General features: G+C 67.9%; 397 protein-coding genes and 6 pseudogenes (2 of these 403 only partly in view). 191 read left to right on the forward strand and 212 right to left on the reverse strand.

From position 1 onward, the window contains the following. From HWX08_RS04015 to HWX08_RS04025, 3 genes are all read left to right on the forward strand, one after another. On the forward strand, nucleotides 1–937 hold the 3' portion of the coding sequence (locus HWX08_RS04015; protein WP_174919411.1) for an ABC transporter permease. It extends 38 nt beyond the left edge of the window; only the last 937 of its 975 coding nucleotides appear in the window; the start codon falls outside the window, past its left edge; it ends in the stop codon at nucleotides 935–937. A gap of 45 nt (nucleotides 938–982) precedes the next feature. Further along, nucleotides 983–1,891 carry an ABC transporter ATP-binding protein gene (locus tag HWX08_RS04020; protein ID WP_069259981.1) on the forward strand — a complete coding sequence of 303 codons (909 nt, stop codon included), beginning with the start codon at nucleotides 983–985 and terminating at the stop codon, nucleotides 1,889–1,891. Between the two features lie 94 nt (nucleotides 1,892–1,985). Then, a complete protein-coding gene (locus HWX08_RS04025) occupies nucleotides 1,986–2,765 on the forward strand; it encodes a hypothetical protein (protein ID WP_174919412.1) in 780 nt (259 codons plus the stop codon). An 87-nt stretch (nucleotides 2,766–2,852) separates the two neighbouring features. Here HWX08_RS04025 and HWX08_RS04030 read toward each other — a convergent pair whose 3' ends face one another. The 5 genes from HWX08_RS04030 to HWX08_RS04050 form a co-directional block, all read right to left on the reverse strand. Further along, nucleotides 2,853–4,325 carry an NAD-dependent succinate-semialdehyde dehydrogenase gene (locus HWX08_RS04030; RefSeq protein WP_174919413.1) on the reverse strand — a complete coding sequence of 491 codons (1,473 nt, stop codon included), beginning with the start codon at nucleotides 4,323–4,325 and terminating at the stop codon, nucleotides 2,853–2,855. A 99-nt stretch (nucleotides 4,326–4,424) separates the two neighbouring features. Beyond that, nucleotides 4,425–4,916, reverse strand: a complete 492-nt coding sequence (locus HWX08_RS04035; protein WP_006749694.1) for an Lrp/AsnC family transcriptional regulator — start codon at nucleotides 4,914–4,916, stop codon at nucleotides 4,425–4,427. An 84-nt stretch (nucleotides 4,917–5,000) separates the two neighbouring features. Beyond that, on the reverse strand, nucleotides 5,001–6,401 hold the full coding sequence (locus HWX08_RS04040; RefSeq protein ID WP_174919414.1) for an aspartate aminotransferase family protein: 1,401 nt from the start codon (nucleotides 6,399–6,401) through the stop codon (nucleotides 5,001–5,003). 161 nt (nucleotides 6,402–6,562) lie between these two features. Then, the gene (locus tag HWX08_RS04045; protein WP_174919415.1) at nucleotides 6,563–7,489 is read right to left on the reverse strand and encodes a 2-hydroxyacid dehydrogenase; all 927 of its coding nucleotides are present in this window, start codon (nucleotides 7,487–7,489) and stop codon (nucleotides 6,563–6,565) included. Between the two features lie 10 nt (nucleotides 7,490–7,499). Continuing rightward, entirely contained in the window at nucleotides 7,500–8,360 is an 861-nt protein-coding gene (locus tag HWX08_RS04050; RefSeq protein WP_174919416.1) for a GNAT family N-acetyltransferase, read from the reverse strand. Between the two features lie 22 nt (nucleotides 8,361–8,382). Here HWX08_RS04050 and HWX08_RS04055 point away from each other — a divergent pair, with 22 nt between their 5' ends. The 13 genes from HWX08_RS04055 to HWX08_RS04115 all read left to right on the forward strand — a co-directional run bounded on the left by HWX08_RS04055 (nucleotide 8,383) and on the right by HWX08_RS04115 (nucleotide 22,904). After that, nucleotides 8,383–8,829, forward strand: a complete 447-nt coding sequence (locus HWX08_RS04055; protein ID WP_174919417.1) for a hypothetical protein — start codon at nucleotides 8,383–8,385, stop codon at nucleotides 8,827–8,829. After that, complete coding sequence (locus tag HWX08_RS04060; RefSeq protein ID WP_174919418.1) at nucleotides 8,826–9,494, forward strand: haloacid dehalogenase type II; 669 nt, start codon at nucleotides 8,826–8,828, stop codon at nucleotides 9,492–9,494. Before HWX08_RS04055 ends, HWX08_RS04060 begins: the two co-directional genes overlap by 4 nt. Before the next feature lie 38 nt (nucleotides 9,495–9,532). Continuing rightward, on the forward strand, nucleotides 9,533–10,312 hold the full coding sequence (locus HWX08_RS04065) for a hypothetical protein (RefSeq protein WP_174919419.1): 780 nt from the start codon (nucleotides 9,533–9,535) through the stop codon (nucleotides 10,310–10,312). A gap of 110 nt (nucleotides 10,313–10,422) precedes the next feature. Beyond that, the gene (locus tag HWX08_RS04070) at nucleotides 10,423–12,009 is read left to right on the forward strand and encodes an ABC transporter substrate-binding protein (protein WP_174919420.1); all 1,587 of its coding nucleotides are present in this window, start codon (nucleotides 10,423–10,425) and stop codon (nucleotides 12,007–12,009) included. Between the two features lie 79 nt (nucleotides 12,010–12,088). Next, complete coding sequence (locus HWX08_RS04075) at nucleotides 12,089–13,042, forward strand: ABC transporter permease (RefSeq protein ID WP_069259974.1); 954 nt, start codon at nucleotides 12,089–12,091, stop codon at nucleotides 13,040–13,042. A gap of 30 nt (nucleotides 13,043–13,072) precedes the next feature. Beyond that, a complete protein-coding gene (locus tag HWX08_RS04080) occupies nucleotides 13,073–14,032 on the forward strand; it encodes an ABC transporter permease (RefSeq protein WP_107310863.1) in 960 nt (319 codons plus the stop codon). Next, nucleotides 14,032–15,876, forward strand: coding sequence for an ABC transporter ATP-binding protein (locus HWX08_RS04085; RefSeq protein ID WP_174919421.1), 1,845 nt, complete (start codon nucleotides 14,032–14,034; stop codon nucleotides 15,874–15,876). The genes HWX08_RS04080 and HWX08_RS04085 overlap by 1 nt, the downstream gene beginning before the upstream one ends. A gap of 176 nt (nucleotides 15,877–16,052) precedes the next feature. Then, on the forward strand, nucleotides 16,053–17,330 hold the full coding sequence (locus tag HWX08_RS04090; RefSeq protein WP_174919422.1) for an NAD(P)/FAD-dependent oxidoreductase: 1,278 nt from the start codon (nucleotides 16,053–16,055) through the stop codon (nucleotides 17,328–17,330). 24 nt (nucleotides 17,331–17,354) lie between these two features. Beyond that, nucleotides 17,355–17,801, forward strand: coding sequence for a helix-turn-helix domain-containing protein (locus tag HWX08_RS04095; RefSeq protein ID WP_069259971.1), 447 nt, complete (start codon nucleotides 17,355–17,357; stop codon nucleotides 17,799–17,801). Nucleotides 17,802–17,913: 112 nt separating this feature from the next. After that, nucleotides 17,914–18,648, forward strand: a complete 735-nt coding sequence (locus HWX08_RS04100; RefSeq protein WP_174919423.1) for a cupin domain-containing protein — start codon at nucleotides 17,914–17,916, stop codon at nucleotides 18,646–18,648. A gap of 2 nt (nucleotides 18,649–18,650) precedes the next feature. Then, a complete protein-coding gene (locus tag HWX08_RS04105; protein WP_174919424.1) occupies nucleotides 18,651–19,976 on the forward strand; it encodes an NAD(P)/FAD-dependent oxidoreductase in 1,326 nt (441 codons plus the stop codon). 202 nt (nucleotides 19,977–20,178) lie between these two features. Then, on the forward strand, nucleotides 20,179–21,636 hold the full coding sequence (locus HWX08_RS04110) for an aldehyde dehydrogenase family protein (RefSeq protein ID WP_174919425.1): 1,458 nt from the start codon (nucleotides 20,179–20,181) through the stop codon (nucleotides 21,634–21,636). 50 nt (nucleotides 21,637–21,686) lie between these two features. Beyond that, nucleotides 21,687–22,904, forward strand: a complete 1,218-nt coding sequence (locus HWX08_RS04115) for a M20 aminoacylase family protein (RefSeq protein WP_174919426.1) — start codon at nucleotides 21,687–21,689, stop codon at nucleotides 22,902–22,904. 8 nt (nucleotides 22,905–22,912) lie between these two features. Here HWX08_RS04115 and HWX08_RS04120 read toward each other — a convergent pair whose 3' ends face one another. Next, on the reverse strand, nucleotides 22,913–23,572 hold the full coding sequence (locus HWX08_RS04120) for a carbonic anhydrase (protein ID WP_069259932.1): 660 nt from the start codon (nucleotides 23,570–23,572) through the stop codon (nucleotides 22,913–22,915). A 298-nt stretch (nucleotides 23,573–23,870) separates the two neighbouring features. Between HWX08_RS04120 and HWX08_RS04125 the strand changes: the two genes are divergently transcribed. Next, nucleotides 23,871–24,467: a plasmid pRiA4b ORF-3 family protein gene (locus HWX08_RS04125; RefSeq protein WP_174919427.1), complete on the forward strand. Its 597-nt coding sequence runs from the start codon at nucleotides 23,871–23,873 to the stop codon at nucleotides 24,465–24,467. A 292-nt stretch (nucleotides 24,468–24,759) separates the two neighbouring features. Here the strand turns inward: HWX08_RS04125 and HWX08_RS04130 are convergent, their stop codons facing one another. The 3 genes from HWX08_RS04130 to HWX08_RS04140 all read right to left on the reverse strand — a co-directional run bounded on the left by HWX08_RS04130 (nucleotide 24,760) and on the right by HWX08_RS04140 (nucleotide 28,345). Beyond that, nucleotides 24,760–26,250, reverse strand: a complete 1,491-nt coding sequence (locus HWX08_RS04130) for an ISNCY family transposase (RefSeq protein WP_174919428.1) — start codon at nucleotides 26,248–26,250, stop codon at nucleotides 24,760–24,762. Nucleotides 26,251–26,597: 347 nt separating this feature from the next. Then, entirely contained in the window at nucleotides 26,598–28,076 is a 1,479-nt protein-coding gene (locus HWX08_RS04135) for a sensor domain-containing diguanylate cyclase (RefSeq protein ID WP_174919429.1), read from the reverse strand. Nucleotides 28,077–28,204: 128 nt separating this feature from the next. Next, entirely contained in the window at nucleotides 28,205–28,345 is a 141-nt protein-coding gene (locus HWX08_RS04140) for a hypothetical protein (protein WP_174919430.1), read from the reverse strand. 189 nt (nucleotides 28,346–28,534) lie between these two features. Here HWX08_RS04140 and HWX08_RS04145 point away from each other — a divergent pair, with 189 nt between their 5' ends. Beyond that, nucleotides 28,535–30,058, forward strand: a complete 1,524-nt coding sequence (locus HWX08_RS04145) for an OmpA family protein (protein ID WP_174919431.1) — start codon at nucleotides 28,535–28,537, stop codon at nucleotides 30,056–30,058. A gap of 15 nt (nucleotides 30,059–30,073) precedes the next feature. On the opposite strand, the gene HWX08_RS04150 is transcribed toward HWX08_RS04145, so the two are convergent. From HWX08_RS04150 to HWX08_RS04205, 12 genes are all read right to left on the reverse strand, one after another. Next, a complete protein-coding gene (locus HWX08_RS04150; protein WP_069259922.1) occupies nucleotides 30,074–31,519 on the reverse strand; it encodes an NAD-dependent succinate-semialdehyde dehydrogenase in 1,446 nt (481 codons plus the stop codon). A gap of 153 nt (nucleotides 31,520–31,672) precedes the next feature. Continuing rightward, nucleotides 31,673–32,971, reverse strand: a complete 1,299-nt coding sequence (locus HWX08_RS04155; protein WP_174919432.1) for a c-type cytochrome — start codon at nucleotides 32,969–32,971, stop codon at nucleotides 31,673–31,675. 14 nt (nucleotides 32,972–32,985) lie between these two features. Beyond that, nucleotides 32,986–35,208, reverse strand: a complete 2,223-nt coding sequence (locus tag HWX08_RS04160) for a xanthine dehydrogenase family protein molybdopterin-binding subunit (RefSeq protein WP_174919433.1) — start codon at nucleotides 35,206–35,208, stop codon at nucleotides 32,986–32,988. Between the two features lies 1 nt (nucleotide 35,209). Next, nucleotides 35,210–35,665 (reverse strand): (2Fe-2S)-binding protein, encoded by a 456-nt coding sequence (locus tag HWX08_RS04165; RefSeq protein ID WP_069259919.1) that lies wholly within the window; start codon nucleotides 35,663–35,665, stop codon nucleotides 35,210–35,212. A 134-nt stretch (nucleotides 35,666–35,799) separates the two neighbouring features. Then, nucleotides 35,800–36,099 carry a putative quinol monooxygenase gene (locus HWX08_RS04170; RefSeq protein WP_069259918.1) on the reverse strand — a complete coding sequence of 100 codons (300 nt, stop codon included), beginning with the start codon at nucleotides 36,097–36,099 and terminating at the stop codon, nucleotides 35,800–35,802. 102 nt (nucleotides 36,100–36,201) lie between these two features. After that, nucleotides 36,202–37,260: an NADP-dependent oxidoreductase gene (locus HWX08_RS04175; protein ID WP_174919434.1), complete on the reverse strand. Its 1,059-nt coding sequence runs from the start codon at nucleotides 37,258–37,260 to the stop codon at nucleotides 36,202–36,204. 236 nt (nucleotides 37,261–37,496) lie between these two features. After that, a complete protein-coding gene (locus HWX08_RS04180) occupies nucleotides 37,497–38,126 on the reverse strand; it encodes a TetR/AcrR family transcriptional regulator (protein ID WP_174919435.1) in 630 nt (209 codons plus the stop codon). A gap of 230 nt (nucleotides 38,127–38,356) precedes the next feature. Continuing rightward, nucleotides 38,357–39,373, reverse strand: coding sequence for a DNA-binding protein (locus HWX08_RS04185; RefSeq protein ID WP_174919436.1), 1,017 nt, complete (start codon nucleotides 39,371–39,373; stop codon nucleotides 38,357–38,359). A 476-nt stretch (nucleotides 39,374–39,849) separates the two neighbouring features. Continuing rightward, entirely contained in the window at nucleotides 39,850–40,851 is a 1,002-nt protein-coding gene (locus tag HWX08_RS04190; RefSeq protein ID WP_174919437.1) for an NADP-dependent oxidoreductase, read from the reverse strand. Between the two features lie 67 nt (nucleotides 40,852–40,918). Beyond that, on the reverse strand, nucleotides 40,919–41,782 hold the full coding sequence (locus HWX08_RS04195; protein WP_174919496.1) for an alpha/beta fold hydrolase: 864 nt from the start codon (nucleotides 41,780–41,782) through the stop codon (nucleotides 40,919–40,921). A gap of 37 nt (nucleotides 41,783–41,819) precedes the next feature. Further along, a complete protein-coding gene (locus HWX08_RS04200) occupies nucleotides 41,820–42,608 on the reverse strand; it encodes an SDR family NAD(P)-dependent oxidoreductase (RefSeq protein WP_107313034.1) in 789 nt (262 codons plus the stop codon). Nucleotides 42,609–42,664: 56 nt separating this feature from the next. Next, entirely contained in the window at nucleotides 42,665–43,747 is a 1,083-nt protein-coding gene (locus tag HWX08_RS04205; RefSeq protein ID WP_069259913.1) for an alkene reductase, read from the reverse strand. 132 nt (nucleotides 43,748–43,879) lie between these two features. Here HWX08_RS04205 and HWX08_RS04210 point away from each other — a divergent pair, with 132 nt between their 5' ends. Then, nucleotides 43,880–44,509 (forward strand): TetR/AcrR family transcriptional regulator, encoded by a 630-nt coding sequence (locus HWX08_RS04210; protein ID WP_174919438.1) that lies wholly within the window; start codon nucleotides 43,880–43,882, stop codon nucleotides 44,507–44,509. A 173-nt stretch (nucleotides 44,510–44,682) separates the two neighbouring features. Here the strand turns inward: HWX08_RS04210 and HWX08_RS04215 are convergent, their stop codons facing one another. Further along, nucleotides 44,683–45,873: a helix-turn-helix transcriptional regulator gene (locus HWX08_RS04215; protein ID WP_096475620.1), complete on the reverse strand. Its 1,191-nt coding sequence runs from the start codon at nucleotides 45,871–45,873 to the stop codon at nucleotides 44,683–44,685. A 281-nt stretch (nucleotides 45,874–46,154) separates the two neighbouring features. Between HWX08_RS04215 and HWX08_RS04220 the strand changes: the two genes are divergently transcribed. The 4 genes from HWX08_RS04220 to HWX08_RS04235 all read left to right on the forward strand — a co-directional run bounded on the left by HWX08_RS04220 (nucleotide 46,155) and on the right by HWX08_RS04235 (nucleotide 50,126). Further along, entirely contained in the window at nucleotides 46,155–47,093 is a 939-nt protein-coding gene (locus HWX08_RS04220; RefSeq protein ID WP_174919439.1) for an alpha/beta hydrolase, read from the forward strand. Beyond that, nucleotides 47,090–48,214, forward strand: a complete 1,125-nt coding sequence (gene ribBA, locus HWX08_RS04225) for a bifunctional 3,4-dihydroxy-2-butanone-4-phosphate synthase/GTP cyclohydrolase II (protein WP_174919440.1) — start codon at nucleotides 47,090–47,092, stop codon at nucleotides 48,212–48,214. The genes HWX08_RS04220 and ribBA overlap by 4 nt, the downstream gene beginning before the upstream one ends. Before the next feature lie 152 nt (nucleotides 48,215–48,366). Next, entirely contained in the window at nucleotides 48,367–48,789 is a 423-nt protein-coding gene (locus HWX08_RS04230) for a helix-turn-helix domain-containing protein (protein WP_069259908.1), read from the forward strand. Nucleotides 48,790–48,791: 2 nt separating this feature from the next. Then, nucleotides 48,792–50,126: a type II toxin-antitoxin system HipA family toxin gene (locus tag HWX08_RS04235; RefSeq protein WP_069259907.1), complete on the forward strand. Its 1,335-nt coding sequence runs from the start codon at nucleotides 48,792–48,794 to the stop codon at nucleotides 50,124–50,126. Between the two features lie 29 nt (nucleotides 50,127–50,155). On the opposite strand, the gene HWX08_RS04240 is transcribed toward HWX08_RS04235, so the two are convergent. Beyond that, nucleotides 50,156–51,373: a DUF2252 family protein gene (locus HWX08_RS04240; RefSeq protein WP_069261137.1), complete on the reverse strand. Its 1,218-nt coding sequence runs from the start codon at nucleotides 51,371–51,373 to the stop codon at nucleotides 50,156–50,158. Nucleotides 51,374–51,385: 12 nt separating this feature from the next. Here HWX08_RS04240 and HWX08_RS04245 point away from each other — a divergent pair, with 12 nt between their 5' ends. Together HWX08_RS04245 and HWX08_RS04250 are read left to right on the forward strand one after the other, a co-directional pair. Further along, nucleotides 51,386–51,769 carry a hypothetical protein gene (locus HWX08_RS04245; protein WP_174919441.1) on the forward strand — a complete coding sequence of 128 codons (384 nt, stop codon included), beginning with the start codon at nucleotides 51,386–51,388 and terminating at the stop codon, nucleotides 51,767–51,769. A gap of 156 nt (nucleotides 51,770–51,925) precedes the next feature. Further along, nucleotides 51,926–53,161 (forward strand): NADH:flavin oxidoreductase, encoded by a 1,236-nt coding sequence (locus HWX08_RS04250; protein ID WP_174919442.1) that lies wholly within the window; start codon nucleotides 51,926–51,928, stop codon nucleotides 53,159–53,161. A 59-nt stretch (nucleotides 53,162–53,220) separates the two neighbouring features. On the opposite strand, the gene HWX08_RS04255 is transcribed toward HWX08_RS04250, so the two are convergent. Beyond that, nucleotides 53,221–54,348, reverse strand: coding sequence for a 4-hydroxyphenylpyruvate dioxygenase family protein (locus HWX08_RS04255; protein ID WP_069259905.1), 1,128 nt, complete (start codon nucleotides 54,346–54,348; stop codon nucleotides 53,221–53,223). A 357-nt stretch (nucleotides 54,349–54,705) separates the two neighbouring features. Between HWX08_RS04255 and shiA the strand changes: the two genes are divergently transcribed. Both shiA and HWX08_RS04265 read left to right on the forward strand, forming a co-directional pair. Further along, entirely contained in the window at nucleotides 54,706–56,013 is a 1,308-nt protein-coding gene (gene shiA / locus HWX08_RS04260) for a shikimate transporter (RefSeq protein WP_069259904.1), read from the forward strand. Between the two features lie 223 nt (nucleotides 56,014–56,236). Then, nucleotides 56,237–57,538, forward strand: coding sequence for a UDP-N-acetylglucosamine 1-carboxyvinyltransferase (locus tag HWX08_RS04265; RefSeq protein ID WP_174919443.1), 1,302 nt, complete (start codon nucleotides 56,237–56,239; stop codon nucleotides 57,536–57,538). A 139-nt stretch (nucleotides 57,539–57,677) separates the two neighbouring features. Here the strand turns inward: HWX08_RS04265 and HWX08_RS04270 are convergent, their stop codons facing one another. Next, nucleotides 57,678–58,283, reverse strand: coding sequence for a hypothetical protein (locus tag HWX08_RS04270; protein ID WP_174919444.1), 606 nt, complete (start codon nucleotides 58,281–58,283; stop codon nucleotides 57,678–57,680). Between the two features lie 677 nt (nucleotides 58,284–58,960). Between HWX08_RS04270 and HWX08_RS04275 the strand changes: the two genes are divergently transcribed. Next, a complete protein-coding gene (locus tag HWX08_RS04275) occupies nucleotides 58,961–59,731 on the forward strand; it encodes an IclR family transcriptional regulator domain-containing protein (RefSeq protein WP_069259901.1) in 771 nt (256 codons plus the stop codon). Between the two features lie 60 nt (nucleotides 59,732–59,791). On the opposite strand, the gene HWX08_RS04280 is transcribed toward HWX08_RS04275, so the two are convergent. The 5 genes and pseudogenes from HWX08_RS04280 to HWX08_RS04300 form a co-directional block, all read right to left on the reverse strand. Further along, on the reverse strand, nucleotides 59,792–62,092 hold the full coding sequence (locus tag HWX08_RS04280; protein ID WP_174919445.1) for an ATP-dependent DNA helicase: 2,301 nt from the start codon (nucleotides 62,090–62,092) through the stop codon (nucleotides 59,792–59,794). Further along, nucleotides 62,089–63,783, reverse strand: a complete 1,695-nt coding sequence (locus HWX08_RS04285) for a VRR-NUC domain-containing protein (protein ID WP_174919446.1) — start codon at nucleotides 63,781–63,783, stop codon at nucleotides 62,089–62,091. The genes HWX08_RS04280 and HWX08_RS04285 overlap by 4 nt, the downstream gene beginning before the upstream one ends. Before the next feature lie 96 nt (nucleotides 63,784–63,879). Beyond that, nucleotides 63,880–64,758: a MipA/OmpV family protein gene (locus HWX08_RS04290; RefSeq protein ID WP_069259898.1), complete on the reverse strand. Its 879-nt coding sequence runs from the start codon at nucleotides 64,756–64,758 to the stop codon at nucleotides 63,880–63,882. Nucleotides 64,759–64,963: 205 nt separating this feature from the next. After that, nucleotides 64,964–65,275, reverse strand: coding sequence for an ATP-binding protein (locus HWX08_RS04295; protein WP_069259897.1), 312 nt, complete (start codon nucleotides 65,273–65,275; stop codon nucleotides 64,964–64,966). Between the two features lie 318 nt (nucleotides 65,276–65,593). Next, nucleotides 65,594–65,890, reverse strand: a pseudogene (locus tag HWX08_RS04300) (hypothetical protein); the annotation flags it as partial. 142 nt (nucleotides 65,891–66,032) lie between these two features. On the opposite strand from HWX08_RS04300, the gene HWX08_RS04305 reads away from it, so the two are divergent. From HWX08_RS04305 to HWX08_RS04315, 3 genes are all read left to right on the forward strand, one after another. Then, nucleotides 66,033–66,281, forward strand: coding sequence for a hypothetical protein (locus HWX08_RS04305; protein ID WP_174919447.1), 249 nt, complete (start codon nucleotides 66,033–66,035; stop codon nucleotides 66,279–66,281). A 340-nt stretch (nucleotides 66,282–66,621) separates the two neighbouring features. Further along, nucleotides 66,622–67,053 carry a CBS domain-containing protein gene (locus HWX08_RS04310; protein ID WP_174919448.1) on the forward strand — a complete coding sequence of 144 codons (432 nt, stop codon included), beginning with the start codon at nucleotides 66,622–66,624 and terminating at the stop codon, nucleotides 67,051–67,053. A 59-nt stretch (nucleotides 67,054–67,112) separates the two neighbouring features. Then, complete coding sequence (locus tag HWX08_RS04315; RefSeq protein ID WP_174919449.1) at nucleotides 67,113–67,607, forward strand: PRC-barrel domain-containing protein; 495 nt, start codon at nucleotides 67,113–67,115, stop codon at nucleotides 67,605–67,607. 18 nt (nucleotides 67,608–67,625) lie between these two features. Here the strand turns inward: HWX08_RS04315 and HWX08_RS04320 are convergent, their stop codons facing one another. The 3 genes from HWX08_RS04320 to HWX08_RS04330 all read right to left on the reverse strand — a co-directional run bounded on the left by HWX08_RS04320 (nucleotide 67,626) and on the right by HWX08_RS04330 (nucleotide 70,921). Beyond that, nucleotides 67,626–68,237: a DUF4142 domain-containing protein gene (locus tag HWX08_RS04320; protein ID WP_174919450.1), complete on the reverse strand. Its 612-nt coding sequence runs from the start codon at nucleotides 68,235–68,237 to the stop codon at nucleotides 67,626–67,628. Nucleotides 68,238–68,460: 223 nt separating this feature from the next. Further along, nucleotides 68,461–68,871: a BON domain-containing protein gene (locus tag HWX08_RS04325; protein WP_174919451.1), complete on the reverse strand. Its 411-nt coding sequence runs from the start codon at nucleotides 68,869–68,871 to the stop codon at nucleotides 68,461–68,463. 49 nt (nucleotides 68,872–68,920) lie between these two features. Further along, complete coding sequence (locus HWX08_RS04330) at nucleotides 68,921–70,921, reverse strand: hybrid sensor histidine kinase/response regulator (protein ID WP_174919452.1); 2,001 nt, start codon at nucleotides 70,919–70,921, stop codon at nucleotides 68,921–68,923. Between the two features lie 393 nt (nucleotides 70,922–71,314). On the opposite strand from HWX08_RS04330, the pseudogene HWX08_RS04335 reads away from it, so the two are divergent. After that, nucleotides 71,315–72,353, forward strand: a pseudogene (locus tag HWX08_RS04335) (sigma-54 interaction domain-containing protein). 45 nt (nucleotides 72,354–72,398) lie between these two features. On the opposite strand, the gene HWX08_RS04340 reads toward HWX08_RS04335, so the two are convergent. Further along, the gene (locus HWX08_RS04340) at nucleotides 72,399–74,198 is read right to left on the reverse strand and encodes a methyl-accepting chemotaxis protein (RefSeq protein ID WP_174919454.1); all 1,800 of its coding nucleotides are present in this window, start codon (nucleotides 74,196–74,198) and stop codon (nucleotides 72,399–72,401) included. 331 nt (nucleotides 74,199–74,529) lie between these two features. Further along, a complete protein-coding gene (locus tag HWX08_RS04345; protein WP_174919497.1) occupies nucleotides 74,530–74,787 on the reverse strand; it encodes a DUF3562 domain-containing protein in 258 nt (85 codons plus the stop codon). Nucleotides 74,788–75,340: 553 nt separating this feature from the next. Here HWX08_RS04345 and HWX08_RS04350 point away from each other — a divergent pair. After that, on the forward strand, nucleotides 75,341–75,775 hold the full coding sequence (locus HWX08_RS04350) for a hypothetical protein (RefSeq protein ID WP_174919455.1): 435 nt from the start codon (nucleotides 75,341–75,343) through the stop codon (nucleotides 75,773–75,775). 587 nt (nucleotides 75,776–76,362) lie between these two features. Here the strand turns inward: HWX08_RS04350 and HWX08_RS04355 are convergent. The 5 genes from HWX08_RS04355 to HWX08_RS04375 form a co-directional block, all read right to left on the reverse strand. Then, a complete protein-coding gene (locus HWX08_RS04355; protein ID WP_069259887.1) occupies nucleotides 76,363–77,298 on the reverse strand; it encodes a universal stress protein in 936 nt (311 codons plus the stop codon). A gap of 208 nt (nucleotides 77,299–77,506) precedes the next feature. Next, complete coding sequence (locus tag HWX08_RS04360) at nucleotides 77,507–78,889, reverse strand: amino acid permease (protein ID WP_157126863.1); 1,383 nt, start codon at nucleotides 78,887–78,889, stop codon at nucleotides 77,507–77,509. 441 nt (nucleotides 78,890–79,330) lie between these two features. Further along, entirely contained in the window at nucleotides 79,331–80,356 is a 1,026-nt protein-coding gene (locus HWX08_RS04365; RefSeq protein ID WP_069259885.1) for a DedA family protein/thiosulfate sulfurtransferase GlpE, read from the reverse strand. A gap of 186 nt (nucleotides 80,357–80,542) precedes the next feature. Then, entirely contained in the window at nucleotides 80,543–81,049 is a 507-nt protein-coding gene (locus tag HWX08_RS04370) for a cupin domain-containing protein (RefSeq protein WP_174919456.1), read from the reverse strand. A gap of 366 nt (nucleotides 81,050–81,415) precedes the next feature. Next, nucleotides 81,416–81,886 (reverse strand): universal stress protein, encoded by a 471-nt coding sequence (locus HWX08_RS04375; RefSeq protein ID WP_069259883.1) that lies wholly within the window; start codon nucleotides 81,884–81,886, stop codon nucleotides 81,416–81,418. A gap of 322 nt (nucleotides 81,887–82,208) precedes the next feature. On the opposite strand from HWX08_RS04375, the gene HWX08_RS04380 reads away from it, so the two are divergent. Together HWX08_RS04380 and HWX08_RS04385 are read left to right on the forward strand one after the other, a co-directional pair. After that, a complete protein-coding gene (locus HWX08_RS04380) occupies nucleotides 82,209–84,320 on the forward strand; it encodes a PAS domain-containing sensor histidine kinase (RefSeq protein ID WP_174919457.1) in 2,112 nt (703 codons plus the stop codon). After that, nucleotides 84,317–84,964, forward strand: a complete 648-nt coding sequence (locus HWX08_RS04385; RefSeq protein ID WP_107313060.1) for a response regulator — start codon at nucleotides 84,317–84,319, stop codon at nucleotides 84,962–84,964. The genes HWX08_RS04380 and HWX08_RS04385 overlap by 4 nt, the downstream gene beginning before the upstream one ends. A gap of 75 nt (nucleotides 84,965–85,039) precedes the next feature. Here HWX08_RS04385 and HWX08_RS04390 read toward each other — a convergent pair whose 3' ends face one another. From HWX08_RS04390 to HWX08_RS04420, 7 genes are all read right to left on the reverse strand, one after another. Further along, a complete protein-coding gene (locus HWX08_RS04390; RefSeq protein ID WP_174919458.1) occupies nucleotides 85,040–85,444 on the reverse strand; it encodes a lysozyme inhibitor LprI family protein in 405 nt (134 codons plus the stop codon). A gap of 305 nt (nucleotides 85,445–85,749) precedes the next feature. Next, complete coding sequence (locus HWX08_RS04395; RefSeq protein ID WP_069259880.1) at nucleotides 85,750–86,079, reverse strand: DUF4148 domain-containing protein; 330 nt, start codon at nucleotides 86,077–86,079, stop codon at nucleotides 85,750–85,752. A gap of 221 nt (nucleotides 86,080–86,300) precedes the next feature. Beyond that, nucleotides 86,301–87,197, reverse strand: coding sequence for a PilZ domain-containing protein (locus HWX08_RS04400; protein ID WP_174919498.1), 897 nt, complete (start codon nucleotides 87,195–87,197; stop codon nucleotides 86,301–86,303). A gap of 79 nt (nucleotides 87,198–87,276) precedes the next feature. Next, a complete protein-coding gene (locus HWX08_RS04405; RefSeq protein ID WP_174919459.1) occupies nucleotides 87,277–89,874 on the reverse strand; it encodes a penicillin-binding protein 1A in 2,598 nt (865 codons plus the stop codon). Nucleotides 89,875–90,048: 174 nt separating this feature from the next. Continuing rightward, on the reverse strand, nucleotides 90,049–91,056 hold the full coding sequence (gene lhpH, locus HWX08_RS04410) for a trans-3-hydroxy-L-proline dehydratase (protein WP_174919460.1): 1,008 nt from the start codon (nucleotides 91,054–91,056) through the stop codon (nucleotides 90,049–90,051). A 65-nt stretch (nucleotides 91,057–91,121) separates the two neighbouring features. Beyond that, a complete protein-coding gene (locus HWX08_RS04415; protein ID WP_069259876.1) occupies nucleotides 91,122–92,243 on the reverse strand; it encodes a branched-chain amino acid ABC transporter substrate-binding protein in 1,122 nt (373 codons plus the stop codon). 121 nt (nucleotides 92,244–92,364) lie between these two features. Continuing rightward, on the reverse strand, nucleotides 92,365–93,102 hold the full coding sequence (locus HWX08_RS04420; RefSeq protein WP_174919461.1) for a FadR/GntR family transcriptional regulator: 738 nt from the start codon (nucleotides 93,100–93,102) through the stop codon (nucleotides 92,365–92,367). A gap of 263 nt (nucleotides 93,103–93,365) precedes the next feature. Between HWX08_RS04420 and lhpI the strand changes: the two genes are divergently transcribed. The 3 genes from lhpI (at nucleotide 93,366) to HWX08_RS04435 (ending at nucleotide 95,669) form a co-directional block, all read left to right on the forward strand. After that, nucleotides 93,366–94,301, forward strand: a complete 936-nt coding sequence (gene lhpI / locus HWX08_RS04425; RefSeq protein ID WP_174919462.1) for a bifunctional Delta(1)-pyrroline-2-carboxylate/Delta(1)-piperideine-2-carboxylate reductase — start codon at nucleotides 93,366–93,368, stop codon at nucleotides 94,299–94,301. Nucleotides 94,302–94,468: 167 nt separating this feature from the next. Continuing rightward, nucleotides 94,469–94,873: a response regulator transcription factor gene (locus tag HWX08_RS04430; protein ID WP_069259873.1), complete on the forward strand. Its 405-nt coding sequence runs from the start codon at nucleotides 94,469–94,471 to the stop codon at nucleotides 94,871–94,873. A gap of 16 nt (nucleotides 94,874–94,889) precedes the next feature. Continuing rightward, entirely contained in the window at nucleotides 94,890–95,669 is a 780-nt protein-coding gene (locus tag HWX08_RS04435) for a helix-turn-helix domain-containing protein (protein ID WP_174919463.1), read from the forward strand. A 36-nt stretch (nucleotides 95,670–95,705) separates the two neighbouring features. Here HWX08_RS04435 and HWX08_RS04440 read toward each other — a convergent pair whose 3' ends face one another. The 6 genes from HWX08_RS04440 to HWX08_RS04465 all read right to left on the reverse strand — a co-directional run bounded on the left by HWX08_RS04440 (nucleotide 95,706) and on the right by HWX08_RS04465 (nucleotide 100,075). Further along, nucleotides 95,706–96,053, reverse strand: a complete 348-nt coding sequence (locus HWX08_RS04440; protein ID WP_174919464.1) for a metal ABC transporter ATPase — start codon at nucleotides 96,051–96,053, stop codon at nucleotides 95,706–95,708. Nucleotides 96,054–96,208: 155 nt separating this feature from the next. Next, nucleotides 96,209–96,448, reverse strand: a complete 240-nt coding sequence (locus HWX08_RS04445) for a hypothetical protein (protein ID WP_006479066.1) — start codon at nucleotides 96,446–96,448, stop codon at nucleotides 96,209–96,211. Between the two features lie 16 nt (nucleotides 96,449–96,464). Beyond that, nucleotides 96,465–96,755, reverse strand: coding sequence for a DUF1488 family protein (locus tag HWX08_RS04450; RefSeq protein ID WP_174919465.1), 291 nt, complete (start codon nucleotides 96,753–96,755; stop codon nucleotides 96,465–96,467). A 125-nt stretch (nucleotides 96,756–96,880) separates the two neighbouring features. Beyond that, nucleotides 96,881–97,279, reverse strand: a complete 399-nt coding sequence (locus tag HWX08_RS04455) for a DUF488 domain-containing protein (RefSeq protein WP_174919466.1) — start codon at nucleotides 97,277–97,279, stop codon at nucleotides 96,881–96,883. A gap of 163 nt (nucleotides 97,280–97,442) precedes the next feature. After that, nucleotides 97,443–98,645 (reverse strand): amino acid aminotransferase, encoded by a 1,203-nt coding sequence (locus HWX08_RS04460; RefSeq protein WP_069259869.1) that lies wholly within the window; start codon nucleotides 98,643–98,645, stop codon nucleotides 97,443–97,445. Nucleotides 98,646–98,689: 44 nt separating this feature from the next. Continuing rightward, nucleotides 98,690–100,075 carry an amino acid permease gene (locus HWX08_RS04465; protein WP_107313071.1) on the reverse strand — a complete coding sequence of 462 codons (1,386 nt, stop codon included), beginning with the start codon at nucleotides 100,073–100,075 and terminating at the stop codon, nucleotides 98,690–98,692. Between the two features lie 319 nt (nucleotides 100,076–100,394). On the opposite strand from HWX08_RS04465, the gene HWX08_RS04470 reads away from it, so the two are divergent. The 4 genes and pseudogenes from HWX08_RS04470 to HWX08_RS04485 all read left to right on the forward strand — a co-directional run bounded on the left by HWX08_RS04470 (nucleotide 100,395) and on the right by HWX08_RS04485 (nucleotide 102,613). After that, complete coding sequence (locus tag HWX08_RS04470) at nucleotides 100,395–100,868, forward strand: Lrp/AsnC family transcriptional regulator (protein ID WP_069259867.1); 474 nt, start codon at nucleotides 100,395–100,397, stop codon at nucleotides 100,866–100,868. Nucleotides 100,869–101,088: 220 nt separating this feature from the next. Further along, entirely contained in the window at nucleotides 101,089–101,610 is a 522-nt protein-coding gene (locus tag HWX08_RS04475) for a PAAR domain-containing protein (protein WP_174919467.1), read from the forward strand. A 39-nt stretch (nucleotides 101,611–101,649) separates the two neighbouring features. After that, nucleotides 101,650–102,281, forward strand: a pseudogene (locus tag HWX08_RS04480) (type VI secretion system amidase effector protein Tae4). Next, a complete protein-coding gene (locus tag HWX08_RS04485; protein WP_174919468.1) occupies nucleotides 102,278–102,613 on the forward strand; it encodes a hypothetical protein in 336 nt (111 codons plus the stop codon). Before HWX08_RS04480 ends, HWX08_RS04485 begins: the two are co-directional and overlap by 4 nt. Nucleotides 102,614–102,667: 54 nt before the next feature. Here the strand turns inward: HWX08_RS04485 and HWX08_RS04490 are convergent, their stop codons facing one another. Continuing rightward, on the reverse strand, nucleotides 102,668–103,525 hold the full coding sequence (locus HWX08_RS04490) for an EamA family transporter (RefSeq protein ID WP_069259865.1): 858 nt from the start codon (nucleotides 103,523–103,525) through the stop codon (nucleotides 102,668–102,670). A gap of 402 nt (nucleotides 103,526–103,927) precedes the next feature. Between HWX08_RS04490 and HWX08_RS04495 the strand changes: the two genes are divergently transcribed. Together HWX08_RS04495 and HWX08_RS04500 are read left to right on the forward strand one after the other, a co-directional pair. After that, a complete protein-coding gene (locus tag HWX08_RS04495; RefSeq protein WP_069259864.1) occupies nucleotides 103,928–105,601 on the forward strand; it encodes a phospholipase C in 1,674 nt (557 codons plus the stop codon). Between the two features lie 94 nt (nucleotides 105,602–105,695). Beyond that, complete coding sequence (locus HWX08_RS04500) at nucleotides 105,696–107,117, forward strand: cytochrome-c peroxidase (protein ID WP_174919469.1); 1,422 nt, start codon at nucleotides 105,696–105,698, stop codon at nucleotides 107,115–107,117. Between the two features lie 28 nt (nucleotides 107,118–107,145). On the opposite strand, the gene HWX08_RS04505 is transcribed toward HWX08_RS04500, so the two are convergent. The 3 genes and pseudogenes from HWX08_RS04505 to HWX08_RS04515 all read right to left on the reverse strand — a co-directional run bounded on the left by HWX08_RS04505 (nucleotide 107,146) and on the right by HWX08_RS04515 (nucleotide 108,730). Continuing rightward, nucleotides 107,146–107,904: a class I SAM-dependent methyltransferase gene (locus tag HWX08_RS04505; protein WP_174919470.1), complete on the reverse strand. Its 759-nt coding sequence runs from the start codon at nucleotides 107,902–107,904 to the stop codon at nucleotides 107,146–107,148. 79 nt (nucleotides 107,905–107,983) lie between these two features. After that, nucleotides 107,984–108,205: pseudogene (locus HWX08_RS04510) on the reverse strand (FAD-dependent oxidoreductase); the annotation flags it as partial. Between the two features lie 72 nt (nucleotides 108,206–108,277). Beyond that, a complete protein-coding gene (locus HWX08_RS04515; RefSeq protein ID WP_174919471.1) occupies nucleotides 108,278–108,730 on the reverse strand; it encodes a type VI secretion system amidase immunity protein Tai4 in 453 nt (150 codons plus the stop codon). A 297-nt stretch (nucleotides 108,731–109,027) separates the two neighbouring features. Here HWX08_RS04515 and HWX08_RS04520 point away from each other — a divergent pair, with 297 nt between their 5' ends. From HWX08_RS04520 to HWX08_RS04535, 4 genes are all read left to right on the forward strand, one after another. Next, on the forward strand, nucleotides 109,028–109,738 hold the full coding sequence (locus HWX08_RS04520; RefSeq protein ID WP_069259859.1) for a GntR family transcriptional regulator: 711 nt from the start codon (nucleotides 109,028–109,030) through the stop codon (nucleotides 109,736–109,738). Nucleotides 109,739–109,810: 72 nt separating this feature from the next. Further along, on the forward strand, nucleotides 109,811–110,629 hold the full coding sequence (locus tag HWX08_RS04525; protein WP_174919472.1) for an SDR family oxidoreductase: 819 nt from the start codon (nucleotides 109,811–109,813) through the stop codon (nucleotides 110,627–110,629). Between the two features lie 35 nt (nucleotides 110,630–110,664). Beyond that, nucleotides 110,665–111,597, forward strand: a complete 933-nt coding sequence (gene kce / locus HWX08_RS04530; RefSeq protein WP_069259857.1) for a 3,5-dioxohexanoate:acetyl-CoA acetone transferase — start codon at nucleotides 110,665–110,667, stop codon at nucleotides 111,595–111,597. 220 nt (nucleotides 111,598–111,817) lie between these two features. Further along, entirely contained in the window at nucleotides 111,818–113,146 is a 1,329-nt protein-coding gene (locus tag HWX08_RS04535; RefSeq protein ID WP_174919473.1) for an MFS transporter, read from the forward strand. 61 nt (nucleotides 113,147–113,207) lie between these two features. On the opposite strand, the gene HWX08_RS04540 is transcribed toward HWX08_RS04535, so the two are convergent. The 4 genes from HWX08_RS04540 to HWX08_RS04555 all read right to left on the reverse strand — a co-directional run bounded on the left by HWX08_RS04540 (nucleotide 113,208) and on the right by HWX08_RS04555 (nucleotide 118,026). Further along, nucleotides 113,208–114,530: a TIGR00366 family protein gene (locus HWX08_RS04540; RefSeq protein WP_069259855.1), complete on the reverse strand. Its 1,323-nt coding sequence runs from the start codon at nucleotides 114,528–114,530 to the stop codon at nucleotides 113,208–113,210. A gap of 214 nt (nucleotides 114,531–114,744) precedes the next feature. Continuing rightward, complete coding sequence (locus tag HWX08_RS04545) at nucleotides 114,745–116,079, reverse strand: chloride channel protein (RefSeq protein WP_174919474.1); 1,335 nt, start codon at nucleotides 116,077–116,079, stop codon at nucleotides 114,745–114,747. A 165-nt stretch (nucleotides 116,080–116,244) separates the two neighbouring features. Then, nucleotides 116,245–117,486: a cytosine deaminase gene (gene codA / locus HWX08_RS04550; protein ID WP_174919475.1), complete on the reverse strand. Its 1,242-nt coding sequence runs from the start codon at nucleotides 117,484–117,486 to the stop codon at nucleotides 116,245–116,247. Between the two features lie 75 nt (nucleotides 117,487–117,561). Next, entirely contained in the window at nucleotides 117,562–118,026 is a 465-nt protein-coding gene (locus tag HWX08_RS04555; RefSeq protein ID WP_174919476.1) for a VOC family protein, read from the reverse strand. Between the two features lie 311 nt (nucleotides 118,027–118,337). On the opposite strand from HWX08_RS04555, the gene HWX08_RS04560 reads away from it, so the two are divergent. Together HWX08_RS04560 and HWX08_RS04565 are read left to right on the forward strand one after the other, a co-directional pair. Then, a complete protein-coding gene (locus tag HWX08_RS04560) occupies nucleotides 118,338–119,480 on the forward strand; it encodes a porin (protein ID WP_174919477.1) in 1,143 nt (380 codons plus the stop codon). A 216-nt stretch (nucleotides 119,481–119,696) separates the two neighbouring features. Next, entirely contained in the window at nucleotides 119,697–119,999 is a 303-nt protein-coding gene (locus HWX08_RS04565; protein ID WP_069259850.1) for a DUF4148 domain-containing protein, read from the forward strand. A gap of 118 nt (nucleotides 120,000–120,117) precedes the next feature. Here the strand turns inward: HWX08_RS04565 and HWX08_RS04570 are convergent, their stop codons facing one another. Further along, nucleotides 120,118–121,065, reverse strand: a complete 948-nt coding sequence (locus HWX08_RS04570) for a LysR family transcriptional regulator (RefSeq protein ID WP_174919478.1) — start codon at nucleotides 121,063–121,065, stop codon at nucleotides 120,118–120,120. Between the two features lie 198 nt (nucleotides 121,066–121,263). Here HWX08_RS04570 and HWX08_RS04575 point away from each other — a divergent pair, with 198 nt between their 5' ends. After that, the gene (locus tag HWX08_RS04575) at nucleotides 121,264–123,447 is read left to right on the forward strand and encodes an FUSC family protein (protein ID WP_174919479.1); all 2,184 of its coding nucleotides are present in this window, start codon (nucleotides 121,264–121,266) and stop codon (nucleotides 123,445–123,447) included. A gap of 137 nt (nucleotides 123,448–123,584) precedes the next feature. Next, nucleotides 123,585–123,797 (forward strand): hypothetical protein, encoded by a 213-nt coding sequence (locus HWX08_RS04580; protein ID WP_069259847.1) that lies wholly within the window; start codon nucleotides 123,585–123,587, stop codon nucleotides 123,795–123,797. A 138-nt stretch (nucleotides 123,798–123,935) separates the two neighbouring features. Here the strand turns inward: HWX08_RS04580 and HWX08_RS04585 are convergent, their stop codons facing one another. Then, complete coding sequence (locus tag HWX08_RS04585) at nucleotides 123,936–125,045, reverse strand: DmpA family aminopeptidase (protein ID WP_174919480.1); 1,110 nt, start codon at nucleotides 125,043–125,045, stop codon at nucleotides 123,936–123,938. 62 nt (nucleotides 125,046–125,107) lie between these two features. Next, nucleotides 125,108–126,514: an APC family permease gene (locus HWX08_RS04590; RefSeq protein ID WP_174919481.1), complete on the reverse strand. Its 1,407-nt coding sequence runs from the start codon at nucleotides 126,512–126,514 to the stop codon at nucleotides 125,108–125,110. Between the two features lie 132 nt (nucleotides 126,515–126,646). On the opposite strand from HWX08_RS04590, the gene HWX08_RS04595 reads away from it, so the two are divergent. Beyond that, nucleotides 126,647–127,447, forward strand: coding sequence for a helix-turn-helix transcriptional regulator (locus HWX08_RS04595; RefSeq protein ID WP_174919482.1), 801 nt, complete (start codon nucleotides 126,647–126,649; stop codon nucleotides 127,445–127,447). Nucleotides 127,448–127,597: 150 nt separating this feature from the next. Next, nucleotides 127,598–127,981, forward strand: coding sequence for a hypothetical protein (locus HWX08_RS04600; protein WP_107313090.1), 384 nt, complete (start codon nucleotides 127,598–127,600; stop codon nucleotides 127,979–127,981). Between the two features lie 96 nt (nucleotides 127,982–128,077). Here the strand turns inward: HWX08_RS04600 and HWX08_RS04605 are convergent, their stop codons facing one another. After that, entirely contained in the window at nucleotides 128,078–128,383 is a 306-nt protein-coding gene (locus tag HWX08_RS04605) for a panthothenate synthetase (protein ID WP_174919483.1), read from the reverse strand. A gap of 552 nt (nucleotides 128,384–128,935) precedes the next feature. Here HWX08_RS04605 and HWX08_RS04610 point away from each other — a divergent pair. After that, nucleotides 128,936–129,310 carry a COG4315 family predicted lipoprotein gene (locus tag HWX08_RS04610; protein WP_069259841.1) on the forward strand — a complete coding sequence of 125 codons (375 nt, stop codon included), beginning with the start codon at nucleotides 128,936–128,938 and terminating at the stop codon, nucleotides 129,308–129,310. Nucleotides 129,311–129,460: 150 nt separating this feature from the next. Here the strand turns inward: HWX08_RS04610 and HWX08_RS04615 are convergent, their stop codons facing one another. Both HWX08_RS04615 and aptA read right to left on the reverse strand, forming a co-directional pair. Next, the gene (locus tag HWX08_RS04615) at nucleotides 129,461–130,978 is read right to left on the reverse strand and encodes a CoA-acylating methylmalonate-semialdehyde dehydrogenase (RefSeq protein ID WP_069259840.1); all 1,518 of its coding nucleotides are present in this window, start codon (nucleotides 130,976–130,978) and stop codon (nucleotides 129,461–129,463) included. Between the two features lie 49 nt (nucleotides 130,979–131,027). After that, nucleotides 131,028–132,383 (reverse strand): omega-aminotransferase AptA, encoded by a 1,356-nt coding sequence (gene aptA, locus HWX08_RS04620; protein WP_069259839.1) that lies wholly within the window; start codon nucleotides 132,381–132,383, stop codon nucleotides 131,028–131,030. 105 nt (nucleotides 132,384–132,488) lie between these two features. Between aptA and HWX08_RS04625 the strand changes: the two genes are divergently transcribed. Next, nucleotides 132,489–133,439 carry a LysR family transcriptional regulator gene (locus tag HWX08_RS04625; protein WP_174919484.1) on the forward strand — a complete coding sequence of 317 codons (951 nt, stop codon included), beginning with the start codon at nucleotides 132,489–132,491 and terminating at the stop codon, nucleotides 133,437–133,439. A gap of 94 nt (nucleotides 133,440–133,533) precedes the next feature. Here HWX08_RS04625 and HWX08_RS04630 read toward each other — a convergent pair whose 3' ends face one another. Genes HWX08_RS04630 through HWX08_RS04640 form a run of 3 tightly spaced genes read right to left on the reverse strand, consistent with a single transcriptional unit; the run spans nucleotide 133,534 to nucleotide 135,612 of the window. After that, nucleotides 133,534–134,772 carry an MFS transporter gene (locus tag HWX08_RS04630; RefSeq protein ID WP_174919485.1) on the reverse strand — a complete coding sequence of 413 codons (1,239 nt, stop codon included), beginning with the start codon at nucleotides 134,770–134,772 and terminating at the stop codon, nucleotides 133,534–133,536. Next, nucleotides 134,769–135,104, reverse strand: coding sequence for a hypothetical protein (locus HWX08_RS04635; RefSeq protein ID WP_107313096.1), 336 nt, complete (start codon nucleotides 135,102–135,104; stop codon nucleotides 134,769–134,771). The genes HWX08_RS04630 and HWX08_RS04635 overlap by 4 nt, the downstream gene beginning before the upstream one ends. Before the next feature lie 37 nt (nucleotides 135,105–135,141). After that, nucleotides 135,142–135,612, reverse strand: a complete 471-nt coding sequence (locus tag HWX08_RS04640; RefSeq protein ID WP_174919486.1) for a MarR family winged helix-turn-helix transcriptional regulator — start codon at nucleotides 135,610–135,612, stop codon at nucleotides 135,142–135,144. A 170-nt stretch (nucleotides 135,613–135,782) separates the two neighbouring features. Between HWX08_RS04640 and HWX08_RS04645 the strand changes: the two genes are divergently transcribed. Then, nucleotides 135,783–136,274 (forward strand): 2,4'-dihydroxyacetophenone dioxygenase family protein, encoded by a 492-nt coding sequence (locus HWX08_RS04645; protein ID WP_069259834.1) that lies wholly within the window; start codon nucleotides 135,783–135,785, stop codon nucleotides 136,272–136,274. Between the two features lie 101 nt (nucleotides 136,275–136,375). On the opposite strand, the gene HWX08_RS04650 is transcribed toward HWX08_RS04645, so the two are convergent. Continuing rightward, nucleotides 136,376–137,335 carry a GlxA family transcriptional regulator gene (locus tag HWX08_RS04650; RefSeq protein WP_069259833.1) on the reverse strand — a complete coding sequence of 320 codons (960 nt, stop codon included), beginning with the start codon at nucleotides 137,333–137,335 and terminating at the stop codon, nucleotides 136,376–136,378. A gap of 135 nt (nucleotides 137,336–137,470) precedes the next feature. Here HWX08_RS04650 and HWX08_RS04655 point away from each other — a divergent pair, with 135 nt between their 5' ends. After that, nucleotides 137,471–138,271: an SDR family NAD(P)-dependent oxidoreductase gene (locus HWX08_RS04655; RefSeq protein ID WP_069259832.1), complete on the forward strand. Its 801-nt coding sequence runs from the start codon at nucleotides 137,471–137,473 to the stop codon at nucleotides 138,269–138,271. Nucleotides 138,272–138,597: 326 nt separating this feature from the next. Next, the gene (locus tag HWX08_RS04660; protein WP_244122675.1) at nucleotides 138,598–140,406 is read left to right on the forward strand and encodes a sensor domain-containing diguanylate cyclase; all 1,809 of its coding nucleotides are present in this window, start codon (nucleotides 138,598–138,600) and stop codon (nucleotides 140,404–140,406) included. A 146-nt stretch (nucleotides 140,407–140,552) separates the two neighbouring features. On the opposite strand, the gene HWX08_RS04665 is transcribed toward HWX08_RS04660, so the two are convergent. From HWX08_RS04665 to HWX08_RS04675, 3 genes are all read right to left on the reverse strand, one after another. Further along, the gene (locus HWX08_RS04665; protein WP_174919487.1) at nucleotides 140,553–141,890 is read right to left on the reverse strand and encodes an MFS transporter; all 1,338 of its coding nucleotides are present in this window, start codon (nucleotides 141,888–141,890) and stop codon (nucleotides 140,553–140,555) included. Nucleotides 141,891–141,977: 87 nt separating this feature from the next. Next, entirely contained in the window at nucleotides 141,978–143,336 is a 1,359-nt protein-coding gene (locus HWX08_RS04670; RefSeq protein ID WP_174919488.1) for an MFS transporter, read from the reverse strand. A 177-nt stretch (nucleotides 143,337–143,513) separates the two neighbouring features. Next, nucleotides 143,514–144,473: an MBL fold metallo-hydrolase gene (locus HWX08_RS04675; protein WP_069259828.1), complete on the reverse strand. Its 960-nt coding sequence runs from the start codon at nucleotides 144,471–144,473 to the stop codon at nucleotides 143,514–143,516. 177 nt (nucleotides 144,474–144,650) lie between these two features. Between HWX08_RS04675 and HWX08_RS04680 the strand changes: the two genes are divergently transcribed. Next, a complete protein-coding gene (locus HWX08_RS04680; RefSeq protein ID WP_175806980.1) occupies nucleotides 144,651–146,303 on the forward strand; it encodes an IclR family transcriptional regulator in 1,653 nt (550 codons plus the stop codon). 243 nt (nucleotides 146,304–146,546) lie between these two features. Then, the gene (locus HWX08_RS04685; protein ID WP_167375398.1) at nucleotides 146,547–146,690 is read left to right on the forward strand and encodes a hypothetical protein; all 144 of its coding nucleotides are present in this window, start codon (nucleotides 146,547–146,549) and stop codon (nucleotides 146,688–146,690) included. A 423-nt stretch (nucleotides 146,691–147,113) separates the two neighbouring features. Here HWX08_RS04685 and HWX08_RS04690 read toward each other — a convergent pair whose 3' ends face one another. Next, nucleotides 147,114–147,596, reverse strand: coding sequence for an Lrp/AsnC family transcriptional regulator (locus tag HWX08_RS04690; RefSeq protein WP_107311693.1), 483 nt, complete (start codon nucleotides 147,594–147,596; stop codon nucleotides 147,114–147,116). Between the two features lie 284 nt (nucleotides 147,597–147,880). Between HWX08_RS04690 and HWX08_RS04695 the strand changes: the two genes are divergently transcribed. The 4 genes from HWX08_RS04695 (at nucleotide 147,881) to HWX08_RS04710 (ending at nucleotide 152,479) form a co-directional block, all read left to right on the forward strand. After that, nucleotides 147,881–148,546, forward strand: a complete 666-nt coding sequence (locus tag HWX08_RS04695) for a LysE family translocator (RefSeq protein ID WP_069259825.1) — start codon at nucleotides 147,881–147,883, stop codon at nucleotides 148,544–148,546. A 123-nt stretch (nucleotides 148,547–148,669) separates the two neighbouring features. After that, nucleotides 148,670–149,845, forward strand: coding sequence for a voltage-gated potassium channel protein (kch, locus tag HWX08_RS04700; protein ID WP_174922551.1), 1,176 nt, complete (start codon nucleotides 148,670–148,672; stop codon nucleotides 149,843–149,845). A 69-nt stretch (nucleotides 149,846–149,914) separates the two neighbouring features. Beyond that, entirely contained in the window at nucleotides 149,915–150,346 is a 432-nt protein-coding gene (locus HWX08_RS04705; protein ID WP_174922552.1) for a YqaA family protein, read from the forward strand. Between the two features lie 150 nt (nucleotides 150,347–150,496). After that, complete coding sequence (locus HWX08_RS04710) at nucleotides 150,497–152,479, forward strand: methyl-accepting chemotaxis protein (protein WP_174922553.1); 1,983 nt, start codon at nucleotides 150,497–150,499, stop codon at nucleotides 152,477–152,479. 32 nt (nucleotides 152,480–152,511) lie between these two features. Here the strand turns inward: HWX08_RS04710 and HWX08_RS04715 are convergent, their stop codons facing one another. Further along, a complete protein-coding gene (locus HWX08_RS04715; RefSeq protein ID WP_069259822.1) occupies nucleotides 152,512–154,167 on the reverse strand; it encodes an acyl-CoA synthetase in 1,656 nt (551 codons plus the stop codon). Nucleotides 154,168–154,335: 168 nt separating this feature from the next. Here HWX08_RS04715 and HWX08_RS04720 point away from each other — a divergent pair, with 168 nt between their 5' ends. From HWX08_RS04720 to HWX08_RS04750, 7 genes are all read left to right on the forward strand, one after another. Then, the gene (locus HWX08_RS04720) at nucleotides 154,336–155,091 is read left to right on the forward strand and encodes a Crp/Fnr family transcriptional regulator (RefSeq protein ID WP_174922554.1); all 756 of its coding nucleotides are present in this window, start codon (nucleotides 154,336–154,338) and stop codon (nucleotides 155,089–155,091) included. Nucleotides 155,092–155,318: 227 nt separating this feature from the next. After that, nucleotides 155,319–158,486, forward strand: coding sequence for an efflux RND transporter permease subunit (locus HWX08_RS04725; RefSeq protein ID WP_174922555.1), 3,168 nt, complete (start codon nucleotides 155,319–155,321; stop codon nucleotides 158,484–158,486). Between the two features lie 36 nt (nucleotides 158,487–158,522). Further along, entirely contained in the window at nucleotides 158,523–159,764 is a 1,242-nt protein-coding gene (locus HWX08_RS04730) for an efflux RND transporter periplasmic adaptor subunit (RefSeq protein ID WP_174922556.1), read from the forward strand. Between the two features lie 5 nt (nucleotides 159,765–159,769). Further along, entirely contained in the window at nucleotides 159,770–161,284 is a 1,515-nt protein-coding gene (locus HWX08_RS04735; protein WP_174922581.1) for an efflux transporter outer membrane subunit, read from the forward strand. Nucleotides 161,285–161,312: 28 nt separating this feature from the next. After that, the gene (locus HWX08_RS04740) at nucleotides 161,313–162,008 is read left to right on the forward strand and encodes a heavy metal response regulator transcription factor (RefSeq protein WP_021159240.1); all 696 of its coding nucleotides are present in this window, start codon (nucleotides 161,313–161,315) and stop codon (nucleotides 162,006–162,008) included. After that, complete coding sequence (locus HWX08_RS04745; protein WP_174922557.1) at nucleotides 162,005–163,444, forward strand: heavy metal sensor histidine kinase; 1,440 nt, start codon at nucleotides 162,005–162,007, stop codon at nucleotides 163,442–163,444. The genes HWX08_RS04740 and HWX08_RS04745 overlap by 4 nt, the downstream gene beginning before the upstream one ends. 106 nt (nucleotides 163,445–163,550) lie before the next feature. Then, nucleotides 163,551–164,138, forward strand: a complete 588-nt coding sequence (locus HWX08_RS04750; protein WP_174922558.1) for a LysE family translocator — start codon at nucleotides 163,551–163,553, stop codon at nucleotides 164,136–164,138. A gap of 36 nt (nucleotides 164,139–164,174) precedes the next feature. Here HWX08_RS04750 and HWX08_RS04755 read toward each other — a convergent pair whose 3' ends face one another. Continuing rightward, on the reverse strand, nucleotides 164,175–165,020 hold the full coding sequence (locus HWX08_RS04755; protein ID WP_174922559.1) for an AraC family transcriptional regulator: 846 nt from the start codon (nucleotides 165,018–165,020) through the stop codon (nucleotides 164,175–164,177). Nucleotides 165,021–165,196: 176 nt separating this feature from the next. Between HWX08_RS04755 and HWX08_RS04760 the strand changes: the two genes are divergently transcribed. Next, on the forward strand, nucleotides 165,197–165,991 hold the full coding sequence (locus tag HWX08_RS04760; RefSeq protein ID WP_174922560.1) for an SDR family NAD(P)-dependent oxidoreductase: 795 nt from the start codon (nucleotides 165,197–165,199) through the stop codon (nucleotides 165,989–165,991). A gap of 24 nt (nucleotides 165,992–166,015) precedes the next feature. Here the strand turns inward: HWX08_RS04760 and HWX08_RS04765 are convergent, their stop codons facing one another. From HWX08_RS04765 to HWX08_RS04785, 5 genes are all read right to left on the reverse strand, one after another. Then, on the reverse strand, nucleotides 166,016–166,390 hold the full coding sequence (locus HWX08_RS04765; RefSeq protein ID WP_174922561.1) for a hypothetical protein: 375 nt from the start codon (nucleotides 166,388–166,390) through the stop codon (nucleotides 166,016–166,018). Nucleotides 166,391–166,566: 176 nt separating this feature from the next. Then, nucleotides 166,567–167,637 carry an AI-2E family transporter gene (locus HWX08_RS04770; protein ID WP_174922562.1) on the reverse strand — a complete coding sequence of 357 codons (1,071 nt, stop codon included), beginning with the start codon at nucleotides 167,635–167,637 and terminating at the stop codon, nucleotides 166,567–166,569. A gap of 128 nt (nucleotides 167,638–167,765) precedes the next feature. Then, nucleotides 167,766–168,875 (reverse strand): NADH:flavin oxidoreductase/NADH oxidase, encoded by a 1,110-nt coding sequence (locus tag HWX08_RS04775; protein ID WP_174922563.1) that lies wholly within the window; start codon nucleotides 168,873–168,875, stop codon nucleotides 167,766–167,768. A 145-nt stretch (nucleotides 168,876–169,020) separates the two neighbouring features. Then, complete coding sequence (locus HWX08_RS04780; protein WP_069259810.1) at nucleotides 169,021–169,707, reverse strand: type 1 glutamine amidotransferase domain-containing protein; 687 nt, start codon at nucleotides 169,705–169,707, stop codon at nucleotides 169,021–169,023. Nucleotides 169,708–170,102: 395 nt separating this feature from the next. Further along, complete coding sequence (locus HWX08_RS04785; RefSeq protein ID WP_174922564.1) at nucleotides 170,103–171,131, reverse strand: substrate-binding domain-containing protein; 1,029 nt, start codon at nucleotides 171,129–171,131, stop codon at nucleotides 170,103–170,105. 173 nt (nucleotides 171,132–171,304) lie between these two features. On the opposite strand from HWX08_RS04785, the gene HWX08_RS04790 reads away from it, so the two are divergent. Then, nucleotides 171,305–172,891: a glycoside hydrolase family 68 protein gene (locus HWX08_RS04790; RefSeq protein WP_069259808.1), complete on the forward strand. Its 1,587-nt coding sequence runs from the start codon at nucleotides 171,305–171,307 to the stop codon at nucleotides 172,889–172,891. Between the two features lie 156 nt (nucleotides 172,892–173,047). Next, entirely contained in the window at nucleotides 173,048–174,694 is a 1,647-nt protein-coding gene (locus HWX08_RS04795) for a glycoside hydrolase family 32 protein (protein WP_174922565.1), read from the forward strand. 91 nt (nucleotides 174,695–174,785) lie between these two features. On the opposite strand, the gene HWX08_RS04800 is transcribed toward HWX08_RS04795, so the two are convergent. Further along, complete coding sequence (locus tag HWX08_RS04800) at nucleotides 174,786–175,535, reverse strand: SDR family oxidoreductase (RefSeq protein ID WP_107311677.1); 750 nt, start codon at nucleotides 175,533–175,535, stop codon at nucleotides 174,786–174,788. A gap of 146 nt (nucleotides 175,536–175,681) precedes the next feature. After that, a complete protein-coding gene (locus HWX08_RS04805) occupies nucleotides 175,682–176,599 on the reverse strand; it encodes a LysR family transcriptional regulator (protein WP_174922566.1) in 918 nt (305 codons plus the stop codon). A gap of 223 nt (nucleotides 176,600–176,822) precedes the next feature. On the opposite strand from HWX08_RS04805, the gene pdxR (HWX08_RS04810) reads away from it, so the two are divergent. The 8 genes from pdxR (HWX08_RS04810) (at nucleotide 176,823) to HWX08_RS04845 (ending at nucleotide 184,848) form a co-directional block, all read left to right on the forward strand. Beyond that, nucleotides 176,823–178,307 (forward strand): MocR-like pyridoxine biosynthesis transcription factor PdxR, encoded by a 1,485-nt coding sequence (gene pdxR / locus HWX08_RS04810; protein ID WP_174922567.1) that lies wholly within the window; start codon nucleotides 176,823–176,825, stop codon nucleotides 178,305–178,307. 94 nt (nucleotides 178,308–178,401) lie between these two features. Further along, the gene (locus tag HWX08_RS04815; protein ID WP_069259803.1) at nucleotides 178,402–178,839 is read left to right on the forward strand and encodes a carboxymuconolactone decarboxylase family protein; all 438 of its coding nucleotides are present in this window, start codon (nucleotides 178,402–178,404) and stop codon (nucleotides 178,837–178,839) included. 10 nt (nucleotides 178,840–178,849) lie between these two features. Continuing rightward, nucleotides 178,850–179,272: a cupin domain-containing protein gene (locus HWX08_RS04820; RefSeq protein ID WP_174922568.1), complete on the forward strand. Its 423-nt coding sequence runs from the start codon at nucleotides 178,850–178,852 to the stop codon at nucleotides 179,270–179,272. A gap of 274 nt (nucleotides 179,273–179,546) precedes the next feature. Beyond that, nucleotides 179,547–180,245: a TetR/AcrR family transcriptional regulator gene (locus HWX08_RS04825; protein ID WP_069259801.1), complete on the forward strand. Its 699-nt coding sequence runs from the start codon at nucleotides 179,547–179,549 to the stop codon at nucleotides 180,243–180,245. Between the two features lie 14 nt (nucleotides 180,246–180,259). Further along, the gene (locus HWX08_RS04830) at nucleotides 180,260–181,219 is read left to right on the forward strand and encodes an HlyD family secretion protein (protein ID WP_425128436.1); all 960 of its coding nucleotides are present in this window, start codon (nucleotides 180,260–180,262) and stop codon (nucleotides 181,217–181,219) included. Next, entirely contained in the window at nucleotides 181,216–182,175 is a 960-nt protein-coding gene (locus HWX08_RS04835) for an ABC transporter ATP-binding protein (RefSeq protein WP_174922570.1), read from the forward strand. Before HWX08_RS04830 ends, HWX08_RS04835 begins: the two co-directional genes overlap by 4 nt. Continuing rightward, nucleotides 182,172–183,326, forward strand: a complete 1,155-nt coding sequence (locus tag HWX08_RS04840; protein WP_069259798.1) for an ABC transporter permease — start codon at nucleotides 182,172–182,174, stop codon at nucleotides 183,324–183,326. The genes HWX08_RS04835 and HWX08_RS04840 overlap by 4 nt, the downstream gene beginning before the upstream one ends. Nucleotides 183,327–183,336: 10 nt before the next feature. Next, the gene (locus HWX08_RS04845) at nucleotides 183,337–184,848 is read left to right on the forward strand and encodes an efflux transporter outer membrane subunit (RefSeq protein WP_174922571.1); all 1,512 of its coding nucleotides are present in this window, start codon (nucleotides 183,337–183,339) and stop codon (nucleotides 184,846–184,848) included. 208 nt (nucleotides 184,849–185,056) lie between these two features. Here the strand turns inward: HWX08_RS04845 and HWX08_RS04850 are convergent, their stop codons facing one another. Together HWX08_RS04850 and HWX08_RS04855 are read right to left on the reverse strand one after the other, a co-directional pair. Next, on the reverse strand, nucleotides 185,057–186,271 hold the full coding sequence (locus HWX08_RS04850; RefSeq protein ID WP_069259796.1) for a porin: 1,215 nt from the start codon (nucleotides 186,269–186,271) through the stop codon (nucleotides 185,057–185,059). A gap of 496 nt (nucleotides 186,272–186,767) precedes the next feature. Then, nucleotides 186,768–187,832 (reverse strand): phytoene/squalene synthase family protein, encoded by a 1,065-nt coding sequence (locus tag HWX08_RS04855; RefSeq protein ID WP_174922572.1) that lies wholly within the window; start codon nucleotides 187,830–187,832, stop codon nucleotides 186,768–186,770. A 373-nt stretch (nucleotides 187,833–188,205) separates the two neighbouring features. Here HWX08_RS04855 and HWX08_RS04860 point away from each other — a divergent pair, with 373 nt between their 5' ends. Beyond that, nucleotides 188,206–189,348 carry a glycerophosphodiester phosphodiesterase gene (locus tag HWX08_RS04860; RefSeq protein WP_069259794.1) on the forward strand — a complete coding sequence of 381 codons (1,143 nt, stop codon included), beginning with the start codon at nucleotides 188,206–188,208 and terminating at the stop codon, nucleotides 189,346–189,348. A 78-nt stretch (nucleotides 189,349–189,426) separates the two neighbouring features. Here HWX08_RS04860 and HWX08_RS04865 read toward each other — a convergent pair whose 3' ends face one another. Both HWX08_RS04865 and HWX08_RS04870 read right to left on the reverse strand, forming a co-directional pair. Continuing rightward, on the reverse strand, nucleotides 189,427–191,055 hold the full coding sequence (locus tag HWX08_RS04865) for a rhodanese-related sulfurtransferase (RefSeq protein ID WP_174922573.1): 1,629 nt from the start codon (nucleotides 191,053–191,055) through the stop codon (nucleotides 189,427–189,429). Between the two features lie 90 nt (nucleotides 191,056–191,145). Further along, on the reverse strand, nucleotides 191,146–191,712 hold the full coding sequence (locus HWX08_RS04870; RefSeq protein ID WP_174922574.1) for a cysteine dioxygenase family protein: 567 nt from the start codon (nucleotides 191,710–191,712) through the stop codon (nucleotides 191,146–191,148). Nucleotides 191,713–191,729: 17 nt separating this feature from the next. Here HWX08_RS04870 and HWX08_RS04875 point away from each other — a divergent pair, with 17 nt between their 5' ends. Next, complete coding sequence (locus HWX08_RS04875) at nucleotides 191,730–192,704, forward strand: LysR family transcriptional regulator (RefSeq protein WP_174922575.1); 975 nt, start codon at nucleotides 191,730–191,732, stop codon at nucleotides 192,702–192,704. 61 nt (nucleotides 192,705–192,765) lie between these two features. Here HWX08_RS04875 and HWX08_RS04880 read toward each other — a convergent pair whose 3' ends face one another. Then, entirely contained in the window at nucleotides 192,766–194,097 is a 1,332-nt protein-coding gene (locus HWX08_RS04880) for an acyl-CoA dehydrogenase family protein (protein WP_174922576.1), read from the reverse strand. Between the two features lie 306 nt (nucleotides 194,098–194,403). Here HWX08_RS04880 and HWX08_RS04885 point away from each other — a divergent pair, with 306 nt between their 5' ends. The 12 genes from HWX08_RS04885 to HWX08_RS04935 all read left to right on the forward strand — a co-directional run bounded on the left by HWX08_RS04885 (nucleotide 194,404) and on the right by HWX08_RS04935 (nucleotide 204,366). Further along, nucleotides 194,404–195,489 (forward strand): LLM class flavin-dependent oxidoreductase, encoded by a 1,086-nt coding sequence (locus HWX08_RS04885; protein WP_174922577.1) that lies wholly within the window; start codon nucleotides 194,404–194,406, stop codon nucleotides 195,487–195,489. Between the two features lie 23 nt (nucleotides 195,490–195,512). Next, nucleotides 195,513–196,352, forward strand: a complete 840-nt coding sequence (locus tag HWX08_RS04890) for a class II aldolase/adducin family protein (RefSeq protein ID WP_069259788.1) — start codon at nucleotides 195,513–195,515, stop codon at nucleotides 196,350–196,352. A 32-nt stretch (nucleotides 196,353–196,384) separates the two neighbouring features. Further along, the gene (locus HWX08_RS04895; RefSeq protein WP_174922578.1) at nucleotides 196,385–197,428 is read left to right on the forward strand and encodes an ABC transporter substrate-binding protein; all 1,044 of its coding nucleotides are present in this window, start codon (nucleotides 196,385–196,387) and stop codon (nucleotides 197,426–197,428) included. 4 nt (nucleotides 197,429–197,432) lie between these two features. After that, complete coding sequence (locus HWX08_RS04900; RefSeq protein WP_174922579.1) at nucleotides 197,433–198,527, forward strand: ABC transporter permease; 1,095 nt, start codon at nucleotides 197,433–197,435, stop codon at nucleotides 198,525–198,527. Next, nucleotides 198,521–199,342, forward strand: a complete 822-nt coding sequence (locus tag HWX08_RS04905; protein ID WP_069259786.1) for an ABC transporter ATP-binding protein — start codon at nucleotides 198,521–198,523, stop codon at nucleotides 199,340–199,342. Before HWX08_RS04900 ends, HWX08_RS04905 begins: the two co-directional genes overlap by 7 nt. Before the next feature lie 50 nt (nucleotides 199,343–199,392). Beyond that, on the forward strand, nucleotides 199,393–200,577 hold the full coding sequence (locus HWX08_RS04910; RefSeq protein WP_175806983.1) for a c-type cytochrome: 1,185 nt from the start codon (nucleotides 199,393–199,395) through the stop codon (nucleotides 200,575–200,577). Nucleotides 200,578–200,613: 36 nt separating this feature from the next. Next, nucleotides 200,614–201,567, forward strand: coding sequence for an ABC transporter substrate-binding protein (locus tag HWX08_RS04915; protein WP_174921740.1), 954 nt, complete (start codon nucleotides 200,614–200,616; stop codon nucleotides 201,565–201,567). 88 nt (nucleotides 201,568–201,655) lie between these two features. Further along, nucleotides 201,656–202,522, forward strand: coding sequence for an MOSC domain-containing protein (locus HWX08_RS04920; RefSeq protein ID WP_174921739.1), 867 nt, complete (start codon nucleotides 201,656–201,658; stop codon nucleotides 202,520–202,522). 153 nt (nucleotides 202,523–202,675) lie between these two features. Continuing rightward, on the forward strand, nucleotides 202,676–202,807 hold the full coding sequence (locus HWX08_RS34560) for a hypothetical protein (RefSeq protein ID WP_279610500.1): 132 nt from the start codon (nucleotides 202,676–202,678) through the stop codon (nucleotides 202,805–202,807). Further along, entirely contained in the window at nucleotides 202,808–202,927 is a 120-nt protein-coding gene (locus HWX08_RS34565; RefSeq protein WP_226261561.1) for a zinc-binding dehydrogenase, read from the forward strand. A gap of 141 nt (nucleotides 202,928–203,068) precedes the next feature. Continuing rightward, the gene (locus tag HWX08_RS04930; protein ID WP_174921738.1) at nucleotides 203,069–203,221 is read left to right on the forward strand and encodes a hypothetical protein; all 153 of its coding nucleotides are present in this window, start codon (nucleotides 203,069–203,071) and stop codon (nucleotides 203,219–203,221) included. Between the two features lie 68 nt (nucleotides 203,222–203,289). After that, nucleotides 203,290–204,366, forward strand: a complete 1,077-nt coding sequence (locus HWX08_RS04935; RefSeq protein ID WP_174921737.1) for an NAD(P)H-dependent flavin oxidoreductase — start codon at nucleotides 203,290–203,292, stop codon at nucleotides 204,364–204,366. An 80-nt stretch (nucleotides 204,367–204,446) separates the two neighbouring features. Here HWX08_RS04935 and purU read toward each other — a convergent pair whose 3' ends face one another. Next, nucleotides 204,447–205,313, reverse strand: coding sequence for a formyltetrahydrofolate deformylase (gene purU, locus HWX08_RS04940; RefSeq protein ID WP_174921736.1), 867 nt, complete (start codon nucleotides 205,311–205,313; stop codon nucleotides 204,447–204,449). Between purU and HWX08_RS04945 the strand changes: the two genes are divergently transcribed. Then, nucleotides 205,312–205,779 carry a LysR substrate-binding domain-containing protein gene (locus HWX08_RS04945; RefSeq protein WP_244122676.1) on the forward strand — a complete coding sequence of 156 codons (468 nt, stop codon included), beginning with the start codon at nucleotides 205,312–205,314 and terminating at the stop codon, nucleotides 205,777–205,779. The two genes, purU and HWX08_RS04945, sit on opposite strands and share 2 nt — an antisense overlap. Before the next feature lie 38 nt (nucleotides 205,780–205,817). On the opposite strand, the gene HWX08_RS04950 is transcribed toward HWX08_RS04945, so the two are convergent. From HWX08_RS04950 to HWX08_RS04965, 4 genes are all read right to left on the reverse strand, one after another. Next, a complete protein-coding gene (locus tag HWX08_RS04950) occupies nucleotides 205,818–206,681 on the reverse strand; it encodes a LysR substrate-binding domain-containing protein (RefSeq protein WP_244122677.1) in 864 nt (287 codons plus the stop codon). A 625-nt stretch (nucleotides 206,682–207,306) separates the two neighbouring features. Continuing rightward, the gene (locus HWX08_RS04955; protein WP_174921734.1) at nucleotides 207,307–208,713 is read right to left on the reverse strand and encodes a sensor histidine kinase; all 1,407 of its coding nucleotides are present in this window, start codon (nucleotides 208,711–208,713) and stop codon (nucleotides 207,307–207,309) included. A 181-nt stretch (nucleotides 208,714–208,894) separates the two neighbouring features. Beyond that, nucleotides 208,895–209,575 carry a response regulator gene (locus HWX08_RS04960; protein ID WP_011355366.1) on the reverse strand — a complete coding sequence of 227 codons (681 nt, stop codon included), beginning with the start codon at nucleotides 209,573–209,575 and terminating at the stop codon, nucleotides 208,895–208,897. 136 nt (nucleotides 209,576–209,711) lie between these two features. After that, complete coding sequence (locus tag HWX08_RS04965) at nucleotides 209,712–210,950, reverse strand: multidrug effflux MFS transporter (RefSeq protein WP_174921733.1); 1,239 nt, start codon at nucleotides 210,948–210,950, stop codon at nucleotides 209,712–209,714. A gap of 101 nt (nucleotides 210,951–211,051) precedes the next feature. On the opposite strand from HWX08_RS04965, the gene pdxR (HWX08_RS04970) reads away from it, so the two are divergent. From pdxR (HWX08_RS04970) to HWX08_RS04990, 5 genes are all read left to right on the forward strand, one after another. Beyond that, nucleotides 211,052–212,533: a MocR-like pyridoxine biosynthesis transcription factor PdxR gene (gene pdxR / locus HWX08_RS04970; RefSeq protein ID WP_174921732.1), complete on the forward strand. Its 1,482-nt coding sequence runs from the start codon at nucleotides 211,052–211,054 to the stop codon at nucleotides 212,531–212,533. A gap of 219 nt (nucleotides 212,534–212,752) precedes the next feature. Further along, nucleotides 212,753–213,853, forward strand: coding sequence for an ABC transporter substrate-binding protein (locus HWX08_RS04975; protein WP_069259781.1), 1,101 nt, complete (start codon nucleotides 212,753–212,755; stop codon nucleotides 213,851–213,853). A gap of 100 nt (nucleotides 213,854–213,953) precedes the next feature. Next, nucleotides 213,954–215,726 (forward strand): ABC transporter permease, encoded by a 1,773-nt coding sequence (locus tag HWX08_RS04980; RefSeq protein ID WP_069259780.1) that lies wholly within the window; start codon nucleotides 213,954–213,956, stop codon nucleotides 215,724–215,726. After that, complete coding sequence (locus HWX08_RS04985) at nucleotides 215,719–216,786, forward strand: ABC transporter ATP-binding protein (protein ID WP_107312712.1); 1,068 nt, start codon at nucleotides 215,719–215,721, stop codon at nucleotides 216,784–216,786. The genes HWX08_RS04980 and HWX08_RS04985 overlap by 8 nt, the downstream gene beginning before the upstream one ends. A 199-nt stretch (nucleotides 216,787–216,985) precedes the next feature. Further along, entirely contained in the window at nucleotides 216,986–218,077 is a 1,092-nt protein-coding gene (locus tag HWX08_RS04990) for a porin (protein ID WP_174921731.1), read from the forward strand. Between the two features lie 140 nt (nucleotides 218,078–218,217). Here HWX08_RS04990 and HWX08_RS04995 read toward each other — a convergent pair whose 3' ends face one another. Together HWX08_RS04995 and HWX08_RS05000 are read right to left on the reverse strand one after the other, a co-directional pair. Continuing rightward, entirely contained in the window at nucleotides 218,218–219,183 is a 966-nt protein-coding gene (locus HWX08_RS04995) for a quinone oxidoreductase family protein (RefSeq protein WP_174921730.1), read from the reverse strand. Then, nucleotides 219,180–219,482: a hypothetical protein gene (locus tag HWX08_RS05000; protein ID WP_174921729.1), complete on the reverse strand. Its 303-nt coding sequence runs from the start codon at nucleotides 219,480–219,482 to the stop codon at nucleotides 219,180–219,182. The genes HWX08_RS04995 and HWX08_RS05000 overlap by 4 nt, the downstream gene beginning before the upstream one ends. A gap of 95 nt (nucleotides 219,483–219,577) precedes the next feature. On the opposite strand from HWX08_RS05000, the gene HWX08_RS05005 reads away from it, so the two are divergent. Beyond that, nucleotides 219,578–220,384: an AraC family transcriptional regulator gene (locus HWX08_RS05005; RefSeq protein ID WP_069259775.1), complete on the forward strand. Its 807-nt coding sequence runs from the start codon at nucleotides 219,578–219,580 to the stop codon at nucleotides 220,382–220,384. Nucleotides 220,385–220,432: 48 nt separating this feature from the next. Continuing rightward, on the forward strand, nucleotides 220,433–222,040 hold the full coding sequence (locus HWX08_RS05010) for a hypothetical protein (protein WP_157126861.1): 1,608 nt from the start codon (nucleotides 220,433–220,435) through the stop codon (nucleotides 222,038–222,040). 112 nt (nucleotides 222,041–222,152) lie between these two features. Here HWX08_RS05010 and hpaI read toward each other — a convergent pair whose 3' ends face one another. The 7 genes from hpaI to HWX08_RS05045 all read right to left on the reverse strand — a co-directional run bounded on the left by hpaI (nucleotide 222,153) and on the right by HWX08_RS05045 (nucleotide 228,214). After that, nucleotides 222,153–222,956: a 4-hydroxy-2-oxoheptanedioate aldolase gene (gene hpaI, locus HWX08_RS05015; RefSeq protein WP_069259774.1), complete on the reverse strand. Its 804-nt coding sequence runs from the start codon at nucleotides 222,954–222,956 to the stop codon at nucleotides 222,153–222,155. A 12-nt stretch (nucleotides 222,957–222,968) separates the two neighbouring features. After that, nucleotides 222,969–223,772, reverse strand: a complete 804-nt coding sequence (hpaH, locus tag HWX08_RS05020; RefSeq protein ID WP_069259773.1) for a 2-oxo-hept-4-ene-1,7-dioate hydratase — start codon at nucleotides 223,770–223,772, stop codon at nucleotides 222,969–222,971. A 20-nt stretch (nucleotides 223,773–223,792) separates the two neighbouring features. Further along, complete coding sequence (locus HWX08_RS05025; protein WP_107312721.1) at nucleotides 223,793–224,185, reverse strand: 5-carboxymethyl-2-hydroxymuconate Delta-isomerase; 393 nt, start codon at nucleotides 224,183–224,185, stop codon at nucleotides 223,793–223,795. Between the two features lie 33 nt (nucleotides 224,186–224,218). After that, nucleotides 224,219–225,067 carry a 3,4-dihydroxyphenylacetate 2,3-dioxygenase gene (hpaD, locus tag HWX08_RS05030; RefSeq protein ID WP_069259771.1) on the reverse strand — a complete coding sequence of 283 codons (849 nt, stop codon included), beginning with the start codon at nucleotides 225,065–225,067 and terminating at the stop codon, nucleotides 224,219–224,221. A gap of 210 nt (nucleotides 225,068–225,277) precedes the next feature. Further along, nucleotides 225,278–226,741: a 5-carboxymethyl-2-hydroxymuconate semialdehyde dehydrogenase gene (hpaE, locus tag HWX08_RS05035; RefSeq protein WP_174921728.1), complete on the reverse strand. Its 1,464-nt coding sequence runs from the start codon at nucleotides 226,739–226,741 to the stop codon at nucleotides 225,278–225,280. A gap of 22 nt (nucleotides 226,742–226,763) precedes the next feature. Then, complete coding sequence (locus tag HWX08_RS05040; RefSeq protein WP_174921727.1) at nucleotides 226,764–227,528, reverse strand: fumarylacetoacetate hydrolase family protein; 765 nt, start codon at nucleotides 227,526–227,528, stop codon at nucleotides 226,764–226,766. After that, entirely contained in the window at nucleotides 227,525–228,214 is a 690-nt protein-coding gene (locus HWX08_RS05045) for a fumarylacetoacetate hydrolase family protein (RefSeq protein WP_174921726.1), read from the reverse strand. The genes HWX08_RS05040 and HWX08_RS05045 overlap by 4 nt, the downstream gene beginning before the upstream one ends. 152 nt (nucleotides 228,215–228,366) lie before the next feature. Here HWX08_RS05045 and hpaR point away from each other — a divergent pair, with 152 nt between their 5' ends. Continuing rightward, nucleotides 228,367–228,807, forward strand: a complete 441-nt coding sequence (hpaR, locus tag HWX08_RS05050) for a homoprotocatechuate degradation operon regulator HpaR (protein ID WP_069259767.1) — start codon at nucleotides 228,367–228,369, stop codon at nucleotides 228,805–228,807. Between the two features lie 55 nt (nucleotides 228,808–228,862). Here the strand turns inward: hpaR and HWX08_RS05055 are convergent, their stop codons facing one another. After that, nucleotides 228,863–230,074 carry an SDR family oxidoreductase gene (locus tag HWX08_RS05055; protein ID WP_174921725.1) on the reverse strand — a complete coding sequence of 404 codons (1,212 nt, stop codon included), beginning with the start codon at nucleotides 230,072–230,074 and terminating at the stop codon, nucleotides 228,863–228,865. A 641-nt stretch (nucleotides 230,075–230,715) separates the two neighbouring features. Between HWX08_RS05055 and HWX08_RS05060 the strand changes: the two genes are divergently transcribed. Then, on the forward strand, nucleotides 230,716–231,060 hold the full coding sequence (locus tag HWX08_RS05060; RefSeq protein ID WP_069259765.1) for a DUF3564 family protein: 345 nt from the start codon (nucleotides 230,716–230,718) through the stop codon (nucleotides 231,058–231,060). A gap of 413 nt (nucleotides 231,061–231,473) precedes the next feature. Beyond that, entirely contained in the window at nucleotides 231,474–233,372 is a 1,899-nt protein-coding gene (locus HWX08_RS05065; protein ID WP_174921724.1) for a peptidoglycan D,D-transpeptidase FtsI family protein, read from the forward strand. Nucleotides 233,373–233,455: 83 nt separating this feature from the next. Here HWX08_RS05065 and HWX08_RS05070 read toward each other — a convergent pair whose 3' ends face one another. The 4 genes from HWX08_RS05070 to HWX08_RS05085 all read right to left on the reverse strand — a co-directional run bounded on the left by HWX08_RS05070 (nucleotide 233,456) and on the right by HWX08_RS05085 (nucleotide 239,304). Continuing rightward, on the reverse strand, nucleotides 233,456–235,171 hold the full coding sequence (locus HWX08_RS05070) for a cation:proton antiporter domain-containing protein (protein ID WP_174921723.1): 1,716 nt from the start codon (nucleotides 235,169–235,171) through the stop codon (nucleotides 233,456–233,458). Between the two features lie 208 nt (nucleotides 235,172–235,379). Continuing rightward, the gene (locus HWX08_RS05075) at nucleotides 235,380–236,792 is read right to left on the reverse strand and encodes a c-type cytochrome (RefSeq protein ID WP_174921722.1); all 1,413 of its coding nucleotides are present in this window, start codon (nucleotides 236,790–236,792) and stop codon (nucleotides 235,380–235,382) included. After that, complete coding sequence (locus HWX08_RS05080) at nucleotides 236,789–238,567, reverse strand: GMC family oxidoreductase (protein WP_174921721.1); 1,779 nt, start codon at nucleotides 238,565–238,567, stop codon at nucleotides 236,789–236,791. The genes HWX08_RS05075 and HWX08_RS05080 overlap by 4 nt, the downstream gene beginning before the upstream one ends. Then, entirely contained in the window at nucleotides 238,567–239,304 is a 738-nt protein-coding gene (locus HWX08_RS05085) for a gluconate 2-dehydrogenase subunit 3 family protein (protein ID WP_174921720.1), read from the reverse strand. The genes HWX08_RS05080 and HWX08_RS05085 overlap by 1 nt, the downstream gene beginning before the upstream one ends. A gap of 602 nt (nucleotides 239,305–239,906) precedes the next feature. Here HWX08_RS05085 and HWX08_RS05090 point away from each other — a divergent pair. Continuing rightward, nucleotides 239,907–240,494, forward strand: coding sequence for an RNA 2'-phosphotransferase (locus tag HWX08_RS05090; protein WP_174921719.1), 588 nt, complete (start codon nucleotides 239,907–239,909; stop codon nucleotides 240,492–240,494). A gap of 9 nt (nucleotides 240,495–240,503) precedes the next feature. Here HWX08_RS05090 and HWX08_RS05095 read toward each other — a convergent pair whose 3' ends face one another. Then, the gene (locus HWX08_RS05095) at nucleotides 240,504–240,920 is read right to left on the reverse strand and encodes a DUF3995 domain-containing protein (RefSeq protein WP_069259758.1); all 417 of its coding nucleotides are present in this window, start codon (nucleotides 240,918–240,920) and stop codon (nucleotides 240,504–240,506) included. Nucleotides 240,921–241,260: 340 nt separating this feature from the next. On the opposite strand from HWX08_RS05095, the gene ald reads away from it, so the two are divergent. Beyond that, nucleotides 241,261–242,376 carry an alanine dehydrogenase gene (gene ald / locus HWX08_RS05100; RefSeq protein WP_174921718.1) on the forward strand — a complete coding sequence of 372 codons (1,116 nt, stop codon included), beginning with the start codon at nucleotides 241,261–241,263 and terminating at the stop codon, nucleotides 242,374–242,376. Nucleotides 242,377–242,436: 60 nt separating this feature from the next. Here ald and polX read toward each other — a convergent pair whose 3' ends face one another. The 4 genes from polX to HWX08_RS05120 form a co-directional block, all read right to left on the reverse strand. After that, nucleotides 242,437–244,203 carry a DNA polymerase/3'-5' exonuclease PolX gene (polX, locus tag HWX08_RS05105; protein ID WP_174921717.1) on the reverse strand — a complete coding sequence of 589 codons (1,767 nt, stop codon included), beginning with the start codon at nucleotides 244,201–244,203 and terminating at the stop codon, nucleotides 242,437–242,439. A gap of 140 nt (nucleotides 244,204–244,343) precedes the next feature. Further along, nucleotides 244,344–244,736 carry a TraR/DksA family transcriptional regulator gene (locus HWX08_RS05110; protein ID WP_069261129.1) on the reverse strand — a complete coding sequence of 131 codons (393 nt, stop codon included), beginning with the start codon at nucleotides 244,734–244,736 and terminating at the stop codon, nucleotides 244,344–244,346. 376 nt (nucleotides 244,737–245,112) lie between these two features. Then, entirely contained in the window at nucleotides 245,113–246,528 is a 1,416-nt protein-coding gene (locus HWX08_RS05115; RefSeq protein ID WP_174921716.1) for an undecaprenyl-phosphate glucose phosphotransferase, read from the reverse strand. Nucleotides 246,529–246,530: 2 nt separating this feature from the next. Next, a complete protein-coding gene (locus HWX08_RS05120) occupies nucleotides 246,531–247,313 on the reverse strand; it encodes a Crp/Fnr family transcriptional regulator (protein ID WP_069259754.1) in 783 nt (260 codons plus the stop codon). 920 nt (nucleotides 247,314–248,233) lie between these two features. On the opposite strand from HWX08_RS05120, the gene HWX08_RS05125 reads away from it, so the two are divergent. The 6 genes from HWX08_RS05125 to HWX08_RS05150 all read left to right on the forward strand — a co-directional run bounded on the left by HWX08_RS05125 (nucleotide 248,234) and on the right by HWX08_RS05150 (nucleotide 255,139). Next, nucleotides 248,234–249,016: a Crp/Fnr family transcriptional regulator gene (locus HWX08_RS05125; protein ID WP_174921715.1), complete on the forward strand. Its 783-nt coding sequence runs from the start codon at nucleotides 248,234–248,236 to the stop codon at nucleotides 249,014–249,016. A gap of 172 nt (nucleotides 249,017–249,188) precedes the next feature. Continuing rightward, nucleotides 249,189–249,440, forward strand: coding sequence for an acyl carrier protein (locus HWX08_RS05130; protein WP_006490451.1), 252 nt, complete (start codon nucleotides 249,189–249,191; stop codon nucleotides 249,438–249,440). After that, nucleotides 249,437–250,633, forward strand: coding sequence for an acyl-CoA dehydrogenase family protein (locus HWX08_RS05135; protein ID WP_174921714.1), 1,197 nt, complete (start codon nucleotides 249,437–249,439; stop codon nucleotides 250,631–250,633). The genes HWX08_RS05130 and HWX08_RS05135 overlap by 4 nt, the downstream gene beginning before the upstream one ends. After that, entirely contained in the window at nucleotides 250,630–251,604 is a 975-nt protein-coding gene (locus HWX08_RS05140) for an amino acid--[acyl-carrier-protein] ligase (RefSeq protein WP_107312735.1), read from the forward strand. Before HWX08_RS05135 ends, HWX08_RS05140 begins: the two co-directional genes overlap by 4 nt. Further along, complete coding sequence (locus tag HWX08_RS05145; protein WP_069261127.1) at nucleotides 251,601–252,659, forward strand: DUF1839 family protein; 1,059 nt, start codon at nucleotides 251,601–251,603, stop codon at nucleotides 252,657–252,659. The genes HWX08_RS05140 and HWX08_RS05145 overlap by 4 nt, the downstream gene beginning before the upstream one ends. Then, nucleotides 252,656–255,139 carry a glycoside hydrolase family 2 protein gene (locus HWX08_RS05150; protein WP_174921713.1) on the forward strand — a complete coding sequence of 828 codons (2,484 nt, stop codon included), beginning with the start codon at nucleotides 252,656–252,658 and terminating at the stop codon, nucleotides 255,137–255,139. The genes HWX08_RS05145 and HWX08_RS05150 overlap by 4 nt, the downstream gene beginning before the upstream one ends. A 49-nt stretch (nucleotides 255,140–255,188) precedes the next feature. On the opposite strand, the gene HWX08_RS05155 is transcribed toward HWX08_RS05150, so the two are convergent. After that, entirely contained in the window at nucleotides 255,189–256,580 is a 1,392-nt protein-coding gene (locus tag HWX08_RS05155) for a sigma-54 dependent transcriptional regulator (RefSeq protein WP_069259750.1), read from the reverse strand. A 1,473-nt stretch (nucleotides 256,581–258,053) separates the two neighbouring features. On the opposite strand from HWX08_RS05155, the gene HWX08_RS05160 reads away from it, so the two are divergent. Continuing rightward, nucleotides 258,054–258,626, forward strand: a complete 573-nt coding sequence (locus tag HWX08_RS05160; protein WP_174921712.1) for a GNAT family protein — start codon at nucleotides 258,054–258,056, stop codon at nucleotides 258,624–258,626. Beyond that, nucleotides 258,623–260,146, forward strand: a complete 1,524-nt coding sequence (locus HWX08_RS05165) for a mannose-1-phosphate guanylyltransferase/mannose-6-phosphate isomerase (RefSeq protein WP_107312738.1) — start codon at nucleotides 258,623–258,625, stop codon at nucleotides 260,144–260,146. Before HWX08_RS05160 ends, HWX08_RS05165 begins: the two co-directional genes overlap by 4 nt. A 96-nt stretch (nucleotides 260,147–260,242) precedes the next feature. Here the strand turns inward: HWX08_RS05165 and HWX08_RS05170 are convergent, their stop codons facing one another. Beyond that, complete coding sequence (locus tag HWX08_RS05170) at nucleotides 260,243–261,487, reverse strand: right-handed parallel beta-helix repeat-containing protein (RefSeq protein ID WP_244122678.1); 1,245 nt, start codon at nucleotides 261,485–261,487, stop codon at nucleotides 260,243–260,245. A gap of 698 nt (nucleotides 261,488–262,185) precedes the next feature. Between HWX08_RS05170 and HWX08_RS05175 the strand changes: the two genes are divergently transcribed. Both HWX08_RS05175 and HWX08_RS05180 read left to right on the forward strand, forming a co-directional pair. Further along, entirely contained in the window at nucleotides 262,186–263,340 is a 1,155-nt protein-coding gene (locus HWX08_RS05175) for a glycosyltransferase (RefSeq protein WP_174921745.1), read from the forward strand. Nucleotides 263,341–263,361: 21 nt separating this feature from the next. Further along, nucleotides 263,362–264,441, forward strand: coding sequence for a glycosyltransferase family 4 protein (locus HWX08_RS05180; RefSeq protein WP_174921744.1), 1,080 nt, complete (start codon nucleotides 263,362–263,364; stop codon nucleotides 264,439–264,441). 401 nt (nucleotides 264,442–264,842) lie between these two features. On the opposite strand, the gene HWX08_RS05185 is transcribed toward HWX08_RS05180, so the two are convergent. The 6 genes from HWX08_RS05185 to HWX08_RS05210 form a co-directional block, all read right to left on the reverse strand. After that, the gene (locus HWX08_RS05185; RefSeq protein WP_069259746.1) at nucleotides 264,843–266,096 is read right to left on the reverse strand and encodes an oligosaccharide flippase family protein; all 1,254 of its coding nucleotides are present in this window, start codon (nucleotides 266,094–266,096) and stop codon (nucleotides 264,843–264,845) included. A gap of 38 nt (nucleotides 266,097–266,134) precedes the next feature. Next, nucleotides 266,135–267,325, reverse strand: coding sequence for a glycosyltransferase (locus tag HWX08_RS05190; RefSeq protein WP_174921743.1), 1,191 nt, complete (start codon nucleotides 267,323–267,325; stop codon nucleotides 266,135–266,137). Between the two features lie 380 nt (nucleotides 267,326–267,705). After that, nucleotides 267,706–269,517, reverse strand: coding sequence for a serine aminopeptidase domain-containing protein (locus HWX08_RS05195; RefSeq protein ID WP_069259744.1), 1,812 nt, complete (start codon nucleotides 269,515–269,517; stop codon nucleotides 267,706–267,708). A 309-nt stretch (nucleotides 269,518–269,826) separates the two neighbouring features. Next, nucleotides 269,827–270,972, reverse strand: coding sequence for an acyltransferase family protein (locus HWX08_RS05200; RefSeq protein ID WP_174921742.1), 1,146 nt, complete (start codon nucleotides 270,970–270,972; stop codon nucleotides 269,827–269,829). Nucleotides 270,973–271,125: 153 nt separating this feature from the next. Further along, nucleotides 271,126–272,547: a DUF6418 domain-containing protein gene (locus HWX08_RS05205; RefSeq protein WP_174921710.1), complete on the reverse strand. Its 1,422-nt coding sequence runs from the start codon at nucleotides 272,545–272,547 to the stop codon at nucleotides 271,126–271,128. A 49-nt stretch (nucleotides 272,548–272,596) separates the two neighbouring features. Next, a complete protein-coding gene (locus tag HWX08_RS05210; protein WP_174921709.1) occupies nucleotides 272,597–274,912 on the reverse strand; it encodes a GNVR domain-containing protein in 2,316 nt (771 codons plus the stop codon). A gap of 950 nt (nucleotides 274,913–275,862) precedes the next feature. Between HWX08_RS05210 and HWX08_RS05215 the strand changes: the two genes are divergently transcribed. After that, nucleotides 275,863–277,044, forward strand: coding sequence for a polysaccharide biosynthesis/export family protein (locus HWX08_RS05215; RefSeq protein WP_069261124.1), 1,182 nt, complete (start codon nucleotides 275,863–275,865; stop codon nucleotides 277,042–277,044). 190 nt (nucleotides 277,045–277,234) lie between these two features. Here the strand turns inward: HWX08_RS05215 and HWX08_RS05220 are convergent, their stop codons facing one another. Further along, complete coding sequence (locus tag HWX08_RS05220; protein WP_174921708.1) at nucleotides 277,235–279,664, reverse strand: glycosyl hydrolase family 28-related protein; 2,430 nt, start codon at nucleotides 279,662–279,664, stop codon at nucleotides 277,235–277,237. 721 nt (nucleotides 279,665–280,385) lie between these two features. On the opposite strand from HWX08_RS05220, the gene HWX08_RS05225 reads away from it, so the two are divergent. Next, complete coding sequence (locus HWX08_RS05225) at nucleotides 280,386–282,587, forward strand: glycoside hydrolase family 3 C-terminal domain-containing protein (protein ID WP_174921707.1); 2,202 nt, start codon at nucleotides 280,386–280,388, stop codon at nucleotides 282,585–282,587. A gap of 263 nt (nucleotides 282,588–282,850) precedes the next feature. Here HWX08_RS05225 and HWX08_RS05230 read toward each other — a convergent pair whose 3' ends face one another. Further along, nucleotides 282,851–283,429 carry a DUF4865 family protein gene (locus HWX08_RS05230; protein ID WP_174921706.1) on the reverse strand — a complete coding sequence of 193 codons (579 nt, stop codon included), beginning with the start codon at nucleotides 283,427–283,429 and terminating at the stop codon, nucleotides 282,851–282,853. 127 nt (nucleotides 283,430–283,556) lie between these two features. Here HWX08_RS05230 and HWX08_RS05235 point away from each other — a divergent pair, with 127 nt between their 5' ends. The 3 genes from HWX08_RS05235 to HWX08_RS05245 all read left to right on the forward strand — a co-directional run bounded on the left by HWX08_RS05235 (nucleotide 283,557) and on the right by HWX08_RS05245 (nucleotide 285,760). Beyond that, complete coding sequence (locus HWX08_RS05235; RefSeq protein ID WP_069261122.1) at nucleotides 283,557–284,414, forward strand: LysR family transcriptional regulator; 858 nt, start codon at nucleotides 283,557–283,559, stop codon at nucleotides 284,412–284,414. A gap of 232 nt (nucleotides 284,415–284,646) precedes the next feature. Further along, entirely contained in the window at nucleotides 284,647–285,234 is a 588-nt protein-coding gene (locus HWX08_RS05240) for an IMPACT family protein (protein ID WP_174921705.1), read from the forward strand. A gap of 235 nt (nucleotides 285,235–285,469) precedes the next feature. Further along, entirely contained in the window at nucleotides 285,470–285,760 is a 291-nt protein-coding gene (locus tag HWX08_RS05245) for an H-NS histone family protein (RefSeq protein WP_069259736.1), read from the forward strand. Nucleotides 285,761–285,822: 62 nt separating this feature from the next. Here HWX08_RS05245 and ppk2 read toward each other — a convergent pair whose 3' ends face one another. Both ppk2 and ggt read right to left on the reverse strand, forming a co-directional pair. Further along, complete coding sequence (ppk2, locus tag HWX08_RS05250) at nucleotides 285,823–286,770, reverse strand: polyphosphate kinase 2 (protein WP_069259735.1); 948 nt, start codon at nucleotides 286,768–286,770, stop codon at nucleotides 285,823–285,825. A gap of 301 nt (nucleotides 286,771–287,071) precedes the next feature. Further along, nucleotides 287,072–288,793: a gamma-glutamyltransferase gene (gene ggt / locus HWX08_RS05255; RefSeq protein WP_069259734.1), complete on the reverse strand. Its 1,722-nt coding sequence runs from the start codon at nucleotides 288,791–288,793 to the stop codon at nucleotides 287,072–287,074. A gap of 436 nt (nucleotides 288,794–289,229) precedes the next feature. Between ggt and HWX08_RS05260 the strand changes: the two genes are divergently transcribed. From HWX08_RS05260 to HWX08_RS05270, 3 genes are all read left to right on the forward strand, one after another. Then, a complete protein-coding gene (locus HWX08_RS05260; RefSeq protein ID WP_107312748.1) occupies nucleotides 289,230–289,754 on the forward strand; it encodes a metal-dependent hydrolase in 525 nt (174 codons plus the stop codon). Nucleotides 289,755–289,966: 212 nt separating this feature from the next. Then, nucleotides 289,967–294,502 (forward strand): DEAD/DEAH box helicase, encoded by a 4,536-nt coding sequence (locus HWX08_RS05265; RefSeq protein WP_174921704.1) that lies wholly within the window; start codon nucleotides 289,967–289,969, stop codon nucleotides 294,500–294,502. A 135-nt stretch (nucleotides 294,503–294,637) separates the two neighbouring features. Further along, the gene (locus tag HWX08_RS05270; protein ID WP_174921703.1) at nucleotides 294,638–295,912 is read left to right on the forward strand and encodes an APC family permease; all 1,275 of its coding nucleotides are present in this window, start codon (nucleotides 294,638–294,640) and stop codon (nucleotides 295,910–295,912) included. Between the two features lie 100 nt (nucleotides 295,913–296,012). Here the strand turns inward: HWX08_RS05270 and HWX08_RS05275 are convergent, their stop codons facing one another. The 4 genes from HWX08_RS05275 to HWX08_RS05290 form a co-directional block, all read right to left on the reverse strand. Beyond that, the gene (locus HWX08_RS05275; protein ID WP_174921702.1) at nucleotides 296,013–296,309 is read right to left on the reverse strand and encodes an XRE family transcriptional regulator; all 297 of its coding nucleotides are present in this window, start codon (nucleotides 296,307–296,309) and stop codon (nucleotides 296,013–296,015) included. Between the two features lie 72 nt (nucleotides 296,310–296,381). Next, on the reverse strand, nucleotides 296,382–296,741 hold the full coding sequence (locus HWX08_RS05280; RefSeq protein WP_107312752.1) for a type II toxin-antitoxin system RelE/ParE family toxin: 360 nt from the start codon (nucleotides 296,739–296,741) through the stop codon (nucleotides 296,382–296,384). A 127-nt stretch (nucleotides 296,742–296,868) separates the two neighbouring features. Continuing rightward, nucleotides 296,869–297,855, reverse strand: a complete 987-nt coding sequence (gene pcaQ / locus HWX08_RS05285) for a pca operon transcription factor PcaQ (RefSeq protein ID WP_107312753.1) — start codon at nucleotides 297,853–297,855, stop codon at nucleotides 296,869–296,871. Nucleotides 297,856–297,932: 77 nt separating this feature from the next. After that, complete coding sequence (locus HWX08_RS05290; RefSeq protein ID WP_174921701.1) at nucleotides 297,933–298,670, reverse strand: helix-turn-helix domain-containing protein; 738 nt, start codon at nucleotides 298,668–298,670, stop codon at nucleotides 297,933–297,935. A gap of 120 nt (nucleotides 298,671–298,790) precedes the next feature. Here HWX08_RS05290 and HWX08_RS05295 point away from each other — a divergent pair, with 120 nt between their 5' ends. The 3 genes from HWX08_RS05295 to pcaG all read left to right on the forward strand — a co-directional run bounded on the left by HWX08_RS05295 (nucleotide 298,791) and on the right by pcaG (nucleotide 300,928). Further along, on the forward strand, nucleotides 298,791–299,348 hold the full coding sequence (locus HWX08_RS05295; RefSeq protein ID WP_174921700.1) for a YiiX/YebB-like N1pC/P60 family cysteine hydrolase: 558 nt from the start codon (nucleotides 298,791–298,793) through the stop codon (nucleotides 299,346–299,348). A 275-nt stretch (nucleotides 299,349–299,623) separates the two neighbouring features. Then, nucleotides 299,624–300,331 (forward strand): protocatechuate 3,4-dioxygenase subunit beta, encoded by a 708-nt coding sequence (pcaH, locus tag HWX08_RS05300; protein ID WP_006489685.1) that lies wholly within the window; start codon nucleotides 299,624–299,626, stop codon nucleotides 300,329–300,331. Nucleotides 300,332–300,334: 3 nt separating this feature from the next. Further along, nucleotides 300,335–300,928, forward strand: a complete 594-nt coding sequence (gene pcaG / locus HWX08_RS05305; protein WP_069259725.1) for a protocatechuate 3,4-dioxygenase subunit alpha — start codon at nucleotides 300,335–300,337, stop codon at nucleotides 300,926–300,928. A gap of 466 nt (nucleotides 300,929–301,394) precedes the next feature. Here pcaG and HWX08_RS05310 read toward each other — a convergent pair whose 3' ends face one another. After that, entirely contained in the window at nucleotides 301,395–302,174 is a 780-nt protein-coding gene (locus HWX08_RS05310) for an AraC family transcriptional regulator (protein WP_069259724.1), read from the reverse strand. A gap of 142 nt (nucleotides 302,175–302,316) precedes the next feature. Between HWX08_RS05310 and HWX08_RS05315 the strand changes: the two genes are divergently transcribed. Beyond that, nucleotides 302,317–303,093, forward strand: coding sequence for an alpha/beta fold hydrolase (locus HWX08_RS05315; RefSeq protein WP_174921741.1), 777 nt, complete (start codon nucleotides 302,317–302,319; stop codon nucleotides 303,091–303,093). A 58-nt stretch (nucleotides 303,094–303,151) separates the two neighbouring features. On the opposite strand, the gene HWX08_RS05320 is transcribed toward HWX08_RS05315, so the two are convergent. The 8 genes from HWX08_RS05320 to HWX08_RS05355 form a co-directional block, all read right to left on the reverse strand. Further along, complete coding sequence (locus HWX08_RS05320; RefSeq protein ID WP_174921699.1) at nucleotides 303,152–303,979, reverse strand: M55 family metallopeptidase; 828 nt, start codon at nucleotides 303,977–303,979, stop codon at nucleotides 303,152–303,154. Next, a complete protein-coding gene (locus tag HWX08_RS05325) occupies nucleotides 303,976–305,058 on the reverse strand; it encodes a DmpA family aminopeptidase (RefSeq protein WP_069259721.1) in 1,083 nt (360 codons plus the stop codon). The genes HWX08_RS05320 and HWX08_RS05325 overlap by 4 nt, the downstream gene beginning before the upstream one ends. Further along, nucleotides 305,058–305,951 carry a glutathione ABC transporter permease GsiD gene (gene gsiD, locus HWX08_RS05330; protein ID WP_069259720.1) on the reverse strand — a complete coding sequence of 298 codons (894 nt, stop codon included), beginning with the start codon at nucleotides 305,949–305,951 and terminating at the stop codon, nucleotides 305,058–305,060. The genes HWX08_RS05325 and gsiD overlap by 1 nt, the downstream gene beginning before the upstream one ends. A 7-nt stretch (nucleotides 305,952–305,958) precedes the next feature. Then, nucleotides 305,959–306,879, reverse strand: a complete 921-nt coding sequence (gsiC, locus tag HWX08_RS05335) for a glutathione ABC transporter permease GsiC (RefSeq protein ID WP_069259719.1) — start codon at nucleotides 306,877–306,879, stop codon at nucleotides 305,959–305,961. A 79-nt stretch (nucleotides 306,880–306,958) separates the two neighbouring features. After that, on the reverse strand, nucleotides 306,959–308,521 hold the full coding sequence (gene gsiB / locus HWX08_RS05340; RefSeq protein WP_174921698.1) for a glutathione ABC transporter substrate-binding protein GsiB: 1,563 nt from the start codon (nucleotides 308,519–308,521) through the stop codon (nucleotides 306,959–306,961). Between the two features lie 95 nt (nucleotides 308,522–308,616). Then, complete coding sequence (locus HWX08_RS05345; protein WP_174921697.1) at nucleotides 308,617–310,524, reverse strand: dipeptide ABC transporter ATP-binding protein; 1,908 nt, start codon at nucleotides 310,522–310,524, stop codon at nucleotides 308,617–308,619. Between the two features lie 26 nt (nucleotides 310,525–310,550). Beyond that, nucleotides 310,551–311,552: an isoaspartyl peptidase/L-asparaginase family protein gene (locus HWX08_RS05350; protein WP_069259716.1), complete on the reverse strand. Its 1,002-nt coding sequence runs from the start codon at nucleotides 311,550–311,552 to the stop codon at nucleotides 310,551–310,553. Beyond that, nucleotides 311,549–312,493, reverse strand: a complete 945-nt coding sequence (locus HWX08_RS05355) for a MurR/RpiR family transcriptional regulator (RefSeq protein ID WP_107312767.1) — start codon at nucleotides 312,491–312,493, stop codon at nucleotides 311,549–311,551. The genes HWX08_RS05350 and HWX08_RS05355 overlap by 4 nt, the downstream gene beginning before the upstream one ends. A 474-nt stretch (nucleotides 312,494–312,967) precedes the next feature. On the opposite strand from HWX08_RS05355, the gene HWX08_RS05360 reads away from it, so the two are divergent. The 5 genes from HWX08_RS05360 to HWX08_RS05380 all read left to right on the forward strand — a co-directional run bounded on the left by HWX08_RS05360 (nucleotide 312,968) and on the right by HWX08_RS05380 (nucleotide 320,708). Then, nucleotides 312,968–314,239 (forward strand): MFS transporter, encoded by a 1,272-nt coding sequence (locus HWX08_RS05360; RefSeq protein WP_069259714.1) that lies wholly within the window; start codon nucleotides 312,968–312,970, stop codon nucleotides 314,237–314,239. A gap of 27 nt (nucleotides 314,240–314,266) precedes the next feature. After that, entirely contained in the window at nucleotides 314,267–316,687 is a 2,421-nt protein-coding gene (locus HWX08_RS05365; RefSeq protein WP_174921696.1) for a glycoside hydrolase family 31 protein, read from the forward strand. A gap of 112 nt (nucleotides 316,688–316,799) precedes the next feature. Further along, on the forward strand, nucleotides 316,800–317,987 hold the full coding sequence (locus HWX08_RS05370) for a porin (RefSeq protein WP_174921695.1): 1,188 nt from the start codon (nucleotides 316,800–316,802) through the stop codon (nucleotides 317,985–317,987). Between the two features lie 329 nt (nucleotides 317,988–318,316). Further along, entirely contained in the window at nucleotides 318,317–320,338 is a 2,022-nt protein-coding gene (locus HWX08_RS05375; RefSeq protein ID WP_174921694.1) for a BCCT family transporter, read from the forward strand. 58 nt (nucleotides 320,339–320,396) lie between these two features. Continuing rightward, complete coding sequence (locus HWX08_RS05380; RefSeq protein ID WP_069259710.1) at nucleotides 320,397–320,708, forward strand: hypothetical protein; 312 nt, start codon at nucleotides 320,397–320,399, stop codon at nucleotides 320,706–320,708. Between the two features lie 91 nt (nucleotides 320,709–320,799). On the opposite strand, the gene HWX08_RS05385 is transcribed toward HWX08_RS05380, so the two are convergent. Continuing rightward, on the reverse strand, nucleotides 320,800–321,648 hold the full coding sequence (locus tag HWX08_RS05385; RefSeq protein WP_174921693.1) for a class I SAM-dependent methyltransferase: 849 nt from the start codon (nucleotides 321,646–321,648) through the stop codon (nucleotides 320,800–320,802). 198 nt (nucleotides 321,649–321,846) lie between these two features. Between HWX08_RS05385 and HWX08_RS05390 the strand changes: the two genes are divergently transcribed. From HWX08_RS05390 to HWX08_RS05400, 3 genes are all read left to right on the forward strand, one after another. After that, nucleotides 321,847–323,310: a metallophosphoesterase family protein gene (locus HWX08_RS05390; protein WP_174921692.1), complete on the forward strand. Its 1,464-nt coding sequence runs from the start codon at nucleotides 321,847–321,849 to the stop codon at nucleotides 323,308–323,310. 134 nt (nucleotides 323,311–323,444) lie between these two features. Next, the gene (locus HWX08_RS05395) at nucleotides 323,445–324,782 is read left to right on the forward strand and encodes a cytochrome-c peroxidase (protein WP_175806997.1); all 1,338 of its coding nucleotides are present in this window, start codon (nucleotides 323,445–323,447) and stop codon (nucleotides 324,780–324,782) included. A gap of 97 nt (nucleotides 324,783–324,879) precedes the next feature. Beyond that, nucleotides 324,880–325,155 (forward strand): CppA family protein, encoded by a 276-nt coding sequence (locus HWX08_RS05400; protein WP_069259706.1) that lies wholly within the window; start codon nucleotides 324,880–324,882, stop codon nucleotides 325,153–325,155. A gap of 81 nt (nucleotides 325,156–325,236) precedes the next feature. On the opposite strand, the pseudogene HWX08_RS34270 reads toward HWX08_RS05400, so the two are convergent. The 6 genes and pseudogenes from HWX08_RS34270 to gtdA all read right to left on the reverse strand — a co-directional run. Continuing rightward, nucleotides 325,237–325,519 (reverse strand): annotated as a pseudogene (locus HWX08_RS34270) (hypothetical protein); the annotation flags it as partial. A 100-nt stretch (nucleotides 325,520–325,619) separates the two neighbouring features. Next, a complete protein-coding gene (locus tag HWX08_RS05405; protein ID WP_174923104.1) occupies nucleotides 325,620–326,999 on the reverse strand; it encodes an MFS transporter in 1,380 nt (459 codons plus the stop codon). Nucleotides 327,000–327,079: 80 nt separating this feature from the next. Continuing rightward, entirely contained in the window at nucleotides 327,080–328,288 is a 1,209-nt protein-coding gene (locus tag HWX08_RS05410) for a 3-hydroxybenzoate 6-monooxygenase (RefSeq protein WP_174923102.1), read from the reverse strand. Between the two features lie 19 nt (nucleotides 328,289–328,307). Next, nucleotides 328,308–328,949, reverse strand: a complete 642-nt coding sequence (maiA, locus tag HWX08_RS05415; protein WP_174923101.1) for a maleylacetoacetate isomerase — start codon at nucleotides 328,947–328,949, stop codon at nucleotides 328,308–328,310. Between the two features lie 25 nt (nucleotides 328,950–328,974). Then, nucleotides 328,975–329,673, reverse strand: a complete 699-nt coding sequence (locus HWX08_RS05420; protein ID WP_174923099.1) for a fumarylacetoacetate hydrolase family protein — start codon at nucleotides 329,671–329,673, stop codon at nucleotides 328,975–328,977. Between the two features lie 89 nt (nucleotides 329,674–329,762). Next, nucleotides 329,763–330,806: a gentisate 1,2-dioxygenase gene (gene gtdA, locus HWX08_RS05425; protein WP_174923097.1), complete on the reverse strand. Its 1,044-nt coding sequence runs from the start codon at nucleotides 330,804–330,806 to the stop codon at nucleotides 329,763–329,765. Between the two features lie 161 nt (nucleotides 330,807–330,967). On the opposite strand from gtdA, the gene HWX08_RS05430 reads away from it, so the two are divergent. After that, complete coding sequence (locus HWX08_RS05430) at nucleotides 330,968–331,912, forward strand: LysR substrate-binding domain-containing protein (protein WP_069259700.1); 945 nt, start codon at nucleotides 330,968–330,970, stop codon at nucleotides 331,910–331,912. 51 nt (nucleotides 331,913–331,963) lie between these two features. On the opposite strand, the gene HWX08_RS05435 is transcribed toward HWX08_RS05430, so the two are convergent. The 4 genes from HWX08_RS05435 to HWX08_RS05450 are packed head-to-tail and all read right to left on the reverse strand — an operon-like array spanning nucleotide 331,964 to nucleotide 335,518. Further along, nucleotides 331,964–333,235, reverse strand: a complete 1,272-nt coding sequence (locus HWX08_RS05435) for an NAD(P)/FAD-dependent oxidoreductase (protein WP_174923095.1) — start codon at nucleotides 333,233–333,235, stop codon at nucleotides 331,964–331,966. Next, nucleotides 333,232–333,465 (reverse strand): 2Fe-2S iron-sulfur cluster-binding protein, encoded by a 234-nt coding sequence (locus HWX08_RS05440; RefSeq protein ID WP_174923093.1) that lies wholly within the window; start codon nucleotides 333,463–333,465, stop codon nucleotides 333,232–333,234. The genes HWX08_RS05435 and HWX08_RS05440 overlap by 4 nt, the downstream gene beginning before the upstream one ends. Further along, nucleotides 333,462–334,589, reverse strand: coding sequence for an NAD(P)/FAD-dependent oxidoreductase (locus tag HWX08_RS05445; protein WP_174923091.1), 1,128 nt, complete (start codon nucleotides 334,587–334,589; stop codon nucleotides 333,462–333,464). Before HWX08_RS05445 ends, HWX08_RS05440 begins: the two co-directional genes overlap by 4 nt. Then, nucleotides 334,586–335,518: a 4-hydroxyproline epimerase gene (locus HWX08_RS05450; RefSeq protein WP_069261121.1), complete on the reverse strand. Its 933-nt coding sequence runs from the start codon at nucleotides 335,516–335,518 to the stop codon at nucleotides 334,586–334,588. Before HWX08_RS05450 ends, HWX08_RS05445 begins: the two co-directional genes overlap by 4 nt. A 1-nt stretch (nucleotide 335,519) precedes the next feature. On the opposite strand from HWX08_RS05450, the gene HWX08_RS05455 reads away from it, so the two are divergent. The 6 genes from HWX08_RS05455 to ilvD all read left to right on the forward strand — a co-directional run bounded on the left by HWX08_RS05455 (nucleotide 335,520) and on the right by ilvD (nucleotide 343,426). Further along, a complete protein-coding gene (locus tag HWX08_RS05455; RefSeq protein WP_174923090.1) occupies nucleotides 335,520–335,693 on the forward strand; it encodes a hypothetical protein in 174 nt (57 codons plus the stop codon). A 75-nt stretch (nucleotides 335,694–335,768) separates the two neighbouring features. Then, entirely contained in the window at nucleotides 335,769–336,689 is a 921-nt protein-coding gene (locus HWX08_RS05460; RefSeq protein ID WP_069259696.1) for a dihydrodipicolinate synthase family protein, read from the forward strand. Nucleotides 336,690–336,919: 230 nt separating this feature from the next. Continuing rightward, complete coding sequence (locus tag HWX08_RS05465) at nucleotides 336,920–338,545, forward strand: APC family permease (RefSeq protein ID WP_107314738.1); 1,626 nt, start codon at nucleotides 336,920–336,922, stop codon at nucleotides 338,543–338,545. A gap of 74 nt (nucleotides 338,546–338,619) precedes the next feature. Next, nucleotides 338,620–340,212 (forward strand): aldehyde dehydrogenase (NADP(+)), encoded by a 1,593-nt coding sequence (locus HWX08_RS05470; RefSeq protein ID WP_174923089.1) that lies wholly within the window; start codon nucleotides 338,620–338,622, stop codon nucleotides 340,210–340,212. After that, nucleotides 340,205–341,227, forward strand: a complete 1,023-nt coding sequence (locus tag HWX08_RS05475; RefSeq protein WP_174923087.1) for an Ldh family oxidoreductase — start codon at nucleotides 340,205–340,207, stop codon at nucleotides 341,225–341,227. Before HWX08_RS05470 ends, HWX08_RS05475 begins: the two co-directional genes overlap by 8 nt. A gap of 339 nt (nucleotides 341,228–341,566) precedes the next feature. Next, nucleotides 341,567–343,426 carry a dihydroxy-acid dehydratase gene (ilvD, locus tag HWX08_RS05480; RefSeq protein ID WP_174923085.1) on the forward strand — a complete coding sequence of 620 codons (1,860 nt, stop codon included), beginning with the start codon at nucleotides 341,567–341,569 and terminating at the stop codon, nucleotides 343,424–343,426. A gap of 160 nt (nucleotides 343,427–343,586) precedes the next feature. Here ilvD and HWX08_RS05485 read toward each other — a convergent pair whose 3' ends face one another. Together HWX08_RS05485 and HWX08_RS05490 are read right to left on the reverse strand one after the other, a co-directional pair. Continuing rightward, nucleotides 343,587–344,426, reverse strand: a complete 840-nt coding sequence (locus tag HWX08_RS05485) for an SH3 domain-containing protein (protein WP_175806985.1) — start codon at nucleotides 344,424–344,426, stop codon at nucleotides 343,587–343,589. A gap of 33 nt (nucleotides 344,427–344,459) precedes the next feature. Next, the gene (locus HWX08_RS05490) at nucleotides 344,460–344,924 is read right to left on the reverse strand and encodes a hypothetical protein (protein WP_174922983.1); all 465 of its coding nucleotides are present in this window, start codon (nucleotides 344,922–344,924) and stop codon (nucleotides 344,460–344,462) included. A 296-nt stretch (nucleotides 344,925–345,220) separates the two neighbouring features. Between HWX08_RS05490 and HWX08_RS05495 the strand changes: the two genes are divergently transcribed. Both HWX08_RS05495 and HWX08_RS05500 read left to right on the forward strand, forming a co-directional pair. Then, nucleotides 345,221–346,756 (forward strand): sigma-70 family RNA polymerase sigma factor, encoded by a 1,536-nt coding sequence (locus tag HWX08_RS05495; protein WP_174922982.1) that lies wholly within the window; start codon nucleotides 345,221–345,223, stop codon nucleotides 346,754–346,756. Nucleotides 346,757–346,937: 181 nt separating this feature from the next. After that, nucleotides 346,938–347,840, forward strand: a complete 903-nt coding sequence (locus tag HWX08_RS05500; RefSeq protein WP_174922981.1) for a helix-hairpin-helix domain-containing protein — start codon at nucleotides 346,938–346,940, stop codon at nucleotides 347,838–347,840. Between the two features lies 1 nt (nucleotide 347,841). Here the strand turns inward: HWX08_RS05500 and HWX08_RS05505 are convergent, their stop codons facing one another. Together HWX08_RS05505 and HWX08_RS05510 are read right to left on the reverse strand one after the other, a co-directional pair. Further along, nucleotides 347,842–348,720, reverse strand: coding sequence for a hypothetical protein (locus HWX08_RS05505; protein ID WP_174922980.1), 879 nt, complete (start codon nucleotides 348,718–348,720; stop codon nucleotides 347,842–347,844). Between the two features lie 9 nt (nucleotides 348,721–348,729). Further along, on the reverse strand, nucleotides 348,730–349,155 hold the full coding sequence (locus HWX08_RS05510) for a helix-turn-helix domain-containing protein (protein ID WP_107313509.1): 426 nt from the start codon (nucleotides 349,153–349,155) through the stop codon (nucleotides 348,730–348,732). A gap of 140 nt (nucleotides 349,156–349,295) precedes the next feature. Between HWX08_RS05510 and HWX08_RS05515 the strand changes: the two genes are divergently transcribed. Further along, nucleotides 349,296–349,793: a DUF2938 domain-containing protein gene (locus HWX08_RS05515; protein ID WP_174922979.1), complete on the forward strand. Its 498-nt coding sequence runs from the start codon at nucleotides 349,296–349,298 to the stop codon at nucleotides 349,791–349,793. Between the two features lie 150 nt (nucleotides 349,794–349,943). Here HWX08_RS05515 and HWX08_RS05520 read toward each other — a convergent pair whose 3' ends face one another. Beyond that, entirely contained in the window at nucleotides 349,944–350,384 is a 441-nt protein-coding gene (locus HWX08_RS05520; protein ID WP_069259684.1) for a MarR family winged helix-turn-helix transcriptional regulator, read from the reverse strand. A gap of 448 nt (nucleotides 350,385–350,832) precedes the next feature. On the opposite strand from HWX08_RS05520, the gene HWX08_RS05525 reads away from it, so the two are divergent. Next, nucleotides 350,833–352,362: a DHA2 family efflux MFS transporter permease subunit gene (locus HWX08_RS05525; RefSeq protein WP_069259683.1), complete on the forward strand. Its 1,530-nt coding sequence runs from the start codon at nucleotides 350,833–350,835 to the stop codon at nucleotides 352,360–352,362. A gap of 51 nt (nucleotides 352,363–352,413) precedes the next feature. Here HWX08_RS05525 and HWX08_RS05530 read toward each other — a convergent pair whose 3' ends face one another. After that, entirely contained in the window at nucleotides 352,414–353,928 is a 1,515-nt protein-coding gene (locus tag HWX08_RS05530) for an acetyl-CoA hydrolase/transferase family protein (RefSeq protein WP_069259682.1), read from the reverse strand. 655 nt (nucleotides 353,929–354,583) lie between these two features. Here HWX08_RS05530 and HWX08_RS05535 point away from each other — a divergent pair. The 8 genes from HWX08_RS05535 to HWX08_RS05570 all read left to right on the forward strand — a co-directional run bounded on the left by HWX08_RS05535 (nucleotide 354,584) and on the right by HWX08_RS05570 (nucleotide 362,701). Further along, nucleotides 354,584–355,264 carry a CDP-alcohol phosphatidyltransferase family protein gene (locus HWX08_RS05535; RefSeq protein ID WP_174922978.1) on the forward strand — a complete coding sequence of 227 codons (681 nt, stop codon included), beginning with the start codon at nucleotides 354,584–354,586 and terminating at the stop codon, nucleotides 355,262–355,264. Continuing rightward, complete coding sequence (locus HWX08_RS05540) at nucleotides 355,261–356,070, forward strand: HalD/BesD family halogenase (RefSeq protein ID WP_107313513.1); 810 nt, start codon at nucleotides 355,261–355,263, stop codon at nucleotides 356,068–356,070. Before HWX08_RS05535 ends, HWX08_RS05540 begins: the two co-directional genes overlap by 4 nt. Then, nucleotides 356,067–357,068, forward strand: coding sequence for an HpnL family protein (locus HWX08_RS05545; protein WP_069259679.1), 1,002 nt, complete (start codon nucleotides 356,067–356,069; stop codon nucleotides 357,066–357,068). Before HWX08_RS05540 ends, HWX08_RS05545 begins: the two co-directional genes overlap by 4 nt. A gap of 35 nt (nucleotides 357,069–357,103) precedes the next feature. Beyond that, nucleotides 357,104–357,871, forward strand: a complete 768-nt coding sequence (locus HWX08_RS05550) for a phosphocholine cytidylyltransferase family protein (RefSeq protein WP_069259678.1) — start codon at nucleotides 357,104–357,106, stop codon at nucleotides 357,869–357,871. After that, entirely contained in the window at nucleotides 357,868–359,553 is a 1,686-nt protein-coding gene (gene aepX / locus HWX08_RS05555; RefSeq protein WP_107313514.1) for a phosphoenolpyruvate mutase, read from the forward strand. The genes HWX08_RS05550 and aepX overlap by 4 nt, the downstream gene beginning before the upstream one ends. After that, the gene (gene aepY / locus HWX08_RS05560; RefSeq protein WP_174922977.1) at nucleotides 359,550–360,731 is read left to right on the forward strand and encodes a phosphonopyruvate decarboxylase; all 1,182 of its coding nucleotides are present in this window, start codon (nucleotides 359,550–359,552) and stop codon (nucleotides 360,729–360,731) included. The genes aepX and aepY overlap by 4 nt, the downstream gene beginning before the upstream one ends. Continuing rightward, nucleotides 360,731–361,795 (forward strand): 2-aminoethylphosphonate aminotransferase, encoded by a 1,065-nt coding sequence (locus HWX08_RS05565; protein ID WP_174922976.1) that lies wholly within the window; start codon nucleotides 360,731–360,733, stop codon nucleotides 361,793–361,795. The genes aepY and HWX08_RS05565 overlap by 1 nt, the downstream gene beginning before the upstream one ends. Nucleotides 361,796–361,882: 87 nt before the next feature. Continuing rightward, nucleotides 361,883–362,701 carry a PA3715 family protein gene (locus tag HWX08_RS05570; protein ID WP_174922975.1) on the forward strand — a complete coding sequence of 273 codons (819 nt, stop codon included), beginning with the start codon at nucleotides 361,883–361,885 and terminating at the stop codon, nucleotides 362,699–362,701. Nucleotides 362,702–362,728: 27 nt separating this feature from the next. On the opposite strand, the gene HWX08_RS05575 is transcribed toward HWX08_RS05570, so the two are convergent. The 8 genes from HWX08_RS05575 to HWX08_RS05610 form a co-directional block, all read right to left on the reverse strand. After that, a complete protein-coding gene (locus HWX08_RS05575; protein WP_174922974.1) occupies nucleotides 362,729–363,880 on the reverse strand; it encodes an acyltransferase family protein in 1,152 nt (383 codons plus the stop codon). A gap of 243 nt (nucleotides 363,881–364,123) precedes the next feature. After that, the gene (locus HWX08_RS05580; protein WP_069259672.1) at nucleotides 364,124–364,363 is read right to left on the reverse strand and encodes a hypothetical protein; all 240 of its coding nucleotides are present in this window, start codon (nucleotides 364,361–364,363) and stop codon (nucleotides 364,124–364,126) included. After that, nucleotides 364,360–365,001 carry a DUF2589 domain-containing protein gene (locus HWX08_RS05585; protein ID WP_174922973.1) on the reverse strand — a complete coding sequence of 214 codons (642 nt, stop codon included), beginning with the start codon at nucleotides 364,999–365,001 and terminating at the stop codon, nucleotides 364,360–364,362. The genes HWX08_RS05580 and HWX08_RS05585 overlap by 4 nt, the downstream gene beginning before the upstream one ends. A 4-nt stretch (nucleotides 365,002–365,005) precedes the next feature. Continuing rightward, nucleotides 365,006–365,866, reverse strand: a complete 861-nt coding sequence (locus HWX08_RS05590; RefSeq protein ID WP_174922972.1) for a hypothetical protein — start codon at nucleotides 365,864–365,866, stop codon at nucleotides 365,006–365,008. A 61-nt stretch (nucleotides 365,867–365,927) separates the two neighbouring features. Then, nucleotides 365,928–367,235, reverse strand: coding sequence for a DUF2589 domain-containing protein (locus HWX08_RS05595; protein WP_084636113.1), 1,308 nt, complete (start codon nucleotides 367,233–367,235; stop codon nucleotides 365,928–365,930). A 110-nt stretch (nucleotides 367,236–367,345) separates the two neighbouring features. Beyond that, nucleotides 367,346–367,708 (reverse strand): hypothetical protein, encoded by a 363-nt coding sequence (locus tag HWX08_RS05600; RefSeq protein WP_174922971.1) that lies wholly within the window; start codon nucleotides 367,706–367,708, stop codon nucleotides 367,346–367,348. Between the two features lie 169 nt (nucleotides 367,709–367,877). After that, nucleotides 367,878–368,033: a LuxR C-terminal-related transcriptional regulator gene (locus HWX08_RS05605; protein ID WP_236858380.1), complete on the reverse strand. Its 156-nt coding sequence runs from the start codon at nucleotides 368,031–368,033 to the stop codon at nucleotides 367,878–367,880. A 7-nt stretch (nucleotides 368,034–368,040) separates the two neighbouring features. Then, nucleotides 368,041–368,289 carry a response regulator transcription factor gene (locus tag HWX08_RS05610; RefSeq protein WP_069259667.1) on the reverse strand — a complete coding sequence of 83 codons (249 nt, stop codon included), beginning with the start codon at nucleotides 368,287–368,289 and terminating at the stop codon, nucleotides 368,041–368,043. A gap of 291 nt (nucleotides 368,290–368,580) precedes the next feature. On the opposite strand from HWX08_RS05610, the gene pip reads away from it, so the two are divergent. Next, entirely contained in the window at nucleotides 368,581–369,513 is a 933-nt protein-coding gene (gene pip, locus HWX08_RS05615; RefSeq protein WP_174922970.1) for a prolyl aminopeptidase, read from the forward strand. Here the strand turns inward: pip and HWX08_RS05620 are convergent. From HWX08_RS05620 to HWX08_RS05655, 8 genes are all read right to left on the reverse strand, one after another. After that, nucleotides 369,510–370,310, reverse strand: coding sequence for a hypothetical protein (locus HWX08_RS05620; RefSeq protein WP_174922969.1), 801 nt, complete (start codon nucleotides 370,308–370,310; stop codon nucleotides 369,510–369,512). The genes pip and HWX08_RS05620 overlap by 4 nt on opposite strands. Nucleotides 370,311–370,486: 176 nt before the next feature. Continuing rightward, nucleotides 370,487–370,759 carry a hypothetical protein gene (locus HWX08_RS05625; RefSeq protein WP_174922968.1) on the reverse strand — a complete coding sequence of 91 codons (273 nt, stop codon included), beginning with the start codon at nucleotides 370,757–370,759 and terminating at the stop codon, nucleotides 370,487–370,489. A 178-nt stretch (nucleotides 370,760–370,937) separates the two neighbouring features. Next, nucleotides 370,938–371,969 (reverse strand): transglutaminase family protein, encoded by a 1,032-nt coding sequence (locus HWX08_RS05630; protein ID WP_069259664.1) that lies wholly within the window; start codon nucleotides 371,967–371,969, stop codon nucleotides 370,938–370,940. After that, nucleotides 371,963–374,569: a circularly permuted type 2 ATP-grasp protein gene (locus HWX08_RS05635; protein ID WP_174922985.1), complete on the reverse strand. Its 2,607-nt coding sequence runs from the start codon at nucleotides 374,567–374,569 to the stop codon at nucleotides 371,963–371,965. Before HWX08_RS05635 ends, HWX08_RS05630 begins: the two co-directional genes overlap by 7 nt. Before the next feature lie 214 nt (nucleotides 374,570–374,783). Continuing rightward, the gene (locus HWX08_RS05640; RefSeq protein ID WP_069259663.1) at nucleotides 374,784–378,212 is read right to left on the reverse strand and encodes a transglutaminase family protein; all 3,429 of its coding nucleotides are present in this window, start codon (nucleotides 378,210–378,212) and stop codon (nucleotides 374,784–374,786) included. Nucleotides 378,213–378,321: 109 nt separating this feature from the next. Then, entirely contained in the window at nucleotides 378,322–379,305 is a 984-nt protein-coding gene (locus HWX08_RS05645; RefSeq protein ID WP_174922057.1) for a transglutaminase family protein, read from the reverse strand. 8 nt (nucleotides 379,306–379,313) lie between these two features. Next, nucleotides 379,314–380,255, reverse strand: a complete 942-nt coding sequence (locus tag HWX08_RS05650; protein WP_069259661.1) for an alpha-E domain-containing protein — start codon at nucleotides 380,253–380,255, stop codon at nucleotides 379,314–379,316. Between the two features lie 60 nt (nucleotides 380,256–380,315). Next, complete coding sequence (locus HWX08_RS05655; protein ID WP_069259660.1) at nucleotides 380,316–381,731, reverse strand: circularly permuted type 2 ATP-grasp protein; 1,416 nt, start codon at nucleotides 381,729–381,731, stop codon at nucleotides 380,316–380,318. A gap of 598 nt (nucleotides 381,732–382,329) precedes the next feature. On the opposite strand from HWX08_RS05655, the gene HWX08_RS05660 reads away from it, so the two are divergent. From HWX08_RS05660 to HWX08_RS05710, 11 genes are all read left to right on the forward strand, one after another. Then, a complete protein-coding gene (locus tag HWX08_RS05660; protein ID WP_174922058.1) occupies nucleotides 382,330–383,334 on the forward strand; it encodes a LysR substrate-binding domain-containing protein in 1,005 nt (334 codons plus the stop codon). 703 nt (nucleotides 383,335–384,037) lie between these two features. Further along, nucleotides 384,038–384,475: a hypothetical protein gene (locus HWX08_RS05665; RefSeq protein ID WP_069259658.1), complete on the forward strand. Its 438-nt coding sequence runs from the start codon at nucleotides 384,038–384,040 to the stop codon at nucleotides 384,473–384,475. Nucleotides 384,476–384,540: 65 nt separating this feature from the next. Next, nucleotides 384,541–385,335, forward strand: a complete 795-nt coding sequence (locus HWX08_RS05670; protein ID WP_174922059.1) for a hypothetical protein — start codon at nucleotides 384,541–384,543, stop codon at nucleotides 385,333–385,335. 92 nt (nucleotides 385,336–385,427) lie between these two features. Then, on the forward strand, nucleotides 385,428–388,049 hold the full coding sequence (gene pgaA, locus HWX08_RS05675) for a poly-beta-1,6 N-acetyl-D-glucosamine export porin PgaA (protein ID WP_174922060.1): 2,622 nt from the start codon (nucleotides 385,428–385,430) through the stop codon (nucleotides 388,047–388,049). Between the two features lie 15 nt (nucleotides 388,050–388,064). Beyond that, a complete protein-coding gene (pgaB, locus tag HWX08_RS05680; protein ID WP_174922061.1) occupies nucleotides 388,065–390,164 on the forward strand; it encodes a poly-beta-1,6-N-acetyl-D-glucosamine N-deacetylase PgaB in 2,100 nt (699 codons plus the stop codon). Beyond that, entirely contained in the window at nucleotides 390,161–391,432 is a 1,272-nt protein-coding gene (gene pgaC, locus HWX08_RS05685; protein ID WP_174922062.1) for a poly-beta-1,6-N-acetyl-D-glucosamine synthase, read from the forward strand. Before pgaB ends, pgaC begins: the two co-directional genes overlap by 4 nt. After that, on the forward strand, nucleotides 391,410–391,898 hold the full coding sequence (locus HWX08_RS05690; protein WP_069259653.1) for a Biofilm PGA synthesis auxiliary protein PgaD: 489 nt from the start codon (nucleotides 391,410–391,412) through the stop codon (nucleotides 391,896–391,898). The genes pgaC and HWX08_RS05690 overlap by 23 nt, the downstream gene beginning before the upstream one ends. A gap of 119 nt (nucleotides 391,899–392,017) precedes the next feature. Continuing rightward, nucleotides 392,018–393,841 carry a glutamine--fructose-6-phosphate transaminase (isomerizing) gene (gene glmS / locus HWX08_RS05695; protein ID WP_174922063.1) on the forward strand — a complete coding sequence of 608 codons (1,824 nt, stop codon included), beginning with the start codon at nucleotides 392,018–392,020 and terminating at the stop codon, nucleotides 393,839–393,841. Beyond that, complete coding sequence (locus HWX08_RS05700; RefSeq protein ID WP_174922064.1) at nucleotides 393,838–395,115, forward strand: hypothetical protein; 1,278 nt, start codon at nucleotides 393,838–393,840, stop codon at nucleotides 395,113–395,115. Before glmS ends, HWX08_RS05700 begins: the two co-directional genes overlap by 4 nt. 289 nt (nucleotides 395,116–395,404) lie before the next feature. Next, nucleotides 395,405–396,241: a c-type cytochrome gene (locus tag HWX08_RS05705; RefSeq protein ID WP_069259650.1), complete on the forward strand. Its 837-nt coding sequence runs from the start codon at nucleotides 395,405–395,407 to the stop codon at nucleotides 396,239–396,241. 29 nt (nucleotides 396,242–396,270) lie between these two features. After that, nucleotides 396,271–396,750: a GNAT family N-acetyltransferase gene (locus HWX08_RS05710; RefSeq protein WP_174922065.1), complete on the forward strand. Its 480-nt coding sequence runs from the start codon at nucleotides 396,271–396,273 to the stop codon at nucleotides 396,748–396,750. Nucleotides 396,751–396,833: 83 nt separating this feature from the next. On the opposite strand, the gene HWX08_RS05715 is transcribed toward HWX08_RS05710, so the two are convergent. Genes HWX08_RS05715 through HWX08_RS05725 form a run of 3 tightly spaced genes read right to left on the reverse strand, consistent with a single transcriptional unit; the run spans nucleotide 396,834 to nucleotide 399,836 of the window. Then, entirely contained in the window at nucleotides 396,834–398,123 is a 1,290-nt protein-coding gene (locus HWX08_RS05715) for a Zn-dependent hydrolase (protein WP_174922066.1), read from the reverse strand. Beyond that, the gene (locus tag HWX08_RS05720; protein ID WP_069259647.1) at nucleotides 398,116–398,640 is read right to left on the reverse strand and encodes an L-2-amino-thiazoline-4-carboxylic acid hydrolase; all 525 of its coding nucleotides are present in this window, start codon (nucleotides 398,638–398,640) and stop codon (nucleotides 398,116–398,118) included. Before HWX08_RS05720 ends, HWX08_RS05715 begins: the two co-directional genes overlap by 8 nt. Nucleotides 398,641–398,666: 26 nt before the next feature. Beyond that, nucleotides 398,667–399,836 carry a branched-chain amino acid ABC transporter substrate-binding protein gene (locus tag HWX08_RS05725; protein ID WP_174922067.1) on the reverse strand — a complete coding sequence of 390 codons (1,170 nt, stop codon included), beginning with the start codon at nucleotides 399,834–399,836 and terminating at the stop codon, nucleotides 398,667–398,669. Nucleotides 399,837–400,013: 177 nt separating this feature from the next. Here HWX08_RS05725 and HWX08_RS05730 point away from each other — a divergent pair, with 177 nt between their 5' ends. From HWX08_RS05730 to ahpF, 5 genes are all read left to right on the forward strand, one after another. Next, complete coding sequence (locus HWX08_RS05730; protein WP_107313469.1) at nucleotides 400,014–400,910, forward strand: LysR substrate-binding domain-containing protein; 897 nt, start codon at nucleotides 400,014–400,016, stop codon at nucleotides 400,908–400,910. A gap of 119 nt (nucleotides 400,911–401,029) precedes the next feature. Then, nucleotides 401,030–401,248, forward strand: coding sequence for a CopG family transcriptional regulator (locus HWX08_RS05735; protein WP_069259644.1), 219 nt, complete (start codon nucleotides 401,030–401,032; stop codon nucleotides 401,246–401,248). After that, entirely contained in the window at nucleotides 401,242–401,607 is a 366-nt protein-coding gene (locus tag HWX08_RS05740) for a type II toxin-antitoxin system VapC family toxin (RefSeq protein WP_174922068.1), read from the forward strand. The genes HWX08_RS05735 and HWX08_RS05740 overlap by 7 nt, the downstream gene beginning before the upstream one ends. 216 nt (nucleotides 401,608–401,823) lie before the next feature. Then, on the forward strand, nucleotides 401,824–402,387 hold the full coding sequence (gene ahpC, locus HWX08_RS05745) for an alkyl hydroperoxide reductase subunit C (RefSeq protein WP_069259642.1): 564 nt from the start codon (nucleotides 401,824–401,826) through the stop codon (nucleotides 402,385–402,387). Nucleotides 402,388–402,515: 128 nt separating this feature from the next. Beyond that, entirely contained in the window at nucleotides 402,516–404,114 is a 1,599-nt protein-coding gene (gene ahpF / locus HWX08_RS05750; RefSeq protein ID WP_174922069.1) for an alkyl hydroperoxide reductase subunit F, read from the forward strand. Nucleotides 404,115–404,209: 95 nt separating this feature from the next. On the opposite strand, the gene HWX08_RS05755 is transcribed toward ahpF, so the two are convergent. The 9 genes from HWX08_RS05755 to HWX08_RS05795 form a co-directional block, all read right to left on the reverse strand. Continuing rightward, a complete protein-coding gene (locus tag HWX08_RS05755) occupies nucleotides 404,210–404,980 on the reverse strand; it encodes an extensin (RefSeq protein WP_174922070.1) in 771 nt (256 codons plus the stop codon). Nucleotides 404,981–405,147: 167 nt separating this feature from the next. After that, nucleotides 405,148–406,047 carry a lipid A hydroxylase LpxO gene (gene lpxO, locus HWX08_RS05760; protein WP_174922071.1) on the reverse strand — a complete coding sequence of 300 codons (900 nt, stop codon included), beginning with the start codon at nucleotides 406,045–406,047 and terminating at the stop codon, nucleotides 405,148–405,150. A gap of 207 nt (nucleotides 406,048–406,254) precedes the next feature. Next, nucleotides 406,255–406,809, reverse strand: coding sequence for a carboxymuconolactone decarboxylase family protein (locus HWX08_RS05765; RefSeq protein WP_174922072.1), 555 nt, complete (start codon nucleotides 406,807–406,809; stop codon nucleotides 406,255–406,257). Nucleotides 406,810–406,834: 25 nt separating this feature from the next. Further along, the gene (locus tag HWX08_RS05770) at nucleotides 406,835–408,169 is read right to left on the reverse strand and encodes an aspartate aminotransferase family protein (protein WP_174922073.1); all 1,335 of its coding nucleotides are present in this window, start codon (nucleotides 408,167–408,169) and stop codon (nucleotides 406,835–406,837) included. Nucleotides 408,170–408,184: 15 nt separating this feature from the next. Next, a complete protein-coding gene (locus HWX08_RS05775) occupies nucleotides 408,185–409,234 on the reverse strand; it encodes a C45 family autoproteolytic acyltransferase/hydrolase (RefSeq protein WP_174922074.1) in 1,050 nt (349 codons plus the stop codon). A gap of 20 nt (nucleotides 409,235–409,254) precedes the next feature. Further along, nucleotides 409,255–409,983 carry a glutamine ABC transporter ATP-binding protein GlnQ gene (glnQ, locus tag HWX08_RS05780; protein WP_174922075.1) on the reverse strand — a complete coding sequence of 243 codons (729 nt, stop codon included), beginning with the start codon at nucleotides 409,981–409,983 and terminating at the stop codon, nucleotides 409,255–409,257. Further along, nucleotides 409,980–410,687 (reverse strand): glutamine ABC transporter permease GlnP, encoded by a 708-nt coding sequence (gene glnP, locus HWX08_RS05785; protein WP_174922076.1) that lies wholly within the window; start codon nucleotides 410,685–410,687, stop codon nucleotides 409,980–409,982. Before glnP ends, glnQ begins: the two co-directional genes overlap by 4 nt. Nucleotides 410,688–410,702: 15 nt before the next feature. Further along, a complete protein-coding gene (glnH, locus tag HWX08_RS05790; RefSeq protein WP_069259635.1) occupies nucleotides 410,703–411,455 on the reverse strand; it encodes a glutamine ABC transporter substrate-binding protein GlnH in 753 nt (250 codons plus the stop codon). 576 nt (nucleotides 411,456–412,031) lie between these two features. Then, the gene (locus tag HWX08_RS05795; protein WP_174922077.1) at nucleotides 412,032–415,571 is read right to left on the reverse strand and encodes an ABC transporter ATP-binding protein/permease; all 3,540 of its coding nucleotides are present in this window, start codon (nucleotides 415,569–415,571) and stop codon (nucleotides 412,032–412,034) included. Nucleotides 415,572–415,688: 117 nt separating this feature from the next. Between HWX08_RS05795 and HWX08_RS05800 the strand changes: the two genes are divergently transcribed. Beyond that, entirely contained in the window at nucleotides 415,689–416,651 is a 963-nt protein-coding gene (locus tag HWX08_RS05800) for a LysR family transcriptional regulator (protein ID WP_069259633.1), read from the forward strand. A 27-nt stretch (nucleotides 416,652–416,678) separates the two neighbouring features. Here HWX08_RS05800 and HWX08_RS05805 read toward each other — a convergent pair whose 3' ends face one another. After that, complete coding sequence (locus tag HWX08_RS05805; RefSeq protein ID WP_069259632.1) at nucleotides 416,679–417,050, reverse strand: MAPEG family protein; 372 nt, start codon at nucleotides 417,048–417,050, stop codon at nucleotides 416,679–416,681. 302 nt (nucleotides 417,051–417,352) lie between these two features. Here HWX08_RS05805 and alr point away from each other — a divergent pair, with 302 nt between their 5' ends. Then, nucleotides 417,353–418,474 carry an alanine racemase gene (gene alr / locus HWX08_RS05810; RefSeq protein ID WP_174922078.1) on the forward strand — a complete coding sequence of 374 codons (1,122 nt, stop codon included), beginning with the start codon at nucleotides 417,353–417,355 and terminating at the stop codon, nucleotides 418,472–418,474. Nucleotides 418,475–418,637: 163 nt separating this feature from the next. Here alr and HWX08_RS05815 read toward each other — a convergent pair whose 3' ends face one another. Together HWX08_RS05815 and HWX08_RS05820 are read right to left on the reverse strand one after the other, a co-directional pair. Beyond that, on the reverse strand, nucleotides 418,638–419,432 hold the full coding sequence (locus tag HWX08_RS05815; RefSeq protein WP_174922079.1) for an enoyl-CoA hydratase: 795 nt from the start codon (nucleotides 419,430–419,432) through the stop codon (nucleotides 418,638–418,640). A 193-nt stretch (nucleotides 419,433–419,625) separates the two neighbouring features. Beyond that, nucleotides 419,626–421,047 (reverse strand): MFS transporter, encoded by a 1,422-nt coding sequence (locus HWX08_RS05820; protein ID WP_174922103.1) that lies wholly within the window; start codon nucleotides 421,045–421,047, stop codon nucleotides 419,626–419,628. 133 nt (nucleotides 421,048–421,180) lie between these two features. Between HWX08_RS05820 and HWX08_RS05825 the strand changes: the two genes are divergently transcribed. Next, nucleotides 421,181–422,062, forward strand: a complete 882-nt coding sequence (locus tag HWX08_RS05825) for a LysR family transcriptional regulator (protein WP_069261119.1) — start codon at nucleotides 421,181–421,183, stop codon at nucleotides 422,060–422,062. Nucleotides 422,063–422,078: 16 nt separating this feature from the next. Here HWX08_RS05825 and HWX08_RS05830 read toward each other — a convergent pair whose 3' ends face one another. From HWX08_RS05830 to HWX08_RS05840, 3 genes are all read right to left on the reverse strand, one after another. Further along, nucleotides 422,079–422,537, reverse strand: coding sequence for a DUF3592 domain-containing protein (locus HWX08_RS05830; protein WP_174922080.1), 459 nt, complete (start codon nucleotides 422,535–422,537; stop codon nucleotides 422,079–422,081). Between the two features lie 10 nt (nucleotides 422,538–422,547). Next, nucleotides 422,548–423,132: a hypothetical protein gene (locus HWX08_RS05835; protein ID WP_174922081.1), complete on the reverse strand. Its 585-nt coding sequence runs from the start codon at nucleotides 423,130–423,132 to the stop codon at nucleotides 422,548–422,550. 144 nt (nucleotides 423,133–423,276) lie between these two features. Next, entirely contained in the window at nucleotides 423,277–424,182 is a 906-nt protein-coding gene (locus tag HWX08_RS05840; RefSeq protein ID WP_069259626.1) for a LysR family transcriptional regulator, read from the reverse strand. 90 nt (nucleotides 424,183–424,272) lie between these two features. On the opposite strand from HWX08_RS05840, the gene HWX08_RS05845 reads away from it, so the two are divergent. Next, nucleotides 424,273–424,803, forward strand: coding sequence for a DMT family transporter (locus tag HWX08_RS05845; RefSeq protein ID WP_069259625.1), 531 nt, complete (start codon nucleotides 424,273–424,275; stop codon nucleotides 424,801–424,803). A gap of 42 nt (nucleotides 424,804–424,845) precedes the next feature. Here HWX08_RS05845 and HWX08_RS05850 read toward each other — a convergent pair whose 3' ends face one another. The 9 genes and pseudogenes from HWX08_RS05850 to HWX08_RS05890 form a co-directional block, all read right to left on the reverse strand. Then, nucleotides 424,846–425,211 carry a response regulator gene (locus HWX08_RS05850; protein ID WP_031401467.1) on the reverse strand — a complete coding sequence of 122 codons (366 nt, stop codon included), beginning with the start codon at nucleotides 425,209–425,211 and terminating at the stop codon, nucleotides 424,846–424,848. Between the two features lie 40 nt (nucleotides 425,212–425,251). Further along, complete coding sequence (locus HWX08_RS05855) at nucleotides 425,252–426,211, reverse strand: chemotaxis protein CheX (RefSeq protein ID WP_069259624.1); 960 nt, start codon at nucleotides 426,209–426,211, stop codon at nucleotides 425,252–425,254. Between the two features lie 41 nt (nucleotides 426,212–426,252). Beyond that, nucleotides 426,253–426,834 (reverse strand): hypothetical protein, encoded by a 582-nt coding sequence (locus HWX08_RS05860; RefSeq protein ID WP_174922082.1) that lies wholly within the window; start codon nucleotides 426,832–426,834, stop codon nucleotides 426,253–426,255. Then, on the reverse strand, nucleotides 426,831–427,559 hold the full coding sequence (locus tag HWX08_RS05865) for a methyl-accepting chemotaxis protein (protein ID WP_174922104.1): 729 nt from the start codon (nucleotides 427,557–427,559) through the stop codon (nucleotides 426,831–426,833). The genes HWX08_RS05860 and HWX08_RS05865 overlap by 4 nt, the downstream gene beginning before the upstream one ends. Before the next feature lie 22 nt (nucleotides 427,560–427,581). Then, the gene (locus tag HWX08_RS05870; protein ID WP_174922083.1) at nucleotides 427,582–429,963 is read right to left on the reverse strand and encodes an MCP four helix bundle domain-containing protein; all 2,382 of its coding nucleotides are present in this window, start codon (nucleotides 429,961–429,963) and stop codon (nucleotides 427,582–427,584) included. 462 nt (nucleotides 429,964–430,425) lie between these two features. Next, nucleotides 430,426–432,156 (reverse strand): cation acetate symporter, encoded by a 1,731-nt coding sequence (locus HWX08_RS05875; RefSeq protein ID WP_174922084.1) that lies wholly within the window; start codon nucleotides 432,154–432,156, stop codon nucleotides 430,426–430,428. Next, the gene (locus HWX08_RS05880) at nucleotides 432,153–432,461 is read right to left on the reverse strand and encodes a DUF485 domain-containing protein (RefSeq protein WP_069259619.1); all 309 of its coding nucleotides are present in this window, start codon (nucleotides 432,459–432,461) and stop codon (nucleotides 432,153–432,155) included. Before HWX08_RS05880 ends, HWX08_RS05875 begins: the two co-directional genes overlap by 4 nt. A 117-nt stretch (nucleotides 432,462–432,578) precedes the next feature. Next, nucleotides 432,579–433,021, reverse strand: a pseudogene (locus HWX08_RS05885) (PIN domain-containing protein). Then, the gene (locus HWX08_RS05890) at nucleotides 433,018–433,272 is read right to left on the reverse strand and encodes an antitoxin (protein ID WP_174922105.1); all 255 of its coding nucleotides are present in this window, start codon (nucleotides 433,270–433,272) and stop codon (nucleotides 433,018–433,020) included. Before HWX08_RS05890 ends, HWX08_RS05885 begins: the two are co-directional and overlap by 4 nt. A 197-nt stretch (nucleotides 433,273–433,469) precedes the next feature. Here HWX08_RS05890 and HWX08_RS05895 point away from each other — a divergent pair, with 197 nt between their 5' ends. Beyond that, a complete protein-coding gene (locus HWX08_RS05895) occupies nucleotides 433,470–434,153 on the forward strand; it encodes an alpha/beta hydrolase (RefSeq protein ID WP_174922085.1) in 684 nt (227 codons plus the stop codon). Nucleotides 434,154–434,246: 93 nt separating this feature from the next. Here the strand turns inward: HWX08_RS05895 and HWX08_RS05900 are convergent, their stop codons facing one another. After that, on the reverse strand, nucleotides 434,247–435,758 hold the full coding sequence (locus HWX08_RS05900; RefSeq protein WP_174922086.1) for an amino acid permease: 1,512 nt from the start codon (nucleotides 435,756–435,758) through the stop codon (nucleotides 434,247–434,249). 110 nt (nucleotides 435,759–435,868) lie between these two features. Then, nucleotides 435,869–437,275 carry an aspartate ammonia-lyase gene (locus tag HWX08_RS05905; protein WP_174922087.1) on the reverse strand — a complete coding sequence of 469 codons (1,407 nt, stop codon included), beginning with the start codon at nucleotides 437,273–437,275 and terminating at the stop codon, nucleotides 435,869–435,871. 141 nt (nucleotides 437,276–437,416) lie between these two features. Here HWX08_RS05905 and HWX08_RS05910 point away from each other — a divergent pair, with 141 nt between their 5' ends. Then, on the forward strand, nucleotides 437,417–438,391 hold the full coding sequence (locus HWX08_RS05910) for a LysR family transcriptional regulator (RefSeq protein WP_174922088.1): 975 nt from the start codon (nucleotides 437,417–437,419) through the stop codon (nucleotides 438,389–438,391). Nucleotides 438,392–438,464: 73 nt separating this feature from the next. Here HWX08_RS05910 and HWX08_RS05915 read toward each other — a convergent pair whose 3' ends face one another. Continuing rightward, nucleotides 438,465–439,529, reverse strand: a complete 1,065-nt coding sequence (locus HWX08_RS05915; protein WP_174922089.1) for an asparaginase — start codon at nucleotides 439,527–439,529, stop codon at nucleotides 438,465–438,467. 322 nt (nucleotides 439,530–439,851) lie between these two features. Here HWX08_RS05915 and HWX08_RS05920 point away from each other — a divergent pair, with 322 nt between their 5' ends. After that, entirely contained in the window at nucleotides 439,852–442,092 is a 2,241-nt protein-coding gene (locus HWX08_RS05920; protein WP_174922090.1) for a TonB-dependent receptor, read from the forward strand. 54 nt (nucleotides 442,093–442,146) lie between these two features. Here the strand turns inward: HWX08_RS05920 and HWX08_RS05925 are convergent, their stop codons facing one another. From HWX08_RS05925 to HWX08_RS05945, 5 genes are all read right to left on the reverse strand, one after another. Next, complete coding sequence (locus HWX08_RS05925) at nucleotides 442,147–442,299, reverse strand: hypothetical protein (protein ID WP_157126855.1); 153 nt, start codon at nucleotides 442,297–442,299, stop codon at nucleotides 442,147–442,149. 84 nt (nucleotides 442,300–442,383) lie between these two features. Continuing rightward, nucleotides 442,384–442,707, reverse strand: coding sequence for a hypothetical protein (locus tag HWX08_RS05930; protein WP_107314756.1), 324 nt, complete (start codon nucleotides 442,705–442,707; stop codon nucleotides 442,384–442,386). A 115-nt stretch (nucleotides 442,708–442,822) separates the two neighbouring features. Continuing rightward, on the reverse strand, nucleotides 442,823–443,845 hold the full coding sequence (locus tag HWX08_RS05935; protein ID WP_174922091.1) for a DUF2891 domain-containing protein: 1,023 nt from the start codon (nucleotides 443,843–443,845) through the stop codon (nucleotides 442,823–442,825). 18 nt (nucleotides 443,846–443,863) lie between these two features. Then, the gene (locus tag HWX08_RS05940; protein ID WP_174922092.1) at nucleotides 443,864–444,814 is read right to left on the reverse strand and encodes a DUF979 domain-containing protein; all 951 of its coding nucleotides are present in this window, start codon (nucleotides 444,812–444,814) and stop codon (nucleotides 443,864–443,866) included. Further along, complete coding sequence (locus tag HWX08_RS05945) at nucleotides 444,811–445,500, reverse strand: DUF969 domain-containing protein (RefSeq protein WP_069259608.1); 690 nt, start codon at nucleotides 445,498–445,500, stop codon at nucleotides 444,811–444,813. Before HWX08_RS05945 ends, HWX08_RS05940 begins: the two co-directional genes overlap by 4 nt. 346 nt (nucleotides 445,501–445,846) lie before the next feature. Between HWX08_RS05945 and HWX08_RS05950 the strand changes: the two genes are divergently transcribed. The 4 genes from HWX08_RS05950 (at nucleotide 445,847) to HWX08_RS05965 (ending at nucleotide 448,649) form a co-directional block, all read left to right on the forward strand. After that, nucleotides 445,847–446,071, forward strand: a complete 225-nt coding sequence (locus HWX08_RS05950) for a hypothetical protein (RefSeq protein ID WP_069259607.1) — start codon at nucleotides 445,847–445,849, stop codon at nucleotides 446,069–446,071. Between the two features lie 133 nt (nucleotides 446,072–446,204). Further along, the gene (locus tag HWX08_RS05955) at nucleotides 446,205–446,525 is read left to right on the forward strand and encodes a hypothetical protein (RefSeq protein WP_174922093.1); all 321 of its coding nucleotides are present in this window, start codon (nucleotides 446,205–446,207) and stop codon (nucleotides 446,523–446,525) included. Then, entirely contained in the window at nucleotides 446,522–447,526 is a 1,005-nt protein-coding gene (gene cheB, locus HWX08_RS05960; protein ID WP_174922094.1) for a chemotaxis response regulator protein-glutamate methylesterase, read from the forward strand. Before HWX08_RS05955 ends, cheB begins: the two co-directional genes overlap by 4 nt. Before the next feature lie 55 nt (nucleotides 447,527–447,581). Next, nucleotides 447,582–448,649 carry a diguanylate cyclase domain-containing protein gene (locus HWX08_RS05965; protein WP_174922095.1) on the forward strand — a complete coding sequence of 356 codons (1,068 nt, stop codon included), beginning with the start codon at nucleotides 447,582–447,584 and terminating at the stop codon, nucleotides 448,647–448,649. A gap of 20 nt (nucleotides 448,650–448,669) precedes the next feature. Here HWX08_RS05965 and HWX08_RS05970 read toward each other — a convergent pair whose 3' ends face one another. Continuing rightward, nucleotides 448,670–450,919: a putative bifunctional diguanylate cyclase/phosphodiesterase gene (locus HWX08_RS05970; protein ID WP_174922096.1), complete on the reverse strand. Its 2,250-nt coding sequence runs from the start codon at nucleotides 450,917–450,919 to the stop codon at nucleotides 448,670–448,672. Between the two features lie 518 nt (nucleotides 450,920–451,437). Here HWX08_RS05970 and HWX08_RS05975 point away from each other — a divergent pair. After that, complete coding sequence (locus HWX08_RS05975; RefSeq protein ID WP_107314761.1) at nucleotides 451,438–452,160, forward strand: haloacid dehalogenase type II; 723 nt, start codon at nucleotides 451,438–451,440, stop codon at nucleotides 452,158–452,160. On the opposite strand, the gene HWX08_RS05980 is transcribed toward HWX08_RS05975, so the two are convergent. The 3 genes from HWX08_RS05980 to HWX08_RS05990 form a co-directional block, all read right to left on the reverse strand. Then, nucleotides 452,114–452,647, reverse strand: a complete 534-nt coding sequence (locus HWX08_RS05980; protein ID WP_208454945.1) for an SRPBCC family protein — start codon at nucleotides 452,645–452,647, stop codon at nucleotides 452,114–452,116. The genes HWX08_RS05975 and HWX08_RS05980 overlap by 47 nt on opposite strands. Nucleotides 452,648–452,706: 59 nt before the next feature. Then, complete coding sequence (locus HWX08_RS05985) at nucleotides 452,707–453,498, reverse strand: uracil permease (RefSeq protein WP_174922097.1); 792 nt, start codon at nucleotides 453,496–453,498, stop codon at nucleotides 452,707–452,709. Between the two features lie 102 nt (nucleotides 453,499–453,600). Continuing rightward, entirely contained in the window at nucleotides 453,601–454,560 is a 960-nt protein-coding gene (locus HWX08_RS05990; protein ID WP_174922098.1) for a LysR family transcriptional regulator, read from the reverse strand. Between the two features lie 154 nt (nucleotides 454,561–454,714). Here HWX08_RS05990 and HWX08_RS05995 point away from each other — a divergent pair, with 154 nt between their 5' ends. The 3 genes from HWX08_RS05995 to mmsB all read left to right on the forward strand — a co-directional run bounded on the left by HWX08_RS05995 (nucleotide 454,715) and on the right by mmsB (nucleotide 458,584). Further along, the gene (locus tag HWX08_RS05995) at nucleotides 454,715–456,040 is read left to right on the forward strand and encodes an MFS transporter (RefSeq protein ID WP_174922099.1); all 1,326 of its coding nucleotides are present in this window, start codon (nucleotides 454,715–454,717) and stop codon (nucleotides 456,038–456,040) included. A 110-nt stretch (nucleotides 456,041–456,150) separates the two neighbouring features. Then, a complete protein-coding gene (locus tag HWX08_RS06000) occupies nucleotides 456,151–457,677 on the forward strand; it encodes a CoA-acylating methylmalonate-semialdehyde dehydrogenase (protein WP_174922100.1) in 1,527 nt (508 codons plus the stop codon). 16 nt (nucleotides 457,678–457,693) lie between these two features. Continuing rightward, complete coding sequence (mmsB, locus tag HWX08_RS06005) at nucleotides 457,694–458,584, forward strand: 3-hydroxyisobutyrate dehydrogenase (protein WP_174922101.1); 891 nt, start codon at nucleotides 457,694–457,696, stop codon at nucleotides 458,582–458,584. A 122-nt stretch (nucleotides 458,585–458,706) separates the two neighbouring features. On the opposite strand, the gene HWX08_RS06010 is transcribed toward mmsB, so the two are convergent. Next, a complete protein-coding gene (locus HWX08_RS06010) occupies nucleotides 458,707–459,039 on the reverse strand; it encodes a hypothetical protein (RefSeq protein WP_069259599.1) in 333 nt (110 codons plus the stop codon). 220 nt (nucleotides 459,040–459,259) lie between these two features. Next, nucleotides 459,260–460,219, reverse strand: partial view of a cytochrome c gene (locus HWX08_RS06015; RefSeq protein ID WP_175806987.1) — the 3' end only. It continues 1,467 nt past the right edge of the window; 960 of the gene's 2,427 nt are visible here — the last part of the coding sequence; its start codon lies beyond the right edge, outside the window — the gene reads right to left on this strand; it ends in the stop codon at nucleotides 459,260–459,262.

Consider the following 460,219-nt stretch of genomic DNA (forward strand, 5'->3'; position numbering starts at 1 on the left):
GCGCCGCGAGCTGACGACCCGCGGCAAATGGACGCTCGGCGTGGCGTCCTTCCTGCTGCCGTTCGCCGTCTGGTGCCTGATCAGTTACGTGCCGTTCATCTGGCATCCGCAAATGCGCATCACGAACCCGGGCAGCGTCGACTATTTCCAGACCGGCATGCAGATCGACCGCGACGTGTTCGACGACGAACTCGCCCATGCGCGTGCGACGCACGCGGCCGTGCCCGAAGGCGTGCGTGCGAACCCGGTTTACCTGCCCGCGCCGCACCAGGTGCTGCGCGCGTTCTACACCGCGTTCACGACCGCGCCGGCATCGCGCGACGGCGTCTGGCTGCACGAGAGCCTGTGGCACAGCATCCGGATCATCTTCTGGGGCTTCGTGATCTCGTCCGCGATCGGCGTGCCGCTCGGCATCGTGTGCGGCACCTTCAGCGTGCTCGCGCGGCTGCAGGAGCCGTTCCTGGAGTTCTTCCGCTACCTGCCCGCACCGGCGTTCGGCGCGCTGATGGTCGCGATCCTCGGCATCTACGATGCGCCGAAGGTCGCGATCATCGTGATCGGCACGCTGTTCCAGCAGGTGCTGATCGTCGCGAACACGACGCGCAAGCTCGAATACGGGCTGTTCGAGGCCGCGATGACGCTCGGCACGAAGAAGCTGAAGCTGCTCACGCACGTCGTGATCCCCGGCGTGCTGCCGGACCTGTATCGCGACCAGCGCATCCTGCTCGGCTGGGCGTGGACCTACCTGATCGTCGCCGAACTCGTCGGCACGAGCTCGGGCATCACGTGGTACATCAGCCAGCAGGCGCGCTACCAGCATTTCGACAACGTGTATGCGGCGATCCTGATGATCGGGATCATCGGCCTCGGCACCGACATCGTGCTCGGGCTGCTCGGCCGCCGGCTGTTTCCGTGGGACCGCACGCTCAAAGCGTGACGCCCGTTGCCGCACTCCCATCGACCGATTTCCGCAGAGGCCATCATGCAGAACCCGCAAGCCGTTCCCGATTACCTGATGCAGTCCGACGCGGTGCGCGAGCGCTTCGCGCGCATGAAAACCCGCGACGTGATCCTCGACGTGCGTCATGTCGGCAAGCGTTTCGCGACACCGCAGGGCGAGTGCGTCGCACTCGATGACATCAGTTTCCGTACGTACCGGCGCGAATTCGTGTGCGTGATCGGCCCGTCCGGTTGCGGCAAGTCGACGCTGATCCGCATCCTCGCGGGCCTCGACGCGCAGACGAGCGGCGAGGTGCTGCTCGACGGCAAGCCGGTCCAGGGGCCGGGCGCCGATCGCGGGATGGTGTTCCAGGGCTATACGCTGTTTCCGTGGCTCACCGTGAAGAAGAACGTGATGTTCGGCCTGCGGATGAACGGCAGCAGCAGCGGCCAGGCCGAGCGCGAAGCGCTGCAGTGGCTCGATCTCGTCGGGCTGACGCGGTTCGCGGATGTCTATCCGCACCAGTTGTCGGGCGGGATGAAGCAGCGCGTGGCGATTGCCCGCGCGCTCGCGAACCGCCCGCGCATCCTGCTGATGGACGAGCCGTTCGGCGCACTCGACGCGCAGACGCGCGCGCGGATGCAGACGCACCTGCTCGACATCTGGCGCAACATCGACGTGACGATCCTGTTCATCACGCACGATCTCGACGAGGCGATCTTTCTGGCGGACCGGATTCTCGTGCTGAAGGCGAACCCGGGCGCGGTGCAGGAACTGATCGAAGTGCCCGTGCCACGGCCGCGCGACTATGCGCAGGTCAATACGCCCGAGTTCATCGCGACGAAGGCGCGGCTCGAGGCGCTGATCCATCCGAAGGAGGCGGTGGCGCTGGACGACGGTGTGAGGCCGCACATGATCCGCATGACGGACGTGTCGGACAACGTCGAATGAATGAGACGTGAACGGAAATGGCAGGACGGCTGTAACGAATCCGACTGCAAACGGAATCGATACAATGCGTTTTTAAGGCCCCGGCTTCCATTCCATGCTCGCCCTCAAACTTGTTCTCGTTCCGATTTTCTTGCTGCTCGTTTCGATGTCCGGCAAGTGGTGGGGCCCAAAGGTAGCAGGGTGGCTGGCGGGGTTTCCGGTGGTAGCCGGCCCCATCCTCTTTCTTCTCGCGCTCGAGAAGGGCCCGGACTTTGCCGCACAGGCTGCCGTTCTGTCGGTGTCGGCCATCTGCGCTTCGGAAGTTTTTAATTTTGCCTATGCGTGGGTGTGCAAGCGTCATGCATGGCCGACCGCATTGATGGCTGGATTGGTTGCGTGGTTTGTCACGGCGTCCGGGCTATCCATGCTTCCTGTCAGTATCGCGTGGGCCACGGGCGTCGCTGCCTGTGCGGTGATGTTCGGCCAACGCTTCTTGCCTCGAAGTGACGTGGTGCCCGCCGGTCTGCCGCTGCACTATCGAGACTTGGCTTTGCGCATGGCCGCCGGTGCAATTCTGACGCTGACCGTCACCTGCCTGTCGAGTGCGGTGGGGGCGAAGTGGAGCGGCCTGCTTGCCGTATTCCCGTTGCTCGGCATCGTATTGTCGGTATCGTCGCAACGCGCGCATGGCCCCGAGTTCGTCGTTTCGTTGCTTCGGGGAATGGTCTTGGGACGTTTTTCTTTCGCCGCATTTTGCCTGTCCCTCGCCGTACTGCTGCCACGGCAAGGCATCGCTATCGGATTTGCCGGGGCCCTTGCTCTGTCGATGTTCGTTCAGTGGGGCACGCGAGTGATGGCGACTTTGGGCCCGGCCGTCCCCAATCTGCCAAGGTAACGCCCGAAGCCGCGCATGCGCACCGCATGCCGCTGCTGCGCCGAGAAAAACACAGCGCGGCATGGCTTGACGCGGCCGAGGAGGGCGTCAGTCGATCCCGCCCTGGCACACGTATTTGATCGACAGGTAATCGTCGAGGCCGTAGCGCGAGCCTTCGCGGCCGTAGCCCGATTCCTTCACGCCGCCGAACGGCGCGGCCTCGCTCGCGAGTGCGCCCTCGTTGATACCGACGATGCCGGTTTCGAGCCGCGCCGACACGCGCGCGATGCGGCGCACGTCCTGCGTGTAGAAATACGCGGCGAGCCCGAACGGCGTGTCGTTCGCCGCGTTGACCGCGTCTTCCTCGGTCTCGAACGGAAATAGCGCGGCGACCGGCCCGAAGGTTTCCTCGCAGGTCAGCTGCATGTCGGCGGTGGCGTCGGCGAGCACCGTCGGCGCGTAGTAGTTCGGCCCGAGTTCGGGCAGGCGCTTGCCGCCCGTGAGGACGCGTGCGCCGCGCTCGATGGCGTCACCGACGTGGCGAGCGATCTTGTCGACCGCGCGCGCGTTGATCATCGGGCCGATCTGCGCGGCCGGGTCGGTTGCCGGCGCGACCTTCAGCGCGGCCACGCGCGCGGCGAGCTTCGCGGCGAACGCATCGTAGACGCCGGCCTGCACGTACACGCGATTCGGCGACACGCAGGTCTGCCCGCCGTTGCGGAACTTGGCGGCCATCAGCCCGTCGACCGCCGCGTCGAGCTCGGCATCGTCGAACACGATGAACGGCGCATTGCCGCCGAGTTCCAGCGACAGCTTCTTCAGCGTCGCGGCCGATTCGCGTGCGAGCAGCTTGCCGACGGGCGTCGATCCGGTGAACGTGATCTTGCGCACGCGGCCGTCGGCGAGCCAGTCGGCCACGGCCTGCACACCGCGTTCGCGCGACGCGGCGATCAGGTTCAGCACGCCGGGCGGTACGCCGGCTTCCTGCGCGAGAAAGGCGAGCGCGAGCGCGGTGAGCGGCGTGTCCTCCGCCGGCTTCGCGACGACCGTGCAGCCGGCTGCGAGCGCGGGCGCGATCTTGCGCGCGATCATCGCGAGCGGGAAATTCCACGGCGTGATCGCGGCGACGATGCCGATCGGCTCCTTGACCGCGCTCAGCCGCTTGCCGCGCTGCTGCTGCGGAATCAGGTCGCCGTAGGTGCGCGTCGCTTCTTCCGCGAACCACAGCACGTAGGACGCGCCGTATGCGACTTCACCGCGCGCTTCGGCGAGCGGCTTGCCCTGTTCGCGCGACATCAGCTTCGCGAGATCGTCGGTGTGCGCGACGATCGCCGCGTGCCACGCACGCAGGATCGCGGCGCGTTCGCGAGCGGGCGTCGCGCGCCATGCCGGCAGTGCGCGTGCGGCCGCGTCGGTGGCGGCGCGCGCGTCGGCGGCACCGCTGTCGGGGGCGTGCGCGAAGGTCTCGAGCGTCGCCGGATCGGCGACGGCGAAGCGGGCGCCGTCGAGCGCATCGCGCCACGTGCCGTCGATCAGGTTGGCGGTGCGCAGCAGTTCGGTACGGGACAGTGTAAGCGGCATGACAGGTCCTTGGATGAAGCGGCTCGGCGGCGGCGCGGGCGTACGGCTACCCCGCGCGGCCAGCCTGCTGCCGCGTTCGAGAGTGCCGCACGCCGTGCGTCAGTGCCGTTCGCCGAACAGCGATTCGAGCGGGTAGTGCCGTTTGACGAACGGCGATTTGATGATCACGTAACTGAAATACTTCTCGATGCCGATGTTCTGCTCGAGCAGCCCTTCGACGATCGTCTGGTAATGGCTCACGCTGCGCGTGATGAACTTCAGCAGGTAGTCGTAGCCGCCGCTCGCCAGGTGGCACTCGACGATCTCGTCGACGTTGCGGATCGCCGCGACGAAGCGGTCGAAATCCTCGCGGCGGTGGTCGGCGAGCGTGACCTCGGTGAACACGACCTGCACGTCGCCGAGCTTCTCGAGCTGGATGTGCGCGCCGTAGCCGCCGATGTAGCCGGCCTTCTCGAGCCGCTTCACACGGATCAGGCACGGGCTGGGCGACAGCCCGACCGCATCGGCCAGTTCGACGTTGGTCATGCGGCCGCGTTTTTGCAACTGGGAGAGGATGCGCAGGTCGATGCGATCCAGCTTGCTGTCCGTCATGTTCGCGTGAGAGGGAAAAATGGAATGTCCGGTTACTTTAGAGTCGATCGATAGCCGCCACAAGCCCGGCTTTCCCTTGGGCCGTCACGCCGGCTGCGCGTGCGCGGCGTCGAGCGCGCGCTGCACGCCCGGGTCGGCCAGCACGTCGTCGAGCGTCTTGCGCACGCGTTCGAACATCAGGTCGAACTCGCCGGCCGTGAAGCTCAGCGCCGGCGCGAAACCGAGCACGCCGTCGCCGAACGCGCGAAACACCACGCCGTTCGCGTACGCGGCGGCCGCGATCTTGTCCGGTACGTTCAGCGCCGGGTCGAAGCGCGTCTTGCGCGCCTTGTCGGACACCAGTTCGAGCGCGCCGAGCAGGCCGACCGACCGTGCGTCGCCGACGAGCGGATGCGCGCGCAGCGCATCGAGCCCCGCCGCGAAGCGCGGCGCCATCGCCTGGCCGTTCGCGAGCAGCCCGCCTTCGTGATAGAGCTTCAGCACTTCGAGGCCGATCGCCGCGCTGACCGGGTGCGCGGAATACGTATGCCCGTGACCGACCGCGGCCGATTCCGCGCGGCTGCCCGCGATGCCTTCGTAGATTTCGTCGGACATCAGCACTGCGCCCATCGGCGCATAGCCGGCGGTCAAGCCCTTCGCGACGGTCATCAGATCCGGATCGACCTGCTCGGTCTCGCACGCGAACAGCGGGCCCGTGCGGCCGAAGCCGGTGATCACCTCGTCGGCGACGAACAGGATGCCGAGGCGCCGGCAGGCGTCGCGCATCGCCTTCAGCCAGCCGCGCGGCGGCACGATCACGCCGCCGGAACCCTGCACGGGCTCGCAGAAGAACGCGGCGACGTTGTCCGCGCCGAGTTCCGCGACCTTTGCTTCGAGCGCGGCGACCGACGCGGCGATCAGCGCTTGCGGATCGTCGCCGAGCGGGTGGCGATACGGATAGGGGGACGGAATATGATGCTGGTCCGCGCGCGGCAGGTCGAAGTGGCGATGGAACGCGGGCAGCGCGGTGAGGCCGGCGCCGATCGACGACGAACCGTGATAGCCGCGTTCGAGCGCGATCATGTGCTTTTTCGACGGGCGGCCGGTCGCGTTGAAATAGTGCGTGATGAAGCGGATCGCGGAATCGACCGCATCCGACCCGCCGAGCGTGAAGTACACGCGGTTCAGCGACGGCGGTGCGAGCGAAGCGAGCCGTTCGGCGAGTTCGATCGCCGGCTGCGAACCGAAATGGAAATAGCCGGTCGCGTAGGGCAGCTTCTCCATTTGCTCGGCGGCGGCCTTCACGACGCTGTCGCGGCCGTAGCCGACGTTCACGCACCACAGGCCCGAGAACGCGTCGAGCAGCGTATGGCCGTCGGCGTCGCGCAGGAACACGCCGTCCGCGGATTCGAGCACCGTGACGCCGCGCGCCTCGTGTGCGCGGTAGTTGACGACGGGGTGGATCAGGTGTTGGCGATCGGCTTCGATCAGCGCGGCTTGGTTCATGGCGGGGCGGGACTCTCGTCGGTTGTCAGCGGTGAGTTCATGCTACCGGGCGAGAAATCCGCATGCGTCTTCAATTTGCCGCCTGAAACGTATGGTCGCGGCGTTTGCACGGGGCGCTTCGGCATTTTCTGCTGCGCGCCCCGCCGGGCCTCGCGAACGCGTCAGTAGCCGCGCGCGCGATCGACGACGCCGATCATCGGCTGTCCTGCCCGATGACGCGCGAGGTTCTCGAGCACGGCGTCGACCGCCGTGTCGGGCCGCGTCGCGCTCGCGATGTGCGGCGTGATGCGAATGCGCGGATGCGTCCAGAACGGGTGGCCGGCCGGCAACGGTTCGGGGTCCGTCACATCGAGGATCGCGCTGTCGAGCCTGCCGCGCTCGAGCGCGGCGAGCAGCGCGGCCGCATCGAGCTGCGGGCCGCGCCCGACTTGCACGAGCGATGCGCCGGCCGGCAGCGCATCGAACACGCGCGCGCCGAGCAGGCCGCGCGTGCTGTCGGTGAGCGGCAGCAGGCAGATCAGGATGTCGGTGCGGGCCAGGAACGCATCGAGCGCCGCATCGCCCGCGTAGCAGTCGATGCCGTCGAGCGTGCGCGGCGTGCGGCTCCAGCCGGCGCACGGAAAACCGAAACGCCGCAGCGTGTCGAGCACGGCCTGCCCGAGCGTACCGAGCCCGAGCACGCCGACGCGCCGCGACGCGGCCGCGCGAACCGGCTTTTCACGCCACACTTGTGCGCGCTGTTGCGCCGCATAGTCGAACAGGTCGCGATGGATGGTCAGCACCGCCTGCGTCACGTACTCGACCATCCCCTCGACGATGCCCGGCTCGATCATCCGCACGACAGGGATATGCGCGGGCACCCGCGACAGGTCGAACTGATCGATGCCGGCGCCGACCGAGAACACGACCTCGAGATTCGGGAGCAGCGCGGCCGGGTCGTCCGGTGGCTGCCACGCGGCGAGGTAGCGCACTGCGTGCGGGTCGCCGACGTCCGGCCAGATCCGGAACGCGAGGTCGGGCGCGCGCTGGGCGAAGCGCTGCGCCCATTGCGCGCCGCGCACCGGGTCGGCCTTGTACAGGAAGCTCATCGTGCGTGCCTCAGCCGAGCGCCTGGCTGACGATCGCGAACGTGCGCAGCGCGGGATCGCGTGCGGGCGCCGCGCCGCGCGCCATCGCGACGACGGTATCGACGCGCGGCAGGCCGAGCCCCTGCAGCCAGTCCGACAGCCCGCTGTCGCCCGGCACGTCGAGGCGCACGAACATGCCTTCGTGCAGGGCGAGCCAGTGGCTGATCAGCGCCTGCGCACGCAGTGCGTCCGGGGCGACGACCGGGCCGATCACATGGCCGCGGCCGAAGCGGCGAAACAGCGCGAAGCCGAGCAGTTCGCCGTCGCGATCGAGCGCAATCCCGTTCGCGACGTCGAGCAGCGCATCGATCACCGGATCGCGCGGATAACCGGCCGCGCGCGACGCGAGCGCGGCGAGCCGCGGGCCGTCGTTGGTGCCGAGCGGCCGAAGGCGCTCGCCGGGCGGCAGCGAAATCAGCGGCGGCTGGAATGCGGCGCCCTGGTGCTGATCGATCGTATCGATCGCATTGAATCCGAATTTGACGTACAGCGGTTCGCCCGCCGGCGTCGCATGCAGAAAGATGGTCCGCGTGCCGAGGCTGTCGACCACGCGGGCGAGCAGTTCGCGGCCGATGCCGCGGCCCTGGTGCTGGGGCGACACGATGACCATGCCGAGCGACGCGTGTGTTTCGCCGAAGCGCCATCCCAGCGCGGTACCGACGACGCCGGTTTCGTCCTCGGCGACGAAGCCGCTGCCGAGCTGGAACACGAAGCGCCAGTCGTCGAGCCGGTGCGGCCACTTGACTGCCTCCGACAGCCGATGCGCGGCGGGCAGGTCGGTTTCGGCGAACGGGCGATAGATAAGCCTGCGGGGAGAATTGAGGTCGGACACGCCGGACTCCGGATGGGTGGAAATGACGCTGCCACTGTGCCAGCGGCGACGCGGTGCGGATAGGACGATTCGCTTGTTTTCCGGGTTCGGACGGCAGCCGGGCAAGATCGATGCAAACCCGCTCGATCGGCGCGGACGAACGCGCATATCGTGCCGGCGCGCGGCGCCGATCCGGCAACTCCTGCTGTGGGAATGCCACTACGATGAAGTCACGGTGTCGCTGCCGCTTGCAGACGAGCCGCATCGGCCGGCAGCCTGCCCGGGTTTTCGCGAGGCTTGCCGGCCGGGCCGGCCGCACCAGCCGGATCGTGCCGCACATCGTGCTGCATCGGCCGGGCAACTCGCGGCGATTGTGCGTTTCGCGCGGCGCCGAACGATGCGCGAACGCCTTTTTGCCCTGATTCAATATCGTCAAACCCAGCCCGTCCCCGGCCCGCCGGGGCTTCACACCGACAGGACGTCACCATGATCCAATTTGAACCGAAGTTCATCACGTTCGACTGCTACGGCACGCTGACCCGCTTCCAGATGGCCGAGCTGGCACGCGAGATTTACGCGGACCGGCTGTCGCCGGCCGCGATGGAGGACTTCGTGCGCGCGTTCGCCGCATATCGGCTCGACGAGGTGCTCGGCGCGTGGAAGCCGTACCGCGACGTCCTCGTCAACGCGATCCGTCGCACCTGCGCGCGGGTCGGCGTGACGTTCGACGAAGCCGAGGCCGAGCGTTTCTATCATGCGGTTCCGACCTGGGGCCCGCATCCGGACGTGCCGGCCGGCCTGTCGCGACTCGCGAAGAAGTACAAGCTGGTGATCCTGTCGAACGCAATGGACGAACAGATCATGAGCAACGTCGACAAGCTCGGCGCGCCGTTCCATGCGGTGTTCACCGCGCAGCAGGCGCAGTCGTACAAGCCGCGGATGCAGGGTTTCGAATACATGTTCGGCAAGCTCGGCTGCAAGCCCGAAGACGTGCTGCACGTGTCGTCGAGCCTGCGCTACGACCTGATGACGGCCGAGGATCTCGGCATCAAGCACAAGGCGTTCGTCAATCGCGGTCACGAGCCCGGCACGCCGTTCTACAACTATTACGAAGTGTCGGACATCGGCCAGCTCGCGACGCAGCTCGGGCTGTAACGCACCTGCGTCGGCTTGCGTGGCGGGCCGCGTAGTCGTTGCATACGCTGCGCGGCGCGCCGATTTCCGGCCGTCGCTACGCAATCGTCGTTCTTCTGGCGAAGGCCGAGCATCCGGTCGGTTCGCATCGCACGATGCTGGCAGGCGGCCCGCTCGGGCGGGAGCAGGCTCGGGCCGTGCCGTCGCCGCTCGACGCGAACGCGACGAGTGCCTGCTACCCGGTGCCGGCCCGACGGTCTTGCGCCGTTTGCAGGCCACCGGTGCATCACGTCACCTCCGTCACGCCACGCCGGAACGCTTCCCGTGTGCGCGCCAGCATGCCGGTGCCGGGTCGCCGCACGGAATCACATGCTCGACGGCTCGGCCCGCGTGCGCGCCCGGTTTCCGGTCACGCCGGCCGCCTTCCGGTCCTCACCCAAAGCCGCTTCGATCGCGCGGCAATCTTCCGATTTTTCACGCCCGGGTTCGGTCGCGACCGTCCTCCGCCGACGCATGCCGATGCGACGGCCGGCCGCGGCATTTCGCTCGTTTCGGCCGCCGCGGGCGCGCGGGCGCGCTTTCGACACAAATGTGCAGTTTGCGCGAGCCAAACGCGCTCCGGATGCCGAACGGGCAATTTTGTCGGTGCAATCTGCGGCGCGCGTCGCTTTACGATTTCCTTCATCGGCACGGCAAGCGCAGTTGCGGCGACACGGCGTCCGCCAAACGGCGATCCGCGCGGTACGCAGCGAATCATGCTGCGCGGGCGGCCCAAAACGGTCGATTCGTATCGTGCGGGCGGCCCGAATCGCGACAAACCGCATTTTGGCGGTGCTTAAATGAATTGCATGCGCACGACGTTGCACCCGCGACCAGCACGCGGATGCGGCGAAATTGAAGAACCACGCTGGACCCCGTGACCCACTTTCTACAGTCAGGAGCAGTTCGGATGAGCGACGATATCGACAACGGCGGCGGCAACAACGGCTTCACGCGCCGCGACATGATGCGGGTCATGGCGGCGAGCGGCATGATGGCAGCCGGCGCCGGCGGGCTGCTGGTCAATCCGCGGACGGCCTTCGCCGCACCCGCCCCGAAGCGCGGCGGCAAGATCCGGGTTGCGAACGAATCGAGCTCGACGGCCGACACGCTCGACCCGGCCAAGGGCTCGACGGGCGCCGACTACATCCGCTTCTTCATGTTCTACAGCGGCCTCACGCAGCTGGATCAAAGCCTCACGCCGCAGATGAACCTGGCCGAGTCGCTGCATACGACCGACGCGAAGACGTGGGTCATCAAGCTGCGCAAGGGCGTCACGTTCCACGACGGGAAGCCGGTCACGCCGGCCGACGTGGTGTTTTCGCTGATGCGTCACAAGAATCCGGCCACCGCGTCGAAGGTCAAGACGCTCGCCGACCAGTTCGCGGACGCGAAGGCGAGCGGCCCGGACGAAGTCACGCTCACGCTCGTCAGCGCGAACGCCGATCTGCCGGTGATCCTCGCGACGCCGCAGCTGGTGATCTGCAAGGACGGCACGACCGACTTCGCGACCGGCGTCGGCTGCGGCCCGTACAAGCTGAAGTCGTTCAAGCCGGGCGTGTCGACCGTCGGCGTGCGCAACGACAGCTACTTCAAGCCGGGCATGCCGTATCTCGACGAGATCGAACTGATCGGCATCACCGACAGCGCCGCGCGCCTGAACGCGCTGCTGTCGGGCGACGTGCACCTGATCAACGCGATCGACCCGCGCTCGACGCAGCGGGTCGCGTCCACGCCCGGCTACGCGCTGAAGGAAACCAAGTCGGGGCTCTATACCGATCTGATCATGCGCAGCGAAAACCCGATCACCGCGAATCCGGATTTCGTCGAAGGCATGAAATACCTGTTCGATCGCGAGCAGATCCGCTCGGCGGTGTTCCGCGGCTACGCGGTGATCGGCAACGACCAGCCGATCCCGCCCGGACATCGCTACTTCAACGCGGCGCTGCCGCAGCGGCCGCACGATCCGGACAAGGCGAAGTTCCTGTTCCAGAAGGCCGGCGCGCTCGGCACCGCGCTGCCGCCGATCTATGCGACGTCGGATGCGAACGGCTCGATCGAGATGGCCGTGCTGCTGCAGCAGGCCGGCCAGAAAATCGGCCTCAACCTGCAGGTGAACCGCGTGTCGGCCGACGGCTACTGGTCGAACCACTGGATGAAGCATCCGCTCGGCTTCGGCAACATCAACCCGCGCTCGAGCGCCGACGTGCTGTTCACGCAGTTCTTCAAATCCGATGCACCGTGGAACGAGTCGGGCTGGAAGAACGCGAAGTTCGACCAGTTGCTGCTCGCCGCGCGCTCGGAGACCGACGATGCGAAGCGCAAGCAGATGTATGGCGACATGCAGACGATCGTCTCGCAGCAGGGCAGGGTCGGCATTCCGGCGTTCATCAGCTTCCTGGACGGCTACGACAAGCGCGTCGGCGGCCTGGGTTCGATTCCGACCGGCGGGATGATGGGCTTCATGTTCGCCGAGCACGTGTGGTGGAACGCTTGACGCCATCGCGTGCCGATGCCGCGCAGCCGGGGCGGTGGCCCGCACCGGCTGTGCGCGACCTTTCCCGGAGTGCCGCTTCATGAATCGAATCCTGCTTGGAATGATCGGCCGGCGCATCGCGGTCACCGCGCTGACGCTGCTGATCGTGTCCGCGATCATCTTCACGATCACGAACCTGCTGCCGGGCGACGCCGCCCAGGCCGCGCTCGGCCAGTCGGCGACGCCCGAGACGGTTGCCGCGCTGCGCCAGCAGTTCGGCCTCGACATGCCGGCGCACGTGCGCTACCTGCACTGGCTCACGGGCTTGCTGCACGGCGATTTCGGCCGTTCGCTGTCAGGCGACATGCCGGTGTCGGAGATGATCGGTGGGCGTCTGCCGAAGTCGCTCGCGCTCGCGGCGATCACGACCGCTGTGTCGGTGCCGATCGCGCTGCTGCTCGGGATACTCGCAGCGGTCAAGCGCGAGTCGGTGGTCGACCGCGCGATCAGCCTCGGCACGCTGTCGCTCGTCGCGACGCCGGAATTCCTGATCGCAACCGTCGCGGTGCTCGTATTCGCGGTGAAGCTGCGCTGGCTGTCCGCGCTGTCGTACAGCGGGCCGATCGAAAGCTTTCACGATTTCCTGCGCGCCTATGCGATGCCGGTGCTCACGCTGTGCGCGGTCGTGATCGCGCAGATGGCGCGGATGACGCGCGCCGCGGTGATCGAGCAGCTGAGCGCATCGTATGTCGAGATGGCCGTGCTCAAGGGCGCGAGCCCCGCGCGCGTCGTGCTGCGTCATGCGCTGCCGAACGCGATCGGGCCGATCGCCAATGCGGTCGCATTGAGCCTGTCGTATCTGCTCGGCGGCGTGATCGTCGTCGAGACGATCTTCAACTATCCGGGCCTCGCGAGCCTGATGGTCGATGCCGTCGGCAACCGCGATTTCCCGCTGGTTCAGGCCTGCACGCTGATCTTCTGCGTCGCTTACCTGACGCTCGTGCTGTTTGCCGACCTGTGCTCGATCGTGTCGAACCCGAGACTGCGGACCTGAGCGCCCCGTATTCCTTCCGAGATGCCCCCCATGCACCCGACCGAAACCGTACAACGTAGCAGTGCGCTGCCGCCGTCAGGCGATCCGCAACCCCCGTGGGACGGCGCAACGCCGCCCACCGCGCCGGCCCCCGACCAGCCACGCAAGCGGCGCGGCGCCCGCATGGCGCTGACGACGGGCGGCCGCATCGGTCTGGCGATGGTCGCGCTGATGCTGTTCATCGCCGTGTTTGCGCCGCTGCTCGCGCCGCACGACGTCGGCGCGATCGTCACGCAGGACGTGTTCGCGCCGTTCGGCGCGAAGCTGCCGTTCGGCTCGGACTTCCTCGGCCGCGACATGCTGAGCCGGATCCTGTACGGCACGCGGCTGACCGTGCTGCTCGCGCTCGCGGCGGTGCTGCTCGCGGCGCTGACCGGCACGACGCTCGGGCTGCTCGCGACCGTGTCGGGCCGCGCGGTCGACGAAACGATGAGCCGGCTGCTCGATGCGCTCACGTCGATTCCGTCGAAGATGTTCGCGCTGATGTTCGTCGCCGCGTTCGGCTCGTCGCTGCCGCTGCTGGTCCTCACCGCCGCGGTGAGCTACATGCCGGGCTCGTACCGGATCGCGCGTGCGCTGGCCGTCAACATCAGCACGCTCGAATTCGTGCAGGTCGCGCGCGCACGCGGCGAGAGCGCGCTGTACATCGCCTGTGTCGAGATGCTGCCGAACATGATTCACCCGATGCTCGCCGATACCGGGCTGCGTTTCACGTTCGTCGTGCTGCTGCTGAGCGGCCTGAGCTTTCTCGGGCTCGGCGTGCAGCCGCCGTATGCGGACCTCGGCTCGCTCGTGCGCGAGAACATCGCGAGTCTCGGCGACGGCTCGGCCGTCGCGATCATGCCCGCGGTCGCGATCGCGATCCTGACGGTGGGCGTCAACCTGTTGATCGACGGCCTGCCGCATCGCGGCCGCCGCAAGGGCGCGGCCGCGGCTGCGGGAGAACACTGATGCGAGATGAATCGACTCCGCTCGTCGAGGTGCGCGGTCTGCGCGTGGTCGGCGGTCGTCCGGGCGGCGCGGAAACCACGATCGTTCACGACATCGACTTCGACATCGCGCGCGGCGAGGTGCTCGCGCTGATCGGCGAATCGGGCTCCGGCAAGACGACGATCGCGCTGTCGCTGATGGGCCATGCCCGTACCGGCTGCCGGATCGCCGGCGGCTCGGTGAAGCTCGGCGGCACGGACGTGTGCGCGCTGTCCGCGCAGGCGCTGACCGCCTTGCGCGGCCGCAAGGTCGCGTATATCGCACAGAGCGCGGCTGCCGCGTTCAACCCGTCGCGTACGATCCTCGACCAGGTGATCGAGAGCGCGCTGATCCACCGGACGATGACGAAGCGCGCTGCGCAGGCGAAGGCGGTCGAGCTGTTCCGCGCGCTCGCGCTGCCCGACCCGGAGACGATCGGCAGGCGCTATCCGCACCAGGTGTCGGGCGGCCAACTGCAGCGGCTGATGGCCGCGATGGCGCTGATCACCGATCCGGAGTTGGTGATTCTCGACGAGCCGACCACGGCGCTCGACGTGACCACCCAGATCGACGTGTTGCAGGCGTTCAAGAACGTGATCCGGCGCTACGGGATGAGCGCGGTGTACGTGTCGCACGATCTGGCGGTGGTCGCACAGATGGCCGACCGGATCGTCGTGCTGAGCGACGGCGTGATCCGCGAGGCGGGCGCGACCGAACAGATCCTGCACGCGCCGACGCACCCGTATACGCAGAGCCTGATCGCGGCGGTGACCCCGGCCGATGCCGAACGCGATGCGAAATCCGCGCCGGCCGAGCCGCTGCCGTTGCTCGACGTGCGCGGCGCGATCGCCGGCTACGGCGGCCGGACCGCGAAAGGCTGGCCCGCGAAGCTGATCCTCCACGAAGTGGACCTGCGCATCGGGCGCGGGCAAACGGTTGGCGTGATCGGCGAATCGGGCTCCGGCAAGACGACGCTCGCGAAGGTGATCGCGGGGCTCGTGCCCGCGACGGCCGGCCAGATCCTGCTCGACGGCGAGCCGCTCGCGCTCGACATCGGCAAGCGCTCCAAGGAGCAGCATCGCCGCGTGCAGATCGTGTTCCAGAATGCGGATACCGCGCTCAATCCCGTCCATACCGTCGAGCGCACGCTGGCGCGGCCGCTCGCGTTCTATCACGGCATCAAGGGCGCGCGTGCGCGGCAGCGCGTCGCGGAACTGCTCGAACTCGTGCGGCTGCCGCCGGCGGTGGCCGCGCGTCGCACCGGCGAACTGTCGGGCGGCCAGAAGCAGCGCGTGAACCTCGCGCGTGCGCTCGCGGCCGAGCCGGACCTGATCCTGTGCGACGAGGTGACGTCGGCCCTCGACACCGTGGTCGGCGCGGCGATCATGGACCTGCTGCGCGACCTGCAGGCGAAGCTCGGCGTGTCGTACGTGTTCATTACGCACGATATCGCGAAGGTACGCGCGATCAGCGACGACATCGTCGTGCTGTATGCGGGCCGCCGCGTCGAAACCGGCAGCCGCGACGCGCTGTGCGCACCGCCTTATCACCCGTATTCGCATCTGCTCGTGTCGTCCGCGCCGGAGTTGCGCGCTGGCTGGCTCGACGACGCGGCCGAGCGCTGCCACCGTCCGCTGGTGCCGATCGGCGAACGCGAGAACGAGCCTGAGCTGTGTCCGTTCCTGTCGCGCTGCGCGATGCGCGTGGACGGCGTGTGCAACCGGACGGCCCCGTCGCTGCGCACGCTCGGGAACGGCGCGCAGGTGCTGTGCCATCGCAGCGAGGAGGATCTCGCACGCTTCCAGGCGGAGCCGGTGCATCCGTAGCGCGCGCTGCGCGCGTTCGGCGCGGATGCCGGCCCTCCGCATAGTCTGCTGCGGCGGTCGCGAAAAAAGGCGGATTGTGCGCGCGCCGCACGCGAATACGCGGCAACTGCGCTTTTTGACGGTGATTAAATGATTCTCGATGAACGGCCGTCACCGGCATGCAAACGAAGGATCCGATGAAACTCGAATCGTACTGGCTGGATACCCGTCCCGCGTTTCGCGCCGGCAGCGAAGGGCCCGTCGAAGGGCGCGCGGACGTGGTCGTGATCGGCGGCGGCTTCACCGGATTGTCGGCGGCGCTCGCGCTCGCGCAGCGCGGCGTATCGGTGGTCGTGCTCGAGGCCGCCGAAGTGGCCGGTGAAGCGTCGGGCCGCAATGGTGGGCAGTGCAACACCGGCGTCGCCCAGGACTTTGCGTCACTTGCCGCGCGCATCGGCATCGAGCCCGCGAAGCGGTTCTATCGTGCGTACGAAAGCGCGGTGAAGAGTGTCGAGACGATCGTCACGGTGCACGCGATCGACTGCGACTTCCGGCGTGCGGGCAAGCTGAAGCTTGCCGCGAAACCGCAGCATTTCGCGGGACTCGCGAAGACGTTCGATGTGCTGCGGCGCGACGTCGATCCCGACATCGAACTGATCGAACCGTCGAGGATTCGCGACGAAGTCGCGTCCGACGGCTTCCACGGCGGGCTGTTGCAGCGTAACGGCGCGCAGATGCACATGGGCAAGTTCGGCGTCGGGCTCGCGCATGCGGCCGTGCAGGCCGGCGCACGCGTCTACGAGCATGCGGCCGTCACGCAACTCGAGCGGCTCGACGGCGAGCGGCACCGAGTCACCTGTTCGCGCGGCACGATCGTCGCCGATCGCGTGCTGGTCGCGACGGGCGCATCGCAGCACGGGCCGTTCGCATGGTTCCGGCGGCGCATCGCGCCGGTCGGCAGTTTCATCGTCGTCACCGAGCCGCTGCCCGACGCGCAACTGAACCGGTTGTTTCCGCACCGCCGCGCGTACGTGACGTCGCGCCAGATCGGCAACTACTTCCGCGTGACGCCCGACAACCGGCTGCTGTTCGGCGGCCGTGCGCGCTTCGCGATGTCGAGCCCGCGCTCGGACGCGAAAAGCGGCGACATCCTGCGCGCCGGCATGGCCGGCTATTTCCCGGAACTGGCGAACGTACGGCTCGACTACTGCTGGGGCGGACTCGTCGACATCACCGCCGACCGGCTGCCGCGCGCGGGCCAGCACGACGGGCTGTATTACTCGATGGGCTACAGCGGCCACGGTGTGCAGATGTCGGTACACATGGGCCGTGTGATGGCCGACGTGCTGTACGGCGCTGCCGCGTCGAATCCGTGGCGCGAACTCGACTGGCCCGCGATACCCGGCCATTTCGGGCACGCATGGTTTCTGCCGTTCGTCGGTGCGTACTACCGGATGCAGGATTTCCTGCACTAAAGCGGGCGCCGGGGAGGATTCGACATGACAGTGCAATTCATTGGCTCGCCGCGTGTCGCGCGGCCCGTATCGTCAGCGATCGGCGACGTGCTGCGCACGATCGACGCATCGTTCGCGCAGCCGCTGAACCTCGACACGCTCGCCGCGGTGGCCGGCTTGAGCGTGTCGCGTTTCACCGCGCGCTTTCGCAGCGAAACCGGGTTGTCTCCGCACCGGTATCTGTGCCTCGTGCGGGTCCGGCGCGCGCAGGACCTGCTGCGCGCCGGTGTCGCGCCGTCGGTCGTCGCGACCGACGTCGGCTTCTTCGACCAGAGCCATCTGTGCCGGCATTTCCGGCGAATGCTCGGGATTACGCCGCGCGATTACGTGGTCGCCCGTGCCGGCGGCGCACAGGCGCGAACGTCGCCCATGCGCGCGTCGTCGACGCGCACGCGCGCCGAACCGCGCGAAGCGACGTGTCACATGGCGTAGGCACCGGCATCGATGGCCTGCCTGCCGGACGATTTCCGGTGGGCGAACCCCGCTTTCCGATATCGCGCGGCGCTCTTTCAACGAGACCGCCGCGCACTGCACAGGAGCAGAAATGACCGCAGTTTTCGTGTTGCACCGTGCCGACGGCACACCTTCTTCAACGGCGTTCCGCAAGCAGGCGTTCGGCGAGCGCGACCCGTTCGCGCAGCATCGCGAGATTGCGTGGGAAGGGCCCGACGCGATGGCCGCGGGGCGCATCGGCTTCGTCGGCGAACTCGACGTGGCGAGCTTTCCGCACATCGAAACGATCGTCGTCGTCGAAGGCGAGCTGACGCTCGAAGCGGCCGGGGCCGCGCCGCTGGTGCTCGGCCCGCGACAGGGCGCCGTCATCGGCGGCGGCACCGCGCTTCGCATCGTCGCGCAATCGCCGGTGCAGTTGATGTTCTGCGCGGCCGCGTGTGCGACGCCGACGAAGCGCGGCGTGGCTGCGCTGCACGAGGACGCCGACTTCAAACCGTCGGCCACGCTGCCGGCCGAGGTGCTGCTCGGGCCCGCACCGCAATGCCGCAGCGACAACGTGTTCGTCGACGACGGCGCCGCGTACTGCGCGGGCACGTGGGATTCGACGCCTTATCACCGGATCGTCCGCCCGCATCGCGTGAACGAGTTCATGTTCCTGCTGGACGGCGGCGTACGGTTCGCCGCGCCCGACGGCAGCGTGCTGTCGCTCGGCGCCGGCGACGCGCTGTTCGTGCCGCGCGGCGCATCGATCGGTTGGGAGAGCGGCGAGCGCGTGGCGAAGTTCTACGTCGTGCAGACCGTCAATGCATCCACCGAACGAGACTGACCATGTCCCCTCCGTTGCGCCACATAGAAACCCAGACCACGCTGCCGGCGTCGGCGGATGTCGTCGTGATCGGCGGCGGCATCATCGGCGTCTTTACCGCCTACTACCTTGCCCGGCGCGGGGTATCGGTCGCGCTCGTCGAGAAGGGGCGAATCGGCGCAGAGCAGTCGAGCCGCAACTGGGGCTGGTGCCGGCAGCAGAACCGCGACGAGCGCGAATTGCCGATGGCGAGCAAGAGCATCGACCTGTGGGAGCGGTTCGCCGCCGAATCCGGCGAAGACACCGGCTTCCATCGCTGCGGGCTGTTGTATCTGAGCAATGACGACGCCGAGCTGTCCCGCTGGGCCAACTGGGGCGAGTTCGCGAAGACCGCGGGCGTGAAGACGTACATGCTCGACGGCAAGCAGGCCACCGAGCGCGGGCACGCCACGCGGCAGCAGTGGAAGGGCGGCGTGTTCTCGCCGAGCGACGGCACCGCCGACCCGGAAAAGGCCGCACCGGCCGTGGCCGCCGCACTGATGAAGCTCGGCGGCACGGTCCGTCAGCATTGCGCGGCACGCGGCCTCGAACTCGAGGGCGGCCGAGTCGCCGGCGTGGTCACGGAGGCCGGCGTCATCAGGACCCGGACCGTCGTGCTCGCCGGCGGCGCATGGGCGTCGTCGTTCTGCCGCCAGCTCGGCATCCGTTTTCCGCAGGCGTCGATCCGGCAGTCGATCCTGAGCGTATCGCCCGTCGAGCATCCGCTGCCGGATGCGATGTACACGACCGGCGTGTCCGTGACGCGCCGCAGCGACGGCCGCTACGCACTGGCGATCAGCGGCCGCGCGCGCGTGGACCTGACGCCGCAGTTCCTGCGCTTCGCGCCGCAATTCGTGCCGATGTTCGCGAAGCGCTGGCGCAATCTACTGCCGGGCGGCCTCGAAGGGGTGCGCGGCGGCCATGAAACGCTGAAGCGCTGGCGGCTCGACGCGCCGACGCCGATGGAGGCGATGCGCATTCTCGATCCGAAACCCGATATGTCGGCGGTCGCGGAAACGTATCGCCGCGCAGCCGAACTGCTGCCCGAGCTTCGCGATGCGAAGATCACGCACGCGTGGGCAGGGTTCGTGGACAGCACGCCGGACGGCGTGCCGGGCATCGGCGAAGTGGCGGGCGTGCCGGGGCTGATCCTCGCGGCGGGCTTTTCGGGCCACGGCTTCGGGATCGGACCGGGCGCCGGGCACCTGATCGCGGATCTCGCGACCGGCGCGAAACCGCTGGTCGACCCTGTGCCGTATCAGCCGGGTCGGTTCAACGATTCCGCGTGGGGCAAGGTCGCCGACTTTTAGCGCGAGACCGTCGTGCGGACGACGGGGGCGGCGACGGGATGAGGCGAATCGATCCGGCTCGCACGTGTGCGGCTCGGACCGGTGCGTCTCATGCGCGCCGACGTCGACCGGTCTTTGACCGGGCCCCGAGACCAGGCGACCTCGGCAAGCCGTGACGCCTGCCTATCGTCGGCGCCACGTATCGACTCAAGGACACCCAGCAATGAATTCTCCTGTTGTTCACCTGATGCAAGCCGACAAGCTGAATCGTTTCTACATCGACGGCGAATGGGTACTGCCGGACGGCGACGAACGGTTCGCGGTTGTGTGTCCGTCCACCGAGGCCGTGCTGTGCGAGATCCCGCTCGGCAACGCGCTCGACGTCGACCGGGCCGTCCGCGCCGCGCGCGCCGCGTTCGAACGGTGGTCGGCCACGTCGCCGCAAGTGCGCGCTGCCGTGCTCGACCGCGTTCATGCGCTGATCCTCGAGCGCGCGGAGCTGTTCGCGACCGCGCTCGCGATGGAAATGGGCGCGCCGATCAGCTATGCGCGTGCCGCGCATGTGCCGCTCGCGGCTGAACATGTCCGGGTCGCGCGCGACAACCTCGCGCGCTACCCGTTTGCCACCCGGCGAGGGACGACCGCGATCGTGCGCGAGCCGATCGGCGTGTGCGCGCTGATCACGCCGTGGAACTGGCCGATCTATCAGATCACCGCGAAGGTCGGGCCGGCGCTTGCCGCCGGCTGTACGGTGGTGCTCAAACCGAGCGAGCTGTCGCCGCTCAGTGCGCTGCTGTTCGCGGAAGTGATCGCCGATGCAGGCGTGCCCGCCGGCGTGTTCAACCTGGTGAGCGGAAGCGGTGCGGAAGTCGGCGCCGCGCTGTCGTCGCACCCACAGGTCGACATGGTGTCGATTACCGGGTCGACGCGGGCGGGCGCGCTGGTCGCGCAGGCGGCGGCGCCGACCGTCAAGCGCGTTGCGCAGGAGCTGGGCGGCAAGTCGCCGAACGTCGTGCTGCCGGATGCGAACCTGGAGCACGCCATTGCGCCGGGTGTGGCGGCCGCGTTCCGGAACATGGGGCAGTCGTGCAGCGCGCCGACCCGCATGATCGTGCCGCGCGACGTGCTCGGGGAGGTCGAGGCACTCGCCGTCGCGGCGGCGCAGCGGCTCGTCGTCGGCGATCCGTTCGTCGATGCGACGACGCACGGGCCGCTCGCCAATCGCGCGCAGTTCGGGCGGGTCGCGCAGATGATCGACGCGGGCCTCGACGAACGCGCGAAGCTGATCGCGGGCGGGCCGGGGCGGCCTGCGGGTTTCGACAAAGGCTTTTATGCGCGGCCGACGATTTTCTCCGAGGTGCGCACCGACATGACGATCGCGCAGCAGGAGATCTTCGGTCCGGTCCTCGCGATCCTGCCATACGATACCGTGGAAGAAGCGATCGCCATCGCGAACGACACGGTCTACGGGCTCGGCGCGCATGTGCAGGGCACCGACAAGGAGCTTGCGCGCGCGGTGGCCGCCCGCATCCGGGCGGGGCAGGTGCATCTGAACTATCCGGCATGGGACCCGCAGGCGCCGTTCGGCGGCTACAAGCAGTCGGGCAACGGCCGCGAGTACGGGATCGAGGGGATGGAGGAGTACATGGAGATCAAGTCGATCCTGGGGTTCTACGACTGACGCGAGCGCCGTGGTTCTGCAGAAGCAAATTACTTTCGAAGGTACCGACAGTGGAAAACCCCGTCATCCCCGATACGTCGCTGCAAGCGCATCACGCGCACTGGGCGAAGCTGCGGCGCGACCTGCATGCGCATCCCGAACTGCGATTCGAGGAACACCGGACGGCCGACGTCGTCGCCCGCGAACTCGAGTCACTCGGCTATGCAGTGTCGCGCGGGCTCGGCGGCACGGGCGTCGTTGCGAGCCTGCCCGGTAAGGATCCGGGCCGCGGCATCGTGCTGCGCGCCGATCTGGATGCATTGCCGATCCGCGAAGCGAACGACTTCGAGCATGCGTCGTGCACGCACGGGATCATGCACGCGTGCGGCCATGACGGCCACACCGTGATGCTGCTCGGCGCCGCACGCGTGCTGAAGTCACTGCCGCAACTGCCGGGCACCGTCCATTTCGTGTTTCAGCCCGGAGAGGAGGGCGGTGCGGGCGCGCGCAAGATGATCGACGACGGCCTCTTCGACCAGTATCCGACGGAAGCGGTGTTCGGCATGCATAACTGGCCCGGCTTGCCGGCCGGGCATTTCGGGTTGCGCACCGGCCCGATCATGGCAGCGGGCTCCCGGTTCAGGATCACGGTGACCGGCAAGGGCGCGCACGCGGCGCAGCCGCATCTGGGCATCGATCCGGTACCGCTCGCGTGCTCGATGGTGCTGCAATGCCAGACCATCGCGGCGCGCCACAAGGATCCCGTGGATCCGGCCGTTATCTCCGTGTGCATGTTCCATGCGGGAACGACGGACAACGTCATTCCCGACAGTGCCGAGCTGCGCGGGACGATCCGCACGCTGTCGTCGGCATTGCAGCAAAAGCTGCAGCGCGACGTCCAGCTCGCGTGCGAGGGGCTTGCCGGCGCCTACGGTGCGCAAGTCGAAGTCGAATTTTTTCAGTATTACCCGGCCACCGTCAACACGCCGGCCGAGACGGCGCTCTGCGAATCGGTGATGCGCGACACGTTCGGCGACGAGCGCGTGTCCAGCGACGTGCCGCCGAACATGACCTCCGAAGACTTCGGCTTCATGCTGGAGGAGCGGCCGGGCGCTTACGTGCTGATCGGCAATGCGCGGGACGGCGATGCAGCGCCGGCACTGCATCACCCGAAATACGATTTCAACGACGACATCATTCCGGCCGGCGTCCGGTATTGGGTTGCGTTGGCGCAGCGTTACTTCGGGCAATCTTGCGCGCGCCCCGCGCCGGGCTTCGTACGCGAATAGCCGGCGCGCTAGATCTGGGCGCGGTCGCGCGAGTTCACGGCGACCACCGTGGGCGACTCGGCCAGCGGGACGAAACGTCGGGTGGTGCCGTCCAGCGCGTCGATGCCGCCCGTCTCGATGTCGTAGACCCAGCCATGCAGATTCAGGCGTCCTTGCTCCAGTGCCAGCGCGACGGAAGGGTGGGTGCGCAGGTTCGCAAGCTGCGCGATCACGTTTTCGCGCACGAGCCCGTCGAGTTTCGCGCGCGGCGTGTCGTATTCATGCGCGGCGTTGATGACTCGCGCGGAATCGGCATGACGCAGCCAGTTCGCGACGGCCGGCAGATGATCGAGGCAGGTGCAGCGCGAAATCGCGCCCATCGCGCCGCAATCGGAGTGGCCGCAGATCACGATATCGCGAACGCCGAGCACGGCGACCGCGTATTCCACGGTGGCGGACACGCCGCCGGGTTCCGGGCCGTACGACGGCACGATATTGCCCGCATTGCGGATCACGAACAGTTCGCCCGGCTCGCGTTGCGTGAGCAGTTCGGGTACGACACGGCTGTCGGAGCACGTGACGAACAGCGCCTTCGGGTTTTGTGACGTCGCGAGTTGCTTGAAAAGCGCCTCACGTTGCGGGTAGATGTCGCGTTGAAAACGCAAAAAACCATCGATGATGTCTCGCATGCTCGCTCCAAAACTTCAGACGTATGATCAGCGCAGGAGCAAGCGGGTGCGCCTGCGCGGCCAGCATGATAATGCAGATAGCGGGCGGGCGGGATGGCTGGCAGCATTGCCCGGTATACACCCCGGGATGCCGGGACGAAGGTCGATTGGATTCGACGTCAGTGCCTGGTGTCTGGCGAATGGATGGATTCTCGTCAATCAAGCGACCGGAAGCGATTCTGGGGTTTCCCGCCCAAGCAGATTCTGGTGAATCATCCTGCGGCGACAAGCGCGCAAATTCTGGTTTCCCGGAGAGCAAATGCCGAAATCGTTCCAGCGTGTCACCCTTCATGTTGCGCTTCAGCGCATCGATCCGCCGATCTGGCGTCAGATCGAAGTCGAAGGAACCGAATCTCTACGCAAGTTGCATCACATTCTGCAGGCGGCTTTCGGATGGGAAGACACCCATCTGCACGACTTCCTGATCGACGGCATGACCTACGCCATGTTCGAGGTTGACGACGTGGCGGACTTCGCCGACCTGAGCACGACCGCCGACGACCGGAAGATACGTCTGCAGACGGTCGTGAAGCCGGGTTCACGCTTCGTTTACCGATACGACTACGGAGACGGCTGGAATCACACCGTCGTCGTCGAGAAGATGGAAAAGATCGAGGGCGAACCGTGGGGAGAAGCCCGGGTCATAGACGGCGCTCGTGCTTGTCCGCCGGAGGACGTGGGCGGCCCGGCGGCCTATGAGGCGTTCCTGAATACGTTATCGAACGACCCCGGCAGCGAAAAGGCAGAACGTTACCGAAACTGGATCGGCCCGGGCTTCGACGCGGAATTGTTCGATTTGCGTGCTGCCAATGCGGCGCTGTTACGCATGGCTTCCAATCGCTGGGGCAACCGCTAATACACATTGCGTCGAGACTCCCACCAGCTTGAAGGCGGAGCCGTCTGGACGTGGACGTCGTGACTCTGACGAGATAGCCAGCTGCCGGCAGGAAGTTTTGGCGCCACGCCGATAGGTACCAGCTACGGAGCCCAGCGGGCACTGCAGGAGCCGATCCACGGCTCGGAACGCGACATTACAACTTTGCTCCCACACACGTGTCATACCCGGATTCAAATGTCCACCTTCCAGCTATTTAAAAATGTCCGGTTTTAAGGTGGGTTTTGCTACGTCTGTTTCCTCGTTTTGAGCGTTACACAGTGTCGAAGGTCGGCGCCTGAACGGGCAGGGCGCTCACGGTTGTTTCTCCAGCCTTTGCAGACCGACGGCCAGGTTTATTTGCCGGCTTTGCGGTTCGCCGACGCTGCGCCAGATCCACGATCACATGCTCGACGTCGGCCTGCGTGATCTCGCATTGCTTCTTCTTGCCCGCTTGGGGTTCGTTTCGGTCGGTCCGGGTTGAGTCGCCTCGATGTGTTCGAGACGGAGCTTTGCCGATTCGACTGTTATCGCGTTGCGCCTGAAGGGCTTGCGCGACCTGCAGCACATGGCTCAAGCGCTTGTGCTCGACGACGGCACCTTGATCGATTTCAGCCAGGCGATCGTACTGCCGGCAGCGCAACACACGATCGTCAGCCCGGATTTCGATCCGCCCATCCGGGTACTCCCAGACCTCGATCTGGCGGTCGATCAACTTCCGGTTCTCCGGCGTGTCTTCCAGCAAGTACATCACCCGGTCGTACTGAACCGTGAGCGACTTCGTCACTTTGCGCGGCTCGCGCCACGTCAGCACCAAGTCGAGACTCTCGTCAGGCCGCAGCGGCCGGTGTGCATTGAAGTCGCTCTTCGGCGGCTTCGCGAAGCGTGCGTTGTAGGCGGCCATGAAGGAGGGCGCGTAAGCGTTGGCGTCGGCCACCGTGTTGATCCCGCGCAATCGCATCTCCTTGACCAATCGATCCTGCAACGTCAGGTGCGCGCGCTCGACACGTCCCTTGGCCGAACTGCTGTTCGCGCAGAACGTGTCGATGTTCAGCTCATACATCGCCCGGCCGAACGGCGTCACGCGATTGCCTGTCTTGCCGGGCGCCGTGACGCGGAACACGCTCGCCTTGTCGCTATAGAACGCCCCCGGCTTGCCATGGCGCTCGATGTACGTCCGTGTGGCCTCGAAGTAGCTGAAGGTCGATTCGGTCTGCGTGAAGTGCAGCATCATCAATCGGCTCGTCGCGTCGTCCACATACACCAGCAGCGTGCAGGCCGGCGCCCGTTCCTCGAACCATCGATGGTCGCTGCCGTCGATCTGGATCAGTTCACCCAGGCACGCCCGGCGCGCTCGCGGTTGGTAGACCTTCGGCGGTCGTTGCCGACGCGGAATCCAGAGCCCGGCGTCCGTCATCAGCTTCCTGACGGTTTCCTTGGCCAGCCGAATGCCGTGACACTCCCAGAGCTTCTCGCAGGCCAGCGTCGGCCCGAAATCGGCGTAGCGATCTCGGATGATCGACAGGGCCCGGTCGGCGGCTCCTGGATCCAGACGACGGTTGCCGGGCTTCGCTCGATGTCCCGACACCAAGCCCGCCGGACCGTGCTCACGCAGCCGGGCGACCAGCCGCCGAATCTGCCGTGTCGTCAACTCCAGCCGTTCGGCCGCACGCCATGGCTTGAGCTTGCCGTCGGCTACGTCCTGAATGACCTTGAACCTGTCCAGCTCGCGCATCGTCATCGTGATCCGCTCCGTTGCAGCCATCGCAGCCTCCGGCGCCGGACACCCGGCGGCCGGACAGCTTACGCGGCCCGAAAAGCGGACATTTCCATGTAGCCAAAAGCGGACATTTCAATCTAGCCACTACAACACGAACAAGTGATAATTCACGTTATGTAAAATCAATTTGTGGTCGCGCCAGATAGATCACCTTGAGTTTCATCATCTGCCGCGCTACATCGCCGCTCGCAGAAATCCGTATGGACTCCAGGTCGTCCGCCACGGCACGGCCGTCCAAGTTTTCGAGGCGTACTTCGCGACGCGCCGTCCGCGATCGCGCTCCGAGCGACACGTGCTCACTCGGCAGCGATCGATGCGTGCCGGCGGGGGCGTCAGGCGCCCGCTTCAAGCGACGCGACTTTGTTGCGCCCCGTTTCCTTCGCGTGGTACAGCGCCTCGTCGGCGGCCTTGATCACCGACTCGACTTCCCCGTCCTGCCCGGGCGCCCAGCTTGCGACGCCGATGCTCGCGGTGACGCGCCCGAATTCGCTTTCCGCATGTTCGATCGCGAGCCCGTCGATGGCGGCACGAATGCGCTCGGCGATCTCGGTCGCGCCCGTCGCCGGCGTATCGGGCAGGATCACGACGAATTCCTCGCCGCCATAGCGGGCCGCGGTGTCCGCGGGCCGCCGGATGTTGTCGCCGATGCATCGCGCAACGGCCGCCAGCGCGTCGTCGCCGGCCTGGTGCCCATAGGTGTCGTTGTAGGCCTTGAAGCGGTCGACGTCGACGAACAGCAGCGAAAACACCGAGCGGGCACGGCGCGCGCGACGCCATTCGCGGTCCAGCACTTCCCCGAACGAGCGGCGATTGTTGAGCCCGGTGAGGCCGTCGGTGCGCGCGAGCATGACCAGCTCGGATTCGGCCCGCATCCGGCGCCGCAGCTGGGTGCCCAGCAAAAACGACAGCACGATGAACGCCGCGCCGAAGGTCGCCACCAGCGCGCCGATCGTGATCGCGCGGTGCCGCCAGGCGGCGTAGATGTCCTGCTCCGCCTCGGCGACCATGATGATCAGCGGCAGGTGCGGCAGCGTCTTGAAGTAGTACAGGCGGCGCACGTTGTCGATCGTCGAGGTTTCGAGGAACGAGCCTTCCGGCGCGCTCAGGAAGTGGCGAAACGTCGCCGCATGGCTGATGTCGCGACCGATGGTGTGCACGTCGTACGGCTGGCGCATGAACATGATGCCGTCCGTGCCGATCAGCGAAATCGCGCCGTGCGAGCCGAGCGCGAGCCCGGCGAACAGCGTGTGGAAATATTCGAGATTGACCGCGATGATCACGATGCCGCCGAACGAGCCGTCCGGATTCGACACGCGGCGTGTCAGCGCCACGCTGAGCGAGCCGCCGCGCAGGCGGGACTCAAACGGATCGCTGATGTACAGCCTGGCATTCGGATTGTCGCGGTGAACCGTAAAGTATTTGCGGTCGCCGAAGTTGCCCTTTCGCGGCACGTCGTTGGCCGAGTCGAGGATGATGTTGCCGGCCGAATCCAGCACGAGCATCGAGCCGAGAAATTGCGCGGTCATCGCGTGGTCGAACAGGATGCTGCGCCGCAAGGACGGCGAGGCCGCCATCACGTCCGGCCGCTGGAGACCCTGGATCACCGCGTCCAGCGACAGGCCGTACAGTTCGATATTGCGTTCGATGTCGCGCTCGGCGACGAGCGCGAGATTGCGCGACGTATCGCGTGCGCGATCGAGCGCATCGTGACGGCTCTGAAACAACTGCAACACGCAGAGGCCCATCAGCGCGCACGCTATCAAGGTCCCCGCGAGCACAACGTAGTACGGCGCTGCCGAGCGCGGATGCATCCGTTTCCTCTCAGTTTGGGCCGACGCTGACGCCCCCGGCCGTTATGGTTTCGTCTGAACAACCTATACCAAAAAGTGCGGCACTCGGGTACGAGGTGCAGTCCGTACTTGTCAGGTGGCCGGCGACGTCACCCGAGCGCCGTCGGGCAGATGTCGGCACCGGGTCCCGGCGGCAAATCACCGAGAAGCGGCGCATAGCGTGTGTCGTTGCCGCCGATGAAATCGGAATAATCACAACGAATGATACGTTTATTGAAATGGTCGACCATTTGCCGTTCGAATCTACCACCGACGGGAAATCCGGATGAACGCCTTCGACAAACCACACCTGGGCGTTGACAACTACCTTTGATCGATTTATTTCAATGACATTGTCTTGCAAACGACGAGACAAACCATGATTATTTCATTTTCATGCCTTCAGTTTAATTTCACACAACAGAAAAAAGATATCGTTCATGTCGACAAACAATCACGGGGATCCAGCGAGCGAAGTCGAACGAGCAGATCTCCTCGCAAAACGAATCGATGCATTCAGTAATCTGGCGTCGTTTTCGTACAAATTTGCAGCGGCCGCCGGAGCGTTGATCACACTCGGCTACCTGTTCAACATCAAGTTCTTTCCTTCCGGATTGACGCCCGGGGAAGTCGTTTTCTTCGTTTTCGTGGCAATTGCCTTCGGCTTCGTCTATGTCGTGCTGTTGATGTATGGCGCCATTTCGTCGATATGGCTTGTTCATTTGATCAGTTTTTCGGAGCGCTTATACAACCGTCCACCTCAAACGATTCCTGCCGCCAACTGGCCGTCGCTCAGAAAACTGATATCCGAAAGAAAGGTCAAGAAATGTGCGAGAGTCCGATGGGCTGTATTGACGAAATTCCGGGAGAGTCGCAAGCAGGTGCGGGTGAAACGAAAGGCATCCGGCGAGACGCAATATTCGATACCACGCGAAGTCCAGGGCGGCGCCTACCTGTTCATGTCGGTCGTGATGTTTGCAATGATGGCCCTGCTTGCCTGGCTCTATCGCGACATGTCATTAACAAGGCTGTTGATTTCGTTCTTCCTGGCTGGTTTTATCGCATTGATCATCACGGGCCTTCCAGCCGAGCGCCTTGGATTCCCTACGTTCAACGATAAAAATTCGCGGCCGCCGGCGTGGGGTCGCTGGCTATTGGTCGCGATACTTCCACTGGGTATCGTGCTCCTCTTCGGCGGCCCGCAGCCGCTGCTGAATCTGGTATTCGAAAGGCTCGGCATTCGCATTCCTGACGTCAGCATTGAAGTCAACGAAGCCGAACGGGGCGCACTGGAGCGTATTTCGGACGTCGTCGGGCATCCGATACTGGATTGCCGCCGCCTCGATGGAGGACGATTGCTCATCCACGGCGCGGATGTATTGTGGACAGGCGTTGGAAATACTTCGTTCGTGTCCTTCAGTGTGCTTGAGCCGAAGGATAATGTGTTGTTCGGAAACGACCGTCGCGTGCTCCGGCACGCGACATTGCGCCTGGATACGGGAGCAATGCGCGTGGTTAGCGCAAATCCACCGATCAATCCGTGCTTCGATCTTGCAAACGACATGCTGTTCAAGACCGGAAGCTTCGAGTTGACCGCGCATGCCCAGACGCAGTTGAAAAGTGTGATGTCCGCTATCGAGGCGTCAGGCAAGCCGACGCGCATCGTCGTGCGCGGGCATAGTGATGCCAGACGCATCAGTGGACCACTCGCAGAAACGCTTGGAGACAATCAACGATTGTCGGAATTGCGTGCCGGGGCCGTTGCGACCGTGTTGCGCCGGCTGATCGACAATCACGACGTCGAGATCGTCTCGGATGGCGCAGGTAGCCGCGAGCCGAAGGTCAAATGCCCGTCAGAGACGTCCGGAACACGTTACGAGGTCGAACAATGCAACGCCCCGAATCGTCGTGTGGAAATTCGCGTGACCTACGCTCGCGGAAGTGATAAAGGCGGCTCGAATTAGCCGAGCCGCCCTGCTTTACACGGCCATCACCGTCACCGACTTCGTGACGAGGTACGGCTCCAGCGCCTCCGGCCCGCCCTCCGACCCGTAGCCCGAGTCCTTCACGCCGCCGAACGGCATTTCCGGCCACGGCGTGGCCGGCTGGTTGATCCACAGCATCCCGACTTCGAGGCGCTGCGTGAGCAGGTGCACGTTCGCGAACGAGCGCGTGAACGCATAGCCGGCAAGACCGAACGGCAGACGGTTCGCTTCCGCGATCGCCTCTTCGAGCTTGTCGAAGCCGCGGATCGCCGCGACCGGGCCGAACGGCTCGTTGTTGAACACGTCCGCTTCGAGCGGCACGTCCGCGATCACGGTCGGGGCGAAGAAGTTGCCTTCCGCGCCGATCCGTTCGCCGCCGGTTTCGATGCGCGCGCCGACCTTGCGCGCGTTGTCGACGACCGACGCCATCGCGGTCAGCCGGCGCGGATTCGCGAGCGCGCCGAGCGTCGTGCCTTCTTCGAGGCCGTTGCCGACCTTCAGCCCTTCCGCATGCTTGACCAGCGCGCGCGTGAATTCGTCGCGGATGCTGTTGTGCACGAGGAAGCGCGTCGGTGAAATGCACACCTGCCCCGCATTGCGGAACTTCGCGCCGCCGGCGGCCTTCACCGCGAGCGCGACATCGGCGTCTTCCGCGACGATCACCGGCGCGTGGCCGCCCAGTTCCATCGTCGCGCGCTTCATGTGCAGGCCGGCCATCGCGGCAAGCTGCTTGCCGACCGGCGTCGACCCCGTGAACGTGACCTTGCGGATCACCGGGTGCGGAATCAGGTACGACGAAATTTCAGCGGGATCGCCGTACACGAGGCCGATCACGCCGGCCGGCACGCCCGCGTCGACGAATGCGCGCAGCAGCGCGGCCGGCGATGCCGGGGTTTCTTCCGGCGCTTTCACGAGGAATGAGCAGCCGGTTGCCAGCGCGGCGCTCAGCTTGCGCACGACCTGGTTGACCGGGAAATTCCACGGCGTGAACGCGGCGACCGGGCCGACCGGCTCCTTCACGACGGTCTGCTGCGCGCCGAGGTTGCGCGGCGGCACGATCCGGCCATACACGCGGCGGCCTTCGTCCGCGAACCATTCGATGATGTCGGCGGCCGACAGCACTTCGACGCGCGCTTCGGTGAGCGGCTTGCCCTGCTCCTGCGTCATCAGCTGCGCGATCGCGTCGGCGCGTTCGCGCACCAGCGCGGCCGCCTTGCGCATCGTCGCCGCGCGCTCGTGCGCGGGCACCTTGCGCCACGCTTCGAAGCCGCGCTGCGCGGCGGCGAGTGCACGGTCGAGATCGGCGATACCCGCGTGGGCCACCTTGCCGATCGGCTTGCCGGTCGCCGGGTTCACGACGTCGATCGTCTTGCCGCTCGCGGCGTCGACCCACTCGCCGTCGATCAGCAGTTGCGTATCCGTATAAGTCACGTTAGCCATCCAGACACCCCTACATTGCGTCGATAAAACGCGCGCGGCCGCGAACGGCCGCACGCCGGTTGACAGAAACAGCCAGGCCGCCGGGGCAGGCACGCGCCCGGCGGCGTCGACGGCGGGCACGCGGGCCCGCCGTTGTTTCGTACGCGGCCGCGCTCAGCGCGCGGCCGCCGTCGCCTTGCGAAGTTTCGCGACGTCCGCCGCCTGCACGGCCGGCGCGCCGTTGTTCCAGCCGGCGCGCATGAACGTCAGCACGTCGGCGATCTGCCGGTCGTTCAACTGGTTCGAGAACGCCGGCATCGGATACGCGGACGGCACGCCGCCGATCACGAGCGTGTCGCTGCCGTTCAGCGTCACGTTGATCAGCGACGACGCATCGGTTTCGAGCACATTCGGATTGCCGGCGAGCGGCGCGAGCAGCGGCGCATAGCCGCGCCCGTCCGCACCGTGGCAATGCAGGCAGTAAGCGTTATACACCTTCGCGCCCGGATCGGCTGCCGGCCGGCCCAGCGCGGCCTGCGTCGCCTTCGGATCATAGCTGTAAGGCGGCGCGCCCGTGCCGCCCGCGGCCGGCAACGATTTCAGGTAACGGGAAATCGCCGTCAGATCGTCGTCGGAAAGCGCCTGCGTGCTGTGGTTGACCACGCTGACCATCGAGCCGAACGCGGTCGCATGGCGGTTCGCGCCGGTCTTCAGGAACTGCGCGACCTCGGCCTCGTTCCAGCGGCCGAGCCCCGTGTTGTGCTCGCCGGTCAGGTTCGACGCGAACCAGTTGTCGATCGGCGCGCCGGACAGGAACGCCGCCCCGCTTTCGTCGAGCGCCTTCTCCTGGAAGCCGACACCGCGCGGCGTGTGGCACGACCCGCAGTGCCCGAGCCCCTGCACCAGATACGCGCCGCGGTTCCACATCGCGTCCTTGGCCGGTTTGTCCGCGTACGGCGTCGTGTCGAGGAACACCATGTTCCACAACGCGAGCGGCCAGCGCATGTTGAGCGGCCACGGGATGTCGGACGGCCGGTTCGCCTGCTTCACCGGCTCGACACCGTGCATGAAGTACGCGTACAGCGCCTTCACGTCGTCGTCCTTCAGCTTCGCGTACGACGGATACGGCATCGCCGGGTACAGGTTGTGACCGTCCTTCGCGACGCCCTTGCGCAACGCGCCGGCGAACTCGGCTTCGGTATAGCCGCCGATGCCCGTCTCCGGATCGGGCGTGATGTTGGTCGTGTAGATCGCGCCCATCGGCGTGACCATCTTCAGACCGCCGGCGAACGGCGTGCCGCGCGGCGCGGTGTGGCACGCGACGCAGTCGCCCGCTTTCGCGAGATACGCGCCGCGCGCGACGAGCGCGCTGTCGGCCGGTGCCGTCTGCGCGGCATGGGCGGCCGTGCCGGCGAGCAGCGCCGAGACGGTGAGCAACGACGCGCCGAACCCGTTCAGGGTGATGTTTCGCATGGTTGTGCCTCCCCTTACGCCGTCTTCAACTGGTCGCCGACCGGCAGCTTGCGCAGCCGCTTGCCGGTTGCCGCGAAGATCGCGTTCGACAGCGCCGCGGCCGTCGCGGCCGTGCCCGGTTCGCCGATCCCGCCCGGTGCTTCGCCGCTTTTCACCAGATGGACCTCGATCGGCGGCGTCTCGTTGATCCGCAGCATCCGGTAGTCGGAGAAGTTGGTCTGCACGACGCGACCGTCCTCGATCGTGATTTCGCCGTACAGCGCGCCCGTGATCCCGAAGATGATGCCGCCCTGCACCTGCGCCTCGATCGTGTTCGGGTTCACGTACATGCCGCAGTCGACCGCGCACACGACACGCTTCACCAGCACCTCGCCGTTGTCCACCGCGACGTCGACCACGATCGAGAAGAAGCTGCCGAACGCGTGCATCACCGACACGCCGCGGCCCTGCCCCTTCGGCAGCGACGGGCCGCCCCAGCCGGCCGCCTTCGTCGCGACGTCGAGCACGTTGAGCGCGCGCGGCGTCTTGCCGAGCAGCGCGCGGCGGTATTGCACGGGGTCGGTCTTGGTCTGCGCGGCCAGCTCGTCGATGAAGCTCTCGACCACGAACGTGCCCCGCGTCGGGCCGACGCCGCGCCAGAACGCGGTCGGCACGTGGCGCGGCTCCTGGCGCACGTAGTCGACCAGCTGGTTCGGCAGGTCGTACGGCAGCTCGGCCGCGACCTCGACCGCATCCGGATCGACGCCGTTCTGGAACGCGGGCGGCGCGAAACGCGCCATGATCGACGAACCGACGATCCGGTGCTGCCACGCGATCGGCTTGCCGTTGGCGTCGAGGCCGGCCGAGATCTTGTCGTAGTAGCACGGCCGGTACATGTCGTGCTGGACGTCTTCCTCGCGCGTCCAGATCACCTTCACCGGCGCATTGACCTGCTTGCCGACCTTCACGGCCTGGCCGATCATGTCGGTTTCGAGCCGCCGCCCGAAGCCGCCGCCGAGCAGGTGGTTGTGCACGACGATCTTCTCCGGCGCGAGCCCGGTCAGTTGCTGCACCGTATCGCGCGCCCGCGTCGGCACCTGCGTGCCGACCCAGATCTCGCAGCCGTCGCCGCGCACGTGCACCGTGCAGTTCACGGGTTCCATCGTCGCGTGCGCGAGCAGCGGCTGTTCGTAGACGGCGTCGACGCGCGTCTTCGCGTTCGCGAATGCGTTGCCGACGTCGCCTTCCTTGCGCGCGACCGCGCCCTTGCCGTTCGCCGCCGCCTGCGCGAGATCCGCGAACAGGTCCTTCGTCGACACCTTCGCGCCCGCGCCTTCGTTCCACTTCACGACGAGCGCCGATGCGCCGCGCTTCGCGGCCCACGTGTGATCGCCGACCACCGCCACCGCGTTGTCGACGCGCACGACCTGGCGCACGCCGGGGATCGTCTTCGCGGCCGTATCGTCGACGCTCGCGACCGTGCCGCCGAACACCGGGCTGTTCACGATCACCGCGTACAGCATGCCGGGCACGCGCACGTCGAGCCCGAACTGCGCGGTACCGTCGACCTTTTCCGGCGAATCGAGCCGCTTCGCGGGCGTGCCCACCAGCTTGAAATCCGCCGGCTTCTTCAGCGGGACGTCCTTCGGCACCGGCAGCTTCGCCGCGGCGTCGGCGAGCTGACCGTACGACGCGCGCCGGCCGCTCGGCGGATGCTGCACTTCGCCGTTCGCGGCGACGCAGGTGGCCGGATCGACATTCCATTGCTTCGCGGCAGCCGTGACCAGCAGCGTGCGTGCGGTCGCGCCGGCACGCCGCATCGGTTCCCACGCATAGCGCACCGACGTCGAGCCGCCGGTGAGCTGGCCGCCGAGCAGCGGATCGAGGAACAGCTTCTCGTTCGGCGGCGCATGGTCGAGCGTCACGCTCGACAGCGGCACCTCGAGTTCCTCGGCGATCAGCATCGGCAGCGACGTGTAGACGCCTTGCCCCATCTCGACCTTCGGCATCACCAGCGTGACCTTGCCGGCGCGGTCGATCTGCACGAACGCGTTCGGTGCGAACACGCCCGGCTGCGCGGGTTCCGCCGCATCGCCGCCGATCACCGAACGGCGCGCATCGTCGCCCGCGGCCGGCAGGCTGAAGCCGAGCAGCAATCCGCCACCGGCCGCCGCGCCCAGCGACATGCCGAGCTTGAGGAACGAGCGGCGCGACACGCCCGCGCCGGCCCGACCTGCTTCGATCAGTCCTCGCGACATGTCACGCCTCCTTCGCGGCTTGCTTCACGGCCGCGCGAATCCGGTGGTAGGTGCCGCAGCGGCAGATATTGCCGGCCATCGCGGCGTCGATGTCGGCATCGCTCGGGTTCGGGTTCGATGCGATCAGCGCGGTGGCGGCCATCACCTGTCCCGACTGGCAGTAGCCGCACTGGACGACGTCGAGCTCGCGCCATGCCTGCTGGACCTTGTGGCCGGCCGGCGTCGCTCCGACGGCTTCGATCGTCGTGATCTTGCGGCCCGCGACGGCGGCGACCGGCAGCACGCACGAGCGCGCGGCGACGCCATCGAGATGCACGGTGCACGCGCCGCATTGCGCGATCCCGCAGCCGAACTTCGTGCCGGTGAGGCCGACGACGTCGCGCAGCACCCAGAGCAAGGGCATGTCGTCGGGGGCGTCGACCGAGCGGGCTTCGCCGTTGATATTGAGGGTGATCATTCAGCCTCCGGGGCCGGTGTATTGGGGGAACGGCGCGTACGATGCGCCGCGTCGTGTCGTCATCGCCGCCGCACGTCGTGCGGCGGATGCCGCGCGGCCCGGGTGGGAGCCGGGCCGCGACGGAGATTGCAGGGTTACTCGGCGACGTCGATGCCCGACAGCGCCTTGATGACCGGCGGCGCCGTGAACCAGTCGGCCGACTTCGTGCGGAATTCGACGAAATACGGGCTCGCGAGGTGCGCGTCGAACGCGGCCTGGTCGTCGTAGATTTCGTACAGATGCAGGTTGGGCGAGCCGCCCTGCTCGCGGAACAGATCGTAGCGCCGGTTGCCCGGTTCGGCGCGCGTCTTGCCGACCATGCTGCGCAGTTCGTCCTCGGCGGCCTGCGCGTATTCGGGTTTCACGAACAGCGAAGCAATCACGTGAAGCGCCATCTTGTCACTCCTGTCGAAACAACGAAATCGGGAAGGCCGCGCGCCGGCGTCATGGCGATGCCGGCACGCGGCCGTTCGGTACTGCAAGCCGGTACGGTCGTGTCAGGCCAGTTCGTCCGGGCCCACGCGCACGACGACCTTGCCGAAATTTTTGCCGGCGAGCAAGCCAATCAGTGCTTCCGGTGCATCGGCGAGATCCGGGACGACGTCCTCGAGCGTCTTCACCTTGCCCTGCGCGACCCACTCGCCCATTTCCTTCATGAACGGTGCATAGCCCGTTGCATAGTGATCCAGGATGATGAAACCCTGCATCCGGATGCGCTTGCGCAGGATCGTGCCCATCAGCGCCGGCACGCGGTCACGGCCGGTCGACACGGCCTTGTCGTCGTAGGCTGCGTCGTTGTAATGCGCGATGATCCCGCACACCGGCACGCGCGCATGGTCGTTCAGCAGCGGCCACACCGCGTCGAACACGGCGCCGCCGACGTTCTCGAAATAGACGTCGATGCCGTTGGGGCACGCGTCCTTCAGCTTCGCGGCGAACGCCGGGTCGCGATGGTCGACGCATGCGTGGAAGCCGAGCGTTTCGGTCACGTACGCGCACTTGTCGGCGCCGCCCGCGACGCCGACCACGCGGCAGCCCTTCAGCCTGGCGATCTGGCCGACCACCGCGCCGACCGCACCGCTCGCCGCCGCGACGACCACGGTTTCGCCGGCCTTCGGCTCGCCGATCTTCAGCAGGCCCGTATAGGCGGTGAAGCCCGGCATGCCGAGCACGCCGAGCGCATACGACGGATGCGCGAAATCGCGGCCGAGCGGAATCAGGTCGCGGCCGTCGGACAGCGCATAGTCCTGCCAGCCGGCCCCGGCCACGACGAGATCGCCTTCGCGGAACGCCGGCAGGTTCGACGACACGACCTGGCTGACCGTGCCGCCGACCATCGGCTGGCCGAGTTCGGCGGGCGGCGCATAGGACGGCGCGTCGCTCATCCGGCCGCGCATGTACGGATCGAGCGACAACCAGACCGTGCGCAGCAGCACCTGGCCGGCGCCGGGCGTCGGCACGGCGCCGGATTCGGTGCGGAAGTTGTCCGGCGTCGGCGCGCCGACCGGGCGCGAATTCAGGATGATCTGGCGGTTTGCGGTCTTGCTTTGCGGCATGTGAGCCTCCGTCAACAGGAATGGACGTGCTTCGTGGGCACGAGCGGATCAGGGATGGATCAGCAGAAGACGCACGCGGGCGACAGCGTCGGCGCCCAGGTCGTCGCAACTGCGTATGCGTGCGGGTGAATCGATCGGGACAGCGTAACGCGGCGTGGCACGTTCGTCATGCGAATTTGAGTAGACCAGTCGTCTAGATTGAAGGTAAAAACAAGGCGCGCCGACGCGCGCCCGGATTACGACTGCGTACTGCCCGGCTCGATGGGCTCGATCGGTGGCAGGTTCAGCATGCGCCGTGTTTCGACCATCGCCCTTTCGAGCGGTTTGCGGTTGCGGTGAATCTTTTCCAGCAGCGTCGCGCCCAGCCACAACTCGTAGAGGATCGCGGCCGTGTACGACGGATCGGCGACCCCGCTCAGCGAGCCGTCGGCCAGCCCGGCCTCGATGCCGCCCGCGAGCCGCTCGATGATCTGGCTCGTGCCCTGCCGCAGCACCGTGCGCATCGATTCCGACAGGTCCGACACTTCCGCGCCGAGCTTCACCGCGAGGCACTTGCCTTCCGGATCGTCCGCGCATTGCGTGTGCAGCCAGTTGCGCCAGTACGTCATCAGACGCTCGGCGCCCGTGCCGGCCTGTTGCTTGAGCAGGTTGTCGAGATGCGCGAGATAGCCGTCGAAATACGATTCGAGCAGCGCTTCGCCGAATGCCTCTTTCGAGCCGAAGTAATGGTAGAACGAGCCCTTCGGGATGCCCGCCGCAGCGAGAATCTCGTTCAGACCGACCGCCGAAAACCCCTTGTGGAGCATGATCGGCTTCGCGATATCCAGGATGTGCTGGCGGACTTCCGCGCCTGAAGATGCATTCATGATGGCGTATGTTAGCAACGATTAGACCGGTCGTCTAGTAACGTCGATCCGGCATGTTGAGCGGCACTTTACCCGATCCCCGCCGGGTGCCCAAATGCGCGTCGGTATGCCGGCTTCCTGCGGCGGCGACGGCAATCCGGCCGGCGGTCGTCGTTCGCCGCGGCCGGCGCCGCGTACGCGCCCCATTCGCAACGACGGGATCGCAGTCCGCTCGATCAGGTTCAACGCCGTCAACGCGGCCCAGTCGGCGACGCTCGCGTACGCGCCCTCCGCTCGTCCCGCTCCGCGGCAGGCGCTGCCTTGGCGCCCCGCAGCGGCGCCCGGCGCGCGAGCACCGCCATCTCGCGCCGCAGCGTCTCGAGTTCCTTGCTGCGCGCCGCGTCGGCCGCCCGCGTGCCGTCGAGCTGCCCCTGAAGCACGCCGCATCGATGCAGCGCATCGCCCAGTTGCGCCTGTAATGCCGCCACGTCTTTGCGCTGCTGCGCATCGCGCTGCTCGCTGCGCGATGTCATCGCGTCGAGTTCCTTTTGCAGCCGTGCGGCTGCAAGCCGCTCGCGATCGATCTCCTGAAGCGCCCGTTTCTCCGACGCGCGCAAGCGTTCCTCGGCCCGGCCGGCGTCATCGCGCAGCCGGTCGAGCTGGGCGGTGAAATCCGCACGCGCCTGCGAGAGTGCGCGGTCGCCTTCCGCGTTGTCGGCCGCGAGGCGTTCGAGCTCCGCTTGCAGCGCCTGTCGCGATGCGCCGTCTGCCGCCCTCGCCTGCTCCAGTTCCTGAATGCGCACCTGCGCGGCCAGCAGTGCGGCCGTGCGTTGCTCCAGCGCGGCTTCGGTGCGGGCCAGTTCTGCCCGCAGCGTCGCCACGTCCGCATGCGCCGCCGCCCGCTCGGCTTCGACCTCCGCGCGTAGCGCATCGAGCGCGGCCGACGCGGCGGTGCTCGACCGATTCCACAGCGCGGCAACGAGTTCACCGGCGGCCGCCTGCAGATCGGCCGGCAGGTCGGGATGCTCGATGCGCACGCGACTCTTTTCCCGCAGCTCGGCCCAGAACTCGCCGAGGACGGCCGTCGGCGTGCTCATGCTGCCCTTGCGAACGAGCTGGTACAGGCGGTTCGCGGTCGGCGTGATGCCGAAGCGGAAAAACAGCAGCGCGCAGGCTTCGCGGTACAGCTCGCGAGTTTTCGGGAAGTCGGCCTTGAGGCGCTCGATTTCAGCGATCAGGCGGGATTCGTCGGCGGCGAGATCGGACATGGCGGACTCGGTGGAAATTTCGTAAATAATATAACGTAAACCGTTAAATATCCAATTCTACCGAGCGATTAATTTGACATTATTTCTATAATGTCGAGATGACTGGCGGTTGGCATGGCATGTGGAATCGAAGCGTCCATTTGCACGATCTTGTAATTGCTTTGTAACCATGCCTACGGGCGGCTCGTACGATGAACGCGCGGCCGCCTCGAATCGCGGGACGCAGCGCCGCATTGCCATATAGTCGAGGAGGCTTCCGCCTCCCTCCTCGCCCGGTCTTCGTCATGGAAAATCAAACTGTCAACGCGCTGAGGGATGAGTACATCCGCGCCGGGGAGCGTGAGGAGCAGGAGAGTTCGCGCGCATCCGCGAGAAGCGGCGAGCGTATGCAGGAAGCGATGCTTTTCGTCGCACCCTCAATCGTGCGGAACGCGACGTGTCGCCGTCGCACGGACGAATTTCGAGCGTGGCGGACCTTACTTGACCTTGACCACGACTTTACCCTTCGCGCGTTCTTGCGCTAGGTACTCAAGCGATTCCTTTGCTTGTTCAAACGGAAACACCTTGTCAATCACAGGATGGATACGTTCGGATTCGAGCAGTTTGCCGATCTCGGCAAGTTGAGCGCCGTCGGGGCGTACGAAGAGAAATGAGTAGGTGACATCCCGCTTCCTCGCAAGGCGCATGATCTTGCGGCTCATCAGACCGAATACAAACTTCAGGACGAAGTTCAGCCCGCGAGCACGGGCGAACGCTGCGTCCAGCGGACCGATAAGAGAGACGATCTTCCCGCCCTGCTTCAAGATTCCTACCGATTTTTCAACCGCGTCACCTCTAATCGTGCCAAGCACCACATCGTAGTCGCGCAGCACTTTCTCGAACGCTTGCTTCTTGTAGTCGATTACTTCGTCCGCGCTCAGGCTTTTCACCAACGGGATATTACCCGTGCTGGTATTGGTTCCCACCTTGGCGCCGAAATATTTGGCCAGTTGGATCGCAAACGTTCCAATACCGCCGGACCCCGCAGGAATGAACACCTTCTGACCCGGCTGAAGATTGGCACGCTCCTTCAGTGCTTGCCATGAAGTGAGGCCGACCATTGGGACCGAGGCGGCCTGCACGAAGTCCAGGTTGACCGGTTTCGGGGCTGCAGCGCTCTCCGGTACCACTGCGTACTCTGCGATAGATCCTCTTCCAAGGTCGAACAGACTTGCAAAGATGGCGTCGCCTTTCTTGAAGCGAGTGACGCGGCTGCCGACATCGATCACGATGCCGGCCAGATCGCTGCCGATGGTCGCGGGCAGTTGGACCTTCAAGACGGGTTTGAACATTCCCGTTGGAATCATGTTGTCGATCGGGTTCACCCCCGCGGCGTGAACCTCGACCAGCAGTTCGTCGGGCTCGAGCGTGGGGCGCGGCACTTCGGCGAACCCGATCTCGGGTGATTTGCCATAGCGCTTGAATGTGAGTGCTTTCATGTTGCACTTGCTCCGATGGTGCGTTGTATTCGCGAGAAACTTCATACGCCTCTGGTCCACAAGGTGTTCATTCCGATAGAAATTCCAGTGCCATGGGTACGAAGCTGGTGTGATGCTGGAAGATTCCGCCGTGGCCGGCGTCCTGATAAATGACGAGTTGCGCCTGGGGGATGCGGCGGCCCATATCGTGGCTGAGCGCGGTGGGCACCATGATGTCGTTATCCCCATTGGCGATCAGGACAGGCATGGGCAGGCTGGCGAGATCCTGTGGCGCTTGCTGGCCCCACGCCTTGATCGCCTTGAGTTGACGAAGGAAGGCGCGAGGTGTCGGCCCCTTGTCGCGGCCAGCCTCACGTTCCTTCAACCGTTTCAAGAAGGCGCTTGCCGCGCGCTGGCCGTTGGTTGTCGACGTGAAGAACAGATACGCCTTCGGATCGCGCAGCGTCAGCAGGCCTTTGAGCATGAGTGGCCAGGACACGGCGCCCACACGATCAATCCCGTGACCGCCGGCGGGGCCCGTGCCAGTGAGTATGAGCTTGCGCACCAGGCCCGGTGCCTTGAGCGCCACGTCGTGCGCGACGAAGCCGCCAAGCGAGAAGCCGAGCAGATCGACTCGATCGAAACCCATTGCGCGAATCAGCGCGATGGTGTCGCGCGCCATTTCGTCCACGGTCACGGGCGCGACGCCACCGGATAAGCCAATTCCTCGATAGTCGATGGCGATGACGCGATGTTTCTGAGCCAAGCCATCGACGATGCGCGGGTCGAAGTTGTCCAGCACGGCGCCCCAATGGTTCAGCAAAACCAAAGGAATGCCGCCGTGCGGACCCAGTTCACGGTAGGCGAACCGGGTTCCAGCCGCGTTGACGAACTTGTTCGGTGCCCGCGCATACGACGTCGTCGATTGGGTGTCCGGGTTGATGCTCTTCATCATTCACTCTTCGACTGCGCGCGTCAGCATTGAATGGTCAGGCGCGGAGCTGATAACGCTCGGCCGCGTGTGCCTGTCGAATGTCCGATAGCAGTCCCTGGCGAGCGCCATCCAGCGCGTCCCACCGCCCAGCTACGTGGAGCGGCGGGATCGTGACCCGTTCGCGACGGTCGAACCCGATCAGTGCGGCATCAACCAACTCGCCCACCTCCATCACCTCGGGCAGCGTGTTCACGTCGACCCCGGCGCGCTCCCAGATCTCCGTGCGCGTCGCCGCCGGCAGGACGGCCTGCACGTAAACCCCCTTGGGCGACAACTCGAGATTCAGGCCCTGCGACAGGAACAGCACGAATGCCTTGGTCGCGCCGTAGATCGACATGCCGAACTCGGGCGCGAAACCTACCACCGAGCCAATGTTGACGATCGAGCCGTTACCGGCCTGCACGAAGCGTGGCGCGACCGCCGCTGCGAGCCTCGTCAGCGCCGTCGTGTTGAGCGTGATCAGGTGTTCGATGCTTTCAGGGGTTTGCTGCAGCAAGCCGCCCGACTGAGCCACGCCGGCATTGTTGATCAGAATTCCTATTCGATCGTCATCGCGCAGACGAGCCTCGAGCGCGGACAGATCGGTGGACTGGGTCAGGTCGGCCTGCAGCACGTCTACCGCCACACCGGTTTCCTCCCGCAGGCGCGCTGCCAACGCATCGAGTCGCGCCTTGTCGCGGGCGACGAGAACGAGGTCATGGCCACGCCGAGCGAAGCGCTCGGCGTAGGTGGCACCGATGCCGCTGGAGGCGCCGGTGATGAGGACTGTCGGAAGCGTGGTCATGGGTACTTTCCTTTGCAAGGGTTCTTCTGGCGGAGGCTCGATCAGGAGCGCGAGCCTTAGCCGGAAATCGTCGGGTAATCGATGTAACCCACCGCGCCGCCGCCATAGAGCGTCGCCGGGTTGAACTGCGTCAGGGGTGCGCCGTGCTTCAGGCGTTCGACCAGGTCCGGGTTGCCGATAAACGGACGGCCGAACGCGAACAAGTCGGCTCTGCCCTCTTTGAGTTGAGTGGTGGCGAATTCCAGGTCGTAGCCGTTGTTGGCCAGATAGGTCTGCCTGAAACGGCGACGCAGCGCGTCATAGTCGAATGCCGCAACATCGCGTGGGCCGCCAGTCGCGCCTTCGACCACGTGCAGATAGACGATGCCCTGCGCGCTGAGCTGTTCGGCGACGTAGTCGTACTGCGCTTGCGGATCGCTGCAGGAAATGCCGTTGGCCGGCGAAACGGGCGAGATGCGCACGCCCGTGCGCTCTGCGCCGATTTCCTTGACCACGGCGGCGACCACTTCGAGCAGCAGGCGCGCACGGTTCTCGATCGAGCCGCCGTAGTCGTCGGTGCGATGGTTGGCCCCGTCCTTGATGAACTGTTCCAGCAGATATCCGTTGGCGCCGTGAATTTCCACGCCGTCGAAACCGGCGGCAATCGCGTTGGCCGCAGCCTGTCGAAAGTCGTTCACGATGCCCGGCAGCTCGGCCAGTTCCAGCGCGCGCGGCTCGGACACGTCGGCAAAGCCGTTATTGACGAAAGTCTTCGTTTCGGCGCGGATGGCGGAAGGCGCGACCGGCGCCGTACCGCCAGGTTGCAGGTCGGTGTGCGAGACGCGGCCCACATGCCAGAGCTGCACGAAGATGCGTCCGCCCTTCGCATGGACGGCGTCCGTGACCTTCCGCCAGCCAGCGACCTGCTCCGGCGTGTACAGGCCCGGCGTGTCCTGATAGCCCTGAGCCTGGGCCGAAACCTGAGTGGCCTCGGTGATGATCAGGCCGGCCGACGCGCGCTGCGCGTAGTAGGTTGCGGCAAGCTCGCTGGGCACCAGCCCGGCGCCGGCACGGTTGCGAGTCAACGGTGCCATGACGATGCGATTGGTGAGCGTCAGGCCACCGAGGGCGTACGGCTCGAAAAGCGATTTCTCTGACATGTCGTTCCAGCGTCGAATGGTGGGAATGGCTCAATGATGACGACCATAATCTAACGTGTCAATACTTTGATGACGATCAACATCAATGTATAGTCAGGCCATCTGACAGGAACGCGCCCACGGAGAGGAAAAGTGAAAGTCACCAAGGCACAGGCCCAGGCCAATCGGGCCCACGTTGTTGAAACAGCGTCGACGCTGTTCAGGGAGCGCGGTTTTGATGGGGTCGGAGTGGCGGATCTGATGGGCGCAGCTGGTTTCACCCACGGCGGCTTCTACAAGCACTTCCGCTCAAAGACCGATCTGATGGCGGAATCGGCGGCCTGCGGCATGGCGCAGACCGTCGCGCTGACCGCTGGTGTGGACCCGTCGGAGTTCGTGCGGCTGTATCTCGCGCGCGAGCACCGCGACTCACGCGCAACCGGCTGCACGATGGCAGCGCTGGGCGGGGATGCCGCACGTCAACCTGAAGCGGTCCGGGCCACATTCGCGGACGGCATCGAAAGACTGCTGGCGGCGTTGGTCCGAGAACGTGATTCGTCAGACGGTGCAGACTCGGCCGAGGCCCGAGCCAACTGCCTCGACATCATGGCGCATGCGGTTGGCGCGATTGTGTTGTCGCGGGCGTGCCCGGATGACTCTCAACTGGCCGACGAAATCCTGACGGTATGCCGCGACAAGATTCTCGCGACACTGGGGCCGTCGGCGACAGCACGCGAACCGGCGCACGATCATGGTAACCACAGCCCCGCTAAGCAAACGTGACATGGGGCGCCGATAGCCGCGTACTGGACGACTTTGCATTTCACGGAACGGGGGATGTCTCTAATCACCGATTCCTGACGGCACACCGACACGCGGCACGCAACGCGTTGACCGCTGTCGATGGTTCGCCGGACGAATATGGCCGGTTCCGATGAATCGACATGGTGAGCCGCTTACCCTAGCGGCACCACGCTCCCGAGCAGAATCCGCACGAGCGTCGCCTGGCGCGTGACGCCCGTCTTCGAGAAGATCGCGCGCAGATGCGTGCGCGCGGTGTTCTTGCTGATCCCCGACTCCTCGGCCGCTTCCTCGAGCGTCAGCCCGTTCGTCAGCAGCAGCGCGAGCGACGTCTCGGCGGGCGTCAGGTCGAACAGCTTGCGGATGATTTCCTGCGCGCCCTGCGGCTTGCGGTCGGGATCGCGCAGGAACAGCGTGACGGCCGGCCGCCGCTTGTTGTCCTCCGACCAGTCGGACAGCAGCACGGTGCGCACCAGCAGCCCGAGGCGCGGCTTGTCGAAACTGCGCGTGATCGGCATCGCTTCGACAGTCGCCGCGGCCGTGCCGTGGTGCCCCATCACCGCGTGGCGGATCAGCCGCTTCAGCGTACGGTTCTCCTGTGCGTCGGTCGCCTCGATAGTGCCGCGGGCAATCGTCAGACCGTTGTTCTGCTTGAGGATCTCGTCGGCTACGCTGTTCAGGTCGATGATCGTGCCGTTCTCGTCGAGCGTGATCGTGCCGATCTGCATCCGGTTGATCGCGTTCGCATAGATCGAACGCTCGACCTCCGCCGTGTCGAGCCGCGAATGCAGTTCCACCGCGCGCTTCAGATGCGGCAGCAGCAACGCGCAGATCGCCTTGTCGCGCGCGGAGAACTGCTTCGACGCATGGTTGCGGCACACGCGGAAGCGGCACTCGACGCCCGACGGCGTGCGCAGGTCGGCGCCGAGGATGTAGCGCACGTCCTGCGGCTTCAGGAACTGCTTGTACAGCTCGCTCGACAGCCAGCCCGTGTCGCCGAACACGTCGTCGACCGTGACCACGCGATCGGCCGGCAGGCCGACGAACGGGTCGAGCGAATAGTAGTAGTTGTTGTACGACGCCTCGCCGTCGCCCGGAACGACCGGGCCGAACTCCGACGCGTGCACGGACAGCGGCGCGCGGCGATCGCTCGCAGCCGCGCGCAGGATCAGCGTCACGTAATTCGCCTGCAGCCAGCGGCGCACCAGTTCGAGCGCACCGGCCCACGGCGGCGTCTCCAGCGGCCCCTGATAGATGCGCGCCATCAGCTCGCTGAAATCCGCGACGCCGATGTCGGCCTCGTCACTGGTTGCCTGGCTCTCTTGCGGAGCCCATCTCGTCTCCATCAGCACGCTCCATCCTCCATACGACATGTTTCCGGCGCGACCCAATCGCGCCGCCATGATTAAGACGCGTCTAAATTCGCGCGTCATCGGGAGATTTACTGAATGGTGAGAATTGGCCATTCGGACGAACCGACCATCGTCCGATCGGGTGATGTGGCGTCGTGCCTGCTGCGCTGGAATGCCCGTCAGGCCGTGCCGGCAAGCGTCCGGCGCGGACTCAGGGAAAACCGCGACACGGGTTTACCTGATTCAAACCGCATCCGATTCAGACAGGAGTCCCCATGCCGCTCGACCCACAGGCGCAGGCGCTGCTCGCCGCGTTCGCCCAGGCACCCGCGATCGACTTCGCCCAGCTCACCGTTCCCGCGTATCGCGCGAGCCTTGCCGCCGGCGGCGCATTCGCCGCGGGCGATGCCGTCGCCGCCGAAGAGGACTGGCAGATTCCCGCGTCGGGCCGCCGTTTGGCGGCGCGGCTGTATCGGCCTGCTGCCGACGGGCCGTTGCCGCTGACCGTGTTTTTCCACGGCGGCGGCTTCGTGTCGTGCGGCATCGATTCGCATGCGAACCTGTGCCGCAGCCTCGCGGCGCGTGCGCGCACGCTCGTGCTGTCGGTCGACTACCGGCTCGCGCCCGAGGCGCGCTTTCCGGCCGCCGCGCACGACGCCTGCGACGCCGTGCGCTGGGCCGCCGCCAGTGCGCGCGATCTCGGCGCACGCGCCGGCGCGGTGGCGGTCGCCGGCGATAGCGCGGGCGGCAATCTGGCGGCAGTCGCCGCGCTGCAGTTGCGCGGCTCGGGCATCGCGATCGGGCACCAGTTGCTGCTGTACCCGGTCGTCGATTGCGCGACCGAGCATCCGTCGTACGAAACGCTCGGCAGCGGCTACTTCCCGACGGCGGAGATGATGCGCTGGTTCAAGCACCACTATTTCGACGACGGCGCCGATCGCGCGTCGCCGCTTGCGAGCCCGCTCGCCGCCCCGGATGTCGCGGGCGCGGCGCCGGCGACGATCGTCAGCGCCGAATTCGATCCGCTGCGCGACGAAGCCGAAGCGTATGCGCTGCGGCTCGCGCAGGCCGGCACACCGGTGACGCTCGTGCGCTGGCCGGGCCAGCTTCACGGTTTCGCGAGCATGCTCGGCGCGATCGATGCGGCCGACCGCGTGCTGAGCTTCGGGGCCGACGCGCTGCGCCGTGCGTTCGACGCGACGGAGGCACGATGACGCTCGCCGGCACGCTGGAGATCGTCGACGAGTTGCGTGCGGGCCGGATGGTCCTGCTCGTCGACGAAGAGGATCGCGAGAATGAAGGCGATCTCGTGATCGCGGCCGATCACGTGACGCCCGACGCGATCAATTTCATGGCGCGTTTCGGGCGCGGGCTGATCTGCCTGACGCTGACCGCGGCGCACTGCGAGCGGTTGCGGCTGCCGCCGATGGCCGATTGCAACGGCACGCCGTTCGGCACCGCGTTCACCGTCAGCATCGAGGCGGCCGAAGGCGTGACGACCGGCATTTCGGCGGCCGATCGTGCGCATACGATCCGCACGGCGGTGCGGGCCGGCGCCCGCCCGGACGATCTCGTCCAGCCCGGCCACGTGTTCCCGATCGCCGCGCGCCCGGGCGGCGTGCTGGTGCGCGCCGGGCATACCGAGGCCGGCTGCGATCTCGCGGCGCTCGCCGGGCTCACACCCGCGTCGGTGATCTGCGAGGTGATGAACGACGACGGCACGATGGCGCGGCTGCCCGATCTGAAGGCGTTTGCCGCGCAGCACGGGCTGAAGATCGGCACGATCGCCGACCTGATCCACTACCGCCGCGAACACGAATCGCTCGTCGAACGCGTCGGCGAGCGGCCGCTGCATACGCCGTGGGGACGATTCCGCGCGATCGAGTATCGCGACACCGTGCACGGCGCGCCGCATCTCGCGCTCGTGCGCGGCGAGCCCGACCCGTCGACGCCGGTGCTGACGCGCGTGCACGAATGCCATTCGCTGCTCGACCTGCTCGATGCGGAGCCGTCCGCGCATTCGTGGCCGCTGCACGCCGCGCTGCAACGGATCGACGCGGCCGGCTGCGGGGTGGCGGTGCTGCTCGACTGCGACATGCGCGGCGACGCGATGCGGATGCCGGCCGGCCCTGCGCGCCGCGACGGGCGCGTGACGGGGATCGGCTCGCAGATCCTGCGCGAGCTCGGCGTGCGGCGGCTGAACGTGCTGTCGAGCCCGTTCCGGCTGCCCGCCCTGTCGGGACACGACCTGGAGATCATGGCGTTCATTCCGCTCGGCGACGACGATCCGGAAAGCGTGCGAGGCACGCACGCGAACCCGCTGCGGGCAGCGTGACGCGTTGACGCAGGGGGACCGGCGGGCGCTCCGGTTGACAGGCTATCGTTTGTTTTTGGTCAATACAGGCTTTGGTTTGTATTTTGTCGATACATGCCATAGACTGTATTTTTCGATGACAAACGATCGCCTGTCGTCCCGTGGAGCGCCCGATGGACTTTCCGATCCAGACCCTGACCCAGCTGCGCCCGATACTCGTCGGCTTCCGGAAAGCCGCGGGGCTTACGCAGGCACAACTGGCCGCCCGCCTGGGCGTCACGCAGCAATCCTACGCGCAGCTCGAAGCCAACCCGTCGGCGGTCAGCATCGAGCGGCTCTTCAAGGTGCTGAATACGCTCGGCGTTCACATGACGCTCGCGCTGGCCGGGCAGGACCTGTCGGCGGTATCGGCCGATCCCGCGCCTGATGCCGCGGCGGCGGCTTCCCAACCAACCGCGCGCAAACGCACGCCGGCAGCGATGCGCGGCACCACGCCCACCGTCAAGGCGGCCCCCCCCGGGACCGGCGCCACCCGCAAGCGGTCCGCAACCGCCGCACCTGCCAAGCCGCGGGCGTCGCAGCGCGAGGACTGGTGACGATGGCCACGCGTGCCCGTCACGACCGGCTCGACCTGTGGATGAACGGCATTCCGGTCGGCTACTGGGAAGTCCGGCGCGGCGTCGAGCGTCTCGTCTACCTGCCGGACTGGCTCGACGACCGCCAAGGGCGGCCGCTGTCGCTGTCGCTGCCCTTCACGCCCGGCAACCAGCCGCACCAGGGCGCGATCGTCGCAGATTATTTCGACAACCTGCTGCCGGACAGCGAACCGATTCGCCGTCGCATCGCGCAGCGTTACCGGCTCCGCTCGACGGCGCCGTTCGAGTTGCTCGCATCGATCGGCCGCGATTGCGTCGGCGCGATCCAGATGCTGCCGCCCGGCGAAACGCCCGTCGATCTCCAGACGATCGACGGCGAGATACTCGACGACGCGGCCGTCGCCGACGTGCTCCGCCACGCGACCGCCACGCCGCTGCCGGGCCGCGCGGAGCCGGAAAGCGACCTGCGCCTGTCGATTGCCGGCGCGCAGGAAAAGACAGCGTTGCTGCGTCAGGGAAACCGCTGGCTGCGGCCGTCGGGCAGCACGCCGACGACGCATATCTTCAAGCTGCCGCTCGGGCGCGTCGGGAACATGCAGGCCGACATGCGGACCTCCGTCGAAAACGAATGGCTGTGCTCGAAGCTCGTCGCCGCGTACGGCCTGCCGGTCGCGCCGTGCGCGATCGGCCGGTTCGACGACCAGAAGGCGCTGATCGTCGAGCGCTTCGACCGGCGCGCTTCGCGCGACCGCACTTGGATCCTGCGGCTGCCGCAGGAGGACATGTGCCAGGCGACCGGCACGCCGGCGGGCACGAAATACGAATCCGACGGCGGCCCCGGCATCGACACGATCATGGGCATCCTCGCGAATTCGGCCGACGCCGCGCACGACCGGATGAATTTCTTCGTCGCGCAGCTCGTGTTCTGGGTGCTGGCGGCCATCGACGGCCATGCGAAGAACTTCAGCATCACGCACCTGCCGGGCAACACGTATCGCAGCACGCCGCTGTACGACGTGCTGTCCGCGCATCCGATCATCGGCACGCGTCGCAACCAGCTGCCGCCGCGCCGTGCGCGGCTCGCGATGGCCGTGTGCGGGAAGAACCGGCATTACGTGATCGGCGAGATCCAGCCGCGCCACTGGATCGCGCAGGGCCGGCGCGTCGGCCTGACCGAAGACGACGTGCGCGCCGCGATGGCGGCCGTCGTCGCGCGCACGGAACCCGCGATCGCCGAAGCCACCGCCCAGATTCCGGCGGATTTTCCGGCGGACGTCGCGGACGCGATCTTCGACGGCATGCGCCGGCAGAGCGTCAAGCTGCGCATCGCCGGGTAGCCTCGGCCGTCGCGCACGGCGCGGTCAGGCTACTCGCCCGCGGCGAAGCGCCGGCAATGTTCGAGATACCCCGCTTCGTGGCTGCTCACGAGCTGGACGATGCTGTTCCACAGCCACATCGGCGCGTCGATCGTCTTCGGGCGGTTGCGGCCGAGTTCGGCGCGCCAGGCCGCGCGCGTCGGTTTGTCCATCTGGCGCGCGTGGGCGGCGCCGACTACAGCGCCGAGATAGCGCGCGACGTCGCGCGCATCGTCCTCGGCGAGCAGGTCGATGTCGAGCTTCAGGTCCTGCGGCAGCAGTTCGCGAATCACGACCGCGCGATCGAGCAGGCGCGCGGCCCGCATCCGCTCGCCGAGCGCGGGCGACAGATGCCGCGCGCCCTCCACGACGCGTTCGGCGTTGTCGCGCGGCATCGCGGCCGTTTCGTCGCGCGGCGCGGCCGCCGTCACGCCCTCCTTGATGTCCATCAGGCACAGGTCGTCGCCGTCGCTCACGTCGCCGTCGATATCGAGCAGCACCGCATACCGCAGCCGCCCGAGCGAACTGCAGCCTTTCACCCAGTACGCCGCGTCGAGCACGTCGACCCGGCCCGTGTCGTTGCGGCCCTTGAGGCTCGTGGCGAGTGTCGCGATCGCGTCGTCGTCGAACAGCTTGCCGATCGCACGCGCTTCCTTCGCGCCGAGCGGCCAGAAGCGGCGGCCGAGCGGAATCGTCGGCGCGAGCCCTTCGATCCGTTCGACGGCGAGCTGCCGCCACGAGCGGCGCATGGCCTGCTTCATCACGAGGTGGACCGGTTCGGGGCGCCCGGGCAGCTTCGCGCTGCGGCCGCCGAATGCCGACGCATAACCGGCCGTCATCGCCTCCATCATGTGCACGATCGTCAGGCCCGCCAGCGCGGACCCGCGCGCCGCCGTCGCCAGCGAAAGCCCGAGACGGATCAGGTCGTGAACGGGATTGCCGACGACCGTCTGGTCGAGATCCCGGATCTGCACGTCGATCTTCCCTTCACTGTTCGCAACCGGGCCGAGGTTCCCGGTATGACAATCGCCGCAGATCCAGATCGACGGCCCGTGCGGCAGCGCGCTGCCGTTGGTTTCGACGAGCCATTCGTAGAACCGGGCCGTATTGCCGCGCACGTACGCGTGCGGCGAACGCGCCATCTTCCGGCGGCGCAGTGCTGTGAGGATCGCCTGGCGCTCGGTGGGTTTCGGCAGGCGCTTTTGCTTCGATCGCGACGGGCTGGTCATGCGGTTCTCCAAATGTTCTTGTGGTGGGCGGCTTGTCGCTTCGTCGCGATGCCCGTCGGCGAGGCGTGCGCGCAAACAGGCCGCATCGCGTATGCAGGCATGCCGCAGGCCGCCGTGCCCTTCGGTTTCGACGATCGCGATGATCACCACAATGGCAACGCGGCTCGCCGGCCAACGCCGATGATGGGCTTGCGGCGCGATCGCCTGGCTGCCGATGTCGCGGCAGCCGTGGATCGGGACGACCAGTCTGGACTTGGTCGGGACAGGTTCGATCCATGCGAGGCGGTCGAGCCGCTGTTTTCCGTCCCGCAGAAGTCCGTCGTGGGCCCGGCCGCGCAATTGCAAGGCGCCCGTAAGCGAACGGATCGACCGGCGGGTAGCAATCTTCGCGCATAGTCGCAGTGTGGCACGGCACCGGGCCCAACCGTCAACCACCGCAGCCGCGCCGGGCCGCCGGCCGCACGTTGGCGGGCGGGCCATCCACCTGGACGATGCGCGGCGATGCGGGTTGCGCACAATGAGCGCCACGCCCATTCCCGACGCCCGCCCGACATGGAACCCACCGAACCGTCCACCGCGTTCAGCCCGTTGCAGATCGGCCCGCTGACGCTGCGCAACCGCTTGATCAAGTCCGCCACCAACGAGGGCATGACGCCGAACGGCGTGCCGTCGCGCGCGCTCGTGCGCTTCCACGAACGCATCGCGGAAGGCGGCGCCGCGCTGACGACCGTCGCGTACTGCGCGATCAGCGACGACGGCCGCACGTTCGTCGACCAGGCGCGGCTCGACGTGCCGACGGTTCGCCAGTTCCGCGCGCTGACCGATGCCGTCCATCGGCACGGCGCCGCCGCATCCGCGCAGATCACGCACGGCGGCTGCTTCACGTTCCTGCCGTCGCTGTCGACCCGACGGCCGTTGAGTGCATCGGGCGGCTTCAACAAGGTCGGCGTGATGAGCGGCCGCTTTCTGAAGCAGGCGATGACGCGCGATCAGATGTCGGCCGTCGCCGACGAATTCGCGCAGGCCGCACGCCATGCGCGCAACGCGGGCTTCGACGCGGTCGAGATCCACATGGGGCACGGTTATCTTCTCAGCCAGTTCCTGTCGCCGCTGTACAACCGCCGCCGCGATGCGTACGGCGGAAATGCGGCGCGGCGTGCCGCGTTCCCGGTCGACGTGCTGCGCCGCGTGCTCGATGCGGTGGGCCGCGACCTCGCCGTCGTCTGCAAGATCGGCGTGACCGAAGGCGTACGCGGCGGCGCCACGGCCGACGACGCATGCGAAACCGCGCGGCGACTCGAAGCCGAAGGCGCGCACCTGCTCGTGCTCAGCGGCGGGATGAACGTCGAATCGGTGTGGCAGTTGTTCGGCAGCCCGTTGCCCGGCGACGCGCGCGCGAACGCCGACAACGCGATCGTGCGCGCCGCGATGGCGCTGCAAAAGCTCACCGAGCCGAAAATGGGCGCGTTTCGCGAGATGTATTTCCTCGAGCACGCGAAGAAGGTGCGCGCGGCCGTCCGGATGCCGCTCGCCTACCTCGGCGGCATACGTTCGCGCGAAAACGTCGAGCTGGCAATGCGCGAAGGGTTCGACGCGGTCGCGCTCGCCCGCGCGCTCGTGTTCGAGCCGGAATTCGTCAACGGGCTGCGCGACGGCCGGCTCGCGCGCTCGGGCTGCACGTCGTGCAACCGCTGTGTCGTGTCGATGTACACGCCGGGCGGCACCGCGTGCGTGCTGCGCGAGCCGAACGACCCCGCGCCGAACCGCGTGCCGGCCGCGGGCGCATGAGGCTCGGCGTGACACGTGTCACGCATGACGCCTGATGCGGGCGCCGGCGCCCGCGCGGTTCAGCCGGCGTCGCGTGCGCGGGCGAGCGCGGCGAGATTCCCTTCGCCGAACCCGTGGTGCCCCTTGCGCTGCACGATTTCGAAGAAGATCTCGCCGGGACGGCGCTTGACGAAGGTCTGGAAGAACAGGCGCGGCACGCCGTCTTTGCCGACCTCGCCGTCGACCAGCACCGCGCGCCGGCGCAGCGCGTCGAGATCCACGCCGTGCCCGGGCAGCCGCGCGTCGACGTCGTCGTAATAGCGGGCCGGCGGCTCGATGAACTCGACGCCGTTCGCACGCAGCGCATCGACGCAGGACAGGATGTCGTCGGTAGCCAGCGCGACGTGCTGCACGCCCTCGCCCGGATGGTCGGGCAAGTACGCGTGCATCAGCTGGGTGCGACGCGTGCCTTCCTCGTAGACCGGAATCCGCACCGCGCCGCACGGCGACACCATCACGCGCGACTCTTCCGACACGTGCCAGTGCGCGTCGATTTCGTGGATCTCGCGAAAATGCAGCAGGTCGTGGTAGAAATCCAGCCACTCCTGCATGCGCCCCGCACCGACCGTCTGCGTGAAATGATCGACCTGCTGGAGCCCGACACCCACGCAGTCCAGATCGGTATGCGCGGTCGCGATGTCGATCGGCCGGAAATCGATGTCGAAGATCGAGATGTCGCCGACGCCGCCGCGTTGGCCGCCGCGCCCGCGCCAGCGGTCGACGAAATAGAGGTGCGAATCGCCGATGCCCTGGATCGCCGGGATCTTCAGCTCGCCGACCCCCACCTTCTCGCCCTCGAATGCCCACGCGCCGAGCTCGATCGCCCGCTCAAACGCGCGCCGGGCGCTAGCCACGCGCAGCCCGATCGCGCACACGCCCATCCCGTATTCCTCCGCGTAGCGCGCGGCGAACGAATCGGGCTCGGCGTTGATCAGGAAATGCATCTGCCCTTGCCGGTAGAGCGTGACGTTCTTGCTGACGTGCCGCGCGATCGCCTTGAACCCGAACTGCTCGAAGCGCTGCGCGAGCGCTTCCGGCACGGGCGCCGCGAATTCGACGAATTCGAGGCCGGCCATCCCGAGCGGATTGGCAACCGGATCGGCAACGGGCGGCGTATCGCTGGACAGGGGGTGGGAATTGCCGGGCATTCCAGTCTCCGGAGGCATGCGGTCGATGGGGACGGCGCCCGTCGCGTGCGGGATGCGCGGCCGGGGTGGCGACCGTGCATCCGCCCCGGACGGGCGAGTTTTCAATGCAGCAGATTTTAACCAAATCGTTCACGGCGGCACACCCTGGCCAAACGGGATATCGCCACGCCGCCTAGTGCAAACCCGGAAATCGTTCGATAATCGCACGAACTTGAACGATAATCGCGCACTCTGTCCGATTGGCCAATTGCCGCCGTGCGGCGCGCGCCCTATTCTCCGTTCACTCATCGACTTCAATGCAGCATCGGACGCGGCGCCGCCACGATTCCTCGATGCGCCGTGCCAGGAGACATCGCCATGACCCCAACCTTCGACACCCTCGATGCCGCGCAGCGTGCCCGCATCCGCAGCCAGGCTCGCAAGGCCGCGATCGGCAGCTTCGTCGGCGCCGTCGTCGACTGGTACGACTTCCTGCTGTACGGAATCGTCGCCGCGCTGGTCTTCAATTCCGAGTTCTTCCCGAAAGTCAGCCCGACGATGGGCACGCTCGCGGCGTTCGCGACGTTCGGCGTCGGTTTCCTGTTCCGGCCGCTCGGCGGTGTCGTGTTCGGCCACTACGGCGACCGGCTCGGCCGCAAGCGGATGCTGGTGCTGACCGTGATGCTGATGGGGCTGTCGACGGTCGCGATCGGCTTGCTGCCGACGTTCGCGACGATCGGCTGGTGGGCGCCCGTGCTGCTGGTGCTGATGCGCGCGATCCAGGGTTTCGCGGTCGGCGGCGAATGGGGCGGCGCGGCGCTGATGGCCGTCGAAAGCGCGCCGAAGCAAAAGAAGGCGTTCTACAGCAGCGGCGTGCAGGTCGGCTACGGCGTCGGCCTCGTGCTGGCCACGGGCATCGTGTCGATCCTGAGTCACACGCTCGGCGAGGCCGCGTTCAAGTCGTGGGGCTGGCGCCTGCCGTTCGTGTTCAGCATCGTGCTGGTGCTGATCGGGCTGTGGGTGCGCAAGAACATGGACGAATCGCAGGAATTCGTCGAGAAGGTCGAGCACGGCAACCGCAAGCTGCGCCTGCCGGTGCTGGAAGCGCTGACGCGCCATCCGAAGGCATTCCTGCTGATCGTTGCGTTGCGCCTTGCCGAACTGTTCACGATGTACATCGTCACCGCGTTCGCGCTCAGCTATTCGACGACGAACCTCGGCATGTCGCGCGACCTGTTCCTGAACGTCGGTCTGCTGGTGGGCGCGGTGAGCTGCGTGACGATCCCGTGTTTCGCATGGCTGGCCGACCGCTACGGCCTGCGCCGTATCTACCTGATCGGCGCGCTGATCGGCGTCGCGTCGGCGGTGCCGTTCTTCCTCGCGCTGGAAGCGCGGTCGATCGCGTGGATCGTGATCTTCTCGATTCTGCTGGCGAACGCTGCGCACGACATGGTCGTAAGCGTCCAGCAGCCGCTGTTCACCGAGCTGTTCGGCGCCGAATACCGCTATAGCGGCGCGGGCGTCGGCTACCAGTTCGCGAGCGTGGTCGGCGGCGGGTTCACGCCGTTCATCGCGGTCGGCCTCGTCAGCGTGGCAGGCGGCTCGTGGCACCTCGTCGCCGGTTATCTCATGGTGGGCTGCCTGATTTCGCTGGCGGTCGCCGCGCGGATGCGCGCGGCGCGGTAACAACCTGACCTGGCCGGATGGCCGGTCCGGCCTTCGGCCGGCCATCGCACACGGGCCGATCGCGGCAGGCGGCAGGCAATGGCCCCGCCGCCTCGCGAGCGCAACGTCAAACACCGTCAGCTACCCGCCCCGATTCCCCCTTTTCCCCTCCGAACATTCCACGCCGGCCGCCGACCAATGGCATCATATGGGCCTACGTCAGTCACCGATACGCCCCCATATCATGTCGAATCTCATCGTCCACGGCGGCACTCCGCTGCGCGGGGACATCAAGCCGTCCGCGAACAAGAACGCCGTCCTGCCGATCCTGTGCGCCACCCTGTTGACCGATCAGCCGCTGCGCCTCGTCGGCGTGCCGGACATCACCGACGTACGCAAGATCCTCGACATCTTCCGCACGCTCGGCAGCGACGTGTCGGTCGACTTCACGACGGGCCTGCTCGAACTCCACCATCGCAACACCCGATTCGATCCGGCCGTCCACCGGCTGCCGGAAGCGATGCGTTCGTCGATCATGCTGATTCCGCCGCTGCTCGCGCGCTTCGGCGTCGCGCGTCTCGAGAACGACGTGAAGGGCTGCACGCTCGGCGTGCGCGAGATCGATCCGCACGTCGAGGTGTTCGAGCGCTTCGGCGCGCACATCGAGCGCACGCCCGATTCGCTGATCGTGCGCACCGACGGCCCGCTGACGGCCAACGACCACTGGCTCGACTACGCGTCGGTGACGACCACCGAGAACTTCGCGCTGTGCGCGACGGCCGCGAACGGCACGTCGACGCTGATGAACGCCGCGTCCGAGCCGCACGTGCAGGAGTTCTGCCAGTTCCTCGCGATGATCGGCGTCGCGATCGAGGGTATCGGCACGTCGCGGCTGTGCGTGACGGGCGGCCGCAAGCTCGGCGGCGGCGAGTTCCGCTTCGCCGAGGATTTCCACGAGATCGCGACGTTCCTCGCGCTCGGCGCGATCACCGGCGGCGACATCACGGTGCGCAACTCGTCGCCCGAACACTTCCCGCTGATCGACCGCACGTTCGCGAAGTTCGGCGTCCACATCACGCACCGCGACGGCTGGTCGCGCGCGGAACGCGACGGCCCGCTGCGCGTGCGCCGGCCGTTCACGCAGAACATTCTCACCAAGGTCGAAGCCGCGCCGTGGCCGTACCTGCCGGTCGACCTGCTGCCGATCTTCATCGCGCTCGGCGTGCGTGCGGAAGGCAGCGCGATGTTCTGGAACAAGGTCTACGACGGTGCGCTCGGCTGGTCCGGCGAACTGTCGAAGTTCGGTGCGCACGTGCTGCTGTCCGATCCGCACCGGCTGATCACGTTCGGCGGGCTGCAATTGACGCCGGCGCGCGTCGAGAGCCCGTACATCATCCGCGTCGCGATCGCGCTGCTGATGGTGGCCGCGAGTATCGAAGGCCGCTCGGAAATCATGAACGCGCTGCCGATCCGTCGCGCGCATCCGCACTTCGTCGAGAACCTGCGTTCGGTCGGCGCGAACGTCGAATGGACGAGCAGCGAGTAACGCTGCCCGGGGGCGGTACGCGTGACATCGCTACCGCCTCCGTTCCTTCCGCTTTCCTCCGGCCGCCTCGACAGGCGGCCCGCCAATCGGCGTCCCCCGCCCGTCAGCCGGCTCGGCCGGCTGTCCCACCCGTGAAGCGTCATTCCCCGCAATCGACGTCGCCCGCGCCCATGTGGTCGAAACCGTAAAGCATCACCGCGGTCGTCCCGCGTGCGGGGTTGCTCGGCCGCCGCGCGAGGCTGTCGTCGGTTGGGCGGGACGGATACTGGACACTCGTGTCCATCAGGTTGTCCGGCTCCATCCGCCGTTCCGCGTCGGTCAGCTTGCGCCCTTCCGCGCGTGGCAGCCCGAACGCCTTGCGCACGTCCGCTTCGTTCCACGTGCCCTTGAGCGTGACGGTGACCATCTGCAGCCGGCCTTGCTCCCAGTCGAGATCGACCTTCGTCGCGAGCGGATGCACGCGTGCCGCGAGCAGGTCGGGGAACGCCGGGCCTTCGTAGTAAGTCGTCGTGTTCCTGCACGCATCGCCGGTGTTCTTGTAGTGCTTCAGCGCGCAGTTGAAACGCTTGTCACGGTAGCCGAAGGTCTTTTCCAGCGTACAACCGAATGCCGGTGACGCCATGCGCGGCCAGGCGCGGACGTCGACGGTCGGGTGCGACAACACCGTGTCCGCCGAAGGATTGGCTGCGGCCAGCAACGGTACGAACGCGACGTACGCGACAAACAGGGATGCTCGAATTTTCATGTCCAGTTTCGGTCGATGGCGGCGCCGGATCGGATGTCGTGTTCGCCTGACGGACAGGCGCGCGAGGCGGGAATCGACTCACACCAGATTCGTACTCGCCCAATTGCCCGAATTCACCGAGCCGGGGATTCTAACGTCCTGTTTCCGAGTCTGCGATTTTCAATTCCCGGCTTCGGGAAACTCGAAACCGACAATGCCTCCGACTGCGATCCGGAATCGATCGTGCCACCTGCCTTCCTCTAACCGCATGGAACCTGAATTCGACTTGCTGCCGACACGCGAAGTCTGGATAGACGCTTACCTCACCGGCAACGTCGAGCAATTGGCCTACGTGGAAAGCGCTCACTTCTTCGTCAAACATGGAGATCTGACAAAGACGAAACAGCAGCAGCTTGCCCGTCTGCGAAGCTTCGCAGCGGAGCATGTTTCGCGCATGTCGGGCGTGACGTACGTGGATGAATCGCGGTGCATTACGGAGTACCGCGAATGGGCGACGATATCCCACTTTGCAACCTGCATGCAGCCTCCGTCAGAACTGCATTTTCGATCGTATAGGTCATCTGCCAAGCTGGCCGAATGGCAGACCTACGGGCTCAGTGCACCCCGTCGCCCGAGAAGTCGCGCGATAATCGCTCACTCCCGCACGATTACCGCACACCACGACGCCCCATCCGACGATGAAAAAGCCCGAACTCGACCGACGCGACTGGATTGCCGGCCTCGAAAAAGGCCTGGCGATCCTCGAAGCGTTCGACAGCCAGCACGCGCGCATGACGCCGACCCAGGCCGCCGCGCGCACCGGCCTCACGCGCACCGCCGCGCGGCGCTACCTGCTGACGCTCGAATCGCTCGGCTACGTGTACACGGACGGCAAGCTGTACGGCCTCACGCCGCGCGTGCTGCGGGTCGGCTGGTCGTACTTCGATTCGGCGCGCCTGCCGCGCACGGTCCAGCCCTATCTGCAGCAATTGAGCGCATCGCTGAACGAGTCGGCGTACGTGAGCGTGCTGGATGGCTGGGAACTCGTGTTCATCGCGCGCAACGGCGTGTCGCGCGTGATGACGACCGGTTTCGTGCTCGGCGCGCGCGTGCCGGCGCCGCTGACGTCGCCGGGCGTCGTGCTGCTCGCCCACCATCCCGATCGGGAAGCCGTGCGCGCGTGGCTCGACGACACCGAACTGCCGCCGTTCACGCCGCACACGATCACCAACAAGGCGCGCCTGCTCGAACAGGTCGACCGCGCCCGCGACGCCGGTTTCGCGGCGATCGAACAGCAATTGCAGGTCGGCGTGCGCGGGATCGCGGTGCCGCTGAAGAATCGCCACGGCGAAGTGGTCGCCGCGCTGAGCACGAACATGCCGATCGGCGCGGAGACGACCGACGCGGCCGTGCGGCGCGTGCTGCCGCACCTGCAGGAAGCCGCGCTCGCGATGCTCAACGTGCTGTAGCGATGCGCGGCGACGCGAAAGCCGCGCGCCGGCACGGGCCGCGCAGCGTCACCGTCACCTTCAACCGATCCGCCACCACCGCGGCAGCAGATCGCGCACTTCGCGCCGCCGGTAACGATCGTCGATCAGATGCACGACGCCTTCGTCGTGCTCGGTGCGGATCACGCGCCCGGCCGCCTGCACGACCTTCTGCAAGCCCGGATACAGGTACATGTAGTCGTAGCCGTTGCCGAAGCGCGCGTCCATCGTCTGCCGCATCTGCTCGTTGACGTCGTTGACCTGCGGCAACCCGAGCGTCGCGATGAACGCGCCGATCAGCCGCTCGCCGACCAGGTCCACCCCTTCCGAGAACGCACCGCCCAGCACCGCGAAGCCGACGCCGCGCCCGCCCGCATCGAAGCGCGCGAGAAACGCGTCGCGCTCGCTTTCGGCCATCCCGGGCGCCTGCGCCCACACGGGCACGTCCGGATGCCGCGTCTGCATCAGCGCGACCACGCGCCCCAGGTAGTCGAAGCTGCTCAGGAAGCCGAGGTAGTTGCCGGGACGCGTCGCGTATTGCGCGGCGATCAGGTCGACGATCGGTTCGAGCGAACGGTCGCGGTCGCGCCAGCGCGTCGACACGTGGCTCGCGACGCGCACCGTCAGTTGCTCGGCGCGAAACGGCCCGTCGACGTCGAGCCAGCCCGTGTCGCCGGGCAACCCGAGCGTGTCGCGGTAGAAATGGAACGGGCTGAGCGTGCCCGAGAACAGCACGGTCGCGCGGGCGGCTTCGTAGCGCGACGCGAGAAAGCCGGCCGGAATCACGTTGCGCACGCACAGCGTCGACTGGACGCGGCGCCGGCGGCCGGCCGACGCAACGCCGTCGAGCGCCGGCTGGCGCGGCATCGGTTCGCCGTGCAGCGTGACGTCGAAGATCGATGCGCGGTCGAACGCTTCGGCCAGCACGCCGAACTGGATCGCCTCGAAATGAAACCGCAGCAGTACGTCGCCGTTCGCGCGCGGCGCGTCGGTCAGGTGTTCGCCGATCGCCGCGACGAGATTCTGCACGGCCGACACGATCGGGCCCGGTATCTCCGGGTACGCGGCATAGCGCGCGGCCTGCGCGCGATTGACCGTGCCCCACGCGCGGGCGAGCCGGTCGAACGCCTTGCGCAGCGCGGCGGGCGCGGCCTCGCGCGCAGCCGCGAACGCGAACGGATCGAGCGACGCGCTGTACATCTTGCGCGCGCGATCGAGCAGGTTGTGCGCTTCGTCGACGAGAACGCCGACGCGCCACTGGTTCTGCTGCGCGAGCGTGTGCAGCATCGCGCTGCCGTCGTAGTAGTAGTTGTAGTCGCCGATCACCATGTCGGACCAGCGCGCCAGCTCCTGCGACAAGTAGTACGGGCAGACGTCGTGCGCAAGCGCCGCCGCGCGCACGGTATCGCGCGCGAGCAGCCCGGCCTCGATCGCCGCATCGCGCGCGGCCGGCAGCCGGTCGTAGAAACCCTTCGCGAGCGGACACGATTCGCCATGGCACGCGCTGTCCGGATGCTCGCACGCCTTGTCGCGCGCGACGAGTTCCAGCACGCGCAGCGGCAGCGCGGGCGTGCCGGCGCCGAGCGTCGTCGCGGCTTCGAGCGCGAGTGCGCGGCCGGGCGTTTTCGCGGTCAGGAAGTACACGTGATCGAGCTCGCCCTCGCCGCACGCCTTCAGCAGCGGAAACACGGTGCCGAGCGTCTTGCCGATGCCGGTCGGCGCCTGCGCCATCAGGCAACGCTCGTTGCGTGCCGCGCGATAGACGGCCACCGCCAGCTCGCGCTGGCCGCTGCGGAACTGCCCGTGCGGAAACGCGAGCGCACGCAGCGCCGCATCGCGCGCCGCGCGGTGGGCCGTCTCGCGCTCGGCCCAGCCGACGAAGCACGCACACTGCTCGGCGAAGAACGCCGCGAGCTCGGCCGCCCCCAGCGTTTGCGTCAGCACGGTCTCGCGCTCGGACACGATGTCGAAATAGACGAGCGCGACGTCGATTTCCCGGAGGCCGCGCGCCTCGCACATCAGGTGCGCGTAGACCTTCGCCTGCGCCCAGTGCAGCGCGCGGTGGTTGTCCGGCATCGCATCAAGGCTGCCGCGATAGGTCTTGATTTCCTCGAGGCGCTTCGCGACCGGATCGTAGCCGTCCGCACGCCCGCGCACGGTGAGCGTGCCCCACGTGCCCGTGAGCGCGATCTCGGTTTCGTAGCGTGCGCCTCGATTCGACGTGACCGCACCGTGGCCGGCGATGCCTTCGAGCGCGGTCGGCGCGGGTGTGAAGCGCAGGTCGAGATCGCCGCGTCGCGCGGTGAACTCGCACATCGCCCGCACCGCGACGACGTAGCTCATGCGGACAGTCCCGCCGCTTCGGCGTGCACGACGCCTTCGCCGGCCCACTCGACGTCGATCACGCGCACCGGAATGCCGTGCGCGACGCAGTACGCGAGCCAGCGGGTCTGGTTGTCCTGCAGGCGGTCGCCGGGGCCTTTCACCTCGACCAGCTCGTAGCGGCGCTCGCGGGGCCAGAAGCGAACGAGATCGGGCAGTCCCGAACGGTTGCTGCGGATATCCGCGAGCAGGCGCGTGAACCACAGCCGCAGATGCTCGGGCGGCAGGCACGCGAGCGCCTCGTCGAGCAGTTCGTCGCTCAGCACGCCCCAGAACACGAACGGCGATTGCAGGCCCGCCTTCGTCGCGAAATGCCGGCGGATCGTGTCGCGATAGGCGCCCGAATCGAGTTGCGCGAAGCACGCGGCGAACGCGTCCGCACGGCGCGCGGCGAAATCGGGCGCGTGCAGGTCGGCCGGGCCGCGCTGGAACGGATGGAAGAACGCACCGGGCACCGCGGCGAACACGGGCTCCCAGCACAGCAGCCCGAACAGCGAATTGATCAGTGTGTTCTCGACGTAGTGGACCGGCGACGCCGGTTGCGCGAGATGGTCGCGCACCGCGAATTCGACGCTGACGAACGTGTCGGGGCGCGCGATCACGAGCGTCTCGCGCGGCACGTCCGCCACGGGCGCAGCAGGTTCGACACGCTGCCCCAGCCGGCGCTGCAGGCGCGGCAGCATGCGCCCGACACGCTGGCGCTCCTCGTCGCTCTCGAAACCGCCGCGTGCGTCGAGCGCCAGCGCGAGCGCGTCGTCGTGGCGCCCGCAGCGTTCGAGCACGCGGATGCGCCGATGGCGGCTGCCGGGCCACGCGCTGCGCGCATACGCGTCGAGCGCGCCGTCCCAGTCGGCCCGGCGTTCGCACGTCTGCCCGAGTGCGAACAGCAGCTTCGCGCGACGCATCGCGAGCCACGGCTGCGCGCAGCCGACCGCGTCGATCGCGCGCACCAGATCGTCGAACGGCAGATCGTCGGGCCATGCGTCGAGCGCATCGCGGCACGTCTGCAGCGCAAGATACGCGTCGACGTCGCCGCGCTGCTGGAACGCGCGCGACGACGGGGCGATCGGCACGCTTTCATACTGGAACACGCCGAGATCGGCGAGCACGAATTCGCTCCAGTCCTGATGCAGATTGCCGAAGAACATCAGGCGCAGCCGGTCGCACAGCGCGTCGATGGTCACGCGCAGCACGCAGTCGCCGGCCTGCGCACACCACGCCTGAAGCGGCTGCGCGACGTCGTGCGCGGGCCGCAGCCGTTCGAGCCATTCGGGTTTGCGCTCGCCCGCATGCGCGGCAAGCGCCGGGAAGATGCGCAGCAGCTCGGCCTTGGTCGACAGCGCGAACAGCTCGTCGAGCGTCAGCGCGGGCGCCGGATCGACCCAGCCGAGTTCGACGAGCGGCGCAGCGGCGGCGAGCGCGCAGCCGATTTCTTCGTACACGAGCTTGCTCGCGCGGAAGTCGGACCCGTTGCGCATCAGCATCCGGACGAGCAGCGCGCGCGACACTTGCGGCAGCGTCGCGAACTGCCGGACGAACGCGTGCTCGTGCGCGTCGAACAGGTCGTCGTAACGCTCGCCGAGCCAGGCCAGCGCGCGTTCGAAATTGGTCAGGTAGTAAAACGCCGGGGGCGTGGGCGAAGCAGGCGTCACGGTGATCGATCACTGTACATTTGTACAGGTCGGAATCATATCAAATGTGACGGGAAATGCCGCACGCCCCATCGGACGCCTGCTGCCCGGTCGCGATCAGAACTGGTAATTCACCGACATGTCGAACACGCCGTTGGTCGACTTCTGCGTGATCGGGCTGCGCGCGGCGCGGCCGACCAGTTGCTCGATCGCCCCGTCGATCGTGACGAACCAATGCTTGTTCACGAACCACGCCATCGTCACGCCCGCGCCGTACGACTTCATCCCCGCTCCCGACGAATAGGCCGGCAGCCCCGAACGGGCGGCGGCACCCTGGTTCACGCCGAACCAGCTGTTCATGTAGCGTGAATCGGCGAACGACACGGTCGGCCCCGCGAACCAGAAGAAATGTTCGTTGCTGCCCGGCAGCGGCATGTACGCGGAGAAATCGCCGACCCAGCCGTTCGAGCCGCCGATGCTGCGACGGATATCCGCGCGCAGCACGAGCGGGAAATCCTTCGAGATCACGTAATCGGCCGCGAGCTTCATCACCGGCGCCGCGTTGATGTTGTCGAGGCCGTGCAGGTGCTGGTCGTCGTCGGCGGAACGGCGCCCGAGGTCGTAACCGACGGACAGGCTCACGCGCCAGTTCTGCCCGCGCAGCACGTTCGCGCCGAGCCCCTCGCCCGTCGACAGGAAGAACAGGTCGCGATAGCGCACGTCGACATTCGGGCCGCCCATCACGCGATAACGGTCGGAGCCCGCATAGCGCGGCTGCAGCGTCATCGCGGCACCCACGCTGACATCCCAGGTGGAGATGTTCGGGTCGTACAGCTTCCGGAGCGGCACGCCGGCCGAGTATTGCCACTCGCCGAGCGGCGAAGGCGTCTGGGCCGACGCGTCGCGGGCGCCGGCCGCGGCGAGCGCCGCGCATGCCGATACACCGGACAGGAACCGGCGTGCGCCGGGCGACAGCAAAGGGCGAGCAACAGTCATCAAGGGAATCCCCGTCGGTTGCGCGATACGAATCTGAAGGAAAGCGCATCGCGCTTTTCGGCTGCAGCGGTTGGCACTCCGCGGCGCGAACGTAGCGTGCGCTGAATTAACGAATATCCTACGCGAGCCGCGCACAGACGCAAAGCGCCCGCTACACGCGGGCACTTTGCCGTGTGCCGGCAGCGGCCGGCGAAGTGTGGCGGAATCAGAATCGCTCGACGTGATAGTCGCCGGCGAGCGCGGCCGGGCTGCGCGACGACATCATCCGCGAAAAACCTTCGGCGAGCCGTCCAAGCGCGAGCTGCTTCTGGCTCGCATCCCAGTGCGTATAGGTGTCGTACGCGGCATCGTCGAACGAAACGGTGACGGCGACCGGGCGGCCGCTCGCGCGAAAGCCGATCTGCAGCACGCCGCCCGGCAGTTCCTCGATGTGAGAGTGCAACGAGCGCGATTCGAAATAGCGGCCCAGCACCTGGGCGATCGCGCGCTTGTCCGGCGATTGCACGTGAATGTCCATGATGGTCCTCCTTTTTTCAATGTTCGCGCGGCGGGTTGTGACGGGCCGCCGTCCGGCATCCGTATCGGCGGCGGGTGCGACGGCGGGTCGCCCTGGGGCGGCTCGTCGGGCACCGGCGGATCGACCGGGTCGTCATGCCCGGGCGGCGGCGGGTCCGGCTCGACGTCGGGAGTCGTCGGCTCGGGGCGGTGCAGCGTGAATGGTGTCTTCATGTCTCTCCTGCGCGACGGCGCGCGCCGCTCGATAGGGCGGCCACCGCGCGCAAGCGGCGTGCCTGCTCCCCGGCCGCGATGATCCGCCCCCTGTCGCCGCTTCTTCGTCGTATGCGGCCATCACGCGCCCTATCGCACGCCCCGCCGCGATCGACCGCATCGCGCGATGCGAGAACCGTTCCGACGGCTCGCATTCCGCGACGAGCGCCCGCTGAGCGCGATTGGGGCCGTCGCAGACGGTGTCGTTCAGTTCGCGTACCTCGTCCGTGTCGTCGAACATTCGCCGCCCGGGCCGACAGACCCGCGATTCGCGCTTCCACGTGTCGAAGCATTCGCGCCCGCGCGAAAAATCGCCGCCGCATACGATCGCGTCGTAACGTATTCTTTTCTTGAATGCGTTCATCAAGATGTCCTCTCGCCCACCCCGCCGCCGCGCGATGCTGTGCCGCGCCCCGTGCGGTTTCGCCGATGTGCGGGCGTCGTGCCACCGGCATCGCGTCGGCACGGCGCTTGCGCCTGGTCCCCAGACCCAGGGAGGTTCGACCATGACCGATCTCGCCACCGGCCGCCACGACGCCGTGTCATCGGCTGCCGTCAGGCTCCGGCTCGCCACGTCGCGCCCGCCGTCCAAAGACAAGACGGAGGAACGCATCGACGAGGGGCTCGAAGAGACGTTTCCGGCCAGCGACCCGCCCGCCGTTGGCGGCGCGACCCGTATCGACCCTGCCAAGCCGTCCGGCGGGCACGAACGCCGCCCGCCGCACGTTCCTTCACCGCCCCGCGATCACGGCTGACGGCGGCACCCGGCCTGCACTGCGCGGCGGCGCAGCGGCGCGCCGGAGCAATCCGGAGATGATCCGATGAAACGCCTTGAACGAAGATGGCACGAAATCAGCGGCGCCGCCGGCGTGGCGGCGCTGGCGGCGATCGAAAGCGCAGTGGTGCTCGCGATCGTCGCGATGACGGGCGTCGGCCACTGACGCCCGTCGCCGCTGGTGCGCGGCTGCCGCCGTGGAAGATGTACAAGCGGGCGCGCAAATTTCTCCGTCGCCCGGCGGTGGACGCCCGGCGCGCGCCGGATGCGCGCGGCACGCGATCTGCTTCCGGTTCGTCCCGCTCACGAAGGAGGCGTTCATGTATCGCGTCACCGAGATCATGTCGCGCGACGTGGTGTGCGTCGCGCCGACCGACACGATTCGCCATGCGGCCGAATTGATGCGCCGCTTCGATATCGGCGTGCTGCCCGTTTGCGACGGCGCCGAGCTCGTCGCGATCGTGACCGACCGCGACCTCGCGGTGCGCGGACTGTCGCACGGCCATTCGCCCGATACGCCCGTGCAGACGGTCGCGTCCAGGCCCGTGCAATGGTGCGTCGAGGACGACGGCGTCGGCGAGGTCCAGCAACGGATGGCCGACGTGCAACTGCATCGGATGCCGGTGCTCGACCGCAACCGGCGGCTCGTCGGCATCGTGTCGCTCGGCGACATCGCGACCCGCGCGGGCGGCCCCGAGCGCGACGAACTGGCCAATACGCTCGAGGACGTGTCGCTGCCGCGCCGGCGCTGACCGGCATCCGTTCATGTCGCGTCGCCCGCCCGGGTAGCGCGTCGACCAGGAGGTGTTCGATGACAACGGACAGATCGCCGCGCGAGAACGCGCGCATCGTCGGCAACCGTCGCAAGACCGGCGGCGGGCCGGGGCCCGACGTGATGGCCGCCCGCACGCTCGAAGGCGATCGCGTGCTGACCATCGACGGCGACGACATCGGCCAGGTGGCCAGCATCATGCTCGACGTGCGTTCAGGCCGGATCGCGTATGCGGTCGTGTCGTCGGCCGGCCTGCGGCGCATCGGCGACAAGCTGCTCGCGGTGCCGTGGAACGTGCTCGCGCTCGACGTCGCGCGCAAATGCTTCGTGCTGCCCGTCGCCACCGAACGCGTGCGCGAAGCCCCCGGCTTCGACCGGAGCCGCTGGCCGGCCATGGCCGATCCGGACTGGGCCGAAGCGCTGCATGCGTACTACGGCAGTTCGCCGTACTGGCTGATCGAGGAAGGCGAAACGGCGCTCGACTCGCCGCCGTACGAAGCGTCGCCCGGCGGCCCTGAAGACGCCAAGCGGTAGCGGCGCGAACCCCGACGGTCAGTGCGCAGCCGCCACCTTCCGTTCGAGTTCCCGGGCGGCGGCCAGATGCGCTTTCAGCGCCGGCAACGTGTCGGCCGCGAACGCGCGAAGCTGCGGATCGCGGCCGTCGCGCGCCTCGGCTTCGTACAGCCGGAGCGCCGCTTCGTGTGCATTCGGGCCGGCCAGCGCGACATAGGCCGTGTCGAACGCGTGGCCGTCCCGGGTTCGCAGCGCGGTCACGCCCGGATCGACGAGCATCCGCGACTGCACCGGTACGCCCTTGGCCGCGCCCAGCCGCCGCAGTTCGCCCGCGATCCGGCCTTGATCGTCGACCATCCGGCGCGCGAAGCCCTTCACGTCCGGATTCGACGAGTGCTCGAGCGCGAGCTGGCTGGCCTGCTGCACCACCTTGCCGAGCATGCCGGCCTTGTCGACGAATTCGACGTCGATGCCGGTCGGCCGCTGCGTGATGCCGGCCTCGTCGGCGGTCGTCCCCGGACGAATGACGCCCGGTGCGACCTGGGCCGACGAAGCGGGCGCCGCCCGTGCAGGCGGAAACGCGACGGCCAGTGCGCCGACGGTCGCGGTCAGCACGATCGCCGCCGGCCGGCAGGTTCGATTCGTTTTCATCCGCACCTCCGTATGTCGCGACGGAGCGGGCCGGGCGTACCGGCTGCCCTCACACGGGACGACGTGAAGAATTCGGTCCACGCATCCTTGCACTCAACGCCCTTGGCATGCTCCACCGACAGCACGCCGGCAGCGAGCATCGTCGTGCGCCACGTCACGTGCGCGCCCACCTAGCCGCCGACGAGCGGCGCGCCAATCAACCCGGTGCCAGCCCGCGCATCCGTTACTTCCGGCGGATCTGCAGCCTGTCGCGCACACCGCTCACGCCGTCGATGTCGTGCGCCACGCGAATCGCGGTCGCACGCTGCCGTTCGTCGGGCACGCTGCCCGTCAGTTCGGCCACGCGTTGATGGACCTGGACGTCGATGTCGTCGGATGCCAGTCCGCGTTCGGCGACGAGCGCCGCCCGGATGCGCGACGCGAGCGTCGCATCGCGGATCTGCCCGCCGACGGCCGACGCCTGATGTTCGAGCTTCGCGCCGACGCCCTCCTCGGCCGATACGTCGCGCGGTGTGGCGACCCACGCGCACGACAGCACCGCGATGAGCGCGGCCGACACGACCGACGGCATGCGGGCCGGGCCAGGCGGCCGGCCGCGCGTGTCGCCATACTGCGTCCTTTCCGTTGCGTTCATCGCGCCTCCTGTTCTCGTGGACGAACCGCGCGAGCGCCTGCGCCGGCCGCTACCCACGGCGGGTTTTCTTCCGGACGTCCGCGACATCCGGTGCGACATCGGCGATCACGCTCGCGAGCGTCGGCATGTCCACCGGCTTGCACAGATACCCGTTGAAGCCGGCGGCCATCACGCGGTGCCGGTCCGCATTGCCGGCGTGCGCGGTGACCGCGACGACGGGCAGTTGGCCGCCGTCGCCCGGCAGATCACGAATGCGGTCGAGCAGCCAGAAGCCGTCGCCGTCCGGCATCGCGAGATCCGACAGCACGACGTTCGGCGTCTGCCGTTCCATCACGTCGAGCGCGTCGTGCCCCGACTGCGCGGTCAACACCTGCGCGCCCATCGTTTCGAGTGCCGCGGCGAGGCTCGCGCGCGACGTCGCGTCGTCGTCGACGACGAGCACGCGCTGGCCGTCGAGCGATACCGTGCCGGGTGCGCCGGCCGGATGCATCCGGTTCCCGGCCGGATCGTCCGCGTCCCAGCCGGCCGGCAGCGTGACCGTGACGGTCGTCCCGCGCCCGGGGCCGGCGCTCGTCGCGACGACTCCGCCGCCATGCAGTTGCACGATGTTGCGCACGATCGACAGGCCGAGCCCGAGGCCGCGCTCCGGCGACGCGATCGCGCGCCCGGGCCGGCTGAACGTGTCGAACAGGTGCGGCAGGTATTCCGGCGCGATCCCCTGCCCCGTATCGGCGACCGACAGCCGCACGCGCTCGCCCGCACGGGTCAGCGACACGACGATGCGGCCGCCCGGCGGCGTGAACTTGATCGCATTCGACAGCAGGTTCGACAGGACCTGACGCACGCGCTCGCGGTCTGCCGGAATCACGCAGGTTGCCATCTCGTATTCGGACGACAGATCGAGCCCGCTCGCCCGCGCCGTCGCGTCGAGTTCGCGCGTGGCATCGCGCACGATCCGCACGAGATCCACCGGCACGCGCTCGAGGCGCAACCGGCCCGTCGCGAGCGATGACGCATCGAGCAGGTCGGCCACCATGTGCGACAACGAACGCGCGCTGCGATCGATCGCATCGACCGCCTGTTGCGCGAGATCCTGACCATTGACGTTGCGCAGAACCTCGACCCAGCCGTAGATCACGTTCAGCGGCGTACGCAGTTCGTGCGATACGGTGGCCAGCAGCTCGTCCTTCAGCCGGTTCGCCGTATCGGCCTGCGCACGTGCGTCGCGCGCGCCGCGCAGCGAGCGCAGGTTGAGCCGCTCGTCGCGGCGGCGTTCGCGCGCTTCGCGCAGCGTCATCGACAGGCCCGTGCAGTTGCCCTGCGCATCGACGATCGGCGACGCGGCGACGGTCGCGCGAAAGCGGCTGCCGTCGGGCCGCACGCACAGCACGTCGAGCGGGCCGACCGCTGCGCGCAGACTCGCGAACGACGCGGGCAACGGATGGCGCCGCAACCAGCGCGGCGCGATCATCGCGGCGATGTCGCGTCCGATGGCCTGCGCGGGAGCGATGCCGAAGATCCGTTGCGCGGACGGATTCCAGTTCGTGATCCGGCGCGCGGCATCGACCGCGACGATCGCATCGGGCGATGCGTCGACCACACTGCGCAGCAGCCCGTCGTCCGGGACGGCGGCGGGCTCGCGTGCGAGCGGCGCCGGCTCGCGATGCGGTTCGTGCGAGGCGGCGTCGCCGTCGTCGTCGATTTCCCCCAGCCGATCATTCGCGAGCAGCGGTTTAACGGCCGCCACGAGCACGCACTCGACGAAGCCGATCGCGACGAAGGCACCGGCCTGCACGAGCAGCGTGGCCAGCGACACATCGCGCCACCACAGCGTGCCGATCACGGCCACGCTCGCGGCGATCGCGGCCAGGCCGCCGCCGAACGACGTCAGCCATGCGGCAGCCGCCACACCGGCGTAGAAAGGCAGCGGCGCAAACGGCGCGTGCTCGCCGACGACGTGAACCGCCCACGCCTGAAGCGCGGACGCCAGCCCAACGGCCAGCACGACCCATGCACCCTGCCGCAACAGATCACGGGACAGTATTCTCATTGCATCCTTGCCGCGCACCGGCTGCCGTCTAACGGCGACATGCCGCGTATCGAGCATCCAGCCTGCCGTCGAGCGTACCGGGCGAGCACGGTGCCATCAGCAAGCGCCATGCCCGATGCGCGCCGTGGCGGCTCCCGCCGCCTGCGTACGTGTCTGTCCGGGCGGACCACGGCCGGTCGAGTCGCGGCCCGCGTCGCGAGCCGCCCCCATGCGTGATGGCCGCAACCGGCTTTTTCATCGGATGACTGTAAAAAAGCACCGATGCGGCCGCGTGCGTGAGTCGCGCGGCAGGGTCGCGATTCGCGCCGCAACGTGATGGTCTGTTCCTTCCGTCCCCGACGTGCAGATTGGAAATTTCTATCTCGCGGCACCTTCGCTGTCGTTTCGCTGTCGATGATAAATATTGCAATCACAGGAACGTGTGGTGCCGATTTTCAAAACGGCCCGCCGACATCGAATGGGAGATACCACCAACCGAGCAAAGCAGCGCGCAGACGGTCGCCAGCTGTCCGGCCAATCGTCCGCGATGCGCATATTGCTCGATCGCATCGAAAAAATTGCGCCTACCCGCGCCAGCGTGATGATTGCCGGCGAAAGCGGGGTCGGCAAGGATATCGTCGCGCGCCGGCTGCACGATCTCAGCACGCGGCGGGACGGCCCGTTCGTGCCCGTGAACTGCGGCGCGATTCCGCCCGATATCGCGGAATCGCAGTTGTTCGGGCACGAGAAAGGCAGCTTCACCGGCGCGATCGCGCAGCGGGAAGGTTTCTTCGAAGCCGCGTGCGGCGGCACGCTGCTGCTCGACGAGATCGCGGAGATGCCCGCGCCGCTGCAGGTCAAACTGCTGCGCGCGCTCGAATCGAACGTGATCGTCCGGGTGGGCGGCACCGAGCCGATTCCGCTCGACGTGCGCATCGTGTCGGCCACGCGCCACAACCCGGCCGACGCGGTGCGCGACGGCCGGCTGCGAGAAGATCTGTTCTATCGTCTCGCCGCGTTTGCGCTGTACGTGCCGCCGCTGCGCCAGCGCGACGGCGACGTCGAGACGATCGCGCAGGAGTTCGTCGACGCGCTCAACGCGCGGCACCACGCGCACAAGCGGCTGACCGAAGCGGCGATCGCGGCGCTGCGCGCGTATTCGTGGCCCGGCAACGTGCGCGAGCTGCACAACACGATCGAGCGCGCGTACATCCTGTCGGACGAAAGCATCGACGTCACGCTGCCGAAGCCGGCGATGCCGAGCGCGCGCCTGTCGGAAAACACGATGGCGCTGCCGCTCGGCGCGACGCTGCATCATGCGCAGCAGCGCTTCATCGCGGCGACGCTGCACCACTTCGACGGCAACAAGCCGCGCGCCGCGAAAGCGCTCGGGATCAGCCTGAAAACGCTCTACAACCGGCTCGCGCTGATGCGCGAGAACGGCTGCTCGTGAGCGGCGCGGCCGGCGTTCCTGCCCGCCGCGCGACGCGCGCCGCCGTTACGCGACCTTGAACCGCCCGACCGTCGTCGCCAGTGCATTCGCCTGCGACTGCAGCGCGGTCGCCGCGGCGGTCGACTGTTCGACGAGCGCCGCGTTCTGCTGCACCATTTCGTCGAGCTGCGTGACCGCGCGATTCACTTCCTGGATGCCGCGCGTCTGCTCGTTCGCCGCGTGCGTGATCTCGGAGATGATCGTCGTCACGTTCGACACGTTGGAGACGATCTCGCGCATCGTGTCGCCGGCCTGACGCACCTGGCCCGACCCGGCCGACACGCTCGCGACCGTCGATTCGACCAGCACCTTCACTTCGCGCGCGGCCTGCGCGCTGCGCTGCGCGAGGCTGCGCACTTCCTGCGCGACGACCGCGAAGCCGCGGCCCTGCTCGCCCGCGCGCGCCGCTTCGACGGCCGCGTTCAGCGCGAGGATGTTGGTCTGGAACGCGATCCCGTCGATCACGCCGATGATGTCGCCGATCCGGCCCGACGCTTCCTCGATCTTCTCCATCGTCGCGACGACGTCCGACACGACCACGCCGCCATGCGACGCGATCCGCGATGCGGCCGCCGCACGCTCGTCGGCCTGGCCGGCAGCCGCCGCCGACTGGCCGACGGTCGCGGTGATCTCTTCCATCGACGCAGCCGTTTGCTGGAGGCTCGCCGCCGCCGATTCGGTGCGCGACGACAGGTCCTGGTTGCCCGCCGCGATCTCGTTCGCGGCCGTGCGCACCGATTCGCTCGCATCGCGGATCTGGCGCATCACGTCGTTCAGCTTGTCGACGAAGCTGTTGAACGAGCGGGCGATGTCGGCCACTTCGTCGCGGCCGTCGGCCGGCAGGCGCTGCGTCAGGTCGCCGGCGCCCGAGCCGATCGCGGCCATCGCCTGGCGCACTTGCGACAGGCGGCGGAACGCGGTCGCGGTGATCGCGCCGATGATCAGCGACGCAACGCCGACGATCACGAGCAGCGTGATCAGCGACGCGGTCAGCAGCGAGCGCATCCCGGCCGTCGCGTCGTTCTTGTCGAGCAGCACCAGCGCGTACCAGTCGGTGCCCGGCACGGCGCGCGCGCGCACCAGCTTCGCGTCGCCGCCGACGCTCACCTCGACGGGCGCGGTCGCGGCCGCGATCGTCGCGCCGTTCGTCGCACCGAGTTCGGGCGACACGTCGGCCACCGGCTTCAGCGTGAGCTTCGGGTCCGGGTGCGCGACCACGTGGCCGGTGCTGTCGATCAACATGCCGAAGCTCGCGGGCGTCGGATGGATCGACTTCACGTTCGCGATCACGGTGTCCATCGCGACGTCGGCGGCGACGACGCCCTTCAGCGCGCCGTCGCGCAGGATCGGCACCGCGAACGTGACGACGAGGTTACCCGTGCCGGCGTCGACGTAAGGCGGCGTGACGACCGGCTTGCCGGCCTGCGCGGCCTGCTTGTACCACGGGCGGCCGGTCGGGTCGTAGTCGGACGGAATCCCGGTCGGGTCGGAGAAATGGAACGTCTTGTCGGCGTAGCCCGCGTAGACGTTCGTGAAGCCGCCGGCCGTGGCCATCTGCTTGAACACCGGCAGCGGATCGGGCGCGAGCGCGGCATCCTGCAACGACGCGATCATCCGGCTGCGGGTGGCGACCCAGTCGGCGATCCCGACCACGTGTCCGCTGGCGACGGAGGTCAGGTTGCGGTCGATCGCGTCGTCGTTGTACGAGCGCGCGATGAAGTAGTTGATGAGCGTGGTGGCGACGAGCGCGAATACGACGATGGCGACGCACGCGGCGAGAATGCGGGCGCGGATGGACGAGAACATGGCAACGACTCGGTAAGGGAGCGCGAACGCCCGGTGGACGAATTCACCGGGTAAACGGCATTCACGCCGCTTACTTGAGGCTGCCGTGACAATTCAGTGAAAGGTATGACGAAACGCGACGCCGGTTGTCAGGGAATCGTCAGGATGGCCGCATCCGTGCGGCACGGGGCTCGGGCGCAGGCACGCGCGCCGCCGGGTGCAGCGACGGGTCCGGGAAACCCGGGCACGGCGATAAGAATGGGCGTCGCAACGGGGCGGTTCGTCGCCCGCACAGGCATGACGATCGATCAGGGCCGAATGGCGGATCGCGTCACGCCCGCAGCGCACCCCGTCACAGACGATGGCTCGGACGCGGATCGTTTTCCGCCGAAGGGGCGTCGGCCCGCCGCGTATCGCGGTCGAGTTCGTCCTGCTGACGCATCCGGTCGCGCAGGTGCCGGATCGCGAACACATGGATGTAATCGTGCACCCGCGCATCGGACGACAGCGCGCGCACTTCGTCGTCGAGCATCGCTCGCAACTGATCCGAACCGATCGCACGCTGTCGGGCGGCTTCCTTGAGTGAATCGAGCAAATTGTCCTTGGACATCGACGGACTCCTGACGGTCGAGGAACGAAAAGAAGAAGGTACCGGATGCTTGAAGACTGAATGACAGCGCGGCGTACGATGCGCCGACGCAAGTTTGCGCGCGATCAACGGCACGTTGCGTGCCGCCGTGCCGATTCGTTCCCGAACCGGCCGCGCGTGATTCGTCGCGCCGAACTGCGCGCGAACGAGACTGGAAGCCCTGCCGCCCCACCCCGGGGGCGGCACCGGCCGGCGGGCGAACGATGGAACGCCGCGCGACGCCGATGCATTCGCGAACTTAGACCGGCCGAAATCATGCGTCAAGCGACGTCTGCCACGCGCGGCCCATTCGTCGGAATGAACGGGCCGGACCCTCGCCCGGGCTGCCGAGGTCGCCCGCGTGTCAGCGGATTCCGATACGCACCGCGTAATCCCTGACAGCGACTTCGGCACGCGCTGCTTGGCAGCCCACGGTCGCCGCACGATACTGGAGACATGAACGAAACGTTCATGCGGGTCATCGCCCAGCCGGCCGTCGAGCCGGCATGCGGGGCCCGGCGCAGGGAGACCTACCATGACACATCACAACTTCCCGGGCCGGGGCGGCCAGCGGCGCGCGCCGGGCAATTCGCGCGCCCTGCCCGCCCGGGCCGAGCCGACCGGCAACCGGCCGTCCGACGATCTCGATACCTTGCTGGCGCTCGCACGCGAGGCCGGTTTGCTCGTCACGCTCGACGGGCAGATCGGCCGCGAAAAATACCAGAGCGTCGCGGGCTCGGTGCTCGCGTTGCAACGGTTCGCCGCGGCGCTCCGTGCGCGCGCCGAAGCCGGCGCGCCGCTTGCCGCGGAGCCGCGCCGCAACGCACGCGCCGGCTGGCCGCATGCGAACCGCCTGCGCAACCGCACGTGCAGCGCATGCGCGCCGCTGCATGTCGCGCGCCAGCGCCTGCGGGCGCGCCGCAGCACGGCCCGACGGCACGACCTGCGCGCGATGCTTCGCTCCACCTGAAAGTGCGAACCGCCGCTGCACGGCACGACGCCATGCAGCGGTTGCGCACTGCGCAACTTCGGTAGCGCACGCCGCACGCCGTGCCAGTGCGACGGTAGCGGTGCGCATGCCGCGACCATCACCGATCCGCGTTGGCGCAACTGTGCGCCAACGCATGCCATCGCATGTCATCGCGCATCGTCACGCACCATTCGATACGTACGCGACGACGACTGACGACGATGCCTGCGAGGAAAGCAGTCCGGACGGGGCCAACGACGACACGAACGCGGAAAGCGGACGGGGTGACTTGCACCCCGCCCGTCCTCCAAGGCAGCCGTTGGCTGCCTACCCTCGTGCCAGAGAGTTCCCGATCGGATGACGCGGCGTGCATCGCACGTCGCGGCTCCTGAAACTGATGTGATGCCATGCCGATGCAGGCACCGTTGATCGCAGCTCTGCGCAGTGCGCGTGGCTGCCTGACCTGCGCGATACCTGCACGACAGACCGGCGACGTTGCCGGGTGTTTCGACAATGTCTCACGCACGACGCGCGCCGTTTCTGATGCAGGTCAACCGAAGCCCGCTTCGATCTGGACATCGCGCGATTTACCCGGCACCCCGCACGAGCAGCACCGGCACCTGTGCGAGATGCGCGACGCGGCGCGCAACGCTGCCGATCAGCCAGGCGGCGAGGCCGCGTCGGCCGTGCGTGCCGACCACCAGCAGTTCGGCACGCCAGTGCACGGCGTCGCGCATCAGCGCGTGGGCAACGTCGTCGCTCGTCGGGCGGGTTTCGACGACACCGCGCTTGGTCGGGTTCCCGGTCGCATGGAACATCGGGCCGATCTTCGCGAGCGCATCCTCGCCCTCCGCGCGATACGCATCCTCGAGCGCGCGCACCGGCACGATATCGGTCAGACGAACCGCACGGTCGATCACGTAGGCCGCATACAGCAACGTCGTCGGCGCCGCGAAGCCGAGCCCGACGCGCACCGCGTGCAGCGACGGCTCGCTGCCGTCGACCGCGAACATCAGACGCTGCAGTGCGCCGTCCGACGGCCGCGCATAGGCGCCCGGCACGATCAGCAGCGCGCAGCGCGCACGCGCCGTCAGCGTGTCCGACATCGCGCCTTCGACGAGCCGCAACAGGCCGTGGTGCGGATTCGCGCCGACCACCAGCACGTCCGCGCGCCATGCCGACGTATCGCTCACCAGTGCATCGGCCACCGAGCCGCCCGTCACCGACGTGTCGACGACGGCCTGCTCGACCTCGATGCCCGAATCGGCGAACAGCGCCGCGATCCGTTCGTTGATCGTTTGCGCTTCGCGCATCAGCTCCTCCCGCGCGGAACTCAGCAACGCGTCGATGCGCGGGATGTCGGGCAACACGAGGCGCGGGTTGTCGATCGCGCAGACGATGCGCAATCGCATGCCGGGGCGCAGCAGCGAGCGCGCGTAGCGCGCGGCGGACAGCGATTCGGGCGTCGGATCGACGGCTAGCGCGATCCGCGCGAGCGTCGGGATGGGCTGGGCAGGCTGCATGGCGGAGGCCTCCGTGCGTGCGCGTCGTCGCGGAACGACGACGGGAGCTTCGCGCGGCTGCGGCGTGCGGCGGCCGCGCGGCCGCCGCGGTCGCGAGGATCGGCGGGATGTCACGCGAAGCGCGGACAATCGATGCGTTCAGCATAGGACGTCCGGCCCGCGTGCGCATGATCGCGATCAACGGTCGTGCGGGCCCGGCCCGTGCCGCTTACGACTTCGTCGGCACCGATGCCGCCGGACGGTTCGCGTAGAACAGCGCATACGCGATGCCGAGCAGCACGATCCACACCGGCCCGATCACGAGCGCGACGCGCGTGTCGGGCGTGAACGCCATCAGCACGACGACCAGCGCGAGGAACGCGAGCGCGACGAACGAACCGAGCGGATAGAACGGCACGCGGATCGGCAGGCGCGCGATCCGTTCGGCCGACAGCGTGCGCCGAAAGCGCATCTGCGCGATCAGGATCACGCACCACGTCCAGATCGCACCGAACGTCGACACCGACGTGAGCCACGTGAACACGTGCTGCGGCGCGAGATAGTTGAGCAGCACGCCGATCAACAGCAGCGCGACCGACACGATCACGCCATACACCGGCACGCCGTTGCGGTTGACCTTGCCGAGCGTGCTCGGCGCCTGGCCCTGCTGCGCGAGGTTGTAGAGCATCCGCGCGGTGCTGAACAGGCCGCTGTTGCACGACGACAGCGCCGCGGTCAGCACGACGAAGTTGATGATGCCGGCGGCGGCCGGGATGCCGAGCCGCGAGAACGTCATCACGAACGGGCTGCCCTGCGTGCCGATCTGATCCCACGGATAGAGCGACATGATCACGAACAGCGCGCCGATGTAGAAAATCAGCACGCGCCAGAACACCGAGTTCACGGCCTTCGTCAGCGACTTCTCGGGATTGCGCGCCTCGCCGGCGGTGAGGCCGAGCATTTCGACGCCGAGATACGCGAACATCACGATCGGCAGCGCGGCGACCACGCCGTGGATGCCGTTCGGCATGAACCCGCCGTGCGCCCACAGGTTCGAGATGCCGATCGCGATCCCGCCGTTGCCGATCCCGAACGCGATCATCAATCCGCCGCCGATGATCATCAGCACGATCGTGACGATCTTGATCAGCGCGAACCAGAACTCGAATTCACCGTACAGCTTGACCGCGATGAAGTTCACCGAGCCCATCGCCATGAGCGCCGCGAGCGCCCAGATCCAGTTCGGCACGCCGGGGAACCACATGTGCATGTAGACGCCGACCGCCGTGATTTCCGCCATGCAGGTGACGATCCACACGAACCAGTAGGTCCAGCCGGTCAGATAGCCGGCGAGCGGGCCGAGGTAGTCGCGCGCGTAGCGGCTGAACGCACCGGCGACCGGATTGGCGATCGCCATCTCGCCGAGGGCGCGCATGATCAGGAAAATCGCGATGCCGCCCAGCAGGTAGGTCAGCAGGATGGCCGGGCCGGCGACGCGGATCGCGGTGGCCGAGCCGAGGAACAGGCCGACGCCGATCGTCGCGCCCAGCGCCATCAGGTTGATGTGCCGCTCCTCCAGCCCGCGGTGCAACTGGTCTTCTGGTTGTTTCAAGTCCGTCTCCTGGCAGCCGTGAACGGCCGCCGTCATTGTCGATGCAATGCGCGACCGTTCATGCCGATCCGGCATGCCGAAAACGAAATAATCACCGCCGTCATTCTCAAAATAAGAAATGACACGAATGCAGCGTCAATCCGACTGGAATTGCCGCGGATTAACGGTATTTTCCGTAACAATCCGGAAAATGGATTGGGCGTTTCACGGAATACGCCCGTGCGGCCCGTGTGACGCGGCTGTGCGCATGACGGACGGCGACGGGACCCATCGTTTTCGGCGTGAACGAACACGCGTCGAATGTGCGCAATCAGGCGCACTCAATATGCAGGCGGGATTATATGAAGAATCGGCGGTTTCACGCCAGCCGATTTTCGTAAAAATCGCGGAGGCGTGAAAACGGTGGTGGAATTCGGATCGGCGTGTTTCGGGGGCGCTGATTTATTTCGACAACGTCGCGCGCACCGTATATTCGCCTTCGAGCGCGCCGTGATCCGGGCGCACGAAATAACGCGACGCATCGAGATCGGCCGGCAGCGGCTCGACCGGGTACCCGTGCTTTTCCCACGCATCGAGCCCGCCCTTCAGCGCGCGGATGTTGTGGATCATCTTCTTGCGCTGCATCTTCGCGATCAGGCGCTTCGCGGTCGCTTCGTTCGGGCACACGCAATAGACGACGATCGGCCGTTTCAGCACTTCCGGGTCGAGCAGGTCCGGCGAATCGAGATCGACCGGCACCGCGCCGGCGATCCGGTACGGTTCGCGCTCGCGAATCGCCTTCGGCCGCGCGTCGAAGATCAGCGGCGGCTCGTCCGACGTCATCATCTCGACGAGCTGCGGCGGCGAGATGCGAACCTGCGCGAGATAGCGGCGGAACTGCACGCGACGCACCCAGCGGTACAGCAGGAACGTGACGAAGATCGCGAGGAACGCATCGAGGATCGTGCCGCCGCTCGCGCGCACCCAGAGCACGAACTGGACGATCTGGTCATGAATGGCCGCGCCGCCGATCAGCCAGAACGCCGCCCACAGCGACGCGCCGGCCAGATCCCAGAACAGGAACACGCCGACGCCAATGGCGGTCGTGCCGAGCAGCGGCGCCGACACGAGGCCGAGGCCCGGCAGGAACTTGGACAGCACGAGCAGCGGCGCACCGTACCTTTCGAATACGTTACGCGCGAAGCGCAGCGTCGTGTCGAGCGACAGCGAGAAGCGCACGAGGCCGTTCAGCAGGCGCCGGCCGCGCGTGCGGCCCATGAAGAACCACAACGAATCGGCCAGCATCGTCGCGCCGATCGCCGCCGCGAACATGCTGACCCAGGACGCCTGCCCCATGGCCGCCATCGTGCCGCCGAGAATCAGCATCGGCACGGCCGGCACCGGCACGCCGAGCTGCGTGATCAACACGCTCGCGAACACGGCCCACGGGCCGAGCGACGATGGAATAGCGATGGGAAAGTGCCACACGGCGGCGCTCCTGGAAGAGATGCGGCCGCGCGACGGGAGGTGTCGGTACGGCTTGTGCAACGGCCGCTGCGGCACGTCCGCAGCCGACCTGTGCATGACGGGCATTCTAAACGGGTTTGGCTGCGCTCGCGCGGAACACGCCCCGTCGCCACGCGCGTCGCGCCGACGGTTGCCCCGCCGTGACCGTCAGGTGTCCGTGCGCGGCGCGAGCTGCGCGACGTGTTCCGCGTAGTCGGGAAACGTGGCGGCCAGCGCTGCCGCGTCGGCCAGCTCGAATTCCGCGAATTCGAAGCCCGGCGCCACCGTGCAGCCGACGAGCGCGACGTGCTCCGGCGCCGCGCAGCGCGCGCCGAACCAGCTGCCGGAGCGCACGACCGCCTGGAATACGGTGCCCGGATGCGTGAGCGGGTTGCCGAGCCGGTGGATCGTCAGCCCGTCGCGCTCGTCGAGCACCCACACTTCGATCGGATCGCCCGCGTAGAAATGCCAGACTTCGTCGGAACGGATCCGGTGCCACGACGAATACGCGCCGTCGCACAACAGGTAGTAGATCGCGGTCGACGCGGCGCGCGGCGCGCCGTCGGCCGGACGCACGACCGAATCGGTCGCACGGTAGGTTTCGCGGAAATAGCCGCCTTCGGGATGCGGCTGCAGGTCGAACTGGCGAATCAGGTCGGTCGCGGAAATCGGCATGGCGGATGACGTCGGCAAGGGAGGGAACCGGGCATCCGGCGCGCAGCGTCGCTTCGCTCGTCGCGAATGCCGCCGCGTACCGCCGGATGCCGCTGTATCGATCGCCGCGGCCATGCGCACGGCGAACAGGCGAACACCGGTCGATGCTGCCAGAACTGCGTGTCCGGATGCAACCACGCGCGCGATTGCGCGCATCGGGTGCTGCCCGAGTTCAGCCGGCCATGCGAGGGAAGCGGACGGCAACGACGCCCGCGCTCACGCGCGCCGTGCGTCGCGCGTTGCCGCGTCATCAAACGTGTGGTCAGTCGAATCCGCGCGACAGTCACCGCCCACGGCCGCTCGCGCGTCGGCGCCCTGCCGTGTGCGTCACGCCGCCGCCGTCGCGCCGGGCTCGGCGTGCCGCACCAGCAGCACGGGCCGGTCGGCCGCGCGCAGCAGCGATTCGGCGACGCTGCCGAGCAGCAGCCGGCGCAGGCCGTGCCGCCCGCTCGTGCCCATCACGATCAGGTCGGCGTCGGCTTCGGCCGCCGTGCGCATCAGCACCGCGGCGACATCCTCGCCGTAGGCGTCGAGCGCACGCACGGTGCCGCGCACATGCTGCTGCGCGAGCGCCGCCTTCGCGTCGTCGAGCACCGGCGTCGCGGCTTCGGTCGCGGCCGCATCGCCGTCGCGCTCGGCCGCGAAGCCGGCATCGACGTCGACGAGCTGCGGCCGGTGTTCGACGACATACGCGCAGGTGACTTCACCGCCGGACGCAGCCGCGATCCGGATCGCCTCGTTCAGCGCGAGACGCGCGCTCGGGCTGCCGTCGAGCCCGACGAAAATCCGCTTGTACATGGTCCGTCCCTCCGACCGGGCATCCATCGCGCGTTGCGCGACGGCGGCCCGTCATCGCCTCCCAGCCCGGTGCCGGAAGGCTTGCCGAACAGTCTGCCTCACACGCCGACGCGCCCGTTGATGCGCGTCAAGCGCGACCGGCGCGCCCGCTGCTTCACGCCGGTTGCCGCAATTTCTGCTGCCCCCATTACATAAAGCGTGTAAATCGCGCACAATTTCATCTTGAAAATAGACGTTGCATGCAGCCGGTGCGAATTTGACCCGGTTCTGCCGCGCTGTCCCCGGTGCCAGGGGGCGGCCCCGACAACAGAATGGCCATCGAATGACCGCCACGGGAACCCCGACGCGTGACGCCCGAGGGCCCGCGCGAATCCAGATCATGTTACGCCAGCCCTTCGCCGCCGGCATCGTTACCCTGTGCGCCGGCGCGGCACTGTCGCTCGGCGTCGCGCTGCTCGTGCGCGAGCAGTGGCAAGGCGCCGTCCACACGCGTTTCGAACGCCGCACCACGCACGTGAGCGCGATGCTGCGCCACGAGCTGCAATCCGGCGCGGCCGTGCTCGAAGGCGCGCGCGGCGCGTTCAGCCTCGTCCCGGACATGACGCCCGAGCAATGGCGCCGGTATGCGGATACGCTCGATCTCGACAGCGGCCGCTCGCCGGTCCGCCAGATCGGCTACGCGCCGTTGCCGCCCGCCACGCGCACCGCCCTCGCCGGCGCTAAGCCGCTCCCGCCCGGCACGCTCGCGACCGCCGCACTCAGCGCGCCGGCGTCGAATGCGCCCGTCGTGCGCTTCGGCGCGTCCGACGCGGCGCCGCTCGCGCGTGCGCTGCGGGCCGGCGACATCGCGCTCGGCGTCCACCCGGACGACGACGACACGTCGCGCGACGCCCGCACCTTCACGCTGTTCCTGCCGGTGGCCGCGACGCCGCATGCGGCCGCCACGCCGTCCGGCGTGCGCGACGCCGGCGCCGACGGGGTGCTGTTCGCCGCGTTGAGCCCGCGGCGCCTGATCGAGCGTGCGCTCGACGCCGAACGCGGCATCGACGTACGGATGAGCGCCGGCGGCGATCGGCGCACGATCGCCAGCGTCGAAACGACGACCGACGAGGCATCGGCATCGCCCGACCTGATGCGCCGCACCGACGAGTTCAGTTTCGGCGGCACCGTGCTGACGCTCGCCTATTCCGCGGACGGCCGCCCGAGCGCGACCGGCGCGCAACGCGCGGCCGGCACCGTGCTCGCCGCAGGGTTGATCGCGTCGATCGCGTTCGCGGTGCTCGTCCATGCGCTGCTGCGCGGCCGCGCCGGCCACGCCGATTCCGGCGCGAGCAGCCGCGGCATCCTCAACGAAGCGCGGATGATGGGCATCATCCGCTCGTCGATGGAAGCGATCATCACGATCGACGAAAAACAGACGGTCGTGATCTTCAATCCGATGGCCGAGCAGGTGTTCGGCGTATCCGCGATGGAGGCGATCGGTGCGCCGCTGTCGCGCTTCATCCCGGAACGGTTCCGCGCCGCGCATGCGAAGCACGTCGACCAGTTCGGCGTGACGGGCGTGTCCGAGCGGCAGATGGGCCGCCAGCGGGTGCTGTTCGGGCTGCGCGCCAACGGCGAGGAGTTCCCGATCGAGGCGTCGATCTCGCAGATCCGCGATGCGTCGGGCAAGCTCTACACGGTGATGCTGCGCGACATCACCGAGCGGCAGCGCGCGGAAAACGCGCTGAAGCTGTCGCGCGAGGAACTGCGCGAACTGTCGGCGAACCTGCAGAACGTGCGCGAAGCGGAAAAGACCCGCATTGCACGCGAACTGCACGACGACCTCGGCCAGCAGCTCACCGCGCTGAAGATGGATCTGTCGGTGGTCGAGCAGCAGTTGCGCGTGCCCGGCCGCACGCAGCCCGACGCGGGCCTGCTGTCGCACCTGCAGGGCATGCGGCGGCTGATCGACGCGACGGTCGCGTCGGTGCGGCGCATCGCGGCCGACCTGCGGCCGGTGATGCTCGACGATCTCGGCCTCGTGCCCGCGATCGAATGGCTCGCGAACGATTTCACGAACCGCTACGGGATCGACGTCGAGCGGCACATCGAGACCGGCGGCCTCACGTTCACCAGCGCGGGCGCGACCACGTTGTTCCGGATCGTCCAGGAAGCGCTGACGAACGTCGCGCGCCATGCGAATGCGACGCGCGTCGCGCTGCGGCTCGACGTCGAGGAAGGCGTCTGCGTGTTGCGCGTCGCGGACAACGGCCGCGGCTCCGCGCCCGGCGGCCCGGCGCATGAAGACAAATCGTTCGGCCTGATCGGCATTCGCGAACGCGCCCACATGCTGGGCGGCACCGTGACGATCGACACCGCGCTCGCGCGCGGCTTCTCGATCACCGTCGCGTTCCCGCTCGGTTCCGTCCAACAGGAAACGCTCATCACATGATCAAGGTGCTCATCGCCGACGACCATACGCTCGTACGCGACGGTCTGCGGCACATCCTCCAGAACGCCACCGGATTCGAGGTGGCCGGCGAAGCCTGCGACGGGCCGTCGACGATCGCGCTCGTGCGCGCCACGCCCGCGCAGGTGCTCGTGCTCGACCTGTCGATGCCGGGCCGCAACGGCGTCGAGCTGATCAAGCAGATCAAGGACGAGAAGCCCGCGCTGCGCGTGCTCGTGCTGACCATGCATGCGGAGCAGCAATACGCGGTGCGCGCGTTCCGCGCCGGCGCATCGGGCTATCTGACGAAGGAAAGCGCGAGCGCCGAGCTGGTCGGCGCGGTCACGAAGGTGGCGTCGGGCGGCGTCTACGTGAGCCTCGCGATGGCCGAGCAGTTCGCGCAGAGCCTGAACGAGCCGGCCGAGACGCTGCCGCACCAGCGGCTGTCCGACCGCGAATTCGACGTGTTCCGGCGGATCGCCGTCGGCCAGACGCTGACCGAGATCGCCCAGGCGCTGTGCGTGAGCGCGAAGACGGTCAGCACGTACAAGACGCGCATTCTCGAAAAGATGCAGATGCCGCACGAAGCGGCGCTGGTGCGTTACGCGATGCGGCACAAGCTGCTCGACGAAACGGACGACGTGTAACGGACGACGTCCGGCAGCGGATGGCGTGTGTCGCCCGGCCGCGCGGCACGCGTTGGACCGGGCGGCGCACGACGCTTACTTGGCCGGCACCGGGCACGCGAGATCGCCTTCCTCGCACGACAGATAACCCTTCAGCGTTTCGGTGCGCGCTTTCGTCAGATCGTCCAGGCAGGTCGACACGACCATCGGGTACGCACTGCCGCCCTCGGCGTTCGCGCTGGAGAAGTTGCATTCGGCATCGCGGTACGCGATCCAGGCACGCTGCGCATTCACGAGTTTGTCGGCCAACGGCCGCGCATCGCGCAGGCGCGCGGTGACGGCCTGGTAGGTCCGGTTCAGTTCCCCGTCGGATTTCCTGTACGCGCGATCGGCGCATGCCGTCATCGCCGCCTGATCCGTCGCGTCGGCACAATTCGCCTGCGCATGGGCGAGGTTCGCCGCCAGCGCCAGCGAGCACAGCAGACCGGTCGAGACACGCATGGATGCTCCTTGTTGTTCGTTGATGTTCTGGAAGCCGGTGCGTTGCTGCGCCCCGTTCGCATCGGTCACCGTGCGGCGGTGACATCGACCGCGATGCTAGCGCACGCGCGGCGGATTGTCAGCGGGCGCCGCGCGTCCGGCGCTCCACCGGTGCGCCGCGACGATCCGGCGTCACGCGATCCCACGCGCCGCCCCTCGCTTCCAGAACGTTTCGGCGCAAAAAAGCCCGCACTCGAACGATCCGAGTGCGGGCTTTTCGATACGCCTGACGCGGCGGCCCCGAAGGCCGCCGTCCGGCAACGGGCTTAGTGGCCGAAGAACACCGACGAACGGTCGGTTGAGGCCGGCACGACCACGCGCTGGCCCGACTGCGACGCTGCCGCAGGGTTCGAACCGTAGCCCGTCGCATCGGCTTGCGCGCCGGTGTTCTGCGCGGCGGCGATCTTGGCCTGCGCGGCCTGGATGTTTTCCGGGTAGTTAATCCAGTCGTTCGGGTTGTAGCCGGCCTTTTCGAGCTGGACCAGTTCGGCGCGCACTTGCGCCCGCGTCAGCGGCTGCTGGTTCGATTGGGCGAACGAGACGACCGGTGCGGCCACCAGCGCGGCCAGTGCAACTGCCTTGATCAGCGATTTCATGATGCGTTACCTCCAGGATTGTTTTGTCAGGCGCTTCGGACTCGCGGTCGTTGCGCATGAGTAGAAGTCTAGGAGCCGACGCTATCAGGGTAAATACTTAAATCGCGAATTCACTGTTGACGGAAGAACATACAATCGCCACGGAATCGGCTGAATCATCAGACGATTATCGCATCCACGCACCGAATACCTCGATGCGGCGCCCGCGCTGCGCCCACGCATCAGCGCCGCCGGTCGATCTCCGACGACGATGCCATCAACCGGTCGAACAGCAGCGCCTTGAGGCGAATCAGGTCGTCGGCACCCATCTCGCCGAACGCCGCGTGATGCAGCGTCAGCACGGGCGCCGCCGGGTCGGCATGGACGGCCCGCACCGTGCCGTCGAGCGCCAGTTGCTCGACCCGGCTGCCCGTCGCGTACGGAAGCAGCACGCGCAACGGTTCGCCGACCGCGGCGAGCGGCCGGTCGGCAGCAATCGACAGCCCGCTCACGCTGATGTCGTGCACCATTCCGATCCCTTCCACGCCTTCGGCGCCGCCCGTGCAGCATGCGGCGATCCGCGCCGGCACGCGCGGCTCCGCGCGCGTGCGCAGCCGGTCGACGAAACCGGGCGGCGACAGCACCAGGTACCGCGCGACGCCCGCCGCCTGCGCCGATTCGACCGTCGCGCCGAAACGCAGCACCGCGGCACGGCCGATCGCCACCGCCTCGATGTCGTCGCCACGTGCGAAGTCGAACGCGGCCGCCGACTGCGGCTCGACGAACAGCGCGCCCGATGCGGCGATGCCGATCAGCCGGCAGCGCTGCAGCCCGCGTGTCGTGCCGACGCGTCGGCGGATGCCGATCGACGCCCCGGCCGACAACCCCATCCGCGTCGCGTCGGGCACCGAAGCGGACACCGCGTCGGGCACGCGCGGCCCGGCTGCGGCCTCGGCGGGGTCGCGCCGGCGCAACGGCCGGAAATGCTCGAACAGGAACGCATGCTGCGCGGCATCGCGCAATGTCGTGCCGGCCGGCAGCAGCGCGGCGCCGTCGGCATCGTAGAGATCGAAGCCGAACGGGACGCCGGCCGCGAGATCGTCGCGCGCGAGCGGGACGTAGTCGGTAGTTAGCCGCATCGGGAAGGCGCGGCGCAACCGCGCGAGCTGTCATCACGACATGATTACGGCAGCCTCGCGCGAAATCTGAACGGTTGCGTTACTGCGAAGCGCCGGTCGCATCGGGCGCGGCCGGCACCGGCGGCTGAGCCGGTGCGCCCGAAGGCGCGGCGCTCGGTGCGGCGCCGAGGCCCGCGCTGCTTCCTCCCGGCATGCTCGCGCCCGCCGTCGGCTGTGCGGGCTGCGATTGCGACGCCCCCGCCGACAGCGCGGCGGCCGACGCGGCCACTTCGGACGCCGGCACCCATTCCTCGACGATACCGCCCGATGCCGCGTCGGGCGCCGAAGCCTCCAACGCCGCCGATGCCGCCGATGCCGCGCCCGCATCGGCCTCGGGCGCCCGCTCGATGCGCTGCGTCCTGACCGGCGGGGGCGCCTTCGTCGGCTCGGCCGGAAACCACGTGCGGAACAGGTCCGTCGCGCGCTCGCGCAGCGTCGCGAACCAGCCCGGCGACGGCTCGGTATCGAATTTCGCCTTCGTGTCGACGATCCGGGCCCGCTGCGCGCGCTGAAAGAAATCGCCGACGATCGGCAGCGCACTGTGCGCGCCCTGCCCCCAGTAATCGCTGCGCAGCGTCACGCGGCCGTCGTCGAAACCGACCCACGCGCCGGCGACGAGGCCGGGCTGCATCAGGATGAACCAGCCGTCCGCGTTGTCCTGCGTCGTGCCGGTCTTGCCGGCCACGTCGCCGCGGATCCCGAAGCGCGTGCGGATGCTGCTGCCCGTCCCGCGCGTCACGACGTCGCGCATCACGCTCAGCAGCGTCTTGTCGGCTTCGGCGTCGAGCGCGCGCTCGGGCGGCGCCGGCGCGTATTCGGCGAGCACGTCGCCCTGGCGGTTCTCGATGCGCGTCACCATCTGCGGCTCGACATATAGCCCGCCGTTCGCGATCGTCGCGTACGACGCGACCATCTCCTTCAGCGTGACCGGGCTCGTGCCGAGCGCGAGCGACGGCACGCGCTCGAGCGGGCTTTCGCGCACGCCCATGTCGCGGGCGAGCCGCGCGACGGCGCCGGGCCCGACCTTCTCCATCACCTGCGCGGTGATCCGGTTGCGCGACAGCGCGACGGCGTCGCGCAGCGTCATCGGCTTGCCGGTCGGCGGCACGTCGTCGTTCGGCCGCCAGATCTCGCCGCCCTTCAGCGGGATCTCGACCGGCTGGTCGATGAACGTGTCGTCCGCCTTCATCCCGTTCGCGAACGCGACCCCATAGACGAACGGCTTGAACGTCGAGCCCGGCTGGCGCCGCGCCTGCGCGACGTGGTCGAACGGCTCGTTCGTGAAGTCGCGGCTGCCGACCCACGCGCGGATCTGCCCGTCGCGCGGATCGATCGCGACGAAGCCGGCCTGCACGTCGGTCTTCGTCCTGCACAGCGCGCGCATGAAGCCGCGGTCGGCCGCGAGCAGCTTCATCGCGGCCGCGTCGTCCTTGCCGGCGTCCTGCGCGGCCTTGTACTCGGGCGACTCGCGCATGAACGTACGGAACACCTCGTTGTCGGTGCCGCAGCCGTCGCGCCCGCTCCATGCGTTGTTCGCGATGCCCTGCAACTGGTTGCCCTGCAGGATGAGCGCCTGGGTCGCCATCTGCTGCAGCCGCGAGTCGATCGTCGTGCGCACGATCAGCCCGTCGGAATAGATGTTGTAGTCGTTGCGGTCGGCCCACGCGATCAGCCATTTGCGCAGTTGCTGCGCGAAATGCGGCGCCGGCCCCGGCGGCTCCTTCTGGCGCTCGAAGTCGATGCGCAGCGGCCGGCGCTGCAACTGCGCGAACTGCGCCGGCGACAGCTTGCCGTACTTCACCATCTGGCCGAGCACCGTGTTGCGACGCTGCAGCGCGCGTTCGGGGTTCAGCACCGGGTTGTAGTAGCTGTTGCCCTTCAGCATCCCGACGAGCGTCGCGCTGTCGAGTACGTCGAGCTGGTCGGCCGACTTGTCGAAATAGGTGCGCGCGGCCATCTCGACGCCGTACGCGTTGTACAGGAACGGCACCGTGTTCAGGTAGGTCTCGAGAATCTGGTCCTTGCTGTAGACGGCCTCGATCTTCAGCGCGGTGATCGCCTCCTTCACCTTGCGCGTGAGCGTCGGCGCGCGGCCGATCTCGTCCGGATACAGGTTGCGCGCGAGCTGCTGCGTGATCGTCGAGCCGCCCTGGCGACTGCCCGAGAACGTATGGAGCGCGGCCGACGCCGTGCGCTTCCAGTCGAGGCCGTGGTGCTGGTAGAAGCGGTGATCCTCGGTCGCGATCAGCGCGTCGACCATGTGCGGCGAGATCTGCGCGAGCGGCACCCACTCGCGGTTCGACGGCTTGAATTCGGCCAGCAGCTTGCCGTCGGCGGACAGCACCTGGGCGGGCTGATCGACGCGCGCCTTGCGGATGTCGCCGATCCCCGGCGTGAACGGGATCAGCACGACCACGTACACCACGAACAGCGCCGGCACGGCGGCGCCCGCGAGCAGCACGCCGCGGCGCGTCGGATGGCGAACATGGTGCCACGCGGTGGCGGCGAGAGGCTTGACTCGCGCGACGGCGGCCGCCGCGACGGGTTGGGCGCGCGCGGCCCATCGGGCAAAGAAGTCACGCACTGACGACACGTTTCGGCGATTCACGCGGGTGGAGCTCGGCTGAAAAGGGTGCATCGTACCAAACTCGCGCGGCCCGCCGGACTGCAATGGCATGGTGGCGGCATACACGGCGCGGCTGTGCGGCGGTTCACACGCAAAAAAGGCGCGCGCCCCGCAACGGGAGCGACGCGCCAGGCCTGGTACGACAAACAGGCGACCGTGCGACGCGCGGCCGATCGATGCGCCGAATCAGCGCACGAGAAAACCGTAGGTCAGCGGATCGCGTTCGTCGACGATCCAGTTCGCGAACCCGCAGATATGCGCGCTGCCCTCCACTTCCGGAATCACGGCCGGGAACTCGCCGACCGTCGTTTCGCGCAGCACGCGCCCCTTGAAGACCGTGCCGACGATCGATTCGTTGACGAGCGTGTCGCCGGCCGCGAGCAACCCGCGCTGATAGAGCTGCGCGACGCGCCCGCCGGTGCCCGAACCCGTCGGCGAGCGGTCGACCTCGCGATCCGCGAACACGCAGCAGTTCGCCTGCGTCGAGCCCGGGTGGCGCGGCGCGTTCGCGATGATCGTGCCGTAGATGTGGTTGATTTCCGGAATCTCCGGATGCACGACCGGGTACTTCGCATTCGCGGCGGCCTTCACTTCCGCGCCGAAGCGAATCAGCTTCTCGACGGCCGCTTCGCGCACCGGCAGGTCGAACGGCGCGCCGTCGACGTAGAAATAGAACGCGCCGCCGTACGCGATGTCGCCGGTCACGGTGCCGAACGACGGCGTGTCGACCGACACGTCGCGCTGCCAGATGAACGACGGCACGTTGACGAAGCGCACGGGCCCCGCATGATCGCCGTCCCACTTGACGAACGCCTCGATGAAACCGCACGGCGCGTCGATGCCGACCCGCGTTTCCGGCACCGTGCGCGACACCCAGCCGAGTTCGACCGCCGCGGTCGACAGCGCGATCACGCCGTGTCCGCAATGGTCGCTGTAGCCTTCGTTGTGCACGAAGATCACGCCGAAATCGGCATGCGGCGAAACCGGCTCGGTCAGGTAGCCGCCGTACATGTCGGCGTGGCCGCGCGGTTCGAACATCAGCGCGCGGCGAATCTCGTCGGCGTGCGCATTGAGCCACGCGCGGCGCTGGACGATCGTGTCGCCGGGCATGCGCGGCAGCCCGCTCGTGACGATGCGGAACGCTTCGCCGCCGGTATGGACTTCGACGGTGGAAAGGGATCGGGAAATTTTCATGACGGATCGGATGCGTTGAAACGAAGAACGGCGGCCGCGCCGCCGTTCGAGCGCAGGTTGGCCGCTTACTTCGCGTACGGTTCCGGCAGGCCGTTGCGGATCACGTAGACGGTGGTCGGCGCGCCCTTCAGGTCGCCGTTCGCGTCGAACGAATAGGTGCCCGCGACGCCCTTGTAGTCCGACTTCGCGAGCTGCGCGGTCAGCTTCGCCTTGTCGGTGGTCGTGCCGGCCTTGACCATCGCGTCGGCGAGCAGCTTCATCCCGTCGTAGTAGTTCACGCCGTAGACCTGCGTGTCGGTGTGGTACGTGTCGTGGTACTTCTTCAGGAATTCGCGGCCGGCCGCCGTCTTCTCGAGCGCGACGCCGCCCTGCGCGCAGTAGACGATCGACGCCGCGTCGCCCGCGACCTTGCCCATGTCGGCCGAACAGATGCCGTCGCCGCCGAGCAGCTTCGCGCGCAGGCCGCGCTGCTTCATCTGCTTGGCCATCGGCGCGCCCTGCGCCGCATAGCCGCCGAAGAAGATCACGTCGGGGTTGCCGGCCTTGATCTTGGTGAGAATGCCGAGGAAGTCGGTGGCCGACGAATTCGTGTATTCCTGGTCGACGATCCGGATCCCGTTCGCCTTCGCGACGTTCATGAACTGCTCGGCGACGCCCTGCCCGTAAGCGGTGCGATCGTCGATCACGGCGGCGGTCTTCGCGTTCAGCGTCTTCGCGGCGAAGGTGGCCATCGTGCCGCCGAGCTGTTCGTCGCTCGCGCCAATCCGGAAGATGTTCCTGAAGCCCTGCCGGGTGAGCGCAGGGTTCGATGCGACCGGCAGGATCGGCACGCCGGCCGTCGAGTACACGCGCGATGCGGGGATCGCGACACCCGAGTTGTACGGCCCGAGCACCGCGACGACGCCCTTGTCGACGAGATTCTGCGCGACCTGCACGCCGGCCTTCGGGTCGGCCTGGTCGTCCTCGGAAACCAGTTTGAACGTGACGGCCTTGCCGGCGACCTTCACGCCGGCCCGGTTGAGTTCATCGACGGCCAGGCGTGCACCGTTCTCGTTGTCCTTGCCGTTCGCGGCCTGCGGGCCGGTCAGCGGCGCCGAATGGCCGATCATCACGACTTCCTGCGCGTGCGCGGAAGTCAGCGCGCCGGCGGCGACGGCCACCGAGAGCGCGATAACGAGGTGTCGCATGATGTCTCCTGATTGGTTTTGTGTGAAACCAATGTAGGACACGCGTGGTCACCGCGCAAGCAATTTCAAAATAAAATCTTCTATTTTGGTCAATTTTCAGACCAGAACGACGTGAGTGCGATCACTTCGGCGCAATGTCGCGCCGCACACGGCGGATGTGCTGTTCGACATAGAACGCCGCCGCATCGGCATCGCCCGACACGATCGCCTCGTAGATCAGCCGGTGCTCGGACACGTAGAGCCGGATCCGGCCCGCGTCGTAGATGCCGTCGTCTTTCAGCCGCTTCCACAGCGGCTGGTCCATCGTCTTCGCGACTTCGTCCGCGATCTTCACGATCAGCGCATCGCCGGTCATCAGCGCGAGCTGCCGGTGAAACAGCCGGTCGCTCTCGTTCCACAGCGCGCGCTGATGCGGATCGTCGACGTCGGTAATGGTTTCCATCTGCGCGAGATAGCGTTCCGCACCGGGGTCCGCACGGCCGTGCGCGGCCGCAAGGCGCGCGATCGCGGGCTCCAGGATCAGCCGCACGTCGAGCGTCGAGGTCGGGCTGAAGTCCGGTTCGGATGCCGCGTGCGCGTCGCCGCGCTGCGCGAGCACGTCGAGCGGCGCCGCGACGACGTAGGTGCCCGAATTGCGCTTCGTGAACACGAGCCCTTCGTTCTGCAGCGCGCCGAGCGCCTCGCGCACGGCCGGCCGGCCGACCTGGAACAGCGCCGCGAGTTCGCGCTCGGACGGCAGCCGCGACTCGGCGGCATAGCGCCCCGCGCGGATCTCGTCGCGGATCTTCTCGGCCACCTGCTCGTAGATCTGCAGCGGCCTGAAACCGCCTTCGAGTGAGTCGGGACGCGCGGACATCATCGTAGGGCTCCTGCCCGGTCGCGGGCGTGAATCTGGAATGGGTTCGCACTATACCGGAGCGCGCCGGCATTGCGGTTACGGCGGCCCTTCTGGATAGATATTAGAACCAAAACCGGCGAACCGCTTTATTTTCTGGGTTGCGGCCCGCCCAGCAAGTGGTATAGATTCGATCCACACTGCCCTGTGTCGCGGTATCCGGCAGCCCTGTGACGGGCACTGCATGCGCCCGTCGTCCACGCTCACCGACGCATACGACGTACACGATGACCGCTCTTTCCCCGACTCCCGTTTTCGATGCGGCCGACACGGCCGCGCTGCTCGACTACCCGGCGCTGCTCGCCACGCTCAGGCAGGCCGTCGCCGACTATGCGGCGGGCGAGATCGTCAGCCCCGAACGCCTGGTCGTGCCGCTGCAGGCCGGCGGCGTGATGCTGTCGATGCCGTCGAGCGCGCGCGACCTCGCGACCCACAAGCTCGTGAACGTGTGCCCGGGCAACGGCGCGCGCGGCCTGCCGACGATTCTCGGCCAGGTGAGCGCATACGACGCGACCACCGGCGAGATGCGCTTCGCGCTCGACGGCCCGACGGTCACCGGGCGCCGCACGGCGGCCATCACCGCGCTCGGCATCCAGGCGCTGCACGCCGCGGCGCCGCGCGACATTCTGCTGATCGGCACCGGCAAGCAGGCGGCCAATCACGCGGAGGCCCTTGCGGCGATCTTTCCGGACGCCCGCCTCCACGTGCGCGGCACGAGCGCCGATAGCGCGACGGCATTCTGCGCCGCGCACCGCGCGCACGCCCCGCGTCTCGTGCCGCTCGACGGCGACGCGATTCCCGATGCGATCGACGTCGTCGTCACGCTGACGACGAGCCGCACGCCCGTCTATCGCGAAGCCGCGCGCGAAGGCCGGCTCGTGGTCGGCGTCGGCGCGTTTACCGCGGACGCCGCCGAGATCGACGCGAACACGGTGCGCGGCAGCCGGCTGGTGGTCGACGATCCGGCCGGCGCGCGCCATGAAGCCGGCGACCTGATCGTCGCGCAGGTCGACTGGCGGCAGGTCGCGTCGCTCGCCGACGTGCTCGGCGGCGCGTTCGAGCGCAACGGGCCGCTGCTGTTCAAGAGCGTCGGCTGTGCCGCGTGGGATCTGGCCGCATGCCGCACCGCGCGCGATGCGCTGGCCGCGCGCGGGGCCGGCTGACCCGGCAACGTTCCCCTCCGGCCGCATTCGCGGCAACGCCTTCCCGCGGCCGCTTCGGCGGTTTCCGCACGCGCTGTAGGAATCGCCCTACAGCGCGGCGCGGCGGCCTACATCAACTTCCAATTCGGCCGATTTCATTTTCGGCGGCGCAACACGATACTGCCGGCATGAATGCCAGCCAGTTCCCCGCCGCGCTCCGCGTATTTCTCGTCGATCACGCCGTCGCCGTCCGACAACGGATCGCGCTGCTCGTCGGCGCGATCCGCGGCGTCGCCGTCGTGGGCGAGGCGGAGGACGGCCAGGACGCGTGGACGCACATCCGCAGCAGCCAGGCAGACGTGGTAATCGTCGACCTGCGGCTGGCGGACGGCAGCGGCCTCGACCTGATCGGGACGCTGTCGAAGGCCGCGCCGCGCATCGTCACGATCGTGCTGACGAATCATTCGGCGCCGGCGTTCAGAGCGGCATGCGCGTCGGCCGGCGCCGACTACTTCTTCGACAAGACCGCCGAGTTCGACGCCGCATGCCGCGTCATCGAATCCCTGGTGCACGCTCGCGCGCACCGCCCCTGACGAGCCGGAGCGACTCATGTCCACAGCCACCGCCTGCGCCGCCGACGTATCCATCGCGCCCCGTCCGACGATTCCGCTTCGCGCGGTCGCGCGCGCCGACGCCACCAAACACCCCGCCGCACGCTGTTCGGTGTGCGCGATGCGCTCGATGTGCCTGCCGCCGCACCTGACCGCGGCCGAATACGATCGCCTCGACGCGATCATCTGCACGACCCGGCAGGTGCGTCAGGGCGACGCGCTGTTCCGCACCGACGATCCGTTCCAGAGCATCTACGCGGTGCGCGCGGGTTCGTTCAAGACCGTGATGATGCATCGCGACGGCCGCGAGCACGTGACGGGTTTCCAGATCGCCGGTGAAACGCTCGGGATGGACGGGATCGGCGGCGGCCAGCACTGCTGCGACGCGATCGCGCTCGAGGACAGCGTCGTGTGCATCATTCCGTTCGGCGCACTCGAAGCCGCGTGCCGCGAGATCAAGCCGATGCAGCATTTCCTCTACCAGATGCTGAGCAGCGAAATCGTCCGCGAATCGAGCCAGATGCTGCTGCTCGGCACGATGTCGGCCGAGCAGCGCGTCGCGCATTTCCTGCTGAACCTGTCGTCGCGCTTCGAGGCGCGCGGCTATTCGGCGACGGAATTCAACCTGCGGATGACGCGCGAGGAAATCGGCTGCTATCTCGGGATGAAGCTCGAAACCGTGAGCCGGATGTTTTCGCGGTTCCATCGCGAAGCGCTGGTCGAAACGCGCGGCAAGCGCGTGCGCATCATCGACACGCAAGCGCTCGCGCGGGTCTGACAAGGCAGGACTACACGGGGCCGCTCGCGCCGTGCTTCATCGCACCGCGCCGCCGGCCGCCGCGTCGCGCAGCGCCGCCGCACCGCCCGCCTGACACGCGATCAACGCCTGCTCGGCCTGCATGAACGCACGGTGCAGCGCATCGTTCAGGTCGTCGCAGACACACGGCGGCAGCGGCCGGCGCGCGCCGTCGTGCATCACGAGGTCGAGTCGCACGGCGTACCGGCATGCGCGGTCGCCGGCCAGTTGCGATTCGATCGCGAGGTGGCAGCCGTCGATCAGCGCGCGAAACCGTTCAAGCCGCACCAGTTGCGCGCCGGCTTCGGCTTCAACCGCGGCGGAACCCGCGAATCCGAGGCAGGCGATCTGCATGCCCACGCCCATGTCGTCTCTCCTGACGGCGCCGCCCGCTCGTCGACCGCCTTGCATGCGCCGCCCGCACCGAAAGGTGGCGGCACGCGTTTCCCGTGGCGGGGTGCGCCTGCTTCCAGCGCTGCCCGGCCGATAGTTTGCCCGCGCGTTCGCCGGCGCGGGGTCGTTCATACGTTGAAGGTCTGTGACGCCTTCATCTCGATCCACGTCATCCCGGCCCGTAACCCTTCGATCATCGCTTCACGCTCGGTCGGGTAGGCATGGCTGTGCTCGAACGTATGATGAAAACGCGCGGCGCCGGCGCCGTGCTCGACCGACACCCGGCAGCGGAATTCGCCCGATTCGCACGGGCGCGTCTCGACTTCGACGGACCAGTCGCGTTCGTGAATGTTGCCCTGCAGTGTCATGCGCCCTCCTGCGGTATCAGTCGCCGAGCCGGAAGTGGCCGCTGTGCAGCAGCACCGGCCGACCGCCGATTTCCTCGAGCATCCGTCGTGCCATCGCCTCGATCGCCGACCGGTGCCCGTCGAACGCCGCCAGCAGGTCGCGTTCGAGCAGCGACGGCGCGCCGAAATGGTCTTCCAGCGCTTCGGCCGTTATCGCGCACTGCACGCAACGTCCGTCGACCAGCGCCGAAAACGCTACGACCAGGTCGCGTGCGCAATATTCGGGGGACTCCGGCGGGAAGACGATCTGCATCTGTCGGCCTGTCATCGTGTGACGCTCCATGGCAAGAGCATAGTGGCGCGCGCACCCGCACGCTTGACCCACGTCAACCGGTTCGCTGCGTCGCACGATGACGGCGCGGCTGCGCAGCGCCGGTCCGCCCGCGCCCGTTTTCAGCCGGAGCCGGGCTCGATGGCCGCGCCGCGTTCCGCGAGCAGCTCGCGCAGCACGCTACGGTGGCAATGGCGTTCGTCGCCGCAATAGCAGCCGATCGAGAACGCGGTGGTCGCCGACAGCGCCGCCAGCACGTCCAGCACCTTCGCCGCATCGCCGTGCGCCATCTCGGCGCGAAAGCGCCGCCGGAACGCGTTCCATTCGGCATCGGTTTCGGCGGCCTGCGCCTGCGCGACGAGTTCCGGGCTCGGCGACAGCGTCGGTAGCCATACATCATAGTAGTTCCGCGACGCGAATTCCGCCTTCGGCACACCGCGCGGCGGCCGCCGCACCGTGCCGATCCGCAGGCCCTCGCCGGCCGCGCGCGGCGTGCCGAGCTGGATGATCCGGATGCCCATGTCGCTCCTTGTATGTCGAATGCGATCCCGTGATCGTACCGCCGCGCCTGCGCCCGCGTCAGCCGGGCGGCGCACCCTGCGGCCGCGCAACAAAAAACCGGCTGCTCCGTGGCGGGAGACAGCCGGTTCGGCCTGCGACGTCGCGCGCCGGGGCGCGCCGCGCTCAGACGCCGCTCTTCAGCACCTTGCCGATCGCATCGGCGACGATCGCGACGTTCGAGTCGTTCAGGCCCGCCACGCACATCCGGCCCGAGCGCAGGATGTACACGCCGTGCACTTCGCGCAGTGCGTCGACCTGCGATTCGGTCAGGCCCGTGTACGTGAACATCCCGCGCTGCTTCACGTAGCGCGTGAGCGCCTCGCCGCTGACGTGGTCGCGCAGGCCGTCATGGATCGACTGGCGCATCCGTGCGATGCGGCGGCACATCGCCGCCAGTTCCTCTTCCCACTGCTTGCGCAGCGCCGGCGTGCCGAGCACCGCCGCGACGACCTTCGCGCCGTAGGTCTGCGGGTTGCTGTAGTTCGAGCGCACGGCGCCGGCCAGCTGGCCGAGCACGCGCTCGGCCGCGGCGGCATCCTCGCAGACGACGCTCAGGCCGCCGACGCGCTCGCCGTACAGCGAGAAGTTCTTCGAGAACGAGTTCGCGACCAGCGTCGGCACGCCGCGGCGGGCCAGCTCGCGCACCGCGAACGCGTCCGCGTCGAGGCCCGCGCCGAAGCCCTGGTACGCCATGTCGACGAACGGCAGCAGCCCGCGCGCCTCGATCACGTCGATCAGCTTCTCCCACTGGCCTTCGTCGAGGTCGACGCCGGTCGGGTTATGGCAGCACGCGTGCAGCAGCACGATGCTGCGCGCCGGCAGCGCGTCGATCGCCGCGAGCATCGCGTCGAACCTCAGGCCGCCGGTCGCCTCGTCGTAGTACGGGTACGTGTTCACCGTGAAGCCGGCGCGCTCGAAGATGAAGCGGTGGTTTTCCCAGCTCGGATCGCTGAGCCACACCTGCGAATCCGGGAAGTAGCGCTTCAGGAAATCGGCGCCCACCTTCAGCGCGCCGGAGCCGCCGAGCGTCTGCAGCGTCGCGATGCGGCCGGCCGCGCGGGCCGGGTGATCGGCGCCGAACACGAGCGACTGCACGGCGTCGCGATACGCGGCCAAGCCGACCATCGGCAGGTACGGCTTCGGGCCGCTCTCGCGCTGCAGCGCGGTTTCGGCTTCGCGCACGGCGCCCATCACCGGAATCCGGCCTTCGGCATCGAAATAGATGCCGATGCTCAGGTTGACCTTCTGGTCGCGCGGATCTTTCTGGAAGTTCTCGTTGAGCGTGAGGATCGGATCGCCCGGGTACGCGTCGATGTGTTCGAACATGGCTAAGTCGGTCTCGTCTGGAAGAATATGGGTGGTGGCCTGCGTCAGCGTGCGGATGCGCCGTCGTGCACCGCGTAGCCTGCATTCTTCTGACGGAAGCGATACCCGACCGCGAGCACCGCGAGCCATACCGGGATCAGGTACACCGACAGGCGGAGATCCGGCGTCAGGTACATCACGACGAGAATGCCGGCCATGAATGCCAGGCACAGGTAATTCGTGAAAGGATAGCCCAGACTGCGGAAGGAAGTCTGCTCCCCGGCTGCACGCTTGGCCTGGCGGAACTTCAGGTGAATCAGCGTGATCATCGCCCAGTTGATGATCAGCGCCGACACGACGAGGCCCATCAGCACCTCGAACGCCTTGCCCGGCATGAAGTAGTTGACCAGCACGCACACGCCGGTCGCGAGCGCCGACGCACCGAGCGCGGCGAGCGGAATGCCGCGCCGGTTCACCGAGCACAGCACCTTCGGCGCGTTGCCCTGCTTCGCGAGGCCGAACAGCATCCGGCTGTTGCTGTACACGCCGCTGTTGTACACCGACAGCGCGGCCGTCAGCACGACCACGTTCAGTACGTTGGCGACCACGTTGCTGCTCAGCGCATGGAAGATCAGCACGAACGGGCTGCCGCCGGTGACGACCTTTTCCCACGGATACAGCGACAGCAGCACGGCCAGCGCGCCGATGTAGAAAATCAGGATGCGGTAGATCACCTGGTTGGTCGCGCGCGGAATGCTGCGCTTCGGATCGTCGGCCTCGGCCGCGGTGATGCCGATCAGCTCCAGCCCGCCGAACGAGAACATGATCGCGGCCATCGACATCACGAGCCCCGACACGCCGTTCGGGAAGAAGCCGCCGTGCTGCCACAGGTTGCGCACGGTGGCCTCCGGCCCCGCGTGGCCGCTCGCGAGCAGCCAGCCGCCGAAGCCGATCATCCCGACGATCGCGGCGACCTTGATGATCGAGAACCAGAACTCCGTCTCGCCGTACGACTTCACGCTGGCCAGGTTGAGCAGGTTGATCGCGACGAAGAACACCAGCGCGGACACCCAGGTCGGCACGCCCGGCCACCAGTACTGCACGTAGATCCCGACGGCCGACAGTTCGGCCATGCTGACGAGGATGTACAGCACCCAGTAGTTCCAGCCCGACAGGAAGCCGGTGAAGTGGCCGACGTACTTGTCGGCGAAGTAGCTGAACGAGCCGGCGACGGGCTCGTCGACGACCATCTCGCCGAGCTGGCGCATGATGAAGAACGCGACGATGCCGGCCACAGCGTAGCCGAGCAGCACGGACGGGCCCGCCATCTTGATCGTCTGCGCGATGCCGAGGAACAGCCCCGTGCCGAGCGCGCCGCCGAGCGCAATCAGCTGGATGTGCCGGTTCTTCAGCCCGCGCTTCAGGCCGTCGCTCTCGTTTCCAGAAACCATGTCTTCTCCACTCTGTCCGCTTCCGCCTGCAGCGGTGCGGCGCGCCTCGGTGTGCCGGGCGCTGTTTTTGCTGTGCCGGGGCGGTTCGTGGCGCCGCCGGGTTGGGGACCTGCAATCTTCGCGTGGCGGCGCCCGATTCGCGTCGGCGTGCCCGCCAGACCGGCCGCCGACCGTCGCCGCGCCCGCCTTGCTGCGTTCGCACACGAAAATCCGGCGTCAGTTTAGCGTCGCGACGGCGAAATCGGGTTTCGTAACCCGTTCATGCAAACCCTACATTATGAGATAAGATTGCATCCAGGAGACAAACGAGGAAACAAAAATGCATGAACCGGTTCTGGATCGCCTCGATCGCCACTTGCTCGCGATCCTCCAGGAGAACGGCCGCGCGTCGAACCTCGATCTGGCGAAGGCGGTCGGCCTGTCGCCGGCCCAGACGCTGCGCCGCCACCGGCGGCTGGAGGAAATCGGCGCGATCCGCCGCTATGAAACCCGGCTGTGCCCCGACACGCTCGGGTTCGGCGTCACCGCGTTCGTGCACGTGACGATGGAGCGCGGGCATATCCGCGACCTGTCGAAATTCCAGAAGCTGGTATCGGATCTCGCGCAGATTCAGGAGTGCTTTTCGGTGACGGGCGACATCGACTACGTGCTGAAGGTGGTCGCGCACGATCTGAAAGGCTTGTCACGGTTCCTGCTGGAGACGCTGATGCGGATTCCCGGCGTGAGCGGCGTGCATTCGAGCGTGTGTCTCGACGAGATCAAGTGCACGAGTGCGATGCCGGTGGACGCTTAACGCCCGACGCTTCAAATCTGTTCCGGCAATACCGATTACGAAATCGGGCGATTGGATAAGGTCGGACGCCGATGTCGTCGCCCATTTCGCGTCCGGTATTGCCGATTGGTGCCGCCCCGCCACTTCGTCGCGAATTCCGCAAAAATTCGTACCCATCCAATAGTCAACTTGCGTACTGTCGGCGAACCTCTTCGCTTCCTGAACGTACCGGGAATCGACCATGCGCCGAGCGGCGGTAAGAGACAGCGATAGGACTACAACGAGCGGACTCGTCATTGCAGTCACGTCCACGATATTCGACAACGGCAAGCATGTCGCCATAGACGGAGACAAAGCGACATGCGGTAATTGCAAAGGCGCGTTCAGGATTCTCAGCAGCGCCAGGCGTATGAGTTGCCATGGCCGCAGGGTCGTTCTAGATGGTGACCCGGTTCTTTGCCCGTGTGGACAGATCAAAGTCGTTGCCGGTGCCGACAGCAAGATTTTCCATGAGGAAGGCAACGCATCCCGGAACGTACAGACGACGGGCGCAGTACCGCCCGTTGCATCGACCTTGCCGTCAGCCTCACTGGCCCGATACGACGAGAAGGTCAAGTGCATTTCGCGTACGTCTGCGCTCGCCGGATATCCCTACTACATTGAGACGGCGGACGGCCGTACGTATTCGGGGCGCTTTGACTACCGTGACGATCTTCCTCGGGTTGACACCATGGCAGCCGCCGACAATTACGTCGTCCATTAGGGTGACGATGCAATTGCAAAACAGTACGGGGCGTAACCGATGCCGAATCCGCCCACGAAAGTCCGCACTAACGGCACGCCGCTCTCCGAAAAAACGTACAGCTCAAAGCACTGACATTTCAGCAGCTCTGGCACGCCTACCCGGGGAATGATCCGTACGACGACCCAACTGGCGAGTACGAAAATCAATGTGCGATCCGGATGAGCGTGACGTTTCATGCGGCCGGGAGCGACATGAAGTCGTTTTCGCAAAAAGTCCTGAAGCCGATGCCAGGAAAACGAACGTTGGGACGCTTGCTTCTTGGTGGTAAAGCAACTGCGACTCGCGCTTATGAACTGGCCGAATGGTTGAAGCTCCGCCCATTCCTCGGCCTCGGAAATCCGGAACGTATCACTGGCCCGGATTGGCAGGACAAGATAAAAGGGCGAACCGGTATCGTCTATTTTTTCGGCTACTGGCGACAGGAAGGAGGTTCGGCTGACGCATTGAGCGGCGGACATATCGACCTGTGGAACAAGGACACGCTCACGCCCTCTGCCGTATCATTCTGGCGGTTTCGCATCGGCGTGCGATCCATGATCAACCCGTTCGATTATCTTCGGGGCCGACGCGGAAATTGGTACTCGGACCTGGCCGATTCGAAAGAAATCCTGTTCTGGGAAGTTGAATGAAACGACTGGCTGCCACCCTCGGCGGATTCATATGGGGTTTGCTGGTTACCTGGGCATCCCTTTACACGTTCAGCCGGATTCACTGGCCCGCTACGCCGTCACATTCGACCGGCTGTAACGACATGGAACACTGCAGCCCTCATGGGATATTCATCGTCGGTCTGCTGGCGCTCACCTTGTGGCCGTCGATCCTCTTTGCCGTCATTAACGCGTTCGCTTATCGGCGCTGGTCGGCGCGTAAATGGAAAGTCATGTTCGCTGCCACGACACTATTTGTCGTCTTGTTTCATCTCGCGAGCTACGCGGCACCCGCGCTAGGCCTAGTCAGCTAGGCAAGACACCGGGGCGGCGCAAGGCTGCGTGAAACCAGCAAGCTTCACCCATACTCACCGCACCACCTCGAACGCACTGATCAACAACGCCCCCGCCGCGATCACCACGCAACCGGCCGCCCGGCGCGGCGTCAACCGCTCGCCGAGATACACGCGTGCAATCAGCGCCGCGAACACCACACTCGTTTCCCGCAGCGCCGACACCGGCCCCATCGGCGCGCGATCCATCGCCCAGATCACGATGCCGTACGCGAGCGCCGCGAACACGCCGCCACCCGCGGCCTTCGCCGTCTCGCCGGGCTCCTGCGTCAGCCGCAGCGGCCCCGCGCGCAGCCGGTAATACGCGGCCATCATCGCGCCCGTCAGCACGAACATCCACGCGGTATAGCCGACCGTGCTGCCGCTTTCCCGCACGCCGATCCCGTCGACCACGCTGTAGGCCGCGATCGACACGCCGGTCGCGAACGCGGTCGGCAGCACCTGCATCATCCGGTGCTTCGCGCCGCGCCCGCGTTCCAGCCCGATCGCCATGATGCCCGCGCAGATCAGCACGAGCCCGCCTTGCGCACCGGCACTCAGGTGCTCGCCCGCGAACGCCGCCGCGCCGAGCGTGACCAGCAGCGGCGCGGTGCCGCGCGCGACCGGATACGCGACGCTCAGGTCGCCGTGCTCGTACGCACGCACCAGCAGCAGCGTATAGACGACGTGCAGCACGGCCGATGCGACGACATAGAGCCAGCTCGCGGGCGTGATCGGCGCCGCGGCCGGCAGGAACAGCAACGCGAACAGCCCGATCGCGATCTGCAGCACCGTGGCCGAGCGCAGCCGGTCGCCACTGCTGCGCACAAGCGCGTTCCATGACGCATGGAGGAACGCCGCACACAGCACGGCAAACAGAACGGGAATCGGCACGCTGAATACTCGCTGACGGGCGGCCACGCGAAATCGTCGCCGCAGGGCGTTCATCGTATGAATCCGTCATCCGCTTGTCAAAAAACCTTCCCCGCACCGCCCGGGATCCGGACGGGTCGATAACGCCCTATCGCCCGCCCGGCGCGGCATTCGCGGCAACGCCCCCACGCACCGCGGCATGTGACGCGAAAGCGCCATGCGATCCGCCCCTTTCCGTTCTCTTTCGGGGCGCATGCCGTCGTAATGAAATCGATACCGCAGCGCAACCGTTGCGAAACCACTCCGTCCCCATATCTTCATACGCGACTGTTTCAATGCGCGTGCTCTTTCACGAGCTTCGCGCCGAACCGACACGGCGACGGGGCCGTTCTCCACCATCGAAGACCTTACTGGAGTTTCCCGATGTTCCGTCAAGCCTTGCTCGTCACCGCCTGCGCAGCCGCAGCGCTGGCGCTGTTCGCCTGCGGCGGCAGCGACGACCCCACGTCGACGCCCGCCGTGTCGTCGCAGGATGCGCTGCAGACCGCCACGCCGATCAAGCACGTCGTCGTGATCTATGGCGAAAACGTGTCGTTCGACCACTACTTCGGCACCTACCCGAACGCGGCGAACCCGTCGGGCGAGCCGGCCTTCAACGCAAAGTCCGGCACGCCGACGCCGAACGGGCTGACGGGCACGCTGCTCACCGCGAACCCGAACTTCACGAATACGGCCAACGGCACCGACGCGGCGAACCCGTTCCGCCTCGACCGCACGCAGGCCGCGACGGCCGACCAGAACCACGCGTACACGGCCGAACAACAGGCCGAGGACAACGGCCTCGCCGACCTGTTCCCGAAATACACCGGCAAGGGCTCGTCCGGCGGCGCCGGCGCGTTCGGCACGAAGGGCCAGGTAATGGGCTACTTCGACGGCAACACCGTGACGGCGCTGTGGAACTACGCGCAGCGCTTCGCGATGAGCGACAACACGTACACGACGTCGTACGGCCCGTCGACGCCGGGCGCGCTGAACGTCGTGTCCGGCCAGACCAACGGGATGCAGATCGTCAAGACGTCCGCGAAGCCGTCGACGCTCGCGAAGAGCTCGTACTACATCAATGACGGACAGGGCGGCTTCACGATGATCAACGACGTCGACCCGGGCTACGACGTGTGCTCGAGCACGACCGACCAGGCGATGATGACGGGCAAGAACATCGGCGACCTGCTGAACGCCGCGAAGATCACGTGGGGTGGCTTCATGGGCGGCTTCAACCTGTCGACGACGAACGGCAACGGCACGACGGGCTGCGCGCGCAGCACGGTCGCCACTGCCGTGAACGCCGCGACGGCCGACTACATCCCGCACCACAACTGGTTCCAGTACTACGCGTCGACGGCTAACCCGCAGCACACGCGCCCGAGCTCGGTCGCGGCGATCGGTTCGAGCTTCCAGACCGACGGCAAGACGGCCGAGCCCGCGAACCACCAGTACGACTCGGACGACTTCTTCGCCGCCGTGAAGGCCGGCAACTTCCCGTCGGTCAGCTACCTGAAGGCCCCGGCCGCCCAGGATGCGCACGCGGGCTATTCGGATCCGCTCGACGAACAGGCGTTCGTGACGAAGGTCGTCAACTTCCTGCAGCAGCAGCCCGACTGGCAGAACACGGCCGTGATCGTCACCTATGACGATTCGGACGGCTGGTACGACCACGTGTACACGCCGCCGACGCGCGCATCGTCGGACCCGGTCGACCAGGTCAACGGCGCCGGCAAATGCGGCACGGGCGGCACCACCGGCGTGAACGGCGCGACCGTGAACGGCCGCTGCGGCCCGGGCGTGCGCATTCCGCTGGTCGTGATCTCGCCGTACGCAAAGCAGAACTACGTCGACCACACGATGCTCGACCAGGCGTCCGTCGTGCGCTTCATCGAGGACAACTGGCTCGGCGGCCAGCGCATCGGCGGCGGTTCGTTCGATGCGACCGCGGGCGACCTGCGCAACCTGTTCGACTTCACGTCGAAGCCGAACACGACGCCGCTGTACCTCGACCCGACGCTCGGCACCGCGTTGAGCGCGGCACCGGCGATCTGACCGGGACGTCGCAACCGCATGGCCGGCGCATCACGCGCCGGCCGTTTCCATTTAACGCGCCGCTGCGTGCGGCGCACGATTTCCGATCGACAGCATGACAGCTCGCCCTGCGCTCCCGTCTCCCGACGCCTCCGGCGCCCGCGCCTCGCGCACGCCTTCCCGCCTCCTGCGCCGCGCGGCGTTCGTGATCGGCGCCGCCGTGCTCGGCTACGGCGCGTTCGCGATCGTGTTCCCCGCGCAGGTGCCCGCGGCGATCGGCACCGTCGTCGCCGACTGGACGGGCGCGAATCCGCATCCGATCGTGCTGCGGCGGCCCGCCGTACAGCCGCTGTCGGCGGTCGCGCAACTCGGGCGCGCGCTGTTCCACGATCCGTCACTGTCCGCGTCGGGCAAGCAGTCGTGCGCGTCGTGCCACAGCCCCGATCACGCATACGGGCCGCCGAACGCGCTCGACGTGCAGCCGGGCGGCCTCGCGATGACGCAGCAGGGCTATCGCCCGCCGCCGTCGCTGATGTACCTGTACCGCCAGCCGAATTTCAGCATCGGCCCCGACGCAGGCGAAAACGACGACGCACCGAGCGTCGCGCAACAGGCCGCGTCTGCGGCCGGCGTCGTCAAGGCGCAGAAGGTGGCCGGCACGTCGGCCGCGCCGCAACTCGTGCCGCAGGGCGGGATGTTCTGGGACGGCCGCGCCGATACGCTGCAGCAGCAGGCGTTCGGCCCGCTGCTGAATCCGGTCGAGATGGCGAATGCGAGCATCGACGACGTCGCACGCAAGCTCGCGCAGTCGCCGCACCGCGCGCAACTGGAAAAACTGTTCGGCGCGCGCGTGTTCGACAGCCCGCAGCTCGCGGTGTCGGAGGCGATGTTCGCGATCGCGCGCTATCAGGTGGAGGATCCGTCGTTCCATCCGTACGACAGCAAGTACGACCGCTGGCTCGAAGGCCGCGCGCGGCTCACGCAGGCCGAGTTGCGCGGGCTGCGCCTGTTCAACGATCCGGACAAGGCGAATTGCGCGGGCTGCCACCTGTCGAAACCCGGCAAGGACGGGTTGCCGCCGATGTTTACCGATTACCAGTACGAAGCGCTTGGCGCGCCGCGCAACCGTGCGCTCGCGCAGAACCGCAACCCGGCGTTCTACGATCTCGGCGTGTGCGGGCCGTTCCGCGACGACCTGAAGGACCAGACGCAGTATTGCGGGATGTTCCTGACGCCGACGCTGCGCAACGCGGCGACACGCCACGTGTTCTTCCACAACGGCGTGTTCCACACGCTCGACCAGGTGATGGCGTTCTACAACGAGCGCAGCATCGCGCCGCAGAAGTTCTATTCGCGCGGCGCGGACGGCAAGGTCGACGAATACGACGATATTCCGCCGAAGTATCGCGCGAACGTCGACGTGACCGATGCGCCGTTCGATCGCAAGCCGGGCGACAAACCCGCGATGACCGCGCAGGACATCAAGGATATCGAAGCGTTTCTCGGCACGCTGACCGACGAGCCGGCGCAGCACTGAGCGCCGGCCGGGCGCATGTCGCGCCGCGTCAGCAACGCGCGCGGATGCACAGGAAGGCCGGCGCCAGCGACAGTTCCGCATGGAGCCGTTCCGATACGGCCTTCATCTCCGGCAGCGGTGTCGGTTCGACGAACCGGTCGAGCCGCCAGCCGCCGTCGGCCATCGCGTTCAGGATATCGGCCAGTGGCCGCCGCCATGCCTCGACATAGGGCCGCGGTTCGCCGAACCCCGACCAATGGAAGCCGAAGCGCGACGTGTCGAAGTACGTGCCGTCGCCACGCGTGCGTTCGTCCATCCAGTCGCGCATCGGGTGCGCCATCGAGAACACGAGCGCGGCGCCCGGCCGTGCGACGCGCCGGAACTCGCGCAGCGTCGGCGCGAGATCGCGCACGTAGTCGAGCGCGAGCGAGCACAGCACCTTGTCGACCGACGCGTCGGGCAGCCACGCGAGCGGCGCCTCCAGGTCGCCTTCCACGATATCGACGGCAAGCCCCGCGCAGCGCGTTCGCGCGAGCGCGACCATCTCCGGCGTCACATCGAACGCATGCACGGTCGCGCCAAGGCGGGCGAGATGCTCGCTGCAAATGCCCGGCCCGCAGCCTGCGTCGAGCACCGTCAGCCCGGCCAAGTCGCCGAGCAGCCCCAGCGTCGCGGGACGCTCGTAGAGCGCGTTGTGCGCCTTCGTCGGCGCGATGTCCGCATAGCGTTGCGCGAAGCTCGCGTAAGCGCGGTGGCCGGGTGGGTCGTTCGGATCGTTTGGATCGTTTGGATCGTTCGGTTCGGTCATGTGGCATCCGTCGGCAGAAATCGGGCGTGTCGATTCTGCCCGATCGGACGACCGATCGCGACCGGCCCGCGCGCAGGCTTCAGGACAGGCTGTCGAGCAACCGATACCATGCCACCCCGGCCGCGATACGGAAGCGTTGCAGCCCGCGAAACGGAATCTGGCGAATCGGCGTGACTTGGAACGGCAACGGCAATGGCGCATCGCCGGACCGGTGCGCGGCCAGATGCTTGCCGAGTGTCGTCGCCATCGCGATGCCGCGTCCGTTGCAGCCGAGCGCGATCGTCACGCCCGGCGCTATTCGAACCGGATGCTCGAATAGCGCCGGCGAAATGACGCTCGGCGCACCGTTGCATTGTGCAACGGCGTTTGCCCGCTACCGCGGCTTCGGCGAAGACTCGGCCCGATAGATAACCTTCGGGCGCAATACGAGTTGCTTCGCTGCGGCGTCCAGTTCCTTGCCGTGATACAGATCGAGGCATTTCAGGAAGTCGAACTTCACATCCCTCACTTCCGATTCGACAACCGGATTCCGGTAGTCGCGGGCCAGATACTTCGCGACCAGCGCCTGAATGACGTCCGGTGCACGCTCCAAGTCGTAGTAGGTCCAGTCGCGCAACGCGCTGGTGCTGCTGCCGATGTCCTTGTTCACGCCGGGCGCTTGCTTGTAAGCGGTCGCCAGGCAATCCGCCAGCACCATGTCCTTGAAGTTCTGGAGGTGAGTTCGTGAACCGGCCTCCGGCCACGCCTGCGCGGCGTCCTTCGCCACGACCATCGTCGGTTGAAACACGATGCACGCCAACGCGGCAGCGATCCAGACTCCCCTCATGACAGGCTCCAAAAATTGGCGCGATCGGTACGATATCGCGCACCCGGCTCGTTGAAGTAACAATGGTCGTAACACGTCCGCTCGTCGAACTGTGCGGCGCGGCCCATCATGCACGAATTGAAAGGTTTTGGTAAGAATGACACCCAGATCGGCATCGGCCCGCCAGTTGCCTCATGCGCCCCGCCCCCTCGTTTTCCCCGATCCCGTCCGACTTGACTCTCCTTCTTCGATCGACAACACTTCGCACATCGCAAGTGTGATCACAGATCGCAGATCAAACCCAGGAGAACCCCGAACTTGGCGCCTCGTATCGTTCCGCCCGCACTGAAAGCCATCGAACAGGAAACGATGGCCGACAAGGTCTACCAGCAACTGCGCGAAGCGCTGATGAGCGGCCGTTTCGCGCCCGGCCAGGCGTTGAGCCTGCGCAGCGTCGCAGAGGCCGTCGGCTCGTCGACGATGCCGGTGCGCGCCGCGCTCACCCGGCTGCGCGCCGAGCGCGCGCTGGTCGACGGCCCGAACCGTGCGCTCGTCGTGCCGCCGATGACGCTCGACATGCTCGACGAGCTGCGCGACGTGCGCATCGCGCTCGAAGGCTGCATCGCGGAGCGCGCATGCGCACGGATGACCGGCGCGCAGATCACGGCCGTGCGCAAGACCTGCGAAACGATGCAGGCCCACGCCGAAGCCGGCCGCTCGCGCGCTTACCTGCAAAGCAATTTCGCGTTCCACAGCGCGATCTACGCGCACGGCGCCAGTGAGAACACGCTCGCGATCGTCGAGAACCTGTGGATGCGCGTCGGGCCGTTCCTGAACATGGTCGCGCTCGACATCCCGCACATGCGGCGCTCGATGGATGCGCACCGCGCGATCGTCGACGCGCTCGAACGGCGCGACGGCGCGGGCGTACGGGCCGGCATCGCGCTCGACATCGGCGGCGCCGCGCACGATCTCGCCGAGACGCTGCGAGCCGAACAGACCCCGCGCGCCGTGAACGCAAAGCCGTAGCGGCCGCGTGCCGCCGTCACGCGATCGCGAGCGAACGCGGTCCCACAACATCAACGATGGAGACAACCCGGTATGACAGCTTCCGACCTGCTGAAACCCTATGACGGCCTGCGCGTCCTCGTGACGGGCGGCGCATCGGGCATCGGTCTCGAAATCGCCGACGCGTTCGCCGAGTGCGGCGCGCGCGTGCATGTGTGCGACGCGTCGCAAGCCGCGCTTGCGGCGCTCGCCGACCGGCCGCCGCGCGCCGGGGCCGGGGCCGGAGCCGGTGCGATCAGCGCGACGCTGGCCGACGTATCCGATCCGGCCGCCGTCGAGCGCGTGTTCGCCGACGTATCGGCCACACTCGGCGGCCTCGACGTGCTGGTCAACAACGCCGGCATCGCCGGCCCGACCGGCGGCATCGACGAAATCGACCCCGTGCAGTGGGAGCAGACCGTCGCGATCAACCTGAACGCGCAATTCCTGTTCGCCCGCCGCGCGGTGCCGCTGCTGCGCGACTCGAAACACGGCGGCGCGATCATCGCGCTGTCGTCGGTCGCCGGCCGGCTCGGCTACGCATTCCGCACGCCGTATGCGGCCACCAAATGGGCCGTGGTCGGCCTCGTGAAAAGCCTCGCGATCGAACTCGGGCCGCTCGGCATCCGCGTGAACGCGATTCAGCCCGGCATCGTGCGCGGCCCGCGGATGCGCCGCGTGATCGACGCGCGGGCGCAGCAGCTCGGCATCGGCTACGACGAGATGGAGCAGCGCTATCTGGAGAAGATCTCGCTGCGGCGAATGACCGACCCGGCCGAGATCGCCGCGACCGCGCTGTTCCTGTGCTCGCCGGGCGGGCACGGGATCACCGGGCAGGCGATCTCCGTCTGCGGCAACGTCGAAGTGCTCTGACGCCTCCTGCATCGTTCACCGAAAGGAATTCATCCGTGGCAAACGCTCGCAAAGTCATCATCACCTGTGCGCCCACCGGCGCGATCCACACGCCGTCGATGTCGCCGTACCTGCCCGTGACGCCGCACGAGATCGAGACCGCCGCGGTCGCGGCCGCGCAGGCCGGCGCGGCCATCCTGCACCTGCACGCACGCAACCCGTCCGACGGCAAGCCGACGCAGGATCCGGCCGTGTTCGCCGAATTCCTGCCGCGCATCAAGGCGCAAACCGACGCCGTCATCAACCTCACGTCGGGCGGCAGCCCGCACATGACGGTCGACGAACGGTTGCAGCCCGCGCTGCATTTCCAGCCGGAAGTCGCGTCGTTGAACATGGGCTCGATGAACTTCGGGCTGTACCCGATGCTCGAGCGCTTTCGCGACCTGAAGCATCCGTGGGAACGCGAACATCTCGAGAAGAGCCGCGATCTCGTGTTCAAGAACACGTTCGCCGATATCGAGACGATCCTCACGCGCTGCGGCGCGAACGGCACGCGTTTCGAATTCGAGTGCTACGACATCTCGCATCTGTACAACCTCGCGCATTTCGTCGACCGGGGGCTCGCGAAGCCGCCGTTCTTCGTGCAAAGCGTGTTCGGCCTGCTCGGCGGAATCGGTGCGCACCCGGAAGACCTGATGCACATGCGCCGCACGGCCGATCGCCTGTTCGGCAGCGATTACGTGTGGTCGATCCTGGGCGCGGGACGCAATCAGATTCCGCTCGCGACGATCGGCGCCGCGCAGGGCGCGAACGTGCGCGTCGGGCTCGAGGATTCGCTGTGGATCGCGCCGGGCAAGCTCGCCGAATCGAGCGCCGCGCAGGTCCTGAAGATGCGCCAGGTGCTCGAAGGCCTGTCGCTGGAGATCGCGACGCCGGCCGACGCGCGCGCGATGCTCGCGCTCAAGGGCGGCGACGCGGTGAATTTCTGATCGCCGGGCAGCCCGCAACACCCGATCCGCAAGCGCAGTGACAAGGCGCCGGCCCGAGCCGGCCGGCGCCAGGACGCCCTTCATCGCCCCGCTCGGTTCGAGCGCCGCCGGCGCGGCTCCGTCGTCTGCCCATCCGCTGCCCGCACCGCAGCGGCATTTGCCGAACGCGGCGCGCCGTGCTTGCCGTGCGCGCCGGTTCGCCCTTACCGGAGTCGTCCGCATGTCCACTCAACACGCCCAGGCATTGTCTTCCGCCGCCGGCGACGCGAGCGCGTCGCTGAACCGGCTGCTGTTTCGCAAACTCATGCCGCTGCTGATCGCCGCGTATGTGATCAGCTTTCTCGACCGCACCAACATCGCGTTCGCCAAACATTCGATGGGGGTCGACCTCGGCATCTCGTCGGCCGCGTACGGGCTCGGCGCCGGGTTGTTCTTCCTGACCTATGCGCTCTTCGAGATCCCGAGCAATCTCGTGATGCACCGCGTCGGCGCGCGCTTCTGGATCACGCGGATCATGGTCACGTGGGGCGCGCTGTCGGTCGCGATGGCGTTCGTCAGCGGCGAGACGTCGTTCTACGTGATGCGTCTGCTGCTCGGCGCGGCCGAAGCCGGCCTGTTTCCCGGCGTGATGCTGTACCTGACGTATTGGTTCGGCCGCGAGCAACGGGCGCGCGCAACCGGCTATTTCCTGCTCGGCGTGTGCATCGCGAACATCGTGGGCGGCCCATTGGCCGGCGCGCTGATCGAGCTCGACGGCACGCTCGGCTTCCACGGCTGGCAATGGCTGTTCGTCGTCGAAGGCATTCCGGCGATCCTGCTGGCGTTCGTCGTGTGGCTCCGGTTGCCGGATCGTCCGAGCGCCGCACCGTGGCTTTCGCCGGAAACGGGCCGCGCGCTCGAACGTTCGCTGGCTGCCGAACAGGATGCGGGCAGCGCCGCGCACGGCAGCCATGCGTTCGGCGCCGCACTGCGCGATCCGCAGATCTGGCTCGCGATCTTCGTGTACTTCTGCCACCAGTTGACGATCTACACGGTGATTTTCTTCCTGCCGGGCATCATCGGCGCATCCGGACGCTTCTCGCCGTTCGCGGTCGGGTTGCTGACCGCGCTGCCGTGGCTCGCCGCCGCGGTCGGGGCCGGGACGCTGCCGCGCTTCGCGCGCGAATCGCATCATTCACGGCGGATGCTGTGCGCGGGGCTCGTCGTGATGGCGGCCGGGATGATCGGCGCCGCGCATGCGTCGCCGGTCGCGGGGCTGCTGTGCGTGTGCGTGGCCGCGTCCATGTTCTTCGTCGTGCAGTCGATCGTCTTCACGTTTCCGGCGTCGCGGCTCGCCGGCAGCGCACTGGCCGGCGGCCTCGGGCTCGTGAATACCTGCGGGTTGCTCGGCGGCTTCGTCGGGCCGACCGTCGTCGGCGCGATCGAACAGGCGACCGGCAATGCAAGGAACGGGCTGACGCTGCTGGCGGGCGCACTCGTCGTCGCGGCGTTCGCGAGCCTCGCCCTGCGTCACGGGCACGAGCGGCCCGCTGCGCGGCAGCGCGCCTGATAGCCGAAGGCCCGCCGGCGCGATGCGGGGCTCGCACCCGCCCGCATCGCGCATCGCTGGGTCAGAACAGATACATCCCCGCGACGAACACGACACCCGAGAACAGCAGCGTCGTCACGCAATACCCCATGATGTCGCGCACGCCGAGGCCGGCGATCGCGAGCGCGGGCAGCGCCCAGAACGGCTGCGCCATGTTGGTCCACGCCTCGCCGTACGCGATCGCCATCGCGGCCTTGCCGAGATCGGCGCCGAGCGCCTGCGCGGCCGGCATCACGAACGGGCCCTGCACGACCCAATGGCCGCCGCCGGACGGCACCGCGAAATTGATCACCGCCGAGCTCAGGAACGCGAGCAGCGGGAACGTGTGCACGTTCGCGATATCGACGAACCACTTCGTGATCACGCCCGCGAGCCCCGAGTGATCCATCAGTGCCTGGATGCCCGCGTAAAACGGAAACTGGATCATGATCCCCGACGCGCCACGCGCCGCGCCGGCCACCGCGCGTGCATAGGCCATCGGCGTCCGGTGCAGCAGGATGCCGGCCGCGAGAAACGCGAGGTTCACGGTGTCGATGTCGAGCGCGAAGCCCTTCTGCACGAACTTCAGCACGAGGAACGCCGCGCACAATGCGGCGACGAGGACCGACAGCGCGCGGCTCTCCTCCAGCCGCTCCGCGAACGTCGCGTCGGGGCCGAGCTGGCGCTCGACGCTCGGCGGTTCGGCAAGCAGCGCCGGATCGACGCTGACCACGTCGCCGGGCTTCGGCATCATCATCCGCGCGAGAAACGGCAGCATCACGATCAGGCCGATCGTGATGAACGCGTTGTAGCCGGTGAAGATCGTGTCCGACACCGGAATCAGCCCGATGGTCTTCTCCATCGGATTGCCCTTCGTGGCCGCGACGAGCGGCACCGAACCCGACAGCCCGCCGTGCCAGCTCAGGAAGCCCATGTACGCGGATGCGACGAGCAGCCGGTAGTCGCTGCCGGCCACGCGGCGCGCCACTTCGCGCGCGAGCATCGCGCCGAGCACGAGGCCGAAGCCCCAGTTGATCGCGCACGCGAGTGCGCCGACGAACGCGACGAGCATCACGCCCTGCCCCGGCGTGCGCGCGGTGCTCGCAAGCGCGACGAGCATGCGTTTCACGGGCGGCGAGCTCGCGAGCGCATGGCCGGTGACGAGAATCATCACCATCTGCATCGAGAACGCGAGCAGGTTCCAGAAGCCCGATCCCCACATCGTCGTGAGTTGCACGGGCGTATTCGGCGTGAGACCGAACGCGAGCGCGAACGTGACGATCGTCAGCAGGATCGCGAAAATCAACGGGTCGGGTAGCACGCGGTGGACCACCTGCGTGAAAAAGCGGGAAATGCGCTGAATCAACTTGAGCTCCTCGTTTCCTGATTCCTGATAGGGACGTCCGCGCGTGTCGTTGTGGGTAGGTGCGCGGAAACGCGCGGATTCTTGCACAGAACCGCCGGACGCGCTTTGGCGCGCGCGGCTGCGATCGCGTGCGGGCGCGAACGGGAAACGGAGCGAAAAACCACGACCGGCGGCCCGAGCGGCGCCGCCGGTGAAAAGGACGGAGGCGCGTGCGTCAGCGCACGGACGTGGCCGGGGTGGTCACGGTTGAGACCGGATTCGCGCGCCGCTCGGCCAGCCGCTGCGCGAACCGGTACGCGACCAGCGAGCCGGCCACGGCCAGCAGCATCGGCACGAGGCTGTCGTGATTCGCGCGCGTGAATTCGAGCAGCAGCACGACAGCCGTGATCGGCATCTGCATCGACGCGGCCAGAAACGCGGTCGCGCCGATCAGCGCGCATCCGCCGATCGACGCGCCCGGCCACGCGAGGCTCCACAGCCCGCCGAGCACGACGCCCAGAAGCGCGCCGTTCGCGAGGCCCGGCGTCAGCAGCCCGCCTTCCGCGCCGGCCCGCAGGCTGCCGGCCTCGATCAGCACTTTCAGCACGAGCAGCGCGGCGGCCAGGCCGATCGTCAGCGTGCCGTCGAAACCCAGCGACGCAGGGCCCTTGCCGTTGCCGAGCAACTGCGGAAACCGCATCGCGAGCACGCCGATCACCGCGAAATTGACCAGCGCGAGCACGGGCAGCCGCCCGTCCTTCGGCGCATTCGCGCGAGCGCGCGTCGTGAGCCGCACGAAGCCGTACGCGGCAAAACCGAACAGCGGCCCGCAGACGATCGACCATGCCACCAGCGGCGTGCTCAGCACGAACGGCGGCACCGTGTACTGGTGTTCGTTGCCGAGGCCGATCCACGCAACGGCCGCCGCGATCGCGGAGGTCGCCAGCGCCACGATCAGCGCGCGCAGCTCGAACGTGCCGAGCAGCACTTCGAGCACGAAGATCGCGCCGCCGAGCGGCACGTTGTAGACGGCCGCAAGCCCCGCGCCGGCGCCGCACGCGACCATCAGCCGGCAATCGTTCGGGGTGAGCCCCGCCGCATGCGCCAGCCGCCCGGCCAGCAGCGAACCGATCTCGCGCGGTGCGACTTCACGGCCGAGCGGCGAGCCGAGCGCGACGGTGACGATCTGCAGCAGCGCGTGAACCGTCGTGCTGACGAACGGCATCCTCGGATCGGCCGCGCGCACCGCGCGGCGGATGCTGACGAGCGGCCGGCCGTACCGGTACAGCGCCCACCAGCCGCCGCCCGCGACGATCCCGCAGACGATCAGCGCCACGAGCCGGCGCAGCGGATCGGCCGCGGTGACGCCGCTGAGGAAACTCTCGGTGCCGATCACGTGCGCGACGCTGTAGCCGTACGCGACGTGCTGGATCGCATGCAGCAGCAGCGCGAGCAGCATGCCGCCGAGGCCCGCACCGACGCCGGTCAGGATCGTGACGACAGCCACGCGCGCGAACGGGCTGGCGGACGGCGAGGAAGTGGCGGGAGCGGACGGGAGATCGAGGCGCATGGAGTCGGTGAACGGGGATCGAAAAGACGGCGCGCAACCCGCGCGCCGTCGTCAGGACCGCATCGTAGGCCGGCGCCGATCATGAGACAAACGTATTTTTCGAATCGACTCATGCATTCGGAGAATGAACGAAGACGAGCGGCCCGCGACCGCCCGCCGCCCGCGTCATGCCGGATACGTGACGCGCTCCGGTTCGCGCCGCATGATGATCTTCCCGTGGCGGATCGACAGCGTGGCCTTCGCCTGCCGGCGCACGGCTTCGTAGTCGCCGTCCGCATCGAGCACGACGAGATTCGCCGGGCGCCCGGCCGCGATCCCGTAGCCGTCGCCGAGATGCATCGTCGTTGCGCTGTGGTCGGTCACGAAGTCGAGGCAGCGCTGCAGGTCCTGGTAGCCCATCATGTGGCAGATATGGAGGCCCGCGTCGAGCACGCGCAGGATGTTGCCGTTGCCGAGCGGATACCACGGGTCCTTGATCGAATCCTGCCCGAAGCACACGTTGATGCCCGCGCGATCGAGTTCCGCGACGCGCGTGACGCCGCGCCGCTTCGGAAACGTGTCGAAGCGCCCCTGCAGGTGGATGCTCTCGGTGGGGCACGAGATGAAGTTCAGGCCCGCGCGCTTCAGCAGCCTGAACAGCTTCGAGCAGTACGCGTTGTCGTACGAGCCCATCGCGGTGGTATGGCTCGCCGTGACGCGCGCGCCCATCCCGCGCACGCGCGCTTCTTCCGCGAGCACTTCGAGAAAACGCGAATGCGGATCGTCGGTTTCGTCGCAATGCACGTCGACGAGGCAGCCGGTGCGCTCCGCGAGATCCATCAGGAAACGGATCGAGCTGACGCCCTGCTCACGGGTGTTCTCGAAATGCGGAATCCCGCCGACGACGTCCGCGCCCAGCTCGATCGCCTGCTCCATCAGCGCGCGACCGCCGTCGAACGATTCGATGCCCTCTTGCGGAAACGCGACGATCTGCAGGTCGATCAGCCCGCGCGCCTCGTCCTTCACCTCCAGCATTGCCTTCAGCGCGGCCAGCGTCGAATCGGTGACGTCGACGTGTGTCCGCACATGCTGGATCCCGTGATCGCGCAGCATGCCGATCGCCGCATGGGCGCGCGTCTTCGTGTCCTCGTGCGTGATCGTCGCCTTGCGTTCGGCCCAGCGCTCGATGCCCTCGAACAGCGTGCCGCTCATGTTCCAGGCGGGCTCGCCGGCCGTCAGCACCGCGTCGAGGTGGATATGCGGCTCGACGAGCGGCGGGATCGCGAGACGCCCGCCCGCGTCGACATCGTCGGCATGCGCCGGCGCGAGCGGCGCCGGCTGGGCGTCGACGTGCGCGATCGTGCCGCCGTCGATGCCGATCGTGAACAGGCCGTCGCGGCCGCGCAAGCGTACGTTGAACAGATTCATGGGGGTCCGGGTATAGGGCGGCCGTGTCAGGGCCGCGTGGTCGGGAAAAGGAATACGGACGACGCGCTCGGCGCGCTAGCGGAAATCGTCGATCGTCAGGCCGGTCGCGGCGGTCATCTCGTCGTTGGTCACGTCGCGCACGTGCTTGCCGAACGTCCATACGTGCCGGCCGGGATCGCGCGCGCGATACACGCGCTCGCCGTAGAACTGGTCGGCCGGCGCCTGCAGGATCTCGGCGCCGGCGGCTCGCGCGCGTTGGCAATGCGCATCGATGTCCGCGTCGTCGGGCAGGTGCACGTGGACGCTCTGCGTATTGCGATCGCCGGCTTCTTCCGGCGACGCGATGAAATCGGCCCACGCGCCGCCGATCATCACGATGCCGTCGCCGAACTTCATCTCGGCATGCGCGATGTCGCCTTCCGGCGTCGTGACGACGATGTGGCGCTCGAAGCCGAATGCGCGTTCGAGCCAGTCGAGCGCGGCTTTCGGATCGCGATAGCACAGCGCGGCACTGAAGGACGGACGGCGGGGCGTGGTCATGGGCTGTCTCCGGATGGCGTCGTCGGAACGCCCATTCTCCGCGCCCCCGCGCCGGCAATCAACTCCCGCGCCCGGTGGCGCGCGTGTTGTCGATGCGCGACACGCGCGGCGCGGCGGCCCCGCGCGACGCATCGGGCCGCCGGCGCGAATGCCCCGCACGCGGCCCTCGCGCGCTTTGTGAACGCGATGTGACGGACTCTTGCGCGACGCGCAAAGGAGCGCTCGCGCGATCGCGGCCCGGCGCCGGGCGACGGCGCCCCTACACTTGCGCCGAACTTTTCGTTCCCAGTCCCACACGCAGGAGCCCTGACTTGAAAAAAACCCTCATCGCCGGCGCATGTGCCGCCGCACTGTTCGCCCCGCTCGCTTACGCGCAAAGCTCGGTCACGCTGTACGGGCTGATCGACGCCGGCATCGCCTACACCAACAACGCCAACGGCGCGTCGCTGTGGCGCCTGAACAGCGGCACCGTCAACGGCAGCCGCGTCGGGTTTCGCGGCACCGAGGATCTCGGCGGCGGCCTGAAGGCGCTGTTCGTTCTCGAGAACGGCTTCAACGTGAACAACGGCGGGCTCGGGCAGGACGGCAAGCTGTTCGGCCGCCACGCATACGTCGGCCTGAGCCGGAGCGGCTACGGCACGCTCACGCTCGGCCGCCAGTACGACACGATGGTCGACTTCGTCGCGCCGCTGTCGGCCACGGCCGGCGACTTCGGCGATGCGGGCTTCGCGCATCCGTTCGACAACGACAACCTGAACCACTCGCTGCGCATCAACAACGCGGTCAAGTACACGAGCGACACCTATGCGGGCTTCAAGGTCGGCGCGATGTACGCGTTCTCGAACGCGACCAGCTTCGGCGCGAACCGCGCGTACAGCGTCGCGGCGAGCTACACGAACGGCCCGCTGAAGCTGGCCGGCGCGTACCTGCAGATGAACGGCACGAAGGGCTCGACGAGCGCGAGCCCCGGCGCGACCGATGCGGCCGAAGCGAAGAGCGTGAACCAGGGCGGCTGGTCGATCGGCTCGGATCGCATGCGTTCGTACGGCGGCGGCATCAGCTACGGATTCGGCCCGGCCACCGTCGGCTTCGTCTATACGCGCTCGCAATACGACAACACGGGGTCGTTCGGCTCGACCGGCCAGGTCGCGTTCAACAATTACGACGTGAACGTGCGCTATGCGGTGACGCCGGCCGTCAGCGTCGGCGCGGCCTACGTGTACACGGACGCCAGCGTGTCGAATCCCGACAGCCGGCACGGCACCGATCCGAAGTGGCACCAGGTCGACCTGCAAGCCGTCTACAAGCTGTCGCGCCGCACGGACGTCTACGCGGAAGCGATGTATCAGCATGCATCGGGCCGCGGCTACCAGGCGTTCATCAACGGCTCGGGCGGCGCATCGAGCACCGCGAATCAGATCGTCGGCACGATCGGCATGCGCACGCGCTTCTGACCGGCGTCACCTCGCGTCGCCCGACGGCCGCGAACCTGCGTTCGCATGCGGGTTCGGCCGCCGCGGGCAGTTCGCTCGAATGTTGTTCCATCTGGAAGGCAGCGTGCCTGGAATCGGGGTTTTTGCGCGCGCGGGCGCTGCGTAGACTGCCAGCGAAGGTCGGGGTCACGCATCGCGCGTCGCACCGGCCACCTTTCCCGTCTCCAGGAGAACCTCGTGAAATCGCTCGTCGTTACCGCCGCCGCTGCCGTTCTGCTTGCCGCACCGGCCCTGTCGTTCGCCCAGTCGGCACAGTCGCCCGTCACGCGCGCGCAAGTGCTGCAGGAGCTGATCGATCTCGAGTCGGTCGGCTACAACCCGGCGCGCGGCGAACTCAACAACTATCCGGACGACATCATGGCGGCGCAGGAACGACTCCGCGAAAAGCGTCTCGCGCAACGCAAGGCCGCGCAGGCCGCATACGGGCCGGCCGGCGAACCCGCAACGGAATCGGGCGCGGCAGCCAGGCCCGCGCTGTAACGCGATGACGCAGCACCGCGCCCGCGTGAACGATGTCTTGCGGGCGCGGCGTGGGTTGTGTTTGCGTGGTTTGCGTGGTTTGCGTAAAGCACGCGGCAATGCGCCGGTGCTCCGCCGCTCACGCGGCCTGCGGTTCGCGATCGATCGCGTTCAGCATCTCGACGTCGCGCGCGATCATCGCCGGCACCTGCGCACGCAGCATCTCGACCCAGGTCCGCACCTTCGCGTCGACGAAACGGCGCGACGGATACAGCGCATGGACGTTCATCTTCTGCAGGATATGCGCGGGCAGCACGCGCACGAGCGTACCGTCGCGCAGCGCGTCGATCGCCGAGTACAGCGGCAGCATGCCGATCCCGATGCCGTCGCGAATCGCGAGCGCGAGCGATTCGGCCGTATTGGTCTGCACCGGCCCCGCGACGTGGATCTGCTCGACGCCGTCGGGCCCTTCGAGCACCCATTCGTGGGTCGGGAATGCGGGCGTGCACAGCGTCAGGCACGCATGCGCGGCGAGATCCTGCGGGCGGCCCGGCACGCCGTGGCGTTTCACGTAGTCGGGCGACGCGCACAGAATGCTGAAGGTCGAGCCGAGCAGGTGCGACACGAGTTCCGAATCGGGCAGCGACGACGCGGTCACGACGGCCATGTCGCTCGTCCCGTCGAACAGGTCGGGCATGCGCTGCGACAGCGACAGCTCGATCGACACGTCCGGGAACTGCGCGTGATAGCGCGTCAGCGCGGGCAGCACGTAGTGATGGCCGACGCTCGCGAAGCTGTGCATGCGCAGCACGCCGGCCGGCCGTTCGTGCGCGCAGCTCGCCTCTTCTTCCGCGCGGTCGACGTCGGCGAGAATCTGGCGGCAGCGCCGCAGATAGCTTTCGCCGGCCGACGTGAGCGCGAGACGGCGCGTCGAACGGTTCATCAGGCGGGTGCGCAGGCGCGCCTCGAGTTCCGACACCGCGCGCGACATCGCGCCGGTCGTCGAATTCAGCGATTGCGCGGCGGCGGTGAAACTGCCCGTCTCGACGACGCGCGAAAACACCCGCATGTTTTGTAGGGTATCCATTCCTGTGAGCAACCTGTAGCGGAGCCGCTATTTTCCTCCACCCGATGCGGCAGATTGTTACTCCGGCTGCAACTATCGTTTCCCCGCAACTGCGTTAATGCGCGGGCGCCGCCCTCCTACAATCGGCGCCTCACCCGTCGAACGGACCCGTTCGGACGCGCCGCGCATGTCGCCCGGCCCCGTACCGGCCCCCTACTCATGAAGCCACAACCTGCGATCGAGCGCCCCACCATCGAACCGGCACGATGGAGAACATGGCTCGATCCACTCGGCGACGCCGCGCGCGACTGGGCCGCGAGCGACGGGCTGATCTGGCTGCACCTCGCTAAAACCGTGTTCGCGGCGCTCCTGGCGATGGGCATCGCGATGCGCCTGGAGATGTCGCAGCCGCGCACGGCGATGACGACCGTGTTCGTGCTGATGCAGCCGCTGTCGGGGATGGTGTTCGCGAAGAGCTTCTACCGTGTGCTCGGCACGGCGGCCGGCCTCGTCGCCGCGCTCGCGCTCGGCGGGCTGTTCGCGCAGCAGCCCGAGCTGTACATGACCGGCATCACGCTGTGGGTCGGCACCTGCATCGCGCTCGCGGTGCGCAACCGCCACTTCCGCTGGTACGGCTTCGTGCTCGCCGGCTACACGGCCGCGCTGATCGGCCTGCCGGCGGTGATGACGCCGCAGACGCTGTTCCAGTCCGCGCTCACGCGCGCCGCGGAAGTCGCGCTCGGCATCGCGTGCTCGGGCGCGGTCAGCGCGCTGATCCTGCCGCTCAGTTCCGCGAAGGCGCTGATGCGCTCGCTGGGCACCCGCCATGCGACGTTCGCGGCGTTCACGGCCGGCGCGCTCGCGGGCGACGTCGCGCGCGGCGATTTCGAGCGGCGCTTCGCCGATTTCGTCGACGACATCGTCGGCTTCGAGGCCAACCGTGCATTCGCGTCGTTCGAGGATCCGCACATTCGTGCGCGCAGCCGGCGCCTCGCGCGGCTGAACAGCGAATTCATGAACGCGTGCACGCGGCTGCATGCGCTGCACCAGTTGGTCAAGCGCCTGCGCGCGAACGGTTCGGACGCGGTCCTCGATGCGCTGGCGCCGCACGTCGACGCACTCGCGCAACGCTTCGCCGCCCTGCGCGACGAGCGGCAGCGTGGCGTCCCGTTCGCCACCGGCGCGTTGCTGGACCTGCGCCGCTTTCACGGCGCGTTGCCGAAGGCCGCACGCGCATCGCGGCGGGACATCGAGGCGCATGCGGCCGGCGGCCTGCTCGATTTCGATACCGCGATCGAGCTGCTTTACCGCTTCATCGGCGAATACCTCGGCTACGCCGATACGTACGCGTCGCTCGACCAGGACGATCACGCGTTCGAGCGCTCGGTCACGCATTACGCGGTGAAGACCAATACGTTCTTCGTCGGCTTCGCGTTCCTGCGCACGATCGTCGCCGTGGGCGCGATGAGCGCGTTCTGGCTCGCGTCCGAATGGCCGAGCGGCTCGCTTGCCGTGATCGCCACCGCGATCGCGTGCGCGCTCAGCTCGACGTCGCCGCGCGCGCCGAAGTTCGTTGCGCAGATGAGTGTGGGCGCGGCGTTCGCGACCGCCGTCGGCTACCTGTTCCTGTGCTACGTGTATCCGAACATCGACGGCTTCCCGCTGTTGTGCGCGGCGCTCGCGCCGGTGCTCGGCCTCGGCGCGTTTCTCGCGATGCGACCGGGATTGTCCGGCTACGGAATCGGCTTCGCGGTGTTTTTCTGCCTGCTCGCGGGGCCGGACAACGTGATCGCGTATACGCCCGAGGTGCTGATCAACAACGGGCTGGCGATCGTCGTCGCGATGCTCGCGTGCGCGCTCGTGTTCGCGGTCGTGTTCCCCACCCACATGCCGTGGCTCACCGGCCGCATCGCGCACGACCTGCGCTGCCAGGTCACGCTCGCGTGCGAAGGCGCACCGGCGGGCCTCGCGCAGCGCTTCCAGTCGAGCACGCACGACCTGATGGCACAACTGCGCACATTGCTCGTGCGGCGCACGCGACAGCATCGCGATGCGCTGCGCTGGATGCTGTCGACGCTCGAGGTCGGCCACGCGGTGATCGACCTGCGCGACGAACTGAGCGCGTTCCGCGAATCGAAACCGCCGCAGATGCTGCGCTGGACCGGTTCGATCGACGCGGTGCTGCACGCGCTGCCGCGCTTCTTCGACGATCCGACGCCCGGCCACCACGCACGCACGCTGAAATCGGTGAATCTCGCGATCCGTGCGTCGCAGCACGCGCTGCAGGCGTGGTATGCGGTGCCCGACGAGCGGCACCGGATGCAGCGCATCGTCGGCTGCCTGCACTTCATGCGCAGCGCGCTGCTGGACAAGGATGCGCCGTTCAACCGGCGCCGCGATTGACGATCGGTGCGTGCGCAACGGGATCCTTGTGCCGGATGGAAATAAGCTCTACAGCCACGGTGATTAATCTTTAAGCAGTGCGAGCCTATAGTTTCCTCACTGCCAGCGAGACTGGCACTCACCCAGGAGAACCCAAAATGAAGCCGCTGCACCTCGCCCTCGTTGCCCTGTCGCTCACCGCTGCCGTCGCTCATGCACAGCCGGCGCCGGCAGACGTCGCACAGCAACCGGCGAACCGCGCCGAAGCCGTCGCCACCGCCGGCCGCGTCGATCGTGCGCAATCGAAGCAGGAAGACCCGAACGCCTGTGTCGGCCCCGTCAGCTTCTGCAACATCTACTTCGGCAGCTGAGCATGACGCCGCGTCGTCACGGCCACGCCAACATCGCCCGCGTCGCACACATCGCACGCGCGGGCGCGCGGCGGGCCGGCCGGGCGCCGCATCGCCGCGCCGCCTCGTGCCGCTTCGATTGAAGCGGCGCTTGCCGTTTCAGGCGCCGCGTCCCGGCCGCCAGCCTACCTCTCGCAACGCATCGAGCAAGCGCGCCTGACCCAGCCCTTCGACCCGCGCCCCGCGCGACTCGACGTCGCCGCCCGCGACGAGCGCATTCACGATCGCTTCCTCCACCGCTTCCGCCGCCGCGACGAACAGCGCGGAAATATGGTCGTTGTTGACCATCTGCACGCCGGTGGTCGGCGCGCCCTTGCTGCCGTAGTTCGCTGTCGGCAGGCCGTCGTTGCCCGTGGCGAACGCGAGGAAGATGTCACCGCTCGAATCCTCGGTGCCGCCGCCGACCCGCGCGAGCCCGACGCTCGCGCGCTGCGCGAGACGCGTGCATTGATGCGGCAGCAGCGGCGCGTCGGTCGCGATCGTCACGACGATCGAGCCCATCCCGGCCTCGCCTTGCGCGTTCGGCGCGCGGAACGGGGAAGGCACGTGCCGCAGCACCTCGCCGACCGGGTAGCCGGCCACGCGCAGCATCTCGCGCACGCCGTAGTTCGCCTGCACGAGCGCGCCGACGGTCCAGCCGCCCGCATCGGCCGCGAGCACGCGCGACGCGGTGCCGATGCCGCCCTTGAACTCGTGGCAGATCATCCCCGTGCCGCCGCCCACGCCGCCTTCGGCGACCGGGCCGGAGTGCGCGGCCGCCAGCGCGCGCTGTACGTGCGCGGCGCTCACGTGCTGCCCCCAGATATCGTTGAGCAACCCGTCGTAGGTTTCCATCACGACCGGCATGCACCAGTACACGCGGCCGGCCACCGCTTCGCGCTCGTTCGCGACGAGCGCGTCGCGCACCGCGCCGACGCTGTGCGTGTTCGTATAGGCGATCGGCGTGGTCAGCAGGCCGGCCTCGCGAATCCATTCGAGCCCCGTCGCATCGCCGTTGCCGTTCAGCACGTGCACGCCCGCGAAGCACGGCGAATCGTGCGCGGCGCCCGCGCGCGGCTCGATAACGGTGACGCCGGTGCGGACCGATGCATCGCCGTTCTCGACGTTCAGCGTGCAATGTCCGACCCGCACGCCGGCAACGTCCGTGATCGCGTTGAAGCGGCCCGGCGTGCCGAGTCCGATGCGGATGCCGAGATCCCTCGTGCGCATGATGTGATTCCTCCAGTCTTTCGATATGGTTCGGTGTTTCAGTGCTTCGGCAGGCCCGGCGCTCAGAGCGCGCGGAACGCTTCGCTGTGGCGCGCCCACACCGCATACATCGCGAGCGCGGCGACCAGCAGCGCGCCGATGATGATCAGGTCGGTCGGTTTCGTCGCGGTGGCCAGCGTCGTGTACAGCGTATAGGCGGCGCCGACCACCGCGACGAGCGGCGTGACGGGCCACAATGGCATCCGGTAATGATGCTCGACGTCGCGGCGCACGAACCGGCTCGCGAGTGCGGCCAGCCCGACGACCAGGTAGATCATCAGCAGCAGGTCGACCGTGAACGCGGTCAGCTCGTCGAGGCTCGACACGAACACGAGCCCGGCCGACGGCACCGCTAGCGCGATCGTGGCGAGCCACGGCGATTCGAAGCGCGGATGAATCGTCGAGAATGCCCGGTTGCACGCGCGCGACCAGAGCGCGTGCCGGCCGCTGCTGTACAGCAGGCGCCCCATCGTGATCACGATCGCGATGATGGCATTGAACACTGACAGGAAGATTCCGCCGCTCACCACCCGCGACACGGCCGGGTTGCTGAGCGAACGCACGACATAGCCGATCGGGTCGGCGCTCTTCGTCAGTTCCGTCAGCGACGGCGCGCCGAGCACGATGGCGGTAAGCGGCACCAGTTCGACGACGAGGATCACGAGCAGCGAATAGATCACCGCCTTCGCGACGTTGCGGTTGCCGCCGCGCAGGTCTTCCGCGAGATACGCGGCCGAGCCGAAGCCGTTGTAGCAGAAGATCGCGGTGCCGATCGCCGGCACGATGGCCGCGAGCGTCGCCGGCACGAGCGCGTTGCCGCTCGCGACGACCGGCGCGATCAGCGCGTCGGCGCCGCGATGCGGCGAACCGAAGCCGAGGCCTGCGATCAGCATCAGCACGCCGATCTCGACGACGAGGAACGCACCGGTGATCCACGCGTTCGTCTTGATGTTCAGCATGCCGAGCAGGTAGCTGAGCAGCACGATCGTCAGCGCGACCGACTGGTTGCCGAAGTGCGTGCCGAGCGCGTTGTTCAGGTATGGCGCGGCGCCGCTCGCGAGCACGGCCGGGATGAACACGCTGACGGACAGCACCGTGATGAAGGTCAGGTAGCCGGGCAGCGTGCCGAACACGCGCTTGGCCATGACGTATTCGCCGCCTGCACTGCGGTGCGCGGCGCTGAGCTCCGCGTAACAGAGCGCGAACGCCAGCGCGAGCACGCCGCCGAGCAGGAACGACAGCACCGCGCCGCTGCCGGCCTGCTGGATCGCGAACGGCGCGATCACGAAGATCGAGCTTGCGGGCGTCACGCCCGATACGGTGATCATCACGGCATCGCGCACGCTGAGCGTCTGCGACAGCGCGTGCGGCGCGTCTTGCGTGGCAGGCGCCGCTTGCAGCGGGCCCGTCGATTCCGACATCATCGCCATTTCGTTCTCCTGTGCTCCTATGCTGCTCATTTTTGAACGCCCATACTCGGGCCCGGTTGATTGCGTGGCAGTCTAGGAAGCCAATTTCAGGACCGCTATTCCCCCTTCGTGTTACGCCCTTCCGGTGGTGGTATGGATCGTCTCTTTTCCGAAATCGCGATGCACCAGGCGCTCGGCCGCGCAATCGATCATCTCGGCCAACCGCGCTTCTGGCGGTTCCTGGTGCTGCTTCTCAATGAAATGGCGCCGTTCGACAACGCGCTCGCGACCGCGATCGGCCCCGACGGCGTACCGCTCGTGCTCGACGAATACGACACGGGCGGCACCGACAGCGCATCGCCCGTGCCGCTGTACCTGAACGGCCTGTATCTGCTCGACCCGTTCCTGCAGGCCGCGCACGACGGGCTCGCCGACGGCTGCTACCGGCTCGAGGAAGTCGCGCCCGACCTGTTCCGCCAGAGCGAATATTTCCTGAGCTACTTTCGCGATGCGGTGGGCGACGACGAGATCCAGATCCTCGTACGGCCCGACGCCGACACGCTGCTGTCGCTGTCGCTCGGCGCAAGCACGCGGTTCGACGTCGAGCCGCTCGGCAAGCTGACGGCCGCGATGCCGTGGGTGCTCGCAGCGATCCGCCAGCACTGGCGGCTGGTCGGCGACGCGGCGCGCACGACGCCCGACGCAGATCTCGGCGCGCGCGTCGAGCAGGCGCTCGCGCGCTTCGGCGCGGGCGTGCTGACCGAACGCGAAATGTCGATCGCGCGCATGGTGCTGCGCGGCAATTCGTCGAAGGCGATTGCCGAACGGCTCGCGATATCACCCGAAACGGTTAAGGTGCACCGGCGGCATCTTTACGCGAAGCTCGGCATCTCGTCGCAGCCCGAGCTGTTTTCGCGCTTCATCCAGGCGTTGGGGGAAGGTGCGTCCGGCTGAGCGCATCGATGCGCATCGGCGCCGGCGGATGGCAGGCGGCACGGAATCGGGCACACTCCGTGAAGCGCCGCGCATGCCACGGTCATCCGGTGACGCGGATACCGATGTGCAATTAAAAACAGGATCGCTCGAAAACAGGAATCCCGATTCATGTCACTCATTCCGCTCGTGGGAATCGGCTGGCTGCTGCTATGCGCGATCAGCGCCGCGTCGCTCGTGCTCGTGCCGCCGGTGGTGCTCGTCGCGTGGCTGGCCGGCAAGGACATCTGGTCGATCCTGACCCGCGGCCGGCTGCGGTGCGCATTCTTCGCCTACCTCGGCTCCGCGCCGGTGCCGGCGGTCTTCACGTTCTTGCTGGAAGCCGGCAGCACGGCCGGGACGCAAGGCGGCGTGGCGCCCGATGGGCTGTATCAATGGAACGAACGGTTCTTCGTCGTGTTGGTCGCCGCGGCGGCACTGAGCGGCCTGCTGTTGATGCTGCGGCCGAAAGGCGCGCAAGCGGCGAACGTCGAGCCGTCGCAGCCGGCTCCGTAGTCGGCCCGGTAGTCGCTCGATAGTCGGCACGCAGGTGCCGCGCCCTGCCGCCCGCCCGGTTTCCGGGCAGGCGCACGGTCATGCGCAAGCGTCCGGCTATTTCCACTTCGCACCGAGTTGCGCGAGCCCGGCGTTGCGGAGATCGTCCGGCAACATCGCCACGCGGAACTCGCAGTCCGCATTCAGCATCAGGAACCACGGCTCCGCGAGCGCCGGGATCTGCGATGGGTCGTCGATGGCGACGATCATGACCGCGCCGCGCCCGCCATGCTGCTCGGTGAAATACACGGCTTCCGGCTTGGCCGATTCGAGTATTCGCGCGATCACGTCGCCGACGCTGCCGTCGCGCACCAGCGTGTTGAACGGCTCGTGAGGGATTCGTATGTTGAGAAGCATGCGCATGATCCGCCTCCATAGGCTCCGCCCGGTCCGGGCCTTTCAAGCATAGGCGTCCGGGCGGACGACGCTGCGTTTCCGTGCAGGCCGGCCGCCCGATTCGAGACGCGCGGGCATGATGTCGCGAACCCTGGCGGGCGACCCTGCGAGCCGTTTCGCCGATCGAGCCGCCACCGCGCCAAAGTCGCCATTCGCTTCGCTCGCGCGGCGATGCCGCTCGGGCTGCTTCGGCCGCGCCGGTCGCACGGGTCGCGCGTGAAGGCGCCGACGCACAGGCGTACGCGGCGCGCCCTTCGGGGACAGATGTTTTGGCACGGCGCACGGCGGCGATCGCCCTGCCGTTGCGCGACGCCTACGCCCGGCCGATATGCCCCCGATCTTCTCGCAGCCCCGCCAAAAACCGCCTATCGTGAATGGAGCGCCCCGTTCGCCGCCATTCGACCCTGCGTCGCTCGCACCGGCGGCGACGGCATCGTGCTCCGGCACCATTCATCGCGATCCTGGCGCACGCTCGCCCGTGTACGATCGCGGCCGCCCACCGGATTACAGGAGGCCCTCATGAAAGCCGCGCTGCTCGTCAGCTCCACCCTGCTCGCCATTGCATCCGCTTCGGCGTCGGCTCAAGGCTCGATCACGAAAGTCGAAAACGGTTCGCTCGTCGCCGCGAACGGGATGACCGTCTACACGTTCGACAAGGACAAGCCCAACGCCGGCACCAGCGCGTGCACGGGCCAGTGCGAATCCTTCTGGCCGCCGTACAAGGCCAGCGCGACCGACGTTCCGGTCGGCCCCTACACGATCGTCAAGCGCGACGACGGCAGCCCGCAATGGGCGTACAAGGGCAAGCCGCTGTACTTCTTCTCGAAGGACATGAAACAGGGCGACCGCAACGGCGACAACTTCAAGGACATGTGGCACGTGGTCGCGCCGTAAGCGTCGATCCGCCGCGTTGCGCGCCCATCGCGCGGACGCAGAAAAGCCCGCGCGGATCGTCGATCCGGGCGGGCCTGTTCGCGATTGCGCCGACTGCGGTGCACCGTCCGCCGCCACGCGGGCGGACGACACAGGCAGTCAGGTGGCGCGTCAGCGGTTCGACGGGAAGCTGAACACCGTCCCTTCGCGCACGCCGGCCGACGGCCAGCGCTGCGTGATCGTCTTGCGCTTCGTATAGAAACGCACGGCGTCCGGGCCGTATGCGTGCAGATCGCCGAACAGCGAACGCTTCCAGCCGCCGAACGAGTGGTACGCGACCGGCACCGGCAGCGGCACGTTGATGCCGACCATGCCGATCTGGATGTTGTCGCTGAAGTAGCGCGCGGCCTCGCCGTCGCGCGTGAACAGGCACGTGCCGTTGCCGTACTCGTGCGCGTCGATCAGCGCCATCGCCTCGTCGAGCGACTTCAGCCGGATCACGCCGAGCACCGGCCCGAAGATCTCGTGCTGGTAGATCGGCATCCCGGGCTTCACGTTGTCGAACAGGCACGGGCCGAGGTAGTAGCCGCCGTCGTGACCGTCGACCTTCACGCTGCGGCCGTCGACGACGAGCGTCGCACCGGCTTGCACGCCCGCATCGACGAAGCCCGTCACCTTCTCGAAATGCTGCTGCGTGACGAGCGGGCCCATGTCGACGCCCGCGCCATTGCCCGGGCCGACCTTCATCTTCTCGATCTCGGCCTTCAGGCCGGCAACGACCTGGTCGCCCGTCTCGTCGCCGATCGCGACGACGAGCGGAATCGCCATGCAGCGCTCGCCGCACGAGCCGTACGCGGCGCCCATCAGCGCGTTCACCGCGTTGCCGATGTCGGCGTCGGGCATCACGACCGCGAAGTTCTTCGCGCCGCCGAGCGCCTGCACGCGCTTGCCGTGCGCGCAGCCGGTCGAGTAGATGTATTCGGCGATCGGCGTCGAGCCGACGAAGCTCACGGCCTTCACGCGCGGATCGGTCAGCAGCGTGTCGACCGCTTCCTTGTCGCCGTTCACGACGTTCAGCACGCCCGGCGGCAGGCCGGCTTCGAGCGCGAGCTCGGCCATGCGCAGCGTCGACGACGGCGTGCGCTCCGACGGCTTCAGCACGAACGTGTTGCCGCACGCGACGGCCATCGGCCACATCCACAGCGGCACCATCACCGGGAAGTTGAACGGCGTGATGCCGGCCGCGACGCCGAGCGCCTGGAACTCGCTCCACGAATCGATCGCGGGGCCGACGTTCTTGCTGTGCTCGCCCTTCAGCAGCTCGGGTACATAGGTTGCGTATTCGACGTTCTCGATCCCGCGCTGCAGTTCGCCCATCGCGTCGGCGAGCACCTTGCCGTGCTCGGCCGTGATCAGTGCGCAAAGCTCGTCGGCGTGCTCTTCGAGCAGCGTCTTGAAGCGGCTCATCACGCGGGCGCGCTTCAGCGGCGGTGTGTTGCGCCACGCCGGGAACGCGGCCTGCGCGGACGCGATCGCGGCTTCGACGGTCAGCTTGTCGGCGAGCGCGACGCTCTTGTGCGATTCACCGGTGGCCGGGTCGAATACCGGCTGGACGCGGCTGCCGCCGTCGACGCGCTTGCCGTCGATCAGGTGGCCGACGGTGGAGGTCACATTGCTGTCGTGTTTCATCGTTCAGACTCTTTCTTGAATTCGGTTGTCGCCCAGGGCCGGCCGCGGCTCAGTCCACTTCGTTCAGGGCGTCGGACAGCGCATTGACCAGGTTGTCGATCTCGCGCTTTTCCGAGATGAACGGCGGCGCCAGCTGGATCGTGTCGCCGCCGTAGCGCACGTAGAAGCCCTTCGCCCAGCATCGCATCGCGATTTCGTACGGGCGCCGTGCCGGTTCGCCCGGCAGCGCCGCGATCGTCAGGCCGGCAGCCAGCCCGTAGTTGCGGATGTCTGCGATGTGGCGCTGGCCCTTCAGCCCATGCACCGCGGCCTCGAAATGCGGCGCGAGATCGCGCACGCGCGCCACCGCGTCTTCCTTCACGAGCAGGTCGAGCGCCGCGACGCCGGCCGCGCACGCGACCGGATGCGCGGAATACGTGTAGCCGTGCGGGAACTCGAGCATGTACTCGGGGCCGCCCGCGGCCATGAACGTGTCGTAGATTTCCTTCGTCGCGATCACGCCGCCGAGCGGCTGCGTGCCGTTCGTCACCTGCTTCGCGAAGTTCATGATGTCCGGCACCACGCCGAACGCGTCGGCGCCCGTCATCGCACCGGCACGGCCGAAGCCCGTGATGACTTCATCGAAAATCAGCAGGATGTCGTGCGCGGTACAGATGTCGCGCAGACGCTTCAGATAGCCCTTCGGCGGCACGACCACGCCCGCCGACCCGGAGAACGGCTCGACGATCACGGCCGCGATGTTCGACGCGTCGTGCAGCGCGATCAGCTCGAGCAGGCGGTCGGCCAGCTCGGCGCCGTGCTCGGGCATGCCGCGCGAGAACTTGTTCTCGGCGAGTTGCGTGTGCGGCAGGAAATCGGCGTCGAGGCCCTGGCCGAACAGCTTGCGGTTCGGCCCGATCCCGCCCACCGAAATTCCGCCGAAGTTCACGCCGTGATAGCCCTTCTCGCGGCCGATCAGGCGCGTCTTCGTGCCCTTGCCCTTCGCGCGCCAGTAGGCGCGGGCCAGCTTCAGCGAGGTGTCGGCCGCTTCCGAGCCCGAGCCCGTGAAAAACACGTAGTCGAGGCCGGCCGGCGTCAGTTCCTTGATCTTGTTCGCGAGTTCGAACGATTTCGGATGGCCGAACTGGAAGGCCGGTGCGTAGTCGAGCTGCGCGATCTGGCGGCTCACGGCTTCGACGATTTCCGTGCGGCCGTGACCGAGGCCCGTACACCAGAGGCCCGACAGGCCGTCGAAGATCTTGCGGCCTTCGGCATCGGTGTAATACGCGCCCTGGCCCGACACGATCATGCGCGGATCGGCCTTGAACTGGCGGTTGGCCGTGAACGGCATCCAGTGCGCGTCGAGCCATGCGGCGTCGGTGCGAAGGCCGGTTTCGTCGTGCTGGGCGGTGGTGATGTCGGTCATGTCGGTCGGCGCGTCGCGCCCCTCCTCCTTATGTTGATATTGCGCATTGTCGGGAGGCCAATTAGTCTTTTGAATATCGCAATATCAATGTTCACTTGCGCATCCATGCAAGCAAAGAAACCGAAGAGTCGCGCGCTGCTCGGGCAGCTCAGCGACATGGATCTCCGCCTGCTGCGGGTCTTCAAGGGCGTCGTGCAGTGCGGCGGGATGGCGGCCGCCGAACTGGAACTGAATATCGGCATCTCGACGATCAGCCGGCACGTGAAGGATCTGGAAACGCGTCTCGGCCTCGTGCTGTGCCGGCGCGGTCGCGCGGGCTTCACGCTGACGCCCGAGGGCCAGACGGTGTACGAGGAGACGTTGCGGCTGCTCGCGTCGATGGAAGCATTTCGCAGCAGGATCGACGGCATTCACGACAGAATGGGCGGCGAACTGCACATCGCGGTGTTCGACAAGACGGCCACCAACGCGAACGCGCGGCTCGGCGACGCGATCCGCGCGTTCGCCGACGAAGCCCCCGACGTCGCGCTGAACCTGCACGTCGCGTCGATCAACGAGGTCGAACGCGGGATCATCGACGGCAGCTATCAGGTCGGGATCATTCCCGCGCACCGCAATTCGGGCAGCCTCGTGTATTCGGAGCTGTTCGACGAACGGATGCTGCTCTACTGCGGCCGCCAGCATCCGCTCTTCGATGCGCCGCACGGCAAGCTCACGTGGACGACGATCCGCAACCATGCGTTCGCGGGCCTCGGCTTTCATTCGCCGAACATGGAGCTGAGCCACCGCGCGAAGCTCACCCGCAGCGCGACCGCGTCGGATCAGGAGTCGATCGCGACGCTGATCCTGTCCGGCCGCTATCTCGGCTTCCTGCCCGACCATTACGCGGAGAGTTTCGAAAACAAGGGGCTGATGCAGCCGATCGCGCCGCAACGGTTCAATTACCGGTGCCGGTTCGTGAGCCTGCTGCGGCGCTCGCCGCGGCCGTCGCGGGCCGCGCTGCTGTTTCAGTCGTGTCTCGAAGCTGCGCATGCGGCCGCGCGGCCGGGGGCTTGATGGTTAGGCGGCTGGGTGCTGAACGGCTGGGTGCTGACCGACCGAGCGCTGTCCGGCCGAAAAACTGAACAACCTGCGCCCCTTTCACAGTCGCTCAAAAACCATCGCCCGCACCGCCCTGCGCACGCATGCGCTTCAGAAAATGCGTCGCGACGAGCGCCGCGGCAAACCCCGACATCGCGCCGACCCCGAGCGCCCAGCGAGGACCGAGGTGGTTCGCGACCCAGCCGGCCACCGGCGCACCGATCGGCGTGCCGCCGAGCGCCACCGCGAGACGCAGCGCCATCACGCGCCCGCGCATCGCCGGCTCGGTCGACAGTTGCACGAGGCTATTGGTCGAGTTCATGAACGTGATCGCGGCGATCCCGGTCAGGACGAGCGCGGCGCCGAACAGCCAGTAGCCGGGCGCCAGCGCGGCCAGCGTGCAGCCGAGCCCGAACAGCGCCGCGCCGATCCACAGATGCCGGAAGCGCGGCCGGTCGCGGCGCGCGGCGAGCAACGCGCCGGTGATCGTGCCGACGGCCATCATCGACGACAGCACGCCGAAGCCGCGCGCGTCGACGTGAAACACGCTGGCCGCCATCGTCGAGATGAACAGCTGGAAATTGAGCCCGAACGTGCCGATCAGGAACAGCATCACGAGAATCGCCTTCAGGTCCGGGCGCCGCCACACGTAACGGAACCCGTCGAGCAGACTCCCGCGCATGCGGTCGGCCCGCGCGTGCGCGCGCAGCTCGTCGGCGCGCAGCATCGACAGCGACGCCAGCACCGCGACGAAACTGAGCCCGTTGAGCAGGAACGCCCAGCCGGTGCCGACCGACGCGATGATGAAGCCGGCCGCCGCCGGGCCGATCATCCGCGCCGCGTTGAACGACGTCGAGTTGAGCGCGACGGCGTTCGCCAGCTCGCGATCGGCGACCAGTTCCGCGACGAACGTCTGCCGCACCGGCGCATCGAACGCCGACGCGCAGCCGAACAGGAACGCGAACAGATATACGTGCCACAGCTGCGCGACACCGGTCACCGTCAGCAGCCCCAGCAACAGCGCGAGCCCGCCCATCAGCGCCTGCGTCGCCATCAGCAGCCTGCGCTGGTCGAAACGGTCGGCTGCGTAACCCGTCCACGGCAGCAGCAGAAGCTGCGGGCCGAACTGCAGCGCCATCACGATGCCGACGGCCGACGCGTCGTGATGCGTGAGCTGCGTGAGGACGAGCCAGTCCTGCGCGGTGCGCTGAATCCACGTGCCGATGTTCGACACCAGCGAGCCGATCGCCCACACGCGATAGTTGAAGCTGCGAAGCGAGCGGAACACGCCCGCCGCCGGCACGCTCATGGTCGGTCCCGATCGGGCTCGTTGCCGCCGTGCAGCGCGCCGAAGTGCCGCGCGACGAACAGGCCGAGCACGAGGATGCCGAGGCCGAGCGCCGCCGCGTCGGCGGTGACCCGGAGGTCGAAATCGCCGACCCGGCACACCAGCACATAAGCGACCACGAGGTTCGCGACGCCCCACAGGACGTTCACCGTGGACGACGACCATCCGCGCCCGGGCGGATTCGCGAACGGCGTCTGGAACGGCTCGCCGCGCAGCCCGCTGACGAGATGCGGCACGACGTTCGCGAGAAACGCGCCGCCGAAGAAATACGACACGAGATGCGGGAGGTTCATGGTCGGGTTGTCCTTTCGGCCAGCGGATCGATGCAATTCACGGGCGCGGCGGTTCCTGGAATTCCGCGAGTCGCTGCAACAGCTTCACGGCCGATGCAAGCTCGGCCCGCTCGGCCTCCGACAGTTGCGCGTGCAGCGCACGCAACAGCCAGTCGTCCTTGGCCGCGCGGTTGGCCTGCAGCACCTTGCGGAAACGGGGCGTGAGCGCGATCAGCGTCTGCCGGCCGTCGGCGGGATCGGGTTCGCCGCTGACGGCGCCCAGCGTCTCGAGCGTCGCGACCGTCACGCGCATCGACTGCGGACGCACGCTTTCGGCACGCGCGAGCGCCGATACGGTCGCGGGGCCGTCGCGATCGAGCCGCAACAGCACCGATTTCTGCGACGACGTCAGGTCGTTCGGGTGGATCTGCTCCCGCATCCGCCGCATCAGCTTGCCGACCGAGATGCGGAGTTCGCCGGCGAGACCGGCCACGGGGAGCGCTTCGGAGGGAGACGATCGCGTGTTCATGAATTCAAGATAGCAGATATACAGGAAAACTGTACAGTTTAGCTGCATATTTCAGGATGTAAGGATCGCCGCTGCGCCGTTGCCCGACCCGACGCGAAACGTCCCGTTCGGCCGCGCGAGCCGGGTGCTCTGCGATAATGCGGGCTCTCCATTTCCGCTCCGCCTCCGCCATGACGCAGCCGTCAGCCCCGCTCGCCACCGACCTGCCACCGATCTCGTGCCTGCCCGGCGATGCGTTGCCGTGGCTGCCGATGAGCGTCGACCTGCCGGGGCTGGCGATCAAGTACCTGCACATCAATGCGGCCGAGGACACGCTCACCGCGCTGCTGAAAATGCCGGCCGGCGGCAGGCTGCCGCGCCACCGTCACGACGGCGACGTGTTCGTCCATACGTTGCAGGGGGCGTGGCGCTATCTCGAATACGACTGGGTGGCACATGCCGGCTCGACGGTGCTCGAACCGGCCGGCTCGGTGCATACGCCGCAAACGCTCGGCGCGCCGGGCGAGGACGTGATCACGCTGAACGTGATGCGCGGCGATCTCGTGCTGCTCGACGACGACGGCCGCGAAACCGCGCGCGAGAACTGCCGCGTCGCCCTGCTGCGCCAGCGCAAGCATGCGCGGACGGCCCCAGACGACGCCGCGCCGTTCGTCACCCGCTGAAAGCCGCACGGCAGCTCAGTTCGAACGGGCCGCTCGTCGCCGTCATACAGCAACCGTCGGCAGAACGTGCAGAACCGGCCTATGCCTATGCCGGCAACGGTTCACCCCGTTTCCCTCTCGTCCGCCCGCGCGTCGCGCCGCATCGCCTGCGGCGGCACGCCGAACCCGCGCACGAACGCCTCGCGCATGTGTCGACGGTCGCGAAAGCCGTTTTCCTTCGCGATCACATCGAGCGGATGGCGGCTCTGCTCGATCATCAGCCGCGCCGATTCGAGCCGCAGCCGCTCGATCGCCTTCGCGGGCGACTGCCCCGTTTCGAGCGTGAACACGCGGCTGAACTGACGCGGGCTCAGGTGTACGGCCGCGGCGAGATCCTCGACCGTCAGCGCGCGGTCGAGATGCTGCCGCGCGTAATTCAGCGCATTCTGGATCCGGTCGGATTTCGGCGCGAGATCGAGCATTTCCGAATGCTGCGACTGGCCGCCGGCGCGGCGCTGGTGCATCACGAGCTTGTGCGCGACCGACCGGGCGGCATCGGCGCCCAGATCCTTTTCCACCATCGCGAGCGCGAGGTCGAGGCCGGCCGTCATCCCGGCCGACGTCCAGATCGGGCCGTCGACGATGTAGATCCGGTCGTCCTCGACGCGAATCTCCGGGTAGTGCCGCTGCATGTCGCGGCCGAACGCCCAGTGCGTGGTCGCGCGGCGCTGCGCGAGCAGCCCGGCTTCGGCCAGCACGAACGCGCCCGTGCAGATGCCGGCGATCCGCCGGGCACGCGCGCTGGCGCGGCGCAGGTACGCGACGACCCCGGCCGGCGCCGGCGACGCGAGCGGATCGTTGACGCCCGCGACGATCCACGTGTCGACGCCGATCCGCCCGCGCAGCGCGCGCGTCGCAACCGGCAGCCCGAGCGACGAACGCACGTCGCCGCCGTCGACCGAATAGTTGTCCATCACGTAGAACGGCTCGCTCATGCCGAGGTTCGCGTACTCGAACACCGACTGCGCGGCGAGCGCCATGATCTGGAAGCCGTCGCTGATCAAAAAGCCGATACGGTGCATGTGCGTTCTCCCGTGCCGGGCACGCGAATCGGCCCGATGTCCTGAATCATACCCATCTACGTCATTTGTGTCGCAGCGATTCGAGACCAGAATGGCTTCACGCCATCCGGCCCATCCCTCGAAACGGAGCACATCATGACGCAAGCACATCGCGGTACCGCCCTCATCACCGGCGCCTCTTCGGGCATCGGCGCCGTCTACGCCGACCGCCTCGCGCGCCGCGGCTACGACCTGATCCTGGTCGCGCGCAGCCGCGAGCGGCTGGCCGCCCTCGCCGAGCGCATCACGAACGACACGCAGCGCGGCGTCGAGATCATCGACGCCGACCTCAACGACCGCGCCGCGCTCGCCACGGTCGAGGCGAAGCTGAAGCAGGATGCGAGCATCACGCTGCTCGTGAACAACGCGGGCATCGGCACGCATGCGCCGCTGCTCGACGCCGACGTCGACGCGATGACGCGGATGATCGACCTGAACGTGACCGCGCTCACGCGCCTCACCTATGCGGCCGTGCCCGGCTTCGTCGCGCGCGGCCGCGGCGCGGTGATCAACATTTCGTCGATCGTCGCGATCTCGCCGGAAACGCTGAACGGCGTGTACGGAGGCAGCAAGGCGTTCGTGCTCGCATTCAGCCAGTCGCTGCATCACGAGCTCGCCGACAAGGGCGTGCAGGTGCAGGCCGTGCTGCCCGGCGCGACCGCCACCGATTTCTGGCAGACGGCTGGCCTGCCGCTCGAACATCTGCCGAAGGAAATCGTGATGCCGGCGGCCGACATGGTCGATGCGGCACTGGTCGGCTTCGATCGCGGCGAACTCGTGACGATCCCGTCGCTGCATGCCGGCGACGAATGGGCCGCGTACGAGGCCGCGCGCCGCACGATGGCGCCGCATCTGTCGGCCGACACGCCCGCACCGCGCTACGCGCTTGCCCGCTGACCGGCGCACGTCCCGCAGATCGAAAACGACACGCACGGCGGTCTCCGGGACGTGCCGCGAAACGCGGTGAAGGGCGGCGAATCGCCGGCCGTTACCCGATGGTTCGACGGCCGGTTTCGGACACGTGCCGCTCGCCGGATTCGTCTGCGGAAAACCTCGCCCGATTCGTTCGTCGTCGGAACAAGAATCGCATTCATACGACCGATTCCAACCCGCTTGCCACACAATTCGCGTATCAGTAAGCTCTGCGATTGCAGTCTTCAAGCGGCCTCGTTCGCCCGGTATTCGTCCGATCACGAGGCCATCTCCAGTTGCGGAATTCGACGATGCGGGTCCGTATGTTCATCACCGAGACCGGCGATGCGCCGGCCTGTGCGCACGGTTCGGCCGACCGCCAGCCCGCGCGCGCGCCGCTGCCGGAACTGGATGCCGTCTGCCGTGTCGCGCGTGCGCATTTCGGCGCCGCCGGCGCGTTCATTGCGCACACCGAAGCCGGTGCGCAACGCGTGCTGGCCGCCGACGGCGCCCTGCCCGATCCGCTTTGCGCCGATGGCCTGCCGTCCCGCGTCGAGCCGGCCCTCGCTGCCGATGCCCGCTTTGCTCCGCACGACACGAATACCGACGCGCCGTGCGACGGCACCTCGCGTCGCTCGTTGCGGATCGTCGCAGCCAGCGACCTGAGCGCATCCGATGGCGCGACGCTCGGCACGTTGTGCATCGTCGACGACCAGCCCTCCGCGCTCGACACCGCCAGACGCGCGCTGCTGCGCGACCTCGCAGCGCTGGCCGCAAGCGCGCTTGCCCGCGCGCTCGAAGCCGCCGCGCTGCGCGAACGTCTGCGCAGCGTCGAGGAGCACGGCACGCTGACCACGCTCGCGCTCACCGAGAGCGGCACCGGCGTGTGGGATCGCAACGTGGAAACCGGCGAGATCCATTACTCGCCGGCGTGGAAGGCGATCCTCGGCTACGCGCCGCACGAGCTCGGCACCCGGATCGAGGACGCGTACGAACGGCTGCATCCGGACGACGTCGACGACGTGAAGGCCGCGATGCTCGCGCACTTCGAGCGCCGCACCGACTGCTACGCGGTCGAGCACCGCATCCGCTGCAAGGACGGCACGTACAAATGGATCGTCAGCCGCGGCAAGGTGATCGCGCGCGACCGCAACGGCCGCGCGCTGCGGATGGTCGGCACGACCACGGACATCACCGCGCTGCGCGAGCTCGCCGCGCGGTTGCGCGATTCGGCCGCGCTCGTCGCGGATCTCACCGACCAGGTGCCCGGGCTCGTGTTCCAGCTGCGGCAGGCGGCCGACGGGCGCCGCTTCTTTTCCTATGCGAGCGCGGGTGTCCGCGACATCTACGAACTGACGCCCGAGCAGATCGCCCATAGCGCGCAGGCGGTCGAGACGCGGATTCATCCGGCCGACCTCGCCGCGTATCGGCAGTCGCTGCACGACTCGTCGGTACGGCTCACGCCGTGGCGCCTCGAATATCGCGTGCTGCTGCCCGGCCAGGGGCTGCGCTGGCGCGAAGGCGATGCGCGTCCGCAGCGCACGGCCGACGGCGGCACCGTGTGGCACGGCTTCATCACCGACGCGACCGATCGCAAGCACATCGAAGCCGAACTGCACCGGATGGCGACGACCGACCACCTGACGCAACTGTCGAACCGCCACGCGTTCATGCGGCAAAGCGAAGCCGCGCTGCGCAACGTGCGCGCGACCGGCTTCGCCGCCGCGGTGCTGATGCTCGATCTCGATCACTTCAAGGCGCTGAACGACCGCTGGGGCCACCCGGTCGGCGACCGCGCGCTGCGGCATTTCGCGCGGCTATTGCTCGCGGAAACCGGGCCGGACGACGTCGTCGGCCGGGTCGGCGGCGAAGAATTCGCGGTCGTGCTGCCGAAGGCGGATCTCGACGCCGCGCTGGCATTCGCGCAGCGCGTGCAGCAACGCGCGATGCACGCGCGGCTCGTGCACGAGGACCAGCAGGTCGCGCTGACCGTCAGCATCGGCATCGACGCGATGCGGACGTCGGATTTCGGCGCCTACCAGCCGCTGTCGCGCGCCGACAAGGCGCTCTATCTCGCGAAGGCGCGCGGCCGCAACCGGATCGAGGTCAATCGGGCGTAGCTTTGCGGCACGCACGTGGCTGCTCTCCGCTTGCGCGACCCATACCTATGCGCGACCGATCGTGCAAGCCGGCGCCGCACCTCGTCCTGCTCGTCCCGCGCGGACTGTTTTCGTACGTCCACCGAACCGCGCCCCGGCCGTCCGCATCACGCGTCCCGCGCACGCGGCTCCGCCCGCACGCCCAGCAGCATCGCGACCGCGCACGCGGCCAACAGCGCCGCGATCATCAGCATCGCCGGGTCCATGCTGCCGGTCCTCATGCGGATCAGCCCGACGAGCCACGGCGTGATCATCCCGCTCGACACGCCGATGCTGCTGATCAACGCGATCCCGCCCGCCGCGCCGGCGCCCGAGAAATACGCGGACGGCACCGCCCAGAACACCGGATGCGCGGCGAAGATCAGCATCGCCGCGATCGACAGCAGCGCCATCATCGCGACGATGCTCGGCAGGTGCAGCGTCAGCAGCGCGAGCGCCACCGCGCCGCCGAACGCACAGGCGGCGAAGTGCCGGCGTCGTTCGCGTTTGCGATCCGAGCGCCGCGCGATCGCGATCAGGCCGGCCGCGCCGACCGCGTTCGGCACGACCGACAGCAGGCTGATCTGCACGACGTCGCGGATGCCGAATTCGCGGATCATCAGCGGCATCCAGAACAGCAGCATCAGCAGCGCGGTGGTCAGCGAGAAGTAGATGAACGCGAACAGATACGTACGCGGTTCGGCCAGCACCTGCCGCAGCGAGTGCGGCGCCGGCGTATCGGCACCGGCGCGGTCCGCGGCCAGGTCCGCCGCGAGCCGCTCGCGATCGGCGTCGGACAGCCAGCGCGCGTGCTCGGGACGATCGCACAGCCAGAACCACGCGATCACGCCGAGCACGATCGCGGGCGCGCCCTCGATCGCGAACATCCATTGCCAGCCGTGCAGCCCGAGCACGCCCGACATCCCGCGCATCAGCCAGCCCGACAGCAGTCCGCCGACCATCCCGGCCACCGCGACGCCCGCGTAGAAGATCGACAGCACGGACGCGCGCCGGCGCGCCGGATACCAGTACGTCAGGTAGAACACCACGCCCGGAAAGAACCCGGCCTCGAACAGCCCGAGCAGGAAGCGCAGCACGTAGAAATGCTTCGCGCTGTCGACGGTGATCATCGCGACCGATACCGCGCCCCACAGGAACATGATCCGCGCGAACGTGCGGCGCGCGCCGAAGCGGCGCAGCAGCGCGTTGCTCGGCACCTCGAACAGCACGTAGCCGACGAAGAACAGCACCGCGCCGAGGCTGTACATCGCGTCGGTCAGGCCGAGATCCTGCCGCATCTGCAACTGCGCGAAGCCGATGTTGCTGCGATCGAGGATCGACACGATGTAGCAGATGAACAGGAACGGCACGATCCGCGCGCCGATGCGCCGGTACAGCGCGTCGTCCGTTGCCGCGATGCCGGACACCGCGGCTCGCGCGGCGTCCGCTTGAAGAGGGGCTGACATCGATCGTCTCCTCGATGGATGGGGATGCGGGGCTCGTACGGGATGCCGGTCGCCGTCGCCCGCGGGCGGCCACCGGCCGTGGCTCGCTCAGTCGCGCGTTACGTGCGTTACGGCTTCGCCCTTCACGCCGAGCATCAGCGCGACGCCGCTCGCCACCAGCAGCGCGGCCAGCAGATACACGGCGAGATCCATGTTGCCGGTGCGCGTGCGGATCATCCCGATCACCCACGGGCTGACGATGCCGCTCGTGATCCCGATGCTGCTGATCAGCGCGATCCCGGCGGCGGCCGCGTTGCCCGACAGATAGCGGGTCGGCACGGCCCAGAAGATCGGCAGCGCGGCGAAGATCAGCGTCGCCGCGATCGACAGGCACGCGAGCATCGCCGCGAAGCTGTGCAGATGCAGCGTCAGCGCCGCGAGCGCGAGCCCGCCGCCGATCGTGCAGCACGCGAAGTGCCTGCGGCGCTCGCCGGTGCGGTCCGACCGGCGAGCGATCAGGATCAGCCCCACCGCGCCGACCGCATTCGGTACGACCGTGTACAGGCTCACGGCCACGACATCGGTCACGCCGAAGTCGCGGATCATCAGCGGCATCCAGAAGTTGAGCGTGAGCGACGCGCACGTCAGCGAGAAATAGATGAACGCGAACAGGTACACGCGCGGGTTGGCCAGCGCCGCCGCGAGGCTGCGCCCGTCGTGCGCGTGGCCGTGCCCGCGGCCGTCGGCGCATAGCGCGGCGACCCGCGCCTTTTCGGCGGAACTGAGCCACGCGGCATCCTGCGGCCGGTCGACCAGCAACGTGAACGCGGCGAACGCGAGCAGGATCGCCGGCGCGCCTTCGATCGCGAACATCCACTGCCAGCCGTGCAGCCCGAGCACGCCGCTCATGTCGCGCATGATCCAGCCCGACATCAGGCCGCCGAGCACGCCGGCCACCGCGACGCCCGCGAAGAACACCGAGATCGCGGCCGCCCGCCGGTTCGCGGGGAACCAGTAGGTCAGGTACAGCACGATGCCGGGAAAGAAGCCCGCTTCGAACACGCCGAGCAGGAAGCGCAGCACGTAGAAATGCGACGGCTGCGACACGAACATCATCCCGGTCGACGCGATGCCCCACAGCAGCATGATCCGCGTGAACGTGCGGCTTGCGCCGAAACGCGCGAGCAGCAGGTTGCTCGGCACTTCGCAGAACACGTAGCCAACGTAGAACACCGCGGCGCCGAGGCCGTACATCGCGTCGCTGAAGCCGAGATCGTGCTTCATCTGCAACTGCGCGAAGCCGATGTTGATGCGGTCGAGGAACGAGACGACGTAGCAGAGGAACAGGAACGGCACGATCCGCCACGCGATCTTGCGGAACAGCTGCGCGTCGTCCGTGGCGGCGGATACGGAAGCCGAAGCGCTCGCGTGCGCGAGCGTCGCTTCGGCGGGAAGCGATCGGGGCATGTCTCTCTCCAAACAGGCTGCACGATTCGAGCGCGCAGCCGTCTCCCAGGGCGTACGTGCGCCCTGCTTTCTGATGAGATCGGATGACGGCGGAGGGGCAGGCGGCGCAACGCCGCGGCCGGTCGCCGCTTCAGCAAAAAGGCGGGGCGCCCTGCCGGGTGCCCCGCCCTCGGGTGCTCAGTCCTGCAGCGCGGCCCACATTTCCTTGTCGCGCTGCGCGGTCCAGATGCGCGGATGGGTGATGCCGCTCGCTTCGTCGTACGCACGCGACACGTCGAACGGCAAACAGTGCTCGTAGATGAACACGTGGCCGAACTTCGGGTCCATCGCTTCGCGCGTGAGCGCCATCGACGCCTTCAGGTCGAGTTTCTGCTCGACGGCCTTGCGACCCTGGGCGAGCAGCGTCGTGACGAAATCCTTCGTGTAGTCGAGCCCCTTGTTCACGTCGGCCGGGTTCAGCAGCGCCGGGCCGCGGCCCGGCACGAGCTTCTCGGCGCCGAGCGCGCGCAGCGCCTCGAGCGTGGCCGGCCACTGTTCGAGCTGCGCGTCGCCGCAATAGCACGCGGCGTCGTATTCGACGAGGTCGCCCGAGAACAGCACCTTCTGCGACGGAATCCAGACGATCGTGTCGCCCTTCGTGTGGCCCGAGCCGACGTGCATGATCTTCACTTCGAGCTTGCCGAGGAACAGCGTGATCTCGCGCTCGAACACGAGCGTCGGCCACGTCAGGCCGGGCACCGTCTCGACACCGGCGAACAGGCGCGGGAAGCGCTCGATCTCCGACTTCATGTCGGCCTCGCCGCGCTCGACGATCATCTCGTACGTGCCGCGGCTCGCGATCACGTGCTGCGCACCTTCGTCGAAATACGCGGACGCGCCGAGCACGCGCACCGCGTGGTAGTGCGACAGCACGACGTGCTTGATCGGCTTGTCGGTCACGCTGCGGATCTTCGCGATCAGGTCCTGGGCCATCGCCGGCGTCGCGGTCGTATCGACGATTAGCACGCTGTCGTCGCCGATGATCACGCCCGAGTTCGGGTCGCCTTCGGCGGTGTACGCGTACGCGTTGTCGGACAGCTTCGTCCAGGTGACTTTCTTCTCTTCCAGATCGGCTTGGGAGGCGAATGCTTTGGCCATGTTGCGTTCCGTGGCTGCGAGCCATGTGTTGAGGGGAGTGAGCGGATCATCTTCCCGCGCCGAATATTTGTCAATGACAAAGTCGCTTGCTATTGTCTAATACGGGTAAACCTGCGGGCTGGCGCGATAAATGGCGTCGGATACCATGCGGGGTTTCGTCAACGAAAGAATCATCGCGTGCAGAACCACGAAGTCAGCGCAGACGATGCGCCGCCCAAGGCGCAGCGCGGGATCCAGAGTGTCGAGGTCGGCGGACGGCTGCTCGACGCGCTCGCGCGCCGGCGCAAGCCGCTCGGCCTGTCCGAGCTGGCCGCCGCGGCCGACCTGTCGACCGCGCAGGCGCACACCTATCTCGTCAGCCTGATGCGGCTCGCGCTCGTGAAGCGCGATGCGATCACCGGCAACTACGAGCCCGGCCCGTTGTCGCTGCGGCTCGGGCTGATGTCGATCGAGCGCCAGCCGGCCTATCGCGCGGCGCTGCCGCACGCGGCACGGCTCGCCGAAACGGTCGGCCTGAGCGTCGCGCTGTCGGTGCCCGGCGTGCTCGGCCCGACGATCGTGCGCATCGAGCACGGCGGCTATCCGCTGCACGTGAACCTGCACGTCGGCTCGGTGATGTCGCTCGACACGACGGCCACCGGCCGCGTGTTCCGTGCGTTCGGCGCCCCCGCGCAACTCGACGCGATGGCCGCCAGCCAGGCCGGCGCGGGCGCGTCGCTCGCGGGCGCCGAGCAGCCGGCGCCGGACGCCGGTGTGCCGCCCGCGGACCTCGACGCGATCCGCGCGCGCGGTATCGAGCGCGGCGTCGACCTGCCGAGCCCGGGCGTCAGCGCGATGTGCGTGCCGGTGTTCGACGCGCAGGGCACGCTGCAGCTCGCGTTGACGGTGATCGGGTCGACGGGCTCGATCGACGTCGACTGGGACGGCCCGATCGCGGCGGCATTGCGCGACGCGGCCCGGCAGGCCACCGCATCGCTCGGCGCCGCGCAGGACGCAGCGCCGCCGTCGGCGTCCGGCCCGGCGCCGGCTGCGGCGCGCGTGCCACCCGCGCTCGCCGACGATGCGAAGACGCAACGCGGGATCAACGCGCTCGACAGCACCGGCGAACTGCTGCTCGCGCTGGTGTCGGCAGGCCGCGCGCTGCCGCTGCGCGACCTCGCGGCGGCAGCCGGCATGCCGGCCGCCAAGGCCTTTCCCCATCTCGTCAGCCTGCAGAAGATCGGGTTGCTGAGCCGCGACGACGCGGGCTGCTTCGGCGGCGGCCCGCTCGGTCAGGCGCTCGGCCTGATCGCGATGCAACGCGTGTCGCCGACGCGCGACGCGGAAGCCGAAATCGTCGCGCTGGCTGCCGCAACCGACATGAGCGTCGCGGCCGCGACGCTCGGGCCGCTCGGACCGACCGTGATCCGCCTCGAGGAATCGGCGCGGCCGCAGCACGTCAGCCTGCAGGTCGGCACGGTGATGTCGCTCGTCAACACGGCGATCGGACGCATCTTCGCGGCCGGCATGTCCGACGACGTGCTGGCCGACCTGCTCGCCGACGAGCCCGTGCGCCTCGCGGGCCGCGCCGCCGCGCCGGCCGACGACGCATTTCGCCGGCGGCTCGCGGCGATCCGCGCCGCCGGGGTCGATTTCGCGTTCGACGCGCCGGTGCCGGGCATCGGGACGGTCGCCGCGCCGGTGTTCGATCACACCGGCAGCATCCGGCTCGTGATCGCGATCATCGGCTCGTCGCGCGGCTTCCCGCGCGGGCCGGACAGCGACCTCGCGCAAGCGTTGCTCGCCGCGACGCGGCGGCTGTCATGGCGGTTCGGGTGGATCGGCGCGTAAGCCGCCGCCTGCCGCCGCCATCCTCCCTGCCGTTCGAATCTCCCCTTTCTTGTTTCATGCGAGGCCGCTTGGGCACGGCCTCGCCGCGCCTGTCGGTTACGTGCCGGCTGCCGCTATTCATGTTGCGCGGCAGCAACATCAAATGTCAGTAATTCTCATATAACGAAATCGCATTTCACAAAGCGGAGGCGTTTCGCTATGATTAGGGTTATCCCTAACTCGCCACCTCAACGGGGCTTTGTCATGCAAACGTCTAACACCTCCGACCGTTCCACCGAATCCGCTGGCTGGCTCGCACGCGTGGGCGAGCTGCTCGCAGAAGCCTGGGCACTCCACCTCGAGAACTGCGAAGTCATCGCCGAAGCGCACGCCCGCCTGCCGCGCTGAACGGCACGCCCGGCCGCCCGCCGGACGATGCCTGCCTGACCCCCGCTTGCCCGGACGCGCGCCATCAGGTCGCGGCCTCCCGGCAACGGGATGCAACGCAAATCGCCGGTCGGGTAGTCCGGTGGAACCCGCTCCCTGTAACGGGAGCGCGATGAAGCCGCTCTGAATCGCTTCGAAGCCGAAGCCGGCGCCGCTCGGCATCGGCGCGGTTTGTCTGCCGGTTGCCCGGGCGGGCAGCCGTTGTCCAACCGGCGCGCGGCTACGCCGGATCGTCGCGCACGGAAGATTCATCCGTTTTCCTGCCCGGGCGCCCACTCGCTCCGCACGCGCAGCCGCCCGCCCGGTTGCCGGCTTTCTCCGAGCAAGCGCGCAACACGATCCCCCGCACCGTCGTTTCAACGACGGCCGCATCCCCGCTCCCGCTCACACCTGAATCGACGGCACGTCCTTCATGCAGCGCAGCGCGAACATCGAGCGGCTGTGGCGGATGCTCGAAATCCTGTACAGCTTTTCGCGCAGGAAACGCTCGTAGCCGGCCGTGCCGTCCACCGCGACCTTGATCCAGTAGTCGTACTCGCCCGACACGAGATACGCCTCGAGCACCTCGGGCAGCGCGGCGAGTTCCTCGCCGAAGCGGGCGAGCGCATCGTCCTCGTGACGATCGAGCGTGACTTCGAGGATCACGATGTCCGCATAGCCCAGCTTGCGCTGGTTGACGAGCGCGACATAACCGTCGATGTAACCGTCCAGCTCGAGCTGCCGCGTGCGGTTCCAGCACGCGGTGGTCGACATGCCGATCTGTTCGGCCAGTTCGGCGTTCGACAGACGCGCGTTTTTCTGCAGCGCGCCGAGGATCTTGCGGTCCTGACTGTCGAGCGTTTTCGGCGAGCGTTCACGTGTGGCCATGGCAAAAAGAATCTTCTCCTGAAAACCGGCATATTATCTGAACGCCATTCCGGATTTGTGTCGGTTTGTGTGGAAAAGCGGAAGCCTTTTAATCCGGCCCGTTGATATATTTTCATCCATGCCTGCTGTCCGGCACGTTCCCGCGACAACCCCTTCGCACCGGCACGCACGGCCGCAATCACGAGTTGCGGTGCCGGCCGGCAGGCATGCGATTCCCCGCCGCCCGCGCGCCTATCCGGCCGCGCGGCTTCGGCGCCCCTGATCCCGTTCCCGCCCTACCCGTCATGTCGTTCAGGCTTTACCTGTCGTTTCTCGCTGCTTCCGCCGTTCTCGTCTACGCCCCCGGCCCCGTCAACCTCCTCACCATGAACCAGGCACTGCGCGCCGGCTGGCGCCGCGCGCTGCCGTGCGTCTGGGGCGGCACGCTCGCCGTGCTGCTGCAACTCGCGCTGACCGCGCTGTGCCTGAATTCCCTCGTGCATCTCGACGAGCGCGCGCTGACCGTGCTGCGCTGGGCCGGCGCCGCCTACCTCGTCTGGCTCGGCTGCAAGCAATGGCTCAGCCGCGCGCCGGCGGCGGCGCCTGCCGGCTCCGCCGCGGCGATGGCGGCGATGGCGGCAACCGGGGCGGCCACACCCGAGACCGACTCGCACCGCGCGCTGTTCTGGCGCGGCGTCGCAACGTCGGGGCTCAATCCGAAGACGCTGCTGTTCTTCCCGTCGTTCTTCCCGCAGTTCATCAGCCCGAGCGCAGACTGGAGCCTGAACCAGCAGTACCTGCTGCTCGCCGCGACGTTCGCGGTGCTGTTCGCGCTCGGCGTGGCGTCGATGGCGCTGTTCTCGCACCGGCTGAGCCGCGCGCTGCAGCGGCCCGCGCGGATGCGCGCGATGAACCGCGTGACGGGCGGGCTGCTCGTCGGGATGGGCGCGATCATGGCCGGCTGGAACTGACAACGACCGGGCGGCCGGCTTCATCGCGGCCGCCACTTGGGTGCGTCGAAAAAGCAGCCGATCGCCGAATGCTTTAGGGTAGCGGCTGTTTTGTTGGACATGCCCGGCCGGCCGGGCGACTGGATGAAGCTTCTCACTACCCGCCTGCGGCGCGTGTTCGCGCCGATCGGCCTGCACTGGTATCTCGCCCTCCTGCTCGCGCTCGATGCGCTCATGGTGCTGCGCCCCGTCGTCGAACACGCCAGGCTCGGCCTGCATCACGCGTGGCTCGCCGATGCGCTGAATCTCGTCGCCAACGCCGGGCTCGTCGTGCTGCCGCAAGTGGTCGTCGCGGCCGGCCTCGCGACGATGGCCATCGGCATCGTGCTGCGCGCCCGCGTCGCGTGGGTGCTGTCGATCCTGCTGCTGGTCGCGGCCGCCGCGATCAGCGTGCTCGGCGGCTACCGGAGCCATGCGGTGTTCGTCTATACGGCCGTGCTGACCGTTGCGCTGCTGTACTACTGGCGGCACTTCGACCGCGCGAGCGTGGCCGCGAGCAGCCTGTTCGCGTTGCTGAGCATCGTGTCGCTGCTGATCTACGCGACCTTCGGCGTGCTGTATCTCGGCGACGAATTCACGCCGCCCGTCCACGATCTCGCCACGGCCGTCTATTTCTCGATCGTGTCGATGTCGACGGTGGGCTACGGCGACATCGTTCCGCATGCGCCGACCGCGCGCCTGTTCACCGCGTCGGTGATCGTGCTCGGCATCACGGTGTTCGCGACGTCGATCAGCGCGGTCGTCGGCCCCGTGATCGGCGGCAATCTGAAACGGATCGTCAAGGGAGGCATTTCGAACGTGATCCGCAAGCATCATTACCTGATCGTCGGCGCGACACCCGTCGCGCACGCCGTGCACGACGGGCTGCGCAAGCGCGGCTACGCGGTGACCGTCGTCGTGCCGGCCGGCGTCGAGCACAACTATCCGGCCACGACCGACCTGATCGTCGGCGATGCGACCGACCACGCGGTGCTGGAAGGCGCCGGCGCGGCGACCGCGCGCGCGGTGCTCGCGCTGCGCTCCGACGACGCCGAGAACGCGTTCATCATCCTCGCGATCCGCGAGATCGCACCGTCGGTGCGCACGGTCGCGCTCGTGAACCAGCAGCGCAACCTCGAACGGCTGCGCCTGCTGAAGCCCGACATGGTGTTTTCGCCGCAGCAGCTCGCGGGCGAACTGCTGGCCAGCACGCTCAACGACGAACCCGTCGACAAGTCGGTGATCTCGCACCTGCTGTTCGGCACGGCCGATGCCGCATGAACAGGTGAATGCATGATCGTGTGAGCGTGTGCCTCACGACCCGCGGCGCGCGCCCGGTATAATCGCGCGATGTCTGAATTGCTCGCTTACGGCGGCCTGTTCGCCGTGTCGATGGTCGCCGCGACCCTGTTCCCGCTCCAGTCCGAAGCCGTGCTCGCCGGCCTGCTGGTCGCCGGGCGCGAACCCGTGTGGGCGTTGGTGCTCGTCGCGAGCATCGGCAACGTCGCCGGCTCCGCGATCAACTGGGCGCTCGGGCGCGGTATCGAGCACTTTCGCGAACGCCGCTGGTTTCCCGTGAAGCCCGCCGCGCTCGCGCGCGCCGAGCGCTGGTACGCACGCTACGGCCGCTGGTCGCTGCTGCTGAGCTGGGCGCCCGTGATCGGCGATCCGCTGACCATGATCGCCGGCGTGCTGCGCGAGCCGCTGCCGACCTTTCTGCTCATCGTGACGATCGCGAAGGTCGGCCGTTACCTGGCCGTCGCGTGGCTCGTCACGCACTGACACCCGCCTTCTCGTCGCCCACCCGCGCACTTGCCGGCGGCGCCATCGACGACGCGTCGCTAAAGATTTCGCCGAAATTGCCGTATTAACCGGTCGACTTGCGGTGACGCGTGCGTTCCGCCCCCTCTCACTCCCCACTCAGGACGTTTCATGAGATCGACCCAATTGGGCCGGGTGAGCGTCGGCGCGCGTCTTGCCGCGCTGGCGTGTACGCTCGTCGCCCTGCTGTTCACCGTTTTTGCGTGGACGCTCGCCCATTTCGCCGGCCGGCAGCTCGCGGAAGAAGCCCACATGCGGATCGTCGACAAGGAGCAGTCGATCCGCGCGATGGTCGACCTGTTCGACAAGGCGCTGTCGGCCGAAGCGAACCGCTCGATGGCGCTGTTCGCGAGCTTCCTGCCGGCCGGTTTCTCGCTCGACCCGGCGCGCACCGTCGACATCGGCGGCGTTGCCGCGCCGACCCTCTACGCGGGCGGCCAGCCGCTCGACCTCGACTATTCGATTCCCGACCAGTTCCTGACGAAAAGCGGCGCGATCGCGACGATCTTCGCGCGCGACGGCGACGATTTCGTGCGCATCACGACGTCGCTGAAGAAGCAGGACGGCGCGCGCGCCGTCGGCACCAAACTCGACCGGGCCGGCCCCGCGTACGCACCGCTCGTGGCCGGCCGCAGCTACACGGGCCTCGCGAAGCTGTTCGGCCGGCCGTACATCACGCAGTACAAGCCGGTGACCGATGCGACGGGCCGCGTGATCGGCGCGCTGTTCGTCGGGCTCGACATCGGTGCCGAACTGAAGCTTGTGGAAGACGGCATCCGCTCGCTGAAGATCGGCGACAACGGCTACTACTTCGTGCTCGATGCATCGCAGGGGCCGTCGCGCGGCACCTTCGTCGTGCACCCCGATGCGGCGGGCCAGCCTGCCGACGACGCGCGCGCGCCGTACGCGCGGATGCTCGCGGCCGGCGAGGGGCGGCTCGCATATACGTCGACCGATCCGGCCGCGCACGACGGCGGCCCGACCGCGAAATTCGTGTCGTTCACGACGATTCCGCAGTGGCAATGGCTCGTCGGCGGCATCGCGCTCGACGACGAGCTGCTCGCCACGATGCGCGCGACCCGCAACCGCTTCCTGATGATCGGCGCCGTGCTCGTCGCGGCGTTCGCGCTGCTGTTCGTCATCGTGGTACGCCGCGTCGTGAGCCGGCCGCTCGATGCGGCGGCACGGGCGTCGGAGCGCTATGCGGCGGGCGACCTCAGCGTGCGCATCCGCGACGGCGCGGGCACGCGCGGTCAGGCCGGCAACGACGAGATCGGCCGGCTCGTGCAGGCGGTCGACGGGATCGGCGACGGCCTCGCGCGGATCGTCGCGCAGGTGCGCAACAGCTCCGCCGACATCGCGCGCGGCACGGTCGACATCGCGGCCGGCAGCGGCGACATCGCCGCGCGGATCGCGACGCAAGCGAGCAGCGTCGAACAGACGGCCGCCAGCATGGAACAGATTACCGCCGCCGTGCAGCAGAGCGCCGAACACGCGGCGCAAGCCAACACGCTGGTCGCGCACGCGTCAACTGCCGCGACCGACGGCGACGCCGCGGTGCAGCGCGTGGTCGCGACGATGGACGACATCGGCCGCGCGACGCGCCGGATCGCCGAGATCACCGGCACGATCGAAGGCATCGCGTTCCAGACCAACATCCTCGCGCTGAACGCGGCCGTCGAGGCGGCGCGCGCGGGCGAACACGGCAAAGGCTTCGCGGTGGTCGCGGCCGAGGTGCGCGCGCTCGCGCAGCGCAGTGCGGCCGCGGTCAAGGAGATCGACGCGCTGAGCGCCGAATCGTCGACGACCGTCGAACAGGGTTACCGGATCGCGGAGGCCGCGCGCGGCACGATGCGCGACATCGTCGCGCGCGTCGACCAGGTCCGCACGCTGATCGGCGAGATCAGCGCCGCGTCGCGAGAACAATCGACCGGCATCGAGCAGGTGAACCTGGCCGTCACCCAGATCGGCGACGCGACGCAGCAGAACGCGCTGCTGATCTCGGATGCCGAACGCGCGGCCGTCGCGCTGCGCGACCAGGCCGCGCACCTGTCGGACGCGGTCAGCGTGTTCCGGCTCGAAGAGAAGGCGTGATAACGGGCGGCAGGCTGCGGCCGGCCCGCCGCCTACTTCTTGTCGTCGCCCGCCAGATCGATCGCCTTGTCCGATCCCACCGCATTGCGCAGCTGAAACTTCTGGATCTTCCCGGTCGACGTCTTCGGCAACTCACCGAACCGCACGGCCTTCGGCACCTTGAAGCCCGCGAGCAGCTGCCGGCAATGCGCGATGATCTCCGCCTCGGTCGCGCTCGCGCCGTCGCGCAGCTCGACGAACGCGCACGGCACCTCGCCCCATTTCGGGTCGGGCATCGCGACGACGGCCGCGACCGCCACCGCCGGATGCCGGTACAGCGCATCCTCGACCTCGATGCTCGAGATGTTCTCGCCGCCCGAGATGATGATGTCCTTCTTGCGATCCTTGATCCGGATATAGCCGTCCGGCATCAGCACCGCGAGATCGCCGGTATGGAACCAGCCGCCGTGAAACGCGTCGTCGGTCGCCTTCGGGTTCTTCAGGTAACCCTTCATGCAGATGTTGCCGCGGAACATGATCTCGCCGAGCGTCTCGCCGTCGGCCGGCACGGGCGCCATCGTGTCGGGATCGAGCACCGTCGCGCCCGCTTCCAGGTGATAGCGCACGCCCTGGCGCGCATTGAGCCGCGCGCGCTCGTCGTCGGGCAATGCGTCCCAGTGTGCCTGCTTCGCGCACACGGTCGCCGGGCCGTAGACCTCGGTCAGCCCGTACACGTGCAGCAGGTCGAAGCCGATCTCCTTCATCTTCGCGATCACGGCCGGCGCGGGCGCCGCGCCCGCGACCATCGCATGCACCGTGTGGTCGATGCCGGCACGGAATTCGGCCGGCGCGTTCGCGATCGCGCTCTGCACGATCGGCGCGCCGCAGTAATGCGTGATGCGTTCGCGGCGGATCAGGTCGAACACCGTCTTCGCGTCGAACTTGCGCAGGCAGACGTTCACGCCCGCGCGCGCCGCGACCGCCCACGGGAAACACCAGCCGTTGCAGTGGAACATCGGCAGCGTCCACAGGTAGACCGCATGCTTCGGCATGTCCCATTCGAGGAGGTTGCTGACCGCCGCGAGATACGCGCCGCGATGGTGGTAGACGACGCCCTTCGGGTCGCCGGTCGTGCCGGACGTATAGTTCAGCGCGATCGCGTCCCATTCGTCGGCAGGCGGCGTCCATGCGTAGTCGGCGTCGCCGCTGGCCACGAGCGCCTCGTAGTCGGTCGCGCCCGCGAAGCGCGCGGGGTCGGCCGGCATCGCATCGGCCACGCTGACGATCTTCAGGCCCGGCACCTCGAGCGCCGCGCGATGCGCGAACTCCGCGTATTCGGTGTCGACGATCAGCACCTTCGCCTCGCCATGGCGCAGCATGAACAGCACCGACGACACGTCGAGCCGCGTGTTGATCGCGTTCAGCACGGCGCCGGCCATCGGCACGCCGAAGTGCGCCTCGACCATCGCCGGGATGTTCGGCAGCATCGCCGCGACCGTGTCGCCGCGCCCGACGCCGAGCCGCTCGAGCGCGCTCGCCAGCTGCTTCGCGCGCGTGTAGGTCTCGCCCCACGTGCGCCGCACGTCGCCGTGCACGATCGCGAGGCGCTCGCCGTAGACTTCGGCCGTCCTGACGAGGAAGTCGATCGGGGTGAGCGGCACGTAATTCGCGTCGCGGCGGCCGAGTCCGGCCTCGAACATCTGCGTCATGATCCTGTCTCCCGTGTCCTGTCGACCGGGGCACTTTCACCCCGGATCGTTTTGATGTGGTTCAATTGCCGACAGCCTAACGGGCGCTATTGTGAGCCGTCTGTCATCGAAACGACAGAGTGCGTGTCACGCGCTGCGCGTTATCCCTATCCTCGCAAACCCGCATCGATGCACGACCCACTCGCCGCCCCGCCCGACACGCCCGTTCGCCCGGCCGACGCGCTTCCCGAACCGGCCCCGCTGCCTGCGCTCGCCACGCTGTTCGGCCAGTGCGCGTGGTTCCGTACGCTCGCGCCCGAGCACCAGGCGCTCGTGCTCGCGCAGTCGCACGTCGAGCAGTGCGAGGCCGGCGCCGTGATCGCCCGTCGGCTCGCGCCGTCGGAATACTGGATCGGCGTGCATCGCGGCTTGCTCAAGCTCGCGATCTTCAATGCGTCGGGGCGGGGCTGCACGTTCTCCGGCGTGCCGTCGGGCGGCTGGTTCGGCGAAGGTAGCGTGATCAAGCGCGAGCTGCGCAAGTACGAGGTCGTCGCGATCCAGCGCTCGACCGTGCTGTTCGTGCCGGTCGACACGTTCCACGCGCTGCTCGACACGAGCCTGCCGTTCACGCGCTTCGTGATCCACCAGTTGAACAACCGGATGGGCGAATTCATCGCGTCGATCCAGAACAGCCGGCTGCTGGACGTCGACGCCCGCGTCGCGCAGGCGCTCACGCAGCTTTTCAACCCCGACCTGTACCCGGACACCGGCCCGTCGCTGTCGATCTCGCAGGAGGAACTGGGCATGCTCGTCGGCGTGTCGCGGCAGCGGATCAACCAGGCGCTGCAGCAGCTCGAAAAGCTCGGCACGCTGCGGCTCGCGTACAACCAGATCGACGTCGTCGATCTCGGTGCGCTCGCGCGGGTCGGCATCGAGCAGATCTGAGCGCGACCGATGAACGCGATCGATGCCGATGCAGCCAGCCCGTCCGGCATCGCGGCCGTTTTGCGGCCGGCGCGTCGCGCCGCGTTTCCTCTGTCGAATCGGCACCCGGCCCGCGCGCCCCAACCTGACGATTCCGCCAGTTTCGCGACAGTAACCCGTTCCACGCCGACGCCTATCATTCGGGTTCCCTTTATCCACGCCTGATCACCGCCTGTCCCGCTGCCTCCATGTGGATCGTCAATCTTGCGCTCAGGCGCCCCTACACGTTCATCGTCATGGCCATCATGATCGTGCTGGCCACCCCGCTTGCGCTGATGCGCACGCCGGTGGACGTGCTGCCCGCGATCAACATTCCCGTGATCAGCGTCATCTGGAATTACAGCGGCTTCTCCGCGACGGAGATGACGAACCGCATCACGTCCGTGCACGAGCGGATCCTGACGACGACCGTCAACAACATCCAGCACGTCGAATCGACGTCGCTGCCCGGCATCGCGGTCGTGAAGGTGTTCCTGCAGCCGGGCGCGAACGTGCAGACGGCGATCGCGCAGACGGTCTCGTCCGCGCAGGCGATCGTGCGGCAGATGCCGCAGGGCGCGACGCCGCCGCTCGTGATCACCTATTCGGCGTCGAGCATTCCGGTGATCCAGCTCGGGCTGTCGAGCAAGACGCTCAGCGAACAGTCGCTCGCCGACATCGCGCTCAACTTCCTGCGCCCGCAGCTGATCACGGTGCCGGGCGTGCAGATCCCGTTTCCGTACGGCGGCCGCACGCGCGTGGTCGCGATCGACCTCGATCCGCAGGCGCTGCTCGCGAAAGGGCTCACGCCGGCCGACATCGTCAACGCGGTCAACGCGCAGAACCTCGTGCTGCCGACCGGCACCGCGAAGATGGGCGCGACCGAATACCGGATCGACACGAACGCGTCGGCCGACACCGTCGCCGACATCAGCAACCTGCCGGTCCAGACCGTCAACGGCGCGACGACTTACCTGCGCGAAGTGGCATCGGTACGCGACGGCTTCGCGCCGCAGACCAACGTCGTGCGCCAGAACGGCCAGCGCGGCGTGCTCATCTCGATCCTGAAAAGCGGCGACGCGTCGACGCTCAAGGTCGTGTCCGACCTGAAGGCGCTGCTGCCGAAGGTGATCCCGACGCTGCCCGAAGGGCTCACGGTCACGCCGCTGTTCGACCAGTCGGTGTTCGTCAACGCGGCCGTCCAGGGCGTGATCCACGAGGCGCTGATCGCCGCCGTGCTGACCGCGATGATGATCCTGCTGTTCCTCGGCAACTGGCGCAGCACGCTGATCATCGCGATCTCGATCCCGCTGTCGATCTTCACGTCGCTGATCGCGCTGTCCGCGCTCGGCGAAACCATCAACATCATGACGCTCGGCGGGCTCGCGCTCGCGGTCGGGATCCTGGTGGACGACGCGACCGTCACGATCGAGAACATCGAGCGGCACCTGCATCTCGGCACGAACCTGCATGACGCGATCCTCGAAGGCGCCGGCGAAATCGCGGTGCCCGCGTTCGTGTCGACGCTGTGCATCTGTATCGTGTTCGTGCCGATGTTCTTCCTGACCGGCGTCGCGCGCTTCCTGTTCGTGCCGCTCGCGGAAGCCGTCGTGTTCGCGATGCTCGCATCGTACGTGCTGTCGCGCACGCTGGTGCCGACGCTCGCGATGCTGCTGTTCCGCCCGCAGCAGGCGAGCACCGGCCCCGACCGTTCGACGTCGCGCTTCGCGCGCATCCATCACGCGTTCAACGCCGCGTTCGAGCGGCTGCGCGCGTGGTACATCGTGCTGCTCAGCATCCTGCTGGTGCGCCGCCGCTTCTACGCGACGTGCTTCCTCGGCTTCTGCGTGCTGTCGACGGGCCTCGTGTTCGTGCTCGGCCGCGACTTCTTCCCGAATGCCGATTCCGGCAACATCCGGCTGCACATGCGCGCGCCGACCGGCTACCGGATCGAGGAAACCGCGCGCCTCGCCGACCAGGTCGAACGCGTGATCCGCGAAACCGTGCCGTCCGACGAACTCGGCGCGATCGTCGACAACCTCGGCCTGCCGGTGAGCGGCATCAACCTGTCGTACAGCAACGCGGGCACGATCGGCACGCTCGACGGCGAACTGCTGATCGCGCTGAAGCCCGGCCACCGCGCGACCGGCCACTACGTGCACGCGCTGCGCACGGTGCTGCCCGAGCGCTTCCCGGGCGTCGAGTTCTTCTTCCAGCCGTCGGACATCATCACGCAGATCCTCAACTTCGGCCAACCGGCCGCGATCGACGTGCAGGTGCTCGGCAACGATCTCGCGAGTAACATGACTATCGCGAGCAGCCTGATGAAAAAGTTCAGGCGAATCCCCGGCGCCGTCGACGTGCACGTGCTGCAGCGCAACGACGAACCGACCCTGCTGGCCGACATGGACCGTACGCGCATGCAGCAGCTCAATCTCTCCGCGCAGAACGTCGCGCAGAACATGCTGATCTCGCTGTCGGGCAGTTCGCAGACGACGCCGTCGTTCTGGATCAACCCGCGCACCGGCGTGCAGTACCCGCTGCAGATCCAGACCCCGCAATACACGCTCTCGTCGGTCGACGACCTGCTCGGCACGCCGATCTCGGCGAACGGGCGCACCGGCATGCCGCTGCAACTGCTCGGCAATCTCGTGCAGGTGCGCAACACCGCGAACCCGGCCGTGATCACGCACTACAACATCCGCCCGGCGATCGACGTGTACGTGAGCGTCGAGGGCCGCGACCTCGGCGCGGTCGCGGGCGAGATCGACCGCATCGTGTCCGATGCGCGCGCGACGCTGCCGCGCGGCACCGAGCTGACGATGCGCGGGCAGATCGAGACGATGCGCACGTCGTATATCGGCCTCGGCGCGGGCGTCGCGATGGCGATCGTGCTCGTCTACCTGCTGATCGTCGTCAACTTCCAGTCGTGGCTCGACCCGCTGATCATCATCAGCGCGATGCCGGCCGCGCTCGCCGGCATCGTGTGGATGCTGTTCATCACCGGCACGCACCTGAGCGTGCCCGCGCTGACGGGCGCGATCATGACGGTGGGCGTCGCGACCGCGAACAGCATCCTGGTCGTGTCGTTCGCGCGGCAGCGCCTGCAGGCCGGCGCGCCGCCGCTCACGGCCGCGCTGGAAGCCGGCGCGACGCGGATCCGGCCGGTGCTGATGACGGCGCTCGCGATGATCATCGGGATGGTGCCGATGGCGCTCGGTCTCGGCGAAGGCGCCGAGCAGAACGCGCCGCTCGGCCGCGCGGTGATCGGCGGGCTGCTGTTCGCGACCGTCTCGACCCTGCTGTTCGTGCCGCTCGTGTTCGGCGGCGTGCATGCGCGGCTGGCCCGCCGGCGTGCGCGCCTGGCCGGACACTGACCTTCGTTCCACTACCCGGTTGATTTGGTTGAATTCATGGAAGAGAAACATCACAGCGCCGTCGGCATCCAGGTGGACGAACACGGCATGCACCTGCCGACGCGCACGTCGGTGTCGCGACGCGCACGCATCGTCCTGATCGTGATCGGCGTGCTGCTGGCCGCCGGCGCCGCGCGCACGGTCGTCGTCAACGTGCTGAACCGCAACCGGCTCGACGCGGTCGCCGAGCAGAACACGCGCCAGTACGTGAGCGTCGTGCATCCGGTCGACGCGGCCACCGGCGGCAAGCTGACGCTGCCCGGCACGCTGCGCGGCTTCGTCGAGGCGCCGATCTACGCGCGCGCGAGCGGCTACGTGCTGCGCTGGGAGGCCGACATCGGCACGCACGTGAAGCAGGGCCAACTGCTTGCCGAACTCGACACGCCCGAGCTGAACCAGGAACTCGCGCAGGCCACCGCGCAGCGCCAGCAGGCGCAAGCGTCGCTCGCGCTCGCGAAGACGTCGTTCGAGCGCGCGCAGCAGTTGCGCCAGCGCGATGCCGTCTCGCAGCAGGAACTCGACGACCGGCAAGGCGCGTTCAACCAGGGCACCGCGAACCTTGCCGCGGCCGACGCGAACATGCGCCGGCTCACCGAGCTGAAGGGCTTCCAGCGGATCGTCGCGCCGATCGACGGGATCGTCACGCAGCGCAACGTCGACGTCGGCGACCTCGTCAGTTCCGGCAACGCGGGCCGCGCGCTGTTCACGGTCGTGCAGGCCGACCGGCTGCGCCTCTACGTGCAGGTGCCGCAGGCCTACGCGCAACAGGTGAAGGTCGGCCAGCAGGTGAGCGTCGCGCAGGCCGAGCTGCCGGGCCGGACGTTCGACGGCACGATCACGCGCACGTCGCAGGCGATCGACGTCGCGACGCGCTCGCTACAGACCGAAATCACGCTGCCGAATCCGGACGGCCGGTTGCTGCCCGGCGCGTACGTGCAGGCAACGCTGCCGATGACGCCGGTCGGCCGCCTGCAGGTGCCGGCCAATACGCTGCTGTTCCGCGCCGAAGGGCCGACGGTCGCGACCGTCGACGCGAACGGCCAGGTTCGCCTGAAACCGGTGACGGTGGTGCGCACGATCGGGCAGACGCTCGAAGTCGACGGCCCGCTCACGCCGAACGACCGCCTCGTCACCAACCCGAGCGACGCGCTCGCGAACGGCGACCCGGTGATCGTCTCGACGCCGGCTGCAACACCGGCCGCGAAGCCGGCGGCCGGCGCCGCGGAGGCGAAGTCGTGATCGCGATGCGCGTCCGCCGGCGGCCCGCCGCCGTCTCCGTCACCGCCGTCGCGTTCGCGGCCGCCCTCGCCGGCTGCACGGTCGGCCCCGATTACCGGCGGCCCGACGTCGACACGCCGGCCGCGTGGCGGCTCGATCCGGCGGATGCCTATTGGCATCCGGCCGCGCCGGCTCGCGCGCCGCTCGACCCCGCCTGGTGGACTGCGTTCGGCGATCCTCAGCTCGATGCGCTGGAAGCCGAAGCGCTGCGCAACAACCAGACCCTGAAGGCCGTCGCCGCGCGCTACGACCAGGCGAAGGCGACACTCGCGTCGGTCGCATCGGCGCAGTATCCGGCCGTCGGCCTGAGCGCGAGCGGCCAGCGCTTCAAGATCTCGGCCGACCGGCCGCAGACCAACTACGCGACGCAAAGCATGTCGACCGTGCAGAACGACATCCAGGTCGGCGCGGCCGTCAGCTACGAGCTCGACCTGTTCGGCCGCGTGCGGCGCAGCGTCGAATCCGCGCAGGCGACCACCGAACAGGCCGGCGACGATTTCGCGAACGCGCGGCTGGTGCTGACCGCCGATCTCGCATCGAGCTATTTCGCGCTGCGCGAATTCGATGCCGAGATCGACGTCGTCAAGCGCTCGATCGAGCTGCAGCAGAAAGCGCTCGACTACGTGAGCGCGCGCCACGACCTCGGCGCGGTGTCGGGCCTCGACCTGCTGCAGCAGCGCTCGCAGCTCGACGCGACGCGCACGCAGGCGCAGTTGCTGCTCCAGCAGCGCGCGCAGGTCGAAACCGCGATCGCGACGCTGGTCGGCACGCCGGCCCCCGCGTTCTCGATCGCGCCGCGCGTCGTGCCGATCAACGCGCCGACGCTGCCCACCGGCGTGCCGAGCGACGTGCTGCAGCGGCGCCCCGACGTCGCGTCGGCCGAGCGCGCGATGGCCGCCGCGAACGCGCAGATCGGCGTCGCGCGCGCCGCGTATTTCCCGCGCATCACGCTGTCGCCCGACATCGGCTGGGATGCGACGCGCTTCGCCGGCCTGTTCACCGTGCCGGCGCTGCTGTGGTCGGTCGGCGGGTCGCTCGCCCAGCCGCTGTTCGAAGGCGGCAAGCTGAAGGCCGGCGTCGATTTCGCGCAGGCGGGCTACGTCGCCGCGCAGGCCGGCTACCGGCAGACCGTGCTCACCGCGTTCCAGGAGGTGCAGAATGCGGTCACGGGATTGTCGATGCTCGCCGACGCCGCGCAGCAGGCGGCCGCGGCCGTCGACGACGCGCGCAAGCTCGTGTCGCTCGCGCAGGATCGCTACGCGGGCGGGCTGACGCCGTTCATCGACGTGCTGACGGCCCAGCAGCAGTTGCTGACGAGCGAGCGGCAGGCCGTGCAGATTCAGGGCCAGCGCGCGGCGCTCGTCGTGTTTCTCGCGAAGGCGCTGGGCGGCGGCTGGGACGGGCATGCGGCGAGCGGCCCGGCACCGGCCGAGGTCGCCACTGCGGCCCCGGCGTCGGCCCCGGCGCACCCGAGCCCTTAACCGGATTACCCGGACAACGGATTCGAACATGAAAGTCCTGATCGTCGAAGACGAACCGAAAGTCGTCGAATACCTGAAGAGCGGCCTGACCGAAGAAGGCTGGGTCGTCGACACCGCGCTCGACGGCGAGGACGGCGCGTGGAAAGCCGTCGAATTCGACTACGACGTGGTCGTGCTCGACGTGATGCTGCCGAAGCTGGACGGCTTCGGCGTGCTGCGTGCGTTGCGCGCACAGAAGCAGACGCCCGTCATCATGCTGACCGCGCGCGACCGCGTCGACGACCGCGTGCGCGGGCTGCGCGGCGGCGCCGACGACTACCTCACCAAGCCGTTCTCGTTCCTCGAACTGATCGAGCGGCTGCGCGCGCTCACGCGCCGCGCACGCGTGCAGGAATCGACGCTGATCTCGATCGGCGACCTGCGCGTCGACCTGATCGGCCGCCGCGCGACGCGCGACGGCACGCGGCTCGACCTGACCGCGCAGGAATTCCAGCTGCTCGGCGTGCTCGCGCGGCGCAGCGGCGAGGTGCTGTCGAAGACGACGATCGCCGAACTCGTGTGGGACGTGAACTTCGACAGCAACGCGAACGTCGTCGAAACGGCGATCAAGCGTTTGCGCGCGAAACTCGACGGCCCGTTCGCGGACAAGCTGCTGCACACGATCCGCGGCATGGGCTACGTGCTCGAGGCGCGCGAGGACGGCGACACCGAGAGGCCCGCATGAAACGCTCGATCGTCCTGCGGTTGTCGGCGATGTTCGGCATCGTGTCGCTGCTCGTGTTCACGCTGGTGGGCTGCGGGCTGTTCGTGATGATGGAGCGCCAGCTGTTCGCCGAGCTGCGCGCGACGCTCGACACGCGCACCAAGGTCGCCGAGATGATCGTGTCGCATGCGCTGACGGCCGAGCGCGGGCGTCTCATGCAGGAAAAACTCGCCGATCTCGAACCGCCCGACGGCTCGACGCGCTACCAGGTCGACAGCACGAACCCGGCCTTCCGCTTCGGCAAGCCCGTCGACGGCGTGCCCGTCGGCGAGCCGTTCGGCGCCTTCCAGCGCTACGCGCTGAACGACAGCAGCTACGACGTGATGACGAAGACCGTCACCGTGGCCGGCAACGGCGAGCGGCCGACGCTGCGGCTGATCGTCGCCAGCTCGTGCGAACGCACGCAGCGGATGCTGCGCCGCTTCGGCTGGACGCTTGCCGGGCTGATCGCGATCGCGACGATCGTCGCGCTGCTGCTGAGCCGCGCGGTGGCCCGCTTCGGGCTCGCGCCGCTCGACCGGCTGTCGCAGGACGCGTCGGCGATCAGCCTCGCGAACCGCCACCAGCGGCTGCAGACCGACGCGCTGCCGGCCGAGCTGCGCGAGCTTGCCGCGTCGTTCAACGGCGCGCTGGAACGCATCCAGCAGACCTACGCGCGGCTCGAGGCGTTCAATGCGGACGTCGCGCACGAGCTGCGCACGCCGATCAGCATCCTGATCGGTCAGACCCAGGTCGCGCTGACCAGCCGCGACCGCACGGTCGAGCGGATGCAGCAGACGCTGCAGTCGAACCTCGAGGAATTCGAGCGGCTGCGCGTGATCATCAACGACATGCTGTTCCTGTCGCGCAGCGACCGCGGCGAACGCGCGACCGACCTGAAGGACGTGTCGCTCGCCGACGAGGTGCGGCGCATGCTCGACTTCCTCGAAATCCCGCTCGACGAGGCGCAGTTGCGCGCCGAGCTGCACGGCGACGCGCGCGCGGCCGTCGATCCGTCGCTGTTCCGCCGCGCGATGACGAACCTGCTGATCAACGCGATCCAGCATTCGGCGCCCGGTGCGACGATCGGCGTGACGATCGTGCGCCGCGACACGCTCGTCGAAGTGTCCGTCGCGAACCCCGGCGAGCCGATCGATCCCGCCCGGCGCTCGCACGTGTTCGAGCGCTTCTACCGCCTCGAGGAAGCGCGCGCGAACAGCAAGGAGAACCACGGGCTCGGACTGTCGATCGTCAAGGCCGTCGCCGAAATGCACGGCGGCAGCGTATTCGTCGCGTGTTCGGGCGGCATCAACACATTCGGTTTCTCGGTCTCGACGAAGCCCTGCGCGGGCGGCCCGCTGCGGCCGGCCGACGTGCACGACACCCGGCCGGCGCACGCGCCGCGCGCGTTGCACTGACGACGGCCGGCGCCCGCGCGCCGCCGAGGGCAGTTTTCTTCAATACGGGCCGGTGCGGCTTCCGTAGTCTCGATGCGACTTTCGATCATTCGCATGGAGACATCCAATGAGCATGCTGGTTTCGATGGCCGCGTTCGCGCTCGCCTCGTCGATCACCCCCGGTCCCGTCAACATCGTCGCGCTCAGTGCGGGCGCGCGTCACGGCCTCGGCGCGAGCCTGCGCTATGCGGCCGGCGCGACGCTCGGCTTCGTCGCGCTGTTCCTGCTGATCGGCCTCGGGCTGCACGCGGCGCTCGCGCGCTGGCCCGTGCTGACGACCGCCACGCAGTGGTCGGGAATCGCGTTCCTGCTGTATATGGCGCTCAGGCTCGCGCTCGATGACGGCCGGCTGTCGGCCGCCCCGGACGTGGCCGGCCCGTCGGCGGCGGCCGGCGCGGCGATGCAGTGGCTGAATCCGAAGGCGTGGCTCGCGTGCGTGGCCGCGATGGGCGCGTATGCGGCCGATGGCGACCGTGCGCAGGTCTGGCAGTTCGCCGCGCTGTATCTCGTGATCTGTTTCGCGTCGATCGCGTGCTGGGCGTACGCGGGTGCGTCGCTGCGGCACCGGCTCGCGAACGCGCGGCGCATGCGCGTGTTCAACCGACTGATGGCGCTGCTGCTCGCGGGCAGTGCGCTCTTGCTGCTCGACGTGTAGCGGGTTGGTCGCTCGGTTCGCCGCTTGGCTTGTCGCTCAGTTCGTCGCGCTGCGGTACTGGCCGGGCGTCGCGGCCGCGATGCGCCGGAACGCGCGCTGGAAATGCGCCTGGTCGGCAAAGCCCGCGTCGAGCGCGACGTCGGCGATCGGCCGGCCGCGACGCAGCTCGGTGCGGCCGTACTGCACGCGGCGATCGATCAGGAACGCATGCGGCGTCATGCCGTAGCGTGCGTTGAATGCGCGGATCAGGTACGACGGCGACAGGTCGGCCGCTGCACAGATCGCATCGAGCGTGACGCCCTCACGGCAATGGGCGGCGATGTAGTCGGCCGCGCGCGCGAGTCTGGCGTTGTCGTCGCCGGCGCGCGGCGTGGCCGGCTCGCGATCGAGCGCGCCGTGCAGCGCGGTGAAGAATTCGACCGCCGCGCTCTCCTTGCCGAGCGGATCGACGCCGGGTGCGACGAGCGTGCGGTAGAAGCCGCCAAACTGCGCGAACAGGTCGCGCCGTTCGGTCAACTTCGTCGAAAAGCCGTGAAAATCGCCGTTCGGGTCGCGACCCAGCGAATGCTGCAGCCGCGCGAGCCACGGCACGTCGACATAGACCATCCGGTAGGCCCACGCGTCGGGGCCGTACGGATTGCACGCATGCACCTGCTCCGGATCGATGATCACCAGCACGCCGCGCCCGACGTGCGCCTTCGTCGCGCCGTTCACGTAGGTGCTCGTGCCGCCGACGATCGCGCCCACCGAAAACGTGTCGTGCGTGTGCTTCGCGTAGCAGATCGCGCGACCGTCGTCGACGGTGCGCGCCTCGATGAACGGCAACGCGGCATCCCGCCAGAACGGCGACGGATCGACGGATCGGTTGGCGGTACGGCTCACGCGGCGGGCTCCCGGTTCGGACGGCGAACGCACACCGTACAAGACTGCGGGGCGCCGCGCAACCGGATCGCAGGTTCGCAGCTCCGAAGCCGTTTCGCGCCGTTTCGCCTAAGCTTTGAATTTCATCCGCCGCGACAGCCGCGGCGGTTCCCGTTCACTCCTCTTCCGTCACGCTCATGCACATCGATCTGAAAGGCAAGACCGCGGTCGTCACCGCCTCCACCGCCGGTATCGGGTTCGCGATCGCCGAAGGGCTCGCGCGCGCCGGTGCGCGCGTCGTCGTCAACGGCCGCAGCGACGCGTCGGTCCAGGCCGCGCTCGCGCAACTGCGCGCCGCCGTCCCCGACGCGGATTTCGACGGCATCGCCGCCGACCTCTCCGATGCGGCCGGCGTCGCGCGCATCACGCAGCACACGCCCGCGGCCGACATCCTCGTCAACAATGCGGGCATCTACGGCCTGAAGGCGTTCTTCGACATCGACGACGCCGAATGGGACCATTATTTCCAGACCAACGTGATGTCCGGCGTGCGCCTCGCGCGGCATTACCTGAAAGGGATGATCGAACGCAATGCCGGTCGCATCGTGTTCATTTCGTCGGAATCGGGCCTGAACATCCCGGTCGACATGATTCATTACGGATTCACGAAAACGGCGCAACTGTCGATCGCACGCGGCCTCGCGAAGCTCGCGGCCGGCACTCGCGTAACGGTCAACTCGGTGCTGCCGGGGCCGACGATGTCGGATGGCGTACGGGCGCTGCTGAAGGAAACGGCCGACGAAACCGGCCGCAGCATCGACGACGTGGCCGTGGAGTTCGTACGCAGCCAGCGCGCAAGCTCGATCATCCAGCGGCCGGCGACGCCCGAGGAAGTCGCGAATATGGTGGTCTACGTGTGCTCGCCGCTCGCTTCGGCGACGACGGGCGCCGCGTTGCGGGTGGACGGCGGCGTGGTCGACACGATCGCGTGACGACGGGCGGGCAAGGCCGCCGCGCTAGCGCGACGCGGCCTTGGCTTGCTGGAGCACGCCCTTGCGGTCGGCGTTCATGCAGGAATCGAAGCCGTGCTGGGTCACGACGCCGGCCTTGTCGAACACGACGAAATACTCGCGGTGATCGTGGTCGTGTTCGATGAAGTAGTTGTAGCAGACGCCGCTGCCGTTGCGGACCATCCAGACGCTGCGCGGATTGCCGGCCGCGCGGACGACGTCGGCACGCGTCGCGCCATGCCGCGACGCGGCCCGCGCAAGCGGCGTGCGCGAGTACGAGAACGGCAGCCACGAGTCGAACCACGCGCAGCCGTGCAACATCAGGCAGCTGGCGGCCAGGGACAGCGTCGCTGCGGGACGGGCAAACGGAATCAATCGCATGCTTGGGAAATCTGCTGCGCCGTGCCGGCGCGATCGAAAACCCCATGCTACTCGACCTTTGGGTCCGGATCGAAAAGAAATGTAGAGATCTTTATCCGAATCGCTGCATTACAGGCTTGCGCACCCGCCGGATCGTCGCCCGCCGCGGCGGCCGATATGCGCCTGAACGCGCGTCGTCATGCGATCCATTCGGCCCACAGCATCGTCAGCACCGTCATCAGCGCGGGGCCGACGAACAGCCCGATCAGGCCGAACGTCTCGGCGCCGCCGAGGATGCCGAACAGCACGAGCAGGAACGGCAGCCGCGTGGAGCCGCCGATCAGCACCGGCCGCACGAAATGCTCGGCCACGAACACGACGACGAACCCGAGCACGGCCACGACGATCGCCCACATGGTCGCGCCCTGCACGAACAGCCAGAGCGCCGCGCCGCAGAACACGACGGGCGCGCAGAACGGCAGCATCGCGGCGACCGCCGTGACGAGGCCGAGCAGCGCCGCATGCGGGACGCCGGCCAGCGCATACGCGATGCCGAGCAGCGCGCCCTCGCCGAGCCCGACGACGACGAGCCCCGTCACCGTGCCGAACACGGCCGCGACCATCCGTTCGATCAGCTCCGCGCCGCTGCGTCCGAACGCGCGCCGCGCGCCCTGCAGCAACGCGCCCGACAGCTTGTGGCCGGCGCGCAGGATCACGAACAGCGTGACGAGCATGAAGCCGAATTCGAGCAGCGCGTGCGCGAGCTTCGTGCCGAACTGCCGCCCGAACGCGATGAATTTCTCGCCGTTGACACTGTGCATCGCGGTGGACGCGTGCAGCGGATGGCCGAGGTTGGCCTGCCACCATTCGGTGATCTGCGCGGCGCCGTAAGGCAGCCGGGCGACCACGTCCGGCACCGGGATGCCGTTGTCCTGGATCGTGCGCAGCCACTCGCGCAGGTCGTGTACCTGCGCGACCGCCTGGGTGGCCGCGACGGCCACCGGCAGCACGACCAGCAACGAGATCCCCGCCGTGATCACGATCGCGATCAGCGTCGGACGATGGCGGAACAGCCGGTGCGACTCGAAGCGTCCGAGCATCGGCCACATCGCGATGGCGATCACGCAGGCCCATGCGATGGCAGGAATGAAATCGCGGATCACCCACAGCGCGATCACCAGCAGCGCCGCATACAGCACGGCGCGGGACACCTGCTGCACGCGCGGGCGCGCGGCGGGCTCGTGAGACGACGGGACATGTGCGCTCATGACACCTCGGTCGAAATGAAAAAATGGCGGTTCGCGCAAGCCACCGGCCTGCACGAACCGCCATTCTATCCATCGGCGCCGAAAGGACGGCGCATATCGTGCGTGCGCCGCCCGGGCGCGATGCCCGTTCAGGCCACCTTGTCGGCGGTCCGGTAACGTTCGAGCCAGTGCGCGTACGGCGCGGGCAGCGTCCACGACGGGCGTTCGACGCCGAGCTGCTTGGCCGCGTAGTACGGCCAGTGCGGGTCGGCCAGATGCGCGCGGCCGACCATCACGAGATCGAGCTGTTCTTCCGCCACCACGCGGTTCGCGAGTTGCGGGGTGTCGATCCCCCACGCGGACGACACCGGCAGCCCGGCCTCGCGGCGCACGCGCTCGGCGACCGGTGCGAGGAACGCCGGGCCCCACGGAATCTGCGCGTCGGGCGTCGAGAAACCGACCGATACGCTCAGCATGTCGAGCCCTCCCTGCTTCAGCCGCTGCGTGAGCGCGATCGACTCGGCGAGCGTCTCTTCGTCGCGGCCGTCGTATTCGATCACGCCCAGGCGCGCGGTCAGCGGCAGATGCTCGGGCCAGACCTTGCGCACGGCCGCCAGCGTCTCGACGAGAAAGCGGCCGCGGTTCTCGGCCGAACCGCCGTATTCGTCGTCACGCCGGTTCGCATGCACCGAGAAGAAGCTCTGGGCGAGATAGCCGTGCGCGAAATGCAGTTCGAGCCATTCGAAGCCCAGGTCGCGCGCGCGCTTCGCCGATGCGACGAAATCGGCCTGCACGCGCGCGATGTCGTCGCGCGTCATCGCGCGCGGCGTTTTCGGCAGATGCGCGCCGAACGGCACGGCCGACGGCGCGATGGTCTGCCAGCCGCGCGGATCGCCGTCGGCGATATGGTCGTCGCCTTCCCACGGACGGTTCGCGCTCGCCTTGCGGCCCGCGTGCGCGATCTGGATGCCGGGCACCGCGCCGGCCGCCTTGATCGCCGCGACCGACGGCGCGAACGCTTCGGCCTGCCGATCGTTCCACAATCCGGCGCAGCCCGGCGTGATACGGCCTTCCGGCGACACGGCGGTCGCCTCGGCGATCACGAGGCCCGCGCCGCCGCGCGCGATGCCGGCCAGATGCACGTGATGCCAGTCGTTGACGACGCCGTCCTCGGCGACGTACTGGCACATCGGCGGCACCGCGATGCGGTTGCGCAACGTGACATCCTTGAGTTTGAACGGTTCGAACAGGGCAGACATCCACGACTCCTTTGCTTGGTACTGCAAAATGACTGGAAACCCGCCGTGCGGCATGCACGGCGAAACGATTCGGGCCGTCGCGGGTGCGCTTGCGCTGCCCCGCGACGGATAACGACGAGGCGCCGGCCCGGCCGGCGCCCTTGGCTCAACGGCGACCGAGCTGCGCGAGCAGCGCTTCGGCGGCGGGCTCCGACGACGCGGGGTTCTGCCCCGTGATCAGCAGCCCGTCGGTGACGACATGCGGCGCCCAGTCGGCGCTGCGCTCGAATTGCGCACCGTTGGTCTTCAGCATGTCCTCGACGAGGAACGGCACGACTTCCGTCAGTTCGACGGCCGCTTCCTCGCTGTTGGTGAAGCCCGTCACGCGCTTGCCGCGCACGACCGATTCGCCGGTCTGCGAATGCTTCACGTGACGCAGCACGCCCGGCGCGTGGCACACGGCCGCGACCGGCTTGCCGGCTGCGAGTGCGCGCTCGATCAGGCCGATCGAATGCAGATCCTCCGCGAGATCCCACAGCGGGCCATGGCCGCCCGGGTAGAACACGGCGTCATAGTCGTCCACGGACACGTCGGCCAGCTTGCGCGTCGACGCGAGTTCGGCCTTGGCCGCCGGATCGGCGTCGAAGCGGCGCGTCGCGTCGGTCTGGGCCGTCGGATCGCTGCTTTTCGGGTCGAGCGGCGGCTGGCCGCCCTTCGGCGACGCGAGCGTCAGCTCGACGCCCGCATCCTTGAACGTGTAGTACGGCGCGGCCAGTTCCTCGAGCCAGAAGCCGGTCTTCTTGCCGGTGTCGCCGAGCGTGTCGTGCGAGGTCAGGACAACCAGAATCTTCATGATCGGACACTCCTTCGAAAATGGGGGAACGGGTCGCGCGACCGGTATCGGCCGGCGCGGCGCGCCTGTCGGTTAGTCAGATACCGCGCGTCAACGTGCCGCTCGCGGGTCCAAAATACCGGACGATCCTATTAGACCAGTCGTCTAGGAACAATCCGAAAAAAACGACGGCGTCTCGTTGCACGCTCAGCATCGCAGCGCGATATGGCATTTTCGCGTCCGCGTTGCCCGAGCCGGAGGCGTCGTCGCATTCGTCAGGCCGGATGATATCCGCAGATTAGACCGGTCGTCTAGAGAACGCGGATTCATCCCTGCCCGTGTCATGGCCTTTTCGGCCGGGCGCGATCCGGCAACCTCCGCCACCGATCGCGCCCTGCCCGGATTCGTCGCGCCGGCTAACCGCGCAGCGGGCCGTCGGTATCGCCGGCTTCGATGACCGGCGCTTCGAGCCGATGCGCGCGTGTGCCGTCGTCCAGCCGCTTCAGCATCAACTCCGCGAGCGCGCGCCCCGACGCGTGCCCGGTCGGCTGCACGACCGCCGTCACGCGATACGGATGCGCGAGGTCCGGCGGCACGCCGTCATAGACGATCAGCGACACGTCGTGCCCCAGGCGCAGCCGGCTGTCCACGAGCGCCCGAAACGCGCCGCTGCCCGCGATATTGTTGTCGACCAGCAGCGCCGTCGGCCGTTCGGCGCGGGCAAGCAGCGCCCGCGCGGCCTGCAACCCACCGTCGTGCGTCAGCGGACACTCGACGAGCAGCGCCGGATCCGGCTCGATACCGGCTTCGCGCAATGCCGACAGATAGCCTGCGCGACGCTGCGCGGCAAAATTCAGCGCGAGCGGCGCACTGATCATCGCGATGCGCCGATGCCCGAAACCGGTCAGCCGACGGACCGCATCGCGTGCCCCCGCCTCGTTGTCGAAATCGAACCACGCGTACGGCTCGGCGGCTTGCGTGCGGCCGTACGCGACGTACGGAAACGCGCTCGACTGCAGGTACGCAATGCGCGGATCGTCGACCAGCGTGCGCGCGACGATCAGCCCGTCGACGAGTTTGCCGTCGACCATCCGCCGATAGGTGTCCAGTTCCGCATTCGGTCGCGCGGACGCGATGATGAAGTCGAGATTGCGCTCGGCCAGCCGCTCGGTGATGCCCGCGACGACCTCGCCGAAACGCGGATCGCCGAGATCGCCCGCGCCGAACGGATAGACGATCCCGATCACGTCCGCCCGCCCGGTCGCAAGCCGGCGCGCGGTCGGGTCCGCGACATAGCCCATTTCCCTTGCAGCCTTCGCCACGCGTTCGCGCGTCGCCTCGCTGACGTCGTCGTAACCGTTCAACGCGCGGCTGACCGTCGTGCGCGACAGCCCGAGCGCATCCGACAGCGCCTTCAGATTCACCTTCACCGTCGCGCCTCGCATTCGCCGGTCCGCCCGGCCGCCGTGAATCGGGTAATTATTTCCATTGGGTAAGCATTACCGTCAAATAAATATCTTTTGCGTTCCAAACCGGTTTGAAATAGCATCCAAACCGGTTTGGACATCGATGCCACCTTCTGCCGTTCCCTTTCACCGTCAACTGAAACAACGTCGAGATGACATACTTTCCCTTTTGCCGCGCGACCGCGGCCAAACGTTTGCTGTTCGCTGGCGCGGCACTGGCCGCCTTCGCGTCCGCTTCGTCCGTCACGCACGCGCAGAGCGCCGGCGCCCCCGCGCCCACCCCGCATACGCAGCAGGCCTACGATCCCGAAGGCAACTTCACGATGCGCTGGACCCGCGCGGACATCCGCCAGATCGTCGCACAGTCGCATACGGCGGGCGCCGACCGGAACTCGCTGCCGCAAGCACTGACGATGCCGGACATCCCGCAGGATTTCCCGCTGATCAATTCGAACGTGTGGGTCTGGGATACCTGGCCGCTGGCCGACCTGCGCGCGAACCAGCTCAGCTACAAGGGCTGGGAAGTGATCTTCTCGCTCACCGCCGATCCGCATGCGGGCTACACGTTCGATGACCGCCACGTCCATGCGCGCATCGGCTTCTTCTACCGCCGCGCGGGCATCCCCGCATCGCAGCGCCCGGCGAACGGCGGCTGGACCTGGGGCGGCCACCTGTTCCCGGACGGCGCGAGCGTCAAGGTGTTCGGTACCTCGCCGATGACCAACAACGCCGAATGGTCGGGCTCCGCGCGCCTCACGCACGGCGACAACGTCAGCCTCTACTACACCGCGACGTCGTTCAACCGCTCGGCGCCCGGCGGAGCCGACATCACGCCGCCGCAGGCGATCATCACGCGCGCCGACGGCCACATCCACGCCGACGACAAGCACGTGTGGTTCAGCGGTTTCGACGATCACAAGGCGCTGCTGCAGCCGGACGGCAACTACTACCAGACGGGCCAGCAGAACACCTACTTCTCGTTCCGCGATCCGTTCGTGTTCACCGATCCCGCGCACCCGGGCAAGACCTACATGGTGTTCGAAGGCAATACGGGCGGCCAGCGCGGCGCACGCACCTGCACCGAGGCCGATCTCGGCTACGCGCCGAACGATCCGTACAAGGAAGATCTCAACGCGGTGATGAATTCGGGCGCAGTGTATCAAAAGGCCAATGTCGGCCTCGCGGTCGCGACGAACCCGCAGTTGACGGAATGGAAGTTCCTGCCGCCGATCCTGTCGGCGAACTGCGTCGACGACCAGACCGAGCGCCCGCAGATCTACCTGAAGGACGGCAAGTACTACCTGTTCACGATCAGCCACCGGACGACGATGGCCGCGGGCGTCGACGGGCCGGACGGCGTGTACGGCTTCGTCGGCAACGGCATCCGCAGCGACTTCCAGCCGCTGAACGGCGGCAGCGGCCTCGTGCTCGGCAACCCGACCGATTTCTCCGCACCGGCCGGCGCACCGTATTCGCAGGATCCGAACCAGAACCCGCGCGAATTCCAGTCGTATTCGCATTACGTGATGCCGGGCGGGCTCGTCGAATCGTTCATCGATGCGATCGGCGCGCGGCGCGGCGGCACGCTCGCGCCGACCGTGAAGGTCAACATCGCCGGCACGTCGACGGCGGTCGACCGCGCGTACGGGCGCGGCGGGCTCGGCGGTTACGGCGACATCCCGGCGAACCTGCCCGCGACGGGCGCCGGCCACAACGACGGCCCGGGCACCCGTCCGTAACGGCTGCAGCGGGCACCGCCCGCAAGCAGTGAGGCGGCCCACATCGCGCGTGTCGCGTGCGCGCCGCCGTTTTTCTTCCGCAGATCGCGCGTGCCGCCGTCGAAAGCGGCATGCACCCTCCTTTCCCGCTTCGCACGACGAAGCACGGACCCCCGCATGACATCGACGTTCTTCCGCTTTTCCTTCCGGGTCGCCCGGCTGCTGCTCGCCGGTGCGGCGGGCGCGGCCTGCATGCACGCATCCGCCGCGACCTGCGCCGCATCGCCCGACAACGGCACGACTCAATGGCGCCCCGCGCTGCATTACACGCCGCAGCGCAACTGGATGAACGATCCGAACGGGCTCGTCTACGACAACGGCCGCTACCACCTGTTCTATCAGTACAATCCGGTCGGCAACGACTGGGGCAACATGTCCTGGGGCCACGCGACCAGCGCCGATCTCGTGCACTGGCGCGAGCAGCCGGTCGCGATGCGCGCGAACGCCACGGAGGAAATCTTCTCCGGCTCGATCGTCGCCGACACGCACGACACGTCCGGCCTCGGGTCGCCCGGACGAACGCCGCTGGTCGCGCTCTACACGAGCGTCTACCAGGGCGGCTCGGGTCACGTGCCCGGCACGCAGGCGCAGTCGCTCGCCTACAGCGTCGACCACGGCGCGACGTGGCAACCCTACGCGCACAACCCCGTGCTCACGCTCGACCCCGAATCGAAGCAGTTCCGCGACCCGAAGGTGTCGTGGTACGCGCCGGGACGCTACTGGCTGATGACGACGGTCGTCGCCGATGCGCACGTCGTGAAGCTCTATCGCTCCGACGACCTGATCCACTGGTCGTTCCTGAGCGACTTCACGTTACCGGACGTGCCGCATGCGGGCGCATTGTGGGAGATGCCCGACCTCGTGCCGCTGCCGCTCGACGGCGATGTTCGACGCATCAAGTGGGTAATGATCGTCAATGTGAATCCGTGGTCGATCGCGGGCGGCTCGGGTGCGATGTATTTCGTCGGCAGCTTCGACGGCCGCACATTCACGCCCGATCGCGTCGCGCCGGCCGGTTCCGATCCCGCCCGATTCCGCTGGGTCGATCACGGCGCCGACTTTTATGCCGCCGGCACGTTCTCGGGCGCGCCGGGCACACGGCCGGTCGCGATTGCGTGGATGAGCAACTGGGATTACGCGGCGAAGGTGCCGACGACGCCGTGGCGCGGCGCGACGACGCTGCCTCGCGAACTGGCGCTGAAGACGATCGACGGCGAACCGCAACTCGTCGTCACGCCGGCCGCCGCGTTCGACGCATGGGCGGACGGCCGGCCCGCCGTGCATGAAGGCGAGCTGGCGGTCGAGTCCGCCACGCGCGAGCTGTCGGCGGCGACTCGCGGTGTCGTGCAACGCATCACGGTGTCGATCGCGCCGCAGCGCGCGGCGCGCGCGGGCCTGATCGTGCGGCGCTCGGCGGACGGCACGACCGGCACCCGGATCGTGTATGACACCGCGAAACGCACGCTGACGCTCGACCGCTCGCAGTCCGGCGAAACGAGTTTCACCGGCACGTTCAGCCGCGAGCACATCGTCGACCTGCCGCTCGAACACGGGCAACTGCGGCTCGACATCGTCATCGATCGCGGGTCGGTCGAAGTGTTTGCGAACGGCGGTCGCGTCACGCTCACCGACCTGATCTTTCCGCCGCTCGACGCCGACCGCGTCGCCGTGTTCGCCGAGCACGGCCGCGCGACGTTCTCGGGGCTCACGGTGACGCAACTCGAAGCCGGCGGCGACGCGCGTAGCGCCTGCCCGGCGCGGTAGTACGGTTCGAACGCGCGCCCCGTTCCGCATCGGACGGGGACCGTCCGCCCGGCGTTGCGCCGGCCGGGTGCGGCCCCGCCGATGGCACGGCTCAGAGCAATCCCATCCCGCCCGACGCGATGATCTCCGCGCCGACGATGAACGCGGACTCCGGCGCGCTCAGGTGCAGCACCGTCGACGCGATTTCATCCGGCGTGCCGAACCGGCCGATCGGCACGAGGCCCTTGATCTTCCCGGCCGTCTCGTCGAGCGTGGCCGCATCGAGTCCGAGCTTGCCGTACAGCGGCGTCTGAACCGGCCCGGGGCTCACGACGTTTACGCGCACACCGTGCGGCAGCAGCTCCGTCGACAGCGTCTTCGCGAACGAATTGACGGCCGCCTTGCTCGCCGCGTACACCGACGAGCCGGGCATTCCGATGTGCGCGTTGATCGAGCCGTTGATCACGATCGACGCGCCGCGGTTCAGCAGCGGCACCAGCGACTGGATCTGGAAATACGCGCCCTTCACGTTGGTGTCGAACACGAGATCCCACATGGCCTCGTCGCTGTCGGCGAACGGCGCGAGTTTCGCGACGCCGGCGTTGATGAACACCGCGTCGAGCCGCGCGCCCGCCGACGCGATCGCATCGGCCAGCGCGCGGGCCGACGCGACGCTGCCGGCCTCGTTGCGGATCGCGAGCGCGTCTGCGCCGAGCGTCTGCCGTGCGGCTTCCAGCGTCTGCGCGTCGCGCCCGGTGATGATGACCCGCGCGCCTTCGGCCGCGAATGCCCTGGCGGCCGCCAGGCCGATGCCGCTGTTGCCGCCCGTGACGAGGACCGTCTTTCCTTCGAAGCGTTGCATGATGTTCTCCTGTGAACCGGTGAGTTGACCGTGAACACAGGATGCGCGCGGCGCCCGGGATTGCCGTGCGACGGGCGGCGCGAACACGTTCGATATTTTCGAACATGTTCGGGCGGGACGATTTCGTCGCGCTGTTCCGCGCCGCGTCAGCCGGCCACGTCGATCCCGTCGAGCAGCCGCTGCGCAAGCCTCGGTTCGCGCAATTGCTCGAGCCACCATTGCAGCGCGCGACCGTCGCGGTCGCCGTGCCACGCGACGTACAGCACGTTCGGTTCGCGCGGATCGGCCGTCTGCTTTTCGACGAGATCGCCGCGCGCCAGCAGCGACACCACGCGCCGGCGCGGCACCCAGCCGACGCCGAGTCCGTCGCGTTGCGCGAGGATCTTCGCGCGCATCGACGGCACCGCGAGCACGGCTTGCCCGCCGAGCAGTCCGTAGACGCGGCCGGCCGCGCGCCGCGACGAATCGGCGACGACGACCGCGCGATGCGCGCCGATCGCATCGCGCGTCAGTACGTCGCTCGCGGAAGCCAGCGGATGACGCGGCGACACCGCGAACACCCACTCCATCGCCCCCAGCTCGAACCATTTGAGGCCCGGAATCGCCGGCGGCTCGTTGGTCGCGCCGACGACCAGATCCGCGCGGCCGTCGCGCAGCGCTTCCCAGGTGCCGCCGAGCACTTCGTGCGTGAAACGCAGCGACACGCCCGAGTCGAGCGCGTCGAACGCACGGATCACCGGCAGCAGCGTGTCGAACTCCAGCACCTCGTCGCTGACGATCCACAGCCGGTCTTCCCAGCCGCTCGCGACCTGCCGCACGCGCTGCGTCAGCCGCGCGACGTCCAGCGCGAGGCGCGCCGCCTCGTCGGTCAGCAACTGTCCGGCCGCCGTGAGCTGCAACCGGTAGCCGCGCCGGTCGAACAGCAGCGCGTCGAAACGCGTTTCGAGCTGGCGCGCCGCGTGCGACACCGTCGACGGCGCCTTGCCGAGCCGCGCGGCCGCGCGCGACAGGCTGCCGGTGGCCCGGATCGCGTCGAGCAGCGCAAGTTCGTCATCGGACAGCATGGGCTCGCTCCGGTGTGGGGGTGTCGTGGATCGTAAGGCAGCGGCGGGCCGAGGTCCAATCGGGTGACGCGGGCGGTGGATGCCGATGATGCGATCGCCGGGCCGGCTTGGCCGATTTCGTGCGCCGCGGCGACCCGTGAAAGCACGCCGGCGCGCCACCGCCTCGGTCGGCTTCCGGTATGCTGCTCGACACGAAATCAACGCAATCGAGGTAACCACTGCAATGGACATCGCGATCCGCATCGAAGGCCGTCGCGACCTGACCGGGCAAATCTTCCGGCAACTGCGCACCGCGATCGTCGACGGGCGGCTCGCCGGCGGCGCACGGCTGCCGTCGACGCGCGACCTCGCGAAACAGCTCGGCGTATCGCGCAAGACGACGCTCGACGCGTTCGAACGTCTGGTCGCCGAGGGCTACCTGAACACGCGCGCAGGCGACGGCACGTTCGTCGCCGACGGCCTCGCGCGCGTGCCGCATGCCGCAGCGATGTCGGCGCCGTCGCTGATCGACGCCACCCCGCGCGTCGACGCGGTCGATGCGCGCACGCTGTGGGACGACCTGCCCGACGCGCTCGCGATGCCCGCGCTGCACGATTCGCCCGGCTTCGACTTCCGCGGCGGCGTGACCGACAAGGCGCTGTTCCCGTTCGACGCATGGCGGCGCTGCCTGCATCACGCGCTGCGCCAGCAGATGCGCGGCCCCGCGCGATACCACGACCCGGCCGGCGATCCGCAGCTGCGCGGCGCGATCGCGCGCTACGTCGCGTTCAGCCGCGCGGTCGCGTGCGGCTGGGACGACGTGCTCGTCACGCATGGCGCGCAACAGGCGCTCGACCTGATCGCGCGCGTCGTCGTGCGGCCCGGCGACGTGGTCGCGGTCGAGGACCCCGGCTACCCGCCCGCGCGCGCCGCATTCGCGTCGCTCGGCGCGACGGTGATCGGCGTGCCGGTCGATGCGCACGGCCTCGTCACCGAACGGCTGCCCGACGACGCGCGCCTCGTCTACGTCACGCCGTCGCATCAGTTCCCGCTCGGAATGCCGATGACGCTGGACCGGCGGGTCGCGCTGCTCGAATGGGCGCAGCGCCGCCGCGCGGTGATCATCGAGGACGACTACGACGGCGAATTCCGCTTCGAGGGCCGGCCGGTGGAATCGCTGAAGAGCCTCGACCGCACGGGCCTCGTCGCGTATGTCGGCACGTTCTCGAAGACGATCTTTCCCGAACTGCGGATCGGCTACGCGATTCCGCCGCGCGCACTGCGCGGCGCGCTGGCCAAGGCGAAGCAGATCGTCGACTGGCACACCTGCACGCTGACGCAGGCGGCGCTTGCGCGATTCATGCTCGAAGGCGATTTCGCGCGGCACCTGAAACGCGTGCAGAAGCACTACGACGCGCGCCGCAAGATGCTGATCGCGCATCTGCGCGGCGAACTCGCACCGTGGTTCGACGCGATCGTGCCGACCGCCGGCATCCACCTCGCCGCGTGGCTGAAGCCGGGGCTCGACGAAGCGGCGCTGGTCCGCGCGGCCCGTGCGCAGGACATCGGCCTGTACGGGATTTCGGCGTTCCACGTCGGCGTGCCGGTGCGGCCGGGGCTGCTGTTCGGCTATGGCGGAATCGACACGCTGCGCATCGACACGGCGCTCGCTGCGCTGGCCGGCCTGCTGGGTACCGGCTCCGGCGGCGGGCCGGCACTGGTTACCTGAATTTTCTTGAAATTGGCCATTCAAGCAGGCCAGCATGCGTCCTAAAGTGGATCCTGTCGCGCCACCGTGCGCTCCAACCGAAAGAGGACCTGCCATGCAACCGCGCCTGAACTTCTATGCCGCCAGCCCGAATGCGATCAAGGTGATGCGCAACGCCGAGGAATTCCTCGCGAAATGCACGATCGAGAAGCCGCTCGCCGAACTCGTGCGCCTGCGCGCGTCGCAGATCAACGGCTGCGCGTTCTGCGTCGACATGCACACGGCCGACGCGCGCAAGGGCGGCGAAACCGAGCGCCGCCTGGCCACCGTCGTCACGTGGCGCGAGACGCCGTTCTTCACCGAGCGCGAACGCGCGGCGCTGGAATGGACCGAGGCACTGACGCTCGTCGCCGGCAACCACGTGCCCGACACCGTGTGGGAAGCCGTGAAGCCGCACTTCACCGACGAGGAGCTGTTCGACCTGTCGATGCTGATCGCGACGATCAACTCGTGGAACCGCTTCGCGATCGCGTTCCGCAAGATGCCCGAGTGAGGGGACGACGATGACTCGCGCCACGCTCCGTCGCGCCGCCGTCGGCGCATGGCTCGCGGCCGGCGCCGCGCTGCTGCCGGGCACCGCCCGCGCGCACGACGCCGCCGACAACGTGCACACGATCATGCGGCAGGCCGTGCCCGAAGCGCCGGGCAAGCTCGCCGTCGTCGCGATCGTCGACTATGCGCCGGGGCAGGCTTCCGACGCGCACCGGCACCTCGGCTCGGTGTTCGCGGTCGTGTCGAAAGGCGAAGTGCTGTCGCAGGTGAACGACGGCCCGCTCCATTGCTACCGCATCGGCGAAGGCTGGTACGAAGCGCCGGGCTCGCGCCATCAGGTGTCGCGCAACGCGAGCGCGACCGAGCCCGCGCAGCTCGTCGTGTTCGGGCTGACCGGCGCAAACGTGCCGCTCACGTCGCCGATCGATCAGTAACATCAGTAACCTCACCGCGTTCCGGGGCGCGTGCCGTCGTCGACGCACGCGCCCTTGCGCTTGTCGACCGGGGTTCGCGCCGGTTCCACGCTGCCCCGCTCCCCGCCGGGTTCCCGCCGTTTCTCCATTAGCCGCTCCCTACACTCCGGCGCCGCGCCACGCCCCACCCTGTCACGGCCTGCGCCCGCCCCCGCTCGACGCGCGCCCGATCGCGGTCGATCCGGGCGAAAACCCTTCCTTGAAATTAACTAACTCATCAATTAGCGTCGATTTCATGAACGCGAAATCCACCGTCGCCAGGCCGCGCGGGCGCCGCCCGTCGGTCGACGATTTCGACCTGCGCGACCACATGCTCGACGTCGCGATGCAGTTGTTCGCCGAGCGCGGCATCGCCGCGACGACCGTCGCCCAGATCGCCGCCGCCGCCGGCGCCACGTCCGCGATGGTCCACTACTACTTCACGAATCGAGAGCAACTGCTCGACGCAATCGTCGAGGAGCGGCTCGCGCAGGTGATCGCGTTCGTGTGGCGGCCGACCGAGCCGCAGATCGAAAACGATCCGTTCGCGCTCGTCGCCGAACTCGTCGATCGCTTCTTCGACGTCACGCAGCGCATGCCGTGGCTGCCGTCGATCTGGCTGCGCGAGATCGTCCACGAAGGCGGGCTGCTCCGCGAGCGGATGCTGCGGCGTATTCCGCTCGAACACGTCGGGCGCTTCGCCGAACGCATTCGCGGCGCGCAGCAGGCCGGCACGCTGAACCCCGCGCTCGAACCGGCGTTCCTGTTCCATTCGATCATCGCGCTCGTGATGCTGCCGCTCGCGACCGCGAAGCTGTGGCAAAGCGCGCGCGGCCTGCCGCCGATCGACCGCGACGTGCTGCACCGGCATGTCCGCGCGCTGCTCGGTTCGGGCATGCAGCCGCCGGCCGCCGTGCGTCGCACGCGGGCACGTTCGCCGCGGAGACCGTCGTGAACCCGCGCCGCCCGCTGTCGCTGTGGCTGCCGCTTGCGCTGGCCGTCGTCGCCGCGCTGCTCGCCGGCTGCCACCGGCCGACGAACGACGGCAGCACCTACCAAGGCTATGTCGAAGGCGAATTCGTGTACCTGTCGTCGTCGCAATCGGGCACGCTGACGCAGTTGTCGGTGGCGCGCGGCCAGACCGTCGCTGCCGGCGCGCCGGCGTTCTCGCTCGAGGCCGTCAACGAAGCGGCCGCACTGCGGCAGGCTCAGCATCAGCTCGCGGCCGCCCGCGCGCAGCTTGCCGACCTGCGGACGGGCAAGCGCCCGCCGGAAATCGCGGTCACGCAGGCGCAGCTCGCCCAGGCCGCCGCGCAGGCCGCGCGAGCCGCCGCGCAACTGGAGCGCGACGAACGCCAGTACGCGGCCGGCGGCCTGTCGAAGCAGCAGCTCGACGATTCGCGCACGGCCGCGCAAACCACCGCCGCGCAGATGCGCGAACTGCAGAAACAGGTCGACGTCGCGCGCCTGCCGGGCCGCACACAGCAGGTCGCCGCGCAGGCCGCGCAGGTCGACGCCGCGCAGGCGGCCGTGGCCGAAGCGCAATGGAAGCTCGACCAGAAGCGCGTCGCCGCGCCCGCCGCCGGGCGCGTGTACGACACGCTGTACCGTGTCGGCGAATGGGTGCAGGCCGGCAATCCGGTCGTGCAGATGCTGCCGCCGCAAAACCTGAAGGTGCGCTTCTTCGTGCCCGAGGCCGCCATTGCATCGCTCGCACCGGGGCGCACCGTCGCGATCCACTGCGACGGCTGTGCGGCCGACGTGGCGGCGCACATCACCTACGTGTCGAGCGAGGCCGAATACACGCCGCCGGTGATCTACAGCAACGAGAGCCGAAGCAAGCTCGTGTTCATGATCGAGGCGCGCCCCGCCGTCGCCGATGCGCCGAAGCTGCATCCGGGACAGCCCGTCTCCGTGAGCGTGCGATGAACGCGCCGGCCGCCCCGTATGCGATCGACGTCGACCGCCTGAACAAGCGGTTCGGCGACAAGCACGTCGTGAAGGACGTGTCGCTGCGCGTCGCGCGCGGCGAGATCTTCGGCTTTCTCGGGCCGAACGGCAGCGGCAAGACCACGTCGATCCGGATGATGTGCGGGCTGCTCACGCCCGACTCGGGCAGCGGCACCTGCCTCGGCTACGACATCGTGCGCGACAGCGCGCAGATCAAGCGGCGCGTCGGCTACATGACGCAGCGCTTCTCGTACTGGGAGGACCTGTCGATCCGCGAGAACCTCGATTTCGTCGCGCGCGTGTACGGGATGCCCGACCGCAACGCGGCCGTCGCGCGCGCCCTCGACGGGCTCGGCCTCGCGAGCCGCGCGGACCAGCTCACGGGCGCGCTGTCGGGCGGCTGGAAGCAGCGCCTCGCGCTGGCCGCGTGCATGCTGCACGAGCCCGAACTGCTGTTGCTCGACGAGCCGACCGCCGGCGTCGATCCGGCCGCGCGCCGCGACTTCTGGGAGGAATTGCACCGGCTGGCCGCGCAAGGGATCTCGGTGCTCGTCAGCACGCACTACATGGACGAGGCCGAGCGCTGCCACAAGCTCGCGTACATCGCATACGGCGAGCTGCTCGCGCAGGGCACGTCGGCCGAGATCGTCGCGTCGCAGGGGCTCGTGACCCGCGCGATCACCGGCGCGCATCTGAGCGACCTGTCCGTCCGGCTGCGCACGCTGCCCGGCGTCGAGCAGACGGTCGTGTTCGGCTCGGCGCTGCACGTGAGCGGCCGCGATCGCGCGCGGCTCGACGCGACGCTCGCGCAGCTCGCCGCGCACGCCGACGGGCGTGGCGAGCTGCAGATCGCGCCGATCGACACCGGTCTCGAAGACGTCTTCATCTACATGATGGGCCGCGCGTCCGCGCCGCCCGGCGGAGCGTCGTCATGAACGCGCGGACGCGCCTGCGCGACACGTTCTCGGTCGCGCGCTGGTGGAGCATCGTGCTGAAGGAATTCCTGCAGTTGCGGCGCGACCGCGTGACGTTCGCGATGATCGTCGGCGTGCCGATCATCCAGCTCGCGCTGTTCGGCTTCGCGATCAACACCGATCCGAAGCATCTGCCGACCGCGGTGATCGTCGCCGATTCGAGCCCGTTCGCGCGCAGCTTCATCGCCGCGATGCGCAATTCCGCGTACTTCGACATCGTCCAGACGCTGCCCGACGAAGCGGCCGGCCGGCATGCGCTCGCACGCGGCGACGTGCAGTTCGTGCTGAACGTGCCGGCCGATTTCTCGCGGCGGCTGCTGCGCGGCGAGCGTCCGTCGCTGCTCGTCGAGGCGGACGCGACCGATCCTGTCGCGACCGCTTCCGCGATCGGCGCGCTGCCGGGCCTCGTGCAGCCCGTCGCGGACAAGGACCTGACCGGGCCGCTCGCGCACCTGAACGGTCGCCCGGCCGCGTTCGACGTCGTGCTGCACCGGCTCTACAACCCCGAGGGCATCACGCAGTACAACGTCGTGCCGGGCCTGATGGGCGTGATCCTGACGATGACGATGGTGATGATGACGGGCCTCGCGATCACGCGCGAACGCGAGCGCGGCACGATGGAGAACCTGCTCGCGACGCCCGTGCGGCCGCTCGAGGTGATGACGGGCAAGATCGTCCCGTATGTATTCATCGGGCTGATCCAGGTATCGATCATTCTCGCGGCCGCGCGGTTCGTGTTTCACGTGCCGTTCGTCGGCGGCGTGTTCGCGATCTATCTGTCCGCGCTACTGTTCATCGCCGCGAACCTGACGGTCGGCATCACGCTGTCGTCGCTCGCGCAGAACCAGTTGCAGGCGATGCAGCTCGCGGTGTTCTACTTCCTGCCGAACATCCTGCTGTCGGGCTTCATGTTCCCGTTCGCCGGGATGCCGAAGTGGGCGCAGCTCATCGGCAACCTGCTGCCGCTCACGTACTTCAACCGGCTCGTGCGCGGCATCCTGCTGAAAGGCAACGGCTGGAGCGACCTGTGGCCGTCGGTGTGGCCGGTCGCGCTGTTCACCGTCGTCGTGATGGGCATCGCGCTGCGCTTCTACCGGCGTACGCTCGATTAGGGGCCGTGCGATGAAACCCGCTTCACGTCTCCGCGCCCACGCCGCCCGCCGCTGCACGCTGGCCGCCGCCGCGCTGCTCGTGGCCGGATGCGCGGTCGGGCCGGATTTCCGCGCGCCCGATGCGCCTGCCGCGCAGCACTATACGCACGGCGAGCCGCCCGCGACGACGGCCGCCGCTGCCGGGCCGGCCGGCGACGCGCAGACGTTCACAGCGGCCGAGCACACGCCGCGACGCTGGTGGACGCAGTTCGGCGCCGAACCACTGAACCGGCTCGTCGACATCGCGTGGCGCAACAGCCCGACGCTTGCCGTCGCCCGCGCGCGGCTCGACGAAGCGCGGCAGAACCATGCGGCCGAAACCGGAGCGACGATGTTGCCGAAAGTCGACGCGAGCCTGTCCGCCACGCGCGAGCAAGTCGATACGACCGCGTTCGGGCTGCCGGCCAGCGTGCCCAGCCCGGGGCCGTTCACGCTGTACGACGCGTCGGTGAGCGTGTCGTACGTGCTCGACGTGTTCGGCGGCAACCGGCGTGCGCTCGAAGCGCTGCGCGCGCAGGTCGACTACCAGGCGTACACGCTCGACGCGGCGCGCCTGACGCTCGCGGGCAACGTCGTCGCGACCGCGATCCTGCGTGCATCGCTTGCGCAACAGGTCGCGCTCACGCAGCAACTGATCGACGCGCAGACGAAACAGTTGCGCATCGTCGAAGCGCGCTTCGCGGCGGGTGGCGTATCTCAAGCCGACGTGCATGCGCAACGCGCACTGCTCGCGCAGACGCAGGCGTCGCTGCCGCCGCTCGCGGCCCGTCTCGCGCAGTCGGGCCACCGGCTCGCGATCCTGCTCGGCGCGCCGCCCGCCGACGCGATGCTGCCCGACCTCACGCTCGATGCGCTCGCGCTGCCGCGCACGCTGCCTGTTGCGCTGCCGTCGACGCTCGCACGCGAACGCCCCGACATCCGCGCGGCCGAAGCCGTGCTGCACCAGGCGAGCGCGAACGTCGGCGTGGCCACCGCGAACCTGTATCCGCGCTTGTCGATATCGGCGGGGATCGGCTCGGAGCGCACGCGCATCGCGGATCTCGTGAGCGGGCTCAATGTGTGGAACGTCGGCCTTGGCCTGACGCAACCGCTCTTTCACGGCGGCGAGTTGCACGCGAAGAAACGTGCGGCCGAAGCGGCATACGACGCCGCGTTCGCGAGTTACCGGGAAACCGTGCTGGAAGCGCTGCAGCAGGTGGCCAACGCGATGCGCGCGGTCGAGCACGACGCGGTTGAACTGCAGGCGCGAGACACGGCCGCGCAGGAAGCAGCGGCCAGCAACCGGATTGCCGGTGAGCGCTATGCGGCGGGCGGGATCAGCACGTTCGATCTGCTCGACGCGCAGCGGCAGACGCTGCAGACGGCGCTCGACCGGACGCGCGCGCAAGCGGACCGCCTCGCCGATACGGCGGCGCTGTTTCAGGCGCTGGCGGGAAGCTGGACGGATGACGATGCTGCGGAGTCGACGACCGGACGACACTAGCGCGGGCCGGACACTGCCGGCCTACACGCGATGCATCGTATGAACGGCGCACGTATCGGGTTCGGCCGCCGTCGCGGCCCGCTTCCATTCGATACCCGCCGATGACCGAACCCGCGATACGTGCAACGCGTCACGCAAATAAAAAACCGGCCCGAAGGCCGGTTTCTCATACCGCATGCCGCAAGCGGCGCTCGCGCGCCGCGCGACATCAGAAGCGGTGGATCAGGCCGACGCCGACGCCGATCTGGTTCTGCTTCGAACCCGCGCCCACGCCGTCGCCGATCGACGTCGTTGCAGCGATGATCTTGCCGGCGTTGAGCGTGTTGCCGCTCGAGTGCTGGTAAGCCTCAACCGCGTACAGTCCCGTGCGCTTCGACAGGCTGTAGTACTGCGACAGCGTGACCTGGTGGTACTTGGCCGAGCTGGTGATGCCGTTCGACTGCGTTGCCGCCGTGTACGAGTAACCTGCCGCGAAGTCCCACTGGGCAGCCGCCTTCCAGTGCAGCACGGCGCCTGCCGTGTTGAAGATTGCGGTGTTGCGGAACGACGAGCCGACGCCCGGCGTGTACTGGACGTTCGAGTACGACGCCGAAATGTCCCATGCCGGCGTGAACTGGTAGCCCGCCGTCACGGCGATACGCTGCTGCGATTGCGCGGTGGCATAGCCGTTGTTGATCGACGACACGGCCGGCTGGTTGCCGTCGCCCGATGCCGTCAGGCCGTTCTGGACCGTCGAGTTCGCGCCCCACACGCCGCCGCCGAGCGTCGAGTTGTTGACCTTCTGGTAGCCGACCGCGATGCCTGCCGGGCCGTTCAGGTACTGGATCGCCGCGCTCCACGTCGAGCCGCGGTTCGTCGCGCCTGCGACGCCGCCGAACGAGTACGAACCGCCGACCGTGAAGCCGTAGAACTTCGGCGACATGTAGACGAGCGAGTTGTTCGCGCGGTAGCTGGTATCCAGCGAGTCGATATCGCCCGGGTGCGCGCCGTAGTAGCCGGTCAGCCAGGTCGTCGGGCTGTACGGCGACAGCAGCGTGTAGTACGCGGTGTACTGGCGGCCGGCCGTCAGCGTACCGTACGTGCTGTTGGTCAGGCCCACCCACGCCTGACGCGTGAAGATGCCGTTGGTCCACTGCGACGAGCCGTTAGCCGTGTTGACGCCGGCTTCCAACTGGAAAATCGCCTTCGTGCCGCCGCCGAGATCTTCGCTGCCCTTCAGGCCGAAGCGGCTGCCTGCCCACACGCCGGTGGACATCTGCACCTTCGAGTGACCGCCCGACGTTGCACCGACTGCCGACGAGTTGTTCTGGTAAGCCAGACCGTTATCGACGATCCCGTACAGGGTCACGCTGCTCTGGGCGTGGGCGGCGGTAGCGGCTGCAAGGCCCACTGCCGTCATGGCGAAAGCGACGCGCTTTTTCATTGATTCTCCGTCCTCAAAGAATGATTTCTTTTCTGGTGTGGTTTTATGACTGACACATGTGCGAGTACATGCCGACGCGATTCTGACGGATTACCGATTATTTCCCAACATGTGCAGTCGGTCATCGTATGATCGACGCAACGCGCGGGTTCACCAAACGGTTACATGACAGCCGAAAACGCTTACGCGGCGGGCCTCTCCGGCATTTCACGGTGAAAACCCTAGCTTTACATTTTTACGGGTGCGACGCGACCGTCGGATGTCGTCAGATGCCTTCGGCGAAATACATCTTACAAATGCGCGACGCGGCTGACGCCGCGATTCACGCCGCCGCGAAGGATCGCTGACGTTCATGACACCCACGTTTCGCGACACGAAATAATGAAAACGTTTTTAGTCGCGGCGCGGGGAGCGACGACCGGCAGGAGAACGACCCGGCGAATGCGGGCCGACGGGCGATGCAGGCGCCTGTCGTGCCTGCATCGTTCAGTCCGATTCAGCGCGTGGCCGGTTGCGCGAGATGCGCACTCACCGCATCGGCGAGCGCGGTCAGGCGCGCGCGAATCGCGGCGTTCGAGCCGACCAGCGCGAGCGACGACGCCATGATCCGGTAGACGCGCTTTCTCGGCACCTTGGCCGGCTTCGCCGGATCGAGCCACGCCGCGTTGCCGGCCAGCAGCTCGAGCGTTTCGAGGCCGATCATGATCGGCCACAGGCACGCGAGCCGCAGCCGCACGAAGCGGCGCGGGATCGCGAGCGTGTACAGGCACGCGTCGCGATACTGGTCGAGCGTCACGCGCAGCAGGTCGACGAGCACGCCGCGCGCACGCGCCGACGCATCGGGCGCCATCAGGTCGGCAACATCGAGCTCGTGCGCGCGCAGCACGTCGTCGGGCAGATAGCAGCGGCCGATGCGCAGATCCTTCCCGCAGTCGCGCAGGATGTTGGTCATCTGCAGCGCCTTGCCGAAACGAATGCCCTTCTCGCACATGTCCGCGAGGTTCCAGCTGCGCGCGGCCCGCGTGTGCATGCCCGTCATGTCGGTCCAGAACTCGCCCACGCAGCCCGCGACGAGATACGTGTAGCGGTCGAGCTCGTCGCGCGTCGGCAGCGACGCGACGCGCCCCGACTGCTCGTCGGGGAACGTGCGCAGGTCGAACACCATCCCCGCCGTCAGCGTCGAGACGACCTTGCGGATCGACGCGCGGTCGGCATCCGGCTGCGTGCGCAGCAGCGCGAGCATCGGCTCCACCGAGCCGAGCAGCACGTGTTCGTGCGAGTCGGTCTGCATCCGCGTCACGTCCTCGAGCGCACGCGACAGCGCGGCGCCGTCGCCGAGCCGCTCGACCTCGTCGCGCAGGTCGGTCAGCAGCGCCGCCCGCCGGTCGGGCGCGACGAGCGCGGTGTCGGCGATCGTGTCGGCCGCACGCGCGAGCAGGTACGCGAGGCCGACCGGGTCGCGCATGCCGTCGGGCAGCACGCGCAGCGTCAGGTAGAAGGAGCGGGAAACGTTCTTCAGCAGATCGCCGAGCAGGAAAGCGGAATCGGTTCGAGTCGTCATGGGTCGGGAAAAATCGGCCGGCGCGGGCCCCGGGCACACACGGGCGCCGGGCGCCCGCGCCGGCCCGCGAGTCGCCGCATCGTCGCGCCGGACGGGCGTCGGCCCCGGCGCGGCGATGCAAAATTCCCGCAAGTTTAGTGCATCCGGCGCGCGGCCTGCCCGAGACGGCCGGAATGCGTCGCCGGCAGGCCGCCGTCGATCACGCCGCCGCCGGCATCGCGCCCTGAAATCAGACAACGGAAAGGCCGAAGTAATACATATGTAATTATTCGGTGCGACGATCGCGTCCCGTTCGACTCCACGCGACACGGCACGACAGCCGCGCCGTCCGAGCGAGCCCCCTTTCCGACTTCCGTTTCGAAGGTTCACCGACATGCTCTTCAAGCGCCCGACCTCCCTGCGCTACGTGCCGTTCGCCTGTGCGGCCGCGTTCCTGCTCGCCGCATGCGGCGGCGACGACGTCGCGTCCGATCCCACCCAGCCGATTTCCGCGAAGGTCCAGGTGGTCGGCCATCGCGGCGCGAGCGCGCTGCGCCCCGAACACACGCTCGCGTCGTACCGCAAGGCGATCGAGGACGGCGCGGACGTGATCGAGCCCGACCTCGTGTCGACCCGCGACGGCGTGCTCGTCGCGCGGCACGAGAACGAGATCTCGGGCACGACGAACGTATCGACGCTGCCGCAGTTCGCGAGCCGCAAGGCGACGAAGACGATCGACGGCGCGGAACTGACCGGCTGGTTCACCGAGGATTTCACGCTGGCGGAACTGAAGACGCTGCGCGCCCGCGAGCGCATTCCGCAGGTGCGCCCCGCGAACACCGCGTACAACGACCAGTTCGAGATCCCGACGTTCGACGAGATCGTCGCGCTCGCGAAGCAGATGTCCGCGCAGACCGGCCGCACGATTCACCTGTATCCGGAAACCAAGCATCCGACCTACTTCCAGTCGATCGGGCTGCCGCTCGAGGACCGTCTCGTCGACGCGCTGCTGAAGGATCCGTACACGGCGCGCACCGCGACCGTCTATATCCAGTCGTTCGAGGTCGCGAACCTGAAGACGATCCGCAACCGGATCAAGTCGAGCCAGCCGAACTGGAAGCTCGTGCAGCTGATGGACGAAGCCGGCCAGCGCCCGTACGACTTCGTGAAGGCGAACGACAAGCGCACCTACGGCGACCTGTCGACGCGCGACGGCATGCGCGAGATCGCGACCTATGCGAACGGCGTCGGCCCGTACAAGACGTCGATCATCGCGGTCGCCGCGGACGGCACGCTGCAACAGCCGACGCCGTACGTGCGCTACGCGCACGAAGCCGGCCTCGTCGTGCATCCTTACACGTTCCGCCCGGAGAACAACTTCCTGCCCGCGTCGCTGAAGGACGGCGGCACGCCGGCCACGCGCAACACGGCCGGCTCGGTGCGCGAGATCCAGGCGTACCTGCGCGCGGGCATCGACGGCTTCTTCACCGACGATCCGGCCGTCGGCCGCGCGGCCGTCGATACGTTCAAGCGCTGACACGCGCGCAACCTGCCCGACGTGCGGCAACGGGGCGCGGCACACGCCGTGCCGTCGCGCCCCGCTGCACCGCACTGGTCAGATCACGTTGAAGTGATGCGTGCCGTCCCGCTTCAACTGATCGACCAGCCCGTACTCCCAGTCGAGATACGCCTGCATCGCGGCCGCCGCGTTGTCGGTGCCTTCGTACGGGCGCCGGTAGCGATCGACGCGCGGTGACGCGAGGCGCGTCTCGCCGCTTTCGAGCGGCAGTCCGGCGTCGATCCAGGCGGCCGTGCCGCCGGTCAGCACCGCGATGTGCGCCGACGCCGGCAGCAGCGCACGCGCGTCGTCCGCCGCGAACCGCGCGAGCAGGCTCGATCCGCACGTGAACACATAGCGCTTCGCGGGCGGGATCGCGGCAAGTGCTTCGCGCAACTGCGCGCGCACCGCGAACCATGCGCCCGGGATATGGCGCTTCACATAGTTCGCGCTGGCCGTCACGTCGACGACCGCCAGCTCGCCGGGCGCGGCCTCCTTCAGCCAGCCCGCGAGCGTCGCGGGCGAGACGTCCGTCACGGCCGGCGCGGCCGGCACGTCGCGCGGCGGCTGGCCGCGCTCGACGAAGCGGGCCGTGCCGCCTTCCGGTTCGACGACGCGCACGTCCCAGCCCATCTGCGCGAGCCACGATGCGGTCATGTCGGCGCGCACGCCGTCGTCGTCGGCGAGCACGATCCGCGCGCCGCGCACGGCCGCGTGATGATCGGTCTCCTGCACAAGCTGGCCGCCCGGCGTGCTCAGGAAGCCCGGCAGATGGCCGGCTTCGTATTCCTCCGGCGTGCGCACGTCGAAGCGGTACAGCGTGCGGCCCGGTTCGGCGAGCGCGTCGACGTCGGCGAGCGCGATGCGCGGCACGCCCGCGCGTTCGGCCACCGCGCGCGCCGCCTTGCGGGCGTCGGCGCGCTGCGTTGCGTCGATGGCGTCCGGGAAGCGCCGCGCGGCGCCGCGCTCGAGCGTCTGGCCCGCGAGCGTCCAGCCGATCGTGCCGTTGCGCAGCGCGGCGACCGGATTCGGCAGCCCCGCGTTGACGAGCGACTGCGTGCCGATGATGCTGCGCGTGCGGCCCGCGCAGTTGACGATCACCCGGGTCGCCGGGTTCGGCGCGAGCGCGCGCACGCGCAGCACGAGTTCCGCGCCCGGCACGCTCGTCGAGGTCGGGATGTTCATCGTCTGGTATTCGTCGAAACGGCGCGCGTCGACGATCACGACATCCGCCTTCGCGTCGATCAGCGCCTGCACCTCCTGCGCGGACAGCGACGGCGTGTGCCGCTCGGCCTCGACCCATTCGCCGAACGACTTGCTCGGCACGTTCACGTCGATGAACAGTTCGCCGCCCGCGGCGACCCAGCCCGCGAGGCCGCCGTCGAGCAGCCGCACGTCGGTATAGCCGAGCTGCGCGAGCTTCGCGGCCGCGCGCGGCGCGAGATCCTCGCCGCCCGCTTCGCCGAACACGACGATCGGCGTGTCGCGGCGCGGAATCCGCGTCCACGCGTCGAGTTCGAGTTTCGACAGCGGGAAGTTCGCGGCCCACAGCGGATGGCCCTGCGCGTACGGATCTTCCTCGCGTACGTCGATCAGCGCGAGCTCGTCACGGGCAAGCAGGCGGGCGCGCACGTCCTGGTACGACGCGACGGGAAAGCGGGAGGTGGAGTCGGCGGATTGCGTCACGATGTTTCTGTCTCGAATGCGTTGAAGTCGGTGAAGAAAGCGAAAAAGGATGAGTCAGGGGCCTGCCGGCGCAGGCCGGCCGGCGCTGCATCAGGCGTTCGAATAGCCGGACACGAACGGCTTCACGGTCCCGTCGTCCTGGTACACCGCGCGCTCGACCTTGCCGATGTTCGCACCGTACACGTGGATGCTGATCGATACCTGGTCGGCGAACGCGTTGGTCACGCGATGGACGTCGCCGATGCGCGGCGACACGGCTTCGATTTCGCCCGGCCGCAGCCGCACGGCTTCGCCGGACGCCACCGGCCGGCCCGCAGCGTCGAACCGGTACGGCTGCGAGAATTCGCCGCCGCGCAGCATCCCGATCAGCCCCCACACCGTGTGGTTGTGGATCGGCGTCGTCTGGCCGGGCCCCCACACGAAGCTGACGACCGAGAACCGCTCGTCCGGGTCGAGATGCAGCAGGTACTGCCGATAGCGCGCGGGGTCGGGCTGCGCGAACGCGTCGGGCAACCAGTCGTCGTGTTCGACGAGCGCGGCGAGCAGCGCGCCGCCTTCGTCGAGGATGCGCGCCTCGTCCGCGCCGGACGCGAGCAGCGCGCCGAGACCGTCGACGAACGGACGCAGCGGCGTCCGATGCAACGAAAGCGTACTCATCGGCTGACTCCTCGAATATGATGCCGAATATGATGGATCGTCATGATGCACCCGAAAGACCATGCAGAACAAACATGAAAATTAGCGATATCGACGCTTTTGCAGCGGTCGTCCGCTGCCAGACACTGAGCCAGGCCGCGGCCGAGCTCGGGATGACGCAGCCCGCGATCACGCGGCGCGTCCAGAATCTCGAGGAAGCGCTCGGCGTGACGCTGCTCGATCGCAACACGAAGCCGCCGCGCCCGACCGACATCGGCCGGCGCGTCTTCGAACAGTGTCGCGCGATCCTGCGCGAAGTCGATGCGCTGCGCGAGCTGACGGCCGGCGAGCAGCCGCCCGCCGGCGAATTCCGGATCGGGCTCACGCAGGGCCTCGGCGAGCTGATGCTGCCCGCGCTGATCGCCGCACTCGCCGAGCAGTGGCCCGCGCTCGCGACACAGGTCACGACCGCGTGGGGCGGCATGCTCGTCGAGCGCGTCGCCCGTCGCGAACTCGATGCGGCGCTCGTCTTCCTCGCGCGCGAGATGGTGCTGCCCGCGCAGGTCGAGGGCGAACGGCTGCTGGCCACGCGGCTCGTCGCGGTCGGCCGCAAGGGCGACTGGCCACGCCGCAGTTACCGGCTCGCCGATTGCCGCGCGCACGGCTGGGTGCTCAATCCCGACGGTTGCGGCTTTCGCGCGGGCTTGCGGCGCGCGCTCGACGCGCAGGGGCTGCCGATGCCGGTCACGCTCGACACCTACGGCCGCGACCTGCAACTGCAGAGCGTCGCGAACGGCTTCGGGATCGGGCTGATGCCGCTGCCGCTCGTCGAAGGCAGCCCGCTGCGCGATGCGCTCGACATCGTGCCGCTCGTCGATTTCAAGCCGCAGATCGATCTGTGGCTGCTGCGCCGGCACGATGCGGCCCGCTTCGACGCGCCGCTCGCCGCCGTTGCCGCACAGGCGCGCGCGGCATTCGCGCTGCCCGAGCAGCGGCACGGCAAGGCTGCGTGATCCGGCCGGGCGGTGCAGGCATCGCGCCGCCCGCTCGACACCTGCGCGCGGTGCGCTCCGCTCACGCATCGACGCGGCCGCGTCGGGTGTCGTCGAGTGGCGCGGCGCTTTTCGTTTCGCCCTTCGACTCGCCCCTTCCCGCCGCTTCGAGTACCGCGCGCCCGGCCGCCACCGCGATCGCGTCGTCCTGCGGCGTATGCACGCGGCTGCACAGCACGTCGCGATAGTGGCGTTCGAGCGGATTGGCGCGGCTCAACCCGTGATTGCCCGACAGCTTCAACGCCTGCTCGACCGTACGAATCGCGTGCTCGGTTACCGTCCGCTTGACGAGGCCGCTCGTCGTGACCGGCGGCGCATTGCCCGCGTCGGTACGTGCGATGTGATCGTCGAGCAGCACGCGGTTCGAGTGCAGCCAGCCCTCGATGTCGCCGACCGCTTCCTGCACGCGCGGCAGCGTCGCGAGCGGCGCGCCCAGCCCGCTCGGCGCACGCGTCGTCGCGAACCCGACCAGCCAGTCGCGCGACGCGCGCGCCACCGCGTCGTACAGGCTGCCGAGCAGCGCGACCATCCACGCCTGCTGGTCGGCCTGCGCATCGGCATCCGCATGGGATGCGGCCGACACGGCCCATGCGTCCGGTGCGCGTACGTCGACCGCATGATCGGCCGGCAGCCGCACGTCGTCGAACACGACTTCATGGCTGCCTGACGCACGCAGGCCGAGGTGATTCCAGCTTTCGATCACGCGGATGCGGTCGCCATCGGCATCGGGTTCGCGCGGCACGAGAAACACGCCGACCCGCGGCGCCGGCTCGTCGGTGCGCGCCCACACGGCCAGCCAGCGCAGCGCCGGGATGCCGGTGCAGTACAGCTTGTGACCGGACAGCCGCCAGCCGTCGCCGTCGCGACGCGCGATGGTTTCCGGCAGGCCGCCGCGCGACGGCGAACCGAGCGCGGGCTCGACGCGCAGCGCGTTGATCAGCGCGCCTTGCGCGACCGCGCTGTCGAACACCTCGCGCCGGAGCCGCGCCGGCCAGCGGTTGTCGGCGCGGCCGAGCGCGCGATGCTGCAGATAGGTCATCGTCAGCACCAGCGCGGTTGTCGGATCGGCGCGCGCGACGGCCGCCACGATCCGGCTCGCCTGCGCGAGCGTCGCCCCGGCGCCGCCGAACGCGCGCGGCACGACCTGCGCGATCAGCCCCGCGCGCTGCAGCCGCGCGAAGTTTTCATGCGGAAAGCGGCCATCGGCATCGTTGCGGGCCGCATCGGCGGCAAGGGCCGGCGCGAGACGGTCGAGCAGCGCGGCGACGCGTGCGTCGTCGGCATCGTCGGTGGGCAACAGGCGCAGCGAAGGCGGCGGCTGCGACGGCGAGGAAGCGGCAAGGCTGGCGGACATCGGCACGGATTCCCTGGGACATGCGGAAAAGGACAGGCCGCGACGACGCAACGGCAATCGGTCGCCGCGCGTCGCGGTCTTTCATGAAGTCGACGATCGGGCGCGTGCAGTGGTTAGGTTCGCCGGCGCCCGCGCGCCCGATCGTTCGTGAGCCCACAGCGTAGGCGCAGCGCCCCGCCGCCCAAACCATGCAAATCTGATATTCAAATCGGGATTGATTATTTCCGTTCCGCATGATCCCGGCGTTAACCTGCGCTCCATTCCTGCCCGGCCGTGCGCCGGGACATCCCCGCACCGGAGACCCAGATGAGCGTCGAATTCATCGGCATGATCCAGAGCCAGAAGCAGTCGGAAATCCACCCGCCGTCCGGCCCCGTGGTCGATCCCGACTACGTGCGCGACTTCGCGCGCGCCCACGAGACGGCCGGCTTCGACCGGATCCTCGTGCCGCACCACTCGACCGGCCCGTCGGCGACGCTGACGATCGCGTTCGCCGCGGCCGCGACCGAGCGCATCCACTTCATGCTCGCTCATCGTCCGGGCTTCACCGCGCCGACGCTCGCCGCGCGCCAGATCGCGACGCTCGACCAGTTCAGCCGCGGCCGGCTCGCCGTGCATTTCATCTCCGGCGGCTCGGACAGCGAGCAACAGCGCGACGGCGATTTCCTCGACCACGACGCGCGCTACGCGCGTACCGACGAATACCTCGGCATCCTGCGGCGGATCTGGACCGAAGCGCAGCCGTTCGATCACGACGGCGCGCACTACCGGTTCAAGCAGGGCTTTTCGGAAGTGAAGCCGCTCCAGCAGCCGCATGTGCCGATCTACTTCGGCGGCGCATCGGAGGCCGCGCTCGCGGTGGCCGGCAAGCACGCGGACGTCTACGCGCTGTGGGGCGAATCGCTCGACCAGGTGCGCGACCTGACCGCGCGGGTGCGCGCCGAAGCCGCGCGGCACGGCCGGCAGGTGCGCTTCTCCGTGTCGTTCCGCCCGATCCTCGCCGCGACCGAGGACGAAGCGTGGGCGCGTGCGCATCGCATCCTCGACGAGACGCGCCGGCTGCGCGAAGCGGCCGGCCTCGGCGCCGGCGGCCCGCAGCAGAGCGAAGGCGCGCGCCGCCTGCTCGCCGCGGCCGAACGCGGCTCGCGCGTCGACAAGCGGCTGTGGACCGAGATTGCGAAGCTCACCGGCGCGCGCTCGAATTCGACGGCGCTGGTCGGCACGCCCGAACAGGTCGCCGATGCGCTGCTCGACTACTACGACCTCGGCGTGACGACGTTCCTGATCCGCGGCTTCGATCCGCTGGAAGACGCGATCGACTACGGCCGCGAACTGATTCCGCGCGTGCGTGCCGCGGTCGCCGCACGCGACGCGGCGCGCCGCGCAGCCTGAGCCCGACGGAGCGACACACGATCATGTCCGCCGTCCTTGCCTCCCCCGCCCGCACCGCATCGGGCCTCGAACTCGCCGAAGCGCCGCGCCAGCATTTCTGGTTCGATCCGCCGGCGCCGCGCGTCGACGTCGCCGCCGAGCGCCGTCACCGTCAGGAACGGCTCGCCGCCGCGTTCCGCCTGTTCGCGCGCTTCGGCTTCGCACAGGGTCTCGCCGGCCACATCACCGCGCGCGACCCCGAACTGCCCGACCACTTCTGGGTGAATCCGCTCGGCCTGCATTTCTCGCAGATCAAGGTGTCCGACCTGCTGCTCGTCAACGCACGCGGCGAAACCGCGATCGGCACGCGGCCGCTGAACAAGGCCGCATTCGCGATTCACGCGGCGATTCACGACGCGCATCCGCACGTCGTCGCCGCCGCGCACACGCATTCGACGTACGGCAAGGCGTGGTCGACGCTCGGCCGGCCGCTCGATCCGCTCACGCAGGACGCGTGCGTGTTCTACGAGGATCACGCGCTGTTCGACGACTTCACGGGGATGGTCGTCGACACGAGCGAAGGCGCGCGGATCGCCGCTGCGCTCGCGAAACCGGACGGCACCACGCACAAGGGCGTGATCCTGAAGAACCACGGCATCCTGAGCGTCGGCCCGACGGTCGAGGCGGCCGCGTGGTGGTACATCGCGCTCGACAATGCCGCGCACACGCAGTTGCTGGCCGAAGCGGCCGGCACGCCGCAGCCGATCGATCACGCGACCGCGCGGCACACGCACGGCCAGATCGGCGGCCCGGAGGGGGCACTGCATGCGTTCGACAGCCTGTTCGCGCGCGTCGTCGCCGACGAACCCGACCTGCTCGACTGAGCACCTTTGCGCACGACCGGAGACCCGACCACATGACCCGAACCACCGCACCCGTGCCCGCCGATGCGCACGACACGCACGACGACAAACGCCGCAAGCTGCTGCGCGCAGCCGGCGCCGCCGCACTCGCCGCGCCCGCGATCACGCTCGGCCGCAAGGCCTGGTCCGCGCCACCGCTGAAGAAGCTCACGTTCGCGTGGAACCAGAACGCGTTCTGCCTGACGCCGATCGTCGTCGCGCAGGAGCGCGGCTTCTTCGAGAAGAACGGCCTGAAGGTCGAGCTGATCAACTACAGCGGCTCGACCGACCAGCTGCTCGAATCGATCGCGACCGGCAAGGCCGATGCGGCGGTCGGCATGATCCATCGCTGGCTCAAGCCGCTCGAAGCCGGCTTCGACGTGAAGATCATCGGCAGCTCGCACGGCGGCTGCGTGCGGCTGGTAGGCGCGAAGGCGGCCGGCGTGACGACGCTGCAGGCGCTGAAGGGCAAGACGGTCGGCGTCAGCGATCTGGCCGCGCCCGGCAAGCATTTCTTTTCGATCCTGCTCGCGAAGAACGGGATCGATCCCGAACGCGACATCACGTGGCGGCAGTATCCGGCCGATCTGCTCGGCGTCGCGGTCGACAAGGGCGAGATTCACGCGATCGCCGACGGCGACCCGAATCTCTATCTGCTCGAAAAGCGCAGCAACGGTGCGTACACCGAACTGGCGACGAACCTGTCCGGCGAATACGCGCACAAGGTGTGCTGCGTGATCGGCGCGCGCGGCGACCTCGTGCGCAACGACCGGCCGTCGGCGGCCGCGCTCGCGCGCTCGATCGTGCAGGCCACCGAATTCACGCACGACAATCCGAACGAAGCCGCGAAGGTGTTCGCGAAGTATTCGCCGAAGATCAGCCCCGACGACCTGCGCAAGCTGTACGCGACGCTCACCTACACGCACCATCCGACCAACGTCGACCTGCAGCAGGAAATCGCGTTCTACGCGGACGATTTCCGCCGCATCAGCGTGCTGAAGAAGAGCACCGACCCGCAGCGCTTCGCGCAGCAGGTCTATGCGAACGTGCTGGGGTGACGCGATGTCGACGATCGAACACGCGCCCGCCGCACGCACCCCATCCGCGCCTTCCGGCGGCGATGCCGTCGCCCCCGCGGCACGCATCGCCTGCACGGCCTGCGAAGCCACGCTGGCCGCCGAGGCTCGCCGCGCCCGCACCTGGCCGACCGGCATCGCGGCCGCGCTCGCGTGGGCCGCACTCGGCGCGCTCACGCAGCTGTGGCCGAACCGCGTGGTCGGCTTCACCGACTGGGCCTACACGGACACGTTCGGCACGGCCGCGTGGACGATCGCCGCGCTGCTGCTCGCCGCCGCGACGCTCGGCCAGCTCGCTCCCGCGACGCGCACGCCGCTCGCGCGCGTGCGCGCGGCCGGCCCATGGCTCGTCGCGCTGCCGCTCGCGCTCGCCGCGTGGGAAATCCTCACCGCGAAAACCGGCTGGCTGCCGACGCCGTTCTTCGCGCCGCCGCAGGCGCTGATCGAGGTCTACGTCGACGACTGGCCGCGCCTCGCCGGCAGCGCCGGCAACACGCTGAAGCTGCTCGCGCTCGGCTTTGCGTACGGCGTCGCGGTCGGCTTCGCCGTGGGCGTGGCGATCGGCTGGTCGCGCCGGATCGGCTACTGGGTGCATCCGGTGCTGCGCGTGCTCGGCCCCGTGCCGGCCACCGCGCTGCTGCCGCTCACGTTCTACTTCTTCCCGTCGAGCTATTCGGCCGCCGCGTTCCTGATCGCGCTCGCGACCGGCTTCCCGGTCGCGGTGCTGACGTGGTCGGGCGTCGCGAGCGTCAACAAGCAGTATTACGACGTCGCGCGCACGCTCGGTGCGAATGCGCGCTTCCTCGTGCTGCGCGTCGCGATTCCGGCCGCGCTGCCGCACGTGTTCGTCGGCATCTTCATGGGGCTGAGCGCGTCGTTCACGGTGCTGGTCGTCGCCGAGATGATGGGCGTCAAGTCCGGGCTCGGCTGGTACCTGAGCTGGGCGCAGGGTTGGGCGTCGTACGTGAACATGTATGCGGCGCTGATCGTGATGGCGCTGCTGTTTTCCGGGCTGATCGCGCTGCTGTTCGCGGTGCGCGACCGCGTGCTCGCGTGGCAGAAAGGAACCGTCAAATGGTGAGCGTCGCCGTACCCGAATCGTCCGTTGCCGCCGCCGCGGCTCCCGCCGTCACGCCGCCGCGCGGCGCGCGCATCGACATCCGCCGCGTGAGCCACGCATTCGATGGCCCCGGCGGCGCGCTGCCGGTGCTGGACGACGTCACGCTGTCGGTCGCGGCCGGCGAATTCGTCGCGCTGCTCGGCCCGAGCGGCTGCGGGAAATCGACGCTGCTGCGCCTCGTCGCGGGGCTCGACGCCGCGCGGCAAGGCACGATCGCGCAGGACGGCGTGCCGATCGCGCAACCCGATCCGTCGCGCATCGTCGTGTTCCAGGACCCGACGCTGTACCCGTGGCGGCGCGTACGCGCGAACGTCGCGCTCGGTCTCGAGGCGCGCGGCGTCGCGCGTGCGTCGCAGCATCGCGTCGACGAGGCGCTCGCGCGCGTCGGGCTGCAGGAATTCTCGAACGTGTTCCCACATCAGTTGTCCGGCGGGATGGCGCAGCGGGTCGCGCTGGCCCGCGCGCTCGTCAACGATCCGCGCCTGCTGATTCTCGACGAGCCGCTCGGCAAGCTCGATTCGCTCACGCGGCTCACGATGCAGGCCGAACTCACCGCGCTGTGGCGACGCGACGGGTTCTCCGCGCTGCTCGTCACGCACGATGTCGAGGAAGCGCTGTTCCTCGCGCAGCGGGTGATCGTGTTCGGGCCGCGACCCGCGCGGATCGTCGCCGAATTGCGCGTCGACCTGCCCTACCCGCGCCATCGCGGCGACCCGCGCCTCGCCGAACTGCGTCACGACGCGCTGCGGCACCTCGGGCTCGATGCGAGCTGGTAGATGCGCGGTGCCGCTCGACGATGGGCCGCCGCGCGGCGCGAAGGGTGCCGATGAACGCGCCGACGTTCGCCGACTGGGCACTCGTGTTCCTGCAAGCGCTGTATCGCACGCAGATCGCGCTCGCGCACGGGCTGCATGCGCTCGGCCTGACGGGCGATGCCGACGGTCAGCCCGCGTGGCCGTGGGCGCGCCGCGTCGCGCTCGAAACGCTGCGGATCGACGCGGGCCTCACGCGGCAACTCGCGTTCGCCGCCGCGGCGACGGCGCTGGCCGTCGCGCTCGCGTCCGTCGCGTTCGCTTCGCGCAAATGGCGTATCGCGTCGGCGCTCGCTGCGCTGGCCGCCTGCTGGTTCGCGCCGTGGCCGCCGGCCGCGCTGTGGCTCGCACCCGCCGTGCCAACGAGTTTCCAGCGCGATCCCGCGCCGTTTTCCGTCTCGAACGTAATGCGCGGCGCACACCTGTATGCGCAGCACTGCGCGGCCTGCCACGGGACGGACGGCCGCGGCGAAGGGCCGCTCGCGGCCACGCTCGCGCACTGGCCGCCGACCTTCGCCAGCGCGCTGCTCGCCCGGCGTCTCGACGGCGAACTGTTCTGGCGCGTGCGTCACGGCATGCACGACGAACGCGGCGCGCCGACGATGCCCGGCTTCGCCGCGACGCTCGGGCCGCAGGACACCTGGGCCGTGCTCGACTACCTGAAAGCGCTCGCGGCGGGCAGCGGCGCGCAGGCGGAAGGCGCGTGGCCCGTGCCCATCCCGCTGCCGGCGCTCGACGTACGTTGCGGCGCCGCCGCGCCGCAGCCGCTCGAGCGCTGGCGCGCAGGCCAGCGCGTGCGCATCGTCGCGCTCACGCCGGGCGCGACGCCGCCGCCGGAAGACGCACGCTGGCAAACCCTGCTCGTCACGGCACACGGCGCGCCCGTGCCGCCGGCGGCCGGCACGACGCGCGCCGATTGCGTCGCCGCGACGCCCGATGCGTGGCGCGCGTTCGCGACGATCGCCGGCGTGGCGCCCGACGCGCTCGGCGGCACGCAGCTGCTCGCCGATCGTCGCGGCTGGCTGCGGGCGCGTGCGTTGCCGGGCAACGCCGGCTGGTCGGATGCCGACCTGCTGTGCCGCGCGGACGGCCGCGCACGACCCGCCGGACCGGCCGCGAGCGGCGATCCGCTGACCGCGCTGCTGCTGCGCGTCGACTCGGAGCCCGTGCGCGACGTCCAGGCCGGGCTGCCGCACTGAATGCATGCTGAACCTCTCTTCTCACCGACTTTCACGATGAATCCGACCCGACGCCACTTCCTCGCACAAGCGAGCGCCCTTGCCACGATCGCCACGGCCCCGGCCGCGCTGCGCGCACAGACGGGCACGCGGCCGCTGCTGCGCGCCGGCGACCAGAAAGGCGGGCTGCGCGCGCTGCTCGAAGCGGCCGGCGAACTGAACGGCCTGACGTACGACATCGCGTGGACCGAATTCCCGGCCGCCGCGCCGCTCGCCGAAGCGCTGAACGCGGCCGCCGTCGACTGCGGGCCGATCGGCGACGCGCCGGTGATCTTCGCGCTCGCGTCGGGCGCCCGCATCAAGGTGATCGGCGCGAACCGATCCGACCCGTACGGCACCGCGGTGCTCGTGCGGCCCGATGCGCCGCTGAAAGGCCCGGCGGACCTGAAAGGCAAGCGCATCGGTACCACGCGCGGCTCGATCGGCCATTTCGTCACGCTGAAGGCGCTCGATGCGGCCGGCCTGCCGCCCGACGCGGTATCGTTCCGCTTCCTGCCGCCGGCCGACACGATGCTTGCGCTCGCAACCGGTTCGATCGATGCGTGGGCGACGTGGGAGCCCTATACCGCGCTCGCGGAAACCGGCGGCCGCGCGCGCGTGCTCGTCAACGGCCGCGGGCTGTGGTCGGGCCTCAGCTACCTCGCGGCGACCGACGCGGCGATCGTGTCGAAGCGCGACGTGCTGCACGATTTCCTGCGGCGCGTCGTGCGCGCGCAGGCGTGGTCGTACCGGCACGTCGACGCGTATTCCGCCACACTCGCCCGCATCATCGGCATTCCTCCGGCGGCCGCGAAGCTGCAATTCGAACGCCGCAACACACGCTGGCTGCCGATCGATGCGACGATCGTCGCCGAGCAGCAGCGCACGGCCGATTTCTACCTGAAGGCGGGCCTGCTGCGCCAGCCGCTCGCCGTGCGCGCGACGTTCGACGCGGGCTTCCCGCTCGCGTGACCGGCCGCGCGGCGGCACGCAGCCGCCCGAACGGTTGCGGCGCGATCTGGCACAATCGCGATCTCGTCATCCGCCTTCAGCCAGCGTCATGCCAGCCATCGCCGAACTCTTCGTCTACCCGATCAAATCCTGTGCCGGCATCGCGCTGTCGCGCGCGCAACTGCTCGAAACGGGCCTCGCGTACGACCGCCACTGGCTGATCACCGACCCCGCCGGGCAGATGATCACGCAGCGCACGCACCCGCGCCTCGCGCTGATCCGCACCGCGCTCGACAGCGAGGCGCTCGTGCTGAACGCGCCGGGCATGCGCGAACTCCGCACGCCGCTCGACGGCGACGTATCGCCCGCCACGCCGAAAATGGCCGCGACCGTGTGGCGCGACACCGTCGACGCGATCGACACGGGCACAGAAACAGCCGCATGGCTCACCGAATTCCTCGGCACGCCCACGAAGCTCGCGCGCTTCGCGGCCGACGCGCGCCGCGGCTGCAACCGCAAATGGACCGGCGACGTCGATACGCACACGCAGTTCGCCGACGGCTACCCGCTGCTCGTGATCGGCCAGTCGTCGCTCGACGACCTGAACGCACGGCTCGCCGCGAAAGGCGCACCGGCGATTCCGATGAACCGCTTCCGTCCTAACATCGTCGTGTCGGATCTCGACGCGTACGAAGAGGATTTCGTCGAACATTTCGACGCGGAAGGTGCGACGCCCGTGCGGCTGCGCCTCGTGAAGCCGTGCACGCGCTGCCCGATGCCGACGATCGATCAAGTCACCGGCGCGCCCGATCCCGCGTGGCCGCATGAACCGACCGACACGATGCAGACCTATCGCGCGAACCCGAACTTCAACGGCGAGCTGACGTTCGGCGTCAACGCGATCGTGGTCGCCGGCGCGGGGGCGTGGCTCGAAATCGGGCAATCGCTGGAAGCGGAGATCGGGTTCGGCGATTGATCGACTCGCCATGACGACTGCCGGACATGCGCGCACATGGTCCGGCAGATCACGACTTCGGCTCTCCATCAGCAATTTTATTGAACGATCGTTCCTATCCAGGGATCGCTCGATGTGCTGCGCCGCTCGGGAACCTTCTGCTGATACGGCCCGGTGCTCGGCGGCCCGGGGCTGATCGACCTCATGTGCCTGCCGGAGAGCATCAAGATCGGCTATACGACCTTCTTCGATCATATCGACACGCCCGAACTGCTCCGCGCGCGCTCGGCGCGGCTGTTCGACTGAATCGCGGAAAGCCGGCTCAACATCCGGATCGGCGGCGGATACCCACTGGCGGACGCGGCGCACGCACATGCCGACATGGAAAGCCGCAAGTCCATCGGCAAGCTGCTGCTGAAGCCTTGAGTGCCGGGGCGTCGGCCGTTCTCTTTTAGAGAAGCCTCGTATCTCCATTTTTCATCCCATGCGCCCAATAAAATTCATAACATACGCATCTTTAAACCCGCCGGCATCGCGCCCCGCGCCAACGATCAAGGAGACGCCTTCGTGCTGGACGCCATCCTCATTACAGTCGGCATCGTCGTGATCGCGTGTTCGTTGTTCTACAAGTTATTGCTGCTCCTGTACCAGGCCGACCAGCGCGCTGCCGCGCGCCGTCGAGAAAAGAGCTTGCGCGACGACAAGCCCCGCTGGTTCTGATGGCGCCACGCCGTCGCAGCGCATATCCACCTCCCCAGTCTTCTTTCTCCCTTTCCGAGGAATGAACCATGCCACGCTCGCTTTCCACTCCCCTGACCCAACGGCTCGGAATCGCCCTCCCGATCGTGCAAGGTCCGATGAATGGCGGCTCGACGCCCGAAATGGTCGTCGCAGTGTCCAACGCCGGCGGCCTTGGTTCGCTGGCCGCGGCCGGCCTCGACCCTGACGCGATCCGCTCGCAGGTCAGGACGATCCGCGCCGGTACGTCGAAGCCGTTCGCGATCAACCTGTTCGTACTCGACACGCCCGCGCCGAGCGACGACGAGGTCCGCAGTGCGCTCGAACGGCTGCAGCCGATCCGCGCCGAGCTCGGCCTCGCGCAGGGGCAGCCGCTCGAACGGTATTGCGAGGATTTCCGGGAGCAACTCGAGGCGCTCATCGAACTGAAGGTGCCGGTGGCGAGCTTCACGTTCGGCCTGCTCGACGCGCCGTCTGTCCAGCGCCTGCACGACGCGGGCAGCCTCGTCATCGGCACCGCCACCAACATCGCCGAAGCCCGCGCGTGGGAAGCCAACGGCGCGGACATCATCTGCGCGCAGGGCGCCGAGGCCGGCGGGCATCGCGGCACCTTCCTCGGCCACCCCGACGCCAGCATGATCGGCACGCTCGCGCTCGTGCCGCAGATCGCCGACGCCGTGTCGCTGCCGGTGATTGCCGCGGGCGGCATCATGGACGGCCGCGGCATCACCGCCGCGTTGACGCTCGGTGCGCAGGCCGCGCAGCTCGGTACGGCCTTCCTGACCTGCGCCGAATCGCCGATCCATCCGGGTTGGAAGACGCACATTCGCCAGTCCACCGACACGTCGACGCGCACGAGCCGCACCTTCACCGGGCGCCCGGCCCGCGGCATCGTCAACGACTTCATGCATCGCATGGCCGAGTTCGAACAGCACGTGCCCGCATATCCGATCCAGAACGCGCTGACGACCGAAATCCGCAAGGCGGCGGGCGTGGCGAACCGCACCGACTTCATCTCGATGTGGGCCGGACAGGCGGCGGGCCTGAGCCGCAGGCGCGACGACGGCATCCCGGCCGCGGCGCTGGTACGCGTTCTCGCGGACGAAACCGCGACGATCTTCGGCTGAACCCCGCGCTCGCATCGCAACGACGAATGACGCACGGCCCCTTCACGGGGCCGTGCGTCATTCGCCGCCTGCTTTTCCAACTACCGGAACACCACCGTCTTGTTACCGTTCGGCAGAACGCGGCGTTCCGCGAACCACTTCACCGCCCGCGCCAGCACCAAGCACTCCACATCCTCGCCGATCGTCGCGAGCGCCTCCGGCGACAACGCGTGATCGACCCGCGTAACGTCCTGCTCGATGATCGGCCCCTCGTCGAGATCGCGCGTCACGAAGTGCGCGGTCGCCCCGATCAGCTTGACGCCGCGCGCGTGTGCCTGGCCATACGGCTGCGCGCCCTTGAAGCTCGGCAGGAACGAGTGATGGATGTTGATGATGCGCCCCTTCAGCGCCTCGCAAAACCCCGCCGACAGGATCTGCATGTAGCGTGCGAGTACCACCAGTTCGATGTCGTACTCAGCAACGAGCGCGAGCGTGCTCCGCTCCTGCGCCGCGCGCTCGTCGGCCGACGCGTGCGCCGGCAGCGGGAAATGATGGAACGGCAGGTTGTAGCCGTCGACGAGCCGCGCGAGGTCGCGATGATTCGACACGACGCCGCATACCTCGACCGGCAGCGTGCCGCTCGCGTGGCGAAACAGCAGGTCGTTCAGGCAATGGCCTAGCTTCGACGCCATCAGCAGTACGCGGGGACGCTGCCGCGCGGCGAACAGCTGCCACTGCAGGTTCGCCTCGCGATCGAGCAGGCCGATGCCCGCACGCAGCGCCGTCTCGGTCGCGCCGCCGTCGTCCACCGAGAACACGATCCGCATGAACAGCCGTTGCGACGACGGATCGCTGTACTGCGCCGAATCCAGCACGTGGCCGCCCAGGTCCGCGAGCAGACTCGTCACGCGGTGAATCATCCCGCGCTGCACCGGACAGGACGCGGCCAGCACGTATTTGACGCTCATGGGCGCAACCGTCATCACCGCGGCGTCGGGCGAGCGGGCTTCGCTTTGTGTCAACACGACGTCTCCTCCTCCTCACCTGCTGACCGATCTCGAACATCCATCGATTCGTTCTGCGAATGACCTCGCGAATACGAGGATCATCGGCTTTCGTAAAGGATGCGCGTATCGCAGCCGGCTGCAGCGCTGGATGGCGGAAGCCGGCGTACCGCTACCGCGCATGCTGGAATTCGACACGTCCGAGGTAATCGTGGGCTGCGTCGCGGCGGGACTCGGCGCAGCGATTATGCCAGCCGCGGTCGTCGGGAATCTCGGCTTCACGGACCAGATCCAGTGCCACCCTCTGCCGGAAAAATACGCGTCCAGCCGGACGATGATGATCTGGCGTAGCGACAGCCGGCATCATGCCGATCACCACGCGCTCGCGGAAAGCTTCCTCGCCCGAACCGGGTCGCACGTCCACGTCTGAGCCCCCGCAATGCCCGGGCGGCTCCTCAGCCCGGCGCGCTATGACGCCCGCGGCCGGTGCCCCTTGAGGCTGCGGATGAAGGCGTCCCGCGCGCCGTGCTGGGCGATGTCCTTGCGCCAGACGAGATGCACCTGGTTTCTTGCGACATCCGGCACGACGGCATGGCACTTGATGACGTTCGTCAGGTCCCGCCGCTCGATTAGCGACCGCGGCATCAGCGATACGCCCATGCCCGCGCCGACGCATGCGATGATGACCTCGAGCGCGCCGAACTCCAGCACGATCCGCGGCCGGAGCCCGGCGCCCTCCATCCAGCTCTCGAAGCGCGCGCGATGCGAATCGTCCGAACGAAACGCGAGAAAGCTGCAGTCGCGGAGATCTTCGGCCGAGGTGATGGCCGGGTGACTGTGATCGGTGATCAGCAGCAGCTCTTCGTCGAACGCCACCTCGTCGGCAAGTTCGTCGGACACGACCGGCGCGGGCACGAGCGCGATGTCGAGGCGATGGCCGATCACACCGTGCATGATCTGTTCGATCGAGCCGGTTTCGATCGCCATGTCGACCTTCGGATAGCGTTGATGGAAATCGGCCAGCATGCGCGGCAGGCGTGCGGCGGTGGTCGCCTCGGTCGCGCCGATCCGAAGCTTGCCGACCGGGTCACCGCCGCCCCTGACGATCGAGCGTGCCTCGTCCGCCAGTTGCAACATCCGCTCCGCGTAGCCGAGCAGTTGCAACCCTTCGTTCGTGATGACGAGGCGACCATTGACGCGGTAGAAAAGCGGGATGCCCAACCGCGTCTCGAGCTGCCGCAATCGCGTCGAGACATTGGATTGCACACGATTCAGCACGGTAGCCGCGCGGGCGATTCCACCCTCGTCTGCAACGGTCTTGAATATCTTCAATGCTTGCAAATCCATTCTTGACCCTTGTTTTTTACTTGCCGATCAGACGCAAGCGCGCCGACCGGCCGGGCTCGCGCGGGCATCCGAGCGACGCCGTCGTGTCATCGATTCGGAAGGCCGACTGGCTGTCGGGAAAACGGGCCGCGGCGGACATGGGCGGTAAGCCCGCGCCGTCGATCGCGGCACAATTGAATCGGACGGCTACTCAGGCGCCGTCAGTCAATGTCAGTCGACGAGGACGCTTGCGCCGCATGCCCTCGCGGTACGGCCGCCCACTTGCCGATGCGACACTCGGTTCGGTTGAAAGGTCTCTCATGATCATTCTCGATGTCGAAATGATTCTTGGACGACATGATAGCGATTTGCGCAACGGACGAGTTTGCTTTTGAAAGGAAAATGAAATCAGAACGTCAGCACCGTGACTTGCTTCATGGACGTCGCAAAAAGCGCAGCCGGAAGCGTTGCAATGGCTCCGGCCGCGACGTCGACTCTACGTTCGAGATCATCTGAATGGAGTCGACACGCAATCACAATGTTGACAACTGTTTCGATTCAGGATTACTCAACGAAAAACCCGCACTTCGGCAGCAACACGAACCGCCCGGTGATATATCGAAGCAGATTCCTATCCGCCCGCGCGCAAGGCCGGCAGCCTCACCGTCACGACCAACCCGCCCCCCGCCGCATCGGCCAGCGTCACGCTGCCCTGATGCACGCGCGCGATTTCGCGCACGATCGACAGCCCGAGCCCCGTCCCTTCGACCGTCTGCGTCTTGCTACCGCGATGAAAACGCTCGAACACCGCGTCGCGCTCGTCCGCCGGAACGCCCGGCCCGTTGTCAATGACGTCGAGCCGCGCATGCTCGCCGTCGCGCGACACGCGCACCGTGATCACCGCGCGATCGCCCGCATAGCGGATCGCGTTGTCGATCAGGTTGCCGATCATCTCGCCGAGCAGGTCGGGCTGCCCGTGCACGTCGACGTCGGCCTCGTGCTCGAAACCGAGATCGATGTCGCGCGCGCGTGCGACCGGCGACCAGTCGAGCGTCACGCTGCGCGCGAGCCGGTGCAGCGCGACCGGCCGGTGCGCAACCGCATGGCCGCTGTCCGAATCGAGCCGCGACAGCGACAGCAGTTGCTGGACGATCTTCGCGGCCTGCCGCACCGCGCCGTTCGCGCGCCGCAGATGCCCGTTCGCGCGCGCCTGCTCGTCGGGCCGCAGCGCGAGTTCGACACCGGCCTGCACGGCCGCGAGCGGTGTCTTCAGTTGATGGGCCGCATCCGCGAAGAAGCGGCGCCGCGCGACCTGCATGCGCTGCGTACGGCCGATGTACTGGTTGATCGACTCGACGAGCGGCGCAAGCTCGCTCGGCATCGCGCCGGGTTCGAGCGGCGTCGTATCGTCCTCGCTGCGCGCGGCGACCGTCGCCGACAGCCGGTTCAGCGGCCGCAGCCCGCGCCCGACGCCGAGCCACACGATGCCGAGCGCAAGCACGACGAGCAGCCCTTCCTGCAGCAGCGACCCGACCAGGATCTCGCGCGCGAGCGCCTGGCGCGCCTCGATCGTCTCGCCGACCATCACCCACACGATGCGCGACTGCGCGGTCGGCACGTCGTGCACCGGGATGCGCAGCGCGGCCATCCGCAACTGCTCGCCGCGATAGACGACGTCGTAGTAGCGCGTGACGAACAGCGCACCGTCGCCCGCGTCGCGCCCCTGCGGCAGCGGCAGGTCCGGGTAGCCGGTGATCGTGTGGCCGTTGTCTTCGCGGATCAGGTAGTAGATCTTGCCGCCGTCGCTCGATTCGAGCATTTCGAGCGCGAGATACGGCAGGTCGACCTCGATCTCGCCGTCGTTGAGCCGCACGCCTTCGCGGATCGACTTCAGCGACGACGACAGCGTGCGGTCGAACGCGACGTGCGCGGCATTCATCGCGCGCTGGTACGTGAGCCAAGAGTCGAGCGCGAGCAGGCCGAGCAGCGGCAGCAGCAGCCACAGCGCAACCTGCGTGCGCAGGTTCGGGCGGATCACTCGGCCCCCCGCCCGGCTGCGCCATGCGGCATAGCGGAGCATGCACGCCGCACCGCTGCGCGCCCGCGCGCCCGGCCGCGAATCGCATGCGTGTGACGGCCGGGCCGCGAACGTGTCGACCCGGCGCAGCACGTCGACGCGTACACCGGTCCCGCGCAAGGATCGTGAGCGCGTCGGCGGTTCATTCCGCCGTCTCCGCCTTCGCTTCCAGCAGATAACCGAGCCCGCGCAGCGTGACGATCGCGATGCCCGTGTTCTCGAGCTTCTTGCGCAGCCGGTACACGTAGATTTCGATCGCATCGGCATTCACCGACTCGTCGAGCCCGAAGATCTTCTCCGACAGCGTTTCCTTGTTGATCGCGCGGCCATTGCGCAGGATCAGCACTTCGAGCACCGAGCGCTCGCGCGGCGTGAGCGACAGCGGCTCGCCCGCGAGGTGGAAGCTGCGGTCGATACTGTCGTACGAAAGCGGCCCGCACTCGACCCGCGAATGCTCGTGGCCGAGGCTGCGGCGGATCAGCGCGCGGGCGCGCGCCTCCAGCTCGGTCAGTTCGAACGGCTTCGCGAGATAGTCGTCGGCGCCGAGATCGAGCCCTTTCACGCGATCCTCGACCGACCCGTGCGCGGTCAGGATCAGCACCGGCACCGGATTGCGCCGTGCACGCAAGCGCCGCAGCACTTCCAGCCCGTCGAGCTTCGGCAGCCCGAGATCGAGGATCACCAGCGCGTAGTCCTGCGTGCGCAGCACGTGGTCGGCCGCCTCGCCGTCCGCCATGTGATCGACCGCGAAGCGCGCCGCGCTCAGCGCGTCGTTCAGCGACTGGGCGAGGTTCGGATTGTCTTCGACGAGCAGCACACGCATGGGGATTCCGGTAAGGTCAGCGACAGGCCGCTACATTACATGATCCTTTCCACGGCGACGCCTCGCGGAAAACACGGGTTGCACAGCCGGCGCGGACACGCGTCGCGCGGGCCGGCCTTCGCTCGTCGCTCGGCACTCAGCGCTCGGCGGCGGCCCCGCTGCGCGTCGCGAAGCGCGCACCGTCGCCCGCGCGCCGCCGCTCGCGCAGGCCGACCGCCACCGCCACGAACGCCACGCTCGCACCGGCCGTGACGACGATCATCGGGCGCGCGGTACCGTCCGACAGCCACGCCAGCACGCCGCCGCACGCGGCCGTGATCGCCATCTGGATAAAGAAGAACAACCCGGACGCCGTCCCGGCGATCGTCGCGTACGGCTGCATCACCGCGAACTGGCAAGCGGGAATCGCGATCCCGACGGCGATCATCACGAAGAACATCGGCACGACGAGCGCCGCCACCGACGCCGGCGCGATCGAAGCGCCAATCCACAGCACGGCAGCGCTCGCCAGATTCACGCCGGCCGCCGCCGCGATGACCGAATCGGCCTTCCAGCGGGTGCCGGTCCGTGCGAACAGGTTCGAACCGATCAGATAACCGAGCACGGTCAGGCCGAAAATGGCGGCATACATCGGGCCGGATACGCCCCGTTGCCGCTGGAACAGCGTCGACGATTCCGCGATGAACGGGTAGTACGTGCAGTACGCGAAACTGATCGCGAGCGAGTAATGCAGGAAGCGGCGTTCGCGCAACAGGCCCGCGTAGGTCCGCAGGAGCCCCGTGCGCGGCGCTGGCCGCGCGTCGCGTTCGCGGGTCTCGGGCAGGTAGCGCAGCACCATCGCCGTCGCGAGGAGCCCGCCCGCCGCCAGCGAGCCGAACACGCCGCGCCATCCGAGCCACTCGGCCACCGCGCTGCCGGCCATCGGCGCAATCGCCGGCGACAGCGCCATGCCGGCCGAAATCCGGCCCAGCATCGCGGCCTGTATCGCGGTCGGGAAGCGCTCGCGCACGATCACCCGGCCGATCACCGTTCCGCAGCAGCCGCCCAATGCCTGGAAGATGCGTGCGGCGACGATCGCCGCGATGCTGGTCGACCACGCGCAGGCGACGCTCGCGACCACGTACAGGCACAGGCCGCCGAGCAGGACCGGACGGCGGCCGTAACGGTCGGACAACGGCCCCGACACCAGCATCGACAGCGCATAGCCGACCATGTAGAAGGTCAGCGTGAGCTGCAACTGCGCGTCGGTGCCGTGCAGCGCGTCGGCCATCGCCGGCAGCGACGGCAGATACGCATCGATCGTGACCCGCGGCAGGCACACGACGAGCAGCAACAGGCACAGCCAGCCCCACTGGGGTAATGAACGCGTTTTCATGGGGAAGCCCGTCTCCGGTCGGATTGATGTGGTCGTCAGCAATCTAAGGTCAAAGTGATATAAGCTGAAGGGCCATTAAATCCGCCACCGACTAGACCACTATGCCGCGAGGCAAAGCCGCGATTCCGCTCGATCTGCCGTGCCCGGCCGGGCTGTCCACGGGCAGTCCGCAGTCGAAGCAGGACTGCATTGCCGATGCGCTGCGCGACGCGATCCTGAAGCGCCTGCTGCCCGGCGACAGCCCGCTGCCGTCCAGCCGCACGCTCGCCGCGCGCTGGGGCGTCGCCCGCGGCACCGTCGAGGCGGCGTACGACCGGCTCGGCTCGGAGGGCTATATCGCCCGCACGCAAGGGTCCGGGTCGCGGGTGTGCGCGGTGGTGCCGGACAGCTATCTGCGCGCGGCGGCGCAGTCGCGCGACACCGGCCTTCCCCGTTCCGGCCCACCCGCTGCGGCGGCGCCCGATGCCGCCGCGCCGGAACAGGGCGTGCGCCCGGGCGTGCCGTTCGTCGCACGGCTGGCCGATCCCGGCCTGCTGCCGATGCAGCAGTGGAAGAAGGCGCTCGGCGCGAGTCTGCTCGCCGCGACCACGAACGACCTCGGTGCCACGCCGGCGCAAGGCGTCGAGGCCCTGCGCGACGAAATCGCCGCGTACCTGCGGGAATACCGCGGCATCCCGTGCAATGCCGGCGACATCGTGATCACGACCGGCATCCGGCATTCGATCGATCTCGTCGCGCGCACGCTGCTCGCGCCCGGCTCGACGGTGCTGATGGAAGATCCGGGCTACGTGTCGGCCTGGCAGATCTTCACGATCGCGGGCGCGACCGTGATCGACGTGCCGGTCGATCGGGAAGGCATCGACACGGCGTCGCTTGGCCGGCATCCCGAGGCGCGCGCGGCCTACGTGACGCCCGCGCATCAGGCGCCGCTCGGCGTCACGATGTCGGTGTCGCGCCGGCTCGAACTGCTCGACTGGGCGCAGCGCAACCGCGCGTGGATCATCGAGGACGACTACGACGGCGAATTCAGCTACCAGACCGCCCCGCTGCCGGCGCTGAAATCGCTCGACGCGTGCGATCGCGTGATCTACTGCGGCTCGTTCAACAAGACGCTGTTCTCGGGGCTGCGCATCGGCTTCATGGTCGTGCCGGCCGAACTGCGGCCGGCGCTGTCGGCCGTGTGGCATGCGACCGCGCGCTCGGTGGGCGCGGCGCCGCAACTGGCGCTGGCCCGCTTCATCGCGCACGGCGATTTTGCGAAGCACCTGCGCGCCGCGCGTCACGCGTACCGCCAGCGACGCGACATCGTGCTCGACCAGTTGGCGAAACACGCGCTCGGGCGGTACGCGGTGTCCGGCGAACACGCGGGCTTTCATTTCGTGCTGCGGCTACCGCCCGGTATGGACGACGCCACGTACGTCGCGCAAGCGCGGGCGGCCGGCATCGAATTGCAGCCGATCCGCGCATTCTGTCGCAGCGCGCGGTGCGAGGCGGGCGTCGTCGTCGGCTACTCGGCGCTGACGGCCGCGCACGCGCGGCATGGCGGCCGGCTGCTCGCCAAGCTGCTCGCGCCGCCCGCATAGCGGCCCTTGCCCTCGTTGCCGGGCCCCGCGGCAACCCGCCTCCTTCCGTCGCCCCGATCGTGCCGCGCGCCGCGAAACGCGCGGCCGCCGCCGCTTCGACTTCGGGAAATCCATGACCCAAAGGACACGATTGTGAACAGAAATGAAAGCGGGCTGAAAGTGCGCCGCAATTAACATCCGCTCCACTCGAACAACACCTAGACGTAACTGGAGGAAGACATGCCGTTTGCACCGAAGCAGCTCGCCGCCATGCTGGCGGTCGTTCTGGGCACTGCCGCCGGCGCCGCCGCCGCGCAGGTTCCGGCCGGGTATCCGGGGAGCTACCAGGGCGTGATCGACGCCGCGAAGAAGGAAGGCAAGCTGATCGTCTACTCGACGACCGACACGGGCCTCGTGCGCCCGCTGATCAAGGACTTCGAAAGCCTGTACGGCGTGAAGGTCGAGTACAACGACATGAACAGCACCGAGCTGTACAACCGCTACATCAGCGAGAACGCGGCGAGCAGCACCAGCGCCGACGTGCTGTGGAGCTCGGCGATGGACCTGCAGGTCAAGCTCGTCAACGACGGCCTGATGGCGTCCTACGATTCGCCCGAAAGCGCGAACGTGCCGCAATGGGCGCAGTACCAGAAGCAGGCGTACGGCACGACGTTCGAGCCGCTCGCGATCGTCTACAACAAGCGCCTGATCCCCGAGAACGAAGTACCGAAAACGCGCGCCGACCTGATCAAGCTGCTCACGTCGCAACCCGACCGGTTCAAGGGCAAGGTCACGACGTACGACGTCGAGAAATCGGGCGTCGGCTTCAACGCGCTGACGCAGGACGCGCACCTGAACGAGAAGGTCACGTGGGAACTCGTGAAGGCGATCGGCGCGACCGGACCGAAGCTGCAGTCGAGCACCGGCGCGATGATGGAACGGATCTCGTCGGGCGAGAACCTGATCGGCTACAACATCATCGGTTCGTACGCATACGCGAAAGCGAAGAAGGACAAGTCGATCGGCTACGTGTTTCCGAGGGACTACACGCAGATCGTGAGCCGCCTCGCGACGATCTCGAAGAAGTCGAAGAACCCGAACGCCGCGAAGCTGTGGGTCGACTACCTTCTGTCCAAGCGCGGCCAGACGCTGATCGCGGACCAGGCGAACCTGTATGCGATCCGCACGGACGTGACCGGCGAAACGTCGGCCGCGAGCCTCACGAAAGAACTCGGCGATTCGCTGAAGCCGATCCAGATCGGCACCGGCCTGCTCGTCTATCTCGACCAGTCGAAGCGCCTCGCTTTCCTGAAGCAATGGCAGCAGGCGATCAAGCGCTGATCCGCTGACTGCCGGCCGCCCGCCGCACTCGGCGCGGGCGGCCCCTTCCCCTTACCGACTTCCTTGAGGCGGCCATCCGGATGGCCGCAGGGGCGAACTCATGCTTTCAACCAGCACACACGGAACGGCACCCACCGCTCCGCCCACCGCCGGCCCGCGCGACACGATTCCCGCGCTGCCGGTCAGCAGCCTGCAGCCGCTCGCCGGCATGCTGCGCTGGATCGTCGTTGCGGTGCTGACCGTCGCGGTCGCGCTGCCGCTCGGCTTCATCCTGTTCCAGAGCCTGCTGTCCGCGCCGTTCTTCGACGCGAACAAGACGCTCGGCATCGAAGGCTTCCGCTTCATCTTCCACGATCCCGACTTCTGGTCGGCCGTGAAGAACTCGTTCATCATCGCCGGCGGGATGCTGTTCATCTCGATCCCGCTCGGCGGCATCCTCGCGTTCCTGATGGTGCGCACCGACCTGCCCGGCCGCCGCTGGCTCGAACCGCTGCTGCTCACGCCCGTGTTTGTGTCGCCGATGGTGCTCGCGTTCGGCTACGTGGTCGCGGCGGGCCCGGTCGGCTTCTACTCGGTGTGGTTCAAGGAACTGTTCGGAGTGCAGAACGTACCCTGGAACGTGTACTCGATCTTTGCGATCACGGTGATCGTCGGGCTCACGCACGTGCCGCACGTGTACCTGTACTCGTCGGCCGCGCTGCGCAACCTCGGCTCGGACGTCGAGGAAGCCGCGCGCGTGACGGGCGCCCGCCCGTTCCGCGTCGCACTCGACGTGAGCCTGCCGATGACGATGCCCGCGCTGCTGTTCGCCGGCGTGCTCGTGTTCTTCCTCGGCTTCGAGGTGTTCGGGCTGCCGCTCGTGCTCGGCGATCCGGAAGGCCACCTCGTGCTCGCGACCTACCTGTACAAGCTGACCAACAAGCTCGGCGTGCCGTCGTACCACCTGATGGCCGCGGTCGCGGTGTGCATCGTCGCGATCACGTTCCCGCTCGTGCTGCTGCAGCGCCGCCTGCTGAAAACGGCGAACCGCTTCGTCACCGTGAAGGGCAAGGCCGGCCGCGCGACGGTGCTGCCGCTCGGCGTGTGGCGCTGGGTCGCGCTCGCGATCGTCGCGCTGTGGCTGATGCTGACCGTGATCGTGCCGATCTCCGGCATCGTGCTGCGCGCGTTCGTGACCAACTGGGGCGAAGGCGTCGCGCTCGCCGAGGTGCTGACGCTGTCGAACTTCATCGAGCTGTTCGAACAGGACAACCTGGTGCGCGCGATCGTCAACACGCTCGGCATCGGCGTGATCGGCGGCGCGCTCGCGGTCGGCTTCTACTCGCTCGTCGCATTTGCCGGCCACCGCCGCCCCGACTGGGCGACCAAGCTGCTCGACTATCTCGTGCTGCTGCCGCGCGCGGTGCCCGGCCTGCTCGCCGGCCTCGCGTTCCTGTGGATCTTTCTGTTCGTCCCCGGCCTGCGCGAGCTGAAGAACTCGATGTGGAGCATCTGGATCGCCTACACGGTCGTGTGGCTCGCGTACGGGATGCGGCTCATCCAGAGCGCGCTGCTGCAGGTCGGCCCGGAACTGGAGGAAGCGGGCCGCAGCGTCGGCGCGACGCGCAGCCGCGTGTCGCTCGACGTGACGCTGCCGCTCGTGCGTTTCGGCCTGCTCGCGGCATGGCTGCTGATCTTCATGATCTTCGAGCGCGAATACTCGACGGCCGTCTACCTGCTGTCGCCCGGCACCGAAGTGATCGGCGCGCTGCTCGTGTCGCTGTGGGCGACCGGCGCCGTCGACCAGGTCGCCGCGCTTTCTGTCATCAACATTGCGATGGTCGGCGCCGGTCTCGGCGTGGCCCTGCGTTTCGGAGTGAAACTTCATGGATAAGCTCATCGTCGACGACCTGCATCTCAGCTACGGCGCCAATCCGATCCTCAAGGGCGTGTCGTTCGAACTGAAGGCCGGCGAAGTCGTGTGCCTGCTCGGCGCGTCGGGCAGCGGCAAGACCACGCTGCTGCGCGCGGTGGCCGGCCTCGAACAGCCGTCCGACGGCCGTATCCAGCTCGACGACCGCGTGTTCTTCGACGGCGCGAAACGTGTCGACCTGCCCGTCGAACAGCGCTCGCTCGGCCTCGTGTTCCAGTCGTATGCGCTGTGGCCGCACCGCACCGTGGCCGACAACGTCGGCTACGGGCTGAAGCTGCGCCGCGTCGCCCCGGCCGAACAGAAGCGCCGCGTGCAGGCCGCGCTCGACCAGCTCGGCCTCGGCCATCTCGCGGAACGCTTTCCGCACCAGCTGTCGGGCGGCCAGCAACAGCGCGTCGCGATTGCGCGCGCGCTCGTCTACAACCCGCCGGTGATCCTGCTCGACGAACCGCTGTCGAACCTCGACGCGAAACTGCGCGAGGAAGCACGTGCGTGGCTGCGCGAGCTGATTGTGTCGCTCGGGCTGTCGGCCCTGTGCGTGACGCACGACCAGACCGAAGCGATGGCGATGTCCGACCGCATCCTGCTGCTGCGCAACGGCCGCATCGAGCAGGAAGGCACGCCGGCCGAGCTGTACGGCGCGCCGCGCTCGCTGTACACGGCCGAGTTCATGGGCAGCAACAACCGGATCGATGCACGCGTCGCGGCGATCGACGGCGAACGCGTGACGCTGGCCGGCGACGGCTGGGAACTGCAGGCGCTCGCCCGCGACACGTTCGCGCCGGGCCAGGACGCGCAGGCGGTGATCCGCCTCGAACGCGTGCAGGTCGCCGACGGCCCGGGCGCGAACCGCCTGCAGGCCGATCTCGTCACGTCGATGTATCTCGGCGACCGCTGGGAATACCTGTTCCATTGCGGCGAGATGCGCCTGCGCGCGTTCGGCCACGTGCCGCGCGCGGCCGGCAAGCACTGGATCGAATTCCCGGCCAACGACTGCTGGGCGTTCGCGAAAGCGGGCTGACCCGGTCGCGGCGGGCGCATTGCCCGCCACCTGCGCGCTGTCCGTCACCTGTCGACACGCATGTCCGGCGGACGTCTTCGGGCGTCCGCCGCGGCATGCTGCGCGCCGTATCCGCTTCATCACGCTCACCCCGGTTTACCCGGCTTCACCCTGCTTTCTGCTGTTTCACCTACTCACAAGAACCAAGGAGACACCGTCAATGAAGTCACGCGCAGAACGTTCCCTTCGCGCCGCCGTCCTGACCGGCTCGGCCGCCGTCGCCGGTCTCGCCGCGGGCGCCGCCCACGCGCAGTCGTCGGTCACGATATACGGGATCATGGATGCCGGCATCGAGTTCGCGAACCACGCGGCGCCGGAAGGCGGCAATTCGTACAAGCTCAAGTCCGGCAACAAGAACACCTCGCGCTGGGGGCTGCGCGGCGTCGAGGATCTCGGCGGCGGGCTGAAGGCCGTGTTCCGTCTCGAAAGCGGGATCGATCTCGCGAACGGCGCGTCCGACGACGGCCCCGACTCGATCTTCGGGCGCCGCGCAACCGTCGGCCTGAAGGGCAAGTGGGGCGAGATCTCGCTCGGCCGCAACTTCACCGTCACCTACGACTACATGCTGCCGTTCGACCCGATGGGTTATTCGCAGAACTACTCGTGGGCATCGTCGTCGATGGCGACCGGCGGCCGCAAGGACGGCATGTTCACGCGTTCGTCGAACGCGGTGCGCTACGACGGCGAATTCAGCGGTTTCAAGTTCGGCGCGATGTACGGCTTCGGCAACGTCCCCGGCAGCGTGAAGACCAGTTCGAAGTACGATGCGGCGATCGGCTACGAGGGCGGCGCGTTCGGCGCGGTGGTCGCGTTCGACCGGCAGAACGGCGCGTCCGACAGCGTGACGCCGGCCGACCCGGTCAACTACATCCAGGGGATTCATGCGGGCCTGAGCTACGACTTCGGCAATCTGAAGACGATGGCCGGCTACCGCAACTACAAGCGCACGTATCGCACCAGCGCCGCGAACCAGTTGAGCGACATGTACTGGGTCGGTGGCTCGTACCAGTTCACGCCGACGTTCTCGTTGATCGGCGCCGTTTACCACCAGAACATCAAGGGCGGCACGGATGCCGATCCGACGCTCGTGTCGATGCGCGCGCAGTACGCGCTGTCGAAGCGCACGGTGCTGTACGCGGCCGGCGCCTTCGCGATCGGACAGCATGGGCAGAAGGTCGGCGTGTCGCGCGATGTCAACGGCTACGGCACCACGCAGGTCGGCGTGACGGCCGGGATTCAGCAGCGGTTCTGAGCCTGACGGCGGGTGGCGGCGCGCGCGGCGTGCCGCCACCCGATCGATCGCGATTGCACGACGCGGTTCGCCGGACCTGTCGGTATCCTGAAGAAATGGCCTCCGCAAACGGCGCCGGCCAGCCGCGCGCCGTCGCTTCGTCATCCGCCCTCGCGCATCGTGAACACCGGTCGCACCAGGCTGCTCGTGTCGGCCCAATGCGCACCGACGTCCGCCAGCGGCACGGCCCGCGTGTCGATCGACAGGCCCGCCGGCCCCGCCGCGTCGAACACGCCGCGCACCGACGCCAGCAGGCGCGGCAGCGGCACGCTGCCGAGGCCGCTGCCCATCAGCTCGATCGCCGTCGCCCGCAGCACCGCGCCCGGCAACAGCACGTCCGCACCGCCGATCGAGCCGATCTGCACGAAACGCAGCCGGCGGCCCTCGGGCGTCGCCTTCGCCGCGGCGACCAGCAGCACCTGTGCGCTGTTTCCCCACAGATAGTCGAGCACGACATCCACGCCCGCGCGCAAATGCGGCTCGAGCGCCCGCGCCAGATGCACGTCGTCCTGCTGCAGCGATACGACCGCATCCGCGCCCGCGCTCGACAACGCTTGCAGCGCGGCCGCATTGCGGCCGGTCGCGATCACCCGCGCGGCGCCGAGATGCTTCGCGATCCGCACCGCCAGCCGCCCCGACGCACCCGTTGCGCCGTTGACGAGTACCGTCTCGCCCGCGACGAGCCGCGCACGCTCGGTCAGCGCGGCCCACGACGACATCCCGGGAATCGCGATCGCCGCGGCCGTGACGTCGTCAAGCGTGTCGGGCAGCGGCACGCACTGCGTATCCGGCGCGATCGTGCGCTCGGCCATCGCGCCGAACGGTGCGGAGGCGCCGAAGAAATAGACGCGCCGACCGTCATCGAGACGGCCGACACCGTCGACGCCGACGACGAACGGATAGCGCGTGTCCGACGAGTAGTGCCTGCCGGACGCACGCCCCTGCGCGAGCCGGCTCAGCGCGGACGCCGTCACGTCGATCAGACGGTGGCCCGGCATCGCACGCGGCGCTTCGAATTCCATATGGACGGGACGCTCGCCGGCGCCCGTCACGACGGCTGCTTTCATGACGACTCCTTGAATCGGGGATCCCGATCGACGGTTCCGGCGTGCGTGCTGCGTGCGTCGAGCCACGCACGCAGCGCGGGATCGCGTACTTCCAGCACGTCGAACAGGCCCAGCGCACGCAACGCGGGCAATGCGTCGATCGTGTCGGCCTCCGCGCGCGCCCGGTCGGCGGGCGCGGCGTTCGGGTCGGTCAGCACCCGCGCGTTGATCAGGAATGCGCCGACCGTGCCCTTGCGGATCGTCGTTGCGCCGACCTCGATCCGGTCGGCATGGTCGGGAAGCATGTGTTCGGCTCGCATCGTGTCGTACTCCGGTTGTCATCGATGGACGCAGTGTAGGCGTGCGAATCCGGCCGATCTCCGGTATAACGGCCATTCGATACCGATATCCGGCCATGTCCGATCCTCTGCTGCCCGCCCGCTTCGTCACGTCCGACGACGGCCCGTTCGTCGTCGCGGCCGTCATGTCGCAGCGCGACCCGCGCGTGACGCCGCCCCACTCGCATGCGCGCGGCCAGCTCGTCGGCGCGCTGAGCGGGCTCGTGACGATCGGTCTCGACGGCGAGGACTGGGTCGTGCCGGCGATCCATGCAATCTGGATTCCGCCGCATTGCCGGCATTCATTGCGCTCGTTCGGGCCGATTGCCGGCTGGTCGGCGTTCGTCGCCGAAGCGCGCTGCGCGTCGCTGCCGGCGACCCCGCGCGCGATCCGCACGACGCCGCTGCTGCGCGAGGCCGTGCAGCGCGCGGCGAGCTGGGACGGTTCGGACCTGGATGCCGCGCAAACGCGGATCGCCGACGTGATCCTCGATGAAATCGCGTCGTCGGAGGTCGAGGCACTGGGGCTGGTGCGGCCCCGGGATCCGCGGCTCGTCAGGATTACCGACGCGCTTGCCGCGGATCTCGCGGACAACCGGCGGCTGGAGGAGTGGGCCGAATGGGCCGGCATCAGCGCGCGGACGATGAGCCGCCGCTTCGTCGCGGAGACGGGGCTGACCTTCGCGCAGTGGCGTCAGCAGGCCAGGTTGCTGCGGGCGCTGGAGCGAATCGCCGACGGCGTGCCGGTGACAACGATCGCGCTCGATCTCGGGTACGACAATGTGAGCGCGTTCATCGACATGTTCCGCCGTGCGCTGGGGACGACGCCGGGGAGGTATATGGAGACCGGTCGATTCGAGCTACTCAAGAATGAGCACCAATGAACACTGCCTCCTGTCAAGTCAGCCTGAATCACGTCGCAGAATATAGCCATGCTGTCGCTGCAATCGGAACTCTATACAATTTTTTCGCGGCACAAGCAGGTCGGGACGCGTGAAAATTTCCAATTTGATCGCGGCATCGAAGTAATCGTCGCGCAGGCTGTCCACGAAAAAATATCAACCATGGTCAAAGCAATCACCAACCTGAACTCTTCTAGCGGCAAGGGCTTCACTTACGAACATCGCGTTGCAGCTGTCTATGCGTCTGCATTGCTATGTGAACAGAGTGCTCATGGCCTCGAAGGGAAAATTGTGAGCCGAGTTGCGTTGCAGCGCAAAGCGGTGGACGAACCGATGGATGACGTCATTGTCGATGCGGTGGCTCGAAATGCAGATATCTATCGACTTAGCCTGCAGGTCAAGCAATCTCTCACTATAACGAGCGCTCCCAGCAATACAGACTTCAGAGAAGTCATTGAAGCGGCATATTTGACGATAACATCTCAAGGATTCGATCGTGGCTTGCACCGGGTAGGTGTCGTAACTGGGAAATTCACATCAGCCGAAGCTCTGCCTGCGTTTTCCGCACTCTGCAGTGCGGCAGCGCATCAAAGTGCCTCATCGTTCACGCGCTATTACGGCACAAACGGCGGAATTCCGATCGTCACAAACAAGGTCGTTCGTGATCAATACGATTCCGTCACGCAAATCATTGCACCTCTTGTTGCGTCAGGCGACATTGCAGAACAAACTCATCGCCTGCTGTCGTCTTTCGTCCCAATCGAGATGCGGCTCGGAAGCCCCGGGGCATCCGATGAATTGTATGCGGAGCAGATGATCCGCAATTTCCTTCCCGAGCACGAAAAGGCTCTTGCTGGTTCAGTATGGAGATGTGTGCTCGACATTGTAGATCTAGGGACATCGCTAAGTGCCGAACTGGATCGGGAAAAGATCATCGCTGGACTGGACGGTCAGTTCGAAATTCCAAGTGCTCGCCAGACTAATGCATCTCCCTCGCCTTCGAAATGGTGGAAACCGCGCCGACGATTGGTTGCACTAGGCGTGTTCGCGTCTCTATTTGTGGCAGTCGGTACCTGGGGGCTCTCAAAATCCGAACGTGAATCTACCAACGCACAACCCTTGATCCCGGTGCCGGGGCGCTCCATGATCGATCGTTCGATCAACCTCGCCAAGATGGAGGGTGCTACGTCCACCGACGCTAGCAATGAATTCGTAATCGCGATTCCTTTCGCACGTCCGAGTTTGCCCCGCGGATCAACAATGCCGGAAGGGGCAAACGTCGTAGCACTATCGAACGCGTCACCCCTTCGCGTTGATAATCAGGATATCGTTTTCGGTGCCGGTCGATGCCGAATGCTTGGAACAGTCGAATGGCCAGATCAATCCATACTGCAGGGAGAAGCAACGATCCAGGGCCTCTCTTGCGTGATGGAAAACGGGGATTCCTACAGCCTCGGCCGAGAAAATACATCCCCCATCGGGTTCGTCACTGAGGCCGGAACGCCGGCTAACAGAACACTGTCGTTAATCGACGACGACAAGACTGTCACACTCCCACCCAATCACCGGTACATGGTGCGGTTCTTTGAACCGGTCCGAGCTTTGACCTTCACCGGTAAATCGGCAATCACTTGGTGAAACACAGGTCCCCGTGGCTCACCGGCATCTTGTAGCGGCCCACTCGCCAACTTCAACAACGCTCCCTTGATGCCGGAAACACCAAAATGGTATTCATAAACGCCACATCGACTCAGTAGACACCACCACTCGTTGACCGTGTCTCAGACTTCCCCTTGAACTGCGCGGCCAACCGCTCCGCACTCCTCGCCAGCAGCGTCGTATCGACACCGACCGCGACGAACAACGCCCCCGCTTCCAGATAGCGCCGCGCGGCCGCTTCATCCGCGCTCAGGATGCCCGGCGCCTTGCCGGCTGCCTTGATCGCGCGGATCGCCCCGTCGATCGCGGCCTGCACGTCCGGATGCCCCGGATTGCCGAGATGCCCGAGATCGGCCGCGAGATCCGCGGGCCCGATGAACACGCCGTCGACGCCGTCGACCCGCGCAATCGCATCGATCGCATCGAGCCCCGCACGCGTCTCGACCTGCACGAGCACGGCCATCTCGTCGTTCGCACGATGCAGATAATCGCCGACGCGATTCCACCGCGACGCACGCGCCAGCGCACTGCCCACGCCGCGCATCCCGTGCGGCGGATAACGCGTCGCCGCCACCGCCGCGCGCGCTTCGTCCGCGCTCTGCACCATCGGAACGAGCAACGTCTGCGCGCCGAGATCGAGCACCTGCTTGACGATCACCGGATCATTCCACGGCACGCGCACGACCGGCTGCGACGAATACGGCGCGATCGCCTGCAGTTGCGCCAGGATCGTCGGCACCGTGTTCGGCGCATGCTCGCCGTCGATCAGCAGCCAGTCGAAACCGGCACCCGCGACCACTTCGGCGCTGTACGGATTCGCGAGCCCGAGCCACAGCCCGATCTGCGCGTCGCCGCGTGCAAGTGCGGCCTTGAAGACATTCGAAGGAATCTGCATCGCTCGCTCACCTCACGCGAAGTAGCACTGGATCGTCCCGAGCGGACCGTAGTCGACGCTGAACGTATCGCCCGGCCGCGCCGCGCACGGCCGCGTGAACGAGCCGCCGAGCACGATCTGCCCCGGCTCCAGCGCGACGTCGAAGCGCGCGAGCCGATTGGCAAGCCACGCGACGCCGTTCGCCGGATGGTTCAGCACCCCGGCCGCCACCCCGGTTTCCTCGACCACGCCATTGCGCGACATGATCGCCGCGACCCACCGCAGATCGACGTCCTGCGGCTTCACCGGCCGCCCGCCGATCACGACGCCCGCGTTCGCCGCGTTGTCGGCGATCGTGTCGAACACCTTGCGCGGCCGCTTCGTGTCGGGGTCGATCGACTGGCTGCGCGCATCGATAATCTCGAGCGCCGGCACGACGTAGTCGACCGCGTCGTACACGTCGAAGATCGTGCAGTCCGGGCCGGTCAGCCGCTTGCCGAGCACGAACGCGAGTTCGACCTCGACGCGCGGCACGATGAAACGGCTGGCGGGAATCGTGCCGCCGTCGGCGAAGAACATGTCGTCGAGCAGCGCGCCGTAGTCGGGCTCGTCGATCTGCGACGTGTTCTGCATCGCCTTCGACGTGAGGCCGATCTTGTGGCCCTTCAGCGTGCGGCCTTCGGCGAGCTTGAGGGCCACCCACGCGCGCTGGATCGCATACGCGTCGTCGATCGTGATGTCGGGATGGTCGAGCGAGATCTGGCGAATCTGCTGGCGCTCGCGCTCGGCGTCGTGAAGACGCTGCGCGAGCTGGTCGATGAGGGCGGGTTCGAGCATGGTCGGATCGGGAATGGGGTTCAGCCTGCCCGCTTGTAGCGGGCATGGATGTTGTTGTGCTTGTACGAGCCGCTTTCGCTGAACTCGGTCAATTCCATCGACAGCGCGAGGTAGCGTTTCGCGTACAGCTCGGCGAAATGCGCCTTCAGCGCATCGAACAGCGCGTCGCACGCGGCCTTTTTCTGCTCGTCGGTGCGGCCCGAACCGATCTTGAGCGTCACGTGGACGAACGCGTCGTCCTCCGTACCGTCGGCCACGCAGTAATCCTGCAGTTCGATCGCGCGCGAGCGGATGCCGCCCGTCGGGAACACGCCGCCCTGCGCGATCAGCGTCGCGTTGATCGTGCGCAGCAGCGCGGGAATGCGGGCGTCGTCGCGGATGTTCGCGGTGTATTCAACGACGATATGCGGCATGTCGGGTCTCCTGTCGAATGGGTGGCGAAGTGCTCAGGACAACGGAAAGATCGCATTGATCTGCCCGGTGCCCGAACTCGCGAAATAGTCGGTCACGATCTCGACGGGTTTGTCGTAGCGATCCCAGCCGAGCAGGCCGAGCAGCATCGCGGTGTCGTGCATCCCGCCTTCGCCGTGGCAATGCGTGTTGTACTCGGGCAGCATCGCGCAGAACGTCCTGAAATCGCCCTGCTTCCACAGCTCGACCACGCGCAGGTCGACCTGCCGGAAGAATTCGCGGCTGATCTGGTGAATCGATTCCTCGGGGCTGCCGTTGTCGTTGAAGCGGTGCGACAGCGAGCCGCTCGCGAGAAACGCGACGTTCGAATCGCTGTTCTCGATCGCTTCCAGCAGCGCCTCGCCGAAGCGCCGGCTTTCGTCGAGCTGATGCCACATGCACCAGCCGGCGATCGACACGACCTTGAAGTGCTGGTCGCCGTTCATGTAGCGCATCGGCACGAGCGTGCCGTATTCGAGTTCGAGGCTGTCGATCTCGTGCGCGCGCGTCGCGATCCCGCGCCCGCTGGCCGTCTCGGCGATCAGCCGGCCGAGCGCCGGGTTGCCCGGATACGCGTACTGCATGTCGCGAATGAAATGCGGCAGCTCGTTGCTCGTGTACGTGCCCGAGAACCGCGCGTTGCAGTTCACGTGATAGCCGGCATTGACGAGCCAGTGCACGTCCGACACGACGATCGTGTCGACGCCGAGCGCGCGGCAGCGCTCGCCGATCAGTCGATGGCCGCGGATTGCCGCTTCGCGGCAGCCGTGATGCTTGCCGGGCATTTCCGACAGGTACATCGACGGCACGTGCGTGATTTTCGCGGCGAGGGACAGTTTCCCCATCGTTCAAGTCTCCTGTCGGCCGGAGTTAGCGCTTTAGCGGTTACTCCGGCCCCATGCTTCGCGGTCGGCCGGAGTTAGCGCTTTAGCGGTTACTCCGGCCCCATGCTTCGCGGTCGACTGGAGTTAGCGCTTTAGCTATTATTCCAGCCCCTTGCGTGGCCGGCGTGCCGACCAGGGAATCATTTCGTGCTGCCGGGCGCGTCGCGCCCGTTACACGCCCCAGCGCGGAATGTGGTGCGATCCCATCGAGATGCACACGTTCTTGATCTCGGCGAACACCTCGAAACTGTATTCGCCGCCCTCGCGTCCGGTGCCCGATTCCTTCACGCCGCCGAACGGCTGGCGCAGGTCGCGCACGTTCTGGCTGTTCACGAACACCATGCCCGCTTCGATGCCGCGCGCGAGGCGATGCACCTTGCCGACGTCCTGCGTCCAGATGTACGACGCGAGGCCGTACGACGTGGCGTTCGCGAGCCGCAGCCCTTCCTCCTCGTCCTCGAACGGGATCAGGCACGCGACCGGCCCGAAGATTTCTTCCTGCGCGACACGCATCCGGTTGTCGACGTCGGCCAGCACGGTCGGCCGCACGAAGTTGCCGTTGCGCAGATGGTCGGGCAGGCCCGCCGGCTTGTCCGCGCCGCCCGCGACCACGCGCGCGCCTTCCTGCTCGCCGATGCGGATGTAGCCCGTCACCTTCTCCCAGTGCTGGCGCGTGATCATCGCGCCGAGGTTCGTGGCCGGATCGGACGGATCGCCGACCACCAGGTTGTTCGCGCGGCGCGCGAATTCCTGCACGAAGCGATCGTAAATCGTGCGCTGCACGAAGATCCGCGAGCCCGCGGTGCAGCGTTCGCCGTTGATCGAGAAGATCGTGAACAGCGACGCGTCGAGCGCGCGGTCGAAATCGGCGTCGTCGAAGATCAGCACCGGCGACTTGCCGCCGAGTTCCATCGAATACTTCTTGAGACCGGCGCGTTCCATGATCCGCTTGCCGGTGACCGTACCGCCGGTGAACGACACCGCACGCACGTCGGGGTGGCGCACCAGCGCGTCGCCGGCGGTCGCGCCGTAGCCCTGCACGACGTTGAGCACGCCCGGCGGAATGCCGGCTTCGAGCGCGAGGCGTCCGAGCTGGTCGGCCGTCAGCGGCGACAGCTCCGACATCTTCAGCACGGCGGTGTTGCCGAGCGCGAGGCACGGCGCGGTCTTCCACGTCGCGGTCATGAACGGCACGTTCCATGGCGACACCAGCGCACACACGCCGACCGGCTGGTACAGCGTGTAGTTCAGCATCTGGTCGTCGACCGGATAGGTGCGGCCGTTCATCTGCACGCATACTTCCGCGAAGAAGTTGAAGTTCTCGGACGCGCGCGGAATCAGCTGCTTGCTCGTCTGCGCGATCGGCAGGCCGGTGTCCTGCGTCTCGAGCGCCGCGAGCATCGGCACGTTCTTCTCGATCAGCTCGCCGAGCTTGCGCATCAGCTTCGCGCGTTCCTTCGCGGGCGTGTTCGCCCATTTCGGGAACGCTTCCTTCGCCGCGCGCACGGCCGCGTCGACTTCGGCCTCTCCGCCCGAGGCGACGTCGGTGATCACGTCGCCCGTCGCGGGATTCAGCGTCGTGAACGTCTCGCGGCTCTCGACTTCGCGGCCGTCGATCCAGTGCTTGATGGTCATGCTCTCTCCTTGGGCGACGGGCTCAGCCGGCGCGATAGTAGTCTGCATCGCCGACGATCGTGTTCACGAGCCGGCCGATGCCTTCGATTTCGGTCACGACCTCGTCGCCCGGCTTCGTGTCCGCCAGCCCCTCGGGCGTGCCGGTCAGGATCAGGTCGCCCGGCGAGAGCGTCATGAAGCCGCTGATGTGCTCGATCAGCGCCGGCACGTCGAAGATCATGTCGCGCGTGCTGCCGCGCTGCGTCTCCTGGCCGTTCACCGTCGTGCGCAGCGTCAGGTCGCCCGCGTCGCCGATCTCGTCGCGGCTGACGAACCACGGCCCGAGCGGCGTGCAGGTGTCGCGGTTCTTCACGCGCAGGTTCGGCCGGTAGTAGTTCTCGAGATAGTCGCGAATCGCATAGTCGTTCGCGACCGTGTAGCCGGCCACATAGTCGAGCGCCTGCGCGCGGCTCACGTTGCGCGCGGGCCGGCCGATCACGACCGCCAGCTCGCACTCGTAGTGCATGTGGGTGGCATCCGCCGGGCGCACGGTGCGCGACCGGTGGCCGACGAACGTGTTCGGCCCTTTCAGGAAGATCAGCGGTTCGCTCGGCGCGTTGAACGCGAGTTCCTTCGCGTGGTCCGCGTAGTTCAGGCCGAGCGCGAACGTCGTGCGCGGCGCGACGGGCGGCAGCCAGATCACAGCGTCTTCGGCAACGACGCTTCCCGTATCGAGGCGGATCGCGCCGTCGGCGGCCGGTTCGGCTGCATGCAGTGCGCCGTTGTAGATCACGCGCGCCGTCTTCATCGTGCTTCCTCCGCCATCAGCGTGTGCCGCAACGTGCCGATGCCGGCGGCGGCGATCTCGATCGTGCTGCCCGCGCGGGCGCGCGGTGCGCCGCCCGCGACACCGAGCAGCAGCACGTCGCCGGCGTCGAACGACATGAAGGCCGACACGTCCGCGATCAGCTCGCGCACCGGGCGGATCAGCGTGGCAGTCGACGCGGATGCCGCGGTTTCGCCGTCGATCCGCACGCTCAGGCCGATCGCGTCGACGTCGCCGAGCGCGGCGGCCGGCACGATGACGGGGCCCAGCGGGCAGAAGCCGTCGCGGCACTTGAAGCGCACGGCCGGACGGTAGTAATCGGGATGCGGCACCGACACGTCGCTCGCGAGCGTGAAGCCGTGAAGGTAGTCGAGCGCCTGCGCGGCCGGCACGCGCGTCGCGCGCCGCGCGAACACGACGGCCACCGATGCGCCGATTTCCAGCGCATCGACACCGGCCGGCACGACGACGGCCGCACCGTCGGCCGCATGCGTGTTGGCCGGCTTGATATACAGGATCGGCGCCTGCGGCGGACGGCCGTAAGGCGGTGCATTCACGGCCTCGCCGAGCGCGTCGAGCGCGTGGCGCTCGTTGAGCAGCGCCCCGTAGACGGTACCGATGGCGACCGGCAACGGCGGCGCCGCGGCGGTCGTGCAAGACAGCTCCATGCGTCATTCCCCTGCCGCGCGTCGCGGCGCATCGTCAATACTTAACATCTTAAGTAAACAATCGGACGCTGACAACCTCGATTACCCTGATAAGCGAAATTCACTACCGGCGGCTGTTAAGATTGATGCGTCCCCGTCCACTATCCACCCCGATGAACCGTACGCTCGACCATCGCAACCTGGCCATGCTGCTGCTCGAGGCCCGCGAAACGCTGATGGGTCTGTTTCGCCCCATTCTCAAGGAATTCGCGCTGACCGAACAGCAATGGCGGATCATCCGCGTGCTCGACGGCGAACCGGCGCAGGCGCTCGAAGCGGGACAGATCGCACGGCGCTGCTGCATCCTGAGCCCGAGCCTCACGGGCGTGCTGGAGCGGATGGAGCGCGACGGCCTGATCACCCGCACGCGCGCGCAGGAAGATCAGCGCCGGCTGCTGGTCGGCCTGACGCCGCAAAGCAGGAAACTGGTCACGGAAATCGGCCCGCGAATCGACGAGCAGTACCGGCAGCTCGAATCGCGGTTCGGCCAGGACGGCCTCGAAGACATCTATCGCGCGCTCGACCGGCTCATCGAGCTCGGCGGCAACCCGTGAGGACGGCGCCCGCTCCCGCCGGCGGCGGAAACGGGCGCCGGTGCAACGCGGGCGGTCAGTGCAACGCGCCGCGCATCAGTTCGGTCACGGCCACGCCGCGCGACGTGCGCATGCATTCCTCGACGTAATCGATGAACGGCAACGGCTCGAAATCGATTTCGTCGCGCACGCGGCGGTTGTCGAACACGCGATCGACCGTCGCGAATTCCCCGCAGCGCTGCAACGCCCGGCCGATCACGCGCTCGAGCGCCGGATCGGTCCGCCCGAGCACGTCGCGCACCACGAGCGGCAGTTCGGCCGGCGCGCACGCCGCGTAGCGCGGCGCGCCCGTCATCCCCGCCGCCTCGTCCATCGCGCGCACGATCTGCGCGACCTGCGGCGCCTCGTCGCCGGCCGACACGTGATACAGGTCGTGCGCGAGCGTCGGCTTGACCGCCAGCAGCATCGTCGCGCGCGCCACGTCGTCCACCGACACGATGTCGATGCGCGTCATCGGCCGCGCGGTGAAACGTCGCGCGGCATGCGCAAGCCGGAACATCCAGAACGAATTCGGCGCGGGCCGCGTCCCGAGCACCGTGTGGCCGACCACGTGCGACGGCCGCACGACGACGAGCGGCAGCCCGAGCGCACGCAGGCGCTGCTCGGTCTGCGCCTTCGCGCGCAGGTAGTCCGCCGCGAGCACGGCGCCCGGCAGGCCTTCGTCGTGGTGCGCCGTGTCGTTCGCCGTATCGCCCATCGCCTCTTCCTGCACGATGCCGCCGCGGCCCGCATGCGCGTACGCGGTGCCGACGTACACGAAGCGCTGCAGGCGCGGCGCCCGTGCGAAACGCTCGGCGAAGCGCACCGCATCGGCGATGTCGGCCCGCAGGTGCGCACCGTCGGCCGGCGATGCATGGCCGGCGCAGTGAATCACGTGCGTCGCATCCGCGAGGCGCGGCGCGTCGGCGCCTTGCCACACGTCGCCGAGCGCGCCGACGATCACGTTCGCGTCCGTCAGGCGCGACGCCCAGTACGGCGCCAGCCCCGCACGCAACGCCGCTTCGCGAAGCCGCGCGACGGCGTGGCCGCGATCCTGCGCACGCACGACGCAGACGATGCGCTCGAGCAGCCCCGCATTGACGAGCGCCGTCAGCACGGTACTGCCGATGAAGCCGGTTGCGCCGGTCAGCACCAGCCGTCCGACGTTCGCCGCCGCGACCGGTGCGCTGGCCGGCGACACGAGGCTCGTGCGCCAGTTGAGCGACAACGCGGTTTTCCAGATCAGCACGATAGTCTCCTTCGAAGAGTCGGCCGGGCGGCGTGGCGCCCGCGGTTGCGGGCCGCGCACGGCACAGCGGCCGGGCCGGGGCCTGACGCGCGCCCCGGCGGTCCCGATCGGGCGTGCGGCCCGCGATCGCGTCGATCGCGTCTCTGGCACGAGTCGGCGGCAGCCGCCGGGGACGGGCGTCCGCGGCACTGGATCGGGAGGATGCCAGTGTGGGGCCCGACCGCACGCAAGTCTGTCCCGAAAGTTTCGTGAAAGTGTGCCGATTTGTATGCGATTGTCTGAGTCTGTCGTGCCGACATGCTGTCAAGACGCAGCAACATCCGGTCGGGCCGCCTCGCGACCGCACTGCCCGGCCGGACCGGTTTCGCGACCGGGCGCACGCGACAGATCGACGCGCCCCGCGGCCCTGTCATCCCATGTCTCGAAGATCGGCCGGCATCCCGCGGTGCCGCGATCCTCCGCGACGCCCGTGTTGACGGACGCTGCCGGAATAACCATGCATCGTCAGACGTCATTCCATCTGAAACCGCAATCCATTCAATACGAATCCATTGCGGTTTATCACTTGCGTTTCACACCAGTCTATCTAGACTGTTCAAGTCAAAACGCTCGAATGCATCATTTTTCAGGAGACGATCACAATGCGCCTCACCATTCGTATTAATGGCAGCGAATCGGCAACCCGGCATTCCTTCGCGGTCCTGTGGGTCGATACCGACGAGGGGCTGTGGTCGCGCGAGGCACATCAGGGCATCGATCTTCCGGCCTGGGGCAAGGTCCGCGATGTCGAAGGCGCGATGGCGCTGTGCGCGGCCGATGGCGGGAATGCCGTGTGCCAGCTGAAGGGGCTGTCGTTCGGCGCGACGCAGCGCGAACAGGGCCCGGCCGTGCTCGCCGGCGATCACCCCGGCGCGTGGCGGCTGCAGGCCGTCGATCGCTGCACGACGCAGCCGGAATATCGGGAATTCATCTCCGTCGCCCGATAGGAATTACCGATCCCATTCGTCTGCGGTTTTCGGTTTATTCCGGTTTCAGCGATATTCATTTCGATATTCAGAATTAATGGCGCCCCTTCGAGGGCGCTTTTCATTTCCCCGATTAAAGAAATAATCGCCGGCCGGGCAATTGATCGTGTGCCGTGGCGGTCGGCATCGGTCTTCTCCGGATAGCGATCCCCGGATCGACGGCAAGCGTATCGCGCGGCGTTCTCCCGATGCTGCGTCGATGAAATGCCGTTTCGCAGCCCCTTCCTTCCCCCTGTTCCGCCCTTTTCCCGCTACCCGACAGCCGCTTTTCACGGGGCCGGAACATACTTTCCCCACACGATGTTTACTCATTTATTACAATCGCATTATTCAGACTCACTCGCCGCCCCTCGGCGGCCCGACCCGGCCATTGCATGAGCGTGAAAAAGAAGACCCACCCCGCCGATCCGTACGCGGCCGCGACCAAGAACCCGATGCTCGCGGCGCGCCTGCCGATGTGGCGCTCGAAGCTGATCGTGATCGTCGTGTTCCTTGCGTTCGCCGCGCTGATCGGCCGCGCGTTCTGGGTGCAGGTCGCGAACAAGGAGTTCTACGTCGGACAGGGCCAGAAACGCTACCAGCGCACGATCGAGCTCGATGCGACGCGCGGGCGCATCGTCGACCGCAACGGCGCGATGCTCGCGGTCAGCCTGTCGACCTATGAAATCTGGGCGAATCCGAAGCAGGTTGCCGATACCGACTACCCGCAGATCTCGAAGCTGCTCGACATCCCGCTCGCCGAGGTCAAGCGGCGTCTCGGCAACGACAAGTCGTTCGTGCTGCTCAAGCGGCAGGTCGACGCGGACACCGCGGGCAAGCTCGACAAGCTCGCGATCGACGGCATCACGCAGATCGCCGATTCGAAACGCTTCTACCCGGAAGGCGAATCGGCCGCGCACGTGGTCGGTTTCACGAACATCGAGGACAAGGGGCAGGAAGGCGTCGAGCTCGCGGCGAATGCGCGCCTGGTGGGTACGTCCGGCCAGCGCGAGGTGATCCGCGACCGGCTCGGCCGCATCGTGTCGGACACGCGCCCGCTCGTGCCCGCGCAGCACGGCGCGACGATCGAACTGACGATCGACCGCCGCATCCAGCAGCTCGCGTTCAGCCAGCTCAAGGCGGCCGTGATCGAAAACAACGCGGTAGCCGGCAGCGTCGTGGTGCTCGACGCGCAGAACGGCGAGATTCTCGCGCTGGCGAACTACCCGACCTTCGACCCGAACGACCGTGCGCGCCTCACCGGCCAGCAGTTGCGCAACCGCGCGGTGATCGACACGTTCGAACCGGGCTCGACGATCAAGCCGCTCGTCGTCGCGCTATCGATCGACGAGCGCAAGGTCACGCCGAACACGATCATCAACACGTCGCCGGGCACCTACAAGATCGGGCCGGCCGTGATTCACGACACGTCGAACCACGGGTCGCTGACGGTGTCGCAGGCGCTGCAGAAGTCGAGCAACGTCGCGCTCGCGAAGCTCGCGTTGAACCTGCCCGCCGAAACGATCTGGAACAAGTACCAGGAATACGGGATCGGCCGCGCGCCGGAACTGACGTTCCCGGGCGTCGCATCGGGCCGGCTGCGCGGCTACAAGCGCTGGCGTCCGATCGAGCAGGCGACGATGGCGTACGGCTACGGGCTGTCGATGTCGCTGCTGCAGATCGCGCAGACCTACACGGCCTATGCGGGCGACGGCACGCTGCACCCGGTGTCGCTGCTGAAGAACGGCACCGACCAGCAGACGATCGACGCGCATCGCGGCCATCGCGTGACGTCGCCGCAAACGGCCGCGTCGATCCGCTCGATGCTCGAGATGGCGGTCGGCGAAGGCGGCACGGGGCGCCGCGCGCGCGTCGACGGCTACCGGATCGGCGGCAAGACGGGCACCGCGCGCAAGCAGGTCGGCGCCTCCTATGCGAAGGGCAAGTACCGCGCGCTGTTCGCCGGGATGGCGCCGATGAGCAACCCGCGCCTGATCGTCGCGGTGATGATCGACGAGCCGCGCGGCAAGGGCTACTACGGCGGCACGGTGGCAGGCCCGGTGTTCGCGTCGGTCACGAGCGGCTCGCTGCAGTTGCTCGGCGTGCCGCCCGATGCGCCGGTCGAATCCGAGAAGACGCCGCCGGTGAAGGGCACTGCGCCGCAAAAGACGGTGGCGGCGCCGAAAGCGGCGGCGACGCAGGCACGGACGGCTGCCGCGCCGAAAGCCGCTGCTCCACTGAAGACGGCTGCGCCGTCGAAAGCGTCGGCGCAGGCGAATACGGCGGCAGGGTAATCGACTCAGCCCGCGCACCCTTTCGTCGGGCGCGCGGGTGGCGCTACGACGGACGTGTCACCTCCATCCGCGGCGGCGCCCCGTCAATGCGCGGCCGCGACCGGTTTCGTCATCCTGCCGAGCACGTGCTCGGTCATCCCGCGCGCGAGTTCGGTCTCGCCCATGAACACGGTGCCGATGCCTTCGTTCGACAAGAGCGCCGCCTCGTCGCCGCTGTTCGTGCACAGCACGACCTCGAGCGTCGGGTTGAGCGTGCGCGAAATCTCGACGATCTGCCGCACGTCGAACACGTCGGGCAGCGTGACGACCAGCATCCCGGCGCGCGCGATATGCGCCTGCACGAGCACGATCGGCTCGATCGCGTCGCCCGACACGGCCGCGACGCCTTCCCCGCGCAGCTTCTCGACGAGTTCGCGATTCTGCTCGACGACGACGTACGCGATCCCGCGCTCGTCCAGCGCATGCGCGATGCGCGTGCCGACCTTGCCGTAGCCGACGATCACGACCTGCCCGGTGAGGTGCGTTTGAGGCGTCGACATCGGCAACGCGGCGAGCGGATCGTCGCGCGCCTCGAGCTTGCGCGCGAACGCCGAATGCTTGCGGATCCATGCGAGCGCCGGATCGACCATCGCGAACAGCAGCGTGTTCATCGCGATCGAGATCAGCGCGACCGCCAGAATCAGGCTCTGCCCTTCGGCCGACAGCAGCCCGAGCGCGCGACCGAGGCCCGCGAGGATGAACGAGAATTCGCCGATCTGCGCGAGACCCGCGCCGACCGTCAGCGCGGTATTGAGCGGATAACGGAACGCGATCACGAGCGCGACCGCCGCGAGCGTCTTGCCGATCACGACGATCGCCGCGACCTCGATCACGTGCAGCGGCTCCGCGAGCAGGATCTTCGGGTCGAACAGCATGCCGACCGAAATGAAGAACAGCACCGAGAACGCATCGCGCAGCGGCAGCGTTTCGTCGGCCGCGCGCCGGCTGAATTCCGACTCGCGCATCATCATCCCGGCGAAGAACGCGCCGAGCGCGAACGACACGTCGAACAGCTTCGCCGCGCCGAACGCGATGCCGACCGCCGCCGCGATCATGCACAGCGTGAACAGCTCGCGCGAGCCCGTGCGCGCGACGAGCCACAGAATGCGCGGAAACACGCGCTTGCCGACCACCAGCATCAACGCGATGAACGCCGCGACCTTCAGCATCGTGACGCCGAGCGTGCCCCACACGCTGCCGCCGGCCGCGTGCGGGTCGCCGGGCGGCGTGCCGCCGAGCAGCCCCGCGACGGGCGGCAGCAGCACCAGCACGAGCACCATCACGAGATCCTCGACGACGAGCCAGCCGACCGCGATACGCCCGTTGACCGTCTCGACGAGCCCGCGCCCCTCGAGCGCGCGCAGCAGCACGACCGTACTCGCAACCGACAGCGCGAGCCCGAACACGAGCGCCGCACCGACGCTCCAGCCCCAGGTGAGCGCGAGCCCGCCGCCGAGCAGCGTGGCCACCGTGATCTGGACGATCGCGCCCGGCAGCGCGATCTTGCGTACCGCGAGCAGATCGCCGAGCGAGAAATGCAGGCCGACGCCGAACATCAGCAGCATCACGCCGACTTCCGCGAGTTGCTGGGCGAGCGACAGGTCGCCGACGAAACCGGGCGTGCCGGGGCCGATCACGATCCCGGCGAGCAGATAGCCGACGAGCGGCGGCATTTTCAGCAGCGACGCGAAATAACCGAAAACCATCGCGAGACCGAAACCGGCCGCGAGCAACGCAATCAGGCTGACGTCATGAGGCATCCCCCCTCCCGAGTTCTTGTAACTATTTAGTAAGGTTCAAGAACGAAAGGATAAGGGATGAGACGGAAAAATGGCGCGACGCGGCGAAAAATTCACGCGGCGGCGCGCCTGTGCGGGGTGCAACCCCGGCGAAGCGAAAGGCGCCGCGCGCAAGCGCCGGCGCCCTGAAGCACGTCGGACAAGCGGGGCTAGCGCCCCGCCGCCCCCGTCAGCGCGACGCTTGCGGGAACCGCGCACCCGGCGGCGGTTCCGGCCGCGTCGACGGCACGCTCTTGCGCACCTTCGCGACCTGCGCGGCCGTCACCGGCGCGCCCGTATTGCCCCAGCTCGTGCGCACGAAGTTGGACACGTCCGCGACTTCCTGGTCCGACAGACGCCAGCCGAACGGCGGCATCGTGAACGTCGACGGCGCCGTGTGCGTGCCCTGCAGCGCGCTGCCTTCCAGCACGACGTGGATCAGCGACGTCGGATCGTCGCCCTGCACGACCGGGTTGCCGGCGAGCGCCGGGAACACGCGCGTGTAGCCGTGGCCGTCGCTGCGGTGGCAGGCCATGCAGTTGTCGCGATAGACGGCCGCGCCGGGCTTGCTCGCGTCGCCGGTCTGCAGCGCCTTCGCGGCCGCCGCGTCGTACACGTGCGGCTGCTCGCCCTGCACGCGCGGCGGCAGCGTCTTCAGATAGCGCGCGATCGCGTTCAGGTCGTCGTCGGTCATGTGCTGCATGCTGTGGCCGACCACGTCCGTCATCCCGCCGAACGCGGCCGTGCGCAGCGTGCGGCCCGTCTTCAGGAATTGCACGATCTCGGTTTCCGTCCACGCGCCGAGGCCCGTGCGCGGCTCGCCGCGCAGGCTCGTCGGCACCCAGCCGTCGATCGCCGCGCCGCCGGCCAGGAAGTCCGGGCCGTCCGCATCGGTCAGCCCGCGCTCCTGCATCGTCGGCGCGCGCGGCGTGTGACACGCGCCGCAGTGGCCGAGACCCTGCACGAGATAGGCGCCGCGCGCGATCACCGGATCGGCGTACGGTGCCGCGTCGAACGGCTTCGGGGTCGGCGCGAACATCTTGCGCCAGATCCCGAGCGGCCAGCGCATCGACAGCGGCCATACGATGTCGACCGCGCGGTTCTCGTGCTCGACCGGCGCGACGCCGTGCATGAAGTACGCGTACAGCGCCTTCATGTCGTCGTCGGTCAGGCGCGCGTAGGACGGGTACGGCATGGCCGGATACATCGTGTCGCCGTTCTTGCGCACGCCTTCGCGTACCGCGCGGGTGAAGTCGTCGATCGTCCAGCCGCCCAGGCCCGTCTTCGGGTCCGGCGTGATGTTCGTCGAGTAGATTCCGCCGATCGGCGTGTCGAACTTCAGCCCGCCCGCGAACGGCTTGCCGCCGCTCGCGGTGTGGCACGCGATGCAGTCGCCCGCGCGCGCGAGGTACTCGCCTCGCTTGATCAGCGCCGCATCGGCGGATTGCGACGCGGGTGCGGCCGCGGCACCGGAAGCCGCCGCGGGCGCGGCCGGCTGCGCGAACGCCGTCGCGCCCGCGAAGCCGAACGCGGCCCAGGCCGTACCGGCCGCCAGTGCGCGCGACATCCGGCGTGCGACGGTGTGGTTCATCGTCCTCTTCATACCGTCACCAACGGGGCGGGATTTTTCAGGTATTGCTCGCGGATCGCGCGCGCCGACCAGTAGGCCAGCGCCGCGACGATCCCGGTCGGGTTGTAGCCGATGCCCTGCGGCAGCGCCGATGCGCCCATCACGAACACGTTGTGCACGTCCCAGCACTGCAGATAGCGGTTCAGCACGCTCGTCTTCGGATCGGTGCCCATGATCGCGCCGCCGACGAGGTGGGTCGTCTGGTACGCGCGCGAATCGAAGTGCTTGCCGAACTCGCGCGTCGACACGCTGATCGCCTTCGGCCCCATCGCCTCCGCGATCTTCTTCATCTGCCCGGTCACGTACTGCGCCATCCTGATGTCGTTGTCCTTCCAGTCGAAGGTCATCCGCAGGAGCGGCTGGCCGTACGAATCGCGATAGGTCGGATCGAGGTCGAGATACACGTCGCGGTACGACATGTTGGTGCCGTGCGCGTCCATCGAGATCGTGTGCGCGTAGTTGTCCTTCACGGCCTTCTTCCACGCCGAGCCCCACTGCGGCGTGCCGGGCGGCGTCGCGATGCCGCTGATCGGCTTCACGCCGGCCTGGTTCACCCACAGCGGCGAGCCGCCGACGAAGCCGAGCGGGCCGTGGTCGAAGTTGTCCGCGTTGAAATCGTCCACCGCGACGCCGTTGCCGCCCGCGCCGATGAACGGATTCGTGTAGGTATCCTTGTCGAAGAACGCCTTGATCGTCGACAGGTTCTGGTACGCGAAATTGCGGCCCACCACGCCTTCGCCCGACACCGGGTCGTACGGCTTGCCGATGCCCGACAGCAGCAGCAGGTGCACGTTGTGATACTGGAATGCGGCCACGATCACGAGGTCGGCCGGCTGGTGCACTTCACGCCCGGCCGGATCGACGTAGGTCACGCCCGTCGCGCGCTTCTTCGTATCGTCGAGGTCGACGCGCAGCACGTGGCACTTCGAGCGCAGCTCGAAGTTCGGCGCCTGCTTCAGCGCGGGCAGGATGTTCAGGTTCGGCGACGCCTTCGAATACATGTAGCACGCGTAGCCGCTGCAGTAGCCGCAGAAGTTGCACGGCCCCATCTGCACGCCATACGGGTTCGTGTACGGGCCCGACGTGTTCGCCGACGGCAGCCGGTACGGATGCAGCCCGAGCGACTTGGCCGCGTCGAAGAAGCGCTGCGCCGAATACGTGTTGAGCTGCGCGGGCAGCGGGAAGTTGTCGCTGCGATTCGCTTCGAACACGTTGCCGTCGCCGACCACCTTGCCGCCGACCTTGTACGCCTGCCCCGACGTGCCGAATACCTTCTCGGCGAAATCGAAATGCGGTTCGAGCTCGTCGTAGGTCACGCCGGTGTCCTGGATCGTCATCCCTTCGGGGATGAACTTCCGGCCATAGCGCTCTTCATAGTGGCTGCGCAGGCGCAGCTCTTCCGGCGTGATCCGGAAATGCACGCCCGACCAGTGCAGCCCCGCGCCGCCCACGCCTTCGCCCGGCAGGAACGCGGCGAGCTGCCGGTACGGCAGCGCGGTGTCCTGCAGGCCGTGGCGGATCGACACGGTCGTCTTCGACAGATCGAGGAACAGCTTCTTGCGGACGTTGTAGGTCAGCTCGTCGATCGTGTTCGGATACGCGCCGTCCGGATAGGTGTCGCGATACTCGCCGCGTTCGAGCGCGACGACGTTCAGGCCCGCTTCGGTCAGTTCCTTCGCGAGAATCGCGCCGGTCCAGCCGAAGCCGACGATCACCGCATCGACATGCGGCTTTTTCTCTGCGGCCATCAGCTGCGCTCCCCGTTGATCGAGACGGGGCCGTACGGATAAGGCTTGCCGCTCTGGTTGACGAAATCCATGAAGTCCGCGCGCGCACCCGGAAAGCCGATCATCTTCCACGCGGCCATGTCGTGATTGCCGCCATGCACCGGATCGCAGAAGTAGCCTTCGCGCGTGTTCTGCAGCAACTGGCCGAAGAACACGCCGGGCGGCACGTCGTCGATCTGCGCGCCGCCTTTCTCCAGTGCGCCGAGCACGGTGTCGCGCGTCGGTGCGTCGAGATCCGCGAACACCTTGCCGTGGGTCTTCTCGCAATAGCGGTTGACCGCCGCGATGCCGAGCCGGTAGATGTCGCGCGGCACCAGCTTCAACTGGTAGCCGAGCTCGGGCACGCCCTGCTGGAACGGCCCCTGCATGTACCAGGTCGCGCCGTGCGCATACGGCGTCTCCATCTGGCGGTCGATGAATTCGGGCACGCCGGATTCGAGCGCGCCGGGGCCTTCGGCGTCGGCCGGAATCAGCCGGTCGACGGCGGCCTGGACGAACGCCCATTCCTTCGCATCGAAAAAGGTCGGCTTGTACGGCGTGCGTTCGGTGCTGGCCGATGCGCCGGGCGCGTTGCCGGCCGTCGCGGCAGGCGACGACGAACGCAGGTCGCAGCCGGCGACCGACGCGATCGGCACGAGCGCGACCGACGTGCGCAGGAAACGGCGGCGCGAATTGGGTTTGTCAGGTGGCGTGGACATGGTCGGATGGTGATCGTTGGGGATCGGGGGCCGGACATGCGCATTCCGCGTGCCGCACTTCCGGCTCGGCAGCCACGCCGCACGCGGCTGGCCGTCCTGTTCTTTCGTCTGTTGCGAACAACCTCGATACGGGCGCAGGCCGCGCGATGCGCGGCAGCGCCTTCATGCAGCCGCGCATCGCGCGGGTTCAGGCTGCGCTCCATTGGTTCGGCTTCTTTTCGAGCCTTATCATCTGACAAATGCCGGCTTCTGCCCGCATTTGCCTCTCATCGCTCATGACCCTCATTCAACTTAGACGCCGCGCTTGCCGACGGCAAGCGCAACGTGCACGACCCTCTTTCGAGCCCGGCGACGAGTGCCGCGAATTATATATGGAACCGGTTCCATTGATAGAGGGATCAATGCAATTCAATACATCTAAAATCGCAACAATTGGAAAATCCGGACGACGAAGCGCGCAACGATCATGCGACGACCGGTCGAAATGGGGCTCAGGGAGCGGATGGTCGAGCGTCGAGTCTCGTCGAAGACCGTCTCTTTCGCGCCACGCGGCGCACCGGCGGATGCCGTGGCGCACGGCGCTCTGGTAGCCTCCACGTCTCATGAGTACACGGAAAAAGAATGAACTGCCGGCGCCCGATGCGATCGAGGTCAGCCGCTACCTCAGCTACCTGCTGCGCCACGCGCCGCACACGATCGGGCTGCGGCTCGATCCGGAAGGCTGGGCTGACATCAACGAACTGATCGCCGGCGCCGCCCGACACGGGCACCGACTCGATCGCGCGACGCTCGAAACCGTCTGCGCGACCAACGACAAGCAGCGTTTTGCGCTCTCTCACGACGGCCGCCGCATCCGCGCGGTGCAAGGCCATTCGACACCCGTCGTGCAGCGCCGCTATCCGGCCGCGCAGCCGCCCGAGCGCCTCTATCACGGCACCGCGACGCGCTTCCTCGATTCGATCCGGGCGCAAGGGCTGAAGCCCGGCGCGCGTCATCACGTGCACCTGTCACCGGACATGCGGACGGCGCTGGCCGTCGGCGCGCGCTACGGCGTGCCCGTGATTCTCGCGGTCAATGCGCAGCGCATGCATCGGCAAGGCCACACGTTCCACGTCGCCGAAAACGGCGTATGGCTGACCGACGCCGTGCCCGCGGAATTCCTGACGGAAATGAATACGCCTGCGCGCTGAAACGCGCGCTCACCCCGGCCAGAACATCGACGCGATGGACAGCGCCAGCGCCGCGCAAAGCGGCGAGTAATACAAGGTGTCCATCCGCGCGAAGCGCGACCCGCGAATCCGCTTGAAGAAGCCGACGTAACGGAAATCGCCGACGGCCCGCACCGCGAAGATCAGTGCGAGCGCAACGACCGCGAACGAGATCGCGCGGTGATACGCACCCGGCCCGAACCAGCCGGCCCGCGCGGCAACCATGCACGCGCCGCCGAGCAATGCGGCCGCGACGGCAAATGTGCCGACGGCGGTCGGCCGTATCAGCGGCTTGCCGTCCTGCTCCGGGATCGCTGCGCGTTTGCCCCGGCGTCCGCCCGCCGCCCAGTAGAGGTGAACGAGCGCCATTGCGCAAAGCGTCGGCACGCTGAAATACGCTCCGGTCATGTCGGTGAGTGCCCTCGTCTCGTTGTGGGGTTGTCTCGATGCGTGGCCGGCGAAATACCGGCATGCGGCCCCGGCACGCGATACACGTGACGATACCGAAGCCCGGCAACGCGCGCATTGCGACGCCCGGTCGCAACCCGCCACCCGCGACAGCGCATGCTGCGACGCAGTGCGCGCGCACGCGGTCCGGCCGCTTGACTTCCCTCCGCGCACACCTACCCTGTTAATCCAGTAGAGCGATCGATCCGCGCCTGCGCGACCGGCCGCACGTGCAGCGTTCGCCGCGCAAGCGCACGGGCACGTTGCACGACAACGACGACGAAGGCCATGGAGGCGACTCATGCTGATCGGCGTGCCGAAAGAGATCAAGAACCACGAATACCGGGTCGGCCTCACGCCCGCCGGTGCGCGCGAACTCACGCGGCACGGCCATCGCGTGCTGGTGCAGCGCGGCGCGGGCACGGCGATCGGCCTGCTCGACGACGACTACACGGCCGCGGGCGCATCGCTCTGCGACGAAGCGGCCGAAGTCTTCGCGCGCGCCGACATGATCATCAAGGTCAAGGAACCTCAGCCGGCCGAATGCGCGATGTTGCGGCGCGGGCAGATCCTCTACACGTATCTGCATCTCGCGCCCGATCCCGCTCAGGCCGCCGCGCTCGTGAAGTCCGGCGCCGTGTGCATCGCGTACGAAACCGTGACGGGCCCCGGCGGCGGCCTGCCGCTGCTCGCGCCGATGAGCGAGGTGGCCGGGCGCATGTCGATCCAGGTCGCGGCGACCCACCTCGAAAGCCCGCGCGGCGGGCGCGGCCTGCTGATGGCCGGTGTGCCCGGCGTGCCGGCCGCGCATGTCGTGGTGCTCGGTGCGGGCGTGGTGGGCACCGGTGCGCTGCAGATGGCGGTGGGCCTCGGCGCGCGCGTCACCGTGCTCGACACCAACGTGAACCGGCTGCGCCAGCTCGATCTCGTCTTCGCCAACCGGATCGCGACCGTCTGCTCGAACGCGCAAACGATCGACGAAGCCGTGCGCGATGCCGACGTCGTGATCGGCGCGGTGCTCGTGCCGGGCGCATCGGCGCCGCGGCTCGTCACGCGCGACATGATCGCGACGATGCGCACGGGAGCCGTCGTCGTCGACGTCGCGATCGACCAGGGCGGATGCTTCGAGACGTCGCACGCGACGACCCACGCGGACCCGACCTTCGTCGTCGACGGCGTCGTGCACTACTGCGTCGCGAACATGCCCGGCGCGGTCGCGCGCACGTCGACCTTCGCGCTGAACAACGCGACGCTCGGGGCTGCGCTCGCGCTCGCCGACAAGGGCTGGAAGCAGGCGATGACCGACGATGCGCATCTGCGCGCGGGCCTGAACGTGTGCGACGGACACATCACGCACGAAGCGGTCGCGCTGGCGCTCGGCCTGCCCTATGTGCCGGCGTCCGGCATGCTGGCGTAATGGTGTCGTGACCGCGGTCACGCGTGGCCGGCGGCCGGCGGCATGCGCCGCCGGGCGCGTTCACGCGCCCTTCGTCCCGCGGCGCTTCGATGCGCCGCCCGCCCCCATCGTGCGTGCAAGCAGCGGCCTCAACTGCGCAAGCGTGCGCGTGTTCAGCACGTCGTGCCGCGTGAGCCAGCCGCGTCGCGCCTGATCGACGCCGTACGCCAGATCGTCGAGTTCGTCCGCGCTGCACGCATCCGAGCCGAGCGCCACCGGCACGCCGGCCTTCGCGGCCTCGCGGCACCAGATGTCCGGCAGGTCGAGCCGCCGCGGCTGCGCATCGAGTTCGACGAAGCAGCCGCGCGCCGCCGCGTGCGCGATCACGCGCGGCACGTCGAGTTCGCAGGCGTCGCGCTCGCCGAGCATGCGGCCCGTCGGGTGCGCGAGAATCGTGAAATGCGGATGGTCCATCGCACGCAGCAGGCGCGCGGTCTGCGCCTCGCGCGACAGCGCGAAGCCGTCGCGTACCGCGCCGACCACGAGATCGAGCCGGCCGAGCATCGCGTCGGGTACATCGAGACTGCCGTCCTCGCGAATGCCGGCCTCCACCCCCTTGAGCAGCACGAAATCGTCGAACGATGCGTTGATGCGATCGATCTCGTCGAGTTGCCGGGCCAGCCAGTCGAAGGCGTTGCGGCCACCGCCGGCATCCGGTGCGCGGTCGGTGATGGCCAGGTACGCGAACCCGCGTGCGCGTGCCGCATCGGCCATCGCGCGCACGCTGTCGCGACCGGCCGATGCATCGGTATGCGCATGCAGGTCGCCGCGGACGTGCTTGTGCTCGACCAGCGCCGGCAGCTTGCCTGCCCGCGCCGCGTCGATCTCGCCGCGATCCTCGCGCAATTCGGGCGGCACCTCGTGCAGCCCGATGGCCGCGTAAACCGACGCCTCGGTCGCGCCGGCAATCCGTTCGTCGCCGCGAAACACGCCGTATTCGTTGATCTTCAGCCCGCCGGCCTGCGCGAGCCTGCGCAACGCGATGTTGTGCGCCTTCGATCCGGTGAAGTAGACGAGCGCCGCGCCGAACGCGTCGGCATCGACGATGCGCAGGTCGACCTGCAACCCGCTGGCGAGCACGACGCTCGACTTCGTCTTGCCGCGCGCCAGCACGCGCGCCACGTCGCCGTGGCCGACGAACGCGTCGGCAACGGCCGCCGGATCGCGGGCGGTGACGAGGATGTCCAGATCGCCGACCGTCTCGCGGCGGCGGCGGAAACTGCCGGCCGGCACGGCGTTGTCGACGCCAGCGATCGCGCGCAGGCGTTCGAGCAGCGGCAGCAGCGCGTGCGCCGCCTCCGGCAGCAGGAAGCGTCGGGGTTCGCGCTGCAGCCGGGCGTCGATCGCTTCGAGCAGATGCGCTTCGGTCTTCGCGCCGAAGCCCGGCAGCTCGCGCACGTGCCCGTTCTTCGCTTGCGCACGCAGCTGCTCGAGCGAATCCACGTGCAGCGCGTCATGCAACGCCTTCACGCGTTTCGCGCCGAGCCCCGGCACGTCGAGCAACTCGACGATCGCACCGGGCAGCGCGTGGCGCAGCGTTTGCTGCAGCTCGCAGGTGCCGGTCGCAGCGATCTCGCGCAGCTTCGACGCGAGATCGGGCCCGATCGACGGAATCTTCCCGAGATCGTCGCCGTTCGCGATCATCGTCGCGATGTCGCGGCCGTAGTCGGCGATCGTCCGCGCGGCGTTGCGATACGCACGCACGCGGAACGGGTTGGCGCCCTGGATCTCGAGCATGTCGGCGATCTCGGCAAACACGGCCGCACACTCGGCATTGTGGATCGGCATGATCGGCGTGGCTCCCTTCCACGTGGATGACGCCGACGACGGCGCCGGCCCGCCCGGCATCTCGTGCTGACGCCGCCGGGCGCCCGTTCACCATCGTACGCCGGCAGCGAAACGCGTGCAGCGTCGCCGCGGTCGCGACGTCAGAGGGACGCGCGCGGCGTGGTGGCGTAGCGCCGTTCGTAGATCGACTGGCAATGCGTGCAGCGCTCGGCGGTCGGCAGCGCCAGCAGGCGCTCGTAGCCGACCGAGGCGTCGCAGTCGATGCATTCGCCGTAGCTGCCGTCACGCATGCGCTGCTGGGCGCGGCCGACCGCGCGCAGTTCGGTCAGCTTCATGCCGATCAACGCATGGTCGACGTCGACGAACAGGTCCGCATTCGCCTCGTCGCCCTCGTCCGGCGACGCGCCCGCAAGGTCCGCATAGGATTCCGACGCGCGCTGGTCCTCGCTCGTGCGGATCTCCGCACGCAACGTCTGCTCGCTCTCGTTCAGCCGCCGTTTCAGCGTCTGCCGTTGTTGCTCGTCGAGCGCCATGGCCGTCTCCTGTTCCGGGTTCCGCGCGGAGCATTGCGGCGCGCGGTGTCGCGCCGGTGCGCGGCGGGCAGGCGCGCGCGCCGCCACCGTGTCCGGATGTGCGCCCGCGGACATGAAGCGCCGGACGCATTCGACGCAGGATAAACCCATTGAACACGCGTGTGTTGACTGGAATCGGCGGACCTGCATCGCCCATCAAAAGCCTGATGAAACTGGGGACGGACGCAAGATCGCCATGCACGGTTCGTGCCACCAGCGCCCGTCAGGGTCGTTGCAGCGCAGCAGACATCGTGCTGCCGCGCCCGCTCGTCCGGCCGGTATCGGCCTGTCGACGCATTCATCGGCGCGGCGTGCTTCGCCGGATGATTCGTTATCCTCAGAACGCATTGCGCCCGAAGAATCCCCGCACGACCGTCAACAGGATGATCTTCATGTCGAACCAGAAGCTCCAGTTCTGCATATAGAACAGGTCGAACTTCACGCGCGCCTCCATCGCCTCGACCTTGCGCGTCTCGCCGCGATAGCCGTTCACCTGCGCCCATCCGGTGATGCCGGGCCGCACGCGATAGCGATACATGTAGCAGTCGATCAGTTGCCGGTAGAAATCGTCGTGCTCGATCGCATGAGGACGCGGGCCGACCACCGACATCTGCCCGAGCAGCACGTTGAAGAACTGCGGCAGCTCGTCGAGCGACGTGCGCCGCAGGAACGCGCCGACGCGCGTGATGCGCGAATCGTTGCGCGACGCCTGCCGCACGACGCCCGGTTGCACGCGGTGCACGCGCATCGTCCGGAACTTCAGGATGTCGAACTCCCGGCCGTCCACCCCCTTGCGGCGCTGCCTGAACAGCACGGGCCCCGGCGACGACAGCTTGACCGCGATCGCCAGCATCGACAGCAGCGGCAGCAAGGGAATCAGCACGCCGAAAGCGAACAGCCGGTCGAACGCGAACTTGGCCCACAGCTCCGGCGCCGAGCGCGGCGTGGTCGCGAGATTGATCGCCGGCATGCCGAGCACGTCGGTGGCCGAGCGATCGACCACCGCCATCTGCCGCACGTCGGGCAGCAGCCGCAATTCCACGAACTCGTCTCGCAGCTCGCGGACGATGCGCTGGATCCGCCACTCGTGCGACATCGGCAGCGTGAGCCAGACCTCGTCGATCTCGCCGCCGCGGATCAGGTCGCGCAACGCGTTCCAGTCGTCGATCACCGGCACGCCGCCGATCCCGCCGGCGGCAGCCGGCGCGTCGTCGTCGAATACGCACGCCGCGACGAACGGCCCCTGCGGGTCGAGCTGCATGCGCTCGACCGCGACACGCCCGTACGCGGTTGCGCCAACCACCGCGACACGACGCTGCCGTGCGCGCGGGTCGTCACGCGTCAGCGCGAGCGCCAGCAGCGCGGCACGGCCGAGCAGCAACGCGGCGTCGGCGGCCAGCACCGTCCGCACGATCCAGCGTGTCGTGATCGTGCCGCCGCGGTTCATGATCCACATCGCGGCGGCCACCGTCAGCACGCTCGCGCAGACGAGCGCCACCAACGTCTGCGTCAGCGCATGCGTGCCGCCTTGCGGCGCCACACTGCCGCGCACGGTGCGCAGGTAACGCGGCAGCAATGCCACGGTCAGCACGCCCAGCAGCGCGATCGCGCCGCGCTGCGCGTCGGACAGGTCGCGCCATGCGAGGCCCGACGCCGCCTGCGCGCCGAGCGCGCCCGCCAGCACGAGCACGACGTCGGTCACCGCGATCGCGGCACGCCGCACCGCATTCGTTCCACCGGACTTCGACTGCATCGTCACGCACCATGTGCCGGAAACCCGTGACGCCCTTCCGGCATGCGGGAGCGAACCGGCGTCGGCCGCGCCGTCCCGCGCGTGCCGAGCAACCTGCGATAGTCGGCGCGAATCAGGTCGTAGCATTCGCACGCGTGATGTTCGAGACCGTCGCGGTCGAGCACCGTGATGCGGCCGCGGCGCTGCCGGATCAGCCCGGCTTCCTGCAAGCTGCCCGCCGCTTCCGTCACGCCTTCGCGCCGCACGCCGAGCATGTTCGCGATCGTCTGCTGCGTGACGGCCAGTTCGTCGCCGTCGATGCGGTCGTGCGCGAGCAGCAGCCAGCGGCTCAATTGCTCGCTGACCGAGTGATGCCGGTTGCACAGCGCGCTGCGCGAGATCTGCGCCATCGCCGCCTGGCAGTAGTTGAGCAGCAGCCGGTAGGTCGCGGGCGACCGCTCGAATTCGGCGCGCATCACGCAACTCGGCACGCGATAGGCCATCCCGCCGATGCGGACCTCGACCCGGTGAGAGGCCGCGGCGCCGCCGACCAGCGTCGCCAGCCCGACCACCCCTTCGCGGCCGACCTGCGCCACTTCGACCATCGCACCGTCTTCCATCAGGTGCTGCACCGACATCATCGACGTCGTCGGGAAATGTACGTGACGCATCGGCTCGCCGACCCGGTCGAGCATCCCGGCCTTGATCCTGACCAGTTCGAGATGCGGTGCGATGGTGCGGATGCTGTCCTCGGGGAGAGCATCGAGGATGGCGTTCGCCGAGTAGCTCGAGTGAAGATGAAGCATGTCTGTATCCCTTTTATCGTCTGCGCCGCCTGCTGCCGCGTGCACGGAACTCGTTATCGCGATGCGTGCCCGGACGTTGACAGTGGTTGCGGCCCACAACCCCGATTCCGACCGACCAGCGGCTTCGCCACCGGATCGAATCGGCCGTCCCGTTTCGACACACCAGCCCGAATAAGCGATTTACGTGCCAATGCATGCCCATCTTTAATATATGAATCACATGGGATTTAGATCGCCCGAATAAGCCGCCCGAATTCAAAAAAAATGTCTCATTTCCGGACACTCTTCCGGGCGATGGACACTGCGCCATTCGACTGATCATTTCCGCCGCACCTACCTGACGCAGTCGCTGCGGTGCCGCGAGGCTTGTCTCACATATACTTACAGTCGATTTTCAATTGTTTCCGCGATCTGTCCTGGCGGCACTCCGATGCGACACCGCGCCTCACACGAGTGTTTGAAACTGTCTCAAATTTGAACCGACACACTAATTTCAGACTATGTGACCAATCGCACATTTCATCCGTAAGCCATTGATTTTAAATTGCATTTTTACCGGAACCATTTATTTGTCAAATAATGTTCAATTTCCCTCTGCGAACTTTCGCCTTACGATGTGGGCCATCTCCGGATTGATTCCAGATCGACACCGAATGAATTCCAGGCGCCGCATTTCGTTTCCGGATGATTAATTTCGCCGAAATGAATCATTAAACGGGAATAACATTTGCGCGTACGGCAATCGTCAAACTTTGTGAGATGACGCAATATGCAATTGATCGAATTCAATGGCGTGTTAGCCTTTTCGCGAGAATCGTCACTCGATATTTGACGAACACAAGTCCGCACGATCGTGCTAATTCCCCATTTCCGGGGTATCGCCGCGACGACGCGTGACCGCCACCCTACGAGGATGCGCCGTGACTCACCAGGCCCCTGACGCCGTCGTGCATGCGAACGGCATGATCGAGCTTTCCCACAGCTTCGATGCGAACCGGTTTCTGGCGGCCATCGACCGCGAAGAACTCGCTGCGTTCGCCCCTCATCTGCAGCTCGTTCACCTGAAGTCGGGGCAAGTGCTCTGCGAGCCCGGCGAAATGCTTGCCGCCGTCTACCTCCCCGTCACGACCGCGATTTCGCTGCAGTACGTGTCGTCCGGCGGCATGACGCTGGAAGTCGCGGAGATCGGCAGCGAGAGCGTGGTGTGCGACGACGTGATCGGCGGCAGCGGCCGGATGCCCTGCCGGGCCGTCGCCTGCCGCGACGGCTTCGTCTACCGGCTCGACCGGCGCGTGTTCGCCGCCGCGTTCGACGCGTCGCCGGTGATCCGCCATCTCGTGTTCGTCTGCGTGCGGCTCCTGATGGCGCAGGTCTCGCAGATCACGTTCTGCAGCCGCCATCACGTCCTCAAACATCAGTTATGCAGATGGTTCCTGCTCGCGTACGACCGCACGCGCAGCATCGAGATCCAGGTGACGCACAGCATGCTCGCGCAGATGCTCGGCGTACGGCGCGAAACGGTCACCGATGCCGCCGGCGAAATCCAGAAGCTCGGCCTGATCCGGCAATACCGGAGCTCGATCGAGCTCGCCGACCTCGGCGGCCTCGAAAAGATGTCGTGCGGCTGTCGCGCGATCGTGCGCGACGAAATGAAGCGCATCCTGTCGGCCGACTCCGGCGTGCCGGCCGCGTCGCGCGCCTGACCGGCCTGTCTGCCCGGCGCGACGCTTCGGTGCGCGGGGTCAGCTGTTTGTAGGGTGGCGAACAGAACGTCGTGCGTGCCAGTGGTCTACTGGTGCCGGACTGCCGGGGGGACGTCAGCGCGTATCGCGCGTCTGCCTCGAGCGGACGACACCACGCACGCCGGAGCAGCACGTGAAAAACGAAATCAGAACCATCCTGAAGCACGTCGCCCACCTCGAAGCCGCGATCGATTCGATCGGCGACGGGGACGACCTCTATGAAGCGGGCCTCTCCTCGCTCGATACGATCCAGCTGATGCTCGCGATCGAGAAGCAATTCAACATCGAGATTCCCGACGAGATGCTGAACCGCAACCTGTTCCGCAGCATCGATGCGCTCGCGGACACCATCGCGACGCTGCAACGCACCGAGCATTCCGCATGAGCGCGCTGCTTCCGGAACTCGCGTCCGGCAGCGATTCGCGCCGGCTCGACGAGGCCGCGCATGCCGTCGCGCAGATCGCCGCGCAGCACGCGGACGCGGTCGACCGCGACGCGCGCTGCCCGGTCGAGGCGATCGAGGCAATGCGCGCGCGCCGCCTGCTCGGCGCAATGGTGCCGACCGCGCTCGGCGGCGCTGGCGCGTCGCTGGAAGACATCGCGTCGGCCTGCTCGATTCTCGGCCAGGCGTGCGCGTCGTCGGCGATGGTGTTCGCGATGCACCAGATCCAGGTCGCCTGCATCGTCAACCACGGGCTCGACCAGGGCTGGCACAAGCTGTTCCTGCAGCAGCTCGTGCGTCATCAGTGGCTGCTCGCGTCGGCCACGTCGGAAAACGGCGTCGGCGGCAACCTGCGCGCGAGCCAGTGCGCGCTCGAAACCAGCGGCGGCGAGTTCCGGCTGCGCAAGTCCGCACCGACGATCTCGTACGGCGACTATGCGGACGGCATCCTCGCGACCGCGCGGCGCGATGCTGACGCGCCGGCTTCCGAGCAGGTGCTCGTCACGCTGCTGCGCGACGGCTACACGCTCACGCGCCGCGGCGAGTGGGACACGCTCGGGATGCGGGGCACCTGCAGCAACGGCTTCGAGCTCGACGCGCAAGGCGCCGCCGTCCAGTGCCTGCCGGTGCCGTTCGCGACGATCGCCGAGGAAACGATGGTGCCGGTATCGCACATCCTGTGGGCGGCGGTATGGATCGGCGTGGCCGGCGACGCGTTCCATCGCGCGCACCAGTTCTTCCGCGCGCAGGCACGCCAGACCGACGGCGCGCCGTCGCCGGCATCGCGGCGCATCGCCGAATCGCTCGCGCTGATGCAGGCGATGCAGGCCCGCGTCGACAGCGTGCTGCGGCTCCACGCGAACCCGACGGCAAATTCGTGGTCGGCCGGCATGGCCCGGGCCGCCGAGATCAACACGCTGAAGACCTACGTATCGACGACCGCACTGGAAGTCGCCCACCAGGCGATGATGATCTGCGGGATGGCCGGCTACAAGCAAGGCACGCCGTTCAGCATCGGGCGCCACATTCGCGACCTGCACGCGGCGCCGCTGATGATCAGCAACGACCGCATCGCCACCAACACCTCGAACCTGCTGCTCGCGCTGCGTCCTGCGACGCTGGAGAAACATACGTGAACGATCGCCTTGCCGTGCCCTCCGCCGCCTCCGCTCCCGCCGACGCACCGATCGACCGCGCGGGCGTCAATCCGCTGCGCGACGAACTGATCGACGCGGGCCTGCTGGTCTCGACCGGCATCCAGGGCCTGTTCGGCCGCAGCGAAGCATTCGAGCGCGTCGTCGAGGCGCTGGACGCGTTCGTCACGCGCCTGGGCGCCGACCAGCACGCCGAGGTGCTGCGCTTTCCGCCGGCGATGAGCCGCCTCGAATTCGAGCGCAGCGAATACATGAAGAGCTTCCCGCAACTCGCCGGCAGCGTGCATTCGTTCTGCGGCGACGAGCACCAGCACCAGCGCCTGCTGCAATGCCTCGACCGCGGCGACGACTGGACCGAGAACCAGAAACCGACCTATGTCGTGATGACGCCGGCCGCGTGCTACCCCGTGTATCCGGTCGTTGCGCGCGCGGGTGCGCTGCCCGCCGACGGCCGCATCGTCGACGTGTTCTCGTACTGCTTCCGCCACGAGCCGTCGCTCGATCCGACCCGCATGCAGCTGTTCCGGATGCGCGAGTACGTGCGGATCGGCACGCCCGAGCAGATCGTGTCGTTCCGCGAGACCTGGATCGAGCGCGGCACGCGGATGATCGACGCGCTGCGCCTGCCCAACGCGATCGATCTCGCGAACGATCCGTTCTTCGGGCGCGGCGGCAAGATCGTCGCGAACAGCCAGCGCGAGCAGAACCTGAAGTTCGAACTGCTGATCCCGATCGAGCACGACGATCGCCAGACCGCGTGCCTGAGCTTCAACTACCACATGGACCATTTCGGGTTGCTGTGGGACATCCGCACCGCGACGGGCGACGTCGCGCACACCGGCTGCGTCGGCTTCGGCCTCGAACGGCTCACGCTCGCGCTGTTCCGCCACCACGGCTTCGACATCGACGCGTGGCCGCGCGAGGTCCGGGACGTGCTGTGGGGCGCGCAATGAGATTCGTGTCCCGCGGCGGCGAGGACGCGTCGTTCGAGGATGTGCGCCACCGCGCGCGCCACTACCGGCCGCATCCGCTGCACAGCCAGGAGATGGTCTGGAAGCAGACCAACTGCTACGTCGACATGTGGCTCGAGGTGCTGCGCTGGTGGGGCTTCAATCCGTACGCGGCGCTGCCGTTCACGATCGCGCTCGATTTCGAGGGCGACCAGTTCACGTTCTTCAAGTTTCCGCACGACGAACTGGAGCGGCTGTACGGCATCGTCGTGCAGGAGCACTCGATCTACGAACCGCTCGACCAGCACGTCGAGACGCAGGTCGCGCGCGGCCACCTGATGATCGTCGAGGTCGACGCGTGGTTCCTGCCCGACACGCGCGGCAGCAGCTATCGCACGCAGCACACGAAGACGACGATCGGCATCGATGCGATCGACCGCGCGAAACGCCAGATCGGCTACTTCCACAACAGCGGCTATTACGTGGCCGAGGATTTCGACTACAACGGGCTCGTCGGCGGCAGCTCGCCGATGACGTTGCCGCCGTACGTCGAATGCGCGAAACGGCGGTTCCCGCCGCTCGACGAGCGCGCGCTGTGCGAAGCGTCGCTCGCGGCGCTGCAGCGCCACCTGCGGCGCCTGCCGGTCGTCGATCCGATCGCCGCGTTCCGGCGGCAGTTGCAGACCGACGCGCGCACGCTCGCCGATTCGCCGCTCGAGCGCTTCCACGCGTACTCGTTCAATTCGGTGCGGCAGCTCGGTGCGAATTTCGAACTGTTCGGCCACTACGCGCGCTGGCTGCAGGCCAGCGGCTGCGTCGGGCCGTTCGCCGAGATCCGCGCCGCGTGCGACCGCATCGCGTCGGAAGCGATGGTGCTGGAGTTCCGGCTCGCGCGCGCCTGTGCGCGCGGCAAGGAGGAGCGCGGCGACTCGACGCTCGAAGCGATCGAGGCCGCGTATGCGGACGTGATCGCCTGTGCGCGGCAGATCGGCCTGCCGCTGCGGCACGTGACGCCCGTGCGCGACGACACCGCGGCACCCGTGCCGGTCATGCGGTGACGCGCACGCGCGCCCAGCCCGCCTGGTCGATGCGGGCGACGGCCGCGGGCGCCGTGCGGGAGCCGCGCGACCTCCCGGCCGGCAGCGATGGCTGGATTCCGGCGATCGTGCCCGGCACGGTCGCGCAGTCGCTCGCGCTCGCCGGCCGGCTCGACGAAGCCGCCTCGCTCGACGAGCGCGATCACTGGTACCGGATCGAACTGCGCGGGCACGGCCCGCGCGTGCTGCGCTTTCACGGCCTCGCGACGCTCGCGCAAGCGTGGCTCGACGACACGCCGATCCTCTACTCCGACAGCATGTTCGTCACGCACGACGTGCCCGTCGCGCTCGACGGCACGCACCGGCTGACCGTCTGTTTCCGCGCGCTCGCGCCGCACCTGCGCGACACGCGCGCGCCGCGCCGGGCGCGCTGGCGCACGCGCCTCGCGGAGCCGGCGACACTGCGCACGATCCGCACGTCGCTGTTCGGGCACATGCCCGGCTGGTTTCCGCCGCACGTGCCGACCGGCCCGTGGCGGCCCGTGGACGTGCTCGATCCGGCCGACGCACCCGTGCTCGTCGATTGCGACCTGCGCGCGCGCATCGAAGGCGACACGGGCTGGCTCGATGCGGAACTGACGTTCGCCGCGCCGCTGCCCGACGCGCTCGCGGCACGCCTGTCGTGCGGCAAGCACCACGCGACGCTCGAACGTGCCGGCCCCGAACGTCTGCGCACGAGCGTCGCGGTGCCCAACGTGTGCCGCTGGTGGCCGCATACGCACGGTGAACCGGTGCTGTACGACGTTGCGCTGCATATCGGCGACGCGCAGCGGCCGCTCGGCGCGACGGGCTTCCGCACGATCGAGGTCGACGCCGGCGCCGACGGCAAGGGCTTCGGACTGCGCATCAACGGCGTGCCGGTGTTCGCGCGCGGCGCATGCTGGAGCAGCGCCGCGCCGCTCGCGCTGCACGCGGACGACGCCACCTACGTGCGCCTGCTCGGGCTCGCGCGCGACGCCGGCTTCAACATGCTGCGCGTGGGCGGCACGATGACCTACGAGGCCGATGCGTTTCACGCGTGGTGCGACCGGCTCGGGCTGCTGGTCTGGCAGGATTTCATGTTCGCGAACTTCGACTACGCGCTCGACGATCCCGCGTTCGCGGACAACGTCGACCGCGAAGCGCGGCAGTTCCTCTCGCGTGTCGGCGCATCGCCGTCGCTGGCCGTCCTGTGCGGCGGCAGCGAGATCGCGCAACAGGCCGCGATGTCCGGCCTCGGGCCGAAGCAGCGCTTTCTCGAACTGAGCGCCGACCGGCTGGCCGGCCACGCGGCCGCGCGCCGGCCCGACGTGCCGTACGTGCCCGATTCGCCCGACGGCGGCGTGCTGCCGTTCGCGCCGCGCGAACGCGTGTCGCACTACTACGGCGTCGGCGCGTACCTGCGCCCGCTCGACGACGCGCGCCGCGCGGACGTGCGCTTCGCGAGCGAATGCCTCGCGTTCTCGAACCTGCCGTGCGACGCGACGCTCGCCGAGCTCGGCTGGCCCGGCGTGCACGAGCCGCGCTGGAAGGCGGCCGTGCCGCGCGACCCCGGCACGTCGTGGGATTTCGAGGACGTCCGCGACCATTATCTGCAGACGCTGTACGACGTCGCGCCCGACCGGCTGCGACGCGAGGATCCGGCGCGCTACTTCGAGCTGTCGCGCGCGGTGATCGCGGACCTGATGCGCGACACGTTTTCCGAATGGCGGCGCACCGGTTCGCGGTGCGCCGGCGCGCTCGTGTGGCAGTTCCTGGACGTGATGCCGGGCGCCGGATGGGGCATGATCGACGCCGCGCACCGGCCGAAATCCGCGTGGCACGCGCTGCGCCAGGTACTGCAGCCCGTGCAGGTGCTGCTCGTCGACGAAGGCCTGAACGGGCTCGACGTGCACGTCGTCAACGAGCGCCCCGCGCCGCTCGCGGCGGCGCTCGAACTGGTCGCGCTGCGCGACGGCCGCACACCGGTTGCGCGGGCCGGCTGCCCTGTGCGGATCGCCGCGCACGACACCGTGCGGATCGGCTCGGCCGAGCTGCTCGGCCGCTTCTTCGACTGGACCTACGCGTACCGGTTCGGGCCGTGCGAACACGACACCGTCGTCGCGACGCTGCGCGCCGACGACGGCACGCTGCTGTCGCAGGCGTTCCATTTCCCGTCCCGCACGCATCCGGCCGTGCTGGCGCGCCGCGAACTCGGGCTGGAGGCGTGCGTGTCGCGCAGCGGCGATACGTGGCACGTCGACATCGACACCCGGCACGTCGCCCGCCATGTGCAGATCGATGCGCCGGGCTTCATGCCGCGCGACGACTGGTTCCATCTCGCGCCCGGCACGCCGGCGCGCGTCGCGCTCGTGCCGCTTGAAGCGGCCGGCAAAAATGGCGCCGTGGCCAACACGCCGCCGGCCGTGGAAATCCGTGCAGTGAACGCCGCGCGTACGGTGCGCGCCACGCAAGCCGGCTGACGCGGCGCGACGTGCGCGGCAGCTGCCGGCCGCGCGCGCCTGCCGGCGCTCAGTCGGACGAGCCCGTCCCGCGCGGCCGCTCGATCCCGTATGCCTCCATCCAGCGATACAGCGTGGCGCGCGAGACGCCGAGTTCGCGCGCGGACGCCGCGACGCGCCCGCGCGTGCGCAGCAGTGCGGTTTCGATCGCCTCGCGCTCGATCGACTTGCGGATGTCGGCCACCGACGGCGACGCGGCATCGAGACAGTATTCGAGTTCGAGATCCTGCGCGGTGATCAGGCGCCCTTCCGTCATCACGACCGCGCGGCGCACGCGATTGATCAGCTCGCGGACGTTGCCGGGCCAGTCGTGCTTGTAGAGCGCCGTGATCGCGTCCGTCGAGAAGCCGCGCACGCGATGACGCGCATCGCCGCGAAAGCGTTCGAGCATGTGGTGCGCGAGCAGTTCGATGTCCTTGCCGCGCGCGCGCAGCGGCGGCTGGTCGATGCGCATCACGCACAGGCGATGGAACAGGTCCGGCCGAAAGCGCCCTTCCTCCATCGCGTCGCGCAGGTCGACGTGCGTCGCCGACACGATCCGGACGTCGACCGGCACCGGGCCGCTGCCGCCCAGGCGATGAATCGCGCGTTCCTGCAGAAACCGCAGCAGGCTCGCCTGGCTCTCGTGCGGCAGGTCGCCGATCTCGTCGAGCAGCAGCGTGCCGCCGTTTGCCGCTTCGACATAGCCGATCTTGCGCGCGTTCGCGCCGGTAAACGCGCCGCGCTCGTAGCCGAACAGTTCGGATTGCAGCAGATGCGGCGGAATGGCCCCGCAGTTCACCGCGACGAACGGGCCGTTGCGGCGCTCCGAATGGCGATGGATCGCGACGGCCGTCAACTCCTTGCCGGTCCCGGTTTCGCCGAACACGAACACCGGTGCGTCGGTGCGCGCGAAACGCCGCACCGTATCGAACAGCCGCAGCATCGCGCTGCAGGTTCCGACGATGCCTTTCTCTTCCGATTCGAGCCGTTCGCGGTCGCGCGCGAACAGGCATTCCATGCCGTACGCATGGCCGACCGTATCGGCGATCCGCTGGTGCGACGCGGGCAACGTGACGTAATCGAAGCAATAGTCGCGCAACAGCGCACGCACGTTCGGCGACGCGGTCTGGCCGACGTCGACGAGTGCGACCCAGACGACGTCGCGCATCGACGCGCAGGTCGATGCGATGCTGCCGATCGCGTCCGCATGGCCGCCGCTCAGGTCGAGGATGCCGCAGGTGATTTCGCCGGACGTGTCGCGCAGCTCGCTCGCCTGCGCGACGATCGACACTTTCCAGTCGCGCCGCGACAGCTCCTTTCGCAGCATGACGGACGGCGACTGCGTCCAGTAAATCAGAGGACGCTGCCCGTTACCGCTCTCCGCGCCGGCGCTCTTATCGCGCGTTATTGGCATATTCATAACGAACCATCACTTTCTCCACTCCGCGAACCGTTCGCGTGCGCTGCGGCCGGCGGCGCATGGCCGCCTTTCCGCGCTGCGTTTCCGCAGCTTTGGCGAAGATCGAGACTGCACACGGCGAGAGCCCCCGGAGGTCGAGCCGGATGTCATCCGGCCTCGTTGTCATCGAACTCGAAGGAAACGCGCGGCTACGGGAGCCACGACGTTCCCGCTTTGAGGCGCCCCGCCATCATGGCGGAGAGCGTCGGCAGACAGGAATGCCGTCGGCATGTGCGTGACGTCGTACACGACAGTTGCGCCCGATGCTGAACCGGATGGCCGCCAACCCGTTTCCGGAATGACCGCCGCATTTCATCCGCTCCTGAATTTACACCCCGTTTCGAGATGGTCTTGTTACCAAAAGATAAACCTGAATCAGCCGGTTACGCGACCGGTCGTTCCGCGCCACGTGTATTTGACCACTGAGATTTGATTATCTACGAGCATTGCAGTCAATCAGTGGCAAATACTACTTTTCCGCAAGATTGCGACGATCGATTGCCTTTTATTTCCGTCGAAATCCCCGTGAAAGGCCGGCACCACATGCCGCTCGCAACATAATTGCCCGCGCCGACGGCCGGCCGCATCGTACCGCGGCGGCGGCCGGTCCGCTCGCGCCTTTCACCTCCGTTACATGCGGTAATCAACCGCACCGCATCACAGGTCGCGTTTCCCGGTGCCGGAGCCCGGTAAAACGCTTGCCGCACGCGCCGAACGCGCGCCGGCGAGGCGCCACGGCGGCGCCTGGAACCGGTCGTGCCGACGTTTGCCTTTCGCAGTGCAGCATGGCTGCCCGGCACGCGGCGCGCGGGCACGTTGCGACCGGGGCCGGCATCCCGTCGGCCGGGTCGAGGCCGGCCCGTTGCCGTCATCGGCCGGACCACGTCGTGTGACCGGAAACGGCAGCTGAGGTCGCGCGTTTCTGCTTCTGGAATGCATGCGCGCGAACAACGGCATGCCGATGAAGACGAACGCGCGCGCCGCACCGGCATGCACGATCCCGAAGGAATTCGACGAGGCAGCGGACGGTCGGCCTGCGCGATGCAACCGCGCGCTTGCGCAAGCCGATGCGTGAGTGGATGCCCGACACTGCCGTGCGCGATCGGCCCGTCGTGAACGCTCGCCATGCTCAAGTGCTGCCCCCGGTTCGCTATTGACATTCGATATTGACTGGCCGCGCAGCGACGCGAGCTGCCAGGATGACGCAATTATGGAAAAGCACCGGCCGCCGCGGTGTGTGCTACCGCACCTTGAGGCGCCCGCGCGGCAGCCCCAGGGCTGCGCATCTTGCGCCCGCCATGCGAATCCGGAGCGTGAGTACGCTTTCGAACAGACCGGCGCGCGACGCGGCCGGATGATGAGCATCGCCGCGCTGCACGAACGATCGCGTTCGCTCAGCAACGCATGCCGAAGGCATCACGCGAGGACAGCATCATGGAATGGCATTGTTGTGAATTCGAACATCTGGGCGCGGTCGACCTCTATGCAATCCTGCGCGCCCGCAACGCCGTGCTGGTGGTCGAGGACGCGCACACGCATCTGGACATCGACGGCAAGGACGCCGGCGCGCTGCACGTCTATGCAACCGTGCGCGACGGCGACACGATGGAAGTCGCTGCGTACGCCCGCATCCTGCCCGGCGACGACGTCGATCCGGACGTCGTGATCGACAAGGTGCTGACGAGCGAAAGCCGTCGCGACGACGATACGCTCGAGCGGCTGATCGAACGCGCCCTCACCGCTGCGCAGGCCGCGTGGCCCGACACCGCGGTGCGCACGCACGTCGCGGCGCCGCGCCAGGCGTTCTACAAGCGTTTCGGATTCCGCAAGGCCTACGGCCCGTATCTCGAACAAGGCGCGCCGTTCGTCGGCCTGGTGCGGCCCGCCGACCGCGCGGCCGGCGCACTGCGTAACCTGCTGTCCCGGGCCGTAACGGCCCACGGGCCGCGCAACGACGACGCGCGTGCCCACCCCCGGCAGCCGGCCGACACCGGAGCCAATCGATGAACCCCACCACCCTCCGCCCGGTTCCCGAGCCCGACCTGCCGTGCATCCTGCCGGTGATTCTCGCCGGCGGCTCCGGCACGCGGCTGTGGCCGCTGTCGCGCGAACAATATCCGAAGCAGCTGATCGAGCTGATCTCGAACGAATCGCCGTTGTCGGCGACGGCTCGCCGCCTGAACGGTATCGCGAATGCGTCGCTCGGCGACACGCTGCTGCTGGTGTGCGGCGAACAACATCGCGTCATGAGCGCCGCGCAGGTGGTCGGGCGCGCGGCGCCCGCCCGCATCCTGCTCGAACCGGTCGCGCGCAACACCGCGCCCGCGCTGACGCTGGCGGCCCTCGACGCGAGCCAGCTCGCGGACGATCCCGTGCTCGCGGTGATGCCAGCCGATCACGTGATCACCGACGTCGGCGCGTTCCAGGACGCGATCGCGCGCGCGGCGCGCTACGCGCAGGAAGGCGCGATCGTCACGCTCGGCGTGCTGCCGCGCCGCGCGGAAACGGGCTACGGCTACATCCAGGTCGGCGAGCCGCGCACCGGCCGTCTCGGCGGTCAGGGCGGCTACGCGATCGGGCGTTTCGTCGAGAAGCCCGATGCGACGCTCGCGGAGCGCTACCTGCAATCGGGCGACTACTGGTGGAACAGCGGGATTTACGTCACGCGCGCGTCGGTCTGGCTGAAAGCGATCGGCGCGCTCGCGCCCGGCATTCATGCGGCTTGCGAAGCCGCATGGCGTGCGGGTATCGCCGAAGATCCGTTCTTCCGGATTGACGCGACGGCCTTCGACGCGTGCCCGTCGGACTCGATCGACTATGCGGTGATGGAACGGCTCGCGGAACACGGTGAACTCGGCATCGACGGCATCGTCGTGCCGCTCGCGGCGGGCTGGTCGGACGTCGGCACCTGGGACGCGATCTGGGAAATCATGCCGAAAGACGATCAGGGCAACGTCGCGCGCGGCCCGATCGTGTTCGAGGACACGCAGGACAGTCTCGTGCGCTCGGAGGGCCGCCTGATTGCTTGCGTCGGAATGAAGGACGTCGTCGTGATCGAGACGCCCGATGCCGTGCTGGTCGCGAACAAGCACGACGTGCAGCGCGTGAAGAACATCGTCGCCCGCCTGAAATCCGACCGGCGCCCGCAGGCGAGCGAGCACCGCAAGGTGCAGCGGCCGTGGGGACACTACGATTCGATCGACCTCGGCCAGCGCTTCCAGGTGAAACGGATCGTGGTCGAGCCCGGCAAGCGGCTGTCGCTGCAGATGCATTATCACCGCGCCGAGCACTGGATCGTCGTGCGCGGCACCGCGAAGGTGACACGCGGCGCCGAGACGTTCCTGCTTCGCGAGAACGAATCGACGTACATCGCGGTCGGCGAAGTGCACCGCCTCGAGAATCCCGGGCTGATTCCGCTGGAAATCATCGAGGTGCAGTCGGGCGACTATCTCGGCGAGGACGATATCGTTCGGTTCGATGATCAGTATGGGCGGGCGGTTGAAGTGCTGTCGGCTCAGCAGACATAGGCGATATGTCGCTGCGCGCGGCATTCGCGCGAATGCAGTGGCGGCGCACCGTCGCCCGCTGCGGACGCTTCTGTGTCGATCGACATCGCCGGACGGTCAACGACGCAGCCCGACGGATTCGCGCACGCGCGGCAGCAACGACGTATCCGCGCCGACCCCGTCGGGCGTGGCCGATCGGGATTGAAGCGCCGTCGCACACGGCCCGGCTTTCGCATTGTCGGCGGCGCAATCCTGCTTCGGACCGATCCGTACCGGCATACCGCCGATTCCCGACATCTGGTTGTCCGCAAGCTCGACACCCGACACGTTTCCCCACAGGCGAATGCCGTCGAAACGCGACTGCGATACGCGGTTGCCCGTCACGACCACGCGTGTCACCGCCCCCGACCACGTGCTGACGTCGATCGCGGCCTGCTGCGTGAGCGGGCGAGGATCGGTGCGGCCGGTCGCCGTCTGGATGTTCGCGATCATGTTGTTCTCGATCCGGACGTTCGACGCATCGTAGGTCTGAAAGCTGTCCTCCTGCGCGACGAGAATGCCCGCGCTCACCTGCACGTTACGCACGATGTTGTTCGAGATCGTCACCTCCGTGCCGCCGACCACCGTGATCCCGCGTCCCCACGAGTTACCTTCGAGCGAGTTTTGGGTAATCAGCACATTGCGGCTCAGCACGCCGTCGCCCCGATAGCTCACCACGGCAATCATGTCGTCGCCGGTGTCGCGCACGACATTGCCCTGAACCAGCACGTCGCGCGCGCCGTGCGTCATGTGAATGCCGTCGGCGAGCGTCGACAGCACCTCGTTGCCGACGATCGCGACGTCCGCACCGCCGAACACGAAAATGCCGGCGCTCGCACCACCGTCGATGACGTTATCGAGCACTTGCACGCTGCGCCCCGTCACCTCGACCTTGGTCGACTCCCGCGTGGCGAGGCGCGTCCTGCCGACGCCCTTGAGTCGAAATCCGACGAGCGTCGTACCGTCGCCCCGCATCTCGATCGTCTGGTCCTCCGGGTTGCGCGCCGCGAGCGTCGCGCCGTAACCCGACAGCACGACATGCGGGCGCCGCACGATCAATGAACGGCCGACCACGTACCGCCCGGGCGCGAACACCAGCCGCTGCCCCGGACGCAACCTGTCCAGCACGCGCTGCAGCTCGCCCGCCTGATCGGCTGCGTTGGAAGCGGGATAAACGTACACATCCGGCACGTTCGCATGGAGCGCACCCGGCGCGGACGCATCGGCGGCCGCCACGGCGAACCCGGGCCACGACAATCCGCCCGCGATGAACATGCCTGCGATCACGGTGCATACACGCGACAGGCCTTGCGAACCATGCATATCGAATCGTCTCCCTCGAATAATCTGGTACACGGCGCGGGTATGGGTTGCCGCGCATGCCAGCTGCCCGGACATCGATTGCTTCCGCAGCGACGGCAATGCGCCGCGTTTGCGCCGACCATTGACCGTGAGGAAATCCCACGAGCCCTTCAGGGCATACGACACGATACCTTCTATTGAATCATTCGGGCGAGCCAGCCTCGGTGCGTCAGCAGACCAAGGTATCGGTCGCCCAATCTGACACGGCGCGCCATGTCACGCATCGCTACGCGAGCATGGCGCAAATCCGGGAACGACAAGCCGCCGGGTAAACGTCGCCCGATCGGGACGATCGTCGACTAATCCCTCCGTCGGTAAGCCATCGCACCCAGCGCATCGCGCATGCGCTGCACAATGTTTCCATCACGGGACGGATACCACGGCTCGCGTTCGCGGTTGCGTGATCCCGAGCGACGGCAGCGCGAATTCAGCCCGAATTCGATCGCTCCGATTACGCCGGCTACGTCACCGGATCGTGCGCGTCGAGCACGACACCGTGGCCCCGACGGTCGCAATGCCAACGGATTTTCAGATTAGGAATCCATAGTAATTTGAAACGGATGTCCTGCCTGAAAGACTCGCCGGCAATTCGACTGTTCGCCGTACAACCTTCTCCACGGCGATCGATGAAAAACGCGATCGCACCGACAGACCAACAGATGACCACACGAAAGATCGTTCATATCGCCGAGGCGTTTGGTGGGGGCGTGCTGTCGATGCTGACCCAGCTGGCCAATCACGCTGCGGCATCCGGCGTCGATGTCACCGTTTTGCACTCGATCCGGGCAGAAACGCCGGCCGACTATTCGACGCTGTTCCGGCCCGACGTGAAGCTGATCCACGTCGACATGGGCCGAGAAGTCAGCGTCCGGCAGGATCTTTCGAGCCTGCGTGCGCTGGTCGGGCATCTTCGCGACTGCAAGCCGACCGCGATTCATCTGCATTCGTCGAAAGCCGGCGTGCTGGGACGCGTCGCCGCGAGGATCGCCGCCCCGAATGCAACGGTCTTCTACTCGCCGCACGGGCTTGCGTTCCTGCGCCGCGACATCTCGCGCATGAAGCAGGCCGCCTACCTGAACTTCGAACGAATCGCGGCACGCATCGGCGGAACCATCGTCGCTTGTTCGAGCAGCGAGCTGGGCGAGATCAAGAACAATGTCCGGGCGAAATCGGCGGTCCTGGTGGAAAACGGCGTCGATGTCGCCGAGATCCTGCCCCGTCGATCGCGGGATGACGGCAAGATCGTCGTCGGCATGAGCGGCCGCGCGTCGTTCCAGAAGAACCACCAGGCATTCGTCGAACTGGCCGCCCGGCTGCGGCGCGCCGACGTCGACTTCCTGTGGATCGGCGGCGACGCGACCGAGATTGCGGATCCCCATTTGAGCGAGGCCGTCATCTGCAGCGGCTGGGTGACGCGCGCCCGTGCGCTGGCGCTCACGTCGGGACTGGACATCTACGTCCAGACGTCTCGCTGGGAAGGCATGCCGGTCGCGTTGATCGAAGCGCAGGTTGCCGGCATCCCGGCCGTGGTGACGGACGTCGTCGGCAATCGCGACGTGGTCATTCATGGCGTAACCGGCTATGTCGCGTCAAGCATCGACGAGATGGCCGCGTATCTGACTGCGTTGCGTGAAGACCGGCAGCTTCGCGAAACCATGGGAGCGGCCGCGCGGGCGCGGGCGGTTCAACGATTTTCGATGAACGCGGTCTTCCGGCAATGGCACACCCTTTACGGACTGGACACCGCAGATGCCCGTGCGGGCGCCCGCGGCTTCGAGCCGGTTGCACTGGATCACGTCAAAGCCCGGCCCTGAGTTCGATATTCAATGACTGACATGATCGCTTTCAAAAAACCGAAACAGCTCGTGTACAACGGCCGATTCACCACGCAGAAGACGACCGGCGTGCAACGCGTCGCACGTGAGCTGATCGCCGCACTGATCGAGTTTCAGCCGCAGGACCCGGTAACCGTGCTCGTGCCGCCGCAGCCCGCCGTAGCGGTAAGCGGCGCACGGACCGTCAAGGTCGGCTTTTACAAGGGCGTCGTCTGGGAACAACTGGTGCTTCCCTTTTTCGCCCGCCCCGGCCGCCTCGTCAATCTCGGCAACTCGGCGTCCATTTTCATCCGCAACCAGATCATCTACATGCACGACGCGGCCGTATTCGATACGCCCGCCCACTTTTCCCGGTCGTTTCGGGTGTGGTACCGGATCATGTTCTGGATCCTGGCGCGCACCTCCGCGCGCGTGCTGACCAATTCCAGCTTTTCACGCGAACGTCTCGCCTACCACTGCGGCATTTCCACCGAGAAAATCAGTGTCGTTCCGCTCGGTGCGGATCATCTCGACGCACTGGCGCCCGACACGAGCGTACTCGACGCGCATTCGCTGACGCCGAACCGGTTCGTGCTCGCGGTCAGCAGCATGAATCCCACCAAGAACTTCGGCCGGCTCATCGCGGCATTCCGGCAGCTCAACGATCCGTCGGTCGACCTCGTCATCGTCGGCATGAGGAACACGGCCGTGTTCGGAAACCAGGACCATGCCCCGGTGGAGGAGCCGAACGTCAAGTACGTCGGCTATATCAGCGACGAACAGTTGAAGGCGCTGTATCAGCATGCGGCATGCTTTCTCTATCCGTCGATTTACGAGGGGTTCGGCATCCCGCCTCTCGAGGCGATGCGCTACGGTTGCCCGACGATCGTCGGAAAATCCGCAGCGCTGCCGGAAGTCTGCGCCGAGGCGACGCTGTATTGCGATCCGTATTCGCAGGACGACATCGCGGAAAAATTGCGGCATCTGCTGGATTCGGCCGAGCTCAGGGACGAGCTCAGACGAAAGGGGCGCGCTCACGCGGCACAATATTGCTGGAGCAGAAGCGCAAGAATGATGACGGAGATATTCGACACGCTGTAGCCGCAGGCAATCGGCACGGGCCGTCGCCCGGACGCAATCAATACCGGCAACAAAACGCGAGTCGGCATGTTCCGCCGCACTCGCCTCCCTCCGTGATCGCAATCCACCCGCGCGCTGCCGTTCGACGTCGGAATCATCGCGACGATCGGGGCGGCGCCGTCATATCGTCCCCGCCATGCTTTCCCGGGGATACGCGGCACGACGACCCTCCCGCGTCGAAATACGTCCGTTCACGACCTGCCCGGATTCGCGATGCAAGATGCGCGAATGCGCACAGGGCTCAGGCGGGTCGCTCGACCGACGACCGCGAATGAAGTATCCGACTGGAGTCGATGCCGGCGATCGCGGCGATGGCCGCCGGATCATGCGAACGGCCCTTTCGGGCTCCGCAGCGAATCGCGCTACCGCGACCTCGCCGGCATCTTGATCAGCCCGACCCGTTCACGACAGATCACGTACACCAGCGCGGCCGCCACGGCCGTCTCGACCAGCAATACCGCGATGGCCGCGCCACGCGCCGCAAACAGCGACGCGAGCGGCGGCAGTATCGTCACGTTCAGCAAGCCGGACGAGATCAGGATCGTACTGAAAATGCGTTTCATGCCGAGCGGCAGCATCGTCTGAACACCAAAGAGATCCGTCATGCATGCCATGAACGGCACCAGTGCAAGACAACGCAACACGCCGACCGTCGGCTCGAACGAGCTTCCGTACAGGATCCGGACCGCGAGCGGCGCGAACTCGTAGATCGCGACCGACATGGCCAGCACCAGCGCACCCTGCGCGACGATCAGCTTGCGCAGGAACGCGAATGCCTCGTCACGCGCGTTGTGCATCAGATAGGTGACATGCGGATACGTGGTGGCCCGCAGCGGCTGCAACATGCCGACCGCGGCGCGGATCAGCTTGTCGCCCGCCGCAAAATAGCCTGCGGCGACGTTACCGGACACGATGCTCAGCAGCACGGTATTGGTCGACGCGTAGAACGAGATCGACGTCGACGCGAGAAAGACCTGCGTGCCGCCTTTCACCGCGTCGACGATATCGGCGAACCGCACACGCACGCGCGAGATCTCGCGCCCCAGGAACAGATAAGCGAGCAACGTTATTCCGCAGAGCAACGGCACGGCCGCGTTGATGGCCACCGCATGCAGGATGTCGTCCGGTGAATGAACCCACAGGAAGAAGGCGGCGACGCTGAGTGCGCGATACCCGACCACCGTCATGCTGAACACGCTCAGCTTCTGAATGCCCTGAAAGTACCAGCCCGGCGTGAGCGCGGCACCGATTACCATCCCGAATTCGATCAGCAACGCCGTGCGCTCGGCTTCGAAGTACGGAATCAGCGACGTCATCGCAACGAGCACGACGAAGCCCGCGACGGAGATCAGCCACTGTGCGCTGATCGTCGTCCAGAAGATTCTCGACCGCTCGACCTTGTCGCTTGCGAGCGCGACACGCGGTGTTGCCGTCAGGTCGAAGCTGTAATTCACCAGATTGATGAAGTACGTGGTGACGGCGAGCACGAACGACAGCCTGCCGTACTGGAGCGGGCCGAGTACACGCGTCAGCAGCGGCAACGTCACGAGCGGCACGACGTACGTCGAGATCTGCAACGCGAACAACATGGCGAAGTTTTTTCGAACAGCAGTCATCGTGCCTTCTGGGCTGAAAATGGGCGGTGCATCGACCGTCAACGCGCCGGCGCGCGCGATACGTGTTCGTCGATGCCGAGTGCGGCGTACAGCGACGACGCGTAACAATCGACCGTGTAGCGCGACCAGTCGTAGCGACGATTTTCGTCGCCGAGGTGCGCGCGTAGCGCGCCGATCGCGCGTGAGAAATCGTCGGCGCTATTTCGATAGAGGATCTTGTTACCGATCTCGTCGCCGAACGTCGACAGGCTTCCGATGTCGTTCACCAGCACCGGCAGGCCGAGTACCGCGGCCTCGACGATCACGAGGGGCGCGTTTTCCACCCAGACCGACGGGAGAACAAGCGCATCGTGCGTCGGCAGTTCGGCGAACAGCGCAGCATGGTCGAGACGGCCGGCGAACCGCAGCCTACCGGTTTCGACGAGGTCGGCATGGCGCTTCTCGAGCCCGCCCCGCTCCGACCCTTCGCCGTACACGGTAAGCGATCCGATCGCATCGCCGGCGGATTCTGCCATGAGCGCGAGAAACTCGGCCAGCCCCTTGTCCGCTTCGATGCGACCAACGAACGCAAGATCCAGCCGAGCGCCCCGCGCAAGCTTCGGCGCGCGCGAAATCAGCGATGAATCGATCGGATTCGACAGAAGCGTGGCGCGCGTGCGCCCGAATCGCGCGATCAGGTCACGCATGAACGGGCTCGGGCACAGGATCTCGTCGAACAGGCCGAGCGGGTCGAAAAGCGCATTGACCACGTGCCAATGCACCTTCTTCACGACGTCGTGGAGAATGCCGCGCGGGCTGGCGATCGGGATCAAGCGTCGGCCGCCATGCAACCGGTCGAGCGCCAGCGGCTGCCCGCGTCCTCTCGAATAGACTTGCAGGCTCGGGTTGTGAAACACCAGGTGGTAGTCGTGCGCGGTGATGTACAGACCGCACCCCGAGCGCCGCTTGTAGCGGGCAAGCACGGGCAAAATCGCGCTCGACAGCAGGTTGTGGTAGTTGTGGACCAGAATGCGCTGCGGGCGAAACCGGTCGAGCAGCGCGACGAGCGCACGTGCGGTAGAAGGCGACCACGCGCGTGCGCGCCGAATGTTCTCGACGCCGCCGAGCGCATGCTCGTCGAACGTTTCGACCGTCACGTCGTTGCGTGCGCGCAGCACGTCGACGGACATTCGGTACACCTCCTCCGCCCCTCCCCGACGAACGAAGTCGTTGATGACCAGCACGCGCATCACGACGAACCTCGGCATGGTCGATACCGTAAGCCCGGCGCGTTATCACCGTACTCGCGTCGCGGCGCAATCTGCGCGAGGCTGCGGGCCGTTTGCATACGGTAAAATTTGCACCGCTCCCGGCGTTCGTGGCAATTTCGTTTCATCTGCAATCCTGAGCGGAGTCACGGCGCCGCGCACGACTGACAGGCGGCATCCGTGAAACACGATGCCGCTACGATAGCGTGCCGGGAACGCCGACTCTGTTCGCATGGTCACTTAGAACCGGTTTCACGAAACCGGCCCGACGCGCCGCCGAACGTTCCCGCACCATATGAAACGCTTGCCGCGATGGCGGCAGCCGCACAGCGCCGCCCCGCCCGCAACGATACCGGTGCGACCTAGAGCGTCGACTCGGTGCGCCGCTTGCGCGCATGCGATGCGGTCGCGCGTTTCGTTTTCCGGGGCGGCGCAAGCTCCGCGGGCGCTCGCCAATCGACAAGCAGTTCCGCACACCGGTCGATCACGTATTGCGCGGCGGCACTGCCGTACAGCGAATGATCGACGACTTCCTGCACGTCGACCGATACGTTCGGGAAGCGTGAAAACGCGTGCGATGCGGGGCCGAAATGCCGGACCAGTGTGTCGACACCCGGGTCGAACGTTCCATAGACGAGATGCGTGCGGATACCGCGCGCCGACATGTCGCGCAGCAATCCGCGCGGCGTATCCTTGCCCGGGCCTCGCCCGACCCGTTCCGCGACTCGCATGACCGGCACCGACATGAAATCCGCCAGGTAGCGCAACAGCCCGCGCAGTACCGGGCGCAGATCGCGACGGCCGCGCAGCAAGCGGCGCCACTTTCCCGTACTGCGCAGCGATGCAAGATAGCCTCGCATCGAATTCGTCTGATTCTTGATCACGTTCGCGAGCGTCTCTCCGCGCGGCCATACGAACACAGGAAGATTGACCGCGATCACGCCGGCAAATGGCCCGTTCGACGCTGCATGAAGCGACGTGTACGCACCGGAGCAAATCCCGAATGCGACGACCTTGTGATGCCCGCCGTCTTTCAGCCAGTTTGCGGCGGCCACCATGTCGGCGATCATCTGATCCGAATACGGGATGTCCCATTGATTGTCACGCGCGTGCTCGTCGCTGTCGCCGATTCCGCTCGAATCGATGCGCAGGCTGCAGATTCCCTGCGCGGCAAGCGACCGGGCGAGTCGAACCGCGAGGCGCCCGTCCGCGATGCGTGGATTGGCGGCCGTATTCGTTATCAGGAGGGTTGGCGCGCCGGCGTGCATGATGTCGTCGGTCGGCTCGCACAGCACCCCGACCAGCTGTTGCGGCCCCACGCGCACGACGCGTTCGACGCTCCCTTTGCCCGTCAGCACGATGTCTTGGTCGGGACGGTGTGCGCACGCCTGAACGATCGAATCAGGTGCGTCGTCGATCCAGCCCGCAATCGCGTCAGGTAAACCCTCCGGCAGCCGCGACCAGAGCGGCTCTCGCATGGCGACTGCCCAGTCGGCACATGCATGGACACTTGCCGCGACACCCCGTGCCTGCAACGCGTCCGACAGGGCCGTGCCGTCGCCGTACGGTGCGTCGACGAGCAGCGCGCGTGCCGGTAATGTGCGCAGTTGACCCGCCGTCTGGCGCAGGTCGATACGCCGAAGCGCCTCGACCAGATCGTCGGGATACGTGTGGCCGAGGATGTTGAGCGGTTTCTCGTCGCGAACCGCGAGTTTCGCGGCCGGTGGCGCGTTGTCGAGCCAGTGCTGCGCGACGACGGAGAGCTCGCGCAGGTAGCTGCGACCGCGTACGACGGGCGCAACCGCGACGAACCGCGTGAGCTCGGGGATGCCGTCCGCGGCGAGGAGCGCGACGGCCGCGCCGGCACGGACGCCCACGAGCGTCAGATCGCTCAGCGTACCGCGCGCGCGCAGCACCTGCACCGCGGAGCGAACGCTCGCGAGCATCTGGTCGAAGCGGCCAGGGTCGCGTTCGTCGCCAAGCGAATCGCCACTCGCCGGATAATGAAATCGCAGCACCGGGAAACCGCGGTCCGCAAGATGCTCGGCGAGTGAACGCACGAGTTTGTGAAGCCACAGTGCTTCGTGACCGAGCGGCTCGCAAATGACGATGCCGTGTGTTCGAGTGCCCTCGTGAAGCCAGCCGACGCATCCATCAAACTGGACAGGTGTCATGGTCTTATCCTTGTTTTAATAAGCGCTAACGAAATACGGTGCAGGGACTTTTCCTCCGTCAGCCTGCCCTGCCAATCTCTTCCCGGCTCCATTCACCGGGAGGTCATGGCGAAACCCGTGTTCGGTCATGAACAGCGACACCCGATCCGGCTATTGCTATTACCGCCGGGGCTCCACGTCCACGACCTGAAATTCTCGGTAGCTGCCGGCATCCACGGGAGAGATCGCACGCTCGTTTCCCGATCTTTCGAAACGTCGGCGTCTCGCTTTGCCGCCGGTCCGAGTCCCGATCGGACCGATCCGCACGGATCAGCCATCCGCCTCGCGAGCGGCTAACACGGTACTGGTCCGACGCGCCGTGAGCGTACGCGCAAGCTGCACGAACGGCGCTTCGCACAATCGATAACCTGCCCAGGACAATGGAATCAGCGGCACGATCGGTACGATCATGTAGAGACCAAGCGGCCATCCGGTGATGTGGAAACGCTGACACAACCAGAACATCGCAAACAGCGGGAGACTATGCAGCAGGTAGATCGAATAGCTGATTTCACCAAGCCATGACAGCACGCGAATGCGCAGCTTCAGCACGGTCGCCAGTATCGCGAACACCGTGATGCCGATGAAGTAAGCGAGCGAGGTCGGTAAGTGGTCCAGGTTGTCATGCCGCCAGTCGCTGAGCGCTCCCATCAGCGCGATACTCGCAATCACCACCGTCACGCAGGCGACTGCCGACCGGTAAGTGATGGCCAGTCGCCCCGGCCCGCCGCTTCCCGGCCATCGAATGCGCAGCACTTGATTCGGTGTGTCGTATGCCTGACGAAAACAGGCGCCCCAAAACATGATGCCGAGGTGATACGGCAAGGTTTTGTATTCGCTGGCCATGCCGGCCGGCGCAAGTTTCAGCGCGACGATCATCGCGAACAGCCCGCTCAACCCGACGCTGACGATGCACAACCAGACCATCCGGTGAAGTGCGCCCAGCCAGAACAGGATCAGGCACAACCCGTAGAAATACAGCTCCGTCTCCAGCGTCCAGCCATGCGGCAATATCAGGCTTGCTCCAAATGCGGCAGGGAGCATGGTCACATTGGCAATGACACCGTCGATGTCCATCCTTTTATCGAACAGATACCAGTGAACGAAATATCCCAACGGAAGCGCCAACCAGTACGCGGGGTAGAGCCGGAAGAATCGCCGAATCAGGAACCGCTTCGTTCCCGCCCCCACCTCGCCGTGCAGGCTGCTCGGAATCAGCATGCCGCTGATCGCAAAAAACACCACCACGCCGATCCGCCCGAAATTCATCGAGCGCTGCAGCGTGTCTAGCGCATGTTGGGAGCCCGCAATCGGCGCAAATCGCTCGGCGTAGTGCGTCCATATGACGAGGATCACCGCAACGGCGCGCATCGCATCGACATGGTGAAAACGCCTCGAATCATTCGATTGGGACATGACTGAAAGGGTAAAAAACCGAAATGTTTCGTCGCGACTCGCCATCGTTGCGATCGAAGTCGAATCCAGCGCTTTCCCGACGATCGCGAGGTGGCACCCACGCGCGATGCATTCGCTGGAGCGGCTCCTGTCATCGGGATCGCATCGTCTGCGTCAACTCGAGCCCGAGTGCTTCTTGTCGATCACGTACCACCAGACCACGGCGATCAACGCATAAAAAGCGGTGCGCGAGCCGAACATCATCCAGTAATCGCCTTGCTGGACCGCAAAGGTCGCGTACGAGAATACCTTCGCCATCAGCCACAGCATCAGCACGCCGCCGCGCATCGTGACCAGGATCTGCAACGCGGCCAGCGCGCCATACACGACGCCAGTCATCGCGACAAAGGCTGCCCCGCCGGCATAACCGAACCAGTACACGGGCACTGCCATGTTTCCCATCGTGAACGTGACGTCGTCGAATATGAACGCCTTGAGCAGCCGAGGCTCCATGTACGACATCATCAGGTCACGCAAACCGCTCGGTTCCGAATCGTCGAAAAAAGTCGGCATCGTCCAGGAAGCGAGCGAGTGCACGAAACGCCAGAACGCCTCCGCGCCGCCCAGCGCCGGCGCCGTGAACATCTGCGCATCGCCGTCCACCACGTACCAGGGCTGCCCCTGCAGCAGAAAACGCGAAGAGATCACGTCGGCCACTTCCAGACCCTGCCCGCGGTACGCATAAATGATCGAAACGGTGCCGAGCAAGAGCGCCAGCCCCGCGCCGATTCCCAGATAGCGAACGACCGGTTTGCCGTTCATCGCATGAATCGCGATGAATGGTGCCAGCGAGCACAGGCCGATATGCAGCACCGCCATGAACTGCTCGCCATGCAGCACGTTCAGCCCGAGGTCGACTGCCATCGTGACGATCGCCAGCCCCCGGATACGCTTGTCGGAACTGGTCGCGATGGTGCCCAGCAAAAAACCCATGAAGGTCTGATTGTTCAGGAACAGGTTGAACATCGCCCCGTTCGATGCATCGTTACGCAACGCATACCGGTTGATGCCGGAAAACATCGAGAACCCCGACGTCAGACCCGCGAGCACGCCGGTCGCGATGATTGCGGCCGCAAGCACGAAGCCCGTCGCAATGCTGATCGGTTGCAACGCGATCCGCGCTCTGACCGGCTTGTGCGACGGACGCTCGTCCAGGAGCCTGTCGAATGCGACGAGCGCACAGACGACAAAGATCAGATAGAACGTCAGGAGCCGGCTGAACGCGCCGGTCGCTTCCCCGGAGATATCGGTTTCCCGAAGGTATCCGCCGTTCTCCAGTCCGACGCCGGCGAGGAATGCGGTCAGGCCGATCGCGAGCACGTAGAGCACCGACACGGCAAACACTGGCCGATACTTGACCAGGACGACAAGCCCCAGTGTCGCCATCAGCAACGTGCACGTCGCGCTCGGCTCCGTCACGCCGAGCGACGGCAGCATCGCATTGATCAGCAACCCGAGCGCAAGCAGCGTCGCTATCGTCACGCCGCTTGCCGATAGGGCACTGACCTGTATCGCTCGCGTAGTCTTGTCCGTCATGCTGCAATCCGAAATTCGTTGCGCCGGTCGTGCGCCGTTCGCGCCCATCTCACGCGACGTTTCTCAGCAGTCCCTTTCTCAATCTGTCCCACGCCTTGAACAGAAATGCATCGGGTACGACATCGCCGGAATCCACTTGCGACCTGACTTCTTTCGTCTGCCGACGGGCATTCGCGTAATAGCTCGAATGCAACGGTGAAGGCCGGAAACCGTTGAACACCAGCCCGTCCACGTTCACGCCGACCCGGTTCAGATTCCGGATCGCTTCCGTCACGCCCGCGTAGCTGACCGCACCTTGCCGCGCTACCATCAACGTGACGTCCGCGAGCCGCGACAACATCGCGACGTTCGCCACCGGGCGCGCCGGCGGCGCATCCACGACGATCACGTCGTATTCGCGCCGCAGCGAGGCGATCAGCGGTTCGAGCCTCTCCGCTCCGAACAGGTGCCGCCCTGGTTCGACATTCCTTCCGCCGGGCAGCACGTCGAAGTTTTCGCGGACGTGGACGATCGCGTTCCCGAGTTCCAGCGAGCCCTTCAGTACGTCGGACAAACCCTTCTGGGATTTCACCGACACGTGTCGATCGACGCTCGATCCGTCTGCGTCGGCACGAACGAGCAAGGTTTTGAGGCCGCTTTCCGAGAACAGGGAGGCCAGATTGGCGGAAATCATCGACCGACCCTGCCCCGGCTCGGGAGACGTAATCAGCACGGCTCTTGATTTACCGTCCTCGGCCGCTTTCCCGTAACGCAACAGCACGGCGAGATTGTCCAGCGCTTCGGCGAGCGGCGTATCGGGGTGCTCCCTTGCGGCGATATACGGCGTTCGTTCTCTCCGGTCGGCCTCGACCTGATGCTGCGAGATCGGGAGCACGCCCAGCATCGGCACGCCAGCTACTTCCTCCAGATGTTCCGGACTCCGAACACGCTGGAAGAACAGCGCACAGGCTTGTGCCGCAGCCACACCCAGTATCAGCCCGATCGCCGCGCCCAACACGACCACGACTGCCCGCTTCGGCTGAACCGGTTTGTCGCTGACAACGGCCGGGTCGATGACGGACGCGTTGCCGACCGTGCCGGCCTTGGCAATTTGCAGCTGCTGCGCGTTGTTCATCAACCCGATGTAGAGCTGATTGTTGACCTCCACGTCGCGCGACAGACGCAAGTAAGTCTGTTGCTGCGACGGCAGGCGCTCAACCTTGCGTTTCAGTTCCGCCGACTGCTGGTCGAGCGTCTTCAGCTTGTTGGCGACAGCGGTAAGCTGAGGTTGCCCGGCGACATACTTCGACGCCATATCCTGATACTCGAGCCTGGCTTCGAGCCGTGACTTCTCGACAAGCGCCAGCTGGTCGATCAGTAATTGCACGTCGCCTTGCGAATCGATCGAGCCTTCCGAATTGCGAAACTCCTTCAGCGCACGCTCAGCCTGCTCCAGCCGCGCCTTCACGAGCGGCAATTGCGTGTCTAGAAATGCCAGGCTGTGCTCGGAGTCTTCCGAGCGACGCTTTGCCTTGGCATCCAGATAAGCGGCTGCAATCGCGTTGAGCAACCGTGCGGCAAACACCGGGTCGGGATCCTCGAAACTCAGCTGCATGATGCCCGACTGGCGCTTCGTTTCCGCCCCGTTCAGTTTCTTCAGGATCACCTCGAGCCGCACCGGCGTGGCGACGCGCTTCACGCGAAATTCCGTACCGGGACGCGCCACGATCCGCGCGATGTTCACCCGATAACCGTTCGCGTCACGCGGTTGACCGACTACCCCCGTCAACACCTCCTGACCGTTGCCGTCCTTCAACACGAAGCGGTTGCCGTCGAGATAATCGAGCGTCAGCTTCTTGCCGACCTGCGCATCCGGAACGTCGAATTCCTTGAATTCGATCCGCTCGCCGCCCCACGCCCAGAATGGCGTATTGAACAACGGTTCGACGAGACCATTCGGACCTTTCGACAAGACCGAACCGAGCAAACCGCCGACGAGCGGTACGCTGTTGCGGACCGACACGTCCGCCTGCGCGACGGTAGCGTCCATCGCCTGGGTAACGACCGCGCGCGAGCGAGCGATATCGATCTCACCGACGACGGCCGAGTTCTCGATATCCAGGGCGTTCGAAATCTCCGAAAGCGAGCCCAGTGCGCTGTGCTTGTTTTCCTGAATCTGTATCAACGTGTCGACGGAGTATATCGGCGTGGCCGTCACCGCATACAGCAGCGCCAGCAGCACACATCCCAGGAAAATGGCCAGAACAACGCGCCAGTGATCCAGCACGTTTTCCAGCGACTGGACCAGCGTAAAACCAACCCCGTCGCGAGCAATACTTCCCGACCCGTCTCGAGATTGCTTCGATGAAGGCCTATCCCATGTCATGCATCAGCTCCCAAATTGCCATCCTGTCGAGCGTCTTGCGACAGTGCCCGCGATTGATCACACCGCTCGCGCCGCTCGCCCCCGGGCCATTCTTTCGGCACCTCACGCAAGGCATGTGTCCTGTGTCCGCCCACCGGCATGCTGTAACGCACCGCCGATTCGTTGCGCAGAAGACGCATGACCTCGCTTGTCCGGCTCACTATGCGATAGATGGGCGGTTTTCTGAGTGCGATGCCTTACATTAAGCGGCACCGGGGAAACGAATCGCCGGGTGGCCAACTCGCTCACGCCAAGCCGGAGGCCGGTTCGAAAGCGTCGCCCGACTCCCCGGAACGCGCCCGATCTGTAAGGTTTGGCCCTGTTTTCGCCGTCCTGGCCGCGCAAGCGCAAGACGAATCGGCGACAGCCCGCAAGCAACGCATCGGTTTCGCGATCCTCATCTTGGTGAACTAGCGCACATCCCTTTTCCGGTGCTTCATACAACATCGGCCATGCGGGAACGAACCTCGGCCTGCACACCGTCGTATCGAGCCGTCAATTGCCCGATAGCGTGCTCCGGATCGCAAGTCTGCCGACAAGCCCGGCGGCATGCGATGAGGTCGACGTGCCGGACGGCCGGTTGATCGACACGGCGAGCGAGTGAGGAAACACGTGAGGTCTTCGGTCGAACGCGGGTGCGCGAGCGTCCCGTCATCTGCGGGACGTCGGCTGCTTCGCGATGCGGCAACGTATTGACGGTCAGCCCGTCTTCACGTCGCTGCGAACGGGGACAACCGGGCAAGGAATGCCGGCACGCATTCCGCGCGGCACCGCTGTCACCGTCGTTGGCTTCCGGACGCCGGAACGCGTTCCGGTGTGACAAGCACGCGATCGGCAAGACGGCCCGGACCGTGGCGAACGTCGACGCGCATCGCACCCATATTTCTCGTTTAACCATGCTGAATGACGACATGAGCAGCCACCCATCATTCGACACGTCGGTGCCGAACAAGAACAATCCCGCGGGGCGTCGAATGCGCGCCGTGTTTTGCCTGGCGCTCGCCGCGCTGCTTTCCGCGTGTGCGTTTGCGCCGGGCCAGCACATGGCGGACACGCCCGCATTGCCGGTCACGACCGACGGCAACGGCGACGTGACCAGTGACATGAAGGTGCCGGTCAGGCAGATCGACCTGACGCTGATCAGCCAGATTCGTGCGGAGCAGAAGAGCCGCACCGCGTTGCCCGTCCCGGGCAGCCTGCTCGGCAAGCCGGACGGCTACCGGGTCGGTGCGGGCGACGTGTTGCAAATCACCGTATGGGATCACCCGGAATTCGCGACCGCGGCCGGCCAGCCGACGCCGAACACGAAATCAGCCGACGCCGCGCCCGGCTTCGTCGTCGATAGCGACGGCAACGTACAGTTCCCGTACATGACGCGACCGATCCACGTCGCCGGCAAGACCGCGGCGCAGATCCAGCGCGAAGTCAGCGCCGAACTCAGGAAGGTGTTCATCAAGCCGCAAGTGACGGTTCGCGTCGCATCGTTCCGTGCCGGACAGATCTATGTGGATGGTGAGGTGCGCGCCCCCGGTTCGCAGGCGATCAACGACATTCCGATGACGCTGGTCGAAGCCGTCAATCGCGCGGGGGGCTTTGCACCGACCGCGGATCAGAGTCGCGTGACGATCACGCGCGATGGAACGACCTATCCGGTGAATGTCGCGCGGATGATGCAGACGGGCGGGAACCCTGCCGCCATCATGCTGAAACCGGGCGATCTGCTGCATGTGAGCGCCCGCGACGACAATCCCGTGTACGTGACGGGCGAAGTGAACAAACCGCTGGCCGTGCCGCTGCAACGCGACGGCTCGCTCTCGCTGAACGAGGCACTCGCGCAGGCCGGCCAGCTCAATCAGCAGACGTCGAACGCCAAACAGGTTTTCGTACTGCGCAAGGCCGACGACAGCGCCCCCGTCGTCTATCGACTCGACATGAAGTCACCGGTTTCGATGCTGCTGGCGAACCAGTTTCCGCTGGCGTCGAAGGACATCGTCTATGTCGACAACACCGGGCTCGTTCGCGCGAGCCGCGTGCTGAACCTGCTGTTGCCGGCGATCAGCGCCGGTTTGACCGGCGCGCTCGTCACGAAGTAACCGTCGCGCATAACCGCAGGTCCGGTTCGGTGCGTGCGCAACGAACCGGACCGCGCACATCGTATTACCGCCGCGAAATCGCCCGCCTCCAGGGCTACATCCGATTCGACAGCGTCGGGCGGCCCGTGCGTCGCCGCCCGCGTGGTCCGGTCGAGCCCTTCCCGACTGCCCGTCGACATGAAGACGCGCGTTATTGCCCCAGTCTCGGAATCATCGTGACGGTGGGCGCGGCACTATAGGCGACCGTCATGGCGTCGCCCGGTTTGAGATCGACCATGCCGTTCGTCAATCCGGTCGCATATGCCTGCTGCCCGTTTCGCGACACGCTGATTGACGATACCGTACCGCCGGCGACCGACATGCTGACCGCGCTCGGGTTGTTGTTCGTAAACCTCCACGGCGAAGCACCCACTGTCGTCACAACCGGCGTCAGTTGCACGCCGAAACCGACAAAGCCGTTTTGCGCGATATTGTCTTCGCTCCACGACGTGTAGGACCATGAACTCGATGAGATCAGCGAGTCGATTGCGCGAGGATAATTGACTGGCTGGGCCATATAGTTTCCCCGCAGCTTGAGCGATGCCCCGGCCGTGAGCGTCCCGATCGTCACAAGGCGAGCAAACCCGTTGCAGCAGCCGATATTTTCCCCAGTATTGCCGCTGACCTCGGTGAACGACGTGCAGGATCCGTCCACGTAGATCCCGTCCTTCGCGATGCCGGACAGCTGGTTCTTCGAGACGATGCACCCTCGGGTGTTGTACAGGGTGATTCCGGAAACGGCGCTCAATCCGCCGGTCCCGGTGAACGTAATCGACGCGCCACTGGCAATTCCGCTGCCCGTGAAATTATTGGACAGCGTAACGGTCGGGCCATTTCCGTTACCGGAAACCGATGTCACGTAAGTGCCGACCGGGATATTCGTTCCGGATACGCCTTGCCCCACCGCACAGCCGCGTGCCGACGGATACGGCGTAAACGTCAGCATGTTGGTTCCCGCCGCCGATGCAGCCGAAGTCGTGATCGTTTGAGACGTCATGCAGACCATCGGAGTAAAGACGATGGAAGCACCGCTCGCCACGGTGCCGGTCGTCGCCTTGCTGAGCGTCACCGAAGTCGCCGCCACACCGGTCACGAACGTCCCGGACGCAATGTTGACGCCGCTGACGCTCTGCCCAATCGACACACCCGTCGTTTCATTGCCAGGCGCCCCAAAGCCGTAGTTGTCGTTATAAGCGACGCCAGTCGTCGTGGCGAACGTCAGCGACGTGGCGGCACTCGCGGCGGCAGTGGTCGTCGCGATCGTCGTCCCGAACAGGCCGACGCCGGAGAAAATCACGGTCCCGCCACTTGGTACGGTCGCATTCTGGCTCAGCGTCACCGTCGATACGCCTGCCGACACGACCGTGCCGATCGGTACGCTCGTCGATCCGTTGAAATACCAGGCCGTCATGCCGACGGCAACGCCCGGGGTATTGGCAAAGCTCAGTGTCGTCGACGCCGAGGTCGCACTGATCGTCGTCAACGGGAACCCGTTCTTGTTGTTCGGATCCCATGCATTGCTGATCATGTTCTGCGAAATATTGACGTGGATGTTGTTTCCGGCCGGCTGCCATAATCCGATCGGTGTTCCCGCCGCGTTCTTGATCGTGTTGTTGACGATCGTGATATTCGAATTATTAAATCCACTCGTCGCGGTCACGGCCAATGCCGCATAACCGATCGGGCCATTTGGCTCATTAACTATCGCGCCGATGTTGGATTGCACCCCGCACGTATCCAGAATATTGTTAGCAACCGTCACGTTATCGTTGCCGTACGACTGGTAAACGCTCGTCAGCTCTGACGCGACATAAATGCCGGCCCCCATGGGGTTGTAGATCTGATTGTCAGTCACCGTGACGTCTTGAGCACCCACAATCGCTATGCCACGTGCATATTTGGTTCCGACGACCCTGTTGTTTGCGATCGTAACGCGGCGAGGACGGACGCCCTCGTTGAAATAACCAACTACCGCGAACGCGTCGTCGCCGCCATTGATCACTTCATTATTCGTGATGGTGATGTCCGAGCTTGCCTTGGTAACATGAATGCCGTCGTGCCAGATATTGAGCAGTGTATTGCCGAAAACCTTTCCATTGATGCAACTTCGCATTATCGCGCCGCCGCCGGCCGAGTTATTGAACTTGCATCCCGAAATTTCGAACTGGCTGCAATCCAGCATATTGACTGAGCCGGCGTTCTCATCCGGATAATACGCGGTTGCATTTTTTGAAAAAAATTGTAGATTCCGTACTTTGAAATTACTGACGCCCTTCCAGTAAATAACCGAATTCTGGCCTTGCAGTGTAGTGCACTGCAAGATCGAGTCCCACCCGGCCCCGATGATCGAGGCTTTAGCGGTCAGCGTATTGCTATACAGGTAGGTCCCCGGTGGAAAATACAACGGGATCCCGGCATTGAGTGCTGTCTGGAGTGCCGCTGTATCGTCGGTCACACCATCGCCCATCACCCCGAACCGCTTCACACTCATCGGCAGATCGACCAGTTCCTGGAGAAGCGTTCTTGCGGTCAGGCCCGTCGCCGTACCAACGATATATGTTGCCGGAAATTCTGCTGTCATCTAAGCGCCCCTGGCATCGCAATCCATCGCGACGCAAAAAATTAAATAGCCGGATTATTGGCGATCGGCCAATCTCGTATACATCGTTTCGCGACCATGTCGCCTGCCTTCAATGCACGCATGCTCGCGCCGAATCGCATGCGCCTTTCTTAGAGTAGAGGCGGTTTTCACGACGAAATGTACGTGGACTAACCGAATCAGACAGACGGGTCCGGAAAATCCTTGCGTGCCCGATACGACAGAAACTCGACAGGGATCGTGGCGCTCCTGCACGCACGGGATGCATATCGATGCCACGCGCAGGAACGGCAGTTCGACCACATCTCGATGGACGACGATTTTTTCCTCGGTCGAGTACTTCTTACTCCGCACCGCCACCGCAATCGGGAACGATGACCGTCTTTTCATCGCGTCTCACGACCGCGCCGAATAAAGATCGTATGTATCGGTAGAAACACCGATGCTGTAGTCGAACTACATTCTTACCATTAGTCGCTGCTGAGAGTCGCTACATCCGATTCGACAGCGTCGAGCGGCCCGTGCGTCGCCGCCCGCGTTGACCGATCGAGCCCAACCGGCCGTAACGATTCCCCGCCTGGCCTGGCATGCCGACGCGCAACCACCCTGCATCGCCAGCCGAATGCGTCCGGTGCGAATCCACCGGACGTGCGCAGCTCCAGACATCATTCGAACAACCGGCAATACGATCATGGAGAGCAACATGCGGGACAAACTCTGGCCGGCCGTCGTGCTGGCAGCGACCCTCTGCACCAATGCCTACGCAAGCAACGCCGATTTCAACTCGCAGGGCGATGCCACCGATGCGTTCGCGTCGGCTGCCGCGCAACGGCGCGCCGACCTGCTCGTGCGCAAGATGACGCTCGACGAAAAACTGCAGTTCATTCATTCGCAATACGAAATGTCGAAGGTGCCCGGCGGCGGCGCCGGCTACATCCAGGGCGTGCCGCGGCTCGGCATTCCCGACCTGAACATGGTCGATTCGGCCACGGGGTCCGGCAGCACGTCGCAGGCCAGCACGACGTTCCCGGCGACGATCGCGGTCGCCGCGAGCTGGGATCGCCGGCTGTCGTACGACTACGGCAAGCAGGTCGCGATCCAGTTGCGCGCGCAAGGGTTCGGCATGGGTCTCGGCGGCGGCACCAACCTCGCACGCGAGCCGCGCGGCGGCCGCCTGTTCGAGTATCTCGGCGAGGATCCGCTGCTGGCAGGCGACCTGCTCGCCGAACGCACGCTCGCCACGCAGCGGCAGAAGGTCATCGCGACCATCAAGCACTATGCCGGCAACGAACAGGAGCACGGCCGGATGGGCGGCAACACGCAGATCGACGAGCGCACGCTGCGCGAACTGTATCTGCTGCCGTTCGAGATCGCCGCGAAGCGCGGGCGGCCCGGCAGCGTGATGTGCAGCTACAACCGCCTGAACGGCGCGTATGCGTGCGAAAACCCTCACTTGCTGAACGACGTGCTGAAGAACGAATGGGGCTTCCAGGGCCAGGTGCAGTCCGACTGGGGCGCTACGCATAGCACCGCCGCGTCGATCAACGCCGGGCTCGACGAGGAAGAGGACGTCGGGCCGTCCGTGTACCTGACGCCCGCGGCCGTCAAGCAGGCGATCGCGAACGGCTCGGTGTCGACCGCACGACTCGACGACATGGTGCGGCGCAAGCTCGCGGTGATGATCCGCGTCGGCGTGATGGACGATCCGGCCAAGGGCGGCGGCACGATCGATTTCGCGGCCGCGAACCGGTTCGCGCAAACCGCTTCCGAGCAATCGATCGTACTGCTGAAGAACGACGGCAACCAGCTGCCGTTGGTCGCATCGGCGTTGTCGCGTATCGCCGTGATCGGCGGCCACGCCGACGCGGCCGTGCTGTCGGGCGGCGGCTCGGGCAACACGCGCGACCCCGTATCGGGATCGTTCGCGGGCTGCGGCGGCCTCACGTTCGGTTCGTCGACCGGATGCAGCTGGTGGCGCAATCCGTGGCTGAAGGTCGACGTGCCCATCGTCGCGGCGATCCGCGCGCTCGCGCCGGCCGCGCAGGTCACGTATGCGGGCAACAGCGACCAGCAGTCGCCGTTCCGCGCGTACACGCAGCAGGAGATCGACCAGGCCGCGGCACTCGCGGGCCGTTCGGACGTCGCGATCGTCGTGGTCGCGCAGCCGGCCGGCGAGGATTTCGGCGATCTCCAGAGCCTGAGCCTCGCGAACCCGTCGAACCAGGATGCGCTCGTCGAGGCCGTCGCCCGCGCGAATCCGCACACGATCGTCGTCGTCCAGAGCGGCAACCCGGTGCTGATGCCGTGGAAGGACCAGGTCTCGGCGATCGTCGAGGCGTGGTATCCGGGCGAAGCCGGCGGCAAGGCGATCGCGAACGTGCTGTTCGGCGCGGTCAACCCGTCCGGCAAGCTGCCCGTCACGTTCCCCGCGCGCGATCAGGATTCGCCGACCTGGGGGCAAAACGGTGCGTTCGACAACGATCCCGTCTATGCGGAAAAGCTGAACATGGGCTATCGCTGGTATGACGCGCGCAACATCAAGCCGATGTTCGAGTTCGGCTACGGGCTGTCGTACACGCACTTCGCGTATTCGGGTCTGTCGGTGTCGCGGCAATGGGACGGCTCGCTGAGCGTCGCGTTTACCGTGCGCAACGACGGGCGCGTTGCGGGCGCGGAAACGCCGCAGGTCTATCTGGGCGTGCCGTACAAGGACGAACCGCCGAAGCGGCTGGTCGGCTGGGAGAAGATCCGGCTGAATCCGGGCGAGGCGCAGCGCGTGCGCGTGACCGTGTCGCCGCGGATGCAAAGCGTGTGGGATACGTCGCGTAACGGCTGGCGGATGGTGCCGGGCGGAACGGTGTATGTGGGGGCGTCATCGCGGGATATCCGGTTGCACGGTAACTGATCGCCGATGAACCAACCGGGGGAGCCGCGCATGCCGTGCCCGGCTCCCCCGCGTTTGCCCATCCGCTGACGATCTTTACCGGAACATCAACGCCAGCAACATCGCCAGCGCGGCGATAGCGGCTATCCCCGCCGCGATGCCGGCCAGATGCGCGGCGACCACCACGCCGGCAGGCAGGCGCATCGGCGCCGCCCTGTACGCGTTGTCCGGCGAGCGGACACGCGCTACCGGTCGGGCCCGCGATCGCGACCCGACGCCGGCCATCACGCGCCGCTCCCTTCCAGCGTATCGAGCAACGGCCTGGCCAGATGCATGACCTGGTACACCGTGCCCGCGCCACTGTCGTCCGGCTCGTGTTCCGATACGCGTATCCGCGTCAGCCGCCAGCGTAGCGGGTCGACGCTGACGGCCGCCGCGATCACGCCCTGCCGGGCGGCCGCTTCGCGATTGCGCGCGATCTCCTGTGCCAGCGTCGCGTCGAGATCGGCATCCGCCGGAATATCGACGGCCTCCAGCAGCACGAAACGCGCGGTCGACGCACTGCCCTTGCGCGCATCGAGCGCGACCTGCACGTCGATCGGCGCGCGTCCGAAGCTGTCCGTCACGACCCGGTAGCGGCCGTCCGTGACGAAGCCGGCAAATGCCTGTTCGTTGCGCCACAGATAAAGCGATGCATAGCCGTTTTCCGTCGCACCGTAGCGGCCCGCCTCGCGCAGCAGGAACCCCTTGAACACCAGCTCAGGCGTATCGTCCCAAAGCCTGCCGCGCTCGCGCACGCGATCGCGGATGATGTCGAGGTCGTAGTCCGCCGGCAGGCGATGCACGTAGTACGCGGTCAGCATGATCGACTCCTGGAAACGAAACGGAAGATTCCGAACGGCTTGAACACAGCGTAGAAGCGCTTCAATCATTTGAAAAGACGATGGCAGAATATTTCAATGATTCGTTTTTGAAATGGATGCGTGTACGATGAAAACGCTCGATATCGAAGCCGTGCAGGCGTTCGTGCTGACCGCCGATCTCAAGAGCTTCACGCGCGCCGCCGAGGCGATGGACACCACGCAATCCGCGGTGAGCCTGAAGATCAAGCGGCTCGAGGACGGCCTCGGCCGCCGCCTGCTGGAACGCACGCCGCGCCAGGTTCGCCTGTCGGCCGACGGCACTGCGTTCCTGGAGCCCGCGCGCGAACTCGTTTCCGCTCACCAGGGTGCGGTCGACGCGTTCGGCGCCGGCCAGCGCCGGCTCGTGATCGGCGTGAGCCATCATGTCGTCGGCGCCGACCTGCCGATGCTGCTGCGGCGCATGAGCGAAGCCGAGCCGGGGCTCGTGCTGGAAATCCGGGTCGCTGCGTCGCGCGACGTGCTCGATGCGTTCGACCGCGGCCAGCTCGATGCCGCCGTCGCGCTGCAGCACGACAGCCGGCGGCTCGACGGCGAAACCATCCTGTCCGAGTCGTTCGGCTGGATGGCCGCGGCCGATTTCGAGTACCATCCGCCGCAACCGCTGCGGCTCGCGACGCAGGCCGAGCCGTGCAGCGTACGCCGCATGGCGGTCGGCGCGCTGGACGAAGCCGGCGTCGCATGGACGGAAGTGTTCGTCGGCGGCGGTGTGGCGACGATCGGCGCGGCGGTGTCCGCGGGGCTGGCCGTCGCCGCGCTCGGGCACCGCGTGGCGCCCGTCGGGACGGTCGACGTGGGCGCGCGATACGGGCTGCCGCCGTTGCCGGCGCGCGACGTGGTGCTCTACTCGAACCTGACCGATGCACGCGCGCGACAGGCGCTGCGCACGCTGGGCGCGGCGCTGCGGTCGTCGGTCGGCGTGCGGTGACACCGCCGGATAGCTGCCACCGCACCCGTCACATCGCGGCAGGTTTCGTGTTTTCGTATCCGGGACATCTGCGGGAACGGGCCCTGCCGGCATGGAAAGGCTTCGATGCCCGCCACGGTAAAATCCTGTCTTCGTCCCGCCGAACCGCCGCCCATCCCTGCCCGGATCGGGATCACCCACGTCGACAAGCCCTCATCACTTTGATTTCGTTACTCTTTCCCCCTCACGGCGCATGAACTACTCGCTCGCCACCACCTACATCCGGGAACTCGAGATCCGCAAGAGCCGCTTCATCGGGTACGCGATTCCCGTCGACGACCGCGACGCCGCGATGCAGGCGCTGCAGCGCCTGCGCGACGAGCATCCGGCGGCCACGCACGTGTGCTGGGCGTTGCTGGCGGGCGGTCAGTCGGGCATGTCGGACGACGGCGAACCGTCGGGCACCGCGGGCCGGCCGATTCTCGAAGTGCTGCGCCATCACGATCTCGACGGCGTGCTCGGCGCGGTGGTGCGGTACTACGGTGGCGTGAAGCTCGGTGCCGGTGGTCTGGTGCGCGCTTATACCGATGCGATCGCGTCGGCGCTGCTCGATGCCGAGCGCGTCGAACGCATCCGCTACACACGGCTCGCGATCGAGATCGGCTACCCCGAGGAAGCGCGCGTGCGCCGCTGGATCGAACAGGCCGGCTATGAACTGGTCGACAGCGCGTACGGGATGACGGTCAGGCTCGTAATCAAGCTGCCCGAGACCGCCGACGCGAATGCACGAACCGAGCTGTTCGACCTGACGCAAGGACGATCGGGCTTTCCGGATCTGTGACGCGTGGCCGCCGCGCGCCCGGTCGTCCCGGGCGGTCAGCAAATTGCGCGGAAAAATCAGATACGTCCGATAGAAAAACCGGGCACCGCCACTTACTCTCATCGGGTTCCCGGCGACTCGCAGCGCAAACGTTTTACCCGCAGCCGGCGCAGGCAGCATGCCATGGCCGGGCGTGCCGCCGCGCGGTTCGTCGCGCGTCGCCATAATCAAAACTCAGCTACGGGATAACGGACGCATGTATCAAGTGCAGACACTGCAAGCCCAGCTTGCGGAACTCGATCGACGCATCAAGGCGGCGCGGAGCCGCGAACGCAGCGCGGCGCTCGCGCAGGTACGCGAGCTCGTCACGAGCTACGCGCTGACCGCGCGGGAAATCTTCGGGCAGGGTTACAGCGAGCGCGCGAAGCTGTTCACGGTCGGCGTGAAGTACCGCGATCCGGCAACCGGCGCGACATGGAGCGGGCGCGGGCGCGCCCCCGCCTGGATAGTCGGGCGCGACCGCAACGCGTTCCTGATCCGGGAGTAACGTGCGCCGCATCGCGCGGCGCCCCCTTCATCGCATCGAATCCGCCGGGGCCGCCCGGTCACTCAGTAAACATCCGGCACGATCATGGTGTCCGGCACCGGCCGGCGGATGTAATCCTCGTGATGCTCGCGCGGCGGCAGGTCGATCGGTGCGTGCGGCACCTCGTGATACGGCACCTGCTGCAGCAGATGGTGAATGCAGTTCAGCCGCGCGCGCTTCTTGTCGACGGCCTGCACGACCCACCACGGCGCTTCCTCGATGTGCGTGCGCTGCAGCATCTCTTCCTTCGCGGCCGTATAGGCTTCCCAGCGGCGGCGGCTCTCGAGATCCATCGGGCTCAGCTTCCATTGCTTGAGCGGATCCTTGATCCGGCTCTGGAATCGCACTTCCTGCTCGTGATCGGTGATCGAGAACCAGTATTTGACGATCTGGATCCCGCTGCGCACCAGCATCTTCTCGAATTCGGGCACCGAACGGAAAAACTCCTCGTATTCCTCGTCGGTACAGAAGTTCATCACGCGCTCGACGCCGGCGCGGTTGTACCAGCTGCGGTCGAACAGCACGATCTCGCCGCCGGCCGGCAGATGCGCGACATAGCGCTGGAAATACCATTGCGTGCGCTCGCGGTTGTTCGGCGCCGGCAGCGCCGCCACGCGGCACACGCGCGGATTCAGCCGCTGCGTGATGCGCTTGATCGCGCCGCCCTTGCCGGCCGCGTCGCGCCCTTCGAAAATGACCACGAGCCGGTGCCCGGTGCTCACGACCCAGTCCTGCAGCTTCACGAGTTCGCCCTGCAGCCGGAACAGTTCGCGGAAATACCGCTTGCGCGCCTCGCGGCGCTCCTGCGAAAACAGCAGCTCGTCGCTGTCGTCGAAGCGGCGATCGTCGAGCTCCATTTCGAGCTCTTCGTCGTAGGCGTCGACCAGATCTTCCTCGAAGCGGCGCTGGCGCACCTCCATCGATTCCTCGGTGCGGTCGTCGATCTCGGTACGGATATCGTTGTCGCCCATGGGGCCTCCTTCCATCACATTGACGCAGCCAAACGCTCACATTATCCCAGTGTCGCGCGTCAAATTCATGAAAATGGGGCCGGCCCGGCGTCCGTCCCCCGCGCGCGCGCAACGAATTCGTCCGTATTGCCGCCCGGCCGGAAACCGATCCCGTCGACGCCGGCCTGCCCGCGCAGCCCGGTGCGCCGTTTAATTTAAAAGGAGAATTCTTTCAAACCATGCGTCCATAAAAAAAGCCGCCTGATACCTTGGCGGCTTCTGCTTCGGCCGGCGCGTGGAACGCAACCGGTCGGCGCGCTGGTCAGCGGATGATCCGCGTCACCCCCCGCCCACGCGGGTCGGCCATCGCCTCCGGCGTCTTCCCGTCGATCTTGATCACCTGGATGTCGCCACTGAAATCCTGCCCCTTCAGCGTGTAGCCGCGCGCCTCGATCTGCTTCGCGAGCTCGCCTTCGATCGGGTGGTACGGCTCCCAGAAGATCGTGTTCGGCGGCAGCAGCTGGTGATGGAAGCGCATCGCGCCGACCGCTTCCTTCAACGGCATCTTGAAGTCGTAGATGTTGTTGATCACCTGGAAGATCGACGTGAAGATGCGCGAGCCGCCCGGCGTGCCGATCACGAGCGACACCTTGCCGTCCTTGGTCATGATCGTCGGCGACATCGACGACAACGGGCGCTTCTTCGGTTCGATCGCGTTCGCGTCGCTGCCGACCACGCCGAACATGTTCGCGACGCCCGGCTTCGCGGAGAAGTCGTCCATCTCGTCGTTCAGCACGATGCCGGTGCCGTCGGCGATCACGCCCGAGCCGAAGTAGCCGTTGATCGTGTACGTGTTCGACACCGCGTTGCCCCACTTGTCGACCACCGAGAAGTGCGTCGTTTCGGCTTTCTCCGGCATCGTCGTGCCGAGGCCCGGCTGCACGCTCTTCGTATCCGACGGCTCCTTCGGATTGACTTCACCCGCCCGCTTCGCGATGTACGCGTCGTCGGTCAACTGCGCGATCGGCACCTTGTAGAAATCGGGATCGCCGAGATACTGCGCACGATCGGCGAACACGCGCTTCTCGATTTCCGCGACGAGGTGGATGTACTGCGGCGAGTTGAGCTTCACGCCCTCGAAGTCCTGCTTGAGGTCGGCCTTCATCTTCAGCAGCTGCACGAGGCCGATACCGCCCGAGCTCGGGGGCGGCGCGGTGATCACGTCATAGCCGTTCCACTTCGCCTGCACCGGCTGGCGCCACACCGCGCGGTACTGCGCGAGATCCTCGGTAGTGATCAGCCCGTTGCCGTCGCCGGTCTTCATCGACGCGGCGATCAGCTCGGCCGTCTTGCCCTTGTAGAAACCTTCCGCGCCGTCGTTCGCGATGCGCGTGAGCACGTCGGCGAGATCCGGCTGCTTGAAGTTCGCGCCGGCCTTCAGCCCGGAGAAATACTTGTCGAAGTTGGTCTTGCCGCCGAACTCCTTCGATGCGTCGACGCCGCGCTGCGCGAGCTGTTCGTCGACGACGAAGCCGTCGCGCGCATAGTGGATCGCCGGCGCGAGCACCTGCTTCCACTTCAGCTTGCCGAAGCGCTTCTGCGCTTCCCACATGCCCGCGACCGTGCCCGGTACGCCGACCGCGCGCGGGCCGTACAGGCTCATGCCCTTGACGACGTTGCCGTCCTTGTCGAGATACATGTCCTTCGTCGCGGCGAGCGGCGCGCGCTCGCGGTAGTCGATGAAGTACGGCTTGCCGTCCTTGTAGATCGTCATGAACCCGCCGCCGCCGATGTTGCCGGCTTCCGGATACGTGACGGCGAGCGTGAACGCGATCGCGACGGCCGCGTCGATCGCGTTGCCGCCTTCCTTGAAGATTCGCTCAGCCGCATCCGCGCTGTACTTGTCGGCCACCGCGACAGCCGAGCTCGTCAGGACCGCCGGCTGCGGCCCCTTCGCATAGACGGGCGCGTTCGGCAGGAAGCCGATGCCGGCCACCGTCGCGAGCACGGCAGCGGATGATTTGAAGCGATTCAGCGTAGTCATTGCATGTCCCCCATGTGGATCTCCTTCAGGCAGGAAAGGCGCCTGTTCCGCTCATGGCCGTCGGCGCGCCGACGGTCATCTCCGGTTTCGTAGTATAGGGGGACAAAAAGGGTCGAACACGTGGTGTGCGACGAAAGCGCATCGTTATGTGCGCGCGGTCATGCCGCGGCCTGCTCGGTTTGCAGGCGGATCGGTCGAAATTGCATGCGACACGACCCCGGTTCTTCTCCGCAAAACGCCTTCAACATACCTCATCACGCAGCGCACAAAACCGAAAGTTGCGAACCGCGCGGCACGCCACGCGGCACGCACAAAAAATTCCGCAAACATCCCTGCCGCAGCGCGGGCCGATCTGAGAAGATAGCGCCCCGCTTTCGCGCCGCATCATTTTTACGTTCACGCTTCGCGTTTCTTCGTCTCGCTTCCGTCGCTTCCTATGGCCTCACACAATGCGCATCATGCGTCCGGCTTCGCAGCCGGCGTCGCCGCCGCCGTCCTCGTCGCACAAACCGGGGCCACCGGCCCGTGGCATTCGGCCCTGTTCGCCGCGTTCGCGGCGGGCGTCGCTGGCGGCACCGCGCCCGACTGGCTCGAAGTGGCCTGGTGGAGCCGCAAGCGCCGCCTGTGGATCACGCATCGCACCGTCACGCACTGGGGCATCGGCTGGCTCGCGCTGCTCGCGCTCGGGTGGCACGGGCTCACCCATCATCCGCATCCGCTGTGGGCCGCGCCGCTGTTCGGCTTCGCCTGCGGCGGCGTGATGCACCTGCTCGCCGACTGGCCGAACCCGCTCGGCGTGCCGTGGATCTGGCGGCGCCACTCGTTGAACCTGTGGAACAGCGGGCATTGCGACCTGATCATCGTGGCCGCCGCGTGGGGCGGCACGCTGTGGCTCGCGCAGTCGTTGTGCTCGCGTGCGCCGCTGCTCGAACAGTGGCTCGGCTGGCTGCATCGCGTCTAGTTGCAATTCGACACCATTCCCCGCGCGATCGGCACGCCGACGCGCACGCAACTTTCCGTTGGTTGAAAGTACGGTGCGGGCCCCCATCTGAAGCGAATCGCCCACCCATGTGCCCGGCGCGCACACGCGACGTCTGGCACACTGACGATTCGATTCGTGCGCGCGCGGTTTGCGCGCTTTGCACCCCGCTCGCACCCTATTTCAACGCTCCGATGGACGTCACAGCTACCCGCCCGGCCGCCCGTGCGCTCGACGTGTTCCACCCGGCCGTCGCCGCGTGGTTCCGGCGCACGTTCGACGCGCCCACCGGCGCGCAGGCGCTCGCGTGGCCGCACATCAAGGCCGGCCGCTCGACGCTGGTCGCCGCGCCCACCGGCTCCGGCAAGACGCTCACCGCGTTCCTGTGCGCGCTCGACGAACTGGTGCGTGACGCGCTCGCGCACGACGGCACGCTGCCCGACACGACGCTGGTCGTGTACGTGTCGCCGCTGAAGGCGCTGTCGAACGACATTCACGTGAACCTCGATGCGCCGCTCGCCGGCATCGCCGAATCGCTCGCGCAACTCGGCCTGCCGGTGCCGGCGATCCGCACCGCCGTGCGCACCGGCGACACCACGCAGGCCGAGCGCGCCGCGCTGCGCAAGCGCGCGCCGCATATCCTCGTCACGACACCCGAATCGCTGTACGTGCTGCTGTCGTCCACGTCGGGGCGGCAGATGCTGTCGAACGTGCGCTCGGTCATCGTCGACGAAATCCATGCGCTCGCGTCGTCCAAGCGCGGCAGCCATCTCGCGCTGTCGCTCGAACGCCTCGATGCGCTGGCCGGCCGTGCGCTGCCGCGCATCGGGCTGTCGGCCACGCAAAAACCGATCGACGCGGTCGCGCGCTTCCTGGTCGGCGGCCCGGCCGACGCGCCGCGCGACTGCGCGATCGTCGACACGGGCCACACGCGCGAGCGCGACCTCGCGCTCGAGTTGCCGAACGTGCCGCTCGAACCCGTGATGGCGACCGACGTGTGGGAACAGGTGTACGACCGCATCGCCGGGCTCGCGGCCGCGCATCGCACGACGCTCGTGTTCGTCAACACGCGGCGCACCGCCGAGCGCATGGCGCGCCATCTCGCCGACCGGCTCGGCAAGGAAGCGGTCGCCGCGCATCACGGCAGTCTCGCGAAGGAGCATCGCTTCGACGCCGAACAGCGCCTGAAGCGCGGCGAACTGAAGCTGCTCGTCGCCACCGCATCGCTCGAACTCGGCATCGATATCGGCGACGTCGATCTCGTCTGCCAGGTCGGCTCGCCGCGCGGAATCGCACCGTTCCTGCAGCGCGTCGGCCGCTCCGGACACCATGTCGGCGGCATACCGAAGGGCCGGCTGTTCCCGCTGTCGCGCGACGAACTCGTCGAATGCGCGGCGCTGCTCGATTGCGTGCAACGCGGCGAGCTCGACACGCTTCGCATTCCCGATGCGCCGCTCGACGTGCTCGCGCAGCAGATCGTCGCCGAAGCGGCATGCGCGGAATGGCAAGAAGACGCGCTGTACGCGAGCTTCACGCGCGCGGCGCCGTATGCAGGGCTTGCGCGCGAGCGCTTCGACGAAGTGATGAAGATGCTCGCCGAAGGCTTTACGAGCCGCCGCGGCGTGCGCGGCGCGTACCTGCATCGCGACGTGGTCGGCGGCACCGTGCGCGGGCGCCGCAACGCGATGATGACCGCCACCACGTCGGGCGGCACGATCCCCGACATGGCCGACTACGCGGTGCTGCTCGAACCGCAGGGCATCCAGGTCGGCACCGTCAACGAGGATTTCGCGATCGAGAGCCTCGCGGGCGACGTGTTCCAGCTGGGCAACCAGTCGTACCGGATCATTCGCGTCGAAACGGGGCGCGTGCGCGTGGAAGACGCGCAGGGCCAGTCGCCGAACATTCCGTTCTGGCTCGGCGAGGCGCCGGGGCGCAGCGACGAGCTGTCGGCGGCGGTCGGCCGGCTGCGCGCGCGGCTCGACGGTCTGTTCGCCGAAGGCGACCGGCCGGCGCGTGGCGGCAACCGCGAGCGCATCGGCGACGAGAGCGGAAGCGGGAACGGCGGCAAGTCCGCGCGCCGGACCGGCGCCCAGGCCGGCGTGAATGCGAAACCCGAGGCTGCCACCCAGGTCGCCGCCGACGCGTCGATCGACTTGCAAAACGGCGCCGCGCTCGCCGGCACCGCCGAAAGCCGCCTCGCGCCGGCGTTGCGCTGGCTCGTCGACGACCTGCGCCTGTCGCCCGATGCCGCGCACCAGATCGTCGACTATCTCGCCCGCGCGCGCGCCGCGCTCGGCGCGCTGCCGACGCAGGACACGCTCGTGATGGAACGCTTCTTCGACGAATCGGGCGGCACGCAGCTCGTGATCCATTCGCCGTTCGGCAGCCGCATCAACCGCGCGTGGGGGCTCGCGCTGCGCAAGCGTTTCTGCCGCAATTTCAACTTCGAGCTGCAGGCGGCCGCGACCGACGACGCGATCGTCCTGTCGCTGTCGCTCGCGCACAGCTTCGCGCTCGACGAGGTGTGGCGCTACCTGCGTTCGGCCAGCGCCGAGCACGTGCTGATCCAGGCCCTGCTCGACGCGCCGATGTTCGGCGTGCGCTGGCGCTGGAACGCGACGACCTCGCTCGCGCTGCCGCGCTTTACCGGCGGCAAGCGCACCGCGCCGCAACTGCAGCGGATGAAGAGCGACGACCTGCTCGCCGCCGTGTTCCCCGATCAGGCCGCCTGCCTCGAGAACGTCGTCGGCGAGCGCGAGATTCCGCATCACCCGCTGGTCGAGCAGACGCTCGACGATTGCCTGCACGACGCGATGGACACCGACGGCTGGCTTGCGCTGCTGCGCCGGATCGAAAGCGGCGCGATCGAGCTGGTTGCACGCGACCTGCCGGCGCCGTCGCCGCTCGCGGCCGAGATCCTGAACGCGAAACCCTACGCCTTCCTCGACGACGCACCGCTCGAAGAGCGCCGCACGCAGGCCGTGCAGTCGCGCCGCTGGAGCGATCCCGAATCGGCCGACGATCTCGGCGCGCTCGACGCCGACGCGATCGATGCGGTACGCGACGAAGCGTGGCCGCTCGTGCGCGACGCCGACGAAATGCACGACGCGCTGCTCACGCTCGCGTGCATCGCCGACAGCGAAGCACGCGAACACGAAGGCTGGCCCGACCGGCTTGCGGAACTCGTGGAGCGCCGGCGCGCGACGAAACTCGCCGCGCCGGGCGGCGCCGCGCTGTGGGTGCCGGTCGAACGGCTCGTGTGCGTGCGCGCGCTGCACCCCGACGCGCGCATCGCGCCGGCGCTCAAGGAGCCGGCCGCCTGCGCGCAGCCGTGGGAACCCGATGCCGCACTCGTCGACGTGATCCGCGCAAGGCTCACGGGCTTCGGCCCGCTCTCACTCGACGCGATCGCGACGCCGCTCGGCCTGCCGCCTGCGTCGGTCGCGACGGCGCTCGCCGCGCTGGAGCGCGAAGGTTATGTGATGCGCGGCCGGTTCACGCCGGGCGCGGCAACGGACGAATGGTGCGAGCGCCATCTGCTTGCGCGCATTCATCGCTATACGGTCAAGCGGCTGCGCCGCGAGATCGAGCCGGTCGAGCGCGCCGATTTCATGCGCTTCCTGTTCCACTGGCAGCACCTGACGCCCGACACCCGTGGCACCGGCCGCGATGCCCTCGCGGCAGTGGTCGAACAGCTCGAAGGCTACGAGGCCGCGGCGGGCGCGTGGGAAGACGCGCTGCTGCCCGCGCGGCTCACCGACTACACGGCGGGCGGGCTCGACGAGCTGTGCCGCTCCGGCAAGCTCGTGTGGACCCGCATTGGCGCGCCGGCGCGCGCGGCCGGCACGCCCGTGAAGACGACGCCGATCGTGCTGCTGCCGCGCCGCCACCTCTGCGCATGGCAGGCGCTGCGCGACCCCGATGCACAACCGGCGCTGTCCGCGCGGGCCGCGCAGGTGCGCGACGCCCTCGCCGCCCACGGCGCGATGTTCTTCGATGCGCTGCTCGACGACCTGCACATGCTGCCCGTCGAACTCGAACAGGCGCTCGGCGAACTCGTGTCGGCCGGCCTCGTGAATGCGGACAGCTACGCGGGCCTGCGCGCCCTGCTGAAACCGGCCGTCAAGCGCAGTGCGACCTATGCGCCGCGCACGCGGCGCGGCGGCGCGCTGATCGGCGGGATGGACGACGCGGGCCGCTGGGCGCTCGTGCAACGCCACGCGCCGCCGGACGGCGCACCGACGCCGAAACGCGGGCAGGCCGCGACCGATCCCGACGCGCTCGAACACATCGCATGGACGCTGCTGCGCCGCTATGGCGTCGTGTTCTGGCGGCTGCTCGAACGCGAAGCCGACTGGCTGCCGAGCTGGCGCGAGCTCGTGCGCGTGTTGCAGCGCCTCGAAGCGCGCGGCGAAATTCGCGGCGGGCGCTTCGTCGCCGGGCTCGCAGGCGAACAGTTCGCGCTGCCCGAAGCGATCCCAATCCTGCGCGAACTGCGGCGGCAGCCGGGCGACGGGCAGACCGTGTGCGTGACGGGCGCCGACCCGCTGAATCTTGCCGGCACGCTGCTGCCCGGCGACAAGGTGCCGGCGCTGGCCGGCAACCGCGTGCTGTTCCGCGACGGCGTGCCCGTCGCGTCGCTGGTGGCCGGCGCGTTCCATTTCGCGCCCGACCTGACTCCCGCCGCGCGCGAGGATGCGCGCCTGCGGCTCGCACGCCGCTACTGACATCGGCTGCCACGCCGCACCGCACGGACTACTGATCGCCGGGCCGCATTGCCACCGGCGTTCGGGTAGCATCGAACGATTTTCTGCGCGGCCGCCCGCGCGCCAACACGACAAGACTTCCGGAGACCGCTGCCCATGTCCTCGCATGCCGATTCGCCCGCGACGCATCACGCGGGCTCGTTGACGATTTTCCAGGGCGCCGCGCTCTATATCGGCGCGGTGCTCGGCACCGGCGTGATCGCGCTGCCCGCGCTGGCCGCCGAAGTCGCGGGGCCGGCCTCGCTGCTCGCGTGGGCCGCGCTCGTCGTGCTGTCCGGGCCGCTCGCGGCCACCTTCGCCGCACTCGGCGCACGCTATCCCGATGCCGGCGGCGTCTCCACCTACGCGCGGCGCGCATTCGGGCCGAAAGCCGCGGCCATCGTCGGATGGTGCTTCTACTTCGCGGTGCCGGCCGGCGCGCCGGCCGCCGCGATGTTCGGCGGTGCCTACGTCGCGGCCGTCACGGGCGGCGGGCAGACGACCGTCATCGTCACCGCGGCCGCGCTGATCGCGACCGTGTCGGCCGCGAATGCATTCGGCGTCACCGTGTCGGGCCGCATGCAGCTCGTGCTGTCGGCGCTGCTCGTCACGCTGCTGCTCGCCGCGGTGCTCGCGTCCGCGCCGCATGCGCGCACCGCGAACCTGCATCCGTTCGCGCCGCACGGCTGGCTCGCGGTCGGTCAGGCCGCCGCGCTGCTCGTGTGGAGTTTCGCCGGCTGGGAAGCGATCACGCATCTCGCGGCCGAATTCCGCCGGCCCGCGCACGACATGCCGCGCTCGGCCGGGATCGCGGTCGTGGTGGTCGGGTTCCTGTATCTGTCGGTCGCCGCCGCGAGCGTGACGGTGCTCGGCCCGTCGGCGGGCGCATCGGGTGCGCCGCTCGCCGAACTGATCGCGGGCGGCATCGGCGGTCATGCGCAGGTGCTGGCCGCCGCGGCCGCGCTGCTGCTCACGCTCGGCACGATGAACGCGTATTTCGCGGGTGCGGCCAAGCTCGGCGCGGCGCTCGGGCGCGACGGCGCGCTGCCCGCGTGGCTCGCACAAGGCAGCCAGGTGGGCGGCGTGCCGCGCCGCAGCCTCGGCGTGATCGCCGCGCTCGCGGCCGTCGCACTGGCCGCGACGACGATCTCGGACGTCGGGCCGAAACCGCTCGTGCTCGTGACGTCCGGGTGTTTCGTGATGGTGTATGGGCTCGGTGCGGCCGCCGCGCTGAAGTTGCTGCCGCGCGGCGGCATCGCTTACCGCTGCGCGTGGATATCGCTGGTCGCGGTGGCCGGGCTGTTTCTGACGACGGGCTGGTACATCCTGTGCCCGCTGCTGCTCGCGGGTGGCGCGCTGCTTTATCTGCAGGTGGCCGCGCCGCGCAAATGACCCGCGCTGCGTGCGCGGGCTGACACCCGCCCGCTCACGGCGACGCGCCGGCCGATCGTTGGCCGAATCGCGGCCCGGATCGCCGCGCGCATCGCGTCGGTCAGGCCGGCACGAGCTCGAAGCTGAGCCGCTTGCCGAGCGCGGCGGCCGCGCTCGCGAGCGTCGCCAGCGTGAGGCTCGTGTCGGTTTCGTCGAGCAGCCGGTTGAGTGCGGCACGACTGGTTTTCATCCGCGCGGCCATCGCGGTTTTCGTGATGTGCTGCGCCTTCATTTCGTGCCCGATCTGCCACGCGATCACGCGCTTGATCGCGGTGGCGGTGGCCGCTTCGAGATTGCCGTCCTCTTCGAGGAAGGTATCGAAGTCGCTGCCGATGTGCGGATTGTTCATGGTCGTCATGTCGTACTCCTGTGCATGGCGTGGCCGGCTGCCCGACCGTCGGAAACGACGCGTTCAGGCGCAACCGGAAATTCAAAGGGTGTGCGTCAGCGCCTTCAGGCGCGCGACGGTGACGTCGAGCTCGTCCGACGGCGTGGCCCGCGACTGCTTGAAGAAGCCGTGCAGCAGGACCATCGTGTCGCCGACGACCGTGAACAGCACGCGGGCGCTCCGCCCCGGCAGCATCACGCGGATCTCCCACACATCCCGCGCCATCTTCCGGACCAGCGGCATGCCGAGCGGCCAGCCCAGTTGCACGGTCTTGATCTCTTCGCCGATCGTCCTTCGCTCCGCCTGCCCGAGCGCCTTGAGCCATTCGCGCACCGGCTCGTTGCCTCGGGCCGTGCGAAAGAACCGCACGCCGAGCGTGACCGGGATCTGCTGTCGCACCATCGTCTTGTCACCAAGCGTACCAAAAACGATACGATATGCCAAGCACCACGATGACGGCTACTGGCCGGATGGCCGGTCCGGAAGCGCAGACAGGAACCGGGCCGGGCTTGCCGCCCGGCCCCAAGGATCAGCGATTGCCGCGACCCGGCTTGCGCGCGGCGCGCGGCGTCCGGTGCGGGCGCTTGTCGCCGAACCGTGATCGTGCGATCTCGCGCACGGCGTCGATCAGCGTCCGCGCGACCGGCGACGGCTGCGCATCGGTGCGCAGCACGAGCCCCACCGGCTCGTCGGTGCCTGCCGACGGCAGCGGCACGCGTGCCAGCGCGCCGGCCGACAGGTCGTATTCGGCCGCATAGAGCGGCACGAACCAGACCGCGTCGTTCTCGAGCGCCAACGCGCGCGCGACCGACACCGACAGCACCTCGATGAACGAATCCAGCGGCGGCGCGCCGCAGGCGCCGAGCAGTTGCTCGGCCGACTGGCGGATCAGCGTGCCGAACGGCGGCAGCACGACCGGAAAGCGTGCGAGCTCGGCGGCCGGCGCCGCGCTCGACAGCAGCGGATGCCCGGCGCGCACGACGGCGACGAGCGGCTCGTTGTACAACTGCTCGAACGCGAGGCCGATCATCCGCTCCGGCTCCGACAGCCGCCCGATCGCGCACTCGATCGCGCCGGACTTCAGGCGCTCCAGCAGATCGGCGTTCGCGGCCGTCGCGATCCGCACGACGACGCGCGGCCAGCGCTCGGCGAGCGCCTTCATCAGCGCGGGCGCGAGCGATGCCGCGACGGTCGGCAGCATGCCGATTTCCAGCGTCGCCGCGGCGGCGCCGCCCTCGCGCGCGAGCAGCCCGACGCCCTGCCGCAGCGCCAGCACGCATGCGTTCGCGTGCGGCAGGAACAACTGCGCCTCGCGGGTCGGCTGCGCGCCCTGCCGGCCGCGCTCGAACAGCTTCACGCCGAGGATCGCCTCCAGTTCGGCGATCGTCTTCGATACGGCCGGCTGCGTGATCGACAGGCTTTCCGCCGCCTTCTGCACGCCGCCCAGCTGCGCGACCGCGAGAAAGCACTGCAGGTGCCGGAACTTGACCCGGCCGTCGGCGATACGGTTATTCATAACGAGTGGTTATGCGATGGACGATATAACGCCATTTTGCATAACTTTCCGTCTCGCCCCAAGCCCTCGACGATAAGTCACGCGTTGCGCCGCAGCGCGCGGAAACCGGCCGGCTCCCACATGCGCTTCGCGATCAGCAAACTCGTCCCGTGCTTCTGCGCGAGCGGCGCGGACGACGATTCCGCATGCAGCGCGGCCGCCTTGCTGCGCAACCGGCGCAGCTCCAGTTCGAGTTCGGCGTGCGCCGCCTCCGTCAGCATCCCCTGCGAGAACGTCATCGTCTCGCCTTCGCCGTCGAAGCCGCAGTCGAGGAAATCGCCGAGCGCGTGCGCATGGAAATAACGGCGGATCGGCCCGCCGGGCAGCCAGTCGAAATCGCGCGCGACGCGCACGCGAATCCGGTCGCCCGGCAACAGTGCGACGACGTTCATCCGGTCGAGCATCAGCAGGTATTTCACGCACTCGGCCTTCGTCAGCCGATAGGCCGACACGATGTCCTGCACCGTCCAGTAGTTGATCGCGCAGACGGCGACGAGCAGCAGTTTGTCGTCCGACACGAGCAGCGCCTCCTGCTGCTCGGTCAGCACGTGCAGCTTCGGCGCCGATACGGACGCCTCCTGCACGAGCTCGGCCAGCGTATAGCCGAGCAGCTGGGCGATCTCCACGACGCGCTCCAGCGTGAAGCGGCCGCTGGCGAACAGCCGCTTCACGCTGGTCTCGGAGACGTCGAGCGCACGGGCGACGTCGCGGTAGGTCATGCCCTGCGCCTTCAACTGGCGCTTCAGTGTGTCGATAAGTTGGGCGGTTTCGGTCATTTTGGTATCGAAAATTGATGCTCCAGGTCGGATATTAGGCTACCCGAGCACGCAGATGAACACTTTCGGATACTTGTCTGCATAATCCGCTCCGTGCTGTCACCGAACGACGGAGCCGACATGACCACCCGAACCGACACCGCTTGCTACGAATCGCCCCTCCCCGCGCCGCGCGATGCCCGCGACACGGATCGCACGATGCCGCTCGCCACGGTCCGCACACTGGCCGCGAGTGCGCACGTCGGGGATCTCGTGTTCATCCGCGTACCGTCGAATGCGCCGCGCGACGCGGCAGGCGCGTGGGCCAATCGCTTCGGCATCGTCGTCGATACGTCGGGCGACGAACCCGTGATCGCCGAATCCGCGTTTGCGTGGACGAAGCTCACGCCGCTGTCGCGCTTCGTCGCCCGCACCGACGGCGGGCGCATCGCGCTGGCCCGCCGCGTCGCGGCGCCGACCGCCGATGCGCAGCGCCAGCTTCATTCGACGGCGGAGCGGCGAATCGACGCGCTGCTCGGCAAGCGCTTGAACCTGTGGGCGCGGCGCGGGTTCTGCGCGGACTACGTGACCGACATGCTCGGCGCCGACCGGAACGCGCCGCCGGCCGCACTGCTGCGCAGCGGCACGCTGTCGCTCGAATTCGACGGGATCGTGTTCGATCCCGGCCGTCAGTCGTGACGGGCGCGCTCAGGGAGACCCGATAACAACAAGAACGAAAACACAAAAAAGCGGCGACGGGCTGGCTGGAGGGCCGTGCACGGGGTCGTCACCGACGACGCGAAGCCCGATCGCTTTTTCCGCCGGACAGGCATCCTGTCCGGCGGAATTTTCATGGGTGCGCCGAACATAACGAACGGTTATGCGATTCGCTAAAAAAGGTCATTTTGCATAACTTTCCGGATTGGTTAAAGTCGCACCATCCACTTTGCGAAAAACCTATCAGGAGACGCCCGATGGATTCCCCCACGATCCTCACGCCGCGCGACTGGCCGTCGCATCCGGCCTATGTCCACCCCGAATACCGTTCGTCCGTGAAACGCGGCCCGACGCGCCCGCTGATCCCGCTGAAGGAAAAGCTGCGCGACCAGTACGCGCCCGTCTACGGCGCCGAAGATCTCGGCGCGCTCGACCATGACCTGACGAAGAACGCCGTCAAGAACGGCGAGCCGCTCGGCGAGCGGATGGTCGTCACGGGCCGCGTGCTCGACGAAGGCGGCAAGCCGGTGCGCAACACGCTCGTCGAGGTGTGGCAGGCGAATGCGGCCGGCCGCTACGTGCACAAGGTCGACCAGCACGACGCGCCGCTCGACCCGAACTTCCTCGGTGCGGGCCGCTGCCTGACCGACGACGAAGGCCGCTACCGCTTCCTGACGATCAAGCCCGGCGCGTATCCGTGGGGCAACCATCCGAACGCGTGGCGCCCGAATCACATCCACTTCTCGCTGTTCGGCGATTACTTCGGCTCGCGTCTCGTCACGCAGATGTACTTCCCCGGCGACCCACTGCTCGCGTACGACCCGATCTTCCAGGGCACGCCCGAGGCCGCGCGCGATCGCCTGATCTCGCGCTTCTCGATGGACATCACCGAAGAAGGCTATGCGCTCGGCTACGAATTCGACATCGTGCTGCGCGGCCGCGACGCTACCCCGATGGAGCGCTGAACCATGACGACGCTGAAGCAAACCCCTTCGCAGACGGTCGGCCCGTACTTCGCGTACGGCCTGTGCCCGCAGCAGTACGACTACGATCTGAAGAGCCTGTTCACGCCGACGATCGCCGCGCCTCACGCCGAAGGCGAGCACGTGCTGCTGGTCGGCCAGGTGTTCGACGGCGACGGCCAGGTCGTCGGCGACGCGGTGCTCGAATTCACGCAGGTGGACGGTGCGGGCCGCTATCCCGCGTCGCGCGACGACATCGCGAAATCCGGTTTCACGGGTTTCGCGCGGGTCGGCACCGGTACCGATGCGCAGCAGCGCTTCGTCGTCGAGACGGTGAAGCCGGGCCGCATCGCCGCCGACGAAGCGCCGCACATCAACGTGACCGTGATGATGCGCGGGATCCTCACCCATGCATTCACGCGCGTGTACTTCGACGACGAAGCCGCCGCGAACGCGGTCGACCCGGTGTTGAACGCGGTGCCGGCCGAGCGCCGTGCGACGCTCGTCGCCAGGCGCGACGCGCAGCCGGGCCGCCCGGTCGTCTACCGCTTCGACATCCGCATGCAGGGGCCGGACGAAACGGTGTTCTTCGACGTGTGACGCGTGCGCGGGCGCTTGCCGCGCCGCGCCTCGTACGCCACCGCACCGCCGTGTGGCGCGATACCGAAAGGCATCGCGCCACACGGCGTTTTTCCTGTGTCGTCGCCAACATTCGATGATGCGTCGCATCGTGGCGCACGGCGGCTGCGGAGGGTTATCGCTCGCGGCTTCCGGCCCCGATTTCAAACGATCGATTGAAACGCTTGCTGCGACTGCACATGAATCGTCGAATCAACACGATATCGTTTGCGCGTTACACGGCGTATTCTTCGTTATCGGCAACGCGCCAACAGGATTAAATCGGAATCGGAAACAATTACGCATGTAATGCGCGACACCGCCCGGCTGGCTGTGCGCGCATTTTTTTCTGACCGAGTGCCTTTGAACGCGTCTGACCGAAGTTGGCAGGCGCGTATTTTTTTGCGGCGACGGGCGCGCGGGCAGCGCGGGCACCGACCGCTTGCGGTCAGCGCCGGATCTCCAGATAGCGGCTCGGCGTGTCGCCCAGGATGCGGCGAAACGCCGACGCGAATGCGCTGGCGCTCGCGTACCCGAGGTCGAGCGCGACGCGCGTCACCGGCTGCCCGTCGCTCAGGCGGGCGATCGCCGCGAGCATGCAGACCTGCTGGCGCCACGCGGCGAAACTCACGCCGGTCTGCGCACGGAACTGCCGCGTGAACGTGCGCCGGCTCACGCCGGCGTCGGCCGCCACCTGGTCGAGATCGGCCGCGATCGACGGCGATGCGAGCAGGTGCCGGCACACCTTCGCGAGCCGCGCATCGGCCGGCAGCGGCGCATGCAGCGACAGGCGCGGCATCGTCGCGATTTCCGCGACCAGCAGCGCCATCAGCTTGCCCGCGCGCCCGTCCACGTCGTACAGCGCCGGCAGGTCGATCGCATCGTCGATCAGTTGCCGCAGCAGCGCCGATACGCCATAGACGCCGCACTGGTCGGGCAGGCCCGCTTCGCGCGCGGCGTCGCCGGACACGAACGTGTTGAGCATCGTGACCGGCCCGGTCATCGTCATTTCGTGCCGCACGCCGGCCGGCACCCAGCACGCGCGCTGCGGCGGCACCAGCCAGCGCCCGTGCGGCGTCGAGACGCTGATCGTGCCGCGCGACGCGAACGCGAACTGCCCGCGCCCGTGCGCGTGCTCCGGAAACGTCGTGCCCGCCGCGTAGTCGCAGGCGATCACGACCACGCTCCGCGGAATGTTTTCGTAGGGATCTAGCAGCGTATTTCTCACGGCCCGAATTCCATCATCAATGACCCGATATCGAAGGCGGGTCGCCTTCGCGCAATCTACGATCCGCTCCACCCTTGCGCGCCCTGACGGCCGCAAGACCCGCCGGCCTGATCGGCCGGATCATCACTGCATCGGAGCGGACATGCCGAATACGTTTCATCGCGTGGGGGACGGCCCCCACCCTGTTCTTGTACTGCCCGGCTGGTTCGGCGACGCCCACGCATTCGAACCCGTCGAACCGTGGCTGTCGCGCGAGCACTTCAGTTACGTCTTCATGGACTACCGAGGTTACGGCCGCATGCGCGATGCCGCGGGCCGCTACACGATCGACGAAATCGCCGCCGACGCGCTCGCGCTGGCCGACGCGCTCGATTTCGCGACCTTCAGCGTCGTCGGCCACTCGATGGGCGCGATGGCGGCCGAGAAAGTCGCCGTCATCGCGCCCGGACGGGTGCGCGCGCTGGTGCCGGTCACGCCCGTGCCGTGCGGCGGCCTGCCGTTCGACGCGGAGAAACGCGCACTGTTCGAGCGCGCCGCCGACCACGTCGCCGATCGCCGGACCCTCATCGATCGCAGCACCGGCGGCCGGCTACCCGCCGCGTGGGTCGAGTGGAAAGCCGCGTATTCGGCCGCCCGTTCGTCGCCGGCTGCGTTCGGCGCGTACTTCCGCGCATGGGCCGACACGGATTTCAGCGACGCCATCGTCGGCATCCATCCGGTGAAAGTGCTGATCGGCGAGCACGATCCGGCGTTCGACGCGGCGCTGATGGCGCGCACCTACCTGCGCCGCTATCCGCGCGCCACCGTCGACGTGCTGCGCAACGCGGGCCACTATCCGATGAACGAGACGCCGCTCGCGCTGGTCGCGGCGATCGAGGCGTTCCTGCTCCGCGCGACGGCGAACGCCGTCGACCGCTGACGACGCGCGACACGCGACACGCGACACGCGACACGCAAGCAGCATGGCGCACGCGCAGTCACCGCAACATGAAAGACATCGCCGACAGGCTGTTCAGCGTGCGCACCACATGCTCGACCGACGGCCCGTCGAAGCGCAGCGTCACCGCATCGACGCGCTCGAGCGACGGCAGCATGCAGAACAGGTCGGCCAGTGCGGCCGTCTGCACGCGCAGCGTGCAAGCGGCCGGCGCGGGTCGATGCGCGCCAGCACGCACGCCGGCCGACAGCGCCTGCGCCACCGCTTCGCGCGCCGCCGTTGCGATCCGCGCACACGATGCGGCGGGCGTGAGCGTCTCGCCGCTCGATGCGCCGCCGGCCGTCTTGACGACCTCGAAATGCGCATCGGGAAAGAGCGACCGCGTTTCGTCGGCAAACACGTCGTCGCCGGTGGCGAGCGCGACGTGCGCGCCGTATTCGCGCGCCAGCGCGCCGTACAGCCCGGCTTCGCCGAGCTCGACGCCGTTCAGCCACACCTGCGTGAACGCAAAGCTGTTGATCGTGTGCGCGAGCACGCCGTGCGTCTGCGACTTCGCGTGATAGCCGATCATGAACACGAGATCGGGCTGCTGTTCGAGGCCCGCCATCAGCCCGAGCGTGCGCGGCTTGCCGAGCACGACGCGCGCACGCGCATCGAGCCCGTCGGGCAGCAGGTTGCGGAAACCGCCGTGCGAATCGTTGACCCACACGGCCTGCGCGCCGCCCATGAACGCGCCTTCGATCGCCGCGTTCGCCTCGGCGGTCATCCAGCGGCGCGCGCGCTCGTATTCCGGATTGCCGGCGCGCGTCTGCTCGGTCGCGAACACGCCGGCGACGCCTTCGATATCGGTCGAAATCAGGATCTTCATGACTGGGTAAGACGTCCTTCGTGGCCTTCGTTGAACAAGCGATCGAGATCGGGCACCGCATCGCGCAGCGATTGCCGCACGTGGCCATCGCGCCCGGCCACCGTCACGGCCTGCAGCAACGCGTCGGCAATCGCGTGCTCGACGCTTTCGGCCGCCGCCAGGAACAGCGGATCGAGCGCCGCATCGGCGACGAGGGCCGGCAGCGCAATGGTCGACGCGTCGTGCGCGATCGTGTATGCGGTGGAAAATGCGAGCGCGATGTCGCCGCTGCCGTGCCCGTAGACCGAGCCGGTGCGGGCCAGGCCCGCCCCCGCGCGGCGTGCGACGCGTGACAGTTGCCGCGCATCGAGCGGCGCGTCGGTGGCCAGCAGCAGGATGATCGACCCCTGCTCGGGCGGCGCCGCATGCGCGGCGTCGGCCGCCCGCCGTTGCGCGACGATGCGCCCGAGCGCTACGCCGCCGAGCGTCAGCATCGGCAGCCGGCCGAAATTCGCGAGCACGAGCGCGCCGACCGTATACGGCCTGCCTGCCGCGACCGCGACACGCGATGCCGAACCGATCCCGCCCTTCAGGTCGAAGCACGACATCCCGCGCCCTGCGCCCACCGCGCCGCGCGCGACGTCACGCGATGCCGCGCGGCACGCGTCGTCGTAGTGCGCGGCGGTGACCGCGAACGCCTGGATGTCGTTCAGGCACCCGTCGTTGCACTCGAACACGAGCGGGTTGACGGTCGGCCAGTCGCGGCCGATCCGCGGATTCGCGGCGATCGCCGCGCGGATCTGCGCGTGCGCGACCGCGCCGACACCGAACGTGTTGGTCAGCGCGATCGGCGTATCGAGCGTGCCGAGTTCGTCGACCTGCACGAGCCCGACGCTCTTGCCGAAGCCGTTGATCACGGCCGCCCCCGCCGGCACCTTGCTGCGGTACACGTCGCCCGGATGCGGCTTGACGACGGTCACGCCGGTCTGCACGTTGCCCGCATCGAGCGTGCAATGGCCGACCGTCACGCCCGGCACGTCGGCGATCGTGCCGCGCGGGCCAGCCGGCAGCGTCGCCGTCCACATCGGTGCGATGCCCATCAGCGGCGCTCCAGCTTCGGATCGAGCGCGTCGCGCAGCCCGTCGCCGAGCAGGTTGAACGCGAGCACGGTCAGGAAGATCGCGAGGCTCGGGAAAATCGCGATGTGCGGCGCCGTCACCATGTCCGCGCGCGCTTCGTTGAGCATCGCGCCCCACTCCGGCGTCGGCGGCTGCGCGCCGAGCCCGAGGAACGACAGGCTCGCGGCCGTGATGATCGACGTGCCGATCCGCATCGTGAAGTAGACGACGACCGACGACACGGTGCCCGGCAGGATGTGCCGCATGATGATCGTCCAGTCCGACGCGCCGATGCTGCGCGCGGCCTCGACGTAGGTCATGTGCTTGAGCATCAGCGTGTTGCCGCGCACGAGCCGGGCGAACGCCGGGATGCTGAAGATCGCGACCGCGCAGATCACGTTGATCATCCCGTTGCCGAGGATCGCGACCACGCCGATCGCGAGCAGGATGCCGGGGAACGCGAACAGCACGTCGGCCACGCGCATCGTGATGCGGTCCCACCAGCCTTCGTAGTAGCCGGCGAGCAGCCCGAAGAACGTGCCGATCACCGCGCCGAGCGCGACCGAGAAGAAGCCGGCCGCGAGCGAGATGCGCGTACCCGCGACGATCCGGCTGAAGATGTCGCGGCCGAGCGAATCGACGCCGAACCAGTGCACGGCCGACGGCCCCGCGTTCAGCGCGTCGTAGTCGAAATAGTTCTCGGGATCGAACGGCACGACGTGCGGGCCGACGAACGCCAGCACGACGAGCGCGAGCACGAAGCCGCCCGCGACGAGCGCAACCGTCTGCTTGCGGAACTTGCGCCAGAATTCGCGCCACGGCGTGCGGATCGCGGCGGATGCGGCCGGCGCCGCGGTCTGGACTGTCGCGTTCATGCGCGCCTCACTTGAACCGGATGGTCGGATTGATGACCGCGTACAGCACGTCGACGGTCAGGTTGATCAGGATGAACTCGAGCGAAAACAGCAGCACGATCGCCTGGATCACCGGGTAATCGCGCATCGTCACCGCATCGACGAGCAGGCGGCCGAGCCCCGGCCAGTTGAACACGACCTCGACGACGATCGAGCCGCCGAGCAGAAAGCCGAACTGCAGCCCCATCATCGTGACGACCGGGATCATCGCGTTGCGCAGGCAGTGCTTGAGCACCACCATCGGCTCGTGCACGCCCTTCGCGCGCGCGGTGCGCACGAAGTCCTCGTTCAGCACCTCGACGAACGACGCGCGCGTGAAGCGCGCCATCACGGCCGCGACCGCGGCGCCGAGCGTCAGCGACGGCAGCACGTAGCTCTTCCACGAGCCGTCCGGCACGACCGGCAGCCAGCCGAGCTTCACCGAGAAGATTTCCATCAGCAGCATGCCGAGCGCGAACGCGGGAAACGAGATGCCCGACACCGCGAGCGTCATGCCGAGGCGGTCCGGCCAGCGGTTGCGCCACACCGCCGATGCGATCCCGATCGCCATCCCGAACGCCGTCGCCCACGCCATGCTGACGAGCGTCAGCATCAGCGTCGGCATGAAGCGCTCGCCGATCTCGGTAGAGACCGGCCGCTTGCTGCGCGTCGACAGGCCGAAATCGCCGTGCGCGATCTTCACGAAGAAGTTCGCGAACTGCGCGGGCAGCGGCCGGTCGAGGCCGAGATCGGCACGCACCAGCGCGACGGTCGCATCGTCGGCTTCGGGCCCGGCCGCGAGCCGCGCCGGATCGCCCGGCAGCAGGTGGACGAACAGAAACACCAGCACCGCGACGATCGCGAGCGTGGGCAGCAGGCCGAACAGGCGTTTGACGAGAAAATTCAGCATGGGGCACCGATCGAATCAGCGTGCCGGCGGCGTGCGCCGCCGGCACCGCGTGGCGGACGAGCCGCCGTCATCACCACTGTCACTTCAGCGAGATTTCGTCGAAGTTGAACGAGCCGTCCGGCATCACGTACGCGCCCTGCAGCCGCTTGCTGCGTGCATACACGATCTTCTCCTGCACGAGGAAGATCCACGGCGCATCGGTCCAGATCTGCTTCTGCGCATCGGCGTAGAGGTCGGCCTTCTTCGCGCGATCGACCGTCTCGAGCGCCTTCGTCAGGTCGCCGTCGACCGTGTCGTTCTTGTAGTACGCGGTGTTGACGAGCTTCGGCGGCGCCGACGCGCCGGCGAGCAGCGGCGTGATCGCCCAGTTCGCTTCACCCGTCGACGACGACCAGCCGATGTAGTACATCCGCACCGGCGCCTTCGCCGGGTCCGGCGCGCTCTCGACCTTCGCGACGCGCTCGCCGGCTTCCAGCGCCTGCACCTGCACCTTCACGCCGACCTGCGCAAGCTGCTGCTGCACGAACTGGATCGCCTTCTGCGACGTCGAGTTGTTGTAGGCCGACCACAGCGTCGTCTCGAAGCCGTTCGGATAGCCGGCTTCCTTCAGCAGCGCGCGGGCCTTCGCCGGGTCGTACGGCCACGGGCCCAGCTTCGTCGCGTAGTCGACGCCCTGCGGCACCACGCCGGTGGACGGCGTCGCGAAGCCGGCGAATGCGACCTTCGCGAGCGCTTCCTTGTTCACCGCGTAGTTCAGCGCCTGACGCACCTTCGGGTTGTCGAACGGCTTTTGCTGCATGTTCAGCGACACGTAGCGCTGCACGATCGACGGCCGCTCGACGATGTCCACCTTCGGATTGCCCTTCAGGTCGGCCGCCTGCTCGAACGGGATGCGGAACGCGAAATCGGCTTCGCCCGTCTTGATCAGCGCCGCGCGCGTGTTGTTGTCGACCACCGGCTTCCAGTCGATCGCGTCGATCTTCGGATAGCCCTTCTTCCAGTAGCCGGCGAACTTCTTCACCTTCAGGTCGTCGGTCTGCTTCCATTCGACGAACTCGAACGGCCCGGTGCCGACCGGATGCAGCGCGATGTCTCGGCCCCACTTCTTCAGCGCGGCCGGCGAGATCATCACGGCCGACGGGTGCGCGAGCGTATTGATCAGCGCCGAGAACGGCTCGCGCAGCGTGAGCTTCACCGTGTACGGATCGACCACTTCGGTCTTCTCGATCACGCGGAACATGTTGTAGCGTTTCAGGTGGTTCGCGGGATCGGTCACGCGGTCGAAGTTCGCCTTCACGGCCGCCGCGTTGAAATCGGTGCCGTCGTGGAACTTCACGCCCTGGCGCAGCTTGATCGTGTAAGTCTTCGCATCCGGGCTCGCTTCGTAGCCGGTCGCCAGCACGTTGACGAGCTTCATGTCCTTGTCGAAGCCGAACAGCCCCTGGTAGAACGACTTGACGACGGCCTGCGACACCGTGTCGTTCGCGTCGTACGGGTCCATCGTCGTGAACGTCGAATCCACCGCCATCACCGCGGTCTGCTGCGCGAACGCGGGCACCGCGGCCGACAGCGCGAACGCGCCGGCAAGCGCGACGAAACACGCGCGCGGACGAAACATCGGGAACGAATGCTGCTTGGTCATTTTGCTGGGCTCCTAACGGTGAATCGGTGACGCCTCACGGGCGTTTCGGTTTCGACTTCCTGCAAGCTCGCGCATCGCCGCGGCGATGCATGACTTCAATACGCGCCGCCGACGCGGTGCGTCGCGACGTAATGATCGGGGCCGACCGCGACGAGCGGCGCGACGACCGGCTCGTCGCCGACCGCGCGGATCGGGCTCGGGATTTCATCCGCCGCGAGCTGGCGCGGCGCATGCCGGCGCGCGGGGTCGGCCACCGGCACCGCGCTCATCAGCCTCTTCGTGTACGGATGCTGCGGCGCCTCGAACACCGCGCGGCGCGGGCCGATCTCGACGATCTGGCCGAGATACATCACCGCGACGCGATGGCTGATGCGCTCGACCACCGCCATGTCGTGCGAGATGAACAGGTACGCGACGCCGAGCTCGCGCTGCAGGTCGAGCATCAGGTTGACGATCTGCGCCTGCACCGACACGTCGAGCGCCGACACCGATTCGTCGGCGATCACGACCTTCGGGTTCAGCGCGAGCGCGCGCGCGATCGCGATCCGCTGGCGCTGGCCGCCCGAGAACTCGTGCGGATAGCGGCGCGCGGCCTCCGGCGGCAGGCCAACCTTGTCGAGCAGCCAGTCGACGCGCGCCTGCGCGTCGCGGCCGCTCGCGACACCGTGCACGAGCAGCGGCTCCATGATCGAGAAGCCGACCGTCAGGCGCGGGTTCAGCGACGCGAACGGGTCCTGGAAGATGAACTGGATGTTCCGGCGCAGCGCCTGCAGGTCCGGGCCTTTCAGCGCGCTGATGTCGCGGCCGTCGAACTCGATCGAGCCGCTCTGCGATTCGACGAGGCGCAGCAGCGAACGGCCGGTGGTCGACTTGCCGCAGCCCGATTCGCCGACCAGCGCGAGCGTCTCGCCCGCGCGCAGCTCGAAGCTCACGCGCTCGACCGCATGCACGTATTGCGACACGCGGCCGAACACGCCGCTCTTCACCGGGAAGCGCGTCACCAGATCGCGCACGCGCAGGATCGGCGGTGCGGCCCGGTCGACGGGCGGCTGCGCGCCGTCGTTCGCCGCGGGTGCGGGCGACGCCGCCGGTGCCGCCGCGCTCGCGCCCTCCACCTTCAGCAGCGGGAATTTCTCGGGCGCGTCGGTACCCTGCATCGAGCCGAGTTTCGGCACGGCCGCGAGCAGCGCACGCGTGTAGCGATGCGCGGGCGCCGCGAAGATGCGCTCCGACTCGCCCTCCTCGACCTTCTCGCCGCGATACATCACGAGCACACGGTCGGCCACTTCGGCCACCACGCCCATGTCGTGCGTGATGAAGATCACGCCCATGTTCATTTCGTCCTGCAGCCCGCGCACCAGTTGCAGGATCTGCGCCTGGATCGTCACGTCGAGCGCGGTCGTCGGCTCGTCGGCGATCAGCAGCGCGGGCCGGCACGACAGCGCCATCGCGATCATCACGCGCTGCCGCATCCCGCCCGACAACTGGTGCGGATAGCGCGCGAACACGCGGCGCGCCTCCGGAATACGCACGAGGTCGAGCAGCCGCAGCGTCTCCGCGCGCGCTTTCGACGGGCTTTTCGACTGGTGCAGCGCGATCGCCTCGCTGATCTGGTCGCCGACCGTGAACACCGGGTTCAGCGACGTCATCGGCTCCTGGAAGATCATCGCGATGTCCGCGCCGCGAATGCCGCGCATCGCCGCGCCGCCGGCCTGCGCCAGATCGACGATCGCGCCGCCGCGCCGGCGCAACGCGATCCGCCCGCTCGTGATCGCGCCGCCGCCGTGCTCGACGAGCCGCATCAGCGCAAGCGACGTCACCGATTTGCCCGAGCCCGATTCGCCGACGATCGCGAGCGTCTCGCCGCGATCGACGTGAAACGACACGTTGCGCACCGCGTCGAACGTCGCGCCTTCGCGGCGGAACGTGACCGACAGGTCGTCGACAGCCACCACGCGCTGCTCGGGCAGCACCAGGCCGGACGGGTTACGGCTCGAAGTCATCGTGGGTCCTCCTCGTGCGGTCCGGATCAGGCCGTGTCGTCGTCGCGATAGATGCCGACCACCGGCGCTTCACCGACGCGCGCGTAGCCGCGGTACATTCCTTCGGTATTGAACGGCATCGCGACGTTGCCGTGCGCATCGACCGCGATGATCCCGCCGCGGCCCGCGACGCGCGGCAGCTTGTTCATCACGACGTCGTGCGCGGCGTCGGCGAGCGAGGCGCCGCGGTACGCGATCTGCGCGGCCACGTCGTGCGCGGTCGCGAGCCGGATGAACATCTCGCCGGTGCCGGTGGCCGACACCGCGCAGGTTGCGTCGTCCGCATAGCAACCCGCGCCGATGATCGGCGAATCGCCGACACGCCCCGGCTGCTTGTTCGTGATGCCGCCCGTCGACGTCGCCGCCGCGATGTGGCCGTTCAGGTCGCACGCGACCGCGCCGACCGTGCCGTGCTTGCGGTCCGGATCGAGCGGCTCGGCCGGCTGCTGCTGCGATGGCGAAGCGCCGAACGTGAACGTGGCCGCGTCGTGGTCGAGCATCGCGCCGGCCGCCGTGCGCGCCTTGACCCACTGCGCGTGACGCGCTTCGGTCGCGAAGTAGCCGGGCTCCGCGAGTTCGAGCCCCTGCGCGGCCGCGAACGCATCGGCGCCCGCCCCGGCGAACAGCACGTGTTCGCTCGCTTCCATCACGCGCCGCGCGGCGAGCACCGGGTTGCGCACGCGCGTCGCGCAGCAGATCGCGCCGGCGCCGAGCGTCGCGCCGTCCATGACCGCCGCGTCGAGTTCGTGCTTGCCTTCGGCCGTATAAACAGCGCCGCGCCCGGCGTTGAACAGCGGACAGTCCTCGAGCATCCGCACCGCGACGGTGACCGCGTCGAGCGCACTGCCGCCATCGGCCAGCACCTGCTGCGCGGCCGTCAGGATCGCGGTCAGTTCGGCGCGGTATTGCCGTTCGGTATCGGAATCCATCGCATCGCGCAGGATCGTGCCTGCGCCGCCGTGAATCGCAACGATCGCGGATGAAGTCATGGTTTTTTCGGACGGTGAGAAGAAGGGTTGGCGACGGGCGGCGTCGCTTGCGGCTGCGTGAGCCACGGCAGCAGGAATTCGGTCATCTCGGCCGCGGATTTCGCGGACCGGTGCGTGCGCAGCGCGACCGCGTCGATCAGCGCCTCGATCATCGCGAGCACGGCCGCCTCCGACGTGGCCGCGAAACGCCGTTCGGCCCTGACGTACAGGTTCAGCGACGCGATCGGCGCAAGCGGCGACTGCGGGCCGTCGGAAATACCGAGCACGCGCGCACCGCGAGCGGCCGCGCGGCGGGCCAGTTCGATCGTGTCCTTCACGTAGCGCGGAAACGCGAGCGCGATCACGAGATCGCGCGAATCGGCCGTGTACAGCCGCCGCGCCGCATGCGACGGGCCGCCGAGCAGCGCGAGCGACTGCACGTTGTCGTGACAGACGGACAGCCCGTGCTCCATCAGCCCGGCGAGAAACGCGCTCGAGCCCGCGCCGAGGATCAGCACGCGTCGCGCGCCGACGATCGCCTCGACCGCGGCCTCGACATCGGTCGCGTCCAGTTGCGCACGCGTGTTCCCGATATTCGCGACGGCCTGGTCGAACACCGCGTCGATCCACGCGGCACCGCGCACGCCCGACTCCTGCTCCTGCGCGGAACGCAGCCGCTCGACGGGGCCGAGCGTTGCCTCGAAGCCGCGCACGAGCGCCGCGCGCATCGCCGGATAGCCGTCGAAGCCGAGCGCCTTCGCGAAGCGGTTCGCGGTCGCGATCGACGCATTCACGGCCTGCGCGAGTTCGTCGATGCGCATCGTCGCCGCACGGAACGGGTTCGCGAGCACGAACTCGCCCATGCGCCGGTGAATCGGCGTCATCAACGGCATGGCCGACGCGATCCGCTCGGCGATCGCGGGTTCGTCGTGGCTGGCGTCGGGCGGAACGAGTGGCGTCATGCGAAGGGGAGTTGCAAGGATGATGAAAATTAATTTACACAATCTCGATAATGAAAAGAAATAAATTTTCATTGCGGTTGTCACACCCTCTTCCCGCACGTGTCGGTCGTCCGATCGCTCGCCCAGCCCCGCCGCACGGGCCTTCGGCGCGTGATCGCCATGCGGCGCAACGCACGCCGCCGCCCTTCGCCCATCGGGAAAACCCCGAGCAAGTTCGTTCGAATGCAATTTGGCGTTGACCGGATTCGAATTCGAACATAGGATGTTCGAAAATGATCAGTCGTCAGATAACATCACCCTTCAATGACGACAGGATGTTCGCTTGAACCCCACTCCTCCGACGTGAAACGGGGAAATTGGCGGCATTCAAGATCGGACATCGTACGAATCAGGCGAAAAACAGGCCCTCCGAATGGTGGGTCGTCATGGATCGGGCCGGCGCCGCGCGCCGGCCCTGCCCGACAGGAGACAGCAGTGAAGACAGTCAAGGCGTTGCGCTGGTGGATCATCGTGCTCGTATGTCTCGGCACGATCCTCAACTACCTCGCACGGAATTCCCTCGCGGTGCTCGCCCCCGAGCTGAAGCAGGTCTTTTCGATCTCGACGCAGCAGTATTCGTACATCGTCGGCGCGTTCCAGATCGGTTATACGATCATGCAGCCCGTGTGCGGCTTCGTCGTCGACCTGATCGGGCTGCGGCTCGGGTTCGCGCTGTTCGCGATGCTGTGGTCGGTGGTCGGCGTCGCGCACGGTTTCGCGTCGGGCTGGCTGTCGCTCGGCATCCTGCGCGGCTTCCTCGGCCTGTTCGAAGCCGCCGCGATTCCGTCGGGAATGAAGGCCGTCGCCGAATGGTTTCCCGATCGCGAGAAATCCGTCGCGGTCGGCTACTTCAACGCGGGTACGTCGCTCGGCGCGGCGATCGCGCCGCCGCTCGTCGTGTTCATCTCGATGCGGTTCGGCTGGCAGGCCGCGTTCATGGTCACCGGCGCGCTCGGCTTCGTGTGGGCCGCGCTCTGGTACACGCAGTACCGCTCGCCCGCCGACCATCCGCGCATCACGTCGCAGGAACGCGCGCTGATCCGCGACGGCCAGGCGACGATGCCGCCCGTGTCGAAGCGCCGCATTCGCGACGTCGTCACCGCGCGGCGCTTCTGGGCGATCGCGCTGCCGCGCTTCTTCGCCGAGCCCGCGTGGCAGACCTTCAGCTTCTGGATTCCGCTGTATCTCGCGACCGAACGCCACATGGAACTCAAGCAGATCGCGATCTTCGCGTGGATGCCGTTTCTCGCGGCCGATCTCGGCGGCATCGCGGGCGGCTACCTGTCACCGTATCTCGCGACGCGCTTCAAGCTGCCGCTCGTGTGGTCGCGCGTGGCCGGCGTCGCGCTCGGCGCGGTGCTGATGCTCGGGCCCGCGATGATCGGGCTCGTATCGTCGCCGTACACGGCCATCGCGCTGTTCTGCGTCGGCGGCTTCGCGCACCAGATGATCTCCGCGCTCGTCAACACGCTGTCGGCCGACGTGTTCGATCCCGAGGAAGTCGGCACCGCGAGCGGCTTCGCGGGGATGGCCGCGTGGATCGGCGGGCTCGGTTTCTCGCTGCTGGTCGGCGCGCTCGCCGACAAGATCGGCTATACCCCGCTGTTCGCGTGCCTCGGCCTGTTCGACCTCATCGGCGTCACGCTGCTCGCGGTGCTGATCCGCGGGCAGTCGAAGCAGGAACGCCTGCTCGCACGGCACGCCTGACCTTCGTTCTCACCAGGAATCGCATTCATGACTTCGCTTCTTCATCCGCCCGGGTTCCGCGTCGCCGGTCAGCACGCGAACCGCGTGCTGCTCGCGTCCGATGCGGGCGCAACCATCGAGATCTTCGTGCTCGAGGACGACATCGTGCGCGTGCGCGTGCTGCCCGACGCGACGGCGCGCAACCCGCGCACGTGGTCGATCGCGCCCGGCCTCGACGACGTGCCGCTCGACGGGCGCGACCGCCTCGACCTCGACGGATTCGCGCTGCCCGCCTACACGCTCGACGAAGACGACGACGGCGTGTGCATCGAGACCGCGCAGATCCGGCTCGCGGTGCGCCGGCAAGGCGGCCGCTGCACGTGGTCGATGCGCGGCGCGGACGGCGTGTGGCGCGTCGCACTCGCCGACCGCGCGACGCAGGCGTACAACTTCGGGTGGTGGGACGATCGCGCGTATCACTACGTTGCGCGCGAGCACGGCGACAAGGTATTCGGCCTCGGTGAACGCGCGGGCGACCTCGACCGCACCGGCGCGCGCTTCGAGATGCGCAACATCGACGCGATGGGCTACAGCGCGAAGCACACCGATCCGCTGTACAAGCACATCCCGTTCTACATCACGTGGTCGCCCGATGCATGCCAGGGCTTCGGCCTCTTCTACGACACGCTGTCGGACTGCGCGTTCGACATGGGCCGCGAACTCGACAACTATCACGGCCCGTACCGCTATTTCGTCGCCGAACACGGCGATCTCGACTACTACTTCATCGCGTCGCCCGATACGCCGCTCGCCGCCGCGCGGCGCTTCACGTGGCTCACCGGGCGCCCCGCGCGCACGCCGAAATGGGGGCTCGGCTATTCGGGCTCGACGATGAGCTACACGGATGCGCCGGACGCGCAGCAGCAGATGAACCGGTTCGTCGACCAGTGCGATACGCACGACGTCCTGTGCGATTCGTTCCACCTGTCGTCGGGCTATACGTCGATCGGCGCGAAACGCTACGTGTTCAACTGGAACCGCGAGAAATTTCCCGACGCGAAGGGCTTCGTGAAGCATTACCGGGACCACGGCATCCGCCTGTGCGCGAACATCAAGCCGTGCCTGCTGCGCGACCATCCTGCGTTCGACGACGCGGCAACGCGCGGGCTGCTGATCCGCTCGGCGTCCGGCGAGCCCGCATGGGTGCAGTTCTGGGACGAAGTCGGCGCGTATCTCGACTTCACGCAGCCCGACGCGTACCGCTGGTGGTGCGAGCAGGTCACGTCGGCGCTGCTGGAATACGGGATCGAGTCGACCTGGAACGACAACAACGAGTACGAGATCTGGTCGCCTGACGCGATCGCGCACGGCTTCGGCCGGCCGTTCCCGGCGCGCGAAGCCAAGGTGCTGCAGACGATGCTGATGATGCGCGCGTCCCGCGAAGCGCAGCGCGCGCATGCGCCGGCGCGGCGGCCGTTCCTCGTGTCGCGCTCCGGCGGCGCCGGCATGCAGCGCTACGTGCAGACCTGGTCCGGCGACAACTACACGTCGTGGGAAACCTTGCGCTACAACCTGAAGATGGGCCTCGGGCTGGCGCTGTCGGGCGTGTCGAACATCGGCCACGACATCGGCGGCTTCTCCGGGCCCGCGCCGTCGCCCGAACTGCTGCTGCGCTGGGTGCAGTTCGGCATCTTCATGCCGCGCTTCAGCATCCATTCGTGGAACGACGACGGCACCGTCAACGAACCGTGGATGTATCCGGAGATCACCGCGCAGATCGCGTCGCTGATCAAGCAGCGCTATCGGCTGCTGCCCTACCTCTATCACCTGCTGTGGCTGTCGACGACGCGCTACGAGCCGGTGCTGCGGCCGACGTTCGCCGATTTCCCCGGCGATGCGCGCTGCTACGACGAATGCGACGACATGATGCTCGGCGACGCGCTGCTCGTCGCACCGGTCGTCGATCCCGGCCTGATCGAGCGCACCGTCTACCTGCCGTCGGGCGCGCGCTGGATGTGCTGCGCGAGCGCGCGGTCGTTCGACGGCGGCGCGAGCGTGACGCTGCCCGCGCCGCTCGACACGCCGGTGATGTTGCTGCGCGAGGGCCGCGTGCTGCCGCTGAACGTCGCGCAACAGCATTTCGGCGCACGCGCCGACACGCGCGGCTTCGTCGTCGCGCCGCGCATCGAGGACGGCGTCGCGTACGGCGAATGCGTCGAGGACGACGGCGAGACGGAAGCATGGCGCGACGGCGAATACGGGCTGTGGCGCATCGAGACCGGCCGCGAGGCGTCGGGCGCGCTCGGCGTATCGGTGCGCTGGGACGGCCGCCCGGCGCGCCCGGCCGATCGCGTCGAGGTGCTGCTGCCCGCGTCGCTGCAAGGCCCGGTCGCCGTACGCGGCGCGCGCGTCGAACAGGATGCGCAGGATGGCGCGTGGCGCCGCCTCGTCGTCGCATTCGACAACTGAACCGCGTAACCCGGGCAACGCGGGCCGTCCATGCGGCCCGCCGCCGGTCACAGAGGAGGCGACCGAGCCTCCCGTCCACCTTGAAAAGATGAAGAGATCTGGAGATTCGACGATGAAAGCACCCGTCAACCGTTATGCAATCCTGATTTTATCGGCCGCGTCGCTCGGCACGACCGCCGCTCACGCGCAGAGCAGCGTGACGCTGTACGGCGTCGTCGACGATTCGCTCGCGTACGTGAACAACCAGCAGGGCCACTCGAACCTCTACCTGCGCGACGGCAACCTGTATGCGTCGAAGTTCGGGCTGCGCGGCGACGAGGATCTCGGCGGCGGCACGCATGCGATCTTCGACCTGCAGGCCGGCTTCAACCTGAACAACGGCGCGCAGGCCGCCGCCGGCACGATCTTTAATCGCCAGGCGTTCGTCGGCCTGCGCAACGATCGCTACGGCACGATGACGGCCGGCCGCCAGTACACGCCCTACTTCCTGTTCGTCGGCCCGTATGCGTCGAGCAGCTGGCTGACCGGCGCGACCGGCGCGCATCCGGGCGACATCGACGGCCTCGACACGACGATCCGCGTGAACAATTCGGTAACCTATACGTCGCCGACCGTCGGCGGGATGACGGCCAGCGCGATGTACGCATTCGGCGGCATTGCCGGCGCTACCGGCAAGGGCAACACGTTCAGCGCCGCGCTGCGTTACGCGAACGGGCCGGTCGGCGTCGCGGCCGGCTACCTGCGCATCAACAGCTCGGGCTCGTCGGCCGGCTTCCAGAATCCGGCGACCGCCGCGTCGGGCAGCTTCGCGGTATCCGTGCTGAACCAGGGCTACCTGAGCGCGAAAGCCGTCGAGCAGGTCGCGGCGGCCGGCAACTACACGCTCGGCAACCTGACGATGGGCATCAACTATTCGAACGTGAAGTACCTGCCCGGCAACGGCTCCGCGTTCACGGACACGGCCGTGTTCAATACCTACGGCGCACTCGCCGCCTACCGCTTCACGCCGGCGTTCTCGGTGGCCGGCGCGTTCGCGTACACGCTCGCGTCGAGGGCGAACGGCGTCGACAGCGCGGCCCGCTACCAGCAGTATTCGCTGAAGGAGTCGTACAGCCTGTCGAAGCGCACGACGCTCTATGCGCTGCAGGCGTACACGCATTCGAGTGGCCGCACGCTCGGCGCGCAAAGCGCCGGCCACATCGTCGACGCGGCACCGATCGTCGGCGATTCGCAGCAGCTCACGCCGTCGACGACGCACGGCCAGTTCGTCGGCATGGCCGGCATCGCCGTCACGTTCTGAACACCTTCTGAACCATCGCGGCAGCGCCTTCCGCGCGCGGCCCCCCGCCGGACGACACGCGATTCGTGCACTGCGCGCACGTCGCGCGGGTCGTCCGGGTATCCGAACCGCGTCCGTCGCGCGGCATACGCCGCTCGCCGTCAACCCGCCGCGCGGGTTTTCCCGACCTCCCCAATGCCTTACAATTCGTCAGGTTTCTCCTTCTGCATGCCCCCTTCTTGCAGTTCCGACACCGCGGTACACTCGACGCACGCCGTATCAGGGTCCGACACGCGACGCGCGTGCCGGGCGGCGTCGCGCCTCGTTGCGCCCACAACCGGATGCCCACCATGACAGATTCCCGCCCCTCGCCCCGCACGACCTTCAAGCCGCAGGTCGTCCTGCCCGCGCTTGCGGTCATCGGTGCGCTGCTGGTCGTGTGCGCGCTGCTCCCGAGCGAAGCCGGCGCGCTGTTCTCCGCCGGCCAGCAATGGGTCATCGCGCGCTTCGACTGGTTCTACGTGCTCGCCGTCACCGGTTTCCTCGTGTTTCTCGTGCTGATCGCCGCGAGCGATTTCGGCAACATCCGGCTCGGCCCCGACGATGCCGAACCCGAATTCAGCTTCGTGTCGTGGACGGCGATGCTGTTCGCGGCCGGCATGGGCATCGGCCTCATGTACTTCGGCGTCGGCGAGCCGATGCAGCATTTCCTGAAGCCGCCCACCGTCGACCCCGGCACGCCCGCCGCCGCGCGCGAGGCGATGCTGATGACCTTCTTCCACTGGGGCTTCCACGCGTGGGCGATCTACGGGCTGATGGGGCTCGTGCTCGCGTATTTCGGCTTCCGCTACAACCTGCCGCTGACGCTGCGCTCCGGGCTGTATCCGGTGCTGCGCGAACGCATCAACGGCTGGATCGGCCACACGGTCGACGCGTTCGCGCTGGTCGGCACGGTCGCCGGCATCGCGACGACGCTCGGCTACGGCGTGATGCAGCTGAGCGCGGGCCTGCATACCGTCGCCGGCTGGGACACCGGCAGCAACGTGTTCCGCATCGGGCTCGTCGCGGTCGTCGTGATCCTCGCGGGCGTATCGGCCGCGACCGGCCTCGACAAGGGCGTGCGGCGGCTGTCCGAGCTGAACCTGCTGCTCGCGTTCCTGCTGCTCGCGTTCGTGGTGGTCGCCGGCCCGACCGCATTCCTGCTGCGCGCGCTCGGCGACAACATCGGCCAGTACCTGTCGAGCCTCGTCGACCTGTCGTTCCGCACGTACGCGTATGCACCGCCGCGCGAGGAAGGCTGGTTCGGCGGCTGGACGATCCTCTACTGGGCATGGTGGGTATCGTGGTCGCCGTTCGTCGGCATGTTCATCGCGCGCATCTCGCGCGGCCGCACGATCCGCCAGTTCGTGATCGGCGTGCTGCTCGTGCCGACCGCGTTCAATCTCGTGTGGATGACCGTGTTCGGCAACAGCGCGATCTGGCTCGATACGCACGGCGCGGCCGGCGCGCTCGCGCAGACGGCCACCAACGTCGACGCGCTGCTGTTCCGCTTCTTCGATTTCCTGCCGCTGCCGCAACTGCTGTCGATCGTCGCGATCGTGCTGATCGCGGTGTTCTTCGTCACGTCCGCCGATTCGGGCGCGTTCGTGATCGACCAGATCGCGACGCGCGGCCACGCGCACTCGCCCGTCTGGCAACGGCTGTTCTGGGCCGCGCTGCTCGGCGTGACGGCCGCGGTGCTGCTCGTCGCGGGCGGCCTCGGCGCGTTGCAGGCGATGACGCTGATCGCCGCGCTGCCGGTCGCGATCATCATGATCGCGCTCTGCTACGGGCTGTGGCGCGGGCTCGCGGCCGACCGCGTGCACTATTCGCAGGACCTCGCGCCCGCCGCGAGCTTCTGGACCGGCCAGCACTGGCGCCATCGCCTCACGCACATTCTTCGGCAGACGACCGAAACCGAAGCGCGCCAGTTCATCGCCGAGACGGTCGAGCCCGCGTTGCGCAAGGTCGCCGACGAGCTGCGTACGAGCGGCGTCGATGCGAACGTGCAGCGCGACAGCGACGATGCCGTGCGCCTCACCGTGCCGACCGCCGATCATCGCGACTTCGTGTACGGCGTGCGCGTGACGGCAAAATCCGCGGCCGCGTTCCTCGTGCGCGAGGCGGCCGAGCCGGAAGCGGAACGGGCCCACGTGTACGGGATCGTCACGTTCTTCGAGGACGGGCGGCTCGGCTACGACGTCGAATACCTGCGCGGCGACGAAGTGATCGCCGACGTGCTGCGCCAGTACGAACGCTACGTGTCGCTCGCGGCCGACAAGCGCACGCATCTGCTGAGCCGCGCGCCGGGGCACGCGACGGAAGCCGAATGAACCCGTGTGTCGCCTTAAACGCGCCGGGGCCGGTCGCCCTGGCCGACGGAGCCGCACGATGACCGGGCTCCTGCAAAGTCGCGCGTCCGACGTCATCGCGCTCGGCACGCTTGCGGTGCTCTACTTCGGCGGAATCGGCATCGCACTGTGGCGCATCCGTGCCGCGGCGCCGCGCGGCAAGGTCTACTGGATCGTCTGCGCGGCGCTGCTCGCCGGCGGCGCCGTCGCAATGAGCATCAACCTGTCGCCGGTGCCGAACAGCGGCGAAATGCCGCCCGGGTTCGCGCTCGGCGTCGAGGCCGTCCTGCTCGGTCTCGCGATGGTCGCCGGCGGTTGCGCGTGGCTGATGCTGCGCGCGCGGCGACGCTGACGCGCGTCCGTTGCGCGGCCCGGCTTCGTCCCGCGCGAACAACGATGCGCGGGGCGAACCGGCCACCCTTTCCGCTTCCTGACCGCGCCTGTCATGCGGACGGCGCGCGCGCCGTCACGAGCCAGCAACCCGCGTCGAAGCGTACATCCGCGCCGTCGACGTAAGGCTCGAACGCGGCGCGCATCGTGTCGACCACGCGCCGCCGTGTGGCGTCGTCCACCTCCAGCAACGCAAGCCCGACCGGGCCGAGTCGCGTGATGTAGTCGTCCAGCGCGGACTCCGGCAACGCACACGGCAGATCGACCGGCTCGATCGTGATGTCTGCCCAGCCGCTATCCGACAGCACCGACGCGATCCGCCGCCGGTCGCCGAACGCGAACTGCCCCGGCGCACCGGGGCGCCGCGCAGGCAGGTTCGGCAGCAACGGCGCGGCGGCCTGCTCGGCGACCGTCATGAACGGATTGTCGGCCGCCCCGCGCCACGCGACGAACCGCATCCGCGCATTCGGCCGCGCCGTATCCCGCAGATTCGCGAACGCCCGCACCGGATCGTCGAAGAACATCACGCCGAAGCGCGACACGATCAGGTCGACGCTCGCGGGCTCGAACACGTGCGTCTGCGCATCGGCGCACACGAAGCGGGCATGCGTGCCGCTGCGCTCGGCGCGCGCCTGCGCGACATCGATCATCGGCGCCGAGATATCGATGCCCGTGCATCGCGCGTGCGCACCGAGCCGCCGCGCGATCGCAAGCGTGACCGCGCCCGTTCCGCAGCCGACGTCGAGCACGCTGCGCGCGCCCGACGTGGCCGTCGCCTCCACGAGCAAACGCGCCAGCGGTTCGAACATCCGGTCGATCGTCGCCTGCGTATCGACCCACGCGCGCCCGGACGGGCCGTTCCACAGCGCGGATTGCGTTTCGTTGGGCCGGCTGGATTCCATCGCAATTCCCCTTCGGGTTCGTTGATCGTGCATCGCACTGTGCTGCTTCAAGCCGGCTTGAGGTCAAGCCCTCCGGCGACTACGGACCGCCGTCGCAATAGCGGCGCCCGGCCCGCGAACGCGCGCTCGTCGCCCCGTTTTTTCACATTTCTTACATTCTCGCTGCGTATCGTTGACGACTTTCCTACGGTGCCTCCCATGCGACGACTCCTCACGCGCGCGCTGCTCGTGCGCGGCGCTCCCCTTGTTGCCCTCGCCGCGCTGTCCGCGTGCTCGAACCACATCGATTCGCCGGCCGATCCGGCGAGTGCGTCGGTCAACGTCCAGGCCGCATGGGTCGAGATCGGCGACACGAACCAGGCGATCGCGCGCGTCATCACGAACTACACGCCCGCGTCGGCCGCCGATCCGCTGTGCCCGCAACTGAGCGTCGACGGCAAGCTGTCGCGCATGTCGCTGCGCGCGGGCGCCGCAACCGTCGCCCAGCGGCCGACCGCAAGCGACCCGGCCGATTCGAAACCGTCGAGCTTCCCGGTGTCCGTCTGCGAGGCGACGCTGCCGGCGGGCGCGCTGGCGGCGAGCGTCGCGGGCCGCACGTTGCCGCTGCCGAAGGCGCAGCCGCAACGCATCGCGATCATCGCCGACACCGGCTGCCGGATGAAGAAGGCCGACAACGCATGGCAGGCGTGCAACGACGCGACGGTGTGGCCGCTCGACACGATCGCGGCCAGCGTCGCGAAGCTGTCGCCCGATCTGGTGATGCACATCGGCGACTACCACTATCGCGAGAACGCCTGCCCGCCGGACATCGCCGGCTGCAAGGACAGCCCGTGGGGCTACGGCTGGGATACGTGGCAGGCCGACCTGTTCCGCCCGGCCGCGCCGCTGCTCGCGAAGGCGCCGTGGGTCGTCGTGCGCGGCAACCACGAGGAATGCGCGCGCGCGGGCCAGGGCTGGTTCCGCTTCCTCGATCCGCGCCCGTATTCGGCCGCGCGTTCGTGCGACGATCCGGCCAACGACAACAACGCGAACTATTCGGAACCCTATGCGGTGTCGCTCGGCGGCGGCTCGCAGGTGATCGTGTTCGACACCGCGAAGGTCGGCCGCACGCCGCTCAAGACGACCGACGCGCAATTCGGCATCTACCAGAAGCAGTTCCAGACGGTGGCCGCGCTCGCGTCGAAAGCCGGCATGACGACGACGATCTTCACGAACCATCATCCGATCCTCGCGTTCGCGCCGATCGCGGGCAGCACGCCCGCGCCGGGCAACCTCGCGCTGCAGTCGGTGATGTCGAGCCTCAACGCGCAGGCGTACTACCCGCCCGGCGTACACGTCGCGCTGCACGGGCACGTGCACGACTTCCAGGCGATCAACTTCTCGTCCGGGCATCCGGCGACGATCGTGTCCGGCAACGGCGGCGACAACCTCGACGTCGCGCTGCCCGATCCGTTCCCGGCCGGCCTGACGCCCGCACCGGGCGCGGTGATCGAGCGGCTGTCGCACAACAACAGCTTCGGCTTCCTGATCATGGAACGTCGCGCGGCCCCGGCGACGGGCTGGGTGTTCCATGCGTATTCGGCCGCCGGCAAGCTGCTCGCGTCGTGCAACCAGTCGGGCACGACGCTCGCTTGCGACAAGACGGGGTTCATCGCGCCGTGAGTGACGATGTCAGGCTGGGCAGCGGTTTGACGGGCGCGGCGGGCCGGCGCGCGACGATGGCGGACATCCGTCGGCATGCGGGTTCGGTTCCGGCCGCGGGCTCCGCTGCCGCGCGCGGCGGGCGCAAGGTCCGCATGCTCGCGGCCGCGACGCTCGCCGGCCTCGCGCTCGCCGCCCACGCCGCGCCGGCCGAAACGGTCCTGCTGCCCGGCGCGCCGCCGTCGCGGGTCGTCGACACCGTCGGCAACGGCACGCCGCAGGTGACGGCCAAGATCGATGCGGCGACCGCGCGCTTCGCGCCCGACCCGACGCTCGTCGCGCTCGGCCGCCGGATCTTCTTCGATCCGCGCCTGTCCGAGCCGCGCGGCATGTCGTGCGCGGGCTGCCACGATCCGGGCCGCGCGTTCGCGCCAACGCTGTCGGCCGCGTCGCTCGCGGGGCCCGGCGTGCCGGAGGGCAGCCGGCCCGGGCACTTCAGCCGGCGCAACGCACCGTCGCTGCTCTATGTGCGCTACGTGCCGCGCCGCCACTTCTATCAGGACGACGACGCGCCCGCGCCGTCGCCGTTCGGCGGCCTGTTCGGCGACGGCCGCGCGGATACGCTCGCCGAGCAGATCCGCGGGCCGCTGTTCGATCCGGACGAGATGAACAACCGGTCGCCGGCCGCGCTGCTGCGCAAGGTCGACGCAACCGAACTCGCGCCCGATCTTGCCGCACGCTTCGGTGCATCAGTGCGGCGCGATCCCGAGCAACTGGTGCGGGCACTGGGTGCGGCCGTCGAAGCCTATCTGCAGAGCGACGAGATGGCGCCGTTCACGTCGCGCTTCGACGCGTTCCTGCGCACGCGCAAGCCGCTCGCGCCGGCCGAGATGCGCGGCCTCGCGCTGTTCCGGAATCCGGACAAGGGCAACTGCATGACCTGCCACACGCTGTCGGACACGTCGAGCCGCCCGGAGCGCTCGCTGTTCACCGACTTCGGCTACGACGCGATCGCGGTGCCGCGCAACCGCGCGCTGCCGGCGAACCGCGATCCGCGCCATTTCGACAACGGACTGTGCGACACCGCGCGACGGCTGCGCTGGCCCGAGCCGACACAATGGTGCGGCTACCTGCGCACGCCGGGGCTGCGCAACGTCGCGCTCAAGCAGACCTTCATGCACAACGGCGTGTTCACGACGCTGCGCGATGCGGTCGCGTTCTACAACACGCGGTCGACCGACCCGGGCTTCTGGTATCACGGGGCCAGAACGTTCGACGACGTGCCGGCCGCGTACCGCGGCAACATCAACGTCAATTCGACGCCGATGAACCGCCGGCCCGGTACGCCGCCCGCGCTGACCGACGCGGAAATCGACGACATCGTCGCGTTCCTCGGCACGCTGACCGACGCGCGCTATGCGGGAGCCGCCGCCCCCACGGCCCGCGCCGCGCCTGCCGCCCGGATCGCGCGGACCGCCGCGCCGGCCCGCTGACCCTGGCCGAACGGCCAATCGCGTGCGTGCCCGCTTGCGGTCGCCGCAAATACTGGTTATATTTACAGTACTGTATTTATGAACAGTGAGGTGCGAGATGGAACATCTGGTCCGTATCGTCAACGACGCCGATCGCCAAGTGCTGGCATGGCTGCGCGCCCAGGTCGGCGATGCCCGCGTCGAGCGCGCGGCGCGCCAGCTCGGGCACACGCGCAAGCCGTTTCCGTCGGCCGTGTGCCGCTATCTGGGCATGAGCGCGCCGGCCACGCTGCGTCAGGCCGAGCGGCCCCGCGCCGCGCGCGATTTCTCGGTCGGCGATCGTTATCTGTCGCTGATCCGCCAGCACCTCGCCACGCACTCGGTCGGCCGATGAAATGGCGGCGGCTGGCCGAGCCGGCGGCCCGGATTGCCGGCGGGCTCGCGTATTCGCAAGCCCGGCCGGCCGCCACCGCGCTTACCAGGCCGCCGTGGCTCCCCGCGCGAGGCGCCCGAGCGTTTCGAACGCCGCTTCGTGCGCCGCATCGAACCCGCGCGTGCAAGCGAGCCGGATGGAGCCGTCGAAGCGGTCGGAATTCGAGAAGATCGAACCGGGAGCGATCCTGACGCCACGTGTCGGCTGTGCGCGAACTTCAGCATCCGAACTTCAGCATCTTCACGCGCGCATGCCGGCGCCCGACGCTCGTCCAGCCGAGCCGCGTCCCGGGCGCCAGCACGTTGTTGAACGACGGCCAGTAGACGTGAACACGCCTGATACGGCGAATCGACGCGTCACGGACGAACGTCAGGCGGCCCCCGCATCGTCCACCGAAGATCTGGCGCGATCCGGTCTTTCCGTGCTCATGCGGATCGGCCAATCTCGACCGCCTCGACCGCCGCAGCCTGCGCGGCAGGCCTGCGCGCCGCCTCGGCACGCACCACGCCGAGCGCCAGCACCGCGATGCCCGCGATCACGCACGGCGCCGCAACGATGGCGAACGCGGTCGGCAACGGCACGCCCATCGCCAGCATCGCGCCGCCCGCCATCGATCCGACGACCGAGCCACCCCGTCCGATCCCGTTCGCCCAACTCACGCCAGTGGTGCGGCACTCGGTCGGATAGAACGCGGCGGACAGCGCATTGGCACCGACCTGCGAGCCCGACACGCAGAAGCCGGCCGCGAACACGGCGAGCGCGGCGCCCCACGGCGACGCGGCAAACACGCCGATCGCCGCGACGAATCCGCCGGCCGCCGCATAGCTGCAGGCCAGTACGCGATGCGGGTCGAAGCGGTCCATCAGCGCGCCGAGGACTATCGCGCCGAGCGTGCCGCCGACCTGGAACATCGCGGTCACGCGCGCGGCCGTCTGCAGCGTCGCGCCGGTCGTACGCAGCAGCGTCGGCAGCCAGCTCGACAGCAGGTAGATGACGAGCAGGCTCATGAAGAACGTGAGCCACAGCAGCAGCGTGCCGCGCAGCAGATCGGCGCCGAACAGGCGCCCAAGCGGCGACCCGGCCGGCTTGCCGGCGGGCGCGATGAACGTCGCGTTCGCAAGATGCGGATCGGGCGCGATGCGACCCAGCATCGCCGCGATCCGCGCGGAAGGTGCGCGCCGATTGACGAGATAGCGCACCGATTCCGGCAGCCGCCATGCGAGCAGCGGCAGAAGCAGCAGCGGCGCGGCGCCGCCGACGACGAGCACCGCGCGCCAGCCGTGGTGCTCGATCAGCGACGCGGCCGCCAGCCCGCCGAGTGCCGAGCCGATCGTGAAGCCGCAGAACATCGTCGTCACCAGCAGCGAACGGCGCCGCGCCGGGCAGTATTCGGACGTCAGCGTGATCGCATTCGGCATCGCGCCGCCGAGCCCGAGCCCGGTCACGAAGCGCCACGCGATCAGCTCGGTCAGTCCGCCTGCGCTCGCCGACGCGGCGCTCGCGATGCCGAAGCACGCGACGCACGCGAGCAGCAGGCGCTTGCGGCCGAACCGGTCGCCGAACGGCCCGAACACGAGCGCACCGGCCATCAGCCCGGCGAGCCCCGCGCCGAACACCGGCGCGAGCCGCGCGGGCGACAGGCCCCATTCCGCGCGGATGACGGGGGCGATGAACCCGATCGACGCGGTATCGAACCCGTCGATCGCGACGATCAGAAAGCACAGGACGACGATCGCGGCCTGAAACGGCGCCACGCGATGCCGGTCGATCCATTCGCTGACGTCGATGGACAGCGTATCGGCCATGATGGTGTCTCCTCCAGGAAGGCAGGCGCGCGTCGTGTCGTTGAAATGCGCGCCGCCGGAATCGGGCTGACAGTGCCGCGTCAAGCGGGCTGCTTCAGGCAATCCTGCGCACGCCAGCCGTGCAGCCAGTCGAGCGCGTCGTAGAACTGCGCCTGCGTGCGACCGACCCAGAGCCCGTTGCGCACCTGCCGCTCGACGCCTTTCGCGTGATAGATCCGCCCCATCTCGCGCGCCGAATACAGCACGCGCGCGGTGCGCGGAATCCGCACGCGTTCGTACAGCGCAAACGCGGCCTCGAAGTCGCCGTCGGTCTGCGCGACGGCCGCGCCGAGCGTCACCGCATCCTCGAGCGCCTGGCACGCGCCCTGTGCGATGTATTGCGTCATCGGGTGCGCGGCGTCGCCGAGCACCGTCGCGCGGCCCGCGCTCCAGCGTTCGACCGGGTCGCGGTCGGCGGTCGCCCAGCGCTTCCACGACGTCGGCCGATCGAGCATCTGCTTCGGCAGCGGATGGATGCCGTCGAAGTACGACAGCACCTCCTCCTTGCTTCCGTCGCGCACGCCCCAGGTTTCCTGCTCGCGGCTGTGGAACGTGACGACGAGGTTGTACTGCCGCCCGCCGCGCAGCGGATAGTGGACGAGATGGCAATGCGGGCCGGCCCATACGACCGGCGCATTGATCTGCAAATCCCGCGGCATGTTCTCGACGTCGACCACCGCCCGATACACGACGTGGCCCGTCACGCGATGCGCATCGCCGGTCAGCGCCTGACGGATCGCGGATTTCACGCCGTCGCAGCCGATCACCGCGTCGCCACGGTAGCGTTCGCCGTGCTGGTCGATCACGGTCACGCCGTTGCCGTCCTGCTCGAAGCTGCACACCTGCGTGCTCGTGCGGAATTCGATCAGCGGATGATCCTTGACCGCTTCGTAGATCGACAGGTGAATGTCCGCGCGATGAATCACCGCATACGGATTGCCGAAACGCTCGCGGTACGCGGCACCCGTATCGATGCGCGCAACTTCGCGCGCATCGATCGCGTCCATCAACTGCAGCCGGTCGGTGAACACCGCCCGGCTGCGCGCGGCCTCGCCGACGCCCAGCGCGTCGAGCGCGTTGAACGCATTCGCCGCGAGCTGGATCCCCGCGCCAATCTCGCCGATCTGGCCCGCCTGTTCGAGCAGCTTCACGCGAATGCCCTGGCGCGCGAGCGCGAGCGCCGTCGCGAGCCCGCCGATGCCACCGCCGATCACCAGCACGCGCCGGCCGTTGTCTTTTGTCTCGCTCATGTCTGTCTCCTGCTTCGTGTTACGCGACGTAATCCGGCTGCCGCTGCGGCTGTGCCGCGTCGAACGCGGGCTCGTGCCGCGCGTGTTCGAACACCGCGAGGCTGCGCGGATACGCGCTCAGGTCGCAATCCATCCGCAATGCGTTCGCGACCTGCGGCACGAGGCACACGTCGGCGAGCGTCGGCGTGTCGCCGAAGCACCACGAGCCCTGATCCGCGCGCGCGAGCAGCCGCTCGACGCCGGCCATTCCTTCGGCGATCCAGTGCCGGTACCAGGCGGTCTTCTGCTGCGGCGTCACGTTCAGTTCGCTGTCGAGATAGCGCAGCACGCGCAGGTTGTTGACCGGATGGATGTCGCATGCGATCAGCGATGCAAGCTCCAGCACGCGCGCGCGACGCGGCAACTCGAGCGGGATCAGTCGAGGCGTCGGCTGGAGCTGGTCGAGGTAATCGACGATCGCGAGCGACTGGCCGAGGCCGAAATCGCCGTCGACCAGCGCCGGCACCGCGGCCGACGGGTTCACGTTAGCGACGTAGGCCGCCTCGCGATGCTCGCCGGTGCGGATGTTCACCGGCAGCGTGTCGTACGGCAGCCCTTTCAGCGCGAGCGCGATGCGCACCCGGTAGGACGTCGAACTGTTGAAGAAGCTATGCAGTTGCACGATGTGACCTTTCGGGGAAGATGCGTCAGACCACGCGCACGGTCAGTTCGCCAAGGCGCTCGACACCGACCCTCATCACGTCGCCCGCGACCACCGCGCCGACACCTTCGGGCGTGCCCGTGAAGATCACGTCGCCCGGTTCGAGGCGGAAAAACTTCGACAGGTCGGCCACCGTCTCCGCAACCGACCAGATCAGGTGCGACACGTCGCTCTTCTGCTTCGTCGCGTCGTTGACGGTCAGCCACAGGCCGCCCTGCTCGAAATGACCGACCTCGCTCGCCGGATGCACGGGACCGATCGGTGCCGAGCGATCGAACGCCTTGCCGATTTCCCACGGCCGGCCCATTTCGCGCATCTTCATCTGCAGGTCGCGGCGCGTCATGTCGAGGCCGACCGCGTAGCCCCACACGTGTTCGAGCGCGCGCTCGAGCGGAATGTCGGCGCCGCCCTTGCCGATCACCGCGACGAGTTCCGCTTCGTAGTGATAGTTCTGCGTCTGCGACGGATACGCGAGTTCGAGCATTTCGCCGTAGGCGACCGGCACGATCGAATCGGCCGGCTTGCAGAAGAAGAACGGCGGCTCGCGATCGGGATCGAAGCCCATTTCGCGCGCATGGGCTGCGTAGTTGCGGCCGACGCAATAGACGCGGCGCACCGCGAATCGGGCATCGCTGCCGGCGACGGGCAGCGCCACGGGCGCTTCGGGCGGGAAAACGAAAGTCATGAACGGCTCCAGCGTAAATACGGATGAAGGGAGGCGCGCCGCGGCGGCGGCGCATGAAAACGGATCGTCGAAATCGTCGGCGTCGGGCGTCAGTCGCGCGCTTCGCGCAGCAAATTCAGCGCGGCCAGCACGGGCCGGTCGGAATAGCTGAACAGCACGCTGTCGGACGACGCCGACAGCCGCACGGGCGCCCACGACGGCGCGACGAAGATGTCGTGCCGCTCGAATGCGAACGCGCTGCCGCCGATGTGCGCGGTGCCGCCGCCCTCGACGACGCAATAGACCGTCGCATCGGTGCTGCGATACGTGCGGCCGTCGAAACCGGCGGGCAGGAACTGCATGAAGGTGGCGATCGTCGGCATCGGCCAGCCGCCCGTCGCGGGGTTCACGTAGCGCAACTTCACGCCGTCCCACGCGTCGAGTTCGCCGTTCCGGTACAGCGCGTCGAGCGCGTCGCGGGTGCGCGCATACGGATAGCTGAATACCGGCGACGTCGGATCGCTCGCGCGATGCCGCACCGGCGCCATGTTGTGGCCGAAGCGCGCGAAGCTGTCGCCTTCCTGGCGATTCACCGGCTGCACGGCTTGCGGGTAGTTCTCCGCGAAGCCCGCGTCGAGGTGCGCGAGCAGCGGGATGTCGAGCCCGTCGAGCCACACCACCGGCTCGCCGCCCTCGTCTTCCGACGGATTCCCGTGGTCGTGCCATGCCCACGACGGCGTGATGATGAAGTCGCCCGGATGCATCGTCGTGCGCTCGCCGTTCACGGCCGTCCACGCGCCGCGCCCTTCGACGATGAAGCGCAGCGCCGATTGCGTATGCCGGTGGCTCGGCGCGATCTCGCCCGGCAGAATCAGCTGCAGCCCCGCGTACAGCGTCGGCGTCATGCTCGACTTGCCGGGCAGCCCCGGGTTCTCCAGCACCAGCACGCGGCGCACGGCCTCTTCGGCGCTGATCACGCTGCCGGCCTGCATCACGAGGTCGCGCACCTGCGCGTACTTCCAGATCGCGGCCTGCGCGGCCGGCTGCGGCGATTTCGGCACGAGGGTGTGCAGCGATTCCCACAACGGCGCGAGGCGCTGCTCGGCGATCCGTGCGTAGTAGGCGGCGCGCGACGCGTCCGGACAGGTCGTCATGATGTCTCCTTGAGTCGGCCGATCGGCGTCGGCGCTATGTCGGGGCGGGGACCGTTGCGGTCCGTGAATGCATTTATATTCGACGCAGCCATACCCGGTAAAATGGTCAAATCATCTGATCCATATCATTATGGATATACCCACTTGCGACGAGGCATGCGATGGACTGGACCCACCGGCTGCGACTGCGGCATCTGCAGGTACTGTTGAGCGTCGCCGGCACCGGCAACCTGAGCCAGTCGGCGGTGGCGCTCGCGACCACGCAGCCCGCGCTGTCGAAGTGGCTGAAGGAGCTGGAAGAGGATGTCGGGCTGCCGTTGTTCGAGCGGCATGCGCGCGGCCTGCGCCCGACGCCCTACGGCGAAGCGCTGATCGAGCACGCGCGCCGCGTCGAAGCGCAGCTCGACGTCGCGCGCGACGACATGGCCGCGCTGCGCGAAGGCGGCAGCGGCCTCGTGACGATCGGCACGTCGGGCGTCGCGGCGGCCGATACGGTGCCGCTCGCGGTGTCGCAACTGCTGAAACGGATGCCGCGTGCACAGGTGCGGCTCACCGAAAGCACGATGAACCAGTTGATGCCGCAGCTCGCGCGCAGCGAACTGGATATCGTCGTCGGCCGCTCGGGCTCGACGTCGGTCGATCCGCTGCTGCGCGCCGAAGCGCTGTACGTCGACCCGGTCGTGTTCGTCGCGCGGCCCGGCCATGCGCTCGCCGGCGCGGCGTCGGTCGGCTGGGACGACGTGCTCGCCTATTCGTGGATCGTGTGGCCGGCGGGCACGCCCGTGCACAATGCGCTGGAAGCCGCGCTGACGGCCGCCGGCCGCGTGCGGCCGCCGCACTGCGTCGAATCCAATTCATCGATCCTGAACCTCACGCTGCTGAACAACACCGACCTGCTCGGCGTAGCGTCACATCGTGCCGCGCAGCGCTTCGCGCAACTGAACGCGATCCGGATTCTGCCGATGCAGCTCGAAGGCCAGGGCGCGGTGTCGATGTACTGGCACCCCGACAGCGCGCATCGCGCGGCCGTGGCCGCGACGATCGAGTGTCTGCGCGCGTGCGCGGCGCCGCAGGTGGGCGGTTGGGAGAAAGTGAAGGTGGAATGAACGGCGCGGCCCGATGTCAATCGGGCCACGTTGCCGCGTTGCCACGATGGCTCACGCCCCGTCGCAGGAAGCCGTGCCGTCCAGCATCAGCGTGCCGACCCGTGCGGGCACGAGCGGCGTCCGCGGCACCGGCGGCGTCCAGCCGAACAGCGCCTGCGCGGCCGCGCCGCACACCCTGCCCTGGCACGCCCCCATCCCGCAGCGCGACTGCAACTTCGCGGCCGTCCAGCCCGGCTCCCCCGCGACGGCATCGAAACGCACATCCTCGCAGCGGCACAGCAGCGTGTCGGGCCGCGCAAGCCGGCGAACCGGCTCGCGGATCGCGAAACGCTCGCGCACGGCATCCGCGAACGCCTGCCAGTGCGCGCGCCGCGCGACGAGCTCGGCCAGCGGCGCCGTCTGCCCGGTCGCCGCATAGCCTGCGATTTCACCCTCGACCATCGCCAGTTCGCTGCCGCCGACGCCCGTACACTCGCCCGCCGCGAAAACCCCGTCGCGGCTCGTGCGCTGGTGCGCATCGACCGCCACCGCGCCATTCTCGATCCGGCAACCGAGATGACTCGGCAGCACGATATTCGGCACGAGGCCGAAGCCGCACGCGAGCCGGTCGCAGTCGACTTCGAACTCGCGGTCGCCCTGGCGAATCCGCACGCGTTCGAGCCGCGCGTGGCCGAACGCCTCGACGACGTGCGCATCGGGCCGATAAACGGCCGTGACGAGCTTCGCGGCCTGCGCGAGCTTCGACGGCCAGCGCCACAACCCCGCGCCGAAACCGGCCACGTCGCCCCACGCAGCCTGTTCGAGTACGTGCAGCACGCGCGCGCCGGACTCACGCGCCGTCGCCGCGCTCGCCAGCAGCAGCGGCCCGCTGCCCGCGATCACCGTCCGCTGCCCGCGCACGTCGAGGCCGTACTTGATCAGCGCCTGCAAGCCGCCTGCGCCGGTGACGCCCGGCAGCGTCCAGCCCGGAAACGGCAGCAGCAGTTCGCGTGCGCCGCAGCACACGATCAGCGTGCGGAAATCGAGCAGCCGCCCGCGCTCGTCGTCCTCGAGCAGCAGCGTGCCCGGCTGCGTTTCGGCGACGATGCGCGTCGCCGCGAGGTGCGTGACGTTCGGCTGCCGCAACACGGCGAGCCGCTCGGCGGCGGCGGCCGATGCCGGTGCGGCCGTTGCGTGTTGCCGCCAGATCTGCCCGCCCGCACGCGGGTTGTCGTCGACGATCGCAACCGTCGCGCCGCTTCGCGCGGCGGCCCGCGCGGCCGACAGCCCGGCCGGGCCCGCGCCGACGATCGCGACGTCGACGCTCAGTCGTTCCTGTTTCATCGCGTGCGCTCCACCTGCATCCCGTCTCGGCACAGCGTCTGGCACGCCAGCCGGCGCCGGCCGTCGATCGTCATTCGGCACTCCTGGCAGATGCCCATTCCGCAAAACGGCGCACGCGCCATGCCGGTGCTCGACACGCGGGTCGTATCGTCGCCGCTCGCCGCGACCGCGGCCGCGACGGTCGCGCCGTCGGCCACCGTCAGCGCACGGCCGTCCAGATGAATGATCATGTCAGCGCTCCGGCTACGGGGGACGCGCTCAGGAAGCGTCCCGGCAAATACGGTTCGATATCGATGGGCGGCCGCTCGCCGTCCATCAGCGCGGCGACGATCCGCGCGCTGCCCGGCGCGGTCGTCACGCCAAGCCCTTCGTGCCCGACCGCGAGCCACACGCCCGGCCGCGCCGGGTACTCGCCGAGCAGCGGCAGCCCGTCGGGGCTCGCGCAACGGAATCCTGTCCATGCGCGGATGCCGTTCAGGTCGGCGAGATCCGGCAGATAGCCGACCGCGCGGCGCAGCATGCGCGCGAGCACGGGCGGCTCGACTCGCGCGTCTTCTGTGTCGAACTGGCGCGACGAGCCGATCAGCAACTGGCCGGTCGGCCGCGGCTGCACGTTGAACGCGACCGACGTGCCGTCGCTCGCATGCGCGCTCGCCGCATAGCCCAGCTCGACGAGCTGGTGCGACACGTGGCCCGGATAGCGGTCGGTGATCAGCAGATGGCCCTTTTTCGGGCGCAGCGGCAGTTCGGGCAGAAGCGTGCGCGCCGCAACGCCATTCGCGACGACCACCCGCTCCGCGTGCAGCGTGTCGCCGCTCGCGAGCGCGACGCTCGGGCCGTCGACCGCGACGGCGCGGTCGCGCCGCAACGTGAGGCGCGGCGCGCGCTGCAGCAGCCAGTTCGCGGTGACGGGCGCATAGAGGATCGCATCGCCGGGGATCTTCAGCGCCCCGCCGAGGCCCGCACGCAGCATCGGCTCCCGTTGCGCGAGCGCGGCCGCGTCGATCAGCTCGCCCGCCACGCCGTGCGCGGCCAGCGCCGCCTGCTTCGCACGCGCGAGATCCATCTCGTGCGCATCGGCGGCAAGCCACAAGGTGCCGCAGTTGCGATACGCGCAGCCTTCGGACATCTCGCCGCTCAACGCGCGCCACAGTTCGATCGAGTAACGGCTCAGCGCGAGTTCCGCCGCGTTGTCGTCCATCGCGACGAGGTGCCCCATGCCCGCGCCGGTCGCGCCGCCGCTCGCGTCGTCGACGACGAGCACACGCAGCCCGCGCTGCGCGAGTTCGTGCGCGCACGCGGCGCCGACGATGCCGGCGCCGATCACGACGACGTCGGTCTTCGTTTCGCTCACGACCCAATGCCCCAGCCGAACGGATCGTCTTCCTCGATCAGCAGCGTCGCTTCCGCGCTCAGGTGCGCGCTGCCGCGAATCGTCGGCACGATGCCGCCGTCGGTGGCTTCGTAGCTCGCCTGGAACACGCTGCCGATCACGCTCGCCTGCCGCCATACGGCGCCCGGCGCGAGCTTGCCGTCGGCCGCGAGACACGCGAGCTTCGCGCTCGTGCCGGTGCCGCACGGCGAACGGTCGTACGCGAGGCCCGGGCACAGCACGAAACTGCGGCTGTCGTGTTCGGGATCGTCGGCGAACAGCTCGATATGGTCGATCTCGCCGCCGTTCGCGCCGGTGATGCCCGCGCGTTCGAGCCCTGCGCGCACGGCCGACGCGTACGCGGTGAGCGCCGCGACGTTGTCGCCGGCGACGCGCTGCCCGTGGTCGCTGATCAGGAAGAACCAGTTGCCGCCCCACGCGATGTCGCCGGTCACGGGGCCGTATCCCGGCACGTCGAGCGCGACGCCCTTCGCGTGGCGATACGCGGGCACGTTGCGCACGCTGACCGACAGGTCGTCGTGCAGCGTCGCCTCGACGGTGCCGACGGGCGTTTCGATCAGATGAATGCCGGGCGCGATGCGCCCCATGTGATGCAGCGTGCGCACGACGCCGATCGTGCCGTGCCCGCACATCCCGAGATAGCCGCTATTGTTGAAGAAGATCACACCGGCCGCCGCTTCGGGCGACACGGGTTCGCACAGCAGCGCGCCGACCAGCACGTCGCTGCCGCGCGGCTCCAGGATGCAGGCGGTGCGGTAGCGGTCGTACTCGCGCGCGAGCACGTCGCGGCGCTCGGCCATCGTGCCGCTGCCGAGCGCGGGGAAACCGGACACGACGAGCCGAGTGGGTTCGCCGCCCGTGTGCGAATCGATGATCTGGATGCGCTTCATCATGAGCCGTCCGAAGTGGGGAAAGGAGCACAGCTTCCTCCGTCGCGCGTCCGCCCGCTTGTGGCTTTTCGATGAGGACGACGACGAAATCGGCATAGTGCGACGCGCCGTTGCCGCGCTGCCCGGCCGCTGTGCCGATTTCGTCATTTTGCTCCGCGATACGACTCAAGCGTGATCGGCATCGGCGCAGCGATACTGGTTGCACACCGACACCTGTCGGCCGACCGATACAAACACGTAGGAGATTGAAGTGAGCCGAAACGCCATTCAGTGGACCGGGGTCTTCCCGGCCGTCAGCACCCAGTTCAAGCCGGACTTTTCCCTCGACATCGACGCCACGCACCGCGTGGTGAAGAACCTGGTGAACGACGGCGTGTCGGGCCTCGTGGTCTGCGGCACGGTCGGCGAAAACACGTCGCTGTCGACGAGCGAGAAGCTCCAGGTGATCGAAGCCGCGCGCGACGCGGCCGGCGGCAAGATTCCGGTGATCGCCGGCATCGCCGAATTCACGACCGAATTCGCGCGCAACACGGTGCGTGAAGCGCAGCGCGTCGGCGTCGACGGCGTGATGGTGATGCCCGCGCTGGTCTACTCGGCGAAACCGCACGAAACCGCCGCGCACTTCCGCGCGGTCGCGACGAGCACCGACCTGCCGGTGATGGTCTACAACAACCCGCCGATCTACAAGAACGACGTGACGCCCGACGTGCTGATCGCGCTGCAGGATTGCGAAAACATCGTCTGCTTCAAGGATTCGTCGGGCGATACGCGCCGCTTCATCGACCTGCGCAACGCGGTCGGCGATCGCTTCGTGCTGTTCGCGGGCCTCGACGACGTCGTGGTCGAGAGCATCGCCGTCGGCGCCGAAGGCTGGGTGTCGGGCATGTCGAACGCGTTCCCGAAGGAAGGCGAAACGCTGTTCCGCCTCGCGAAGCAGAAGCGCTTCGACGAAGCGCTCGCGCTGTATCGCTGGTTCATGCCGCTGCTGCACCTCGACGCACGCCCCGACCTCGTGCAGTGCATCAAGCTGTGCGAAGAACTGGTCGGCCGCGGCAGCGCGGTCACGCGTCCGCCGCGCCTCGCGCTGCAGGGCGACACGCTCGCGGAAGTGAAGGCGATCGTCGCGAAGGCGCTCGAAACGCGCCCGACGCTGCCCGACGTCGGTCTCTGACCGACGCCCCCCGCGGCGGCGTGCAGGCGAGCCCTGCGCGCCGCCGTCCCAGGTCCGGCATGGCCCGCGGGCCGTTCGCACCGGCGCCAAGCCCGCGCCGCGCGTGAACGCCCCGCCGCCCGCCCCGGTCGTTCGAACCGGGCGACGCCGGCCGGCAGGCTCGCGCCGCTGCTCCGTCGGAGCGCGGCGCTCCTCGAGCCTGTGCCGATATTCCGTCAGGAGACACGCCCATGCCAGGCCAAGGCAATGCTCACCCGTCTGTCCCGCTTTCCCGTTCCGCGCACCCCGACGCGGGTCACGGCAAGTTCAAGAAACAGCTGTCGCTGACCGACCTCACGTTCATCGGTCTCGGCGCCATTTTCGGTTCGGGGTGGCTGTTCGCCGCGAGTCACGTGTCGACGATCGCGGGCCCGGCCGGCATCTTCTCGTGGCTGCTCGGCGGCTTCGCGGTGCTGCTGCTCGGCATCGTCTACTGCGAACTCGGCGCCGCGCTGCCGCGCGCCGGCGGTGTGGTTCGCTACCCGGTGTTCTCGCACGGCCCGCTGCTCGGCTACCTGATGGGCTTCATCACGCTGATCGCCTTTTCGAGCCTGATCGCGATCGAAGTCGTCGCCGCGCGCCAGTACGCGGCCGCGTGGTTTCCGGGCCTGACGGCCGCAGGATCGAGCGATCCGACCACGCTCGGCTGGCTCGTGCAGGCCGCGCTGCTCTGCTTCTTCTTTTACCTGAACTATTCGAGCGTGAAGACGTTCGCGAAGGCGAACAACATCATCAGCATCTTCAAGTTCATCGTGCCGCTGTCGGTGATCGCGGTGCTGTTCACGTTCTTCAAGCCGGCGAACCTCACGTTGCACGGCTTCGCGCCGTTCGGGATGCCGGGCATCGAGATGGCCGTGTCCGCGGGCGGCATCATCTTCGCGTATCTCGGGCTCACGCCGATCGTGTCGGTCGCGAGCGAGGTGCGCAATCCGCAACGCACGATCCCGATCGCGCTGATCCTGTCGATCCTGCTGTCGACGCTGATCTACGTGCTGCTGCAGCTCGCGTTCATCGGCAGCATTCCCACCGGCATGCTCGCCGCCGGCTGGCACGACGTGAGCAAGGCGTTCTCGCTGCCGTACCGCGACATCGCGCTCGCACTCGGCGTCGGCTGGCTCGCGGTGATGGTCGTCGCCGACGCGATGATCTCGCCGAGCGGCTGCGGCAACATCTACATGAACGCGACGCCGCGCGTCGTCTACGGCTGGGCGAAGACGGGCACGTTCTTCAAGGTGTTCACGCGCGTCGACGAAGCGTCGGGCATCCCGCGCGCGGGCCTGTGGCTCACGTTCGGCCTCGCGATCTTCTGGACGCTGCCGTTCCCGTCGTGGGAAGCGCTGATCAACATCGTGTCGGCCGCGCTGGTGCTGAGCTATGCGGTCGCACCGGTTTCCGTCGCCGCGCTGCGCCGCACCGCGCCCGATCTGCCGCGGCCGTTCCGCGCGAGCGCGTTCGGCATCACCGGGCCCGCGTCGTTCGTGATCGCCGCGCTGATCGTCTACTGGTCGGGCTGGAGCACGGTGTCCTGGCTGCTCGGGCTGCAGATCGTGATGTTCGTCATCTATCTTGCATGCCGCCGCTGGGTGCCGACCGCGCACCTGAGCCTCGCGGAGCAGGTGCGCTCGTCCGCGTGGCTGATCGCGTTCTATGCCGCGATGATCGCGCTGTCGTATCTCGGCGGCTTCGGCGGCACGGGCCGGCTGGCGCATCCGTACGACACGGTCGTCGTCGCGGCCGTCGCGCTCGTCATCTACTACTGGGGCGCGAATACCGGCGTGCGCGCCGACAAGCTGCAACTCGACGACGACGAAGACTGACGCGCCCGCGCGCCTACCCCTGATCCCTTCGGCCGGGCGCCCCACGCCCGGCCCCTGTTTTTTCGAGGAAAACCATGCAACTCACAGGTCAGCTCCTGATCGGCCAGTCGGCCGTCGCCGGACAGAACGGCACCCTCCATGCGATCGCCGCCGCAACCGGCGAGCCGCTCGAACCCGCGTTCGGCGGCGCAAGCCTGCGCGACCTGGAGACGGCCTGCGCGCTCGCCGACGACGCGTTCGACACCTATCGCGAAACGTCGCTCGAAGCCCGCGCCGCGTTTCTCGACGCGATCGGCCGCCACATCATGGCGCTCGGCGACGACCTGATCGAGCGCTGCGTCGCCGAAACGGGCCTGCCGCGGGCGCGCATCGAAGGCGAGCGCGGTCGCACGGTCGGCCAGCTCGCGCTGTTCGCGTCGCTCGTGCGCGACGGCGGCTTTCTCGACGCGCGGATCGATCCGGCGCTCCCGGAGCGCAAGCCGCTGCCGCGTGTCGACCTGCGGCTGCGCAACGTCGCGCTCGGGCCCGTCGCGGTGTTCGGCGCATCGAACTTCCCGCTCGCGTTCTCGGTCGCCGGCGGCGATACGGCCTCGGCGCTGGCCGCCGGCTGCCCGGTGATCGTCAAGGCGCATTCCGCGCATCCGGGCACGTCGGAATACGTCGGCCGCGCGATCCAGCAGGCCGCGCGCGAATGCGGGATGCCGGCCGGCGTGTTCTCGCTGCTGTTCGATGCGTCCCGCGAGATCGGCCAGGCGCTCGTCGCCGATCCGCGCATCAAGGCTGTCGGCTTCACCGGCTCGCGTCGCGGCGGCGTCGCGCTGATGCACATCGCGGCCACGCGCCCCGAGCCGATTCCCGTCTATGCTGAAATGAGCTCGATCAATCCGGTGCTGCTGTTTCCCGCCGCGCTCGACGCGCGTCACGATGCGATCGCGCCGCAGTTCGTCGCATCGCTCACGCTCGGCGCCGGCCAGTTCTGCACGAACCCGGGCCTCGTGCTCGCGGTCGACGGGCCCGCGCTGCGCGCGTTCGAGGCAACGGCCGCCACGGCGGTGCGTGCAGCACCCGCGCAGACGATGCTGACGCCGCACATCCACGCCAGCTACGAGCAACGCGTCGCGGCACTGCGCGAACACGCCGCGGTCGAGCTGCTCGCGCAAGGCGCCGAGGGCAACCACCTGCAGGCCCGTGCGGCGCTGCTCGCGACGTCGGCCGACGCGTTCGTCGCGCATCCCGAACTGCGCGACGAGGTGTTCGGCCCCGCTTCGCTGATCGTGCGCTGCCCGGACGCCGACACGCTGCATCGCGTGCTGAAGTCGCTCGAAGGCCAGTTGACGATCGCCGCGCATCTCGCCGACGGCGATGCGCCGCTGTTCGCCGCGCTGCGCCCGACGCTCGAGCGCAAGGCCGGCCGCCTGCTTGTCAACGGCTTCGGCACGGGTGTCGAGGTCGGCCATGCGATGGTGCACGGCGGCCCGTTCCCGGCCACGTCCGACACGCGCACGACGTCCGTCGGCGCGCGCGCGATCGAGCGCTTCCTGCGCCCGGTGTCGTATCAGGACGTACCGGATGCACTGCTGCCGGACGCGATCCGCAGCGACAATCCGCTGAACGTGCCGCAACGCATCGACGGCGTGCCCGCGCCGCGCGGGGGGAATCATGGCTGAGCACACCGCCGAAGTCGTCCTGTCGCTCGACGAAGTCCACGCACTCGCGCTGCGCGTGCTGACGCACCACGGCCTGTCCGACGCGCATGCGCGGGCCATCGCCAACGTGATCGCGCAGGGCCAGCGCGACGAGTGCCATTCGCACGGCGTGTACCGGCTGCTCGTCTGCGTGCGTTCGCTGAAGAAGGGCAAGGTCGATCCGCAAGCCGTGCCGACGCTGCGCCGGCTGTCGTCGTCGATCGTCTCGGTCGATGCGCATCGCGGCTTCTCGCTGTTGAGCTTCGAAACGGGCCTGCCCGTGCTCGTCGAGATGGCGAAGCAGCACGGCATCGCAGCGATGGTGATCAACCGCTGCTACCACTTCTCCGCGCTGTGGCCCGAGGTCGAGGCAATCGCGGCCGAGGGGCTGGTCGGCATCGCGATGAATCCGAGCCATAGCTGGGTCGCGCCGGAAGGCGGCCGCGAGCCCGTGTTCGGCACGAACCCGATCGCGTTCGCGTGGCCGCGCCCGGGCGGCGTGCCGTTCGTGTTCGATTTCGCGACGAGCGCGATCGCGCGCGGCGACATCGAGTTGCACGCGAAGCAAGGCAAGGCGATCCCGCCGGAATGGGCGATCGATGCCGAAGGCCGGCCGACCACCGACCCGAAGGCCGCGCTGCAGGGCGCGATGCGCACGTTCGGCGGCCACAAGGGTTCGGCGCTCGCGGCGATGGTCGAACTGCTCGGCGGTGCGCTGATCGGCGACATGACGAGCCGCGAGTCGATGGACTTCGACGAAGGCGTCGGCGCGACGCCGTGCCATGGCGAACTCGTGATCGCGTTCGACCCGAAGGTCTTCCTCGGCGACGACCTCGGCGCGGGGCTCGCGCGCGGCGAACGGATGTTCGAATCGATCGTCGCGCAGGGCGCGCGGCTGCCGTCGCAACGGCGCTTCGACGCCCGCGCGCGCAGCCTCGCGCACGGCGTGCGAATTCCGAAGCCGCTGTACGACGAGATCCTGACGCTGCTCGACTGAGCGCCCGCGCGCGGGGCCGGATCGCGCGGGCGTCGCCGGTCGCAGGTCGAGAGGCCCCGGTCGACGGGCGCCCGGCGTGGCGGCGGCCGCGGCCATGGCCGCTTCCACGCCCGCTTCAGTGGCCGGTCTCCCGTGTGCGCCGCGGCCTTCCGCGCATGCTTCCCCGAGCCTGCCGGGCAGGCCCGGCGCCGGCCCGTGGCCGCCACGCCCGCGGCGGCTGTGGGATAATTGTCGGGTTTGCCCAGGGCGCAGCTCAAGAGGTTGTTCGCACGGGCGCGAGAGAGGCCTTTATTCCCCGTGCCTCCACCCTTTTCCCGCGATATTTCTTCAGCAACGACAATGCCCACTTACCGCTCCAAAACCTCCACCGCCGGTCGCAACATGGCAGGCGCGCGCTCGCTCTGGCGCGCCACCGGCATGAAAGACGACGATTTCTCGAAGCCGATCATCGCGGTCGTCAACTCGTTCACGCAGTTCGTGCCCGGGCACGTGCACCTGAAGGATCTCGGCCAGCTCGTCGCGCGCGAAATCGAAGCCGCCGGCGGCGTCGCGAAGGAGTTCAACACGATCGCGGTCGACGACGGCATCGCGATGGGCCACGACGGCATGCTGTATTCGCTGCCGAGCCGCGACATCATCGCCGACTCGGTCGAGTACATGGTGAACGCGCACTGCGCGGACGCGATGGTGTGCATCTCGAACTGCGACAAGATCACGCCGGGGATGCTGATGGCCGCGATGCGCCTGAACATCCCGGTGATCTTCGTGTCGGGCGGCCCGATGGAAGCCGGCAAGACGCGCCTCGCGAACCCGGTCACCAAGGCGATCGAGGTGAAGAAGCTCGACCTGGTCGACGCGATGGTGATCGCGGTCGACCCGTCGTATTCCGACGCCGAAGTCGCCGAAATCGAACGCTCGGCGTGCCCGACCTGCGGCTCGTGCTCGGGCATGTTCACCGCGAACTCGATGAACTGCCTGACCGAAGCGCTTGGCCTGTCGCTGCCCGGCAACGGCACGGTGGTGGCCACGCACGCCGATCGCGAGCAACTGTTCAAGCGCGCCGGCCGCCGCATCGTCGAACTCACCCGCCAGCACTACGAGCAGGACGACGAACGCGTGCTGCCGCGCTCGGTGGGCTTCAAGGCGTTCGAGAACGCGATGACGCTCGACATCGCGATGGGCGGCTCGACCAACACGATCCTGCACCTGCTGGCGATCGCGCAGGAAGCCGGCATCGACTTCACGATGAAGGACATCGACCGCCTGTCGCGCGTCGTGCCGCAGCTGTGCAAGGTCGCGCCGAACACGAACAAGTACCACATCGAAGACGTGCACCGCGCCGGCGGCATCATGGCGATCCTCGGCGAGCTCGACCGCGCCGGCAAGCTGCACACCGACGTGCCGACCGTGCACGCGCCGTCGCTGAAGGACGCGCTCGACCAGTGGGACATCGTCCGCACGCAGGACGAAGCGGTCCGCACGTTCTACCAGGCCGGCCCGGCCGGCATCCCGACGCAGGTCGCGTTCAGCCAGAACACGCGCTGGCCGAGCCTCGACCTCGACCGCGCCGAAGGCTGCATCCGCTCGTACGAGCATGCGTTCTCGAAGGAAGGCGGCCTCGCCGTGCTGACGGGCAACATCGCGCTCGACGGCTGCGTGGTGAAGACGGCCGGCGTCGACGAAAGCATCCTCGTGTTCGAAGGCACCGCGCACGTGACCGAATCGCAGGACGAGGCGGTCGAGCACATCCTGAACGACAAGGTGAAGGCCGGCGACGTGGTGATCGTGCGCTACGAAGGCCCGAAGGGCGGCCCCGGCATGCAGGAAATGCTCTACCCGACCAGCTACATCAAGTCGAAAGGGCTCGGCAAGGCGTGCGCGCTGCTGACGGACGGCCGCTTCTCGGGCGGCACGTCGGGTCTGTCGATCGGCCACTGCTCGCCGGAAGCGGCCGCGGGCGGCGCGATCGGCCTCGTGAGCGACGGCGACAAGATCCGCATCGACATCCCGAACCGCACGATCAACGTGCTGGTGTCCGACGACGAACTGGCGCGCCGCCGCGAAGCGCAGAACGCGAAGGGCTGGAAACCGGCGCAGCCGCGTCCGCGCAAGGTGTCGGCCGCGCTGAAGGCGTACGCGAAGCTGGTGATGTCGGCCGACAAGGGCGCCGTGCGCGACCTGTCGCTGCTCGACGACTGACGCCACGGCCAGCCGGCGGTTGCACCGCCGGCGCGAGCGGGGGTGGCCGGTCGGCCTGCCGACCGTGCGACCGCCCCGCCCGTCGCTCCGAAAGCCGCTCCCCTGAGCGGCTTTTTTTCGTCCGTACGCGGCGCCGCGACGCGCGCTACTCCGCGGCCGGTCAGTGGCGAAACTCCTCGCCGCCGCCGCTGCCGCCCCCCCCGCCTCCGCCGTGACCGCCGCCACCGTTCCCGCCGCCTTGCGGCCGCCCGCCGAAACCGCCGCCGCCCTGATGCACCGGCGGCGGCATCGCACCGGGCGCGCCGCCCGGCGCGGCCGGCGCACGTCCGACAGCCTGCGGCCCGGACGGTCGCGCATTGCCGCCTTGCATCGGCGCCGGATGCGGAACTGCCTGCGGCGCGGGTGCGGGCGCCGCCTGGGGCGCCGGTGCAGCGGGCGGCGGCGTGCGGATCGCGCCGTTCCAGCCGCCGCGCGCGGCCGACGGCCGCGCGTCATGCACGGGCGGCAGCCCGCCCGGCGCGACCTGCATCGGGCCGCCCGGTTGCGGACGCCCCTGTCCCGGCGGCATGCCGCCGGGGCCGAACCTCGGCTCGGGACGATGGGCCCAGCGATCGCGGTCGTGATACCACGGCCGGTTGCGGTAGTAGCGGTCCCAGTACCCGGCAATCGCGAATCCGGTGATCGGCACGCCGATCACCGCGCCGTATTCGTACAGCGGCACGTAGTTGCCCTGGTACGGATAGTCGAGCAGTTGCGCATCGATCCAGCCGCGCACGCCCGGCAGCGCGACGTCGCACCACGAGTAGTCGCTCACGCAGCCGAACACGTCGAGCGCCGTGCCGGGCGGAATCTGCGCCACCACCGGGTAGTCGGGCGCCGGCCCCGCGAACAGCTCGGCCGGCGCATTCGTGTACGCGCTGCTTTGCGCATCGGCGACGCCCGGCGCGGCCGCAAGGCCGAGCAGGACGATGCACAGACTTCGAACCATCGTGTTTCTCATGATGCTCTCCCGCGCCGTACCGCCGCGCGCCGGTCAATGCCGATGTCCGCCCCAGCCGCCACCCCAGTGGCCGCCGCCCCACGGACGATGCCAGTACCCGCCATGCCCACGCCAGCCGCCGCCCCAGAAGCCGACCGAGATCGCCGGCGCGCCCCAGCCGTACCAGCCCGGGTAATACGCGGGCGCATAGTACGGATACGCATACGGATACGGCGGCGGATAAACCGGCGCGACGTAGACGGGGGCCGGTTCCACGACGGGCGGCGCAGCTGCCGGCGAGGTCTGCGCGGCCTGCGCGGCCTGCGCAGGCGGCGATGCGGGACGCGGCGCGGCGGTGCCCGGTGCAGCCGGCACGGCCGTACTCTCGCGCTGGCTCAGCACGGCCGGGGCCGGCGCGTAATACGGCGCATACCCGTACGGGCTCGTGTAATAACAACCGCCGAGCGTCAGCGTTGCCAATGCGAATGCCGCACACCGCGCGGCAGGAATCGAGGTCATGTCGTGCTCCGGCAGAATCCGCGCGCCGCCGGGCGGCGCGCCTGACTCTAGCTTACGTCCGCTGCAGATTTCCGGCCGGTATGATCGGTTACTTTTTGTTTCCTGCCGTCGGCAGGCGTGCAGGCACGCCGCATGCTGGCCGGTTTGCCGCGTTCGCGTTGAAGTTCGCGCAAATGCCCTCAACTTGAACGATGTCAGGTCGGCCGGCGCGAACGGGCGTTCGCGAGCAACCGGCCGCCGGAACCCGGCGAGCTTCGGCCCGCCCAGACAGGAACGCGGCTCGCGCCGCCATCGACATGACTACGCCACGCCCCACCTTCCGGGCGGACACACCGCTCGATCCGATCATCCAGTTGCTGGCGCTCGCCGGCGAGCAGGGTTATCTGACCCACGCCGATCTCGTCGACGCGCTGCCGCCCGAAAGCGACGGCTCCGACGCGCTCGACGTCGTGCGCGCCGCGCTCGCCGACATCGGCATCGCCGTGCTCGACGAGCCGGCCGCGCCCGCGCCGTTCGCCGGTTCGGCGCCGGTCGCCGTCGATCGCGATGCGCTCGACGAAGGACGCGCGATGCTCGGCGACCTCGCACACGGCACGCGCGCGTCGACCGACCCGCTCGCGCTCTACATGCGGCGCATGCAGGCAGTGCCGCTGCTCACGCGCGAAGGCGAAATCGTGCTCGCCCGCGAGCTCGAGACGGGCCGCCACCAGATCCTGCACGCGCTCGCCGGCTATCCGGCGGCGGTCGACGCGCTGCTCGCGCGGCATCGCGCAACGGCGACGCCAGGCAGCGCCGGAGCGTCCGACGACGACACCGCCGACACGCCCGCGCCGGCCAGCTACGACGCGTTGCAGGCGGCCGTCACGGCCTTGCGCGGCGCGTTGCACGCGCATGGCGTGCGTTCCGACGCATACCGCGACGCGCGCAATCACGTGGCCGCGCTGCTGGGCTCGATCGCATGGGTCGCGCCGGCCGTCGACGATGCGAGCCGCGTCGTGCGCACGCTCGCGTCCGCGCCGCTCGACACCGTGTCGGGCGAAGCCGCGTGCTTCGACACGGTTGCGCGGCGGGCGCTCGCCGCCGCGCTCGCCGACGGCCAGCAGAAAGTGCGCGACGCCACGCGCGCGATGCTGGAGGCCAACTTGCGGCTCGTGCTGTCGATCGCGCGCAAGTACATGAACCGCGGCGTCGACCTGCCCGATCTGGTGCAGGACGGCAGCCTCGGCCTGATGCGCGCGATCGAGAAATTCGAATACCGGCGCGGCTTCAAGTTCTCGACCTATGCGACCTGGTGGATCCGCCAGGCGATCGCGCGCGCGGTGGCGGATCGCTCGCGCACGATCCGCGTGCCCGTGCACGTCGGCGACCAGTACCAGCGCGTGCAGCGCCATCTGCTGCGCTTTCGCCAGCGGACGGGCCGCCGGGCCACGCCGGCCGAACTCGCGGCCGAGACCGGCATCGACGAGGACAAGCTGCGCGCGGTGCTGGCGCTGCCTGCCGAGCCGGTTTCGCTCGACACGCCGCTGCCCGACGCGGACACCGGCCTCGTGGAGCTGATCGAGGACCAGGCGTCGGCCAGCCCGTTCGAGCAACTGGCCGACACGCGCATGCGCGAATGCGTGAGGTCGCTGCTCCGGTCGGTCACGCCGGCCGAGGCCGACGTGCTGCGCCGGCGGTTCGGCCTCGGCGGCGCCGAGCCCGATACCTACGACGCGATCGCGCAGGACGCGGGCATGTCGCGCGAACGCGTGCGCCAGATCGAGAAACGGGCGCTCGCCGCATTGCGCACGGCCGCCGAGGCCGAGAACGCGCAGTCGTTCCTCGACGTGTGATCGCGTCACGCGACGCACGGTCGTGCCGCCAACCGGCACGACCGTGCGCTTCGCAGCTGTGCTACGTTTGCCATTGACGTGCGTCAAGTTTTCTTCATCGCGCGTCGCGACAATGGTGAAAGGCCGACCGGCGCATCGTTCGCCGTGTCCATTTCGTTTGTGCTTCCCCGGGTCCCTCGCCATGCAGACGACCGCCAGCCAAACGTACGAGGAAAACCGGCATATCGCGGCCTGCCTGCGCGAGGCCGCGCAGCGGCTGGCCGACCAGGGCGCGAATCCGTACCGGGTCGCGGCCTATCGCGCGTCGGCCGCGACGGTCGATGCGCTCGACGTCGACATCCGTACCCTGTTCGAATCCGGCGGCGTCGATGCGCTCGGCACGCTGCCCGAGATCGGCACGGGCGTCGCGCAGGCGATTGCCGAGCTGCTGGTGACCGGGCGCTGGCGCCTGCTCGACCGGCTGGGCGGCGACGCCGAGCGCACTTCCGCGTTCGAAGCAGTGCCGGGCATCGGCCACGCGCTCGCCCTGCGCATTCACGACCTGCTGCACATCGATACGCTCGAGGAACTCGAACGCGCGGCCCGCAACGGCCAGCTCGAAACGATCGCGGGCGTCGGCCCGCGGCGCGCGGCCGGCATCCGCACCGCGCTCGACGACGTGCTGAGCCGCCGGCGGCGCTGGCAGGGTCACGTGCAGGATGCCGGGCCCGGCACGGAGCCGCCGGTCGAACTGCTGCTCTACATCGACCGCCTGTACCGCAACCGGGCCGCCGCGGGCGTATTGCCGACGCCGGGCGTCGCGCAGCGCACGAGTGCGCACCGGCGACCGAGCACCGACGGCTACGTGCCGCTGCCCGTGATGCACATGACCAAGGGCGGCTGGCATTTCACGGCGCTGTGCCTGCATGCGGCGATGCGCACGCCGGAGGCCTCCCGGCCGACGGACTGGGTCTCGCTCTATTTCTACGACGCGCTGCAGTGCGAGCACCAGCGCATCGTGTTCACCGAAACCTACGGCTCGCTCGTCGGCAAGCGGATCGTGCGCGGGCGCGAGCAGGAATGCCGCGTGTACTACGCGGGATGAGTCAGTCGTCCGAGGTTTCGTCGACGTCGAACGGCACGTCGAGCACCGACGCGATCTCGCCGCATGCATGGGTGAGCGCGCGTGTGCGGTGGCGCGAATGTTCCACGCCGAGATCGAACCAGGTCGAATACGACACGTCATCGGCCCCGCTCTTCTGGTTCGGCACGTCGAACCAGAACGTCACCGTGTAGCCGCCCGACCAGCGAATCGGTATCACCTGCGTGAGCCGCATTCGCGTGATCGCGCGGTGGCGGAACCGGAAGCTGTCGTCACCGACGCGGAAACCCGCCCACGCGCCGTCGTTCGACACGAACACGGTCAGCGTTTCGTCCGGCGGCGCGGCCGGCGGGCCATCTGCCGGCGCAAGGTCGGCCGCCGACACCATCGCCGCCGCCGAACCGTCACGCCCCGTCTCGACCTCCACGTACGCTTCGATCGTCCGCTTCGCGGCGTCGTAGAAGCGGCGCGCGGCGTCGGGCCGCGCGCGGTCGGCCATCAGGACCCGTTGCTTGAAGCGGGCATGCTCGCCGTAGCGAAGCGGCACATCGGGCACGTCGCCGGGCTCGTCGTCCGGTTCGTCTTCCGGATCATCGAGCGGGGCGCCCGGCTCGGCCAGCCCGGCAGCGCCGCGCCGCCGTCTCATCCACGCGCTGCCCCATGCCAGCAGCGCGGTCTGCGCCGCCAGCACGGCGGCGAGCGTCGCGCACCCCGCGAGAAACCCGTAATGCGGGCCGACTTTCGATGCCGCATACGCGGCGGGCAACACATACAGCACAAGTAAGAACCACACGCGGCAACCCCGTCGTTCCTGTTTTCGATATGCGGCACGGCATCGCACGGCTCGCCACCCTGCCGCCGCGCCCTCCAGCCGCCGATGCATGCGCGTCGCTTACGCGCGTTCCGCCTTCGTGCGGCGCGCCGGATGACGATGCGCGGCGATGCGCAGCAGCTTCTGGAACGACGGGCATTCGAGATGGTTCGACGCCGGGCACACGGCCGCATGCCGCAACGCATCGCGCACGGCGCCGAGGCGGCGGATCGTGCGGTCGAGTTCGTCGGCCTTGCCGTCGAGCTTCGCGCGGTCGATCGCGGGCACGCCGTCCGTGCCGACCATCGCGAGGATGTCGTCGAGCGAGAAACCGGCTTCGCGCCCGAGCGCGACCAGCGCCAGCCGCTCCAGCACCGATTCGTCGTATTGCCGCCGCAACCCGTGGCGACCGGTCGGAACGATCAGCCCTTTTTCCTCGTAGTAACGCAGCGTCGACGCGGGCAATCCCGAGCGTCGCGCCACCTCTGCAATGTCCAGCCGGCTCATGCTTGACCTCAAGTGAACTTGAAGTTGCAAGATAGTCGCTCGACTTCATCAAGACAAGCCCGGATCGCCATGAAACCGCCGAAACCCCACCGTATTCCGCCGCGCCGCGCAGCCGTCACCGGGCGCCCGGGAGGGTCGCGATGAGCGTGCCCGACATCCTGCTCGACGTGTCGCTGATCGGCGCGGGCGCAACGCTCGCGATGGATCTGTGGACACTGTTCCGGCGGCGCGCTTTCGGCATTCCGTCGCTCGACTATGCGCTGGTCGGCCGCTGGATCGGTCACATGGCGCAAGGCCGGTTCCGGCACGCGTCGATCGCCGCCGCGCCGCCCGTGCCGGGCGAACGCGCGCTCGGCTGGTTCGCGCATTACGCGATCGGCATCGCGTTCGCGGCGCTGCCCGTCGCGATCGCGGGCACCGAATGGATCGCCGCGCCGACGCCGCTGCCCGCGCTCGTCGCCGGCCTCGGCAGCGTGGCCGCGCCGTTCTTCGTGATGCAGCCCGCGTTCGGCTTCGGCATCGCGGCGTCGCGTACGCCGCAGCCGGGCGTCGCGCGCCGGCGCAGTCTCGTCACGCATCTGTCCTATGGGGTGGGGCTTTATCTGGCGGCGTGCACGCTCGCGGCGCTGGCTCGTTGAGCACGGTGTCACCAAAGCGGTGACGGATCGTGTCGGCTTCATCGACCCACGTCGACGTCCACGTCCACGCGAGCGCTTCGTCGTGCGCGACAGGCGCTGCGCGGGCAGCACGAAGGCCGTGCCGGGTATCGGCACGGATGACAGCGCAACTCACTCCCCGCCGCAGTCGATCAGGTTGTGACGCATGCGCCCGAGCAGCCGCACCAGCGTATCGCGCTCGTCGGGCGTGAAGCCGCGCAGCCCGTCGTCGGCGACGGTGTCTCCCACTTCGAGCATCTGCGGAAAGATCTCGCGCGACTTGTCGGTCAGGCGGATCACGAATGCGCGGCGATCGTCGTCGTTCGCGATGCGCTCGATCCAGCCGTAGCTTTCCATCCGGTCGAGCAACCGCGTGAGCGAGATCGGCGTGATCTCGAGCCATTCGGCGAGCCGCGCCTGATTCATCTCGCCCTTCCACGTCAGGTACGCGAGCACGCGGCTCTGCGCGCGCGTCAGCCCGATGCGCTTCGCGCGCCGGTCGAACAGGCGTCCGTTCAGGCGCGCGACGTCGGCGATCAGATAACCGATCCGGTTCTCGTAAGTCTTGTCCATCCGCCGATTATAGGGTGACATCCTCCCCCGCCTGATGCCCGCGGGGAATTCCTGCGGCGCTCGACCCTACATCGATCCGGGACGCGTCGCTTCGATGGGTTCCGGCTGCCGGCGGCACGACTGCACCACTCATTTCACAGGGGCAACGGGCATGTCCCGCCCTGAGAACGCTGGCCGGAGTCGGGCCTTCGTCTTCTTTCAGTCGTTACCGAGTCCCGTTTCACCGCTCGTCGCCGGCTGCGCGTTGTGCAGTTGGGTTCGATGCCGTCCGATAAGCGGTCGAGCGGCGCGAAGAACCTGCCGTCCGAGCGCGTAGCGAAGCGGCGAGACCCCAGGTCGATACCGACCGCCCCTCGACCCGGCGATAAGCGGATATATAATAAGCGTGCTTATAATTCCCGCCCAACCGGATCGCCGCCCACGGCGACCGTGCTACGGAGACACCCGCTTGAACCCCGCCGCCGACGCCCCCGCCTCGCCCGCCCTGAACCGGCCGATGCTGACCCTGTCGATCATGCTCGCCACGCTGATCCAGACCCTCGACAGCACGATCGCGAACGTCGCGCTGCCGCACATGCAGGGCACGCTGTCCGCGTCGCAGGACGAGATCACATGGGTGCTGACTTCCTATATTGTCGCGGCGGCGATCGCGACACCGCTCACCGGCTGGCTGTCCGACCGGCTCAGCGTGAAGCGGCTGCTGATCGTGTCGATCGCGGGCTTCACGGTCGCGTCGGCGCTGTGCGGGCTGTCCGAGACACTCGTGCAGATCGTCGGCGCGCGGCTGCTGCAGGGCGTGTTCGGCGCCGCGCTGGTACCGCTGTCGCAATCGATCCTGCTCGACATCAATCCGCGCGAGAAACAGGGCCAGGCGATGGCGATCTGGGGGATGGGCGTGATGGTCGGCCCGATCCTCGGCCCGACGCTCGGCGGCTGGCTCACCGACAGCTACAACTGGCGCTGGGTGTTCTTCATCAACGTGCCGATCGGCGCGTTCGCGCTCGCCGGCGTGATGACCTTCCTGCCCGCGCGCGCGCCGCGCCCGCACGTGAAGTTCGACGCGTTCGGCTTCGCGACGCTCGCGCTCGCGATCGGCGCGTTCCAGGCGATGCTCGACCGCGGCGAACAGCTCGACTGGTTCGGCTCGTACGAGATCCGCATCGAGGCGCTCGTCGCGGCACTCAGCTTCGCGTTCTTCCTCGTGCATACGGCGACCGTCGGCAAGGCGTCGTTCTTCAAGTCGGAACTGCTGCGCGACCCCAACTTCGCGACGGGCACGCTGTTCATCTTCGTGGTCGGCGCGGTGCTGTACGCGACGCGCGCGCTGCTGCCGCCGATGCTGCAGAACCTGATGGGCTACCCGGTCGCGACGACCGGCCTCGTCACCGCGCCGAGCGGCGCCGGCACGATGATCGCGATGCTGTTCGTCGGAAGGCTGCTGAAATACGTGGATGCGCGGATGCTGCTGCTCGCGGGGCTGGCGATTTCCGCGCTCGCGCTATGGCAGATGATGCAGTACACGGTCGTGCTGTCCGAAGCGGACATCGTGTGGCCGGGCGTGATCCAGGGCTTCGGGCTGGGGCTCGTGTTCGTGCCGCTGAGCGCGCTGTCGTTCTCGACCCTGCCGCCGGACCTGCGCGCGGACGGCACGGCCACCTACAGCCTGATGCGCAACATCGGCAGCAGTATCGGCATCTCGATCGTGCAGACGCTGATGACGCGCAACACGCAGGTCGCGCACGCCGACCTCGCGACCCACATCACGCCGTTCAACCCGGCCGTGCAGGCGATGGCCGGCAGCCGCATCGACATCGCGCTGCTCGATCGCACGATCAACCAGCAGGCGTCGATGATCGCGTACCTGAACGACTTCAAGCTGATGTTCGTCGCGACGCTGCTGATGATTCCGCTGTTGCTGCTGATCCGCCCGCCGCAGAAAACGGCGAGCGTCGAGATCGCACACGCGGCGATGGATTGACGGGCGCACACCGCGCACGCCTGCCGCACACGCCGCGCGCTGCACGCCGCGTCAGACCTTCATCGTGCCGGTGCGCACGTAGCGCTCGTGCCACGACAGCGCCTCGGCGAGCAGGTGCGGCGTGTGCTTGCCGAAACTGTCGCGCGACGCGCGCTCGAAGTAGTCCTCGAGCAACGGCCGGTAGTCGGGATGCGCGCAGGTCGCGATGACCTTGCGCGCGCGCTGCTTCGGCGACAGGCCGCGCAGGTCGGCCAGGCCCTGCTCGGTGACGACCACCGCGACGTCGTGCTCGGTATGGTCGACGTGGCTCGCCATCGGCACGATCCGCGAGATCGCGCCGCCCTTCGCGGTGCTCGCCGACATGAAGCACGACAGGTAGCCGTTGCGCGCGAAGTCGCCCGAGCCGCCGATGCCGTTCTGGATCTTCGTGCCCATCACGTGCGTCGAGTTCACGTTGCCGTAGATGTCGGCCTCGATCATCCCGTTCATCGCGATGCAGCCGAGCCGGCGCACGAGTTCCGGATGGTTGCTGATCTCCTGCGGGCGCAGCACGATCTTCTCGCGGAACGTCGCGATTTCGTCGGCGAAGCGCTGCACGGCGGCCGGGCTCAGCGACAGCGCGGTAGCCGACGCGAAGCTCAGCGTGCCGTCCTGCAGCAAGTCGAGCATGCCGTCCTGGATCACCTCCGTGTACGCGGTCAGGTTCGAAAAACCGGCCGAGCTGAGCTCGGCGAGCACCGCGTTCGTGATGTTGCCGACCCCCGACTGCAGCGGCAGCAGGTTTTCCGGCAGGCGGCCGCGCTTCACTTCGTGGCGCAGGAAGTCGATCAGTTGCAGCGCGATCTGCTTCGATGTCGCGTCCGGCGCGGAGAACGCGTTGCTGCGGTCCGGCGCGTCGGTCTCGACGATCGCGACGATCTTGTCGGCCGGGCAGCGCAGGTACGGCTCGCCGATCCGGTCGTCGCTCTTCGTCAGCGGAATCGGCTTGCGGTGCGGCGGCAGCGCGGTGCCGTAATAGACGTCGTGCATCCCGTCGAGGCCGAGCGGCTGGCGCGCATTCACTTCGAGGATCACGTGCTTCGCGCGTTCGAGCCAGGTCTTGTTGTTGCCGATCGACGCGGACGGAATCAGCAGCCCGTCCTCGCGGATACCGGCGACTTCGACGATCGCGACGTCGAGATCGCCATACAGCCCGAACCACGCGTACTGCGCGACGTGGCTCAGGTGGACGTCCTGGTAGTCGACTTCGCCACCGTTGATCTTGTCGCGCAACGTCGGGTCGGACTGGTACGGCAGCCGCATCGAGATGCCGTTGGTGCGGGCGAGCGCGCCGTCGAGTTCCGGCGCGGTCGACGCGCCCGTCAGCACGTTGATCCGGAAGTCCTCGCCGCGCGTGTGCGCCGCGTCGATGTGGGCGGCAAGCGCGGCCGGCACGGCCTTCGGATAGCCCGACCCGGTGAAGCCGCTCATGGCGACGGTCATGCCGGGACGGATCAGCGCGGCGGCTTCGTCGGCGGTGCGGACGAGCGAACGCAGGGCGGGAGCGAGGATGCGTGATGAAGACATGGCTGGTTTCTGACGCGTGGGGTCTGTCGTTGACGTCGCGGGGGGTGTCTCCTGAGCGACATGAAGCCCTTGGGGCCGCGAGGGGCGGCCGGCACCACAGGCACGGTCGGAGTATCGCAGAGGCGATCCCCGCGAAATGTCCGCTGAATGAAAAAGATCCTTACCGAATTTGCCGGGTATCGAACGGCCGTTCTGTGACAGACGTACCGTTTAAATCCGCCGCATGCGAAAGGAGTACGAAAGCATCGAAACGAACGACCGGTCGACGATCGCCAACCTGCGTGCATCAATCGATGCGTTTCGACGGCAATTTATCGTCGCCGGATCGACAATGGCCGACGCCCGTCCGGCGCGGCCAATTGTCGCCCGATGCGCATCGTCGCGACCTGACGCACGTCAAGTTCGCACGCGCTGCGCGACGCACGCCGGACCGCGCGAAAAGTACCGCCGCGCCGGCCTGCGAGGCTCGTTGGCCCTTGACAGTCGCGCGACGCGAACCACACTGGAATACGCGTCCCGCACCCCCCGTCCGGCGGCGCTGCCGCGCACGCGCTTTTCGGCGCGCCGATCGCTGCAAGATGCGGTAACACTCCCGCATGTCAGGACATTGATCGAATAAAAAGCACCAAATTACAATTCCGTATATATTTCGCCGATGGACCAAAGAAAAACCGCCACGCGCTCCGAACCGCCCCTGCCGCGCACCTGGGATGCGCGGCTCGCGCGCTCGCTTGTCCGACCGCTCGTCGACACGCCCGTCACCCCGAATCACCTCACCACCGTTCGCCTGCTGATCGGCCTCGCCGGCGCGTGGTGCCTCGCGCACGGCGGCTTCGGCTGGAGCAATGCAGGCGCGTTCCTGATCGTGCTGTCGAACTTCGTCGACCACACCGACGGCGAACTCGCGCGCATCAGCGGCAAATCCAGCAAGATCGGTCATTTTTACGACCTCGCGGCCGATGCGCTCGTCACGATCGCGCTGTTCGTCAGCATGGGCGTCGGCATCGTCGCCCAGGGCGGCCAGATGGCCGCGTCGCCGGTGCTGCTCGGCGCGGTGGCCGGCGCCGCCGTCGCACTGATCTTCTTCCTGCGCATGCGGATCGAATCGTTCGCCGGCAAGGCCGGCACCAAGCAGGCATTCGCCGGCGGCTTCGAGACCGAAGACGTGCTGTACCTGCTGCCGCTCGTGACGCTGTTCGACGGCGTCGAGCCGTTCCTGCTGGCGGCGTCGATCGGCGCCCCGCTGTTCGCCGCCTGGGTCGTGATCGACTGGTGGCGCATCGTCCGGCGCGGCAGTGCCTCGCAGAATCCAACCGAAATCCAGGCTTCCAAATGACTCCTAGCACGCGCGACGACTCCGTGCTGAGCCCGGCACGCCCCGCGCCCGTGCGCGCGGCCGCGGCCGATCCCGATCGCACCGTGGCCGACCGTGTCGGCCATCTCGACCTCGACCGCCTGCGCGCCGACTACACGCGCCAGGGCTCGTTCCTGTACCTCGACCAGTTCCTGCCGGCCGACGCGCACGCGAAACTCGCGGCAGCCGCCCGCGCGCTGCAGGCCGGCCTGAACCGCAATTACCTGCCCGGCCACAAGCAGGGCGGCAGCGTGAGCCGCCATACGATCGACGAACAGGCGCCGTACATCGCCGAGCTGTACCGCTCGAAGGCGCTGATCGGCTTCCTGGAGAAAGTCACGGGCGACAAGCTGATGCTGTCGCCGGACGACGATCCGCACGCCTACGCGCTGTATTACTACACGAAGCCCGGCGACCACATCGGCTGGCACTACGACACGTCGTACTACGACGGCCGCCGCTACACGCTGCTGATCGGCGTGATCGACGAATCGTCGTGCCGGCTCGACTACGAACTGCACACGCGCAACCCGGACGTCGCCGACGAGCCGGGCTCCGTGCAGATCGCCGACGGCGGCATCGTGCTGTTCGACGGCGACAAGCTGCGCCACCGCATCACCCCGCTCGGCCAGAACGAGATCCGCGTGTCGCTCACGTTCGAATACGTGACGAACCCCGGCATGCGGCCGTGGAAGCGCTTCATTTCGAACATGAAGGATGCGATCGCGTATTTCGGTTTCCGCCAGGTGTTCAAGCAGCTGGCCACGCGACGCACGACCGGGTCATGACACGCGCCGGCCTCATCCTGCTGTCCCTCGGGACCGCCCTCTTCGTTGCACTGCTGGCCTGGCAGGGCGTCGGCGCGGTCGCGTCCACGTTCCTCGCAGCCGGCTGGGGGCTCGCGCTCGTCGCGGCGTTCCACGTCGTGCCGCTCGTGATCGACGCGGTCGCGATCTCCGTGATGTTCCGCCGCGGCCAGCCGGGCGCCGACCTCGGCAACGCGCTGCGCGCGCGCTGGGTCGGCGAATCGGTGAACAGCCTGCTGCCCGCCGGGCAGATCGGCGGCCCCGTGCTGATGGTGCGCCACCTCGCGCAGCGCGGCACGCGGATGGCCGACGCGGCGGCGGCCGTCACCGTCGGCACGACGATGCAGGCGCTCGCGCAGATGGCGTTCGCGCTGATCGGCATCGCCGCGTTCAGCCTGTATGCGACGCACGAATCGGTCGCGCACCTGCGCACGCCCGCGCTGATCGCCACCGGCGTGCTCGGCGCCCTCGCCGTGCTGTTCTATCTGGCGCAGCGGCGCGGGCTGTTCGGCCGCGGACTGCGCCTCGCGTCGAAGCTGCTCGGCCCGCGCGACTGGTCGTCGCTGGCCACCCGCGCCGACGCGATCGACGGCGCGGTCGGTGCGTTGTACCGCGATCGTGCGAAAGTCGCGAAGACGTTCGCACTGAGTCTCGTCGGCTGGATCGTCGGCACCGCGGAAGTGTGGCTCGCGCTGCACTTCCTCGGACACCCGGTGAGCTGGCTCGACGCGCTGCTGCTCGAGAGCGTCGGCCAGGCCATTCGCGGCGCGGCCTTCGCGATCCCGGGCTCGCTCGGCGCGCAGGAAGGCGGTTACCTGCTCCTCGCGCCGCTGGTCGGATTGCCGCCCGACGCGGCGCTCGCGCTGTCGCTTGCGAAACGCGCGCGCGAACTCGCGCTCGGCCTGCCCGGCCTGCTCTATCTGCATTTCAGTGAAAGAAACTGGCAGCGGCGCCGTGCGCCGCAGCCGCTCGCCGACTGATCGTTCAGATCGCCGGCTTTTTGGTTGGAGAACCCATGCGAGCCATCATTCTTGCGGCAGGCCTCGGCTTGCGCCTGCAACAACCGCCCGAAGCGCAGTTCCCGAAGTGCCTGCTGCGCTTCGACGACGTGTCGCTGCTCGAGCGCCATCTGCGCGTGCTCGATGCCGCCGGCGTCGACGAGATCGTGCTCGGGCTCGGCTTCCAGGCCGAGAAGGTCGAACAGGAACTGAAGCGCCTCGGCCGCCAGGCCGAGATCGTGATCAACGAACGCTACGACCTCGGCAGCGTGCTGACCGTGCATACCGTCGCCGACGCGATGACGCGCGGCGGCGACGTGCTGCTGATGGACGCCGACGTGCTGTACGACGAGAACATCCTGCATGCGCTGGTGGCCGATGCCGACCGCGCGGTCGACCGCCTGCTGATCGACCGCGACTTCGAGGCCGGCGACGAGCCCGTCAAGCTGTGCCTGAAGAACGGCGTGCCGGTCGAGCTGCGCAAGCAGCTCGCGGTCGACCTCGACTACGACACGATCGGCGAATCGGTCGGCTTCTTCCGCTTCACCGAAGGCACCGCGCGCCGCCTCGCGGCGATCGTCGCGGGCTACGTCGACAGCGGCCGCGCGAACATGCCGCACGAGGAAGCCGTGCGCGACCTGCTGCTCGAAGGCGGTCATGCGTTCGACGTCGCCGACGTGACCGGATCGCCGTGGATCGAGATCGACTTCCCGAACGACGTCGCACGCGCCACGCAAGAAATCCTTCCCCTGATTCAACGTACTACCGCAGGAGCCGCACGATGAACGCACGCGAACCCAACTTCACCGAATCGCGCAGCGCGCGCCTGCGCCGCATGCTCGTCAGCAGCGACCTCGAATTCCTGATGGAAGCGCACAACGGCCTGTCCGCGCGGATCGTCCGCGAAGCCGGCTTCAAGGGGATCTGGGCATCGGGCCTCGCGATTTCCGCGCAGTTCGGCGTGCGCGACAACAACGAAGCGAGCTGGACGCAGGTCGTCGACGTGCTCGAATTCATGGCCGACGCGAGCGACCTGCCGATCCTGCTCGACGGCGACACCGGCTACGGCAACTTCAACAACGTGCGCCGCCTCGTGAAGAAGCTCGAACAGCGCGGCATCGCGGGCGTGTGCATCGAGGACAAGCAGTTCCCGAAGACGAACAGCTTCATCGGCGGCGAGCGCCAGCCGCTCGCCGAAATCGACGAATTCTGCGGCAAGATCAAGGCCGGCAAGGATTCCCAGACCGATCCCGACTTCTCGATCGTCGCGCGCGTCGAGGCGCTGATCGCGGGCTGGGGGATGGACGAGGCGCTGCGCCGCGCGAACGCGTACGCGGAAGCCGGCGCCGATGCGATCCTGATCCACAGCAAGCTGTCGCGCCCGGACGAAATCCTGCAGTTCGCGCGCGAATGGAGCGGCAAGGCGCCGCTCGTGATCGTGCCGACCAAGTACTACAGCACGCCGACCGACGTGTTCCGCCAGGCCGGCATCAGCACCGTGATCTGGGCGAACCACCTGATCCGCGCATCGGCGTCCGCGATGCAGGCGACCGCGCGTGAAATCCACGAGAGCGAAACGCTGATCAACGTCGAGGACCGCGTCGCATCGGTCAACGAAATTTTCCGCCTGCAGGACGCCGACGAATACTCGGCGGCCGAGCGCATCTACCTGTCGTCGTCGTCGCGCGCGTCGAACGCCGCGATCGTGCTCGCCGCGAGCCGCGGCAAGGGCCTCGAAGCCGTGACCGAAGACAAGCCGAAGGTCATGCTGCCGGTCGCCGGCAAGCCGCTGCTGCGCTGGCTCGTCGACGGCTTCAAGACGCACGGCGTGAACGACATCACCGTGGTCGGCGGCTATCGCGCGGACGCGATCGACACGTCGGGCATCAAGCTCGTCGTCAACGAACGCCATGCGCAGACGGGCGAACTCGCGTCGCTCGCGTGCGCGGCCGAGCGCCTGACCGGCGACACCGTGATCTCGTACGGCGACCTGCTGTTCCGCAGCTACATCGTGCGCGACCTCGCGGAAAGCGAGGCGGAGTTCAGCGTGGTGGTCGATTCGTCGCTCACCGAGACCAACCAGAGCGTGCGCGATTTCGCGCTCTGCTCGGCCGAGGACGATCGCGGCCTGTTCGGCCAGAAGGTGTACCTGCAACGCGTGTCGAGCGACGTCGCCGCAGGCACGCCGCACGGCCGCTGGATCGGTCTCCTGAACGTGCGCGGCGCAGGCGTGGAGCGCCTGAAGGCGATGCTCGCGACGCTGCAGGCGCGCCCCGACTTCGACACGCTCGACATCCCTGCGCTGCTCAACGAACTCGTCGCAGCCGGCGAGAAGATCGAGGTGCAGTACGTGCACGGCCACTGGCGCGGCGTCAACGATCTCGAAGACTTCCGCCGCGCGGGCGACTTCGCGCACGGCCAGACGCCGCTGTCCGAACCGGGCGCCGGCAACGGGGGCGCGCAATGATCGAAGCGGCCCAGTTCGTCGAGGCCGCGCGCGCGCGCGGTTTCGACTGGTACGCGGGCGTGCCCTGCTCGTACCTGACGCCGTTCATCAATTATGTGCTGCAGGACCCGACGCTGCACTACGTGTCGGCCGCGAACGAAGGCGACGCGGTCGCGCTGATCGCAGGCGCGACGCTCGGCGGCAAGCGCGGCATCGCGATGATGCAGAACTCGGGGCTCGGCAACGCGGTGAGCCCGCTCACGTCGCTCACGTGGACGTTCCGCCTGCCGCAGTTGCTGATCGTCACGTGGCGCGGCCAGCCCGGCGTGGCCGACGAGCCGCAGCACGCGCTGATGGGCCCGATCACGCCCGCGATGCTCGACACGATGGAGATCCCGTGGGAGACGTTCCCGACCGACCCCGAACAGGTCGGCCCGGCACTCGACCGCGCGATCGCGCACATGGACGCGACGGGCCGCCCGTACGCGCTCGTGATGCAGAAAGGCAGCGTCGCGCCGTATGAGCTGAAAGCGAACCCGGCGGCGCAGCCGCGCGCGCACGTGGCCGCGCAAGCGTCGGCGCGCGCCGCGTCGGCCAACGCGTGGCCGACCCGCCAGGACGCGCTGCAGCGCGTGATCGCGCACACGCCGGTCGATTCGACCGTCGTGCTCGCGTCGACCGGCTTCTGCGGCCGCGAACTCTACGCGATCGACGATCGCCCGAACCAGCTGTACATGGTCGGCTCGATGGGCTGCGTGACGCCGCTCGCGCTCGGCCTCGCGCTCGCGCGCCCCGACCTGCGCGTGGTTGCAGTCGACGGCGACGGCGCCGCGCTGATGCGCATGGGCGTGTTCGCGACGCTCGGCACCTACGGCCCGGCGAACCTGACGCACGTGCTGCTCGACAACGGCGCGCACGAGTCGACGGGCGGCCAGGCGACGGTGTCGCAACATGTTTCGTTCGCGGGCGTGGCTGCCGCGTGCGGCTATGCGTCGGCGCTCGCAGGCGACACGCTCGACGTGCTCGACGCGGCGCTTGCCGCGCCGGCCGACGGCGTGCAGTTCGTGCGCCTGGCGATCCGCACCGGCGTGCCCGACGGCCTACCCCGCCCGACCGTCACGCCGGTCGAGGTCAAGACCCGTCTGATGCGGCACATCGGCGCCGCGCAGACCGAAGCCCACGTTGAAGGAGCCCATTGATGCTGCTGCTGAACCCCGGCCCGGTCACGCTCACCGAACGCGTGCGCCGCAGCCTGCTGCAACCCGATCTGTGCCATCGCGAAAGCGAGTTCTTCGACCTGCAGGACGAGGCGCGCCAGCGTCTCGTCGCCGCGTACGAGCTCGATCCGGCGGAGTGGACGGCCGTGCTGATGACGGGCTCGGGCACGGCCGCCGTCGAAAGCATGATCGCGGCGCTCGTGCCGCAGGACGGCAAGCTGCTCGTGATCGAAAACGGCGTGTACGGCGAGCGGATCACGCAGATCGCGACGCAGTACGGGATCGCGCACGACGTGCTGAAGCACGAGTGGATGCAGGCGCCGGATCTCGCGCAGATCGGCGCAAAGCTCGATGCGGGCGGGTACTCGCATGTCGCGGTGATTCATCACGAAACGACGACGGGCCGGCTGAACGATCTCGGTGCGATCGCCGACGTGTGCCGTTCGCGCGGCGTGAAGATGCTCGTGGATGGCGTCAGCAGCTTCGGCGCGGAAGCGATCGACTTCGCCGGCGGCGATATCGACGCGGTTGCGGCAACCGCGAACAAGTGCCTGCACGGTGTGCCGGGCGCGGCGTTCGTGATCGTGCGCCGTAGCGCGCTCGTGAAGGCGGCGAGCCGTACTTACTACCTCGACCTCGGCCGTCTCGCGAAGCTGCAGGATCAGCGGAATACGCCGTTCACGCCTTCCGTGCATGCGTATTACGCGCTCGTCGAGGCGCTGCGCGAGTTTGACGAAGCCGGTGGCTGGCGTGCGCGGCATGCGCATTACAAGGCGCTCGCCGATCAGGCGCAAGCCGGGCTGGCTGCGCGCGGGATGCCGCTGGTGTTGCCGGAAGGCGAATCGTCGGTCGTGCTGCGTGCGTACCGGTTGCCGCAAGGTGTGACGTACGAGACGTTGCACGACGGGTTGAAGGCGCGCGGCTTCGTGATCTACGCGGGGCAAGGCGGGTTGTCGAAGGAGCTGTTCCGGATTTCGACGATGGGCGCGATTCAGGCCGCTGACGTCGATCGGTTGCTGGACGGGTTTACGGCGTTGACGCAGTAAGCGTTGCCCGCTCCTTCATCTGAAAAGGCCCGCGAGGGCCTTTTCTCATCCCGAGAAATTTGATAAGGATTGCTTCCCGTCGCCACCATGAGAATCCTGCACGTCGCCCCGCTGCTGGCGCTCGCCACCGCCCCCGCCGCTCATGCAGCCGACAACCAGACTTGCGACGACGCAACCGTCGTCGCAGTCGCCCGCTGGGCCGGCATCACGAACGCGCGCGTCGCCGCACGCGACACGAACCGGCTCGTCGTCGCGTCAGCGTGCAAGGTCATGCCGAATGCGCCCGAAACGACGATCTCGGCCGTCGCGTTCGATTCGCTGCCGAAGAGCAAGAACCCGGACGAAAGCCACAAGTTGCAGGTCATCGCGCTCGTTGAGGGCGGCAAGGTCGTGGCGGCCGAAAAGTCGGTCGTCGAAGAGGATGCGGCGACGGAGATCGGCGAGAACAGCTATCGCATCGATACGGCGCGGTACCAACTGTCGCCCGACGTGCGTGCATTCGGCGTCGTGTTCACGAGCAGCGCGCGCGGGCCGAGTTGTCCCGATGCCGATGCCAGCGAGGAACTGACGCTGTGGGTACGCGAAAGCAACCGCATCCGTCCGGTATTTGGCACCAACCTCTATGGCTGGGTCAGCGTTGAAGGCGAAGCCTGCGGCCCTGGCGTGGGCGACGCGCGCAGCGAAGACGCCCGCATGACGATCGCCGTCGAGAAAACATCGAGTCACGGCTTCGCCGATCTGTCGATCACGGCGCACATCACGCAGTCGCAGCGCAAAGACCGCGAATACTCGGATACGGGAAAGCGCACGACGCGCACGATCGTCCACTACGACGGCAAGTCATATGGAATCGATATGTTCCGAAACTTCTGGTATTCGCCCGCCGCGATGAAGCGATTCAGGTAGGAACGCGGCGGGCAACTTCCTGCCCGCCTACTCCGCCACCTTCGCTCCGATCGCGTCGCCCGACGCCGGCATCCGCAGCGCATCGTCGCGCACGCGCCGCGTCTCGCGCGCCGCAAACCGATCCTTCAGCCGCAGGAACGGTTTTTCAACGAGAAAATAACTGGCCGTCGCGGCCAGCAACGCCCACACGATTCCAAGCGGGAACGCATGCGGAACCGGTAGATCCGGATTCGCAAACGGCTGCTGCCAAAGATAAAGGCTGAACGAGATCGTACCGACGAACACGACAGGCCGCGTACGCAACCATCGCGCACACCAGAACTCGCGACGAAAATTCAGCACGACGATCACGATCGCGATCAGCGCGGCTTCGAGCGTCACACCGTACGTCGCATTCCAGAATCCGCCGAGCCGATGTTCGGCAAGCGGCATGCCGATCAACACGACCGCGATGATCGCCGTCGCGATGCGCGTCTCGTTGCGCCACGAACGAATCCACGCTTCGAGCCGTTCGCGGTTGAGCGACGCGTAGCAGCCGATCAGGATCGGATCGACACCCGTGTGCAGCATCATCCCGAGCTGCCCGCGCAGCGCGGGCGCCACGCAATACGTGACGGCGCGCACGAGCGGCACGATCAGGATCAACGCAGCCAGCCAGCGCGTGCCGCCACGCCGCATCCCGTACACGAACAGCAGCGGCCAGAACCAGTAAAACTGCTCCTCGAGCGCAAGCGACCAGAAATGGCCGAGATACCACGCGCCGTCCGGATGCGGCGTGTTGTCGCCGGTCAGCCCGAACCACGCCGAGTAATTCCACAGATGCAGCGCCGCATACAGCCACTGGCGGCGGTCGACGTCGAACCCGCCGGCGCAGGCCACGATCGCGACCGCCGCGAGATACACGTAGCAGGCCGGCCAGATCCGCAGCGCGCGGCGCACGTAGAACGACGTCAGCGCGATGCCGCCCGTGCACGCGAACTCGGCGCGCAACACGGTGGTGATCAGGAAGCCGCTGAGGACGAAGAAGATCAGTACGCCGAGCCGGCCGTCGGCGAACAGCCGCAACGGCGCGTACCAGCCCGTGTAGCCGCCGGGCAGCACGTGCTCGGCGTGTCCGATCACGACCATCGCCACCGCGACGGCGCGCAACCCGGTCAACTGCGTGACGCGATGATTCATCGGCTGGTTTCCGTTGGCACGGTGGAGGGGCGGCCAACCGGCGCCCCGCTTCGGCACGCCGATCCGCCGCCGGGATTTTGTATGAAAAATATCCGAATGAAATTGCTTCAAAAATCCCGATGCCGCGCGCGAAACGCGTGCCGCCCGTGCCGCCCGTGCCAACCGGTCCGCGGCGGCGCGCAACGCCAGCCGCTTGCTGCATCGCCGCGACCCGCCGACCGCGGCAGGGTCGCGGCGCCGCCGTCACCGGTCGGCTTTCTTCTCCAGCAGCCGCACGTTCTGCTGCGCAACCTGCAGATCCTGCAGCCGGTCCACCAGCTCCGCGCAGCCCGTCTTGTCCATCTGGAACGACGTGCCGCACATCGGGCAGCGAACGTCGCTGCTGCCGAGAAAATCCGCCAGCGACAGCTTCACCCGCCCGCGCGCGCAGACCGGACACATGAAACCCGGTGCGTCGTTCAGCATCTTCTCGCTCGTCTTCATGACTCCCTCCTGGAGTGGTCGCCACCGTCGCCGGTGGCCTGGGTGCCGGCACCGCCGACCTGGGCATTCATGCCCAGCAGCGCCAGCAGGTTGCCGATGCCGGCCGGGATGCCGGCCTGCCCGACCTCGACCTTGGCGCCGATGTTCGCCTCGAGAAACGGCGACACGTCCTCGCGCGCACTGCCGCCTGCCTCGGGCCGGCCGCGCGCGAGCATCGCGCTCCAGCGGTACTGGCGCGGCGCGGCGTCGTCCGCATCGCCGGGCAGCAGCGGGATCGCACACGTCGTCTTCACGCGCTCGGCGAGCAGCAGGCGCACGCCGAAATCGAAGGTCGCGGTCTTCACTTCGAGCAGCGGCAGCGGAATCAGCGACAGCACCGGAACCTGCACCCGGCGCCATTCGGTCCGGTACTTGTCGATCACCTGTTCGTAGTAGAACGTGATCATCCGCAGATCACCGAAGTCGCTGTCGTCCGGCTCCCCCGGCGCGCAGCGGCGAGACGGATTCCGGACGAAGCCGAACTCGCGAACGTACTGGACGAACTGGCGCGCGGCCATGAAGTCGGCCTCGATCACGGCCTCGATCGGCGCGGCGAACAGGTACTGCAGATCGACAACGGGGCTGATGGAATCGGTCATGGCATCACTCCGTGACAACCAGTTCGTCGCGCTCGCGGCCGCCTTCGCCGACGAGCACCCACTTGTAGTTGCGCAGCTTCGCGCGCAGCGTCAGCGTCTGCACGAATTCGGCCGGAATGCCCTGCAGCGCGGCCGGGTCCAGCGTCACCGCGAGCGACGGCACGCGCGCGGCCTCCGCCTGGATGCCGCGCTGCCGCTCGGCGGCCGCCGCGATCAGGTCGTCCAGCGCCGCCCAGCTCCTGTCGAGCGCCGCCTCGAACGACGCGCGCCCCGCATCGGTGCGATCGTCCGCGTCGAACACGTCCGCGAGGCTGTCGTCGAGCGACGCGTGGAGCACGTCGAGCAAGCCGGCTCGCAGCGCGTCGAGCGACGGCGGCGTGCCGCGCATGACCTGTGTCAGCGCGTCGCCGAGCAGCGCGTGCAGGTTGCTGCCGAGCTCGCGCGCGACACGGGACGAACGCAATGCGTCGATCCGGTCGCGCAGCCGGTCGTCGCGCGCGCCGGCCGTCCCGCTCGCGCCGCGCACGGGGCCGAGTGCGCCGGCCAGATCCCGCAGCAGCAGCGCGCCGGCCTCCGTCGCCAGATCGGCGACGGCGACCCGCGACGGCAACGCATCGGCCGCCGGCGTGTCCGGATCGAGCCGCGCCGCCCGTTCGTCGCCGCCGGCGCTGTCCGCGCCCGGCGGCACCGCGAAGCGCAGCGTCACGTTCGCCTCGTCGAGCAGGCCGTTCGGCACCGGGAAATACTGGAGCAACGGATCCTCGCGATACTTCACCGCGAGGCGCTTCGAATACAGGTTCGCGTCGTGCTGCGCGCCCGCGAGACTGTCGAGGAACGCGGCGGCGATATCCCGCAGATTGGTCATCGGTGTTCTCCTCTGACCCGCGCCGGCAGGCCGGCGCGGGCGGGTTGTCACAGCGGGCGGATCAGGGCTTGGCCTGCAGCGTGAGGGTCGTGGACACGGTGACGCCGTCGATCGTCGCGCTGACGGTCACGACCGACTGGCTGCTGTCGTCGAGCGCCTTGCACTCGATCTCGACCTTGCCGGCGCCATCCGTCTTGGGCGGGACGCTCGTCACGTCCTCGTTGTGCGCCTTGACCTCGAAGGCCTTGCCGCCGGCGTCGAACGCGAACTTCAGCGGGACCCCCGCCGCCGGCGTGCCGTCCGGTTTCCGCGCGGTCAGCACGTCCTTGCCCAACTGGTCCTTGGCGATCGAGAGCGTCGCCGGCTCGCTGCTGAGCGAAGGCGGCACCGGCGGCGGCAACCGGTGCAGGATGCGCACTGGCACGACGACCGACTTGGCGTCGGTCTTGCCGCTGTCCGGCGCGGGGATCGACGCGGACACCGTCAGGTCGATCGCCTGCTCGGGAACGTCGCCTTCGGCCCAGAACAGGACGGATAACGAACCGTCGCCGTCGGTCCTGAACGCCGTGACCTTGCCGGCCGAATCGAACGGGATGGACGAACCGAACGGCGCGCGGCTCATCCTGAACTTGTCCGCGAGCGCGGGATCGATCTGGAACACGACTTCCGTATTGCCGGCGAACAGCCCGCTCGAATTCTGCAGGCGCACCTGCAGCATCTGCTGCTGCGACGGATCGCCGGACATCACGGTGGACAGCGCCGGGCTCACCTGCATGTCGCCGTTGCGGCTCGCGCCGGTCGCGGCGCTCGACAGGATGTTGAGCACGGTCGCGAGCCCGGCCGGCACGCCGGCCTGCGACGCGTGCACGAACACGTCCTGCGTGTACTCGACCGAATAGCGCGAATCCTGCGTCGCCTTCGAATCCTTCTTGCTCGAGTAGCTGGCCTTCATCTGCGCCGACAGGCTGAACGGCCCCCAGCCGATCTTGCCCTGCGCCGACAGTTCGCCCGCGATCGCCTCCGACTTCGACTCTTCCGACGTCGACGACGCGGCCGCGTTGATGTTCGCCTTGAACTGGATCGTCACTTCGTCGACCAGGATCAGCGGCACCGGCACGATCGTCAGCAGCGGCACGATCAGCTTCACCATCTGACCATCCTTCTGGTACAGGAAGGTGACGTTGACGGCCTGCTTCACGCCGTCGGTGTCGGTCGTGAGGCCGACCTTGTCGATGAATTCGTAGGTGGATTTCGCGGCCATCGCCTGCGCGGTGATCGCGGCCTGCAACGGGCCGCCGATCAGGGCGCTGTAGTCGATACCGTTCAACAGACTCCGGGCGGACTCGGCCGCCGAATTGTCAACTGGCATGATGGATCTCCTGTGATTTCGGTTCCGCGCGCGCCGCCGTGCTGTCCCGCCGGCGCGTGCGGTACGTCACGCGGCCGCCGCGCCCGAACGGGCGGCGGCCGGGCCGGCCGTTATGCGTGCGGCGGCGGACGCAGGCGGAAGCGCATCCGGTTCTGGCTCAGTTCCGCATCCACGCTGTAGCGCCGCCAGATCGCAAAACCGGTCAGCAGCGCGAACGTGCTGACCGACGAGACCACCACGCCGCCGTAGATCGCGGCGTTCGACACGGGACGAAACGGCCACGTGAACAGCGCGGTATCGCCTTCCGCGAGATCCTCGGCGGCCCGCGGTTCGAGCAGCTTCGTCCACTCCTTGATCTGCTGCGGATCGAGGACGTCGACCAGGAACTCTCCGCCGAACTGATTGACGCGTTGCGCCATGGCAAGCTGCGTGGTGCGATCGTCCTTCCAGACAATCGTATTTTCGCCTTCCATTTTTCACTCCTTTTCATGATGAAAATCGGGTGAATTCGCCCTCGGAATATTGCGCATTCGCCCGCTGATGAGCGAATGCAATGCGATATCCGCCCGGCATTCAAATTGCGCCGAATACGAATACCCCTCAATACCTCCGATTGCGTAGCGAAAACGGCAATCGCCGGCATCACAATTCACGGCCGATTTTCACCAGACGGGCAAGTTCGTGAATGGACAGTTTGCGCATGATGTTTTCACGATGCTTGCTGACCGTGCGCGGGCTGACGTCGAGCAATCTTGCGATTTCCTTGCTCGCGAACCCGGCGCCGATCAGGCGCAGCACATCCCGCTCACGCGGCCCGAGCGCGGCGATCTTCGCAACGAGAGAGGTCGTCCGCGAGCGGCGGCGCGTGTTCGACCGCGTAGGCCACCAGCTGCGCGGTGCCGCTCAGGCCGAGCTTGCGCACGATGTTCGCGCGGTGCTTGCGCACCGTCATCGGCGCGGCCCCCAATGCCGCGGCAATCTCCGTACAGCGCATCCCCCGCGCGATCAACGACACGATCTCGCGCTCTTTCCTCGTCAGAGAATCGCTTTCCATTCACAATCCCCGGAATTATTTTGATTTCTCATTGATTCGCGACGCATGGCCAGCGTCATGACGCGCATTTCACGCGTGGCACACGCATGAAATGCGACGACATATTGAATCGAAAAACGTGAACGACGCGATGCGTTTTTTTACGGATTTTTTCAATCGCGCTCGACGGGGATGACGATCGTCCGCGATGCCGGGGGCGGAACACGTCGTTCGGGTGAGTTGGGCATAATGGCGATCTGCTTCCGGCACCGGTTGCCCGGTATCTCACCGACCTTTCAATCAGGAAACGTCATGTACCCACCGATCGAACCCTACGCCCACGGCCATCTCGACACCGGCGACGGCCACCGCATCTACTGGGAGCGCTGCGGCAACCCGGCCGGCAAGCCAGCCGTGTTCCTGCACGGCGGCCCCGGCGCGGGCTGCAGCCCCGACCATCGCCGCCTGTTCGATCCGCAGCGCTACGACATCCTGCTGTTCGACCAGCGCGGCTGCGGGCGCTCGACGCCGCACGCAAGCCTCGAGAACAACACGACGTGGCATCTGGTCGCCGATATCGAGCGCCTGCGCGAGATGGTCGGCGCTGAAAAGTGGCTCGTGTTCGGCGGATCGTGGGGCAGCGCGCTGTCGCTCGCGTACGCGGAAACGCATCCCGAGCGCGTGAGCGCGTTGGTCGTGCGCGGCATCTTCACGATGCGTCGCGCGGAGTTGCTGTGGTACTACCAGGAAGGCGCATCGTGGCTGTTCCCCGATCTGTGGGAAGCCTTCGTTGCACCGATTCCGGAAGCCGAGCGCGGCGACCTGATGGCGGCCTACCATCGCCGGCTGACCGGCGACGACGAAGCCGCGAAGCTCGAAGCCGCGCGCGCGTGGAGCATCTGGGAAGGCCGCACGATCACGCTGCTGCCCGACCCCGAACTCGCCGCGCACTTCGCGGACGGTCGCTACGCGCTCGCATTCGCGCGCATCGAGAACCACTACTTCGTGAACAAGGGCTTCGTCGACGAAGGCCAGCTGCTGCGCGACGCGCATCGCCTGGCCGGCATTCCGGGCGTGATCGTGCAGGGTCGCTATGACGTCGCGACGCCTGCGCGCACCGCGTGGGATTTGTCGAAGGCCTGGCCGGATGCGACGTTCGAGATCGTGCCCGGCGCCGGGCATGCATACAACGAGCCGGGAATCCTGGAAGCGCTGATCGCGGCGACGGACCGGTTCGCGGACTAGCCGCGCGACATCAGGAAGTCGTTTCCCCGCGCCGGATCCGCAGGCGCGTCGGAGTTCGCCCCTAGCTCCCAGTCGCTACGCGCCGGCGGCTTCGTCACGCGAATCAGCACCAGCGCAACACAGAACGTCAAGGCCACGTAGACCATGATCGGCTGCCACGGAATGGCAACCGCCATGCGTTGATATTCCTGCGGCATATGGCGAACCAGCGGTGTCGCGATCGACACGCAGCCCGCCGGCATGCCCAGCATCGCAGTCGCAGCCGTCATCAGCGCCATGCCGCAGTTCCACATGCGCCGCCCGCGCGGCGCGATGGCGGTGCCCAGAACCAGCAGGACTGCCGCCGCCTGCAGCAGATTCTTCGGCCGGATATTCGGAATGATGTAGGCGAAAGCGCCGGTATGGGCCGCCGCATACGATATCGCCCAGTAATACAGTGCCGACGCTGCGGCCAGCAGACCGAAAGACACGAAGCGCCGCACCGTCGAACCCGGCGTGATCTGCGGCAGGCTCAGGTAGTCGCTGCGGGGCCGGTTGTACATCAGCGCGAATCCGATGATGCCGAACGGCAACCCGACGAGCACCGGGACCCACGTCGACAACAGGAGCCACACGACACACCATGCGCCCCAGGTCGCCAGAGCGAGCGTGCGTCCCCAGCGGCGACGCAACGCAAGTGCGACGTGACTGACCAGCCCCGCAATCGCCGACACGAACAACGCGCCCTGCAACACTCGGAACTGCCACGACCACGCCGAAAGCGCATTCAGCGATCGCTCGTGCTGGACGAACAGCATGAACGGGACGAACTGCAGCAGTGACGTGATACGCGATCATGCGAATCGTCGTATAGCGGCGGGATGCGGGAATGGCAGTGCCGGTCGTGAGCGTGAGGCAGCGTCGAAGAGCCGGTCGGACCGAAAGCATACTCCTCGATCCGGTCAGCCGCGCCGCCCGTGTGCCACATATGTCGTCACAGAGGCGCTTCGACGATCGCCTTGCCGCTGATCGCCCGCTCGACGAGTTGCTCGTCGCCGACCTTGCGGATCGCATCGTCGAGCAGCCCTTCCGGCGCTTCGGTCGCGACCTTCAGCAGGCCCGACAGGCCGCGCGCGTCGAGCACCACCAGCGTCTCCATCGAATCCGCGCGGCTCACGAGCACACGGCGCCACGCCGGCCCCGCGCCGAAGCTCGCGCAGAGCGGAATCGTCTCGCTGCCGAGTGTGTAGTCGAAGGTCTTGATCATGATCCGCCGCCGTTGCAAGGGAATGGCGATGCGCGACAGTGCGGCGCCGTGACGCCGACGCACCCGCGCGTGCCACCGGCGCCCCGGATCGAGCCCGATCCGTTCGCCGGCATGACCATGCTAGGCGTGCAGTATTAACGAAGACTTAAACGGCATGCGCGTCGGTACGCGGCATGCGTCACGGCGCGTCGAGCGGCTCCACCGTCACGCCGACCTTCAGCTCCTGATCCGCGCCGCCGCCGCGGATCACGCCGCGCAGCGGCGTCACGTCCGCATAGTCGCGGCCGATCGACAGCATCACGTAGTCGTCGCCCGGCGCGCGATCGTTGGTCGGATCGAGCTGCAGCCAGCCGCCGTCCTCGGGCCATGCCGGGTCGTACACGTCGACCCATGCATGCGACGCGTCGGCGCCGATCAGCCGCGGCTGCCCAGGCGGCGGCTGTGTGAGCAGATAGCCGCTCACGTATCGCGCGGCGAGTCCGAGCGAGCGCAGTGCGCCGATCATCACGTGCGCGAAATCCTGGCACACGCCCTTGCGCAAGCGCAGCGCATCGAGCGCGGACGTCGTGATGTCGGTGCTGTTCGGCGTATACGCGAAATCGGCATGCACGCGCCGCATCAGGTCCCACGCGGCCTGCACGAGCGGCCGTTGCGGCGTGAAGCTCGCGGCCGCATACGCGGCGAGTTCGGGATCGCACGCGACGTGCGGCGACGTGAACACGAATTCGCTCGCCGGGTCGTAAGGCTGCCCCGCGCGGAACCGCAGGCGGTCGCGCACGGCTTCCCATGCGGTCGCGTGCCCGGCACCGGGATGCGCGATCGCAGGCGGCGGCGCGCCACGCGCGCCGAGCGACCACACGGGCGGCATCACGCGTACCGTGCTGCGGCTGCGCACGAGCAACGTGTCGTGCGGCTGGTTCAACGCGAACGACGCGCGCGCGTTGCCGAACGCATCGATCTCGGTGCCGACCGATTCCGGCACCGGATCGATGTCGAGCGCGAACGACAGCACCTGCTGGCGCGGCGTGACGAGCGGTTGCAGGCGGGCTTGATGCTGCGCCGATTCGACACGCGCCGCGTAACGGTATTCGGTATCGTGCGTGACACGCAGCAACCGGCCCGGCGCCACGGCCGTCGCGGCCGGCGCCGGTGTCTTGCGCGTCTCCGCCGCGCCCGGCACCGCTTTCGTCGCGCCTTTCGTCGTCACCATAGCGTCCTGCCCGCCTCGCGCACGTGGCTGAAATAGCGCTCGCCGATCCGGTTCGACAGTTCCCGGACCGCCTTCACCGTCGTGTCGAGCGCATCGAGCAGCGTGTCGTGCCGGCCGCCGTCCGTGGTCTCGCACAGCTCGTGCAGCGACCACGTGGGCACGTCGGGAATCGTCTCGGCCAGCTCGGACAGCGCGTAGCCTTCGCTGCGCTCGACCTTCGTCAGCCGGCCGCGCAGCGCCTGCACGACCCAGCCGAGCGAGCGCGGGTTGTCGGTATCGAGCACGACGAGCGACAGCAGCGGCGCCACGTCGAAGCCGCGCTGGAACCGCGACCGGAACGTGATCGTGCTGTCGAACAGCTCCAGCACGAGCTCGAAGCCGTCCTGCCGGTGCACCGCGCCTTCGTCGAACGCGAATTTCAGCACACTGCCCAGGAAGTCCAGCCGGTCGATCTGCCGGCCGATCGACAGCAGGCGCCAGCCGTCGTCGCGCGTCATGTTGTCGGTCTGCGCGCCCGTGATCGCACCGAGCAGCAGGCCGACGCGCTCCAGCAACTGCAGCGCCTCGTTGCCGATCTGCTCCTCGGCTTCGGGCTGGCCCGCGCTGTCCGCGAACAGCTGGGTCGCGTCGTCGATCAGCCGCCACTGGTCGCTCGACAGCCGTTCGCGGATCGCGGCGGCAGCGCCGCGCATCCCGAACAGGCACGACGCGATGCCCGACGTGCGATCCGCGCCGCGCGTGAGCGCCGTCGCGAGCGCGTGCTGGAACGCGCGCGGCGCATCGACGGCGTTCGGCGCATCGGCCGCGATCAGGCCCGTGTCGCGGCACAACGTATCGATGAGTTCGAGATGCGCGGGGCTGTCGACGTCGTCCTCGCCGCGCAGCCGTTCGAGCGCCGCACGCGCGAGGCGCATCAGGTTGGTCGCGCGCTCGGTATAGCGACCGAGCCAGAACAGGTTCTCGGCCGCGCGACTCGCGATCGCGCGCGGCTGCTCGACGAGGTCGTCGGGGCCGAGGTGCGTCTGCAGCAGCGTCGTCGGATCGACGATGCCCTCGGTCATCACCCACGTATCGACGGTGCTGCCGCCGCGCGGCATCGGCGCGTTGAACAGCGTATCGCGCATGCCGACCCGCGACAGTCCGCCCGGCAGCAGCCGCCAGCGCTGCGCACCGTCGGCGAGCGCGAACACGCGCAGCAGCAGCGGCTTCGGCACGATGCGCGCGCTGCCGGGGCCGTCGGGCGCGTCCTGGCGCGGCCAGGTCGGCGCCTGCGACAGCGGCAGGTCGGCCTGCACCGTGTAGTGCTCGGGCCGCGCGAGAATTCGCGCGCGCCACTCGGCGAGCTGCGCCTGCGTGAGCCGCGCGCCGATCACCGGCTCGAACGCGCCGCCGGCCTGCACGTCGGATGGATAGGATGCCTTCACGATGCCGCGCGCGAGCTGCGGCAACGCGTCGTCGCACGCGGCCGCCTCGCCGCACCACCACGAATGCACGGCCGGCAGCGTCAGCGTTTCGCCGAGCAGCCCTTCCGCGAGACGCGGCATGAAGCCGAGCATCGCCGGCGATTCGAGGAAGCCCGAACCCGGTGCATTCGCGAGCAGCACGTTGCCCGCGCGCACGGCCTGCAGCAGCCCCGGCACGCCGAGCATCGAATCGGGCCGCAGTTCGAGCGGGTCGAGCCACGCGTCGTCGACGCGCCGCAGGATGCCGTGCACGGGTTCGAGCCCGCGCAGCGTCTTCAGGAACACGCAGTTGTCGCGCGCGGTCAGGTCGCCGCCTTCGACGAGCGTGAGGCCGAGGTAGCGTGCGAGATACGCCTGCTCGAAATACGTCGCGCTGTGCGGCCCGGGCGTGAGCAGCACGATCCGCGAATTCCTGCGGGCCGGGCTGAGCGCCTGCATGCTCTGCAGCAGCGCGCGGTACGCGGACGCGAGCCGCTGCACGCGCAGCCCGCGAAATCCGCTCGGAAAGAGCCGCGACACGATCAGCCGGTTTTCGAGCAGATAACCGAGGCCGGCCGCGCCCTGCGTGTGCTGCGCGACGATCCGCCACTGCCCGTCCGGGCCGCGCGCGAGATCGAATGCGACGACGTGCAGCCAGGTATCTCCCGGCACGCGCGCGCCGCGCATCGCACGCAGGTAGCCGGGATGGCCGGTCACGAGCGCCGGCGGCAGCAGCCCGCGCTCGAGGATGGTTTGCGGCCCGTACAGGTCGGCCAGCGTCGCGTTGAGCAGCCGCACGCGCTGCAGCACGCCGCGCTCGATCCCGACCCAGTCCTCGGGCGTGACGATCAGCGGCAGCAGGTCGAGCGACCACGGCCCGGCCGCGCCGTCTCCGGCGCGCTGCTCGTGCAACTGATAGAACAGCCCGTTCTCGCGCATGCGCCGGTGCAGCGCATCGGCGCGCCGGTCGAGATCGGCCACGCCGTCGCTGCCGATCGACGTGAAGAAGCTGCGCCACGCGGGCGCGAGCGCAGGCGCGGTCAGGCCGGCCGCGCTCCCGCGCAGTTCGTCGTAGCGGCCGGCGGCGGCCGGCGCCGCGAGCGCGGCGGCCAGTTCGGCGGCATCCGGCTGCGCGCCGGTATCGAAAAGCGTGGGCATCGCGTCGAGGGCGGCGAGATGATCGGTGTCAATGGGCGGCAAGATAGCGTTCCGTCGTCAGGGCGCGACCGCGCACGCGCGCCGCCGCACGGGCGGCAGGCCGCGGCGCGCGGCCGCAATCTGCCCGCATCCTAGCATTCCGGCCGGGCCGCCAGCGCCCGGCGCGCCCGCGGGTCGCGCACCGCGCATCGTCGTCCGTTCCGTCATCGCCCGGTCACGGCCGCCGCAGGTCGAGCGTAAACGGGAATTCGCGGCTCGGCGCGGCGGCCGCGACGTCCATGCGCCCCGGCGTATGCCCCATCTCGACGAAGCGGGCGAGCCGGCGGCTCTCGGCCTCGTACGCATTGACGGGAAACGTCGCGTAGTTGCGCCCGCCCGGATGCGCGACGTGATAGCGGCAGCCGCCGAGCGAGCGTTGCAGCCACGTATCGACGATGTCGAACGTGAGCGGCGCGTGCACACCGATGGTCGGATGCAGCGCGGACGGCGGCGACCACGCCTTGTAGCGCACGCCCGCGACGTACTCGCCGACGGTGCCGGTCGGCTGCAGCGGCAGCGCGCGGCCATTGACGGTCACGACGTGGCGGTTGTCGTTCAGGCCCGTCACGCGCACTTCGAGCCGCTCGACCGACGAATCGACGTAGCGCACCGTGCCGCCGGGCGCGCCCTCCTCACCCATCACGTGCCACGGCTCCAGCGCGCCGCGCAGCGACAGCTGGAGCCCGTTCACCGCGATCTGGCCGAACAGCGGGAAACGGAATTCGAAGTGCGGCGCGAACCACGCGGGATCGAACGCGAAACCGGCGTCGCGCAGCTCGGTCAGCACGTCGTCGAAATCCATCTGAAGAAACGCGGGCAGCATGAAGCGGTCGTGCAGCGCAGTGCCCCAGCGCGTGAGCGGCGTCGTATACGGCGCCGCCCAGAAACGCGCGACCAGCGCGCGCAGCAGCAACTGCTGCACGACGCTCATCCGCGCATGCGGCGGCATCTCGAACGCGCGCAGTTCGAGCAGCCCGAGCCGGCCGGTCGACGAATCGGGCGAATACAGCTTGTCGATGCAGAACTCGCTGCGGTGCGTGTTGCCGGTCACGTCGATCAGCAGGTTGCGCAGCACGCGGTCGACGAGCCACGGCGGCATGTCCTGCCCGCGCAGCAGCGTGTTGCGCTGGATCTCCGCGAACGCGATGTCGAGCTCGTAGAGCTGGTCGTTGCGCGCTTCGTCGACACGCGGCGCCTGGCTCGTCGGCCCGATGAACAGCCCGGAGAACAGGTACGACAGCGACGGGTGGTTGTGCCAGTACGCGATCAGGCTCGCGAGCAGGTCCGGGCGGCGCAGGAACGGGCTGTCGGCCGGCGTCGCGCCGCCGAGCACGACGTGGTTGCCGCCGCCCGTGCCTACGTGGCGGCCGTCGACCATGAACTTCTCGCTGGAGAGCCGCGACTGCCACGCGGCGTCGTACAGGAATTCGGTGTGGTCGACGAGCTCGTCGAAGTTCGTGGCCGGATGGATGTTCACCTCGATCACGCCGGGGTCGGGCGTCACCTGCAGCATCTTCAGCCGCGCGTCGCGCGGCGGCGGATAGCCTTCGAGCACGAGCTTCACGCCGAGCGCATGCGCGGTCAGCTCGATCGCGGCGAGCAGGTCGAGATAATCCTCGAGCGCGGCGAGCGGCGGCATGAACAGGTACAGGATGCCGTTGCGCACTTCGACGCACAGAGCGGTGCGCGTGATCCACGCGGCCGACTCGAAGCGCGCCGGCACGCGGCTCGCGTCGCGCGCGGCCGGTCCGCCGTTGCGGGCCGCGCCGTCGTCGCGCCACTGCATTACGGTCGGCGCGGTTGCGTCGCGATGCACGCCGGACAGGTAGCGCGGCGCATCGGCCGGGCCCGCATGGCGCGCGCGGATCGCGTCCGCGTTCGGCAACGCGTCGCGCGGCGCGAACGGATCCCGCTCGACGAGATACGGATGGTCGGCACGGCTCGCCCACGGCAGCGAATCGAGCGGCAGCCGGTAGCCCATCGGCGAATCGCCGGGCACGAGGTACATCCGCTCGTCGCGGAAGAACCACGGGCCCGTCTGCCAGCGCGGCCCGTCGAGGCCCGGCCGATCGCGGCCCGGTGCATCGTCCGCGCGCTTCACCGGCAGCACGTAGCCGACCACGCTGTCGAGCTGCTGCTCGAACACCTTGCGCAGCCGCGCGCGCTCGAGCTCGTCGTCGAGCCGCGAGTCGAACGGATCGACGTTGACCGGCAGCCGGCGCTCGCGCCACAGGTAGTACCAGACGTCCTCGTAACCCGGCCGGATGAATTCGCCGGTCAGGTTCAGCCGCGCGGCCAGCGCATCGATGAAGCGCTTCGCGTCGTCGGTCGTGTACGCGGACGGCTCGCGCTCGTCGGCGAACAGCGACGGATCGTGCCACACGGGCTGGCCGTCCGCGCGCCAGAAGATCGACAGCGCCCAGCGCGGCAGCTGCTCGCCCGGATACCACTTGCCCTGCCCGAAATGCAGGAAGCCGCCTTCGCCGTATTCGGCGCGCAGCCGCTGCACGAGTTCGGTCGCATAGCCGCGCTTGGTCGGGCCGAGCGCGTCGGTGTTCCATTCGGCGCCGTCGCGATCGTCGATCGACACGAAGGTCGGCTCGCCGCCCTGCGTGAGCCGCACGTCGCCGGCCGCCAGCGCGCCGTCGACGTGCGCGCCGAGCGCGCGCACCGCATCCCATTGCGATTCCGTATACGGCTTCGTCACACGCGGCGATTCGTACACGCGCGCCACGGCCATCTCGTGCTCGAACGACACCTCGCACTCGTCGATCAGCCCCTCGACCGGCGCGGCACTGGTCGGCTGCGGCGTGCAGGCCAGCGGAATGTGGCCCTCGCCGGCGAGCAGGCCCGAGGTCGGATCGAAGCCGATCCAGCCGGCGCCGGGCAGGTACACCTCGCACCATGCGTGCAGGTCGGTGAAATCGACCGACGTGCCGCTCGGGCCGTCGAGCGACTTCACGTCGGGCGTGAGCTGGATCAGGTAGCCCGACACGAAGCGCGCGGCGATGCCCAGATGCCGGCACAGCTGCACGAGCAGCCACGCGCTGTCGCGGCACGAGCCCGATGCGAGTTCGAGCGTCTGCTCGGGCGTCTGCACGCCCGGCTCCATCCGCACCAGATAGCCGATATCGCGCTGCAACTGCTGGTTCAGCGCGACGAGGAAGTTCACGGTGCCGGCCGGCGTGCGGTCGACGCCGTCGACATACGCGCGGAACAGCGGCGCCGCACTCGTCTGCGGGTCGCGGGCGAGATACGGCGCGAGCTCGGTCTTCAGCGCGTCGTCATAGCTGAACGGGTATTGCTCGGCGCTCGCTTCGAGGAAGAAGTCGAACGGGTTGTACACCGACATCTCGGCGACCAGGTCGATCGTGATCTCGAAGTGCTCGGTGCGCTCCGGAAACACGAGCCGCGCGAGATAGTTCGAGAACGGGTCCTGCTGCCAGTTGATGAAGTGCTGCGCGGGCTCGACCGTCATCGAATACGCGAGGATCGGCGTCCGGCAGTGCGGCGCGGGACGCAGACGCACGACCTGCGGGCCGAGGTTGACGAGCCGGTCGTAGCGATAGCGGGTGGTGTGATGCAGCGCGACGTGGATGGACATGGGAGCTCGATTCGGGTTGGGGTCGGTTCACGTCAGGCCGGCCGCGCGCGCCGCGTCGGCTGCGACGCGGCGGCATGGCGTGGCGGATTCGGCGAAAGCGCGCGCCGGGTCAGACCAGTTCCGGCGTCTGCACGACGCTGATCTCGAGGCCGACGGCCGTCGCGCCGAGCCCCGTCACCGGCTGCGCGTCGCGATAGTCGAGGCCGACCGCGATGCGCACGTAGCGCTCGTCCGGGCAGCGATTCATGAACGGATCGAACCCGACCCAGCCGAGCCCCTCGACATAGGCCTCGGCCCACGCATGGCCGGCCGGCTGCTGCATCAGCGCGGCGGCCTGCGGCTGCGCGCCGAGCGCCGGTTGCGGCACCCCCTGCGATTGCGACTGCACGGCGTGCGACGCGCCGAGCACCTGCTGCATGCCGTCGCCGGTCTGCAGCGCCAGCGCGGCTTCTTCTTCGTCGTCGCCCGTGTTCTGCTTCGCGTCGGCGATGCGCTGCATCGCGTTGTCGGCCAGCACGTAGCCCGAGATGTAGCGCGCGGGAATCTTCAGCACGCGTGCGGCCGCGATGAACGCATGCGCATGGTCGCGGCTCGTGCCCTCGCCGCTTTGCAGCGCGGTTTCCGCGTCGACGGGCGCGTCGGCGGCCAGGTTCGGCGCATACGCGATGCGGTCGTGCACTTCCGTCATCAGCCAGTGCAGCGCGTCGAGGCTGCGCGGCTCGATCGGCAGCGCCTGCGTGAGCGCGCGCACGGTGTCGCCCGCCTTCGTGAGCGCGGTTTCGCGCTCGAAGATCCACGGCGGCGCATAACCTTCAGGATTGCCGAGAATACCCGCGCGGTCCTGCGTCTCGACTACGCCGGCCGCGACGACGACGACCTCGGCCTTCGCGCCGCGGTCGTGCCGCACGAGGTCGATCCGGTTGCCGAACCCGTCGTCGTAAGACAGCGTCGGCTCGACGCCGTCGATCGTGACCTGCCATGCGCGCACCGTCTGCCCGGGGCCGGACTGCGGGCGCAGCCGCAGCCGCTGCAGCGCATGGGTGGCTTGATCGTCGAACCGGTAACGCGAGATGTGTCGAATGGCGAGTCGCATGGCAAGTCTCAGTCGAAGTTGTAAGCCTGGGCGATTTCGAGCCCGAGGCTGTTGTTGCGGCCGATGAAGTCGGTCAGGAACTCGTGCAGGCCGCTCTTGAAGATCCGCTCGACCGAGGTATCGGACAGCATCTGCAGGATCTTCGCGGCCGTGTCGTGACACGGGTGTGTCACGCCGTAATCCTTCGCGAGCAGGTTCAGGCTCGACACGACCCGCCCGTAGCAATAGCGCAGCGAGCGCGGCATGCGGCCGTTCAGGATCAGGTAGTCGGCGATGTTCAGCGGCTTGTACTGCACGTCGTACACCCAGCGGTACGAACGGTGCGCGGCGACGCAGCGCAGGATGGTCTCCCACTGGTAGTTGTCGAGGATCGTGCCGACGTGCGACACCGACGGCAGCAGCAGGTGGTATTTGACGTCGATGATCCGCGCGGTGTTGTCCGCACGCTCGACGAACGCGCCGATCTGCGCGAAATCGAAGATCTCGTTGCGCAGCATCGTGCTGTAGAAGCTGCCGAGGATCAGCGCGGTTTCGCGCTTCACCTCGTCGAGCACGGCCGGCAGCGCGCTTTCCGGCACCGGTTGCGCCAGGGCGCGGCGCAGCGCGAGCCATGCGCCGTTCACGCTCTCCCACGCCTCCCGCGTGAGCGCCGTGCGCACCATCCGCGCGTTCGAGCGCGCGGCCTCGATACACGACAGCACGCTCGACGGGTTGTCGCGGTCGCGCAGCAGGTAGTCGGTCACGGTATCGGCCGCATACGCGTCGTATTTCTGCCGGTAGCCGTGATCGGTGCCCGAGCTGACGAGCACCGACGACCATTCGGCCGGCGCGTCGGACGTGCGCGTGAGCGCCATCCGCAGCCCGGCATCGACGATGCGCGCGATGTTCTCCGCGCGCTCGATATAGCGGTACATCCAGTAGAGCCCGCTCGCAGTACGTCCCAGAAGCATCTCGTGTCCACTCCGTCTTCGTTCGGTTCGCGCGCCGGTGCCGGCGCGGTCGTGTCCGGCTCAGTCGGCCAGCACCCAGGTGTCCTTGGTGCCGCCGCCCTGGCTCGAGTTGACGACGAGCGATCCCTCCTTCAGCGCGACGCGCGTGAGCCCGCCCGGCGTGATGCGGATCCGGTCCGACACCAGCACGAACGGCCGCAGGTCGACGTGGCGCGGCGCCAGCCCGGCTTCGGACAGGATCGGCGTCGTGGACAGCGCGAGCGTCGGCTGCGCGATGTAGTTCGCCGGGCGCGCGCGCAGCTTCGCGGCAAAGGCTTCGAGCTCGGCCTTCGACGCGCACGGCCCGACCAGCATCCCGTAGCCGCCCGAGCCGTGCACTTCCTTCACCACCAGTTCGTCGAGATGGTCGAGCACGTACTTCAGGCTGTCCGCCTCGCCGCAGCGCCAGGTCGGCACGTTCTCCAGCAGCGCCTTGCGGCCCGTGTAGAACTCGACGATCTCCGGCATGTACGAGTAGATCGCCTTGTCGTCGGCGATGCCCGTGCCGGGCGCGTTCGCGATCGTGATGTTGCCGGCGCGGTACACGTCCATGATGCCTGCCACGCCGAGCACCGAATCGGGGCGGAACGTGAGCGGATCGAGAAACGCGTCGTCGACGCGGCGGTACAGCACGTCGATCGGGCGGAAGCCCTCGGTCGTGCGCATCGCGACGCGGCCGTCGATCACCTGCAGGTCGCTGCCTTCGACGAGATGCACGCCCATCTGGTCGGCGAGGAACGAATGTTCGTAGTACGCGGAATTGTGGATGCCGGGCGTGAGCACCGCGATGGTCGGGTTGTCGGCGTTGCCGCCCGGCGGGCACACGGCCGCGAGCGACTGGCGCAGCATCTGCGGATAGGTCTCGACCGGACGCACCTTCACCTGCTGGAACAGCTCGGGGAAGAGCTGCATCATCGTCTCGCGGTTTTCCAGCATGTACGACACGCCGGACGGCGTGCGCGCGTTGTCCTCCAGCACGTAGAACTCGTTCTCGCCGGTGCGCACGATGTCCACGCCGATGATGTGCGTATAGACGTTCCCGGGCGGCCGGAAATCGATCATCTCCGGAATGAACGCTTCGTTGTGCGCGATCAGGTGCTTCGGCACGATGCCCGCGCGCACGATTTCCTGGCGGTGATAGATGTCGTCGAGGAACGCGTTGAGCGCCATCACGCGCTGCTCGATACCGAGCGACAGGCGGCCCCATTCGGCGCCGGAGATGATGCGCGGGACGATGTCGAACGGGATCAGCCGCTCGGCGGCCTCCGCATCGCCGTAGACGGCGAACGTGATGCCCGTCCTGCGGAACACGCCTTCCGCATCGTGGGCCTTCTGGGCGAGGCTCGCGGGATTCTGCGTGTCGAGCCACTGCTTCAGGCGCGCGTAGGGCGCCCTTACCATGTCGCCGGATTGCAGCATTTCATCGAATGGCTTCATCGATCTTTTCTCCATCGATCGTTTTCCCCGGCATTGCGCATGCCGGACCGGCGTAACCACTACTTTGCAAGGAACGTGCCTTGCGGAATCCGCTCGATAATCCCCCCTTTTCGCGCGCCGCCAGGCACGCCCGTGCGGCATCGCGCACCATGTCGGTGCAACGCCCGACGCGACGGGCGACGGCGGTGCGCCGCCTTCGGGCACGGCCCATGCTGCGCCGCGTCTGACGAACATAGTTCCCCCGCGTGTCACGAATGTGCAATCTGCACTGCACCATAAATCCGTCGCCGGGGCCCCGGACCACCGGAACGAACGGATCGAAAAGGCGGGCCGGTACGCGCACGGCGCAACCGGCCCTGGGGGAAGTACCGTCTGCGGCCGTGCCGGCAGTTCGACGCGATGAACTGACCGGTTAGCCGGGTCCGGCACCTCGAACCTATGCAGCCGTAATCCCGCCGACAACGCCCATGCGTATTTCGACTGACACCGATCGAAAAAAAACATCGGGCGACATGCACGAGGCGCGGTACGCTAGACCGTTCGTGCAGCGAAGCGGCGCCGCCCTTCAGGCCCGCGACTATAAAAAGCGAAGATCGAAATGGAAGCAAAGTGGCTGGAAGATTTCCTGAGCCTTGCGGATACCAGGAGTTTTTCCCGGGCCGCCCGTAACCGTCATCTCACGCAGTCGGCATTCAGCAGACGAATTGCCGCACTCGAAACCTGGATGGACGCGAAGCTGGTCGACCGGAGCATCAACCCGATCACGCTGACGCCGGCCGGCCAGATGTTCCGCGGTCTCGCCGCGGACATCCTGCGCAGCATGTATGCGGCGCGCAATCTCGTGAACGGCTACGACCAGTTCGCGGCCAGCGACCAGGTCGTGCGTTTCGCGGTCGCCCATACGCTCGTCTTCACGCTGTTTCCCGAATGGCTCAAGCAGCTCAACGGCGAGGTCGGCCACGTGACCGCGCGCGTCAACGCGGTGAACGTGCCGGAAGGCGTGCAGCAGCTCGTCGAAGGCGAATGCGACCTGCTGCTCGGCTATCACCATCCGCAGTTGCCGATCGTGCTCGACCCGAACCACTTCCCGTTCGTCAGCCTCGGCGTCGAACGGATTCTGCCGGTATCGACGCCCGACGCGCGCGGCGCGCCCGTGTTCCGGTTGCCCGGCACCCCCGATGCGCCGCTGCCGCTGCTCGCGTATTCGTCGGGCGCGTTTCTCGGCAACATCGTCGAGATGCTGCTGTTGAATGCCACCGAGCCGTACGTGCTGCAACGCTGCTTCGAGACGCACATGTCCGAGGCGTTGAAAGGGATGGTCGTGGCCGGACACGGGATCGGCTGGCTGCCCGAAAGCTGCGTCGCGAAGGAGCTCGCGGAAGGCACGCTCGTGTGCGCGGGCGACGGCGACTGGATCACCGAGCTCGAAATTCGCCTGTATCGGTCGGCCCGCAAGCGCGGGCTCGCAGCCGAGCAGCTGTGGACCTACATCATGAACCGGCCGCCCGCGGCGCTCGAAGGGGCGATCGACTCGGCCGAACCGGCGCCCGCGCCCGCGCCGGCGATGCGCGTCGCACGACGCAGCGCAGCCGGCAGCCTCTGATCGTCGCGTTCGCGTCGTCTCGATCGACGCGCGAACGCAGGGACCCTTTGCGGTGATCCGGTGGACGCATGCGGCCGTCGCATATCGCATTTTCCGCGCACACGCCCCGCTCTTCCGTAGCAAGCCACGATCCCGTCACAGCCCGAAAATTATCGCGCCAGACGGGAAATCGTTACCAGGCAAATGGCAAACGTTTGCATTCCGGAAATGATTTACTTTACATGCGACATAACCGGGTCTTTATTATCAGACCGATTATCTGGTCGGAAATAACCTGTTACATATCAAAATAAAAGTTTCGATTTATCTGTAACCGTCTAAAATACGCGAAGCGTCGCCCCTTGATTTCGAATCACGCAATTCGTGTCCGGATCGATATCAGACACGGCAGCAAAAATTCCTTTTATCAGTCGTTACTTTTCGGCACGAAAGTCGATACGTCCGACGTGATTCCATGTGCCATGGATCATCGCTACCGAATAGCAATATTCATATTCGGCAATTTCGACTTTCTTCATGATTAATAGCTTCATACGAATCAACGGCAATCCTATTTAAATAAGACATTTCAAAGCCGTCCCATTCCGGCCACATGCGGTTGTTGGTTCATATTCCATCGTGTATCAATAGCGTGTCGCAAAAATAACGTTGGAAAATCTGACTCGGAATGAATGCGCGCCATTGATTCCGGACGGGAGGTTCAATGTCTTCCTCGTTTCGACAGCAGCATGCTCACCCTTTGCTGGGCGCCGTCATCTCCGCGCTTTGCGTGAATACGATGGCCCAGACGCCCGCTTCCCAGCCATCCGCCGCCGCCGCGTCCGCTCCGGGTGCGGGCCGCTACGTCATTTCGTACGTCTGCGGCGATGCGCGGATCGACGGCACCGCCCCGCTTCCGCCCGACGGCCGCCCGTACAACCTGGGCGTGTCGTTCGTGTCGGCGCAGACCGGGCAGCCGCTCTCCAACGTCCAGGTGCGCCTGCGCCGACATGGCCGCGTACTCGTCGAATTCAACGCATCCGGATCGCGCTGCCTGTTCAGCGTGCCCGATGCGAGCTACCGGGTCGAAGGGACCTATCAGGGCGCCACCCAGTTCGCGATCGTCGAAACGGGCGTGCTGACCACGCAGTTGCGATGGTGAGCGCTGCCGCCCACCCCGCCCCGATCACGCCTTTCATCGCAACGTATCGAATCGAGGAGTTCGGAATGACTCGCGCAGAACGACCGGACGGCTCGCCCGTTCATCAGCCGAAACCGTCCTGGGGGCCAGGAAAGAACGCCGCGCTCAGCTTCGTCGCGTTCGCCGCGATCTTCGGCATCTTCGCGTACACCGAACGGGACACGAGGATCGGCCATGCCAGCATGACGCACGACCTCTCCGGCGCGATCGGAACCGCCGTCGGGAAGTACCGCCACGCGATCGTGGCCGCGAGCGCGCGCATGACGGGCGCGTCCGGCACGACTGGAGCGTCGGCCGCCCCCGCGCCGGCACTCGCCGAGGCCGCGCCGCCCGCGACGCGGCAGCCGTCCGCTCCGGATGCGCCCGCTGTATCGGCGGCACCGCCCGCGATGCTCGCGGTCGGGCCGGACACCGCGCCACGGGCGCGAACCCACGGCATCGCGAAACACCGGCAATCGTCGCATGCGGCGCCCGCAATGCTGACGGCCGACTCGCGTTCCGCGCCGGCCCGCGGTCGCGCCGCCGTCCGGCCAGGCGCCGCCCACCGCACGCCGCGAACCGAAACGCTCGCGGGCACGAAAAAGCGCCTGGATTTCGCGCCGAATCCGCAGCCGTACGGCGCCGATTCGGCACGGATGCAGACGGCGAGCATCACGCGCCCGGAACTGGAAAGCGCGCGTGCGCTGGCGAAGGCGCGCTCGTGCGCGGTGATCGACGAATGGAGCTGCGTCGAGCAAAACGCGAGCCGCGCGCTCGCGATCGACCCGAAGAACAGCGAATCGCGCGCGTTGCTCGGGCAAGCGGTCCGCAATCGGCTGTAGGCCGAACGCCGCACGGCCGTGCCATACGCAGCGCGCAGCGGCATGCGGCGTCGGCATGCAGCCGATGCGGCCGTACCTTGTGAGGACACACCGTGGACGACAATCATCAACAACCATGCACTACCGTCGCTCCGTCCAGCCGACGGATCCTCCTGCATGCACCGCTGGTGTTGCTGCTCGTCGCGTCCGGCCCCAGCTTCTGCGCCGAAGACGTCAGCGACATCGCCGGGACCAGCGGCACGTCGAATGCGCCGCCGCCCGACGGGCAGCCGACGAGCGCATCGGACGGGCGCACGCGAGGCGCGGCGCCCCCGCTTGCGCCGACGCCGATCGCGCAGGCGTCGCCGATGCCGACCACGGTCGTGGTGGAACCGGACGCGCCGCAATCGAGCGCCCCGGTGCCGGCTCCGCGATCGCCGGACAAGCCCGACACACCGGCCCCGGTCGCCGAAACGCCGGTCGCACCGATGCAGCTTGCGCAGGTCGCGATCGACCGCCCCTCCGACGCACCGGCACGTGCCACCGCGACGACGTCCGACACGCCCGCGCCCGGTTCCCCGGCGCCGGCCGTGCCGACGCCGAACGCCCCGCTGACGATCGCCCAAGCCGCGCCGTCGACTACGCCGACGCAAACCGCGCAAGCCTCCGGCACCCCGATGCCGAACTCGCCGGCGCCGATGCCCCAGTCACCCGGCTCGCCGCTGCCGTCGTCCGGAACGCCGAACTCGCAGACGCCCGGCGCCCAGCTACCGGGCGAAGCGATCCAGCGCTCGCAAGGGCCCGACGTCGAAACGCCGAATGCGCAGGCGCCGAACCTGCGTACCGCCGACGTCGCGACCGTGCGCAACGACGTGTTCGGCCTCGCGGCGAGCGGCGGCGCGGTCAAGGCGCTCGACGAAGCGAAGGCGCGGCCCGATGCGTTCTCCGCCGTCGACATCGCGCAGCTCGAAGAACTGTCGATTCGCCAGCAGGTGCGCGGCGGACGCGACAAGTCGCGCGCGATGACGAGTTCCGACCGCTTCGACGGGATCGACGATGCGCTGCGGGCGGCCGACGATCTCGACAAGCGGATGCCGGCCACGCCCGAGTACACGCCGGTCAGGACGGCGCTCGCGGGCGATCGCACGATCGCCTATGCGGCGCGCGGCGACATGACGAAGGCCGTTGCGACGTTCGAGACGATTCCGTCCAATGCGGAGATCTCGATCGACGCGCTGTCGGCCGTCGGCGACGCGTACCTGTACCTGAGCGAACCGGGCAAGGCGAATGCCGTGTACCAGCGCGCGCTGCAACAGGCGACCGCGTCGCCGACCGACCGCGCGACCCGCGGCTTCCAGTACGGCGCGCGCACGCGCCCGATCGAGCTGCGCGAAGGGCTGTTCTGGTCGTACGTCGACCAGGGGAACCCGGCGGGCGCGAAACAGGCGCTCGACGACATGGGCAAGTCGCTGCCGCCGGCCAGCCAGGTCGTCAACTACGGCCCGGGGGAAAGCGACTACCTGCGCTACTACCGGCTGCGCGCGCAATACCTGATCTACACCGGCCACGTCGACGAAGGGATCGCCGCGCTCGAAGCGCTCGAGAAACAGGTGCCGTTCAACGCGGAGATCCGTGCGGCGCACGCCGACGCGGTGTCCGGCCAGTCGCATCCGCGCCAGGCGATCGCGATGTATCGCGCGTCGCTGACCGATCACCCGGACAGCGTCGAGATGCTCGCGGGCCTCGGCCGCGCGTCGCTTGTAGCCGACGACTACGCGAGCGCGAAGAGCGTCGACCAGACCCTGGACAACACGTTCCCGGACAGCGGCGCCGTGCGCGGCTTCAAGCGCGACTACAACGCGTACCGCAGCCCCGTGTTCACGACCGACCTGAGCTTCGAGCACGGCAACAGCGCGCTGGCCGACAACAGCTTCACGTCGGACAGCTACATCTATTCGCAGCCGTTCGGCGACAACTGGCGCGTGTTCTCGCATACGTTCTTCGGCTACGCGCAGACCGATGGCGGCAACCTGAGCCGCACCCGCACGGGCGTCGGCGGCGACTACCGGCACGGGCCGCTGACCGTGCAGGGCGAAGTCACGCGCTCGCTCGGCGGGGACGGCCGAACCGGCGGGCGCGGAACGATCGCGTATGCGCTGAACGACTACTGGACGGTCAGCGGCGACCTCGACACCAACGACAACTCGCTGCCGTGGAAAGCGTATGCCGCGCACATCTGGGGCCGCTCGGCGAACGTGTCGGTCGTCTATCGCCAGAACGACCGTCGCCAGGTCAGGCTGAGCTACGGCGTGAGCCGCTACAGCGATTCGAACCTGCACCAGGAGATCTCGGCGGGCGCCACGCAACGCGTGTACACGAGCGCCAACCAGCTCGTCAACGTGTCGCTGGATCTCGGCACCGACAGCAACACGCGGCACGACGCCCCCTACTTCAGCCCGGGCCGCGACTACGCGGCCGCGGCCACCGTCATGCATCAGTTAACGCTGTGGAAGAAGGGCGACCTGGGGCTGCAGCAGCGCGTGTCGGTGTCCGGCGGCGCGTACAACGAGCGCGGCTTCGGCACCAGCGCCCTGTGGAGCGCGCGCCTCGAACATGCATGGACCTTCAAGCACGACATCACGCTGAGCTACGGCGTCGAGGTCAGCAGCCACGCGTACGACGGCCAGCACGAGCGTTCCGAAACCGGCTTCATGTCGGTCAACCTGCCGTTCTAGCAAGGAGAGCGCGCAATGCAATCCAGACGGACCTTCATGTGCGGATGCCTCGGCGCGTTTACCGCGTGCTCGCTGTTCCCGGGTGTGACGAAGGCCAGAATGATCGACCTGCTGCCGCCGTCCGACCCGGCCGACGGCAAGACGTTTCGCGTGATCTGCCTGCACGACGTGCGCGACAACCTGATGGCGTCGTTTTCGTCGCCGTCGCCGTCGGCGATGCTCGATCCGTTCGCGGTCGATACCGGCACGTTGACCGCGATCTTCTCGTGGCTGCAGACCAACAACTACCACACCATCACGGTCAAGCAGATCGAGGAGTCGCGGCACGGCGGCAAGCCGCTGCCGCCGCGCGCGGTGCTGCTCACGTTCGACGACGGCTTTCGCAGCCACTACACGAAGGTGCTGCCGCTGCTCGAGCGGTTCAAGTATCCGGCCGTGATGGGCATCGTCACCGCGTGGATCGATACGCCCCCCGATACGCCGATCCGCCTCAGCGACAAGGTCCAGGTGCCGCGCGACTACTTCATGTCGTGGAACGAGGTGAAAGCGCTCGGTCAGTCGAACCTCGTCGAGCTCGGCTGCCACACGCACAATCTCCATCACGGCGCGATCGCGAATCCGCAAGGCAACGAGCTGCCGGCGACGACGTCACACCTGTACCTGCCGGACCAGAAACGCTACGAGACCGACGCCGAATTCGAAGCGCGCGTGCACGACGACCTGCAGACCTGCGTGCGCCAGATCCGCGAACATACCGGCATCGTCGCCCGCTCGATGGTGTGGCCGTACGGCGCGGAAAACCAGCCCGTGCGCCAGATCTCGACGTCGCTCGGCATGGACATCCAGTTCAGCCTCGACGCCGGCCCGAACACGCCGGACGTGCCACTCGACCGGCTGCGGCGGATCCTGCTGATGTACGACGTCGACATCGGCGGGTTCGAGCGCTCGATGCGCGAGCCGGCATCGAACCGCGGCGACGTCGACGTGCCCGAGCGCACCGTGCAGGTCGATCTCGACCAGGTCTACGATCCGAACCCCGCGCGACAGGAAGAGAATCTCGGCAAGCTGATCGAACGCATCTACCGGATGCAGCCGAAATCGGTGTACCTGCAGGCGTATGCGGACCCGAAAGGCACGGGTGTGGCCGAAGCCGTGTATTTCCCGAACCGGCACCTGCCGATGCGCGCCGATCTCTTCTCGCGCGCCGCATGGCAGCTCAACACGCGCGCCAACGTGCAGGTGTACGCATGGATGCCGGTGCTCGCGTTCCGGCCGCCGGCCGACAAGCTGCGCGCGCTCGAGGCCGTGAGCGCGTACGGCGGCGCGCCGGCCCGCGAGAACGGCACGCGCACGTTCCGGCTGAGCCCGTTCGATCCGGACGCGCGGCTGATGATCCAGCAGATCTACGAGGATCTCAGCAAGCATGCGTCGTTCAGCGGCATCCTGTTCAGCGACGACGCGGTGCTCGACGACTACGAGGATGCCGGCCGGCATGCGCAGCGCATCTACGCGCAGTGGGGGCTGCCGGCCGACGTCGGCAAGATCCGCGAGAACCCCGACCTGATGAAGCGCTGGACCCGGCAGAAGTCGCGCTACCTGATCGACCTGACGCGCCAGCTCGAACAGGTCGTGCTCGCGCACCAGAACGTGGGCGACGTGCTGACCGCGCGCAACATCTTCGCGATGCCGGTGCTCAAGCCCGAATCGGAGGCGTGGTACGCGCAGAACTACGACGATTTCCTCGCCGCCTACGACTACGTCGCGCTGATGGCGATGCCGTACATGGAACAGGCGAAGGACCCCGAAGGCTGGATGGACCGGCTCGTGCAGGCCGTCCGCGCGAAGAAGCTCGGGCTGCGGCGCACCGTGTTCGAGCTGCAGTCGTACGACTGGCACGCTCGCAAGGCGGTGGCGGCCGGCACGCTGCTCGCGCAGATGCGGCGGCTGCGCAGCGAGGGCGCGGTGAACTTCGGCTACTACCCGGACAACTTCCTGAACGATCAGCCGGATCTCGACGCGATGCGCGACGTGATGTCGCTGAAGTCGCGCCTCGACCCGACCTCGATCAACGCGCTGATGCAGATGCAACCCATCCAGGGGACGAAGACGCCATGACCACCCACAGCATCATCCAGCGCCTGCAGGATTTCGTTTTCTACTATCCGTTCTTCATGTCGTACCTGTGGATGATCGGCGGTGTCGTGCACTACTTCCTGCTCGAAGAAGGCCGCACGCTGTCGACGCGCACGATCGCGGCGAGCGGCATTCCGAAGATCTCGATCGTCGTGCCGTGCTTCAACGAGGCGGCGAACGCGCGCAGCGTGATCCGTCATCTGAACGCGATGGATTACCCGAACTACGACATCATCGCGGTCAACGACGGCAGCCAGGACCGCACCGGCGAGATCCTCAACGAGCTGGCCGTCGAGATTCCGCGGCTGCTCGTCATCCATCACGCGCGCAACGAAGGCAAGGCGGTCGGGCTCACGACCGCGGCCGCGGTATCGAACGCGGAATATCTGCTCTGCATCGACGGCGATGCGCTGCTCGCGCACGACGCGGCCGGCTGGATGCTCGAGCATTTCCTGACCGATCCGGGCGTCGGCGCGGTAACCGGCAATCCGCGCATCCGCACGCGCACGTCGCTGCTGGGGCGCATGCAGGTCGGCGAATTCTCGTCGATCGTCGGCCTGATCAAGCGCACGCAGCAGGTGTACGGCCGCATCTTCACGGTATCGGGCGTGATCACGATGTTCCGCAAGACCGCGCTCGCCGACGTCGGCTACTGGAGCTCGGACATGCTGACCGAGGACATCGACATCAGCTGGAAACTGCAGTGCCGGGACTGGCGTGTGGTGTACGAGCCGCATGCGCTCAGCTGGATCCTGATGCCCGAGACGCTGAAGGGGCTGTACCGGCAGCGGCTGCGCTGGTCGAAGGGCGGCATCCAGGTGCTGATCAAATATGCGGGCACGCTCGTGCGGCCGACGCAGATGATGATGTGGCCGCTGTTCGCCGAGTACCTGATCGGCATCGCGTGGGCGTACTCGATGTCGTTCATCCTGCTGCTCGCGCTGATCGACGTGGTCTACCCGCTTCCGCCGAACTGGCATGTATCCGTGGTGCCGCACTGGCACGGGATGCTGCTGGTCGCGACCTGCATCCTGCAGCTGATCATCGGCAGCATGATCGATCGTCGTTACGACGAAAAACTCCTGATGTATTTCCTTGACACCATCTGGTACCCCGTCGCCTTCTGGCTGATCAGCATGATCACCACCGTCGTCGCCCTGCCCGCCGTCGTACTGCGGGGCCGCGGCAAGCGGGCCGTATGGGTCAGTCCCGACCGAGGCATTCGACATGAAGAACGCGCCGATTATTGACCTTTCCCTGCGCGCACCGCGCGAAATCATCGCCGAACGCGGCAGGTTCGTCGGGCCCGTGCTCGTCGCGTGGTACCGCCTGTTGCGGCCCGCGCTCGTCGGCGGCGTATGGGCATCGATCTGCATCTACACGTACCGCTACCTGCTGCCGTTCAACGAGGCCGAGATGCCGATCGAGCAGATCGTGTTCTACGTAACGAGCATCGCGCTCATCGCCGGCACGATCGTCACGTGGCTGATCGCCGGGCGCGTCGTGCACCCGTTCGCGTACCGGTTGCGCACGTCGAAGATGCTGCGTCGCTCGGCCAGCGTGAAGATGCGCGCGGTGCCGCCGACCGCGCTCGCGGGCGCCCGCCGGCGCGGCGCGCGGCGCACGACGCGCATTCTCGTCGCGTCGCACGACGCGAACGGCTCGATTTCCGGCATCGAATGGGTCGCGCACGCAGGGCCGCAACCCCGCGAATAAGTCACCGGAAAGGGACCGCGCCGGGCGCGACGCGTGCCAGCACGGCGCGATGCCGTTGCCGAAATCGTGCTGACGCGCGCCGCGCGCCAGCCGCCAACTTCTTGTGGACGAGGTGAATCATGTGCGGAATCGTCGGAGCAAGCGGCCTGAACAATCAGGTGCCGCAACTGGTCAATGCGCTGAGCCGGCTCGAGTATCGCGGCTACGATTCGTGCGGCATCGCCGTGCAGGGTGACGGCCGCCTGCGCAGCGAACGCACGCTGCGGCGGGTAACCGACCTGCAGGCCCGCGTGCTGACGCTGGGCCTCGAAGCGCAGACCTGCATCGCGCATACGCGCTGGGCGACCCACGGCGCGCCGTCGGAAATGAACGCGCATCCGATCATGTCCGGCGACACGATCGCGGTCGTGCACAACGGGATCATCGAGAATCACGACACGTTGCGCGCCGAATTGCGGGAGCGCGGCTACGTGTTTCGCGGCCAGACCGACACCGAGGTCATCGCGCACCTGATCCACAGCCTCTATCGCGACGACCTGTTCGACGCGGTCGTGCGCGCCGTCAAGCGGCTGCACGGCGCGTACGCGATCGCGGTGCTGAGCGCGCGCGAGCCGCAGCGCCTCGTCGCCGCGCGCGCGGGCTCGCCGCTCGTGATCGGCATCGGCGCCGAGCAGAACTACCTCGCGTCGGACTGCGCGGCGCTCGGCGACCTGACCGACCGTTTCGTCTACCTGGAAGACGGCGACGTCGCGCTGATCACCCCGGAGCGCATCGCGGTGGTCGACGCGGGCGGCCACGAAGCGCGGCGCCCGCTGTGCGAAGTGAAGGCGCGCGTAGGCGACGCCGCGCTCGGCCCGTACCAGCATTTCATGCAGAAGGAGATCTTCGAGCAGCCGAAGGCGATCGACAGCACGCTCGACGGCATCGACGCGATCTCGCCGGCACTGTTCGACGCGACCGACGGCACGCGCGCCCAGCTGTCGAGAGTCAGGAGTGTGCTGTTGCTCGGTTGCGGCACCAGCTACTACGCGGGCCTGACCGCGAAATACTGGCTGGAGAGCATCGCCGGCATCCCCGCGCAGGTCGAGATCGCCAGCGAATTCCGCTACCGCGACACGGTGGCCGATCCGCGTACGCTCGTCGTCGGCATCTCGCAATCGGGCGAGACGGCCGACACGATCGGCGCACTCGAACAGGCCCGCGCGACGGGCCAGACGTTGTCGATGGCGATTTGCAACGTCGCCACCAGCACGATCGCGCGCAACGCGCCGCTGCGGTTCCTGACGCGGGCCGGCATCGAGCTCGGCGTCGCGTCGACCAAGGCGTTCACGACGCAGCTCGTCGCGCTGTTCGTGCTGACGCTGACGCTCGCTCAACTGCGCGGCCGGCTCGACGCGGCACAGGTCGCGCTGCACCTGAAGCAGTTGCGCGCGCTTTCCGGCCGCATCAGCCACGCGCTCGCGCTGGAAACGCAGATCATGGGCTGGGCCGCGAAGTTCGCGCGCACCGAGAACGCGCTGTTCCTCGGGCGCGGCATTCATTTCCCGATCGCGATGGAGGGCGCGCTGAAACTCAAGGAAGTGTCGTACATCCACGCGGAAGGCTATGCGGCCGGCGAGCTGAAGCATGGCCCGCTCGCGCTCGTCACGAGCGCGATGCCGGTCGTCACGATCGCGCCGGACGACCGCCTGTTCCAGAAGCTCAAGTCCAACATGGCCGAAGTACGCGCACGCGGCGGGCGGCTCTACGTGCTGGCCGGCAGCGCGCTCGAGATCGACGCCGACCGCGACACGCACCTGATCCGCGTGCGCGAATCGGGCGACCTGCTGTCGCCGATCGTCAACGTGATCCCGCTGCAACTGCTCGCGTATCACGTGGGCTGCGCGCGCGGCGCCGACGTCGACAAGCCGCGCAATCTCGCGAAATCGGTGACGGTCGAATGAAGCGACGCGCGCGTGCGGCGCACGCGGCTGCGCTGGGTGTCGCGGCCGCGCTGGGCGGCGCCTGCGGCATCGTCACGGCGCCGCCGCCTGCCTGCGCCGCCGCGCCGCCGGTCGTGCATACGGTCACCGTGCCGGCGCCGGCTGCGGCATCGCCCCGCCCGGGCGTCGATCCGCGCAGCTTCATGCACGGCATCGGCGTGGCCGACGCCGGCGACGGCAGGCGCTGGGTGTTCTTCAGCAGTTCGGGCCTCGTGCCGCGCGGCGCGCTGCGCAGCGGCAACTGGCCGCATGACGTGTACGTCGGCGAATGGCTGCCCGGCAAGCCGCAACTGGTGCACGTCCGTCCGTTCATCAGCCGCCCCGAGGCGCAGGAACCCGTATCGGTCGCGCAGAACGCGCGCGGCGACATCTTCGTCACGTTCGAGGACGGCTGGAACACGCCGAACGTCGTGAGCCAGCGATACGGCGTCTATCGGCGCGACCTGAAGCCGATCAAGCCGTATCCGAACGACGTCGAGTCCGGCGGCCACTCGGGGCACGTCGCCACGGCGGCCGACCGCTTCGTCGTGTTCTATTCGGCCGACTGGATCGACGGCGGCGGCGTCGACAACCTCGGCACCGGCAACGGCGTCTACGTGAAAACCTACGACGCGGCCGGGCGCGTGCTCAACCATGTCGCGGTCGCGCCGCGCCGCCGCGAGTGGTGGCCCGTCGGCGCGGGCTCGCCGCACACCGCGCTGCTCGTGTGGCAGAAATTCATCGAAGGCAGCACGGACGCGACGCTCGAATACGCGATGTTCGACCCCGTCACCGCAAAGCTGGACAAGCTCGGGACGCTGAACGACGCGATCCGGTACTACGTGTACTCGTCGGCTTATGTGCCGGCGATCGATCGCTTCCTCGTCGTCACGACGACGGCGGACGATCGCGGCGTCGCGATGCTGATCGCGCCGGACGGCCGCCGCACGGCGACGCTCGACTGCCTGCCGGCGTCGGTGCGCGAGTCCGGCATCGGGGTGTCGGGCGCGCATGCGTACGTGCCGACCCGCGACGGGCGGCTGCTGACGCTCGCGCTCGGGCCCGCGGACATCGCGGTCGGCGGCGTGCAGCGCTCGCCGATTCCGTGGAGCACGACAGGGATCGCCGCCTTCCCGGCGAGCGGCACCGCGATGCATTTCGTGTCGCTGACGCCGTCGGGCGCGCGCGAAGCCGATTTCGAACCGGCGCACGAGACGCCATGGCCGAACGGCGAAGCGCGTTGTTCAAGTCGTTGACGCAGGCCCGGCAGCGGGTTGGCCGTCAACGCGGTGGGGGCGAGCGCGCCCGCCCCTGATCCGTCGATCCGCTCTTTCCCGCGTCGCGTCGCGTTGCGCGCTGCCGCAGCGTGCCCCGCCCCGATCGTCGGGCACGCGCGCCGCTTGCGCCGAACGCGCGCGATCGCCGCCCCTCAGCGCGCCGCAGTCGCCAGCGTCGCGCGTACCGGATAGACTGTCGCCCGATTCCTTCCCTCGGCCGCGGCCTGCTTCGCATGTCGCCGCCGCAACGCCCCTTCCCGGAGAACGCATGCTGATGCGCCGGTGGTTTCCGCTTTTGCTGCTGACGATCTGCGTCGTCGGACAACACGCGTCGGCGCAGTCCGCGCTCGAACTCGACACCGACGGCACGGCCCGCGCCCTTACGCGGCAAACGCTGCTCGCGCGCCCCGATGCGACGGACGTCCACGTGCCGCGCGACATCGCGTACGGCCGGCCGATGACGTTCCGCGCGGTGCCGTTCGCGGCGCTGCTCGGCGACACGCCGCTGCCGGCCGACGGCGTGCTCGAAACCCGCGCGGCCGACGGCTTCGCCGCGCAACTGCCGCTGGACCTCGTCGCCCGCCGTACGCCGGCCGGCGCCGTTCCGTGGCTCGCGATCGAGGACCCGGCGCATCCGTGGCCGAAGCTGCCCGGCAAGCAGGTCAGCGCGGGGCCGTTCTATCTGGTCTGGCTCGGGCCGCACGCGTCGTCGGTGCGCGGCGAGCAGTGGCCGTACCAGATCGTGCGCGTCACGATCGAATCGTCGCCGCTCGCGCGCTGGCCGTCGCTCGCCGTCGATCCCGCATTGCCCGCGAACGATCCGGCCCGCGCGGGCCAGCGACTGTTCGTCACGCAATGCCTCGCGTGCCATCGTCTCGACGGCGCGGGCAGCAGCCATGCCGGCCCCGACCTGAACACGCCGATGAATCCGGTCGACTACTTCCAGCCCGCCGCGCTGCGCCGCTATATCCGCAACCCGGCATCGGTGCGCGACTGGCCGGGCCGCAGCATGCCGGCGTTCCCCCCCGATCAGCTGAGCGAGCGCGAACTCGACCAGATCGTCGCGTATCTCGCATACATGGCGCGGCGCAAGGCCGGTCAATGACGTATGACTCGCCCCCGCAAGGAACCTCGATGACGTCAGGCGATACGCTGTTTACCGTTGCAACGATCGCGGCCGCGCAAACGCACCCGCTGCGCGCGACGATCCTGCTGAACGGCGATCTGAACGCGTGCGAACTCGCCGGCGACCATGCGCCGACGACCCTGCACGTCGGCGTGCGCGATGCGTCGGGTATCGTCGCGGTCGCGTCGCTCTGCGAGGAGTCGCGCAACGATGATCCCGCGCAGCCGGCGTGGCGGCTGCGCGGGATGGCCGTCCACCCGGCCGTGCGGGGCCTGGGCTTCGGGCGGATGCTGGTGCAGGTTTGCGTGCGGCACGCCGACACGCACGGCGCCGCGCTCGTGTGGTGCACGGCACGCGAAGCCGCGTACCGGTTCTATGAAAAGCTCGGGTTCGCAGCCGACGGGGCGACGATGACGATGCCGGGGCGCACCGATACCGCATTTCACGTGATGCGGCGCTATCTCGACCGACCGTCGCCGGCGGCCTGACGCGCGCCGCAAGCACGCACGCAACGTCAGCGGAAAACCGGCACGGCGCGCACGTTTTCGCCGGCGCGCCGCGCAACGCAGGTTCAGGCTTCCTGCGCGCTTTGCAGCACCGCGCGCAACAGCACGTCGGCGCCCGCCGCCGCCCATTCGGGCGTAATCGCTTCGGCTTCGTTGTGGCTCAGCCCGTCGACGCACGGCACGAAGATCATCCCCGTCGGCGCGACACGCGCGACATAGCACGCGTCATGGCCCGCCCCCGACACGATGTCCATGTGCGGCAGCCCGAGCGCGCGGGCCGCGTCGCGCACCGTGTCGATGCAGCGCGGGGCGAACGGAATCGGCGCATACGTGAAGATCTGCTCGATCTGCGCGCCGAGACCGGTTTCGCCGGCCACGCGCGCCAGTTCCGCACGCAGCGCCGCATCCAGTGCGTCGAGTACCGCGTCGTCGGGGTGGCGGAACTCGACCGTGAAGAAGCAGCCGCCCGGCACCGTGTTGCGCGAATTCGGCCGCGCGTCGATCATCCCGACCGTCGCGCGCGCATGCGGCGCATGACGGCGGCCGAGCGTGTCGACGAACGCGATCATCCGCGCGGCGCCGACCAGCGCATCGCGGCGAAATTCCATCGGCGTCGTGCCCGCGTGCGCATCGACACCGGTGAGCGTCACCTCGTACCAGCGCTGCCCCTGCCCGGCCGTCACGACGCCGATCGTCTTGCCGGCCCGTTCGAGAATCGCGCCCTGTTCGATGTGCAGTTCGTACGCCGCATGCACCGGATAGCCGCCGACGGGCTCCGCGCCCGCGTAGCCGATCCGCGCCAGTTCCTCGCCGATCGTCCGGCCCGCGGCGTCGGTGCGCGACAGCCCGTATTCGAGCGTGTAGACGCCGGAGAACACGCCGGCCGACACCATCGCCGGCGCGAAGCGCGACCCTTCCTCGTTGGTCCAGATCACGACGTCGATCGGGCGCTCGGTCTCGATGCCCGCATCGTTCAGCGCGCGCACGACCTCGAGCCCGCCGAGCACGCCGTAGATGCCGTCGTAGCGGCCGCCCGTCGGCTGCGAATCGGCGTGCGAGCCCGTCATGACCGGCGCGGCGTCAGGGTTGCGGCCCGCGCGGCGCGCGAACACGTTGCCCATCCGGTCGACGCGCACCGTGCAGCCGGCGTCCTGCGCCCATTGCACGAACAGGTCGCGCGACTCGCGATCGAGATCGGTCAGCGCCAGACGGCAGACGCCGCCCTTCGGCGTCGCGCCGATCTCGGCCATCCGGTCGAGCGACGCCCACAGGCGCGCGCCGTCGACGCGCGGCGCGCTCGCGCTCGCGCGTTGCGCATCGACGGTGAAGCTGGCGTTGGCGGTGTCGTCACGCATCGCCGTTCTCCGGCGCGGCCTGCCGCGCGTAGCGGAAATCGCAGCGCTTGCCGCCTTGCATGATCGTGCTCGTGCGCGTGAGCGCGATGTCAGGCGCATAGCCCTGGATGAAATAGCTGTCGCGCGCGCAGCTCAGCAGGTGCCCGATCTCGCCGAGCCCCATCGCGTGGTACATCTCCGCGTAGCTGCAGCGATGCACGTCGTAGTCGTAGTGCGCGTCGTCCGCGCGCTTCACCTCGACGTCGAGCGCATCGTCCTTTTCCCACAGCACCTGCAGCGCGATGAACGACTGCACGCTCGTGCCGTCCGGCTCCTGCGCGGCGAACGTGCGGCCCGCGTCGACGGCCGCGCCGCGCACGGCTTCCGCGATCACCGCCTGCGCGCGCTCGGTGCCGAACTCGCGCTTCATGATCTCGTAGATCGGCTTGATGATTTCCGCTTCGATGCGCCGCCGCGCGAGGATGCCGAGGCGCGTGTCCTCGGGGGCGGCGGCGGATGGGGAGGTCGCTTCGGTCATGGGGATCGTCTCCGTTGTGTCGTGGTTCATTGCCGCGCCGCGGTGCGCGCGCCGCCGAGCACGTCGACGACGGTCCACTTGCCGCCGCGCACCTGGTAGATCGTGAAGGCCGGGTCTTTCAGGTTGCCGTCGGCATCGAACGCGATGCGCCCCGTCACGCCGGGCCGGTCGATCGCGCGCACCGCCGCGACCAGCTTCGCCGGCTGCGTCGTGCCGGCCTTCTGCGCGGCCGCGATCAGCGTGGCGGCCGCGTCGTACGCGAACGGCGCATGCAGTTCGATCGGCGCGCGAAAGCGCGCCTGGTATTGCGTGTCGAACGCTTTGCCGCCCGGCATCCGGGCGAGCGGCAGGCCCGGTTCGAGCGCGGTCACGCCGTCGCCGTCCTTGCCCGCGAGCGACAGGAAGGTTTGACTCACGAAGCCGCCCGCGCCGAGCAGCGGCGCGTTCACGCCGAGCTGGCGCATCCGGCGCGCGATCGGCGCGGCCTGCGCGTCGAGCCCGCCGAAGAACACGAGATCCGCGCGCTTGCCCTTGATTGCCGTCAGCACGCCGCTGAAGTCGGTCGTCTTGTCGTTCACGTACTGGCGATCGACGATCGCGCCGCCGTTCGCCTGCACGCCCTTGATGAACTGGTCGGCCAGCCCCGCGCCGAACGACGTGCGATCGTCGATCACCGCGATGCGCTTCGCCTTCAGCGTCTTCACCGCGTACGCGCCCGTGAAGTTGCCGCCCGCATCGTCGTGACCCATGATGCGGAACGCCGTCGCGTAGCCCTGCTGCGTGTATTGATGGCCGGTGGATGCCGGCGCGATCTGCGGAATGCCCGCATCGCGATAGACGCGCGACGCCGGCACGCTGCAGCCCGTGTTCCAATGGCCGACGACGCCGATCACGTGCCGGTCGACCAACTGCTGCGCGACCGCGACGGCCGTGCGCGGATCGGATTGATCGTCGGCCGCGACGAGCTTGTAGACCACCGCCTTGCCGCCGATGGTCGGATGCTTCGCGTTCGCGTCGTCGATCGCGAGTTGCGCGCCGTTCTGCAGATCCTTGCCGATCCGCGCGGACGGGCCGGTGAGCGGCGCGGCGAGACCGATCAGGATCGTCTGCGGCGCGGATTGCGCGAAGGCGGGAGCGGAGGCGACCAGGGCGGCCGCCGCAAATGCGAGGCTGGCGGGGAGGAAGGCGAGTTTCATGTGCGGGGATCGGCGAGTCGAATCAAAACATGAAAAATATTAAATATTCAGCACCCAAACCCCAAATACCCAATTGTTGGATGCTTATGCCATTCCCTGCACATTAACCTACTGCGCTGTAAATAAACGACATTTTCTTGTTGTCGCTTACCCTGACTTTTCGATAAAATTCGACACATGAAAAATATCGAACAATTGCCGCACGATCCGCCATTGCGCGCGGTGCGTGCGTTCGAAGCCTTCGCGCGTCTCGGGTCGGTCACCGCGGCGGCGGGCGAGCTCGACATCACGCCGTCGGCGGTCAGCCATCAGCTTCAGCTGCTCGAAGCGTTCATCCAGACGCCGCTGACGGTGCGCGAAGGCCGGCTGCTGGCGCTCACCGACGAAGGCCGCGACTACTACCGCTCGATCAGCGCCGCGTTCTCGGTGCTGCGCAGCGCGACGCGCTTCGTGCGCGACCGCTCGTCGCTGCGGCAGATCACCGTCAGCCTGATTCCGCTGCTCGGCATCGGCTGGTTCATCCCGCGCCTGCACGCGTTCCTCGCCGACAACACGGACGTCGACGTCACCGTGCTGTACGCGCATCACCGCAACTACCGCAGCGATGCGTCCGACCTGTCGATCCGCTTCGGCACCGGCGACTGGCCCGGCTATCGCTGCGAGCGGCTGCTGCCGGGCGCGATGGTGCCGATGTGCAGCCCGGCGTTCCTGAAGCGCCACGGGCCGTTTCGCACGCCGGCCGATCTCGCGCGCGCGCCGCTCGTGCACGACGAGGACCGCAGCACGTGGGTCAACTGGCTGCAAGGTGCCGGCGTGCGGCACGTGTCGCATGCGGTGGGGCCGATGTTCGAGGACGGCCAGCTCACGCTGAGCGCCGCGCGCGCGGATCTCGGCGCGGCGTTGCTGCGCGCGCCGCTGGTCGAACGCGAACTGGCGAACGGCGAACTCGTGAAGCTGTTCGATCACGCGCTCGACGACGGACGCGATTACTACCTGTGCACGCGCGAGGATGCGGACATGCCGGACGGCGCGCGGCGGCTCGCGGCGTGGTTGAGGAAGATGGCGGGGATCTGAGCGGCGCACCGCGCTCGCGCTGCCGGATGCGCGAGCACTCGCCGCGCCGCCTCCTGCCCGGGTCTTGCACGCGCGCGATTGAATATATACGATATACATATCATATATCGGAGGCTGTCATGAGCCGGATTCTGATCGACCTGTCGAATGGCCAGCTCGACGAGCTGGCCGCCATCGTCGAGACTGAACGTCGTCCCCGCGCCGCGGTCATCCGCGACGCGATCGATGCCTACATTGCCCTGCACAAGCGCCCGCTCGCCGACGACGTCTTCGGTCTCTGGAAGGATCGCGCGGTCGACGGGCTCGCCTACCAGGAGGAATTGCGTTCGGAATGGTAAAAGCGCTCTTCGACACCAACATCCTGATCGACTATCTGGGCGGCGTGGAATCCGCCCGCGCGGAACTGGGCCGCTACGACTATCGTGCGATCAGCACGATCTCGTGGATGGAGGTCCTGGTCGGTACGTCCGCACGCGACGAAGCCCCGATCCGCGCGTGGCTTTCGTCGTTCGACGTCATCGCGCTCGACAGCGCGATTGCCGATCGCGCCGTGACCATTCGAAAGGAACGCCGCATCCGCCTGCCCGACGCGATCGTCTGGGCATCGGCGCAAGTAAACGGCCTGCTGCTCGTGTCGCGCAACACGAAAGACTTTCCTCCCACCGAGCCCGGCGTCCGGATGCCGTACCGGATCTGACGCGAGGCGCGCGGCTGCGCGCGTCCCTCCTTTCGCCGCGACCTGCTCCGCGATCCAAAGCCGCCGGACGAGCCTCCCCGCATCGTCGTCAAACAAGGGCCGGAAGCAGATAGAAATTCCCGATGCCGCGGATTGAAACAAGCAATTTCACAAACTCAGGGTGAACCCGGATACTGGCAACACTCCACTCCACACCGAAGCAAAGGAAACCACCAGATGCCGATCATCAACACCCAAATCAAACCGTTCAAGGCAACCGCATACCACAACGGCGAGTTCGTGCCCGTCTCGGAAGAGAACTTCAAGGGCAAGTGGTCCGTCGTCGTGTTCTACCCGGCCGACTTCACGTTCGTCTGCCCGACCGAACTGGGCGACCTCGCCGACCGTTACGCGGAATTCCAGAAGCTGGGTGTCGAAATCTACGGCGTGTCGACCGACACGCACTTCACGCACAAGGCATGGCACGACACGTCGGACACGATCGGCAAGATCAAGTACCCGCTGGTCGGCGACCCGACGCTCACGCTGTCGCGCAACTTCGACGTGCTGATCGAGGAAGAAGGGATGGCACTGCGCGGCACGTTCGTGATCAACCCGGAAGGCGAGATCAAGCTGTGCGAAATCCACGACAACGGCATCGGCCGCGACGCAGGCGAACTGCTGCGCAAGGTGCAGGCTGCGCAGTACATCGCGGCGCACCCGGGTGAAGTGTGCCCGGCCAAGTGGACGCCGGGTGCGGAAACGCTGACCCCGTCGCTCGACCTGATCGGCAAGATCTGACGATCGCCGCGCGCGCCTCGCCCGGGGCGCGCGAGCCGCACCAAGACGGGCCGCTGCAGCATGCGGCCCGCACCCTCCTCCGGCACGACGTGCCCGACCCGCCTCATCAATACGGAATCCGAAACGCCATGCTCGACGCCAATCTCAAGAACCAACTGAAAGCGTACCTCGAAAAGATCACGCGCCCGATCGAACTCGTCGCGTCGCTCGACGACGGCGCGAAATCGCAGGAACTGCTGGCGCTGCTGAACGAGATTGCGTCGCTGACGGATCGCGTGAGCGTGACCGAACGCCGCGACGACGCCGAGCGCAAGCCGTCGTTCTCGATCGGCGAGCCCGGCAAGCCGGCGGGCATCCGCTTCGCCGGCATCCCGATGGGGCATGAATTCACGTCGCTCGTGCTCGCGCTGCTGCAGACGGGCGGCCATCCGATCAAGCTCGACGACGACGTGATCGAACAGATCCGCGCGCTCGACGGCGACTACGCGTTCGAAACGTATTTCTCGCTGTCGTGCCAGAACTGCCCGGAAGTCGTGCAGGCGCTGAACGTGATGTCGCTGATCAACCCGCGCATCCGTCACGTCGCGATCGACGGCGCGCTGTTCCAGGATGAAGTCGAGTCGCGCCAGATCATGGCCGTGCCGACGATGTTCCTGAACGGCGCATCGTTCGGCCAGGGCCGCAGCAGCGTGAAGGAAATCCTCGCGAAGCTCGATACGGGTGCGAGCGCGCGCGCCGTGAAATCGCTGGAAAACAAGCCGGTGTTCGACACGCTGATCGTCGGCGGCGGCCCGGCGGGCGCGGCCGCGGCCATCTATTCGGCGCGCAAGGGCATCGCGACGGGCGTCGTCGCCGAGCGCTTCGGCGGCCAGGTGCTCGACACGATGGCGATCGAGAATTTCGTCTCGGTGCAGGAAACCGAAGGGCCGAAGTTCGCGACCGCGCTCGAACAGCACGTGAAGCAGTACGACGTCGACATCATGGACGTGCAGCGCGCCGATGCGCTGATTCCGGGCGACGTGCACCAGATCCGCCTCGCGAACGGCGCGGTGCTGAAGGCGAAGACGATCGTTCTCGCGACCGGCGCGCGCTGGCGCGAAATCAACGTGCCGGGCGAGCGCGAATACCGCAACCGCGGTGTCGCGTACTGCCCGCACTGCGACGGCCCGCTGTTCAAGGGCAAGCGCGTCGCGGTGGTCGGCGGCGGCAACTCGGGCGTCGAGGCCGCGATCGACCTCGCCGGCATCGTGAAGGAAGTCACGCTGATCGAATTCGGCGCGCAACTGCGGGCGGACGAAGTGCTGCAGCGCAAGCTGCGCAGCCTGCCGAACGTGACGATCGTCACGCAGGCGCAGACGACCGAGCTGACCGGCGACGGGAGCAAGCTGAACGGGCTCGTCTACAAGGATCTGCGCTCGGGCGACACGCAGCGCATCGAGCTCGAAGGCGTGTTCGTGCAGATCGGCCTCGTGCCGAACACCGAATGGCTGAAGGGCACGGTCGAACTGTCGAAGCACGGCGAGATCGTCGTCGATGCGCGCGGCGCGACGTCGATACCGGGCGTGTTCGCCGCCGGCGACGTGACGACGGTGCCGTTCAAGCAGATCGTGATCGCGGTGGGCGAAGGCGCGAAGGCATCGCTCGGCGCGTTCGATCACCTGATCCGGCAGGACGTGGCGCCGGTGGCCGCCGCGCAGCCGCAGGCCGAAGAGGCCGTCGCCGCGTAACGCGCGTCAGCCCGTCGGCATACCCGTTTGTCTCTCTTGGCCCCGCATGCTTTGGTCGGCGTGCGGGGCCCTTTTTATACGCAAGACATCGGCGCTTACTGGGGCGCGGCCGGGCCGTCGTTCGCCGGCACGGGCGCAGGCGCCGTCGACTTGAAACTGCTCGACTGCCTGACCAGTTGCTCGGTCATCGCGGCGGCCACCGGATTCGCGCCGGACGACGCCTTTCCCTGACGATACGAACCGGTGCTCGCCGACGTCGCCTGCATCGATGACGTCGACGGCGTCGACGGCGGCGGCAGCGACGGATCGAGCTTCGCCGATTCCCTGACGAGCGCGGCCGTCTCCGGCGTTTCGGATTTCGTCGCGGCCGGTGCGGCGGCTGCGTGGCGGTCGAGGCCATCGCGCTTGCGCGGCGCATGTTGCGCGGCCTGCGCGGGCGCAGCCGACGGAGCGAGTGCGGCGGCCGGTGCCGGCGGGGTCGAATCCTGTGCATCCACCGTCACGACGTTGACCTTGGGCGGCGGCGCGGCCGGCTTCGTCTCGGGTTGCGGCTTGTCGCTGACTATCGGAACGGGGGGTGCCGCCGCAGGCGCGGCGCCCACGCGCGCGGTTGCGGCCGGTGCGGGTGCGGATAAAGACGGCGCGGCAGCCGCCTGCTTCGTTGCCGTCGGTGCCGGCGGCGCGATCGCGCCCTGCACCGCGTGATCGTCGCCCGCGGGCGCCGCGGCAACAGGCGCGGCCGAATCGCCGATGCCGGCGTCTTCGATCGCACGGTGGTCCGCGCGCAGCAGCATCACGTACGCGGAGCCGGCCGCGACGACCAGGAGGCCGCCTGCGATCATCATGGTTTTATGGGTACTCGTCATGCTTGCTCACCGATCGTATCCACGTGAACAAGCCATCATACGCGGCCGGCGTGCGTTGATCCCGCATGAATACATTTGGTTGCATTGATGTCGGCAAAGGCCGCCGACGCGGTGCCGCGCGCACCATCCGCACTATCGTCAGACGGAAAAAATACCGCGCTCGCCCGTCAGATGCAGAAGATCGCGACCGCGATCCCGCCGAACAGCAGCCACTTGACGATGTAGTACACGGTGCGATTCCACGCCTTCAGGCGCTTGCCGGCACGGCGAATTGCATACAGGTACCTGAACGCACGATTGAGCCCGCCCGTGCGATCGCCGGTTTCGTTCGGCGACGCGGCCGCGCGCATCAGCAGTTGCCCGAATGCATCGTTCACGCGCTGCGCCCAGCGATATTTCATCGGGCGATCGATGTCGCAGAACAGGATCACGCGATCGTGCGCGGTGCGGTTTTCGGCCCAGTGCAGATACGTCTCGTCGAACATCACGGCCTCGCCGTCGCGCCATGCGTACGACTCGCCGTCGACGACGATCCGGCACGCGTCGTCGTTCGGCGTATCGAGCCCGATGTGGTAGCGCAGCGAGCCCGCATACGGATCGCGATGCAGCCCGAGCTTGCCGCCCGGCGGCAGCTGCGCGAACATCGCCGCCTTGATCGACGGAATCCGCGACAGGATCTCGACCGAGCGCGGACACAATGCCTGCGCGGACGGATGCGGCGCGTCGTACCACTTCAGGTAGAAACGCTTCCAGCCGTGGCGAAAGAACGAATTGAAACCGATGTCGTTGTACTCGCCCGACGCCTTGATCCGGCTCGCGTCGCGCAACGCGAGCGCTTCGCTGCGGAACGTGCGCCATTCGCGCTGCAGCACCGCGAGTTCCGGAAAATGATTCGTGTCGAGAAACGGCGTGGTCGGCACCGACGAGAACGCGTACGAAAAGCAGTTCAGCGGTGCGGTAAAGGTCGAGTGGTCGGATAGTTGCCTGAACAACGGGTGCCGAACCTTGCCGCGCCGATGCGTGTACACGACACACGCAATGAACACGATCAACAGGACCCAGCGCATCGATATTTCCCCCGTAAGCTGTTTGCCAAAATTCTAGGTACGGGGAAATTTTCCTGCTCTGACGCGCAGATCGTACGGTGCGCCTGTCACGACGCGGCGAGGCGGCGGATCGATCCGCGCCGAAACGCCGAAAAGCCCGAAAATACGGGCTTTTCGGGCAATCCTGATGCGCGCGCGACCTGCTGCCGACGCACGCGCCGGCGGCGATTATTCCGGAAACGGCAAATCAGTTTGTCCGTCTGCGCGCATATCGAACGTGTTGAGCGTCATCGCGACGAGCGCGTAATAGCCGAGCAGTGCGACGAGGTTCACCACGGTCTCGTGGCCGAAGCGCGCCTGCGCGCGCGCGAACGTCGCATCGCTCACGCGGCGCGTGTCGTACAGCTCGCTCGCGAACGCATGGATCAGCGCGTCGTCGTCCGATTCGAACGCGGGCGCGACGCCGCGCCGGATCGCGTCGGCCGTCGCGGCCGGCACGCCTGCGTCGAGCGCGATCGGATGATGGATGTGCCATTCCGCCTGCGAACGCCAGCGCGCCGCAGTCACGAGAATCGCGAGTTCCGACAGGCGCAGCGGCAGCCCCGTGCGATAGCGGCAGAACGCGCCGAGCTTCTGTGCGTGCTGAGCGAGCTCGGGGCTCGCGATCCAGCCGAGAAACGGCCCGTTCAGGTTGCCGCGCGGGCCGCTGAGAATGTCGGCGAGCACGGCCTTCTGTTCGTCGGTGGCCGACGCGGGATCGAAAGGAGGCAGTCTGTTGGTCATGGTGAACCTTCGGTGAGGTCGGCGTTCACGCGTGGGCCGCGGCGAGCGCCGCGCCGATCGCGCCGGACAGCCGTTCGACGATCGTATCGATCTGCTGCGCGGTACTGACGAACGGCGGCGCGACGAGGATGTGGTCGCCGTGCACGCCGTCGATCGTGCCACCCATCGGATACACCATCAACCCGCGTTGCATTGCTTCGCGCTTGACCGCCGCATGCAGTTTCAGCGCGGGATCGAACGTCGCCTTGGTGTCGCGATCGCGCACGAGTTCGACGCCGACGAACAGGCCGCGGCCGCGCACGTCGCCGACGTGCGGATGCGAACCGTAATGCTCGCGCAACGTTGCGCGCAGTTGTTCGCCGCGCGCCTTCACGTTGTCGAGCAGATGCTCTTCGGCGATCACGCGCTGCACTTCGAGCGCGGCCGCGCAGGCGGTCGCGTGGCCGAGGTACGTGTGGCCGTGCTGGAAGAAGCCCGAGCCGTCGACGATCGTCCGGTAGATCCGGTCGCTCACCAGCGTCGCGCCGATCGGCTGGTAACCCGCGCCGAGACCTTTCGCGATCGTCAGCAGGTCGGGCGCGACGCCGTCTTCTTCGCACGCGTACAGATAGCCCGTGCGCCCCATTCCCGACATGATTTCGTCGAGGATCAGCAGCACGCCGTACTGGTCGCACACCGCGCGAATCTTCTTCAGGTACGTGCGCACGGGCGGCACCGCGCCGGCCGTCGCACCGACCACCGTCTCCGCGACGAACGCCGCGACGTTTTCCGCGCCGAGCTCGACGATCTTCCGTTCGAGTTCGTCGGCCAGGCGCTGCGCATACGCTTCGTCGGTTTCACCGGCCTGCTGGTCGCGGTACGCATAGCACGGGCTCACGTGGTGCGCCTCGATCAGCAGTGGCAGGAACGGCTCGCGCCGCCACGCGTTGCCGCCGATCGCGAGCGCGCCGAGCGTGTTGCCGTGATAGCTCTGGCGCCGCGCGATGAAGTGGCGGCGCTGCGGCTCGCCCTTCTCGACGAAATACTGGCGCGCGAGCTTCAGCGCGGCCTCGATCGCCTCGGAGCCGCCCGACACGAAATACACGTGTTCGAGGCCCGCCGGCGCGGCGTCGACGAGCCGGTCGGCAAGTTCCTCCGCCACGTCGGTCGTGAAGAACGACGTATGCGCGTACGCCAGTTGCTGCGCCTGCCGCTTGATCGCGTCGATCACGCGCTGGTTGCTGTGGCCGAGACACGACACGGCCGCGCCGCCGCATGCGTCGATGTAGCGCTTGCCGGTGGAGTCGATGATTTCGATGCCGTCGCCGGCGACGGCGACGGGCAACGTGGCGCGCGGAGCGCGATGGAAAACGGTCGTCATGCGTTGCCTCATGGTTCAGGACGCGTCGTGCGCGCGTCCGGACGGCTCGATGCGCGTCGCGAAACGCTGCGTGCCGTGTTGATGAATCGTGAAATCGATCGATGCCGCGCCGATCGCGAACACTGCGGTTGCCAGCGTGTTCTCGTCGTCGGGGTCGGCCGGATCGTCGCGGTAGATCGGCAGCCCTTGCGGCGCGCGATCGCCGAGCACGTGCAGCAGCGCGGCGGTGTCGATCGTGTCGATGCCGGGCGTCAGCGCGTCAACGCGGCGCTGGCGGTCGGCAGACGACTGCGTGACGATCTGCGCCTCCGCGTCGCAACCGGGATGCACGAGATGGTTCGCGTGGCCCGCGAGCCGTGCGACATCGACGACCGAACAGCGCGCGACGCTCGCCTCGATGCTCAGCACGCGTTCATCGCCGGTCGCACCGAGCGTGTGATGAAAGCCGCTCGCGCGCGCATGCCCGCGCAGCACGTCGACCGCTGCATCGAGCGACGTCGCGTCGAGCACGGCGCGCGCGAGGATCATGCGCGGGACGCCCGGCGCCGGCGTGCGGATCCGCAGGTTGTTGATCGCCTGCGCGATGCCCGTGCGGTTCGCGGCAAACGTATGGCCCGGCAGCGAGCCGGGGTAGTAGAAGCTGATGAAGCCCGGCTTGCCCGCCGGCTGCACGTCGACGAGCAGGCAGCGTTCGCGCAGGTACGGATCGCCGTCCTCGTTGTGCGCGATCCAGCGCGTGCCGTTCGCATCGCGCGCAGCGAGCGTCGTGCAGCCGTCCGGCGCGTGGTGGATCAGCTCGCCGCGGCAGTTCCACAGGAAGATGTCCTCGGCCGGCCAGCCGATGCCCGCCGCGATCCCGTCCAGCTCCGCGACGAGGTCGGGGTACGCGGCCAGCGCCACCTGCCGCAGCGCGGCGACGAACGGATCGCCGCGCCAGCGGCGCACGGCCTGCCATGCGCTGCTCTGCTGCATGTACGCGTCGAACACCGGGCGGGCGAGTTCGCCGAGGCGCACGCCGATGTCGAACGGCGTGCCGGCGATGACGGGAGAAAGGGAAAGCGGCATGTCGGATGTTTCGGTTTCGTTCAGGACACGTGTTTCAGGAATTCCTTCAGGCGCGGCGTCGGCGGCCGGTCGATCAGGTCGACCGGATGGCCGTCCTCGGCAATGCCGCCCTGATCCATGAACAGCAGCCGCGTGCCGACCCGCTTCGCGAAGCCGATCTCGTGCGTGACGACGATCATCGTCATCCCTTCGGTCGCCAGATCCTGCATCACTTTCAGCACTTCGTGGCGCAATTCCGGATCGAGCGCCGACGTCGGCTCGTCGAACAGCATCAGCCGCGGCCGGATCGCGAGCGCACGCGCGATCGCGACGCGCTGCTGCTGGCCGCCCGACAGCTCCGACGGGTAATGATTCGCGCGCGATTCGAGGCCGACCTTGTCGAGCAGCGCCATCGCCTGGTCGCGCGCATCGGCACGCGATGCGCCGCGCACCTGGATCGGCCCGAACATCACGTTCTCGAGCGCGGTCATTTGCGGAAACAGGTTGAACTGCTGGAACACCATGCCGGCTTCGAGCCGGATGTTGCGGATCGTCGTCGCGTTGCCGCGCACGCTCTGGCCATCGACGAGCAGTTCGCCGCCGGTGATTTTCTCGAGCGCGTTGATACAGCGCAGCATCGTCGACTTGCCCGAGCCCGACGGGCCGATCACGACGACCACTTCGCCAGTGTCGATCTTCAGGTCGATATGCTTCAACACCGGCACGTGGCCGAAGCTCTTCGACACGTTCTGGAATTCGATCATGCTCACAGGATGCGCATCCTCTTCTCGACGAGCCGCAGCGTCAGCGTCATCGCGCCGGTCAGCAGCAGATAGATAATGGCCACGGCCGTCCAGATCTCGACCGCCTGGAAATTGCCCGCGATGATTTCCTGCCCCTTGCGCGTCAGTTCGCCGACGCCGATCACGATGAACAGCGACGTGTCCTTCAGGCTCACGATGCACTGGTTGCCGAGCGGCGGAATCAGCCGCCGGAATGCGAGCGGCCCGACCACCTTCAGCAGCACGCGCGGCATCGACAGGCCCATCGCGAGCCCCGCTTCCGTCAGCCCCTTCGGGATCGACAGCAGTGCGCCCCGCACCACTTCCGCGAGATACGCGCCGGAATTCACCGTGATCGCGATGATCGCGGCCGTCAGGCCGTCGATGCGGATATGCGCGAGCAGCGGCAGCGCGAAATACAGGAACATCACCTGCACGACGATCGGCGTGCCGCGGATCAGTTCAATATAAACCTGTGCGAGCACGTTCATCGCCTTCGGTCCGTACGCGCGGAACATCCCCGCGATCATCCCGACGACGAAGCCGCCCACCAGCCCGAAAAATGCGATGAACACCGTCAGCCGGACCCCGTCCATCAGGTCCGGCAGCGCTGCCCAGATCGCCGACCAATCGAAATTCACGTATCGCTCCCCGTTCGATTCAAGACCGGCGCGGCCGCCCGGCCGCGCCATGGCGCGTGCTCACGCTCACATCTTCGGCGGCTCGGCGCCGAACCACTTCCGGTAGATCTGCGCGTAGCGGCCGTCAGCCCGGATCTTCACGAGCGACGCGTTGACCTTCGGCACGAGCGGGCTGCCCTTCGGGAAGCCGATCCCGTATTTGTCGCCGCTGACCGGCTGGCCCGCGACCTTCACCTTGCCCTTGCCTTCGTTGTTCACGAAGAACAGCACGTTCGGCGTGTCGTGCATCGCCGCGTCGACGCGGCCCGCTTCGAGCGCGAGGTACGCCTGGTCGATGTTCGGGAACTGGCGGACCTCCTTCGGCTTCAGGTGCGCCTTGATCCAGTCGATCGTCGCCGTGCCGGTTTTCGCGGCGATCACCTTGCCGTTCAGGTCGTCGATCGACTTGATCGACGTGTTGCCGGTCTGCACCATCGCCGCGAGGCCGCTGTCGTAGTACGGCGCGGAGAAGTCGATCGCCTTCTTTCGCTCCTCGCGGATCGTCATCCCCGACAGCGCGACGTCGATGTTCTGCGTCTGCAGCGCCGGGATCAGGCCCGCGAAATCCATCGGCTGGATCGTGTATTTCCAGCCCTGGTCCTTCGCGATCTCCGCCCACAGGTCGAGATCGAAGCCGACGTACTTGTCGCCCTGCTTGAACTCGAACGGCATGAACGACGTATCGGTCCCGACGACGAGCGTCCTGGTATCCGCGTGCGCGAGGCTGGCGCCGAGCGCGGCAGCAACCGCGACGGCTTTCAGGAAGGAACGGCGACTCATGGTTTCTCTCCGCATAATTGAGCGATATGACCGGCCAGCCGGCCGGCGGTAACGACGACATCGAGCCGCACCGCAACATGCGATGCCGAATTAGACATTAGTGCAACAAGTGTTGTCAATGGCGATACTACGACGACAAAAAAGTCCGCAACAGGGAAATGCATCGAGACAAACCCGGCGCGTGCGACGCGGTTAAATCGGAGGAAAGGAAGTGCGGCTCGAGGGGAGAGGCGGCCGGGACGGATCGTGCCGCGCGGGCCGATGGCGGCGGCTGGCGAGCAGTTGGCGGTGAGTGGTGAGTGGCCCGGACGGGCAGGTTTGCCGCCTCGGGCATCATGCGCGAGAGGAGGATGGCGGCGCGACCGCGCGGCGCTGATCGCCGCCGCGAGCGCGCTCGTCGGGCCGTTTTTCAACCCGTTTTGGGTTCACGTGTCAGCGCGGATCGTCGTCGGTTCGACGTGCGGCGCGGCGCCGGGGCGGCCGCCCGCGCGATGCCCTCAATCGCCGGTGCGGCTCAACACATGTTGCCGAATGCGCGCGCCCCAACCGGCCGGCCGCGCGCCGCTGCGGCATCGCTTACGCCGCCACCCCACTCGCCTGATGCGACACGAGCCGCGCATACGCACCCTGCCGCGCCATCAGGTCCGCATGCCGTCCGGCCTCGATCACGCTGCCGTGCTCCATCACGAGGATCAGGTCGGCATTGCGCACGGTCGACAGCCGGTGCGCGATGACGATCGACGTGCGCTGCGTCATCAGGTCTTCCAGCGCCGCGCGGATCTGCTGCTCGCTGATCGTATCCAGATGGGACGTCGCTTCGTCGAGGATCAGCACCGGCGCATCCTTCAGGAACGCGCGCGCAATCGCGACACGCTGGCGCTGGCCGCCCGACAGTTGCACGCCGCGCTCGCCAACGCGCGTCGCGAGCCCGTCCGGCAGCCGCGCGACGAATTCGCCGAGCGCCGCATGGTCGATCGCACGCCGCACGTCCGCGTCGGACGCATCGTTCGCCGCGAGCCGGATATTCGCTTCGAGCGTGTCGTTGAACAGGTAGGTATCCTGCGCAACGAGCGCGATGTGCTGCCGCAGGTCGTCGAGCCGCAAGTCGCGCAGGTCGACGCCGCCGAGCGTCACGCGGCCTTGCTGCGGGTCCCAGAAGCGCAGCAGCAGGCTCGCGACCGTCGATTTGCCGGCGCCCGATGCGCCGACCAGCGCGACGGTACTGCCGCGCGGCACCTCGAAACTCACGCGGTCGATCGCGGGCACGCTGCGGCCCGGATACGTGAAGCTCGCGGCTTCGAAACGCACCGCCGGATCGGCGGGCATCGCGTGCGTGCCGTCGGTCACCGGCACGGGTTCCTTCTCCAGCGCACGCAGGCGGCGCGTCGACGCGATCGTGTCGGCGAGCTGGCGCGCGACCTGGCCGATTTCGGCCACCGGCATGAACGCGGCCACCGCGACCAGCACCAGCAGCGGCAACGACTCGCGCGGAAACCAGCCGCGCGCGCACAGCAGCGCGCCGAGCGCCGCGACGACCAGCCCGCCGAGCCCACTCGCGACTTCCAGCGCGGCGCTCTGCGACGACAGGTCGTCGAGCAGCTTCGCGCGCTGCTTCCGGTATGCATCGACTTCGGCCACGAACGCGTCGCGCCGGCGCGCCACGGCCTGGAACGCGGTCAGCTCCGCGAGCCCCTGGATCGTTTCGGTCAGGTGCGCGCCAAGCTGGCCGAGCGCTTCGCGCGCGCCGGTGCCGAGCCGGTCGACCTCGCGCCGCGCGAGCACCGGCGCGAGCCCGGCCCACAACAGGAACGGCAGCAGCACGAGCGCGAGCGGCCACGCAATCGATGCGAGCAGCACCAGCACCGCGGCCGGCACGAGCACCGCGACGAATGCGGGCGCGAGCGTGTGCGCATAGAAATACTCGACGGTCTCGACGTCCTGCGTCGCGAGCGACACCAGATCGCCGGACCGGCGGCGCAGCAGCCCGGCCGGCGCCAGACGTTCGAGCGTCGCGAACAGCGCGATGCGCATTTCCGCGAGCAGCCGGTAGGCCATGTCGTGCGCGAGCCACGATTCGAGCCAGTGCAGCACGGCCGCCACCGGCGCGATCACGAGCAGCGCGGTGACGAGCGCCGGGCTCACGTGCCCGCCCGGCACCGCTCCAACCACCAGCGCGCCGATCACGCCGACACCGATGAACGCGAGCACGCGGCCGATCCCGAACAGCACCGTCAGCACGACCTTGCCCGTCCACGGACGCACGAAGCGCAGCAGCGTCTGCAAGGTTTCCGGCCAGCCGACTTCGGCCGCATCGTCGTTCAGCGGCCGCACCTGCGGGCCCGACGATACGCGTGCGGTAACACCGGCCGGCGCCGTCGCGCCGACCGTTTCGGCGACCGCTTCCAGTTGCGGCCCCATCAGCCGGCGATACGGGCCGTCGCGCGCGATCAGCGCCGCGTGCGTGCCCTCGTCGACCACCCGTCCCTGGTCGAGCACCAGGATGCGGTCGGCGCCGATCACGCTGGACAGCCGGTGCGCGAGCACGAGCGTCGTACGCCCGCGCGTGAGCCGGTCGAGCGCCTGCTGGATCAGCGCTTCGTTCTCCGCATCGACCGACGACAACGCCTCGTCGAGCAGCAGGATCGGCGCGTCGCGCAGCAGCGCACGCGCAATCGCGATGCGCTGGCGCTGACCGCCCGACAGCATGAGCCCGCGCTCACCGATGCGCGTCGCGTAGCCGTCGGGCAGCGCCGAGATGAAATCGTGCGCGTTGGCCGCGCGCGCGGCGGCGATCATGTCCGCGTCGGTCGCGTCGGGGCGGCCGAGCCGCAGGTTGTCGGCGACGCTGCCGTCGAACAGCGTCGCATCCTGCGCGACGACCGCGATCATTTCACGCACCTGGCCGGCATCGAGCGTGCGCACGTCGCGGCCGCCGATGCGGATTGCGCCGCCCTGCGCATCGTGCTGGCGCAGCAGCAGGCGCACGATCGTCGATTTGCCCGCGCCGCTCGGCCCGACGATCGCCACCGTCTCGCCTTCGCGCACCGAGAAGCTCAGCGCCGCATGCGCATCCGCGCGGCGGCCCGGATACGCGAAGCTGACCGCGTCGAACGCGATCTCCGGCCGCAGGCCCGTCACGCGCGGCGCGTCGGCGGCCGGCGCGTGGCTCTGCGCGTCGAGCAGCGCGTGGATCGCATTCGCGGCCGACTGGCCGATCATCCCCTGGTGCAACACCGACCGCAGGTCGCGCAGCGGCCGGAAGATTTCACTGCCGGCCATCAGCACGATCAGCAGCGCTTCGAGGCTCATGTCGCCGTGCCGCACGCGCCACGCACCGACCGCGATCGCGACGGCCGCGCCCAGGCCGGTGCCGAGATCGGTGAAGAAGCGCGTCAGCAGGCCGAGCGCGAGCACCCAGAACGTGCTGTCGGACAACGCGCGCGCCTTCGCGGCCAGCTTCGCGCCGAACGCCGTGCTTTGCCCGAACGCCTTCAGCGTCGGCAGGCCCTGCACCGCGTCGAGAAACTCCTCGCCGAACGCCTTGAACGCAGCCGAACGCGCGAGCGCGGCGCGCTTGTCGGCGCGATGCACGAGCTGCGGCAACGCGAGCGTGACGAGCGCCGCGACCAGCAGGATCGCGGCCGTCGGCACGTCCCACCACGCGAGCACCGCGAAGATCATCACCGGCGCACAGGCGGCGATCACGAGCTGCGGCAGGTAGGTGCCGAAAAAGGTCTGCAGCTGCTCGACGCCGTCGACGACGGCCAGCATCACACCGCCCGTGCGTTCGCCGCTGAACCACGCGGGGCCGAGCGCGGCGATCCGGTCGAACAGCCGCGCGCGCAGCGTGGCCTGCACGCGCCCGGCCGTGTGCTGCGCGAGCACCGTGCGGCGATGATCGAGCCATGCGCGCAGCAGCACGCAGGCCGCCGTTGCAGCGACGGCTTCGCCGATGCTGCGCGCCGGCGCGCCGGAAAAGACCAGCGCCAGCACGCGGCCGAGAAATACGAAGCGCAGGATGCCGACACCCATCGCGAGCAGGCCGAGCGCGACGGCCGCGGCCACCCGCCAGCGCAGCCCCGCCATCATCGCCCATAGTCGTCGGTCGAAATACATGAAGCCCTCCAGTCGTATCTGTGACGTTTTTGTTGACCGGATCGAGGCTACCCGCGCGGCCCGCGCGCGGCAAAAGATGATTTTTCAACGGGTGTTGAGTCAACTACAATACCCCGCATGTCGCATCTCCCTCCCCTCAGCGCATTGCGGGCTTTCGAGGCGGCTGTCCGCCTCGGCGGGTTCGCGCGCGCGGCAGTCGAGCTGAACGTGTCGACCAGCGCGGTCAGCCACCAGATCCGCGCGCTCGAGGAATCGCTCGGCGCGCGGCTGCTCGAACGCAGCACGGGGCTCGGCGGCATCAGCCTCACGCCGGCCGGCGCACGCCTGCTGCCGGCCGTCAGCGATGCGCTGTCGCGCCTGACCGACGCCTGTGCCGAGATTCGCGGCACCGCACAACGGCTGACGGTTTCCGCCAACGCGCCGTTTTCGGCAATGTGGCTCGCCCGCCGCCTCGCGGAATTCTCGTCGCTTCATCCCGACACGCCGCTGCATGCGGTCGTGCTCGACGACGAGCCGGATTTCGCGCGCAGCGGCATCGACCTGGCGATCGTGCACGTGCCCGCGCACCGGCTGCGGGCCGACGACGACGTGCTGATGCGGGAGACCGTGTTCCCGGTCTGCAGCCCCGAACTGTTTCCGTACGCATCGGGGTACGTGTGCCGCTCGCGGCTGCTGCAGGAGATGCACGAGCACAGCCCCGAGATCGACTGGCGCAACTGGGCGTCGGAATTCGGCTTGCCGGGCGACTTCGAGACGAAGATCGTCCGTTACAGCAGCTTCAGCCAGGTGATCGGCGCGGCGGTCGGCGGTGCGGGCATCGCGCTCGGCCGCATGCCGCTGATCGAGCCCGACCTGCGCAGCGGCCGCCTGGTGCCGTTGAAGCCGGGCATCGAACGCGCCGCGTCGTGGCGCTTCGTGCTGCGCCGCAACCCGTCGACGCGGCACCGGCTGCTCGATCCGCTGATCGCGTTCCTGCGCCGCGAAGCGGAAGCGCAAGCCGCGCCGGTCGCAGGCCCGATCGTTGCGCGCGCATCCAACGACAGTCTCGTGCGCGGCACGGGCGGCGCGACCGGCAAGTAACGCGCGGGCCTCGCCCGCATGCGCCGCTTACGGCGCGGCGAAGAACAGCGCGACCACGCACGCCATCCCGCCGAACCACACGAGCGAGCGCAGCGACGCCCAGTTCAGCAGGTACATCAGCATATACACGACGCGCAACGCGACGAATGCCATCGCGAGCTGATCGACGCGATGCACGTTCGCGCCGTTGTGCCACGCGACCACCAGCGCGGCCGTGAACAGCGCGAGCGCCTCCCATGTGTTCTGGTGCGCGGCCTGCGCGCGGGCGCGCCAGCCTTCGAGCTTCGCCAGGTATTCGCGCGGCGCGTGGTTGTCGTAGCCCTTGCGGGCCTTCGCGAGAAACGTCATCGGGAACGGCAACAACGCGACGATGAACAGGCACAGCTGGGACGTCGTCATCAAAAGTCTCCTCCTTTATGATTACATTGATCAATGACAAGATCGCCGAGAGCTTAGCATCGCGTCGTGCCGTTCGCGCACCGGTTTTCTAGACGGGAGACTCGGCTGCACGGGCCGCCGGCAGCCGCGGCGAGCCTTGTGCGACACCTCAAATTCCACCAAATCATCGACAAATACGTTAATTAAAACTGGTCGAACACCAATAAGATAGCGTTCAACACTGGCCTGACGCACTATCGCGCCAGCCTGCCGTTTCCATCCGCGCGCCGCGCCCCGAACGACATCCGATCCGAGACATCGCCATGCCCCGTCCCATCGTCGCCCATATCCGCCCCGACGCCGTCCGCCACAACCTCGACTTCATTCGCCGCACCGCCGCGCAATCGCGCGTGTGGGCCGTCGTCAAGGCCAACGCATACGGCCACGGGATCGAGCGGATCTACCCGGGGCTCGCTGCCGCCGACGGCATCGCGCTGCTCGATCTCGACGAAGCGGTGCGCGTGCGCGAGCTCGGCTGGGACAAGCCCGTGCTGCTGCTCGAAGGGATCTTCGAGCCGGCCGACGTCGAACTGGCCGATCGCTACCGGCTGACGGTAGCCGTGCATTGCGACGAACAGCTCGACCTGCTGATCGCGGCTAAGCCGCGGCAGCCGATCGACATCCAGCTCAAGATGAACTCCGGGATGAACCGGCTCGGCTACCGGCCCGCCGCTTTCCGTGCCGCATGGGAACGCGCGGCGAACGCACCGTCGATCAGCAAGATCACGCTGATGATGCATTTCGCGAACGCCGACGAAGGCGAAGTCGACTGGCAGCTCGACCAGTTCGATGCGGCCACGGCGGGGATTCCGGGCGAGCGCTCGGCGTCGAATTCGGCCGCCGTGCTGTGGCATCCGCGCGCGCACCGCGACTGGGTGCGGCCCGGCACGATCCTGTACGGCGCCTCGCCGACGGGTGCGGCGCGGCATATCGCCGATACGCCGCTGATGGCCGCGATGACGCTGTCGAGCCGGATCATCGGCGTGCAGACGCTGTCACCGGAAGAAACCGTCGGCTACGGCCGCCGCTTCACGGCCGAGCGGGCGATGCGGATCGGCGTCGTCGCGTGCGGCTACGCGGACGGCTATCCGCGCGACGCGCCGACCGGCACGCCGATCGCGGTGGACGGCGTGATGACGCGCGTCGTCGGCCGCGTGTCGATGGACATGCTGACCGTCGACCTGACGCCGTGCCCGAACGCGGGCATCGGGTCGAGCGTCGAGCTGTGGGGCGACCAGGTGAAGGTGGATGACGTGGCGGAAGCCAGCGGCACGATCGGCTACGAGCTGATGTGCGCACTCGCGCGTCGCGTGCCGGTCGTGATCGTGCCGCCGGGTGCGTCGAGCGCGCAGCCCGCGCTGCGCACCGGAAGCTACGGACGCTGACCGGCGTCGATGCGGCGGCGTGCCCTCGCGCCGCCTTGTGTACTGCTTCGGTGATGGCTTCGGTTGCGGCTCGCCTCGGGCGGCCCGCTTGCGTTTCCGGGCAAGCAACAGGCGCGCGTTGCCGCCCTTCCCGCTTCGCTCGACACGCGCGTTCGTCAATGCACTACGAGCGCCACGTCGGCTTGCGCTTCTCGAGAAACGCATCGATGCCTTCGCCCGCGTCCTCTTCCATCATGTTGCGCGCCATCACGTCGCCCGCGTACGCGTAGGCTTCGTCGAGCGGCAATTCGCGCTGGCGGTAAAACATCTGCTTGCCGTAGCGAACCGCGGCCGGGCTCTTCGCGACGATCTCCGCAACCTTGCGCGCGACGGCCGCATCGAGCGCGTCCTCGGGCACGGCCTCGTTGACGAGCCCCCACGCGGCGGCCGTCGCCGCATCGACGAAGCGCCCGGTCACGAGCATGTCGAACGCGCGCTTCGCCGTGACGTTGCGGCTCAATGCAACGGCCGGCGTCGAACAGAACAGCCCCACGTTGATGCCCGATACCGCGAAGCGCGCGGTGTCGGCCGCGATCGCCAGGTCGCACGCGGCGACAAGCTGGCAGCCGGCCGCCGTCGCAATGCCGTGCACGCGCGCGATCACGGGCACCGGCAACGCACGCATCGCGAGCATCACGCGGCTGCACTGCGCGAACAGCGTGCGGTAGTAGTCGAGTTCGGGCTTGCCGCGCATCTGCCGCAGGTCGTGGCCCGCGCAGAACGCCTTGCCTTGCGCGGCCAGCACGACGCAGCGCACGTGCGGATCGGCCGCGAGCGACTCAAACGCATCGTGCAGGCTCGCGAGCATCGCCTCGGACAACGCGTTGAACTGCTGCGGCCGGTTCAGCCGTAGCGTGACGACGCCGTCGTGCGCATCGCGCAGCAGGATCGGCCCGGCAGTCTGTTGATCGGATTCCATGATGTTCCGCTCGATGGGGTTCGGCAGGAGTCGATGCGGCGCGAACGGGCGGCCGATGAGGCACGCACGCTCACGGCACCGTGACGATAAATGGTCCTCCACATTCCGCGCGGCGTCCAGTCGCGCGGCCGCACGTGCGTGCGCGGTGGTCTGCGTACCGCCGTACCCGCGTGCGGACCACGCGATTCGCGCGTCAGCGGCCTCGCTGCGCGGTTTTCGCCGTGCCGGCCGTCCGCGCGGCAACGGCGGCCGTCGCATAGGCGACACAACCGACCGCCGCGACCGCCCACAGCGCGGCGGTCGGATTCGGCAACAGCATCGTCGCGGCGCTGGCGATGGCCACGCCGAACAGGCTTCCCGCCTGTCGCGCCGCATTGAGGAATCCCGACGCCACGCCCGCCGCGTCCGCGGGCACCTGTTCGAGTACGGTCGCGATCATCGGCGCCACGGACAGCGCGGTCCCCGTGCCGAATGCGGCCATCGCCGTCCAGGCCACCGGCCACGGCGCGCGCAGCGCAAGCGCGGCCGCGAGCGCCGGAATGGCCAGCGCCGCCATCCCGAGACCGTTCGCCATCAGCCGGGCCGGGTGCACCCGCCCCTGCAATTTTCCGGACAACAGATTGCCGAGCGACAGGCTCAGCGCGAACGGCAACAGCGTCAGCCCCGTCTGCCGCGCGCTCATGCCGAGGCTCCCGTGCAGGTACAGGCTCAGCACGAACAGCAAGCCGAAGTAGCCGACATAGACGAGGCTGCCCATCAGGTTCATCGCGACGAAGGTGCGATTGCGAAACCACGCCAGCGGAACCATCGGATCGCGAACACGCCGCTCGATGACGACCAGCGCGGCGGCGGCGAGGCCGGCGACCAGCAGCGCGCACCGGACTTCCGCCGCGCCCGGGCCGCGCGTCGGCAGTTCGATCACGGCGAAACACAGCGCGCCGAGCGCCATCGCCCCGACACACTGGCCGGCCCAATCGAAGTGGCGCGTTTGCCGCGCGACCGACGCCCGGACGAGTACGGCCGCCCCGGCAAACGCGACCGCGCCGGTCGGCACATTGATCAGGAACGCACTGCGCCAGCCGAAATCGTCCACGAGGATGCCGCCCAGCACCGGCCCCACGGCCACCGCAACCGACGCGATGCCCGCCCAGACCGCAATCGCCCGCGCCCGCTCGGCAGGCACGTCGAAGGTGCCGCGCACGACCGCGAGGGACGCGGGTAAAAAGAGCGCGGCGCCCATGCCCTGCACGAATCTCGCGGCCACGAGGACGGCCACGGACGATGCGAAGCCGCATCCCGCCGATGCGGCGACGAACAGCGCCAGCCCCGCGAGGTAGACGTGCTTGGCGCCGAACCGATCGGACAGCGCGCCGCCCGCGAGAATCAGCGCGGCGAAGCTGAGCGTGTACGCGTCGACGATCCACGCGAGCGCCGCGACCGTCGCACCGAGACTCGCGCGCATCGCCGGCAGCGCAACGTTGACGATCGTCGTATCGAGTACCGCCATGAACATTCCGATCGCGACCAGCGCAAGCGTGAAGCGGCGTTCGCGGGCCGTCGGGCGGCCCGCTGCCATGACGGGTACGGGAAGGGAAACAGGCGTGCAATCGGGCATGAAACCTCCAGGCAGATGCCGGGAGTCTAGAAACGGCACACGATGCAGAAAAGTGATAATTTCGCATTTGCCTGATGCAGATATGCATCTCCACTGCCTGCCGCCACCCTGCCCGATGACACTGCCGACCCGCATGAACTGGGACAACGCCCGCTTCTTCCTGGCCCTCGCGCGCACCGGCACGCTGCGCGGCGCCGCGGCGCAACTGAACGTCGATCAGGCGACGGTGGGGCGTCGGATCGCCGCGCTCGAAGACGAACTCTCGGCCCGCCTGTTTCTCCGAACGCCGGCCCTCTATGTGCTGACGACCGCCGGCGAAGCGTTGCTCGAGCCCGCCGAAACGATGGAACGGGCGTCGCTCACGATCGAGCGGCGCGTGATGGGCCTCGACGAGCAGCTTGCCGGGTCCGTGCGAATCGCCACGACCGACACGCTCGGCAAGCGCTTCGTGATTCCCGCCATCGCCAGCTTGCGGCGCAGGCATGCCGGCATCGACGTCGTGTGCGTGACGTCGGCCGAAATCGCCAATCTCACGCGCCGCGAAGCGGATCTCGCGATTCGCACGTTGCGGCCGGAATCGCCGGACCTGATCGTCAGGCGGCTCGGGCATCTCGAAACGGGCATCTACGCGTCGCGCCGCTACCTGGCCGAGCGTGGCGAACCGGCCGCGGGCAGCGCGTTCGAGGGACACGATCTGGTGATGTACCAGCAGCCGGTGGTGCCGACGATGTGGGACGCCCTGTGCGGCGAATCGACGTCGCGCGGCCGCGTGATGTTCCAGACATCGTCGACGATGATGCTGGTCGAAGCCGCCCTTGCGGGGCTCGGCATCGCGGAGCTGCCGTGCTTTCGCGCGGAAACCGAGCCGGAACTGGTGCGCCTCATGCCCCGACGATGCAATCATTTCGACGTGTGGCTCGTCGCGCATGCCGATCTGTACAAGACCGCACGCGTGCAGGCGGTGATCGAAGCCGTCGTCGACGAATTCGCGAGCGTCGCGCCGTCAGGCCGGTAACGAACGCGCTACGGCTTCAGCGCGCGGCCGGGATCCGCCTGCCGCGCCATGCGCGCACGCCCGACCGCAGGTGGCCGACACCGACGAGAAAAAAGACGGCACCCATCGCGCCGAAGGTCAGTACGCCGCCCCAGATCCCCCCGAACGTATTCATTCGCGCCGTCATCTTCGGTGCGTCGGGCAGATAACGCACCTCGACGCTCGCGCCGTCCTGCACGCTGACCGCGCCGCCCTGCGCGTATTCGACCCGCTCGCCCGCGAGCGTCGTGAACGCGATCTCCGGATGATGCGGCCCCGCGTTCAGCTTGACGACGCGCCCCGGCACGACGACCGACGCCTGCAGGAATTCACGCATCGACCGCGCGTACAGCGCAGTGCCGATCAGCAGGCACGTGCCCGCGACGGTGAAAACGACGCCCTTCGCGATCAGCATCTCCGTCTGCTGCGCGGCACTGCGGCCGGCTCCGAACGCCATCGCGCTCGCCTCAATGACGCGACTGATAGAACGACACGTCGATCCTCGACGGCGTCTTGCAGCGATACATCACGCCGCGCCCCGTTTCGTCGGTCACGCCTTCGTACGGACCGTTGCAGCCGGTGACCTTGTACTGCGCGAACGGAATGCGCTGGCCGTCCTGCGGCCGGACCAGCACCGGGATGCGCGCCGTCGGGCCGTCGCCGATCGTGCGGACGAGCACCATGCGCGACGCATTGATCGGCGCGGCGGAACGCATGTAGATCGTGCGCCCCCGCGCGTCGGTCGTGCCTTCGACTTCGAGTTCCCGGTTGTCCTGGGCTGCGCGCGTGTAGAGCGCGAACGCATAGCGCGTGTACGGCAGCGCCTGCTTCGTCGCGGGATCGTGCAGCACGAAGTAGCACCCGTAGACGCCCCTGCCGCCGATGGCCTGCCCGTCGGCCTGCACGGGGTGGCACGTGTACGACGAACCGTCGCCGACGGCCGCCTGTTGCGGATTCTGCTGCCCGGTGCCGGCGCACCCGCTTGCCAGCGCGGCCGCCAGCGTCGCGCATGCGCCGCGTACGAGCGCTGCCCGATCGATCTTGATTGTCATCGGAGGGGGTCCCGTTCCTGATGGTTGGTCCTGAATGCCGGGCGTGCCGCGCAGGTCGCGCGGGCACGCCGCCCTCGGCATCGGGCAGGATACGGACATCGCTCCGCGCTGTAAATTGCGCGCGCGGCCGGCCGCGCCGCGCGGCTACCCGCCGCTCGCGACGCGCGCGATCGTCTGCCGCAGCCAGAGGTGCGCGGCGTCGCCGTGCCGGCGTTCATGCCAGTGCTGCGCGAACTCGAACGAATCGATCGGGAACGGCGGCTCGAACACGCGCAGGCGCGCGTCGTCGCGCACACGGTCGAGATTGCGGCGCGCGACGGTCAGCACGAGGTCGGTGCCGGCGATCAGGTCGTTGGCCACGCCCCAGAACGGCAGGATCACCGCGATGTGCCGCTCGCGCCGCAGCCGCGCGAGCGCGCGATCGACTTCGTTGTCCATCCCGTCGCGCATCGCGACGAGCGCATGCGGCCGCGCGAGCCACGCATCGAGCGCGAGTTCGCCGCGACGCGGCAGGCGGCTCGCATCGGCCATGCACGCGAACGATTCGACGAACAGCGGCTGCGCGTGCAGGTCGCGCTGCACCGCGGGCAGCACGCCGAGCGCGAGATCGACCTCGCCGTCCATCAACTGCATCCGCATCGCCTCGCGCGTGCCCTGCGACACGATCAGCTCGATGCCCGGCGCGTCGGCGCGCAGCGTCTTCACGAGCGCCGGCAGCACGATCCGCGCGCCGTAGTCGGACATCGCGATGCGAAACACGCGCGTGGCCGCCGACGGATCGAACGCCGGCGGCTCGATCAGCGCGCCGAGCCGGCCGAGGACGTCGTTCAACGGCTCGACCAGCTCGTTCGCGCGCGCGGTCAGCTCCAACCGGCCCGCGCGCCGCACGAGCAGCGGATCGCCGAAGATTTCCCGCAGCCGCGCGAGCGCGTGGCTGACGGCCGGCTGGCTGCGGTGCAGCCGGACGGCGGTGCGCGAGATGTGCTTTTCGCTCAGCAGCGCATGCAGCGTCACGAGCAGGTTCAGGTCGATGCGGGCCAGATTATTCATGAAAGGAATATGAAGCATCCGAAGAACGAATTTCCATTCGCGATCTTAATGGATAACAATCATTTCAAATTTCTTTCACGATGGACCACGATGACGACTTCCCTTTCCTTCGCCACCCTTCCGCTCGCCGTCGCGGCCTTCGTCGCGGGCGCGCTCGTGCCGCTGCAAGGCGGCAGCAATGCCGCGCTCGGGCGCGCGCTCGGCCACCCGCTGTGGGCGAGCGTCGCGTCGCTGACGGTCAGCCTGCTGGCAGTGCTGCCCGTGCTGCTCGCCACGCGTGCGAACGCGCCGCTGATCGGCGACGCGCTGCAGCGCCCGCTGTGGATGTGGCTCGGCGGCCTCGCGGGCGTGATCTACATCACCCTCGCGCTGATCCTCACGCCGCGGCTCGGCGCGACGACCTTCATCGTCTGCGTCGTGGCCGGCCAAATGCTCGCGTCGCTGCTGATCGACCACTACGGGCTGATGGGGCTCGCGCAGCGGCTCGCGACGCCCGGGCGCATCGCGGGCGTCGCGCTGATCTTCGCGGGGATGATCGTCGTGCAGTGGCAAACGCCCGCGCCGCGCGTGCCGGCCGCCGCCGGCGACGTGGCGGCCGTGCAACCCGAGCCGCAGCGCTGAGCGCTGCAGCCGACCGTGGCCGCGTGCGTGGCCCGCTGCGCGTCAGCCCGCGAGCTTCTTCAGCGCGTCGAGCACCGCGTCGCCCTTGAACGGCTTCACGATCCAGCCCTTCACGCCGGCCGCCTTGCCGCGCTCCTTCATCGCCGGGCTGCTTTCGGTCGTCAGCATCACGACGTTGACCGTCGCGTTCGCCAGTTCGCCGCGGATCTTCTCGACCATCGTCAGGCCGTCCATGTTCGGCATGTTCACGTCGCTGATCACGAGGCGCACGCCGGGCGTCGCCTTGAGCTTCGCGAGCCCGTCCTTGCCGTCGACGGCCGTCGCGACGTCGAGCCCGTGATTGCGCAGGAATCCCGCGACTTCGTCGCGCACCGTGCCAGAATCGTCGACCACCAGAATCTTTGCCATGTCGTATTCCCCTTCCTTTCGTTGTTGCTGACTTCAATCGTCAAAACAGTTCGAGCTCGCCCGACTCGACCATCGGCCCGACGTCCTGCACCGATTCGCGGAAATCCTCCGGCGACCAGCTCAGGCTGAACACGAAGCGCTGGTCGAGACAGACGGCGCGCCCCGATGCCGGGTCGGTCATCCGGTACTTGAAGCAGAGCTGCGGGCAATCGCCGCCGAACGAGATGAACTTCTGCTTGTGATTGACGACGAGCGGCACCTGCACCGGATGGCGCGCGAGTGCCTCGGCGTCGCCGAGATAGCGGTTCTTGAACGCGCCCCACACGAGGTTGGTCAGCTCGCCGAGCACGCTGTTCACGTCGCGGAAATCCGGCGCGCGGCCGGCGTCGCGCGTGCCGCCGAGCATGTCGAGCAGCGGCTGTTCGCTCGTCTGCAGCAGCATGTAGCCGCGGCACCATGCGCTTTCGAGCGCGATCAGGCTGAACACCTCGCCGAAGATGATCTGGTCGCGCACGATGCACGGCGTTTCATGCTCGATCGTCATGCCGGGAAACAGGCTGTCGATGCGCGCCTCGGTGATCTCCGAGATGCCGCGCACGAGCGCGTTCGGGTAGTCGCGGCCGAACAGGTATTCGTCGACCGCGCGCTTGAGCGGCGTCATGTCGTCGGCGACGTAGGCCGCGCACGCGACGCGTGCCAGCGCGTCCGGCAGCCCGTCGCGCGACGCGAGCGATTCGCGGCGCAGGATGATCGGCAGCTCCGGACGCAGCGCGTCGATCTGCGTCGCGATGATCGCGCTCTCGGCCGGCGAGCCGCCGTAATCCTCGGCCAGCAGGATCGCGCCGAGGTCGATGTTCGAGCGCAGCACCTTCAGCAGCCGGTTGCGCCGCACGGTCAGGCCGACCAGGTTGTGCTCGTCGCAGAAACGCTTGATCGCGTCGGCGTGCGCGCGGCTGTCGTCGAGCACGAGCACCTTGCTGACTGGCTTGTCGAGGGTCATTTCAGGGTTCCTAAGTGTGGATCCGGGTCGATCGGGGTCGATCAGAACAGTTCCAGCTCGCCGCCGGTTTCCATCACCGCGGTATCCGGCACGTGGAAATCGACCGGCGCGTTCGCGCACACGCACAGCGTCGCGCCGATCCGCACGTCGCCGTCGAGCGTCAGGTCGTAGGACGCCACGTGATCGGGGGCCAGCGCGGGCAGGTAGTCGATGCTCGCTCCGCTCAGCAGGTACGGCGTCGACATGCCCAGGTCGGGAAACGGCACGGTCAGCGCCTGGTTGATCGCGCCGCAACACAGGTTCGCCACTTCCATGAACGCGTCGGGCAGCGGCCGAGCATTGTTCGTACTTGCGGTCGCGCCGACGAAATGGCGGCGCGTCGCGTCGTCGTCGCTGAAGCGCAGCGCGAGCAGCAGGCGGAAATGGAGCGCCGAGATCGTCAGCACGGCGACCTGTTCGGAACCCTTCTGCTTCGCGCGCGACTTCGCGTGGGCAGGATCGTGCCCGTCTTGGGCGGGGCCGGCGGCCGGACGGATGTCGCACGTGCCGCCGGACGCGAGCCGCGTGCGCGCCGCATCGAAGAAGATTCGCTCGAAGCCCGTTTTGGCCTGCGCGCTGATCACGCCGCGCCTCCTTCGATCCGCGCATGCAGTTGCCCGGCCAGCGTCTCGACGGTCGCGAGCGCCGCCGTGATCATCTTGCCGCCGGCCTGGATGTCCTGGAACGTCGCGGCCGTCACGAGATCGTTGCGGTTCAGGCTGTCGCGATAGCTGTTCGACAGTTGCTGCGAACGCGCGGCCAGCCCGCGCACCTCGCTCGCGACGATCGAGAAGCCGCGCCCGGCCGTGCCGGCGCGCGCGGCCTCGATCGACGCGTTCAGCGACACGATCGACACGTGCGCGACGATCGCCGACAGCTCCTGGTTCTTCGTGCGCATGTCGTGGTTCTGCGTGGTCAGCGAGATCATCTGCTCGTGCCAGCGCTCGAACGTGCCGGCCAGCCCGCGCAGACGCGCGGCTTCGTCGGCGATCTTCAGCACGTGCTGCGCGAGCGCCGCGCGATCGGCCGACAGCGCCTGCAGCGCGTCGCGCTGCGCGCCGGCCGCCGACGCCTCGCGCGCCAGCGCATCCTCGAGCTGCGCTTCGCGCTGCGCCCACGCGTCGGCCGCTTCCGCATGCGCGGCCACCGCCTCCGCCGCACGCGCTTGGGCCGCGTCGAGCGCGCCGCGCAACGTGTCCGCGTCGTGCTCCAGCGCCGCGACGAGCCGCTTGAGCGTCACGCGAAACACGACCGCCGCCACGATCGCGACGACTGCACCGCCCGCCAATGCGGCGGCCACCTGAATCATCCACGCCTGCACGATCACGTCGTCACTCCGCCGCGCCGATATCCGCGCTGCGCGCATGCTCGTGCGCGATGCCCTGCGCGGCACCGTCCGCCGCGAAGCGGGCCGGCAACGACACGATCGTCTCGAACGCGCGGTACGGCGCGCCGACGCGATCGTCGGTGAAGCGCAGCGCGATGTCGCCGCCGTCGCGCTTCAGGAAGCTGCGCACCGCATCCATGCCGACGCCGCGCCCCGACACTTCGGTCACCGTGCTCGCGGTCGAAAAACCCGGCCGGAAGATCAGCTCGGCGACCGCTTCGTCCGACAGCGCCGTTTCATCGCCGGCATCGATCCAGCCGCGCTCGCGCGCGATGCCGCGAATCCGGTCGAGCGCGAGGCCGCGGCCGTCGTCGCTCAGCACGAACCACAGCTCGCCGCCGCCCACGCCGACCGCGATGTCGATCGTGCCGGATGCCGCCTTGCCGGCCGCGCGACGCTCGTCCGACGATTCGATGCCGTGGTCCATCGAATTGCGCAGCAGATGCATGAACACGTTCTTCAGCGTCGCGACGATTTCGCTGCGCACGCGGTGGCCGTGGCTGTCGATGTGCACGACGGGCGCCGGCTTGCCGAGCTCGGCCGCGAGCGACGGCAGCGATTCGATCACGCCGCCGAGCGCGTCGCCGATGCCCTGCGTGCCGAGCTGGATCAGCATGCGGCGCACGGCATCGCGCGCCGCGTGCCAGTCGGACGCATTCGCCGGATCGGCGCCGTCGAGCACGCGCAAGCTCTCGCGGATGTGCGCGCGTTCGACCATCATGAAGTCGGCGCCCTGCACCGCTTCGCCGCTGCGGCCGAGCGTGACCGCGTTGATCGTCGCGTAGTGCTCGACGGCCTCGCGCACGCGCGCGAGGTCCTCCATCAGCGCATCGCGGTTCCACTCGGGGCCGCCGTCCGCGCGGCGCAGCGAGTCGTACGCCTGCTCGGCTTCGTGGACGATGTTCGTCAGATGCTGCAGGCTGTACGTGCGCGCATTGCCCTTGATCGTGTGCATGTTGCGGAACAGCGCCGCGACGATCGAGTGATCGGCGCGCTCGTGCTGGCGGATCATCCGCTCGTTCTCGCTGAGGAAGCCCTTCGCGCTGTGCACGAAGTCGTGGAACTTGTCCTGGCTGATCGACAGGATCTCGCCGATCATCTCGAGGCGGCGCTGCTGCTCGCCGGCCTGCGCGGTCAGCTCGCGAATCTCGGTCACGTCGCGCACGCACAGCATCAGGCGCACGACGGTGTCGGTCTCGTCGGTGATCGCCGACCAGCTCAGGTCGAGCCACTTGTCGCGGCCGTCCGGCATCCGTTTCGCGACTTCGTTCACGAGCAGGTGCTCGTTGAACGCGAAGTTCATGCTGTCTTCGCCGAGGCACGCGTGCACGGCCGCGTCGACCTGCGAGCGCGCGTCGGCGCCGAGGTTCGAATCGTCGAACACGAGCGCCATCAGGTCGCGGCCCGCGATGTCGTTCGTCTCGAAGATGGTTTCGAGGTACGCCGAATACTCCGCATGCACGACGCCGCCTTCGACGACGGTCATAATCCCCTGCTGCATGTTCTGCAGCATCGCCTGGATGTCGGCCGTCTTCTGCTTGAGCTGCGCGGAGTTCTCCTGGATCTTCTCGATCATCCCGTTGAACGCGACGATCGAATGGCCGATTTCGTCCATCCGGCCCACCGGCACGCGGCGCGTGAAATCCTGGCTCGTCGCGATCTCGCTCATCGCCGTCTGCATCCCGATCAGCGGGCGCGTGATCTGGCGATACAGCAGCAGGCCGAGCGCGGTCAGCAGCACGATCACCGTGCCGGCGACGCCCGCGATCGCGGTCGCCGTCGTCGAGAGCATGCCGTTCAGCGCGCTGATCGCGTCGTCCTTCTGGCGGTTCTTCTCGACGCGCAGCGTGTCGACGATGCTTTCGAGTTCGTCGCGATACTGCGCGACGTTCGCGAACAGGTACGCCTGCGCCATCTCGGGCTTGCCGTCGGCCTTCATCTTCACGGTGTCGTCGATCGCCGCGAAATAGTTCGCCGCGCTGTCCTTCGCCTGCGACACGAGCCCGACCTGCGCGTGGCCCACCGCCGATTTCGCCTGCACGTCGAGCGCGGCGCGCAGCGCAGCCTGCTTCGCCTTCAGCTCGTCGCGCGCCTGGGCGGCGGTGTTCGCATCGGGCGCGTAGACGAGCGTCATCGTCGCGATCTGGATGTTCTTCACGTCGGCGACGAGATCGGCGGACGCGAGCGCGCTCGGCACGATTCCCTGGGTGACCTGACGCACGTCGGACGCACTCTTGCGGGTCTGGTACACGGCATAGATGCCGATCGCGGACAGCGCGAAGAACGTCAGGACGACTAGCAGCGTAATGCGATGACGGATGGTCATGAGTACAGCTCCCCGCAGCGATCCGGCTTCGATCGCCCTCTGGTCTATTGAAAGAATGTGAGCGGCGAATTATCGGGGATGGTGTATGACGTTCCGATGACCGGAAATCAATCGTTCATTGATAAAAATGCAATTAATAATTGCGAATGAAAATCCCTAAAGTTTTTCAGGAATCTGCCGTTAACCCGCTGCCTCAAGGCTTCGGACGGCGCTGCGGCACCCCGATGAGCTTCCTGGATACGGATAATTATTTTTAATTATTTGATCCGCGAATTAACCGCAATCGGGTTTTCGCAAAACGTTTGCGCATTATCGGCGAATCCATGCGAATTCGCGATTGGTTCGTGGTCGTCGGGTGATTCGACCCACGCTTGAAACGATACCGCCCGCCCCGGCGCGACGCGCGACGCTGCATCACGTCGCATCGCCGCCCCGGGGCGGGCGGGACCGGCCAACTACCGCTCAGTGGCTGCTCGCGCGGGTTGCGCCCAGCCCCGTTTCCGAACGCACCTGCTGCGCGGCGAACGCGCCCTTCTCCGCTTTCGCGCGCACGCTCGTGTCGAGTACCGAGAACAGCCACACGCCCACGAAGCCGATCGTCATCGAGAACAATGCGGGCGACGTGTACGGGAACCACGCCGAACCCTTCGGATAGCCGAGCGTCGCTTCCCACACCGACGGCGACACGATGGTCAGCCCCACCGACGAGACCAGCCCGAGGAAGCCGCCGATCACCGCGCCGCGCGTGGTGCAGCCCTTCCACATCATCGACAGGAACAGCACCGGGAAATTCGCCGATGCCGCCACCGCGAACGCCAGCGACACCATGAACGCGACGTTCTGCTTCTCGAACGCGATGCCCAGCAGCACGGCGATCACGCCGAGCACCAGCGTCGTGATGCGCGACACCTTCAGTTCGTCGGCGCTGTCGGCCTTGCCGTTCTTGAAGACGGTCGCGTAAAGGTCGTGCGACACCGCGGACGCACCCGACAGCGTGAGCCCGGCGACCACCGCCAGGATCGTCGCGAACGCCACGGCCGAGATGAAACCGTAGAACACGTCGCCGCCCACCGTCTTCGCCACCAGCACCGCGGCCATGTTGGCCGTGCCCGCGCCGCCCTTGATCACGCCCTTCGCGACATCGGCCAGTTCCGGATTGGTCAGCACCAGCGTGATCGCACCGAAGCCGATGATGAAGATCAGCACGTAGAAGTAGCCGATCCACGTGGTGGCCCAGAACACCGACTTGCGCGCTTCCTTCGCATCCGGCACCGTGAAGAAGCGCATCAGGATGTGCGGCAGACCGGCGGTGCCGAACATCAGCGCCATGCCGAACGAGATCGCCGAGATCGGGTCCTTGATGAAGCCGCCCGGCGACATGACCGACAAGCCGATACGGGTCGCGTCGTCCGGCGATTTGCCGGCGTTCGCCGCAATCGCGGTCTTCACCTCCACGGCCCTGGCGAACAGCGCCTCGGGGCTGAAGCCGTACTGCGCGAGCACCATGATCGCCATGAACGTCACGCCCGCGAGCAACATGCACGCCTTGATGATCTGCACCCAGGTGGTCGCGGTCATGCCGCCGAACAGCACGTAGACCATCATCAGCGCGCCGACGATGACGACGGCCACCCAGTAGTCGAGACCGAACAGCAGCTTGATCAGTTGCCCCGCGCCCACCATCTGCGCGATCAGGTAGAACGCGACCACCACCAGCGTGCCGACCGCGGCGAAACTGCGGATCGGCCCCTGCTCGAAACGGTAGCCCGCGACGTCGGCGAACGTGAACTTGCCGAGGTTGCGCAGCCGCTCGGCCATCAGGAACGTGATGACCGGCCAGCCGACCAGGAAGCCGATCGAGTAGATCAGGCCGTCGTAGCCCGACGTCATCACCGCGGCGGAAATGCCGAGGAAGGATGCCGCCGACATGTAGTCGCCCGAGATCGCCAGGCCGTTCTGGAAGCCGGTGATGCCGCCGCCGGCCGTGTAGAAATCCGCCGCGGAACGCGTGCGCGACGCCGCCCACTTGGTGATCCACAACGTTCCGGCCACGAACAGCGCGAACAGGACGATGGCCGTCGTGTTGGTCGCCTGCCTGGCGGTCTGCCCGACCTCGCCACCGCCCGCGAAGGCCACGCCGCATGCGCTCGCGGCCAGCAGCGCGACGAGCATCGTCGAAAGTGTCTTCTTCATCGCGCGACGTCCTGCAGGATGTCCTGCGTCAGTTGATCGTATTCGTTGTTCGCGCGGCGCACGTAGATGCCGGTGATGACGACGGTAAACACGATCACCGCCATGCCGACCGGTACGCCGACACTCGTCACGCCGGTGCTCACGGGCTTCGCGAGGAACGACTTGTCGAATGCGATCAGTGCGATGTAGCCGTAGTACACGATCAGCATCAGCACGGTCAGGAAGATGCCGAGCGTGTTGCGTCGTCGCTTGAGCAGCGCATACTTCGGATGCGCTTCGATTTTTTTCACCATCCCGTCATGCATCGCCTGTCTCCTGGTTTGCTTTTTGAATGAGTGCGGCGATTCTGACCAGCGAAGCTGACTGCGTGCTTACTCGATCTTTCGCGGGCGCACTATGGTTTTCCCTAGCGGCGCCGGGCGCTACGTCGCGGTCGCGCGCGCAAGCCCCCTTTCCGATCGCGAGCGCGTGCCGTCGAGCCAGTCCTCGACCTGTAGCGCGGGAACGCGTGCAAACTCACGCACGTTGTGCGTGACGAGCACCCGACTTCGAGCGCGCGCCTGCCCTGCAATCAGCGCATCGTACGGACCGATCGGCGTTCCTGCCCGCGCTCAGTTGCGCACGAATCTCGCCGGCGTGCTGCGCATCTTCCGCATCGAACGACACCACCTCGAACTGAAGCGCCTCGACACGTGCAACGTTCGCTGCCGCTCTCCGGCTTTTGTATGCACCGTAGTAGAACTCGTGCGCGACGATCGCCGGCATGCCGAAATCCGCCGGCACGATACGTGCGCAGCCGGGCCAGCATCGCCGGCGCGCCTTTCAGGATGGCGATGACGGCATGGGTGTCCAGCAGAAATTTCATTCGAATACGTCGAGACCCGGACGCTCCTGAGCCGAAGGCTCGGTCGTTGCCGCGGCCTCGAAATCGGCGTCGACCGGGCCGATCAGCGGCGTCAGCCATGCCCAGTCTTGCGGAACCGGTTCGAGAATGACGGACGAGCCGTGGCGACGAATCCGGACCTCGGCCGTTTCGAAGCGGAAATCCTTCGGCAGACGCACGGCCTGCGATCCGCCATGCTTGAAAATCTTGGCAGTATCCGTCGCCGCCACCATGTATCTACAAAATGTAGATGTTTTAGTAGCGAGACGCCCCGATGACGAGTCATCGCTTCGGCCTATGCCCGACAGACAGTCGAGCGCCGTGGAGCGCCCATTCGTTCCCGTCAGGAAACAATCAATCGCCATTCGGTGATTCTCGTCGCCCGTCGCGCGCTTTAGACTGCCGGGTAACCTCCTTTCGGACCCAAGCAATGACCGACGCCCTGCCGCTGACCACCGAACCCGAGTCGGGCCTCCATTACCGCCTGCGCACGGCCACCGGCCGCCCCGTTGCCCGTCTGTTGCTGCTGCATGGCGTCGGCGGCAACGAAACCAACCTGCTGAACCTCGCCGGCGTCATCGATCCGCGCGTCGAAATCGCGTTCCTGCGCGCGCCGCTCGCGTTCGGGCCCGGCCAGCACGCATGGTTTCCGGTGCGCTTCGGCCCGAACGGCCCCGAAATCGACGCGGGCCGCGCGGACGCGAGCCGCCTGCGGCTGATCACGCTGCTGCGCGCGTTGCGGGCCCGCGACGACGCGGGCGCCGCCCTGCCGACCGTGATCGCCGGCTTCAGCCAGGGCGGCATCATGAGCGCGAGCGTCGGCCTCACGTCGCCGGGCGACGTCACAGCCTTCGCCGTGCTGTGCGGGCGCATCCTGCCCGAAATCGATCCGCTGATCGCGCCGCGCGACGCATTGCGCCCGCTGCATGCACTGATCATGCACGGCCGGTCCGACGACAAGCTGCCCGTCGCGTGGGCCGACACCGCCGACGCGAAACTCACGGCGCTCGGCGTCGCGCACGACACGCGGTTGTATGAAGCCGGCCACGAGCTGACCGCGGAGATGGCCGGCGATTTCGGCCGATGGGTCGGCGAACGCGCGGGGCTGAACTGACGGCACCCGCACTTCGACGCATATCAATGCACCTCAACGCACCGGCACGCCGCCCGCGGACGGCGCGGCGTGCCCGGCGCGTACCGCCGGCCGTCAGGCGCCCTGCGCCGGATCGGCGACGATGCGTGTGACCGCGGATGCCCGCGCGCCGGCCGCCAGCTCCCGCGCCACCCCGCGCTTCGCCAGCTTCCAGCCGACCACCAGCGCGAGCACGACGACCGGAATCGTCGCGATGGTCCACGTGCCGCCCGGATAGTCGAATGCCATCAGCACCAGCACGCCGGCGAGGAACGCGAGCGTGAGCCACGACGTGAACGGCGCGCCGGGCATCCGGAACGACACGGCCTGCAGTTCGCCGCGATCGACCGCGCGGCGGAACTGGATCTGGCACATCACGATGAAGCCCCAGGTCGAGATGATGCCGAGCGACGCCATGTTCAGCACGATCTCGAACGCCTGGGCCGGCACGATGTAGTTCAGCGGCACGCCGATCGCATTGATCGCGACCGTGACGAGGATCCCGCCGTACGGCACGCCGCGCGCATTCATCCGCGACACGAAACGCGGCGCCGAGCCGCCCATCGCGAGCGAGCGCAGCACGCGGCCGGTCGAATAAAGGCCGGAGTTCAGGCTCGACAGCGCGGCGGTCAGCACCACGATGTTCATCACCGTGCCGACGTACGGCACGCCGAGCTTGCTGAAGAACGTGACGAACGGGCTTTCGTGCGCGCTGTACGCGGTCCACGGCAGCAGCATCGTCAGCAGCACGACCGAGCCCACGTAGAACAGCGCGATCCGCCACATCACGCTGTTGATCGCCTTCGGCAGCACCTTGCGCGCATCGGCGGTCTCGCCCGCCGCGACGCCCACGAGCTCGATGCTCGCATACGCGAACACGACGCCCTGCACGATCAGCACGGCCGGCAGGATGCCGTGCGGAAAGATCCCGCCATGATCCGCGATCACGTGCAGCCCCGGCATCTGGCCGGCGACCGGATGGCCGCTCGCGAGAAACACGGCGCCGACCGCGAGGAACAGCGCGAGCGTGCCGACCTTGACGATCGAGAACCAGAACTCCATCTCGCCGAACACCTTCACGCCGATCATGTTCATCACCGACACGATCCCGAGCGCGCCGAGCGCGAACACCCACTGCGGCACGTCCGTAAACACGGCCCAGTACTTCATGTAGATCGCGACCGCGGTGATGTCGACGATGCCGGTGGTCGCCCAGTTCAGGTAATACATCCAGCCCGCGACGAACGATGCGCGCTCGCCCAGGAACTCCCGCGCGTACGACACGAAGCTGCCGCTGGTCGGCCGGTGCATCACGAGCTCGCCGAGCGCGCGCATGATCAGGAATGCGAACACGCCGCACACGAGATACACGAGCGCGAGCGCGGGCCCCGCGTGCTGCAGGCGCCCGCCCGCGCCGAGAAAGAGGCCGGTGCCGATCGCACCGCCCATCGCGATCATCTGCACGTGGCGCGGTTTCAACTGCTTCGCATAGCCGGCTTCGTGCGACGCGAACATCGCATCCGGATCGGCATGACGGGATTGCGCGCCGCCGGCCGGATCGGCCGGGCGCTTGCTGGAGTGGGTCATCGTAAGTCTCCGTTTGTTGTCTGTTGATGTGTCGCGCCCCGCGTCGGCGCGCGTGCGCAACGATTGCGCGCGGGCCGCCGGCGGCACGCGCCGGCGCCGCGCGGGCGGCGTCACAGCACGCGCGGCCGGATCAGCGCGTCGGGCTGCAGTGCCTCTTCGAGCTGCGCATCGGTCATCCACGCGCGTTCCAGCACGACCTCGCGGATCGACTTGCCGGTGGCATGCGCTTCGGCCGCCACGGCGGTCGCGCGCTTGTAGCCGATGTACGGGTTCAGCGCGGTCGCGAGCGCGACCGAACGCTCCATCGTTTCGCGCAGCCGTTCCGGGTTCGCGGTGATCCCGCTCACGCAACGCTGCGCGAGCGTCGTGCACGCGGCGGTCAGGTGGCTGAAGCTGCGGAACAGCGCGCTGGCGATCACCGGCTCGAACGCGTTGAGCTGCAGTTGCCCGGCCTCGGCGGCGAAGGTCACGGTCAGGTCGTTGCCGAACACCTCGAACGCGACCTGGTTCACGACTTCCGGGATCACCGGATTCACCTTGCCCGGCATGATCGACGAGCCGGCCTGCACCGGCGGCAGGTTGATCTCGCCGAATCCCGCGCGCGGGCCGCTCGACAGCAGCCGCAGGTCGTTGCAGATCTTCGACAGCTTCACGGCGATCCGCTTGAGCACGCCCGAGACCTGCACGAAGGCGCCGCAATCCTGCGTCGCTTCGATCAGGTTCGGCGCGGTGCTCAGGTCGAGCCCGGTGATGCGCCGCAGCGCCGCGAGCGCCTTCTCCGCGTACTGCGGATGCGCGGTGATCCCGGTGCCGATCGCGGTCGCGCCGAGATTGATCTCGCGAATCAGCCAGCCGGCTTCCTGCAGCCGCGCGATGTCTTCGGTCAGCATCACCGCATAGGTCGAGAACTCCTGGCCGAGCGTCATCGGCACCGCGTCCTGCAACTGCGTGCGGCCGAGCTTCAGCAAGCCGGCGAATGCATCGGCCCGTTCCGCGAACGCATCGCGCAGGCGCGCCATTGCCTCGAGCAGATGTTCGAGCGCGAAGCAGGTCGCGACCCGGATCGCGGTCGGATAGACGTCGTTGGTGCTCTGCGCGAGATTGACGTGCTCGTTCGGATGCAGATAGTCGTACTGCCCGCGCGCGTGCCCCATGATTTCGAGCGCACGGTTGCAGATCACCTCGTTCGCGTTCATGTTGGTCGACGTGCCGGCCCCGCCCTGGATGATGTCGACGACGAACTGGTCGTGCAGGCGCCCTTCGCGGATCTCGACGCACGCGGCGGCGATCGCGTCGCGATGCTGCTGCGACAGCAGCCCGAGTTCGCAATTGGCGTCCGCTGCGGCCTCCTTGACGGCGGCGAGCGCCATCACGAGATACGGCAGCGACGCGATGGTGCGGCCGGAAATGTCGAAATTCTCTTTCGCTCGCAGCGTGTGGACGCCGTAGTAGGCCTCATTCGGAATGCTTCGCTTACCTAAAAGATCCGCTTCGACGCGGAAGCCGTTTTCTGCCATCGTGCCCTCCTGAATGTCTCGTGCCGCCCGTCGTTCGCCGCTTCCCGACGCGACGGGTTCGCATTCTATGCCTTTGCAAAAACATGCTCGCCTCTGTATTATCGAAAGCGGTTTTGCGTGGAATGCAACAGCGAGAATCGAATGAAAAAAGGCGCGAGAGAAACCGGCGTCGATCACCTGGGCGCGATGCGCACGTTCGTCAGGGTGGTCGAAACGGGGAGTTTTTCGGCGGTCGCGAAGGAGATGCACGTGTCGACGTCGACCGTCGCGCGCAAGGTCACGGCGATCGAGGAAGCGCTCGGCGTCGCGCTGCTGCACCGCTCCACGCACAGCGTGACGCTCACCGAAGCCGGCCATATCTACCTGGAACGCGCGGTCACGCTGATCGCCGATCTCGACGACACGTTGCGCGTCGTCGCGGAACTCAATGCCCACCCGAGCGGCCCGCTGAAGCTCACCGCGCCGGTTGCGTTCGGCCGCCGCCACCTCGCGCCGCTGGTCGCGCCGTTCCTGGCGCGCTACCCGACGATCCAGCTCGACGTGCGGCTCACCGACAACCACAACGACCTCGTGGCCGGCGGCTTCGATCTCGACATTCACGAAGGCGAGAACTACCTGGACAACCTCGTCGTCCACCGCCTGTCGCGCAACGACAGCATCCTCTGCGCGACGCCCGGCTATCTCGACCGCTGCGGGCGCCCGGCCACGCCGGACGACCTGAAGCACCACAACTGCCTGCGCTACGTGCATCCCGAAGGCGATCCGCGCTGGTTTTTCGTGCGCGACGACGCGCAGCACAGCGTGCTGCCGGGCGGCAACCTCGTCACCGACCACTCGGAGCTGCTGCTCGAAGCGACCTGCGCGGGGCTCGGCATCGCGGAATTCGAGATCTGGCTGGTGCGCGACCTGCTCGCGAGCGGCCGGCTCGAAGCCGTGCTGCCGCGCTACCGGCTGCAGAACCGGCTGACCGGCGAATACATCTACATCGCGTATCTGGCGAACCGGCGCAGTTCGGCGAAGCTGCGCGTGCTGAAGGATTTTCTCGCGGAACACCTCGCACAGATCGGCGAGCTGTCGGCACTCGAACTGACGAAGATTCGCGGCGCGCGCGCATAGCGCCCGCGTTCATGCGCGCGCCGCCCCGCACGGCCCGATGCGCGGGCCGGCGGCAGCTGCGCATCGGCGCCGTTCAGGCTGCCTGCAATTCGAACGGGAACGTGGCGCGCCCGATCTCGACGCCCTGCGTGTTGAGCATCCGCGGCCGGTGGAACGCGGCCAGTTGCGCGCGCTGCGCGGCCGTGCCGATCTGCAGCCGCTCGAGGAGTTCGCTGACGATCATGTAGAGCACGTCGAGATTGCCGTCCTCGATCTTCACCGAGATGCCGAGCGCGCCGTCGGCGCCCAGTTCCCGCGTGCGCGCCGATGCCCGCACGCCGATCCCGTAGCATGCGTCGGCGCCGAGCTTGCCGACCACCTGCCCGTCGAACGCGCGCATCAGCACCGTGCAATAGCGTCCGTCGCCGGCCACCAGCTCCGGATACGCGGTCATCGCACGATGAATGCGCGCCAGCGCGCGAACGCGATCGGTGAGCGCGCCGGCGCCCGCGTCCACCTTGTCCGCGCCGTCGGCCAGCGACGCGTAAAGACGCGCGAGCCGGTCCAGCGAAAACGCCGGCGTCGGCAGGTTGCATCCGTCGATCGCCCAGTCCACTTCGTCGTCGCGCAGCCCGCACGCGTCGGCCACCACCTGCTTGACGCGCACCTGCATCGGATGGTCGGGCAGATGGTAATCGGCGATTGCGGCGCCGATCGCCTGCGCACCGGCCAGCATCCCGACGTGCTTGCCCGAACAGTTGCTGCATACGCCGGTCGGCGTGTAGTCGCGCTTGATCCACGACCGGTACACCGCGTCGGACAACGGCGGATGGCCGCCGCAGCGCAAATCCGATTCGTGCGCGGCGACCTTGGCCAGCATCGCGCGCGTGCGTTCGATATGCCGGTCCTCGCTGCTATGCGACGCGCACATCAGCGCGATGTCCGCATCGTCGAAGCCGAAACGCTCGGGCGCGCCCGTCTCGATCACCGACAGCGCCTGGGCCGGCTTGGCCGCCGACCGCGCGAGCGTCATCCGGAACGGATCGCCGAACCGGGCCAGCAGCCGGCCGCCGGCGTCGACCACCGCCACATGGGCGACGTGCGTGTTCTCGATCGCATCGCCGCGGTACGTGACGACTGCTGCGCGTGGGGTGTCCATCGTGTGTTGTCTCCTTGCTCGGGGCCGCTTGCCGGGGCCCGTCCATCCGGTACGGCAGTGTAGCGAGTCGTCGCCGCCGCGCGCCGGCCGGGCGATGGAAAGCGGTGTTGCACGCGACGCAAAGGCAAGCGCGCCCCCACAAAACCCTGACCGGATTAGTACAGAAACCATTCGATCGTTTACAGAATTAGTACCAATCCGTACAATTGCGACCGCAAATACGAATCATACGCATTTACATAGACGTTTTCCGATCCGCGCGCCCGCCGCGCCGCCATCGAGAAGACGCGCCCGCTCACCGAACCTTTTGCTGCCTCTCGCTATGCCCGCCCAGTTCAAGACGAGGCCTCGCGCCCTCGTGTCGGCGCTGACCTGCTCCGTATTCCTGACCCCGCTGCTCGCGTCCGCCGAAACCGCCCCTGCTCCCGCACCCGCCGCCGGCCAGCCCGCCCCGTCCGCCGACGTGCAGGCCACGCTGCCGACGATCACGGTCCAGTCCACCGCGCCGTCGGACATGCAGGTGAAGCGTTCGCCGTCGTACAAGTTCACCGCGCCGCTGCTCGACACGCCGCGTTCGGTCACGGTGATCCCCGAGCAGCTGATCAAGGAAAAGAACGTCACGTCGTTCGCCGACGCGCTGCGCTCGGTGCCGGGCATCACGTTCCTCGGCGGCGACGCGGCCGCGAACCCGTCGGCCGATCGCCCGGTGATTCGCGGCTTCGAATCGCGCAACTCGATCTTCGTCGACGGGATGCGCGACTCGGGGCTGCAGAACCGCGAGACGTTCGCGGTCGAGCAGATCAGCGTGATCAAGGGCCCCGATTCGGTCTACGCCGGGCGCGGCTCGGTGGGCGGCAGCATCGACATCGTCACGAAGACGCCGAAGAACGACGACTTCATCAACAGCAGCATCGGCTTCGGCACCGACGGCTACAAGCGCGCGACGGTTGACGCGAACCGCAAGCTCAACGACACGACGGCCGTGCGCCTGAACGTGATGGGCCACGACGCGAACCAGGCCGGCCGCAACGACGTGTACAACAAGCGCTGGGGCGTCGCGCCGTCGGTCGTGTTCGGGCTGAACACGCCGACCACGGTCACGGTCAGCTACTACCACATGAACTCGTACGACATGCCGGACTTCAGCGTGCCGTTCCGCGCGTCGGGCGGCACGCCGGTGCCGACCGATCGCGGGCAGTTCTTCGGGCTGAACACGCGCGATTACCGCTACGGGCAGACCGACACCGCCGAAGTACGCGTCGAGCACAAGCTCAACGACGACTGGAAGCTGAAGAACACGACGATGTTCGGTCGTTCGACGCTCGACTACGTCGCGACGAATCCGCAGATCCTCGCGTCGAACCCGTCCATGCTGAGCCTGCAGGCGAAGAGCGGCAAGTACGCGCTCAACGGCTTCTCGAACCAGACGGAAGTGACCGGCAGCGCGAGCCTGTTCGGCATGAAGCACACGATGACGGCCGGCGTGGAGTTCAGCCACGAGCAGGCGCGCTACGAGGGCTATCTCGTGTCGGATTCGGCCGGCAACAACATCCGCTCGGGCGGCCCGTGCTCGGTGGCCGGCAACTGCACGCCGCTCGCGGGCGGCTGGAACCCGAACATGCCGTGGACCGGCAGCATCGTGCTGAACGGCGACAAGGGCTTCCCCGGCGCGACGACGAACACGCGCACCGATACGGTTTCCGCGTACATCTTCGATACGGTGAAGCTGTCCGAGCGCTGGCAGTTCAACACGGGGCTGCGCTTCGACCGCTACGACACGACCGGCAAGCAGGCGGGCGTGGCCGACCTGTCGAACACGTCGAACCTGTTCAGCTACCAGTTCGGCCTCGTGTTCAAGCCGGTGACCAACGTGAGCCTGTATGCGTCGTACGGCACGTCGTCGAACCCGCCGGGCTCGAACGGCGGCCTCGGCGGCGGCACCGACCAGATCACCGCGACCAATCAGGATCTCGCGCCCGAGCGTTCGCGCAACATCGAGATCGGCGCGAAGTGGGACGTGCTGCACGACCAGCTGTCGCTGACGTCCGCGCTGTTCCAGACCGAGAAGACCAACGCGCGCGTCAGCGACGGCCTCGGCCACACGGTGAACGCGGGCAAGCAGCGCGTGCGCGGTTTCGAATTCGGCTTCGCCGGCAACGTGACGCCGAAGTGGCACGTGTTCGGCGGCTACTCGTACCTGAACGCGATCACGACCGACGCCGGCCCCGGCAGCCCGGGCGCATCGGGCCTGCCGATGGTGATGGTGCCGAAGCACAACTTCACGCTGTGGACGAGCTACGACGTGATGCCGAAGCTCACGCTCGGCGCCGGTGCGACGGTGATGAGCCAGACTTATGCGTCGGTATCGGCGACGACGAAGAAGTGGACGCCCGGCTATGCGCGCTTCGACGCGGCGGCGACGTGGCGCGTGAACAAGACGATGGACGTTCAACTGAACGTGCAGAACCTGTTCGACAAGAAGTACTACGCGAGCGCGTATCCGATCTACGCGACGTGGGCGCCGGGCCGTTCGGCGATGGTCACGCTCAACTTCTATCAGTAATACCGACCTTGCCGGTAGCGGCGGGAAGGTGCGATGCGCCCTTCCCGCTCGCATTCACCACGGAAGCGAATGCGCCTTCGCGTTCGTGAAGCGCTTCATCGCTTCCTGCACGCCTTCCTTGTAGCCGAGCGCCGAATCCTTCACGCCGCCGAACGGCGCCGGTTTGCCGACCAGCAGCCGCGCACCGCGCGCGATCGCATCGTTCACCTGCTGCTCGCGGAGCCTCGCGGCCGCTTCGTCGATCGCGGTGCTGTATGTCGAACGCGCTCATGCGCTCACGCATTCACACGTTCACGCGAGGTGGTATCGCAACCAGAAGGTTTCGCGGCATGCGTTGTCGAACGTCTGCCGCGTCGGGCTGATCGGCTGCGCATCGGGCTGCCGGATCACGTCGTAGTCGATCCAGCATTCGGCGCACAGCAGATCGGACGGCGCGCGGTCCTGCTCGACCGAGCGGCGCACGATCGCGCCGTTGTCGAAGCGGTATTCGGTTTCGGCCCGCGTGACTTCGACGTCGTCGTCGGTCCAGCGGTCGTGCGACGTCGCATGCGACACGACCGACACCGGGCCCGGGAGTCCGTGGATCGCGGCAACGTACGAAATGAGCTTGTCCATGGCGAGGCAGTGAACGGAAGGACGGCCGCGTCGCGCACCCTGCATCGCACGAGACGGCCCGAGCGGCGAGTATAGCCGCGCGCCGAAGACCTTGCCGCCTGCGGGGTTTCGCGCGCTATGCGTCCAGCGCCAGCAACGCGAACGTCGCGAGCCAGTGCTCGCCCATGTAGTCGCCGGCCACGTGCGCGAGCGCGCTCGCGAGATGGCGGTCGGCCGCGTCGAGCAGCTTCGCGCGCCGCGCGTCGCCTTCCGGCAGCGCGCCGGCGAGCGTGCGCTGGCACCACGCGCGGCTCAGGTTCAGCCCGTCGAGGTGCGCGATCTTGCCGTCGCTGCGATCGCTGACCGTCGCCGGCTCGAACAGCGTCGCCGGCTCGCCGCGCGCGAGATCGGGCAGGAAACGCGCGAACCAGCCGTCGAATTCGGCGGCCGGCAGCACGCGCCGCATCAGCTCGGCTTCCATCAGCGCGGGCGACAGGAATTCGTCGCCCGACGGCTCCCACGCCTGGCATCCGACGTCGTTCAGGTGCCAGCGCTTCGCGGTATCGACGATCAGCGCCGCGAGCCCGTCGCGCTGCGTGTCGCGCGCGAAGTCCAGCGTGAGCGCGAGCGCGAACGCGGTGTTGAAGTGCGTGCCGACCCGAAGCGGATAGGTCGCTTTCGGCAGGAACGTCTCGAAGCGCGACACGAAGAGCTCGGTGAGCGGCGCCATCGTCTTCGCCCAGCGCGCGGCCTGCGGCATCGCCCCTTTCAGCGCGAGCCGCTCGAGCTGCGCGGCGAGCGCGAGCAGCCACGCCCAGCCGTACGGCCGCTCGAAGCCGCTGTTGTGCGGCAGCGCGAGATACGCGCGCTCGCCGGCGACGTTCGCATCGGTGAAGTGCGCATCGACGGTCGCGACGATGCGCTCGGCTTCCGGCAACGCCGGATAGCGTTCGAGCACGCGCAGCACGAGCCAGTAGCCGTGCACGCACGAATGCCAGTCGTAGCTGCCGTAGAAGATCGGATGCAGCGCGCGCGGGCCCTGCACGTCGTGCGGGCCTGCGAGCGAATGCGTGAGCTTGTTCGGATATTCGCGGGTCAGGTGCGCGAGCGCGAGCGACGCGAATTTCGAGGCGAGTTCGGGCGTGAGTCGGTCGGTCATGGGCATCTTGTCCATCGGTCAGAAGCGGAAAGCGAATGCATACATCAGCAGCGTGTTCACGGCGAGCAGCAGCAGGGCCGTCGGCCACTGCGCCTTGATCACGCCGTTCTTGTCCTTCAGTTCGAGCAGCGCCGCCGGCACGATGTTGAAGTTCGCGGCCATCGGCGTCATCAGCGTACCGCAGAAGCCGCTCAGCATCCCGATCGCGCCGACGATCGCCGGGTTGCCGTGGAACTGGTGGACGATCAGCGGCAGGCCGATACCGGCCGTCATCACGGGAAACGCGGCGAAGCCGTTGCCCATGATCATCGTGAACAGCGCCATGCCCACCGTGTAGGCCGCAACCACCGCGAACGGCGAATCGATCGGCACCCAGTCCTTCACGAGCCCCGACACCACGCCGCCGACGCCCGCGACCGCGAACAGCGCGCCGAGCGCCGCGAGCATCTGCGGCAGGATCGCGGCCCAGCCGACCGCGTCCATCGTGTGGCGCGCCTCCTTCACCGCATGCACCGGCGAATCGCGCAGCATCGCGAGTGCGACGGCGAACGCGACGAGCGTGCCGAGCACGAGCGAGATCAGCGTCACGCTCTTCTGCTCGACGAACGGCACGAGCTTCAGCGCGAACGTGCCGATCAGCGTGACGACCGGAATCAGCAGCGCGGGCAGGAACAGCCGGTTGCCGAAACGCTGCGCGAGCGTCTCGCGCCGCACTGCCGCGGCCTCCCCGGCTTCGTCGGATTTGCCGCGCCCGAGCTTGCCCGAGCCGGCGATCACCGCGAGCGCGATCGCGAGGCACCCCGTCACGAAATGCGGCAGCAGCGCGCCGAACAGGAACGTGGCCGCGTAGATCGCCCAGAACGCGAAATTGACGACGCGGCGCGGATTCGTGCGGTCCGTCAGGTTGAAGTACGCGAACGCGGCGAACATCAGGCCCGCGAGCGTGTACAGCGATTCGAGGCCGATCATCGCGCGCCCTCCTGCCCCACCAGCCCGAAGCCGCGCGTGAGCCGGCGGTCGAGCAGCGCAAGGCGCGTGCAGTGGATCAGCAGCGCGGCGATCGCCGTCGGGATCGCCCACACCGACAGGTGCAGCGGCTCGATGGCGATCCCGTTCTGTTCGAGAAAGCCCTTGATCAGCAGGATCGACTGGATCGCGATGAAGATGTCCTCGCCGAAGAACACGGCGACGTTGTCGACGCCCGACGCATGCGCGCGGATCTGCTGGCGCACCGCTTCGGGCAGCTCGCCGTGCCGGTTGACGGCGGCGGCCTCGGCCATCGGCGCGATCAGCGGCCGCACCATCTGCGCATGACCGCCGAGCGACGTGAGGCCGAGCGCGGCCGTCGCCTGGCGCAACACGAAATACAGCATCAGCACGCGGCCCGTGGTGGCTGCCTGCACGCGCGAGATCATCCGCTTCGCCTGCTCCTTGAGCCCGTTGCGCTCGAGCAGCGCGATCACCGGCAGCGTCAGCCAGATGAGCCCCATGTAGCGGTTTTCGGTGAACGCCTTGCCGAACGCGCTGACGATGTCGACGAGATTCAGCCCGCCCGCCAGCCCCGTCGCGAGCCCCGCGATCGTGACCACCAGCAGCGCATTGAAGCGCAGCGCAAAGCCGATCACGACGATCGGCACTCCAATCAGCACCAGCATTGCTCCTCCTTGTTTCGGACGCGCGGCGCGTTGGCCCGCGCAGCCTGCCCGGTTTGGACCGGGCTCGGTCGGCGCAATCTAACACGATACTTTATCGATAAATAGTCGACGATTTGCAGCTTCGGGTAAACGTTGAACGATGCAGACACCGTGCCCGGCCCATGTGTCGCGGGTGTTTCATCCGATGAATCGGTGGTCGGTCGGCGGCCGGCGCGCGGCGCGGGCGCACCGGTCGCGGCACGCACGTTCGCTCGCCGGGGGCGGCGTGCGACGAGTCGCCGCGCGTGGCGTGGCCGCGGTGCGCCGACTACACTGGAAAGCATCGGCAACGGACGGGAGAGCCGCCATGATTGACGTATTCCAGACCATCGGCAGCCGCGCGTTCTCCGCTCATCTGGCGAAGGACGGGATGGTGACGCTGATGGAACAGCACCATGAGGTCGATCGTGTGACGCTCGCGACCGCCTATGCCGCGCTCGTCGAGGAATCCGAGCAGGAAAGCGACCTGCTCGACGCGACGGTCGAAGGAATGATGCGCGCGCTGATCCAGGGGTACGCGCGCAGCCATTGACGGCGCAGCCGCGCAGCTGGTGCGCTGCCGGTTTCCGCCTTCGCCCGCTGAACCGGGCGACGGATGTGCGCGGGCTACGCGGCCGACGTGCCAGCGCGCCGGCGCCGATGTCGAACCGCCGGCCCGCGCGCAGTTGCCTGTAGTCGGCCTGCGTGAAGATCGTCGGCAGGTTCGCGACCGCACCGTTGCCGGCGCGGTCGCGTTCCGTCGTGAGCACTTCGACTTCGCCGCGGCCCGCAAACAGGATAGAGGAAACGTACTGAAACAGCGCAATGCGCAAATTTTTCGATTGCCGCCGCCCGCGCCGCATGACAGCATGCGGGGCGTCGCCAACCAAAAAGAATGCCGTGCCGTCCGGCCGCCGATGCCGTACGGCGGCGCCGAACCGGCAGCCCCTTCCATGAACCCGGCCTACCTCCAACATTACGAACCGACCGGAGAATTCCGCTTGTGAACATCGGCATCGTCAACGACCTCCCGCTTGCCGTCGAGGCGATGCGCCGCGCGATCGCGCGCCGGCCCGAGCACCGCGTGCTGTGGGTCGCGACCGACGGCGCGCAGGCCGTCGAGCTGTGCGCCGCGCAGCCGCCCGACGTCGTGCTGATGGACCTGATCATGCCGAAATTCGACGGCATCGAAGCGACGCGGCGGATCATGCGATCCGAACGACCGTGCGCGATCCTGATCGTGACGAGCTGCATCGGCGCGAATGCGTGGCGCGTGTTCGAGGCGATGGGCGCCGGCGCGCTCGACGCGGTCGATACGCCGCGGCTCGGCGACGGCGCGGCCGGCGACACGACCCGGCTGCTGCTCGCGAAGATCGACCAGATCGGCCGCCTGCTCGACGCACCCGGCGGCGCGCGCGTCGCCGGCACGGCCTCCCGCACCGCGGGCGGCCCGCTGGTCGCGATCGGCGCATCGGCCGGCGGCCCCGGCGCGCTCGCGTCGATCCTCGGCAGCCTGCCGGCCGATTTCAATGCGCCGATCGTGATCGTCCAGCACGTCGACCGCGCATTCGCCGAAGGCATGGCGCAATGGCTCGACGGGCAGACGCCGCTCACGGTGCGCGTCGCGCGCGAAGGCGACCGGCCGCAACCGGGCGTCGCGCTGCTCGCCGCGACCGACGACCACCTGCGCATCACGCGCGCCGGCACCCTCGAATACACGCGCGAGCCGGCCGCCACGCCGTATCGTCCGTCGGTCGACGTGTTCTTCAACAGCCTGACCGAACACTGGCCCGGCCGCGTGATCGGCGTACTGCTCACGGGCATGGGCCGCGACGGCGCGATCGGCCTGAAGGCGCTGCGGATGAAGGGCTACCATACGATCGCGCAGGACGAAGCGACGAGCGCCGTGTACGGCATGCCGAAGGCGGCCGCGACGCTCGGCGCGGCGCGCGCGATCCTGCCGCTCGGGCGCATCGCGGGCGAACTGGCGGCGCTGGCACGAATCTGAGCCCGATCAACACGCGCAACACCCATGCCTGCCCTCGCCCCCACCCGCCTCGACCATGACCATTGACCTGACTCGCCCGCCAGGCGGCATGCCGCCCGTCGACGTGCCGGCGATGGTGCTGCTGGTCGACGACCAGACGATCGTCGCCGAAGCCGTGCGACGCGCGCTCGTCGACGAAGAAGGCATCGATTTCCACTACTGCCCGCGCTCGGACGACGCGATGGCCACCGCGATCGAGACGCGGCCGACCGTGATCCTGCAGGATCTCGTGATGCCCGGCATCGACGGGCTGAGCCTCGTGAAAGCGTATCGCGCGAATCCGGCGACGCGCGACGTGCCGATCATCGTGCTGTCGACGCAGGAAGAGCCCGTGATCAAGAGTGCCGCGTTCGCGGCCGGCGCGAACGACTACCTCGTGAAGCTGCCCGACCGCATCGAGCTCGTCGCCCGCGTGCGCTACCACTCGCGCTCGTACATGAACCTGCTGCAGCGCGACGAGGCCTATCGCGCGCTGCGGCAATCGCAGCAGCAGTTGCTCGAAGCGAATCTCGAGCTGCGCCGCCTCACGCATTCCGACGGCCTGACCGGGCTGTCGAACCGGCGCTATCTCGACGAATACCTCGCCGCCGAATGGCGGCGCGGCACGCGCGAGCGCAGCGAGCTGTCGCTGCTGATGATCGACGTCGACAACTTCAAGCTGTACAACGACACGTACGGCCACGTGTCGGGCGACGGCGTGCTCAAGCAGATCGCGTCGACCATCGAGCGCTGCCTCGGCCAGTCGGGCGAGCTCGCCGCGCGTTTCGGCGGCGAGGAATTCGCGGTCGTGATGCCGGCCACGTCGCCGGGCGCCGCGCGGCTGCTCGGCGAGAAGATCCGCCTCGCGGTCGAGGCTCTGCGGCTGCAGCACGCGCATTCGTCGACCGGCGATTCCGTGACGATCAGCATCGGCGGCGCGAGCATCGTGCCGATGTCCGGCCTGCCGACGACCGTGCTGATCGAAGCGGCCGACCGCGCGCTCTATCGCGCGAAGCACGACGGCAAGAACCGCGTCGAGATCGATGCGCCGCCGCCGGCGCCCACGCCCACGCCCGGCGGTTTCGGCACGCCGCGCGCCGGCTGAACGCCGCGCGCGCGCCGCGCTCACGCGGCGCCGAGCCGGCGCGCGTAGTCGTTCGGGTCCAGCGGGCGGCTGAACAGGTAGCCCTGCTGCATGTCGCAGCCGATCTGCTGCAGGAACCACGATTGCGCCTGCGTCTCGACGCCTTCGGCCGTGACCTTCATCCCGAGCGAATGCGCCATCGCGACCACGGCCTGCGTGATCGCCACCGAGTCGTGATGATCGGGCACGCCCGACACGAACGAGCGGTCGACCTTCAGGTTGTGCAGTGGAAAGCGCTTCAGGTACGCGAGCGACGAATAGCCGGTGCCGAAATCGTCGACCGAGATCCGCACGTTCATGTCCGTGAGCGCCTCGAGCATCGGCAGCACGGTGTCCGTGTCGTTCATCAGCAGTCCTTCAGTAATTTCGAGCTCCAGCGCGGACGGATCGAGCCGCGCTTGCGCGAGGCAGCGACCGACCGATTCGACGAGCCCTTCGTGGAACTGCCGCGGCGACAGGTTGACGGCCAGCATCAGGTCGGGCGCGATCGTGCGGCGCCATTCGGCCGCCTGCCGGCACGCGGTTTCGAGCACCCACTGGCCGATCGCGACGATCTGCCCCGTATCTTCCGCGACCGGAATGAACTCCGCCGGCGACATCGGCCCGAGCTCGGGGCTCGTCCAGCGCAGCAGCGCTTCGGCGCCGACCGTGCGGCCGCTGCGCGCATCGACGACGGGCTGATACGCGAGCCGCAGCATGTCCGACGACAGCGCGCGCCGCAGCGACTGTTCGATCGCGAAGCGGCGCTGCAGCCGCAGGTTAAGCTGCGCGGTGAAGAACGTGAAGTGGTTGCGGCCGCGCTGCTTCGCGTCGTACATCGCCGAATCGGCGTTGCGCATCAGCGTGACGGCATCGTCGCCGTCGCGCGGCGCGACGCTGATGCCGATCGACACGCCGAGCCAGTATTCGTTGTTCGCGATCGCGAACGGCTTCGCGATCGCGTCGATCACCTCGCGCGCGAGCGCCGCGAGCCGGTCGGGATCGTCGCAGTCGTCGACCAGGATCACGAATTCGTCGCCGCCGACGCGCGTGAGCGCATAGCGGCCGCCCGCGCAGGCCGCGAGCCGCGCGGCGACGCTGCGCAGCAGCGCGTCGCCGGCGTCGTGGCCGGCCGTGTCGTTGACCTTCTTGAAGCCGACCAGATCGATGAACAGGATCGCGACGCGTGCGGGGCCGGCCGCCGCATCGCGCCCGCCGAACAGCTCGCGCATGCGGTCGGCGAGCCAGCGGCGGTTGTAGAGACCCGTGAGCGCATCGCGCGTGGCCATGTAGCGCAACTGCTGCTGCGCTTCGCGCACCGGGCCGATGTCGTTGAACGACACGAGCACCGAATCGGCCTGCGTCTCGCCCGGCTTCACGATCGGCACCGCGTTGCCGCGCACCCAGATGATGTCGCCGTCCGCGAGGCCGAAGCCGACCGTGTAGTCGAGCAGCGGCGTGGCCGTCATCAGTGCGCGCCGGCTCGGCCAGTCGTCGGGCGCGATCGGCGTGCCGTCCTCGTGCAGCTTGCGCAGGATCACCGTCGACAGCCGGCGGCCGACGAGGTCGCCCTTCACGCGCATCATCCGGTTCGCGCTCGGATTGCTCGCGACCACGACGCCGTCGCGCGACACGACGAGGATTCCTTCGTTCAGGCTGTTGACGACGAGCCGGTGATGCTCCTCGCTGCGCGCGAGCTGCCGCACCATCCGGTCCTGGTGCACCGCCAGGCCGACGCTGTTGCCGATGTCGCGCAGCAGTTCGGTTTCCACGTCGCCCGGCAGGCGCGGCGTGCGGTGATAGACGGCGAACGCGCCGAGCACCGCGCCCGTGTCGTCGAGGAACGGCACCGACCAGCACGCGCGCAAGCCCAGCGGCAACGCGACGGCGCGGTAGTCGGCCCACAGGGGATCGGTTTCGATGTCTTCGACGGCGACCATCCGGCGCAGATACATGGCCGTGCCGCACGAGCCGGCCGCGGGGCCGATCGACGCGCCTTCGACCGCCGCGCTGTACTGCGCGGGCAGCGACGGCGCGGCGCCGACGTGCACGTGCACGCCGTCGGGATCGAGCAGCAGGATCGTGCACGACGCGCCGTCGCCGAGCAACGCTTCGGCACGCCGGCAGACTTCGGCCAGCAGCTCCGGCAGCGGCGTGTTGCGCGTGATCAGCCTCAGCACGCTTTGTTCGGACGCGAGCACTTCCGCCGCGAGCCCGAGACTGTAACGAGAACTTTGCGGTTCGGTATTCAAGATGAATCCTGCCGTCTGTCCGATCGGGTCTGGTGCGCCCGTTTCGTCTTCGATCCTGCGTGCCGTATTTCGCCCCGGGCTTACGCCGATACCCGGTGCGCCCCGTATTGCGCGCCGTGCCAACGCGCGAAAATATATTTAACACCAATCCATGGCAATCGGCGCATCCGCGCGTATCAGGGGTTACGCGCGGTCGGCGCGGCCGGGCAGCCGACAGTCAGCTTATCGAAAGGTCGGCATCCGGCGCGACGGCCCGGCGCAACGCCGCGCCGGGCGCGCACCGCGTTTGAAAACGATTCGTCAGATTGTGGCGGCGCCCTGCTTCACCGGTGCCGACGTCGCGCGGTATCGTCGTGCCGGCAGGCCCGCCCTCCGCGCGGCCGCCGCCGGGCGGTTCGACAGGGCGGCCGGCCCAGCCGCGTTGCCGTATCCGTGATTCAATGTCGATCGAACCGGCGTCGCGCCATCCGGCGACACGTCGATTCGACACTTCAGCGATCGACCCTCAAGGGATCACCATGACGAACCCTGCCGAAATCAAGGCGCTCGTTTTCGATGTCTTCGGAACGATCGTCGACTGGAGAAGCGGCGTCGCACGCGGCGCCGCCGCGTTCCTCGATCGCCACGCGCCCGCGCTCGACCCGTTCGAGTTCGCCGATGCGTGGCGGGCCGAATATTCGCCGTCGATGGAGGAAGTCCGCAGCGGGCGCCGCCGCTACGTGCGGCTCGACGTGCTGCACCGCGAGAACCTCGTCCGCACGCTCGACCGCTACGGGATCGTCGACGTGCCCGACGCCGACATCGACGCGCTCAACCTCGCATGGCACAGCCTCGACCCGTGGCCCGACGCCGTCGCGGCACTGCACCGGCTGAAGCGGCGCTTCATCATCGCGCCGCTGTCGAACGGCAACATCCGGCTGATGGTCGACGTCGCGAAACGCGCGGGGCTGCCTTGGGATGCGATTCTCGGCGCGGAAGTCGTTCACGCGTACAAGCCGTCGCCGCAGGTGTACAGCGGGACGGTCGAGATCCTCGGCATCGAACCGGCCGAGCTGTGCCTGGTCGCCGCGCACAACGGCGATCTCGCGGCCGCGCGCCGGCAGGGGCTGTCGACCGCGTTCGTGCTGCGGCCGACCGAGCACGGCCCCGGCCAGACGACCGACCTGAAAGCCGACGACGCGTGGGACTTCGACGTCAGGGACCTGAACGAACTCGCCGATCGGCTCGGTTGCCCGGGTTGACCGCGGGCGGCGCGGCCTGCCCCTGCGCCCCCATCGCCAGACGCCGCCAGTTGCGCGCCGCATACCGGTGCGCCTGCTGCAGCGCGAGCCACAACCCGATCTGCCGCACCGGCCTGAAGAAACCGCGCGCGCTGAAGACGGTGCGCCGCTCGACGCGCGTCCCGCCGCCGTCGATGGGCGTCAGCGTGAATTCGTCCTCCAGCAGCCCGACCCACGCGCGACACCATACCGTCGACGCCACCATCCGGTAACGCAGCCGGCGATTTTCGTCGAGCACGAGAATCCGCTGGTCGATCGTGCCGCGATCGGTCGTGCACTGCCGCGTGTTGCCGACCGCCGGCACGCCTTCGAGCACGCGGCAGCTGACCGGCTTCGGCACGCCGAGGCGGAACAGCAACGGCCGCGTGTCGTCCATCCGGGCATGGAGGAAATGCGGCCAGATGTGCTCGGGCCGGCAATCGAACGTCCACTGCGAATGAATTTCCACGAGCGTCTCCGGGCGGCTGTCGGTGCGGCCATGATCGCACACGCGCGCCGCCGTCTGCGTTACTTCACGACCGCGCGCCACGCGGTTCGCGCGTAGATGAGCAGCAACGGCAGCAGCGCGAGTGCGAACAGCAGCGCAAGCGCGAGCACCCACACCGGCCAGTCGTCGGGATTGCCGCGCATCCAGTAGCGGTAAGGCACGCTCAGGAACGCGATTTCCATCAGCAGCGCGCCGAGCGGCACGAGCCCGTTGATGACCGCCGCCACGCCGAAGCGGGCCGCGCGGTCGAGGTTCCGGCCCGCGCCGTACGCCGCGATCAGGTAGAGGAAGTACCCGATCATCGCGACCATCAGCCCGCCGCCGGCCAGCAGGCCGATACTGCGCACGCTGCGCTCGTGCAACTGATGCGCGCTCGGCGGCAAGACGACATCGACGCGCTCGCCGATCTCCGGCACGTTGCCCGAGCGGATGTTGCCCGGCAGCACGACCCGCCGGCCATCCGGCATCACGGCTTCCAGTATCGACGTGTACTTGATGCACGGGTATCGATCGGTGCGCCCGCTGCTGTCGCGACTCTCGCAGGTGTCCCACTCGGACTGGTAGGACACTACGGTCGCCTCGTATTTCGGCGACACCGCCAGTTCGTAGAGTTCGTCGCCGATCCAGTACGCGAACGGGAAGAACAGCGACACGAGGCAAAAGCACACGAGCCACCAGAACGCGACCGCGCCGCCGGACCCGCGCTTGCCGCCGGTCTGGCGGCGCACCATGCGCGACGCGAGCCAGTACGCGGCGACGCCGAACACGGCCACACAGACCACGAAAACCTTGCCCGCATGCGTCAAAGCCATCGACGTTTCCCCCGATAACCGGCCGGTTGCGCTTCGTCGGCCGTTCTTTTCCTATGGATCGATCGCGTCGTCGCCACGGCGACCGTCGCGTCCGCCACGCCGTTATTCCGGCTCGCCGACGAATCGCAGCGTGCCCGATTCCCCCGACAGCAACGCGCGATTCGCATCCGCCGCCGCGCGCAGGTAGTCCCACAGCGCGGTCACGCGCCGCAGCTTGCGCAGATCCTCGCGGCACGTCAGCCAGAAACACCGCGTGACGACCACGTCGTGCGGCAGCACCGGCACCAGCGCCGGCTGCGCGGCCGCCATGAAGCACGGCAGGATCGCGAGCCCGCCGCCCTGCAGCGCCGCGAAATACTGCGCGATCACGCTCGTCGTACGCAAGCCGGCCGTCGCGCCCGGCACCGCGCGGTCGAGGTACAGCAGTTCGTTGCTGAACGCGAGATCGTCGACGTAGCTGATGAATGCGTGCTGCGCGAGATCGTCCGTGCAGGTAATCGGCGCGTGATTCGCGAGATAGTCGCGCGTCGCATAGAGCCGCAACCGGTAGTCGCACAGCTTCGTGACCACGTACGGCCCGCGCTCGGGCCGTTCGAGCGTGATCGCGAGGTCGGCCTCGCGCTTCGGCAGGTTGACGAAATGCGGCACCGGCAGCAGGTCGACCGTCACGTGCGGATGCGCGGCGCGAAACCGCGCGAGCTGCGGCGCGAGGAAAAAGCAGCCGAACCCTTCGGTCGACCCGATCCGCACGTGGCCCGACAGCGCCTCGCCGGTATTCGCGATCTGATCGCACGCGGATTGCACGGTCGTCTCCATCGCGTCCGCGTACGCGACGAGCCGCTGCCCTTCGGCCGTCAGCGTGAAGCCGCCGGAGCGCGACTTGTCGAACAGCAGCGTGCCCATCGCGGCTTCGAGTGCGCGAATGCGGCGCGCGACGGTCGTGTAGTCGACCCCGAGCCGCTTCGCGGCGCCGCTCGCGCGCTGCGTGCGCGCGACTTCGAGGAAAAAGCGCAGGTCGTCCCAGTTCAGGTTGCCGGAAACCGGCTCGGTGGCGTGTCGCATCGGCGAGGAAAAAAGCGGGGGTCTCCGGGCCGGCCGTCGATATGCATAAATGCACATCCAACCGGTTTCTTTATCGGTACATGATGAATCTGCGCATAACTATACTCGACCGTGACCTGCGGACTACGAGCCGCGGCACCACCACGGAGACACCATGCAGACGCGATCCACCCTCGATGAGCATGCGACAGTCGCGGCGCCGGCACCCGCGCGCACCGCGAAGCACTACCTGCTGGCCGGCTGGGCCAGCATGGCCGGCACCACGATCGAGTGGTACGACTTCTTTCTCTACGGCACGGCCGCCGCGCTCGTGTTCAACCGCATCTTCTTCCCGTCGCTGGACCCCGTCGTCGGCACGCTGGCCGCGTTCGGCACGTTCGCGGTCGGCTTCATCGGGCGGCCGATGGGCGGCATCGTGTTCGGCCATTTCGGCGACCGGATCGGGCGCAAGTCGATGCTGATGATCACGCTGCTGCTGATGGGCGTGCCGAGCATGATCATCGGGCTGATCCCGTCGTACGACCGCATCGGCTACTGGGCAGCCGCGCTGCTGATCGCGATGCGTTTCCTGCAGGGGATGGCCGTCGGCGGTGAATGGGGCGGCGCGGTGCTGATGGCCGTCGAGCATGCGCCGAAGGGCCGCAAGGGGCTGTTCGGCAGCCTGCCGCAAACGGGTGTCGGGCTCGGCCTGATCCTGTCGTCGGTCGCGATGGCCGCGGTGGCCGCGCTGCCCGACGCCGACATGCTGTCGTGGGGCTGGCGCGTGCCGTTCCTCGCGAGCATCGCGCTTGTCGGCCTCGGCTGGTTCATCCGCGCGAAGGTGCCCGAGTCGCCCGACTTCGAGAAGGTCAAGCATCAGGGCAAGGCCGAGAAGTCGCCGGTGACGGCCGCGCTGCGCCGCCATCCGCGCGAAGTGCTGACGATCGTCGGCGCGCGTGCCGCCGAGAACACGTGGTTCTACATGGTCGTCACGTTCGCGCTCGCTTACGCGACGCAGGAGTTGCATCTGCCGAAGGCCGAGATGCTGCACGCGATCACGGCCGGCGCGGTGCTGTCGCTCGTCACGATGCCGCTGTGCGGCCACCTGAGCGACCGCATCGGCCAGCGCCGGATGTTCGCGATCGGCCTCGTGCTGATGTGCGCGTTCGCCGCGCCGTTCTTCATGATGCTCGGCACGCAGCAGACGTCGTACGCATGGTGGGCGATCGTGCTCGGCTTGGGTGTCGTGTTCCCGATTCTCTATGCGCCGGAATCGCTGCTGTTCGCGCAGCAGTTCCCGGCGGAAATTCGCTACAGCGGCATCTCGCTGTCGGTGCAACTGGCCGGCGTGATCGGCGGCGGGTTCGCGCCGATGATCGCGACGTCGCTGCTCAAGGCCGGCGGCGGCCAGCCGCACTACGTGATCGCGTATCTCGTCGGCTTCGGCGTGTTCGCGCTCGTATGTACCGCGCTGATGCGTCCGGCGCGCGCAGACGTCTGAGCGCGCGCATCTTCACCCGATTCGGGTTCGCCTCGTCGTCCGCCGTGCGTGCATGCGCGGCGAACGCGAACACCCTTTTTCTTCACCACACCGTTTCCCCGGAGATCGTCATGAACGCCGCAGTTCCCCAGACCACCCTCGCGCTGCCCACCGCCAAACTGCTGATCGACGGCGCGTTCGTCGAATCGCAAAGCGCCGAATGGGGCGACATCGTCAACCCCGCGACGCAGGAAACGATCGGCCGCGTGCCGTTTGCGACGCTCGACGAGGTCGATGCCGCGATCGCGTCCGCGCAGCGCGCGTTCCAGACGTGGAAAACGACGCCGATCGGCGCACGGCTGCGCATCATGCTGAAGTTCCAGGATCTCGTGCGCCGCAATCTCGAACGGATCGCGCACACGCTGACCGCCGAGCAGGGCAAGACGCTGCCCGACGCGCAGGGCGACATCTTCCGCGGCCTCGAAGTGGTCGAGCACGCATGCTCGATCGGCACGCTGCAGCAAGGCGAATTCGCGGAGAACGTCGCGGGCGGTGTGGATACCTACACGCTGCGCCAGCCGATCGGCGTGTGCGCGGGCATCACGCCGTTCAACTTCCCCGGAATGATTCCGCTGTGGATGTTCCCGATGGCGATCGTGTGCGGCAACACGTTCGTGTTGAAGCCGTCGGAACAGGACCCGCTGTCGACGATGCAGCTCGTCGAACTCGCGATCGAGGCCGGCGTGCCGAAAGGTGTCCTGAACGTCGTGCACGGCGGCAAGACGGTGGTCGACCGCCTCTGCACACATCCTGACATCAAGGCGATCTCGTTCGTCGGCTCGACGCGCGTCGGCACGCACGTGTACAACCTCGGCAGCCAGCACGGCAAGCGCGTGCAGTCGATGATGGGCGCGAAGAACCATGCGGTCGTGCTGCCCGATGCCCATCGCGAACAGTCGATCAACGCGCTCGTCGGCGCCGGCTTCGGCGCGGCCGGCCAGCGCTGCATGGCGACGTCGGTCGTCGTGCTGGTGGGCACGGCGCGCGACTGGCTGCCCGATCTCGTCGAGAAGGCGAAGGCGCTGAAGGTCAACGCGGGCCACGAGCCGGGGACCGACGTCGGGCCGGTCGTGTCGAAGGCCGCGCATGCGCGCATCACCGCGCTGATCGACGCGGGCGTGAAGGCCGGCGCGAAGCTCGAACTCGACGGCCGCGACGTGAAGGTGCCCGGCTACGAGCACGGCAACTTCGTCGGCCCGACGATCTTCTCGGGCGTGACGACCGACATGTCGATCTATACGGAAGAAATCTTCGGGCCGGTGGTGGTCGTGATGGAAGCCGACACGCTCGACGACGCGATCGCGCTCGTCAACGCGAACCCGATGGGCAACGGCGTGGGCCTGTTCACGCAGAGCGGCGCGGCCGCGCGCAAGTTCCAGAGCGAGATCGACGTCGGCCAGGTCGGCATCAACATCCCGATTCCGGTGCCCGTGCCCTACTTCAGCTTCACGGGCTCGCGCGGCTCGAAGCTCGGCGATCTCGGCCCGTACGGCAAGCAGGTCGTGCAGTTCTACACGCAGACCAAGACGGTCACCGCGCGCTGGTTCGACGACGACGCGACGGCCGGCGGCGTGAACACCACGATCGCACTGCGCTGAGCCCGGGAGCCAGACCATGGAAATCGCCTTCATCGGACTCGGCAACATGGGCGGCCCGATGGCCGCCAACCTGCTCAAAGCCGGCCACACGCTGACGGTGTTCGACCTCGACGCGCATGCGGTCGACGTCGCGGTGCGCGCAGGCGCGACGGCCGCCGGCTCGCCGCGTGAAGCGGCCGCGCGCGGCGCGGTCGTGATCACGATGCTGCCGGCCGCGCAGCACGTGCGCACGGTCTACCTCGGCGACGACGGCGTGCTGGCCGGCGCCCGCGCGGGCGCGACGCTGGTCGACTGCAGCACGATCGACCCCGGCACCGTGCGCGCGGTCGCCGACGCCGCCGCGCAGCACGACTTGCCGCTCGCCGACGCGCCGGTGTCGGGCGGCACCGGCGGCGCGCAGGCCGGCACGCTGACCTTCATGGTCGGCGCCCACGCCGCGCTGTTCGAGCGCATCCGCCCCGTGCTGCTCGACATGGGCAGCAACGTCGTGCATTGCGGCGGCACGGGCACCGGACAGATCGCGAAGATCTGCAACAACCTGCTGCTCGGGATCTCGATGATGGGCGTGTCGGAAGCGATGGCGCTCGGCGCCGCGCTCGGGATCGATCCGGCCGTGCTGGCCGGCATCATCAACACGTCGACCGGCCGCTGCTGGAGCTCGGACACGTACAACCCGTATCCGGGCGTGAGCGACACGGCGCCCGCCGCGCGCGGCTATGCGGGCGGCTTCGCGGCGAATCTGATGCTGAAGGATCTCGGGCTCGCGACCGAAGCGGCGCGAAGCGCACGCCAGCCGGTCTGGATGGGCGCGCTCGCGCAGCAGCTCTATCAGTCGATGAGCCAGCAGGGGCTCGGCACGCTCGATTTCTCCGCGTGCGTGAAGCTGTACGAGGCACAGCCGGCATAACCGCCGGCGCCGGCCACCGGACGTGCGCCGACCCGCGATGGGGCGCAAACGCATCGCGGGTCGTCTTGCTTGCGGGGGAAGCGCTGTGCCGGCGACGGCGGCGCGTCAATGCCGCCGGTCGGTCAACCGCGCGGGTTCGACGCCGTCTCGAAGGTCGGATGGCACTCGAACGCGAGTTCGGAGCGCGCGGCGGCACGGCTGCCGCCGCTCAGCGATTCCTGCTTCACGCTCGCGCGCATCCCGCGCTGCGTGCAGTAGTTGGTGGCTTCGTCGACGGCCTTCGTATGGGCGTCGGCCCAGGTCGTCGACACGCCGACCGTGCGCGTCGTCACGGTAAACACGTTCGGGTTCGACGTCGCGGTCACGTCGGAAGCGGTCGAACACGCGGCGAGCAAGCATACGGCAGCCGCGACGGTCAACCATCGCAGGGTTCGAAAGGAAACTGGAGTGGACATGTGGGGCAGGCGCGCGCCGTTCGGCACGCATTGAACAACATAGGCGACAGTATGCCTGCCCGATCGCCGGAGATCATGCCCCTTTCGGTGAACACATTGTTTCGAATGGTTAAACGATGATGAAAATGCGCCATTATTTCCACCCCGTTTCCGGGTCGGATGCCGTCAACGGGTCATTTTTCCCGGCCGGCGCGGCTGGCGCGTGTTTCGCGGCCGCCGATCAGTGCGCGGCCTCCTGCCTGATCCGCGCCGACGCTTGCGTGAGATTCGGCCATGCCGGCTGCCCCGGCGCGTAGCGCGCGCGGATGTAAGCGGCGAGTTCGGCCATCTGCCGATCGTCGAATGCGTCGCCGAAGCCCGGCATGTAGCCGAGCGCGCCGGTGGCCGGCTGGTCGATCCCGTGATGCAGCACGCGCAGCAGGTTGTCCGGCGCGGCCTGGCTGACGCTCGTATTGAGCCCCATCAGCGGGCGGACGCCCAAATGCCCGACGCCGCCCGATTCCGCATGGCAGACCGCGCACGCGGCGTCGAAAGCGCGGCGACCGTTCTCGAGGCCCAGCGTCGCGACGGCTTCCGCGCCCCGCGCGTGCCGCGCGGCCGCGTCGGCGGCGGCCGCCGCATCGACGGGCGGCGACAGCGACGCGAGATAGTGCGCGATCGCCCGGACGTCGGCCTCGGGCAGCGACGCAAGCCCCGCGACGACGGGCGCCATCGGCCCTGCCGCGACGCCGTGTTGCGCGGAGAAGCCCGTGCGCAGGTAGTCGAACAGCGCGCCTTCCGTCCACGGCACCGGCGCCGCCGCCGACGCGACGAGCGGCGGCGCGACCCATCCCTCGGCTGCGCCGCCCGACAGGTAGGCGCGCCCGCCCCGCTCCGCGCCCAGCGCGTTGCGCGGCGTGTGGCACGCGCCGCAGTGCCCGGCGCCGTCGACCAGGTACTTGCCGCGATTCCACATCGCGGAGCGTGCCGGGTCCGGCGCGAACGGCCGCGCATCGTGATACAGCCAGTTCCAGCCGGCGACGAGGCGCCGCCGGTCGAGCGGGAACGGCAGCGTCGTCTTCGGCGGCGCGTGCTTCACGGCCGGCTGCGACATCAGGTACGCATAGAGCGCGAGCAGGTCCGGCTCGCTCAGCTTCGCGAACGCCGTGTACGGGAACGCCGGGTACAGGTGCGTGCCGTC

The organism is Burkholderia metallica (assembly GCF_902832845.1).
Classification (GTDB): Bacteria; Pseudomonadota; Gammaproteobacteria; order Burkholderiales; family Burkholderiaceae; genus Burkholderia; species Burkholderia metallica.

Coding starts and splice junctions, on each gene's coding strand:
- HWX08_RS04020 (WP_069259981.1), top strand. CDS start 983: ATGCAGAACCCGCAAGCCGTTCCCGATTACCTGATGCAGTCCGACGCG.
- HWX08_RS04025 (WP_174919412.1), top strand. CDS start 1,986: ATGCTCGCCCTCAAACTTGTTCTCGTTCCGATTTTCTTGCTGCTCGTT.
- HWX08_RS04030 (WP_174919413.1), bottom strand. CDS start 4,325: ATGCCGCTTACACTGTCCCGTACCGAACTGCTGCGCACCGCCAACCTG.
- HWX08_RS04035 (WP_006749694.1), bottom strand. CDS start 4,916: ATGACGGACAGCAAGCTGGATCGCATCGACCTGCGCATCCTCTCCCAG.
- HWX08_RS04040 (WP_174919414.1), bottom strand. CDS start 6,401: ATGAACCAAGCCGCGCTGATCGAAGCCGATCGCCAACACCTGATCCAC.
- HWX08_RS04045 (WP_174919415.1), bottom strand. CDS start 7,489: ATGAGCTTCCTGTACAAGGCCGACCCGGTGCGCGGCGCGCAATGGGCG.
- HWX08_RS04055 (WP_174919417.1), top strand. CDS start 8,383: ATGACGCTGCCACTGTGCCAGCGGCGACGCGGTGCGGATAGGACGATT.
- HWX08_RS04060 (WP_174919418.1), top strand. CDS start 8,826: ATGATCCAATTTGAACCGAAGTTCATCACGTTCGACTGCTACGGCACG.
- HWX08_RS04070 (WP_174919420.1), top strand. CDS start 10,423: ATGAGCGACGATATCGACAACGGCGGCGGCAACAACGGCTTCACGCGC.
- HWX08_RS04075 (WP_069259974.1), top strand. CDS start 12,089: ATGAATCGAATCCTGCTTGGAATGATCGGCCGGCGCATCGCGGTCACC.
- HWX08_RS04080 (WP_107310863.1), top strand. CDS start 13,073: ATGCACCCGACCGAAACCGTACAACGTAGCAGTGCGCTGCCGCCGTCA.
- HWX08_RS04085 (WP_174919421.1), top strand. CDS start 14,032: ATGCGAGATGAATCGACTCCGCTCGTCGAGGTGCGCGGTCTGCGCGTG.
- HWX08_RS04090 (WP_174919422.1), top strand. CDS start 16,053: ATGAAACTCGAATCGTACTGGCTGGATACCCGTCCCGCGTTTCGCGCC.
- HWX08_RS04095 (WP_069259971.1), top strand. CDS start 17,355: ATGACAGTGCAATTCATTGGCTCGCCGCGTGTCGCGCGGCCCGTATCG.
- HWX08_RS04100 (WP_174919423.1), top strand. CDS start 17,914: ATGACCGCAGTTTTCGTGTTGCACCGTGCCGACGGCACACCTTCTTCA.
- HWX08_RS04105 (WP_174919424.1), top strand. CDS start 18,651: ATGTCCCCTCCGTTGCGCCACATAGAAACCCAGACCACGCTGCCGGCG.
- HWX08_RS04110 (WP_174919425.1), top strand. CDS start 20,179: ATGAATTCTCCTGTTGTTCACCTGATGCAAGCCGACAAGCTGAATCGT.
- HWX08_RS04120 (WP_069259932.1), bottom strand. CDS start 23,572: ATGCGAGACATCATCGATGGTTTTTTGCGTTTTCAACGCGACATCTAC.
- HWX08_RS04125 (WP_174919427.1), top strand. CDS start 23,871: ATGCCGAAATCGTTCCAGCGTGTCACCCTTCATGTTGCGCTTCAGCGC.
- HWX08_RS04130 (WP_174919428.1), bottom strand. CDS start 26,250: ATGGCTGCAACGGAGCGGATCACGATGACGATGCGCGAGCTGGACAGG.
- HWX08_RS04135 (WP_174919429.1), bottom strand. CDS start 28,076: ATGCATCCGCGCTCGGCAGCGCCGTACTACGTTGTGCTCGCGGGGACC.
- HWX08_RS04140 (WP_174919430.1), bottom strand. CDS start 28,345: ATGGTCGACCATTTCAATAAACGTATCATTCGTTGTGATTATTCCGAT.
- HWX08_RS04145 (WP_174919431.1), top strand. CDS start 28,535: ATGTCGACAAACAATCACGGGGATCCAGCGAGCGAAGTCGAACGAGCA.
- HWX08_RS04150 (WP_069259922.1), bottom strand. CDS start 31,519: ATGGCTAACGTGACTTATACGGATACGCAACTGCTGATCGACGGCGAG.
- HWX08_RS04155 (WP_174919432.1), bottom strand. CDS start 32,971: ATGCGAAACATCACCCTGAACGGGTTCGGCGCGTCGTTGCTCACCGTC.
- HWX08_RS04160 (WP_174919433.1), bottom strand. CDS start 35,208: ATGTCGCGAGGACTGATCGAAGCAGGTCGGGCCGGCGCGGGCGTGTCG.
- HWX08_RS04165 (WP_069259919.1), bottom strand. CDS start 35,665: ATGATCACCCTCAATATCAACGGCGAAGCCCGCTCGGTCGACGCCCCC.
- HWX08_RS04170 (WP_069259918.1), bottom strand. CDS start 36,099: ATGGCGCTTCACGTGATTGCTTCGCTGTTCGTGAAACCCGAATACGCG.
- HWX08_RS04175 (WP_174919434.1), bottom strand. CDS start 37,260: ATGCCGCAAAGCAAGACCGCAAACCGCCAGATCATCCTGAATTCGCGC.
- HWX08_RS04180 (WP_174919435.1), bottom strand. CDS start 38,126: ATGAATGCATCTTCAGGCGCGGAAGTCCGCCAGCACATCCTGGATATC.
- HWX08_RS04185 (WP_174919436.1), bottom strand. CDS start 39,373: ATGTCCGATCTCGCCGCCGACGAATCCCGCCTGATCGCTGAAATCGAG.
- HWX08_RS04190 (WP_174919437.1), bottom strand. CDS start 40,851: ATGAAAGCACTCACATTCAAGCGCTATGGCAAATCACCCGAGATCGGG.
- HWX08_RS04195 (WP_174919496.1), bottom strand. CDS start 41,782: ATGAAGAGCATCAACCCGGACACCCAATCGACGACGTCGTATGCGCGG.
- HWX08_RS04200 (WP_107313034.1), bottom strand. CDS start 42,608: ATGACCACGCTTCCGACAGTCCTCATCACCGGCGCCTCCAGCGGCATC.
- HWX08_RS04205 (WP_069259913.1), bottom strand. CDS start 43,747: ATGTCAGAGAAATCGCTTTTCGAGCCGTACGCCCTCGGTGGCCTGACG.
- HWX08_RS04215 (WP_096475620.1), bottom strand. CDS start 45,873: ATGGAGACGAGATGGGCTCCGCAAGAGAGCCAGGCAACCAGTGACGAG.
- HWX08_RS04220 (WP_174919439.1), top strand. CDS start 46,155: ATGCCGCTCGACCCACAGGCGCAGGCGCTGCTCGCCGCGTTCGCCCAG.
- ribBA (WP_174919440.1), top strand. CDS start 47,090: ATGACGCTCGCCGGCACGCTGGAGATCGTCGACGAGTTGCGTGCGGGC.
- HWX08_RS04230 (WP_069259908.1), top strand. CDS start 48,367: ATGGACTTTCCGATCCAGACCCTGACCCAGCTGCGCCCGATACTCGTC.
- HWX08_RS04235 (WP_069259907.1), top strand. CDS start 48,792: ATGGCCACGCGTGCCCGTCACGACCGGCTCGACCTGTGGATGAACGGC.
- HWX08_RS04240 (WP_069261137.1), bottom strand. CDS start 51,373: ATGACCAGCCCGTCGCGATCGAAGCAAAAGCGCCTGCCGAAACCCACC.
- HWX08_RS04245 (WP_174919441.1), top strand. CDS start 51,386: ATGTTCTTGTGGTGGGCGGCTTGTCGCTTCGTCGCGATGCCCGTCGGC.
- HWX08_RS04250 (WP_174919442.1), top strand. CDS start 51,926: ATGGAACCCACCGAACCGTCCACCGCGTTCAGCCCGTTGCAGATCGGC.
- HWX08_RS04255 (WP_069259905.1), bottom strand. CDS start 54,348: ATGCCCGGCAATTCCCACCCCCTGTCCAGCGATACGCCGCCCGTTGCC.
- shiA (WP_069259904.1), top strand. CDS start 54,706: ATGACCCCAACCTTCGACACCCTCGATGCCGCGCAGCGTGCCCGCATC.
- HWX08_RS04265 (WP_174919443.1), top strand. CDS start 56,237: ATGTCGAATCTCATCGTCCACGGCGGCACTCCGCTGCGCGGGGACATC.
- HWX08_RS04270 (WP_174919444.1), bottom strand. CDS start 58,283: ATGAAAATTCGAGCATCCCTGTTTGTCGCGTACGTCGCGTTCGTACCG.
- HWX08_RS04275 (WP_069259901.1), top strand. CDS start 58,961: ATGAAAAAGCCCGAACTCGACCGACGCGACTGGATTGCCGGCCTCGAA.
- HWX08_RS04280 (WP_174919445.1), bottom strand. CDS start 62,092: ATGAGCTACGTCGTCGCGGTGCGGGCGATGTGCGAGTTCACCGCGCGA.
- HWX08_RS04290 (WP_069259898.1), bottom strand. CDS start 64,758: ATGACTGTTGCTCGCCCTTTGCTGTCGCCCGGCGCACGCCGGTTCCTG.
- HWX08_RS04295 (WP_069259897.1), bottom strand. CDS start 65,275: ATGGACATTCACGTGCAATCGCCGGACAAGCGCGCGATCGCCCAGGTG.
- HWX08_RS04305 (WP_174919447.1), top strand. CDS start 66,033: ATGACCGATCTCGCCACCGGCCGCCACGACGCCGTGTCATCGGCTGCC.
- HWX08_RS04310 (WP_174919448.1), top strand. CDS start 66,622: ATGTATCGCGTCACCGAGATCATGTCGCGCGACGTGGTGTGCGTCGCG.
- HWX08_RS04315 (WP_174919449.1), top strand. CDS start 67,113: ATGACAACGGACAGATCGCCGCGCGAGAACGCGCGCATCGTCGGCAAC.
- HWX08_RS04320 (WP_174919450.1), bottom strand. CDS start 68,237: ATGAAAACGAATCGAACCTGCCGGCCGGCGGCGATCGTGCTGACCGCG.
- HWX08_RS04325 (WP_174919451.1), bottom strand. CDS start 68,871: ATGAACGCAACGGAAAGGACGCAGTATGGCGACACGCGCGGCCGGCCG.
- HWX08_RS04330 (WP_174919452.1), bottom strand. CDS start 70,921: ATGAGAATACTGTCCCGTGATCTGTTGCGGCAGGGTGCATGGGTCGTG.
- HWX08_RS04340 (WP_174919454.1), bottom strand. CDS start 74,198: ATGTTCTCGTCCATCCGCGCCCGCATTCTCGCCGCGTGCGTCGCCATC.
- HWX08_RS04345 (WP_174919497.1), bottom strand. CDS start 74,787: ATGTCCAAGGACAATTTGCTCGATTCACTCAAGGAAGCCGCCCGACAG.
- HWX08_RS04350 (WP_174919455.1), top strand. CDS start 75,341: ATGACACATCACAACTTCCCGGGCCGGGGCGGCCAGCGGCGCGCGCCG.
- HWX08_RS04355 (WP_069259887.1), bottom strand. CDS start 77,298: ATGCAGCCTGCCCAGCCCATCCCGACGCTCGCGCGGATCGCGCTAGCC.
- HWX08_RS04370 (WP_174919456.1), bottom strand. CDS start 81,049: ATGCCGATTTCCGCGACCGACCTGATTCGCCAGTTCGACCTGCAGCCG.
- HWX08_RS04375 (WP_069259883.1), bottom strand. CDS start 81,886: ATGTACAAGCGGATTTTCGTCGGGCTCGACGGCAGCCCGAGCGCGCGT.
- HWX08_RS04380 (WP_174919457.1), top strand. CDS start 82,209: ATGACCGCCACGGGAACCCCGACGCGTGACGCCCGAGGGCCCGCGCGA.
- HWX08_RS04385 (WP_107313060.1), top strand. CDS start 84,317: ATGATCAAGGTGCTCATCGCCGACGACCATACGCTCGTACGCGACGGT.
- HWX08_RS04390 (WP_174919458.1), bottom strand. CDS start 85,444: ATGCGTGTCTCGACCGGTCTGCTGTGCTCGCTGGCGCTGGCGGCGAAC.
- HWX08_RS04395 (WP_069259880.1), bottom strand. CDS start 86,079: ATGAAATCGCTGATCAAGGCAGTTGCACTGGCCGCGCTGGTGGCCGCA.
- HWX08_RS04400 (WP_174919498.1), bottom strand. CDS start 87,197: ATGCGGCTAACTACCGACTACGTCCCGCTCGCGCGCGACGATCTCGCG.
- HWX08_RS04405 (WP_174919459.1), bottom strand. CDS start 89,874: ATGCACCCTTTTCAGCCGAGCTCCACCCGCGTGAATCGCCGAAACGTG.
- lhpH (WP_174919460.1), bottom strand. CDS start 91,056: ATGAAAATTTCCCGATCCCTTTCCACCGTCGAAGTCCATACCGGCGGC.
- HWX08_RS04415 (WP_069259876.1), bottom strand. CDS start 92,243: ATGCGACACCTCGTTATCGCGCTCTCGGTGGCCGTCGCCGCCGGCGCG.
- HWX08_RS04420 (WP_174919461.1), bottom strand. CDS start 93,102: ATGATGTCCGCGCGTCCCGACTCACTCGAAGGCGGTTTCAGGCCGCTG.
- lhpI (WP_174919462.1), top strand. CDS start 93,366: ATGACCGCTCTTTCCCCGACTCCCGTTTTCGATGCGGCCGACACGGCC.
- HWX08_RS04430 (WP_069259873.1), top strand. CDS start 94,469: ATGAATGCCAGCCAGTTCCCCGCCGCGCTCCGCGTATTTCTCGTCGAT.
- HWX08_RS04435 (WP_174919463.1), top strand. CDS start 94,890: ATGTCCACAGCCACCGCCTGCGCCGCCGACGTATCCATCGCGCCCCGT.
- HWX08_RS04440 (WP_174919464.1), bottom strand. CDS start 96,053: ATGGGCGTGGGCATGCAGATCGCCTGCCTCGGATTCGCGGGTTCCGCC.
- HWX08_RS04445 (WP_006479066.1), bottom strand. CDS start 96,448: ATGACACTGCAGGGCAACATTCACGAACGCGACTGGTCCGTCGAAGTC.
- HWX08_RS04450 (WP_174919465.1), bottom strand. CDS start 96,755: ATGACAGGCCGACAGATGCAGATCGTCTTCCCGCCGGAGTCCCCCGAA.
- HWX08_RS04455 (WP_174919466.1), bottom strand. CDS start 97,279: ATGGGCATCCGGATCATCCAGCTCGGCACGCCGCGCGCGGCCGGCGAG.
- HWX08_RS04460 (WP_069259869.1), bottom strand. CDS start 98,645: ATGTTCGAACACATCGACGCGTACCCGGGCGATCCGATCCTCACGCTC.
- HWX08_RS04465 (WP_107313071.1), bottom strand. CDS start 100,075: ATGGTTTCTGGAAACGAGAGCGACGGCCTGAAGCGCGGGCTGAAGAAC.
- HWX08_RS04470 (WP_069259867.1), top strand. CDS start 100,395: ATGCATGAACCGGTTCTGGATCGCCTCGATCGCCACTTGCTCGCGATC.
- HWX08_RS04475 (WP_174919467.1), top strand. CDS start 101,089: ATGCGCCGAGCGGCGGTAAGAGACAGCGATAGGACTACAACGAGCGGA.
- HWX08_RS04485 (WP_174919468.1), top strand. CDS start 102,278: ATGAAACGACTGGCTGCCACCCTCGGCGGATTCATATGGGGTTTGCTG.
- HWX08_RS04495 (WP_069259864.1), top strand. CDS start 103,928: ATGTTCCGTCAAGCCTTGCTCGTCACCGCCTGCGCAGCCGCAGCGCTG.
- HWX08_RS04500 (WP_174919469.1), top strand. CDS start 105,696: ATGACAGCTCGCCCTGCGCTCCCGTCTCCCGACGCCTCCGGCGCCCGC.
- HWX08_RS04505 (WP_174919470.1), bottom strand. CDS start 107,904: ATGACCGAACCGAACGATCCAAACGATCCAAACGATCCGAACGACCCA.
- HWX08_RS04515 (WP_174919471.1), bottom strand. CDS start 108,730: ATGAGGGGAGTCTGGATCGCTGCCGCGTTGGCGTGCATCGTGTTTCAA.
- HWX08_RS04525 (WP_174919472.1), top strand. CDS start 109,811: ATGACAGCTTCCGACCTGCTGAAACCCTATGACGGCCTGCGCGTCCTC.
- HWX08_RS04535 (WP_174919473.1), top strand. CDS start 111,818: ATGTCCACTCAACACGCCCAGGCATTGTCTTCCGCCGCCGGCGACGCG.
- HWX08_RS04545 (WP_174919474.1), bottom strand. CDS start 116,079: ATGCGCCTCGATCTCCCGTCCGCTCCCGCCACTTCCTCGCCGTCCGCC.
- codA (WP_174919475.1), bottom strand. CDS start 117,486: ATGAATCTGTTCAACGTACGCTTGCGCGGCCGCGACGGCCTGTTCACG.
- HWX08_RS04555 (WP_174919476.1), bottom strand. CDS start 118,026: ATGACCACGCCCCGCCGTCCGTCCTTCAGTGCCGCGCTGTGCTATCGC.
- HWX08_RS04570 (WP_174919478.1), bottom strand. CDS start 121,065: ATGGATACCCTACAAAACATGCGGGTGTTTTCGCGCGTCGTCGAGACG.
- HWX08_RS04575 (WP_174919479.1), top strand. CDS start 121,264: ATGAAGCCACAACCTGCGATCGAGCGCCCCACCATCGAACCGGCACGA.
- HWX08_RS04580 (WP_069259847.1), top strand. CDS start 123,585: ATGAAGCCGCTGCACCTCGCCCTCGTTGCCCTGTCGCTCACCGCTGCC.
- HWX08_RS04585 (WP_174919480.1), bottom strand. CDS start 125,045: ATGCGCACGAGGGATCTCGGCATCCGCATCGGACTCGGCACGCCGGGC.
- HWX08_RS04590 (WP_174919481.1), bottom strand. CDS start 126,514: ATGGCGATGATGTCGGAATCGACGGGCCCGCTGCAAGCGGCGCCTGCC.
- HWX08_RS04595 (WP_174919482.1), top strand. CDS start 126,647: ATGGATCGTCTCTTTTCCGAAATCGCGATGCACCAGGCGCTCGGCCGC.
- HWX08_RS04600 (WP_107313090.1), top strand. CDS start 127,598: ATGTCACTCATTCCGCTCGTGGGAATCGGCTGGCTGCTGCTATGCGCG.
- HWX08_RS04605 (WP_174919483.1), bottom strand. CDS start 128,383: ATGCGCATGCTTCTCAACATACGAATCCCTCACGAGCCGTTCAACACG.
- HWX08_RS04610 (WP_069259841.1), top strand. CDS start 128,936: ATGAAAGCCGCGCTGCTCGTCAGCTCCACCCTGCTCGCCATTGCATCC.
- HWX08_RS04615 (WP_069259840.1), bottom strand. CDS start 130,978: ATGAAACACGACAGCAATGTGACCTCCACCGTCGGCCACCTGATCGAC.
- aptA (WP_069259839.1), bottom strand. CDS start 132,383: ATGACCGACATCACCACCGCCCAGCACGACGAAACCGGCCTTCGCACC.
- HWX08_RS04625 (WP_174919484.1), top strand. CDS start 132,489: ATGCAAGCAAAGAAACCGAAGAGTCGCGCGCTGCTCGGGCAGCTCAGC.
- HWX08_RS04630 (WP_174919485.1), bottom strand. CDS start 134,772: ATGAGCGTGCCGGCGGCGGGCGTGTTCCGCTCGCTTCGCAGCTTCAAC.
- HWX08_RS04635 (WP_107313096.1), bottom strand. CDS start 135,104: ATGAACCTCCCGCATCTCGTGTCGTATTTCTTCGGCGGCGCGTTTCTC.
- HWX08_RS04640 (WP_174919486.1), bottom strand. CDS start 135,612: ATGAACACGCGATCGTCTCCCTCCGAAGCGCTCCCCGTGGCCGGTCTC.
- HWX08_RS04645 (WP_069259834.1), top strand. CDS start 135,783: ATGACGCAGCCGTCAGCCCCGCTCGCCACCGACCTGCCACCGATCTCG.
- HWX08_RS04650 (WP_069259833.1), bottom strand. CDS start 137,335: ATGCACCGTATCGGCTTTTTGATCAGCGACGGCTTCCAGATCATGGCG.
- HWX08_RS04655 (WP_069259832.1), top strand. CDS start 137,471: ATGACGCAAGCACATCGCGGTACCGCCCTCATCACCGGCGCCTCTTCG.
- HWX08_RS04660 (WP_244122675.1), top strand. CDS start 138,598: ATGCGGGTCCGTATGTTCATCACCGAGACCGGCGATGCGCCGGCCTGT.
- HWX08_RS04665 (WP_174919487.1), bottom strand. CDS start 141,890: ATGTCAGCCCCTCTTCAAGCGGACGCCGCGCGAGCCGCGGTGTCCGGC.
- HWX08_RS04670 (WP_174919488.1), bottom strand. CDS start 143,336: ATGCCCCGATCGCTTCCCGCCGAAGCGACGCTCGCGCACGCGAGCGCT.
- HWX08_RS04675 (WP_069259828.1), bottom strand. CDS start 144,473: ATGGCCAAAGCATTCGCCTCCCAAGCCGATCTGGAAGAGAAGAAAGTC.
- HWX08_RS04685 (WP_167375398.1), top strand. CDS start 146,547: ATGCAAACGTCTAACACCTCCGACCGTTCCACCGAATCCGCTGGCTGG.
- HWX08_RS04690 (WP_107311693.1), bottom strand. CDS start 147,596: ATGGCCACACGTGAACGCTCGCCGAAAACGCTCGACAGTCAGGACCGC.
- HWX08_RS04695 (WP_069259825.1), top strand. CDS start 147,881: ATGTCGTTCAGGCTTTACCTGTCGTTTCTCGCTGCTTCCGCCGTTCTC.
- kch (WP_174922551.1), top strand. CDS start 148,670: ATGAAGCTTCTCACTACCCGCCTGCGGCGCGTGTTCGCGCCGATCGGC.
- HWX08_RS04705 (WP_174922552.1), top strand. CDS start 149,915: ATGTCTGAATTGCTCGCTTACGGCGGCCTGTTCGCCGTGTCGATGGTC.
- HWX08_RS04710 (WP_174922553.1), top strand. CDS start 150,497: ATGAGATCGACCCAATTGGGCCGGGTGAGCGTCGGCGCGCGTCTTGCC.
- HWX08_RS04715 (WP_069259822.1), bottom strand. CDS start 154,167: ATGACGCAGATGTTCGAGGCCGGACTCGGCCGCCGCGACGCGAATTAC.
- HWX08_RS04720 (WP_174922554.1), top strand. CDS start 154,336: ATGCACGACCCACTCGCCGCCCCGCCCGACACGCCCGTTCGCCCGGCC.
- HWX08_RS04725 (WP_174922555.1), top strand. CDS start 155,319: ATGTGGATCGTCAATCTTGCGCTCAGGCGCCCCTACACGTTCATCGTC.
- HWX08_RS04730 (WP_174922556.1), top strand. CDS start 158,523: ATGGAAGAGAAACATCACAGCGCCGTCGGCATCCAGGTGGACGAACAC.
- HWX08_RS04735 (WP_174922581.1), top strand. CDS start 159,770: ATGCGCGTCCGCCGGCGGCCCGCCGCCGTCTCCGTCACCGCCGTCGCG.
- HWX08_RS04740 (WP_021159240.1), top strand. CDS start 161,313: ATGAAAGTCCTGATCGTCGAAGACGAACCGAAAGTCGTCGAATACCTG.
- HWX08_RS04745 (WP_174922557.1), top strand. CDS start 162,005: ATGAAACGCTCGATCGTCCTGCGGTTGTCGGCGATGTTCGGCATCGTG.
- HWX08_RS04750 (WP_174922558.1), top strand. CDS start 163,551: ATGAGCATGCTGGTTTCGATGGCCGCGTTCGCGCTCGCCTCGTCGATC.
- HWX08_RS04760 (WP_174922560.1), top strand. CDS start 165,197: ATGCACATCGATCTGAAAGGCAAGACCGCGGTCGTCACCGCCTCCACC.
- HWX08_RS04765 (WP_174922561.1), bottom strand. CDS start 166,390: ATGCGATTGATTCCGTTTGCCCGTCCCGCAGCGACGCTGTCCCTGGCC.
- HWX08_RS04770 (WP_174922562.1), bottom strand. CDS start 167,637: ATGAGCGCACATGTCCCGTCGTCTCACGAGCCCGCCGCGCGCCCGCGC.
- HWX08_RS04775 (WP_174922563.1), bottom strand. CDS start 168,875: ATGTCTGCCCTGTTCGAACCGTTCAAACTCAAGGATGTCACGTTGCGC.
- HWX08_RS04780 (WP_069259810.1), bottom strand. CDS start 169,707: ATGAAGATTCTGGTTGTCCTGACCTCGCACGACACGCTCGGCGACACC.
- HWX08_RS04785 (WP_174922564.1), bottom strand. CDS start 171,131: ATGCGAGGCGCGACGGTGAAGGTGAATCTGAAGGCGCTGTCGGATGCG.
- HWX08_RS04790 (WP_069259808.1), top strand. CDS start 171,305: ATGACATACTTTCCCTTTTGCCGCGCGACCGCGGCCAAACGTTTGCTG.
- HWX08_RS04795 (WP_174922565.1), top strand. CDS start 173,048: ATGACATCGACGTTCTTCCGCTTTTCCTTCCGGGTCGCCCGGCTGCTG.
- HWX08_RS04800 (WP_107311677.1), bottom strand. CDS start 175,535: ATGCAACGCTTCGAAGGAAAGACGGTCCTCGTCACGGGCGGCAACAGC.
- HWX08_RS04805 (WP_174922566.1), bottom strand. CDS start 176,599: ATGCTGTCCGATGACGAACTTGCGCTGCTCGACGCGATCCGGGCCACC.
- pdxR (WP_174922567.1), top strand. CDS start 176,823: ATGGACATCGCGATCCGCATCGAAGGCCGTCGCGACCTGACCGGGCAA.
- HWX08_RS04815 (WP_069259803.1), top strand. CDS start 178,402: ATGCAACCGCGCCTGAACTTCTATGCCGCCAGCCCGAATGCGATCAAG.
- HWX08_RS04820 (WP_174922568.1), top strand. CDS start 178,850: ATGACTCGCGCCACGCTCCGTCGCGCCGCCGTCGGCGCATGGCTCGCG.
- HWX08_RS04825 (WP_069259801.1), top strand. CDS start 179,547: ATGAACGCGAAATCCACCGTCGCCAGGCCGCGCGGGCGCCGCCCGTCG.
- HWX08_RS04835 (WP_174922570.1), top strand. CDS start 181,216: ATGAACGCGCCGGCCGCCCCGTATGCGATCGACGTCGACCGCCTGAAC.
- HWX08_RS04840 (WP_069259798.1), top strand. CDS start 182,172: ATGAACGCGCGGACGCGCCTGCGCGACACGTTCTCGGTCGCGCGCTGG.
- HWX08_RS04845 (WP_174922571.1), top strand. CDS start 183,337: ATGAAACCCGCTTCACGTCTCCGCGCCCACGCCGCCCGCCGCTGCACG.
- HWX08_RS04850 (WP_069259796.1), bottom strand. CDS start 186,271: ATGAAAAAGCGCGTCGCTTTCGCCATGACGGCAGTGGGCCTTGCAGCC.
- HWX08_RS04855 (WP_174922572.1), bottom strand. CDS start 187,832: ATGACGACTCGAACCGATTCCGCTTTCCTGCTCGGCGATCTGCTGAAG.
- HWX08_RS04860 (WP_069259794.1), top strand. CDS start 188,206: ATGCTCTTCAAGCGCCCGACCTCCCTGCGCTACGTGCCGTTCGCCTGT.
- HWX08_RS04870 (WP_174922574.1), bottom strand. CDS start 191,712: ATGAGTACGCTTTCGTTGCATCGGACGCCGCTGCGTCCGTTCGTCGAC.
- HWX08_RS04875 (WP_174922575.1), top strand. CDS start 191,730: ATGATGCCGAATATGATGGATCGTCATGATGCACCCGAAAGACCATGC.
- HWX08_RS04880 (WP_174922576.1), bottom strand. CDS start 194,097: ATGTCCGCCAGCCTTGCCGCTTCCTCGCCGTCGCAGCCGCCGCCTTCG.
- HWX08_RS04885 (WP_174922577.1), top strand. CDS start 194,404: ATGAGCGTCGAATTCATCGGCATGATCCAGAGCCAGAAGCAGTCGGAA.
- HWX08_RS04890 (WP_069259788.1), top strand. CDS start 195,513: ATGTCCGCCGTCCTTGCCTCCCCCGCCCGCACCGCATCGGGCCTCGAA.
- HWX08_RS04895 (WP_174922578.1), top strand. CDS start 196,385: ATGACCCGAACCACCGCACCCGTGCCCGCCGATGCGCACGACACGCAC.
- HWX08_RS04900 (WP_174922579.1), top strand. CDS start 197,433: ATGTCGACGATCGAACACGCGCCCGCCGCACGCACCCCATCCGCGCCT.
- HWX08_RS04905 (WP_069259786.1), top strand. CDS start 198,521: ATGGTGAGCGTCGCCGTACCCGAATCGTCCGTTGCCGCCGCCGCGGCT.
- HWX08_RS04910 (WP_175806983.1), top strand. CDS start 199,393: ATGAACGCGCCGACGTTCGCCGACTGGGCACTCGTGTTCCTGCAAGCG.
- HWX08_RS04915 (WP_174921740.1), top strand. CDS start 200,614: ATGAATCCGACCCGACGCCACTTCCTCGCACAAGCGAGCGCCCTTGCC.
- HWX08_RS04920 (WP_174921739.1), top strand. CDS start 201,656: ATGCCAGCCATCGCCGAACTCTTCGTCTACCCGATCAAATCCTGTGCC.
- HWX08_RS04935 (WP_174921737.1), top strand. CDS start 203,290: ATGCCACGCTCGCTTTCCACTCCCCTGACCCAACGGCTCGGAATCGCC.
- HWX08_RS04945 (WP_244122676.1), top strand. CDS start 205,312: ATGGGCGCAACCGTCATCACCGCGGCGTCGGGCGAGCGGGCTTCGCTT.
- purU (WP_174921736.1), bottom strand. CDS start 205,313: ATGAGCGTCAAATACGTGCTGGCCGCGTCCTGTCCGGTGCAGCGCGGG.
- HWX08_RS04960 (WP_011355366.1), bottom strand. CDS start 209,575: ATGCGTGTGCTGCTCGTCGAAGACAATCCGAACCTCGCCCAGTCGCTG.
- HWX08_RS04965 (WP_174921733.1), bottom strand. CDS start 210,950: ATGAAAACGCGTTCATTACCCCAGTGGGGCTGGCTGTGCCTGTTGCTG.
- pdxR (WP_174921732.1), top strand. CDS start 211,052: ATGCCGCGAGGCAAAGCCGCGATTCCGCTCGATCTGCCGTGCCCGGCC.
- HWX08_RS04975 (WP_069259781.1), top strand. CDS start 212,753: ATGCCGTTTGCACCGAAGCAGCTCGCCGCCATGCTGGCGGTCGTTCTG.
- HWX08_RS04980 (WP_069259780.1), top strand. CDS start 213,954: ATGCTTTCAACCAGCACACACGGAACGGCACCCACCGCTCCGCCCACC.
- HWX08_RS04985 (WP_107312712.1), top strand. CDS start 215,719: ATGGATAAGCTCATCGTCGACGACCTGCATCTCAGCTACGGCGCCAAT.
- HWX08_RS04990 (WP_174921731.1), top strand. CDS start 216,986: ATGAAGTCACGCGCAGAACGTTCCCTTCGCGCCGCCGTCCTGACCGGC.
- HWX08_RS04995 (WP_174921730.1), bottom strand. CDS start 219,183: ATGAAAGCAGCCGTCGTGACGGGCGCCGGCGAGCGTCCCGTCCATATG.
- HWX08_RS05000 (WP_174921729.1), bottom strand. CDS start 219,482: ATGCGAGCCGAACACATGCTTCCCGACCATGCCGACCGGATCGAGGTC.
- HWX08_RS05005 (WP_069259775.1), top strand. CDS start 219,578: ATGTCCGATCCTCTGCTGCCCGCCCGCTTCGTCACGTCCGACGACGGC.
- HWX08_RS05010 (WP_157126861.1), top strand. CDS start 220,433: ATGCTGTCGCTGCAATCGGAACTCTATACAATTTTTTCGCGGCACAAG.
- hpaI (WP_069259774.1), bottom strand. CDS start 222,956: ATGCAGATTCCTTCGAATGTCTTCAAGGCCGCACTTGCACGCGGCGAC.
- hpaH (WP_069259773.1), bottom strand. CDS start 223,772: ATGCTCGAACCCGCCCTCATCGACCAGCTCGCGCAGCGTCTTCACGAC.
- HWX08_RS05025 (WP_107312721.1), bottom strand. CDS start 224,185: ATGCCGCATATCGTCGTTGAATACACCGCGAACATCCGCGACGACGCC.
- hpaD (WP_069259771.1), bottom strand. CDS start 225,067: ATGGGGAAACTGTCCCTCGCCGCGAAAATCACGCACGTGCCGTCGATG.
- hpaE (WP_174921728.1), bottom strand. CDS start 226,741: ATGACCATCAAGCACTGGATCGACGGCCGCGAAGTCGAGAGCCGCGAG.
- HWX08_RS05040 (WP_174921727.1), bottom strand. CDS start 227,528: ATGAAGACGGCGCGCGTGATCTACAACGGCGCACTGCATGCAGCCGAA.
- HWX08_RS05045 (WP_174921726.1), bottom strand. CDS start 228,214: ATGGAGCTGTCTTGCACGACCGCCGCGGCGCCGCCGTTGCCGGTCGCC.
- hpaR (WP_069259767.1), top strand. CDS start 228,367: ATGAACCGTACGCTCGACCATCGCAACCTGGCCATGCTGCTGCTCGAG.
- HWX08_RS05060 (WP_069259765.1), top strand. CDS start 230,716: ATGCGCCTCACCATTCGTATTAATGGCAGCGAATCGGCAACCCGGCAT.
- HWX08_RS05065 (WP_174921724.1), top strand. CDS start 231,474: ATGAGCGTGAAAAAGAAGACCCACCCCGCCGATCCGTACGCGGCCGCG.
- HWX08_RS05070 (WP_174921723.1), bottom strand. CDS start 235,171: ATGCCTCATGACGTCAGCCTGATTGCGTTGCTCGCGGCCGGTTTCGGT.
- HWX08_RS05075 (WP_174921722.1), bottom strand. CDS start 236,792: ATGAAGAGGACGATGAACCACACCGTCGCACGCCGGATGTCGCGCGCA.
- HWX08_RS05080 (WP_174921721.1), bottom strand. CDS start 238,567: ATGGCCGCAGAGAAAAAGCCGCATGTCGATGCGGTGATCGTCGGCTTC.
- HWX08_RS05085 (WP_174921720.1), bottom strand. CDS start 239,304: ATGTCCACGCCACCTGACAAACCCAATTCGCGCCGCCGTTTCCTGCGC.
- HWX08_RS05090 (WP_174921719.1), top strand. CDS start 239,907: ATGAGTACACGGAAAAAGAATGAACTGCCGGCGCCCGATGCGATCGAG.
- HWX08_RS05095 (WP_069259758.1), bottom strand. CDS start 240,920: ATGACCGGAGCGTATTTCAGCGTGCCGACGCTTTGCGCAATGGCGCTC.
- ald (WP_174921718.1), top strand. CDS start 241,261: ATGCTGATCGGCGTGCCGAAAGAGATCAAGAACCACGAATACCGGGTC.
- polX (WP_174921717.1), bottom strand. CDS start 244,203: ATGCCGATCCACAATGCCGAGTGTGCGGCCGTGTTTGCCGAGATCGCC.
- HWX08_RS05110 (WP_069261129.1), bottom strand. CDS start 244,736: ATGGCGCTCGACGAGCAACAACGGCAGACGCTGAAACGGCGGCTGAAC.
- HWX08_RS05115 (WP_174921716.1), bottom strand. CDS start 246,528: ATGCAGTCGAAGTCCGGTGGAACGAATGCGGTGCGGCGTGCCGCGATC.
- HWX08_RS05120 (WP_069259754.1), bottom strand. CDS start 247,313: ATGCTTCATCTTCACTCGAGCTACTCGGCGAACGCCATCCTCGATGCT.
- HWX08_RS05135 (WP_174921714.1), top strand. CDS start 249,437: ATGAGCGCGCTGCTTCCGGAACTCGCGTCCGGCAGCGATTCGCGCCGG.
- HWX08_RS05145 (WP_069261127.1), top strand. CDS start 251,601: ATGAGATTCGTGTCCCGCGGCGGCGAGGACGCGTCGTTCGAGGATGTG.
- HWX08_RS05155 (WP_069259750.1), bottom strand. CDS start 256,580: ATGAATATGCCAATAACGCGCGATAAGAGCGCCGGCGCGGAGAGCGGT.
- HWX08_RS05160 (WP_174921712.1), top strand. CDS start 258,054: ATGGAATGGCATTGTTGTGAATTCGAACATCTGGGCGCGGTCGACCTC.
- HWX08_RS05165 (WP_107312738.1), top strand. CDS start 258,623: ATGAACCCCACCACCCTCCGCCCGGTTCCCGAGCCCGACCTGCCGTGC.
- HWX08_RS05170 (WP_244122678.1), bottom strand. CDS start 261,487: ATGCATGGTTCGCAAGGCCTGTCGCGTGTATGCACCGTGATCGCAGGC.
- HWX08_RS05175 (WP_174921745.1), top strand. CDS start 262,186: ATGACCACACGAAAGATCGTTCATATCGCCGAGGCGTTTGGTGGGGGC.
- HWX08_RS05180 (WP_174921744.1), top strand. CDS start 263,362: ATGATCGCTTTCAAAAAACCGAAACAGCTCGTGTACAACGGCCGATTC.
- HWX08_RS05185 (WP_069259746.1), bottom strand. CDS start 266,096: ATGACTGCTGTTCGAAAAAACTTCGCCATGTTGTTCGCGTTGCAGATC.
- HWX08_RS05190 (WP_174921743.1), bottom strand. CDS start 267,325: ATGCGCGTGCTGGTCATCAACGACTTCGTTCGTCGGGGAGGGGCGGAG.
- HWX08_RS05195 (WP_069259744.1), bottom strand. CDS start 269,517: ATGACACCTGTCCAGTTTGATGGATGCGTCGGCTGGCTTCACGAGGGC.
- HWX08_RS05200 (WP_174921742.1), bottom strand. CDS start 270,972: ATGTCCCAATCGAATGATTCGAGGCGTTTTCACCATGTCGATGCGATG.
- HWX08_RS05205 (WP_174921710.1), bottom strand. CDS start 272,547: ATGACGGACAAGACTACGCGAGCGATACAGGTCAGTGCCCTATCGGCA.
- HWX08_RS05210 (WP_174921709.1), bottom strand. CDS start 274,912: ATGACATGGGATAGGCCTTCATCGAAGCAATCTCGAGACGGGTCGGGA.
- HWX08_RS05215 (WP_069261124.1), top strand. CDS start 275,863: ATGAGCAGCCACCCATCATTCGACACGTCGGTGCCGAACAAGAACAAT.
- HWX08_RS05220 (WP_174921708.1), bottom strand. CDS start 279,664: ATGACAGCAGAATTTCCGGCAACATATATCGTTGGTACGGCGACGGGC.
- HWX08_RS05225 (WP_174921707.1), top strand. CDS start 280,386: ATGCGGGACAAACTCTGGCCGGCCGTCGTGCTGGCAGCGACCCTCTGC.
- HWX08_RS05230 (WP_174921706.1), bottom strand. CDS start 283,429: ATGCTGACCGCGTACTACGTGCATCGCCTGCCGGCGGACTACGACCTC.
- HWX08_RS05235 (WP_069261122.1), top strand. CDS start 283,557: ATGAAAACGCTCGATATCGAAGCCGTGCAGGCGTTCGTGCTGACCGCC.
- HWX08_RS05240 (WP_174921705.1), top strand. CDS start 284,647: ATGAACTACTCGCTCGCCACCACCTACATCCGGGAACTCGAGATCCGC.
- HWX08_RS05245 (WP_069259736.1), top strand. CDS start 285,470: ATGTATCAAGTGCAGACACTGCAAGCCCAGCTTGCGGAACTCGATCGA.
- ppk2 (WP_069259735.1), bottom strand. CDS start 286,770: ATGGGCGACAACGATATCCGTACCGAGATCGACGACCGCACCGAGGAA.
- ggt (WP_069259734.1), bottom strand. CDS start 288,793: ATGACTACGCTGAATCGCTTCAAATCATCCGCTGCCGTGCTCGCGACG.
- HWX08_RS05260 (WP_107312748.1), top strand. CDS start 289,230: ATGGCCTCACACAATGCGCATCATGCGTCCGGCTTCGCAGCCGGCGTC.
- HWX08_RS05265 (WP_174921704.1), top strand. CDS start 289,967: ATGGACGTCACAGCTACCCGCCCGGCCGCCCGTGCGCTCGACGTGTTC.
- HWX08_RS05270 (WP_174921703.1), top strand. CDS start 294,638: ATGTCCTCGCATGCCGATTCGCCCGCGACGCATCACGCGGGCTCGTTG.
- HWX08_RS05275 (WP_174921702.1), bottom strand. CDS start 296,309: ATGACGACCATGAACAATCCGCACATCGGCAGCGACTTCGATACCTTC.
- HWX08_RS05280 (WP_107312752.1), bottom strand. CDS start 296,741: ATGGTGCGACAGCAGATCCCGGTCACGCTCGGCGTGCGGTTCTTTCGC.
- pcaQ (WP_107312753.1), bottom strand. CDS start 297,855: ATGAATAACCGTATCGCCGACGGCCGGGTCAAGTTCCGGCACCTGCAG.
- HWX08_RS05290 (WP_174921701.1), bottom strand. CDS start 298,670: ATGACCGAAACCGCCCAACTTATCGACACACTGAAGCGCCAGTTGAAG.
- HWX08_RS05295 (WP_174921700.1), top strand. CDS start 298,791: ATGACCACCCGAACCGACACCGCTTGCTACGAATCGCCCCTCCCCGCG.
- pcaH (WP_006489685.1), top strand. CDS start 299,624: ATGGATTCCCCCACGATCCTCACGCCGCGCGACTGGCCGTCGCATCCG.
- pcaG (WP_069259725.1), top strand. CDS start 300,335: ATGACGACGCTGAAGCAAACCCCTTCGCAGACGGTCGGCCCGTACTTC.
- HWX08_RS05315 (WP_174921741.1), top strand. CDS start 302,317: ATGCCGAATACGTTTCATCGCGTGGGGGACGGCCCCCACCCTGTTCTT.
- HWX08_RS05320 (WP_174921699.1), bottom strand. CDS start 303,979: ATGAAGATCCTGATTTCGACCGATATCGAAGGCGTCGCCGGCGTGTTC.
- HWX08_RS05325 (WP_069259721.1), bottom strand. CDS start 305,058: ATGGGCATCGCACCGATGTGGACGGCGACGCTGCCGGCTGGCCCGCGC.
- gsiD (WP_069259720.1), bottom strand. CDS start 305,951: ATGAACGCGACAGTCCAGACCGCGGCGCCGGCCGCATCCGCCGCGATC.
- gsiC (WP_069259719.1), bottom strand. CDS start 306,879: ATGCTGAATTTTCTCGTCAAACGCCTGTTCGGCCTGCTGCCCACGCTC.
- gsiB (WP_174921698.1), bottom strand. CDS start 308,521: ATGACCAAGCAGCATTCGTTCCCGATGTTTCGTCCGCGCGCGTGTTTC.
- HWX08_RS05345 (WP_174921697.1), bottom strand. CDS start 310,524: ATGACTTCGAGCCGTAACCCGTCCGGCCTGGTGCTGCCCGAGCAGCGC.
- HWX08_RS05350 (WP_069259716.1), bottom strand. CDS start 311,552: ATGACTTCATCCGCGATCGTTGCGATTCACGGCGGCGCAGGCACGATC.
- HWX08_RS05355 (WP_107312767.1), bottom strand. CDS start 312,493: ATGACGCCACTCGTTCCGCCCGACGCCAGCCACGACGAACCCGCGATC.
- HWX08_RS05365 (WP_174921696.1), top strand. CDS start 314,267: ATGACTTCGCTTCTTCATCCGCCCGGGTTCCGCGTCGCCGGTCAGCAC.
- HWX08_RS05370 (WP_174921695.1), top strand. CDS start 316,800: ATGAAAGCACCCGTCAACCGTTATGCAATCCTGATTTTATCGGCCGCG.
- HWX08_RS05375 (WP_174921694.1), top strand. CDS start 318,317: ATGACAGATTCCCGCCCCTCGCCCCGCACGACCTTCAAGCCGCAGGTC.
- HWX08_RS05380 (WP_069259710.1), top strand. CDS start 320,397: ATGACCGGGCTCCTGCAAAGTCGCGCGTCCGACGTCATCGCGCTCGGC.
- HWX08_RS05385 (WP_174921693.1), bottom strand. CDS start 321,648: ATGGAATCCAGCCGGCCCAACGAAACGCAATCCGCGCTGTGGAACGGC.
- HWX08_RS05390 (WP_174921692.1), top strand. CDS start 321,847: ATGCGACGACTCCTCACGCGCGCGCTGCTCGTGCGCGGCGCTCCCCTT.
- HWX08_RS05395 (WP_175806997.1), top strand. CDS start 323,445: ATGCTCGCGGCCGCGACGCTCGCCGGCCTCGCGCTCGCCGCCCACGCC.
- HWX08_RS05400 (WP_069259706.1), top strand. CDS start 324,880: ATGGAACATCTGGTCCGTATCGTCAACGACGCCGATCGCCAAGTGCTG.
- HWX08_RS05405 (WP_174923104.1), bottom strand. CDS start 326,999: ATGGCCGATACGCTGTCCATCGACGTCAGCGAATGGATCGACCGGCAT.
- HWX08_RS05410 (WP_174923102.1), bottom strand. CDS start 328,288: ATGAGCGAGACAAAAGACAACGGCCGGCGCGTGCTGGTGATCGGCGGT.
- HWX08_RS05420 (WP_174923099.1), bottom strand. CDS start 329,673: ATGACTTTCGTTTTCCCGCCCGAAGCGCCCGTGGCGCTGCCCGTCGCC.
- gtdA (WP_174923097.1), bottom strand. CDS start 330,806: ATGACGACCTGTCCGGACGCGTCGCGCGCCGCCTACTACGCACGGATC.
- HWX08_RS05430 (WP_069259700.1), top strand. CDS start 330,968: ATGGACTGGACCCACCGGCTGCGACTGCGGCATCTGCAGGTACTGTTG.
- HWX08_RS05435 (WP_174923095.1), bottom strand. CDS start 333,235: ATGAAACAGGAACGACTGAGCGTCGACGTCGCGATCGTCGGCGCGGGC.
- HWX08_RS05440 (WP_174923093.1), bottom strand. CDS start 333,465: ATGATCATTCATCTGGACGGCCGTGCGCTGACGGTGGCCGACGGCGCG.
- HWX08_RS05450 (WP_069261121.1), bottom strand. CDS start 335,518: ATGAAGCGCATCCAGATCATCGATTCGCACACGGGCGGCGAACCCACT.
- HWX08_RS05455 (WP_174923090.1), top strand. CDS start 335,520: ATGAGCCGTCCGAAGTGGGGAAAGGAGCACAGCTTCCTCCGTCGCGCG.
- HWX08_RS05465 (WP_107314738.1), top strand. CDS start 336,920: ATGCCAGGCCAAGGCAATGCTCACCCGTCTGTCCCGCTTTCCCGTTCC.
- HWX08_RS05470 (WP_174923089.1), top strand. CDS start 338,620: ATGCAACTCACAGGTCAGCTCCTGATCGGCCAGTCGGCCGTCGCCGGA.
- HWX08_RS05475 (WP_174923087.1), top strand. CDS start 340,205: ATGGCTGAGCACACCGCCGAAGTCGTCCTGTCGCTCGACGAAGTCCAC.
- ilvD (WP_174923085.1), top strand. CDS start 341,567: ATGCCCACTTACCGCTCCAAAACCTCCACCGCCGGTCGCAACATGGCA.
- HWX08_RS05485 (WP_175806985.1), bottom strand. CDS start 344,426: ATGAGAAACACGATGGTTCGAAGTCTGTGCATCGTCCTGCTCGGCCTT.
- HWX08_RS05490 (WP_174922983.1), bottom strand. CDS start 344,924: ATGACCTCGATTCCTGCCGCGCGGTGTGCGGCATTCGCATTGGCAACG.
- HWX08_RS05495 (WP_174922982.1), top strand. CDS start 345,221: ATGACTACGCCACGCCCCACCTTCCGGGCGGACACACCGCTCGATCCG.
- HWX08_RS05500 (WP_174922981.1), top strand. CDS start 346,938: ATGCAGACGACCGCCAGCCAAACGTACGAGGAAAACCGGCATATCGCG.
- HWX08_RS05505 (WP_174922980.1), bottom strand. CDS start 348,720: ATGCATCGGCGGCTGGAGGGCGCGGCGGCAGGGTGGCGAGCCGTGCGA.
- HWX08_RS05510 (WP_107313509.1), bottom strand. CDS start 349,155: ATGAGCCGGCTGGACATTGCAGAGGTGGCGCGACGCTCGGGATTGCCC.
- HWX08_RS05515 (WP_174922979.1), top strand. CDS start 349,296: ATGAGCGTGCCCGACATCCTGCTCGACGTGTCGCTGATCGGCGCGGGC.
- HWX08_RS05520 (WP_069259684.1), bottom strand. CDS start 350,384: ATGGACAAGACTTACGAGAACCGGATCGGTTATCTGATCGCCGACGTC.
- HWX08_RS05530 (WP_069259682.1), bottom strand. CDS start 353,928: ATGTCTTCATCACGCATCCTCGCTCCCGCCCTGCGTTCGCTCGTCCGC.
- HWX08_RS05535 (WP_174922978.1), top strand. CDS start 354,584: ATGGACCAAAGAAAAACCGCCACGCGCTCCGAACCGCCCCTGCCGCGC.
- HWX08_RS05540 (WP_107313513.1), top strand. CDS start 355,261: ATGACTCCTAGCACGCGCGACGACTCCGTGCTGAGCCCGGCACGCCCC.
- HWX08_RS05545 (WP_069259679.1), top strand. CDS start 356,067: ATGACACGCGCCGGCCTCATCCTGCTGTCCCTCGGGACCGCCCTCTTC.
- HWX08_RS05550 (WP_069259678.1), top strand. CDS start 357,104: ATGCGAGCCATCATTCTTGCGGCAGGCCTCGGCTTGCGCCTGCAACAA.
- aepX (WP_107313514.1), top strand. CDS start 357,868: ATGAACGCACGCGAACCCAACTTCACCGAATCGCGCAGCGCGCGCCTG.
- aepY (WP_174922977.1), top strand. CDS start 359,550: ATGATCGAAGCGGCCCAGTTCGTCGAGGCCGCGCGCGCGCGCGGTTTC.
- HWX08_RS05565 (WP_174922976.1), top strand. CDS start 360,731: ATGCTGCTGCTGAACCCCGGCCCGGTCACGCTCACCGAACGCGTGCGC.
- HWX08_RS05570 (WP_174922975.1), top strand. CDS start 361,883: ATGAGAATCCTGCACGTCGCCCCGCTGCTGGCGCTCGCCACCGCCCCC.
- HWX08_RS05575 (WP_174922974.1), bottom strand. CDS start 363,880: ATGAATCATCGCGTCACGCAGTTGACCGGGTTGCGCGCCGTCGCGGTG.
- HWX08_RS05580 (WP_069259672.1), bottom strand. CDS start 364,363: ATGAAGACGAGCGAGAAGATGCTGAACGACGCACCGGGTTTCATGTGT.
- HWX08_RS05585 (WP_174922973.1), bottom strand. CDS start 365,001: ATGACCGATTCCATCAGCCCCGTTGTCGATCTGCAGTACCTGTTCGCC.
- HWX08_RS05590 (WP_174922972.1), bottom strand. CDS start 365,866: ATGACCAATCTGCGGGATATCGCCGCCGCGTTCCTCGACAGTCTCGCG.
- HWX08_RS05595 (WP_084636113.1), bottom strand. CDS start 367,235: ATGCCAGTTGACAATTCGGCGGCCGAGTCCGCCCGGAGTCTGTTGAAC.
- HWX08_RS05600 (WP_174922971.1), bottom strand. CDS start 367,708: ATGGAAGGCGAAAATACGATTGTCTGGAAGGACGATCGCACCACGCAG.
- HWX08_RS05610 (WP_069259667.1), bottom strand. CDS start 368,289: ATGGAAAGCGATTCTCTGACGAGGAAAGAGCGCGAGATCGTGTCGTTG.
- pip (WP_174922970.1), top strand. CDS start 368,581: ATGTACCCACCGATCGAACCCTACGCCCACGGCCATCTCGACACCGGC.
- HWX08_RS05620 (WP_174922969.1), bottom strand. CDS start 370,310: ATGCTGTTCGTCCAGCACGAGCGATCGCTGAATGCGCTTTCGGCGTGG.
- HWX08_RS05625 (WP_174922968.1), bottom strand. CDS start 370,759: ATGATCAAGACCTTCGACTACACACTCGGCAGCGAGACGATTCCGCTC.
- HWX08_RS05630 (WP_069259664.1), bottom strand. CDS start 371,969: ATGGTGACGACGAAAGGCGCGACGAAAGCGGTGCCGGGCGCGGCGGAG.
- HWX08_RS05635 (WP_174922985.1), bottom strand. CDS start 374,569: ATGCCCACGCTTTTCGATACCGGCGCGCAGCCGGATGCCGCCGAACTG.
- HWX08_RS05640 (WP_069259663.1), bottom strand. CDS start 378,212: ATGTCCATCCACGTCGCGCTGCATCACACCACCCGCTATCGCTACGAC.
- HWX08_RS05645 (WP_174922057.1), bottom strand. CDS start 379,305: ATGCGACTCGCCATTCGACACATCTCGCGTTACCGGTTCGACGATCAA.
- HWX08_RS05650 (WP_069259661.1), bottom strand. CDS start 380,255: ATGCTTCTGGGACGTACTGCGAGCGGGCTCTACTGGATGTACCGCTAT.
- HWX08_RS05655 (WP_069259660.1), bottom strand. CDS start 381,731: ATGAAGCCATTCGATGAAATGCTGCAATCCGGCGACATGGTAAGGGCG.
- HWX08_RS05660 (WP_174922058.1), top strand. CDS start 382,330: ATGGAAGCAAAGTGGCTGGAAGATTTCCTGAGCCTTGCGGATACCAGG.
- HWX08_RS05665 (WP_069259658.1), top strand. CDS start 384,038: ATGTCTTCCTCGTTTCGACAGCAGCATGCTCACCCTTTGCTGGGCGCC.
- HWX08_RS05670 (WP_174922059.1), top strand. CDS start 384,541: ATGACTCGCGCAGAACGACCGGACGGCTCGCCCGTTCATCAGCCGAAA.
- pgaB (WP_174922061.1), top strand. CDS start 388,065: ATGCAATCCAGACGGACCTTCATGTGCGGATGCCTCGGCGCGTTTACC.
- pgaC (WP_174922062.1), top strand. CDS start 390,161: ATGACCACCCACAGCATCATCCAGCGCCTGCAGGATTTCGTTTTCTAC.
- HWX08_RS05690 (WP_069259653.1), top strand. CDS start 391,410: ATGAAGAACGCGCCGATTATTGACCTTTCCCTGCGCGCACCGCGCGAA.
- glmS (WP_174922063.1), top strand. CDS start 392,018: ATGTGCGGAATCGTCGGAGCAAGCGGCCTGAACAATCAGGTGCCGCAA.
- HWX08_RS05700 (WP_174922064.1), top strand. CDS start 393,838: ATGAAGCGACGCGCGCGTGCGGCGCACGCGGCTGCGCTGGGTGTCGCG.
- HWX08_RS05705 (WP_069259650.1), top strand. CDS start 395,405: ATGCTGATGCGCCGGTGGTTTCCGCTTTTGCTGCTGACGATCTGCGTC.
- HWX08_RS05710 (WP_174922065.1), top strand. CDS start 396,271: ATGACGTCAGGCGATACGCTGTTTACCGTTGCAACGATCGCGGCCGCG.
- HWX08_RS05715 (WP_174922066.1), bottom strand. CDS start 398,123: ATGCGTGACGACACCGCCAACGCCAGCTTCACCGTCGATGCGCAACGC.
- HWX08_RS05720 (WP_069259647.1), bottom strand. CDS start 398,640: ATGACCGAAGCGACCTCCCCATCCGCCGCCGCCCCCGAGGACACGCGC.
- HWX08_RS05725 (WP_174922067.1), bottom strand. CDS start 399,836: ATGAAACTCGCCTTCCTCCCCGCCAGCCTCGCATTTGCGGCGGCCGCC.
- HWX08_RS05730 (WP_107313469.1), top strand. CDS start 400,014: ATGAAAAATATCGAACAATTGCCGCACGATCCGCCATTGCGCGCGGTG.
- HWX08_RS05735 (WP_069259644.1), top strand. CDS start 401,030: ATGAGCCGGATTCTGATCGACCTGTCGAATGGCCAGCTCGACGAGCTG.
- HWX08_RS05740 (WP_174922068.1), top strand. CDS start 401,242: ATGGTAAAAGCGCTCTTCGACACCAACATCCTGATCGACTATCTGGGC.
- ahpC (WP_069259642.1), top strand. CDS start 401,824: ATGCCGATCATCAACACCCAAATCAAACCGTTCAAGGCAACCGCATAC.
- ahpF (WP_174922069.1), top strand. CDS start 402,516: ATGCTCGACGCCAATCTCAAGAACCAACTGAAAGCGTACCTCGAAAAG.
- HWX08_RS05755 (WP_174922070.1), bottom strand. CDS start 404,980: ATGACGAGTACCCATAAAACCATGATGATCGCAGGCGGCCTCCTGGTC.
- lpxO (WP_174922071.1), bottom strand. CDS start 406,047: ATGCGCTGGGTCCTGTTGATCGTGTTCATTGCGTGTGTCGTGTACACG.
- HWX08_RS05765 (WP_174922072.1), bottom strand. CDS start 406,809: ATGACCAACAGACTGCCTCCTTTCGATCCCGCGTCGGCCACCGACGAA.
- HWX08_RS05770 (WP_174922073.1), bottom strand. CDS start 408,169: ATGACGACCGTTTTCCATCGCGCTCCGCGCGCCACGTTGCCCGTCGCC.
- HWX08_RS05775 (WP_174922074.1), bottom strand. CDS start 409,234: ATGCCGCTTTCCCTTTCTCCCGTCATCGCCGGCACGCCGTTCGACATC.
- glnP (WP_174922076.1), bottom strand. CDS start 410,687: ATGGCGCGGCCGGGCGGCCGCGCCGGTCTTGAATCGAACGGGGAGCGA.
- glnH (WP_069259635.1), bottom strand. CDS start 411,455: ATGAGTCGCCGTTCCTTCCTGAAAGCCGTCGCGGTTGCTGCCGCGCTC.
- HWX08_RS05795 (WP_174922077.1), bottom strand. CDS start 415,571: ATGTATTTCGACCGACGACTATGGGCGATGATGGCGGGGCTGCGCTGG.
- HWX08_RS05800 (WP_069259633.1), top strand. CDS start 415,689: ATGTCGCATCTCCCTCCCCTCAGCGCATTGCGGGCTTTCGAGGCGGCT.
- HWX08_RS05805 (WP_069259632.1), bottom strand. CDS start 417,050: ATGACGACGTCCCAGCTGTGCCTGTTCATCGTCGCGTTGTTGCCGTTC.
- alr (WP_174922078.1), top strand. CDS start 417,353: ATGCCCCGTCCCATCGTCGCCCATATCCGCCCCGACGCCGTCCGCCAC.
- HWX08_RS05815 (WP_174922079.1), bottom strand. CDS start 419,432: ATGGAATCCGATCAACAGACTGCCGGGCCGATCCTGCTGCGCGATGCG.
- HWX08_RS05820 (WP_174922103.1), bottom strand. CDS start 421,047: ATGCCCGATTGCACGCCTGTTTCCCTTCCCGTACCCGTCATGGCAGCG.
- HWX08_RS05825 (WP_069261119.1), top strand. CDS start 421,181: ATGAACTGGGACAACGCCCGCTTCTTCCTGGCCCTCGCGCGCACCGGC.
- HWX08_RS05830 (WP_174922080.1), bottom strand. CDS start 422,537: ATGGCGTTCGGAGCCGGCCGCAGTGCCGCGCAGCAGACGGAGATGCTG.
- HWX08_RS05835 (WP_174922081.1), bottom strand. CDS start 423,132: ATGACAATCAAGATCGATCGGGCAGCGCTCGTACGCGGCGCATGCGCG.
- HWX08_RS05840 (WP_069259626.1), bottom strand. CDS start 424,182: ATGAATAATCTGGCCCGCATCGACCTGAACCTGCTCGTGACGCTGCAT.
- HWX08_RS05845 (WP_069259625.1), top strand. CDS start 424,273: ATGACGACTTCCCTTTCCTTCGCCACCCTTCCGCTCGCCGTCGCGGCC.
- HWX08_RS05850 (WP_031401467.1), bottom strand. CDS start 425,211: ATGGCAAAGATTCTGGTGGTCGACGATTCTGGCACGGTGCGCGACGAA.
- HWX08_RS05855 (WP_069259624.1), bottom strand. CDS start 426,211: ATGACCCTCGACAAGCCAGTCAGCAAGGTGCTCGTGCTCGACGACAGC.
- HWX08_RS05865 (WP_174922104.1), bottom strand. CDS start 427,559: ATGATTCAGGTGGCCGCCGCATTGGCGGGCGGTGCAGTCGTCGCGATC.
- HWX08_RS05870 (WP_174922083.1), bottom strand. CDS start 429,963: ATGACCATCCGTCATCGCATTACGCTGCTAGTCGTCCTGACGTTCTTC.
- HWX08_RS05875 (WP_174922084.1), bottom strand. CDS start 432,156: ATGAAGAAGACACTTTCGACGATGCTCGTCGCGCTGCTGGCCGCGAGC.
- HWX08_RS05880 (WP_069259619.1), bottom strand. CDS start 432,461: ATGCATGACGGGATGGTGAAAAAAATCGAAGCGCATCCGAAGTATGCG.
- HWX08_RS05890 (WP_174922105.1), bottom strand. CDS start 433,272: ATGGTGGCGGCGACGGATACTGCCAAGATTTTCAAGCATGGCGGATCG.
- HWX08_RS05895 (WP_174922085.1), top strand. CDS start 433,470: ATGACCGACGCCCTGCCGCTGACCACCGAACCCGAGTCGGGCCTCCAT.
- HWX08_RS05900 (WP_174922086.1), bottom strand. CDS start 435,758: ATGACCCACTCCAGCAAGCGCCCGGCCGATCCGGCCGGCGGCGCGCAA.
- HWX08_RS05905 (WP_174922087.1), bottom strand. CDS start 437,275: ATGGCAGAAAACGGCTTCCGCGTCGAAGCGGATCTTTTAGGTAAGCGA.
- HWX08_RS05910 (WP_174922088.1), top strand. CDS start 437,417: ATGAAAAAAGGCGCGAGAGAAACCGGCGTCGATCACCTGGGCGCGATG.
- HWX08_RS05915 (WP_174922089.1), bottom strand. CDS start 439,529: ATGGACACCCCACGCGCAGCAGTCGTCACGTACCGCGGCGATGCGATC.
- HWX08_RS05920 (WP_174922090.1), top strand. CDS start 439,852: ATGCCCGCCCAGTTCAAGACGAGGCCTCGCGCCCTCGTGTCGGCGCTG.
- HWX08_RS05930 (WP_107314756.1), bottom strand. CDS start 442,707: ATGGACAAGCTCATTTCGTACGTTGCCGCGATCCACGGACTCCCGGGC.
- HWX08_RS05935 (WP_174922091.1), bottom strand. CDS start 443,845: ATGACCGACCGACTCACGCCCGAACTCGCCTCGAAATTCGCGTCGCTC.
- HWX08_RS05940 (WP_174922092.1), bottom strand. CDS start 444,814: ATGATCGGCCTCGAATCGCTGTACACGCTCGCGGGCCTGATGTTCGCC.
- HWX08_RS05945 (WP_069259608.1), bottom strand. CDS start 445,500: ATGCTGGTGCTGATTGGAGTGCCGATCGTCGTGATCGGCTTTGCGCTG.
- HWX08_RS05950 (WP_069259607.1), top strand. CDS start 445,847: ATGATTGACGTATTCCAGACCATCGGCAGCCGCGCGTTCTCCGCTCAT.
- HWX08_RS05965 (WP_174922095.1), top strand. CDS start 447,582: ATGACCATTGACCTGACTCGCCCGCCAGGCGGCATGCCGCCCGTCGAC.
- HWX08_RS05975 (WP_107314761.1), top strand. CDS start 451,438: ATGACGAACCCTGCCGAAATCAAGGCGCTCGTTTTCGATGTCTTCGGA.
- HWX08_RS05985 (WP_174922097.1), bottom strand. CDS start 453,498: ATGGCTTTGACGCATGCGGGCAAGGTTTTCGTGGTCTGTGTGGCCGTG.
- HWX08_RS05990 (WP_174922098.1), bottom strand. CDS start 454,560: ATGCGACACGCCACCGAGCCGGTTTCCGGCAACCTGAACTGGGACGAC.
- HWX08_RS05995 (WP_174922099.1), top strand. CDS start 454,715: ATGCAGACGCGATCCACCCTCGATGAGCATGCGACAGTCGCGGCGCCG.
- HWX08_RS06000 (WP_174922100.1), top strand. CDS start 456,151: ATGAACGCCGCAGTTCCCCAGACCACCCTCGCGCTGCCCACCGCCAAA.
- mmsB (WP_174922101.1), top strand. CDS start 457,694: ATGGAAATCGCCTTCATCGGACTCGGCAACATGGGCGGCCCGATGGCC.
- HWX08_RS06010 (WP_069259599.1), bottom strand. CDS start 459,039: ATGTCCACTCCAGTTTCCTTTCGAACCCTGCGATGGTTGACCGTCGCG.